This window comes from Brevundimonas sp. NIBR11 (assembly GCF_027912535.1).
In the GTDB taxonomy this organism is placed as follows: domain Bacteria; phylum Pseudomonadota; class Alphaproteobacteria; order Caulobacterales; family Caulobacteraceae; genus Brevundimonas.
Map to the genome: position 1 here is coordinate 1,163,293 of NZ_CP115465.1, position 441,682 is coordinate 1,604,974.

Genomic DNA, 441,682 nt, shown 5'->3' on the forward strand with positions numbered 1-441,682 from the left:
GAGGAACTCAACGGCGGCCTCGCGCACGTCGTCGATGGTGTCGTCGATATCGGTCATGGCAGGCTCCTTCAGCGTGGAGCAAATGGTCGGCGAGCGGAGCGGTTCCGGCTCAATCCCCGTCGTCACGGGTGGCGAGGTCCCTGGGGTCCTGGTCGTAGTCCAGCAAGTCTCCGGGACGGCAGCCGAGCACTGCGCACAGGCGGGCCAGGGTGGAAAAGCGGATGCCCTTCACCTTGCCCGAGCGGAACAGGGACAGTTGGGTCTCGCTGAGGCCCACTTCGGCGGCCAGATCGCGGGCCTTGAGCCCCTTGGCGACGATCAGCCGGTCCAGGGTGACGCGGACCGGCATCAGATCATCTCGTCCAGTTCGGACTGGATGCGGTCGGCCTGATCCACCACCCGGCCCAGCAGGAACAGCGCGCCGCCGATCATGCCGAGCGTCATGCCGGCCACGTCGAAGTTGGCCAGACCTCCGACGCTGCCCTCGATCACGCGCAGGATGTTCGTGACGCCGAAGACGCTGAGCAGGCCGCCGAGACCCAAGGCAACACCCACGCGACGGAGAGCGCGGGCGAGGGTGGGCTGGATCAGCCGGCCTTTCGCAACCTGGCCCAAGGCCGAGCCGATGGCCCAGACGCCGAAGAGATAGAAGACGGCGGGCGAGGCCCACACAGCCTGCCGAACCCATAGCTCGGGCACGATCCGAGAGTCGCCGCGCAAGGTCAGGACGGTCGGGGCGACGATGTGGATGAGGGCCAGTATCGCGCCAACGCTGCAGACCATGAAGATCGCGAGCCAGCGGAACTGACCGCAGAGGGCGCGGAATCGGGCGAGGTCGGGGGTGGTCATGGCGGATCGGTTTCCTGTCTCATCTTTAATCTTGACTTAAAGATCAGCGCTTCGCAACTTTATCTCTGACTTAAAGAATTGGAGGGGTGCGGAAATGGAGGCGGCGATCCAGACCGACGGGCTGACACGGCGGTTCGGGCACCATCTGGCCGTGGACGTCGTGTCGATGACGGTCCCGGACAAGGCGGTCTACGGCTTCCTCGGCCGCAACGGCGCGGGCAAGACGACGACCCTGAAGATGTTGCTGGGCCTGCTCAGGCCTACCGGCGGCTCGGCGCGGGTGTGCGGAATCGACGTCGGGCGGGACCGGATCGGAGCAGCGCGCAAGGTCGGAGCCCTGCTGGAGGCGCACGGCTTCTACGGCAATCTGACAGGGCGGGAGAACCTGGACCTGACGCGCGTCCTTCTGGGGCTCCCGGCGACCGAGATCGACCGGGTGCTGGAGGTCGTCGACATGGCGGAGGACGCGGGCCGCAGGGTCTCCGACTATTCGTTGGGCATGCGCCAGAGGCTGGGTCTGGCCCGCGCCATGCTGGGCGCGCCGCCGGTGCTGATCCTCGACGAGCCGACCAACGGGCTGGACCCCGACGGCATCGCCGACATGCGACGTTTTCTGAAGAGCCTGCCCGAACGCACGGGCGCGACTGTGCTTCTGTCCAGCCACCTGCTGGGCGAGATCGAACAGACCGCGACCCATATCGGCATCGTCAGTCACGGCAAGCTGGTGCTCGAAGGCGAGCTGGCCCGGCTGAAGGCCGACCTGGCGCCCGAGATAGGCCTGCGCATCGACGACGAGGGCAGGGCGGCCGAGGTGCTGCGCGCCCGCGACCTAACTTTGGTGCAGGACGCCCAGGGCTGGGTCGCTCGGCTGAGGCCGGGAGACGATCCAGACGCCGCGACGGCTGGCCTGACCCGCGCGCTGGTGGAGGCCGGGGTCGGGGTGTTCGCCATCGCCCCGCGTGCCCGCTCGCTGGAAGGCATCTATCGCTCCGTCTCGGACGGCGCCCGCACCCCGGAGACCGTCCGATGATCGCCGTCCTGTCCGTCGAACTGCGCAAGCTGAACCGGTCGCTGGCCGCCGTGCTGGCGATCGCGGCGTCATCGCTGATCGCGATCTTCGGCTTCTTCATGGTGCTGCGCGGCACGAGGGCCCAGTCGTGGGATATGTGGATGGTCAGCGCCATCGGCATCTGGGCCTATTTCATGCTGCCGATGAGCGTGACGGCCCTGACCGCCCTGGTCGCCCACATGGAGCACGGGCCGAAGTCGTGGGACCACCTGCGCAGCCTGCCACTGCCGCGCTGGCGGCTCTATGCGGCCAAGGCCGCGATGGTCCTGCTGGTCGTGGCGATCATGAGCCTGCTGACGCTGCTGCTGACTTGGGGCGCGGTGGTGCTGGCCACGACCCTCAAGCCGGAGCTGACGCCGACCGGACCGTTCGAGCTGGCGCGCTACGCCACAACGATGGGCAAGGTCTTTCTGTCGGCGCTCCTGATGATCGCGATCCAGCTCTGGATCGCCCTGCGTTTCGCCAGCTTCGTGCCCGCGCTCGTGGTGGGGATCGGCGGGACCTTCTTCTCGGTCGTGGCGACCTCGGCGAAGCAGGGAGTGTTCTTCCCCTGGCAGATGCCGGTCAACATGCTGGCGACCGAGGCGTGGCGCGTGAATACGGCGCTGGGCCTGGGCTGTGGTCTGGGACTGGTCGTTCTGGCCCTCGCGACGGTCCACCTAAGTCGCCGTGAGGTCTTATAGGGATCAGTTGCCGGTCGCGGCCTTGTCGGTGACGATCTCCTTCATCGCCGACTGCAGATAGTTCTGGGCGCCCATCAGGTTGATCAGGCTGTGCTGGTTCTCAAGGAAGTCGATGTGCTCCTCGGTGTCGGCGAGAATCCGCATCAGCAGGTCGCGGCTCACATAATCGCGGGCGTCCTCGCACTGGGTGACAGCGGCCGAGGTCGTGGCGCGGCTGTCGAGCTCTAGCTGCAGGTCGGCGCCCAGGCATTCGATCGGATCCTCGCCGACCTTCAGCTTGTGCAGGTCCTGCAGGTTCGGAAGCCCGTCCAGGAAGAGGATGCGTTTGATCAGCATGTCGGCGTGCTTCATCTCGCCGATCGATTCCTCGTAGATCATGTTGCCGAGGTGGCTGAGGCCCCAGCTCTCGAACATGCGGGCGTGCAGGAAGTACTGGTTCACCGCCGTCAGCTCGTTGGTCAGCACTGCGTTCAGCGTGCGGATGATCGCGGGATCGCCCTTCATGGCCATGGTGTCCTGTCGCTTATGTCGAAGACCCGCCAGGGCCTGTTGAGCCACGCCATAACACGGGAAAGACGGCCTCGATCACTTGCGAGCGCTTATCACGATATTGATATTGCGAATGATCCTGGCCTGCAGCCGCGCGGCTTACTCGGCGGCCAGTGCGAACGCTTCGCGGCTTTCAGAAATCATCTGGCGCATCTCGCAGACGCATTTGGCGCACTGCGCTTCGCAATGATTGCGCTGGAAAATTTCGCGGGGACGGGTGGCGCCGGCCTCGATCGCGAAGGCGACGTCGCGCTTCCTCAGACCATTACAGTTACAGACGTACAAAGTGGACCGGCCCCGAGAGCATCACTTGCGATTGGTTCGCTATAGCAGGAGTTGGGGCGATTGCAACGCGTTCGCAATGGCTGCGGTTGACGCGGGGTCTCAGGCGTCGCACCTGCGCCCCATGTCCGATCCCGCCTGCCAGCTCTATCTGATCACCCCGCCGGTCATCGACGACCTCGACGCCTTCGCTGCGCAACTGGAAAGCGCGCTGGACGCGGGGCCGGTCGCGGCCTTGCAGATCCGCCTGAAGCCGGCGAGCGACCAGCAGATCACGGCGGCCGTGCGCCGTCTGGCGCCGATCGCCCAGGGTCGGGGCGTCGCCGTGATCCTGAACGACCGCCCGGACCTGGCTTCTGCGCTGGGCTGCGACGGCGTCCATGTCGGACAGTCGGACGCCTCGGTCGCCTCGGCCCGGCGCATCATGGGCAAGACCGCCATGATCGGCGCGACCTGTCACGACAGCCGCCACCTGGCCATGGAGGCGGCGGAGGCGGGGGCCGACTACGTCGCCTTCGGCGCCTTCTTCCCGACCGACACCAAACAGACCGAACACCGACCTGACCCAGAAATCCTGACCATCTGGCAGGAGGTGATGGAGGTCCCGTCCGTCGCCATCGGCGGGGTCACCGTCGACAACGCCGCCCCCCTGATCTCGGCGGGCGCCGATTTCCTGGCGGTCAGCGCCGGCGTCTGGGCCCATCCGCAGGGGCCGGCCGCCGCGGTGCGGCGTTTCGCCGAGCTTATGTCCGCTACCGACTGACTTCAGGGGATATTAGGACCCTGCGGCTACGGTGAGCTCAGTTTCCCACCAGAGTCGCTTATATATGCTCCAGAGCCGCGCGATGACCGCGACCGATGCGGATGCCTTCGAGCCTGCCGTTGCGCCCCCGCGCTCCACCGGCAAGTCCACGGCGGCCGGCCTGTTCGCAGAACCGCTGGTCCCCATGCTGACGGTTCTGGGCGTCACCATCCTGGCCTTCATCGCCATCGGCATGGCGCGCACATCCGATATGATCGCGGCCCTGTGGGCGGCGAACGGACTGGCCGCGGCGGTCTGGCTGAGGAGCGGTCGCGGCGTGGGATACGACCTGTGCTTCGGCGGCCTGATGGCGTTCGGCATCCTGGCGGGGCAGTTCCTGGCCGGGAACACGCCGCTGATGTCGGCCATCTTCACCCTGGCGAATATGGTGGAGATCGTTCTGGCCGTGGTGCTGGCGCGCAAATTCGCTCCGACCCTGAACCTCGCCACCGTCGAAGGCGCGTGCCGGTTCATCTTCTGCACCGCCGCCGTCTCTCCGGCCATCACGGGACTGGGGGTCGCCGCCTGCCTGTCCCTGATGCGCGGCGTGGCCTTTCTGGAGACCTTCCAGACCTGGTGGTTCGGCCATTCGCTGGGCATCGCCGTCGTCGGCTCCTTCGTCCTGTCGCTGGACATGCGGGCCGTGCGGGCGATGTTCAATCCGTGGCGCGCGGCCGAGACCGCGCTGGTCTTCGGCCTGCTGATCGCGGTCTGCACGATGATCTACTTCATGGTGAACATGCCGCTGGGCTTCGCCATGGTGCCCATCCTGATCATCATCGCCGCTCGTCTGAGGGTGCTGGGCGTCACGGCGGCTCTCGTAGTCATCTCGGTCATGGCCCTGGGCTCCATGATGCTGGGCGTCGGTCCGTGGCACCTGGTGATCGGCAATCTGGCCGAGCGCGCCATGCTGCTGCAGCTGACCATCCTGTTCGGCTACCTGCCCATCCTTCTGGTCGCCTCGCTGCTGGAAGAGCGGGACCGGCTGTCGGCGCGGGCCAAGGCCGGACAACTGCGGGCCGAAAAGGCCTCGGCCGCCAAGTCGCGCCTGCTGGCCAACGTGGCCCATGAGATCAAGAGCCCCATCGGCGGCGTCATCGGCATCGGCGATCTGTGGTCTTCGGGCCAACTGGGTCCTGTGACCGAAACCCAGGCCGAGATGGCGACCATGTTGGTCAAGACCGCCCGTCAGGTCGAGGCCCTGTCGCACGACCTGCTCGACGTGGCCCGGGCCGAATCCGGCGCCGTGAAGGTCGAGATGCGCCCCACCGATATCCCCGGCATCCTCGAAGACATCCGGCGCACCACGGCCATGCGTCCCGAATCGCGGCTTCTGTCGCTGAAGGTCATCTGTGAGGGTGACGGCCTGGTCGCCCTGGCGGATTCCCAGCGCCTGGCCCAGGTCGTCGACAACCTGGCGACCAATGCGGTGAAGTACGGCGCGTCCGGCGGAGAGGTGCTGTTCCGCGCTCGCCGCATCTACGACGGCGTCCGCATCGAGGTCAGCGACAAGGGCCCCGGCCTGTCGCCCGAGAAACAGGCCCAGCTCTTCGAGCCGTTCAACCGCCTGGGCCTGGAACGCTCGACAGTCGAGGGGCACGGCATCGGTCTGGCCCTGGCCAAGCGTCTGGTGGAGCTGCAGGGCGGATCGATCGGCGTGCAGTCCAGGGCCGGCGAGGGCGCGACCTTTTGGATCGAACTGTCGGCCGCCTGACGGGCAATTATTCACTGATGGATGAAATACCGCGACGGACTGTCGCGCGGTTTCGCGCGGGATAGACAAGCCCGGTCCAAAGGCGCACGGCGCCACTTACCGTCAGGTTATTGAGGACCAACCCCGTGGACTTCGACGCTCTCCTGCTGTCGCGATTGCAGTTCGCCTTCACCATCTCGTTCCACATCCTGTTTCCGGCCTTCACCATCGGGCTGGCGGCCTATCTGGCGGTGCTGGAGGGGCTGTGGCTGTGGACCAAGCGTGAGGCGTTCAAGGTCCTCTACCTGTTCTGGGTCAAGATTTTCGCCCTCAGCTTCGGCATGGGCGTCGTGTCGGGCGTGGTGCTCAGCTACCAGTTCGGCACCAACTGGAGTGAGTTCATCCGCCTTACCGGCGGGGTGATCGGGCCGCTGTTGGCCTATGAGGTGCTGACCGCCTTCTTCCTGGAGGCGTCATTCCTGGGCGTCATGCTGTTCGGCTGGAAGAAGGTGGGGCCGAAGCTGCATTTCGCCTCGACCGTTCTGGTGGCCGTCGGCACGACGATCTCGGCCTTCTGGATCCTCTCGGCCAATAGCTGGATGCAGACGCCGCAGGGCTTTCAGATCCTGGCCGACGGCCGGTTCGAGGCGACCGACTACATGCAGGTCATCTTCAATCCCAGCTTCCCGACGCGGCTGGCCCACATGCTGCTGGCCGCATTCCTGACCACGGGTCTGGTGGTCGGCGCCGCCTCGGCCTTCCGCCTGCTGAAGGACCGCGCCGCCGGGGTGAAGACCGAGGGCTGGACCGAAAGCCGCATCTCGCTCGTCATGGCGGTCGGACTGATCGCCGTCCTGGCCCCGCTGCAACTGGTCGCCGGCCATGCCTCCGGGGAGGTCACGCACAAATACCAGCCGTCCAAGACCGCCGCCATCGAGGGCTATTGGGAGACCCGCGCCGACCAGCCGCTGCATCTGTTCGGCATCCCCGACCGCGAGGCGCAGAAGAACCATCTGGAGGTCTCCATCCCCGGTGTCGGCAACCTGATCCAGGGCGTGCGGAAGGACGAGGTCATCACCGGCCTCGACCAGTATGCCCGCGAGGACCAGCCGCCGCCCTTCATCCCCTTCTTCGGCTTCCGCATCATGGTCGGGCTGGGGATACTGATGATCGGCCTGGGCGCCTGGGGGGCGGTGCTGATCTTGAGGAAGCGGATCTTCGACAGCCCGATGTTCCTGCGTTTCGCCGTCCTGATGGGGCCGTCCGGGTTCATCGCCGTCCTGGCCGGCTGGATGGTCACCGAGGTCGGGCGCCAGCCGTGGGTGGTCTACGGCGTGCTGAAGACCCGCGACGCCGTCTCGCCGGTCATCGCCAGCCAGGTCGCGACGTCTCTGATCGCCTATATCGCCGTCTATTCCGTCGTCTTCACCGCCGGGGCGATCTTCATCCTCCGCCTGATGGCCGAGGGGCCGGTCGCGGCCGTCAGCGAGCCGCCGCCGCGAGGTCAGCGCCCGCCGGGCACGCCCTTGGCCAAGGCCCCCGACGACACCACGCCCGACGGCCCTGACGGCGTGCTGGGAGGCCCGCGATGAACCTCGACCTCCAACTGATCTGGGCCGGGCTGATTGCCACCGCCGTCCTGTTGTACGTCACGCTCGACGGCTTCGACCTCGGCATCGGCATCCTGTTTCCGTTCGCGAAGACGCCGGGCGAGCGGGACGTGATGATGAACACCATCGCCCCCGTGTGGGACGGCAACGAGACCTGGCTGGTGCTGGGAGGAGGGGGGCTGCTCGCTGCCTTCCCCCTGGCCTATTCGGTGCTGATGCCGGCGCTCTATCTGCCGATCCTCTTGATGCTGGCGGGGCTGATCCTGCGCGGCGTGGCATTCGAGTTCCGCTTCCGCGCCCGCGACAGGGGTCGCAAATTCTGGACCCAGATGTTCGCCGGCGGCTCGATCCTGACGGCGGTGGCGCAGGGGTTGGTGCTGGGCGGCTTCATCCAGGGCGTCACGGTGCGCGACGAGCGATTCGCAGGCGGCCAGTTCGACTGGCTGACGCCCTACACCCTGCTGGTCGCGGCCGGTCTGGTCGCCGGCTACGCCCTGCTGGGCGGGGCTTGGCTGATGATGAAGACCAAAGACAATCTGCACGGCGACGCCAGACGCTGGACCGGGGTCGCGGCGCTCGCCGTCACCGGCCTGCTGGCGGCCGTCAGCGTGGCCACGTTGGCGATCCACCCCCGCGTCGCCGCCCGCTGGGGCTTCGACCTCCATGACGGGTTCGCGCTGGAACTGGCGGATTTGTTGCCGCTCTTGCCGATCCCGCTCCTGGGCCTCATCGGTCTGGGCGTCATCTTCGTGATGAGCCGCAAAGGCTCGCATCGCTGGCCGTTCGTGGGCGCCCTGCTGGTCTTCCTGTCCGGCTATCTGGGGCTGGCCGCCGGGTTCGCCCCCTATATCGTGCCCTACGCCCTGAACTTCCGGCAGGCGGCGGCGCCCGACAATGCGCTGGGGCTGATGCTGGTGGGGACCACGGCCATCCTGCCCATGATCCTGGCCTACACAGGCTGGGTCTACTGGGTGTTCCGCGGCAAGATCGACGAGGAGGCCGGCTATCATCATTGACCCCGTACCCCCGCCCGAGACGGGCGAAGACACCGGCCCCCTGTGGAAGAAGCTGGCCTGGTTCGCGGGCCTCTGCATCGCCGGTTCGGCGACCGTCGCTATCGTCGCCTATGTGTTGAGGAGCTTGCCGTTCATGGGCTGAAAGGCGATTGTCGCGCCATGTCGCATGCCCTCGTCCTCGCCGCCCTCCTGATCACCGCACCGGGCCAGACCCAGACGCCGCCGACTGCTCCTGCGCAGTCCTCCGCGACGACCGGCAACGCCCTGACCCGCAGCCTGAATTCGGCCCCTCCGGCGGCGTCCACGGCCCCGGCGACGTCCGGCGCGCCCTCGACTTCGACGTCGCTGAACACTCCGCCGTCGACGCGCCCGGCGCCCGCTTCGACGAATCCGCCCGCCGCCGCCACATCCACTCCGGCGACCGCCACGCCGACGCCCGCGCCCCGGGCGACCACCCCGGCCCCGCGTCCCGCGAGCCCCGCTCCCACGACGACCGTTCCCACACCCGCCCCCCGCGTGGCGCCTCCCGCCCCCGCCACAGCCGCGCCGAACCCTGCGCCCCGGGCGACGACTCCGACCCCGGGCGCCACAACCCCAGGTCCGACAGCGGCTCCGACGCCCGCGCCCCGCGCGACGGTTCCGGCCCCGACTACGATCGCGCCCGCAGCGGCGCCCTCCGTCGCCGCGCCGGCCGCGCCCGCATCGGTGATGACGGTGCTGGACGCGTCTGCGATCCGGGCCCTGCCGTTTACAGTCGACCTGCCGAGCGGTTTCACGATCACCTCGGGCCGACCGGGTCCGAACTTCAACATCTGGACGATTCGCCGGGGCCAGCAGCCGCTGGTCATGGTCTATGCCGGACCCGCGTCGCAGTTCCCGATCTATTCAGGCCAGATGGTCGAGACCCCCGGCCGCGCCTCGGTCGTGGCCACCGAGGACGGCCGTCGCGTCGCCCTGGAGCACCTGTTCACTCGCACTACGGCTCCGACCGAGGTTCACGTCTGGATCACCAGCGTCGAGGGCGCCGACCGGGCGCTGGCCGAACAGATCGGCCAGTCGGTAGACGTCCGCTAGACGCCGCGGCAGGTCTTCATCCGCCTTCGGACCAGACCGCCAGCTCGTTGCCGGACGGGTCGCGAAAGTGGAACCGCTGTCCGCCGGGGAAGTCGAAGATCGGCCTGACGATCGTCCCGCCCGCCGCCTCGACCTTGGCCAGCATGGCCGGAAGGTCCTGGGCGTAGAGGACGGGCAGGGGCGCTTTAAGTCCGTCGGAATCGGCGTCAAATCCGCCGTTCAGCCCCTCGTCGAACGCGGCATAGTCGGGACCGTAGTCGACGAAGGTCCAGCCGAACGCGGCCGTATAGAAGGCCTTGGTCTCCGGGATGCCGGAGGAGGGCAGTTCCAGATAGTCGAGTTTTCCGTCGCTCTGCATTGTCTGATCCGATGAAAAGCCGCCGAAACCCGGCTTGCCACGGAGCGAAACTCCAAGCAATCTTGCGAACGACTATCACAAGCGGGTGCGCCGGAGATCGTTCTGTCGACAGGTCGAGAAGTCTTGTTCCGCCTGATGCGGGAGGCGGAAGCGCGCCCAGCGCACACGCCGCCGAAACCTGTGGACGGCGCCGCTAAGCGGTAAGCCAGCCGTTCCGACGACCGAAGGCCAGCACCAACTCCGGCCAGACGGCGGCGGGTTTCCCGGCGATCAGGCGGATGCCGAAGCCGTGCCCGCCCTCCTGAAAAAGATGAGCCTCGCTGACGACGTCGCAGGCGCGCAGCGTGGTCAGCAGCTGCAGGCTGTTTTCCGGCCGCACGCTGGCGTCGTCCAGGGCGTGGATCAGGATGGTCGGGGCGACGCCGACCCAGTCCATGGTCTCCAGCGACCATTCGGTCATCTGCTGAGGCGTGGGGGAGGGGCCCAAGAGGTGCTCGCGCGATCCGGCGTGGACGAGAGGGTCCGTCATGGTCGCGACCGGATAGAGCAGGATGTTCAGGTCGGGCCGGTGCGAGACGGCGTCGGCCTCATCGATCAGCTCGTAGGTAGCGTCCTGGCGCGCGGCGAGGAGCCCCGCCAGATGCCCTCCGGCAGACGCTCCGAGACTGGCGATCCGAGCCGGATCGATCCCGTAGTTCGCCGCGTTCGCCCGGATCAGGCGCAGCGCCCGCTGGGCGTCCTGCAACGGTGCGTTCGGCCCGGCGGCCCAGCCGTCGGCGGGCAGCCGGTAGCGCAGGACGAAACAGGTGACGCCGGCGGCCGCGAAGACCCGGGCGACATCGAACCCCTCCTTGTCCAGCACGGCCCAGCGGTAGCCGCCGCCGGGAATGAGCAGGAGGGCCGCGCCGTTCGGCCGTTCGGGCCGCAGGACGGTCAGGATGGGATCGGTGGTGTACTGGGCGTAGCGGTCGTGGAAGCTCGGGTCGGTCGAGCGTTCCGGTACGATGGGGGTGACGGTGACGTTCTCACCGCCCGGCGCGCCGTTCGGCCACAGATGGACGACCTCGGTCGGGTCGGCGGGAGCCACGGTCTGGGCCTTCACCGAAGTCGCTGCCGCGGCGGTCACAGCCGCCGCGCCGAGAAGGGAACGACGGCTGAGATCAGTCATCAGGCCAGTTCGACCGCCAGGGCCACGGCCTCGCCGCCGCCGATGCAGAGCGATGCGACGCCCTTGGACTGGCCCCGGTTCTGAAGCGCCGCGATCAGGGTGGTCAGAACCCGCGCGCCCGACGCCCCAATGGGGTGACCCAGGGCGGTCGCGCCGCCGTTCACGTTCAGCTTGGCGTGGTCGATGCCCATCTCCTGCATGGCGATCATGGGGACGACGGCGAAGGCCTCGTTGATCTCCCACAGATCGACGTCCTCGACCGACCAGCCGGCCTTTTTCAGCGCCTTTTGCATGGCCGGGACGGGGGCGGTGGTGAACAGGCCGGGCTCATGGGCGTGGGCGGCGTGGGAGACGATGCGGGCGACGATGGGCAGGTGCATCGCCCTGGCCACGCTCTCGCGGGTCAGGACCAGGGCGGCGGCGCCGTCACTGATGGACGAGGCGTTGGCGGCGGTGATGGTGCCGTCCTTGGAGAAGGCGGGCTTCAGGGTCGGGATCTTCTCCGGCATTGCCTTGCCGGGCTGTTCGTCCTCGGTGACCGTGACGATCCCCTTGCGGCCGGAGACCTCGACCGGGGTGATTTCCGCGGCGAAGGCGCCGTTGGCGATGGCGGCTCGGGCGCGGCTGAGGCTTTCCAGGGCGTAGGCGTCCTGTTGCTCGCGCGTGAACTGATAGGTCTGGGCGGAGTCCTCGGCGAATTTGCCCATCAGCTTGCCGGGCGTGTAGGCGTCCTCCAGCCCGTCCATATACATGCTGTCGACGATGACATCGTGGCCGATGCGGGCGCCGCCGCGGTGCTTGTTCATCAGATAGGGGGCGCCGGTCATCGACTCCATGCCGCCCGCGACGACGATGTCGGCCGACCCGGCGGCGAGGGTGTCCGAGGCCATCATCACGGCCTGCAGGCCCGAGCCGCACATCTTGTTGACCGTCGTCGCCTCGACATGCTGGCCGAGGCCGGCGCCGATGGCGGCCTGACGCGCCGGAGCCTGGCCCAGACCGGCGGGCAGGACGCAGCCCATGTAGATCTGCTCGATCTTGTCTGCGGGAACGCCCGCGCGCGCCACCGCCGCCTTGACCGCCGTGGCGCCCAGTTCGGTGGCCTTCACGCCGTTGAAGGCTCCCTGGAAGCCGCCCATGGGCGTGCGGGCGAAGGCGACGATGACGACGGGATCGGACATGGGCGGGCTCTCACGGTGACGTGGAGCGGATGTAGCGCCCGGCGAGGAGGATTGCGAGGGGAGCGCTGGCCCGCCCCTGAATCCATGGCGCTGCTACCGCCGTCGAAATCGTAGCCAGCCGCCGAGCCCAATCGCCATCACGGCTAACCCGCACCAGATCGCCAACGCCGCCACGCTCTCGATCGCAATGCCGATCGTGTAGTTGTGGTGCGCCCAGATCGCTACGGTCAGGGGCAAGATCAGCATCAGCGCTCCCAGGATCAGGAGCGCTGTGCCGAGCGCCTTCACCACCAGCGCTCGGGCTTGCCGACGCCGCCTGCGGCCTTCTCCAGCGCCGCGCCAACCTGGAAGACCGTCGCTTCGTCCAGCGCCTTGCCGATGACCTGAAGACCCAGCGGCAGGCCGTTGGAATCGACGCCCGCCGGCACCGAGATCCCCGGCAAGCCCGCGAGGTTGGCCGTCACCGTGAACACGTCGTTCAGGTACATCGTCACCGGGTCGATCTGCTTGTCGCCCAAGGCGAAGGCGGCCGACGGGGTGGACGGCGTCAGGATGGCGTCGACCTGATCCCAGACATTGTCGAAGTCCTCGGCGATGCGGCGGCGGACCTTCAGGGCCTTCACATAATAGGCGTCGTAGAATCCGGCCGACAGCACATAGGCGCCGATGGTCAGGCGACGCTGGACCTCCTGGCCGAAGCCCTCGGCGCGCGAGGTCTCGTAGAGGTCGGTCAGGGATTTGGCGTTCTCGGCGCGGTGGCCGAAACGCATGCCGTCGTAGCGGGCCAGGTTCGAGGAGGCCTCGGCCGGGGCGACGATGTAATAGGTCGGCAGGGCGTATTTGGTGTGCGGCAGGCTGATCGGCACGATCTCGCAGCCGGCGTCCTTCAGCCAGGCCACGCCCTGATCCCACAGGGCCTGAATCTCGGCGGGCATGCCGTCGACGACGTACTCGTGCGGGACGCCGATGCGCAGGCCCTTGACCGACTTGCCGACGGACGCCGACCAGTCGGGCGTCGGGATGTCGAGGCTGGTCGAATCCTTGGCGTCAAAGCTGCACATGGACTGCAGCATCAGGGCCGCGTCCTCGACCGTCTTGGTGATCGGTCCGGCCTGATCGAGCGACGAGGCGAAGGCGACCATGCCGTAGCGGCTGGCGCGGCCGTAGGTGGGCTTGATCCCGACCGTGCCGGTGAAGGCGGCGGGCTGGCGGATCGAGCCGCCGGTGTCAGACGCGGTGGCGGCCAGGCACAGGTCGGCGGCGACAGCCGAGGCCGAACCGCCCGACGAACCGCCCGGGGTCAGGTCGGCGTTGGAAGCCTTCGATTTCCAGGGGTTCTTCACGGGACCGAAGGCCGAGGTCTCGTTGGCCGAGCCCATAGCGAACTCGTCCATGTTGAGCTTGCCCAGCATGACCGCGCCGTCGCGCCACAGGTTGGCGGTGACGGTGGATTCATACGGCGGGATGAAGCCGCGCAGCATGTTGGAGCCGGCTGTCGTCTGGATCCCGTCGGTGCAGAACAGGTCCTTGATGCCCAACGGCGCGCCTTCCAGGGCGCCGGCGGTCCCGGCTGCGATGCGGGCGTCGGACGCCTTGGCCATTTCGATCGCCTTCTCGGGCGTCGTGACGACATAGGCGTTCAAGGTCGGGTTGGCGGCCTCGATGTTGGCGACGAAGGCGCGTGTGATCTCTTCGGAGGAAAAGTCCTTGGCTTTCAAGCCGTCGACGGCGGCCTTCAGCGTCAGTTTCGTCAGATCGGACATACTATTCGACCACCTTGGGCACGACGTAGAAGCCGTCGGCGGACTTCGGCGCATTGGACAGGACGGCTTCGACCTTGGCGCCGTCGGTGACGACGTCCTCGCGCAGGCGTAAGGGTTGGGCCACGTTGGACGTCATCGGCTCCACGCCGTTCACGTCGACTTCGCCAAGTTGGTCGATCCAGGCCATGATGCCGTTCAGTTCGCCGGCCAGCGGTTCCAGGCGGTCGTCGGGGGTCTTGATGCGGGCGAGGTGGGCGACCTTGCGCACCGTCTCAGCGTCGATGGCCATGCGGCCCTCCAGTCGTGGTCGGTCTAGCGGGCGGGATTACCCGCCCACGCCGCACCGCACAAGGACCGCAGTCTTCACTGGGCCGGGGTGACGGTCACCTCTGTCGGGGCGGCGCCATCGGCGTCCATCGTCCACCGGATGATGATCTTGCGGCGGCCGTCGCCGATCTCGCCTTTGGCTTCGTCCATCGTGCTCTCCTGCACTTCGAGATCGACCCGGCCGTCGGCGTTCGACAGGACGGTGTAGTCCAGGAAGTCACCGATCTGGTAGATCGCCCAGCCATCGGCCGGGTTCTGATAGAAGGCGATGTAGGTGTTGAGTCCATTCATGGCCGGATCGCCGCCGGCGACGCCGAACAGCTTGGCGCTTACGCCCGGAAGATCGTCGGATTTTACCACGCTCGCGGCCCATTGCAGGCCGTTGTCGGTCTGGGTGTCCTCGGCGAGGGTCAGGGCGACGGGCGGCCCGGAAGCCGTCAGGGGCGCGGCCCTTGCCGGCGTGGCGGGAGCCTCCGTCGCCGTCGTCGCCGCCGTCGGTCCCGCCGGCGGGGCGTCGCAGGCGGTCAACGCCAGAGCGGCGGAGACCGCCAGGCTGAGACTTGAAGAACGCTCGGACATGGTCGCCCCCAGAACCCGTGATGCGCGACCCTCGCCTTTGACACGGGGAAAGGCAACGCCTACCGCCCACCCATGCCAGTCATGGAGCTTCTCGACCTGCCCGCCGCCTGTCCGCCAGATACGGCCTGGATCGGGCTGGACCTCGGCGAGCAGACCATCGGCGTGGCGGCGTCCGACACCACGCGCATGATCGCCAGCCCGCTGCAGCTGATCCGCAAGACCAAGTTCACCGAGGACGCCAGGGCCCTATTCAAGCTCATGGACGCCAGGAAGGTCTCCGGTCTCGTCATCGGCCTGCCGGTCAACATGGACGGGACGGAAGGACCGCGCGCCCAGTCCTGCCGCGCCTTCGCCCGCAATCTCGAGCGCATCCGGCCCGTCAACGTCGCTTTCTGGGACGAGCGTCTGTCCACTTCGGCCGTCGAGCGCTTCCTGATCGACGAGCTGGACCTGTCGCGCAAACGCCGGGCAGGGGTGGTGGACCGCACCGCCGCCGCCTGGATCCTGCAAGGGGCGCTGGACCGGGTCCGCGACCAGCAGACCTGGGTATGATCGCCCTCTTCGCCGGAGTCCTGCCGGTCTTCATTCTAATCGCCCTGGGCTATGGGCTGCGCAAGACCGACTTCCTGCCCGACGCGAGCTGGCGGCCGATCGAGAAGCTGTCCATCAACCTCATGTATCCCGGCTTCCTGATCCCGGCGATCTGGGGCGCGGACCTGTCGGGCGGGAGCGCGGGGGCCGCGGGCGGCGCGGCGGTGGTCGCGGTCCTGATCGTGGCGGCGGCGACGCTTCTGGCCAAGCCGCTGATGACCATCGACGGCCCGGCCTTCACCAGCGTGTTCCAGGGCGTGATCCGCTGGAACAGCTTCGTCTTCCTGCCGGTCATTCAGGCCTCGTTCGGCGCCGAGGGTCTGGCGCTGGCGGCCGTCATGATCGCCTGCATCATCCCCGTCACCAATATCGCTTGCGTCGCCGTGCTCGCGCGCTGGGGCGCGGGACAGCGCGGGGTCACGCCCTTGGCCCTGACCAAGGCCATGCTCGCCAATCCGATCCTTCTGGCCTGTCTGATCGGGCTGGCCCTGAACTTCGCGCGCGTGCCCCGGCTGCCGGGTATTTCGGACACGCTCGAGCTGCTCGGCTCGGCCGCCCTGCCGCTGGGTCTGATCATCGCCGGCGCGGGGCTCAGCTTCGCCGAGGTGGCGCGGCGCAAATTCACGATCGCCGGCGTGACCTTCGTCAAGCTGATCGTCATGCCGCCCCTGATGTGGGGTCTCTGCATCCTGTTCGGCGGCGACCACCTGGCCCAAGGCGTGGCCATGTTGTGCGGCGCGGCGCCCGGAGCGGCGGCGGCCTATCTGCTGGCGCGTCAGATGGGCGGGGATGCGCCGTTGATGGCCGGTGTCATCGCCCTGACCACGGTGATCAGCGCCCTGATGATACCGCTCCTGCTGTTCGTCTATCACCTGACTTGAGGTCAGGGCCTCGGGTCCGTATAGCCGGGCTTTAATGACCCAGTACGACGATCCCGCCGATCTCATCGCCGACCGTCTGGTCCCGTTTCCGAAACCCCATTTTCTGAACGCCGGCGACCTGAATCCGCCGTTCGTGCTGAGCCTGCTGGCCCTGGCCGACGCCTGCGTCGACCTGAACCGCCAGTCGACCAAGGCGCTGGACCTGCTGCGCGGCCGCACGGTCATGAACCTTTTCTTCGAGAACTCGACCCGGACCAGCTCCTCGTTCGAGATCGCGGCCAAGCGGCTCGGCGCCGACGTCGTCACCATGCCGGTCGGCGCATCGTCGGTGAAGAAGGGCGAGACCCTGATCGACACCGCGGTCACCCTGAACGCCATGAAGCCGGACATCCTGGTGGTGCGGCACGGGGCGTCGGGCGCGGCGGCATTGCTCAGCCAGAAGGTCGGCTGTGCGGTGGTCAACGCGGGCGACGGGCGCCACGAGCATCCGACCCAGGCCCTGTTGGACCTGCTCAGCCTGCGCCGCGCCTTCGGGGACGTGGGCGGGCTGACGGTGGCCATCTGCGGGGACATCGCTCACAGCCGGGTGGCGCGCTCGAATGTGGCGCTGTTGTCGATGATGGGCGCGCGCGTCCGCCTGATCGGGCCGCCGACCCTGGTGCCCGGCGACGCCGACCGTTGGGGTTGCGAGGTCTTCCACGACATGCGCGAGGGGCTCGCCGGCTGCGACGTAGTCATGATGCTGCGCCTGCAACTGGAGCGGATGGATGGGGCGCTGGTCCCCTCGACGCGCGAGTATTTCCGCTTCTGGGGGCTCGACCGCGAAAAACTGGCCTGGGCCGCGCCCGGAGCCAAGGTCATGCATCCCGGCCCGATGAACCGGGGCGTCGAGATCGATTCCGATGTGGCCGACGACCTCACGGTCTCCCTCATTCAGGATCAGGTCGAGATGGGGGTCGCGGCCCGAATGGCGGTCCTGGCTTCCCTCTCGGCCCGTCTGGAGCGCGCGGCATGAGTTCGCAGGCGATCATCAACGCCCGGCTGCTGGACCCGGCGAGCGACTACGACGGCCCCGGCTCGGTGGTCATCGAAGACGGCGTCATCACCCGCGTGGAGCGCGGCTCAGTGGCGGTCTCGGCGACGGAAATCCTCGACGCGCGTGGCCTCTGCCTCTCGCCCGGCCTGATCGACATCCGGGTGCGAACCGGCGAGCCCGGCGCAGAGCCCAAGGAGACGCTGAAGTCGGCCAGCCTGTCGGCGGCGGCGGGCGGGGTCACCACGGTGGTCATCCAGCCCGACACCGATCCGGCCGTCGACGACCCGTCGATGATCGACTTTATCCAGCGCCGCGGCGCGGCCCTGAATCTGGTCAATGTTCGCGCAGCGGGGGCGGCGACGAAAGCCAGAGACGGCAAACGGATGGCGGAGCTCGGCCTGATGCACGAGGCCGGCGCCCTCTACTTCACCGACGGCGACCACGTCATCGCCGACAGCCGTGTGCTGTCGCGAGTGATGAGCTACGCCACCGCCTTCAACGCCCTGATCGCCTGTCGTCCGGCCGATCCCTGGCTGAGCGAGGGGGCGGTGGCGACGTCCGGTGAGCTGGCGACGCGTCTGGGCCTGTCGGGCGCGCCGGCCATAGCCGAGCGCATCCAGCTGGAGCGGGACCTGGCCCTCGTCGAACAGACCGGCGTGCGGTTCCTGGTGGATCAGGTCTCGACAGAGGCGGCGCTGGAGGTGCTGGCGCGGGCGCGGGGCCGGGGGCTGGAGGTCGCGACCAGCGTCTCCATCAACCACCTGTGCTTCAACGAGATCGACATCGGCGACTACCGGACCTTCTACCGGCTCGACCCGCCACTACGCCCCGAGAGCGACCGCCGCGCCCTGATCGAGGCCGTCCGCGACGGCCTGATCGAGGCCATCACCTCGGCCCACACGCCCGCGCCCGCCGAGGACAAGCGCCGCCCCTTCGCCGAGGCGGCCCCCGGCGCCGTGGGTCTGGAAACCCTGCTGCCGGCGGCCCTCAGCCTGCACCATGAGGAAGGCCTCGATATCCTCGACGTTCTGCGCCCCCTCACCCACGGTCCGGCGACCTTGTTGGGTCTGGACGCGGGCGTGCTTGACGCCGGAGCGCCGGCGGACCTGATCCTGTTCGATCCGGGCGCGCCGGTGATCGTCGATGCGGCCGCCCTGCGCTCCAAGTCCAAAAACTCGCCGTTCGATGGGCGGAGGCTTCAGGGGCGGGTGGAGATGACGATAGTCGGTGGGCGGGTGGTGTTCGAACACTGAGCCGCCAGAGCGCGGGTTCGTCCGTTTCATCATGACGAGCGGTAGGGTGACGAAACGTGACGAAACGGACGAAATCGCGATTGTTCGCCCTCTCCGCGAACCCTGATCTCGTATCTTACACCGGCCGGCAATCAAGGCGCGGAAATAGTCCCGCGGGCCCGGCTGGACTGGGCGCGCAAGCATTCAGACTGTTGAACAGAAATATTTCTTCGACAGGATTTGGCCCTGTGGCGTGAGACTCAAGGCTTCCGCTCGAGCGTATAGAGCGCCTCAGCCATCTCGTCCGCTTTCGCAGCGATGAGGGCCTGGGCGTCGTAGACGGCGCGGTTGTAGACGGCGTGGCCCATTTTTTCGGTGAAGAAGTCCAGCAGCATCGACGCCTGGAGGTCGCCGATGTCGGTGTCGAGTTCGTCGCGCACGAAGGCTTTGATGCGCGGGATCAGGTCGGCCTGCTCCTCCTTCGAAAAGACGATGGGCTTCATCAGGCCACCTCGGCCAGGGCTTCCTCGGCCTCCAGCCATTCGGCCTCGGCCGCGTCGAGATCGGACTGCGACTTCGCCCGCGCGCGCGTCAGACCTTCCAGCGCCTTGGGGTTGGAGACCGCGGCGTTGGCCAGATCGTCGTCCAGCCGGGCGATCTCGGCGGTCAGGGCGGCGACCCGCTCCTCGGCCTTCTTGGCCTTGTGACGAAGGGTGGAGGGCGACGGCCCGTCTTTCTTGGCCTGCGGCTTCGCGGCCGTGGCGGCGGCGACCACGGGCGCGGCCTCTTCCTTCTTGATCTGGCTGGGCTTCACGGCCGCCGCCTTGGCGCGGTCCAGGACGAATTTGGAATAGTCGTCCATGTCGCCTTCGAACGGCTTCACCGTCCCGTCCGCCGCCAGCCACAGGCGGTCCGCCACCAACTCCATCAGCGAGCGGTCGTGGGTGATCAGGATGACGGCCCCCGAATATTCGTTCAGCGCGTCCAGCAGGGCCCGGCGGCTGTCGATGTCCAGGTGGTTGGTCGGTTCGTCGAGGATCAGGACGTGGGGCGCATCCATCGCCACCATGTTCAGCAGCAGGCGCGCCCGCTCGCCGCCCGACAAGGCCTCGACCTTGGTCTCCTGCTTCTCGAACGGCAGGCCGAACTGGGCGAGGCGGCTCCGGCGGCTCGATTCCGACGCATCCGGCATTGCGCGTCGAATGATCTCCAGCGGCGTGTCGGTGGGGTCCATCGCCTCGATCTGGTGCTGGTGGAACCAGCCGACCTTCATCTTGCGGTCGCGGTGCAGTTCACCGGTTTCGACGTTCAGGGCGCCGGCGATCATCTTGGCGAAGGTCGACTTGCCGGCGCCGTTGACGCCCAGAAGGCCGATGCGATCGTCCAGGTCCATGCGCAGGTTCAGATTGCGCAGGATCGGCTTGCCCGTTTCGTAGCCGACATTGGCGCGCTCCAGCCGGATAAGCGGCGGGGCAAGGGGGCGCGGCGGGGAGGGCAGGGTGAAGGGGGCCACCCGCTCGTCCGGCGGCAGCTCGATCCGCTCCATCTTCTCCAGCTTCTTGACGCGCGATTGAGCCTGGGTCGCCTTGGACGCCTTGGCCTTGAAGCGGTCGATGAATTTCTGAAGGTGGGCGCGTTCGGCTTCCTGCTTGGCCTGGGTCGCGGCCATCAGGCGCAGCTTCTCGGCGCGGGTCTTTTCGAACGTGTCGTAGTTGCCGGTGTAGAGCGTCAGCTTGCGGTTGGAGAGGTGCAGGATGTGGGTGCAGACCTCGTTCAGCATCTCGCGGTCGTGGGAGATGATCAGGGCCGTCGCCGGATATTTCTTCAGCCGCGCCTCGAGCCACAGGGCCCCCTCGAGGTCGAGATAGTTGGTCGGTTCGTCGAGCAGCAGCATGTCCGGCTGGGCGAACAGGGCCGCCGCCAGGGCCACGCGCATCCGCCAGCCGCCCGAAAAGTGGGACATCGGCCGCTGCTGGTTCTCATGGTCGAAGCCCAGACCGGCGAGGATTTCCGCCGCCCGCGACGGGGCGCCGTCGGCATCGATCTCGATCAGCCGCGACCAGATCTCCCCCATCTCCTCCGGCTCGGCCGTCTCCAGACGCGTCAGCAGGTCGTGGCGTTCGGTATCGGCCTCGAGGATGGTCTCGATGACGCTGACGGGGGTGGCCGGATGCTCCTGGTCGACCGAACCGATGCGCGCAGTCTTGGGCAGGGACACCTCGTCGCCGTTCCCGGCCAGTTCGCCCAGGATGATCTTGAACAGGGTCGACTTGCCGATGCCGTTCCGCCCCACCAGCCCGACCTTGGCCCCCGGCGGCAGGCTGACCGAGGCGTCATCCAGAAACTGGCGACCCCAGGCGTTGAACGTCAGGTTGGTGATCTGGAGCATCGAAACAGGCCTTGTCCCTCAAGCAGCAAGGCGCCGCGCGCCGAGCGTTAGGGACACTAAGAAGAGACGGTTGGAAACCGGGGAGGGCGCGTCTATAAGCCCGCGACCTTCAAACTCCCAAACAAGAAGTCTCCCCATGACCGACCGTACCTTCTCGATCATCAAGCCCGACGCGACCCGCCGCAACCTGACGGGCGCGATCAACGCCGTGATCGAAGGCGCCGGCCTGCGCATCGTCGGCCAGCGCCGCATCAAGCTGACCGAGGCCCAGGCCAAGAAATTCTACGAAGTCCACGCCGAGCGTCCCTTCTACGGCGAACTGGTCTCGCAGATGATCGCCGAGCCGGTCGTCGTCCAGGTTCTGGAAGCCGATGGCGCCGTCGCCAAATACCGCGAAGTCATGGGCGCCACCAACCCGGAACAGGCCGCCGAAGGCACCATCCGCAAGCAGTTCGCCCTGTCGATCGGCGAGAACTCGGTCCACGGTTCGGACTCGGACGAGAACGCCAAGATCGAGATCGCCCAGTTCTTCACGGACGCCGACATCGTCGGCTAAGGCGCAGGCAGCCGGCGACCGCGTCGGCTGCATCAGTCCGAACAATGGGGCCCGCGTCCGGAACCGGACGCGGGCCTTGTCGTTTCCGCTCCACACGTCCCCCGACGCATTGGAGATTTGATGATGAAGACCGTTCTGAAGATGGCCCCGCTGGTCGGCGCGATGGCTCTGCTGGCCGCCTGCGGCACCACGATGGAACAACGCGCCGCAACCGGCGCCATCGGCGGCGCGCTCGCCGGTCAGGCCATCGGCGGCAACACGGGCTCGACGGTCGCCGGCGCCGCCATCGGCGGCGTGGCCGGCGCCGCGACCACCCCGCGCCGCCCGCGCTAAAGCCCGTTTGGGCTCAAGCAGCGAGGCTCCGCGAGCCGAGCGGTAGCCCACTAAAGAAAGGCCCCGGATCGCTCCGGGGCCTTTTGTTCTACCAAATTCGCGCCCGGGCTTCGGGGGCCAGATACTGTTCGTCGCCGGGTTTGACGCCGAAGGCCTCGTACCAGGCGTCGATGTTCCGGGGTGAGACCGCCGCGCGGTACATGCCGGGCGAGTGCGGGTCGGTCGTGACCTGCTGGCGCAGGGCCGCCTCACGCGCATTGGTGCGCCAGACCTGGGCCCAGCCCAGGAAGACGCGCTGGTCGCCGGTCAGGCCGTTCAGCACCGGGGCCGGCTGGCCGTTCAGCGACATGTGATAGGCGTCCAGCGCCATCAGCAGACCGCCCAGGTCGGCGATGTTCTCGCCCATGGTCAGGTCGCCGTTGACGTTCGCGCCCTCGACGGGACTGAGCGCCGAATACTGCGCGCCGAGCACCGCAGCCCGCTCCTCGAACTTGGCGGCGTCTTCCGGGGTCCACCAGTCGCGCAGCACGCCGTCGCCGTCGGTCTTGCGACCCTGATCGTCGAAGCCGTGGGTGATCTCGTGGCCGATGACGGCGCCGATGCCGCCGTAGTTGATCGCCGGGTCGGCGCGCGGGTCGAAGAAGGGCGCTTGCAGGATGGCGGCCGGGAAGACGATCTCGTTGCGCGGCGGGTTGTAGTAGGCGTTTACCGTCTGAGGGGTCATGCCCCATTCCAGCGGGTTCACGGGCCGGTCCAGCTTGGCGAGGTTGAACTCCCACTCGAAGGCGGCCGAACGCTCGACGTTGCCGTACAGGTCGCCCGCGACAAGGTTCAGCCCGTCGTAGGACCGCCATTCGTCGGGATAGCCGATCTTCACCCCGAAATGGCTGAGCTTGTAGAGCGCCTGCTCCTTGGTCGCGTCGCTCATCCAGTCGAGGTTCTGGATCCGGACCGCCATGGCGGCGCGCAGGTTGGCGACCAACTGTTCCATCTGGGCCTTGGATTCGGCCGGGAAGTGACGGGCGACATATTCGCGGCCCAGCGATTCCCCGAGGGCGCTCTCGACCAGGGCCACGCCGCGCTTCCACCGAGGCTGGATCTCCTGCTGGCCGCTCAGGGTCTTGCCGTAGAAGTTGAAGCGGTTCTGGACGAAGGCGTCCGACAGATACGGACCGGCCTGATCGATGACGTGGAAGGCGGCCCACGACTGCAGGGTCGATATCGGGGTCTCGGCGAAGACGCGCGCCATGCCGGGGAATGCGGTGTTGTTGGCCGCGATCAGGGTGCGCTCCGTGCCCACGCCGGCGGCGGTGGCCCAGGCGGCCCAGTCGAAGCCGGGCGCGTCGGTCATCAGGCCGGCGACGGTCGTCGGGTTGTAGATCTTGTCGATCTGGCGGTTCTGGACCTGGGTCCAGTGCTGCTGCGCGATGGCGGTCTCGAAGGCCAGGATGGCGTCGGCCGAGGCGGCCGGATCATGCCAGCCGGCCAGCGTCAGGGCCTGTTCTACATAGGTCCGATAGGCGGCCTTCTGGGTCGCGAAGCTGTCTTCCAGATAGTAGTCGCGGTCGGGCATGCCGAGGCCGCTCTGGACCACATAGGCCGAAATCTTGTTCGGGTCCTGCAGATCCTCGAAGGTCTGCACGCCGAACAGGCTGGAGCCGAAGCCGTACTGGGTGCGGCCCATCAGGGTGGCCAGCTCTTCACGGGTGTCGGCGGCGCGGACGGCGGCGAGATCGGCCTCGAGCGGCGAGGCGCCCATGCGGTTCACGGCCGCTTCGTCCAGGAAGCTGGAGTACATCGAGCCGATGCGGCCGGCGTCGGGGCCTGAGGTCGGGTTGGCGGCGCTCTGTTCGATGATCTCGCGCAGGTTGGCGTCCGACCGGTCCCGCAGGACGGTGAACATGCCGTACGAGGCCTTGTCCGCCGGGATCGGCGTGTTGGCCAGCCAACCGCCGTTGGCGTAGCGGTTGAAGTCGGCGCCGGGCGCGACCGAGGTGTCCATGCCGTTCAGGTCGAAGCCGAAGACGCCGATCTCGGCCTGGTCCTCGGACGGGATTTCGACGGGCAGGGGCTGGGTCTGGGCCAGCACGGGCGAGGCGATGAGGAGGACGGCGCCGGCGGCGCACGCCATGAGGCGGATTCTGGACATGGGGTTTCCCGGTGCAATTTCGCCGGACACTGACTCCGCCGCGTCGCCGTGTCGCGGATGAATCGCGATGATTACAAACTTCTAATCCGCGTTCGGCAGAAGTCGGTGAGCGCGCGGGGGTAGAGGGCGTGTTCGGCGTTGAGCACCCGCTGGGCCAGGGTCCGGGCCGTGTCGCCGTCCACCACGGGCACAGTCGCCTGATCGAGCACGGGCCCTTCGTCCACGCCCTCGGTCACCAGATGGACGGTGCAGCCCGCTTCGACGTCTCCGGCCGCCAGCGCCCGGGCGTGGGTGTCGAGGCCGGGGTATTTCGGCAGCAGACTGGGGTGGATGTTCAGCATCCGGCCTTCCCAGCGGTTGACGAGAAAGGGCGTCAGCAGCCGCATATAGCCGGCCAAGGCGATGACCTCGGCCCCGGCGGCGTCGAGTTCGGCCTGAATCGCGGCCTCATGCGCGGTGCGATCCTTGCCGAAAGGCTTGTGGTCTACCGCCGCCGTGGCCACGCCCTTGGCGCGAGCGACCGCCAATCCTCCGGCCTCGGGATCGTTGGACAGGACCAGGACCACCTCGAACGGCGCATCGGCCGCCTGACCGGCGTCGATCAGCGCCGCCATGTTCGACCCGGCGCCGGAGATCAGCACGGCCACGCGGACGCGGCCCGGGGTCTCGCTCATCGGGCGGGGGTAGCGGCCGGGCCCGGATCGCCGACCGACACGAAAGCGCCGGCCGCACCCGGATAGACGACCGGGCTCTCGTATCCGTCGTCGGAAATGGCTGAGACGCCGAAGAAATAGTCGTCGATCGGAATGCCGGTCAGGACCAGCGACGTCGCTGTCCCAGCGTTGCGGTTGAAGGTCCACTGCGGCGCCGTGGTCGACCGCCACCAGACGCGATACCCGGCCGCGCCGGGCACGGCGGACCAGCGGAGTGTCGTGTCCGGCTTGACCGCGCCTTCGATGGTCACGTCCGCCGGGACCATCGGCGCGTTGGCCAGGGCCGCCATGGTGGCGATGTTCAGCCGCGCGACCTGGGCCAGATAGTCGAAATCCACGCCCTCGATGGTGTCGCCGTACTCGACGCCGTTCTCGGTGCGCAGATCCTGGTGCTGGCGGTCGTAGTTCTCGGCGCCCTCGGAGATGCGGACGGCGGGGAAGCCGGCGCGGAGCATCTCCACCTGATCGCCGCCGCGGCCGAAGCGGTCGGTGCGATAGATCATGTCCACGTCAAAATTCGCCAGGTAGCGGTCTGCGATACCGTCCACGAAGCGGGCGAGGTTGCGCGAAGACGAGTCGACTTCGCCGCCATTGTAGCGACGGCGATCGGCCTGAAGCGCCGTCTCCACCGTTTTGGTGCCTTCGGAGAAGACCCGGACGCGGGTGGTGTCGCGCACGCCCGACTGACCCTCTGAGTTGCCGACGATGTCGTTGTTCAGATTGGCCTCGACGACCCAGCCTTGAGTCTTGGCGTAGTCGGCGAGGATCTTGCCGCCGAGCAAACCCTGCTCCTCGCCCGACAGGACGGCGTAGACCAGGGTGGCGTCGAAGCGGTGCTTCGACAGGACGCGCGCGGCCTCCAGCACGGCGGCGACGCCCGACGCATCGTCATTGGCGCCGGGGGCGTCGGCGGTGAAGTTCATCACATCGGTGACGCGGCTGTCGATGTGGCCGGAGATGACGATGACCCGGTTCGGATCGCCGGTCCCGCGCTGGATGGCCAGAACGTCCACCACCTCTGTCGGCGTCGGGACGCGGGGACCGGTCACCGTGTCGGCGGGCAGGGCGATCTCGAGGCAGTCGCCACACTCGGCTCCGATGCGACGGAACTCCCGCTCGGTCCAGCGGCGGGCGGCGCCGATGCCGCGCGTCTCGGACTGGGTCTCCGACAGGGTGTGGCGGGTGCCGAAGCCGACCAGGGCGGTGATGTCGGCGTGCATGCGGCCGGCCTGAACCTGAGACACGACCTCGTGCAGCAAGGGCTGTTCGGCGGAGGCGGAGGTCTGGGCGTGAGTGACGCCGGGCAGGGCTAGCAGGGCGGCAAGGGCGATCAGACGCATGGGCGACTCCGTTGAACGCAGCAACCTAACGCCTTCTCTCTCCCGGCGGGAGAGGGCTTGAGGCTCGCAGAGCGAAGCGATGCGCGAAGCCGAAAGAGTGAGGGGCTTCCATCAAAGTCGGCGAAGCCGTGACCATGCGATGGCTCACGCCGACTGACAGGCCGACCCCTCACCCTTTCGCGCAAGACGGATCGCTGACGCTCTCAGGCGCTCAATCCCTCTCCCGCCGGGAGAGGGGGCTTAAACGAGCTGCCCGCACACGAACGCCGCTTCACCGGCTTCCAGCAGGCCCGCCAGCACGTCTTCCGCATGGTCCGGGGCAACGATCAGGATGAAGCCCACTCCGCAGTTGAACGTACGGCGCATCTCGTGCTCCGAAATGCCGCCCGTCTCGGCCAGCCACTCGAACACCGGCGGCATGGGCCACGCCTCCCAGTCGAACTCGGCGGTCAGACCCTCGGCGATGCAGCGCGGCGGGTTCTCGATCAGGCCGCCGCCCGTGATATGGGCCGCGCCCTTGACCAGGCCGGCCTTCATCAGCGGCAGGACCGACTTGATGTAGATTCGCGTCGGCTCCATCAGGGCTTGGGCCAGGGTCCGGTCGCGCGCGAACGGCGCATCGTCGCCCCAGGCCAGACCCGAGCGCTCCACCACCTTGCGGATCAGGGAGTAGCCGTTCGAGTGCGGGCCCGAGGACGCCAGGCCGATGATCAGGTCGCCCGTATTCTGCAGGTCCAGACGGGGCAGGGCATGGCCCCGTTCCACCGCGCCCAGCGAGAAGCCGGCCAGATCGTAGTCGCCGCCCGAATACATGCCCGGCATCTCGGCCGTCTCGCCGCCGACGAGCGCCGCGCCCGCCATGCGGCAGCCCTCGGCGATGCCCGACACGACCCGGCGTGCGGCGTCGATCTCCAGCTTGCCGGTCGCATAGTAGTCGAGGAACAGCAGGGGTTCGGCGCCCTGGGCCAGCAGGTCGTTGACGCACATGGCCACCAGATCGATGCCGACGCCGTCGTGACGGCCCGTCTCGATGGCGATCTTCAGCTTGGTGCCGACACCGTCCGTCGTCGAGACGATGAGCGGATCGACGAATCCTGCCGCCTTCAGGTCGAACAGGGCGCCGAATCCGCCCAGCGACGGCTCCGAACCCGGACGTGCGGTGGACTTGGCCAGCGGCTTGATGTGCTCGATCAGCATGTCGCCGGCGTCGATATCCACGCCCGCGTCGGCATAGGTCAGGCCGTTCGGCACGGTGTCTTTGGGGTCGCTCATCGCAAACGGGCCTGGAATCGGTGCGGAAAAAAGGCCGTGCCTCTTGCCACGACCGCGTCGCGGGGGGCTATAGCATCCGAATGACGCCGATCACCACCAATGACGCGCTGGTCCAGTTTTGCGCCGCCGTCGCGAACGCCCCCTTCATCGCCGTGGACACCGAGTTCATGCGCGAGACCACCTACTGGCCGAAACTGTGCCTGATCCAGGCGGCTACGCCCGAGCATGAGGCCATCATCGATCCGCAGGCCGAAGGTCTGGATCTGACGCCCTTCCTCGACATCCTGCGCGATCCGAAGATCGTGAAGGTCTTCCACGCCGCGCGTCAGGACACCGAAATCTTCGTCAAGCTGGGCGCCATGCCCAAGCCGATGTTCGACACCCAGGTGGCCGCCATGGCCGCCGGGTTCGGCGATCAGGTCGCCTATGATTCGCTGGTCCGCCAGATGCTGCGCATCGATCTCGACAAGGGGAGCCGCTTCACCGACTGGTCGCGCCGCCCCTTATCGGACGCCCAACTGCACTACGCCATCGGAGACGTGACCCACCTGGCGGCCCTGTATCCGAAACTGCGCGATCGCCTGGCCAAGGACGGCCGCCTGGACTGGGTTCAGACCGAGATGGAGGGGCTGGTTGATCCGGACCTTTACGACACCGACCCGGAAAAGGCCTGGAAGCGTCTGAAGCCCAAGAAGTACAATGCGAAATACCTCGCGGCCTTCAAGGCGACGGCGGTATGGCGCGAGCGCGCCGCCCAGGAACGGGACCAGCCGCGCGGCCGCATCCTGAAGGACGAGGCGATCGACGAGATCGCGACCCAGACGCCGACCGACGTCGAGGCCTTCAACCGCCTGCGTTCGGTGCCCAAGGGCTTCGGCGGCTCGCGCCTGGGTCTGGAACTCACCGAAGAACTGAAGCGGGTGATGGCGGACCCCGAGGCTCACGCTCCGAAGATGGACCGTCCGGCCCACAACCAGCCGGCCCCGCCGTCGGTCGTGGAACTGTTGAAGGTCCTGCTCAAGGCCAAGAGCGACAACGCCGGCGTGGCGTCCAAGCTGATCGCCAACGTCGCGGACCTCGAAAAGATCGCCGTCGACGACAACGCGAAGGTCGAGGCCCTGACCGGCTGGAGGCGTCAGCTGTTCGGCGAGGACGCGCTCAAGCTTAAACGCGGCGAGATCGCCCTGGTCCTGAACGGCGCTCGCGTCGAGGTCGTCGAGATCGAATAGGCGTCAGTCCCCCCGACCTTACGCTTGCGAGGCCGGCTGCCACAGCTCGATGGGGTTGCCCTCGGGGTCGTGGATGCGGGCGAACTGGCCAACCTCGGGCATGGTGTCCCATTCGGGCTTGGTGATGACCTCGATCCCGGCGGCGGCGAGGCTGGCCTTCAGCCCCTCCAGGTCGTCGACGCGCAGGTTCAGCATGAAGGCCTTGTCGGCGGCGAAATAGTCGGTGTCGGCCTTGAACGGCGCGAACACCGTCGGGCCCGCCTGCTGGTCCCAGACGAACTGCCCCTCAGGCGCGCCGACGCCGAGATGCTCCAGATACCAGGCCGCAAGGGCCTTGGGGTCTTTGGCCCGGAAGAAGAATCCGCCGATTCCGGTCACAGCCATGGTCGCCTCCCTGTCATTGCGCCCACGATGGGCCGGCTCGCGTCAGATTTCCAGCTTGAGCCCCATGGACTCGGCCAGCGCCTTGGCCCGCCGCCGCGTCTGTTCGCCCAGGAGGACGTCGGCATAACCGTCGGACGCGGTCAGCTTCAGAGCGCCGCCCTTCACCGTCACCTTGGCGTTGGCCAGGAGCTGCGGCGACCGGCCCGAAAGGTCGCAGCCCAGTCGCATGGCCAGACCGAGCGCGCGGGCGCCGGCGCGGGCGTCGTCGCTGAGCAGCCGATCCACGGCCTCGGGCGCCGGCGTCGACGCCCCGCCGCCGTAGCGGGCGTTCAGGGCGCAGGCCAGCCAGACCCGCTCCGGATGCGTCTGGCCCGGGATGGGCGCGCGCAGGACCTGGTCGAACACCAGCTCCAGGCGATGATCGGGATGCAGACGGGCGCCCAGGTCGGCCAGCCGGCAGGCGGCCGCAGCCAGCACGAGGTCCCGGCTCTTTCCGAACGCCACGGGCAGGGCGGCGATGACGTCGTCCAGCCAGGCGTTCAGAGCCGCAGGCATGGCCGGAGAAATCCCCTGACGCGCGCCCAGCGCCGCCGCGCCCGCGATGAGCGGATCGGCGGGCGCCTCGTCCTCGTCCAGCTTTTCGTAGAGCAGACCTTCGCGCAGGCCCCAGGCGGAAAAGCTGATGGTCTTCAGGCCCAGGGCGTCGATCAGCCCCTCCAGCACCAGGGCGGCATACGGCAACGTCTCCGCCCGGCGCTTCGACACCCCGGGCAGCCGGTCCAGCGAGGCCCGCGACTGCTGCGCCACCAGCCGCGTCACGGCCCGCGCATCGTCGGCGCTCATGGCATACTGGTGGACGATATGCAGCGGGTAGTCGCTCATCGCCATATGCAGCTGCGCCAGAGAGCGCCAGCCGCCGCCCACGGCATGCAGGTCCTTCGTGGCGAATTTCTTCGCTGCAGGCTTCAGCCGCTGGGCGATCGTGGCCCGCAGGCGGCCGGCGTCGAACCCCTTGGGATCGGCCAGGCTGAAAGGTCCGAGCGGCAGGGTCACGCCGGGCGCGGCCGCGCCGTCGCCGATCTTGATCAGTTCCAGGCTGGATCCGCCCATGTCGGCCGCGACGCCCTTGGAGCGCGGCTCACCCGCCAGGACGCCGAGCGCTGCGTACTTCGCCTCCTCCTCGCCGGTCAGGACGCGAACATGCAGGCCGGTTTCGGCAGCGACCCGACCACAGAAATCAGGTCCGTCCTCGGCCTCCCGCACCGCGGCGGTGGCCGCGACGAAGGTATAGGCGGGGCGCACGCCCTCCAGTACGGCGGCGAAGCGGCGCAGTGCGATCATCGCCATCTCCACCCCTTGGGGCGACAGGCGGCCGGTCTGGGGCAGGTCGCGGCCGAGACCCGCCAGCACCTTCTCGTTGAACACCGTCCAGATCGCCCGGCCTTCCAGCCGGTACAGCACCATGCGGACCGAGTTGGAGCCGACGTCGATGACGGCCGCCTCGCGCGGCGTCGCGTAGAGTTCGTTCACTTACCGGGCCGATCGTAGCGCAGGCGACCGGGCAAGGTCTTCACCTTGCGACCTCGGCCCGACAGGCTGGGGTTGGTCATGAAATACTGGTGGGCGGAGAAGGGCTCACCGGCGCCCGTGTGCCTGACGCGGGTGTAGCCGCCGTCGGCGCCCAGGGTCCAGCTCTGGGCGTCGTCCTTCAGGTTGGCGACCATGATCTGATCCAGCACCTGGTCGTGGACCGTGGCGTTGAAGACCGGCGTCATGATCTCGACTCGGCGGTTCAGGTTGCGCGTCATCCAGTCGGCCGAGGAGATGAACACCTTGGCACGGTCGTGCGGCAGTTCCTTGCCGTTGGCGAAACAGATGATCCGGCTATGCTCCAGGAAACGGCCCACGATCGACTTCACCCGGATGTTCTCCGACAGGCCGGGCACGCCGGGCCGCAGGCAGCAGATGCCGCGCACGACCAGTTCGATCCGCACGCCCCACTGACTGGCGCGGTACAGGGCGTCGATAATCTCGGGATCCACCAGGGCGTTCAGCTTCACCCAGATCGCCGCCGGCTTGCCCTTTGCCGCCGCCTGCATCTCCTTGCCGATCAGCTCGATCAGCGTCGACTTCATGTTCAGCGGCGAGACGACCAGCGCCTCCAGATCTTCCGGCTGGGCATAGCCGGTGATGTAGTTGAACACGCGCGACGCATCCCGCGCCAGGATCGGGTCCGAGCTGAATAGGCTGAGGTCGGTGTAAACCTTGGCCGTGATCGGGTGATAGTTGCCCGTGCCGAAGTGGCAGTAGGTCTTCAGGCCATCACCCTCGCGGCGCACGACGACGCTGAGCTTGGCGTGGGTCTTGTATTCGACGAAGCCGAAGACGACATGGACGCCGGCCCGCTCCATGGCGCGGGCCCAGCGCAGATTGGCCTCTTCATCGAACCGGGCCTTGATCTCGACCAGGGCGACGACGTTCTTGCCGTTCTCGGCCGCCTCGATGAGGGCGGCCACGATCGGGCTGTCCTTGGATGTGCGATAGAGGGTCTGCTTGATGGCGATGACGTTCGGATCGCGCGCCGCCTGACGCAGGAACTGCACCACCACGTCGAAGCTCTCGAACGGGTGGTGGATCAGGATGTCCTTCTCGCGGACGGCCGCGAAGACATCCCCGCCCTGATCGCGCACCCGTTCCGGGTAGCGGGGCTCATAGCCGGGGAATTTCAGGTCTGGATGGCCCGAGGGGATCAGTTCCGACAGCTGGGCCAGACCCAGCATGCCGTCGACCAGAACCACGTCCTGCGGCGCGGCCTCCAGCTCCCCGACGATGAAGTCGCGCAGATCGGCCGGCATGGAGGCCTCGATCTTCACCCGTACGACCGAGCCCAGACGGCGCTGCTTCAACGCCTCCTCGAACTCCAGGACGAGGTCTTCGGCCTCTTCCTCGATCTCGATGTCCGAATCCCGGATCAGGCGCAGCACGCCCTTCTCAAGCACCTCGTGGCCGGGGAAGAGGTGTTCGATGAACAGCAGCAACACGTTCTCGAGCGAGATGAAGCGCCGCCGGCCCTTCACCGAGCGGCCGTCGCCAGTCAGCTCCCAGAAGCGGCGCACCTGGGTCGGCACGGGCACCAGGGCATAGAGGGTCTTGTTGTCTCTCTGCCGACGCAGCTTTAGCGCCAGAGAGAAGCCGAGGTTGGGCAGGAAGGGGAAGGGGTGGGCCGGATCGATGGCCAGGGGCGTCAGCACGGCGAACAGCTGGTTCAGGAACTCGGGCTCCAGCCGTTCCTTGTCCGTCTTGGTGATCTTGGCCGCGTGGACGACCTCAATCCCGGCCCCGACCAGTTCGCGACGCAGTTGACGCCAGCGCTCCTGCTGTTCGGTCATCAGCTCGTTGGCGGCGATGTTGACCTTTTCCAGCTGCTCGGCGGCGGTCAGGCCGTCGGCCGACAGCACCCGCACCCGCTCGCGAACCTGCCCCTTCAGACCAGCCACGCGGGTCATGAAGAACTCGTCCAGGTTATTGGCCGAGATGGACAGGAACCGAAGGCGCTCCAGCAGAGGGTGGCTGGGGTTCGCCGCCTCTTCCAGAACCCGGGCGTTGAAGGCCAGCCAGCTGATCTCACGATTGAAGAACCGCGTGGGCGAGACCATCAGATCCTCGTCCAGATGCAGCTGGGGCGCATGGGAGGACGGCAGGTCCTCTCCGTGGGTGGCGTCGGCGATGGCGGCGTCGGACATAAGCCGGTTGTGAGGCGCGATTGTTACGGCTGCAAGCGCGATCCGGCTTACTCGTCGAACAGATCGTCGCTGGCGCCGAGAACCTGCCGCGCGAGGCTTCGGGTCACGGGCCGGTGCTCGGCGTCAAGGCGCTCCACGACGCTGGCGGCGGCGGCGGCGGAGCGGTCGATTCTCAGAACCAGATAGTCGATCACCCCGTCGCCTGGCGTAATGCTGCGCTCTGCGAAGCGGGCGCGCAGGATGGCAGACAGGACCGCGTCGTCCGGCGCCTCCATCGCTACGACCCGAACGGCGTCGAGGCGTGAGCGCAGGTCGGGCACCGCGACGTCCCAGCGACGCGGGGATGGACGGGAGACCATCAGCAGAGCGCCGCCGTCCTGATGGGCCAGGTTGATCAGGTGAAACAGAGTCTCGTCGTCGGCGTCCTGGGCGATGTCGAGGAGGACGGGGCGGCCTTCCAGTTCCGACAGATCCGCCAGGGCCGCCTCGGCGCCGTTCAGGGGAATTGCGCCGACCCGCTCGGCCCAGAGAGCGGCCAGATGGCTCTTGCCGCAGCCGGCGGGGCCGCAGATGGCCATGACCTGGCCCGCGCTGTCCGGCCAGGCTGCAAGTGCGTCGAAGGCGAAGGCGTTAGACGGAGAGCGTACGAAGGTCGTGGCGGCGTGCGGCGTCTCCCGGGTCAGGGGCAGCCTGAGTTGTTCGCGAAGGGGGCGGGGCGCCGACATGGGCGGATCATAGCAGATCGACCGGATTGTCCTGATACGGGATTGCGATGCGACGTGGACAGACGATCCCGTCCTGTGGACCGCTGCGACCGCTTCTGACGTCGAAGATAAAAAGCTGTTCGGCACTCGCAGACGCAGCTGATCAGGCCGACAGGCGTCCGCACGACAAAGCACGCGCCTTGAAGCGAGATGGGTTTAGGCTGAAGCGTCCTGTCCTGACCCGTGGGGTCACCTGGACGCAGTAGACGCAGTAGACGCAGTTGACGCTATGGACGGTGTTTTGGCGTCCACCAGGCCATGGCGAAACCGCCGCCGAACTTGACTTTCAGGGGCGCGGATGCGCCTTACCCCGCTTCCAATTCCCTGCCGTCCTGCGGCCGATTCAGACGATTTTCCCCATGCACGCCTATCGCTCCCACACCTGCGGCGCCCTCCGGTCTTCGGACGCGGGCGCCAACGTGCGTCTTTCGGGTTGGGTTCACAGGAAGCGCGACCTCGGCGGCCTGCTGTTCGTCGATCTGCGCGACCACTACGGCATCACCCAGCTGGTGCTGCACCCCTCCACGCCGGGCTTCGAGATCGTCGAGCGTCTGCGCGCCGAGAGCGTCATCAAGATTGACGGTGAAGCCGTCATGCGCGACCCGTCGACCGTGAACGCCCTTCTGCCCACCGGCGAGGTGGAGGTCCGCGTCGCCGGCCTCGAAGTCCTGTCGGAAGCCGCCGAACTGCCGATGCCGGTCTTCGGCGAACAGGAGTACCCAGAGGAAATCCGTCTCCAGAACCGCTTCCTCGACCTGCGTCGCGAGCGTCTGCACAAGAACATCGTCCTGCGGTCCAAGGTGATCTCGTCGATCCGCCGCCGCATGGTCGATCAGGGCTTCCTGGAGTACCAGACGCCGATCCTGACGGCATCGTCGCCCGAAGGCGCGCGCGACTTCCTGGTGCCGTCGCGCCTGCACCCCGGCAAGTTCTACGCCCTCCCGCAGGCGCCGCAGCAGTTCAAGCAGTTGCTGATGGTCTCGGGCTTTGATCGCTATTTCCAGATCGCCCCATGCTTCCGCGACGAGGACCTGCGCGCCGACCGGTCGCTGGAGTTCTACCAGCTCGACGTCGAGATGAGCTTCGTCACGCAGGAGGATGTTTTCGCGGCCATCGAGCCCGTCATGCACGGCGTGTTCGAGGAGTTCTCGAACGGCCTGCCGGTGTCGCCGATCGACGGCAAGCACACCTTCACCAACGACTTCGGCGACAGCTTCGAGCACGCCGGCTTCGAACGCCTGACCTTCGCCCAGTCGATGGCCTGGTACGGCACCGACAAGCCGGACACCCGCAATCCGATCAAGATGCAGGTCGTCTCCGACCACTTCCGCGACGGCGGCTTCGGCCTGTTCGCCAAGATCCTGGGCGCCGACGTCAAGAACGCCGTCTGGGCCATCCCGGCCCCGACCGGCGGTTCGCGCGCCTTCTGCGACCGCATGAATTCCTGGGCGCAAGGCGAAGGCCAGCCGGGCCTCGGCTACATCTTCTGGTCGGACGACCAGAACGCCTGGGGCGGCCCGATCGCCAAGAACCTGGGTCAGGAGCCGACCGAGGCCTTGATGTCCTCGCTGGGCCTCGCCAAGGGCGACGCGGCCTTCTTCGTCGCTGGCCTGCCCAGCGCCTTCGCCAAGTTCGCCGGCCTGGCCCGCACGCGCGTCGGCACGGAGCTGAAGCTGATCGACGAGAACCAGTTCAAATTCTGCTGGATCGTCGACTTCCCGATGTTCGAATGGTCCGAGGAAGAGAAGAAGGTCGACTTCTCGCACAACCCCTTCTCGATGCCGCAGGGCGGTCTGGAAGCCCTGGAGACCCAGGATCCGCTGACCATCCGCGCCTACCAGTACGACATCGTCTGCAACGGCTATGAGCTGTGCTCGGGCGCGATTCGGAACCACAAGGCCGAGATCATGCTGAAGGCCTTCAACATCGCCGGCTACGATTCGTCGGTGGTCGAGGAGCAGTTCGGCGGCATGCTGAACGCCTTCCGCTACGGCGCGCCGCCACACGGCGGTCTGGCCCCCGGCATCGACCGCATCGTCATGCTGCTGGCCGGCGAGACCGCCATCCGCGAGGTCATCGCCTTCCCGCTGAATCAGCAGGGCGAGGATTTGCTGATGAACGCCCCGACCGAGGCGCAGGAGCGTCAGCTGAAGGACGTCCACATCCGCACGGCCCTGCCCCTCAAATAGGGCGGCGCCGGCGGCGGGCCGGCCCGCCGCCAACCTTAGTGGTTGTCGGTGCTGGCGAAATTCCGGCGCGGCGAAGGCGGCGCCGGAGGGGCGGGCGGTGTGATCGGCGCGCGCGGGGCCTGAACGATGGCCCGCGAACCGCAGGTGCGGACACTGAGGCCGCCTGGCAGGCGGGTCGATGCGTCGCCGCAGGCCTGGGACACCTGGCTCTGGGTCAGGCCCCGAGCGCCCGACAGATCGGCGCCCCGGATATCGGTTCGGCGCAGAGAAGCGTCGTCGAACCGGGCCCGGCTGAAGCTGGCGCGCGACAGACGGGCGCCGTCCAGCTCGGCGCTGGAGAAATTGGCTCCCGAGAAGTCCCCGCTGGCCATGTTGGCGGCGTTCAGCTCGGCTCCGGAAAGGTTGGCGCCCCGGGCGCTGACATTGGCCAGGGTCGTGCCGAAGAGCTCGGCGCCTGACAGGTTGGCCTCGGTCAGGTTGGCGGAGTTCATGTTCGCGCCTACCAGCTCAGCGCCCGAAAGATTGGTCCGGGTCATGTCGGCGCGGCTGAAGACAGCGCCCTGAGCCTCCGCGCCGTCCAGTCGGGCGTCACGGAAGTTGGCGCCGGTGAAGTTGGAACCGTTGATCTCGGCCCCGCTCATGTTGGCTCGGCTGAAATCGCTGGCCGAGAAGTTGGAACCGACCAGTTCGGCCCCGCGCAGATCCGCCCCGACCAGGGTCGCGCTGATGAAACTGGCGCCCGTGAAGGTGGCGCCGGCCAGGTTCCGGCCCGACAGTTCGCAGCGGTTGCACGAGCCGCCCAGCGACACCATCCGGGTCACGTCGCGATCCTGGATCGAGAGGCTGACCTCTGCGGCCGCAGGAGCCGCGAGCGCCGCCAGCCCGGCGAAGAGCGCGAGCGCCGGCAGGGCGGCGGAGAGGCGACGGGGGAGGGTCACGGTCTGTTTCACGCTCCCTAAATGACCCCGAAGCGCGGCAAACCCTACTTAAATCGCGGTAAGGATGGAGGTCTTCAGCAGGCGGGAATGCGAAGCCTTCCCGGCAGGGTCGTGAAGGCGTCGCCACAGGCGCGGTTCAGCTGGCTCTGCGTCAGTCCCGTGGCCCGCGCCAGTTGTGCGCCCGAGAAATTGGCTCCGGTCAGGGTGGCGCCCGAGAAACTGGCCCCTTCCAAAAAGGCGCCGACGAAACTGGCGTTGGTCAGGTCCGCGCGGTTGAAGGTCGACGAGGAGAAGACGCCGCCATAGGCCTCGACGTCCCGCAGGTCGCTGTTGGAGAACCGGGTGCGGTTCATTACGGACAGGCTGAGGTCGGCCTGCCGCAAGCGTGACCCTGACAGGTTCAAGCCGCGCGCCTCCAGCCCTGAGAAGTCACCCTGGAAGAGGTTGCAGCCCGAACAGCTCGCGCCGGCGCGGACGCGGGCGATCTGGCCGGCGTTCTGGGCCGAGACGGGGGCGGCCATCAGGGCCAGGGCGGTTGCGGCAAGGATCAGGCGTTTCAAGGCGGTCATGCTCCGACGATCGTGGGCCATGGTTACCGCACAGGTGCTTACGATTGCTGAACCGCCTCAGACCGACGTCGCGACCCGCGAAAGCAGGTCCCGATAAGCGTCCGACAGCGGTTCGGAACGGCCATCGAGCGCCCGGACATAGGTCAAGGACACTTCGGTCAGCAGTTGCCCGTCTCGCCGGATGTCGATCCTCAGTTCGTAGCTCGACCGCCCGATACGGGGGACGGACACCTGGATGTCCAGCAGATCGTCGAACCGGGCCGAGGCCCTGAAGCTGGCTCGGGCGTCCACGACATAGCTCTGGCCCATGTCGGGATAGGTGTCGGTCATGGCGCCGGCGGCGCGGAAGAACTCGGTCGCTGCGACATCGGCGTAGACGAAATAGTTCGGATTGAAGACCACGCCTTGGGCATCGACTTCACCCCAGCGCACCCTCAGAGGGGTGGTGAAAACCTCGGCCACGATCAGCCGCGCATCTGGGGCGCGATCCCACAGGTGTCGCAGATCCAGGCCCCGCCACGCTGTTGCAGGGTGAAGTCGCCACAGGCGGGGCAGCAGGCGTCAGGCTGCCCCTTGGCCGGGCGTTCGACGCTGGGCTCAGTTTTCTTGCCGAAGGGCAGGACGACGAGGTTGTCCGGCGTCGCGCCGCGGGCGAAGCCCTTGGAGATGAAATGGGCGGCGGGCACCAGTTCATCGGCCTTGCCGGAACCCAGACCGTCCGCGTTCAGCGGGTCGGAATCGGCGTTCGCCAGCTCGTGCCGGTCCAGATAGGACACGCCCAGCTCGCGGAAGATGTAGTCCAGAATCGAGGTCGCCGATCCGATCGAATCGTTCCCGGTGACTCGCCCTGCCGGCTCGAACCGGGTCAGCAGGAAGGCGTCCACGAACTCGTCCAGCGGCACGCCGTACTGCAGCCCGATAGAGATGGCGATGGCGAAATTGTTCATCAGGCTGCGGAAGGCGGCGCCCTCCTTGTGCATGTCGATGAAGATCTCGCCGAGCTCGCCGTCCTCATATTCGCCGGTGTGGATATAGACCTTGTGGCCGCCCACAGCCGCCTTCTGGATATAGCCCTTGCGGCGGTCAGGCAGCTTGCGGCGAGTGCGGTCGCGTTCGATGACGCGCTCGACCACCCGCTCCGTCGTCGCCTCGCGAGGCTCGGGTGCGGGTTCCGGAGCGCGTTCGGACATCCCGCGGAGAGTCTCGACTTCAGGCAGATCGAGCAGTGGCTGATCTGAGGCCTGACGGCGCGACAGGCGCAGGATGCGGCGGCCTTCGGCGGCGGCTTGAGTCAGGACAGACATGGCCGCGCCGATGCCCGCCCGGCTGGGCAGTTCGATCGAGGTCAGGTTGGCGACGTCGCTGAAAGGCTCTGCTGCACGATAGATGGTAGCGGCCGCTGCCCCCAAGTCGGCGAGGATGGCCTTCAGCTGCATCGGGGCGCCGGGCCAATCGGACAGGTCTCGACGCCCGAAAACGTAGTCGCTGGCCGCCGCGATCTCGTCCGGTCTCGCGAGGAGAGCCAGCAGTCCGCCCCGGGCCGCAGTCTCCTGATCGACCCCCAGGACGTCACGGATGAAGCCGGCGTCGAGCAGGGGCGAGCTGAAGGCGTCTTCCAGCCGCTCGACCTGGGCTAGGGCGATTTCCACCTCAGCCAGTTCCAGATCGGTGAAACCGCGTGCGGCGAGGGCGTCGTGATCGAGGGCGGGGGCGCCGACGAGCGTGCGGCGACCCAGCAGCCATCGCTCGGCGTCGGCGACATCCCCACCCTGGGCGGCGATCGCGGAGGCGAGAACCGGATGCAGGCGGCGGGCGGTGCGGCCATCCCTGCTCTGAAACAGATCGAGCGCAGCGAGAGGGGTTAGGCCGAGACGCAGATCCCGCTCGGCATCGATCGCTTGGGTCGCGATGATGGAATGGCGCCGACCCGAGGTTTGGGCTGCGGCGCGGGCCTGTGCGGTGCGGAGGGCGGCGGCGCGACCGAGGTCGCTGTCCAGCGCTGCCAGACACGACTCGCGGACTTCTAGAGCGATCAGAACCGTGTGGCCCGTAATCGACCAGTCAGCGGCTGGCCCCAGCCCTTCGGCAAGTTCGCTGGAAGCGAGGGAGGCGGCTGCCGCGAACAGACCCGAGGCGGCCATGAACTGGGTCTCGTCGATCACGCCGTCCGACTGGGCCAACAGCCAGTCGAGGCCGCCGACCAGCGTCGGGGCGATCGGACGGACCGCTTCGCGACGGCGTGCGAGGCCCCCGTCCGGAGCGAAGCCGCAGGTAACTTCGATCTCCAGGGCCGTCGTCCACAAGCGGGCCAGGCCATCCAGCGCGCCGACCCGATCGGGCAGGGCGGCCACCACGGGCAGGGCGATGGCGCAGCTGGGCGCGAGGGAAAGGTCGGCCGCCGCTTCCGCGTCACGCAGCGAGAAGGCGACGATCGCGTCATCGGCCAGACAACCGTCGGCGGCGGCGAGGAGGGCTGCATCGTCGGCCGACGCAGGGTCAGCCACCACGACCACGCGGGGCTGGCTGACCGGTTCCGGCTCCGGAGCCGAGAACAGGCGGCCGGCGATCGCATCCAGAATGGCTGTGTCGTCCGCACCGGCCCGGCGGGCGGCCAGGACGGCGCGCGCCAAGGCCGGGTTGGAGCCCGGATCGCCGCAGACCGCGGCGGGACCCTCGCAGCGCCGCACCGCGTTGCTTACGGCGGCCAGCGTTCGCGCCATGCCCGAAAGGGCGTGGCCGGTGAGGCGGGCGGTGCGCCGGCGGGCCGTGTCGCTCTCGAACCTCGCCCGCACGCCCGGGTCCGCGAGGTCGGAGACGATCGCATTGCGGCTCGGGCGCGTCTGATCCTCCGCCGTAGGCCAAGGGCGGGCGCCCTCCATCAGCACCGTCGACGGCGCCGCCAGCCCCAGAAGCACGCTGGCGACCAGTTCGCTCGCGAACACCTCGGCGTCCGCCCCTGACTTGAACACGCCAGTGGCGCGGCCCCAGGCGGCGAGGCGGGCGGCCCAACGGTCCAACGCTCCGTCCAGAATGGCCGGCCCGACGGCCGGGGGCCGGTTCGACACGCCATCGAACCGAGGCCAATCGTCAGGCGATCCGCCGGACCAATCGAGCCAGGCCTCGACGCGGGCGTCGCTCCAGCCGACCGGCGCCATGACTCGCACCACGCGGTCGGCTCGTTCGAGCTCGCGCGCCTCGCATACCACGGAGGCGGCCAGTTCGGTCAGGAAGGGGGTGAAGCGCATTCGCAGGCCCGGACAGGATCGTTTGCGTAGCCTAGAGCGCTCGGCCGACCCCCTGCAATAGATGTAGCGTTAGCGCTCTCTGTTACCCCCAAGATGTTGTCGGCGGAGATTTGGGCTGAGCGCTGGACGCGGAGGCGGCCGGTTTCTATGATCGGGGGAATGGATCGGGGCTCCCGCCGATCCGAATCTGTAGACTGGATAGGCCTCGTGCTCGGCAGAATCTTCGGTTGGACGTCCGGCGCGACGATCGGCACACTGTTCACCATCGCCAAGCGCGGCGAGCTGATCGGCACCGACGAACTGGGTAACCGCTACTACCAGTCGCGCGACAACGTCAGCTATGACGGCCGCAAGCGCCGTTGGGTCGTCTACGGCGGCTACGCCGACGCCTCGAAGGTGACGCCGGACTGGCACGGCTGGCTGCACTACACCTTCGAAGAGCCGCCGACCGCGGCGCCTCTGCCGCGTCGCCGATGGGAGAAGGATCACTTGCCCAACATGACCGGCACGCCGCTGGCCTGGCATCCGCAGGGTTCCCTGCGGGCTGATGGCGTACGACCCGCCGCGACCGGCGACTACGAGGCGTGGACGCCCGAATGAAGCGCTCCGGGCTCCTGCTGGTCGGCACGGCGGTCGTCGGGCTGACCGTAGCCGGCGGCGTAGTCGCGGGCGGCTGGCAGAACGCGGCGCCGCAGGATGCGACGCCGGCCGCCGATCCTATCGGCGACGCCCTGCGCTCCAATGCCCAGACGGAAGAGGCCGCGCCGGCCGGAGATCCGGCCCCAGCCGTGCCGATCGCCATCACGCCTCCACCTCCGGTCGAGATCGCCGCTGGGACGCTGGAAGAAAAAAAGGCGTCCGCCGACGAGGCCGGTGATGAAGACAAGGATGACGAGGACGGCGAGTCCGAGGCGGACAAGGCCAAACGTCTCGCGCCGGAGACCCGGATTCCCCGCCAGCGTCGGCGCGTCGCGGTCATCGAAGCGATCGACAAGATCACGGCCGAAAGCATGCGGTTCGAGGTCGAGGTCGGCGGACGTCCCGTGCGGTTCAACCAGGCCCTGATCTTCACCGCCCGCGCCTGCGAGGTCTCGGCAGAAAACGAACCGGTGCAGGACGCCATCGCCTATGTCGACGTGACGCTGCAGCCGAAGGCGGCGGGCGCGGCGCCGCGCCAGATCTTCCGAGGCTGGATGTTCTCGTCCACCCCGGCCCTCAGCGGGCTGCAACACCCGATCTATGACGCCTGGGTCGTGGGCTGCAAGGCGTAGGTCACGGCCTCCCCGCCCGATAGAGGGCGGGTCAGGACGGTCTTGTCGGGCGTGGCCCTCAGCGCTGCGGCCAGCATTCTCAGATAGGTGGACTGCGGGGTCTCGATCAGGCCGAACTGGTCCAGATGAGGCGTGCGGAACTGCGCGTCCAGCAGCCGCCAGCCGCCGAGCCTCAACCGCGCGACCAGATGGGCAAGGGCGACCTTGGACGCATCCGTCGCCCGGCTGAACATGCTCTCTCCGAAGAAAGCGCCGCCCAAGGTCACGCCATAGAGCCCTCCGACTAGAAATCCGTTTCGCCAGCACTCGATGCTGTGGGCGAAACCATGCGCATGAAGCTCCAGATACAGGCTACGGATCGGGGCATTGATCCAGGTGTCTTCACGACCGGCGCTCGGGGCGGCGCAGGCGTCGAGCACGGCGTCGAAAGCCGTGTCCACGCGCACCTCGAAGGGTTCGCTCCGGATCGTACGACCCAGGCGTTTGGGGATGTGGAAGGCGGTCAGCGGAATCACGCCGCGCTGGTCCGGTTCGACGAGGAAGACGCGTGGATCGTGGCGGGCCTCAGCCATCGGGAAGACCCCGTTGGCGTAGCAGCGCAACAGAGCCTCGGCGGTGAAATGCTCGGGAGGAAGTAAGGCGGTCGCCTCGGGATCGGACACGTCAGGTCTGTCCCGAGACGATGGTCACTCGCCCTTCTGGGCCCTGGCCCATTTTTCCAGCCAATGGATGTCATAGTCGCCTGACAGGATGTCCGGCTCGTTCAAAAGCTTCTGAAACAGCGGGATCGTCGTATCGATGCCGCCGATGACCACCTCATTCAACGACCGCTTCAGGCGGGCGACGCACTCGGAGCGGTCGCGGCCGTGGACGATCAGCTTGCCGATCAGGCTGTCGTAGAAAGGCGGGATCGAATAGCCGGCGTAGATGGCGCTATCCAGCCGCACGCCCAGGCCGCCGGGGGCGTGGAAGTCTGTGATCGTGCCGGGTGAAGGCGTGAAGGTGTCTGGGTTCTCGGCGTTGATCCGAACCTCGATAGCATGGCCTTCGAAGTGGATATCTTCCTGGGTGAACGACAGCGGCAGGCCGGCGGCGATGCGGATCTGTTCGCGCACCAGATCGACGCCGGTGATGGCCTCGGTGACCGGGTGTTCGACCTGCAGGCGGGTGTTCATCTCGATGAAGAAGAACTCGCCGTCCTCCCATAGGAACTCGATCGTCCCGACGCCCAGATAGCCGATGGCGGCGATGGCCTTGTTCACCGTCTCGCCGATGGCCTTGCGTCCCTCCGCCGACAGGGCGGGCGAGGGGGCCTCTTCCAGCACCTTCTGGTGGCGGCGCTGCAGCGAGCAGTCGCGTTCACCCAAGTGAACGACGTTGCCGTGGCTGTCGGCCACGACCTGGATCTCGATGTGGCGCGGCTTCTGGAGATAGCGCTCCATATAGACGGCGCCGTTGCCGAAGGCGGCCTTGGCCTCGGACTGAGCCGTCTGGACGGCCTCGACCAGGTCGTCGGCGGTCAGGGCGACCTTCATGCCGCGTCCGCCGCCGCCCGCCGCCGCCTTGACGATCAGGGGGAAGCCGATGGTCTTCGATGCCTCAATGGCGGCCTCGACGGTCTCGACCTCGCCGTCCGAGCCGGGGACGACTGGGATGCCGGCGTCCATCACCGTCTTCTTGGCGGTGATCTTGTCGCCCATGACGCGGATATGTTCCGGCGTCGGGCCAATGAAGGTCATGCCGTGGGCGTTGACGATTTCGGCGAAGCGGGCGTTCTCAGACAGGAAGCCGTAGCCCGGGTGGATGGCTTGCGCGCCCGTGATCTCGGCCGCCGCGATAATCGAGGGGATGTTCAGATAGGATTTGGCGGCCGGGGCCGGGCCGATGCAGACGCTCTCATCCGCCAGACGCACCCACATGGCGCCGCGATCGGCTTCGGAGTGAACGGCGACGGTGGAGATGCCCATCTCCTTGCACGCGCGGTGGATACGCAGCGCAATCTCGCCCCGGTTGGCGATCAGAACCTTGCTGAACATAGCCTCAGGCCTCGAGAACGACGAGGGCTTCGCCATATTCGACGGGTTGAGCGTCGCCGACCAGAACCTCGGCCACGACGCCGTCGCGCGGGGCCTGAATCGGGTTCATCGTCTTCATGGCCTCGACGATCAGCAGGGTCTGGCCCGTCTTGACCGTGTCGCCGACCTTGATGAACGGCGGGGCTTCCGGCGAGGCCTGAAGATAGACGGTGCCGACCATCGGCGACTTCACCTGCTCGCCCGATTTGGCGACGATGGTGGCCGGATCCGACGGCATGGAAGCGGCCGCGGCGGGAGCTGCGGTCGTGGGGGCGGCAGGGGCGAATGAGGCCGGCTGAGGCGCCGCGGCATACTGGACGACCGGAGCGGCTGTGATCTCGCGGGCGACGCGGATGCGAAGCTCACCGCGCTCGACCTCGATCTCGGTCAGGCTGGTGTCGTTGAGAATGTCGGCCAGCTGGCGGACCAGCGTGGCGTCGATTTCCGTCGAGGGCTCGTTGTCGAGTGTCTTGTCGGTCGCCATGGGAGCTATGCCTTGTGGTCTGTGGTCAACGGGCTGGCGTTGCGGAGCGTTCCCGCGCCAGCCGGAGGGCGGCCTTGACGGCCAGTTCGTAGGAATGGGCGCCGAAGCCCGAGACGATGCCCGTAGCCGCCAGCGAAACGTAGGAGCGCCGCCGGAAATCCTCGCGCGCGGCGGGGTTCGACAGATGGCATTCGACGACCGGGATCGTCAGGGCCTTCAGCGCGTCCAGCAGGGCGACGGAGGTGTGGCTGTAGGCCGCCGGATTGATGACCAGGGCCGAGGCTTCGGTCCGGGCCTCGTGGATCCAGTCGACCAGTTCGCCTTCGTGATTCGACTGGCGGAAGACCACGGTCGCCCCTTCGGCCGCCGCCTCGCACAGCGCCTGAACGTCCGCCAGGGTCTCGCGTCCATAGATATGCGGCTCTCGCACCCCCAGAAGGTTGAGATTGGGGCCGTTCAGGACGTAGAGGACCGGGGTATCGGGCATTCGCTCCGGAGGGACTGGCGAAGAGCCGCGCTCTTCGGTGGGCGGGCCTTTTAGCGGAACGGCGTCGCTCGTCAAAGCCAAGGCGCGCCGCAGTAGTCAGGTTGACGTAACGACATGCGCATTCAAGTCAACGGCGATGAGCGGGACGTGACCGCGACGACCATCCTGGCCCTGGTCGAGGAGTTGGGTTTCGACGTCCGCAAGGTGGCTGTGGAGCGCAACCTCGCCATCGTGCCGAAGTCCCTGCATGCGACGACGCCGGTCGGAGAGGGCGACCGGATCGAGCTGGTCCAGTTCGTCGGCGGCGGCTGAGCGGGTTTCGTTCCGGACCGCGCGGGCCTAGATGAGGGGCATGAACGCTCAAACTCCGATCACCGCCGCTGACGCCTGGACCGTCGCCGGTCGCACCTTCAACTCCCGCCTGATCGTCGGCACCGGCAAGTACGCCGACTACGCCCAGAACGCCGCCGCCGCCGAGGCGGCAGGCGCGGAGATTGTCACCGTGGCCTTGCGCCGAGTGAACCTCAGCGATCCGTCCCAACCGATGCTGGTCGACCATCTGAAGCCGGAGCGGTTCACCTTCCTGCCCAACACCGCCGGCTGTTTCACCGGCGAGGACGCCGTGCGGACCCTGAGGCTGGCGCGCGAGGCGGGGGGCTGGCACCTGGTCAAGCTGGAGGTGCTGTCGAACACGGCGCACCTGTACCCCGACATGATCGAGACGCTCCGGGCGCTGGAGATGCTGGTCAAGGACGGGTTCGACGTGATGGTCTATTGCACCGACGACGTGGTGATGGCCAAGCGGCTGGAAGAGGCGGGGGCGGCGGCGATCATGCCTGCGGCGGCGCCGATCGGCTCGGGGCTGGGGCTGCAAAACGCCATCAACGTGCGGCTCATCGTCGAGCAGGCCAAGGTGCCGGTGCTGGTCGATGCGGGCGTGGGCACGGCCTCTGACGCGACGGTGGCCATGGAACTGGGCTGCGACGCCGTGCTCACCAACACGGCCATCGCGGGAGCCAAGGATCCCATCGGGATGGCGCGGGCGATGAAGCACGCGGTCATCGCCGGGCGGGAAGCCTATCTGGCGGGGCGGATGGCCAAGAGGATGTACGCCGATCCGTCCTCGCCGCTGGCCGGCCTGATCTGAGGTTGACGGAACGCCGATCCGGAGACAGGATGTTCCTGTAATGTTCCGGAGTCGCCTATGCGAACCTTGACCTTCAGGGGCTATCTGGCCGTGGCTGTGATCGGTCTGATGGTCGCGGTCCTGTGGATGGCTGCGGGAACGGTAAGGGCTCAGGAGGCCGTCATGCGGCACGCGACAGGTACGTTCGAGGTCTCGGTCACGCCCGCCGATCCGGAGGTGAGGGAAGCCGGGCTGGGTCTGGCCCGGTTCATGCTAGCCAAGACTTTCACCGGCGGGATGAGCGGGGCCTGCGTGGGCCAGATGCTGGCGGGCGGGCCGTCCGAACAGGTCGGGACCTATGTGGCGCTGGAGCGGTTCGTGGGGACGGTGAACGGGCGGAACGGCGCATTCCTGATGGCTCATCGCGGCGATATGAGCGCGGAAGGCTACAGCTTGTCGATCACCATCGTGCCAGGCTCGGGGACGGGGGAGTTGAAGGGGATCGGTGGGGACTTCGCTCTGGTCGTCGAAGGCGGGGAACACCGCTACGACCTGAGCTATAGCCTGCCGGTGGAGTGAGGCGGCGAAGCGTGGGGTTGGAACCGGCGTCTCCGTGAGGCAGGATCGACTGGTCTCAGGGGAACGACGATGCGACTGACACTCCTCACATTCACGGCCGCGGCCCTCTGTCTCGCAGGGCCGGCGGCGGTCGCCGATGCGACCTCGGCCACGGCGGATGCGGAGGCGAGCGCCGCCCTGCTGCAGAACCCCAGAGGCTGCGGGCGGGCGGGGTCGGTTCTGGACGCCGCACCCGAGGGCCAGATGGTGATGGTGCCCGGCTTCGGTGCGGAGACCTGGGCCGTCGACACGGTCAAACCCGAAGCCCAGGCCTGGTTCGACCACGGCGTGCGGCTGCGCTGGGCGTTCGAGCACAAGGAGGCGGTTCGGGCCTTCCGACGGGCGCGGGCGATCGATCCCGAGTGCGCGATGTGCGCCTGGGGAGAGGCCTGGGCGATCGGGCCGAACCTGAACGGCGGGGGAACCGACGACGCCTCCATCCGAGCGGGCCGGCAGTTGGCCCAACTGGCGCGGCGGAAGGCGCGCGGGGCCACGGCCGTCCAGCGACAGATGATCGACGCCCTGATCGAACGCTACTCCGGCGCCTCGGCCAGCCAGGGCGTGCGGTTCGCCCGGGCCATGGACCGGATCGCGCGCCGCAACCCCGACGACCCGATGATCGCCGCGACGGCCGCCGACGCCTGGATGCTGCAGGCCGATCAATGGTGGGACGACGACGGCAAACCCGCCGACCGGGGCATCGGCCGGGCCATGGAGATCCTGGAGGCCTCTCTGCAGGGTGCGCCCGACGATCCGGGCACGATCCACCTCTACATCCATCTCACCGAGTGGTCCGACGATCCGCACAAGGCCATCCCCTATGGCGAGAAGCTGGCTCGGCTGGCGCCCTCGGCCAGCCACCTGGTGCATATGCCGTCCCACACCTTCTACCGGGTCGGCCGCTACCGGGACGCCATGCGGTCCAACGTCGAGGCGGTGGCGCTGGACAGGCGGTACGACGAGCTGGCGGCGCCCCCCGGCGGGATCACAGGGATGCCGTTGCACGCCCACAACATCCACTTCGGCATGGGCGGGGCCCTGATGGCCGGGGGCGGCGAGGAGGGGCTGGCCCTGGCCGACGCCTTCCTGGCCACCTATCCGGACATGAGCAGCGGCAACCCCTGGCGACAGCTGATGGCCAACGACGCCTATGCGATCTACGGCCGCTTCGGCTCACCGGCCCAGGTCGCGGCGCTGGCGGAACCGCCGGAAGAGCGGCCGCTGCAACGCACCAGCTGGCGCTACGGGCGGGGCGAGGCGGCAGCCCGAGCCGGGGACGCAGCGGCTGTCCGGGCCGAGGCCGAGGCGATCAAGGCCATTCGCGAGAGCGACGCCATCACCGGCGATCAGGCCGACAAGATGAAGCTGTTCGTCGAGGTGTCGCAGCGGGTGCTTGAGGGCCGGGCGGCGATGATCGAGGGCAATGCCGAGGCCGCCGTCGCCGCCTTCACCCGCGCCGCCGAGATACAGGGCATGGAGGAGGAGGGCGGCGATCCGCCGATCATCTGGTTCCCGACCCGCCGCAGCCTTGCGGCCGCGATGCTGGCCAGGGGCGATGCGGCGGGGGCCAAGGCCAAGATCGAGGAACTGTTGGTCGACTGGCCGATGGACCCCTACAGCTATTTCGTGCTGGCCGAGGCGGAGGCCGCGCTGGGGCACATGGCGGCGGCCGAGACGGCGCGGGAGAAGGCGCGCGTCGAATGGATCGGCGGGACGATGACGCTGAAGCTGGCCTAGGTCAGGGTTTCGTCCGGTTCGTCATGACGCGCGCAACGTGACGAAACGGGACGAAAGGTGACGAACCGGACCAAAAACGGGTCAGTCGGGCGAAGCGGCGTCCACCCGCCGCGCTTCTTCCGTCAACGCCTCGTCGCGGTCCTCGGCGACGGCTTCGTTAAGGCGGTGCAGGTAGGCGGCGCGGACGTGGTCGATGTCGCGGAAGGCTGAACTATCGCTCTCCAGCCGCAAATCGGCGTTGTTCACCAGCTGGACCAGCCGCATCCAGGCCACGGCCTGCTGGGGCCGATCCACGGCGGCGCTCTCGGCCGCGTGGCGGAAGGCGAAGTTGCGCAATGACCGGGGGTTCGGGTTGAACAGAAGGGCGAAGCGGGAAACGGTTTCGGCCTCGTCGACCTCGGCCAGGGCGGGGTCGATCTCGATTTCCTCGTCCTTTGTCTTGGGCCCGGCCATCCAGGGCGGCGGCGGGGCCATCCGCCCCGGCAGGAAGTCGCTGCGTCGCCAGCCCTCGATCGCGGCGCGGCGGCGGATGCTTCGCTCGGTCGTGCCGTAGCGTTCGGCGACGACGGCGGCGCTGACGCCGGCGAGGAAATCCTCGCGGGCATGAGCCCAGGCTTCGGGTGTGAGGCGGGGCGGTCGGGACTGGATCTGGGTCATGCCCACAGTGTCCGCCCGTTCCGGACCAAGGCGCGGATAAAGGGTCTGAATATTGCCGTGCCTTGATTTCGAAGGCGTTTGAGGACGATCCGTTGATGGGTTGAAGTTTATTCTCGACAGGATTTGGCGCAGGAGCGGACCTTTGGACTGTCCGCTGTGGGTGGAAAGCGGACCTTGTGAAAAGGACACTGCGCGGACACACGATGGTGGTTAGATGCGGGATGAACCATTTCGAAGTCGAAACTCGCGCGCGTGAGCGCGCTGAAGCCTATGCACCACAGCCGACGGGTGGCTCGGTGATGGCGGGTGTTAATGTTGCAGTCGCAGCTCTACTGGGTGTTGCGAGCGTAAGCGGCTTCTACGGGTGGGATGTCCGGGAAAACTTGCTTCTGGCCTGCCTGATCGTCGGAACGGGGTTCCTCATCGGACTAGTTGCGTACAAAAACCTGAAGCGTTTGAATCGCACCGCTGTCGGAGACGAGCAGGCGAAGATCGATGACCGCGGCCTTGGCTGACAACCTGACTAAGGGCCGAAAAGCTGATGTTGCGACGTGCATCCATCAGCCACCCGCTAAACGTCCATCAGGGGTGGAAAGCGGCTGTTCCGGCGTCATGCCGGCCATTCAGCTCGGCCCGGCCCCGTCATTAGCCAGCCTTGGGATGGATGGATCGCGATTTCGATACTCATCCGGTCGCCCGGCTTAGACTTCGTGACGCCTTTGGCGGGGACTGCGGAGACGATGTGTCCGTTGTCCAGTCGGATACTCCTGCGCCCGCCACCCAGTAAGCCTACAACGACGCCATCATAGGTGATGGCACTTTCCTCCATCCGCTCCGACATAATGGGTTGAGGTCTATCTTGGCGATCTGCGAGCCGATCCGCGATCACCTCCAGAAATCGGTGTCGCCGTCCAACCGCATCGGACTCATTGCTCGACCCCACGCGGCTGGCCGAATAGGGCCGGCGCGCTTCGTCGTGCAATCGGCTGATTAGGGCGGCCAGATGCCCGTCGCCCTTCCTGGCGTCCATGACGCCGGCATGTTTGCGCGCCTCCAATATCCGCTTAGCCAAAGCGGGATCCTCGAGAGAGACCACCTCAGGCCGCTGGGCCATGCGTACGAAATCGTTGGCGTAAAGCCGAATAAAGCTCTCTTCGATCATCGTCATTCCTTTGGATGCAGGACTGCGTCGACCGGTCCTTAGAAGGACTGGCCACCACTCAAGGGATTGGGAGGCGATGCCGCTCGACCCATCAGCCTCTCGGTCTGTTGATGGGCCCGCACGACTTGCGCCGACAGATCAATCACGTCGTTTTCAAGCTGAGCCACGCGTTGGCGCAGGTAAGCGTTCTCGGCCTCGAGTTCGGCGGACGAGCGATGGGCCATGACGTTGTCTCAGGAGCACGCCCTTAGGGTCGCGAAGGCGATCCGGCGTAGTCTGCGCGTAGCGATCGTGCGGGCGCATGTCCCATATGGGGACGATCGCGCGATTTGCGAGTTCTAGCGGCGCTATTTCATCAGGCCAGCAGCGCCTGCTTCTGTTTACCGGTCAAAAAGCGGACGAGACATCGTGTTGAATTTGGAGCGCGGCGCAGCAGTTCGGCCCACGACCGGCTCCAGCCGACGTCCGCTTTGGGTCGAAAGCCGTCTTTGGCCTCCCACCGAGAAGCAGACCTGACGCTTACCCCGCCTTCGCCGCCGCGATCGCCGCCGCCACTTCCTGCGGCGCGATGGTGGCCGTCGTCTTGCCGTTGATCAGGAAGGTCGGGGTGCCGACGAGGCCCAGGGTGGCGCCGATGGTGTGGATGTCGGCAAGCAGGCGATCCGTGCCGGTGTCGCGGATGACGGCGGCGGCCTGGGCCATGTCGACGCCGTTGGCGGCGAGGACGGCGTCGACGCCTTCACGGGTCAGGCCGTCCGTCGCCATCAGGGCCTGGTGGACGGCGAGGTACTTGCCCTGGCGGTGGGCGGCGAGCGCGGCGCGAGCGGCGTAGTTGGAGGTGGTGTCGTCGCCGCGATCCAGGATCGGCCATTCCTTGAAGACGAAGCGGACATCCGGGTGGGCGCGCATCAGGGCCAGGTAGTCCTCCGACACCGCCTTGCAGCCCGGGCAGCGGTAATCGAAGAACTCGACCACCGTGACCTTGGCGTCGGCGGGGCCGAAGGCGGGGTCGCGCGGGTCGGGTGCCATCAGGGCGGCGTTGGCGGCGACCGCGGCGTTGATGGTCTCGACGCGGGCGGTCTCGGCGCGCTGCTGATAGGCGGTCTGGACCTCGTCCAGCACCTGGGGGTTGGCGAGCAGATAGGCGCGGACCTTGCCGCCGAAATCCCCTGCGCCGGTCAGGTAGGGGGCGGCGGCCAGGCCGAGGGCGACGACGGAGACAGCGACCGCGATCGCGCCGCCCCGGCCCGAGGCGAACCAGGCGAACGGGTCGCGTTCGGGCGTCTCGGCCGGGGTGGGGGCTTCGTCGGTCATGCGGGTCTCGGGTACTTGAAGGTCAGGCGCCGGGCGGGGTGATGACGGTCTGGCGCTCGCGGCGACGTTCGTTGCGACGATCGACGTCGGCGATGTCGTCCATGGTCGCGCCGGAGGCCAGGACGATGTCCATGGCGCGACGCCATTCGTTGGAGCCGGGCTCCAGCATGTCGCGGGCGCGGAGCGCAAACTGGGTCGACTGTTCCTCGGCGCCGGCGGCGAAATAGTATTCGGCCGAGGCGAGACGGGCCTCCCCCTCCTTGCCTTGGGACGCATAGGCCTGACCGAGCAGGCGCCAGGCCAGGGTGTTGTCCGCCTCGCGGGCGGTGGCGCGTTTGAGCTGGTCGACGGCCTCCTCGAGGTTGGCGCTGTCGTTGGTTTCGATCAGGGCGTGGGCGAGGTTGATGCGGAGCAAGGGGGCGTCGGGCTTCAGCCGCACCGACTCGCGGTGGGCGTCGATGGCTTCGCGCGGGCGGCCTTCCTCGAACAGGATCTGGCCCTTGAGCTCCCAGAGGTAGGGGTTGGAGACGTCCTCGGCGATCAGGGCGTCGGTGGCGTCGAGGGCGCGCTGGGTCTGGCCGTCGCGGTACCAGGCGATGGCGCGGGCGTAGCGGGCGGGGAAGGAGGTGTCCGTCTCCAGATAGGTGCGCAGCGTCTGGGTCGGCGGGTCCATGAAGGCGTGGACCTTGGCCAGGATCAGGGCGTGCTGGGCCAGGCGTTCCGGGCTGTCCTGGTGGCCGTAGTGAGCGGCGGCCTCGACCGGGCGGCGCAGGGCCTCGATCCGCTGACCCGACAGCGGGTGGCTGCGGAAATAGGGATAGCGGCGGGCGTCAGAGAAGACCTCCTGCGAGCGGAAATTCTCGAAGAAGTCGACCAGGCCCTTGCCGGATTCGCCGGCGGCCTCCAGGCCTCGGGCGGCGGTGATGTCGGCCTCGCCCTCCTGGCCCTGCATGTAGTGAAGCGCGTTGATTGTGCCGAAATACTGGCCTGAGCCGATCAGGGCCATCCCGGCGCCCGGCTGACCCGCAGCGATGGCCAGGGCGCCGAGCGCCATGGACATGAGCATGGGCTGGGTTCCGGCGGACTGGGCCCCGTCGCGCAGGGTGTGGCGGTTCTTCACGTGACCGGCCTCGTGAGCCAGGACGCCGAGGAGCTCGTTGGGATTGCGCGTGCGCAGGATCAGGCCCGTGTTGATGCCGATGATCCGCCCGCGCGTGGCGAAGGCGTTCAGATCGGGATCGTTGACGAGAAGGACCTCGATCTCCGACGGCTCCAGCCCCATGGCATCGAACACCGGGTCCGACCAGCCGCGGATGATGCCCTCGACCTCGGTGTCGCGGATGGTGGACTGGGCGGAGGCGGGGCCGGCCGCCGCCGTCACGAGGACGGCGGCGGACGCGGCGATCCATCCGAGGATGGAGGACGCGACGCGGGTCGGCCGGATCATGGCGAACTCCTTCGAACGGCGCCCCCGCCTCATGGAGCTAAACTAGGCGCGGTTGATCACAAGCGCCACCATCCCCGTTTCGGTTTCGCGGGCGGAGCCGTGATCTGGTTCGGATCGGCGGCGATGATGGCCGACAGATCGGCCTCAGGGGTCGGCGGGGCCACCGCCTCGGCGGCGACCAGGGTCTCCGGCGCGACGGGTTCCGGCTCGGGTTCCGGCTCGGGCTCGGGCTCGGGCTCGGGCTCGGGCTCGGGCTCGGGCACAGGGGCCGGCTCGGCCTCGACGAAGGCGACTTCCGGCTCCAGCGGCGGGGCAACCTCTTCGACCGTGATTTCGGTCTCGGGGGCGACGACGTCCGTCTCCACGGACGAAGCGGCGGTCTTGCGGCGGACGCGGCGGCGCTGGGGCTCGGCGACGACGACCGGGGCGGGCTCGTCCGAGGCGCCTTCGGGCAGGATGACCGCCATGGGAGCGTCGGGGTCGCCGTCGGCGGGCATGCCTTCGTTGGTGGCGCGGGCCTCGACCTTCAGATCGTGCGGCGCAGCGCGCTCGCCGCCACGGCCACGACCGCGACGACGGCGACGCGAGCGACCGCCTTCGCGATCACCGGCCGTTTCGCCCTCGGGACGTTCGCCGATCATTTCCTCGACGTCGGGCGCGGCTTCGTCGCGGTCACGGGCGGGAGCCGGAGCGCGTTCGGCGCGCGGGGCCGGATTGATCGGGTCGAACCAGACATAGGGGTCGTCCAGCGACGGCGTGCGGCCGCGGACCCAGAAGAAGGCGGCGCCGCCCGAACCCTCGCTGGAGCCTTCGCCATCCTCGCGGATGCGACGTCCGCCGCGACGGCCGCGACGGCGGCGGCGACCGGCCTCGCTGTCGTCATCGTCGCCGAGCGCCTCGGCGTCGGCGGCCACGGGAGCCGATTCCTCGTCGCGACGACCGCCGCGACGGCGGCGTCCACGACCGCGGCCGCGATCGCCGTCGTGACGCTCGGACCGTTCGCGCGGTTCGTCGTCGTCGGAGTCTTCGCGATCCAGGGCGTCGTCGTCGTCCTCGTCGGAGATGAACTCGTCCTCGTCGTCGTCATCGTCCTCATCGGCGAAGGCGCTGTCGTCGAAGTCGTCGTCCAGATCGGCCAGGGTGACCGAGGCTTCGGGAGCGACGAAATCCTCGTTGGTCTCGGTGCGCTCGATGCTGCTTTCGCCCTGTCCCAGGCGGTCGTCGATCTGGATGATGACGGCCAGGCCGCGACGCTCCAGCAGGCGCTGCAGATAATCGCGCTTGTGGTTCAGGATGTAGAGGGCGACGGCCGAGGAGACCTTCAGGTTGATCGAGCCCGCGCCGTTCTTGCCGGCTTCGATGTCCACGGCGCGCAGCACCATAAGAGCAGCCGACTCGGCCGAGCGGACACGACCGGCGCCCTGGCAGTGGGGGCAGACCTCGGTGGCGCCTTCCAGCACGCCGAGGCGGCGGCGCTGGCGGCTGATCTCCATCAGGCCGAAGGAGGAAATGCGGCCCATCTGGATGCGGGCGCGGTCGTGGCTGAGCTCATCCTTGAGGATGCGCTCGACCGTGCGGTTGTTCTTGCCCTCATCCATGTCGATGAAGTCGATGACGACCAGGCCGGCGAGGTCGCGCAGGCGCAGCTGGCGGGCGGCCTCGACGGCGGCTTCGCAATTGGTCTTGAAGGCCGTGGCCTCGACGTTGCGCTCCTTGGTGGCGCGACCCGAGTTGACGTCGATGGCGACGAGAGCCTCGGTCTGGTTGATGACCAGATAGCCGCCGGACTTCAGCGGGACGACCGGCTGGTGGATCTGCGTCAGCAGTTCCTCGATGCCGTTTGCGGCGAACAGGGGCTTGGAGCCCTGATAGAGGTGGACCTTCTTCGCCTGCGAAGGCATCAGCACGCGCATGAAGTCCCGCGCTTCCTTGAAGCCCTCGACCCCCTCGACCTGGATGCCGTCGAAATCCTTGTCGAACATGTCGCGGACCGCGCGACGGACGAGGTTCTCTTCCTCGTAGATCAGCGAGGGCGCGTGGGAGGCGAGGGTGGTCTCGCGGATCGTCTCCCAGAGCCGCAGCAGGTATTCGTAGTCGCGCTTGATCTCGGCCTTGGTGCGCTTGGCGCCGGCCGTGCGGATGATCAGCCCCATGCCGCGCGGCACGTCGAGCGCCGCCGCGGCGGCCTTCAGGCGCTTGCGGTCCGACGCCTGGGTGATCTTGCGAGAGATGCCGCCGCCCTTGCCGGTGTTAGGCATCAGGACGCAGTAACGGCCGGCCAGGGACAGCCAGGTGGTCAGGGCCGCGCCCTTGCCGCCGCGCTCGTCCTTGACGACCTGGACCAGCAGGATCTGGCGGCGCTTGATGACGTCCTGAATCTTATAGCGGCGCATCAGGCGACGCTTCAGGCGTTCCTCTTCGGCCAGACCGCCTTCGGACTCGTCGTCGTCGCGGGCGTGCTCGTCGTCGTGATCGTCGTCGGCCGAATGCGCCTCGGCCATGATGGCTTCGCGGTCGGCGGCCGGGATCTGGTAGTAGTCCGGGTGGATTTCGTTGAAGGCCAGGAAGCCGTGGCGGTTGCCGCCGTACTCGACGAAGGCGGCCTGAAGGCTGGGCTCTACGCGGGTGACCTTGGCGAGGTAGATGTTGCCGCGAAGCTGGCGTTTGGTCTTCGACTCGAAGTCGAATTCCTCAACCTGGCGGCCGTCCACGATAGCGACGCGGGTTTCTTCCGCGTGCGCTGCATCGATAAGCATCGTCTTTGACATTGAAGGTATCTCTCTGGCGCGCTCTGCCGAGACCTTGAGAGGCCGGGGCGGCTCGCCGAACGGGGTAAGGGGCGCGGGCGAGCGTCATCCCGGCGTCGCGGCGGAGGCCGACGACGTTGGCGAACGGCCCGGAAAGGGCGGTCGCGGTCAGGGAGAGGCAGGCGGAAAGGCCCATGGGTTCTGGTCGGTCCTGGACCCGCACGCGCCGATGGGGCGTCGCAAGATCCGGTTCGGATGAGCCCGAGTTCGTCGATCGGTTGGCCAGGCAAGCGCTGGTCCGGTCGATCCGCGAAAGCGGGAAGTCAGCGCCGCGCCGGGGCCGCGCCGATCCGACAATGCGGCGGCGCGATCGTTCGCGGACGAACACAAGCATAGGCATGCCGCACGCGAATGGAAAGGCAGCGCTCTGCTTTAGCTTGAGGACTGTCGGAAAACGCCTGCGCTTAACCCAATCCAAACCGCGCTCTGGCATCAAGGGCCCAACAAAGAAGGTGGGTCGCCGTCAGAATGAACGGTCGCAAGTATTTCAACCTGTCGGTCTGGGGTCCGCGTGAGTGGGCCATGACGGCGCTCGCCCTGCTGGTGCTGGGCGTGGTTCTGCTGATTTCGACGCGCGGGCTGGCGGCCGGGGCGAGCGGAGACGTGCGCGGCGTGCGCTTCGGCGGCGACGTGCAGCGGACGCGGGTGGTCATCGACCTGGATCGCTCGGCGCGCGGCGAGGTGATCGAAAGCGGCGACAACGGCACGCTCGTGCTCACCCTGGCCGGAGTGGGCGCGGGGCGGGGCGTGGACGGGGCCGGATCCGGCCTGGTTCGCGACTGGCGGGTCAGCGCCTCCGGCACGGCCTCGCGCGTGCAACTGGGTCTGGCGCGGACGGCGCGGATCGAGCGCCGCTTCCTGCTGCCGCCCGGAGACGGGGTCGCCTATTATCGCTACGTCATCGACATCGCCGCGACGGGCTCAGGCCCAGTTCCGTCGGCTCAGCGTCAGGCGCCACGGCCCGAGCCGCGTCGGACCGAACGTCCGCTGATCGTCATCGACGCCGGCCACGGCGGGCACGATCCGGGGGCCCAAGGCGCGCATCGCAACGAAAGCGCCGTGACCCTGGCCGCCGCGCTCGCCCTCCGCGACGAACTGAATCGCACGGGCCGGTATCGCGTCATGCTGACCCGCGAGACGGACACCTATGTCGATCTGTATCGGCGCGTGCGGATCGCGCGTCAGGCGGACGCCGATCTGTTCATCTCGCTGCACGCCGACGCCGGGGCGGATCCGGCGACGCGGGGAGCCTCGGTCTATACCTTGTCCGAACAGGGGGCGACGCGAGCCGTGCGTGAGGTGACCCGCAGCGACGACTGGCATCGCGACCTTCATCTTCCGGGCCGCGATCCGTCGGTGGATCGCATCCTGCTGGACATGACCCAGCGCGCGACCCAGAACCGCTCGGCCCAGTTCGCGCGGGTTCTGCTGACCCATCTGGAGGCCGCCGATCATCCGCTGCTGCGACGCAGCCATCGGGATGCGGGTCTGGCCGTGCTGCTGGCCCCCGACGTACCGGCCGTGCTGCTGGAGATGGGGTTCATCACCAATCCCGACGACGAGCGGGCGCTCGGCGACACGGCGCAACGTCGACGACTGGTGCGGGCCGTGGCCGAGGGCATCGACCGGTATTTCCGCGAGCCGGAAGCGCCTCTGCAACTGGCGTCCCTGAGCGGATCGGGCGGTCAGCCCTGACGGGTTGCGTCCGATCCTGACGTCGGCGGGCGTGCAATCGCGGCCGAAAGGCCTACATCGTCCCGATGCGTTTGCGGGTCATCGATCTTGAAACCACCGGCGGGGACCGGACTTCGGAAATCATCGAGGTCGGCATCGTCGACGTGATCGCAGACGGGCAGGGCGGCTGGACCGCGCGTCCGCCGGTGTCGAAGCTGTTCCGGCCGAGGGGCGAAATCTCATTCCACGCCATGGCCGTGCATCACCTGACGCCCGAGCATTTCCACGCCGACGATCCGCACTGCGACGAATATGCGCTGCGCGAGATGTTCGCCGCCCTGGGGCCCGCCGACGCCATGGTGGCCCACAGCGCCCGATTCGAACGAGGGTTCATCGCCGATACCGCGCACGGCGGCCTGCCCTGGATCTGCACGGTGCGATCGGCGAAACAGGCCTGGCCCTCGGCGCCCGGACATTCCAACCAGGTGCTGAGATACTGGCGCGGCTTCCGACTGGACCCCGCCTTGGCCGATCCGGCGCACCGAGCGGGGCCGGACGCCTGGGTGACCGCCCACATCCTGATGGACCTGCTTAAGGAACACCCGGTCGAGCGGATGATCGAATGGACCGCCGCTCCCCGCGAGATGGCCACCGTCCCGTTCGGCAAGCACCGCAGGAAGCCATGGGCGGAGGTGCCAATGGACTACCTGCGATGGATGGCGGGCCAAACGGACATGGATGTCGACGCGGTGTCAGCCGCCCGCGCCGAACTGGAACGGCGAAAAGTCGGCTAGCCCCGTAAGACGACGCGGGCTAAACCGGCCTCTGGGCGCGTAGTCGGAGAGAGTCCTGGTGAAGGTTGCCGAACGGTGGTTCGTGATGGCGGGCATCGGCCTTCTGGGCGCGATCGCGCTCGCGGGGCTGATCGTGGCGGTCTACGCCGCCTGGCTGTTCCATGACCTTCCCGATGCGTCGGAGCTGGCCGACTATCGTCCGCCGACCGCGACGCGGGTCTATGCCGGCGACGGCACCCTGATCGGCGAGTTCTCAGACGAACGCCGCATCTATGTGCCCTACGAGCAGATCCCGACGACCGTGGTGCAGGCCTTCCTGGCCGCCGAGGACCGCAACTTCTTCAATCACGGCGGGATCGACGTGTCCGGTCTGGGCCGGGCGATGTTCAAGAACGTCTTCAACTTCGCCACCGGGCGTCGTCTGGAGGGCGGATCGACCATCACCCAGCAGGTGGCCAAGAACGTCCTGCTGACGAACGAGTCGACCATCGGCCGCAAGCTGAAGGAAGCCATCCTGTCCAGCCGCCTGGAGGCGACGCTGAACAAGGAGCAGATCCTCGAGCTGTACCTGAACGAAATCTTCCTGGGATACCGGTCGTACGGGGTGGCTTCGGCCGCCTACAACTATTTCGGAAAATCGCTCCAGCAGCTGACGCCGGACGAGGCGGCCTTCCTGGCGGCCCTGCCCAAGGGGCCGAACAACTACCATCCGAAACGCCATCCGGGCGCGGCTCTGGGCCGTCGCAACTGGGTGCTGGGCGAGATGGCCCAGAACCAGTTCATCACCCAGGCGCAATACCAAGAAGCCATCGCCCGGCCGTTGAATGCTCGCGATGCGCCACGCCGGGCCGAGTATCAGGACGCCGACTTCTTCGTCGAGGAGGCGCGTCGTCAGGCCGCCGCCAACCCTGAGTTCGGGGCCCAGCTGAACGCGGGCGGCTTCTATATGCGGACCACGCTGGATCCGTCGTTGCAGACGGCCGCGCGCGACGCCCTTATGAAGGGTCTGGAGAACTACGACCGCCGCCACGGCTGGCGCGGAGCTTGGGGCACGACCGATTTCGCACCGGGCTGGCAGGCCGTGGCCCTGCGCCAGCAGACCCCGCCGGAGCGTCGCGCCTGGCGCGCCGCCGCCGTCGAGAGCGTGTCGGGCAATACGGTCCAGATCCGCACCGCGCGCGACGACACGACCGGAACCCTGATCGCGGCCGACGCCGCCTGGGCCAACGCAAACCGTCCGCTCAAGCGCGGCGACCTGATCTTCGTCGAGCCCCGCAACGGTCAATTCGCACTGAAACAGGTGCCGGCCGTGAACGGCGCCATGGTGGCCATCGAACCGCAGTCGGGCCGGGTCCTGGCCATGGTCGGCGGCTATTCCTACGCCTTGAGCAGCTTCAACCGCGCGACCCAGGCCCAGCGCCAGCCGGGGTCGTCGTTCAAGCCGTTCGTCTATGCAGCCGCCCTGGAGGGCGACTTCACGCCCGCCTCGATCGTGGTCGACGGCCCGATCAGCTTCGCCGGTGGGCCGGGCGGACGCCGTTGGACGCCCGAGAACTACAGCCGCCGCTATTACGGCCCCTCGACCTTGCGTCGGGGGCTGGAGCTGTCGCGCAACGTCATGACCGTGCGGCTGGCCAACACCATCGGCATGGACAAGGTCGTCGATCTGGCCGCCCGCATGGGGGTCGCCGACAACCTGCAGCCCAATCTGTCGGTGTCGCTGGGGGCCGGGGAGGTCACGGCCTATCACCTGACCGCCGCCTACGCCGCCTTCGTCAACGGCGGGCGCAGGGTCGATCCCTATCTGATCGAGTATGTCCAGGACCGGGACGGCGAGACCATCTACCGGGCCGACCAGCGCCGCTGCCGCGACTGCGGTCGCGCCTTCTCGGGACAGGCCTCGCCCTTCCTGGAACCGCGCGGGACCCAGGTCATCGATCCGATCACCGCCTATCAGATTTCGTCCATGCTCGAGGGCGTAATCCAGCGTGGTACGGCCGCCTCGGCCCGAGGGCTGGGTCGCTGGGTCGGCGGCAAGACCGGCACGACCAACGAATACCGCTCGGCCTGGTTCGTCGGCTTCACGACCGACATCGTGGTCGGGGTCTATATCGGTTTCGACGACAACCGATCGCTGGGCTCCGGAGAGGCCGGCGCTTCGGCCGCCGTGCCCATCTTCACCGACTTCATGACGGTGGCCCTCAGGGAGCGTCCGGCGCGTCCGTTCGTCCGTCCGCGCGGCGCGATCTTCCGCAACGTGAACGGCATCGAGGAAGCCTTCCGTCCCGGCACAGAACGGCGTCGCGAGCAGGAACGGCGCGAGACCGGTCCGGTCGCGCCCGTGGGCCCGCAGAACTACAACGAGGTCATCCGGCGTGAGCAGGAAGCTGCCGCAGGCGTCAGCCCGTCCGCGCCCGCCCCGACGGCTCCCCCGCCGCCGAGGCAGGAACCGGCGCGGGATCTGGACGGGTTGTTCTAAAGGGGTGAGTAGGCCTTAGGGCTTGGACAGATCGATTCCGACCAAGCTCTAAGACCTAAGCCCTCTTCCCCAAACGACCTGCGCCATCTATCTCCGCCCCTCCGCACCGTGAGGATTTGCATATGAGACCGGATGTCGAGGCCATGAAGGCCGACATCGAGCAGAGCGTCGCTCTGCTCAGGAGGCGTCTTTGACTGGGATGTCGCCAATCGAAAGCTCGATGAGCTGAACGCCCGGGTCGAAGACCCGACCCTGTGGGACAAGCCCGACGAGGCTCAGGCCGTCAGTCGCGAACGCGCCCAGCTGGAAGCCAAGATCAACAGCGTCAAGGAGATGATCCGCGATCTGGAGGACGGCGTGATGCTGTCCGAAATGGCCGAGGAAGAGGGCGACGAGGCAACGCTGGACGAAGCGCGCGCCGCCCTGAAGGCCATCAAGGACCGCGCCGCTCGGGCCGAGCTGGAGGCGCTGCTGTCCGGCGAGGCCGACGGTAACGACGCCTATCTGGAAGTGAACTCCGGCGCCGGAGGGACCGAGTCCAACGACTGGGCCGGGATGCTGCTGCGGATGTATTCCCGCTGGGCCAAGGCGCACGGCTACGAGGTCGAGATCGAGGCCCTGGAAGAGGGCGAACAGGCCGGCGTCAAGTCGGCGACGGTCCTGATCACCGGGCCGAACGCCTACGGATGGCTGAAGTCGGAATCGGGCGTGCACCGTCTGGTGCGGATCAGCCCGTATGACGCCGCTGCCAAGCGCCACACCTCGTTCGCCTCGATCGGGGTTTCGCCGGTCGTGGACGACACGATCGAGATCGACATCAACCCGTCCGACGTGCGGACCGACACCTATCGGGCCTCCGGCTCGGGCGGCCAGCACATCAACAAGACCGACTCCGCCGTCCGCCTGACGCACATTCCGACCAATACGGTCGTGGCCTGTCAGGCCGGGCGGTCGCAGCACCAGAACCGCGAGATGGCGTGGAAGATGCTGCGCGGGCGCTTGTACGAGCTGGAATTGCAGAAGCGCGAGGCGGCGGCCCAGGCGCTGGCCGACGCCAAGACCGACATCGGCTGGGGCCACCAGATCCGGTCCTACGTCCTGCAGCCGTATCAGATGGTCAAGGACCTGAGGACCGAGGTCGAGACCTCGGATACGCAAGGGGTTCTGGACGGCGACCTGGACCCGTTCATGGGCGCCGCCCTGGCGGCCCGGGTCGGCGAGACCCGGGGCTCGACCGTCGACTAGACATGAAAAAGGGCGGCTTCCGGAGAAGCCGCCCTTCGCATTTCAGCCTGTCGGCCGGATCAGACCGACTTCAGATCGATGACCTGGGGCGCGGGCTCGGCCCGCGCGGGAGCGGCGGGGGCGTCAAAGTCCGAAGCGGCCGGGGCTGGCGCGGCGACGACCGGCCGGGGCGCCGGAGCCACCGGCGCCGGCGCTTCGCGGCGGCTTTGCAGGACGCGGCCCTGGAAATAGGCGCCGATGTCGATCGACAGTTGTTCGGCGGTGATGTCGCCGTCGACATAGGCGGTCGAGACCAGCTTGACCTGTTTGCCGGTGACGGCGCCGACGACGCGGCCGCGGACCTCGAGATAATCGGCGGTGACGTTGCCTTCGATGGCGCCAGTCTCGCCAACGATCAGGCGGCCGACACGAACGTCGCCCTTGATCGAGCCGTCGACCTGCAGGTCGCCGCCGCCCGAGATGCCGCCCTCGAACTGCAGGTCTGACGACAGCGTCGACAGGCCCCGCGAGGAGGCGATGGGCGAGGGGGCGGGCGCGGGCGCCGCGCGGTTCATGCCGCCCGACGACGGCAGATCCGGCAGGGGCGGGATCGGCGGCGCGTTCGACGGGCGGTCCGGCGTGGCGGGGGCGGGGGATTTGGTCTTATTGAACAAGGGTGTCTCCTGCTCTCATAAAGCGGGCGGGGTTCTGCGGGCGGCCGTCCATCCACACTTCATAGTGCAGGTGCACGCCGGTCGAGCGTCCTGTCGTGCCCATGGCCCCGATCCGCTGGCCCAGCGCGATGCGCTGGCCGGGCTGGACGGCCATGGCGTTCAGATGGGCGAAGCGGGTCTTGAAACCGCGCCCGTGGTCTATCTCAACGGTGTTGCCATACCCTGAACGAACGCCGGCGAAAGACACGATTCCGGGAGCGGTGGCGTAGATCGGGGTGTTTAGAGGGGCGGCGAAGTCCTGGCCCTGATGGACCGCCGGACGGCCGTTGAACGGATCAAAACGGACACCGAAGCCGGAGGTGGTGCGGGCTTGGGTCGGGCGGTCGAAGGGCAGGTGTTCGGCGGCGTCGGCCAGACCGCGCATCTCCGACAGGTTGTCGGCGGCGTGGCGGATACGGACGGCGAACGGCTCATCGACGTCGAGGATGGCGGCCAAGGCCTGCGGGTCCTTGGCCTCGACCAGCGGGCCGCCCAGGGCCGAACCGGCGGCGGCGTAGGCGGCGGGGTTCAGGCCGGCGAGACGGAAGGCGAGGCGGAGGCGTTCGGCGCGGGTCTGGGCGAAGTCGCCGGCGCGCTCGATCAGACGCTCCTGATCCATGCGAACCGCGACGATGCGCTGAACCGGACGGGCGTGATCCAGCGGGGCGGCGGGAGCGAGAGCGGCCTGGGCGCCGTCGACGCCGTGGAACATGCTCATGACGCCGGTCAGGGCCGCGTGACGGCGCTCGACCATCTGAGCCATTTCATCGAGCCCTCCGGTTGTGGCGGTCATTCGCACGACGGCGGTCTCAAGACGGGCCTGCAGGTCGGCGTTCAGGCGTTCGGAGGCGGCGCGCGCCTTGACCACTTCGGAGTCGGCCTGGCTGCGGGTGACCAAGTCGAAGATGAAGCCGCCCGAGGCGACTAGGGTCCAGGCGGCGGCCGCGACGGCGACCCCCGCGAGCATCATCTGCTTCTTGCTGGTCAGGACGTGACCGCGAATGTCGCCGTTGGTGCGTAGGAACAGATGGCGCTCGGGAAACCAGCGCTCGATCAAAGAGGGCTTCGCCGCCCCTGTTTCTCCAGCCATTCGAACACGCCCCCACGCTCGGGACGCTTTATCAAGGAGTAGCTTGGGAACGGCAATACCGTTCACGCAATGTTAACCACGTTGCAGACCAGAAGGGGAGAAAACGAATCTACAGGTCAGTAGATTCGCGTCGTTGGGGTAATCGCCTAGACTGTAGAGCGGCTCCCTATAACTAGAGTTCTCAGCAGGCGACGGGCTAGAGCTCTCTCGCGGCCGCCAGAACGGCGTCGGCGTGGTCCTTGACGCGGACCTGACGCCAGACCCTGCGCACCACCCCTTCGCCGTCGATCAGGAATGTCGCCCGCTCGATGCCCATATATTCACGGCCGTAGAGGGTCTTCAGGACCCAGACGCCATAGGCGTCGGTGACAGCCCCGGCCTCGTCGGAGCCCAGGATGACATGGAGGTCGTGCTTGGCCTTGAAACGGTCGAGCTTCTTCACCGGATCGCGCGAGATGCCGATGACCGTGACGCCGAGGGCGGCGAAGTCTGCGGCGCGGGTCGAGAAGTCGACAGCCTCATTGGTGCAGCTGGGCGTGTCGGCTTTCGGATAGAAGAAGATGGCGGTCGGGCCGTCGAGGGTGGCGCGACCGCCATTGTCGGCGGGGATGTCGAATACGGGGGCTTTAGAGTCTTCGGTGATTTCGGACATCAGACGGGTCTCACCAGCATCAGCTTCTTCTTGCCCGCCGCCAGCTTGATGACGCCGTCCGCATTGACGTCTGACACTTCGATCAGTCGGGCGCCGTCGGTGATGGCCTCGTCGTTGAGGCGCAAACCTCCACCCTGGGCCATGCGACGCGCCTCGCCGTTGGAGGCGGTCAGACCCGCCTTGGTGGCGACGGCCGCCAGCATGGCGCCGATAACCTCCGAGGCGGGCAGTTCGATGGTTGGCAGGTCGGCGGACAGCGTGCCTTGCTCGAAAGCGCTCTCGGCAGCCGCGCGGGCGGACGCCGCCGCCTCCGCTCCGTGCAGAAGCGTCGTCGCCGCATCGGCCAGGGCCTTCTTGGCGTCGTTGATCTTCGCGCCTTCCAGCGCCTCGAACCCGGCGATCTCGTCCAGCGACAGGTCGGTGAACAGGCGCATGAAGCGGCCGACGTCGGCGTCCTCGGCGTTCCGCCAGAACTGCCAGTAGTCGTAGGGGCTGAGCTGTTCCGAGTTCAGCCAGATCGCCCCTTGCGCCGTCTTGCCCATCTTGCCGCCCGAGGCCGTGGTCAGCAGCGGCGTGGTCAGGCCGAAGGCGGATTTCTGATCCACGCGACGCACCAGGTCGACGCCGGAGACGATGTTGCCCCACTGGTCCGACCCGCCCATCTGAAGCGTGACGTTCCTGGCGCGATTCAGCTCGAGAAAGTCCACCGACTGCATCAGCATGTAGTTGAACTCGAGGAAGGTCATCGGCTGTTCCCGTTCCAACCTCAGCTTGACCGAGTCGAAGGCCAGCATGCGGTTGACGGTGAACTGCGTGCCGAAGTCGCGCAGGAACTGGATGTAGCCGTAGCCCGACAGCCAGTCGTCGTTGTTGACCATGACCGCGTCGGTCGGCCCGTCCCCGAAGCTCAGGAATTTGGCGAACACCGTCTTGATGGTGTCGATGTTCGACCGGATCGTCTCGTCGGTCAGCTGCGGACGCGAGGCGTCCTTGCCGGTCGGGTCGCCGACCTTGGTCGTGCCGCCGCCCATCAGGACGATGGGCTTGCCGCCCGCCTGCTGCAGCCGGCGCAGCATCATGATCTGGATCAGGCTGCCGACGTGTAGCGAGGGCGCCGTGGCGTCAAAGCCGATATAGCCTGCGACCACGCCGGAATTCGCCGCCGCATCCAGCTCGGCCGGATGGGTGATCTGATGAATATAGCCGCGCGCCTGAAGCGTCTGCAGGAAGTCGGACTGGAAGCTTTGTTCGGTCATGGTCGGCTCCGTTAGCAGGGAGGCCGGCGCTTTGTCTCGCGCCGGCAAGATGCGGCGCAGGGGTTCGCAGCCGCTCGATCAGGTCGAGGGGCGGCAATAGAGGCCGGAGAGGGCGCGTGCGGCGAACATGGGCCGGTTGGTAGCGGTCGCGGTTGACCGGCGTCAAGCGGACGCTATCGGTTGGGGATGATCGTCAGCCTGGTTCCATACCCCGACCCGGACCACGTCTATCCCGAAGCGATCTCGGTCGAGTTCGAGCGTGAGGGCGCGCTGCTGTGGCTGCGGTTCATCGTCGACGACAATCCGGACTTCATCGCCTGGCCCGGGAAGGCGCCGGTCGGTCGGGCCGACGAGCTGTGGAAGCACACCTGTTTCGAGGCGTTCGTCGCCACAGATGACGGCTATCGCGAGTTCAACCTGTCGCCCTCGGGCCAGTGGGCCAGCTATCGCTTCGACAGCTATCGCGAGGGCATGCGGCCCGCCGCCGAGGTGTGCGTGGTCGAGGGACTGGACGGCGGTCGCGACTATGTCGCGCTGGAGGGGCGGATCGAACTGCCGGTCGAGGCGACCCGGTTGGCCCTGTCAGCCGTGATCGAGACCGTCGATGGAGCGAAGACCTGGTGGGCGCTGGCGCATCCGTCGGATAAGCCGGACTTCCATCATCCCGATTCCTTCGTTCTGGACCTGCCATGAAATTCGGCATCGACCGCGTTCTCTCCGAGCCCGAACTGCTGGCCGCGCTGAAGGGGCGGCGGGTGGCGCTGGTGGCGCATCCGGCGTCGGTGACGGCGGACCTGACCCATTCCATCGACGCCCTGATCGGGGCGGGGGTCAACATCACCGCCGCCTTCGGTCCCCAGCACGGGATGAAGGGCGACCTGCAGGACAATATGATGGAGAGCCCGGACTACACCGATCCGGTCCATGGCTTCCCCGTCTTCAGCCTGTACGGCGAGGTGCGCCGGCCGCGCGGTCAGTGGATGAACACCTTCGACATCGTCCTGATCGACCTGCAGGACCTGGGGTGCCGCATCTACACCTTCATCACGACCCTGCTCTACATGCTGGAAGCAGCGGGCAAGCATGGCAAGGAGGTCTGGGTGCTCGACCGGCCGAACCCTGCCGGGCGGCCGGCCGAGGGCACGACCCTGGTCCCGGGCTGGGAAAGCTTCGTCGGCGCCGGCCCCATGCCGATGCGGCATGGCCTGACCCTGGGGGAACTGGGCCACTGGTTTATCGATCACTTCAAGCTCAAGGTCGCTTACCGCGTCATCGAGATGCACGGTTACGACCCCGAGGCCGGGCCGGGTTACGGCTGGCCGCTGGGCGAACGCGCCTGGATCAACCCCAGCCCCAATGCGCCAAACCTGTCGATGGCGCGGGCCTACCCTGGCACGGTGATGGTCGAGGGCGCGACGATCTCGGAGGGGCGCGGCACGACCCGGCCGCTGGAGCTGTTTGGCGCCCCCGACATCGACACCCGCGCCGTGATCGCCGAGATGAAGGCCTTCGCGCCGGAATGGGTGAAGGGCTGTGTGCTGCGGGACATCTGGTTCGAGCCGACCTTCCATAAACATGTCGGCCAGCTATGTTCGGGCGTGCAGATCCACGTGGAGGGGCCGCACTACGACCACGCCGCCTTCCGGCCGTGGCGGGTCCTAGCCCTGGGCTTCAAGGCCATCCGGCGGCTGTATCCGGACTACGACCTGTGGCGGGACTTCCCATATGAGTATGCCTTCGGGAAGCTGCCGATCGACGTGATCAACGGCGGGCCGGCCTTGCGCGAATGGGTCGATGACGCGAACTCGACAGCCGCCGATCTGGACGCCGTCGCGGGGCCGGACGAAGCAGCCTGGATCGAGGCGCGCAAGCCGTATCTGATCTACTGATCTAAAACCGCCGCGCCACGCCCACGCCGAACTCCAGGTCCGGGCTGTCGTCGTTGAGGCCGAAGTTCAGGCCGAAGTCCACCTGGGCGTCGGGCATAGAGGGTGGGGTCCAGACGGCGGTCAGGTCGAAGGTGGATTGCGTTACGGCCTCGATCGGATCGTCATCACGGCTGACCCATAGCTCGGCGCCGAGCGCCCACTGGCCGAACCCCCGACCGACGCCTGCGACCATCGTGTAGGCGGCGTGGCGGCCTGCGCCGTCGCTATCGGCGACGATGTCGATCTCGGGCGAGAGAGACAGACCCCAGTCATCGTTGAGCGGCAGGGCCATAGGCAGCACGACGCCGCCCTCGATACCGTCGCCGCGTACGTCGCGCGAGCCGCTTGGGGCGGTGATGAAACCGGCCAACGCCACGGAGACGCCGGACCCATCCGGATTGGCCAGGGAGTGGCGGAAGCCGATCTGGATGTCGCTGGTCCCGTCGGCGGTCTCTGTGTCGCCGGTGGAGCGGTCCGTCACCTTTTCGTGGGTCCAGGAGGTGATGCCGAACTGAAATTCGGTCCTCGGCGTCAGGCCGTAACGGAGAAAGAGATCGCCGTAGGCCCAGCTCTCGGCCTTGACGCCTTGGTCCGACTGGCGCGCGCCATCGACCAAGCCAACTTCCGCCTGCCAGCGACCCACATCGAGTATGCAGGTCGGCGTGCCTTTTCCGGGACGGTCGGCGCAAAAAGGACGCAAGCTGGCGTCCTGGGCGACGGCGGGCGCCGCGAACAGGGCTGAGGCGATCAACAGGAAGGGCAGGGCGTGCATTCGAATCTCCATTGCGGTCGGAATACTCCCGCTTGGCGATGACTGCTGTCTCGCTCGCGCCACAATGGCCGCCGAACCTCTGGTGGCGGAGGGGCTCGATGGTCGAACTTATGATGGCGCTGGCGATCGCCACGCAGGATGTGTCGCCCGAGGTGCTGGCGCGGATCTCGCCGGTTCAGGCGGCGATTGACGCCGAGGTCGCGCGCCAAGCCGCCCTGCCGCCGGCCCGCAACGACGCCGAGCGTCTGGACCGGATGGGGGCGATGGATCAGGTCGGTCGGCGCGGCCTGATCCCCATCGACCTCAACGACCTGCCCGAGGGCGAGCGTCAAGCGGCCAACGACGCCCTTTGGGCGCCCGTCACGGCCATGGATCATCGTCTGACCGCCAAGCTCCTGAAGATGATCCCGCCCAAGGGCTGGTTCCTTCAGTCGGTCTATGGGCGGCAAGGCGCAGGGGCGGCCTTCCTTATCATACAGCATTCCGAACTGGAGCACTGGCGAAGGTTCGTGCCGGTGCTGGAGCCGCTCGTCGCGACCGGGGAGGTCGAGGGTCAGAGCTATGGCCTGATGTACGACAGGCTGGCGATCAACGAAGGCCGGCCACAGCGGTACGGAACGCAGATGACCTGCGTCGGCGGCCGGTGGGTCATCGACCGCGAAAACCTGGAAGACCCCGAGAATGTCGAAGCCCGCCGCGAGGCTATGGGCTTTCCGTGGACGCTGGCTGAATATGAGGCGCGGTTCGCCGACTATCCCGCCTGCACGCCGCGCTGATCAGGCCGGCTTTTCTTCCAGCCGCTTGTCCAGATAGGCGCCGACGCGGCGGTCCACGGCGTCGATGTGGTCCTGCCAGAAGTGGCTGGCGCCTTCTTCGAGCTCGTAGTCGATGACGATGCCCTTCTGGGTGCGCAGCTTGTTGACCACGCGCTCGACCTCGACCGGCGGGACGATGCTGTCGGCCGTGCCGTGCAGGAACAGGCCGGACGCCGGGCAGGGGGCCAGGAAGGAGAAGTCGTACATGTTCGACGGCGGCGACACCGAGATGAAGCCGTCCGTCTCGGGGCGACGCATCAGAAGCTGCATGCCGATGTAGGCCCCGAACTGATAGCCGGCGACCCAGGTCTGGGTGGCGGCGGGGTTGTTGGCCTGGAGCCAGTCCAGGGCCGTGGCCGCATCGGCCAGCTCGCCGATGCCCGAGTCGAACTCGCCCTGGGACTTGCCGACGCCGCGCGAGTTGTAGCGCAGGGTCGCGAAGCCGCGCTTCACGAACAGCTGGTACAGGGTCACCGCGACCGGGTTGTTCATGTGCCCGCCCGCCTTGGGGTGGGGATGCAGGATCAGGGCGATCGGCGCATTGGCGCGCTTGCCGGGGGAATAACGGCCTTCGATGCGGCCGGAGGCGCCGGGCAGGATGACTTCAGGCATTGGGGCTCCTTGGGGGCTCCGGAATCCGTTCACTTATGTCGTTTCGGGCCGCCGGAATACTTGACCACAGGGGTAGGACTTTCTAAGTCCCACCTGCGTTCGGCCGCCTCGCGAAGCGGCGGGTCATAGCACAAGACCCCTGAAAAGCGCGCGATTTTTGAGGATGGGCGATGCGACTGTCGACCAAGGGACGATACGCCGTGATGGCGATGGCCGATCTGGCCCGGCACGGCCGCTCGGACGCCGGCGAAGGCCGCGCCGTGTCTCTGGCCGAGATCGCCACGCGCCAGGAAATTTCATTGAGTTATCTCGAACAGCTGTTTGCTCGCCTGAGAAAGAGCGGTCTGGTGCGCAGCGTGCGCGGTCCGGGCGGCGGCTATCGTCTCGCCAAGACGGCCGGCGAAACTGTGGTGTCCGAAATCGTCCTGGCGGTCGATGAGCCGATCCGGGCGACGCGCTGCGCCGCCCACGGCACGCCGCGCGGCTGCATGCTGGGCGGCGAGCGCTGCATCACCCACAATCTGTGGGAAGATCTCGGCGACGAAATCCACCGCTATCTGTCCAGTGTCTCGCTGGAAGACGTGATCCTGAACCGCACGTCCAGGCGGCCGGCTGCGCGTAAAGTCGGGGTGGCGGCATGAGCGGCGTCTATCTCGACTACAACGCCTCGGCCCTGGTGCGGCCCGAGGTGCTTCAGGTCATGGCGGAGGCCCTGGCCGACAACGGCAATCCGTCGGCGGTCCATGCGGCCGGACGGCGCGCGCGGGCGCGGGTCGAAACGGCGCGGGCCAAGGTGGCCGCACTGGTCGGGGCCGATCCGACGGCGGTCGTCTTCACCTCGGGCGGCACTGAGGCGAACGCGCAAGGTTTGCAGAGCGCCATCGCTGCGGGCTGCGAGCGATTGATCGTCTGCGCCACCGAGCACCCTTGCGTGATCGAGGCGGCCATGGCGTCCGGCAAGTCGGTCAAGCCGCTGCCGGTGGATGCGAAGGGCGTCATCGACCTGGTCAAACTGGGTCAGCTGCTGAACCAGACCGGCGGCCGGGCCGTCGTCGCCATCCATCACGCCAACAACGAAAGCGGCGTGATCCAGCCGATCGCCGAGGCGGCGCGTCTTGTGCGGGCGGCCAAGGGCTGGCTGCACGTCGACGCCATCCAGTCGACGGGCAAGATCCCGGTCGATATGCGCGCGCTCGGCGCCGACAGCCTGACCCTGTCCGCGCACAAGCTGGGCGGACCGCAGGGCGTTGGGGCGCTGGTGCTCGGCGAGGGCGCGTCGGCGGTTCGCATCATTCACGGCGCCGGTCAGGAGCGCGGCCTCCGCGCCGGGACCGAGAATGTGCCGGGCATCGCGGGCTTCGGCGTCGCCGCCGACTGCGCCGTGCGTGATCTGCCGAAGGCCGAGGCGCACCGTCCGTGGCGCGATGCGGCAGAGGCGGCCGTGGAGGCGGCCGGGGCAACCATCCTGGGCAAGGGCGCGCCGCGTCTGCCCAACACCCTGTTCCTGTCCGTGCCCGGCTGGGACAGCCCGCAGCAGCTGATCGTGCTGGATCTGGACGGCGTCATGGTCTCGGCCGGCAGCGCCTGTTCCTCCGGCAAGACTAAGCCGAGCCGCGCCATCGTGGCCATGGGGCGGATGGATCTGGCCACCGGCGGCGTGCGCGTCTCGGGCGGCTGGGGCACGACGGAGGGGGACTGGATCAGGTTCGCCGAAGCTTGGGTGAAGGCCTGGGATCGGCAGAAGTCGCGCGCCGCCGAGCGCGCGAAGGAAGTTGCGTAACAAGCCATGGCCGCCGTTCAGGAAACCATCGACGCCGTCGCCGCCCTCGAGAAATACGAGCACGGTTTCACGTCCGACATCGAGACGGAATACGCCCCGCGCGGGCTGAACGCCGACATCGTGCGCTTCATCTCCGAGAAGAAGGGCGAGCCGGAGTGGATGCTGGAATGGCGTCTGGCCGCCTATGAGCGCTGGCTGGCGATGGAGGAGCCGACCTGGGCGGCGGTGAAGTACGAGCCGGTCGACTACCAGTCGCTGTTCTATTACGCCGCGCCGAAAAAAAAGGACGGGCCCAAGTCGCTGGACGAAGTCGATCCGGAAATCCTCGAGGTCTACAAGAAGCTGGGCATCCCCCTGAGCGAACAGGCGGTGCTGGCGGGCGTCGAAGGCGCGCCGCGCTACGCCGTGGACGCCGTGTTCGACAGCGTCAGCGTGGTCACCACCTTCAAGGCCGAGCTGGCCAAGGTCGGCGTGATTTTCATGCCCATTTCCGAGGCCTTGCGCGAGTATCCTGATTTGGTGCGGCAATATCTGGGATCGGTCGTGCCGGTCTCGGACAACTATTTCGCGGCGCTGAATTCGGCGGTCTTCTCCGACGGTTCGTTCGTCTACATTCCGCCGGGCGTGCGCTGCCCGATGGAGCTGTCGACCTATTTCCGCATCAACGCCAGCCAGACCGGTCAGTTCGAACGCACCCTGATCATCGCCGACAAGGGCAGCTACGTCTCGTATCTGGAGGGCTGCACCGCCCCGATGCGAGACGAGAACCAGCTGCATGCAGCGGTGGTCGAACTGGTCGCGCTGGACGACGCCGAGATCAAATATTCGACGGTCCAGAACTGGTACCCCGGCGATGCCGAGGGCAAGGGCGGCATCTACAACTTCGTCACCAAGCGCGCCGACTGTCGAGGCGACCGGTCCAAAGTCTCGTGGACCCAGGTCGAGACGGGCTCGGCCGTGACCTGGAAATACCCCTCCTGCATCCTCAAGGGCGAGGAGAGCTCGGGCGAGTTCTATTCGATCGCCATCACCAACGGGCATCAGCAGGCCGACACCGGCACCAAGATGATCCACCTGGGCAAGAACTCGAAGTCGCGCATCGTCGCCAAGGCGGTGTCGGCTGGAAAATCGGACTCGACCTATCGCGGCCTCGTCTCGGTCCATCCGAAGGCGACGGGGGTGCGCAACTTCACCCAGTGCGACAGCCTGCTGATCGGCAAGGACTGCGGATCCCACACCGTGCCCTATATCGAGGCCCGCAACGGCTCGGCCCAGCTTGAGCACGAGGCGACGACGACGCGTCTGTCGGACGATCAGCTGTTCTACGCCCAGCAGCGCGGGCTTTCGCAGGAAGAGGCGGTGGCCCTGCTGGTCAACGGCTTCGTCCGCGACGTGATGCAGAAGCTGCCGATGGAGTTCGCCGTCGAGGCCCAGAAGCTGGTGGCGATCAGTCTGGAAGGGAGCGTGGGGTGAGCTACCCTGTCGCCTACCTCGAGGCCGCGCACCAGCACAGCAGCGGTCACAAGGCGGAGCTTGAAGTCAGTCAGGTCTGCGGCTGCTTCTATTGCCTGCAAAACTACGCGCCGAAGGAGATCGAAAACTGGATCGAAGAGCCGGGCGGCACGGCCTTGTGTCCGCAGTGTTCCATCGACTCTGTCATCGGCGACGCCTCGGGCTACCCGGTAAACAAGCCGGACTTCCTCGATGCCATGCACGAATATTGGTTTCAGAGAACCGTGACGATTCCGGACGTCGAACCAAAAGCCAATACCAACAGCGCGACCTCCCTGCTTCGCCGCCTTTTTTCGAAGACCAACTGAATGCTCTCCATCTCCAACCTCCACGTCTCCGTCGGCGACAAGCCGATCCTCAAGGGGCTGACGCTCGACGTTCCCGCCGGCGAGGTGCACGCCATCATGGGGCCGAACGGGGCGGGTAAGTCCACGCTCGGCTACGCCCTGTCGGGTCGGCCCGGCTATGAGGCGACCGAAGGCGCCGTCGTCTGGAACGGCGAGGACCTGCTGGACCTCGACCCGGCCGAGCGGGCGGCCAAGGGCGTCTTCCTGTCGTTCCAGTATCCGATCGAGATTCCGGGCGTGCCGGCCCTGACCTTCGTGCGCACGGCCCTGAACGCCCAGCGTCGTCAACGCGGCGAGGACGAGGTCTCGGCGCCGGCCTTCCTGAAGCTGGTCCGGGAGGCGTCCAAGGCGCTGAAGATGGACTTCGACATGCTGAAACGGCCGCTGAACGTCGGCTTCTCGGGCGGCGAGAAGAAGCGGATGGAGATCCTGCAGATGGCCCTTCTGGAGCCGTCGCTGCTGATCCTCGACGAGACCGATTCCGGCCTCGACATCGACGCCCTGCGCATCGTGTCGGAGGGGGTGAATGCGCTGCGTTCGCCCGACCGCTCGATGCTGGTCATCACCCACTATCAGCGCCTGCTCGACTACATCAAACCGGACCGGGTCCATGTGCTGGCCGCCGGCCGCATCGTCGCCTCGGGCGGCCCGGAACTGGCGCTGCAGCTGGAGGCGGAAGGGTATGACAAATACCTGCCGCAGGCCGCGTGATGGTGCAGCCGAAGATCGACCTGACCGACGCCTCGACCTTCCCGTCGCGGCGGGTGGAGGCTTGGAAATACAGCGACCTGCGTCGATATCTGCGCGAGGCGCCTGAGCCGTCGCCGACCACGGCCGTCGGCCCGCCGGGACCCTTCTACGAGCTGGGCGGCGAGGCGATCGTCTTCGCCAACGGCCGCCCGGTGGGCGTGACCGACTTCATCGCCTCGGGCGAACAGACCCTTCGTCTGCGCTTCATCTCCCAGGCCGAGGGGACGGGCCACACGGCCGCTGCGCGCGTCGTGGCGCGGCCGGGCGCCAAGCTGCTGCTGCTGGAAACCCATGAGGGGACCGGCTCGGCCTATGTCGCTCACAACCGGCTCGACATCGACGTGGCCTCGGGCGCCGAGGTGACCCGCGTTGTCCTGGTCGAGGAGCCGGAAGACGCCATCTCCGTCACCGACATCGACGTGAAGGTGGCCAAGGGCGGGACCTATCGCCAGACGACGATCGCGACGGGCGCCAAGCTGCAACGCCAGACCACGACGCTCGCTCATGGCGGGGAGGGCGCTGACGTCCGCATCGACGGCCTCTACGCCCTGACGGGTTCGCGTCAGTCCGACCTGACCAGCGTGGTCCGCCACGAGGGCGAGAACGGCGTCACGTCGCAACTGACCAAGGGCGTCGCCGCCGACACCGCGCGCGGCGTGTTCCAGGGCAAGATCGTGGTCGAACGCGGCGCGGATGGGACGGATGCCCGCATGGGCCACCACGCCCTGATCCTGGGCGAACGCGCCGAGATCGACGCCAAGCCGGAGCTGGAGATCTACGCCGACGACGTGCAGTGCGCGCACGGCAACACGATCGGCAATCTGGACGAGAGCGCCCTGTTCTACATGCAGCAGCGCGGCATTCCGGCGGACGAGGCGCGGGCGCTGCTGACCCAGGCCTTCCTGTTCGAGGTGGTCGATCGGATCGAATACGAAGATGCACGGGAGGTGGTCCGGTCATGGCTGACGGAACGCCTGTAGTCTCCGCGACTCGCTTCGACCCCTACGCGGCGCGGGCCCAGTTCCCGATCCTGTCGCGGACGGTGAACGGCAAGCCTCTGGTCTATCTCGACAGCGCCGCCTCGGCCCAGAAGCCGCGTGTGGTGATCGACGCCCTCACCAGCGCGATGGAGGGAAGCTACTCCAATGTCCACCGCGGTCTGCACACCCTGGCCAACGAGACGACCGAAGCCTTCGAGGCCGCGCGCGAGACCGTCGCCCGCTTCCTGAACGCCGAGAGCGCCGAACAGATCGTCTGGACCAAGGGCGGGACCGAGGCGATCAATCTGGTCGCCGCCGGGCTGGGTCAGACGCTGACGGCCGGCGACGAGATCGTCGTCACCCAGATGGAGCACCACGCCAACATCGTGTCCTGGTCCATGCTTCGCGACCGGCTGGGCGTGGTGCTGAAATGGGCGCCCGTGCTGGACGACGGTTCGCTGGACATGGCGGGTCTGGCCGCCCTTATCGGGCCGAGGACAAGGTTGGTCGCTGTCACCCACATGTCGAACGTGCTGGGCACGATCAACGATGTTCGCGCCGTCGCCGATCTGGCCCATGCGGCTGGGGCGCTGGTGCTGGTCGACGGGTGCCAGGGCGCGGTTCACTGCAGCCCCGACGTTCAGGCGCTGGACTGCGACTTCTATGTCTTCACTGGCCACAAGCTGTATGGCCCGACCGGCATCGGCGGCATGTATGGAAAGCGGGCCGCGCTGGAGGCCCTGCCGCCCTATCAGGGCGGGGGCGAGATGATCGGGACAGTCACCGAGGACCGCGTCACCTACGCCGCCGTGCCGCACCGGTTCGAGGCGGGCACCCCGCCGATCCTCGAGGCCATCGGTCTGGGCGCCGCGCTGGACTGGCTCATGGGCTTCGACCGCGCGGCCGTCGCGGCGCATGAGAAGGCGCTTTACGACCGCGCGGTGGAGGGCCTGTCGGGTCTCAACTGGCTGCGGATCATCGGCGAGGCCGAGGGGAAGGGCGCGATCCTGACCTTCACCGTCGAGGGCGCCCACGCCCATGACGTAGCCCAGATTCTGGATCGTTACGGCGTCGCCGTGCGGGCCGGGACCCATTGCGCCGAGCCTCTGGCCACGAGATTTGGCGTGACGTCGAGCGCGCGGGCCAGCTTCGCCCTATATAACACCGTGGAGGATGCGGATGCCTTCACCGACGCGCTGATCAAAGCGCGGGAATTCTTCGTGTGAGTGAGATGACTGAGCGGCCGATCAGCGAGAACCAGACCTTCGCCGAAGCGTGGGACGAGCCGCAGAAGGCCGCCCTGCCGCAGGCCGAGATCGACCGGCTGACCGACGAGCTGATCGCGGCGCTGAAGACCGTCTACGACCCCGAAATCCCGGTCGACATCTATGAGCTGGGCCTGATCTACAAGGTCGATCTGTCCGACGACCGCGACGTGGTCATCGATATGACCCTGACCGCGCCCGGGTGCCCGGTGGCCGGCGAGATGCCGGGCTGGATCGAGGACGCGGTGATGAAGGTCGAGGGCGTCAAGTCCGCGCGCGCCAATCTGGTGTTCGACCCGCCGTGGGATTCTTCCAAGATGAGCGACGAGGCGAAGCTCGCCTTGAACATGTTCTGAGGGTGCGATGACTGAGCTTCAGACCACGACCCGTCCCCGCCGTCCCCGCCCCAAGGTGGTGACGCTGACCGACGCGGCCGCCGCGCGTGTGCGCGAGATCATGGCCAATGCCGAGAAGTCGTACGTCGGCCTGCGCGTCGGGGTGAAGAACGGCGGCTGCGCCGGGCAGGAATACACCTTCGCCTACGCGGAGGAGATCGCGCCGCTGGACGAGGTGGTCGAGGACAAGGGCGTCACCATCCTGATCGAGCCCAAGGCGATCCTGTTTCTGATCGGATCGGAGATCGATTTCGAGACGTCGAAGCTGTCGTCGAAGTTCGTCTTCCGCAATCCGAACGAGACCGACGCCTGCGGCTGCGGCGAGAGCGTCACCATCATTCCCGCCGCGGCGCTGGACGCCGACTGACATGATCCGCCTGGAAGGGGTGACCAAGCGCTATCGCAGCGCGGCGGGCGAGCGTGTGGCGCTGGACGCGGTCGATCTGCATGTCGCCAGGGGCCAGGTGTTCGGGGTGGTCGGTCGCTCAGGCGCTGGCAAGTCGACCCTGATCCGCACCATCAACCGGCTGGAGAGTCCCGACGCCGGGCGCGTCATCGTCGGCGGTCAAGACATCACCGTGATGAAGCCGGCCGAACTGCGCGCCGCCCGTCGTCGCATTGGCATGATCTTCCAGCATTTCAACCTGCTGAACGCCAAGACCATCGCTGAGAACGTGGCCTTCCCGCTGAAGCTGGAGGGCCGCCCCGCCGCTGAGATCGAACGACGCACGGCGGAACTGCTGGACCAACTGGGTCTGGCGGAACATGCGAGGAAGCATCCGGCCCAGTTGTCGGGCGGCCAGAAGCAGCGCGTCGGCATCGCCCGCGCCCTGGCCTGTGGCCCCGAGATCCTGCTGTGCGACGAGGCGACCAGCGCGCTCGACCCCGAGACGACCGACGAGATCCTGAACCTGCTGGACGGGCTGAACCGTGACCTCGGCCTGACCATCGTCCTGATCACCCACCAGATGGAGGTGGTCCGCCGCGTCTGCGACCGCGTCGCCGTGTTGAAGGATGGGCGGATCGTGGAGGAGGGGGCGACGGCCGATGTCTTCCTGCATCCGCAGTCGCCGGTGACCCGCGCCATGCTGGCGGAAGGGCAGGATGGCGAGGACTATGACGCCTCGGTCGTTCCAGCTGGCGGACGTCTGGCGAAACTGACCTTCCGGGGTGGTTCGACCTATGAGCCGGAGCTGAGCCGCGTGGCCCGCACGACCGGCGTCGACTACTCAATTCTGTCTGGTCGCATCAGCCGCATCCGGGGCGAGCCCTATGGCCAGATGGTCGTGGCCTTCACAGGTGGCGACGCCGACGCGGCCACGGCGCATCTAACCGCGCGCGGCGTCGTGGTGGAGTCGCTGTAATGGACTTCTTCGTCAACATCGACTGGCCCGAGATCGCGCGAGCGACGCGCGACACGCTGCTGATGCTGTTCGGCTCCATGGCCCTGACGGTCGTGTTCGGCGTGCCGCTGGGGGTGCTTCTGTATCTGTCGGGCAAGGGGCGGCTGGCGGCCAATCCGGTGATCAACGCCGTGCTGTCGCTGATCGTCAACATCCTGCGGTCGGTGCCCTTCATCATCCTGCTGATCGTCATGCTGCCGGTAACGGTGCTGCTGGTCGGGACGTCCCTGGGCGTGGCGGGGGCCATTCCGCCGCTGGTCGTCGGGGCCGCGCCCTTCTATGCGCGCCTAGTCGAGACGGCGCTGCGTGAGGTCGACAAGGGCGTCGTCGAGGCGACGCAGGCCATGGGCGGCTCGACCTTCCAGATCGTGACCCGCGCGCTTTTGCCCGAGGCCCTGCCGGGTATCATCGCCGGGGCCACGGTGACGGCCATCGCCCTGGTCAGCTACACGGCCATGGCCGGCGTGGTCGGCGCGGGCGGGCTGGGCGACCTTGCGATCCGCTTCGGCTATCAGCGGTTCCAGACTGACGTCATGGTGGTGACCGTAGTTCTGCTGCTGGTCCTCGTACAAATTCTGCAGATGATCGGCGACGCCGTGGTCGCTAGGGTCTCGCACCGCTGACTTGAGAGACCTCCCATGCTTCGCCGCAACCTCATCCTCGCCGCCGCCGCACTGGTTCTGACTGCCTGCGGGCAGGGAGCCGAGAAGGCCGCCGACGGTTCGGCGCCGCTGATCGTGGGCGCGACCGCCGTGCCCCACGCCGAGATCCTGGAGTTCATCAAGCCGACGCTGGCTGCTGAAGGGTTTCCGATCGAGATCAAGGTCTTCAACGACTATGTTCAGCCGAACACCCAGTTGGCCGAGCGCCGGATCGACGTGAACTATTTTCAGACCAAGCCCTATCTGGACGAGTTCAACGCCGCGCGCGGGTCGGACCTGATCACCGTGGCCGGCGTCCACGTCGAACCTCTGGGCGCCTATTCCCGCAAGCACCCGGCGCTCGCCGCCATCCCGAACGGCGCCGACGTCGCCTTGCCGAACGATGCGTCGAACACCGGCCGGTCGCTGCTGCTGCTGCAGTCGTCGGGCTTGATCACACTGCGCGACGGCCAGAACCCGCTGCAGACGGTCCGCGACATTTCCAGCAATTCGAAGAACCTGCGGTTCCGCGAGATCGAGGCCGCGACCCTGCCGCGCGTTCTGGATCAGGTCGATCTGGCGGTGATCAACACCAACTATGCACTTGATGCGGGCCTGAAGCCAAAAACCGATGCGCTCGCCCTCGAAGGCGGCGACAGCCCCTATGTGAACTATCTGGTCGCCCGCCCCGACAACCAGAACGACCCGCGCATCCAGGCCCTGGCGCGGGCGCTGCGCAGCCAGGCGGTCAAGGACTTCATCGCCCGGAAGTACGACGGCGCGGTCGTCCCGGCGGCCTGACGAGTGGCCTATGATCCCGACTTCGGCGAGTGGGTGCGCGAGCATTTCGCAGCGCTGGGTCCACTCGAGATCAAGCGGATGTTCGGCGGGGCCGGGGTCTATGCCCACGGCCTGATCTTCGCCCTGCTGGACGATGACACCGTCTGGCTGAAGACCGACGAGATCAACGCGCCGCTTCTGGAGGCGGCCGGTTCACGCCAGTTCACCTTTCCGACCAAGGATGGCGAGACGATGAGCATGGCCTACTGGTCGCTGCCGGAGGCCGCCCTCGACGATCCGGAGGAGGCCGTCACCTGGGCGCGTCAGTCGATCGACGCGGCCCTGCGAAAGGCGGCGGCGAAGAAGCCGCGCAAGCCCAAGGTCAAGCTGTAGCGGCCGCCTTCTTAGCCTTCGCAACCTCGTCCGGCGTCGGGACCAGAACGTTCGGCACGATGGGTCCGCCACGCGCCTCGGCGATCAGTTCGGCGGTGCGCTCTTCGACCACGCCTTCAAGCCGCGCGAGGAACTCCTCCTTGCCGAGGCCGGTCGGGATGGCGTCGAGAAACTCCAGCGTCGCCGTGCCCGATTTCTTGCGGAACTCCTCCTGCGGCCAGAACAGGCCGAGGTTGGAGGCCAGGGGCACGACCGGCATGTCGAAGTCGCGGTACATGTGCCAGACGCCGGAGCGATAGCGGAACTTCTCCCCGACCTTGGCCAGGTTGCCCTCCGGGTAGATCAGGATTGTGCGGCCCTCGGCATGGGCCGCGGCGCCGCTTTGCTTCAGCGAATCCCGTGCTTCGCGGCCGCCGCAGTTGTTGACGACGATGGCGCCGAGTTTCGTCAGCACCATGCCGAGCAGGGGGAATTTCTCCAGGTGGTCGCCGGTGACGAAGGCCAGGTCGTCGAACTGGTCGTAGGTGGCGAAGCCGTCGCCCCAGCTCTGATGCTTGGAGGCAATGATAAAGGCGCCGCTCGGCAGCCGCTCCTTGCCCCGCACTTCGATCCGGATGCCGGCCAGAACCCGCATCGCCTGGACCATGCGCTTGACATAGCGGCGGATGATCCAGCCTGTCGCGCCGCGCCCGGGCGCGAGAGCCGCGAATGCCGCCGCCGAGGCGTAGGCGATCGACAGGATCCAGTAGGCGATATTGAATGCAAGACTTCGCATGCAATCAGCCTAGCAGACTGTATCGAGCAGTTTCACCAGATTGGCGGTCGGCCTTGATCGCTTTGATCAGGCGGCTTCTTCCAGACGTTCGCCGTTGGTGACCTTGTTCCGACCCGTGCGCTTGGAGGCGTAGAGAGCCTCGTCGGCGCGGTCGAGCAGCGAGGACCCGCTCTCGCCCGGACGACGCTGGGCAACGCCAGCGGAGATGGTCACGGCGCCAAGCTCGTCGTTTGTCGAACGACGACGCAGCGCCCGGGTGCCGACTTCCTCGCGCATGGTGTTCAGTGCGGCCTCCACGACGGAGGCGCTCTCCGACGGGAAGATGATGGCGAACTCTTCACCGCCGTACCGGGCGGCGACGCGCGGGGCCTTGGACACGCGGCCGATGACGCTGGCGACGTAGCGCAGGACCTGATCACCGGTCTGGTGGCCCCAGGTGTCGTTGAACCGCTTGAAGTGGTCGATGTCGATGACGGCGAGACTCAGCATCTGGCGCTTCTTCTCGGCCTCGTCGCAGCAGCGCAGCAGCTCCTCGTCGAAGGCCTTGCGGTTCGCAAGGTTGGTTAGGGCGTCCGTCATGGCGTCGCGACGGACCTGCTCCAGGTGCTCGCGAAGGCGGGCGACCTCCTTGGTCGAGTTTTCGAGACGCTTCTCGAGGGTGGCGTTTTCGGCCTGAACCTGGGTCGTTGCCTTGGTCAGCTTGGAGACGACGCCGAGCAGGGCGGACGGCTCCGAGGTCGATTCCAGCTGGGTCGAGGCGCCGGCCAGAGTTTGGCCATAGGCGGCCTGGGACTTCTGGGCCTTAGCGATCGCTTCCGAGACGGTCGACAGCTCGCGGTTCAGCACGGCCCCGGCGTCACGGATTTCCTCGGACAGTCGGCCGCGCGGCAGGTATTCTGCGGCCAGCATCTCGGCCGTGCCTTCGGTGAAGGCGTCGCCGACTGACAACAGACGCGTCATTTCCTGACCGAGCGCCCCATCCGGGTCGCCCAGGAAATGCAGCCACAGCTCGAAATTGAGCGGGGTCGGCCACACGCCCGCACGCTCCATCTCCTCGACCGCCTTACGGGCGAGGCCGAAGGCTTCCGGCCCTCGGAGCGTGGTCTGGACCTGTGTGGACATTCTGTTTTCCCGACCGACGTTCTTTATCAAACGCTCTACGGGGATCAGCCTACCCCGACGATCCGTAACGGCGGGTTAAGCGGAGCCGTCAAATCGGCGAAACAGGACCTTAGTCAGCCCTTGCTCGGAACCGGGCGGCGCAGGAAGGCCGGGATATCCGAGCCGAAGCCGGCGCCCTCGCGGGCCGGTGGAGCGTCGCGGTCGGTGCGGCCGCCGGGACGCCGATCGGCCTGACGCAGGCGCGGTTCGGCGGTTGGGGCGGGGCGGGGGGCCTCTTCGACCGGGGCCGGAGCGACCTCGGCGTGCGGAGCCTCGACCCGGGCGGCCTCGACGGGTTTGGACGAGCGGCGGCTGCGAGTCCGGCGCGCGGGCGTGGCCTCGGCGTCGGTCGATTCCGGGGCGAAGGGGGCGACGTCAGCGGTCTCGCCGATCGGTTCTGGGGCCGGGCGTTCGCCGCGGCTACGGCTACGGCCACGGGCGGGACGACCTTCCGAACGCTCGTCCGAGGAGGACGGGGCAGGGCGACGACTGCCGCCCAGGTTGGACCAGTCGATGTCCAGCACCAGCTCTTCCGGCGCCATCTTGATCAGCTTCAGGACCTTATCCAGCCCCTTGTCGTCCGCCGGCGTCACCAGCATGAAGGCCTGCCCAAGCTTACCCGCGCGACCGGTGCGGCCGATACGGTGGACGTAGTCGTCGGCATGGTGCGAGACGTCGTAGTTGAAGACATGGCTGACGTCCGGAATGTCCAGACCGCGCGCGGCGACGTCGGAGGCCACGAGGATTTTCAGCGCGCCCGAGCGGAAATCGGCCAGGGTCTTCATGCGCAACGACTGGTCCAGGTCCCCGTGAATCGGCGCGGCATCGAAGCCGTGCTGTTTCAGCGACTTGGCGACGACATCGACCTCGGACTTGCGATTGCAGAAGACGATGCCGTTCTTGACGTCTTCCCGGCCGACCAGCGCGCGCAGGGCGGCGCGCTTGGCCTTGGGGTCCGAGGTCGGGATGCGGACCAGATACTGTGTGATGGTTTCGGCCGTCTGGGCCGGGCGCGAGGCCTCGATCCGGGTCGGGTCCTTCAGGAAGGCCTGGGTCAGACGCGTGATCTCCGGCGGCATGGTGGCCGAGAAGAACAGCGTCTGGCGCTTGGGCGGCGTCAGTTTGAAGATGCGCTCGATGTCGGGGATGAAGCCCATGTCGAGCATGCGGTCGGCCTCGTCGACGACCATCAGTTCCACGCCCGTCAGCAGCATCTTGCCGCGTTCGAACAGGTCGAGCAGGCGACCAGGCGTGGCGATCAGGACGTCGACGCCCTTGTTCAGGGCCGCGACCTGGTCACCCATGGAGACGCCGCCGATCAGTAGCACCCAGCTCAGCTTCGTGCCCTTGGCGTATTTCTCGAAGGACATGGCGACCTGATCGGCCAGTTCGCGGGTGGGGGCCAGGACCAGGGCGCGCGGCATGCGCGCCCTGGCGCGGCCCTTGGACAGGCGTTCGATCAGGGGAAGGGTGAAGGCGGCCGTCTTGCCCGTGCCGGTCTGGGCGATGCCCAAGACGTCGCGGCCGGCGAGAGCCACCGGAATGGCCTGGGCCTGGATTGGAGTGGCGGTCGTATAGCCGGTGTCGATGACGGCTTGCAGGGTCGTGGGCGAGAGGCCCAGTTGGGAGAATTCGGTCATGCGTCCTTAGGACAATGGCCCGGTCGCCACGGGCGCCGGGTTGGGACTGTTCGATCGATGCGAGACGGATCGATCGAGGAGGCCGCACCATCGGAGTGCGGTCGGGGAGATGCGCGGAACCACCCTGTCTCTGGGCGAGCGGGTGGCGCGTCTAGCCAGTCCTGTCCCGAACGTGCGCCGGATATAGAAGCCCCCTGGTGAGAGTCAAGTATTCGAACGCCACGGTGACGCTTGGATATTCGTGACAGAACCTTAATATTGGCTCGGGGATTGGGATGCCGCGTAGGGATAGGGCATGAGGAAATGGATCGGCGCGCTCGCGCTTGCGGCTGCCGTGGCCGCCCCGGTTTCGGCCTCGGCCGAGATGGAGGACGCCTTCGGGAACACCGTGCTGTCGCGCTATCCCGACGGCGGCTGGGTGAAGCACTGGTTCGACCGCGACGGCTCCTATACCGCCGAATTCTCCGACGGACGTCGGCTGGCGGCGCGCTGGCGGGTCGAGGGTGAGCGGATCTGCCTGAACGGCATTCGCCCGACCTTCATGATGATCTCACGCTTCTGCTCGCCGATGATCGACGCCAGCCTGGGCCAGACCTGGGTGTCGCGCGACCCGCTGGGTCGGCGAGTGACGAACGTCTTGCAGCGCGGACGATAATACCCGGGCAATATTGACGGACAAGTTACGTCCGGGTAAATCCCTCGCCGACTGATCCGTGATAGATCGGATTCGGGGGAGACTGTGGATATGCGACAAGACCTGACCCAAGGCTCGGTGACCCGGAAGCTGATGGGAATGGCGGGGTTCATCGGCATCGGCCTGGTGTTCCAGACCCTGTATTTCATCATCGACCTCTATTTCGTCGCAGGACTGGGCGCGGCGGCCATCGCGGGCGTGGGGCTGGCGGGGAATGCCTTCTTCCTCAGTCTGGCGTTGGCCCAGATGGTGGGCGTCGGAGCCCTGTCATTGATCGCGCGGTCTATCGGAGCGAAGGACTTCGGCGCGGCCGAGCGCGTCTATCGTCAGGCCATGATCCTGTCTCTGGGCCTGGGTACCGTGACGCTGATCGGCGGCTATCTGGCGGCCGAGCCGGCCCTGGCGTCCATCGCCGCGGACGCCGAGACCACGGCCATGGGCAAGGCCTATCTGTACGGCTTCCTGCCGGCCCTGGCCCTGAGCTTCCCGACCAACGCCATGGGATCGGCGTTACGGGCGGCAGGCGTGGCGCGGCCCACCATGTTGCTGCAGTCGGGGACGATCATCATCAACGCCATCCTCGCGCCCGTGCTGATCGCCGGCTGGGGCACGGGCATGCCGCTGGGCGTGTTCGGCGCAGGGCTGGCCAGTACCATCGCGGCGGGCGTCGGGTTCGTGGGCATGCTGCTCGTGTTCGGCCGGTCCCAGACCCTGATCGCCCATCCGCTGAAGCTGCCGAAGCCCGACTGGAGCGTCTGTCGCCGCATCGTCGGCATCGGCCTGCCGACGGCGGGCGAGTTCCTTCTGATGTTCGTCATCACGGCCGTCGTCTACGCCGTCATTCGCCAGTTCGGCAGCGAGGCACAGGCCGGTTACGGCGTGGGCGCGCGGGTGATGCAGTCGATCTTCCTGCCGGCAATGGCGGTGTCCTTCGCCGTCGCCCCGGTGGCGGGCCAGAATTTCGGGGCAGGGCGAGCGGACCGGGTGAGGCGTACGGTGCGGGACGCGGCGGTCATCTCGTCAGGTCTGATGCTGGTGCTGACAGGGCTTTGCCAGGTCTGGCCGCATGTGATGATCGCCGCCTTCGCCCACGATCCGGCGGTGATCGAGGTGGGGTCGATGTTCCTCAGGATCGCCTCGCTGAACTTCCTGGCCACCGGCCTGATCTTCGTCGCCTCGGGCACCTTCCAGGCGCTGGGTGACACGCGACCCGCCCTGTGGGGAAGCGTCAGTCGCCTGATCACCTTCGCGGGCCCGGCCATCTGGTTGTCGACTCAGCCGTGGGCCCGGCTGGAGCAGATCTGGTGCCTGTCGGCGGCGTCCGTGGCGCTGCACTGCCTAGTGGCGGTGTGGTTCCTGCGCAGTCAGCTCACGCTCAAGCTCGCCGGGCTGACGCCGCGCGAGACCGTGGCCTAGACGTCGAGGTCCGCCTGGGCGAACTGGGCGTTGTCCTGGATGAAGCGGAAACGAGCGTCGGCCTTCTTGCCCATCAGCCGCTCGACCAGATCCTCAATGTCGTCTTCGCTCTCGGGGACGGTGACGCGGGCCAGGGTGCGCTTCTTCGGGTCCATGGTGGTCTCCTTGAGCTGGGAGGCCATCATCTCGCCCAGACCCTTAAACCGTCCGATCTCGGTTTTCTTGCCCTTGAAGACGGTGGCCATCAGCTCGTCGCGGTGCGCCTCGTCCCGGGCGTATTCCGACAGGGGACCGGCCGAGAGTCGGTAGAGGGGGGGCAGGGCCATGAACAACCGACCCTGGCGGATCACCTCGGGCATCGAGCGATAAAAGAAGGTGATCAGCAGGGCCGCGATATGGGCGCCGTCGACGTCGGCGTCGGTCATGATCACGACCCGCTCATAGCGCAACTGGTCGATGTCAAAGCGCGGACCCGGAGTGACTCCCAGCGCGAGAGTCAGGTCCGAAAGCTCTATATTTGCACGCAATTTGTCTGCGGTAGCCGAGGCGACGTTCAGGATCTTGCCGCGCAGCGGCAGGATGGCCTGGGTCTGGCGATCGCGCGCCTGTTTGGCCGAACCGCCCGCCGAATCTCCCTCGACGATGAACAGTTCGGTGCCGTTGGCGGACTGGCGGGAACAGTCCGAAAGCTTGCCGGGCAGACGCAGCTTACGGGTCGCGGCGGCGCGCTGGACGTCCTTGTCCTTGCGGCGACGCAGACGATCCTCCGCCCGGTCAATGACGAAGCCCAGCAGGGTGTTGGCCTGTTTCGGGCTCTCGGTCAGCCAGTGGTCGATCGGATCGCGCAGCAGTTGCTCGACCAGCCGCTGGCCCTCGGGCGAGGATAGGCGATCCTTGGTCTGACCCTGGAACTCCGGATTGCGGATGAAGACCGAGATCAGGGCGCCGGCATTAGCGATGACGTCCTCGGCCGTGATCTGGCCCGCCCGCTTCTCGTTGGTCAGCTCGCCATAGGCCTTGAGGCCCTTCACCAGGGCGGCGCGGAAGCCGGCCTCATGGGTGCCCCCGTCGGGGGTCGAAACCGTGTTGCAGTAGGACTGGACGAAGCCGTCGGCCTCGCCGAAACCGATGGGCGACCAGGTTACGGCCCATTCGACGGCGCCGGCCTCGCCCTTGCGCTCCACGCGGCCGGCGAAGGCGGGGGTGACGGTCTCAAGCTCGCCCACGCGTTCGGCCAGAGCGTCGGCAAGGCCTCCTGGGAAGTGCAGGATGGCGCTCGGCGGGGTGGCGTCCGTGATCCGCTCGGCCGCGCAGGTCCATTTGATCTCGACGCCGCGAAACAGATAGGCCTTGGAGCGGGCCATGCGGAACAGGCGGGCGGGCTTGAACGCCGCGCCCACGCCGAAGATCTCGGCGTCCGGATGGAAGCGGATCAGGGTGCCGTGCTTCTTCGACGGCTGGATCTGCTGGATCTGTCCTTGCGGGATGCCGCGCGAGAAGGACTGCTTCCACTCGAAGCCGTCGCGCCAGACAGTGACGTCGAGGATGTCGGACAAGGCGTTGACGACGGAGACGCCGACACCATGCAAACCGCCAGACGTTTCATAGGCCTTGCCCGAAAACTTGCCGCCCGAGTGGAGGACGGTCATGACCACTTCCAGCGCCGACTTGCCCGGATGTTTCGGGTGCGGATCGACCGGAATGCCGCGCCCGTCGTCGAAGACCGACAGCACGCCATCGGCGTCGAGATCGACCTTGATCTGTTTGGCGTGCTTGGCGACGGCCTCGTCCATCGCGTTGTCGAGCACTTCGGCGAACAGATGGTGCAGGGCGCGCTCGTCGGTGCCGCCGATATACATGCCGGGGCGTTTGCGGACAGGCTCCAGCCCTTCCAGAACCTCGATCGACGAGGCGGAATAGCCGACGTTGGGGACGAAGGGCTCGCTGGCGGGCGATGGGGCGGCGGCCGGGCGAGGCACGGAGGCCGTCTTGGTTTTCAGAGCCGCTTGCGATGGGGACGCAGGACTGGATTCCGCCGCCGCCGGCTTCGGAGCCTCGGGGATGTCATCGAACAGGGAAGGGGCGTTGGACGCGGACATGGGCGGAGTGTGCGGCGATTCGGGGAGCCGTCTGGTAGGCCCGTCGCCGCCCCGTCGCAAGCGGAGCACGGATCGGATCGGGCTCGAACGCCAGAGCGCGGGCGAGGATGGCCAGCAGCAGGGTCCACGGCAGGTTGGCATGGCTGAGCAGCACGGACTCCGACAGGCTGAGCAACAGGAAGACCAGGAGGTAGCCGATGGCGAAATAGCCCTCGCGCGCGCCGGAGCCGGGAATTCGGAGGACGCTGACGACGGTGGCGATGGCGACGGTGATCCCGACCGTGATCGCCCCCGGCCAGCCCAACTGGATGAGGAGATCGATCCAGCCGTTGTGGGCCGACGGCACCGGCCACTGTGTCTCGGCGCGGATGAAGGCGGCTGGGACGGAATCCTTGCCCCAGAAGGCCTGGTAGCCGAAGCCGGTCCACGGCCGTTCGGCGACCTCGCGCATCAGCGCCTCCCAGATGTCGGTCCGGCCGGTGAGGGACGGATCCTTGCCCAGCGCCTTCAGCACCATGGCCGGGTCGGTGATGAAGACGTAGGCCGCGCCCGCCGTCAGGACGACGCCGAACCAGATGGCGACGATGGAAAAGGCCGCGCCTCCGCGCTTCATGGCCCAAAGTCCCGCTACCGCGCCGACGCCCAGCATCAGGCAGAGCAGGGAGGTCTTGGACTGGGTCGCCAGCACCAGCAGGGCGCAGACGGCCAGGGCGATCGCCGGCATGAGGCGACGCGGATCGCCCGACGCGAGACAAGCGGCCGCCGCCACGGCGCCCGCCGACATGACCAGACCCATCTGATTTTTCTCGTACCAGAGGCCGCGCCAGAGGCCGGCGTTTTCGAGCTGATGCACGCCGATGGATGGGAAGGCGAAAACGAAGACGAGACTGCCCAGCCCCATGATCAGGGCCGAGATCATCAGCATGCGCGGCAGGTGACGCCCGCCGAAGGCGACGCCGAGATAGATGGAAAAGGCGCTGGAGATGGCCATGGCGATGACCCGGCGCTGGGTCACGCCCGGATCGATCGACCACCATTTCGAGGCGAAGGCCTGAAGCACCAGAACCGCCAGGATCAGCCAGGCCGGCCAGGCGCGGACCAGCACGCTCGGCCGCATGGCGATCAGTCCGGCGATGATGGCGTAGACCGGCAGCCAGATCAGACGCAGGATTGGCGTCTCTTCCTGCGTCGGGGCGAAGACGGGGCCGATGAAGGCCTGGGTCAGGATGATCACGACGAAAATCGCCGCCGCCTGTTCCCACAGGGGCGGGCCGGGGTCGCTGGTCTCGAGAGATTCGCCGTTCGGTCGCACGACCCGCAGGGTCGGCCATCGCCGCTAACGAACCGTTAGCCTCACCAACGCGCGATGAGGGCGTCGAGGCGGGCCACGGCCGAAGGATCGCCGGCCAGGGTCCGGCGAAGCTCTCGCGCCTCGGCCAGCAGTTCATCGCCGCAGCGAAGCTCGCCCATCCGGACCTGAATTTCGCGATCTTGGGCGGAGTTGTCGCCGCCGATCTCACTGCCGAGGAAATCGCAACGCACGCCGCGCCACATCATCGCATCCACGGGGTCGGACGGCGGGACGTTCATGGCCAGATAGCGGTCCTGTTGGGCCGTCCAGGGATCGACGGCGGCCGAGGTGACCGCAGAAGGGGATGGCGTGGGCTCGGCCGGAACTGCGGGCTCGGCGACGGGCTTGCAGGCGGCGAGAGCGAGGGCGGCCAGGCTGAAGGCGGCGATCCGGAGCATGCGCCTACTGCCCATTGTGGCGGGCGAGGAAGGCGTCGAGCCGGGCGACAGCGGCTGTGTCGGTGGCGCGGGCGGCCTTTAGCGCCCGTGCGGTCTCGAGCTGCTGTGAGCAGAGTTCGTCGATGCGAGCGTTGACGGCGCGGTCCTGTTCGGGATCGCCGCCGATTTCTCCGGCCAGGAAGTTGCAGTGGACCTCGCGCCACTCAAGTGCGTCTATCGGGTCAGCGGGCATGGTCTCCATGCCGAGATACTTTTCCTCCAGCGCGGCCCACACGGCGTCCTGCGCCGCCTGATCCGCTGCGACGGCCGGTGCGGCCTCGGTCGGCGCAGTTGATTCAGCGGCCGGCTGGCAGGCGGCCAGAACGACGGCGGTGAAACCGATGGCGATGATGCGCGACGGCATGGACCCCTCCCAAGGCATTGAACGATCACAGTGAACCCAAAGCCGGGCCGTGCAAAGGGCTAGCTGGACGCGGCCGAGACGGCGGGGCAGGCTGGGTGCTTCAACGGAGAGGGGGGACCTCCAGTGAGCACCAGTCTGCTGCGATCGCGCGACGGACACCATGCGAGGGTAGGTTTCGTCGAACTGTTCTTCGACCTGGTCTTCGTGTTCGCAGTGACCCAGATCTCCCACACCCTGCTGGCGCATCTGACGCCGCTGGGCGCGCTGCAGGCCGCCATGATGGCGGCGGCGGTGTGGTGGGCGTGGATCTACACCAGCTGGGTCACCAACTGGCTTGACCCGGAGCGGGCGCCCGTGCGGATCGCCCTGTTCGTTCTGATGGGCGCGGGGCTGTTGCTGTCGACCTCATTGCCCGAAGCCTTCGGTGAGAAGGGGCTGTGGTTCGCCGTCGCCTTCGCGTCCATCCAGGTCGGACGGACCCTGTTCATGCTGTGGGCGGTGCGACACGACCCGATGCTACGCCGAAACTTCCTGCGCATCCTTTGCTGGTCGTCGCTGGCCGGGGTCTTCTGGATCGCGGGCGGGCTGTCGGAGGCGCAGACGCGGCTCGGGTTGTGGCTGGCTGCATTGGGCATCGAATATGTGTCGCCGGCCCTGTCGTTCCGCGTTCCGGGCCTCGGCAAGGCCGTGACCGCTGACTGGACCGTGGAGGGCGGTCATATCGCCGAGCGGGTCGGGCTGTTCGTCATCATCTGCCTGGGTGAATCCGTGCTGGTCACCGGGGCGACCTTCTCGGAACTGACCTGGACGACCGAGGTTGTGCAGGCCGCCGTGGTCGCCTTCCTCGGCACCCTGGCGATGTGGTGGCTGTATTTCAGCGCCTCGCACGAGGCCGCGTCGGACGTCATCGCGGGCGCCGACGATCCGGGCAAGCTGGCGCGACGGGCCTACACCTACTGCCCCATCCTGATCGTGGCCGGGATCATCGTCACGGCGGTAGGGGACGAGCTGTCGCTGATGCATCCGACCGGCCACGTCGCGGCCGAGGCCGCCGCCGTCCTGATCGGCGGGCCGCTGCTGTTCATGATCGGCGGGCTGCTGGCCAGGCTCGCGGTGTTCGAGCGCTGGGCCGTGACGAGGCTGGTCGGAGCCGTGGCCCTGGCGGCGCTGTGGCTGGTCGTGCCGCTGACGACGCCTCTGGGTCTGGCCGCGATGACGACGGGCGTGATGCTGGCCGTGGCGGCGTGGGAAACCTGGCAGAAGGCGCCGGCGTCCGACGCCTGAGGCCTATTCGCCACGACCCGCTCCAGGCGCGTAGATGCGGTCGCGGTTTGAGTTCTGGACGTCCAGTCGCTGGGCGAGGGCGCGCGAGTCCCGGGTCCGGTCCTCACGATGTCGCTGCGTCATGCAGACGCGCTGGGGCATGCGGCTGCCGACGACCGTCTCGGTGCGGCAAATCATGCGGTCTTCCTCCGGTTCCTCCGCGACGGCGGGAGCCTCGGCGGCCGGAAGCTGGGTCGCTTGGGCGACTGCCATATCCCCCGTCTGCGCTGGAGCGATCTGAAGCGACACAGTGAGCGTGGCGGCGAAAAGCGTTGAAATCAGCATGACGGGCTCCTGTAAAAGGACGGCGCGCGCACCGTCGTCCTCCGCCTAGCGCCGGTCAAGGCTTGTCGCGGATCGTCGCGCCGACGGGGGCAAGGGCCAGCTTGGCCAGCTCAAGATCCTTCAGGGCGAAGGGGATGCCGATGATGGTGATGGCCTCGGCGAAGGCGATCAACAGGTGCGACAGGGCGATGTACCAGCCGGCGAAGACGAACCAGATAACGTTCAGCCCGATGCCGAAGCAGCCGATGCCCTTGCCCTCGGCCTCACCGCCCCAGACGACCTCCCGTCCGAAGGGCCAGAAGGAATAGCTGGCGATCCGCCAGGCCGCGAAACTCCAGGGCAGGCCGACGATCGTCAGGGCCAGAACGGCGCCGCCGAGCAGCCACAGAAGGCCCGAAATCCAGCCGCCGAGGACGAACCACAGGGCATTCAGGATGAAGCGAATCACGGCGTGTCTGTCCCCATCGGCGAAAGCGCCGTCAGACCCTAGATAGGCGAAAGGCCCCGCTGATTCAGCAGGGCCTTCCGTGAATTCGCAGACAGGTCTGGGACTGTGGCTAGTGCTTCTCAGTCCACTGGGCCTTGGCCTCGTCCTGGGTCAGGTTCAAGCGGACCTTGTCGTCGTCGACATAGTCGACCCAGCTGGTCGGGATGTAGTGGTGTTTGAAACCGCCGGCGAGATCGAGCTTGGCCAGTTCGATCTGGTCGCCGTTCACATGATCGACCCGGCCGACGTGGCCGCCGTCCGAACCGACGACTTCGAGGTGTTCCTTGATGAGGCTGAGGTCTACCATTGGGTGTCTCCTGTCGAATGGTGAGACGTGGAAACGCCGTTGTGCACAGCCGGTTGCGAGAGATCCGATGGGTGACATCATCAATCTGAATCGGGCCCGAAAAGCGCGCGACAAGGCCGCAGCCAAGGAGAGCGCGGCCGCGAACCGTGTCGCCCATGGCCTGACGAAAGCCCAGCGGGATACGGCGAAGGCGGAACGGGAGCGGGCCTCGCGGCTTCTGGATCAGACCAAGCTGGAGGACTGATCATGGGCGCGACCTATTCTCCCGGGCCTTCCTCGCGGACCCGCGCAGGCCTGATCGCCCTGATCGCGATCCGGCAGGGGAAAGCCATGCGCGAGCGACGCGCGAAAGAAGAGGAAAAACGCGAGGCGAAAAAGGCCGCCGAGGCCGAGGCGAAGCCGAAGAAACGCGGCTGGTTCCGCTAGCTGGCCTTGGGCGCGCGGATCAGCAGCGCCTGACCCGCCAGCACCAGCAGAAGGCCCAGAAGCGCCGTCCATTCGAATCGGGCGTCCTCGAACAAAACCGATACCAGCATGGCGATCGGCGGCGTCAGAGCCGAAATATAGCTGGCCAAGGCATAGCCCCGCGCTCGCGCGACAGCGAAGTAGACCAGGAAGGCCACGACCGATCCGAGGATCGACAGGTGGGCCAGTGAGATCAGGTACCCGGGCGACAGATCGATGGTGAAATGCGCGCCCGTGACCAGGCCGTGCAGCACCAGCATGACCGTGCCGTATCCCATGGCCCAGCCGGTCTGGGGCAGGATGGCCGAGCCGAGTTGCTGTCCCCTCCACGAAAAATAATTGCCGACGGCCGAGCTCAGCACCGCCAGAACCGCCAGGCCGATGCCGGTCAGGGCGCGTTGGTCGAAGCCCGCGCCCAGAGCCTCGCCGCCCGACAGAACGGCCACGCCGACGATGCCGAGGGTCGCGCCGATCCAGGCCTCACGCGACGTCTTCTGGCCGACGACGACGCGGAACAGAACGAGGTTCAGAAAGGCAAGGGAGGCGAACACGACCGCGACGATGGCCGAAGTGACATATCCCTCGGCCGCGTAGGTGAAGGTGTAGGACACGGCGAAGACGAAGGCGCCCTGGCCCAGGGCCGCCAGATGCTGGCCCCGGTCCAGCCGGATCGACCGGCCCGTCGCCAGGCAGCACACGAAGATGATCAGGGCCGCCAGACCGAAGCGCCAGGTCAGAGAGGCGACCGGATCCACCGTCCCCAGCTGCCATGTGATGGCGTACCACGTCGTGCCCCAGATGATCGCGCAGATCGCGACGCCGAGGATGGCCAGAACACCGGCGGAGGGATTGCGCAGTTCGGAAGGGGTCAAGGGGGACTCAAAGGGACGGCGCGCGACAGGAAAGGCCTGGGATGCGCCTCCGACCGGGTCGGCGCAACACCGATCCCGTTCGCTGCTGACAAGTTCCGACTATGTCAGGCGCGTAGCTTCAGCGCGGCGCGATCCGCCGGGGGCACGGCGGCGTAGACGGTGGCCGGGCGAATGCCCAGACGCGCCCGCGCGGTCTCCAGCGGCTCGGCGAACAGGGCCTCATAGTCCAGGCCCGGCAGCCATTGCGCGCGCCTCCCGTTGCGCCAGGCCTGGAATACGGCTCGACGGGCGGGGATCGATCGCTTCTCCCGTTGGATCTCTCGCGCCGCGCCCCAGCCGATGAAGCCGAAGCCCAGATTGTGCGTCTGGGCGTACGAGAAGCTGACGACGCAGGCCTCGCCGAGAGCGTCGGTGCCGTAGCCGGTCAGAACGTGCCAGATGTCGTGCACGTCGCGCAGGCGGCGCGAGTACCAGACGATCGGATGTTGGGCGTCGATCTCCGGCGCGACTTCCCGCGCTGTTTCTGCCAGGCCGTCGGCGGTGAAGCCACGCGCCTCGCGAAAGGCCCTGTACTCGCCGCCAACGGTGCCGGGGCCGAACCGGCCGAGCCAGTCGGGGTCGTCGAGTTTCAGCGCCAGCTCGTCGCGCAGGAAGGCTTGCCGCCCGCCCTCGACCGTCTTCAAGAGCCGGCCGTAGCCCTTCGCGCCCGACCGACCCGTCAGGGCGCGCATGATCTCGAACACCTGAGCGGTGTCTTCCTTGTCGCGGATCAGCTTGCGGAACGCGCGCAAGGCCCTGACGGGGCGGATTCTCTGCGGTCGCAGCACCTCGAACTCATCGGGGTAGACGGCGGCGTCCATCGTCATGGAAACTCCTCGCGACAAGTCGGCTACCCTATCGCAACCGACTCCCCCGTTAAAGCCGTCCGTCGGAGACCTCGTGCTCAAGAAACGCTCCGTCGTCCTCGCCGGTCACGCCACCTCTGTGGCGCTGGAGCCAGAATTCTGGGCGGTGCTTGATCGGATCGCGACGGCGCGCGGGCTCAGCCATGCGGGCCTCTTGGCATGGGTCGACGAGACGCGCGGCCGACAGCCTCTGGCGTCGGCCTGTCGCCTGCTGGCGCTGGAGTTCGCGGCGTCAGAAAGGGTCATTGGCGAACGCTGAATTTAAGGCGCAGCTTGGGTTCCTCAACCCGGAGCACCACCGTGCAGATCGACCGCAGCCTTATCCCGCCAGCCATCATCGGCGGCCTCATCGCCCTGGGCCTCATCGGGGCCGGGATCGCCGTCGGCGGGGGCGTGGTCAACGCCAACACCGGCAACCGACAGGTCACGGTGCGGGGCGTCGCCGAGCGCAATGTCGAGGCCGACCTGGCCATCCTATCCCTGCGTTTCACGGTCGCCGGCGAGGCCCTGCCGGACGTGCAGGCCAAGATCGACGGCGATTTGGCCAAGGTCCGCACGTTCCTGCGGGCCCAGGGCTATGGCGACGACATCATCACCATCGGCCGTCTGGAGGTCACCGACACCCAGTCGCAGAGCTATGCCCCGTCCGATGGCACGCCCCACTATATCGTCGCCCAGAGCGTGACGGTGCGGACCACGGACGTCGCCCGTGTCGCCCAGACCGAGCGAGCGCTGAACGACCTGGTGCGCCAGGGCGTGCTGCTGGACTTCACCGCCCCGACCTATGTCTTCACCAAGCTGAACGAGGTGCGGCCGGAGATGATCGCGGAGGCCACCGCCTCGGCCCGGTCGGGCGCCGAACAGTTCGCAAAAGATTCCGGCGCCCCGCTGGGCCCGATCAAACAGGCGACGCAAGGGTCGTTCGAGATCCTGGCGCGGGAGGACGTCGATACGGAATCGACGTCGCTCGACAAGCGTGTCCGGGTGGTCGCCACGGTGACCTACCAGCTGCGCTGATCGCGACGCCCAAAGAAGAACGCCCGCCGGAGCGATCCGGCGGGCGTTTTCGTGGTCAGTTGGACGGCGCCGGGCCCGGCGAGGGCAGGGTCGGCGGCTCCACGTTGGGAAGGTCCAGCTTCGGTGGGTCGGGCAGGTTCACATCCACATCGACGTTGGTGTCCGCCACCTTGTCGACAGGGTTGGAATTGCCGTTCCAGACCATGAAGGCGATCACGGCCACGACAACCAGAAGCGCGCCGACGATGAGGGCCATCGCGCCGCCTCCGCCGCCGCTGCGCTCTGGCTGGACGTTGACGGTGGTTTGACGCGGGGGCTCCACCACCACGACGCGCTCCGGCGGGAGGTTCGGATCGGTCATCGGTCAGCCCGCCTTCGGGGCTTCGACAGACGGCAAGTTCACGTCGACGTCGACTTTCTTGGTGTCGCCGCCCATACCGCCTTGCACGAAGACGAAATAGGCCACGATGGCCAGCACGACGACGACCGCGCCGACGATGAAGGCGAGGCCGGTGTTGCCGCCGCCGCTGGAAGTGTTCTCAGCCATTGTTTGGTCCCTCTCGGTTGTCCCCTGGAGCCCAAGAAACACCGGCCACGCTTGCGGGTTCCGCCACCGTACCAAGGTCAGGGCCTGACTTTGCCGCATGTGCTCATTATGTTCTCGACTCCTGTTCCGTGCCCGAGTGCCTTCGTTTGACCGATTCACTGCCCGCCCCACGCATTTCCGATCTGGCCCGTTCGCGCGGACCGGGCGGCTTCGCGCATCAGACTCCGGACTATCTGTCGGGGCTGAATCCCGAGCAGCGCGAAGCCGTGGAGACGACCGAGGGACCGGTTCTCGTTCTCGCCGGCGCGGGGACCGGCAAGACCCGCGTCCTGACCACCCGGCTGGCTCACATCCTGGCGATGGGGAAGGCGAGGCCGTGGGAGTTGCTGGTCGTCACCTTCACCAACAAGGCAGCGCGGGAGATGCGCGAGCGGATCACCCACCTGATCGGGCCGTCCGCCGAGGGGCTACGCTGGCTCGGCACCTTCCACTCGGTCGCCGCTCAAATCTTGCGTCGCCATGCCGAACTCGTCGGGCTGAAGTCGACCTTCACCATTCTCGACACCGACGATCAGGAGCGGCTGCTGAAACAGCTGCTCGAGGCCGCCAACATCGACACCAAGCGCTGGACGCCCAAGTCGCTGGCCGGGCTGATCGACCACTGGAAGAATCGCGGCTGGACACCGGAGAAGCTGCCGCCCGGCGAGGATTTCGCCAACGGCAAGGGCCAGGCGCTGTACGCCGCCTATCAGTCGCGGCTGGCGACGCTAAACGCCTGCGATTTCGGCGATCTGTTGCTGCACAACCTGACGATCCTGTCCAAGCATTCTGACCTTGCCGAGGAATATCGTCGACGCTTCCGCTACATCTTGGTCGACGAGTACCAGGACACCAACGTCGCCCAGTACCTCTGGCTGCGGCTGCTCACGTCTTCGACCGGCAACGTCTGCTGCGTGGGCGACGACGATCAGTCAATCTACGGCTGGCGCGGGGCCGAGGTGGACAATATCCTGCGTTTCGAGAAGGACTTTCCTGGCGCGAAGATCGTCAAGCTGGAGCGCAACTACCGCTCGACCAGCCATATTCTGGGCGCCGCTTCCGGCCTGATCGCGGCCAACCGAGACCGGCTTGGCAAGACTCTCTGGACCGAGGACCAGACCGGCGACAAGGTCCGTGTCCGGGGCGTCTGGGACGGCGAGGCCGAAAGCCGGCTGATCGCCGACGAGATCGAAACCGCGAAACGCAGCGGCATGAATTACAAGGACATGGCTGTCCTTGTTCGCGCGTCGTTTCAGATGCGCGCCTTCGAGGAGCGGTTCGTCCTGCTGGCCATACCTTATACGGTCATCGGCGGCCCGCGCTTCTTCGAGCGCGCCGAAATCCGCGACGCCCACGCCTATCTTCGCCTGATCCAGTCCGAGGACGACGATCTGGCCTTCGAGCGGATCGTCAACGTGCCCAAGCGCGGCATCGGCGACACCAGCGTGCAGAAGATCCTCCAGATCGCGCGCCACAACGGCGTCTCGGCCATGGCGGCGGTGCGCGACCTGATCACCTCGGACGAGCTTCAGGCGCGCACCCGAACGGCGCTCTCGACCTTCGTTCGCGATCTGGACCGCTGGCGCGCCCTGGCCCAGGACACCCGGCACTGGCTCCTGACCGAGACCGTCCTCGAAGAGAGCGGCTACACCGACATGCAGAAGGCCGATCGGGTCACCGGCGCGACCCGGCTCGACAACCTGAAAGAACTGACCCAGGCGATGCAGTCGTTCGAGACGCTCGGCGCCTATCTCGAACATGTCTCCCTGGTGATGGATCTGGACCGGGGCCCGTCGTCGGATGCCGTGCAGATCATGACCTTGCACGGCGCCAAGGGGCTGGAGTTCCCCCTGGTCTTCCTGCCGGGCTGGGAGGAGGGCGTCTTCCCGTCCCAACGCAGCATCGACGAGAAGGGCGAGAAGGGTCTGGAGGAGGAACGCCGCCTCGCCTACGTCGGCGTGACCCGCGCAAAGCAGGACGCGCGCATCTCCTTCGTGGCGAACCGGCTGGTCTACGGCCGCTGGACCTCGCAACTGCCCAGCCGCTTCGTCGACGAACTGCCCATCGCCCATGTCGAGGCCGAAAGCGACACCGGCTACTACGGCGCTTCCGCCGGGATGAAGGAGGCGAAGTCCCGCTGGGACGAGACCCCAGTCTTCGGCGCTGGGTACACGTCGCCCGGCTGGCAGCGGGCACAGGCCGTGACCGCCGCCCGCGCCCCCGGCGCGCGCCCGGCCCGCAACACGATCATCGAGGGCGAAGGCCGCCTCGTCGCCACCGCCGACCCCAAGTCGGGGTCAGGCTTCGTGAAGGGCGAGCGCGTCTTCCACCAGAAGTTCGGTTACGGCTCCGTCCGAGTCATCGAGGGCAACAAGCTGACGGTCGAGTTCGAAAAGGCTGGCGAGAAGAAGGTCATCGACACATTCGTGGAGAAATCGCCGGGCTGAGTTCAGCCCGGCGAGATCATCTTCTCGGGACGCACGGCCTCGTCGAACTCGGCGTCGGTCAGATAGCCGCCGCCAACCGCTTCCTGACGCAGCGTGGTGCCGTTCTTGTGCGCCGTCTTCGCGATCTTCGCGCACAGATCATAGCCGAGCTTGCCGTTCAGGGCGGTCACCAGCATCAGCGAGTTGTTCAGGCCGCGCTCGATGTTGTCCTCGCGCGCCTCGATGCCGACGACGCAGTTGTCGGTGAAACTGACGGCCGCGTCGGCGACCAGGCGGACCGACTGCAGGAAGTTGTAGGCCATCACCGGGTTGAAGACGTTCAGCTCGAAATGACCCTGAGAGCCCGCGAAGGTCAGGGCGGCGTTGTTGCCGAACACCTGAATGCAAACCTGGGTCAGGGCTTCGCACTGGGTCGGATTGACCTTGCCCGGCATGATCGAGGAGCCCGGCTCGTTCTCCGGCAGGGCCAGTTCACCTAGACCCGAGCGCGGGCCGGAGCCCAGGAAGCGGATGTCGTTGGCGATCTTGAAAAGGGACGCGGCCACCGTGTTGATCGCGCCGTGCGAGAAGACCATGGCGTCATGGGCGGCCAGGGCCTCGAACTTGTTCGGCGCGGTCGTGAAGGGCAGGCCGGTGATCTCGGCGATCTGTTCGGCGACCTTCTCGGCGAAACCGATGGGGGCGTTCAGCCCGGTGCCGACGGCGGTGCCGCCTTGGGCCAGCTCCATCAGGGCTGGCAGGGTCTGTTCGATCCGCGTGACGCCGTTGGCGACCTGTTGCGCGTAGCCGCCGAACTCCTGGCCCAGCGTCAGGGGCGTGGCGTCCTGCGTATGTGTCCGGCCGATCTTGATGATGTGGGCCCAGGCGTCCGACTTGGCCTTCAAGGCGGCGTGCAGATGCTTCAGGGCCGGCAGCAAGTCCGACACCACCTGTTCGGCGCAGGCGACATGCATGGCCGTGGGATAGGTGTCGTTGGACGACTGGCTCATGTTGACGTGGTCGTTGGGGTGGACGGGCTTTTTGGACCCCATCTCGCCGCCCAGCATCTCGATGGCGCGGTTCGAAATCACCTCGTTGGCGTTCATGTTCGACTGGGTGCCCGACCCCGTCTGCCAGACCACCAGGGGGAAGTGGTCGTTCAGCCTGCCCTCGATCACCTCGTTGGCGGCGGCGACGATCGCGTTTCCGATTGTCGGGTCCAACTTGCCGAGCGCCATGTTGGTCTCGGCGGCGGCGCGCTTGACGATGCCCAGGGCGCGCACGACGGGCAGGGGCTGTTTCTCCCAGCCGATCTTGAAATTGCCCAGCGAACGCTGGGCCTGGGCGCCCCAGTATTTCGAGTTGTCGACCTTGATGGGGCCGAAGGTATCGGTCTCGGTGCGGTACGAGGTCATCGCTTTGGGCTCTCGGCAGGCGTGGCGGGAAGGTGCGCGGGGGTGTAGCACGAGGGCGGGGCCGGGCAAGTCGCAGGCATGGTGGTGAAAGTGATGGACAGGTTCTGCGTGGCGTTGATTGGCGCATCATTCCTTCTGCTGACGTCTTGCCTTAGCGCTCCGACGTCGCGGAGCGACAGACCAGTCGTGGCTCTAAGCACCGATCTAGGCTTCGTAGTCCTGGAATTAGACGCGAGGCGCGCCCCGATAACCACGTGCAACTTCCTGCGCTACGTTCAGGCGGGGCGCTACACCGGTGGTAGTTTCTTTCGGACGGTGGTCGCCGAAACCAATGACAGTTCAAATCCCATTGACGTGATCCAAGCCGCGACTGCGGCGGGCAGTGACGACCCAGGGTTTGGTCCTATTCCGCTGGAGCGCTCGCGCGACACGGGTCTGCGCCACGTTGCCGGGGCCATTTCAATGGCTCGCGACGGAGCAGACACAGCCACGTCGAGCTTCTTCATCGTGGTCAAGGATGCGCCCAGCCTCGATTTCGGCGGTGGTCGCAATGCCGACGGTCAAGGCTTTGCCGTTTTCGGCCGAGTGATATCGGGGATGGATATCGTCGAAGACATACACGGTTCACCCGCTACGGACGAGCAGCTTGAAACCCCCATAGCCATTGCCGCCACCTTGGCAGGCGAGGCTCCGCAGGCTTGCGGCTCGTGACCGCCGACTGGATCGTCTCCGGCAAGGTCCGCGCCCGCGAGGAAGGCGAGGCCGTCGTCGTCATGGTCGACGGCCTGACCACTCAGGCCAAATACTACAAGCCGCTGATCTACGAGTTCTTCCGCAAGGAGTGGCGTGGGTCGCGGCCGGCCTATGGCGACTATGTCGTCGAGATCCTGATGGAGCATGTGGGCGATCCGCCGTGGATGGATCTCGACAATCTCGCCAAGGCCTTGCTGGACGCCATCAAAGGCTATCTGTTTCACGACGATGCTCAGGTGGCGCGGCTGCTGGTCGAGCGGCGCGAGGGCGAGCGCGAGCGGATCACGATCCGGGTCTTTCCCAGAAAGCCCTAACCCGGCGGACGGTTGAACCGGAGCGTCGGCAGGAGCAGCTGCAGATCGGCGCCGATCGAGACCTGGGGCTCGGACGCCGGCGACAGGCCCTCGGCGGTCTCGCGGTCCTTGATGCAGGCGCGCGTCGCATTGGCCAGGGCAATGAAGTCGCTCGCCGTCGGCAGGGACGAAATGATGCAGCCGTCGAAATAGGGGTAGGTGGCGTCCTCCGAACAGCCGAAGGACGACCGGTCGCGACGCGCGGCGGTCATGATCATCCGATTGGGCGCGGCGAGCGAGTCGACGAAAATGCCGGAATAGCAGGCCGAGACCACCACGACCGTCGGTCGCGTTCCGCAGATCTCGCGCACCAGGGTCGCCATGCGGGTGGGGGTCAGCCTCTGGACCTGACCGAACCTCATGGCCTCGGGACTGCCGTGCGAGGTGAAATAGAGCAGGCAGCCCCGCTGAGCCCGAGCCGCGACCTCGGCGATGCCCCGGAGTGCGGCATCTCCCGTGACGACGGGCGTCACGTCCGGCCGAAGTGTCGCGTCATACATGTCGGCGCGCGAGAATCCCGCCGCCAGAAACCCCGACACCAGATCGCGTCGCGCATTGTCGAAGGCCTGGATCGGCTCGCCCGTGCTGGTGCGCCAGTCGGCGGCGATGATGGCCGAGGCCCAGCCGTCGAAACGACTGACGGGCGCGCTCTGAGCCTGAGCTGAGCTGGCGCTCAGCCACAACAGGATGACGATGACGACGGATCGAAACACGCAGCCCTCCCCAGGTGAGAGAAGCTTAGCGCGGTGGTTCAGGCTGAAAAGCCTACTTTTTCCGGAACTGGTCCAGGGAGACGACTTTCGGACCGTCGTCGCCGGACGGGGTCGCCTCGGCGCGCGGCGGCGGGGTCAGTTCGGCGACGGGTTCCGGCGCCGGCTCGGGGGCCTCGAACTGCAGCAGGAACTGGACGCTCGGGTCGTAGAAGCGGGTCACGGCCGTGTAGGGCACGGTCAGGACCTTGGGCATGCCGCCGAACTTCAGCATGACCGAGAACAGGTCGTGCTCGACGGCGAGGTCCCAATACTGGTGCTGCAAGACCACCGTCATCTCGTCGGGATATTTGGCGATCACGTCCGGCGGGACGGAGACGCCGGGCCCGCGCGTCTTGAACGTGATGTAGAAATGGTGTGCGCCGGGAATGCCCGACGGGCTGGCCGCGCGTTCGAGGGCCGAACGGATCACGCCGCGCAGGGCGTCCTGCGCGAGCTTTTCGTACTGCATCTCGTCGACGGGCGGGGTCTCTTCGGCCATGGGTATCCTCGCTGCGGGGCGACAGATAGCGGCCGGGGGTGCTCTGCGGAAGAAGGAAAAGTGCCGGAGGTTCTGTTGGCAGGCCCTCCGGCGGCCCCGCCTAAGGATCTGAACCCCTAGGACTTAAGATTCGAAATCAACCGAACCGCATTACGCGGCGAGGCGGACTTCTCCAGCGAAGTTATCGTTCGCAGTTAGAAAATGGCCCGATACGGTGGGCCAGGACGAGCGAAAGCAGTCTTCTTTACACGTCCGTCGATGCTAGTCGGCCCCATAAGCCTCCGCCGATAACGCGGGGAAGAATGGTGGAGCCGCCGGGAATCGCACCCGGGTCCGGTCCGCTTATTACAAGCGCGTTTATCGCCATAGCCGGAGCGAACCCCGGCACATCCAATATAGGGCCTCATGCCCTTGCATCCAAGTCGTGATGTGAAGTCTGCTGCACTGCGGGAGTATCGATCATGGATGCGGACGACAGGCTCGAGATCGCGGCGGGGTTCGCGACGGCGCTCGGGCCGCGCAAGGACAATCAGGATTTCGGCGCGGTCCACCTCGGCACGCCGTCCGAACAGGCCCTGCACGGCATGCTGGCGATCGTCGCTGACGGCGTGTCGGGATCGAGGGGCGGCCGCATCGCCTCGGAGCTAGCCGGCCGCACCTTCATCGACGGCTATCTGGACCAGAATCCGTTGAAAGGGGTAGCGGCCGCCGGCGTCGCGGCCCTGACCGGCTATAATCGCTGGCTCCACGCCAAGGGGCGGTCCGATCCCGAAATGGAAGGGGCGGCCACGACCTTCACCGCCCTAGTCATGCGGGGCCAGGAGGCGACGGCCCTGCATGTCGGCGACTCGAGGGCCTGGCATTTCCGCGACGGCGTCCTGTCGCGGCTGACCGAGGATCACGTCCTGGCCCAGCCGGGGCTGAGCCATGTCCTGTATCGCGCCATCGGCATCGAGCCGGATCTGAGGCTGGACGTGCGGGCGGTGACGCTGAAGGCCCACGACCGGCTGCTGCTGACCACGGACGGCGTCCACGGCGCAGTGTCCGAAGAGGATCTGACCCGTCTCCTCGCCCGTCGCGCCTCGCCCGAGGCCGACGCCCAGGCCATCGTCGACAAGGCCGGCGCCGAGGAAACCCGCGACAACGCCACGGCCATCGTCATCGACGTCATCCGCATCGGCTCGGTGGATCAGGACGCGATCGGGGCGGAGGCCGCCGGCCTGGCCATCCTGCCGCCGCCCAAGGTCGGGGACAATGTCGACCGGTTCCAGCTGGAGCGGCTGCTGTCGGACGGCAAATACACCCGCGTGTTCGTGGCCAGCGACCAGGAGGGCGGGGGGCAGGTGGTCCTGAAATTCCCAAAGCCAGCCCTCGTGTCCGAAAGCGGGGCCCGCGGCGCCTTTCTGCGGGAAAGGTTCATCGGCCGCCGCATCGACAGTCCGTACGTCGGCAAGACCCTGGCGCTCGACATGGGCCGCCAGAGCCGCCTCTACATCGCCCAGCCGCTCTACGTCGGACGCACCCTGCACGCGAAGATAGCCGACGAACCCTTTGATATTCCGGAGGGCGTCAGCGCCGCCATCCGCCTGTCCAAAGCCGTCGCTGCCTTACACCGCCAGGGGATCGCCCATCGCGACATCAAGCCCGACAACGTCATTCTGGAGCCCAATGGCGGGCTGAAACTGATCGACCTCGGCGTCGCCCGCCTGCCGAAGATCGAGGAGTTCGCGGAAGCCGAGGCCCCCGGCACTATCGGTTACAAGGCGCCCGAAATGTTCGCCGGCGCCATCGGCGACGCCCTGACCGATCAGTACGCCTTGGGCGTGACCATCTACCGCCTCTTCGCGGGCGACTATCCGTCAGGCCAGGAGGAAGACTTCAACCGCATGCGGTTCGAGAAGCCGACGCGCCCTTCGAAACACCGCCCCGACATGCCCGCCTGGCTGGAGGCGGCCATCCTGCGCACCCTGGCGGTCGGGCCCGGCGATCGATTCGCCGACGTCGAGGAACTGATCCACGTCCTGGAAAGCGGCAGCGCGATCGCGGCCCCGCCCAAACGGGAACTGTCGCTGATGGAACGCGAGCCGATCCGCTTCTGGCAGACGGTCAGCGGTATCCTGTTCGTGCTGCTGCTGGCGTCGCTGATGTTCGGCTAGGTCCTCGGCCAGTCCCGGCACTGGTTCCGGAACCAGGTCAGCTGGCGTTTGGCGTAGTTTCGCGTCGCCTGCTGGAGGGCCGCGACGGCGTCGGCGTGGGCGGTCTCGCCGGCCAGCCAGCCGGAGATCTCACGCACGCCGACCGCCTTCATGGCGGGCAGGGCCGGGTCCAGGTCGCGTGCGATCAGGGCGTGGACCTCCTCAACCGCGCCGTCCTGCATCATCGTCAGGACCCGCGCGTCGCAGTTGGCGTAGAGGGTCTGACGGTCGGGCTCCAGCACCAGCCGGTCGTAGCTTCCCGGCGCGAGCAGTGGCGAGGTGTCGGCCTGCCAGTCCGACAACGAACGACCTGTGGCGCGAGCCACGGCGAAGGCGCGGATCAGGCGCTGACGGTCGCCGCGCTCGATGGCGGCCTCGGCGGGCGGGTCGAACGTCGTCAGCCGCAGACGGAAAGCCGCCTCGCCCTCGGTGTCGTACAGGGCCATGGCCTCGTCCCGCGATTCGGTCGGTACATCGGGAATGTTCGCTAACCCCTTCGTCAGGGCGGTGAAATATAAGCCCGTGCCGCCGACGATCAGCACCGGGCGCCCCTGGTTGCGCAGTTCGTCGACCAGGGGCATGACGGCGCGGGTCCAGCGCCCGACCGACCAAGCTTCGGCCGCATCCACGGTTCCATACAGGTGATGGGCGGCCAGCCGTTCTTCATCGCGTGACGGGCGGGCGGTCAGGACGCGGAGATCGGCGTAGAGCTGCTGGCTGTCGGCATTGACGATGGCGGCGCCGGTCGCCTGCGCCCGCTCAAGCGCCAGGCGCGACTTGCCCGAAGCGGTCGGGCCGGCGATCAATGTGATGGGCGGACGGGTCACGGACGCTCGCAAGGAAAGGGCGATGGCGATAGAACGCGCGTCCTCTCCCTGCAACGAGACAAAGACCTTGATCGACCGCGCCTCCGTCGAAGCCGTGCTGAACGCCATTCCCGATCCCGAAACCGGGAAGGGCCTGATCGACGCCGGCGTGCCCAAGGGGTTGATGGTCGCCGAGGATCGCGCCGGCTTCGTCATCGAGGTACCCGCATCCCGCACCGCCGCCTACGCCGCCGTGCGTGACACGGCCGAGGCGGCGCTGAAGGCCATGCCGGGCATGGCGCGAGTGTCCGTCGTTTTGACCGCCGAGACCGCGCCGGTCGGGCGAAAGGCCTCCCTGTCGCCCGCCGCCGTCGAACAGACCCGCGCCAAGGCCCCCGTACCGACCGATCGCCCGGCTCATGTCCGGCGCGTCCTCGCGGTCGCCAGCGGGAAGGGCGGGGTCGGCAAGTCCACCGTCGCAGTGAACCTGGCGGCGGCCCTGGCGCGCCGCGGGCTGGCCGTCGGGGTGCTGGACGCTGACGTCTATGGCCCGTCCCTGCCGACCATGCTCGGCCTGTCGGGTCAACCGGCCTATGAGGATGGCGCCATTGTCCCTCACACGGCGCACGGCCTGAAGGCCATGTCGGTCGGCCTGCTGACCAAGGCCGATGACGCCATGATCTGGCGCGGGCCGATGGCGTCCCAGGCGATCACCCAGATGCTGACCCAGACCCGTTGGGGGACAGAAGAGGCGCCGCTGGACGTGCTGGTGGTCGACCTCCCGCCAGGGACGGGCGACGTGCAACTGACGCTGATCCAGAAGACGCCGCTGGACGGCGCGGTGATCGTCTCCACGCCGCAGGAAGTCGCTCTCGCCGACGCTCGTCGCGCCCACACGCTGTTCCAGCGCGTGAAGGTCCCGACGCTCGGCCTGATCGAGAACATGTCTGGCGACGTTTTCGGGCGTGGGGGCGCGGAAGCGGAAGCCGGGCGACTGGGTGTGGATTTCCTCGGTGACCTGCCGCTGGATGCGTCCCTGCGTCACGCCGGCGATGCGGGCCGGCCTCTGGTCGATGGTGATGTGGCGGTCCGGTTCGACGCGGTCGCGGAGAGGGTCGCCGCAGGCTTGGGGCTGTAGCGCTCCGGGTCTAGGCTGAGCCCATGACCGTCGTCGGCGTCCTCATCACCACCCTCTGGCTCAGCCTGATCATCGGCGCGCGCTACCTGCTGGTCGCGGGCGGGGTGTGGCGGGTCACTTGGGGAACATCAAAAGGCATCGGGACCCGGCTTAACCGCGAGCGGCCGTCGAAGCGATTGATGCTGCACGAGATCAAGTTCTCCCTTCTGTCGACGCCGATCTACGCCTGCCCGGCGGCCGTGGCGCTGGAGGCCTGGAAGGCGGGTGGGACGCAACTCTACCTCGATCCGGCCGCCTATCCCCTTTGGTGGCTCCCGCTGAGCTTTCTTCTGCTGCTCATTGTGCAGGATGCTCACTACTACTGGACCCACCGACTGCTGCACGACCGGCGAATCTTCGCCTGGGCCCACGCCGCCCATCACCGGGCGCGAGACCCTAGCCCTTTCGCCAGCTTCGCCTTCGATCCGGCAGAGGCGGCCCTGACAGCGTGGCTCCTGCCGGTGCTGACGTTCCTGATCCCGCTCAACATCTGGATGCTGGCCGTCATGCTGACGGTGATGACGGCCGCGGCGGTGATGAATCACTGCGGCTGGGAGATGTGGCCCGACCGCTGGGTGCGCGGGCGCGTGGGCTCGCACCTGATCACCGCCACCCACCACAGCCGCCATCACACTCACATGAAGACGAACTATGGGCTCTATTTCCGTTGGTGGGACCGAGCTTGCGGGACCGATGCGATGCCTGAAGTGAGGAAGTAGGGGTTGGGGGCTAGTCCCTCCCAAGCCCTAGTCACCAAGCCCTCACTGAGGCTCCACCACCACCGCGGTTCCATAAGCCAGCACCTCGGTCACGCCCGGCATGATCTCGGTGGCGTCGTAGCGCAGGGCCAGGATGGCGTTGCCGCCAGCGGCGCGCGCGTGTTCGACCAGATGGTCAAAGGCTTCCTGACGGCCCACCTCGGCCAGTTTGACATAGGCGCCGACCCGGCCGCCGAGCATCGACTGGACGCCGCCGATGGCGTCGGAGACGACGTTCCTAGACCGCACCGTGATGCCGCGCACGACGCCGATGTGGCGGACGACCTTGTGACCGAAGATTTCGTTGGTGGTGGAGGTCATCATGGCGGGCGGCTCCTGTTTCAGATGCGCTCGAGGATGCGGAAGGTGAAGGCGTGGTCGTCCTTATCGCCAGCATCATGCCGTTCGTTGGCGACCTCGCGGAAGAGAAATTCGTCGAAGGCCGGGAAGAAGACGTCGCCCTCCGGCTCGGCCTCGACCTCGGTGATGTAGAGCCGTTTGGCGCGGGGCAGGGCGGCCTCGAACAGGGCCGAGCCGCCGATGACGCAGATTTCGTCCACGCCGTCGTCCTCGGCCGTCTCCCGGGCGATATCGAGCGCGTCGGACAGGCTGGAGACGACCACCGCGCCCTTGGCCTTGCCGCTCTCCTCGTAGGAAAGGTCGCGCGACAGGACGAGATTCAGCCGCCCGGGCAGGGGCTTGAGAGGCAGGCTCTCCCACGTCGCGCGTCCCATGATGCAGGGTTTGCCCGTCGTGATCGCCTTGAAGCGCTGAAGGTCCGAGCGCAGGCGCCAGGGCATGTCGCCGTCCATGCCGATCACGCCGTTCCGAGCGCGGGCGACGACGAGCGCGATGTGCGGCATCGCCATCAGCGGCCCTCCAGCCAGTGCAGCCATTTGTCCCGCATGGCCTGTTCGATATCGATACCGGCGCCATCGCAGTAGATCAGAAGCATGCCGAGAACGTCGGCCGCCTCGTCGGCCAGCGCCTTCGGATCCGCCTCGCCACGAGCGCGGCCGCTGACGCGCAGATGCTCGGCCGTCAGCTCACCCAGTTCCTCCTGCAGCTTCAGGATGGCCCAGTCGCCCGACCGGTCGATTCCATGCTCGGCGGCGTAGATGTCGGAGATGCGGAGCACATCCGCCTGCAGCGTCGCAAGGTGCATCAGCGCCGCTCGATCGAGACGCCGTCCGGCGCGGGCAACGCGTTCAGTCGCGCGAGCGCATCGGCATCGCCCGTCGCATAGGCGTCCAGAAAGGCTTCCGTGGCTTCGATCACCAGTGCGAAATCCGAATCGTCGGCATTGTCGACGAACTCGTGGTCCGCGCCCTCGAAGATGATAAGGGTCTTGCCGCCGGCAGGACTGGCGTCGAACGGACGGCGGTGATCGCGCCAGTCCGCGACGAAGCCGGGCACAAGGTCCCGATCCCCAGTAATCAGCATCAGCGGAATATCCAGACCCTCCCACGTCGTCGGGCTCACCAGGCCGGGGATGTCGCCGGCCGAGGAGAGGGCGATGACGCCCTTGAGGTCCGGATCGCCGTGAGCGCCTGCAGCCGTGACGGCGCCGCCCTCGATGAGGGAGATCAGGGACCCGAACGAATGCCCTGCTGCAATGATGGGCTTGCCGGGATGGGTGGCGCGAACAACGCTGCGCGCGACCGCCATGTCCATGATGCGCGTCGCGAAGGCGGCGCGGTTGTCATAGTCGGCGTGCTGCGGGTGCTGGAGGGAGTCGACATGCAGCGGTGCGATCACTGAGTAGCCGTGCCCGACCCAGGCCGACAGGATGCGGTGATAAGCGGCCGGGGTGGAGTTGAAGCCTGGGCTGAAGACGATGACGCCGCGCTCGTCGGGCGCCGTCCAGACGCTCAAATCGATGGTCCGTCCATCCGGGGCGGGGATCATCACATGGCGGGGGTCGGACCCGGCAGCCTCGGTCGACAGCGCCGTCTGGGCCGTCGACAGCGCAGGCGAGGCCGCGAGCAGGATGAGGCCGATGGCGAGGGCGCGGAACAACATTGGGACTATCCGTGAAACGGGCGCCGCTCAGACGGCCACGGCCGCCTTGATGTGCGGGTGCGCCTCGTAGCCCGACAGGACGAAGTCGGTCGGCTCGAAGCCGAACAGGTCGCGTTTCGGCGCGAGCGTCATGGTCGGCAGGGGCAGGGGCTGACGCGTAAGCTGCAGCTCCGCCTGCTCCAGATGATTGGAATACAGGTGGGCGTCGCCGAGGGTATGCACGAAGTCGCCGGGTTCCAGCCCCACGACCTGGGCCACCATCATGGTCAGCAGGGCGTAGGAGGCGATGTTGAAAGGCACGCCGAGGAAGATGTCGGCGGAGCGCTGATACAACTGGCAGCTCAGCTTGCCGCCCCCCTTGCCGTCAGGGGCGACGAAGAACTGGAACAGGCAGTGGCAGGGCGGCAGGGCCATGTCCTCGATGTCGGTCGGATTCCAGGCTGAGACGATGTGGCGGCGGCTGTTCGGATTGGTCTTCAGCCCCTCGATCAGGCGGGCGATCTGGTCGATGCTCTCGCCATTCGGCGCGGCCCACGACCGCCACTGCTTGCCGTAGACTGGCCCCAGCTCGCCGTCGGTGTCGGCCCATTCGTCCCAGATCGAACAGCCGTTGTCCTTGAGCCAGCGGATATTGGTTTCGCCGCGCAGGAACCACAGCAGCTCGACGATGATGGATCGCAGATGCAGCTTCTTGGTGGTCAGAAGGGGAAAGCCCTTCGACAGATCGAACCGCATCTGGCGACCGAACACGCCCAGCGTCCCCGTGCCGGTCCGGTCACCGCGACGCACGCCGTTGTCGAGGATGTCGCGCAGCAGGTTCAGGTACTGGAACTCCGGATGGTCCGCGGGCGCGGCGCTGGTGCGGGCTTCCAGATCGGCGATCATCACATGGGCGTTCATAGAGCCGAGATTGGCCCAGCACCTGATTCGCGGCGAATCGATTTCGCATTGCTTCGGCACTTCGCTGTGGACGACGAATCGGCTGCCACTTTGCCTAACCGCGCCCGATCGCCGCGCCGCGAATCTAGGATGACGTCGTCGATGAACGCTGTTAGCGTAGTTCAACCTAGGGAGGTTGATCATGCTCGCACTCGTTTTCGCCTTGGCTCTGTCTACCGACATTCCCCAGCAAACCCTGCCTGATCCGCGCGGTCAGGCCGTCGACGATGTCGAGATCACCGGCAGCGATCTGCAGGTCTTCTGCGTCCGCTCTCAGCAGATCAACAGCTCGCGCATCCGCCGCCCCAGCGCCTGCCGGACGCAAGGTGAATGGAGGGTCCTGGCCCGGGCTCGGGACGAGGACCGGTTCGCCCTGATGGTCTATCGTGGGACGCTCAGCATGGACAGTTCGCTGTTGGAGGAGGGGGTCACGCGCGCCGAGCTCATCGCCCTCCGGGCCGAAGCACGATCCCAGGGCGCCGCCCGCTAAGGCCCGAAATCAGCCGCCAAAACCGCCGTCGTCGAGGAAGGCCTGTTCCTCCGCGGTGGTCTCGCGCCCCATCGCCCGGTTCCGGTGCGGGAAGCGGCCGAAGCGGACGATGATGTCGCGGTGGACGTGGGCGTATTTGAGCACCTCGGGCATGTCGGCCGAGAGGCGCACCCCTTCGTCCTGATCGGCCAGAGCCTCCGAGTGCTCGAACGGGGTGACGAAGAACTGACGCAGGTCCGCATCGAACGTCTGCGGCCAGCCGCGCGCCCAGGCCTGTCTGGCGTACATTAAACCCAGCCCGTCGGTCGCGAACTGGTGCGCCGTGCCGCGATATGAGTTTCGGGGGTACTGATCCAATAGGACCATCAGGGCCAGCGCCCCCTCCGGCGTCTCAAGCCAGTCGTCGAGCTCCCGCCGCGCGGCGGCCCAGTGCAGGGCTCGGCCGGCGTCGCGGAACTCGCGGTCGAAGGCCTCGTCCTTGGCGTACCACTTCTGCGGACCCGCCTCTTTCCAGAAGGCGACAACGGAGTAAGGGGTTATGAGGACGGTCATGACCCAGACACTACCCAATCCGCTGCCCGTCTTCCACGACCGCCACTGTGACCTGTCGATCATTCGCGGCAAGCGCGTCGCCGTCATCGGCTACGGCAGTCAGGGCCGGACCCACGCCCTGAACCTGCGCGACTCGGGCGTAACCGACATCATCGTGGGTCTGAAGGCCGGGTCGGCGACGCGGGCGAGGGCCGAGGCCGACGGCTTTCCGGTCCTGACCGCCGGGGAGGCGACGGCAGGCGCCGATGTGGTAGCCATGATGGTCTCCGACGAGGCGCACCGAGACCTCTATCGCGACGAGATCGAGCCGCGCATCAAACCCGGCGCCGCCCTGATCTTCGCTCACGGCCTGTCAGTGCGCTTCGGTTTGGTGACGCCGCGCGCCGACCTCGACGTGATTCTCGATTCGCCCAAGGGCATCGGCCCTCGCATCCGCGACCTCTACGAAGCCGGGGAGGGGGTCTTCTGCCTGTTCGGTGTGCAGCAGGACGCCACGGGCGGCGCACATGCGCTGGGCCTGTCTTATGCGGCGGCTCTCGGTTGCGGCCGCAAGGGCATCCTCGAAACCACCTTCGCCGCCGAATGCGAGAGCGACCTGTTCGGCGAGCAGGTGGTCTTGTGCGGCGGCGTCGGCCAGCTGATCGACGCGGCCTTCATGAAGCTGGTCGACGCCGGCTACCCGCCCGAGGTCGCCTGGTTCGAGTGCTTCTACGAGGTCAAGCTGGTCACCGACCTGATGTACGAGCGCGGCATCGCCGGGGCTTTCGCCAAGATTTCCAACACGGCCGAGTACGGCGCCTATCTGACAGGGCCGCGCGTCATCGGGGAGGCTTCGCGGGCGGCGATGGACCGGGTCCTGGACGATGTGCGCGACGGATCGTTCGTGAAGCGGCTGATGACCGACTACGACGCCGGCTCGCCCGAGTTGCTCGCGCGGCGCAAGGCGCTCGGCGAACGCACGATCGAGACCGTTGGCAACCGTCTTGCCGATGTGGCCTCGAAGGCCGGCTGACGGCAACCGTCGCCGCCAACCCGCGTTGTCCCGGCAGGAGGACGCGTGATGGAAATTCTGGCGGGGCTGATCGTGTTGGTGGTTCTGTGCGGGCTGGTGGCGCTGGCCTTCCAGCCGCTGGACGTCCCGCACCGCTTTCGTGACGCGAATGCAGACGGTGAACCGGACTGAAGGGCGCTCGGGACGCGCCGAATAAAATGGTCGGAGTGAGAGGATTCGAACCTCCGACCCCTGCCTCCCGAAGGCAGTGCTCTACCAGACTGAGCCACACTCCGACTTGGAGGCGGGCTTATAGCGATGGGTTTTCAGGGCTGCAAGCGTCCTTCTCGGGCTTTGTGAAATAGTCCGAAAACCGGGTGTTGCATCCCCCGACGCCTTGGCGTATTCGACCGCCTCCCCGGGGCCGAGGCCCCTGGGCGCGCCGGACCTGCTGGGGAATGGTGTAATGGTAACACTCCGGTTTTTGGTACCGTCATTCTAGGTTCGAGTCCTAGTTCCCCAGCCATCCGCCTTCTCCGAGACGACATGGATCACGCCGCCGGGCCGGACCCGACGGCGTTTGTTTTTGCGCCGTGCATAAAGGCTAGTGGGTGACGTCGGGCCGGATCGGCAGATGGACGCGGATGCCGACGCCGTTGCCGGTCGCGGCCTCGACGACCATGGCGCCGCCCAGATGAGCGACGAGACCCTCGACCAGAGCCAGGCCATCGCCCTTGACCAGATCGTCTGACCCGACGCCCGAATCGCGCACAACCAGGCTGACCCCGTCGGAGGCGCGCGAATAGGCGATGGCGATGGAGCCGCGCCGGTCGTCGGGAAACGCGTGTCGCACCGCATTGGACATCAGCTCGTGCACGATGATGGCCAGGGGCACCGCGTGGGTCTCGGGCAGGGCGGCCGACGCGGCCCGCAGGTCGATGCGGACCCCGCGCCCCTCGCAGTTCCGTCGCCAGAACCCGGCGGCGTCGTCCAGGTAGGCGGCGAAGTCGACCGACCCGCTTTCGACGATGCGGCGGTTGATCAACCCCATGGCTGCGACGACGTCGCTGAGCCAGGTCAGATGGCGACGGCTTTCGGGGTCCTGAACGCTCCGCAGACGGATGCCGACCAGCGCCTGAAGCAGCTGGTAACCGCCGAGCAATCGTCGCTCGAGTTCAGCGATCCTGACTTCCGCGTCCGCGGCCATTCGCCCCCCAGGCGCAAAAACTGGTATTTCGATACCCTCCGAGAACCAAATCGCCAAGCGCGCGTTTTCACCGTCCGGTAACCGACACAGTAACCTTACGACTGCCGGGCTGCCGCTGGGGATGGGATTGCAACAGACGTCTGACCTCCGGGTCATGATCGTGGAGGATCAGGCCATCTTGGCGATGGAGCTGGAGCTCGTTCTCGGGGACGCCGGGTGCGACGTCGTCGGCTGCGCCATGGATCGGGCCTCGGCTTTTGAAATCGCGGACCGCGAACGGCCGATGCTGGCTCTCGTCGACGTCAACCTGTTGGACGGTATGACGGGGCCTCAGATCGCCCACCGATTGGTCAGCGAGTACGGGACGGCCGTGATTTTCCTCACCGCCAACCCGGAGCAAATCCCCGACGGCTTCGCCGGGGCGCTGGGCGCGGTCTCCAAGCCGTTCGACGAGCAGACCATCCGCGCCGTGGTCGCCTTCGCCCAGCGGTTCATTCTGCACCGGACCGTCAGCGATCCACCGAGGCGATTCCGCCTGGCCCCGTGGCTGACCACGCCGCCGGCGGACATCGCCCCACACTGAGCGTCAGTCGATCTTCAGGCGAACGAAGACCATGCCGCCGTCCGGATCGCCGCCATACGACGGCTCCAGACCCGCCGGCACGCGATTGATTGCATAGAGGGCGCCCAGCCCCAAGTGGACGCGCGGCGCGATCGTCCAGTCGTGCACGGCCCCGACCGAGGCCTTGGCGACGGTGAAGAGCGCCCCGTGGCCGCCGCCGACGGCGGGCAGCAGTTCGTCCGTCTCGATCCGCTCGACCCGACCGAAGATCGTCCAGCGGTCATCCGGACTGACGGCGGATTCCAGCAGCCAGGCGTCCTTTGATTCCTGGTGCTCGTTCGTCTTGCGGCCCCAGGCCAGGGTCGAGGACCACCAGCCGTCCGGACCCAGGCGGCGCGTATGGATCGCGCTGGCCGACAGCTTGGTCTCGTCCTCGCCGGGCTCCAACTGCTCCGGCGCGGTGACGTCCGCGTACGACGCCTGCAGCGACCATTCCGGCGAGGGATTCCACGACGTCCGCACCGACCAGCTGTCCAGCTCCGGGCTTTCGATGTCGTAGCGATCCTGATCCGGCTCACGCCCACGGAAAGACGACGCCTCGATCTTCATCGTGTCGTGTACCCAGCCCACAGTCGCCACGCCGAAGACGATATGGGTCGAATCCAGCCAGTGGTGGGTGACGGGCGCTTCCGGCGAATCCATCGCGCTCATGCGGTGCATGAAGGCGGGCGGCCCGAAGGCTGGCTCTCCGGGCAGGCCGATGTAGGCGAAGACGCTGTCGCGGTCTGACAGGCGGCGCGAATAGCTGGCCGACAACTCCATGACCAGCTCGTGCGGATGCTGACGGTCGATCAGCGGATTGATTCCGTCTGCCGTCTCTCCGGCCGCGAGCAACAGCGGAAAGCCGTCCTTGCCCATCAGCGGATCGGGGCTGAGCATGGCGCGCAGATTCAGCGTCGAACCGTCGGAAAAGGCACGCCTCGCTGAGCTCATCAGCATGCCGGAAACGAAGGTTTTGTCGTCGCCGCGGGGGCCGGACTGGGTGTCGTAGACCAGGTTGAACTGGGCGTGGCTCATGATCGACCAGTCGCCCTGCTGCACATGAACGCCTCCGTGTTCGGAGACATCCGGCTGCCAGCTGGTGCCCGAGGCGTCGCGGGACATGGGCCAGGGACCGAGGGCGCTGGTCATCTCATGATCCGCGTCGTGATCCATGCCGGGCTTGGTGTGGCCGGAGTGGTCCATGGGCCAGGTCGCCGGAGCCTGCTGCGGCATGGCGTGACCAGCGTGCGGGTCAGTGGGCGACTGGCCCGGGGCGGCGTGGCCCACGTGGCCGGAGCGATCTTGCGCCTGCGTGGCCGAGGCGAGAACGAGAAGGGATGCGCCGGCGCTGAGCGCGGCGAAGTATCGGGCAGCCATGATGGCTCCTTGCAAAGAGGGTCGTCGGGGCCGCGAGCGGCCGGCTCGGTCTTTGTAAGGATCAGCTCTTGGGCGGGCCGGTCTCGGGCGTCAGGCGACGGCCGCTCGGCAGGGCGCGGGCGGCGGGCTGGGGCAGGGCGGCGCGAACGGCGACCCCGCTACGGATCGGCGGGACAATCCCCGGCGCCGCGATACAGGCGACGCAACAGGCCATGCTCTTCATCGGCTTGTCGGGTTGCGGTGAGCTGTCGCCATGCCCCATGGCCGCCATCTCATGACAAGGCGGCGGCGGACTGTCGGCTATGGCCGGCGGGACCGCGCCGAGCAGCAGGACGCCGAGGGCGCCGAGCAACATCAACAGGGTGCGGGCGATGGCCATGGCCCTGATCTAGGACAGACCGCCCGTCAGGTCGAGGCCGGACGCCGTCGGCGGGGCCCCCGCCGGGTCGAGGTCGAGCTGCATCAGGTGGACGTCGATCCAGCGCTCGAATTTCCAGCCGACCTGCTCGTAGGTTCCAACTTGGCGAAAGCCGAGGCGTTCGTGCAGGGCGATGGAGGCCTGACTGGTTTCGCTGTCGCTGATCGCGCCGATGACGTGACGCAGGCCCTGATCGCGCGCGCGCTCGATCAGGGCGGTCAACAGCGCGCGCCCGACGCCTCGACCGCGTGCGCTCTCCTCGACATAGATCGAGCCTTCGACGCCATACCGATAGGCCGGACGCGGGCGGAACGGCGAAGCATAGGCGTATCCGGCGAAGGCGCCCTCGACCTCCGCGACTAGCCACGGCAGACCCTTGGCGCGGACGCCTTCGAATCGCTTCGTCATCTCCGCGGAAGACGGCGGATGCAGCTCGAACGTCGCCGTGCCCTGCAACACCTCGCGGCCATACAGTGCTCTGATGGCGGGAAGATCGGCCGGCGTCGCGTCGCGGATCACGCCGTCTCCCAACCCTTCTCGATCGCCCAGACCGCGAAGGCGTGGTCGTGAGCGACTTCCTTCAGATAGTCGAACCGGCCGGACGCCCCGCCGTGGCCGGCCTCCATGTTGATCTTCAGCAGCACCGGCTTGCCCGAGGTCGTCGCGGGCCGCAGCTTGGCGACCCATTTCTCCGGCTCCCAGTAGGTGACGCGCGGGTCGGACAGGCCGCCCGTGGCCAGGATCGCCGGATAGGCCTTGGCCTCGACGTTGTCGTAAGGGCTGTAGCTGGCGATGTAGTCGTAGGCCTCGACGTCCTCGATCGGATTGCCCCATTCGGGCCACTCCGGCGGCGTCAGCGGCAGGGTGGTGTCGGACATGGTGTTGATCACGTCCACGAACGGCACCTGGCCGATGACCCCGGCCCATAGCTCCGGCCGCATGTTGGTCACCGCCCCCATCAGAAGGCCGCCCGCCGATCCGCCCTGGGCCACGATATGGCCCGCACGCGCATAGCTCTGCGCGATCAGGTGATCGGCGGCGGCGGTAAAGTCGGTGAAGGTGTTCTTCTTCTTGAACTTGCGCCCCTCCAGGAACCAGCCCCAGCCCTTGTCGGACCCGCCCCGGATATGGGCGATGGCATAGATCCAGCCGCGATCGACCAGCGACAGCCGGTTGGTCGAGAAGCTCGCCGCCATCGGGATGCCGTAGGAACCGTAGCCGTACAGCAGCACCGGCGCCGATCCGTCGACCCGCGTGGTTCGGCGACGCAGGACGGTGACCGGCACCAACTGCCCGTCGGTCGCGGGGGCGTTCAGCCGCTCGACGACATAGTCCGCCGGGTCGTGGCCCGACGGCACCTCCTGCACCTTGCGAAGCACCCGCTCGCGCGTCCGCAGGTCGTAGTCGTAGGTCGAGGTCGGCGTGGACGGCGAGTTGTAGCCATAGCGCATCGTCGTCGTCTCGAACTCCGACGCACCGCCCAGCGACAGGGCGTAGGCTGGCTCGTCGACAGCGATCTCGTGCTCGTCGCCCTCGCGGCTGCGGATCACGATCTTCGTATTGGCGTCGGCGCGCTCCTGGCGGGCGATGAAGTTCTTCACCAGCGCCATGCCCTCGATGAACCGACCCGGCGTGTGCGGCACGAGGTCTGTCCAGCCGGCGCGGGCCGGCCGTTCGGTCGAGACCTGGACAATCTTGAAGTCGATGGCGTCGTCGGCGTTGGTGCGGATCACCCAGCGGTCCGACCAGTGGTCGGCGTCGTAGCGCACCGCCACCTCGCGCTCCGCCAGGACCTGGGGCGCGCTCGTCGGTCGCTCGCCCGGAATATAGCGCGCCTCGGACGTCTCCTGGTTCTGAATGCCGATGACGATGAAGGCGTCATCCGAGGTGCGCTCCACCCCCATGAACATGCCGTCGTCGGCCTCCTCATAGACCAGGGTGATCTCGCCGCCGCGCGCCGGGCGACGGAAGATCTTGTCCGGCCGCCCGTTGTCGTCCCGATTGGTCCAGAAGATCCACTGACTGTCCGGCGAGAAGGTGAAGTTGCCCGTCGCCGACTGGATCACGTCCGGCAGCACCTCGCCGGTCGCCAGGTCCTTGACGTAGATGCGGTGCACCTCCGACCCCTGAGCGTCCTCGGCATAGGCGAACAGGCTGTGGTCGGGGCTGTGCTCGACCGCCGAGACCTCCGAGTAGGCCTTGCCCTGGGCCAGGACGTTGCAGTCCAGCAGCAGCTGAGGCGTCGGGGCGACGATGAAGTTCTTGGTCACCATCCGGCCGTCCTGGAACCAGGTCCCCTGACGCTCGACGCGCATGTAGCGGGGGTGCTGGTCGCCGGTGCGGTATTCGGTGAAATACTCCCACGGACCATCGGGGGAGGGGACGGACGAATCGTCTTCCTTGATGCGCCCCTTCATCTCCTCGAACATCAGGGCCTGCAGCGGCCGGGTCGAGGCCAGCATGGCCTCGCGATAGGCGTTCTCCGCCTCCAGGTGTTCCTTGACATCGGCCTTGATCAGGGTCGGATCCCGCAGCACCGCCTGCCAGTTGTCGTCCTTCATCCACTGATAGTCGTCGGTCCGGGTCCGCCCCAGTTGTTCGATGACGACGGGGATTCGTTTAGCGACGGGCGGCGTAGGGGACATCGGGGCTCCGGGGGAACGGGCGAGGGCGGGGGAGGCGGCCGCGACCAGCGCCGAGGCGGCGGTCGTGGCGACGAATTCGCGGCGGTTCATTGTGTCGCTCCCCTGTAAGTCACCGGCGCAGCTTGTGCGACCGGCATCGGCCCCGTCAAATGGGCGCGACCGTCACGAAAGCCAACCGATGATCGAAGTCCCGCCTGCACAGGAGGCCGCACCCCCGCCGGTCGTCGCCCATGTCTGGGATCTGACGGTCGGGCTGATCGAGGCGACGGTGCAGCTGGATCAGCCGTCGGGGCCGAATACGCGGACCGTCGGTACGGGCTTTCTGATCCAGGCGCCGAAGCCCGACGGCACGCCGCGCGTCGTCCTAGTCACCGCCGCCCATGTTCTTGAACGTATGCCGGACGCCGAGGCGCGGATCGGCTGGCGCACGTCTCTGGGCGACGGGACGTGGCGTTTCGATCCGGAGCCGCTGGTCATCCGCGACGCCGAGGGCGAACCCCTGTGGGCCCAGCATCCGGAGCGCGACGTGGCGGTCATGGAGGTCCATGCGCCCGAGGCTTTTGCGCGAGCGGCCATTCCCCTGGGTTGGCTGGCGGACGAGAATTCGTTCGGCGCCTATGAGGTCGGGCCGGGCGATGAACTGTTGTCGCTGGGCTTCCCGCGCGGGCTGTCGGCCAACCGGGCGGGGTTTCCGATCCTGAGGGTGGGGCGGATCGCCTCCTATCCGCTGTCGCCGGTCGCGGCGTTTCCGACGTTCCTGCTCGATTTCACGGTCTTTCCCGGCAACTCCGGCGGACCTGTGTTCTGGACGCCGAGCGCGCGCAAACGCCCCGGCACGACGGAGCCGGAGACGGCCTTCATCGCCGGCCTGCTGAGCCAGGAGGTGCGGGTCAACGACGAACAGCTGGAGATCGGCGTGGTCACCCACGCGGTGTTCATCCGCGAGGCGATCCGGCGACTCGACACCCCGCTCCCGTAGGCGGAAGGGCGCCTTACGCCGCCCCCAACGCTTCCCTCGAAATCCGCGACAGCAAATCCCCGCCTTGGCCCACGGCCGCCAGCCGGCTCGAGGCGTGGCCCAGGATGTTCGCCGCATAGACCTCGTACAGATCCATCTTGCCCCGTAGCCAGGCCGGGTCGCCGTCGCCCGCGTCGAGCCGCTTCTTCGCCGCCAGCGCGCCCTTGGCCATCATCCAGCCGCCGACCACGTCGCCCAGCAGCCTGAGATAGGCGTCCGCCGCAGCCAGCACGTCCGCGCCCCGCGCCGCATCCGCCTTGGCGTCCAGCAGCCATAGGGTGGCGTCCTCGACCGCGTCGATGGCGTTGGCGAACCGCTCCACCGGCTTGCCCGAATAGAGGCCGCCCAAGTCCTTCAACGTGACCTTCATCTCGGCGATCACGGCCTTGGCCGAAGCCCCGCCGTCCTGCGACAGCTTGCGGCCCACCAGGTCCATCGCCTGGATCCCGTTGGTGCCCTCGTAGATCGGAGTGATGCGGGCGTCGCGATAGTATTGCGCCGCGCCCGTCTCCTCGATGAAACCCATGCCGCCGTGGATCTGCACTCCGTCGGAGGCCACGTCGCAGCCGACATCGGTGCCCCAGGCCTTGGCGATCGGCACGAACAGGTCTTCGCGACCCTTCCACGCCTTCCGCTCTTCCTCGGAGGCCGCGTGCTGGGCCAGGTCGGCGGCGACGCCGGTGGCGAAACAGATGGCGCGGGCAGCCTCGATCTTGGCTTTCATCACCGCCAGCGTTCGGCGGATATCGGGGTGATCGATGATCGGGGCGTTGGCCTCCCCGGTCCAGATCGAGCGGCCCTGACGCCGCTCCAGCGCATAGGCCAAGGCGTGTTGATACGCCCCTTCGGCCACGCCCACGCCCTGCACCCCGACCGCGAGGCGGGCGTTGTTCATCATGACGAACATGTGGGCCAGCCCCTGGTTCGGCTGACCCACCAGCTCCGCCCGCGCGCCCTCATAGCTCATGACGCAGGTCGGGGAGGCGTGGATGCCCAGCTTGTGCTCCAGCCCCACGGGCCGGAAGTCGTTGCGCCCGCCCAGCGACCCGTCGGCCTTCACCTCGAACTTCGACGCCAGGAAAAGGCTGATCCCCTTCGGCCCCGCCGGCGCGTCTGGCAGGCGAGCCAGCACCAGATGGACGATGTTGTCCGTCGCGTCGTGGTCGCCCCAGGTGATGAAGATCTTCTGGCCGTTCAGCGCATAGGTCCCGTCGCCGTTCGGCGTCGCCGTCGCCGTCAGCGCCCCGAGGTCCGATCCCGCGCCCGGCTCGGTCAGGACCATGGCCCCAGTCCATTCGCCAGACACCAGCTTGGGCAGGTAGGTCGCCTTCTGGTGCTCGGTCCCGACCTGCTCCAGCGCCTCGATCGCCGCCAGAGACAGCATCGGGCAGAGGGCGAACGCCATGTTGGCCGACTGGATCGTCTCATAAGCGGCCAGTTCCAGCGCCTTGGGCAGGGCCTGCCCGCCGGCCTCGGCCGAGGCGGTCAGACCCGTCCAGCCGCCCTCGGCGAACTGACGATAGGCGTCGGCGAACCCGGGCGCGGCCGTGACCGACCCGTTGGCGTAGGTGGCCCCGGCCAGATCACCCGGGCGGTTCAGCGGGGCCAGCACCTCTTGCGAGAACTGGTCTGCGGCCTCGAGCACTGCGTTCATCAGGTCGGCGTCATAGTCGGGATAGGCGCCGGTCGCGGCGACATCCTCGATGCCGGCGACGGCGGTCAGGCTGAAGGCGAGATCGCGGACGGGGGCGCGATAAGGCATGGCAAGGTCTCCGGCGGACTAGAGTTGTCTTCTTACACAAGTCACTCTGTGTGTCAGACCTTCTTGCGACGATGCCGTCGCGTCAGGCAAGGGATCGCTTGGCGTAACGCGCGCGCGGCGCCAAGCTGTACCGAACGCCGTCCCGAGGAGTCGCATGGCCGAGCCGAGAAACCGCTACTCGATCGTGTCGCTGGCCTTCCATTGGGGGCTGGCCCTGATGGTGCTGGCGCAGGTCCTGCTGATCACGGCGCACGAGGCCACCGACGGCCCGATCTCGCGGGAGTTCGTACAGGTGCACAAGGCGCTGGGCCTGTCGGTTCTGGTGCTGACCCTGGCGCGTATCGGCTGGCGGATGGCGAACCCGGCCCTGCCCATGCCGCCCGGTACCCCGGACTGGCAGAAGTTTGCGGCCAAGGCGACCCACGTCCTGTTCTACGTCCTTCTGATCGGCATTCCGCTGTTGGGCTGGGCGGCCTCAAGCGCCGGGGGACGCGACATCCTCTGGTTCGGACTCTTTGACTGGCCGCTGCTGCCGATCCAGCGCAGCCGCGATCTGGCCGGAACCTTAATGGATCTGCACGAGGCCGGGGTGAAGGCGCTCTACGTTCTGCTGGCCCTGCACGTGCTGGCGGCGCTCAAGCATCATTTCGTGGACCGCGACAATGTCCTGCACCGGATGGTCCCGCTGATCCCCCGGCGGCCCTGAGATGCGAATGGCCCTGATCGCGATGCTGATCGGGGCCGCCGCCTGCATGGCCACAGGCCCTGGCCGGGCCGACGTCGAACGCTGGCTCGTCGTTCCGGGCTCATCGTCGATCACGATGAGGGTCGGCACGCCGGTCGGGCAGAGGACGGGGCGGTTCACTCGCTGGACCGGAGACATCCGGTTCGACCCCGACGCGCCCCGGACCGCGCATGTGGCGATCGAGGTCGAGGCGAACTCCCTGAGGATGGATGATGCGCGGCTGACCGCAACCGCCGTCGGCGCGGGCTTTCTGGACAGCGGTCGCTATCCGCGCGTGGCCTTTCGCCTGACGGGCCTCGAACCGGCGGGCGGCTCCAGGTTCACCGCGCGTGCCGACATCACCATGAAGGGCGTCACCCAGGCCGTCGTCTTCCCCGCGACCTTGCGCAACGACGGTCGGACGGCGCAGATGACCGGTGGCTTCTCGCTGGATCGGGCGGCCTTCGGCATTGGAACACGCGGACCGTGGAACGGACTGATCGGACGGCAGGTGAGGGTGGACGTGTCCCTGGCGACGCGCCCGGCGGCGTAGGCGAGGCCGTCGCCGCCCTGCGCGCCGGCGATCTGCTCATCCTGCCGACCGAGACCGTCTATGGCCTGGCCGCCGACGCCGGCAACGCCCAGGCGGTTGCGAAGATCTTCGAGGCCAAGGGCCGGCCAAAGTTCAACCCATTGATTTCCCATGTCGCCGACGCCGTTGCGGCCGAGCGGATCGCCGTCTTCGACAGCGCGGCGCGAAAGTTGGCGGAGGCCTTCTGGCCGGGTCCTTTGACGATCGTCGCGCCCTGCCGCGATACGGTCGCCGTCAGCGATCTGGCCCGCGCCGGGCTGGACAGCATGGCCGTCCGCGTGCCCGGCCATGCCAGGGCTCGCGCGGTTCTGGACGCCTTCGGCGGCCCCGTGGTGGCGCCCTCCGCCAACCGCTCAGGCCGCCCGAGCCCGACCACCTTCGCCGACGCCATCGAGGAGACCGGCGCCTCCGCTTCGGCCGCGCTCGATGGCGGGCCCTGCGCCGTCGGGGTCGAGAGCACCGTCGTCTCCGTGCTGGACGGCCGGGTCTCGTTGCTGCGCCCCGGCTCGGTGACGCGAGAAGAGATCGAAGCCCTGATCGGCCGTCTGGACGGCTCGGGCGAGGGCCACCGCTCACCCGGCCGCCTGACCCGCCACTATGCCCCTTCCGCCCCCGTGCGGCTTGGGGCAAACGGAGCCGGGGAGGGCGAAATCTTCCTCGGCTTCGGCCCCGGGTTGGGCGAGGAACGATGGAGCCTGAGCCTCACCGGCGACCTCCGCGAAGCCGCCGCCAATCTGTTCCGTCTCCTGCGCGAAGCCGACCGCGAAACGCCCTCCGGCATCGCCATCGCGTCCATCCCCGCGACCGGTCTGGGCGAGGCCATCAACGACCGCCTGAAACGCGCCGCAGGCTTCGTAGGCTGATCGGTTCCTGCGGAGTGCACACAGGTTTTCACGACAGCTCGCTGATATCGCTCAGTTGGACTCTCTGGACTCGGACTCGCCAGAGTCCAAAGTGCTAACGCCGGTCGATCAGCCGAAGCGTGCCTGCAGATCGACGCTCGACCTGATTCCGACCTCACCCGCACAGGTCACCAGCCACTCGTCTGCAGCGGCCCGACCCCGCGTTTTAAGGTCGTTCAGGAAGGTCCACTCCGTATTGAATTTCGAGCCCAGCGAAAGGTCGCCCAGCCAGCCGTCCGCCTCGATCGCGTGCATCAGGATGTGGCGATACCGCTCCCGCGCGGTGTCGGTCAGCCGGCCTTCCTCGATCAGCTCCTGCACGAAGGCTACGGCCCTCAACTCGGCCACCAGCGGCGCGTTGAAGACGACCTCGTTCAGCCGATCCATGATGTCGCCCGCCGATCTCGGCGTATCCGACCGCTCGAAGGCGTTCAGAGTGATCAGCAGCACGTCGTCCGGCGTGTCCTGATAGAACAGGGGCCACAGCGGCGGATTGGCCAGGTAGCCGCCGTCCCAATACGGCTCCCCCTCGATCTCCACCGCCTGGAACAGATGGGGCAGACAGGCCGAGGCTAGCAGCACCTGATCCGTGATCTCGGCCGAGGAGAAGACCCGGCTCTTGGCGTGCCGCACCGCCGTGGCCGCCACGAACAGCTTTACTTCGGACGCCCGAACGGCCTCGAAATCGATCGCCGCCTGCAGCACCCGCTTCAACGGATTATGGTTGAAGGGGTTGAACTCATACGGCGACATCGACATCGCCAGGGTCTCGGACGCCCGCCACAGCGGCGAATCCTTAAGCCAGTTGGGCTGCATGGCGTTGGACCAGACCGAGGTGTCGCCGAAGACGTTCTTGCCGCCTGACTGGTTTGTCTCTCGCCACAGCCTGTCGAGCGCCTGACGCGCTCCCTCGGGCCCGCCGTGGGCGAGGCCGGACACCAGTGCGGCGCCGTTCATCGCCCCCGCGGACGAAGCGGTAACGGCCCGGATATCAAGGACGTCGGCCTCCAGAAGCCGGTCCAGCACGCCCCACTGGAAGGCCCCGTGCGCACCGCCGCCCTGCAAGGCGAGGGAGATCGGTCGTCGACCGCTCGCGGGCGGTTCAGGCGCGGCGGACGTCGGGGAGACCTTGCGTTGGAAAAGCGCCATCGTCCCCCGGCAATCGTCCTATTGGGCGGTCCAGCCGCCGTCGATGGAGAAGCTGGCCCCGTTGGCCGACGCCCCCAGATCCGACACCAGATAGAGGAAAATGCCGGCCAGCTCATCGGTCGTGACGAACCGCTTCGTCGGCTGGGAGCCCAGGATCACGTCCTTCAGCACCGCCTCCCTCGACATCCCGCGCGTCCGAGCCTGATCCGCGATCTGCTTCTCGACGATTGGGGTCTCCACAAAGCCGGGGCAGATGGCGTTGCAGGTGATGTTGTCCTGCGCCAGCTCCAGCGCCACCGTCTTGGTGAAGCCGATCACCCCATGTTTGGCGGCGACATAGGCCGACTTGAACGGCGAGGCGACCAGACCGTGGGCCGAGGCGACGTTGACGATCCGTCCGCGCCCCTGCGCCTTCATGATCGGGATCGCGGCCCGCGTGGCGTAGAAGGTCGAGGAGAGGTTGATCGCGATGATCTTCTCCCACTGGTCGGCCGGGAATTTCTCGACCGACTCCACATGCTGGATGCCGGCGTTGTTGACCAGGATGTCGAGCCGCCCAAGCTGATGCTTGGCGTAGGCGACCATGTCGCCAACCTCGTCACCCTTGAGCATGTTGGCCGCGTGATAGCGGACCCGAACGCCGCAGCTGGCCTCCAGCTCGGCCCGAGTTCGCTCGATTTCGGAAGGATCGCCGAGACCGTTCAGGACGACCTCGCCGCCTCGCGAGGCGACAGCGCGGGCCAACGCAAGGCCGATCCCCGACGTCGAGCCGGAGATGACGGCCACCTGGCCCTTGAGGTCGTTGGGATCGCGGTACACGGGGCGCTCGGTTTCCGAGCCGTCTTTCTTGCCGGGCCACTGGAACATGGGGTCGTTCACTCTCGCTTCTTGCCCCTGTCCGCACCTGCTCCGCGCGTCGGGGGTCTCTGGTTTGAGCCGACTCTAGCCCTTCGCGACTGCGAAGGCGACCCGGACTCAGGAATTTCCTGCCCTGGTGAATATCCAGTCGGTGTCCGTCGACAGCGACTTGTTGAACCGATAGCCGTCGCGATCGAACGCCTTCAGATCTGCGGCGGTTTCGATCCGCTCGTCGATGGCGAACCGCGCCATTGTCCCACGGGCCTTCTTGGCGAAGAAGGAGATGATCCGGCTTTCGCCGTCCTTCTCCTCGCGGAAGTTGGGGGTGATGACAGGTAGCTTCAGCGCCTTAGCGTCCACGGCTCCGAAATATTCCTGGCTCGCCAGATTGATCAGCGTCGGGTCCTTCTGGCCTTCGGCGTCGGCGTTCAGCTGCTTCGAAATACGGTCGCCCCAGAAATCGTAGAGGTTGGACCCGCGCCTGGTTTTCAGCCGCGTCCCCATCTCCAGGCGATAGGGCTGGATCCGATCCAGAGGCCGCAACAGGCCGTAGAGCCCCGACAGGATGCGCAGATGCTCCTGAGCGAACGCAAGGCTGGCCTTATCCAGCGTCCGGGCCTGCAACCCCTGATAGACGTCTCCGTCGAAGGCGAACGCGGCCTGGATGCCGATGTCCATCGAGTCCGGCGCGAAGGCCTTGAAGCGGGCCTGGTTCAGCTTGGCGAGGTCTGCCGAGATGCCCATCAGCCGGCGCAAGTCGGCCTGCGTCTGGTTCCGGGCGGTCTTCGACAGGCTGGTGGTGTCATCGACGAACCGACGATGCGTCGCCGGGATGTCCGAGGCAGGTTCGGTGAAGTCCAGACGCTTGGCGGGGGAGAGGACGATCAGCATGGCGCGCTGTCTAGGCTCGTTCGGCGACGGTTTGAAGCGCCGACCCTAGAACAGTACGGCCGGATTCATGATCCGCTGGGGATCGATGGCCTTGCGGATCGCCTGCATGGTCGCGATCTCGAGCGGCGTCTTGTAGCGGCGGGCCTCGTCGGTCTTCAGCCGGCCCAGACCGTGCTCGGCCGAGATCGAGCCTTGATAGCGCGCGACCACGTCATGGACGACCTTCGACCCGGCCTCCCAGCGACCCAGGAAGGTCGGCAGATCGCCGCCTGGCGGGCACAGGATGTCATAGTGCATATTGCCGTCGCCGACATGACCGAAAGCCGAGACGCGGGCGCCGGGCTCGAAGGCTTCGACGGCCGCCGTCGCCTCGTTGAGGAAGTCGGCGATGCGGCTGACGGGCACGGAGACGTCGTGCTTCCAGCCGCCGCCCTCGGGCCGCTGGGCCGCCGACTGCTCCTCGCGCAGCTTCCAGAAGTCACGGACCTGGGTCTCATTCTGGGCGATGGCGGCGTCGGTGATCAGGTCCTCTTCGAAGGCGGCCGTCAGGATGCGCTCCATCCCGGCTTCGGCCGCACCCGGCTCGCCCGAGGTCAGTTCGATCAGGACATACCAAGGCTGGACGCTGTCCAGAGGCTCACGGACGCCGGGGATGTGCTTGAGGGCAAACTCGACGCCGATCCGCTTCATCAGCTCGAACGCCTCGACCCCGCCGCCGGTCTCGGCCTTGGCGCGGGCCAGAAGCTGGATGGCGGAATGAGCATTAGCCAAACCCACGACGGCCGTCGCGCGGCTGCGCATGATCGGGAACAGCTTGAGGGTCGCGGCCGTGACGACGCCCAGGGTGCCCTCGGCGCCGATCAGCAGCTGCTTCAGGTCGTAGCCGGTGTTGTCCTTCCGCAGCCGCTTCAGACCGTGGAAGACCTGACCATCCGGCATGACGGCCTCCAGGCCCAGCACGAGGTCCCGCATCATGCCGTAGCGCAGGACGGCCGTGCCGCCGGCATTGGTGGAAATGACGCCGCCTACGGTCGCCGTGCCCTCGGCTGCGAGGCTGAGAGGAAAGAAGCGGTCGGCTTTGGCGGCCAGTTGCTGAGCTTCCAGCAGGGTGATGCCGGCCTCGACAGTCATCGCATCGTCGAGCGGAGTGATATCGCGCACGGCCCGTAGACGACGGGTCGTCAGCAGGACCTCGCCGAACGGCACCTGGCCCCCGACCAGCCCCGTGCCGCCGCCCTGGGTCACGATGGCGACGCCGCGCCGTGCGCAGATTTCGACTGCGCGCGCGACCTCGGCCGTCGTGCCCGGGGTCAGCATCAGGGGCGTGTTCCCCTGCCACCTGTTGCGCCATTCGGTGAGCGAGGGAGCGATCTCGAAGGGGTCCTGGGTCCAGCTCGACGGGCCGAGCGCGGCTTTCAATTCGTCGAGGGCGTCGGGGGAGGGGGAGACCATACGGTCTTGTCTCAAAGCGTCGCCGTCCGCGCCACCCAAAAGAGGCGTTAGGCTGGTCTCATGATCGATTCTTCGATGACGCCCGTTCCCGCCGTCGGCGTCGTCTGCCTCAAGGGCGACGAGGTCCTGCTCATCCGGCGCGGCAAGCCGCCGCGAATGGGCGAATGGAGCCTTCCTGGCGGCCGGATCGAGGCCGGTGAGCGGGCGGTGGATGCGGCGCTGCGCGAGCTCGGCGAAGAGACCGGGATCACCGCACGGATCATTGGTTTGATCGATGTGGTCGACGGCATCTTCCCTGAAGCGGGTCGGCACTATGTCTTGATCGACTATGTCGCCGAGTGGACCGGCGGAGTTCCGATCGCGGCCGACGACGCCGCGGAGGCCGCCTTCATGTCGGTCGAAGCCGCGATGCTGGCGGTCGCCTGGGACCAGACGCGACGAATCATCGGTGCGGCCGTTGCGTCGCGTGCGACTGAGCCATCCCGCAGATCGTGATAGCCCGCTGTCGGGCGCGGCGTCGAAATGCCTCGTGACGCGCCCACCGACTTCAGCGCGACGGGGCGCTCGGCATCGACTTCTGCATGGACGGCTCTAAGCCGACAGCGAGGAGCTGGCGTGGCCTGCTGAAGGGATCGTCAGGTCCCGTCACTTAACCTCGTGTGCTGCAAAGCCGACACATTTTCGGGACGGCCCGGGCGATTCCGGTCAGGGCCGCTCTTTTGAACTTCGGTCGGCATCCCGCCGACTTTGGGGGACTGCGAATGAAGACGACACTTTTCCTGGCGGCCTCGGCCGCCACCATCCTGTTCGCGACGGGCGCTTCGGCCCAGGCGACCATGACCGTCACCAACGATGGCGAAGTCGCCATCGTCGGCCTGGCCATCTCGGGCGAGTCGAACGACGACTTCGGCGACAACCTGCTCGACGAAGAAATCGCCCCGGGCGCAGGCGTTGAAGTAACCTTCGACGTCGGCGACGACTGCGTCCAGGACGTCCAGGCGACCTACGAAGACGGCGACACCGAAGAAGTGATGGGGGTCGACCTCTGCGCCGGCGGCGGCTTCGAAGTCGAGGACGAAGATGGTCCGGGCGACGGTGACGATGAGGATGAAGAAGACGAGGACGACTCGGACGACGAGGACGAGGACGAAGAAGACGAGGAAGAAGACGAAGACGAGGAAGAAGAAGACGAGGAAGAAGAGGAGTAATCTTCCGAACCGCCTTTGCACGACGCGGCGGCTCCCGAGGGGGGCCGCCGTTTTCGTTTGCGGCTCCGGTTTCCGTGGCGCGGCGATGCGGGTCGGGTTAGCCTCGAACCAGGAGGATTCCGGATGCCCTATTTCGCCGTCGTGTTGCTGGTGTTCGCAGTGATATTCGTCTTCAGCATCGTCAAGATCGTCCCTCAGGGTCGAGAGCTGACCGTCGAGCGGTTCGGGAAATACACCAAGACCCTGAAACCCGGCATCAGCATCCTGATTCCCTTCGTGGAGCGGATCGGCCGGCGGATGAACATGATGGAGCAGGTCCTGGACGTGCCCCAGCAGGAGGTGATCACCAAGGACAACGCCATGGTGAAGGTGGACGCCATCGTCTTCATCCAAGTGATGGATGCGCCGAGCGCCGCCTACCGGGTCGAGAACCTGCCCTATGCGATCACCCAGCTGTGCTCGACCAATCTGCGCACCGTGGTCGGGTCGATGGACCTGGACGAGGTTCTGTTCCAGAGGGACAACATCAACTCGCGCCTGCTGACCGTGATCGACGCGGCGACCGAGCCGTGGGGCGTCAAGGTCAACCGAATCGAGATCAAGGACCTGACCCCGCCCGTAGACATCACCAACGCCATGGCGCGCCAGATGAAGGCCGAGCGCGAACGCCGCGCCGTGATCACCGAGGCCGAGGGCGAGAAGCAGGCCGCCATCGCTCGCGCCGAGGGCGCCAAGCAGGCGGCCATTCTGGAATCGGAAGGCCGCAAGGAGGCCGCCTTCCGCGACGCCGAGGCTCGGGAACGGGCTGCCGAGGCCGAGGCCAAGGCGACGGCCATGGTGTCGGAGGCGATCGCGCGCGGCGACGTCAACGCGATCAACTACTTCGTCGCCCAGAAGTATGTGGAGGCCTTCGCGGAACTGGCGCGCAACCCGACCCAGAAGACCGTCATCGTGCCGGCCGAGATGGGAAGTCTTGTCGGGACCATCGCCGGAATCGGCGAACTGGTCGGTCTGGCCAAGGACCAGCAGCAGGCCCCGTCTCCGCGTGCGGCCCAGACACGCGCCAGCCGCGCCGCCGTTCCGCCGACCGAATGACGGAGCTCTGAGCCATGGAAGCGCTTCAGGACCTGTACGCGTCACAGCCATTCTGGATATGGCTGGCGGTCGGAGTTCTTCTACTGGCCGTCGAGGCGGCATTGTCCACCGAGTGGCTGCTCTGGCCGGCGGTCGCGGCGGGCGTCGTCGCGGTCCTGACGGCTCTGGGTCTGCGGATGGGTCTCGCCGTCGAGGTCGGGATCTTCGCGACCCTGACCGTCCTGGCCACGGCCCTGTCGCGACAATTGATCCAACGGGTCAATCCGTCAGACCATCCCGACGTCAACGATCGCGACGCGCGACTGGTCGGTCAGCGGGCCAGGGTGGTGCAACCCTTCGTCGGCGGACGCGGACGGGTGTTCGTCTCGGGCGCGGAATGGGCGGCTCTGATCGAGGGCGAGTCCCCGCCCGTGGGCGACAGCGTCGTCGTCGATCGCTTGGAAGGATCGTCGCTCAGGGTCAGACGCGAGGGCTGATCTTCAGCTCATCCCCGCCACGGCGCTGACCGCGTCGCGGCAGGATGCCGAAGCGGTGTTCAGCAGGTCGGTCTCCTCGCCCGCCAGCCGCGTCAAACCAGCGACGTCCTGCGCCGTGACGACGCCGGCGTCGAGCACCTCGACCTGCTTGTTGTAGAGCTCGACCCGCTTCTCGCTGGCCGCGTAGGCGGCGTCGCTGATCTCGTCGGGGAAAACCATCGTCATCTGGAGATACTGTTGGTAGATCGATGTCGATATCGCATCGCCGGCCTCCAGGCGGGCGGTGATCTCGGCGCGTGTGTCGTCATCGATCGGACCGGCGGTCAGGGCCGCGGCCTTTTCGCTGTCTGACGCGGCGCGGGCGGTCAACTCGCTGAACTGCAGACAGGTCGAAAGCTGGGTCTCGAAGATCTTCTGTTTCGCCGCCGTGCGCGACACGTCAAGCGCTTGGACCGCCGTGAACATCGAGGCGGCCGCCACGATAATCGCGGAGATCGCGGACACCGTGGCGATGGTGCCTTCCACGGACACACGCTGGGTCTTGGGCGGAGGGGCGTCGGCATGCGCGTCTGGTTCGGGCGGAATCGGGGTCAGGTCGGTCATGGGCGAACCTAGAGCCTCTCCAGAGCTTTGCGGCAAGACTGACCGCGACAGCGTCGGAAACCGTCAGGGTTTGGCAGCGCGCATCCGCTCGATGCCGAGATTGGCCAACTGGTCGGCGCGTTCGTTGAGCGCATGGCCGGCATGCCCCTTGACCCAGTGCCATTTCACCTCGTGACGGGCGCGGGCGACGTCGAGACGTTTCCACAGATCGTCGTTCTTGACTGGCTTCTTGTCCGCCGTCTTCCATCCTCGGGCCTTCCAGCCGTGAATCCAGCCGGTGATGCCGTCCATCACGTATTTGCTGTCGGTGTGGAGATCGATCTTGCAGGGCCGCGTGAGGGCTTCCAGCGCCATGATGGCGGCGGTCAGTTCCATGCGGTTGTTGGTGGTCAGTGGCTCGCCGCCGCACAGCTCCTTGGTCTTGCCCTGGGCCTGGAGGATGGCGCCCCAGCCGCCGGGACCCGGATTGCCCTTGCAGGCGCCGTCGGTGTGGATCGTGACGTGACTCATTCGCGCGGACTTACAGCTTCCCTTGGCGCGTCGCCATCCGCTGGACTATAGGAGCGGTATGTTTGACGCGGGTCGCTTTCGGCCCGTTCGAGGAGACCGTTTCCGTGGGCAGCTTCAGCATCTGGCATTGGGCCATCGTCATCGTCGTCGCCGCCCTGCTGTTCGGCGGCAAGGGCAAGATCTCGGGCCTGATGGGCGACGCCGCCAAGGGCATCAAGGCCTTCCGCGAAGGCCTCAAAGACGACGACAAGGCCGGTCCTTCCGAGGGCGTATCCAGCCTGCCGCGCACTGACGCGGAAAAGGAAGAGCTGAAGCGCTAGGTTTGCATCTCGAAAGAGCCTGACGCATGGGCGGCCTCGGCCCCGGGATCGGGGGCCTCGAATATCTCGTGATCGGCATTGTGGCGCTCGTGGTCGTCGGACCCGAGCGGCTGCCTGGAATGTTGCGCCAGCTTGGCAAGATGGTCGCCAAGGCGCGTGGAATGGCCAACGAGTTCCGCGCCAGTTTCGAGGACATGGCCCGGCAGTCGGAGCTCGACGAGCTGCGCAAGGAGGTCCAGGCGCTGCGTGACGGCCAGGGTCCGGTGGGGCAGGGGATGGTCAGACTTGGCGACGAGGCCAACGCCGCGTTCAAGGACATCAAGGCCGAACTGGAAGCCCCCGCCTATGTCGAGGCGCCGCCGCGCGCGGTGATGCTGGACCAGCCTGAGTTTCCCGAGCCGGCGCTCGCCGTCGAGGTTGCGGCGCCGGTGAAGACACCCAAGCCGAAGACCAAAGCCAGAGGTGCGACCGAATCCGCGACAACGGCGTCGTCGAAGCCGCGCGCCGAAACGGCTGTTGCGAAAGCGGGCAAGCCTCGCGCGCCGCGTAAACCCAAGACCGCTCCATGACCGACCGCGACGAGGCCGAGATCGAGGCGTCGCGGGCGCCGTTGATGGATCACCTGATCGAGCTGCGCGGGCGGCTCATGTGGTCAGTTGCTGCCTTCATCCTCGCCTTCATCCTGTGCTTCTTCTTCGCCGCCCAGTTGCAGATCGAACTGATCAAGCCTTTCCAGGCGGCGGCGGCTGTCCATGCTGCGGCCGTGGCCAAGGGCGAGCACGGCAACCCGCTGGACCTTCTGCAGATCACCGCAGGGCTGAAGCCCTTCCCGCCCGGCGGGTTGGCGGCGGTTCAACTGATCGCCACCGCGCCCCTGGAGCAACTCTTCACCAAGATGAAGATCGCCGGCTTCGGCGCCATCGTCCTGGCCTTCCCCGTCCTGGCCTACCAGCTCTACGCTTTCGTGGCGCCGGGTCTCTATCGCAACGAGAAAGGCGCCTTCCTGCCATTCCTGATCGCGACGCCGGTGATGTTCTGTCTCGGCGGAGCGCTGGTCTATTACGTGATGCTGCCGTTCGTGATGCTGTTCTCGCTGAGCCAGCAGATCTCGAGCGAGGGCATCACGGTCCTGTTGACAACGAAGATCTCGGACTACCTGAACCTGGTAACCTCGCTGATCCTGGCGTTCGGCCTGTGCTTCCAGTTGCCGGTCGTGACGACCCTGCTGGGGATGGCCGGGCTGATCAGTTCCAAGCTCATGAGCGAGGGACGTCGTTATGCGATCGTAGCCGTGGTCGTGCTGGCCGCCGTGGTCACGCCGCCGGATCCCATCAGCCAGCTGATGCTCGCGATCCCGCTGGTGCTTCTGTACGAAATTTCGATCTGGTGCGTGCGCCTGATCGAACTCCGTCGCAAGACGGACGAGGACGCCGATGTGCTGGCTGCCTGATCAGACCGGCGTCGCATATAACTTTTGGCATACTCGCCTGGCGAGAACGTACCCATTAGGGGTTGAGTAAGCGTGGCCTGAGAGGCAGCGTTCATGGGACCTCTGCGCACTATCCGTACCGCCGACGACTGCAGGGAGCGGGCGCGTCAATTCTTCGCCCTGGCCGTGGCCGAGGATGACCTTGAGCAGCGCGAGGCCTGGCTGGTGCAGGGCGAGCGATGGATGCAGCGATGGCGTTACTGGACGCCGTCCCAGAATGTCATCGACCACGACAGCGGCTTCTACCGTGGGGCGTAGCCGCCGGCCGATCGCCTGAACTCGCGGACCATGGTCAGGAGCGCCTGGCGATAGGCGGGGGCGTGGCGACGGCGATCGGCGACGAGCTTGGCGACGATGGTCCGCGTCGCGGGTGTCTGGGTCGGGAAAAGCATCGACCACTCCGGAAAGGCGCGCTCGCGGATCGTCATCCGGTCCAGCACATTGATGTCGTCGTGGCGCGGGTCGTGATGCAGCCGATCCATCAGCCAGTCCAGGGCTTCGGTCTGCGCCTCGAGAATCTGGATGAACTGGTCGCCGGAATATGTGAGGGCGCCGGTGATCCCGAGCTCGCTGTTGTTGCGTGACGACACCTCCATGATGTCGGCGACGTGGAGCGGCGTTGTGAGCGGGACGGTCGAGGTGCTGACATAGACGAGTTGTTCAATCGACATGAGGGGCTCAGGACCGGGACATCCGGCGGACGGGCGTTCTCGCCAAACGCTGTCAACGCAGCCTTGAAACTCTTGGTGAATCCGGGACCGGGACGGATTTCTCGAACCAAAGTTATATGGTTGGCCGCCGAATTTTCGGCGCCCGGAACGACAGAGGCGCCGGACGGTCTCCCGTCCGGCGCCCCGATGCCGTCAGCCGATCGGATCGATCAGCAGCTGTAGTACATGTCGAACTCGACCGGGTGCGGATGGAGGGCCAGGCGCATGACCTCTTCCATCTTCAACTCGATGTAGCTGTCGATGAAGTCGTCATCCATGACGCCGCCCTTCTTGAGGAAGGCGCGGTCCTTGTCGAGATTCTCCAGGGCTTCCTTGAGCGAGCCGCAGACCTCGGGGATCGAGCCGCGCTCTTCCGGCGGCAGGTCGTAGAGGTTCTTGTCGGCGGGGCCGCCCGGATCGATCTGGTTCTCGATCCCGTCGAGGCCGGCCATCAGCAGGGCCACGAAGGTCAGATAGGGGTTGCCCATCGGGTCGGGGAAGCGGGCTTCCAGACGCTTGGCCTTGGGCGAGGTCGTGTGCGGGATGCGGATCGAGGCCGAACGGTTGCGGGCCGAATAGGCCAGCTTCACCGGGGCTTCGTAGCCGGGCACCAGGCGCTTGTAGGAGTTGGTGGTCGAGTTTGCGAAGGCGTTGATGGCCTTGGCGTGTTTGATGATGCCGCCGATGTACCACAGACACTCTTGCGAGAGGCCGGCGTACTTGTCGCCGGCGAACTGGGGCTTGCCGTCCTTCCAGATCGACATGTGGACGTGCATGCCCGAGCCGTTGTCGGCGAACATGGGCTTGGCCATGAAGGTCGCCGACTTGCCGTAGGCCGCCGCCACGTTGTGGATCACGTACTTATAGAGCTGGAGTCGGTCGGCCATGGTCAGCAGGTCCGAGAACTTCAGACCCAGTTCGTGCTGGGCCGGGGCCACCTCGTGGTGGTGCTTCTCGGGGTTGAGACCCAGGTCGCGCATGACGCCCAGCATCTCGCCGCGCAGGTCCTGGCCCGAGTCGACCGGGTTGACCGGGAAATAGCCGCCCTTGGGCCCAGGGCGGTGGCCCATGTTGCCCTCGGTGTATTCCGAGCCCGTGTTGGCCGGCAGCTCGATCGAGTCATAGCTGTAGCCGGTGTTGTGGGGCTGGGTGTTCCAGCGGACGTCGTCGAAGATGAAGAACTCGGCTTCCGGGCCGAAGAAAACCTGGTCGCCCACGCCGGAGGCCTGGACGTAGCTGAGGGCCTTCTTGGCCATCGAACGGCTGTCGCGATTGTAGGGTTCGCCCGTGTCCGGGTTCATCACGTCGCAGAACAGGAACATCGTGGTCTGCTGGTAGAAGGGATCGATGTAGGCCGTCGTCAGGTCCGGCATCAGCAGCATGTCGGACTCATTGATCGCCTTCCAGCCGGCGATCGAGGAGCCGTCGAACATCGTGCCCTCTTCGAGGAACTCCTCGTCGACGAGGTCGACGTCAAACGTGACGTGCTGCAGGCGACCCTTGGTGTCGGTAAAACGGACATCGACGTACTTCACGTCCTTGTCCTTGATCTCCTGCAGGATTTTTTTGGCGGCGCTCATAGTCGATGATCCTTCTTCGTTTCTTCTGGGGAGGAAGTTTATTGCGGGGCTGGGCCTAGACGGCTTGGGCCCCGGTTTCGCCGGTGCGGATGCGAATGACGTCGATCACGTCCGAGACGAAGATCTTGCCGTCGCCGATCTTGCCGGTGCGAGCGGCGGTCTGAATGGCCTCGACCACGGCTGGGTAGAGGTCGTCGGCGACCACGACCTCGATCTTGATTTTGGGCAGGAAGTCGATGACGTATTCGGCGCCACGATAGAGTTCGGAGTGACCCTTCTGGCGGCCGTACCCCTTGGCCTCGAGCACGGTCATGCCCTGCACTCCGATGTCCTGGAGCGCTTCTTTCACGTCGTCGAGCTTGAACGGCTTGATGACGGCTTCGATCTTCTTCATGGGCGACCCCGAGGCGGCGGCGAATGGGCCAGACGCTCGGGAACCAAAGGGACACCGCATCGCAACATAAGACAAGGGGCGATTTGCATTTTCGTCACGGAAGCGCGTTGTGGGAACCATGAGCGAAACCAACGACCCGACCCTGTGGCGCGCCGTCCTGCCGTGGCCGGGGCCGGATGCGCACAAGCATCAGCGCGGGCGGCTGGGTGTCGTGTCGGGCGGGCCGCTGAATACGGGAGCGGCGAGGCTGGCGGGGCGGGCCGGACTGCGGGTCGGGGCCGGGCTGGTGCGGATTTTGTGCCCGCCGGAGGCGGGGCTGGTGATCGCAGGGGCGGTCGAGGCGATCATGGTCTCCGACTTCGACACGCCCGAGGCTCTGGCGGCGCTCGCCGAGCCGCTGGGCTCCGTGGTCATCGGACCGGCGGCGGGGTTGACCGAGGCGACAGCGGCGAACCTGCAGGCGCTGGCGGGGACGGAGGCGGCGCTGGTCGTGGATGCCGACGCCCTGACCCTGTTCAAGGGGCGGGCCGCTGAGCTCTTCGCCCTTCTGGACGGCCGCGATGTGATCACGCCGCACGAGGGCGAGTTCGAGCGACTGTTTCCGGGGTTGCTGGAGAAGGGGCGGGAGGCTGCGGCCGTCGAGGCGGCGCGGGTCAGCGGGGCGCATGTCGTCTTGAAAGGGCGCGAGACCGTGATCGCCGCGCCCGACGGCCGGGTCAGGATCAACCGAAACGGCACGCCCTGGCTGGCGACGGCGAGCAGCGGCGACGTGCTGGCGGGGCTGATCGGCGGGTTGATCGTTCAGGGGATGGAGACGATCGAGGCGGCGTCGACGGCGGTATGGATACACGCCGATGCCGGCGGACGGTTTGGGCCGGGGCTGATCGCGGAAGACATTCCGGAACTCATCCCGACCGTGTTGAGTGACCTGAGATGACGGCGGTCGCGATCCACAAGGGCGAGAACAAATAAAGAACAATTGGCTTGAGGGCGGACCGACGGCGTGGTTCCGTGAGGTGGAGGAGCCAGCCATGCGTGATATCCGGAACGACTTCTACGAACCTCGAAATTTGGGCGAGCCGGGGGCGCGGTTGGTGGTGGCCTGCGCGGCGGCGGACTGCGAGCGGGCGGCGCTGATGGATCCGCGACCGCTGTTCGGGGCGCGGCGGTTCTGGCCGGTCTCGGGGCGGTCGGAGCGGTTCCGCTGCGCCTGCGGGTCGCGGGAAACGCGGATCAGCTACACGGCGAACACGGCCCAGAAGGACGGTCCGATCTCGATGGATGCGATCCGGCTCTGGCTCTGACGCGGTTGCCTCATCCGGCGGGGTCGAATAGGTCCGGTGGGTGAGCCTTGAATCCCTTCCCGCAGAGGTCGCCGGGGGCGACGTGACGGCCTATCGTCGGGCGTTGGGCGCGTTCGCGACCGGGGTCTGCGTGGTGACGGCGGACAGCACGCTTGGACCGCTCGGGATCACGATCAACTCCTTCACCTCCGTCTCCCTGACGCCGCGCCTGGTGCTGTGGTGTCTGGATGAGCGATCGGAGCGCTGGCCCGCCTTCTGCGAGGCGGAGCGTTTCTCGATCCACGTGCTGGCGGCCGGGTCGGAGGCTCTGTCGCAGCGCTTCGCCAGGGGGATCGGCCTGATGGAGCCGCATGAGTTCGAACGGGTCGGCGAGGCGCCGCCTCGGCTTGCCTGCGCCGCGCGGTTCGACTGCAGGACCCACGACCGGGTGCAGATGGGCGACCACATGATGATCATCGGCGAGGTCATCGGGTTCGAGAACTCGGACGCGGCGACCTTGACCTATCACCGGGGCCGCTATGGCGTGGCGGGGGACAAGGCATGAAGATCGGTTTCGCAGGCTTGGGCGTCATGGGCGGGCCGATGGCGCGTCACCTCGTCAAGGCCGGGCATGAGGTTGCGGGCTACAACCGCTCGCCGGGCAAGGCGAAGGCCTGGGCCGAGGCCAACGGTGGAGCATTCGTTGCGACCGTGGGCGAGGCGGCGGAAGGCGCCGACCTGTTCGTGCTGTGCGTCGGCAACGACGGCGACGTGCGTCAGGTGGTCGGCGAGGCGCTAGCGGTCCTGAAGGCGGGCGCGGTGATCGTGGACCATACGACGACCTCCGCGAAGGTGGCGCGGGAGATGAACGAGCTGGCGGCCGCGAAGGGCGTAGCCTTCATCGATGCGCCGGTGTCGGGAGGCCAAGCGGGAGCCGAGAACGGCCAACTCAGCGTCATGGCGGGCGGCGAAGCGGAGGCGCTGGAGACGGCGCGACCGGCGGTCATGGCCTATTCCAAGGCGATCCAGCACATGGGAGCTTCGGGGTCGGGGCAGCTGACAAAGATGGTCAACCAGATCGCCATCGCGGGCGTGGTCCAGGGGCTGGCCGAGGCCGTGCATTTCGCCAAGGCGGCGGGGCTGGACACCGATGCGGCCTATGACGCCGTGTCCAAGGGCGCGGCCCAGTCCTGGCAGATGGACAATCGCTGGAAGACGGCGGCCAAGGGCGAGTTCGAGTTCGGCTTCGCCGTCGACTGGATGCGCAAAGACCTGGGTCTGGTGCTGGACGAGGCGCGGGCGAACGGGGCGGTGCTGTCGCTAACAGCCCTGGTCGATCAGTTCTATTCCGAGGTTCAGGGAATGGGCGGCAACCGCTGGGATACGTCGAGCCTGAAGGCGCGGCTGAAGCCTTGATCCGGATTGGACTCGGAATGACGTGAGTCCAGAGAGTCCAATTCGCGCAGGAGTTCGGCGTAAGTCTCTGTAACCGCTGAGCCGACGGTGATTTTGTGCACTGGACTCCGGGCGTCGCGAGTTCAAACGGTCTGGGAGGGTACGATGAGCCTGCGTTTCGCGACGATCCTGATGTGTGCGGCGGTGTGGGCCGGGTCGGCGAGCGCCCAGACCTGGACGCCGGTCGAGGGCGATGCGGCGATCGGGACCCTGCCGATGGCGCGGGGGCCGGCGCTGGCGGAGGCGCGGATCCACTATCGGACCTTGGGGGAGCCTCGGCGCGGCGCGGACGGCAAGGTGAACAACGCGGTCCTGTTGCTGCATGGGACGGGCGGGACGGGCGCGCAGTTCCTGTCGCCTCAGTTCGCCGATGAGCTGTTCGGGCGGGGCCAGCCGCTGGATGTCACCCGCTACTATGTGATCATGCCGGACAATCTGGGGCACGGGGCGTCGTCCAAGCCCAGCGACGGTTTGAGGGCGGCATTTCCGGAGTACGGCTACACCGAGATGGTCGAGGCGCAGCGGCGGATGCTGGCCGAGTTGGGCGTCGAGCATCTGAGGCTGATCCTCGGGACCTCGATGGGCTGTATGCACATTTTCGTCTGGGGGACGACCCATCCGGAGGCCGCGGACGCCCTGATGCCCATGGCCTGTCAGCCGACGCGCATCGTCGGACGCAATCGACTGTGGCGGACCATGGTGAAAGACGCGATCCGGAGCGATCCGCTGTGGGACGGCGGGAACTATCAGGCCCAGCCGGTGCAGGGGCTGCGGACCGCCGTCGACCTGCTGCTGCTGGCCGGTTCGGCGCCGATGGCGATGCAGCAGGATCTGGCGACGGCCGAGGCGGTGGACGGCTATCTGACGACCCAGATGGAGCGCCGTCTGCCGGCGCTGGACGCCAACGACCTCTGGTCCCAGGTCAACGCCTCTTGGGACTACGATCCCTCAGGGGGCCTGCAGCGGATGTCGGCGCCGACCACCTGGATCAACTCGGCTGACGACTTCATCAATCCACCAGAGCTGGGACTGTCAGAGGCGTTTATCCCGCAACTGCCCGATGCCGACTTCCGGCTGATCCCCAACAGCGCCGACGGCAAGGGCCACGGGACCCACACCTGGGCGAAGTTCTGGAAGGCCGATCTGATCGCCCTGCTGGCGCGGACGGAACGTTAGGCCTCGCCGAGGGGCCAGCCGGCGGCTCGGAGTTCGGCGACCTTGGACCGGGCGACCGGGGCCTCGAGGCCCGAGATCAGTCTGAGGCGAAGGTTCCGGCCGTCCCGAACCACGCCCTCCACGGCGTGACGCGCCACCCACCAGGAGCGGTGCACCTGCATGCCCTGAATGGCGCCGACTTGGGTGACGGCGGCGCGCAGGGGCGTCAGGACCAGCACCGAGCCTTCGGAGGTGTGCAGGCGGACGTAGTGATCCTCCATCTGCAGGCAGAGGAGGTCGCGGCCCAGCCGGGGCGGCAGACGGTCGAGGATCCGGGGGCCCTCGGCCATAGACGCCTCGCTCGACCGCAGCTCGGCCGCGCGGGCATGGGCGGCGACGTAGGCCGCGAGGAAGATCATCTCGACCAGCAGCGTCTGCCCGAACCACTCGATCAGGCCGACATTGTCGCGGACGGCGGGCCAAAAGCCGCTGGCGAAGACCCGGGCAAAGAGGCCAAGCGGGACGGTGATCGCCACGCCGAGGATCGGGACCCATACCCAGGTCGGGGTGCTTCGCTGTCGCGCGATGGGCCAGGCCCAGCGCACGCCTACCCCGATGACGGCGCCGCTGACCAGGGCCAGGGTCATCCAGTAAGCCAGACGGATGGGCAGGCTGTCGTTGAAGAAGCTGCCGAACGGACCGACGGCGCCCAGGATCGCGCCGATCACGGCCCAGGCCGCGAGGTCGATCGTCCAGGCGCGCGCCGTATTCATCGATCGGATCGGAGTGTCGTTCATCGCCCGACTATAGCGACGACGCACCAAGGCGGAACCGTTCGCCAGCCCGCGAACCCATTCGCCCGTTCGCGAAACCGGGCTGGCGACCCTGATCGGACGGCGGGCAGGAGGGGTGACCCAAGCCGGAGATATCCCTCATGCGTCATTCCACCCCGCGCCTTCTGTGCGCCCTGTCCGCCTTCATCCTGATCGGGGCTTCGCCCGCGGCCGCCCTAGCCCAGTCCGATGCGCCGGACGAGGTCATCCATTTCACAGGCCCGGGCGGCGAGACGGTCGAAGGCGGGGTCTGGTTGCCGGCCGCTGACGGCTCGCCCCATCCGCTAGTCGTCATCTCGCACGGCAACAGCGGCTGGTATCGCGGTCATGCCGATACGGCCGAGGCGTTGGCGGAGGCGGGCTTCGTGGTCGCCGCCCTGACCCATCCCGGCGACAACTATCAGGATCAGAGCCGGGGCCTGCGACTGACCGGACGGGCGCCGCAGCTCAGCGCCCTGATCGACTATATGACCGACGGCTGGAGCGGGCCGGTCGCGGTCGATGCGCAGCGGATCGGCGCCTTCGGCTTCTCGGCGGGCGGGTTCACGGTGACTTCGATCATCGGCGGGGTGTCGGACGCCAGGGCGATCCAGGCGCACTGCGCGGCCGAGCCGGAGGTCTTCGCCTGCCGGCTGATCGGGGCGTTCGGCGGGCTGGATCTGGCGAACTGGCGTCCGCAAGCGAGGGACGCACGCGTCAAGGCCGCTGTCATCGCCGCGCCGGCGTTGGGTCTGTCGTTCACCGACGAGAGCCTGGCCGCGATCACGATCCCGGTGCAGGTCTGGCAGGCCGCGGACGACCTCATCCTGCCCTCGCCCTTCAACGTCGAGCCGGTGCGCGACGGGCTGGGCGGCGCCGTCGACTATCACCGCGTCGAGAACGCCGGCCACTACGACTTCCTGACGCCCTGCGAGCCGCGAATGCAGGCGGCCATGCCAGAGCTTTGCACGTCCGCGCCGGCGTTCGATCGCGCGGCGTTCAAGAGGGCCTTTAATGCCGAGGTGGTGCGCTTCTTCCGCCAGGCGATGGGCGAGCCCTAGGGCGTGATGCGGAAGGCGTAGGCGAAGTCTCTCGACTGGCCCTGGACGCGGACGTTGCGGATGCCGACCTCGTAGGTGACGCCCGGCTGGAGGCCCTCGGCGGCGAACTGGAGGCTGTTGGACAGACCGTAGGCGTTGTTGTCGAACGACACGCGGCCGACTTCGACGGCGGCGCCGCCTCTCTGGCGCACGGACACCTGGGCCTGGGCGTAGTCGACCTCGGCGCTCGCCGCCTTGTCGCGGAGATCGACGAGGACGGCGAAGGAGAGGAGGGCGCCAGGGTCCCAGAAGCGAGCCGGGTAGTCGCCGAAGGGGTAGGCGATGAAGCCGCCCTCGATGGGCTCGGGCACGACACGGTTGCTGCCGATGATCCGCAGGGCGGCGCCGTCGGTGCGACGACCGTCCGGCAGGATACCGGCGACGCGGCCGAAGCTGATCGTGGCGAGAAAGGGATCGAGCAGCCAGCGCCGGTGGCCGATGCTGCCGGGGTTCATGTGGCGGACGTCGGTCATCCAGCCCGTGACCATCTCGTCCATCGAAATGAACATCAGACGCTCGGAGGCCCCGCCGAAGATGTTGCTGAGGCGCGCGCCCGTGGAGGCGTCCTCGGTAAAGCAACGCCACCAGCTTCCGGGATAGTGGGACAGGCTGCCGTTGGCAGCGAAGACCATGGCGGCGGCCGTGGCGGTGTCCTCGGTCGCCGTATTGTAAGTCACCGGCGCGAGGCCGTGCAGGGCGCGGACTTCATTGACCCGGGCGGTCAGGGTGGTGCGGATTTCGGGCTTCAGGCGGCCCGGACGGCAGTTCTCGATGTCGGGCTGTTCGGCATAGAGGGCGACGGCGCGGGCGGCGAAGTCGGGGCTGCGGTCCTGGGCGGCTTGGTTCTGGGCACGGGCCGGCGCAGCCATGCAGGCGACCGCGAGCGGCAGGGCGGCGAGCAGGCTCTTCATTGACGATCAGCCTCCAGGGACTGTCGACGATCTGGTCAGCGATGACGGCGGTGCGCAAGCACGCTCGTCAGGGAAGCGAGTCCCGCCAGGCCTGGAGAATGGTGATCTTCGGCTCCAGCATCTGGCCGCGCATGAAGCCCTCGCCTTCGGTGGGAGAGGTGGGGGCGGCGAGGATGGCGCGGACGACGTCCATGCCCTGGACCACCCGGCCGAAGACCGCGAAGCCGTCGGGATCGACCGAGAAGGATCGCCCGGCGTCATAGGAGGGCGTGGGGCCGACCGAGACGAAGAAGTCGCCCGTCGCCGTGCCCGGCGCATAGCGGGCCATGGACACGGCGCCGTCGACGTGGCTGAGGCCCGTCTGGGTCGTCGGCTCGTGGGCGATGGGCGGCAGGACCCGCTCCGGATCGTTGTTGACGCCGCCCTGGACCAGGCCCGTGGTTGCCCCCGGCGCGGACTGCATGGCGCGGTAGAAGGTCGCGCCGTCAAAGCGATGCTCGTCGACATATTTCAGGAAGTTGGCGGCGGTGATCGGGGCCTTCACCGTCTCGACCTCAATGACGATGCGGCCGGCGGAGGTCTCCATCTGCACGCGGGGCAGGGGCGGGGGCGCGTCCTGCGCAAAGGCGGACGCGGTGAAGACGGCGGCGAGCGCGAGACCAAGGAGAGCACGACGGATCATCCGAGAAGCCTCGCGGCCTGAGGAGCGAAATAGCTCAACACCCCCGCACAGCCGGCCCGCTTGAAGCCGTGTAGGGTCTCCAGGACGGCGCGGTCCTGGTCGAGCCAGCCATTGGCGATGGAGGCCTGCATCATCGCGTACTCGCCACTGACCTGATAGGCGAAGGTCGGGAGCTTGAAAGTTTCGGAGACCCTCTGGACGATGTCGAGATAGGGCATGCCGGGCTTGACCATGACCATGTCGGCGCCCTCGGAGATGTCCATGGCGACCTCTTTCAAGGCCTCGTCGGAGTTGGCGTAGTCCATCTGATAGGTCTTCTTGTCGCCGGTCAGCATCTTCGCCGAGCCGACCGCGTCGCGGTACGGGCCGTAGAAGGCCGAGGCGAACTTGGCCGCGTAGGACAGGATCAGGGTGTCGTGGAAGCCGTTGGCCTCCAGCGCCTCGCGGATGGCCTGGACGCGGCCGTCCATCATGTCGGAGGGGGCGACGACGTCGGCGCCGGCGTGGGCCTGGATGAAGGCCTGTTCGGCGAGGCGGTCGAGCGAGGCGTCGTTGAGGATCTTGCCGTCCTCCACGACGCCGTCGTGGCCGTGGTCGGTGTAGCAGTCCAGCGCCACGTCGCACATGACGCCGATCTCGGGCGCCGCGTCCTTGATGGCCTTGATGCAGTCGGGGATCAGTCCGTCCGGGTCGGTCGCACCTGTGCCGATCGCGTCCTTGGTGGCGGCGTCGACGTTCGGGAACAGGGCGACCATCGGGATGCCGAGGTCGCGAGCCTCGACGGCGGCGGCGGCGGCGGCCTTGGGCGACAGGCGGAAGACGCCGGGCATGGAGGGGACGGGGACGCGGTCCTCCGAGCCGTCATGGACGATCAGGGGCCAGATCAGGTCCGACGGCGTGAGGATGGTCTCGGCGACGAGGCGGCGAACCCAGGGCTGGCTGCGCAGGCGGCGGGGGCGGGCCATGGGGAAGGCGGCGGGCATGAAGGGGAGGGTCATGGGGGGCATTTAGCCCCCTTCTCCCGGTGGGAGAAGATGGCCGGGTAGCGGACGAATGAGGGTCGGGTCTTGAAGTCGGCCCAAGCCGTCGCACGACCGCGCCTCACCTCACACATCCGACCCTCACCCTTTCGCGCAAGTCCGATCGCTTCGCTCTCGGGCGCTCAAGCCCTCTCCCACCGGGAGAGGGATGCGGATAGAAGCGTCGAAAAGTTTGCAGGAAACACCATGGATTTCGCCCTCAGCGACGACCAGCGCGCCATTCAGGACGCGGCGCGCGCGTTCTCAGATGATCTGCTGGCGCCGAACTCGGCCGAGTGGGACGAGCACAAGATCTTCCCCGTCGACGTCATGCGTCAGGCGGCGGAGATGGGCTTCTGCGGCATCTATGCGTCGGAGGATTTCGGCGGCACGGGGCTGGGGCGGCTCGAGGCGGCGCTGATCTTCGAGGAGCTGGCGCGTGGCGACGTGGCGACGGCGGCATTTATCTCGATCCACAACATGTCGACCTGGATGATCGACCGGTTCGGTTCCTACGACCTGCGCCAGCGCTATGTGCCCAGCCTGACGACGATGGAGAACATCGCCTCCTACTGCCTGACCGAACCGGGGTCGGGGTCAGATGCGGCGGCGATGCGGACGGCGGCCGTGCGCGACGGCGACGACTGGGTGCTGAACGGGTCCAAGGCCTTCATCTCGGGCGCGGGCACGTCGGACGTCTATGTCGTCATGGCGCGCACCGGAGAGCCGGGACCGAGGGGCATTTCGGCCTTCGTCGTCGACAAGGACGCGCCGGGTTTGAGCTTCGGGGCGCAGGAGAGGAAGATGGGCTGGAACGCCCAGCCCACGGCCATCGTCCAGTTTGACGACTGCCGGGTGCCGGCGGCGAACCTCCTCGGGAAAGAAGGCGACGGCTTCCGCTATGCGATGATGGGGCTGGACGGCGGGCGGCTGAACATCGCAGCCTGTTCGCTGGGCGGTGCGCGTCTGGCGCTGGAGACGGCGCTCGCCTACGTCGCGACGCGCAAACAGTTCGGCAAGCCGATCGCCGACTTCCAGAACACCCAGTTCAAGCTGGCGGACATGGCGACTGAGCTGGAAGCAGCGCGGCTGATGGTGCTGCGCGGAGCCTGGGCCATCGACACCGACCACCCGCAGAAGACCAAATGGTGCGCCATGGCCAAGCGGATGGCGACGGACGCCTGTCACCAGATCGCCGATGAAGCCCTGCAGCTGCACGGCGGCTATGGCTATCTGAAGGATTATCCGCTGGAGCGGATCGTACGAGACCTGCGGGTGCACCGCATTCTTGAGGGCACCAACGAGATCATGCGCGTCATCATCGCGCGCGAGATGATACGGCAGTAGGCTGGACCGGCAAGGCTGCGCTTCGTAGACCGCGCCCATGAGCGATTCCGAAGTCCTGACCCGCATCGAATCCGGCGTCGGGCGCATCACCCTGAACCGGCCCAAGGCGCTGCATGCGCTGAACCTGGGCATGTGCGAGGCGATGACGGCGGCGTTGCTGGCGTGGCGCGACGACGACGCGATCGTGTCGGTGCTGATTGACCATGCGGGGGAGCGCGGCTTCTGCGCGGGCGGCGACATCCGGATGATCGCCGAGAGCGGGGCGACGGATGCGGTGGAGGCCAAGGCCTTCTTCCTGATCGAGTACCGGCTGAACCTTCTGATGGTCGAATACCCCAAGCCGATCACCGCCGTCGTGGACGGGATCGTCATGGGCGGGGGCGTCGGCATTTCCGAGCCTGCGGGTGTCCGGATCGCGACCGAGCGGACGACCTATGCGATGCCGGAGACGGGGATCGGCCTGTTCCCCGACGTGGGCGGCGGCTGGTTCCTGCCGCGACTGCCGGGTGAAGCGGGAACCTGGCTGGCGCTGACCGGGGCGCGGCTGAAGGCGGCGGACACGGTGGCGCTGGGGATCCATACGCATTTCGTGGCGGCGGAAACTGTCGAGGCGCTTAAGGCCGATCTGCTGGCTCACGGGCCGGGCGCGGTGGAGGATCATGCGCGCGACGCAGGCCCCGCGCCGCTGGCTCCGCATCGCGAGGCTATCGACCGGTTGTTCGCGCACCACACGGTCGAGGCGATCTTCAGCGCGCTGAAGGCCGACGGGTCGGATTGGGCGATGGCTCAGCTGACGACTCTGAAGACCAAGTCGCCTCAATCGCTCAAGGTGACCCTGCGCCAACTCCGGGCCGGGCGCACGATGCAGACCTTCGCGGAGGTCATGGCCATGGAGTATCGGCTGGGCGGGCGCGTGGTCCGCTCGCACGACTTCCAGGAGGGGGTGCGGGCCGTGATCGTGGACAAGGACAATACGCCGAACTGGTCGCCGGCGACGCTGGAGGCGGTGTCGGACGGCGACCTCGACGCCCTCTTCGCGCCGTTGCCCGCCGACGAAGAATGGACGCCGCTGGCCTAGCCGCGTGCATCCTGTGAAGCTTTCGTGCGTATGTTGGCTGAACCGCTGTTCGAGGACCGTCCCATGCTGAAATCGTCGTTGCTGATCGTGGCTTCCGCGATCGCCCTGTCCGCCTGTGCATCCTCGATGTCGGGAGGTACCCCCGCCGATCCGGCTGAGCGCGCCTCGGCCGTCGTCAACGACTACGCCCTGGCCATCGCCGATCCGCTGCGGCCCGCGAGCGAGGTCGCGCGCGATCCGCTGAGGAAGCCGGCCGAGATGCTGGCGTTCGCGCAGATCGAGGGTGGAGAGCGGATCGCCGACGTGCGGCCGGAGGAAGGTTATTTCAGTCGCCTGTTCGCCCGCGCGGTAGGGCCAGAGGGCCGGGTCTACGCCTTCGTGCCGAACCAGACGGCGGCGCGCGAGAACGCCTACGGCGACACCCTGGCGACCGACTATCCGAACGTGACGCGGATCACCGGAGCGTTGGAGGACCTGACCTTCCCCGAGCCGCTGGACGTCGTCTTCATGGGGCAGGAGTACCATGACTTCGTCATCGACCGGTTCGGCGTGGACGTGGCGCGGATGAACGCGGCGGTGTTCCGGGCGCTGAAGCCGGGCGGCCTCTATGTCATCCTGGACCACGAGGCGGCGCCGGGGGCGGGGACCTCGGTCGTCGGCACCCTGCACCGGATCGAGGGTTCGGCGCTGCGCGCCCAGGTGGAGGCTGCGGGTTTCATTTTCGACGGCGAGACCCAGGTCGTGCGCAATCCCGAGGACAACCACTCCCTGTCGGTCTTCGACGAGGCGATCCGGGGCCGGACCGACCAATTCGTCTATCGGTTCAGAAAGCCCGGCTGACGCCGTTCGCCGGACGCGCTAAGCTTCCCTCGCGCTATCAGAGCGCGAGGGAGAGAGCCATGCGCCGTTCGCTGATCCTGGCCGTTTCGGCCGCCGTTCTGATCACTGTCGGAGGGTTCGCCTCGGCGCCGATCCAGGACCCTGCCGTTTACGCCTCTGTGCTGGCCGCCGACGTCCGGCCCCAGGCGGATCGGGACCGCGACGCGGCGCGCCATACGGCCGAGGTGCTCGCCTTCGCCCAGGTCGGACCGGACGACAAGATCGGCGACATGATCATCGGCGGGGGCTTCTGGACCCGCGTCTTCGCCGGGATCGTGGCGAACGGGTCGGGCGAGGTGATCGCCTGGCAGCCCGCCGAATTCGTCGGCTTCCAGGCCAGCTATGCCGAGGCGATCGCCGCCGCCGACGCCCTGGACGACGTGAGCGGCATCCAGTCTCCGATCGGGGCGCCGGAGCTTCCGGCCGGGATGGACCTGATCTTCACCAACCAGAACTACCACGACCTGCATCTGCGGCCCTTCGGGACGGACACGGCCGAGATGGTCAATGCGGCCGTGTTCGCGGCGCTGAAGCCGGGCGGCCGTTATGTGATCATCGACCACTACGCTCGGTCGGGCGCGGGGCTGGGCGTCGCCGACAGCCTGCACCGGATCGACATCGCCGACGTCAGGCGCGAGGTCGAGGCGGCGGGCTTCGTGCTGGAGGCCGAGAGCGACGTCCTGAAGAACGATACGGACCCGATGACGGCCAATGTCTTCGACGCCTCAATCCGGGGCCACACCAGCCAGTTCATGCTGCGCTTCCGCAAACCCGCGTGAGGCCTCTGGCGGGAACCCGAGCGAGCGGCTAACCCCGGCGGCAACGAGAACGCTCAGGGAAACGCCGACATGACCGCAACCAAGATCGCCTTCATCGGCCTGGGCAACATGGGTGGCGGCATGGCCGCGAACCAGGCCAAGGCGGGCAACGCCGTGGCGGCCTTCGACCTGTCGGCGGCGGCCCTGGACCGGGCCAAGGGCGCGGGCTGCGCGCCGGTCGGGTCTGTCGCGGAGGCGGTGCGCGACGCCGAGGTGGTCATCACCATGCTGCCCGCCGGGCCGCATGTGTTGAAGGTCTATTCGGAGCAGATCATCGGCGTGGCGCCGTCGTCGGCCCTGTTGCTGGACTGCTCGACTATCGACGTGGACACGGCGCGCAAGGTGGCGGGACTGGCCCGGGAGGCCGGCTACGCCTTCGCCGACGCGCCGGTCTCGGGCGGGACCATGGCGGCGGACGCCGGGACCCTGGCCTTCATGGTCGGCTGCGACGAGGGGGATTTCGCGAGGATCGAGGCGGCGCTGGAGCCGATGAGCCGGGCGACCTTCCGCGCCGGCGACCACGGGGCGGGGCAGGCGGCCAAGATCTGCAACAACATGATCCTGGGCATCACCATGCTGGGGACCTGCGAGGCGATCGCCCTGGCCGAGAAGCTGGGGCTGGATCCGGTCAAGATGTTCGACATCGTCGCCAAGTCGTCGGGACAGAGCTGGTCGACGACGACCTACTACCCGTGGCCCGGTCCGGTGCCGACGTCGCCCGCCAACCGCAACTACGAGGGCGGGTTCGCCACGGCGATGATGCTGAAGGATCTGAAGCTGGCGCAGGACGCGGCGGCCAAGGCCGGCGCCTCGACGCCGCTGGGGGCGCAGGCGGAAGCGCTGTTCCAGATGTTCGACGGGCTGGGTTACGGCGGACGGGACTTCTCTGGGATACTGCAGATGCTGCGCGGCAAGCTTGATGAACTGCCCAAGTCGTTAATGAGAACCGTTATCAATTAAGAGTTTGCGGCGTTTTGTCCTTGCGCGTGCGTGGACAGAGGGGGCCAATCGGCGCATTACGCCGCCATCTTTTTCCGGCCCGGCCGGAGCCCCGAACGAGACGATCGGTTGTACGACTACAAGGCCGCCTTCCAGACCGCCGTGGACCAGGTGAAGAGCGAGGGGCGCTACCGCGTCTTCGCCGACCTGAAGCGCGTGCGCGGCGAGTTCCCCAAGGCGGTGCGGCGGCGGGACGACGGGTCCGAGCAGGACGTCGTCATCTGGTGCTCCAACGACTACCTCGGCATGGGTCAGCATCCGGTCGTTCTGGACGCCATGCAGGCCGAGCTGGACGCCGTGGGCGCCGGCGCCGGCGGTACGCGCAACATCTCGGGCACGACGCGTTCGGCCGTGGACCTGGAGGCTGAACTGGCGTCCTGGCACCAGAAGGAAGCCGCGCTTCTGTTCACCTCGGGCTATGTGGCCAATGAGGCGACGCTGACGACCCTGCAGCGCATCCTGCCGGGGCTGATCATCTTCTCGGACAGTCTGAACCACGCCTCGATGATCGCGGGGATCCGCAACGGCGGCTGCGAGCGGCACGTCTTCCTGCACAACGACCTGACGCATCTGGAAAAGCTGCTGGCCGCCGCGCCGGCCGACGCGCCCAAGCTGATCGCCTTCGAGAGCGTCTATTCGATGGACGGCGACATCGCCGACCTGGCCGGGACCATCGCCCTGGCGAAGAAATACAACGCCCTGACCTATCTGGACGAGGTCCATGCGGTGGGCCTGTACGGCGCGACCGGCGCAGGCGTGGCCGAGCGCGACGGCGTGCTGGACGGCATCGACATCGTCGAATGCACCCTGGGCAAGGCCATCGGCGTCATGGGCGGGTACATCGCCGCCGACGCGGTGATCGTGGACGCGGTGCGGTCTTGGGCCTCGGGTTTCATCTTCACGACGAGCCTGCCGCCGGCCCTGACCGCCGGGGCCCTGGCGTCGGTGCGTCACCTGAAGGCGCATCCGGAACTGCGCGAGGCCCATCAGGAGCGCGCCCAGGCCCTGAAGGTTCGTTTCGCCGCCGCCGGCATCCCGGTCATGGACAGCGTCAGCCACATCGTCCCGGTCTTCGTGGGCGATCCGGTCCACACCAAGATGATCTCGGACATGCTGCTGGAAGAGCATGGCGTCTACGTCCAACCGATCAACTACCCGACCGTGCCCAAGGGGACCGAGCGCCTGCGCTTCACCCCGTCGCCGAACCACACCGACGCGATGATGGACGATCTGGTGAAGGCGATGGACCGCCTGTGGGCTCACTGCAACGTCGCGCGGATGCCCTCGGCGGCGTGACGCTGCTGGACACGGTTCGATGACCGGCTATCGTCCGTCACATGACGGACGCCCGCCCGCCGCTCGACGCCTATTCCCACCATCGCGCCTTCGTCGGTCAGCCGCAGCGGTATGACCTGGCGGCGGGGTCGCAGTTCTCGCTGCTGTTCCTGCTGGGCTTGCGCGAGCACCACAAGCTGCTGGATTTCGGCTGCGGCTCGCTGAGGCTGGGCCGGCTGGCCATCCCCTATCTGAAGTCCGGCGGCTATTTCGGGATCGAGCCCGAGGCGCGGCTTGTGGAGGAGGGGCTGGCCCACGAGGTCGGGCAAGATGCGGTGGCGCTGAAGTCGCCCCGCTTCATGCACAACGCCGACTATCGGGTGGACGGGTTCGGCGAGACCTTCGATTTCATCGTGGCCCAGTCGGTGTTCTCGCATACGGGCCAAGAGCCGCTGCGCCGCGCGTTGAAGTCCTTTGCCGGGAGCCTGTCGCCGACCGGGATGGTGGTGGCCAACTGGCTGCTGGGACCGCCGGGATACGGGCCGCCGTCGGAGAGCGTGGACTGGGTCTATCCGGAGTGCGTGGCCTATATGCCGGATCGTCTTCAACGGTGGGCCGAGGAAGCGGGTCTGGTCCTGCGGCCGTGTCCATGGCCGCATCCGGAGCTTCACTGGTTCGTGCTGGCGAAGGATCCCACCGTCCTGCCGGACCTGGAGACCATGAAGGCGTTGCGCGTCGCGCCGCCGGCATGGCGCTCATGAACGACGACATCGGTCAGGTGATCGTCGAGTCGATCCGCAACGGGACCTATCTCAAGGTCACAGCCGTGCACGTCGCGACCGGAACGGAGGCGACGGCGGTCGGGCCCGCATACGAGCCCAAGGCCGTCGAGCGGCTCGCCCTAGCCAAGCTAAAGCGGTTGCTGACCGCGCAGTGACACAAGATGTTGTGGTGAATGGACGCGGGGACTAGATAGGCCGCCTCTCCATTCCGTCAGCTGGACATGCCCGTGACCGCTTCCTTCATCCACGACGCCTATTTCTCCAAGGGTCTGGCCGAGGCCGATCCGGAGGTCTTCAACGGCGTCCAAGGCGAACTGCGTCGCCAGCAGGAACAGATCGAGCTGATCGCGTCCGAAAACATCGTCTCTCAGGCGGTTCTGGACGCGCAAGGCACCGTCCTGACCAACAAATACGCGGAAGGGTATCCGGGCCGTCGCTACTATGGCGGCTGCGAATACGTCGACGTAACCGAGAATCTCGCGCGCGAGCGGGCCAAGGCACTGTTCGGCGCGGCCTTCGCCAACGTCCAGCCGCACTCAGGGGCTCAGGCCAACCAGGCGGTATTCTTCGCCTTGCTGCAGCCCGGCGACACCTTCCTGGGCATGGATCTGGCGGCGGGGGGGCACCTGACCCACGGCAGCCCCGCCAACCAGTCGGGCAAGTGGTTCCGGCCCGTGACCTACAAGGTCCAGGAAGACACCCATCTGATCGACTACGATCACGTGGCCGAGATGGCCCAGAAGGAAAAGCCCAAGCTGATCGTGGCCGGCGCTTCGGCCTACAGCCGCCATATCGATTTCGCCCGCTTCCGCGAGATCGCCGACAGCGTGGGCGCATACCTGATGGTGGACATGGCCCACTATGCCGGTCTGGTGGCCGGCGGGGCGTACCCAAACCCGGTGCCGCACGCCCACGTGGTGACGACGACGACGCACAAGACCCTGCGCGGTCCGCGCGGCGGCATGATCCTGTCCAACGACGTCGAACTGGGCAAAAAGATCAACTCGGCCGTCTTCCCGGGCCTGCAGGGCGGGCCGCTGGAGCATGTCATCGCCGCCAAGGCCGTGGCTTTCGGCGAGGCGCTGAAGCCCGAGTTCAAGCTCTATGCCAAACAGGTCGTGGCCAACGCCCAGGCCCTGGCCGGGGTTCTGATCGAGCGCGGCCTGGCCATCGTCTCGGGCGGCACGGACAGCCACCTGATGTTGGTCGATCTGCGTCCCAAGGGGGTTACCGGCAAGGCGACGGAGCTGCAGCTTGAGCACGCCCTGATGACCTGCAACAAGAATGGCGTGCCCTTCGACACCGCGCCGTTCACCGTGACCTCGGGCGTTCGCCTGGGCACGCCTGCGGGAACCACGCGCGGCTTCCGCGAGGAAGAGTTCAAGTCGATCGGACACTGGATCGCCGACGTCGTCTCCTCGATGAACGGCGGCGACGAGGCCGATCCGGCCGTGGTCGCCGAGGTCGCGGGACAGGTTCGCAATCTGACCGCCCGTTTCCCGATCTACGGATAAGAGCCGACCGATGAAGTGCCCCTTCTGCGGCAACGCGGACAGCCAGGTGAAGGACAGCCGCCCGTCGGACGATGGCGCGGCCATCCGGCGGCGCCGGTCCTGCCCGAACTGCAACGGGCGCTTCACGACCTTCGAGCGGGTGCAGCTTCGGGAGTTGGTGATCCTGAAGCGGAATGGGCGGCGCACGCCCTTCGACCGCGACAAGCTGGAACGATCGCTCGCCATCGCGCTGCGCAAGCGCCCGATCCAGCCTGAGCAGATCGAACAGCTGGTCTCGCGGATCGTGCGACAGCTGGAGAGCTTGGGCGAAACCGAAATCCAGTCGAGCGTCGTCGGCGACTTCATCATGAAGGGGCTGAAGGGCGTCGATGAGGTCGCCTACGTCCGCTACGCCTCGGTCTACAAGGACTTCCGGGCGACCGGGGACTTCGCCAAATTCCTCGGCGACGAGGGTCTGGACGATGATCAGGGATCTTCGGGCCGCTGATGAGACCGCGGATCACCTGGAAGGTCGCCACGTCGCTGGACGGCCGCATCGGCACGTCGACGGGCGAGAGCCAGTGGATCACGGGCCCGCAGGCGCGTGAGCAGGGCCACCGGCTGCGCGCCGTCAGCGACGCCATTCTGGTCGGGGTCGAGACCGTGCTGGCCGACGATCCGCGGCTGACGGTGCGGTTGCCGGAGGGGGAGGCGGGGGCCGATCCGTTGCGGGTCATTCTGGACAGTCGTCTGCGGACGCCGCCGTTCGCGCGGTTGGCCAAGGCGGGGACGCTGATCCTGACCACGCGAGAGCCCATCGCCGTGGGCGAGGCCGAGGTCGTGCGGGTGGCGGGCGACAGCCATGGCCGTCCGACGGTGGATGCCGTGCTGGCGGCGCTGACCGAACGCGGCGTGAAATCCCTGATGATCGAGGGCGGCGGCCGGGTGGCGGCGTCTTTCATCTCGGCCGGGCTGGTCGATGCGATCGAGTGGTTCCGGGCGCCGATCCTGCTGGGCGGGGACGGCCGGCCGGGGGTCGCGGCGCTCGCTCTCGCACGACTGGCGCACGCGCCGAAGTACCGGCGCCTTGCGGCGGAGCCTCTGGGTGACGACCTGTGGGAACGTTACGAGAAGGTTTGAGACGTGTTCACGGGTATCATCACTGACGTCGGCCGCGTCCGCTCGGTCGCGCAGACCGAGCGCGACCGTCGCTATGAGGTCGAGACGGCCTGGGACGTGTCGGACATCGATCTGGGCGCCTCCATCAGCCATGCGGGCGTCTGCCTGACGGTCGTGGAGAAGGGCGATGGCTGGTTCGCGGTGGAGGTGTCGGGCGAGACGCTGGACAAGACGACGCTGGGATCCTGGGCGGCGGGGACGCCGGTCAACCTGGAGCGGGCGACCAGGGTCGGCGACGAACTGGGCGGCCACATTGTTTCGGGGCACGTCGATGGCCTCGGAACCGTGGTGTCGATCACGCCGGAGGGCGGGTCCCACCGGATCGCTATCGAGGCGCCGGCGCCGCTGCACCGGTTCATCGCCGCCAAGGGCTCGATCACTGTGGACGGAGTGTCCTTGACGGTGAACAGCGTGGACGGCCAGCGTTTCGGCCTGAACATCATTCCTCACACCTGGGAAGCGACCACCCTGGGCGCGCTCAAGGTCGGCGATCCGGTCAATCTGGAGATCGACATGCTGGCGCGATACCTCGCGCGGTGGCAGGAGACGGCGTGATGACCCACACCATTGCGCTCGCCAAGGACATGTTCGACAGCCCGATCAGCCCGATCGAGGATATCCTCGAGGACGCCCGCAATGGCCGTCCTTACATCCTGGTGGATGCCGAGGACCGGGAGAACGAGGGCGACATCATCATTCCGGCGCAGTTTGCGACGCCGGACCAGATCAACTTCATGATCCGGCAGGCGAGGGGGCTGGTCTGCCTGGCCCTGACCGCCGAGCGGGCGCAGCAGCTGCGTCTGCCGCCCATGGCCGCCGACAACCGCGAGAGCATGAAGACCGCCTTCACCGTCTCTATCGAGGCCAAGGAAGGCGTGACGACCGGCATTTCGGCCGCAGACCGTTCGCGCACAATCCAGGTGGCGACGGATGCGTCCAAGGGCATGGACGACATCGTCTCGCCCGGACACATCTTCCCCTTGGTCGCGCGCGACGGCGGCGTTCTGGTCCGCGCAGGCCATACGGAAGCGGCCGTGGACATCAGCCGGATGGCCGGCCTGAACCCATCGGGCGTGATCTGCGAGATCATCAAGGACGACGGTGAAATGGCCCGGATGCCGGACCTGATCTCCTTTGCCCAACTGCACGGGCTGAAGATCGGCACCATCGCCGACCTGATCGCCTATCGCCGCCGCACCGAGCGGTTCGTCGAACGAGTGATGGATCAGCCTTTCGAGAGCGTGCACGGCGGCCCGTTCCGCATGATGCTGTACCGGAACACGATCGAGGGCGCCGAGCACGTCGCCCTGGTCCACGGCAAGATCGATCCCGACAAGCCGACGCTGGTTCGAATGCACCAGGTGGACTTCGCCGCCGACCTTTTGGGCCATGTCGAGGAGCGGCAGAGCTATATTCCCGACGCCCTGAAGGCGATCACCGACCATGACGGCGCGGGCGTCGTCGTCTTCCTGCGCGATCCGACGCTGCAGGGGCTGGCCGAGCGTCTGGCCGGGGTCGACAAGCCAACGGCGGTCGATCGGTCCTTGAGAAACTACGGCGTGGGGGCGCAGATCCTGCTGGATCTCGGCGTGCGCGACATGATCGTCATGTCCAAGACCCGCCCCGAACCCGCCGCCATCGAAGGCTACGGCCTGCGCATCACCGGCTGGTGCGACATGCACGGAGAAGAGCAATCCTGAAGGATCCCTCCCGCGTCCTCATCGTCGAGGCGCGCTTCTATGACGAACTGGCCGACGCGCTTTTGGAAGGCGCGAAGGACGCCTTGCGCGCGCATGGGTTCGAGTTCGATGTCGTCACCGTGCCGGGCGCTCTGGAAATCCCGCCGACCATCGCCATCGCCGAACAGGCGGGCAAATACCCGACGGCCCCGCGCTATGACGGCTATGTCGCCCTGGGCTGCGTGATCCGCGGCGAGACCTATCATTTCGAGATCGTGTCGGATCAGTCGGCGGCCGGGATCATGGCTCTGGGCGTCCAGGGCCTGTGCATCGGCAACGGCGTCCTGACCGTCGAGGACGAAGATCAGGCCTGGGCTCGCGCCCGGATGTCTGAGGGCGACAAGGGCGGCGGCGCGGCCAAGGCCTGCATGGACCTCATTGCCTTGAAGAAGCGGTTGCGCGTAGGGCTCGGCGAATGACCGAACCGAATAGCATCCAGGCCGTCCTGGCCCAGCTCGCCGAGAACGAACGCGCCCAGGCCGAACCTCAGCTGACCAGCCGCCAGCGCCGCGCGCGCACAGTGGCGCGTCTGGCCGCCGTCCAGGCGCTCTACCAGATGGAGCTGGCCGGGGAGGGCGTCGAGACCGTCATCACCGAGTTCTCTAATCATCGCTTCGACGCCGACATCGAGGGCGAGCCGCTGGCCGAGGCCGATGAGGCCTATTTCGCCGACGTCGTGCGGGGCGTGATCACCGATCAGAAGGACATCGACGCGGCCGTGAAGGCGCGTCTGGCGTCGAACTGGCGGCTGGAGCGGGTCGATGCGACCCTGCGGGCCCTGCTGCGCTGCGGGGCGTGGGAGCTCATGCACAAGGCCGAGGTGCCCAAGGAGATCGTCATCGACGAATACGTCGAGCTGGCCAAGGCCTTTTTCGACGAGGCCGAGGCAAAGTTCGTCAACGCCGCGCTGGACGGCGTGGCCCGCGACGTTCGCCCGAAAGCCTGATCCGTGGCGGGCGTCGACGCCGCCGGCGAGTTCGAGACGATCCGGAAACTGTTCGCGCCCCTGGCCCATCCGGATCATGCCTGGGGGCTGACGGACGATGTCGCAGTCATGCCGACGCGGCCGGGGTTCGATCTGGTCCTGACCAAGGATGCGATCGTCGAAGGCGTGCATTTCCTGCCAGACGATCCGCTGGATACGGTGGCGCAGAAGCTGTTGCGGGTCAGCCTGTCGGATTTAGCGGCCAAAGGGTGCGAGCCCTTCGGCTATTTGCTGGCCTGCCACTGGTCGCCGCGCTGCGGCTGGCCCGAGCGGGAGGCGTTCGCGGCCGGGCTGGGGGCGGACCAGAAGGCGTTCGGCATCCTCCTGCTGGGCGGGGACACAGTGCTGACGCCGGGGCCTGCGTCGTTTTCCGCCACCATGCTGGGCTGGGGGCCGAAGGGTGGGTCGGTGACGCGCGGCGGGGCCAAGCCGGGGCATGGGATCTATGTCACCGGCGCTATCGGCGACGGGTATCTGGGGCTCAGGGCGGCCCAGGGACATCTGAAGCTAGAGCCGGAGCGGATCGACGCCCTGGCCGAACACTATCGTCGCCCCGTGCCGAGGCTGGCCTTCGGCCAGGCGGTGCAGGGGCTCGCCAGCGCCATAATGGATGTCTCCGATGGGCTGATCGCCGATCTGGCCCATATCGCCAATACGAGCGGGGTCGCCGCCTCGGTGCAGCTGGAGCTCTTGCCGCGCTCGGCGGCAGCGACGGCCTGGTTCGACACCCGGACCGACCCGGAAGCGGCGCTGGAGCAGCTGGCGACGGGCGGTGACGACTATGAGCTGTTGCTGACGGCGCATCCGGCCGACGAGGCGGCGCTGAAGCGAGAGGCCGATCGGCAACTGCTGAGGCTGACCCGCGTGGGCACGATTTCGGCGGGCCGAGGGGTCGGCGCGACATATCTCGGCAACTCAGTGGACATCAAGAAGTCCGGCTGGACGCACGACTAAACGGAATCTCAACTGCTGCGCCCGATAACCGCGTCATGCGCCGCAGAGACATCTTCGCCCTCGGAACCCTGGCTCTGGCCGGAACCGTCGCCACGAGCGCTTCGGCTTCGGACGCCCCGTCGGGCGGAGGCGCCACGACCGCCAACATCGCCGGGGTCGGCCTGCCGATCATCGCGGGCGGACGCATCCGCAACTACGTCTTCGTGACCATCAGCCTGACGCTCGGCGCGCATTTCACGCCCGAGCAGATGCGCGCCAAGGAGCCGTATTTCCGCGACGCCTTGGTCCGCGCCGCGCACCGGACCCCGTTCGTCCTGGCCAATGACTGGACCCAGGTCGATGCTCCGGCTCTGTGCGCCGCGATGATGCGGATCGCGCCCTCCATCGCAGGAGCAGGCGGCATCACCAGCGTCCAGGTCGCCCTCCAGGCCCCGCGCCGTCGGACGGGCGTGCAGCCGACCTGAGTTCGGCGTTTCTGTAGGGCGCTATCTCTCACGAGGCGGTTGCTCGCTGCTTGAGCGCAGGTCACTCACATCCTCGAAAACGCTGGTTGCGTCCTCTCGACGCAGGGGGCAAGCTTTAGCCGCAATTCCCGCGGGACGCGCCATTGCGTCCGGACTGCGCACGGGGGGACCGGAAGGCGGACAGAGGCGATAACGCCCGCCGCGCCAAGGGTCCGCGCGCCTAATGCATTAGGTATGGAAACGCCAATGACGAACTATCTGTGGCTAGTGATAGCCGCCGGTGCGCTGGGGGTCCTTTACGGGCTCGTCCAGACCGCGAGCCTGATGAAGGCCGATACCGGCAACGACAAGATGCGAGAAATCGCGGCCGCCATTCAGGAAGGCGCCTCCGCCTATCTGAAACGGCAATACACCACCATCGGCATGGTCGGGATCGTCATCCTGATCGCCGCCTGGTTGCTGATCGGCCAGTACGCCGCCATCGGCTTCGTGATCGGCGCGGTCCTGTCGGGCCTTGCCGGGTTCGCTGGCATGCTGATTTCGGTCCGCGCCAACGTCCGAACGGCCCAGGCCGCCTCGGTAAGCCTGTCGAAGGGGCTGGACCTGGCGTTCCGCTCGGGCGCCATCACCGGTATGTTCGTGGCGGGCGGCGCCCTGATGGGCGTGGCCGGCTACTACGCCGTCCTGACCCAGGGGCTGGGGCTTGAATCGACGGGCCGCGAGGTCATCGACGGTCTGGTGGCCCTGGGCTTCGGCGCCTCGCTGATCTCCATCTTCGCGCGTCTGGGCGGCGGCATCTTCACCAAGGGCGCCGACGTGGGCGGCGACATGGTGGGCAAGGTCGAGGCCGGCATCCCCGAGGATGACCCCCGCAACGCCGCGACCATCGCCGACAATGTGGGCGACAACGTCGGCGACTGCGCCGGCATGGCCGCCGACCTGTTCGAGACCTATGCGGTGACCACGGTCGCCACCATGGTGCTGGCGGCCATCTTCTTCCGCGGCCAGCCCTATGTGGACGTGATGATGCTGCTGCCGCTGGCCATCTGCGGTATCTGCATCGTGACCTCGATCGTCGGATCGTTCTTCGTGCGCCTCGGCAAGTCGAACAACATCATGGGTGCCCTGTATCAGGGCCTGATCGTCACCGGCGTCCTGTCGGTCGGCGCGGTATGGTGGGTCATCACGACCCTGGTGACCGGTCCGGTCGTGACCACGGGCGGTCTGCAGATCGAGCCGATGAACTTGTTCTGGTCGGGCCTGGTCGGCCTGGCCGTCACCGCCGCCATCGTGGTGATCACCGAATACTACACCGGCTCCAACTTCCGCCCGGTGCGGTCGGTCGCCAACGCCTCGGTCTCGGGCCACGGCACGAACGTCATTCAGGGTCTGGCCGTGTCGCTGGAGGCCACCGCGCTTCCGGCCATCGTCATCATCGTCGGCATCGTCGTCAGCTTCCAGCTGGCCGGCCTGTTCGGCATCGCCATCGCCACCACCACCATGCTGGGCGTGGCGGGGATGATCGTGGCGCTGGACGCCTTCGGTCCAGTGACCGACAACGCCGGCGGCATCGCCGAGATGGCGGGCCTGCCTTCGGAAGTGCGTCATTCGACCGACGCCCTGGACGCCGTGGGCAACACCACCAAGGCCGTGACCAAAGGCTACGCGATCGGCTCGGCGGGCCTGGGCGCCCTGGTGCTGTTCGCCGCCTACACCTCGGACCTGCAGTATTTCGCCTCCAACCCGGCGGACTATCCGTTCTTCGCTAACATGGGCGTGGTCGCCTTCGACCTGACCAACCCCTATGTCGTCGTCGGTCTGCTGTTCGGGGGGCTGCTGCCCTTCCTGTTCGGCGGCATGTCGATGATGGCCGTGGGCCGCGCGGCCGAATCGGTCGTGGCCGAGGTGCGTCGCCAGTTCCGCGAGAACCCCGGCATCATGACCTATCAGGTCAAGCCGGAGTACGGCCGGGCCGTGGACATCCTGACCCGGGCGGCGATCCGCGAGATGATCGTGCCGTCGCTCCTGCCGGTGCTGTCGCCGATCGTGCTGTTTGTGGCGGTCCTTTTCATCTCGGACAAGGCCAATGCGTTTGCAGCTCTCGGCGCCATGCTGATGGGCGTCATCGTCACCGGCCTGTTCGTGGCCATCTCGATGACCTCGGGCGGCGGCGCCTGGGACAACGCCAAGAAGGTCATCGAAGAGGGCTTCACCGACAAGAACGGCGTCGTTCACGGCAAGGGTTCGGAGGCTCACAAGGCCGCCGTCACCGGCGACACGGTCGGCGATCCCTACAAGGATACATCCGGCCCGGCGGTGAACCCGATGATCAAGATCACCAACATCGTGGCGCTTCTGCTGCTCGCGGTGCTGGCGAGCGGGACGATCGGGTAGGGCCCGAAGGCTCTTCCCCATGGGCGCTTGCGCATGGGGAGGTGGATCCGAGGCGTAGCGGAGGAGACGGAGGGGTTATTTCTGCGTCCACGAAGAACCCCTCCGTCAGCTCGCAGGAGCTCGCCGCCACCTCCCCATCTCATGGGGAGGAGACAAAGACAAAGGCCCGGAGAGCGATCTCCGGGCCTTTTGCTAGGCAAGTCTGAAGTCTTAATCCGGGCGACGTTGTCCCGGGACGTCCTCGTCCGTGCGAGGCAGTTGGCCGCGGCCGACGTTGCCGAGGAGCTGTTCCAGGATGGTCAGCTGGCGACCGCGGGTCGGGGTTTCGCGCCGTTCCATGGCGATCTGCTGGCCGTCGTCGAGGTCCAGGTTGCGGACCTCGGTGACCTTGTCGTCGCCTTCGTTGAAGGTAATGGCGGTGACGCTGCGCTGGGACACCTGCGGGCGGTTGTAGGTGTACCGCTCGGTGGTCTGCGAAATGTAGTACCAGATGTTGTCCTCGAAGGTCGAAACCGCCGAGGGCGAGCCCAGTTGGGCCAGGACGGTCGCCTTGGTGTCGGTTCCGACGGCGATGTCCTTCGGGTCCTTGTCCACGATCTGGAAGCCGTGGTTGCCCACGACAGGCGCGCAGGCGACGGCCAGCGGCGCGAGGGCGGCCAGAACGGCGAGACGGACGACGATCTTATTCATAGGGACGAGCGCCTGGGACGAAACAAGGTCTTTGACCTAACCGGACCTGACGCCTAGTTCAACGGCGCGGCGGAAAAGGGGCCGTACACTGATGCTGAAGAACCTGTTCCGTACCCGATCCGCCGAGCGCATGGGCCTGCCGCTTTATACGGCCGCCGTGGCGCAGGCGCGCGAACCCGCTTTCTACAGGGCCCTGGGCGTCGAGGACGAGATCGATGCGCGGTTCGAACTCTACACCCTGCATGTCCTGCTGCTGATCCTGCGGCTGCGCGACGAGGCGGGCGTGGACGCGGAAAAAGGCTCCGAGGCGGCGCAGAACCTGTTCGACGTCTATGTCTCGGCTCTTGACAACGCGCTGCGCGAACTGGGCGTCAACGACGTGACCATGGCCAAGAAGATGCGGCGGCTGGGTGAGTCGCTGTACGGCCGGATGACGACCTATGAGGCCCCCCTGCGCGCCGGCGATGCGGACGCCCTGGCCGAAGGGCTGGCGCGGAACGTCTATGCGAGCGGCGACGCTGCAGAAGCGGGGGCGCTGGCGGCGTACGCCCTGGCGGCGCGCGCGGGGCTGGCGACGCAACCGATCGATGCGGTCCTGACCGCGCCCCACTGGCCCGAGGTGACGGCATGACCAGCGAAGCTCGCCCGCCCTTCAGCGAGATCGTGCGGATCAACGAGATCGGCGCCGGAATCGAGCGTCATCTGATTCCCGACGCGGACGCGATCAAGCGGATCGTCCAGGCATTGGACCTGGCGTCGCTGAGCGCCTTCGAAGCCGATATCAGGGTGGCGCCGGCGCATGTGGGCTGGACACTGAGCGGACGGGTCGTCGCGGCACTGGAGCAGGTGTGCGGCATCACTCTCGAGCCCCTGCCGGTTCAGGTGGACGAATGGTTCTCCATCGATCTGGTCGACACGGGCGAACCCGAGACGGGGACGGCCGAGGCCGAGCTGACTTTGGACGATGAGACGCCCGACGTGATCGAGGACGGGCGAATCGATCTGGGCGCCTATGCCGTCGAACAGCTGTCGCTTCAACTTGACCCGTTCCCGAGAAAGCCGGGCGCCGAATTTGTGCAGCCGGAAGAACCGGCCGAGATTTCCCCCTTCGCCGTTCTGAAGGCGTTCAAGCCCAAGGATGGCGACGGAAAATCCTGACCCGACGTCACCGCCGTTTGCATCCGGTTCCGGCGGCGGTATCCTGCGACCCACAAGAACGCGACGCTAAGTCGGCGCACCGGAGTTTCCGACCCCTTGCCAACGCCCACCCTTATTTCTCTCGACGCCATGGGCGGCGACCATGGTCCGCCCGTCGTCGTCGGCGGCATCCGCGACTATATCCGTCGCCATGGCGGGGAGGGGGTCAGCTTCCTGCTGCACGGGGACGAGCAGGCGATCGTGGCCGAATTGGCGAAGCACAACCTGACCTCCGATCTCTGCGATGTCCGGCACACGGCGACCAAGGTGGCCTCGGACGAGAAGCCGGCAACTGCGATGCGACGCGGCAAGGGCACCAGCCTGTGGAACGCCATCGAGTGCGTGAAGTCGGGCGAGGCCGGGGCCGTTGTCTCGGCCGGCAACACCGGCGCCCTGATGGCGATCTCCAAACTGATCCTGCGTATGTCTGCGTCGGGGTTGGAGCGTCCGGCCATCGTGGCGAGTTGGCCCACACTGCGTGGAGTCACCGCCGTGCTGGACGTCGGCGCCAACATCGAGAGCGATGCGGAACAGCTGGTCGAGTTCGCCATCATGGGCGAGGCTTTCCACGCCGCGGTTCATGGCGTGGCTCGCCCGACCATCGGCGTCCTGAACGTCGGCTCCGAGGACATGAAGGGCCACGAGGAGGTGCGGGAGGCCGCCCGCATTCTGCGCGAGGGCGGGCTGGGGCTGAATTATCATGGCTTTGTCGAGGGCGACGACATCGCCAAGGGCACGGTCGACGTGGTCGTCACCGACGGCTTCACCGGCAATATCGCACTGAAGACCGCCGAGGGCGTGGCGCGCTTCATCTCCAGCCTGTTGCGCGAGGCTCTGACCTCGAGCCTGCAGGCCAAGGCGGGAGCCTTCATCGCCATGCCGGCGCTGAAGGCCATGGGCCAAAAGATCGATCCCAGCGCCATCAACGGCGGCCCCCTGCTGGGTCTGAACGGCATCGTGGTGAAGAGCCACGGCGGCGCCGACGCCAAGGGCTTCGGAAACGCCATCCGCATCGCTGTCGATCTGGCCCGCAGCGACTATATGCAGACGGTCGGGGCGAACCTCAGCCGTCTGACCGACGTCATGCACGCGGCCCAAGCCGCCCCATCCCAGGTCCAAGAGAGCGTCTCGTGAGCGTCATCCGCAGCGCCGTCACCGGCGTCGGTTCCTTCCTGCCGGAACAGGTAGTGACCAACGCCGACCTGGCCGAGTTCGTCGATACGTCCGACGAATGGATCATCGAGCGCACCGGCATCCGCCAGCGCCACAAGGCCCGCGACGACCAGCCGACCAGCGATCTGGCCGCCGAGGCGGCGAAGAAGGCGCTTGCCGATGCGGGCAAGACGGCCGCCGACGTCGACATGATCATCGTCGCCACCACGACGCCGGACATGACCTTCCCGGCCACGGCCTCCATCGTTCAGAGGAAGATCGGCGCTCCGACCTGCATCGCCTTCGACGTCCAGGCGGTCTGCTCGGGCTTCGTCTACGCCCTGAGCGTCGCCGACGGCTTCGTGGCGCGCGGCCTGGCCAAATGCGCCCTGGTCATCGGCGCGGAAGAGATGACCAGGCTGATGGACTGGAACGACCGGACGACCTGCGTTCTGTTCGGCGACGGCGCCGGCGCCATCGTGGTCGAGCCGCGAGAGGGGCAGGGGACGACCGCCGATCAGGGCCTGCTCGGCTTCGCCCTGCGCTCCGACGGAACCAAGACGGACCTGCTCTATGTCGACGGCGGGCCCTCCACGACGGGTCAGGTCGGTCACCTGCGGATGGCCGGCAACCAGGTCTTCCGCCACGCCGTGGTGAATATCGCCGAGGCCATCACCGCCTGCTGCGAGGCCTCCGGCATCACCGTGCCCGAGGTCGACTGGTTCGTGCCGCACCAGGCCAATCAGCGAATCATCAAGGGCGTCGGCGACCGGCTGGGCCTTGACGAGGAGAAGGTGATCTCCACCGTCGCCACTCACGCCAACACCTCGGCCGCCTCGATTCCGCTGGCTCTGGACGCCGCGATCCAGGACGGGCGCATCAAGCGCGGTGATCTTGTCCTGCTGGAGGCCATGGGCGGCGGTCTGACCTGGGGCGCCTGCGCTTTCCGGCTGTAACAGCCGCGCTGGACTTTGACTTCGCCCGCTTTTCGCCGTTTATGGGGAGGCTGGGATGAGAGGGGACGACATTGGGCGAACTGCAGACCTTGACGCGCGCGGACCTCTGCGAAGCCGTCCATGAAGAAGTCGGCCTGTCGCGACAGGAATGCTCGTCGATGGTCGAGCGTACCCTGGAGCTGATCGTCGAAAGCCTGGAACAGGGCGAGACGGTCAAACTGTCCGGTTTCGGGGTCTTCCAGGTGCGTGAGAAGCGCGCGCGCATGGGCCGCAATCCCAAGACGGGCGAGCCGGCGGCGATCAATCCGCGTCGGGTCATCAGCTTCCGCGCCTCCCAGATCATGAAATCCCGCGTGCACGGCGCGGGCGCCGACGCCTGATGGCCAAAGGCCCCGACGCCTTCCGGACCATTTCGGAGGCCGCCGAGGCCGTGGGCGCGCCACAGCATGTGCTGCGCTTCTGGGAAACCAAATTCCCGTTCGTCGCGCCCGTGAAGCGCGCGGGAGGGCGCCGATTTTATCGGCCGCAGGACATCGTGGTGCTGAAGGCCATTCGTCGCCTGCTTCACGACGAAGGTCTGACCATCAAGGGCGTGCAGCGTCTTTACAAGGATCAGGGTCTGGCGCGACTGGCCGCCTATGGCGATCCGGATGCGGCCTTCGCCATGGATGCGGAGGCCGCCACGGCGACCGAAAACCGCCCACCGGCCGTAGCAGGAGCCGGCAAGTCCGAGCGCGAACTCAGGGCGATTCTGGCTGATCTGGAGAGCGCGCGCGCGCGTCTGGACGCCGTTCTGGCGGGCTGATCTGCCCGCTCCGACCACCCAAACTACAAATGCAAAAGGGGCCGTCCAAAGACGACCCCTTATACATCCGACATCTATTCGATGAGTAGATGGTCGGAGCGACAGGATTCGAACCTGCGACCCCTTGACCCCCAGTCAAGTGCGCTACCAGGCTGCGCCACGCTCCGAGACGCGGGTCTATAGCGAGGGGTTTGCGTCGCCGCAAACGAGAAAACGCACAGCCTCGATTTCGTCCGCGTCAGTTCTGCTTCTTCTTCAGGAAAGGCTTGCCCTCGGCCCAGGACATCAGCGGCAAGAGCGGCACGCCCCAAAGGGTCCCGGCCAGACCGTAGAAGGCCAGGGTCGCCAGCGGGTGGTCGGGCACACGGGCCCCGACGGCGATGACCAGCCAGACGTAGAAACCCAGAAAGACAAGGATGCCGATCGAGGCCACGGCCCGGCGCGCCCGAAGCCCCATCAGCGAGTGTTCCGGAACAGATAATAGGTGATCAGGCACAGGATCGTGCCGGCGGCGGACCAGAGCACCCAGCCGAACTCATCCATCGTCGAGGCGCCGAACACCCGGACCGCCAGGAACCAGCCGCAGGCCGCGCCGACGAAAGCGACCAGCGACGCGGCGAACAGGCCGCGACGGCCGGTCAGCAGATCCGCGATCCAGGCGAGGGCGAAGGCGCCCCCGGCGGCGACGACCACATCGGCGTATTCCAACACAGCTTCCAAGCGCGGACCTCCAGCCAGGCCGGCTTGCGACCTCGCGTCATGACTTCGGACTTTGATCTCGCCACGATCGGAGGGCATACCGCCACGGTCGCACGAGTTTGGCGACACTGTATCCGTCGGAGCGTCAGGCGTCGAATGAACCGTTTCAGAAGCCGGGACCAATCCAAAGCCGTTGCGATCTGGCTGTTCTTCTGCGCCGCCATGGTGTTTTCCATGGTGGTCATCGGAGGCATCACCCGGCTGACAGGCTCAGGGCTCTCGATCACCGAATGGAAGCCGATCATGGGCGCGATCCCGCCGATGACGCCCGCCGATTGGAACGACGCCTTCGAAAAGTACAAGGCGATCCCGCAATACGCCCAGGTCAATGCCGGTATGTCGCTGGGCGAGTTCCAGGGCATCTTCTGGTGGGAGTGGCTGCACCGGCTGGTCGGGCGGCTGGTCGGCGCTGTGTTCGCCCTGCCATTCTTTGCCTTCCTCCTGTTCCGCCTGATGCCCGAGCGGTCGTTCTTCGGCCGGATGGCCATGCCGACGCGGCTCATCTGGCGCTGTGCGGTTCTGCTCGCCTTGGGCGGGCTTCAGGGACTGATCGGCTGGTGGATGGTGTCCTCGGGGCTCTCGGAACGGGTCGATGTCGCGCCGGAGCGGCTGGCGACCCATCTAGGGCTGGCGTTGCTGATCTTCGCCGGACTGATCTGGACGGGGCTGGAAGCCTGGTCGGGGGAAGAGCATTCGCGCTCGCCCGTCGGCTGGAGCCGAGGCGCGACAGTCCTGCTGGGCGCGGTCTTCGTCCAGTGCCTGCTGGGCGGCCTCGTAGCCGGGGCCAAGGCGGGCTTCATCTACACCGACTGGCCCTTGATGAATGGCGCGATCATCGCGCCGGTGGAGTGGGGTCTGGGCGGACTGGCCTTCCTGCACGACCACGCCCTCGTCCAGTTCAATCACCGGATCTTCGCTTATGGCCTGTTGATCGGCGGGACCGTCTACGCGGTCCAGGCCTGGCGCTGGCGGCTGGCCGAGGGACTGGGCGTCTCGGCCTTCCTGGTGGCCGGGGCGCTTTGGGTTCAGGCCGCGCTGGGCATCGTCACACTGATCAACGCCGTGCCCCTGTGGCTGGGCGGGCTGCATCAGGCTGGCGCCGCGGTCGTCCTCGCGCTCGCGACGGCCAATCTGTGGTTGGTTCGACGCTCTCAGCCCCGTCTTTTCATGTCGGGACCCCGCAGAACGCGGTGACTGTATGCGGTATTTTAATACCTCTGATATAAAGTTGTTTTAGATCAGTGGTTTAATGAGCATTGAGCGTTTCACGCAGCATTGACGCCTGTGGACCTTTCCCCTACTAGCGCGCCTTCGCTCGCTTCGGTCTGTCCGGCGCGACCCCGTTTCGCCTCCTGTCTTAGGAAACCTCACATGCTGAAGAGCACCACGGCTTCGCTGAAGCCGGCCGAGGTCGAGAAGAAGTGGATCCATATCGACGCCGAAGGCGTCGTCGTGGGCCGTCTCGCGACCTTCATCGCCATGCGCTTGCGTGGCAAGCACCTGCCGACCTACACCCCGCACGTCGACTCGGGCGACTACGTCGTCGTCACCAACGTCGACAAGGTCGTGTTCACGGGCAAGAAGAACACCGACAAGATCTACTATCGCCACACCGGTCACCCGGGCGGCGTCAAGTCGACGACTCCGCAGAAGGTCCTGGGCGGCCGCTTCCCCGAGCGCGTGCTCGAGAAGGCCGTCGAGCGCATGATGCCGAAGGAAAGCCCGCTGGCCCGCACGCAGATGACGCACCTGCGTCTGTTCGCCGGCTCGGCTCACAACCACGAAGCCCAGCAGCCCGAGACGATCGACTTCGCCGGCCGCTCGGCCAAGAACACCCGGAGCCTCTAAGCCATGACCGACGTCACGCAAGAAGCGACCGGCTTCGACGCCCTGAAGGGCCTCGGCGGTTCGACCGCGGAATCGGCTCCCGAATACGTCCAGAAGCTGGACGCCCAGGGCCGCGCCTACTCGACCGGCAAGCGCAAGAACGCCATCGCCCGCGTCTGGGTGAAGCCGGGTTCGGGCAAGATCACCGTCAACGGCAAGGACCTGAAGGCGTATTTCGCCCGTGAGATCCTGCAGATGATGGTCGCCCAGCCTCTGGAAGTCACCGACCGCATGACCCAGTTCGACGTGGTCTGCACGGTCGAGGGTTCGGGCCTGTCGGGCCAGGCCGGCGCCATCCGCCACGGCCTGTCGCACGCCCTGACGCACTACGAGCCCGGCCTACGCCCGGTCCTGAAGCCGCACGGCTTCCTGACCCGCGACAGCCGCGTCGTCGAGCGCAAGAAGTACGGCCGCGCCAAGGCCCGCCGTTCCTTCCAGTTCTCGAAGCGCTAGTCGCAACCGCGACTTGGAATACAAAGGCGCTCCGGGGATCACCCGGGGCGCCTTTTTCTTTTGGAGTTGGCTCATGTGGACCGCGGCGGCCCTCTTTGCTTCCGCCCTCGTAGTTGGCTGCACTTCGCAGTCCCACGACCTCCTCTGTTCTGCCGGTGATCTGCGCCTCAACGAGCGGGCGCGGATGGATGTCTATTTCACCTCTGGTGGCGTCCATGGCGGCAATCTCGCGGTCCCTACAGCGTGCCCCGACACGCCCCTTCTCATGGAGGCCGGGATGGCGACGGCCGATGAGCGCGCCGCGTTCTGGCGCCGCCTGCAATCCCTGCGGCCCACACGGGGATGGATACCGACGGGGCGAATGACCATCTCAGCGACGGTCAAGCTGGATCAGGATGGAATACCCCGCTTGGAAATTCATCAGGCGGACAATTTGGAGCAGGCGTACCCACCCGCTCCAATCGCAAATACGCTGCACCTCGATTCACAGAGTACCGCTCCATGACCCACACCATCTTCATCGACGGCGAGGCCGGGACCACGGGGCTGGAGATCCGGCAGCGGCTTGAGGGTCGTGCGGACCTGGAATTCATCTCCCTGACCGGCGACAGGCGTAAGGATCCCGCCGCGCGGGCCGAGGCGCTGAACGCCGCCGACGCCGTGATCCTGTGCCTGCCCGACGAGGCGGCGAAGGAGGCGGTAGCCATGATCGAGAATCGGGATGTCCGGGTCATCGACGCCTCGACCGCCTTCCGGGTCGCTACGGGCTGGACCTATGGCTTTCCCGAGATGGACGCGGTCCAGCGTGGCGAGATCTGCGGCTCGCGCCGGGTGTCAAACCCCGGCTGCTATCCGACCGGGTTCATCGGCCTGATGCGGCCGCTGGTGAAGGCTGGGCTCGTGCCCGCCGACTGGCCGGTGACGGTCAACGCCGTGTCGGGCTATTCCGGCGGCGGCAAGGCCATGATCGCCGAGTTCGAGGGCGGGCAGGGCGCTCCCGCCTACCGCGCCTACGGCCTGTCGCTGCAGCACAAGCATGTGCCGGAGATGACGAAGCACTCGGGCCTGAAGCGCGACGTCCTGTTCACCCCGGCCGTTGGCGCCTATCGCCAGGGAATGCTGGTCGAGGTTCCGCTACAGCTCGCCGCCCTGCCCGAGACGCCGTCGATCGACCGCCTGCACGGCTGCCTGGTCGAGGCCTATGACGGCTGCCGCTTCGTCGAGGTCGCTGGGCTGGACGAGACGGCGGCCATGACCGGACTGGATCCCGAGGGTTTGAACGGCACCAACTCGATGCGCCTGCATGTCTTCGGCCACCGCGACGGATCGCAGGCACGGCTGGTGGCCCTGCTCGACAACCTCGGCAAGGGGGCGTCCGGCGCGGCGGTGCAGAACCTCAACCTGATGCTGGGGCTGAACGAGGCGACCGGGCTGAGCTGATCCCCGCGTCGGCGTTGCGCCGGTTCCTCGCCTCGCTAGAGTGGCGACGGGGGATGGCATGACACGGGATCACTACACCGACCTGGACGGTATGCGCGGCATGCTGGCCTGCACCGTCATGCTGTTCCACTTCGGGCTGAACGGCCTGATCGAGAGGTTGACCCACGGAGCCGTGCACGGCGGCGAGTGGGGTCTGTGCGTCGATTTCTTCTTCGTCCTCAGCGGCTTTGTGCTGTGCGCGTCGTTCGAGCAGCGTCCGCCGACCGCGCGGGGCTATGTCATCAAGCGTGTCGCACGGCTGGCCCCGGTCCATCTGTTGACGCTGTTCGCCGTCCTCCTGATCGGCGGCGGATCGGCGTCGACCTGGGCGATCCTCAGCAATGTGACGATGGTGCACACTTTCGTCGATCAGCCCGCGATCAACTTTCCGGCCTGGAGCGTCGCCCCTGAGCTGTTCGTCCCCTTCCTCGCCGTGTTCCTCGCGCCCCGGCTTCTGGCGTTCGGACAAAGCACGACGCGAGTGCTGCTCGGCATCGGTCTTGTGGCCGGCATGATCCTCAACGTGCTGCTGATCACGGGACACGATGAGAGAGCGTTGCGTGGCGCGGTCGGCATCCTGACCGGGTTTGTCCTGTTCGCCCTCTATCGAAATATGGGCGCAGCGCCCCCGCGACCTTCGCTGTTCCTGACCGTGGTCGCCGGCCTGTTCCTCGTCATGGGCTTGTCCAGGACGGCGCCCGAGGTAATCCTGGCCTTCTATCCGCTGTCGTGCCTCGCCATCCTGTTGGGCGCCAGAACGAGGACCTTACTGTCATCGCCGCCGTTCCAGGCCCTCGGCGCCTGGTCCTACGGCATCTACCTCGTGCACATCCCGGTCCTGAGGGTCGCAGAGGTCTTCGCCTCCGAGCAGACGCTGGATGGAAACATCCCGATCAAGGCGGCGATGATCGCCGCCACCGTGGGCCTGGCCGCCCTTCTCTATGTGTCAGTGGAGAAGCCGATCATGCGGTGGGCGGCGGGCGTCGTTCAACGGGGCGGCACGGGCAGCCGAAACCATTTGAATCGGACCGACGTATAATCCGCCATGACCCAGCCCCTGATCCTGTCCCGCCGGATGCTGCTGCTCGGCGGCGCCGCCACGGCCCTCGCGGCCTGCTCCTCGCCGGGGCAGGCCGATGCGTCGGAGGCGCAGTACGCCAACTCGCCGTTCCGCCGTGTGACAGACGCCCAATGGCGGCAGCGCCTGCCGGCCGCGAGCTACAATGTCCTGCGCCACGAGGGCACGGAGCGGCCCTTCACCAGTCCCCTGAACGACGAGCATCGCGCGGGGACCTTCGTCTGCCGAGGCTGCGAGCTGCCGCTGTTCCAGTCGCGGACCAAATTCGACAGCGGCACTGGCTGGCCCAGCTTCTACGCGCCGATCGACGGGGCGCTGGGGACCAAGCAGGACTTCGCGATCGGCATCCCGAGGACGGAGTACCACTGCGCCCGCTGTCTGGGGCATCAGGGGCATGTGTTCGACGACGGACCGCGCCCGACCGGCAAACGCTACTGTAACAACGGCGTCTCGCTGAGCTTCAGGCCCGCCTAGCCTTCAGCGCGGACTCGACCGTCACCCCCGCAATCACCGAGGCGAGGATGACAAGAAGGCCGTAGTCGTGGCCGGTCCAGAGCAGGGGAATGGCCGCGAAGGCCATCACGATCATCGGAAACGCGCCGGCCCAGGCGGCTGTGGCGGGCGTGTCGAGATTGATCAATGGCGGCGTGATCCGCCCCGTCCTTCCAGCCATCATCCCGTTGCCGACGACGAAGGCGACGACGCATATCACCGCGATGATCGGGTATTTGACCGCGCCGCCGGGCTCGCCGAAGACGGCGCCGGTCACGATCAGCAGGCTCAGGGCGATGACGGTCGAGACCGCGAGCAGGAAGTTGGGCTCGATACGCTTCAAGACTTCACTTTCACATAGGAGCCGGGGGCCGGCTCGATGGGCTTCAACGGCCCCGTGTTCGGATCGCGAGCCGGGACCCAGTCGCCTGACTTGTCATGCAACCAGGCGGCCCAGTGGTTCCACCAACTGCCCGGATGTTCGGCCGCGCCCGCCTGCCATTCGGCCAGGGTGTCGGGCAGGTCGTCGTTGGTCCAGTGCTGGTATTTGTTCGCGCTCGGCGGGTTGATGACGCCCGCGATATGGCCGGAGCCCGCGAGCGTCAGGGTCACGGCCGCGTTCCTGAACGCCTTGGCCGAGCGATAGACCGAGTTCATGGGCGCGATATGGTCCTCCCGGCTGGCCTGGAAGTAGAGCGGGATCGTCACCTTCGACAGGTCGACCTTGACCCCGCCGATAGTGAACTGGCCCCGCGCCAGTTGGTTCTGGCCGTACATGGACCGCAGGTAGTCCATATGCAGCTTCTTGGGCATCCGCGTCTGGTCGGCGTTCCAGAACAGGAGGTCGAAGGCCGCAGGCGACTTGCCCATCAGATAGTTAGACACGAAGAACGACCAGATCAGGTCGTTGGCGCGAAGGGCGTTGAAGGTCTCCGCCATCGCCGCGCCGGGCAGGACGCCGCCGGCGGCGTCCATCTGCTGCTCGATCTCGTTCAGCCAGTGCTCGTCGGTGAACAGGAGCAGGTCGCCGGCCTCGGCGAAGTCGTGCTGGGCGGCGAAAAAGGTGGTGGCGGCGACACGCCCGTCCTTCTTCTCGGCCATGTGCGCCAGGGCCGCGCCCATCAGGGTGCCGCCGATGCAGTAGCCGACCGTGTTGACGGTCTTCGAGCCGGTCTGCTCCAGCGTCTTCTCGACGGCGCGATAGATGCCCTGTTCCAGATAGTCGTCGAAGCCGAACCCGGCCTTGTCGGTGTCGGGATTAACCCACGAACAGACGAAGACAGTGAAGCCCTGGGCCGACAGCCAGCGGATCAGCGAGTTCTCCGGCTGCAGGTCCATGATGTAGAATTTGTTGATCCAGGGCGGGAAGATCAGCAGCGGGACGGCCCGCTGAGTGTCCGTGGCGGCGTCGAACTGGATCAGTTCGAAAAGCTCGTCGCGCCAGACGACCTGACCGGGCGCTGTGGCGACGTTCTCGCCCACGACGAACTTGCCGTAGTCCGCCTGGCTGATCTTCAGTTTGCCCATGCCGCGTTCGAGGTCGGCGGCGAAATTCTGCATCCCCTTCACCAGCGATTCGCCGTTGGTCTCGGCCATGGCCTTGAGGGCCGCCGGGTTCGACGCAAGGAAGTTCGACGGCGAGAACGCGTCGGTCAGAAGCTTTGTGAAGAACTCGGCCCGGCGTTTGGTGCGCGGATCGACGTCCTCGACCGAGGAGACCAACCCGTTCATCCAGTCCGAGGTGACCAGATAGGACTGGCGCATGATGTCGAACATCGGGTTCTCGGACCAAGCCGGGTCCTTGAATCGCTTGTCCTTCGACGGTTGAGCCGCTTCCTCGCCCGACATCCGTCGGGTCGAGGTAGCCCACAGGTCCATGTAGCGGTTGAACAGATCGGCCTGGGCCGCGAACAACTTGTCCGGCCGCGAGGCGAGGCTGGTCATGACCGAGTTCATCGCGGGCCCGACATTGAACGGGTCGGGCGACAGGGCGGCGGGGCGATCGGCCTGACTTAGGGCGGCTTCGGCGATCGCCGACTGGGCCGTCATCGCGGCCTTCGCGAGGTTCAGCGAAAGGGTTTCCAGCATCTCCCGCTGCTGCTCGGCGCCGGCGAAGGCGAAGGGATGGTCGGCGGGCGGCGGGGTCGGATCGGGCGAGGGCGCGGCGGCCTTGGGCTCCGGGGCTGGGGCGGCTTCGGCGGCGACCGGCTCGACCGGCGCGGGCTTCGGCCTGGCCCCGCGCGGCTTGGCGGAGGTCGGGCGGCCGGACTTTCGCGGGGCCTTGGCGGCGGGCAGGGGCTCTGGCGGGGTCCGGGGTGTCTTGGCCATAAGGTCCTCTGCGCGCTTCCCTATTGAGGTCGGGCGTGTGCTCCGCCCTTCCGCCTGTCGTGATGATGGCATATGACCAGCCCCGAGATGAACGCGCATCAGGCGAAAAAGATAGTGGGAGGGCTGGCGGTCGCCGCCAGCCTGGTCGGGCTGGGCGGATGCGCGAGCGCGTTCAACCCGGAAACGGACGCCGCCTCGCCCGTCGCGCCCCGCGTCCAGGCCCTGGTGGACGCTAATCGCGAATACCCACGCTGGGAGGATTTCCCCCGTTCTTCCGAGCCTCTGCCGGAGCCGGTCGAGGTCGCCTCGCGCGTGGGCGCCCTGCGATCCAGCGGCTCCGATCTGGCTGCCGAGGCCGCGCGGATCGACTGGCAGCTCGGCGATCCAACCGCCTTCGCCGCTGAGGTGAACAGCCGCGTGGACGCCCAACAGATTTCACCCGTCACCGCCGAGACCCAAGCCGAGGTCGAGGCGTTCGCCCGCCGCACTCGCCAGCGCGGAACCGCTCCGCCGCCGGTGGACCGGGGTCCCGCGCCCCGCTGACCTCATTTCTATCGCCCGGTCGACAGAATCCGGGGATCATCTCGCCCTCTCAGGAGCATACACGCATGGCTGACACGGCCCCCTTCGCCTCGACCCTCGCCGCGGACGCCGCCATGGTCACCGAACTGGCCGCCATTGCGTCCTGGGCCCAGATCGGCCGCGGCGACGAGAAACACGCCGACCAGCTGGCTGTCGACGCCATGCGCACGGCGCTGAACAGCCTGGATATCGACGGCAAGATCGTCATCGGCGAGGGCGAGCGCGACGAGGCGCCCATGCTCTACATCGGCGAAAAGGTCGGCACCGGCAAAGGCCCGGCCATCGACATCGCCCTGGATCCGCTGGAAGGCACCACCCTGACGGCCAAGGCCATGGCCAACGCCCTGACGGTGCTGTCGATGTCGGCCGGCGGCGGCATGCTGCATGCCCCGGACACCTATATGGACAAGATCGCCATCGGGCCGGGCTATGCGCCGGGCACCGTCGATCTGGACATGAGCCCGCAGGACAACGTCCGTTCGCTGGCGGCCGCCAAGGGCGTGGATCCGCGCGACATCACCGTCTGCTGCATGGACCGCCCGCGCCACGAGGCTCTGATCGCGGCTCTGCGCGAGGTCGGCGCCCGCGTCATGCTGATCACCGACGGCGACGTGGCCGGCGTCATCCACACGGCGGAGCCGGAGACGGGCATCGACCTCTATCTGGGTTCGGGCGGCGCGCCGGAAGGCGTGCTGGCGGCTTCGGCTCTGAAGTGTGTCGGCGGCCACTTCCAGGGGCGTCTGCTGTTCCGCAACGACGACGAGCGCGCCCGCGCCCAGCGTACCGGCGTGACCGACTTCGACCGCAAATACGACCTGCACGAGCTGGTGTCGAAGGACGCCGTCTTCGCCGCCACCGGCGTGACCAAGGGCGCCATGCTGGACGGGGTGCAGATGGGGAACGGCTTCGTCACGACGCATACGCTGGTGATGGATTCCTCGACCCGCACCGTGCGCCGCATCCGCACGACCCGCCCGATCTGATGGCGGACGGAGCCCCAGCCGCCGGTCTCGCGCCGGGGTTCCTCGACGTCTCCCGTTCGCTCTCGGGCCGGGCCTGGCGACAGCGTCCGGCCGAGGCCTCGACCATCCGCGTCCACATGCAGACGCTCGGCCTGTCCGAGCCGCTGGCGCGGGCGCTGGCGTCGCGGGGCGTCGGACCGGACCAGGGCGCAGACTTCCTGGAGCCGACATTGAAGCGGCTGTTCCCCGATCCGTCGTCCTTCATGGACATGGACGCGGCGGCCGAGGCCATCGTCGCGTCGATCCAAGCCGGTGAGGCGGTGCACGTCTTCGCCGATTACGACGTAGACGGCGCCTCCAGCGCGGCGCTTCTGGTGCGCTGGTTCCGGGCCCTGGGCGCCGACCTGCCCATCTATGTTCCCGACCGGCTGACGGAGGGTTACGGCCCGAGCCCGCTCGCCTTCGACCGGCTGAAGGCGTCGGGCGCCGATCTCGTCATCACCGTGGACTGCGGCGCGGCGGCCAACGAGGCCATCGCTCATGCCTGCGCCATCGGGCTGAAGGTCGTCGTCATCGACCATCACATGATGCGCCAGGAACCGCCTCAGTGTCTGGCGGTCGTCAATCCGAACCGGCCGGGCGACACGTCGGGCCAAGGCAATCTGGCGGCGGCCGGGGTGGTCTTCGTCTTGTTGGCCGCCTTGAACCGAGAGGCTCGCACACGCGGACTGTTCGCGATGACGCCCGAGCCCGATATTCGCCAGTGGCTGGATCTGGCGGCGCTGGGCGCGATCTGCGACGTGACGGGCCTGACCGGCTTCAACCGCGCCCTCACTGGCCTGGGACTGAAGGTCATGTCGGGATGGGCCAATCCGGGCCTCAGGGCGCTGCTGGCCGTTGCGGGTAGCGCACCCGGCCCCGCCAAGTCGAATCACGCCGGCTTCATCCTGGGCCCACGAATCAATGCCGGCGGACGGATTGGCCGGGCCGATCTGGGCGCACGCCTGCTCTCGACAGACGACCCGCTCGAAGCCCAGGCTCTGGCCGAGGAACTGGACAGCCTGAACATCGCCCGCCGCGAGGTCGAGCGCGAGGTCGCCGAGACGGCGATCCGTCGCGTCGAAGCGACGGGCCAGCACACCGACGGCTCGGCCGTCGTGGTCGTGTCGGGCGAGGACTGGCACCCTGGCGTCGTCGGCATCGTCGCGGGCCGCCTACGCGAACGTTGGCGAAAGCCCGTCATCGTCATCGGCGTCGACGTCGTCGCGGGCGTCGGCAAGGGCTCCGGCCGCTCCCAGCCCGGCATGAACCTCGGCCGCGCGGTCCAGGCGGCCTGGCGCGAGGGCCTGCTTCTGGCCGGGGGAGGGCACGCCATGGCGGCGGGCCTGACCGTAAAACCGGACGGCATCGATGCTCTCAGGGACTTCCTCAACGCCGCCATGGCCGACGAACAGGTCGATGCCGAGGCCTTGGACTGGGTCGAGGTCGACGCCCTGATCGAACCCGGCGCGGCGACACGCGCCCTGTTGGAGGATTTCGAACGCCTCGCCCCCTTCGGTCCCGCCAATCCGGAGCCCCTGTTCGCCCTCGGCGGCGTGCAGGCGCGCGAGCCCGTGGCCATGAATGGCGGTCACGTCCGTTGCCGTCTGGTTGGGGCCGACGGGGCCTCGGTGAAGGCCATCGCCTGGCGCTGCGCCGACCTGCCGACGGGAAAGGCGCTGCTGTCGGGGCAGGGGGGTCTGAGTGTCGCGGGTCGTCTGAAGGCGGACGACTGGAACGGCCGCAAGGGCGTGCAATTCGAGATCGAGGACGTCGCCGATCCGCGTATGGCGACTTAGTTGGTTTCGGGTTCGTTTTGGCGCTTGCACCCCGAGGGGGCGTTGGCTATATCGCCGCTTCCCCGCGCAGCGGTCCCTTCGTCTATCGGTTAGGACGTCAGGTTTTCAACCTGAAAAGAGGGGTTCGACTCCCCTAGGGACTGCCACGCGGGGCATTCCATTCATTGCTGATCTTCGCCCCTCGCCGCCATTGCGACGCGCGGGTTCCTCTCGCGCCGCCGCGTTTGATCAGCGACGCCGTCTGATTTCGTTGCGCGTTCGACCCTCTGCGCGGTTGAAACCGGTGTTTTTGGATTTTCCCGCGTTCACAGAACCGTGTTAAACGTGACCGGTCTGCAGGGAGTGTGCGGACGGGGGGCTTCAAGTGTCTGACTTCGAGGGGCTGGACGCGACGGACACGGTCCGCATCGTCGGCCGAGTAAAATGGTTCGATGCCGGAAAGGGCTATGGGTTCATCGTGCCCGATGACCCAGCCCAGACCGAGGGCAAGGACGTCCTGCTGCACATCAGCGGCCTCCGGGACGGCGGCTGGGACTCGGCCGGCGAGGGCGCCCCCATCGATTGCGACTGCGCCCAGCGACCCAAAGGTTGGCAGGTGGTTCAGGTTCACGACCTGGGCGAAGGCGAGGTTGAGGCTTCTGCGCGGCGTTCCGCGTACGACAGCCTTCGTGCCGACGCCCGCGCCATTCGTGAACCCATGAACACTGCGACGACAGGCGACCTCGAGGCCGCAACGGTGAAATGGTTCAACCGCACCAAGGGTTACGGATTCGTGGTGCGCGCGACCGATCCGGGCGATATCTTCGTCCATATCGAGACCCTGCGTCGCTGCGGACTGGACGATCTGGTCCCCGGCGAGACGGTCGCGGTGCGATTCGCCGAAGGCCCCAAGGGCCTGGTGGTCGCGGAAATCAGACCGGGCGGCTGAAGAGTCGCCCCGAAAGGGCGGTCATGCTGTCGAGACTTTTCCTGATTGCCGGCGCCCTGGCGTTCGGCCTCGCCCTTTCCGCCTGCGCCAAGTCCGACGTCCCCGTGGATGCGGCCGGCAATCCGCTGGAGGAACTGAAGGTCGTCACGTCCTCGGGCGAGCATGAGCTCTGGGTCGAGATCGCCGACGACGAGCCCGAGCGCGAGCGCGGCCTGATGTACCGGCCGCCCCTGGCCGACGACCGCGGCATGCTGTTCGAGTTCCCGGATTCGGCCGAGCGGTCGTTCTGGATGCGCAACACGCCGAGCTCGCTGGACATCATCTACATCGACGGCACCGGCAAGATCGTCTCCATCGCCCACCACGCCACGCCCTATTCGGAAGCTCCGCTGCCGTCGAACGGGGCCGCGACCGGGGTCCTCGAGGTTCGCGCGGGCCTGACCGAACAGATTGGGGCCAAGCCGGGCGACACCATCGTCCACCCCTTCTTCAAGCCTTGAGCCAATCTTGCATTGCACAACGGCCCGGTTGCTGGCAGACCCCTCCGCCGGAGTGTAGCGCAGCCTGGTAGCGCATCTGGTTTGGGACCAGAGGGTCGGAGGTTCGAATCCTCTCACTCCGACCATCCATCTTTTCAGTGCGGCTACCGCTCGACGCGCTGCGTCTCGCTGCTTGAGCCACGGTTGGTTGCTACCGCTCAACGTGCGGCGCTTCGTTGCTTTAGCCGCATCGGTTGGCGACATTGTCCAATCAGTTCCGCGCCGCCTGGGACTCCGCGATCATCTGCATGGCCCGCTGGCAGAATGGGGCGGATTTCGAGGTGTCCGCCTTGCCCGTCTGATAGGCGTCATCCAGCAACTGCTGCAGCGGTGTCCGGCCCACGGCGCCGGCGTCGGGCTCGAGCGTGCGCCGGATCCCCGCGACCTGTTCGGGCGTGAAATGCCGCTCGCAGGAGCCCAGCACGGTGTAGATCTGCCTCATGCCGTCAAGGACCTGCTGGGCGGCGGCCTGTTGTTCGGCCTCGGAGGGCTCAGCGGCCGGAGCGGTCTGGGCCATCAGGGCGACGGCGAGGGCGGCGATGATCATGAGGTCGTCCTTTCATTGGCCCAAAGGCTGAACGACCGGGCGCCGCAGGGCAAGCTTGGCCACCGGAATCACTCCGCCGTTTCACATGCGTCGGACTTGGCGGTCATTGCGGCGCGGTGTAGGACCCGGTTTCCGCCGATCAAGAGATTTAGCCATGCTGGCCCGCATCTACCGCCCCGCAAAGACCGCCATGCAGTCGGGCAAGGCCAAGTCCAGGGACTGGCGTCTGGACTTCGAGCCGGTTTCGGCGCGCACCATCGATCCGCTGATGGGCTGGACCAGTTCCTCGGACATGAACGGCCAGGTCCGCCTGACCTTCGAGACCAAGGAGGAGGCCGTCGCCTATGCCGAGCGTCACGGCATCCCTTTCCGCCTCCACGAGCCCCAGGAGCCGCCGGTGATCCTGAAGGCCTACGCCGACAATTTCGCCACCTCGCGCAAGCAGCCCTGGACGCATTGATCATTTAGGGCGGCTATCGCTCAGCGCGCGGCGTTTCGCTACTTGAGCCACGCGAGACCAAATTTCGGCGCCCTTAGCTCAGCTGGATAGAGCACCCGCCTTCTAAGCGGACGGTCGCAGGTTCGAATCCTGCAGGGCGCGCCATCTCGATCGCAAGGACAACCGCATGGCCGAAGTTCGCAACCAGACCCTACAGGGACGGACCCTGGTCGACGGCAAGACCTTCATCGATTGCGAGTTCAACAACGCCCAACTGGTGTTCAAGGGCCTGGAGCAGCCGAGCTTCTCGAACTGCAAATTCACCCAGAGCCGATTCGAGTTCGAGGACCGGGCGGCCGTCACCGTCCAGTTTCTGCGCGGCATGCTCCAGCCCCAGACCGGCATGCGCGGCTTCGTCACCGGCATGATGCCCGAGATCGGCGCCTAGCCCACCGCCGTGCGCCAGGCCGCCAGACCAATCTCCAGGTCGGCGATCAGCTCCGACGGACTCTCAAGTCCGATGTGGAGGCGGAGCAGTGGCCCCTCCAATGTGGGCGGAGCCACGCGGAACGCCATCTGCGGCGTCTCGTATGTGATCAGGCTCTCGAAGCCGCCCCAGGAATAGCCGAGGCCGAAGAGACTTAGCGCGTCGAGGAAGGCGTGGGCCGTCTGGGTGTCGCCGCCCTGCATGACCACGCCGAACAGCGACGCCGCGCCCGTGAAGTCCCGGCTCCACAGCAAGTGGCCCGGATCGCCGGGCAGGGCAGGGTGCAGGACGCGCGAGACCTCCGCCTGATCCGCCAGCCAAGTCGCGACCTGCATCATGGATCGCTGTTGTTCCGCGTACCGCAGAGGCAGGGTGCGAAGGCCCCTCAGCGCCAGCCAGGCATCGTCGGGCGAGACGCACAGGCCGACGTCCTCATAGGTTTCGGCGATCGCCTTCACGAGCGCGGGATCGCTGGCCGAGACCGCCCCAAGCATCAGGTCGGAATGGCCGCCCGCGTATTTGGTCAGGGCCTGAACGCTGACATCGACGCCATGCGCCAAAGGCTTGAAGGCCAGACCGGCGGCCCAGGTGTTGTCCATCACCGTCCAAACGCCCCGCGCCCGCGCGGCTTCGGCCAGCAGCGGAACGTCGATCATCTCCATGGTCAGCGAGCCCGGAGCCTCGATCAGCATCAGCCGCGTCGCATCCGACACCAGGGCGGCGACTTCTTCTGCAGAGGCCTCCGCCGGATGGAAGCGCGCCGTCACTCCGCGCGCCGCCATATAGCGGGTCAGGAACCGCCGCACGGGGCCGTAGACGGCGTCCGTGGTCAGGATCTCGTCGCCCGGCTTCGTGAGGGCCAGCAGCGGCAGGGTGACCGCAGCCAGACCTGACGGGGCGAGCCAGCAGGATTCTGCGCCCTCCAGGTCAGAGATCGCTCGCCGAAGTCCGTCCTGAGACGCCGTGCCGTCGATGCCGTAGAGCGGACCCAGACTCGCATCCCGCATGTCGCCGACGGCGTCGGACAACATCGTCGAGGCCCGTTCGATCGGCGGATTGACCGGCCGCCGTCCTTCGCCGCGCCGCGTCGCCGCCGCGATCAGACGGGTGCGGTCGGAAAGCAGATCCATGGCGGCCTCGACGGGTTGCGAACGTGGTCCCAAAGGCCTCTAAAGCAGCGGGGGCGCAAGGGGTCCCGACGCGAGTCGGGACAAGCAGCGGACGCGGGACGAACCATGGGCGGAGCCACCGGTTTCTGGATGCGAGGCGCGGTCCTCGCGGGCCTGGCCCTTTTGGCCGCCTGCGGGCGAGGCGAGGGCGATGCCGATGAGCCCGCGACCGTGGCGACGACGGGATCGACCCACACGGTGGCCGCGCCCGTCGAAAGCCCGACCCTGGCGGCGATCAAGCGGCGCGGACGTTTGAACTGCGGCGTCAATCAGGGTCTGGTCGGCTTCGCCTACACCGACAATCGCGGTGAGTGGCGCGGCTTCGACGTCGATTTCTGCCGCGGTCTAGCCGCCGCGATCTTCGATGACGCCGACGCCGTGCGCTTCGTGCCCCTGACGGCCGAGAATCGCTTCCAGGCCCTGAACGATGGCCGGATCGATGTCCTGTACCGCAACACCTCCTGGACCATGGAGCGCGACACGGCGGGCCAGTTGAGCTTCGCCGGGATCAACTACTACGACGGCCAGGGCTTCCTGGTGCGGCGGTCGCTGGACCTGAACAGCGCCTCGGAGCTGAACGGCGCCCGTGTCTGCGTTCAGGCCGGCTCGACCAGCGCCCTGAACGCCGAAGACTATTTCCGCAGCCGGGGCATCGACTACCGCGCCGTAGTCCTGCCGACCGAGGAGGCCGCGCGGCAGGCCTATGGCCGCGAGGATTGCGACGCCTTCAGCGCCGATGTCTCCGCCTTGGCCGCCGCCCGGACGACCCTGTCCGACCCGCAGCAACACGTGATCCTTTCCGACATCATCTCCAAGGAGGCGCTGGGCCCGGTCACCCGTCGTGGCGACGAACAATGGACGGCCGTCGTCCGCTGGACGCAGAACGCCCTGATCCTGGCCGAGGAGCTGGGGGTGACCCAGGCCAATGTCGAGGAACAGGCGGAAAGCTCACGTGTGCCCCAGGTGCGCCGGCTATTGGGCGCAGAGGGGGATTTCGGGCCGCGTCTGGGTCTGTCCAAAACCTGGGCCGCTCAGGCCGTTGAAGGCGTCGGCAACTACGGCGAAATCTTCGACAGAAACCTCGGTTCGCAATCGCCTCTCGACCTGGCCCGCGGGTTGAATGCACAATGGAACGCTCGACCGGGCGGCCTGATCTACGGCCTGCCGGTTCGCTAAAGCTCTGGCGCGCTGCGGGGACGCAGGCGACGCCTTTCGGGGGACGAATGGATACGACGAAGAAGGGCGGCATTCCGCTCCACTGGCTGATGCTTCTCGGCTTCGCGATCGGCCTTGGAGCGGGTCTGTACGTCAATCAGTACATCGGCCCGGAGACCTATTGGGTTCAGTGGGTGACGTCGAACGTCACCGGGCCGGCCGGCCAGATCTTCCTGCGCCTGTTGTTCATGCTGGTGATCCCGCTGCTGTTCTCGGCCCTCGTCATCGGCGTGGCCGAGATGGGCGATCTGAAATCGCTAGGTCGGGCGGGCATCAAGACCCTGCTCCTCACCATCGTGGTGTCCTCGATCGCGGTCGTGATCGGCCTGGCCATGGTCAACTATTTCCGCCCCGGCGACGGCGTCGATCAGGAGTTGGCGCGACAACTGCTGGCCCAAGGCGCCGAGGGCGCCGCGGCCATCGTCGAAAAGGCCCCGGAGAACATCCAGCTGGGCAGCTTCTTTCTCGATCTGATCCCCTCGAACGTCGTCACGGCGATGGCCGAGAACCAGATTCTGCCGGTGATGATCTTCGCCCTGTTCTTTGGCATCGGCCTGGTCATGGCCAAGAGCCCGAACACAGACCGGCTCCAGAACGTCATCGAGGGCGTCCTTGAGGTCACGATGAAGCTCATCAACCTCGTGATCAAACTGGCTCCGATCGCCATCGCCTGCCTGATGTTCAACCTGGCGGCTCTGTTCGGCTGGGACCTGATGGTGCGTCTGGCGGCCTTCGTCGGCGTGGCCGTGGGCGCCATGGCGATCCATATGTTCGTTGTCTATCCGCTGGTCGTGTGGATCGGCGCCGGCATGAATCCGATCTTCTTCTTCAAAGGCGTGCGCGAGCCGATGGTGGTGGCCTTCTCCACCGCCTCGTCCAACGCCTCCTTGCCGGTGTCGCTGAAGGCGGCCGAGACCCAGCTGAAGCTGCCGCGCAAGATCGCCAGGTTCGTCCTGACCGTTGGCGCGACCGCCAACCAGAACGGCACGGCGCTATTCGAGGGCGTCACCGTCCTGTTCCTGGCCCAGTTCTTCCAGATCGAGCTGTCGATCACCCAGCAGGTGGTCGTGATGCTGGTCTGCATCCTGGGCGGCGTGGGTACAGCCGGCGTGCCTGCGGGCTCCCTGCCGGTCATCGCCATGATCTTGGTCATGGTGGGCGTGCCGGCCGAGGGTATCGGCCTCATCCTCGGCGTCGACCGCTTCCTGGACATGTGCCGGACCGTGCTAAACGTGACGGGCGACCTGGTCCTGGCGACCGTCGTCTCGCGCGGCGAAAAGGACGACCCGGTCGCCCCCGCGCCCGAGACTGAGCCGGCGGTCGCCACCGTCGCCTGACGGTCAGGGGCCGGTGACGACCTCGGTGTCGTCCCGGCCGCCCCACTCTGTCCAGGACCCGTCGTAGAGCACGCCCTCACGACCCAGCAGGGCCAATGCAAGCAAAGGCACGGTCGCGGTCACGCCTGAGCCGCAACTGGCGATCGGTCGGTCGTCCGGACCAAGCCCACGGGCCGCGAATGCCGCCTCCAGCGCCTCTGGCTCCCGCATCAGGCCCTCGGGCGTCAGTAGCTCTGCGAACGGCAGGTTCACCGCCCCCGGCATGTGTCCGGCCCGCAGCCCCGCACGGGGCTCCGGCGCCGAGCCCGCGAAACGCGGTGAGCCCCGGGCGTCGAGCACGGGCCGCTCGGCGGCCAAGGCCTCGCGCACACCTTCCAGACCCACGATCATCTCGGGCCGTGGATCCGCTCTGAAAATCGCGGGCGATGGATTGGCCGCTCCGATCTCCAGCGCCCCGCCCACACGGCGCCACGCGGGCAGGCCGCCGTCGAGCACCTGAACCCGGTCGCATCCCATGGCCCGGAACATCCACCAGGCCCGTCCGGCGGTGAACAGTCCGAAGGTGTCATAGACCACGATCCGGTTGGTCTCGCTGACACCCAGCGCGCCGACCTGCTCGGAGAACTGCTCTGCCGACGGCATCATGTGGGGCAGGGGACTGCCCTGGTCCGAGATCGCCTCCAGATCGAAGAAAACGGCCCCCGGGATGTGCCCGGCCTCGAAGATCGGCCGCGCAGGCGTGCCGTCCAGATGCCAACTGGCGTCAAGAATGCGAAGGTCGGGATCGCCCAACGCGGTCACGAGTTCAGCGGCGGAGACGAGGGGAGGAAAGAGCGACATGCCCAAGCCTAGCACGGCCGCCGTCGGCACGCTTCGCCTCGTGCTGGGTGACCAGCTGTCCGACACCCTGTCGGCTTTGCGAGACATCGATCCGGAGCGCGACGTCGTGCTGATGGCCGAGGTCATGGCGGAGGCGACCTACGTCCGGCATCACAAGCAGAAGATCGCGCTGATCTTCGCTGCCATGCGCAACTTCGCCGCGAGGCTGGAGGCGCGCGGCGTAACGGTCCGCTACGTCCGCATCGACGATCCCGACAATACCCACTCCATCGTTGGCGAACTGCATCGCTCCCTGGACGACCAGCCGTTCGAGTCCGTCGCGATCACCGAATGCGGCGAGTGGAGGCTGGCCGAGGCCTTGGCCGCCTTCGCTGGCGTCGCCGCCGTCCCGGTCGAGATCCGCGCGGACGACCGATTCCTCTGTTCCCACGACCGCTTCCGCCGTTGGGCCTCGGGCAAGAGCGAACTGCGCATGGAGTATTTCTATCGCGAGATGCGCCGCGCCACTAACCTGCTGCTCGAGGACGGCAAGCCGATCGGCGGCCACTGGAACTATGACGCCGAGAACCGCAAGAAGCTGACCAAGGGCCTGCGTCCGCCCGCGCGGTTGCGGATCCCGCCGGACGCGGTCACGAAGCAAGCGATCGCCGACGTCGCCCGCCTGTTCCCCGACCATTTCGGCGATCTCGACGCCTTCGGCTGGCCGGTAACGACGGAACAGGCCGAGGCGGTGCTGGCCGACTTTCTGACGAACATTCTGCCGGGCTTCGGAGACTGGCAGGACGCGATGGCGCACGGCGAGCCGTGGATGTGGCACGGACTGATCTCGACCTCGATCAACCTCGGCCTACTGGAGCCCCTTGACGTCTGCCGCCGCGCCGAAGCCGAGTATCACGCAGGCCGCGCGCCTCTGAACGCGGTCGAGGGCTTCATTCGCCAGATCATCGGCTGGCGAGAGTTCGTGCGCGGCATCTACTGGTTGAAGGTCCCGGAATATCGCCAGCGCAATTTCCTCGACGCCGACCGGACCCTGCCGTGGTTCTACTGGTCGGGCGAAACGGACATGGCCTGCGTCGCGGACGTCGTCTCGATGACCCGCAGCCACGCCTACGCCCACCATATCCAGCGGCTGATGGTGACCGGCAACCTCGCCATGCTGCTCGGCGTCCATCCCGACGAGATCGATGACTGGTACATGGTCGTCTACGCCGACGCCTATGAGTGGGTGGAAATGCCCAACACCCGCGGCATGGCTACCTTCGCCGACGGAGGCATCACGGGGTCGAAGCCCTATGCGTCGTCAGGCGCCTACATCGACCGGATGAGCGACTACTGCGAAACCTGCCGCTACGACGTGAAGGCCAAGGCGGGCGAGAACGCCTGTCCGTTCAATCGCCTATACTGGGGTTTTCTGGAGCGAAATCAGAAGCGGCTGCGGGACAATCATCGCCTCGCCATGCCCTATCGCACGCTGGAAAAGTTCGGGCCCGAACGCCGCGCCGAGCTGCTCGCGGAGGCGGAAGGCGCGAGGACGGCGCTGGGCGCGGTTCTCAGATCCGGCTGAGCGCCAACTGGATCACATCCGTCCGTCGCGACCGGAAGCCGGCCTCGCAGTAGCCCAGATAGAACCGCCAAAGCCGCCGGAACCGCTCGTCGAACCCGCCCATCCGTCGAATGTCGCCCCAGGCCGCCTGGAACGACTGGTCCCACCTCTGAAGCGTATCTGCATAGTCGATACCGAAGCGGTCGATGCTGTCCCAGCTGAGGCCCGCCGCCTCCACGACCGGCTGCAACCGCGCCTCCGAAGGCAGCATCCCCCCGGGGAACACGTATTTCTGGATGAAGTCGGTGCGGGCGTTGTACTCCTCGAACAACGCGTCCTGGATGGTGATGATCTGCAAGCCTGCGCGCCCGCCGGGCGTCAGCACCTCACGCACCTTGTCGAAATAGTCGGACCAATATTCCTTGCCGACAGCCTCGAACATCTCGATCGAGGCGACCCGGTCGAAGGTCCCGGTGATGTCGCGATAATCTATCAACCGGATGTCGGTCTTCTCCGACAGGCCGGCGTTGAACAAGCGTTTGCGGGCCAGATCGTGCTGTTCCTGAGAGATGGTCACCCCGGTCACATGGGCGCCGATTTCGCGCGCCGCATACTCCGCGAACCCGCCCCAGCCGCAGCCGATCTCCAGAACCTTCATGCCAGGCTTCAGGTCCATAGCCTCCGCCAACGCCGCATATTTCCGCGTCTGGGCGACCTCCAGCGGCTCGGACGACGAGGCGAATCTCGCCGACGAATAGGTCATCGAGCGGTCGAGCCAAGCGGCATAGAAGGCATTGCCCAGGTCATAGTGGGCCGTGATGTTCTTCTTGGACCCCCGTCGCGAGTTCCGGTTCAGCTTGTGACCGATCCAGTTGATCGCCAGCATGGCGATATTGCCGTCGAACAGCCGGCGGATATGATCGTAGTTGGACGCCAAGGTCTCTAGCAGCACGGCAAGATGCGGACTGTCCCACTCGCCGGCCATGTAGCCTTCCGCATACCCGATATCGCCGTTGGCCAGGACGCGCGCCGCGAACCGGTAGTCGAGCACGTTCATGACGGCGTTCGGGCCGGGAATGTCGCCCTCCAACCGGTGCACCTCGCCGTTGGGCAGGCTCAGAGTCAGCCGGCCATAGGTCCAGTTCGCCGACAGGAGCCGCACCAGCAGGGCGAACACCCGGGGCGTTCGTTCGACGGAAGAAGCAAGATCGGCGGTCGAAACAGTCATCGGCGAACCCTTGGTAAGACCCAAGTTACGGTCAATCCTCCGGATAGGCTTCACTGGACGGTTTGATCGCTTTCAGCGCCGCCAGAGCCCGCGCTCGCGCCTCCGCATGATCGACCAGAGGCTTCGGATAGGTCTTGCCGAGCGTGACGCCCGCATCCCGCAGCACTTCCGTCGGCGCGGTCCAGGGCGCGTGAATGAAACTCGGCGCAATCTTAGCCAGCTCCGGGACCCAGCGTTTCACATACTCGCCGTCCGGGTCGAACTTTTCGCCCTGGGTCACCGGGTTGAAGATACGGAACCAGGGCGAGGCGTCGGCGCCCGAGCCAGCCACCCACTGCCAGTTCTGGCTGTTCTGCCCCAGGTCGGCATCGACCAGCGTGTCCCAGAACCACGCCTCGCCCTTTCGCCAGTCGATCAGCAGATGCTTGATCAGGAAGGACGCCACGATCATCCGCACGCGATTGTGCATGATCCCGGTGACCCACAGCTCGCGCATGCCCGCGTCCACGATGGGATAGCCGGTCTGGCCCCTGGTCCAGGCGTTGAACCCGGCGCGGTCTGTCCGCCACTCCATCGCGTCGTACTCGGGTCGAAAGGCGGTGTCTGGCAGGCTCGGGAAGTGGTGCAGCAGATGGGCCGAGAAATCGCGCCAGATCAGTTCACTGGTCAGCTTCTCGGCCTGGGCGAAGGCGACCTGTCCCGCGTGGGCCGCGTCGTAAACGCTACGCCAGACCTGCCACGGACTGATCTCGCCATAATGCAGGTGAGGCGACAGACGGCTGGTCCCGTCCCGATCCGGCCGGTCGCGATCCACGGCATAGGATTTCAGCGCACCCGACACGAATTTCGACAAAACCGCCGTCGCCCCCGCCTCGCCGGGCTCGCCCAGGAACCCCTTCGACCAGTCCGGCTTCGTCGGATGCAGGCCCCAGTCGTCGATGTCGTCGCTGGCCAGCTTGGGCGCGCCTCCGAGCTGGCGCGGCCCCGTGGTGCGCGGCGGCGGCTCGGCCTGGGCTCTCAGTGCTCTCATGAAGGGGGTGAAGACCTTGTAGGGTCTGCCCGTCCCATTCAGCACCGATCCCGGTCGGGCTAGGAGCGCGCCGTTGAACCCCTTCACCTCCACACCCTCGGAGTGGAGCGAATGGGCGATGTCGGCGTCGCGGGACCAGGCGTCCGGCTCGAACAGCCTGTTCATCAGGACGCAGGTCGCCCCCGTCTCCTCGATCAGGCGGCGCAACTCGGCTTCCGAATCGCCGCGCCTCAGGATGAGGCGTCCGCCGCGACCGGCAATGCCGGCGGACAGCGCTCGCAACGACTTGTCGAGCCACCACAGGGACGCCGCCCCGATCGGCCGGACCGCGTGACCTTGATCGAGAATATAGACCGGCACAATGGGCCGTCCGCTGGCGTGGGCGTGGTTGAGGGCCGGATTGTCGGCTAGCCGCAAGTCCTGGCGTAACCAGAGGATGATCGGGGCCTCGCCCTTGGTGGTCACGCCTCGACTCTCCGTGGTAGGTTGCAACTTCAGGCGCGCGGGGCCACCTGAGCGCCACGATCGGCGTACAACGCGCCACCCGCCAGAACGTCCAGAAAGAGGCCGCACCCTTGAGCGCTCCCAACGCCGTCATCACCCTTTCCGGCAATGGCATCAAGACGCCGGTCTTCATCGGCGGCGGCGCCCGCATCGCGATCATCGCCGGCCCCTGCCAGCTGGAGAGCCGCCAGCACGCCCTGGAGATGGCCCACGCCTTGAAGGAAATCGGCGAGCGGCTGAATGTCGGCATCATCTACAAGACCAGCTTCGACAAGGCGAACAGGACCAGCGCCAACGCCGCTCGCGGCTTCGGTCTGGAGGGCTCCCTGCCGATCTTCGCCGAGATCCGCGAAACCCTCGGCCTGCCGGTCCTGACCGACGTCCATTCCGAGGAACAAGCCCGCATCGCCGGCGAGGTCGTGGATGTGCTCCAGATCCCCGCCTTCCTCAGCCGCCAGACCGACCTGCTGCTGGCCGCCGCCGCCACGGGCAAGGCGATCAACATCAAGAAGGGCCAATTCCTGGCCCCTTGGGATATGAAGAACGTCATCGCCAAGGTCACCGGCGCGGGCAATCCGAACGTCATGGCCTGCGAGCGCGGGGCCAGCTTCGGCTACAATACTCTGGTCTCAGACATGCGCGCCCTGCCGATCCTGCGCGAGATCGGCTGCCCCGTGGTGTTCGACGCGACCCACTCCGTGCAGCAGCCGGGCGGTCAGGGCACCTCCTCGGGTGGCCAGCGGGAGTTCGTGCCGGTCCTGGCCCGCGCGGCCGTGGCCGTCGGCGTCGACGCCGTCTTCATGGAGACGCACCAGGACCCCGACCACGCCCCCTCTGACGGGCCCAATATGGTGCCCCTGAACCAGTTCGAGGGTCTGGTCGCCGAACTGCTGGCCTATGACGACCTGTCCAAGGCGCGGATGGCGAAAGCGGCCTGAATCCGTTAGGCCAAGGCGATGGTTGATCGCACCCTGGACCTCGGCGCCCTGCAAAGCCTGCTCGATCGCGCGCGCGATCAGACGGTGGCCTGCGTCGGCGACTTGATGCTGGATCGCTATGTCTATGGCGAAGTAAGCCGCATCTCGCCCGAGGCCCCGATCCCGGTCCTGCGCTCGCGTCGCACCGTGTCCATGCCCGGCGGCGTGGGCAATGTGGCGAGGAACGTCGCGGCCCTGGGCGGTCTCGCCCGTCTCGGCGGCGTGACCGGCGCGGACGCGGCCGGCGACGACCTGGCCAGACTGATCGCGGTCGAGGACCGGGTCGAGGATTTCATCGACCGTAGCGGCCCCGCCGGCACCATCGTCAAGACCCGCTTTGTCTCCGGCGGCCAGCAACTGATGCGCCTCGACGAGGAGGAAGTCGCCGTCGGAGCCTTCGCCCGCGAGGACGTGTTTTCAGGCGCTTCCGCCATTCTTCTATCGGATTATGCCAAGGGCGTGGTGACCGAACGGCTGATCCGTTCGGCCCTTTACCAAGCGCAGCAGACCGGCGCCGTGATCATCGTCGATCCCAAGGGCCGCGACTTCGCCCGCTATGGCGCGGTCGATCTGATCAAGCCAAACGCCTCCGAACTGGCCGGCGCCACCGGCCTGCCGGTGGAGACCGACGCCGAGATCGAGACGGCTCTGCAAACTCTTCTCGCCGCCACGACGGCGAAAGCCATCGTCGTCACTCGGGCCGGCAAGGGGATGAGCCTGATGCGGCGAGGCGAGGGGGCGCAGCATTTCCCCGGCCGCGCGCGCGAGGTGTTCGACGTCTCCGGCGCCGGCGACACCGGTTTGGCGGCGCTCGGTTTGGCGCTCGGCGCGGGCGCGTCGCTGGAACAGGCGGTGCAACTCGCTATCCTCGCCTCGGGCGTCGTGGTCGGTAAGAGCGGCACGGCCGTCGTTTCGCCCGCCGAACTGATCGAGGCCGAGATGAGCCAGCACGCCGGCGCGGCCCTGGCCAAGGTCGCGGCGCTGGACGACCTCGCAGCCGAGGTCGAAGCCTGGCGCCGTCAGGGGCTGAAGGTCGGCTTCACCAACGGCTGTTTCGACATCCTTCACCGCGGCCACGTCGCCTATTTGGTCCAGGCCCGCAGCTGGTGCGACCGACTGGTCGTAGCTCTGAACACCGACGCATCTGTGCGCAGGCTCAAAGGCGATGGCCGCCCGGTGAACGACCTCGACAGCCGCGCCGTGGTCATCGGCGGCCTGGCCAGCGTGGACCGCGTCACCTCCTTCGATGACCCGACGCCTCTGGCCCTGATCGAACGCCTGCGGCCCGACGTCCTGATCAAGGGGGCGGACTACACGCGCGAGGGCGTGGTCGGCGGCGATCTGGTCGAAAGCTGGGGTGGCGAAGTCAAACTGGCCGAGTTCGCCGACGGCTATTCCACAACCCGGACCATCGCCAAGATGACCGAAAGCGCTCTGGGAGAAGCCGGCTGATGCGCCGCACGATCATGGTCACCGGCGGCGCCGGCTTCATCGGCTCCAACGTCGTCTCGCGCCTTTGCGCCGAGGACCGCTGGGACGTCGTCGTCTGCGACCGGCTGGAGGGCGCCGACCTCGGCAAGTGGCGTAACATCGCCAAGTCGGCCATCGCCGATTTCTGGCACCCGGAAGAGCTGTTCGCCCAGCTTGAGCGCCACGCCGACCGGGTCGACGCCATCGTCCATATGGGCGCCATTTCCTCGACGACCGAGCAGGACGCCGACCTGATCCTGCGCACCAACTTCAGCCTGTCGCGCGACATCTGGGACTGGTGCGCCCTGAACGATGCGCGGATGATCTACGCTTCCTCGGCCGCCACTTATGGTGACGGCGAGGCGGGGTTCGAGGATGCCGACGATCTTGCGTCGATCTCGAAGCTCCAGCCGCTAAACGCCTATGGTTATTCGAAGAAACTGTTCGACCAATATGCGGTGCGCGAGGCGTCTCGGGACCATGCCCCGCGCCAGTGGGCCGGCCTGAAATTCTTCAACGTCTATGGCCCCAACGAGGGCCACAAGGGCGGAATGAAGTCGGTCATCGCCCAGATCTGGCCCAAGGTCGCGGCCGGCGAGACCGTCAGCCTTTTCCGCTCGCATAATCCCGACTACGCCGACGGCGGCCAGCTGCGCGACTTCGTCTTCGTGGACGACGTGGTGGACATCATCGACTGGCTGCTGTGCACGCCCGAGGTCAGCGGCATCTTCAACGCGGGATCGGGACAGGCGCGGTCCTTCCTCGACCTCGCCAACGCCACCTTCGCCGCCGCCGGCAAGGACCCCGCCGTCGCCTATATCGACATGCCCGAGGTCATCCGCGACCGATACCAGTATTTCACCGAAGCGAAGATGGATCGCGTCCGCGCCCTCGGCTTCGGCGGCCAATCGACGCCGCTGGAGGAAGGCGTGCGCCGCTACGTTCAGTCCTTCCTGTCCCAGCCGGATTCCTATCGGTGAAACTGCCGCGCCTGACCTTTCGCCAGACGATCGGCTGGACGGGCTTCTTCATCGTCTTCCTGCTGGCGGCCGCAGTGGCCGTCTGGCGCGGCGACATCCTGAAGGCCGGTCTGGACCCGCAGATTCCGTTCCAGACCTACGACCCGCCGCCTGCGCCGAACTACGCCTCGGCAGACGCCTGGGCCATGAAGGAGGTGCGGGCCCCAACCTCTGGCCCCGCCGCCGTATTCTTCCTGCACTCGACCACCTTCGACGGCGGCGCCGACTGGAACGGGCAGATCGGCGATTCTCGAGCCGACGCCTATCTGGATCGGGTCGTCATACCCAACTACGCCGGGCCGTTCGCCCGCGCCGGGGCCATCAGCCTGCCGCGCTATCGACAGGCCTCGCTCTACACCCGCCTGACCCTGCGCGACGACGCCCGTGACGCCCGCGCCTTCGCCTATGCCGACGCGCTGGCCGCCTTTAACGCCTGGCTGGCCGATCACCCGACCGGGCCGCTGGTCCTGGCCGGGGTGGAGCAGGGCGGCGAACTGATCGACCGGCTGGTGCGCGAGCGGGTCGCCAACGACCCGGCGGTCCGCAGCCGGATCGTGGCGGTCTACATGATCGACGTCATCGCGGCGGTCGAGAATCTCGCCCCCACCGTGCCCGCCTGCGCCACGGCGACCAGCATCGGCTGCGTCGTCGGCTGGTCCCAGGTCGGCGACCAGAACGAAGGCGCCGCCCACCGCCGCCTGCGCCGCGCATTGGTCTGGGACAACGCAGGACGACTGGTCGAGCTTAACGGTCGCGCGCCTCTGTGCGTGAACCCGGTCAGCGGTGCGACCGGAGCTGCCGCCGTTCCCGCCCGGCTGCACCACGGAGCCGCCAACGCGACGGGCCTCGAATGGGGCGTGCGCCCGGCATTCATCGACCGCGCTGTGGCCACCCGCTGCGTCAACGGCATCCTGCGTCACACCGAGCTGACGACGGAGTCCTTCAAGGAGGTCGGCAACTGGGCGGATCGCCGGAAAGCCCGCCAATACAATCTGTTCTACGCCGACATTGAAGCCGACGTTGAGCGGCGCCTGAACGTCTGGGAAGCGTCCAACGCCTCCTAGTCGAGGCCGCCCCGGTCGGTCCGCCAGTCGAACAAGGCCTCTAGCACCCGGATCGCCTCGCCGCGCGGTGTCGTGAGATCGGGATCACGCCCCAGCACCAGCCGTGCATCATCGGCCGCCGCCAGCAGCAGGCTACGGTGCCGGATCGGATCGGCGAACCGATAGGCCGGGAAGCCGCTCTGCTTCAGCCCCAAGGGATCGCCGCCGCCGCGCAGGCGGAAATCCTCCTCGGCGATCTCGAACCCGTCCTCGCTGCGACGCAGGGTCTCCAATCGCTCGCGCGCCGTCTCCCCGAGCCCCCCGTCGGTCCCGCCATACAGCAGGATGCAGGCGCTCGACTTCGCTCCGCGCCCGACCCGCCCGCGCAGCTGATGCAGCTGGGCCAGGCCGAACCGGTCAGCATGTTCGATGACCATGATGGTGGCGTTCGGCACGTCAACCCCGACCTCGACCACGGTCGTCGCCACCAGCACCGAGATCCGTCCGTCTGCGAAATCGGCCATGACGGCCTCCCGCTCGGCGCCCGGCATCTGGCCGTGCGCCAGACCGACCTCGACGCCCAGCAGCCGACGCAGGTCGCGCGCCCGTTCCTCGGCAGCGGCCAGATCGATGGCCTCCGACTCGGCCACCAGCGGACAGATCCAGTAGGCCTGCGCCCCGCTCTCGACCGCCGCCTTCAGCCTCTGCGCCACCTCGCCGATCCGGGCGAGCGGCAGGACGGCCGTCGAGATCGGCGTCCGACCCGGCGGCTTCTCCATCAGCCGGCTGACCTCCAGTTCGCCGTACTGGGTCAGCTCCAGCGTCCTCGGGATCGGCGTCGCCGACATGGTGAGCAGGTGCACCCCGCCGACGCGCGGATCGCCCTTGGCCTGCAACCGCGCCCGCTCGTTGACACCGAACCGGTGCTGTTCGTCGATGACCGCCAACGCGAGCTTGTCGAACCGCACGGCGTCCTGGAACAGGGCGTGGGTGCCGATGGCCACCCTGGCCTCGCCCGACGCCAGCGCCGCCAACCGGTCGCGCCGCTCGGTCGGGGTGTCGCGACCGGTCAGCAGGATGGTCGGCGCCCCCGCCGCCTCCAGCATGGGCGCCACTCGCTGATAGTGCTGGCGAGCCAGGATTTCCGTCGGCGCCATCAGGGCGGACTGGAAGCCCGCGCTGGCCGCATCGGCCAAGGCCAACGCCGCGACCGCCGTCTTGCCGGAGCCCACATCGCCCTGCAGCAGGCGCCCCATCTGCTCGCCGGACGCCAGGTCGCGGCGGATCTCGGCCAGCGCCTGCGCCTGCGCCCCGGTCAGGGTGAAGGGCAGGGCGGTCAGCAGAGCCCCCGACACCGCCCCCGGCGCGATCACCGGCGCCGGCGTGATCTGCCGCGCCCGCTTCCGGCGGGCCAGGGCCAGCTGGTGGGCGAACAACTCGTCATAAGCGAGACGCTGACGCGGCGCGGCATCGGGCGAAAGGTCCGCCTCGCCCATCGGGGCATGCAGAGCTTCGATCGCCGCGCGCCAGCCCGGCCACCGCTGGCGCGCGATCCATGCGGCGTCCTGCCACTCTTCCAACTCAGGCGCGACCGCCAGTGCGCCCTGCGCCAACTTCCTCACCACCCGCGACGTCAGACCCGCCGTCGCCGGATAGACGGGCTCGACGACCGGAATTTCCTCACCCTTGTCCAGCGCCACGATCCAGTCGGGATGGACGATCTGGACCTCGTTGTTGAACCGCTCGACCTTTCCGGAGACCAGCCGCCGCACGCCGCGGGGCAGTTGCCGGTCGATATGCTGAGGGCTGCCGCCGAACCAGATCAGGTGGACGAAGCCGGTTTCGTCAGTGGCCCGCACCTTCAGCGGCACGCCCGGCCGCCCCGGCGCGATCATGCGGTCGATCACGACGTCGAAGATGCCGATTTCGCCTTCGACCGCATCGGCCGCATTGGTCCGCCGTCGCGTGATCACCCCCGCCGGCGACAGGAACAGGACGTCGCGCACCAGCGGCCCGGCGAGCTTCTTGATCAACGGTTCCACCTTGGCCCCCACGCCCTTTAGGCTGGTGACCTCCGCGAACAGGGGAAAGAGAATCTGGGGCCGCATCGCTGATGACATTAGACGGTGCGGCGACGCTGGCGAAACGGCCAGCGGGTCGCTATCTCATCGCAACCTTCGAATGACTGACCGGGCAAGGATTCTTGTGGCCGATAACGATGCGCGTGCCGATAGCGAACTTCACCAGCAGCGGCTGGGCCGGATTACCTTCCGGGCGTGGCGGCGCGGGTTCCGCGAGGCGGACCTGGTGCTCGGCCCCTTCATGGAGCGCGAGGGCGCGACCCTCAGCGACGCCGAACTGACCGAACTCGAAGCTCTGCTGGCTGAGGACAACGACCACGAACTCTACGCCTGGATCATCGAGACCAAGCCGACCCCGCCCGAACACGCCACTATGTTGATGACCAAACTCCGCGCCTTCATGCGCGTCCATGTGGCCGCCGCCGTCGCCGAGGGGGCCGGCTGATGGACGCGCAGATCAAACGCACCGATCACGAATTGGGCGGCGCGCCCGAGGGTCTGGACGCCCTGGTCGTCGCCGATCGGCTGAAGGCGTCCGGCGGGGTCGGCGTCTTCGTGGCGCGCGATTTCTCGCGCTCGACCGCCTTCGTGCAGGCCTTCCAGTTCTTCGCCAAGGACATTGAGGTCGTCGAGTTTCCGGCCTGGGACTGTCTCCCCTACGACCGGCTGAGCCCGACGTCGGGCGTCTCCGCCGAGCGGATGGCTGCGCTGACCGCCTTGGCCAAACGCAGCCTCGATGACCGCAGCCCGATGCTGGTCGTCACGACCGTGGCTGCCGCGACGCAGCGCACGCCGCCGCGTGAGGCCACCTTCGCCGCCAGCTTCGAGGCTCGCGTCGGTCGCGATCTCGATACGCAGGCGCTGGAAACCTATTTCACCACCAACGGCTACATGCGCGCCTCGACCGTCAACGAGCGCGGCGAGTACGCCATCCGGGGCGGGGTCATCGACGTCTTCCCGCCAGGGTTCGACGAGCCGGTCCGCCTCGACATGTTCGGGTCGGAGTTGGAGTCCATCCGCACCTTCGATCCGGCGACCCAGCGTTCGACCGGCACTCGCACCGAGGTGTCGCTGTCGCCCGTGTCCGAAGCCCTGCTGGATGCGGAGACCGTCAGCCGGTTCCGCACCGGATACCTGAACCTGTTCGGCGCGCCCGGTGACGATCCCCTCTATGCGACCATCAGCGAGGGCGCGCGGCGTCAGGGCATGGAGCACTGGATCCCGCTGCTGTACGACCGACTGGAGACCCTGTTCGACTATCTGCCGGACGACGCGACCCTGTTCCTCGACCATCAGGCCGAAGCCGCCCGCGCCGACCGCTGGAACCTGACCAAGGACGCCTACGAAGCCCGTCAGGAAGCATCGAAGGCCAAGGGCGGGGCCGCCAATCGCGCCCTGCCGCCGGAACGCCTTTACCTGCCCGACGCAGACTGGAACTCGGCCTTGGCCGGTCGCGCCGTGCGCCGCCTGACGCCGTTCTACGCGGCGGCCGAGGATGGCGGCGGCAATCTGGGCCGCACCTTCGCTGCCGAGCGAGCGCAGGACAGCGTCAATCTGTTCGCCGCCGTCGCCGATCACGCGCAGAAACTGAAGGCCGAGGGCAAGCGCGTCCTGTTCGCCTCCTGGACCGAGGGCTCGTCCGATCGCCTCGGCGTCATGATGGCGGACCACGGGCTGGAGCATGTCGTCGCCGTGCGTGACTGGGCCGATGTCCAGAAGGCGTCGAAAGACCTTTACTTGCGCGCCGTCCTGCCAGTGGAGCATGGCTTCACGACCGGCGACCTGGCCGTCATCTCCGAGACGGATATCCTCGGCGACCGTCTGGCGCGTCCGAAGAAGAAGCGCCGGGCGTCGAACTTCCTCGCCGAGGCCTCGGCCCTGACGACCGGCGATCTGGTCGTCCACCTGGACCACGGCATCGGCCGCTACGAGGGGCTGAAGACGCTGGAGATCCAGGAGGCGCCGCACGACTGCCTCGAACTAATCTATGCCGGTGACAGCAAGCTCTATCTTCCTGTTGAAAACATTGACCTTCTGACCCGCTACGGCGCAGAATCCGAGGGCGTCCAGCTCGACCGGCTTGGCGGCGCGGGCTGGCAGGCGCGGAAGGCCAAGGCCAAGGCCCGTCTGCGCGACATGGCCGAGGGTCTGATCGCCCTCGCCGCCAAGCGCGCGCTCAGGGTCGGGGAGGCCGTCACCCCGCCGGCTGGGCTGTTCGACGAGTTCTGCGCCCGCTTCCCCTATGAGGAAACGGACGATCAGCTGAACGCCATCGGCGACGTGCTGGAGGATCTCGGCAAGGGCGTGCCGATGGACCGGCTGATCTGCGGCGACGTCGGCTTCGGCAAGACCGAGGTCGCCATCCGCGCCGCCTTCGTCGTCGCCATGTCGGGGCAACAGGTGGCCATCGTCTGCCCGACGACGCTCCTGGCTCGCCAGCATTTCAAGACCTTCTCCGAACGCTTCGCCGGCTGGCCGATCAAGGTCCGCCACCTGTCGCGCATGGTCACCGCCAAGGACGCCGCCGAAACGCGGGCGGGCCTGAAGGACGGCTCGTTCGAGATCGTCGTCGGCACCCATGCCGTCCTGGCCGAACAGGTCGGGTTCAAGGACCTCGGCCTCGTCATCGTCGACGAAGAGCAGCACTTCGGCGTCAAGCACAAGGAGAAGCTCAAGTCTCTCCGCGCCGACGTCCACCTGCTGACCCTGACCGCGACCCCCATTCCGCGCACGCTTCAGATGGCCCTGTCCGGCATCCGGGAGATGTCGATCATCGCCACGCCGCCAGTCGATCGCCTGGCCGTGCGGACCTATGTCGCGCCCTGGGATCCGGTCATGGTCCGCGAGGCCCTGCTGCGCGAGAAATATCGGGGCGGTCAGGCCTTCTACGTCTGTCCGCGCCTGTCGGACCTGCCGGACATCGAGGAATTCCTCCGCGTCCAGGTGCCGGAGATCAAGTTCGTGGTCGGTCACGGCCAGATGAGCCCGACCCAGCTCGAAGACGTGATGAGCGCCTTCTACGACGGCTCCTACGACGTGCTGGTCTCGACCACCATCGTGGAGAGCGGCATCGACATTCCAACCGCCAACACTCTGATCGTGCACCGCGCCGACATGTTCGGCCTGGCCCAACTGCACCAGATCCGGGGACGCATCGGCCGCTCCAAGGCTCGCGCCTTCGCCTATCTCACCGTCGATCCGAAGCGGCCGATGACCCTGTCGGCCGAGCGGCGTCTGCAGGTGCTCCAGTCGCTCGACAACTTGGGCGCCGGCTTCCAGCTGGCGAGCCACGACCTCGATCAGCGCGGCGGCGGCAACCTGCTGGGCGACGAGCAGTCGGGCCACATTCGCGAGGTCGGCGTCGAACTGTATCAGCAGATGCTGGAGGACGCGGTCGCCGAACTGCGCCAGAACGGCGAGGGCGGTGTCGTCGATCGCGGCTGGTCCCCGGCCATCAACGTCGGCGCGGCCGTCCTGATTCCAGAGGATTACGTTTCGGACCTGAATGTCCGTCTGAGCCTCTATCGCCGCTTGTCCGACGCCGAGAAGACCGAGGAGCGCGAGGCCCTGGCCGCCGAACTGATCGACCGGTTTGGCCCGCTGCCGGACGAAGCGAAACAGCTTCTGCGGATCGTCGGGATCAAGGCCAACTGCAAGACGGCCTGCATCGAGCGCATCGACATCGGGCCGAAAGGCTGTGTGCTGACCCTGCGTGACAACACCTTCCCCAATCCGATGGGGCTGGTCGGCCTGATTCAGAAGAACCACGCGACCTGGAAGATCCGACCGGATCAGAAGATCGTCGTGAAGGGCGACTGGCCGACGCCCGAAGATCGGCTGAAGGTCGCCGAACGGATCACCGCCGACCTTGCGCGGGTGGCGAAGGCCTAGCGTTTGACGCGGTAGCGCAGGTGGGTGGCAAACCGGGTCGCCCGGGCTGACACGGGCTCCAGCTCCGCCGTCAGCCCGTCCCACAGGCGCTCGCCCGCCCTCAGAATGATCGGCGCCATCTGCAGATGCAGGTCGTCGATCACTCCGGCGTTCAGATAGTGGCGCGTGGTTGAGACGCCGCCGCACACGGCGATATCCCCGTCGCCGACAGCCGCCTGCGCCGCCTGAAGCGCTGCGTCATAGCCCCCGGTGACGAAGCGGAAGGTCGTGCCGCCTTCCATCACCAGCGGCTCCCGCGCATAGTGGGTCAGAACATAGACGGGCGCGTGATAGGGCGGGTTTTCCTCCCACCAGCCGCGCCAGTCGCCGGTCCATTCGCCCCGGATCGGCCCGAACATGTTCCGGCCCATGATGAAGGCCGAATAGTCGCAGATCGCCTGCATCTCGGCGGTGTTGTTCTCGCCATCCATGAACATCCAGCGGTGCAGGTATTCGCCGCCGACGCCCAGCGGCGTCTCCAGCGTCTGATCCGGACCGGCGCCGAAGCCGTCCAGCGAGATCGTCATATGGGCACCGATGCGACCGGCCATGGCGGGGCTCCTTCAGGATGTCAGACGGGCTGGACCTGCATGTCGGCCGAGGCCCGCTCAAGAACGGCGGCGGCGCCTTCGCCCTGCATCAGCTCGGCGACCCCGACATTGAACTCGACCACGAACGGCGTCCGGTCCGGACCGGCGTCGAAAGCCGTGCATCCGATGACGGCGGCGATCCGCTCGACGGCCAGACGCGCCGCCGGACCCGGCGTGGCGGGCAGGGCGAGGGCGAAGACCTCGGGGGCTAGGCGCGCCGCCGTATCTTCGACCCGCACCAGACGCGACACCATGGCCCCGATCTGCGGCATGGCCCGGTCCAGCCAGCCGCCCTGACGCGCACGAGACAGGGTGTCGCTCTCGGCGACGCGCAGCACGCAGACCGACAAGGGCCGACGCCGCGCCGAGGCGGCCTCGGCGACGCGGCCCAGATGGCTCGCGAACAGATGGCGAGTAAACAGGCCCGTCGAGGGGTCCATGATCCCGGCCCCGCGCGCGCCTTCCAGCGCCTTGCGGATGGCCAGATGCCGGCGATGCGTCCTCGCCAGATCGAGCACGCGGGCGGCGGCCTCCGGCTCCGGCGTGTCGGCGGCCGCGACCTCCGAGAAGCCCCGGTTGTAGAGCTCGCTCAGATTGATCTCGCCTTCGGAGCGCAGATAGAGGGCCAGCGGGATGTGATAGAGGCGGGTGTTCCGCTTCATGCCCGAGGCGATCGACAGGGCCGGGGCGTGATCCGGCGCGCCCCACAGCACGGCCGCGTCGAACGCGCTCTCATGCAGATAGTCGAAGGCCGTATAGGGCGTCGGCGCCGCCACCACCTCGCCCCCCGCCGCCGTCAGGGTGTTGGACAGGGCGATGAAGCGATGATCGGGCGCGCCCGCGATCAGCACCCGCACGGGGCTCGGGTCCGGCGTGCCGGGATCGAGCGTCGCGCCGTGCAGGGCGAAGGTCTGCTGGCGCAGGCGGAACTCTTCCTCGGCGATGGCCGCACGGACCAGCTGTTCGATCCGCAGCGCCGCCTGGGCCGGGTGAGGGGGCTCGGTCATCGTCAGATCGAACGGCCCGCCCGACAGGTCTGCGGCGCGGGGCCCCAGGGCGATGACCGGCAAGCGCCGCGCCCCGGCGGCCCGTCGGAGAGCCTCGGGCAGGGCCCCGATCTCGGGGTGTTCGGCATCCAGGATCGCCGCTTCCAGTTGGAAATCGCTCAGGGCGGCCACCGCGCCGGCGCCCGACCGCGCCGTCATGGTGCGCCAGCCAAGCGAATCGAGCCCGCGGCACAGAGCGCCGATCCGCTCATCCGTCTCAGCGACGACCAGAACGCGTGGATCCAAACCTGAAATCACAGTCTCTCCCCGGCGCGCCCGATGGGTCGCGGCTCCCGACAGGAGCGGCCGGACCATACCGACGCGGCCCCCTGCGGCGCAACGGCCCAGATACGCGCAGGAGGTGAAAAGGCCCGAGACGCGACGGCTTTCAAAGCCTGCGTTTTGGAGTAGGATCAACGGCTGGGTTGCGGTGGGTAAAGGCTTGAGCGGACAGTCCAAGGAAATGGCGTCGCCCGGTTTCTGGGTGCGGCTCTCGGGGCGGGCGTTCGCGCGCAGCTGGGGTCGGGACGTCATGCTCTACACGGGCGGCGTGTCCTTCTTCGCCCTGCTGGCCGTGTTTCCGGCCATCGCCATCCTGATCGGCTTCTACAAGGCCGTGCTGTCGATCGGCCAGGTCGGCGAACAGGCTGCCGCGCTCGCCGACGTCATGCCCCACGCCGCCCGCGCCATCTTCCGCGCCGAGGTGGAGCGACTGTCGAACGCCTCGGCCCGCGCCATCTCGACCCAGAGCGCCTTCGCCCTGTTTGTCGGCGCCTATGCCGCGCACCGTGGATTCAAGGCCTTGCTGGCGGGTCTGAACCTGATCCATGACGAAACGGAGCCGCATGGCTTCTTCAAGTTCAACTTCCTCGCCTTCGTGGTGGCCGTCGTCGCCTTCGGCCTGTTCACCATCGTCTCCGGCGCCGTCGTCACGGCCCGCCTGCTGGAGCATGCCGAGGCGGTGACCGGGCAGGGCGGGCTGCCGCTGAACGGCTTTCTGCCGGCCGCCGGCCTCGGCCTCGGCCTGACGCTGCTCTATCGCTACGCCATGTCGCACCGCGATCCGGTGGCCTGGTTCCCGTCGATCGTCGGCGGAGCGGTGGCGACCCTGTTGTCGATGATTTCGTCCTGGCTGTGCGCCATCTATGTCGAGCAGATCGCCCAGCTCGGCGCGACCTACGGCTCGGTCGGCGCGGTCGTGGTGCTGCTGATCTGGCTGTCCTGGAACGTCAACGCCATCTTCTACGGCGGCGCCTTCGCCACCGAGATGGAGATCGCGGCCCGGTCTTCGGGCGCGCCGGACATCGCGGCGGAGGATAGCCCGTCCGTCGTCAATCTTTCGGAGCGGCGCGCGTCGCGACGGTGAAGGTCAGGACGCCCTCGGCCTCCTCGACCGACACGACCCGCCCGCCCAGTTCGCTCATCAGATAGGGCACGTCGATCCGCGCCATCGGATCGGTCGCCAAGAGCACCAGCCGCACACCCTCCAGCCCTTCGGCCGCCCTTCGCAGGCGCAGGCTCGGCACCGGACATCGATGCCCGCGCGCATCGACGACGATCTCGCTCACTCGCCCTCGCAGGCGGTCAACAGCAAGCCCAAGGCCACCCGGACGCTTTCCAGCCGAACCCGTTCACGCCCGAGATCGCCGAAGCGATGCGCCTCATGGCTCACGCCCTCTGCCCCGGCGCAGCCGAAATGAACCAGCCCGACCGGCTTCTCATCCGACCCGCCGCCCGGCCCCGCGATCCCGGTGACGGAGACGGCCAGATCGACCCCGGCCGTCACCCGCGCCCCGGCCGCCATGGCCCGGGCCGTCGGCTCGGAGACGGCGCCGAACGTTAGGACCGTCTCGGCCGGCACGCCGAGCATCTCCGACTTGGCCGCGTTCGAGTAGGTGACGAAGCCCCGGTCCATGACGGCCGACGATCCCGCCACCGCCGTCAAAGCCCCCGCGATCAGTCCGCCGGTGCAGCTTTCCGCGGTCGCCACCGTCCACCCCCGCGCCGAGGCGGCGGCGATCACCGCGGCGGCCATCTGCTGAATATCGTCTGGGAACATCGGTCTTTCCGAACGGTGCGCGAGTCAGTCTAGGCTCGGCCTAGCGCGCCCGCCTGACGATTGCACGCGCCTGAACGGGGACATGATGACCGACGCAACCCTGCCGGACGCCGCCGGTCCCTCCACCGACCGCAGCGATCGTGTGACGCCGATCCTCTTCGCCGTGGCCATCTTCACCTCAGCGGCCCTGGTCTTCGTGGTCCAGCCCATGGTGACCAAGCTGGTCCTGCCGATGCTGGGCGGATCGCCATCGGTCTGGAACACGGCGATGGTTTTCTTCCAGACCGCGCTTCTGGCCGGCTACGGCTACGCCCACGGGCTGCAGCGGCTGAAGTCCATGCGAGCCCAGATGGCGACCCATCTGGTCCTCCTCCTGCTCGCTGCCCTGTTCCTGCCGCTCCACATCAACGGCGTCCTGGGTGATCCCAACCCCAACGCCCCGATCGGCTGGCTGCTCGCCACCCTGGCCCTGTCGGTGGGCGCGCCCTTCGCCGTCCTTTCGGCCACCGCGCCCCTGCTTCAGGCCTGGTACGCCCGCGTCCGCGCCGGTCACGCGGACGGCCAGAACCCCTACGTCCTCTACGCCGCATCCAACCTCGGCAGCTTCCTGGCCCTGCTCGCCTATCCCGTTCTGATCGAGCCCCTGATGACCCTTTCGGGTCAGCGCGCGACCTGGAGCGGAGGTTATGCGGCCTTCATGCTGATGGTCGTGGCCCTGGCCTTCGTCGCCTGGCGTCGCGGCCAGATCGGCACGGCGGCCCCCGTCGCAGCGCTCGAGACCAGCCCGCCCATCGCCTGGCGCGAGAAGATCGTCCTCGTCCTTCTGGCCGCCGCCCCGTCCAGCCTGATGTTGGGCGTGACCAGCCACCTCGCCACCGACGTCGCCTCGGCGCCGTTCCTGTGGGTCATCCCACTGGCTCTCTATCTGCTGACCTTCGTCATCGCCTTCCAGGACAGGCCCTGGATTCCGTTGCCCATCACCCTGGTGATCTCCGCCGCCGTGACCCTGGCCTGCATCTGCTTCACCGCCTTCAGGACCGGCGACTGGGTCGCGATGTTCGGCCTCCACCTGGCGTGCTTCTTCCTGCTGGCCCTGATGTGTCACCAGAGGTTGGCCGCGCGTCGCCCGCCGCCGGACCGGCTGACGGAGTTCTACCTCCTGATGTCGCTGGGCGGCGTCGTCGGCGGCGCCTTCACCGCGCTTCTGGCGCCGGTCCTGTTCAACGGCGTCTGGGAGTACCCGCTGGTCCTGGTCCTCGTCGGACTGGCCCGGCCGTTCAACCGCGCGCCCATCAAGAACTGGGAGGTTTATCTGTTCGTCGGCGCGGTGCTGATGACCGGCCTGCCGCCTCTGTTGTCCGCCGTGTTCCAGGCCGATTGGGGCTTCGCCTGGTGGTTCAACAACAATGTCTCGGACAACATGCCGGCCCTGACCCAGTTCGTCATGCTGGCTCCGATTCTGGCCGGCTTCATCCTGCGTGACCGGACCCCGGCCTATGTCGTCATCGCCGGCCTAATCGCCCTGTCGACCGGCTACATCGCGCGCGGCTACGAGGCCGCCTTCGTCGACCGCAGCTTCTTCGGCGTGATGAAGATCGGCACCATGCAGGACCCCCGTCTGGGCGGTCAGGTCAACATCCTGATGCACGGCACGACCCTGCACGGCGCCCAGCCGAGGAATCCGTCCTTCGCCTGCATGCCGACCCTCTACTACGCCCCCGCCAGCCCGATCGGTCAGACCACCCAGATGCTCCAGCTGCGTCGTCCGGCCCTGAAGATCGGCGTGGTGGGACAGGGTTCCGGCGCCATGGCGGGCTACAAGCGCGCCGCCGACGAGATGAAATTCTTCGAGATCGATCCCTTGGTCGACCGGCTGTCGCGCGATCCCCAGTGGTTCACCTTCATCTCCGACTGCGCCGACGGCCCGATCCAGACCGTGCTGGGCGACGCCCGCCTGACCATGGCGCATGAGGCTCCGGGGACCTACGATCTTCTGCTGATCGACGCCTTCTCGTCGGACTCGGTCCCGACCCATCTGCTGACGGTCGAGGCGATTGAAGGCTATCTGAAGCTGCTGAAGCCCGATGGCGTGGTCATCCTCCACCTGTCGAACCGGAACCTCGACATCACCCTGCCGGCGGCAGCGGCGGCCCAGCGTCTTGGCGCGGTCAGCCTGCATCAGCTGTATCAGGAATCGCCCCAGGCCCCCGACATGGCCGAGGCCTCGACCGAGGCCCTGATCCTGTCGCCGACCGAGGCCGGTCTGGCCGAGTTCCGCGATCAGGCGCAGTGGCGCATTCTCGCCGACACCGAGGTCCGGCCCTGGACCGACGACTATGTGAACCTGTTCGGCTCCCTGTGGCGTCACTTCAGGCGGTGACGCCAGTCTGTTGATCAGGCGGGCAATTCGATCGTCGCGATGGCGGAGGCGGCCAGACCTTCCTCGCGCCCTGTGAAGCCCATCTTCTCCATGGTCGTCGCCTTCACACTGACGGCGTCGAGCGGCAGATGCAGGATTTCGGAGAGCCGCTCGCGCATCGCCTGACGGTGTGGCTTCACCTTCGGCCGCTCGCAGATCAGGGTGACATCGACATTCACCAGCCGCCCGCCGCGAGCCGTCAGCCGCTCGACCGCGTGGATCAGAAACTGGTCCGAGGCCGCCCCCTTCCACTTCGGATCGGTCGGCGGGAAGTGGTCGCCGATGTCCCCGTCGCCCATGGCCCCCAGCACCGCATCGGTCAGGGCGTGCAGGCCCGCGTCCGCGTCCGAATGACCGAGGAGGGTCTGGTCGTGCGCAATCTCGACCCCGCAGAGCCAGACCGAGGCGCCCGGCCCCCACCGATGCGCGTCGAAGCCCTGACCCACCCGGGTCTGCCTTGCGATCAAAGCCTCGGCCATGGCGAAATCCTCAGGGTAGGTCAGTTTAATCAGTCGCGGATCGCCCTCGACCAGCCGCACCACGCCGCCGTCGTTCTCGACAACGGCCGCATCGTCCGTCGCCGCCGAACCCTCGGGCCAAGCCCCATAGGCGGCGCGCAGCCGGTCCGCGCAGAAGGCCTGGGGCGTCTGCGCCCGCCACAGTCCGGCCCGGTCCACCGTCGTCTCGATCCGCTCGTCGCCGCGCTTCAGGGTGTCGGAGACGGGCAGGGCGGCGATGGCGCCGTCCGCCCCTTGCAGGGCGTCGAGCAGCCGCCGGATCACCTCGCCCGACAGAAACGGCCGCGCTGCGTCATGCACCAGCACCGGTCGATCCGCCGCGCCGCTCAGGGCCTCCAGACCCGCCCGCACGGAATCCGCCCGCTCGGCCCCGCCGACCACGGCCCGCCAGCCTTCCAGCCCGGCCAGCGCCTCTGCCGCCCGATCCAGACCGTCCGGCGCCACGACGACCACAACCTCTTCGGCCGCGGCGTTCAGCAGCGCCTCGACCGACCAGCGGACGACGGGTCTGCCGCCCAGGAGCCGCCACTGCTTGTCGCCTCCGGCCCGAGACCCCGAACCGGCCGCCACCACGATCGCTGCAAAACTCATGGCTGCCTTCTAAGCGCCGCCTTGCCGGTTGACGAGGGGCGATGCTTCGCGTGTTGAGCAACCCATGAGCACAGGGATCCAGATCGGCGACGTCGCCATCCCCGGCCGGGTCCTGATGGCGCCGATGACGGGCGTCACGGACCTGCCGTTCCGCCTGCTCGCCAGTCGTCTGGGCGCGGCCTATGTCGCAACCGAGATGGTCGCCGCCTCCGAACTGGCGCGCGCCCGTCCCGACGTGGTCCGCCGCGCCGCCGTCGGCGACGGCCTGCCCCTGACCGTGATCCAGCTGGTCGGTCGCGATCCCGCCGCCATGGCCGAGGGCGCCCGCATGGCCGAGGCCGCCGGGGCCGACATCGTCGACCTCAACTTCGGCTGTCCGGCCAAGGAGGTCACCGGTTCGGCCTCGGGCTCGGCCCTGATGCGCACCCCCGACCTCGCCGGCCGGATCATGGCCGCCACCGTCGCCGCCACCTCCCGCCCGGTCACCGTCAAGATGCGCCTGGGCTGGGACGACGACACGAAGAACGCCCCCGAACTGGCGAAGCGCGCCGAAGACCTCGGCGTCCAGGCCGTCACAGTTCACGGCCGCACCCGCCAGCAGTTCTACACCGGCGTCGCCGACTGGGACGCGGTCAGCGCGACCAAGGCCGCCGTCTCCATCCCCGTCATCGTCAATGGCGACATCATCACGGCCGAACACGCGAGGGCGGCGCTGGGCCAATCCGGCGCCGACGCCCTGATGCTGGGCCGAGGCGTCTATGGCCGTCCCTGGCTGGCCGCGCATCTCGATCATGCGCTGCGCGAGGGCGGCGTCCTGACCGAACCGGATCGCCCCGAGCGGTACGCCATCGTCGTCGAGCACATGGCCGCCTCCTGCGCCTTCTACGACGGCCCCGTCGGCCTGCGCATGTTCCGCAAACACCTCGGCTGGTATGTCGAGCAGGCGCCCTGGCCCGCCGATCCCGCAGAGCGAAAGGCCGCCAAGAGCCGCATCTGTCGACTGGACACTCCCGAGGAGGTCGCGACCGCCCTGGCCGACCTGTGGGACCTTCCCAAAAACTCGCTGTATTTCGGCAACTCTCTTGTTGAAAATTCGCCACAGGTGGTTGAAGCTTCCGCGTCATGACGGACACGCCCGCCATCACCCCGGCGAAAAAAGGCGACCCTTCCTTCTGGGGGCGGTTGACGTCCGGTCATGCGAGAGCCGCCTTCGGGGCGGCCTACGCCATCGCCTTCCTCGTCACCGGTGCGGCCATCTGGCTGGTCGCGGTGGCGCCCGGGGCCAGCGCCGGCGACGACGCCCGGTCGACCGCCAGCCGCGCGGTCCTGTTCATCCTCCTGGCCAATCTGGTCCTGATCTTCGGCCTGGCGACGATCATCGGCGGTCAGGTCATGCGCCTGTCCCGGCGGCGTCGCGAGGACCCCGGCGCCCGCCTGCACCTGCGGTTCGTCGCCCTGTTCTCACTGGTCGCCGTGGTGCCGGCCGTACTGATCGCCATGGTGTTCGGTCTTCTGGTCAACCGGGGCGTGGACCAGTGGTTCTCGGAGAACGTCCGCTCCTCCGTCGACAACGGCGCATTCATCGGCAAGGCCTATGTCGCGGACGTCGGCGGCGGGCTGGAGCGTGACCTCGGCAGCATGGCCAACGAACTCGGCGGCGTGCGGGGCGCGTTCGACAACCGCATCCAGTTCTCCAGCGCCCTGACCCAGATCGCCGACTTCTTCGGCTATCCCGCCGTCTACATCCTGAACGGCGAGGGAGAGGTGCTGGCCCAAAGCGATCTGCCCGACGCGCCGGCCTATGTCGCGCCACCCCGCGAGGCCTTCGAGACCGCCGCCGAGGGCCGGGACGTGCCGCTCGCCGTCACCGAACACCCCGACACGATCCGCGCCCTTTATCCGCTGCCCGACTATGGCGAGGCCTATCTCTACGTCGTCCGCCCCTTGGCGCCGGGCCTGGTCGCCCGGATGCGCAACGGCCTGGACTCGATCGAGTCCTATCGCGTGGCCGAGGAAAGCCGCGCCCGCATCCAGGCCGCCTTCGCCCTCAGCTATCTGGAGACGGCTCTGCTCGTTCTCGTCGGCGCCGTCTGGCTGGGCATGTCGGCGGCCAGCCAGATTTCCTCCCCGATCGGCCGGCTGGTCCAGGCCGCGGATCAGGTCTCGGCCGGCGACCTGTCCGCCCGCGTCGACGGAACGGGCGCGCCGGGCGAGATCGCGACCCTGTCCGAGGCCTTCAATCGCATGACCGCCGATCTTCAGGCCCAGCAGGCGGCGCTGAAGACCGCCAGCGACGAGGCGGTCGATCGCAGCCGCTTCATCGAGACCGTCCTGTCCGGCGTCTCGGCCGGCGTCATTGGCCTGGACAAGCGCGGCAGGATTTCCGCCATCAACGACAGCGCCTTGCAGCTGCTTTCGATCTCCGAGGTCGAGGTTCGCGGCAAGGCTCTGGGGACTATCGCTCCCGAACTCGGCGACCTTGTCCGCCGTGTGGAGGCTCATATCGAGGAAGACATCGACGTCGCCCGCGAAGGCGAGACCCGTCGCCTGCGCGTCCGCATCGAGGGCGGGGTCGGGGGCGAGATGGTGCTGACCTTCGACGACATCACCCGCCTCGTCACGGCCCAGCGCAACGCCGCCTGGCGTGACGTCGCCCGCCGCATCGCCCACGAGATCAAGAACCCGCTGACCCCCATCCAGCTCTCGGCCGAGCGGCTGAAGCGGAAATTCCGCCCCGGCATCACCGACGACGTCGAAATCTTCGACCGCTGCACCGACACCATCATTCGTCAGGTCGGCGACATCGGCCGGATGGTGGACGAATTCTCGTCCTTCGCCCGCATGCCCGCGCCGCGCTTCACCAACGAGAGCCCGGCCGAACTGCTGCGCGAGGCCGTCTTCGCCCAGCGCGTGGCCGCACCCGATCTGCCGGTCGAGCTGACCGAACCCCTGCCCAAGACCAAGATGAAGGTTGACCGTCAGATGGTCAGCCAGGCCCTGCTCAACATCCTCAAAAACGCCGGCGAGGCCGTCGCCGCCCGCCGCCTCGGCACGCCCGCCGAGGACGGCCAGACCGCCATCATCGCCCGTCTGGCGGTCGAGAACGAGATCGCGACATTCATCATCGAGGACGACGGCAAGGGCCTGCCCGTCCGCGACCGCGACCGCCTGACCGAGCCTTATGTGACCACGCGCGAGAAGGGCACGGGCCTCGGCCTCGCCATCGTCAAGCGCATCTGTGAAGACCACGGCGGCGAGTTGAAACTGTCAGATAGCGACAGCCTGCACGGCGCCAAAATCTGCCTGATCTTCCCCCTCAACCCCACCGGCAAGACCGGGCGTGAAACGGAGCCTCGCGGCGCCGACGCCCCGGCCGCCGAATAGTAGCGAGGCGTCATGCGTTCCACCGGAGCCGACATCCTGGTCGTCGACGACGAGGCCGACATCCGCGACCTGGTCTCGGGCCTGCTCGAGGACGAGGGTCACGCCGTGCGCGTCGCCTCCTCGTCGGAGGAGGCCCTGGCCGGTATCCGGGCCAGAAAACCCAGCCTCATCGTCCTGGATATCTGGATGCAGGGCGGCGGCATGGACGGTCTGGAACTGCTCGACCTCATCAAGACCCTGGACGCCGATCTGCCGGTCGTCATGATCTCGGGCCACGGCAATATCGAGACGGCCGTGAGCGCCCTGAAGCGCGGCGCCTACGACTTCATCGAAAAGCCGTTCAAGTCCGACCGCCTCGTGGTCGTCATCGAACGCGCGCTCGAAGCCGCCCAGTTGAAGCGCGAGAACCGCCGCCTGCGCGCCGTGGCCATGACCCCGACCGGCCTGATCGGCCGCTCGGCCGCCGCCCAGGTCCTGCGCACCACCATCGTCAAGGTCGCCCCGGCCAACAGCCGCGTCCTGATCTCGGGCCCTCCGGGTTCGGGCAAGGAACTGGTCGCGCGCCAGATCCACGAGGCCAGCCCCCGCGCCAAGGGCGAGTTCGTCGCCATCTCCGCCGCCGGCATGACGCCCGAGCGCCTCGACCTCGAGCTGTTCGGCGAAGAGGGTCACGACGGTCGTCCGCGCAAGATCGGCGTCTTCGAACGCGCCCACAACGGCACCCTCTATCTCGACGACGTCGGCGACATGCCGCGCGAGAGCCAGAGCCGCATTCTGCGCGTCCTCGTCGAACAGCGCTTCCGTCGCGTCGGCGGCGAACAGGACGTCCAGGTCGATGTCCGCGTCGTCACCTCCACCTCCCGCGACCTGAAGACCGAGATCGCCGAGGGCCGCTTCCGCGAGGACCTGTTTCATCGTCTCAACGTCGTGCCGATCCGCGTCCCGCCGTTGTCGGAACGCCGCGAGGACATCGGCGAACTGGTCGAATATTTCATCGAGACCCTCAGCGTGTCGCAAGGGTTGCCGCGCCGCAAGCTGGGCGACGACGCCATCGCCGTGCTCCAGGTTCACCCCTGGCCCGGCAACGTCCGCCAACTGCGCAACAACGTCGAACGCCTGCTGATCCTGGCGACGGGCGACCTCAACGACCCGATCTCGGCCGACATGCTGCCTCAAGAGGTCGCTTCGAACACGGGAGGAGGGATGGGCGCCGAACGGACCATCGCCCTGCCGCTGCGCGAGGCCCGCGAGGTGTTCGAGCGCGAGTATCTGGCGGCCCAGATCATGCGGTTCGGCGGAAACATCTCGCGGACCGCCGCCTTCATCGGCATGGAGAGATCGGCGCTTCACCGCAAGCTCAAATCGCTGGGCGTGTCGCCCTCGCGCGGCGGTGACGAAGACGAAGGGAGTATCGACTGATGTCGCGCGTCGCCTATGTGAACGGGGTCTATCAGCGGCACTCGGAGGCGACGATCCACGTCGAGGATCGCGGCTTCCAGTTTGCCGACGGCGTCTATGAGGTCTGGTCTGTCTTCAACGGCAAGATGGCCGATTTCGACGGCCACATGACCAGACTTCACCGCAGCCTCAATGAGTTGCGCATTGACATTCCCATGACACGCGAGGCCCTCACCCGAGTACTGAAGGAAACCATCCGCCGGAACCGCGTGCGCGACGGCATCGTCTATCTTCAGGTTACGCGCGGCACGGCCCGCCGCGACCACCCATTCCCCGCGCCCGGCACTCCGCCCAGCGTTATCGTCACCTCCAAGTCTGTCAGCGCGAGGAAGTCCGACGCCACGGCCGCCAACGGCGTCGCTGTCGTCACCCACCCCGACATCCGCTGGGGCCGTTGCGACATCAAGACCGTGGGCCTTCTGCCCAACGTGCTGGCCAAACAGGCCGCTCGCGACAAGGGCGCCTATGAGGCCTGGATGGTCGACGAAATGGGTCTTGTCACCGAGGGCTCCTCGACCAACGCCTGGATCGTCGACAAGCACGGCAAGCTGCGGACCCGCGACACCCAGGCCAATATCCTGAAGGGCATCACCCGCACCGCCATCATGACCATGATCGAGGAGGAGGGGATCGAACTCGACGAACGCCCCTTCAGCGTCGACGAGGCCAAGGAGGCGAAGGAGGCCTTCTTCACGGCCGCCGGCGCCTTCGTCATGCCCGCCGTCTCGATCGACGGTGTGAAGATCGGCGATGGCAAGCCCGGCCCGATCGCTACCCGCCTGCGCGCCCGCTATCTGGAAGACGCCAAGCGGGACTCGGTCTGACGCCCCGCCACGGTTGTTCGTTCACGAAATCCATCAGACGATGAAATCGCCACACCGGCGGTTGCGACGCGCTTGCGCCCGCGTCTAAGGTGGTCAGGCCGGGCGTTCGATCCGGACCCGCGCTCTCCCCGACGTGGCGAAACAACCAAGAACAGGACCAACCTGCCATGTCGCAAGACAAGCGTCAGAACCTTCAGGACACCTTCCTCAACTCCGTCCGCAAGACCAAGACCCCGCTGACCATCTTCCTGGTGAACGGCGTCAAGCTGCAGGGCATCGTGACCTGGTTCGATAACTTCTGTGTGCTGCTCCGTCGCGACGGCCAGTCCCAGCTCGTCTACAAGCACGCCATCTCGACGATCATGCCGTCGGCCCCGGTACAACTGTACGAGCCGGACGCCGACGAGGACTGAAGCCGGACCTTCGGGCGGCTTGAATTTTGGACGAAAAGCCCCATCTCGGCGAGGCTGTCGGGCGGTTGTCGCCGGACCGCGACTGTCGCTGAGTCCGACTTAACGGACTATCCCGACTCCCTTCTTTCGAGTCGGATAGGATGGTTATTCGTTCGAGCAATCCTCGACCCTTGGGGACGCTCGCCTCAACCTGCTTCTGAAGAGACCCTTTGAACTCAAAGCTCATCGACCATTCCGTGCCGCTCATCCGTGCGGTCGTCATCCATCCCGACCTTGGCGACCGCACCGCGCGACCCCCTGAGGAGCGTCTGGAGGAGGCCGCCGGCCTCGCCCGCGCGCTGGACCTCGACGTCCGCGCCGAAGAAGTCGTGCGTCTGCGAAAAACCGCGCCTGCTGCGCTGTTCGGCGCCGGCAAGGTCGAAGAACTGGCCACCCTGATCCGCGCCGCCGAGGCTGAGGCCGCTGTCGTCGATTACGACCTGACGCCCGTCCAGCAGCGCAATCTGGAGAAGGAGTGGGAGTGCAAGGTCATCGACCGCACCGGCCTCATCCTCGAAATCTTCGGCAGGCGCGCCCGCACCAAGGAAGGTCGCCTTCAGGTCGAACTGGCCCGTCTTGACTACGAACGCTCGCGCCTCGTCCGCACCTGGACCCACCTGGAGCGCCAGAGGGGCGGCACCGGCTCGACCGGCGGGCCCGGCGAGACCCAGATCGAGCTCGACCGCCGCCTGATCGCCGACCGCATCGTCCGCCTGAAGTCCGAGCTGGAGGAGGTCCGCCGCACGCGCGGCCTGCACCGCAAACAGCGCAAGAAGGCCCCGTTCCCGGCCGTCGCCCTGGTCGGCTACACCAACGCCGGCAAGTCGACCCTGTTCAACCGGCTCACGGGCTCCGAAGTCCTGGCCAAGGACCTGCTGTTCGCCACCCTGGACACCACCCAGCGCACCATCCGCCTGCCGCAGGGACGCCCGGCCATCATCGCCGACACCGTGGGCTTCATCTCCGACCTGCCGCACGAACTGGTCGAGAGCTTCCGCGCGACGCTCGAAGAGGTGGGCGAGGCCGACCTGATCCTGCACGTCCGCGACATCGCCTCCGCCGATTCAGCGGCCCAGGCGAAGGATGTCGAGGCGGTGCTGAAACAGATCGAGCAGCCCGAGGGCAAGCCCCGCCGCATCCTCGAGGTCTGGAACAAGACCGACCTCCTCGATCCCGAGGCCCGCGAAGAGGTCGAGGGTCAGGCCGCCCGCTCGGGCAACGCCTTCGTCGCCGTCTCCGCCTGGACCGGGGAGGGGATCGAACGCCTGCGTCAGGCCATCACCGACCTGATCGACGATGACCCGGAGACCGAACTGGTCCTCGAGCCCTCCCAGGGCGACGCCCTGGCCTGGCTTTATGAGCACGGTCGCGTGACCGCCCGCGACACCGACGCTGACGGCCGCACCCACCTGACCGTCCGCCTGGACCCCCAGGCGATGGGCCGCTTCGAACGCCAGTTCGGCGCCCCCTAGATGGAGCTGATCGAGACCACCCTGTTCCTGCTTCTGGCCGTGGTGGTCTCGGGTCCTCTGGCGCGGATGACGCGCATCGCCCTGCCTCTGGTCCAGATCGCGCTCGGCGCCGCCATCGTGCTGACGACCGGCCACACGGTCGATCTGGAACCGGACATATTTTTCCTCCTGTTCCTGCCTCCGCTCTTGTTCCTAGACGGCTGGCGCATCCCCAAGGAGGACCTGTTCCGCGACCGGGCGGTGATCCTCGAGCTGGCGCTGGGCCTCGTGGTCTTCACCATCGTGGGCCTGGGCCTGCTGATCTACTGGATGATCCCGGAGATGCCGCTGGCGATGGCCTTCGCGCTCGCCGCCATCCTGTCGCCGACCGACCCGATCGCGGTCCAGGCCATCGCCGCCCGCACCCCGATCCCCAAGCGGCTGATGCACATTCTGGAGGGCGAAAGCCTGTTGAACGACGCCACCGGCCTGACCGGCATGCGACTGGCCATCGCCGCGGCCTCGACCGGCGTCTTCGTCCTGACCGAGGCGGTTGGGACCTTCGCCTGGCTGGCCTTCGTCGGCGTCGCCACCGGCGTCGTGGTCACCTGGGTGATAGGCTGGACCAAGGGCTGGGTCAGCCGCCGCTGGGGCGAGGACGTCGGCGCCGAGATCCTGATCAGCCTCATCATCCCCTTCGCCGCCTATCTGGCCGCCGAAGAGCTGCACGCCTCGGGCATCCTCGCCGCCGTCGCCGCCGGGGTCACCATGGGCTTTACCGAACGCGACGGCGCCAAGGGCCAGTCCCTGGCCACCACCCGCGTCCGTCGCGCCGCCGTTTGGGACGCGGTGCAGTTCGCCGCCAACGGCCTCATCTTCGTCATCCTGGGCGAACAGATGCCCTCCATCCTCGACCGCGCCAGCGAGGTCGTCGCCGGCACCTCGCGGCCCGAGGTGTGGTGGCTGGCCGTCTATGTCCTGGCCATCGTCGCGACCCTGGCCGTGCTGCGCTTCGCCTGGGTGTGGGCCTCGCTGCGCCTGACCCTGTTCCGGAAGCGCGCGAAGGGCCCGACGCCTCGGGTGGGTCTGCGCCTCACCGCCGTCATGTCCCTGGCCGGGGTGCGCGGCGCCATCACCCTGGCCGGCATCCTGACGGTCCCGTTCGTGCTCGCCGATGGAACCCCCATGCCCGCCCGCAACCTCGCCATCTTCCTGGCCGCCGGGGTCATCATCGTCTCCCTGGTCCTGGCCACGGTCGCCCTGCCGCGCCTTCTGAAAGACGTCGAGCTCCCGCCCGAGCCCTCGCACCAGCGCGAGGAGGATCGCGGCCGGGTCGCCGCCGCGACGGCCGCTCTGCGCGCCATCGACGACGCCGCCCACGCGATGGGGGAGGGCACGCCCAATCCCGACCTCTATTCCGAAATCTCCAGCCGCCTGATGGAGTTCTACCGCTACCGCATCGAGAGCCGCACCCGGACCGAGGACGACGACGCCGAAGCCGCCCGCCTCGCCGACGAGGTCGAGCGCGCGCTTCGCCTGACGGGCCTGAACGCCGAGCGGGACGAATTGCGCCGGCTGGTCCGCGCCCGCGAGATCGACTCGGAGACGGCGAAGAAGCTGATCCGCGAGGTCGATCTGCAGGAGCTCCGCTACGTCTGATCCATGGCGTCGAACCCCGACAGTCCGCGCTCCGGGAGTCGGCCATTGGACGCTCAGGCGGTCAAAACCGCTGACAGCGCTGGAAAATCGTCCGCCGGCGGCGCCTTTGCCCGCGCCATGCATTGTGGGGCCATGACCCCGTCAGTCGCTTTCGTCGGAGCTGGGCCGACAACCCTCTACGCGCTTCACGCCCTCCTCTCGCGCGGCCGGATCGGTGCGCGGATCACGATCTTCGAGGCCCGCGACACGGCCGGCTCCGGCAGCCCCTACAGTCCCGACTGGAACGATCGCGCCATGCTGTCGAACATCGCCAGCATCGAGATTCCCCCGGTCGCCGACACCCTGGCCAGCTGGTTGAGCGCGCGATCGGACGACGAGCTTGCGGCCCTGGACATCGATCGCGCCGACATCGACGAGCGGGCCTTCGTCTCCCGCATCGCCCTCGGCCGCTATTTTGAAGACCAGTTCGCGTCCCTGGTCCGACAGGCTCGCGCCGCCGGCGTCACGATCGATATCAAGACCGGCTGTCGGGTCGTCGACGCCGCCAACCGGCCCGATGGGATCGAGCTGACCTATGCCTTCCCGCCGTCGCGGCGCACCACTGCGGCGCGCTTCGACCATGTCGTCCTGGCCACGGGCCATCAGTGGCCATCGCGCCAGCAGGTCCGCCCCGGCTATTTCCTCAGCCCCTGGCCCGCCTCGTCCCTCGCGGCGCTCCCGGCGACGGAGATCGGCATCCGGGGCTCGTCCCTGACGGCCATCGACACGGCGGTCGCCCTGGCGCAATCCCACGGCGCCTTCGTTCGCCGCGACGACCGGCTGAGCTACGAGCCCGCAGCGCAGACCGAAGGCTTCCGCATCACCATGATGTCGCGCAAGGGTCTGCTGCCGGAGGCCGACTTCTACTTCCCTCTACCGCACGCCCCGCTGGCCCTGTGCACGCCCGAGGCGATCGCCGCCCTTGTGGACCGGGGCCCCGCCGGCCTGCTCGACGCCGTCTTCGACCTGTTCCGACGGGAGCTGATCGCCCTCGACCCGGCCTACGCCGCCGAGACGGGCCTCGCCGACGCCTCGCTGGAGACGTTCGCCGAAGCCTATTTCGCCCGACGCGCCGCCGCCGACCCCTTCGTCTGGGCCGCCGCCAACCTGGAGGAGGCGAAGGCGAACCACGCCGCCGAAATCACCGTGGCCTGGCGCGACGCCATCCTGCGCATGCACGAGGTCGTGGCCGTCATCGTCCCGCACCTCGACGCCGAACAGTTCGACCGCTTCGGCCGCGCCTTCAAACCGGTCTTCGTCGACATCTATGCCGGCGTACCCCACGAATCGATCGAGCGCATGCTGGCCTTGCACGCCGCCGGCAAGCTGGAGGTCTTGGCGCTGGGCGACGACCACGCGATCGACACCCATCGCCCCGAGGGAGGCGCGACGGTCACCCTGGGGCGGTCCACCCGCCATTTCCCCATCTTCATCGAGGCGACGGGCCAGCGCGCGCTCAGCGCCATCCAGTTCCCCTTCCTGTCGCTGCTGGAACAGGGGATCGTCCGCGATCAGGTGGCCAACGACGCCCCGGACGTCGTGCGCGGCATCGCCGTCGACGCCCTGTTCCGCCCCGTCGACGCGCCCCTGCCCATGGACCGGCTCTTCTGTCTCAGCCTGCCCTTCCTCATGGGCCGCCACCCGTTCGCGCAAGGGATCACCAGTTCGCACGAGATGGGCGGGATCGTCGGCCGCCGTCTGGCGTTTGTGCTCGATACCGCAAAGCCTGTTTCCGATCGGGGGACGGCGGCGGCCTGACGCGAGGCTGAATGAGACTGTTTGCGATCTACATCGGCGGCGAGCACCCCGGCGCCAATATCGAGGTCCACGACATGCGCTTCGTCGTCGCCCCCACGATCGAGGCGACCTATCCGACCCTGCTGTCCCAATGGTGGGGCAAGGCCGGCAGCCTCCATGTCGATTGCTGGTCCGAGATCGCCCACGCCGACGGCTACGAGATCAGCCTGCGTCCCGAACGGTTCGAGGGTCCCGAGCGGCTCTACTACGTCAACCTCGGCGGCTATGACGGCGTCAACTTCGCCGAACAGCACCGCAACGTCTTCGTCGTCGCCGATGACCTCAAGGCCGCCAAGGCCCGCGCCATCCAGCGCGCCACCGACTGGACCGACGCCCACCGCGACGAGATGTACGAGGCGGAACAGGCTTTCGCGCTCGATGACGCCGCCCAGGCCCAGCGCCTGCACATTCACCTGACGCCCAGCCTGATGTGCGGCGACCCGGCCTTCACCTGCCACTATACGCCGATACGGTGAGATTAGACGGCTCGAGACCGTATGCTTTCGCCGTAAGGCAGGCTTGACGGCGCCCACCCAGTAGCGCGGATTCGAACGTCCGCTATCGGCTTGAGCAGGTCTGTCCGCTTCCGACCCATTGCAGACGTTCAAGGCTTCATCCGACGCCGTTGCAACTCGCTGAAAGAACCCTGCGGGTTTCATAGTCGATCGACATCGTCACTACAGAGCAGCCACCGTCGAAAATGACGGGAAACGGCTCGTCGATGTGAATGTCGTGGTGTCCACGGCGTAACTCTTCCTCGGTGGGTTGTGCGGCTGGCCCCAAGTCCTCCAACCCGTTCCGGGTGTATCGGGACGTCCGCCAGTCAGACGGATGTAGTTCAATCGGAGGCCCGAAGATCGCCTCTACAACCGGCCTGCCATCGATCTCGACTAGCCGATAGTAGCGGGCGTATTCACGGACTGGCTTAGGGACGCCGCCTCCCATGCGCCTTCTCGTGGGCAGAACATCCGTCAGGTCAAGCGAGGCCTCAAACCGCTCGGCCCAATCGCGGCTCAGCGTCAGCGTCCCAACAACGCCCTCGTTGCCCGAAGCGCACGCCGTCAGCGCACACAGGATAACTGCCATCGTCAGCGTTTTCATCCGCTGAACAAACGCGCACCTCGGCCCTTGCGCAAGTGCGCTACGTAGAAGGTCCGCTTCCCACCCCAAGCGGACGTCACGAAGAGCTGGGCGGCCAGTCGAACCAACCCTCGGGACCGATATCATCTTCGACCCACTCTGGCAGTCCGAACGCCTCCGACAACAAGAGAGAACGAAGCTGACCGGGAGGGCCCACTGACCATGAGAAGTGCCAGCCGCCCCAACGGCGGTTCCCTTGTGTCAGGTCGTAAGCCGTTGTTGGACCATCAGGCCGCGCATCCCCACGCCCGTTCGAGAGGCGGACTTCGCTGTCAAGAAATCGGGGAGCGAGCCATAGGCAAGGATCTGCCAGTAGGGCCGTCAGTCTGCGGTTGCCGCGTGGCGAAAGTCGAACCGCTCGCCAATCGGTCCATTGTTGCTCCTGCCACCCCGGAGCCGTCCCTGAGCGTGCATGGATTTCCCATCCATCGGCTGATTGCCTGCCCACGACCTCTCTCACCGTCGGATCGGTCGTAAGGCCGCCCGGAAAAGCAGTGAAGCGGACGGACGCGGTTGGAGCGCGGGTCGCCCATGGGATGCTGTGCGTCTCGTTCGCCCACTCCGACCGGATGTCTTCCCACCGTCCGTCGTCCGGATCGTTGTTCAGATGCGTCGGAAGGCTGGCGAGATCTATGTTCCTCCAGGCCGGGCATTGAGAGGCGGACCGAATATCCGGGCCGCGATGACAGGCGGATAGCAAGGCCAGGCTGACCGCCACCAACGCCGATGCCTTCACCATTGACGAGCCTCCACAAGCGAAAGGCTATTGTCCTCTTATCCATAGAGCAATGTCCGCTTCCCACCCTCATCAGACATTCAGATTGTCTGCTACGCGCTTGAACGACCGCTTCTGACGCATCGTCATGCCACCGTCCGGGCATGACCTCGGACACGCAGCTCGAACCGCTCTCGCTCGTCGGTCTCGACGGAAACTATCTGGATCATGCCCGGCGGGAGTATCTCTCCGGAGTGAAGGCGACGACCGTCTGTCAGCGGTACGGCATGTCGCTCAGTTCCTTCCGGGCGCACGCGCGGGCCGGGGGCTGGCGGCGGATGGACCAGCCCCAGTGCGAGGCGCCGCCCGAGTTCGGCGAATACCATCCTGACGACAACGTCAGCTTCGCCGACCTGGCCGACCAGGCGTTCCTCAACATCCGCCGGGCGCTGGGGGCGGGCAGGGCCTCGGAGGCCTCGACCTGGATGCGCGTCTACGACAGCCTCGCCGACCGCGCCCGCTCCGAGGTCATGGCCGCCCTGCCCGAGATCGCGACGCCTGTGCTAGAGTCCAATCGGGAGCCGCTGAGACTGACGGCGACGGAAGATACGAACATCAACGATTCGAATACGTTGATCGAGACTTCAGACATCGTGTCGGAGAAGTTGGACTCCCTGGACTCGGCGCCCTCAGAGTCCAAATCCTAGGGCTCGTACCGCACCAGCGGCGTATCCCCCCGCAGATACAGGGGGTGTTTCGGGCTCCCGTCGCCATTGGTCCCGAAGCACCACAGCTCAACCCCGTCCGCCCGCATCGCCTCGATCAGGGCCCGCCCCGCCGGGACCAGGGCCTTGTTGAGCTTGCCGTGGCACAGGACGACCCGACCGGCCCACGCCGCCGCCCTGCGGATCGCGGGCAGGTTCTCGGGCGACGACGCCTCCACCCCCGGCGCCAGCAGCATCTTCGGGTCTGTGGCCCGGTAGTCGCCGACGTTGGCCTTGACCATGGCGTCGAACCCCTCCCTCTGGGCGAAGGTCCACTCCCGCGCGCAGGTCGGGTCGTTGACGCTGGCGTCCGCCGTCGACGGGTTCATGCCCACGAACAGAATGTACCGCTCGGGAAACTCAGGCCCCAGCCAGCGCCGCATCAGCTGCCGATATCGCCCGTCCTCGCTGAAGGTCGCATCCCCGTTGACGCCAGGCATCAGCGACAGCCGCACCTTGCCGCCGGGGTCGTGCTTGTCCGCCGTCACGCCCGCTCCGACGCCTTCGCCGCGTCCCACAGCCCGTCCATCTCGGCCAGGTCAGACTGGTCCGGCGTCCGCCCGTCCTTCGCCAGCTCCGCCTCGATGAAGCCGAACCGCCGCACGAATTTGGCGTTGGCCCCGCGCAGGGCGTCCTCCGGCTCCACCCCCAGCTTCCGCGCCAGGTTGGCCACCACGAACAGCAGGTCGCCCATCTCCTCGCGCGCCTTGTCCAGGTCGCCGGCGGCGATCTCGGCCCGCAGCTCGGCGACCTCCTCGTCCAGCTTGGCGAAGACCTCGTCGGTCGAGGGCCAGTCGAACCCGACCCGCGCCGCCCGCTTCGTCAGCTTCGCCGCCCGGTGCAGGGCGGGCAGGCCCACCGGCACGTCGTCCAGCACCCCGTGCTGGGCCTTGGACGCCCGCTCCGCCGCCTTGATGTCCTCCCACCGCAGCTTCTGGGCCGGGCCGTCGGGCTGGGCGGCCTCGTCGGCGAAGACGTGAGGGTGACGCCGGACGAGCTTGTCGCACATGGCCTCGGCCACGTCGTCGTAGGCGAACAGCCCCTGTTCCTCGGCCATGCGGGCGTGGAAGACCACCTGGAACAGCAGGTCTCCCAGCTCGGTCTTCAGCTCGCCCATGTCGCCCCGCTCGATGGCGTCGGCGACCTCATAGGCCTCCTCGATCGTATAGGGGGCGATGGTCTGGAAGGTCTGTTCCACGTCCCAAGGGCAGCCCCCTTTCGGGTCGCGCAGCCGGACCATGATCTCTTTCAGCCGCTCGGTGGGGCTCATGCCTCCCGCGCCTCCAGTTGACGCCGGATCTCGTCGTGCCGCGCCGGGGTCAGGGGATAGTTTCTCAGCAGCAAGGCCGCGCTGGCCAGCAACAGGCCGGGAAGGGCGATGAACAGGACCTGGAGAATCAGCAGCGCGCTGTCGGTGTTCCCCCCGGGCGGCGGCACGGCCTGGAAGCCGACCCACTGCAGGATCAGGTAGGGGATCAGGGCCACGACGTGCCCGACCTTGGTTGTCGCCGAAAGGATGGAGAACATCAGCCCCGTCCGATCCACGCCCGTCTCCAGCCGCACCTCGTCCCCCACGTCCGCCATCATGGCCCTGAGCAGGAACAGCCCCGCCGCATAGGGCAGGCCCGCAATGAACATGGCCACGGCCGTTACCGCGAAGTTCCCGCCCGGAACCAGCGTCGCCCCGGTGTAGAAGGCCGCGAACACCAGACTGGCCACGGACAGCGCCCTGTCCTTGCCGATCTTCGTCGCCAGCCAGGCCCAGAACGGCGCCCCGATCAGCCCGGCCACAAAGTAGAGCAGCATGAACAGGCTCGCCTCGGTGTGATCGTACCCCTTGATCTGGCCGAAGAAGAAGAACAGCAGCGATCCCGTAATACCCGGCGCGACGCCCAGAACGACATCGGCCAGCAGCAGCTTCCGGACCGCCTTCCGCTTGAACAGCTCCAGATAGGCGCCGAGGCCGCCGTGGGGCTGGGCGCCCGCATTCACCGGCTCCGGCACCGCCAGGAAGGCCAGACCAATGGTCACCGGCAGGGCGATCAGGATGGCCCAGCCCATGATCCGGACCCCGTCGGCGTAGTCGCCGATCCCTATCTGAATCACCACCGTCGGCAGGATCAGGATCAGGATCACCCCGATGATGTTGAAGACCTGCCACCAGCCATAGACCCGGCTCCGCTGGTCATACTGAGGCGCGAGCACCGCCGCCCAGCCCAGCTGCCCCAGCGTCCCGATCGAGAAGCCGAGATAGAGCACCAGCAGCCAGGCGAACAGATAGACCGGCCCGGCGCCCGGCTGGACCACCACGAACATCATGAAGGCCGCCAACATCAGGATCGGCGTCGACAAGGCCATCCAGGGCCGGTAGCGGCCGAACTTCGTCTTCGTCCGGTCCATGGCCCAGCCGATGAAGGGATCGAAGGTGATGTCGATCAGCCGCACCGCCATGAAGACCGTGGCGACGACGCCCAGCTCCAGCCCCACATGGGTGGCGTAGAACTCTGGCAGGGTGACCGGCAGGGCGACGCCGAACGCGGCCAGCGGCAGGCAGACGGCGGAGAACGCGGCGAGGACCGCGTTGCTGCGGCGTGGCGCTTCGGGTGCGTCGGACATAGCAGGATCCAGCGGCGGCGCCTCGACTCGGCGACGGCGCACCATGCCCGTTTTTGGCGCGTCGGGAGAGGGGCCTTGCTTGCGCCGCCACCGTCAGGCTTCCTCCTCGCATGCGGATGGGGATCCTGGGAACACTGGTTGCGGCGGCTCTGGTCTGGAGCCTGCCTGGCATCGCGGCGGCGCAGGGCCGATGCGAGACCCAACGAGCCATCTGGGCCGATCAGGCGGTGGCCAACGCCATCTCCCTCTATTCGCTGGAATGGACGCCGTTCGGCGCGCCAGAAGTGGGCTGGGGCGCCTATCTGCCCTTGCTGCAGAAGGAGCTCGGGACGGATTGCGAGCCGGGGACGTCGGACTTCGCTGCGGCGCTGGCGGGCTTTCAGGCGCGGTTTGGGCTGCCGGAGACGGGGGCGTTCGATCAGGCGACCTTCGAGGTGCTGAAGGGCGTGCTGCAGGAACGGAGACCGTTCGTGATGGCTCGGGTCCGAGATGAATGCCCCGATCCGCCGCCGCTTAGGGAGCTCGGCTATCTGGAGGCGCCTGAGGAGCATGCGGACCGGCTGACGCGGCTGCTGCGCCGTGACGTGCTTGAGGCCTATCGCCGGATGGTGGCCGCCGCCCGCTACGAGGTTCCAGAGGTGCGGAACGATCCGGAGTTGCTGCAGATCTTCTCGGGCTTCCGAGACCCGGAGGCGGATGCGGCCCGGTGTGCGGCGGAGCGGAACTGCGACGGGCTCAGGCGGGCGGTGTGTTCGCCTCACCGAACGGGTACGGCGGTGGATCTGTATGTGGGGCAGCTGCTGGGGATGGGGGTCGACAGCACCAATCCGGCCAGCCGCCAGCATATGAGCCAAGGGGCGACCTATCGCTGGCTTGTCAGGAACGCCGGGCGGTTCGGGTTCGTGCCCTATATCTACGAGCCCTGGCATTGGGAGTGGGTCGGGCCGTGAGGGCTTTGACCGAGGGCGAGCGGCGGCTGGCTAGGAGCGAGTTCGGCGAGGCGCTGGACCTCGATAGGATCCGCCTGGCCCGTACGCCTTGGCCGTTCGATCGGGCGTTCGTGCCCGGGCGCTGGTTCCGGTTGGACTGGATCCTGTGGCCGGGGAGGGGGCTTCCGGCCGACTTCGCTGTGGCTCCGGTGAGGCTGCAGTCGGTCTTCATCCATGAGCTGGTTCATGTCTGGCAGGCGCAACAGGGGGTGAATCTGCTGGCGGGGAAGCTCCGGGCGGGGGACGGGCCCTCGGCCTATGGGTATCCGAAGGCGCCGTGCGGGTGGGATCAGCTGAATATCGAACAGCAGGCGATGGCGGTGGAGCATCGGTTCAAGGCCGGGCGGGGGCTGAGGGTCCCGGAGGAGGCGGCCCTGTACGGCGGCCTTTGCCCAATCGGATCGAAATCCGTCTAGGGGACTTGAACCGGGCGAGGGGATCGCTAAATCTGTCACTGCAATAGTTGCAGAAAGAATAGGAACGACCGATGACCAAGGTGCTGGTTCTCTATCATTCGACCTATGGCCACATCGAGCAGATGGCGGAAGCCGTCGCTGAAGGGGCTGCGTCCGTCGACGGCGTGTCGGTCGACATCCGCCGCGTGCAGGAGACGGTGCCGGAAGAACTGGCGATCCAGTCCCACTACAAGCTGGACCAGAAGGCGCCCATCGCCGACGTCAACGAACTGGAAAACTACGACGCCATCATCGTCGGGGCCGGGACCCGGTTCGGCACGGCGGCGGGCCAGATGCGGAACTTCTGGGACCAGACCGGCGGCGTGTGGTTCCAGGGCAAGCTGGTCGGTAAGGTAGGCGGGGCCTTCACCTCGTCGGCGACCCAGCACGGCGGCAATGAGACGACCCTGATCGGGCTGATTCAGACCCTGCTGCACCACGGGATGGTGGTCGCCGGCCTGCCCTATGCCTTCCAGGGCCAGATGACGCTCGAGGAGATCTCGGGCGGCTCGCCCTATGGCGCGACGACCATCACGGGCGGCGACGGCTCGCGTCAGCCGAGCGCCAACGAACTGGCCGGCGCCCGTCACCAGGGCGAATACATCGCCGGACTGGCCAAGAAGCTGAAGGCCTGATCGTCATGCGTCAGCCCGCCGTCTTCTTCGGCCACGGATCGCCGATGAACGCTCTGGGCGGTCCCTATGCGGAGGGCTGGCGCGCGGTCGGCGAGGCCATCGGCAAACCGAAAGGCGTCGTGATGGTCTCGGCCCATTGGGAGACGCGCGGGCTGGGCGTGACGGCGCAGCCGCACCCCGAGACCATCCACGACTTCGGAAACTTCGGCCCGGAGCTGCATGCGATGCAGTATCCGGCGCCAGGGTCGCCCGAGCTGGCGCGGCGCGTGGCCAAGCTGGTCGCGGCCCAGCCGGTCGAGATGTGGGGACTGGATCACGGGACCTGGTCGGTGCTGGTTCATGTCTGGCCCGACGCCGATGTGCCGGTCGTGCAGCTGTCGCTTAATCGCGAGCTGACGGCACGTCAGCACTATGAGCTGGCGAAGCGGCTGAGGCCCCTGCGCGACGAAAGCTATGTCATCGCTGGCAGCGGCGACTTCGTCCACAACCTGCGGACCTGGAAGCGGGACGGCGGCGACGCCTATCCGTGGGCGACCAGTTTCAACGAGGCGGTGAAGTCGGCGTTCGAGCGCGGCGATCACGACGCCCTGATCGACTGGGTCGATCTGGCCGAGGACGCCCAACTGAGCGTGCCGACGGACGAGCACTATCTGCCGCTGCTCTATGTGGCGGCGCAGGCGGAAGAAGGCGAGCCGGTCGCCTTCTTCAACGACGTGATCGAGGGTGGTTCGATCTCGATGACGGGCGTGCGGATCGGCTGATCCATTATCCGTGCATTCCAGCGAAGGCTGGGATCCCGATCACGAATTCAGGCGGCCGGGATAGCACGCCGGTCTCTTGGCCCTGACGACGGAGTCTTCCATCTGGACCCCAGCATTGGCTGCTCCGCGCCGCCCTTCGGGTCGCTGGGGTGCACGGAGAGGAGGAGAGGAGATGCCGGCGTTTGGTCCGTTTCGTCATGACGAAATTCAGGGTGACGAAACGTGACGAAACGGACGAACCGTTTCCTCAGAACGCGATAAATCAAAGACTTATCAGACAATCCTGAAAACAGCGTTCAGGCCGATTGGACGAAACAATCCCTTGCGGATGCGGTTTTCAAAGACCCAGCTTGGCAGATGGTCGCCACCCTTCTGTTTCGCAAGAGCCAGGCAGGAAAATAATCTCACGATCCGTCGCGAGCATGCGGTCCAGCCGCTATTGTCCGCTGACGTCCTTGCCGCAGTTGCTGCAGGTCTTGCCGGGGAAGGACGTGTAGCCGGTCATTTCCCGCGTCCCGATGGTCATCTTCTGACGTACGATCTGGTGCCCACAGTGGACACAACGAAACCAGAATCCGCCCGCCCCGACGGCGATGATGCTGACGAGCATGAGCGGATACCAAAACCCGCCCAACACGAATGGGCCGATCAGGCCCATGGCTACAAGCCAGATGCACCCGAGCGCCAGAAAGACGTAGTAGTTTTCCCGCACAGATCAGGCCGCCTCGGCCATCTCCACCAGTTGCTGGATCGCGACATAGTCGGTCTTGCCGGTGCCCAGGACAGGCAGCATGGGCACCTTCACGATCTTCTTCGGGACCGCCAGTTCGGGGGCGCCGTGTTCGCGCGCCCATTCGGCGATGCGGGCGACGTCGGCGTCCTTGCGCTCGGTGACCAGAACCAGCTTCTCGCCCTTCCGGCTATCGGCGATGGAGATGACCGCGTGGCGGTTGTCGGGCCAGACGGCCTGGACCAGGCCCTCGACGGCGCTGAGGGACACCATCTCGCCGCCGATCTTGGCGAACCGCTTCACCCGGCCGAGGATGGCGATGTAACCCTCCGGGTCGATGTCGACGATGTCGCCGGTGTCGTGCCAGCCGCCGTCCAGCGGATCGATCTTGGTCGGGTCTTCCGGCGACATATAGCCGGCCATGACGTTGGGGCCGCGCAGGAACAGGCGTTTGCCCTCGGTGATGCCCTCGACCGCCTCCAGGCGCGCCTCCATGCCGGGCAGAATCTGGCCGACGGTGCCGGGCCGGTTGCGGTCGGGGTGGTTCACCGCGACCACCGGGGCGGCCTCGGTCGCGCCATAGCCTTCGAGCAGCTTCACGCCGCCGAACTTGGTATTGAACAGGTGGTGGGTCTCGTCGCGGACCTTTTCGGCGCCGCCGACCACGAATTGGAGCGTGCGGAAGTCGTCAGGCGAGGCCACGCGCGCCCACTGGTTCAGGAAGGTGTCGGTGGCGAACAGGATCGACGCCTTCACCTCGGCCAGCAGGGAGACGATCTGTTTGCCGTGCAGGGGCGAGGGATACTGGAAGGCCTTCATGCCCTGCAGCAAGGGCAGGATGACGCCGCCGGTCAGGCCGAAGCAGTGGAAGGTCGGCAGGGGGTTGAACATCACCCAGTCGGGGTCGAGGTCGATGTGGGTCGCGACCTGTCGCGCATTGGCCACGAGGTTCCTTTGGCTCAGCAGCACGCCCTTGGGCGCGCCGAAGCTGCCGGAGGTGAAGAGGACCACGCCCGGGTCCGACGGCGCGGTCTTTGTCCGGAAGCGACTGGGCATCAGGCCGGCCATCAGGCCGAACAGCTTGTCCTGAAGCCCGATCGTGGCGCGGACGTCGTCCAGCCAGACGACCTCGGCAGACTGGCCCAGGGCCTCGATCAGGTCTTCGAGTTTCGCCTGTTCCACGAAGCGTCTGGCGCAGAGAATCTTCTTCAGGCCCGAGGCCTGGATCGCCGCCTTCAGGTTCCGCTCGCCGGAGGTGAAGTTCAGCATGACCGGAACGCGGTTGAAGGCGTGCAGGCCGAAGAAGGTGACGACTACGCCCATGGAGGAGGGCAGTAGGATGCCGACCCGCTCCTTCGGCTCGGTCATCGCGGCGATCTTGCGGCCCAGGACGAAGGCGGCGCGGATCAGGCCGGTGTAGGTGAGGGGCTTGCGGTCCTGGTCCTCCAGGATCTCCTTGTCGCCGTACCGGGCGCGCGCCGCGATCAGGGCGTCGAACAGGGACTCTTCGCCTGCCGATGGGTCGAGGCCGGGCCTAAGCAATACGCGTCTCCTCCGGAGGGCTTCGCGTCGCCCCCTCGCTGTCAGGGAGCGCAACCTAGTTAAGCGCCGGAGCGATGAAAAGATGCGTTACGGGGCGTGAGGCCTTGGGGGGGGCGAATGGTGTCGAGCGACAGGGTCGCTTGGTCGCCAAGCCGAACTATCAGCGACTTCCGCTTCCGACCCATTGCGGACCTTGGAGCGTTACCCCTCGACGATGGGGATCGGCTTCCGCTTGCTGTAGAGCCATAGCCCAAGGACCGCTAACCCGCCGAACATGACGGCCTGAATGGCGAGGATGACCGGCACCATTATCAGCGGCAGGATAGAGACGAGAATGGCGCCGTTTCCTCCTACTGGCTCACCATTTAGGGTGGGCGGAACCCCTGCGGCCAGCGAGATCACGGTGACGAGAGCGAATAGCGGCAGAAAGATCACCCCAGCCCCAAGGAAATAGCCCGTCGCTACCAGTTTGAACGCTCGGCCCGGCTTTAGCTGCCCGCCCGTTGTTCTCAGTTCCACGGTTTCCCCCTATCGATCCACGATGAAAAGTTAGCCTAGGGTAAATCCGCTTTCCACCCGTTGCGGAAGTCGACTGGTGGTTCATCATCATCGCATGACAACCAAGCTCCTTCTCGCTCTGTCGCTCGTGTCCGGTCTGAGCGGCTGCGTCACGGGCACGGCTCTGGAACGCTGCCAAGCAGCTGCTGCAAAACATGGCTACAGGCTCGGCCCGTCCGATCGAAGCGAGATCGTGATCGACGCCGAGGCATTGACCGAGGTTTGGTTGCAGACAGCGCGGCGAGAGGCTGCACAATGCACTGTCCGGGAAAACCGCCTCGTTTTCCTGCAGGTCGGCGACCGCGTGCTTGTCCGCCGATAAGGAACGCCCGTTAGCCACCATTGGCGGTCCTTCGGCAGGTCTTCTCCCCGGCTCGGCATCGATGTCCACTCCCGACCCGTTGCACACATTCGCGGTCTGATTCATCCGCTTATCCATTCGCCGACGCTCGCGCCTGCAGTCCCAGAAGGTCCAGAGCGGCTCAACGTCAGCGTGGCGACCTTCTCCGACTGAATGCCGGTTTCCCGGATAACTACGGAGATGAGAGGGCAGCGCGGCGTCCCTTCCGAGGACCGGGGTTTCCAGGCGTTTTCGAGAAAAGATCTAGCCCGACAACCGCGTCCACCTCTCGCTCAACAGACGACGGTGTCTCGCAAGCTTCACTTTTTGAAGCCATCCGACGGTGCCTAATCCCGAGATTGCGATCAGCGCGACGATCTGCAAAACAAGGATTTCTATAGGGGGATCAACATGAAAGCCGTTATCGTCGCCGCCGCCATGGCGGGTCGCTCAAATCTGCACGCCCTGCGCGCTCAGTCAGTGCACTGCATATTATGACCGGCGTCGCAGCTGTTTGGGGTCTAGCACTGCCGGCAGCCGCGCAAACGCTGCCGACAGCAAACACAACTACGCCGACCAGCATCGGCACAACCTCGGCGGTTCTCGGGGGGAGCGTCCCCAGCGACGGCGGTGCAACCGTTACAGCGAGGGGCGTGGTTTATTCTGCGTCCACCTCGACACCGATCATCGGGGGAAGCGGCGTCACAAATGCGCCGAACGGGTCCGGCACAGGCAGCTTTTCCGCCACGGCCGGCGGGCTGACGGCTAATACGCAATACACCGTCCGGGCCTACGCCACCAACAGTGTGGGGACCAGCTATGGGGCTGGGCTCACCTTCCGGACAACGCCCCCTCCGCTGAACACCAGCACCGCTCAAACGAACGTCGCATGCAACGGCGGATCGAATGGCGTGGCCGCCATATCCGCCTCAGGCGGAACCACTCCGTACAGCTATCTGTGGTCCACTGGCGCGACGACCAGCATAATCACCGGCAGGATGGCCGGCACTTACTCGGTCACTGTGACGGACTCGACGCCAGGCACCGCACTAACCGCAACTCGAAGCATCACAATAGTCCAGCCCAGCGCGCTGGTGGCTAACGCGTCGAGCACCGATACAACGGGCGCATCCACCAACGACGGAACCGCAACTGTAACTGCGTCCGGCGGCGCCGGAGGCTATTCCTACAGCTGGAATTCGGGTCAGAGCACACGATCAATCTCTGGCCTTGCACCAGGTTCGTACACAGTGACCGTGACCGACGCCAACTCATGCGAGCGTGACGCCACCACGACCGTGTCAGCGTCTGCCCCCGCGGACATTACGCCGCCGACGGTGAGTTCGACCACGCCCAGTTCGTCAGGCCCCTCAGCCAACACGACAGAGACCTTTACGGTCTTGTTCAGCGAGACTGTCTCCGGTGTCGATATCTCAGATTTCGTGCTGACCAGCACGGGCACCGCTGGCGGAACAATCGCATCAGTCACCGGATCCGGCTCAACCTATAGCGTCGTCGTCAACAGCATCACGGGCGACGGCACTCTAAGGCTCGACCTCAAATCGAGCGGCACAGGCATTCAGGACAGTGCATCTAACCCGATTGCGGGCGGATACACGAGCGGCTCGTCGCGGACTGTTGGCCAGCCCGCCCCGCCAGTCACCCCAGCCCCTGTTCCGACGCTGTCCGAGTGGGCAATGATCCTCCTTGGAATGGTTCTGGCCGGCGGAGCGGCACTCTACATCCAGCGTCGGCGCTTCACGGCGTGACGATCCACGCCTGACTTGAACGGCTCCGCTGGCGACGGCGGGGCCGTTTCCATGTCTGCTTCCCACCCCTGACTGACGTTGACGACGTCCGATTTCGGCGCCGAGATCGGCTTCGGCTTCCGACCCATTGCGGGCATTGAAAAAGGATTAGGCGCCCCTCGGCTTTCGGCTCATTCGCCCGATCAATATGCCTCCGACGAGCGCACAGCACGCAATCAATCCGCCAAAGATCAGAGGCCTTCGATCTGAAGGAGGCGTGTCCATCCCCAGCATCGTAAGTTCTCCCGGGGTGAGTTGCCTGATAACGCGGCTCTTTAGGGCATCGTCTTCGATTTCGTTCGGGCCGAGCATTCCTCGGACCACGAGCCGACCATTCGCATTACGGGCGTAGAACAATCCGACCTTGTGGAAGTCTGGAAATACTGCGCGGTCGCATTGCACTTCGAGACCATCGAGGTCGTAGATGATAACCCCTATACCGGCGTTGCCCTTGAATGAGGTCCGAGGCAGAACCCTTACTTCAAGACCTCGGGCACTCTCGACAAGTCCCACAACCCTCCCCACGAAAATCGTATCGGCCTCCTCCCAATAGCGGTTTTGATTGGTTTGCCGAAGGCGTTCGTAGGCGTGCGCTTCGCTCTCTCCGGCGTTTCGTGGAACGGCATAGCTGCACGCTTCTGCCGTGCTTGACGCAAGCCAGCACAAGAACAGAAGTCCGAAGATTGGGAGCGCGCGAAGCATTTGGTCATCCTCCGTCACACGCGACGCTATGGTCAACGTCCGCATTCCACCCTCAGCAGAAGTCGAAATAGTCCGTTTTCGGCGCTGTCACGTTGCCTATCCGCAACCCGTCACACCCCGTGACTTGCCTTCCGGGGACGGAACGACGACATACCGGCTTCAAGTCCCTGGAGCCCGGCCCGCCTCGATGGTCACCCTCATCGACACCCTGACGCGGAAACCGTCCGAACTGCGTCACCCCGAGAAGCAGAACCGGCCGGAATCCGTCGTGCTGAAGAAGCCCGAGTGGCTGAGGGTCAAGGCGCCGGGGTCGGGCCAGTACAACGCCACCAAGGACATCGTCCGCTCCAAGGGACTGGTCACCGTCTGCGAGGAGGCGGCCTGTCCGAATATCGGCGAGTGCTGGAGCCAGAAGCACGCCACCCTGATGATCATGGGCGACACCTGCACGCGGGCCTGCGCCTTCTGCAACGTCAAGACGGGTTTGCCCCAGCCGCTGGATCCGGAAGAGCCGGGCAAGGTCGGTCTGGCCGTGTCGCAGTTGGGCCTGAACCACGTCGTGATCACCTCGGTGGACCGGGACGACGTGTCGGACGGCGGAGCGGCCCACTTCGCCGAGGTCGTGCGCGAGATCCGCCTGCAGGCGCCGCAGACCACTATCGAGATCCTGACGCCCGACTTCCTGAGGAAGGATGGCGCGGCCGAGGTGATGATCGATGCGGCCCCGGACGTGTTCAACCACAACCTGGAGACCGTGCCGCGGCTCTATCTGAAGATCCGGCCCGGCGCGCGGTACTTCCACTCCCTGCGCCTGCTGCAGATGGTCAAGGAGCGCGACCCCAACCAGTTCACCAAGTCCGGCATCATGGTCGGTCTGGGCGAGACCAAGGAGGAGGTCATGCAGGTCATGGACGACATGCGCTCCGCCGGCGTCGACTTCATCACCATCGGCCAGTACCTGCAGCCGACGCGGAAACACGCGGCCATCGACCGGTTCGTGACGCCCGAAGAGTTCAAGGCCTATGAGGCGATCGCCCGGGCCAAGGGTTTCCTGATGGTGTCGTCATCGCCGCTGACGCGGTCGTCCCACCATGCGGGCGACGACTTCGCCCGGCTGAAGGCCGCGCGCTTGGCGCACACGGGACGCTGATCGCGGATTGGCCGTCCACCGCGTCACCCGAGTTCTGCCGTACACCCCCGCCCAGCTCGCCGATCTGGTGGCGGACGTGGAGGCCTACCCGCGCTTCGTGAAGTGGGTGACGTCGATGCGCGTCTGGAACCGGCGCGAGGAGGCCGAGGGCGTATCTCTGGTGGACGCCGAGGCGGCCGTGGGGTTTGCCTTCATGAAGGAGCGGTTCTCGACCTGGGTGCGGCATGACCGGAACCTGCCAAGGGTCGAGGTCGGGCTGCTGCGCGGGCCATTCAGGCATCTGAAGAACCGCTGGGACTTCGTGGAGACGCGTGATGGGACCCGGCTGGAGTTCATGATCGATTTCGCCTTCAGGAGCCCGATCCTGAATGCGACGCTGAGCGCGAACTTCGATCTGGCCGTCGGCAAGCTGATCGAGAGTTTCGAGGCCGAGGCCAGACGCCGATACGGGACGCCGGGATGACGGATTTCGACTTCGACGCCGTCGTGGTGGGGGCGGGGGCCGTGGGCCTGGCCTGCGGTCGGGCGCTGTCGAAGCGGGGGCTGACGGTGCTGGTGCTCGAGAAGGAGCCGCACATCGGTCAGGGCGTGTCGTCGCGCAACTCCGAGGTCATCCACGGCGGGCTCTACTATGCGACCGGGTCGCTGAAGGCGAAGTTCTGCGTCGAGGGACGGCGCGCGCTGTACGCCTATCTGGACAGCCACAAGATCGACTACCGCAAATGTGGGAAGCTGGTCGTGGCGACACAGGAGGACGAGGTCGGGCTGATCGAGGCTATCTTCCAGCAGGCGACGACGAACGGCGTCGAAGGGCTGGAGCATCTCAGCGGCGAACAGGCGCGGGCGATGGAGCCCGAGCTGAACGCCCACGCCGCCATCCTGTCGCCCGAGAGCGGCCTGTTCGCCAGCCACGACTACATGCTGGCCCTGGAAGGCGAGATCGAGGACGGCGGCGGATCGGTCGTGGTCTCCACGCCGTTCGAACGGGCCGAGCCCCTGCCGGGCGGCGGGTTTTCGATCACCGCAGGCGGGGAGGGTGGGGCGACCCTGACCTGCCGCCTGCTGGTCACCGCGCCGGGGCTGCGCGCCCAGGATGTCGCGGGACGGATAGAGGGCTTCCCGGCGGAACACGTCCCCAAGGGCCATTTCGGCAAGGGCGTCTATTTCCGACTGACCGGCAAGGCGCCGTTCGAGCGGCTGATCTATCCGCCGCCCATCGCGGGGGCGCTGGGCACCCACTATCGCAAGGACCTGGGCGGGCAGGCGGTGTTCGGGCCGGACCTCGCTTACGTCGAGACCGAGGATTACTCCGTTGATCCGGCGAAGGCCGAGGGGTTCGCCACCTATATCCGCCGCTTCTGGCCAGGCCTACCCGACGGAGCCCTGACGCCGGACTATGCGGGGATCCGGCCCAAGCTGCATGGCGCGGGCGAGCATCAGCCGGATTTCCAGCTCTATGGACCCGAGGTGCACGGCATCGAGGGGCTGGTGACGCTGTTCGGGATCGAGAGCCCGGGCCTGACCAGTTCACTGGCCATCGGCGAGGCGGTGGCGGAGAGGCTGGCGTGAACGACCTGACCTTCCGCCCGGCGACGCTCGACGATGTCGACCGGCTGCAGGCCTTCGTCCATGCGGCGTATCGCGGCGATAGCGCGCGGAAGGGCTGGACGCACGAGGCGGACCTGCTGGACGGGCAGAGGACGGACGTCGAGGCGCTGCGGGCGATGATCGAGGACCCGACCTATGTCACCCTGCTGGCCGAGCGGGACGGGGGTCTGGCGGGCTGCGTCTCGGTCAACGACAAGGGCGAGGGGCTTTCCTATCTCGGCATGCTGTCGGTCGAACCGGAGCGGCAGGGCGAGGGTCTGGGGCGCAAGCTGATCGCGGCGGCGGAGGCGGAGGCGCGGTCGCGGTTCGGGGCCAGCCGGATGGAGATGACCGTCATCGTCCAGCGGCGCGAACTCATCGACTGGTATATCCGCTGCGGCTACGCCGAGACGGGGGAGACCCGACCGTTCCCCTCCACCGATCCGCGCTTCGGCCTGCCGCGCCGGGATGATCTGGCGTTCGTGGTGCTGGCCCGCGACCTGACCTAGGACGCGCCCGGTCCGGCGATCAGGATGGCCGTGATCACGATCGGCCAGGCCAGTGGCAGGAACAGCAGGATCCAGGACAGCCGCTCCTTCCTGAGCCAGTAGGCGATCCAGGCAAGCACTGGTCCCAATACGATTGCGACCGGGAAGGTCATTGAAGTGTAGATGAAGGTGTAGATCCAGGCGTTCACGCCGGAATCCGAGGCCATCACCGACATCATCCCCATGAAGGCGGCCGGGACGACGGCCAGCACCGCGACGACGGACCCGATGATCAGCCACAGGCGCAGGGTCTTGCTGCGGGGCGGGCGAGGAGTGTCCAGTTCGGTCATGGCGGCATTTGACGCCTTGGGGCGCGACGCGGCAAGCGAAGCGGCATGAAGATCCTCACGCCCCGGCTGACGCTACGCCACGCCCGACCGGATGATCTGGCGGCGATGCACGCGGTGCTGTCCGATCCGCGCGCGACGGCGTGGTGGTCGACGCCGCCGCATGGGTCGCTGGAAGAGACTCGGGTCTGGTTGGACGGCATGATCGCCGGAAACGCGACAGGGTCGGACGATTTCGTCATCGAGCGGGACGGGGAGGTGATCGGCAAGGCGGCTTTTTCGGGCTGCCGGACCTCGGCTACATCCTGCATCCCGAGCATTGGGGTCTCGGGCTGGCGTCCGAAGCAGTGGGGGCGGCCGTGGCGCAGGTGTTCACGACGCGGGAGGTCGATGACCTGACCGCCGACGTCGATCCGGCGAATCAGGCCTCGACCCGGCTGCTGGAAAAGCTGGGGTTCGTGCGGACCGGCTTCGCGGAGAAAACCTGGAATATCGGCGGCGAATGGAAAGACAGTCTCTTCTACGGCCTGACCCGACAGGCCTGGATCGCGCGGCTCGAAGGATCGTCAGCGAGGCCTTGAAGTCCGGAGCGGGTTCAGGCATAAGCCCGCGCTCGCAGGCGGCTCTCCCGAGGGCCGCCGCTTCCTTTTTTGCGTCAGGCCCGCCTCGGGAACCGGCGCCGTATACGAGATGAGACGGACATGGCCGTTCCCAAGCGCAAAGTATCGCCCTCGCGTCGCAACATGCGCCGCGCCCACGACGCCCTCGGCGCCAACCCGTACACCGAAGACAAGGACACGGGCGAGCTGCGCCGTTCGCACCACATCGACCTGAAGACCGGCACCTATCGCGGCCGGCAAGTCCTGACGCCCAAGGAAGACTAGTCTTCTTTCTTCGTCTGACGACCAAACTGTGAAGTTTGCGCCGCGCGGTTCAACCGCGCGGCGTTTTCGTGCGTTATGGCCGCTCAACATCGAGGAGCGTCACCATGATCCGCACCCTTTCCGCCGTCGCCGTCAGCGCCCTGTGGCTCGCAGCCTGCGGCCAACCCGAAGCCACCGAGCCCGCCGCCGCGCCTGAAACACCGGCGCCGACCGCGCCGGCGACCCCGGCGCCCGACGCCAACGCGCTGACCGCCGCTGGATACGGGCCCCTGCGCATCGGCATGACCAAGGCCGAGGTGATCGCCGCCGTGGGCGACAAGTTCAATCCGAGCCTGGTCGGCGGCGCCGAGCCCGAGGTCTGCGACCAGTGGCGTCCGGCCCGCTCGCCCGAGGGCGTGACCGTCATGCTGGAGAACGGCGTCCTGACCCGCATCTCGGTGGCTTCGCCCTCCACCCTCAAGACCGATCGCGGCTTCGGCGTCGGCGACACGGCCGCCGCCATCAAGGCCGCCTATGGGCCGCTGGCCGTCTCGACCCCGCACAAATACGCCCCGGCCCCCGCCGAGGACATCTTCGTCTGGACCACCGGCGGCCCGGCGACGGCCGGCGAATATGTGCAGGATCCGAATGCGCGCGGCATCCGCTACGAGATCGACGGCGCCGGCAAGGTGTCGATCGTCCATGTCGGCGGTCCGTCCATCCAGTTGGTGGAAGGCTGCTCCTGATCCTGCGCTGAGGCGAGTTGGCGATTCGCGGGCGTCGGGCTAAACCCCGACGCCTGCAATCCCACGCTCTCTGAAAGCCTGCCCATGACCGACATCGCCGACATCGTCGCCCGCCAGATCCTCGACAGCCGGGGCAACCCGACGGTGGAAGTGGATGTGATCCTGGAAGATGGTTCGTTCGGCCGGGCCGCCGTTCCCTCCGGCGCGTCCACCGGCGCGCACGAGGCCGTCGAGTTGCGCGACGACGATGCGACCATGTGGGGCGGCAAGGGCGTGCAGAACGCCGTCGACGCCGTCAACGGCGAGATCTTCGACGCCCTGTCGGGCATGGACGCCGAGGACCAGCGACGCATCGACGAGGCCCTGATCACGCTGGACGGCACCGAGAACAAGGGCCGTCTGGGCGCCAACGCCATCCTCGGCGTGTCTCTGGCGGTCGCCAAGGCCAGCGCCATCTCGGTCGGCCTGCCGCTGTTCCGCTATGTCGGCGGCATCTCGGCCCGCGTCCTGCCGACCCCGATGATGAACATCATCAACGGCGGCGCCCACGCCGATAACCCCATCGACATCCAGGAGTTCATGATCCTGCCGACCGGCGCCGAAAGCTTCTCGGAAGGGCTGCGCATGGGATCGGAAATCTTCCACGCGCTGCGCAAGCAGTTGAAGGACGCCGGTCACAACACCAACGTCGGCGACGAAGGCGGCTTCGCTCCCAACCTGGCCTCGGCCGAGGAAGCGCTCAGCTTCATCACCAAGGCGGGTCAGGCGGCCGGCTATCTGGCCGGTGAGGACTTCCACCTCGGCCTCGATGTCGCCGCGACCGAGTTCTTCAAGGACGGCGCCTACAACATGGCCGGCGAAGGCAAGATCCTCGGCGGGGAGGGGATGGTCGCCTACCTCGCCGACCTGTGTGAGCGCTTCCCCATCGTCTCGATCGAGGACGGCTGCGCCGAGGACGATTTCGAGGGCTGGAAGCTGCTGACGGATGCGCTGGGCGAACGCGTCCAGATCGTCGGCGACGACCTTTTCGTCACCAACCCGGCCCGTCTGGCCGCCGGCATCGGCGAGGGTCTGGCCAACTCGATCCTGATCAAGGTCAATCAGATCGGCACGCTGTCTGAGACGCTGGATGCGGTCGATATGGCCCACCGCGCCGGCTACACCGCCGTCATGAGCCACCGCTCGGGCGAAACGGAGGATTCGACCATCGCCGACTTGGCCGTCGCCACCAACTGCGGACAGATCAAGACCGGCTCGCTGGCCCGTTCGGACCGGACGGCGAAGTACAACCAACTGCTGCGCATCGAGGAGATGCTGGGCGACCAGGCGTCTTATTATGGCGACGGCATGCTGCTGAGATAGGCGACTGAGAGGGCGGGCTTCGGCGACGTCCGCCCCTCACCAAACCTGTGCAGAACTAAGGCAAAGCTAGGGTTTGTTAGGCATTTCCGGTCACAAAGGCTCAACTGTGATCCACGCTCAGAAGGAGCGTTCGCGATGCCCGACCGGATGAAACCCTACACGCTGTCCGCATTCCTGTTCCTGCTGGTCGTCTACCTGGGAATCCAGGCGCTGACGGGCGAGCGGGGTCTGCTCAGCGGCGCCGCTCGCGATGCGCGACTGGCCGAGCGCGAGGCGCAACTGGCCGCTCTGACCGAACAACGCGCCGACCTGGAGGTCCGCGTCCGCTATCTCCGCACCGGCAGCTTATCGCGCGACCTTCTCGAAGAGCGGGCCCGCGCCGTCCTCGGCTTCAGCGATCCGCGGGACTATGTGGTGCGCACCGTCGCGCCGGCTCCTGAGGCCGCCAACACCAACCTCTCCTGAACTCTTGTTACAGCCCCGGCGGCGTGCTTTGCCTTTGGGGAACGAAGGCTGCTACAGCCGCTTTCCGTAACGACAAGAGGCCCGAACGGCGCGTTTCGCCATGGGCTCCACCGGGAGATGCCGGATGGCGAGAGCCGCCCAGAAGACCACGGATTCCAAGGGGTCCGCCAAAATTCCGAACACGCCGACCGCGTCCAAGGAAGACCTTCTCCGCTACTATCGCGAGATGGTCCTGATACGCCGCTTCGAAGAGCGGGCCGGCCAGCTGTACGGCATGGGTCTGATCGGGGGCTTCTGCCACCTGTATATCGGCCAGGAGGCCGTGGCCGTCGGCGTTCAGGAGAGCGTCAAACAGGGCCACGACAAGATCATCACCGGATACCGCGACCACGGCCACATGCTGGCCGCCGGCATGGACCCGAAGGAGGTCATGGCCGAGCTGACCGGTCGCTCGGGCGGATCGTCCAAGGGCAAGGGCGGGTCGATGCACATGTTCGACGTGCCGACCGGCTTCTACGGCGGTCACGGCATCGTGGGCGCGCAGGTCGCGCTCGGGACGGGCTTGGCCTTCGCGGGCAAATATCGCGGCGATGATTCGGTGGCCTTCGTCTATTTTGGCGACGGCGCCTCGAACCAGGGTCAGGTCTACGAGAGCTTCAACATGGCCCAGCTGTGGAAGCTGCCGGCCATCTACATCATCGAGAACAACCAGTACGCCATGGGCACGAGCATCGAACGCTCGTCTTCGACGACCGAGCTCTACATGCGCGGCGCCTCGTTCGGCATTCCGGGCGAGCAGGTCGACGGCATGGACGTGCTGGCGGTCAAGGATGCGGTCGAACGGGCCGTGAAGCGCGCCCGCGAGGGCGGAGGTCCCTTCATCCTGGAGGTGAAGACCTATCGCTATCGCGGTCACTCGATGTCCGACCCGGCCAAGTATCGGTCCAAAGACGAGGTCGACGAGGTCAAGAAGACCCGCGACCCGATCGACCACGTCAAGATGCTGCTCGAACAGGCCAAGGCCACCGAGGACGAGCTGAAGGCCATCGACAACGAGATCAAGGCCATCGTGGCCGAAGCCGTGCAATTCGCTCAGGAAAGCCCCGAGCCCGATCCGTCGGAACTGTATACCGACGTTTACGTGGAGGCCTGAGCGTGCGGTCGATTTTCACTCTCGCGTGCGCGGCTGCTTTCCTCGTCAGCTGCGGCCAACCGACCTCGAAAGCCGATCAGAGGTCTCCAGCGGCGCCTGCCGTACCCGCTCAGGCCTTCGCGCCGGGCTCCATGCCCATCCATCCGGTGCAGGTTAGTGCAACGCTGACTGAGTTGACCGGCGTGGATACTGCGCAGGCTTCGATGAGGGGCCGGGTAACCCAGGCGGACGCAGAGGAGTTCTGCAAGCGCAATCCGAACGGTGACAGTGGGACCAGTTCCTTGAGCGAATGCGTGAGCTCGACCCTGTCTTCGGAGACCGCGCAGGGTGCGACGGGCGAACATACGGCTAGCGCCGACTGTGTCGCAGGCACCCTGAGCAGCAGCGACTGGGGCAGTTTCCGCCTGGCCCCCGGTCAGGGCCGAGATGCGAGCGGACGCCAAACCCAGGTGTTCTTCAACTCCGATGGCGTCGAGGTTGGAGGCAATGCGGATGGCGGCTCGAGCGCCGCCGACCTCTTCACTGTACTTTGTCCGACGCGCGCGGCCGCGTGGAAGGCTAGCCAATGACCGATATCCTGATGCCCGCCCTGTCTCCCACGATGGAAGAGGGCAACCTGACCAAGTGGCACGTCAAGGCGGGCGACACCGTCAAGGCTGGCGACGTGATCGCCGAGATCGAGACGGACAAGGCGACGATGGAGGTCGAGGCTGTCGACGAGGGCGAGATCTCCGAGATCCTGGTTCCGGAAGGGACCGAGGGCGTAAAGGTCAACGCCGTGATCGCGCGTCTGGCTGGTGAGGCAGGGGCCGCCGCTTCGGCGCCGAAAGCCGAACCCGAAGCGGCGAAGGCCGCAGCCGATACGCCCAAGGCGACCGCCGAGGGCAAGACCGGCGATCCGGAAAAGGCTCCGGCCCAGTCGTCGACCCCGAAGGTCGAGCTGCGCGATCCCGAAATCCCGGCCGACGCCAAACTGGTCAAGACGACCGTGCGCGACGCTCTGCGCGACGCCATGGCCGAGGAGATGCGTCGCGACGACAGCGTCTTCCTGATCGGCGAGGAGGTCGCCCAGTATCAGGGCGCCTACAAGGTGTCGCGCGAGCTGCTGCAGGAGTTCGGCGACCGCCGCGTCGTCGACACCCCGATCACCGAGCATGGCTTCGCTGGTCTCGGCGTCGGCGCGGCCATGTCGGGCCTGAAGCCCATCGTCGAGTTCATGACGTTCAACTTCGCCATGCAGGCGATCGACCACATCATCAACTCGGCCGCCAAGACCCTCTACATGTCGGGCGGTCAGATCCGGGCGCCGATCGTGTTCCGCGGCCCGAACGGCGCGGCCAGCCGCGTCGGCGCCCAGCACAGCCAGGACTATTCGGCCTGGTACGCCCAGGTGCCCGGTCTGAAGGTCATCGCGCCGTACGACGCGGCCGACGCCAAGGGCCTGCTCAAGGCCGCGATCCGCGACCCGAACCCCGTCGTTTTCCTCGAGCACGAGATGATGTACGGCATCGAGTTCGACGTGCCGGAGGTCGAGGACTACATCGTGCCGATCGGCAAGGCCAAGGTCCGTCGCGAAGGCACGGACGTGACGATCACGGCCCACGCCCGCATGGTCGGTTTCGCCCTTCAGGCCGCCGAACAGCTGGAAGCCGAGGGCATTTCGGTCGAGGTCGTCGACCTGCGCACTCTGCGTCCTCTGGACCACGAGACCGTCGTTGAAAGCGTCAAGAAGACCAGCCGCCTGGTCTCGGCCGAGGAAGGTTGGGGTCCGATGGGCGTCGGCGCCGAGGTCGTGGCCCGCGTCATCGAACACGCTTTCGACTATCTGGACGCCCCGCCGGTGCGCGTGCACCAGGAGGACGTGCCGCTGCCCTATGCCGCCAACCTGGAGGTGCTGTCGCTCCCGGGCGTGGACAAGATCGTCAAGGCCGTGAAGGCGGTCATGGCGTGACCCATAAATATGCCCTGCCTGAACCCGAAGGCATCGCCACCGCCGCGACCGATGGGTCTGTGGTCGAGCTGACGCGGGTGTGGATTGGACCGGACGGGCCCGCGATCCTGTGCCGTCCCTCCTTCGAGGACCCCAAGGCCATGGGAGAGATGCTGGCCGAGCTGTGCTGGCATTTCGCCCATGCCTACGAACAGAACGGCGGCTTCACCCATCGTCAGGCGCTGCATGCCCTGAAGGCCGGGTGGGCGTCGGGTCATGCCAATGGCGAGGCCGCGTTGGCGCAGCGAGCACCGCAATGAGCAACGAGGCCCCCGAGTTTCGGCTGACGGCGCCCGAGAGCGTCGCGTCCGACCCGGATGCGATCGAGATGCTGCGCTTCTGGTGGTCGCGCGGCGAGCCGGTGATGGTCATCAAGCCAGCGTTCGACGATCCCAAGACGTATGGCGCGATCCTGGCCATCGCGGCGCGCAACATCGCCTATGTCTACCACGCCAACAAAGGCCTGGATCAGGAGGCGACCTATCGCCAGATCCTGGCCGGCCTGCGCCAGGCGCTGGAAGGCCCCGGATACAAGACCGTCCCCGAGACGGACGAACCCAAGAACGTTCAATGATCGCGGCGACTTCCGCTATCATTGACCCCAGCTGAGACGATCGAGGCGCCAAGGCCATGACTGACATTCTGATGCCCGCCCTGTCGCCCACGATGGAAGAGGGCGTTCTGGCCAAATGGCACGTCAAGGTCGGCGACGTCGTCAAGGCCGGCGACGTGATCGCCGAGATCGAGACCGACAAGGCCACGATGGAGGTCGAGGCCGTCGACGAGGGGACCATCACCGAAATCCTCGTGGCCGAAGGCGGCGAAGGCGTGAAGGTCAACGCCCCGATCGCGCGTCTGGCGGACGAGGGCGGGGCCGCCGCTCCCGCTCCCGCTGCGAAGTCTGCCGAGCCGGCGAAAGCGGCGGCACCCTCGCCGGCCGACGACAAGCCGGCGCCGGCCGGGCATGAAAGCGGCCAGGCCGTTGCGACCCCGCAGGGCGTCAAATCGGCTGAGGCTGTCTTGCCGAAGACAGACGCCGCACCGACATCGAAGCAGACCGGGACGCGCGTGTTCGCCTCGCCGCTGGCCCGTCGACTTGCCAAGGATGCGGGCCTTGACCTGTCTTCGCTGAAAGGCTCGGGCCCGCACGGCCGCATCGTCCGCGCAGACGTCGAGGCGGCCAGCAAGGGCGGCGCTCGCCCCGCCGAGGCGACAGCGACGGCTTCCGCCCCGGCCGCCGAGCCACGCAAGGTCCAATCGCTGGCGCAGATGGGCATTCCGGACGGTAGCTACGATCTGATCCCGCTGGACGGGATGAAGAAGGCCATCGCCCGCCGCATGGTCGAGAGCGTCAATGCGGTGCCGCACTTCCCGCTGTTCATCGACTGCGAGATCGACGCCCTGATGGCCGTCCGCGCCAAGGTCAATGCGCTGCTGGAGCCCAAGGGCATCAAGGTCTCGGTCAACGACTTCGTCATCAAGGCCGCGGCCTTGGCGCTGAAGCTCGTTCCGGAAGCCAACGCCAGCTATTCGCCCGAGGGCATCGCCATGCACCACAACGCCGACGTGGCGATGGCGGTGGCGATCGACGGCGGCCTGATCACCCCGATCATCTTCAAGGCCGAGACCAAGTCCCTGTCGCAAATCGCGACCGAGGCCAAGGACCTTGCCAAGCGCGCCCGCGACCGCAAGCTGAAGCCCGAGGAGTTCCAGGGCGGCACCTTCTCGGTCTCGAACCTGGGCATGTTCGGCATCAAGCAGTTCACCTCGATCATCAACGAGCCCCAGGGCGCGATCATGAGCGTGGGCGCGGGCGAACAACGCGCGGTCGTCAAGAACGGTCAGGTCGTGCCCGCCACGGTGATGACCGTGACCCTGACGTGCGATCACCGCGTGGTCGACGGCGCGACCGGCGCCCGCTTCCTGCAGGCGTTCAAGCCGCTGATCGAAGATCCCGTGACGATGCTGGCCTGAGGCCATGACCGGCTCGGTTTACGACTTCACTGCGACCGGCATCGACGGGACCGAAATCCGGCTGGATCAGTTTCGCGGTCAGGCCCTGCTGATCGTCAACACTGCGTCCAAATGCGGCTTCACCGGCCAGTACGCGGGGCTCGAGGCTCTGCATCGCCAGTATGCCGACCAACCGTTCGAGGTCCTGGGTTTCCCCTGTAACCAATTCGGAGCCCAGGAACCGGGCCGGGCGGCGGAGATCGCGGCCTTTTGCTCATCGACTTTCGACGTCAGCTTTCCGATGTTCGACAAGGTCGAGGTGAACGGTAAGAACCGGCATCCGATCTACGACTGGCTGACGCGCCATAAGCGCGGCTTCCTCGGCAGCCGCGATGTGAAATGGAATTTCACCAAATTCCTGACAGACCGGGAGGGCAGGGTGGTCGCCCGCTTCGCCCCCGACGTCGAGCCGGCGGCCATCGCGCCCGAGATCGACAAGCTGCTCTGATCGCCCTTGGCGAAAACGACGTCTTCTGTAGGGTCGTCCGAGGGTTGAGGGCGATTGATGGCTGAAGACGCGAAACGGTGCGCCGCCTGCGAGACGTCCTTGGCGGGGCGATACTGCCATGCCTGCGGTCAGGATTCCCAGGCCAGACCCGCGCCTCTGCGCGAAATGGCCGTGCAGGTGGCGACCTCCTACAGTCCGATCGACGGAAAGATGGCGCGAACGCTGGCGGTGCTCGCGGTGCGGCCCGGCCGGCTTCTGGAGGCCTATCGCAGCGGGGCGGGGTCGCTTTACGTTACGCCGCTGAAGCTGTTCGTGGCGGCGACGGCGCTGTTTCTCTCGGTGCTGAACTTCAGCGACACGACCTTCTTCCAGTATGTTTGGAAGGTGGATAAGCCGGGCAGGGCGGTTCAGGCCGTGTACGACCCCGACACCATGGAGGTGTCCGTCGTCGGCGCGACGGCCCAGGATCGATGGCTTCAGCCCCGCATCGACCCCGCCATCGATCCCGAGGTCACCGCCGCCATCGAGGCCGGCGCCCGCACGGAACCGACCGAGGTCGCGCGCGCCAACATGCGCTATGAGCTCGCCGCCAACCTCGAACAGGAACGACTGGCAGAGCGGTTTTCGGACTGGCTCCCCAATGTCCTCTGGCTGTTGATGCCGCTCTACGCCGCAGGGCTGATGCCGCTGTTTGGACCGCGCAGGCTGTTTCTGGAGCACGTGATCTTCGCCATGTGGGCGCACGCCATCACCTTCATTCTGGCCATGGGCATGTCAGCGCTCAACGCCGCGGGCGCGAACCTGTCGGCGGCCTGGCTGGCCCTGCCGTATCTGGCTTATTTCACCGTGGCGGCGTCTCGCTACTACGGGATGAGCCCCCTGCAGGCCCTGTGGCGCGGCGCCGTGCACTTGGGCTTCTACGTGTTTCTGGTGCTGTTGCCGGCCGCCGTCGTCATTCTGGCGACGGTGACGGACTGGGGCGCCCTGGCCGCCTGGTTCGAGGCCATCTGATCGGTCACGGCTGGTTACGTTCCGGAAGGTCAAGCTTTCAGGGCGGGGCAGGGGCCGCTACAACCCCCTGACAATTCAACGGAGGCTTCCCCTTGGCCGACTTCGATCTCATCGTCATTGGTTCGGGCCCGGGCGGCTATGTGGCCGCGATCCGCGCCAGTCAGCTGGGCCAGAAGGTCGCCATCGTCGAGCGCGCGGAGCTGGGCGGCATCTGCCTGAACTGGGGCTGTATCCCAACCAAGGCTCTGCTGAAGTCCGGTGAGAAGTTCGAGAGCCTGAGCCACCTGAAGGATTATGGCCTCGCGGCATCGGGCGCGACCTTCGACTTCGACGCCATCATCCAGCGCTCGCGGGGCGTGGCGGCGACGATGAACAAGGGCGTCACCTTCCTGATGAAGAAGAACAAGATCGAGGTGATCGAGGGCTCGGCGAAGCTGGAGAAGGGGGCTGCCGCTCCGAAGGTGGTCGTCGACCTGAAGGCCGGCGGATCGCGGACCATCGAGGCCAAGGCGGTCATGCTGGCCGTCGGCGCCCGCGCCAAGGCCATCCCGCAGATCGGCCTGGAGGCCGACGGCGACAAGATCTGGGCCTATCGCGAAGCCTTGGCGCCGAAGAAGATGCCGGCGTCCATAGTGGTCATCGGCTCGGGCGCCATCGGTATCGAATTCGGCAGTTTCTACAGGGCGCTAGGCGCGGAAGTTACGGTTGTGGAAGCGGTCGATCGCATCATGCCGGTCGAGGATGAAGAGGTCTCCAAGGCCGCCCAGAAGGCGATGGAGAAGCGCGGCATCAAGTTCCGCACCGGATGCAAGGTGACCAAGGTGTCCAAGGCCGGGAAGGGGGTCCAGGTCGCCATCGAGGCCAGCGGCAAGGCCGAGACCCTGGAGGCCGAGGTGTGCATCTCGGCGGTCGGCATCACCGCCAACACCGACGGCATCGGTCTGGAGGCGCTGGGCGTCAACATGGACCGAGGGCACATCACCATCGACGGCCATTGCGCCACGAACGTGAAGGGGCTCTACGCCATCGGCGACTGCGCCGGCGCGCCCTGGCTGGCGCACAAGGCCTCGCACGAGGGCATCCACGCCGCCGAATACATCGCCGGCTACAAGACGCCGAACGTCGTCTCGCCGATCGCCGGCTGCACCTATGCCCAGCCGCAGGTCGCCTCGGTCGGGGTGACCGAGCAGGGCGCGCGCGAGGCCAAGCGCGAGGTGAAGATCGGCCGCTTCCCGTTCCGGGTGAACGGCAAGGCCGTGGCCGCCGGCGAGATCGAGGGCTTCGTCAAGGTCATCTTCGACGCCAAGACCGGCGCCCTGATCGGGGCCCACATGATCGGCCACGAGGTCACCGAGATGATCCAGGGCTATGTCACCGCCATCGCCATGGAAGCGACCGAGGAAGACATCCACGGCATCGTCTATCCGCATCCGACCATGTCGGAGGCCATGCACGAGGCGGCGCTCGACGCCTACGGACGTGTGATCCACCTCTGATGGACGCGACGGGCGGCGATCTTCATTCATGGGCTGAAATAGCGGCGCGCGGGCTGGAGTTCGCAGGCGTCGGCGTCATGCTGCTGGGACTGGTCGCCGCGACCGCGTGGGGGCTGTGGCGTTTGCGGGGCGGGCTGGACGCGGCCTATGCCGAGTATAGGGCCAATCTCGGCCGAGCGATCCTGCTGGGCTTGGAACTGTTGGTCGCGGCCGACATCATCTCCACGGTGACATCGGAGCTGACGTTCCAGAGCGTTGGCTTGCTGGCCGCCGTCATCGCCATCCGAACCTTCCTCAGCTTCGCCTTGGAGACCGAGATCGAGGGCCGTTGGCCGTGGCGCCGGACGGAGATCGATCGGAAGGGGCGCTAACGCTTTTTGCCGAGTTCGGCCGCGATGTCCTTTGTCATGCGGCCGACCTTGCGGTGGGCGGCGGTGATCTGGTCACGGGTGACGCCCCAGCGCTTCATCCAGTACTCGACGGCCTGACGCTCGGAGAGGTCCAGGCGGTCCTTGTCGATAAAGCCGCGCTTGTCCTTCAGACCGGCCATGAGGGCGTTTCCTGTTTGCGCCTAAGATATATTATGCGAAATCTTTGGCATGGGTTAGTGTGGTCAGAGGGGCGTTTGGGCGTTCCAGCCGTCGAAACCGACTTTGACATTGGCCGGAAGAAGCCCCGACAAGGCGTTGTAATCGAGATCGATATGCAGGTTTGTCAGCACGGCGTTCTCAACGCCGCTGCGCGCGATCCATTCCAGCGTCCGATCGACATGGCTGTGGGTCGGATGCGTCGTCCAGCGCAGCGCATCGACGATCCAGAGCTTGCAGCCCACCAGCGCGTCGAACGCCGCATCGTCAAGGGCGTCGATATCGCTGGAGTAAGCCACAGGCCCGATGCGGTAGCCGGCTGACCGGATCGGCCCGTGGCCCTGATCGAAGGTCACGACCGGAACCCGGCCGCCCGGACCCTCGATCGACCAGCCGACGCCGTGCACCGGAATGTCCTTCAGCTCCAAAATAGCCGGATAGCCGAGCTGGCTTTCGAATATATACGGGAACCGCGGCGTCAGCGCGTCGCGCGTCGCCTGGTCCATCCAGGCGGGAATCCGCTGGCGCCGACGGACGGCGAAGACCCGCAGATCGTCGATGCCGTGGGTCTGGTCGGCATGGTCATGGGTGTACAGAACCGCATCGATCGACTTCACATCGGCTTTCAACATCTGCTCGCGAAGATCGGGAGATGTATCGATAAGTACGGTCGTGTCGCCATCGGGACCGCGTCGCCGGACCAAGGCCGAACAGCGGCTACGGCGATTCTTCGGTTCGGCGGGATCGCACGCGCCCCAGTCGCCGTCCCCGCGCGGCACGCCGCCGGACGAGCCGCTGCCTAGGATGGTGATCTCCAACTCGCTCACGGCCTCGGGATCCGGTCGAACAGGTTGAAGAAGGCGTCTGTCGTCCTGGCCTCCGCCTCCTCCCGCTCCCAGCCGCGAATGTCGGCCAGCGCCTGGAGCACATGGCCAATGTAGGCCGGTTCATTGCGACGGCCCCGATGCGGCACGGGCGCAAGGTAGGGACAGTCGGTCTCTACGATGATCCGGTCGGCCGGCATCGCCCGGACTACCTGACGCACGTCCTCGGCGGCCTTGAAGGTAGCGATTCCAGAGACCGAGAACCACGCGCCCATTTCCGCAGCCTGTTGCGCGAGTTGCGCGCCCGATGTGTAGCAATGCATGAGGAATCGAAACGGCGCCTCGACTTGCATTTCGCGAAGGATCGCGGCCATCTGGTCGTCGGCCTCGCGCGTGTGCACGACCAACGGCAGGCCCGTCGCCTGGGCGGCTCTGATGTGGGTTCTGAAGATCTCGGCCTGCTGATTGCGCGGGCTGAAGTCGTAGTGGAAGTCCAGGCCGCATTCGCCGATGCCGACGACGCGCGGTCGGTGCGACAACGCAATCAGGTCTTCCGCCGTCATGGCCGTGTGGTCCTTGGCCTCGTGCGGATGGACGCCGACGGTGCACCAGATGTCGGGGTGCGCCATGGCCAGGGCGTGGGTGGCCTCGAAGGTCGATAGCTTGTCGGAGATCTCGACCATCATCTGGACGCCGGCCTCGCGGGCCCGAGCGATGACGTCGTCGCGGTCCTCGTCGAACTGGACGGCGTGGAGGTTCACGTGGCTGTCGATGATCATCCGCCGGCCATCCGTTTCACGCGCGCCAGATCGGCCAGCGCCCCAGCCAGCAGGTCAGCCTTGTCGAGGTTGATCGCCGCCGCCCGGTCCGGCGCCTCGGTCAGACGGGTCCACAGATCGGCCCAGGCGGCCCCCTGCCCCGCCGTGTCCAGCGACCTCGCCTTCACGGCCGCCGCCAATCGATCCAGCAGGGCTTCGAACTTCGCCTGTCCTTCGGCGCCCCGAAAACCGTCGGACACCGACAAGGCCTCGGCGCGATCGACCGGGCCCTCATCGACCCAGCGTCGCGCCAGCCGGTCCAGTTCCAGATTGGCCGTGGTCGCCAGCGACAGGGCCGCACCCGGCGAGCCTCTGGCCATGCCGGCGATGCGCACGGCCTCGTCGCGATGCAGTTCGGTCTGGCGCGCCAGAAGGCCGGCGACCTCGGACTCCGCCCATGGCTGGAAGGTCAGGCGACGGCAGCGCGAGCGGATGGTGGCCAAGAGTCGCCCCGGCGCGTGGGCGATCAGAAACAGCACCCCGCGTTCAGGCGGCTCCTCCAGAACCTTCAACAAGGCGTTGGCGGCATTGAGATTAAGGTCGTCCGCCGCATCGATGACAGCCACCCGATAGGCGGCACGCGAAGGGCTTTTGGCGAAGAACTCCGGCAGGTCGCGCGCCTGATCGACAGAGATGGATTTCTTGGTCTTGCCGCCGTCGACCAGGCGCTCAAGAACCAGAAGATCGGGGTGGGACTGCGCCGAGATCAGTTGGCTGACCGGGTCCTGCGGCCGCGCCCCGAGGGGACCGCGCGACGGGTCCGGGGCCGCGCCCAGCAGACGTCGTGCGGCGCGATAGGCGAAGGTCGCCTTGCCCAGACCCTCGGGCCCGCACACCAGCCAGGCATGGTGCAGGCGACCGCGCGACAGGGCGTCGACGAAGGCCGTCTCCGCCTCCAGCGACGCAATGAGGTCGAACCGTTCCCGCGGGTGCTCGCTCACGGCAGGATGGGCTCGACGACGCGCCAGACCCGCTCGGCGACCACGTCGGGTTCGCCCGTCGCGTCGATCAGCCGGCAGCGCTCGGGATGTTGGGCCGAGACCGACAGGAAGCCGTCACGCAGGCGGCGGTGAAACTGCAGCCCCTTGGATTCGAACCGAGTCTCCGCCGCGCCCCGCGCCAGGGCCCGCTCCAGCCCGACCTCGACCGGCAGGTCGAAGATCAAAGTCAGATCCGGCTGGTCGGCGCCGACGATGGCGGCGTCCAGCGCCTCGATAAAGTCCGCCGGGGTTCCGCCGCCCGCGCCCTGATAGGCCCGGCTGGAATCGGCGAAGCGGTCGCAGACGATCCAGCGACCGGCGGCCAGCGCCGGGCGGATGGTCTTTTCCAGATGGTCGCTGCGGGCGGCGAACATCAGCATGGTCTCGGTCAGGGGCGACCAGCGGGCCGCGTCCCCGTTCAGGGCGATGTGGCGAATCTCCTCGGCGCCGGGCGAGCCGCCGGGCTCACGCGTGTGCACGACGTCGACGCCACGCGCCTTGAGGCGAGCGCCCAGTCTGGCGGCCTGGGTGGACTTGCCGGTCCCCTCCCCGCCTTCAAGCGTAATGAATTTTCCTCGGGTCACCGGCGCACAATGGCGGCCCGGACGGCTGGGGCCAAGGGTCGAGACGGCTTATCGCGCCGATATCAACAGAGCGCCGCCGAATCCGTCGGCCAGGACCGACTGACGGGCCCGTTCGGCGGCGTTGGCGTCGTTCCACGGGCCCAGGAGGACGCGAAACATCGACTGGTCGCTGGCCGCCTGGACCCGCGCCGAACGACCGATTCTGCCGGCGATGGCCTGGGCCTGGGGCTGATCGCGATACGCAGCGACCTCGATCCAGTACCTCTGGTCCGCCGAGACCGGCGGCGCGACGACGGGTGGCGGCGACGCAGCCTCGGCCGTCTGTATCACCGTGCCGCCGCCCAGACGCGGCGCCCGGCCCAAATAGCGGACGCGCACCTCGCCGACGCCGCGGGACAGAAGGTCCAGGGCCTCGGCCGCGCCGCGCGACAGGTCTATGATGCGCCCATCGACGAAGGGCCCGCGATCGTTGACCCTCAGGACGACCCGGCGGCCGTTGGCCAGATTGGTCACCTCCACCAGACCTGGCAGCGGCAGGGTCTTATGGGCGGCGGTCAGGGCGTGCATGTCGAACCGCTCGCCCGTCGAGGTCGGCCGCCCATTGAACTGGTCGCCATACCAGGAGGCCAGCCCGACCTCGTCGTAGTTCGGCTGTTCTTCCGGCTGATACCAGCGCCCGCGCACCTGATAGCGGCGCATGGTGCCAGACACGATCGGCGCGGGGTCGGTGACCGCGGGCGCGGCCTCCGCGATGCGCGTCTCGCTCGGCGTCCTCGTGAGTCCGCCTGTAGCCCCGGCGCTGGCGCATGCGGCCAGGAGAGCCGTGACGGCGGAAACCGCGGCGACACGGGAGGCGCGGCGAAGGAGAACGGGCGAAATCGACATGACGAAATCATCGTCGACCCGATTTCCGTTTTGGTTAACGGAGGATGCGCTGCTATGCCCCCTCTCCAGCCGGACAGGTGGCCGAGTGGTTTAAGGCAGCGGTCTTGAAAACCGCCGTAGGTGAAAGCCTACCGTGGGTTCGAATCCCACCCTGTCCGCCATCCACGCAATGGCCCTGGCGCGAGTCCAGCTCGAATATTTCGCCCAGACCGGCTTCGGCGCCGGCCTCCCTACGCGCGCCGGATCACATCGACCAGAGGGCCGCCCGGACCTTGGGTCAGGGTCGCCTCGACGCCATAGGCGCGCTTCAACACCTCGGGCGAAAGGGCGCTGGCGGGCGGTTCGTCTGCGATGATCCCTCCCTCAGCCAGGACCAGAACGCGATCCGCGAGACGCAGCGCCAGCGACAGGTCGTGCAGGGTCACGAGCACGCCCCGGCCCTCGTCGGCCAGACCGCGGAACAAGGCGGCGGCGTCGAGCTGGTGCGCCGGGTCGAGGCCTGTCAGAGGCTCGTCAGCCAGCAGCCATTCCGGATCTCCGGCCAGGGCCCGCGCGATCAGGACCCGCGCCCGTTCGCCCCCCGACAGGGTGTCGATGACCCGGTTCCCGAAGGTCTCGACATGGGCCGCCGCCATCGCGCGGTCGACGGCTTCACGGTCTACAGCTGCCTGACCGCGCGCGCCGATAAAGGGGGTACGACCCAGTTCGATCAGGGTCCGCGCCTCGACTGACCAGGCGATCTCGGGCGTCTGAGGCAGGAAGGCGAGACGCTTCGCACGGTCGCGAGGCCTCATGGTCGACAGGGCGACGCCGTCCAGGGTCGACTGTCCAGTGGTGGCGTCTCGCAGGCCCGCGAGGCAGGAAAGCAGGGTCGACTTGCCGGCGCCGTTCGGGCCGATGACGGCGGCGACCTTTCCTGCCTCGAGGGTCAGGTCGATGCCGGAGAAGATCGGCACGCCGCCGAGCGCGACCGACAGATCCGTGCAGGCGAGGATGCTCATGCGATCTTCCTCCGCAGACGAAGCAACAGGATCAGGAAGAATGGCGCGCCCAGGGCGGCCATGGCGACGCCCAGCTTCACCTCGGCCGCGGCAGGGGTCAGGCGCACGAGGAGGTCTCCCGCCAGCACCACCACGGCCCCGCCGAGGATGCTGGGGACCAGAAGGGCGCCCGGCCTCGCGCCGACGAGCGGTCGCAACAGGTGGGGCGTCACGAGGCCGACGAAGCCGATCACTCCGGTCACCGCGACGCTGGCGCCGGCCGCCAGACCGACACCCAGCGCGATGGCCCAGCGCGTCGTCCGCATCGAGATGCCCAGCGACCGCGCCCCGACCTCGCCCAGCGTCAGGGCGTCCAGCGCCCGGCCGGTGGTCAGCAGCAACCCGCAACCGACGACGATCAGCGGGACCGCCATCCGCACCTCCTCGAAACTGCGATCCGCCAGTGATCCCATCAGCCAGTCAACGATCTCGTTGACCGCCCACGGGTTGGGCGCCAGCGACAAAGCCAGGGACACCCCGGCGCTCGACAGGATGTTCAGGATCGCGCCGGCGAGCACGAAGGTCACGAGGCTGGACGCCGTCCCCGAAAGGAGCATCAGCACGCCGACGCCGATCAAGGCGCCGCTAATCGCCGCCATCGGCAGGGCCCAGGGCGCATAGGCCGTGACGCCGTAGTAGAGGGTCAGGACCGCCCCCAGCGCCGCCATCGACGACACGCCCAGCACGCCGGGATCGGCCAGGGAGTTGCGCGTATAGCCCTGCAGCACCGCGCCAGAAAGTCCGAGCGCGCCGCCGACGAACAGCCCGAGGAGCGTCCTCGGCAAGCGCAGTTCGAAGACAATGGCCCAGCGGGGATCCGCCTCGGGCTGGGTCCAGGCGCTGAACGGCGCCCAGACCTTGCCGACGATCAAACTGAGACCAGAGAGCAGGATCAGCAGGGCGATCAACAGTACATACAGATGGGGTCCGCTGACTCGCTTCATCCGCGCCTCGCGAGTGCGGCGTCGCGGGCGCGCGCCAGCGCCGCCGCCGTCTGGATCAGGACAGGGCCGCCGCAGAACAGCAGTCGCTCCGGGAAGACAGCCTTCTGCATCCGGTCGGCCACGCGGCTCAAAGCCGGATGCTCCATGATGCGCTCCGCCCAGCTGGGCGCGCCGGGATAGGCTTCCCCCGACAGCATGACTTGGGGCGGATCCGCGATGACCCGCTCCAGCGGCACATTGCCGGTCCGCGTCAGCCCGTAGCGTTCGACCGCGTTCCGCAACCCCGCCCGCGTCATCATCTCGTCCATCAGCGTGCCCGGTCCGGAGGCGAACCCGCCGGGCAGATAGACGAGCGCCGACGGCGGCGTGGACCCCGGCGGCGGGGCGGCGGCCGCGATCGCGGCCTCGATCTCGACGACCAAGGCCTCGCCCCGCTCCGGGTGACCGACCACGCTCGCAACCTCGCGCACCTGGTCGAGGCTTTCGGCCACACTCTCGGGCACACCGAACAGGGCGGTCTGGATCTTCAGCCGGCCCAGCGCATTGAGGGTCGCCGACGACGAATGCTGGGCGGCCATGACGAGATCGGGTTGCAGCGCCAGCACCTCTTCCGTCGTCCCGTAGGTGAAGGGCAGGGTCCGGGCGATGTCGGCGATGGTGGAGCCGTAATCCTGGCGCGCATAATGGCTCAAGGCCGCGATCTGGTTGCGGTCGGCGACCCGCACCAGGATCACATCGAGACAGGGGTTCATGGACACGATCCGCTGCGGTCGTGCGGTCGCCGTGGGTTTCGCGACCGGGTCGGGCGCGACGCTGCAGCCGGCCGACATCGCCAGCCCGCCCGCCATCACCATGCGCCGGTCGATCGTCATCAGCAGTGGCTCCCCCGCTGAACTCTCACACCTCGATCGAACGGGTGTTTCACAACGGTCGTCTCGGTCATGAGATCGGCGAAGGCCAGCCGGTCCGGCCATGCGTTCCGGTCCGCGACGCAGACATGCTTCCCCTCCGGTCGCGCCACCAGTTCGGCAACCCCGCCATGGACATGCAGATCGTCGTAGCGCAAGGCGATATTCAGCTCGTCCAGCAGGACGAAGTGGATCCTGGGATCGACGAGCGCCTTCATCGCCTCGGCGTGTTCGGCCTCCGTGGTCTTGTCGTTCATGACAGCAACTCCAACGCGGCCTGCAGTCGAGGCCGATCCTCTCGTTCCGGCAAGCCGAAGCGGATCGGTTCGGGATCCCAGGCGAAGGTGCGCACCAGTAATCCGGCGGGGCCCAGCATCGCCTCCAGCCGGGCGGGGTCCCGCGACAGGCGCCGTCGCGTCCGATCCGCCCAACTCGCATCGCCACAGCCTCGGCGCTGACGGAGGCTCCGCCCGCGCCTGCACCAGTCTCCCGCCGTGCGGCATGCCGGACAACCCTGCTAGAACCGGGCGCGCACGCCGACGAAGGTCCCGCGACCCGCGACGCCGTAGCTGCGCGTGGTCTCGTAGACCTCGTCCCCGACATTCTCGACGCGGCCGTAGACCTCAAGCGTCTCGTCGATCGGGAAGGCGGCGCGCAGATCGACCAGGGTGTAGCCTTCCAGGCGCGTCGCATTCGAGGCGTTGTCGAAGCTGTCGCCCGCATGCCGGACCGCGACCGAGGTCGACAGGCCGAACGGCCACTCGTAGCCGATCACGAGGTTGGCCGTCTCGTCGGGACGACGGGCCAGGGTCTTGCCGAGGTTCGCGCCCGGGGTGCGGTTCTCCGTCGACATATTCGTGTAGTTGGCCCGGATCGAGACGCCGGCGATCTCGTAATCCGCAGCCAGTTCGATCCCGTCGGCCTCGGTCAGTGCGATATTGTTGTAGTAGCCCGAGCGACGCACGCCGTTGCGGAAGCAAAGAGGCGCGGTCGCCGGCGTGGCCGCCGAAGCGCAGGACACGAAGTCGATCTGGTTCGTCGTTTCGCGGGCGAAATAGGTCGCCGACAGGATTAGTGCGCCTTCCAGGAAACGCTGTTCGACACCGGCGTCCCAACCATCCGCCTCCTCCGGCAAGAGGCCGGTGTTCCCGAAATCGCTGTAGAGTTGATACAGGCTCGGCGCCTTGAACCCCTGGCCGAAGCTGGCGCGCAAAATCGTCGATCCGTCGTTCAGCGACCATGCGGCCGCCGCCTGACCCAGGGTCTTGCCGCCGAAGGTGTCGTGCTCGTCGCGACGCACGCCGCCGGTCAGGGTCAGTCCGTCGACGATTTCGGATTGCAACTGGGCATAGAAGCCGTCGATGCCGACCTCGGCTGTCGCCGACGTCGGGTTCGGTGTGAACGAGGATGGCGAGGCGGAGCTGAACTCCGAGTCCTCGTGCTCGGCCCCGAAGGTTGCGGTCCAGCCGTCGCGGAGGTCGACGACGCCCTGATATTCGAAGCGCTTGTTCAGGCCCTCGGCGTCGAAGGTGACCGGGGTGACGGTCTGGTCTGGATTCTCGTTGTGGCGCTCGGTCTGCGTATAGGCGTACGCGACGCGGTTGCTGAGACGGCCGTCGAACAGGTCGAAGTTCAGGCCGCTGTAGGTCACCAGTTCCTTGGTCTGCGAGGTCTCGCGGGTGTCGCCGAAGGCGAAAGTCGGGGCGGGGAAGCCGTCGATCCCCGCCGTGCCATCCGAATAGACGGCCCTGAGGTCGATCGAGACGCCTTGCGTCACGCGAATATTGGCCCGGCCGCTGAGGCCGAAGTTTTCATAGCCGTCCTTCTCGGTCCCGCGCGCGAAGGTCGAGAAGCCGTCGGTCTGATAGTGGGAGACGCCCAGACGCCAGGTGGCGCGTTCGGTGGCGCCGCCGATGCCGCCGCGCAGATAAGTGGTCGCGCGCGAGCCGGCCTCAGCCGACAGGTTCGCCTCGAAGGGCTTCGTCGGCTCGGCGGTGACCACATTGACCACGCCGCCGATGGCCTGAGAGCCCCAGAGCGTCGACTGGGCCCCGCGCAGCACCTCGATGCGCGCGATGTCGCCGATCAGAAGGTTGCCGAAATTGTAGCCGCCGCCGGTGCCAGAAGGGTCGTTCAGCTTGACGCCATCGATCACCGCGACCGTCTGGTCGGTCTCGGCGCCGCGGATGCGCAGCGAGGTCGCCGCTCCAGCGCCGCCGTTGCGCGACAGGGTCACGCCGGGGGTGCGGATCAGCAGGTCCGCGACCTCGATGGTCTGGCTGGCTTCGATGGTCTCCGCCGTCAGGACCGTAACCGACTGGCCGACGCGATCGGCCGCCTGGGCCGAACGATTGGCGGTCAAGATCACGTCCTCGAGCAAGGTCGGATCGGCCGCCGAGGCGGCGGTCTGGGCGCTCGCGGCGTTGGCGGCGAGCAGGAGCGCGGCCGTGGCGGCGCTGGTGACCAGTTCATTTTTCATTCGGGTCCGATCCCTCGTTTGACAACGAGCCGGCGCGTGAACGGCCGCGATCGGGCATGGAGACGCGCCCGGTCACGACCGCGCGGCGCGCGCGGCCCAACAGACGTCGTCATTCGGGAAAGACCCGTTCCGCTCGGCACACCACGTCCGCGCGAAGGACGACCGCGACGGGCAGGTCTCCTGGCTCGCGGGTCAACGCCGGTGCGCGTCGCCTTCCCAGTTCCGCGGGTCGAGACCCTTGGATCCAGTGGCTGTTGACGCGCGGGCTCGCCGCTTACAGTTGCGTGGGCAGCCCAGGTGTTTCACCTGAGTTCCCTATTAATCCCCATCGCTGGGGAACCTGTCGCGCGGTCGCCTTAGGCCAATCCGCCATCATCGGCAATGGAGACCTCACATGACCACGACCCTGGTGCTGGGCGGGACGCGATCGGGAAAGAGCGGCTGGGCTCCGACAACATCGCCGTTGACTGCCTGACCCCCTGGCTCAGCAATCAGATGCCGGCGAAGCCGACACGAGGCGAAAGTTGAAGCGGCTCGCTTCATCGTCCGGGCCTGTCGAGCGCGTCTCCTGGCTTATCTCCAACGAGGCGGGCTGGGGCGTCGCGGCGGACAATGCGTCGGCGCGTCGCTGCCGCGATCACGCCGACGGTCTGCATCAGCATCTGACCGCGATCGCCGAAAACACGGTGTTGATCGTTGCCGGCGTGTCCGCACCAGTGGCGGGCAGGACCTCACCCATGCACCGCGTCATTCGACGCGAAGATCGATTCGCCGCGCGTTATCGAGAGCCCCGAGTTTCATCGACACGCCATATCTGCGCTGCCCATTCAGCCTGCTGCGCGTTTCAGTGTTCGCAACGCGAAGGTCGGGCTAAACCGCCGGAAAGCCTTCAGGACGACGCCATGACCGAGACCCTCAACCTCAATCACCTAATCAACGGCGAGCGTTTAAACGTGGCGCGGTCCGGCGAACGACTGAATCCATCGGACACTAACGACCGCGTCGCCACAATGCCCGACGCCGGCCAGGCCGAGGTGGACGCCGCCGTCGCCGCCGCTAGGGCCGCCTTCCCCGCCTGGTCGGAGGCCAGCCCGGAAGCCCGCTCCGACATGCTGGACCGAGCCGGGACGCTGGTCATGGAGCGGCGCGAGACGCTCGGCCGCCTGCTCTCGCGCGAGGAGGGCAAGACCCTGGCCGAGGGCATCGGCGAGACCGTACGCGCCGGTCGCATCCTGAAGTATTTCGCCGGCGAGGCTCTGCGCGTGCACGGCCAGAATCTGTCCAGCGTCCGCCCCGGCGTCGAGATCCAGACCTATCGCCAGGCCGTCGGCGTCTATGGCCTGATCACGCCCTGGAATTTCCCCATCGCCATCCCGGCGTGGAAGGCGGCGCCTGCGCTCGCGTTCGGGAACACGGTGGTGATGAAGCCCGCCGGCCTGACCCCCGCCACGGCGTCCGCGCTCGCCGACATCCTAGTCGAGGCCGGCGTGCCCAAGGGCGTGTTCAACCTCGTTATCGGTCGCGGCAGCGTGGGCCAAGCGATCGTCGACCACCGCGATGTGGACGCCATCTCGTTCACGGGCTCGCAAGGCGTGGGCGCGGGCGTCGCTCTGGGCGCCATCAAGCGTCAGGCCCGGGTTCAACTGGAAATGGGCGGCAAGAACCCGCTGATCATCCTGGACGACGCCGATCTCGACCGCGCCGTCATGGTCGCGCTCGACGGTTCTTATTACGCCACCGGCCAACGGTGCACCGCCTCCAGCCGCCTGATCGTGACAGACGCCGTCCACGACAAGTTCGTCGCCGCCTTGGCCGACAAGGTTGCGTCGCTGCGCGTCGGCGCGGCGCTCGATGCCACGACACAGGTCGGCCCGGCCGTCTCCGAGGACCAGATGGAGACGAGCTACAAATACATCGACATCGCCCGCGAGGGCGGCGGCCGCGTCGTCGCCGGCGGCGACCGCCTGAGCCTCGCGACCCCCGGCTGGTACGTCCAGCCGACCCTGATCGCCGACACCGATCCGTCGATGCGCATCAACACCGAAGAGGTCTTCGGCCCCGTCGCCTCGACGATACGGGTCAAGGACTACGAGGAGGCCCTGTCGGTCGCCAACTCCACCGAGTTCGGCCTCGCCGCCGGCATCGTCACCACTTCGCTGAAGCACGCCCGCGACTTCCAGCGCCGCGCCAAGGCCGGGATGACCATGGTCAACCTGCCCACCGCCGGCGTCGACTACCACGTGCCGTTCGGCGGCACGAAGAGGTCCAGCTACGGCGCGCGCGAACAAGGCTTCGCCGCGGTCGAGTTCTTCACCCAGACCAAAACCAGCTACTCCTGGAGCTAGCGGGACCGGCGCAGAACTCATTGGCGGGCTTGCCAGGCGCGGAAGTGAGGTGCAGGCGGACATCCATTAGCCCTGACGGAGACGCCGCCATGTCCACGCTCCAGCTCGATCTCGACGACCGCATCCTGTGGATCCGGCTTAACCGACCGGATCAGCTGAACGCCTTTGACGTGGCCATGGGCGACGAGTTGGAGGCGGCGTTCCGTGATGCGAGCCGGAACGACGACGTCGGGGCCGTGATCGTGACGGGAAACGGCAAGGCCTTCTGCGCCGGAGCCGACCTGACCCGAGAGGGAAATGTCTTCGCGCTGGACGAAACGGCCGACCCGGATCTGGCCATGCTTCGAGAGGAGTTCGATGAGCCGCATGTGCGCGAATTCATCCGCGACAAGGGCGGCCGGGTGACCCTGGCCATCCATCAGTGCCGCAAGCCCGTGATCGCCGCGATCAACGGCGCGGCCGTTGGCGTGGGCGCGACCATGTCCCTGGCGATGGATTTCCGCATGGCCTCGACGGCGGCTCGGATGGGCTTCGTCTTCGCGCGACTGGGCGTCGTGCCTGAGGCCTGTTCGACCTTCTTCCTGCCCCGTCTGGTCGGGATGCAGCAGGCGCTGGAATGGTGCCTGACAGGCGACATCTTCGACGCCGAGACCGGCAGGGCGGCAGGTCTGATCCGGTCGGTGCACGAGCCGGATCAGTTGCTGGCCGAAGCCGAAGCCTTCGCGCGCCGCCTGATCAAGGGATCGCCCGCCGCCACGGCCGTGACGCGTCAGATGCTGCGCCGGAACGCCTCTCTGCCCGATCCGGTCGAGGCGCATCTGATCGAGACCCTCGCCATGTTCGACCTCAGCCGCTCAGACGGCAAAGAGGGCGTCGCCGCCTTCTTGGAGAAGCGGAAGCCGGTGTTCACCAACAAGGCCAGCGCCCTGCCCGGCCGTCTGGAAGACCTGTTCTCCTAAGACTCAGACCAGCCGGCTCTGCACCACGGCCGCCTCGATGAAGCTGGCGAACAGGGGGTGGGGCTTGAAGGGCCGGCTCTTCAGTTCCGGGTGGTACTGGACGCCGATGAACCACGGGTGGTCGGTGCGCTCGACCGTCTCGGGCAGGACGCCGTCGGGCGAAAGGCCGGCAAAGACCAGTCCCTTGTCCTCGATGGCCTCGCGATAGTTGATGTTGACCTCGTAGCGGTGGCGGTGCCGCTCGCTGATGGCGGTCGAGCCGTAGATCGCCGCGATCTTCGAACCCGGCGCCAAGGTCGAATCATAGGCGCCCAGACGCATGGTGCCGCCCAGGTCGCCGCCCTGCTGGCGCAGGACCCGCTGGTTGCCTTGCGTCCATTCGGTCATCAGGCCCACGACCGGCTCGTCGGTCGGGCCGAACTCGGTGGAGGAGGCTTTCGGGAAGCCGGCCTGGTTCCGGGCCGCTTCGATCACCGCCATCTGCATGCCGAAGCAGATGCCGAAATAAGGAATGTTGCGTTCGCGGGCGAAGCGGGCCGCCTCGATCTTGCCCTCGGCCCCACGCTCGCCGAAGCCGCCGGGGACAAGGACCGCGTGGGCGCCCTGGAGCCGATCCTCACAGGCCTGCCGGTCGCCCTCGAAGGTGTCGGCCTCGACCCAGTCGATGTTGACCTTGACCTGATTGGCGACGCCGCCGTGATGCAGGGCTTCGATCAGCGATTTGTAGGCGTCCTTCAGCACCGTGTATTTGCCGACCACGGCGACCGTGACCTCTCCATCGGGCTGCAGGCGGCGACGGACGATCTCGTTCCAGCCCGTCAGGTCGGGCTGGGGCGCATCGATGATGCCGAAGTGAGCCAGAACCTCGGTGTCCAGCCCCTCGCGGTGATAATCCAGCGGCACGGCGTAGATGTCGGCCGAATCCATCGCCTGGATGACGCCGCTCTCCCGCACGTTGCAGAACAGACCGATCTTGCGCTTCTCGTCGGCCGGAATCGGCTGTTCGCAGCGGCACAGCAGGATGTCCGGCTGGATGCCGATGGAGCGCAGCTCCTTCACCGAATGCTGCGTCGGCTTGGTCTTCATCTCCCCGGCGGTCTTGATGAACGGCAGCAGGGTCAGATGAACGAAGCAGGACTGGCCACGCGGAAGGTCCTGACCCAGCTGGCGGATGGCCTCGAAGAAGGGCAGCCCCTCGATGTCCCCGACCGTGCCGCCGATCTCGACCAGGACGAAATCGACATTTTCGCCCTCGTCCGTCAGCGCCGGCGTCAGACAGAACGATTTGATCTGGTCGGTGACGTGCGGAATGACCTGCACGGTCGCGCCGAGGTAATCACCGCGCCGTTCCTTCTCCAGGATGGTCGAATAGATGCGGCCGGTCGTGATGTTGTCGGACTTTGCCGCCGATACGCCGGTGAAGCGCTCGTAGTGACCCAGGTCCAGGTCGGTCTCGGCCCCATCATCGGTCACGAAGACCTCACCGTGCTGATACGGGCTCATCGTGCCCGGATCCACGTTCAGATAGGGATCGAGTTTGCGCAGGCGGACCTTGTAGCCGCGCGCCTGAAGCAATGCGCCGAGGGCCGCCGACGCCAGCCCCTTGCCAAGCGAGGAAACCACGCCGCCCGTGATGAAAACATATCTAGCCACGGGAGGTCACCTTAGGCGCTGATTCGGCGCCGCCGAAGGGATCGGTTCGCGATCCCCTGTTGAAAACAAAACTCCGCCCCGGACCAGGTCCGGAGCGGAGGCAATCAGGGCGGGAGGGGAGGCGGAGGATCTCCCCGCCGTCACCCTATTGCTCCGGCGCGGGCGCCGGGGTGGAGCCAGCCGTCGGCAGGCTGGCTTCCAGGTCGTCGAGCGACGGCGCGGCCGGAGCGGCCGGCGCCGTTTCGGCCGGAGCGGTCGTCGGAGCCGTGGCGGGCTGGCTGTCGAGAGCGATCGAGCCCACGGCGTCCGCGTCCACAACCGAACGGTTGGCCCGTTCCATGTTGCCGACGATGGTCAGCGAGATGGCGCAGATCACGAACAGGCCGCCCAGCCACCAAGTGGTGGTGGTCAGAAGGTTGCCGGCGCCGCGCGCAGTCATGAAGCCCGACGGCCCGCCGCCCATGCCCAGCGCGCCGCCTTCGGAGCGCTGCAGCAGGATCACCCCGGACAGGGCGATCGAGATGATGATCATGGCGACGAGAAGAATGGTCTGAAGCATGGCGATCTACATTGGGCGCAGGGGCGCGCCGATCAAGCGGCGGCGTCTAACATCCTTGTTCGTCGGCGGCAACGATGCGGTCAGGCGGCGCGAATGATCGCCAGGAAGTCCGCAGCCTTGAGCGACGCCCCGCCCACCAGTGCGCCGCCGACCTCATCCACGGCGAGAATGTCGCGGGCGTTCCCCGGATTGACGGAGCCGCCGTAAAGGATCGGCGCGGCGCGACCGCCCTCCCGCAACCGCTCGATCATCGCGTCGCGAGCGGCGGCATGGATCTCGGCGATCTGATCCAGCGTCGGCGTCAGACCCGTGCCGATGGCCCAGACCGGCTCATAGGCCAGGGCCCAGTCCCGACCGGCCAGACCGTCGTTCAGGGAACCCAGAATCTGGTCGCGCACGACCGACACCGCCTGGCCCGCCTCGCGCTGGGCCAGGGTCTCGCCGACGCAGACGATGGGCGTCAGGCCCGCACGCAGGGCGGCGCCGACCTTCTGCGACACCAGGGCGTCGATCTCGCCGAACTCTTGGCGGCGCTCGGAGTGGCCCAGAATCACAGCCCTGGCGCCTGCGTCGACCAGCATCTCTGCCGATACTCCGCCGGTGTAGGCGCCCTTCTGCTCCACCCGGCAGTCCTGCCCTCCGACCATGATTGGGCCCCCGTCGATGATGCGGGCCATGCGTTCGATCAGGGTCGCGGGCGGGCACAGGCCGACGCGAGCCGAAGCTGGATTCTGCTGCAGGTCGGCCAGCATTTCGGCGACGGCGCCAGCCAGGTCGGCGGCCACGCCGTTCATTTTCCAGTTGCCGACGATCATCTTCACGGATTGTTTCATGCGCCTTCTGTAGGCGCCGTCTCGCTCCCTGCCAAGCCTCCCGCAAAGTCCGACGCTTGCGGGGCGACAGCCCCCTCCCCTATACGGCCCGGTGGCGCTCTTCGCCGTCCGACCGTCAGGCTCCTTCGATGATTTCCGTGTTCCGTGACTTCGCCAAGTCCAAATGGGCCGCCGGCCTGTTCATCCTGCTGATCATCAGCTTCGCCATCGTCGGCGGCAGCCAGACCGACGTGTTCAAGAGCCTTGGGGCCCAACACGTGATTTCCGCCGGCGATCGCTCGGTGGACGCCAATCAGTTCCGCGCGGATTTCGAGCGCATCCGCACCAACGCGGCCGAACAGGAAGGGCGGCCGCTGACGACCCAGGACCTGGTCGACGCCAATGTCCACGTCCGCTACCTGGAGGCTCAGACCCAACGCCTCGGTTTCATGGAGTGGGCCGATCGCGTCGGCATCCGCCCGGACGAATCCCTGATCATCAAGCGCATCCGCGAGATTCCGGCCTTCTTCAATCAGGTCACGGGCGCCTTCGATCAGGCCCAGTACGAACAGGCGCTGGCGCGTCAGAACGTCACCCCGGTGCAGTTGGAAGAGGAGTTCCGCGACACCGCCGTGACCGAGCATTTCGGCAGCGCCGTCTCCGCCGGCCTGCGTTCGCCACGCATTTACGGCGCCCTGGTCGCTGGTCGCGCGCTGGAGCTGCGTGACGGTCGCTGGTTCAACGTGACCCAGGCCATGGCCGGCACTGCCGGCGCCCCGACGGACGCTCAGCTGACCGCCTTCATGAACGAGAACGCCGCCCAACTGCGTCGCCCCGAGTTCCGCATCGTCTCGGTCGTCCTGTTCAATGACGCAGCTGGCTCCACCCCGCCCGCAATCCCTGAGGCGCGCATCGTCGAACGCTTCAACTTCCGCAAGGATGGGCTGTCGACGCCGGAACGCCGCACCTTCACGACCCTGACGGTCGGCGATCGCGCCGCCGCCGACCGCATCGCCGCCGCCCTGCGCGCCGGACAGTCGCCGACCGCGGTGGCCCAGGCCAACCGCATCCAGCCCGCCGAATACGCCGCCCAGCCGCAAAGCGCCGTGCCGGACCCCGCCGTCGGAACCGCCGTCTTCGGCCTGACCACCGGCCAGGTCTCGGCCCCGATCCAGGGTCGCGTCGGCTTCACGGTCGCCAAGCTGGTGTCCGTCACCCCGGGGGCCCCCGCCACGCTGGAGGGCGTGCGTGACGCGATCGTCGCCGAGCTTCAGGAGGAGGACGCCAAGGCGCGCGTCTACGGCCGTGTCGAGGCCTACGAGAAGGCCCGCGCCGACGGCAAGCCGCTGGCCGACGCGGTCCGCGAGGTCGGCGCACGCATCGTACAACTGCCGCCCTTCACCCAGGACGGTCGCCTGCCCGACGGCCAGCCGATGAACGCTCCGCCGCAGATCCTGCAGAACGCCTATGCCCTGGCCAAGGGCGCAGAGTCCGACGTCGTCGACGCCGGCCAGGGCCAGTATTTCGTTCTGCGTCTGGACGACATCCGGCCGGCCGCCCTGCCGACGCTGGCCGAAATCCGCGAGCCCCTGGCCCGCCAGTGGGTCGCGCGCGAGAACGCCCGTCGTCTGACCAACAAGGCCGAGGAGCTGGCCGCCCGCGTGCGCGGCGGCGAGGACATCGCGGCCGTGGCCCGTTCGGCCGGCGCTGAGCTGACCAGCCAGACCGGCGTGCAACAGAACGCAGCGGCCCAAAGCGCATACGGCGACGGCGTCCTGGGAGGCCTGTTCGGTCAGGGTCGCGGTCAGGTCTTCACCGGCCCAGCGTCGGAAACCGCCTTCGTCGTCGGTCGCGTGGACGCCGTACGCGCCCCCACCGCCGCTCTGGCCGCACCGATCGGCCAGCAGATCCGTCCGCGCATGGTCCAGGAACTGACCCAGGGCGCAGGCGAGGCCCTGGTGTCCGCCGCCGCCCGCGCCGTGAAGGCCGAGAACGATCCCGCCCGAGCCCTCGAGGCCCTGGGGGTGACGCCGTCGGCCACCGGCGCCGCGACGCCCGGCGCCCCCGCCGCTCCGGCTCAATGAGCCCAGACGGCGCGGAGCCCGATCGCGCGGAGATCCTCGCGGAACTGACGCAGGGACGACCCCAGGTCGTCGTGCGCCGGATCGTCGACGACCTGGAGACGCCGGTCTCGGCCTATCTCAAAGTGGGTTGGGGCCGTCCCCACGCCTTCCTGCTGGAATCGGTCGAGGGCGGCGCGCTGAACGGCCGCTATTCCTTCATCACGCTCGAACCCGACGTGGTCTGGCGCTGCCGCGACGGCGTGGCCTCGGTCGCGCGTGGCGCCGACGTGGCCGCCAAACGGTACACCCGTCACGACGGTGGCGCGCTGGACAGCCTGCGCGACCTGATCCACGAGATGAAGTTCGACATGCCCGAGGGGCTACCCAAGATGGGCGCGGGCCTGTTCGGGGTGTTCGGCTACGACATGGTCCGGCTGCTGGAGCCGCTGGGCCCGCCCAATCCCGATCCACTGGATCTGCCCGACGCCGTCCTGACCCGTCCGTCGGTGGTGGCGGTGTTCGATTCGGTGAAGCACGAGATCTTCGTCATGGCCCCCATCTGGCCCGGCGGCGATCCGGCGAGGGCCGTCGATGCGGCCGAGGCCCGGCTGGACGATTTCGAGGCCCGGCTGCGTCGCCCGCTGATCGCGCGCGGGGCTGCCGAGCCGACCGGACCGCTCGACTTCCACTCGCCCGTGGATGGTCCCGCCTATGGCGATCTGGTCGCGGCGGCCAAGAACTACATCGCCGCCGGAGACATCTTCCAGGTGGTGCTGAGCCACCGGTTCCGCGCGCCTTGGACGGGCGATCCGTTCGCCTTCTACCGCTCGCTGCGGCGGCAGAACCCGTCGCCCTACCTCTATTTCCTCAACTTCGACGACTTCCAGCTGGCCGGCTCCAGCCCGGAGATCCTCGTCCGGCTGAAGGACGGCGGCGTCACTATCCGCCCGCTGGCCGGGACGCGAGGCCGTGGCGCGACGCCCGAGGCGGACAGGGCGCTGGAGGCCGAACTGCTGGCCGATCCCAAGGAGCGGGCCGAGCATCTGATGCTGCTGGATCTGGGCCGCAACGACGTGGGCCGGGTCGCTGCGCCGGGCACCGTCAAGGTGACCGAAAGCTTCGTCGTTGAACGCTACAGCCAGGTCATGCACATCGTCTCCAACGTCGAGGGCCGGGCCCATCCCGATATCGACGCGGTCGATGCCCTTCTGGCCGCCCTGCCCGCCGGCACGCTTTCGGGCGCGCCCAAGGTCCGGGCCATGGAGATCATCGACGAACTGGAGACCGAGAAGCGCGGCGTCGGCTACGGCGGAGGCGTCGGCTATATCTCGGCGGGCGGAGAGGCGGACATCTGCATCGTCCTGCGCACCGCCATGTTCGCCGACGGCCAGGTCTTCGTCCAGGCGGGCGCCGGCGTCGTCGCCGACAGTGATCCGGCCGCCGAGTTCGCCGAGACCGAGGCCAAGGCCCGCGCCCCCATGCGCGCCGCAGCGGATGCCTGGCGTTTCGAACTGGGCGCGCCGCTCAACACGGCGGGCGAAATCTAGAAGGTCGACGCGACCGGCGGCGCATCGTCGATCGCGACCCCTGGCCCCAAGATCATCACGCCCGCCAGTAGAACGGCGGCGCAGGCGGCCAGAGACGCGGCGGCCAGTGTCCCGAGCACGTTCTGACGGACCTCCGGCTCGCTCAGAGCCACACGGGCGGCGTCGATCTGGTCCTGGGTCTGGCGCATGGATTCTCGAGCTCCGGTGAACGCTCCGATCTCGACCCCGAAGCGTTAACGATCCGTGTTCAGCCGTGTTCGCTTGGCGCGGACGCGGTCCCGCTCTAGAAGCGCAGCCATGATCCTGGTCGTCGATAACTACGACAGCTTTACCTACAACCTCGTCCACTACCTCGCGGAGCTGGGCGCGCAGGCGCATGTCGTGAGAAACGACGACCTGACGACCGAGGAAGCCTGGGCCTTGAAGCCCGAAGCCGTCCTTCTGTCCCCCGGCCCCTGCGCCCCCGACCAGGCGGGCATCTGCCTGCCCCTGATCGACACCGCGCCGCTGGACATGCCGATCCTGGGCGTCTGTCTGGGCCATCAGGCGATCGGTCAGGCCATGGGCGGCCACGTCATCCGCGCCAAGGCCCTGATGCACGGCAAGACCTCGCCCATCCTGCACGAGGGCATTGGCATGTTCGCAGGCCTGCCTTCGCCCTTCACCGCGACCCGCTACCACTCACTGGCGGTCCAGCGTGAAACCCTGCCGAACACGCTTCAGGTCACGGCCTGGACCGAGGACGGCGAGATCATGGGCTTCCAGCACCATCAGCGACCGATCCACGGTGTTCAGTTCCACCCCGAGAGCATCGCCACCGAACACGGCCATGAAATGTTAGCAAGCTTCCTCGATCAGGCGGGCGTCAAGCGTCTGGCCATGGTCTGACGCCGTGTCGGACGGTGGTTTCAAGCCGCTGCTGGCCAAGCTGGTCGACGGCCGGACCCTGACCTCGGAAGAGGCCGGCGACTTCTTCGCCGCCTGTCTTCGCGGCGAGCCCACGCCCGCCCAGGTCGCCGCCGCCGTCACCGCCCTGCGGATCCGCGGCGAGACGGTCGACGAGATCGCGGCCTTCGCTCAGGCGATGCGGAACGCCGCCGTGACCCTGGACCACCCCTACGATGTCATCGACACCTGCGGCACCGGCGGCGACGGAGCCCACACCTTCAACATCTCCACGGCCGCCGCGCTTGTGCTCGCCGGCACCGGCCTGAAGGTCGCCAAGCACGGCAACCGGGCTATGAGCTCCAAATCTGGGTCGTCCGACGTGCTCGGCGTCCTCGGCGTCGATTTGACCGCAGGCCTCACTCAGCAGCGTCGCGCGCTGGACGAGGCCGGCATCGCCTTCCTGTTCGCTCCCGCCTACCACGGGGCCATGCGCCACGTCGGTCCGGTCCGCGCTGAGATCGGTTTCCGTACGGTGTTCAACCTCTTGGGTCCGCTTTCGAACCCGGCGTCTGCGAAACGTCAGGTCATGGGCGTCTATGATCCGCGCCTGGTGGAGCCTCTGGCCGAGGTCCTGGGACGACTGGGAGCGACCCGCGCCTGGACTGTCCACGGCCAGGGTCTCGACGAACTGACCACGACCGGCCCAACCGAGGTCGCGGAATGGAAGGACGGCGTCGTCCGCCGCTTCACCGTCATGCCTGAGGACGCCGGCCTGCCCCGCGCCGACATAGAGGCCCTGCGCGGCGGCGATGCCGACACCAACGCCGCCGCCCTGGCAGCCCTGCTCGCCGGCGAGACCGGCCCCTACCGCAACGTGGTCCTGCTCAACGCCGCCGCCGCCCTGGTCGTCGCCGACAAGGCGCCGGACCTGAAGGCCGGCGTCGCCCTCGCCGCCGCCGCCATCGACGACGGCAAGGCCGCTCAGGCTCTGGCCGACCTCGCCCGCATCACCTCGACGCCCCTACCGACCGAAGACCCTGCATGATCGATGTTCTCGAACGCATCGCCGCCTACAAACGCGAGGACGTCGCCGCGCGGAAGGCCGCCCAGTCGCAGGCAGAGATCGAATCGCTGGCGGTGATCGCCGGCATGCCGCGCGGCTTCCGCTCGGCGCTTGAACGTCGGGCGACGGCCGGCCGCCCCGCCCTGATCGCCGAGATCAAGAAGGCCAGTCCTTCGAAAGGCCTGATCCGCGAAGACTTCGACCCGCCGGCCTTGGCCCGGGCCTATGAGGCGGGCGGCGCGGCCTGTCTGTCCGTCCTGACCGACGGCCCTAGCTTCCAGGGCGCCGACGACTATCTGGTCGCCGCCCGCGGCGCGGTCGCCCTGCCCTGCCTGAGGAAGGACTTCCTCGTCGATCCTTGGCAGGTGGCCGAAAGCCGGGCCCTGGGCGCCGACTGCATCCTGATCATCCTGGCGATGATCGACGACGCGCTGGCCGGCGAACTCCTGGCGGAGGCCCGCCGCTTCGGCATGGACGCCCTGATCGAGACCCACGACGAGGAGGAGATGGCACGCGCCGCCGAACTTGGCGGGGATCTGGTCGGTATCAACAATCGGTCGCTGCGGACGTTCGAGGTCGACCTGGGCGCCACCGCCCGCCTCGCCCCCCTGTCGCCACCCGGATCGCTGCTGATCGCCGAGAGCGGGATCTTCAGCCCTGCCGACGTCGCGGAGGTCGCCGCAGCGGGCGCCTCAGCCATTCTCGTCGGTGAAAGCCTGATGCGACAGGCGGATGTGACGGCGGCGACGCAGGCGCTGCTTGGCTAGAACCACTCACCTGGCGTTAAGTTGACATTAGGCAAGAACACTTACAGAACATCCGCAACGGTTCACGCATTGTTCTGAAGGCGATTCCCCATGCTGACGCGCAAGCAGCACGAGCTCCTGATGTTCATCCACGAACGGATCAAGGAGACTGGCGTCTCCCCCTCGTTCGACGAGATGAAGGAGGCGCTGGATCTGGCGTCCAAATCGGGCATCCACCGGCTTATCACGGCGCTGGAGGAACGCGGCTTCATCCGTCGTCTCGCCCATCGCGCTCGCGCGCTGGAGGTGGTGAAGCTGCCGGAACAGGCCACGACGGGTCCCGTGCGCGGCCGCGCCGGCTTTACGCCCGCCGTCATCGAGGGCGGCGGACGCCTTGCCCCTTCGGCCGAGCCCGCCAACGACACGCGCGAGCTGACCCTGGTCGGCAAGATCGCCGCTGGCGCGCCCATCGCGGCCCTTCAGGGCGACAACGGCCGCTATCACGTGCCCGAGACCATGCTGGGCGCCGGCGAGCACTACATGCTGGAGATCGAGGGCGACTCGATGATCGAAGCGGGCATCCTCAATGGCGACCTGGTGGTCATCAAACGCGTCGATACCGCCGCTTCGGGCGAGATCGTCGTGGCCCTGGTGGAAGGCGAGGAAGCGACCCTCAAACGCCTGCGCAAGAAGGGGAACTCCGTCGCCCTTGAGCCCGCCAACCGCAACTACGAAACTCGCATCTTCGGCCCCGATCAGGTCGAGGTTCAGGGCAAGCTGGTCGGCCTCATCCGCCAGTATCATTGACGTCGGCGTCCGCCGCATCGGGATCGCCGACGCGGCTCCACGGTCGGTCGCCGCGCACGTCGGCGGCCCAAACGGCGCGCCACCCTTGGTCGGTGCGCCACAACTCGACAGAGCCGCCTCGGGCATAGTCGACACCATCCAGCACGAGCTTGCCGTTGCAGACCGCGGGCAGCGCCTCAACGACGGCCCGGACGCTCACCAGCGGGGCGGACTGGCACAGCGCCGCCAGAGCCTCAGCATCCGGCGCCCGCTTGCCCCACCACAATGCCACCGGGCCTGACGCCGAACTCATCGGTGCGCAGCTCGATCGCGCGCAGACCCACCCTGCCTCCGGCCTGGGCTCCAGCTTCAGCCCTCGCCGTCTCGACCACAGGTCTGCCGCGAACTCCCGGACCCTCGGCCGCACGACGACCGCGTCGCCCGCGACGCTGAAGGCTGCATTGGTCCCGCCGTCGCCGATCCAAACGTCTGGAGTCGGCGCTCTGGGCCAGATCAGTACGGCGCAGGCGAGCGGCAGCCCCAGCCACCGCAGCCGCCCCTGCCAAAGACAGACGAACAGCACGCCGAGAAACGCGATGGGCAGTACATAGTCCGGCGCGCTGGCGATGGTCTTCACCGCGCCCGGCAGGCCCGCCGTCCAGTGGCCGATGACCAGCATCAGATCGACGCCCTTGCCCGCCACCCACAGGAAGGGCCCGCCCAGCCCCAGAGGCTCCAGCAGAGCCCCGAATGCCAGCGCCGGCATCATCAGGAAATCCGCGATGGGCGAGGTCGTCAGGTTCGCGACCAGCCCGTACATGGCCGCCCGGTTGAAATGCTGAATCGCAAACGGCCCCGTCGCCGCGCCCGCGACCAGGCTGGCGGTCACCGCCACCGTCACCCAGTGACCCGCCGACTGCACCGCCGCAATGGGCCATGGGACCGACAACTCCCGCGTCCGGGGCGGCCACGCCTCCGACAAAGCGACCAGCGCGGCCGTCGCCGCGAACGACATCTGGAATCCCGGCGTGACGATGGCCTCGGGCTGCAGGATCAGCACCACCATGGCCGCCACCGCCAAGGCGTGCATCGTGACCGCCGGTCGGTCCAGAAGGATCGAGGCGAAGGCGATCGACGCCGTGATCGCCGCCCGCTCCGCCGGCGCGGGCGCGCCCGACAGCACCAGATAGCTCCACACCGCGACCAGTCCAACGATCGCCGCGACCTTCTTGCCCGACACCCTGAGCGCCAGCCACGGCCATGCCGCCACCAGCAGTCGCACCAGGAAGAAGGCGAACCCGCCGACGATGGCCATGTGCAGGCCCGAGATCGACAGGATGTGCGCCAGTCCCGAATCCCGCATCGCCTCGAGATCGTCCTTCGCGATCCAGGTCTCATGGCCCGTCGTCATGGCGGCCGCGACGCCGCCGGTCCGCTCGCCGAGCCGGTCCACGATCCGCTGCGCCAGGGCAAACCGCGCGCCATTCAGTGCCATGGCCAAATGCAACCGCCAGGGCGGCGGCGCGAGATACGCAGAACGGGTCTCGCCGAGCGCGAACGCCGTCCCGCCCAACCCTTGAAAATAAGCGTTGCGGCCGAAGTCGTAGGCCCCCGGGCTGGCCGGGGGCGGAGGCGGATTGAGGATGGCGAACAGCCGGATCGCCTCCCCCGGCCTCGGCGGCTCGCCCCGCACTGTGGCCCTGAGCCGGATGGGCGTCGCCTCGGGCTCCAGCCCCCGGATACGAACCGGCGCGAGGACGATCCGATGACCCCGATCACCCGGACTGTCGACATCCACGACCCAGCCCTCGACCACGGTGGGCTCAGCCATTGCAGCGGCGATCGGCGCCGCCACCCGCTCCGTCCTCACCTTCGCCCCCGCCAGCCCCAGGAACAGGCAGGCGACCAGCATCAGCGGCAGGGTCACGGCCCGTCCGCGCCCCACGACCCGGGCTCCTACCCACAGGGCGGTCGCCACAATCGCCGCCAACGCCAGGGGCCACATGGGCGGCTCCGACCTCAGAGCGAAATAGATCGCCGCCCCGCCGCCGAACGCCACCGGCGCCCACAGGCGCCAGCGCATCGACTGGGCCAGCACCTCGCTCCACACCCAGCCACGAACGCGCACCGACAGGCTGGGCTTTGCCGCGTCGGGGGGTATAAGGGCGGCCCGTTTGGACCCCTCTCCCATGCCAACAGACTCTTCGCCCCAGGTCGTCACCCGTTTCGCCCCCTCGCCCACCGGCTACCTCCACATAGGAGGCGCGAGGACAGCTTTGTTCAACTACCTATACGCGAAGGGACGCGGCGGGAAATTCCTTGTCCGCATCGAGGACACCGACCGCGAGCGTTCGACCGACGACGCGGTCAAGGCGATCTTCGACGGCCTGAGTTGGCTGGAGCTGTTCGCCGACGAAGAGCCAATCTTCCAGTACAGCCGCGCCGACCGCCACCGCGAGGTCGTGGACCGGCTTCTGGAGCGCGGCGCCGCCTATCGCGACTTCACATCGGCCGAGGAGACAGGCCGCCTCCGTGACGAAGCCAAGGCCGAGAAGCGCACCTTCGAATCCCCCTGGCGCGACCGCACCCCGACTGTCGACGATCTGTCGCAGCCGCACGTCGTCCGCTTCCGTCGCCCACTGCCCGGCCGCGTGACCGTGCCCGACGCCGTTCAGGGCGAGGTCAGCTGGGACGCCAACGATCTGGACGATCTGGTCCTGCTCCGCTCGGACGGCGCTCCCACCTACAACCTCGCCGTCGTCGTCGACGACCACGACATGGGCGTGACCCACGTCATTCGCGGCGACGACCACCTGAACAACGCCGCGCGCCAGTCGCTCATCTATGACGCGCTGGGCTGGACCCGGCCGGTCTTCGCCCACATCCCCCTGATCCACGGCCCCGACGGCGCCAAGCTGTCCAAGCGCCATGGCGCCCAGGCGGTCCACGAGTACGCCGAGATGGGCTACCTGCCCGAGGCGATGCGCAACTATCTGGCCCGCCTCGGCTGGGCCCATGGCGACGACGAGCTGTTCGGCGACGCTCAGGCGCGCGAGTGGTTCGACCTCGACGGCGTCGGCAAGGCGCCGGCTCGGCTCGATTTCGACAAGCTGGCCCACGTCAACTCGCACTGGCTGCGTCTGGCCGGTGATGACCGTCTGGCCGGCATGACGCTGGACGCGCACCTCGCCAAGGGCGCGACCCTGAACGAAGGCGACGAGGCGAAACTCCAGCGCGCAATGCCGTTCGTCAAGGATCGGGCCAAAACCCTGCTCGAACTGGCCGATCAGACCGCCTTTGTGCTCAACAAGCGCCCACTGAACCTCGACGAAAAGGCCCGCGCCCTGTTGTCCGGAGAGACGGCCGAACGCATCGCTCGCGTCCGCGCGAGGCTCGCCCTTTTCGAGAGCTGGGACGTCTTCGCGCTTGAAGCGGAACTGAAAGCCTTTGCCCAGGAGGAAGGCGTCGGCTTCGGCAAGATCGGCCCGCCGATACGCGCGGCCTTGACCGGCGGCGCGGCCTCGCCTGACATCGCCAGAACTCTCGCGGCCCTGGGGCGCGAAGAAGCGCTTGGACGCTTGGATGATGCGCTGCAACACACTAAGTGATCATGCATAACAATCGGGGTTCGGGGCTTCCCGTCCGGACCAAGCACGAAAGCAAGGGCGCCTGATGACTGAAACCTCCAAATCCGCCGGCTCGGCGACCCTCACCTACAAGGACAAGAGCGTCGAACTGCCCATCCTGTCGGGTACGACCGGTCCGGACGTCATCGATATCCGCAAGCTGTACGGCGCGACCGACGCCTTCACCTTCGACCCCGGCTTCACCTCGACCGCAGCCTGCGAAAGCGCCATTACCTATATCGACGGCGACGCCGGCGTTCTGCTGCACCGGGGCTATCCGATCGGCGAACTCGCCTCGAAGTCGAACTTCATCGAGGTCTGCCATCTGCTGCTGCACGGCGAACTGCCGACGGCCGCCCAATACGCCGCCTTCGAGGAGACGGTGACGCGGCACACCATGCTGCACGCCCAGTTCGACCAGTTCTTCCAAGGCTTCCGTCGCGACGCCCACCCGATGGCCATCATGGTCGGCGCGGTGGGCGCTCTGTCGGCCTTCTACCACGACAGCCTGGACATCCATGATCCGGTCCAGCGCAACATCTCGGCCATCCGCCTGATCGCCAAGATGCCGACGATCGCGGCCCGCGCGTACAAGTACCACATCGGCCAGCCGTTCGTTTCGCCGCGCAACGACCTCAGCTACGCCGAGAACTTCCTGCGCATGTGCTTCGCCGTGCCGGCCGAGGACTACGTCGTCGATCCGAAAATGGCCAAGGCCATGGACCGGATCTTCACCCTGCATGCCGACCACGAGCAGAACGCCTCGACCTCGACCGTCCGTCTGGCCGGGTCGTCGGGCGCAAACCCCTTCGCATGTATCGCCGCCGGCATCGCCTGCCTGTGGGGCCCGTCGCACGGCGGCGCCAACGAAGAGGCGCTGATGATGCTCAAGGAAATCGGCACGCCCGAGAAGATTCCGGAATTCATCGAGGGCGTGAAGGCCAAGAAGTACAAGCTCATGGGCTTCGGTCACCGCGTGTACAAGAACTACGATCCCCGGGCGACCGTGATGAAGGAATCGGCCGACGAGATCCTCGACCTGGTCGGGGCCGAGAACGACCCCCTGTTCCAGGTCGCCAAGGAACTGGAGCGGGTCGCCCTGTCGGACGAGTATTTCATCGAGCGCAAGCTGTTCCCGAACGTCGACTTCTATTCGGGCATCACCCTGTCTGCGATGGGCTTCCCGACCTCGATGTTCACCGTCCTGTTCGCCTTGGCCCGCACCGTGGGCTGGATCGCCCAGTGGGAAGAAATGCTGGCCGATCCGGCGCAGAAGATTGGCCGTCCGCGCCAGCTCTACACCGGCCCGACCGAACGGGCCTATGTGCCGGTCCAGTCGCGCGGCTGATATCGCTAGACAGATAAGACGCCGGGGCCCAGGCCCCGGCGTTTTTCTTTGTCCGGACACGATCGGAGGCCTGTCCGGACACGAGTTCGCTGGCGTGAAAGCGCGTCCGGCGCTCAGGTGTCGACATGACCCAGACCTCCGAACTCCCGTCCGCTGAACTCCCGGCAGCCGAGACGCCTCCGTCCGCCATGGCCGAGGCAGTCGACACGGTCCGCACCGTCGGCGTCGCCCTGCTCGCGGCCGTCGCGATCCAGACCGTGATCTTCCAGCCCTTCACCATCCCCTCGGCGTCGATGGAGCCGGGACTGGTGGTCGGCGACTATCTGGTGGTGTCCAAGGCCGCGTACGGCTGGAGCCGCGCCTCCATGCCCTTCAACCCGCCGCTGCCGTCCGGACGCCTGTTTGCGCACCTGCCGAAGCGCGGAGACGTCGTCGTCTTCCGCCGCCCCTCGAACCCGCAGGAGACCTGGATCAAGCGCGTCATCGGACTGCCGGGGGATACGGTTCAGGTCACCGACGGCGTCGTGAGCGTCAACGGCGTCTCCATTGCCCAGCGCGCGCTCGGCCCCGGTCTGGATCTGGATCAGCCCGGTCGCCCCGTAGACCAGATCGAGGAGCGCCAGGCCGACGGCCGGACCTATGTCACATTCGACGGCGGCCAAGGGCTAGAGGGAGACACCCGGCCGGCTCAGGTCGTCCCGGAAGGCCAATTGTTCGTCATGGGCGACAACCGCGACAACTCGCTGGACAGCCGCTGGGCTCCCGATATCGGCGTGGGCCTGCTGCCGGTCACCAATGTCGTGGGCAAGGCGGAGGTCGTCGTGGCCTCATGGAAACCCGGCGCGGCGCTGTGGAAACCCTGGACCTGGTTTAACCTGCGTTCGGGCAGGCTGATGCAGAAAATCCGCTAACTAGCGCGCCTCGAACTCGGCGAAGGTGACCACGCCGTCGCGGTTGGCGTCCATGTGATCGAAGGCGGCGCGCGAACCCGGCAGGGCCTGGGCGATCGACGGCGCCGCCGCCGCGCCGATGACGATCCCGGCCACGGCCAGCATCAACGCCTGCCAACCTTTCATCGCGCGACGCGGTTTGGCGGGTGTCGGCGCCTCGCGCTCGATCAGGTCCCGCACGACCTCGCTGGCCGTGAGGCCGGCCGAACGGCAACGGTCCATGAAGGCGACCTTGGCGGCATGCGGCAGCCGGATTTCCAGCGTCTCGCTTTTCTTGGGCGGGCGGGCGGTGCTCATGGGCATCAGTCTAATCCCGTTCGTCTTGCGACGCCATGACGACGCCGAGAACGGCCTCCGCCGCCAGTGCTGAGGGGTCTCCGCCGCCGCGCCCCATCAGGTCCAGCGCCGCCGTCTGACGCGCGCTCAACGCCGCCCGCGCCGCCGGGTCGTCCAGCAGCCGCCCGACCTCGGCGACCACCTTGTCGGGCGTCGCATCGTTCTGGATCAGCTCGCGGGCGATCTCCTGGTCGGCGGCGTGGTTAAAGAGGGTCGCGTATTTGCCCGTGAAGAAGGGCTTCATGATCGCATAGCTGAGCGGCGCGAACCGGTAGCCGATGACCATAGGCGCACCAGCCAGGGCCAGTTCGGTCGAGACCGTGCCGCTGGTGGCCAGGGCCACCGTGGCCGCCTTCATCGCCGCGTATTTCGCGGCCTCAGACACTACATGGGTCCGGAACGGCCAAGCCGCGACCCGGGCGGTGACGTCCTCCACGACAGTCCCCGCGACCGCCACCACGACCTCCAGTTCCGGTCGCTCGGCCTTCAGCCGCCCGATCGCCGCCTCGTAGACGGGCGTCATCAGCCGGATCTCGCTGGGACGGCTGCCGGGCATGACCAGCAGCAAGGGCGCGTCTGGTGCGATGTGGCGTGCGGCGCGGAAGGCGACCGGATCGGCCCGGCTCATGTCGACATGCAGGGCCTGTGACCCCACCACGGTCGTCGTCAGCCCTTCGCGCTCGAACCACGGCGCATCAAAGGCATAGAGGGCCAGCAGGTGATCCACGGTATTCGCCAAGGTCTTCGCCCGCCCTGGTCGGGACGCCCAGACTTGGGGTCCGACGTATTTGATCAGAGGCGTGTCTGGCAGGACCCCGCGCAGGGCCTTCGCCACCCGGATGGTGAAGCCCCAGCTGTCGATCAGAACGACCGCATCCGGCCGCTCGCGCACCGCCAGGGCCACGGTGTCGGCGACCCGAGCCTTGACTCGGCCGTAGGCGCGGAGGCCCTCCAGCCAGCCGAGGATCGACAGCTGGGCGATGTCGAACGGACTGTCGACGCCCTCGACCGCCATCTTGGGCCCGCCGACGCCGACGAAGGCCACATCCGGGCGCCGAATCCGCAGCGCCTGCGCAAGACCCGCGCCCAGCGCATCGCCGGATGCCTCGGCGGCCACCAGCATGATCTTCATGCGTCGTCTCCGGGCCGGTCCTCGCCCCAGACGAACAGGCCCAGCAGGTTCGCTCGCTCGACGATGGCCGCCCGGTCGATCAGGATCAGCCTGCCCGCCACCCCGCCGACGCCTGCCAGTCCTGCGGCCGCCGCCATCTCGACCGTGCGGGCGCCGATCACCGGCATGTCGACCCTCAGGTCCTGAATGGGCTTGGGCGCCTTACCCAGTGCTCCCTTCAGGGCATCCGGCGTCCCATGCAGATCGGCCGGCAGGCCTGCCACGCGCGCCAGCATGGCGTCAGTCCCCTCTTGGGCCTCGACCGCCAGCACAAGGCCGTCGCAGACGACCGCGCCCTGACCGATGTCAAGTTCTCCTGCCTTTTCCGCGACGTGCAGCGCCTTCCTCAGATCGACAAGCTGCGCTTCGGTTGGCGTCACCCGCCCCAGCGCCCCTGAAGTCAGGGTCTCGCCGCCTAGAATGTCGTCGGCTCCCTCGATGGCGTAACCCTCGGCCTCGAACACGGAAAGAATCCTGCGCAACAGGGCGTCGTCGCCCTTGGTCGCGGCCGCGACGATCCCCGGCAGCACCATCGCGCCTTTGAGATCGGGCTTCAGCGCCTTGAAGTCCGGCCGGCTCACATTGCCGGCGAAACAGACCGCCAAGCATCCCGCCGCCTTCAGCGCCGCCAGCACCTTACCGATCTCGGCCATGCCCGCCTCGATCCCCGGATAGCGGACCAGATGCGGGTCGGCGAAGCTGGTCAGGCGCACCACGAACAGAGGCCGCCCCTCGGCATCGCACCGCGCGGCGATGGCCAGCGGCAGATCGCCCCCGCCCGCGATCAGACCCAGCCTGCCCCGCACCGGCATCAGTCGCCTGGCAGGCAGAGCGGACGCTTCGCATCCTCGCGAATGAAGGTCACGATCTCCATGATCTCAACGAGATCGGCGTACTCGGTTTCGACTTTCTGCAGGCGGTCGGCGAACACACCCTGGCCATCGAAGAGGTCGCGATAGGCGGCCAGCAGGCGGCGCACCGCATCCTTGCCATAGCCCTTCCGCTTCAGCCCGATCAGGTTCAGCCCCTGCAGACGTGCGTGGTTGCCCCAGGCCGAGCCGTAGGGGATCACGTCGCGCGTCACGGCCGCGAGACCGCCGACGATGGCGCCCTGCCCCACGCGTCCATTCTGGTGCACGGCGCTGAGCCCGCCCAGGAAGACCTTGTCCCCGATCTTCGCATGACCTCCCAAGGTCGCGCTGTTGGCCATCACCACATTGTCGCCGACGACCGCGTCGTGGCCGACGTGGGCGCCCGTCATGAACAGGCCGTTGGAGCCGACGCGGGTGACGCCCGATCCCTGCGGCGTGCCTCGGTTGAAGGTCGCATGCTCGCGGATGGCGTTGTCCGAGCCGATTTCCAGCCAAACCGTCTCGCCCTTGTAGCCGCTGTGCTGGGGGTCGCCGCCGATGACGGCGAACGGGTGGATCACCGTCCGCGCCCCGACCGTCGTGTCCTGCTGCACCACCACATGGCTGACCAGGGTCACGCCCTCGGCCAGCACGACGCCCGGTCCGACCGTCGACCAGGGACCGATCACGACGCCGTCGCCGATCTCGGCGTCGGGGTGAACCATGGCGGTGGGGTGGATGCTCACGACGCGGGCTGATCTACAGTGACGACCATGGCCATGAACTCGGCCTCCGCCGCCAGCTTCCCGTCGATGAAGGTCTCGCCCCGGAATTTGTAGGCGTCTCCCCGCGCGCGCGTGACCATGACGTTCATGTGCAGTTGATCACCGGGCCGCGCCGGCTTCCTGAAGCGGACGCCGTCGATGGACATGAACATGATGACCTTGTCGGCCACCGCCACGTCCATGGTCTTCGACATCAACAGAGCGCCGGTCTGGGCCATGGCCTCGACGATCAGGACGCCCGGCATGACCGGATCTATCGGGAAGTGGCCCGGGAAGAAGGGTTCGTTGTGCGTGACGTTCTTGATGCCCGTGACCGACGTGCCCGGCACGAACGCTTCGGCCTTGTCCACCAGGAGGAAGGGGTAGCGGTGGGGCAGCCTGCGCATCACCTCGGCGTAGTCGATGGTCACGTTCGCTTCGGTGTCGCCTGCCTCGGTCATCCGTCCGTCTTTCCTTTTCTGGACGCCTGTTTGGACACCCAGACGGTCTCGCGCAAGAACTGACGGATCGGCTTGGCGGGATAGCCGGACCAGGTCTCGCCCGGCGGCACGTCGGCCAGAACGCCCCCGCCGGCCGCAACGCGGGAGCCAACGCCGATCTGGATGTGATCGCCGACGCCCGCCTGACCGCCGAACATGACGCCGTCGCCGACGGTCACGGACCCCGAGATGCCCGTCTGACCAGCGATGAGGACATTGCGACCAATCACACAGTTGTGGCCGATCATCACAAGATTATCGATTTTTGTGTTCTCTCCGACGACGGTGTCGTCGAAAGCGCCTCGGTCGATACAGGTGTTGGCGCCGACGGTGACGCCGTCTTGCAGGATCACGCGACCCAACTGGGGAACGTCGACCGCACCGGTCGCCCCGCCGGCCGCGCCGAACCCGGCCTCGCCCAACCGCGCGCCGGCATAGATTTTCACCCGATCGCCGATCAGGGCGAAGCGTATGGTGACGTTCGGGCCGATGTCGCAATGTCGACCGATCTGGACGCCCGGCCCGATCACGGTGTTGGCGCCAATACGGCTGCCACGCCCGATGCGCGCGCCCTGTCCCAGAACCACGCCGGGCTCGATGATCACGGTCTCGTCCTCACAGACCTCGGATGGCGCCGCGCCGATGAGGGTGACCGGACGATGCAAGGCCTGGGAAATGGCGGCCCAAGCGGCCTGGGGTGTCCGGGAGACGATCACGGCGGCGCTATCAGGCGCCGCTTCGACAAGCTCGGCGGGCACGATCACGCATCCGGCGGCGGTCGCCTTCAGCGGCTCGAGAAATTTTCGATCGCCCAGAAAGGCCACGGACCCTGCGTCGGCGGTCGACAGCGGCGCCACGCGCGTGATGCAGACCCCGGAATTGCGAACGACCTCGCCGCCCGTCAGGGCCGCGAGGTCGTCGACGCTGAGCGGGCTCAGCGTTTCGAAGAACCGGGCGTCGGGCGCCATGCCCTGCGCCGCCCTTACTGGGCCGCTTGCGCCGGAACCGGCATGCGGTTGAAGCTCAGCGTCGGCAGCGCGGTGTTCAGGCGCTGAATGACCACGTCGGTGACGTCCATGGCCGGGTTCAGGATGAAGACGCTCTCGCGGTCGATCAGGATGCCGCAGCCGCGTTCCTGATAGACGGCGACAAGAATCGGCTCCACCGCGGCCGAGATCAGGCGGCGCTGTTCCGAGAGGGTGTAGCGCAGTTCATCCTGACGGGTCTGCTCCAGGGTCTGGGCTTCCTGAATGCGGGCCTGCAGGGCCGTGCGGCGCGAACCGTCCGGGTCGGCGGTCTGACCGCCCTGCTGCAGGGCCGTGATCTCGGTCTGGATCGACGTGGCGTAAGGGGCCAGTTCGCCCTGAACTTCGGTCGCCAGCTGCTCCATACGCGTCTGGACGGCCTGACCGGCGGTCGAGGTCGCGAGCAGGCGAGCGTTGTAGTAGACGCAAACGCCCGGAATGGCCGGACCGGGGTTCTGAGGGCCCTGGGTTTGGGCAGTGGCGGTCGAGGCGATGAGCGAGGCCAGGGCGAAGGCGCCGAGAGCGAGGATTTTCATGGGTAACCTTATGGGGCCAAAGGGCCCGGGCTTAGAACTGGGTTGATGTCGAGAAGCGGAAGGTTTCGGTCCGATCGTAGTCTTCTTGTCGCAGGATTTTGCTGAAATCGAACCGGATCGGACCCATAGGCGATTTCCAGTGAACGCTGAGGCCCGCTGAGGCGCGCAAGGACAAGTCGTCGGCGATGGTGGTGTCGGGAAGGCCGTTGGTTCCGAGGGTGTAACGGTTGTCCAGGACGCCCAGAGTGCCGACATCAGCGAACAGGGAGGTCTTGATGCCGTACTGTTCGGGCAGGCCGTTGGGCAGCGTCAGCTCGACGCTGCCGACGGCGTAGAAGTTGCCGCCGAGCGCGTCGTTGGTCGAGAGATCGCGCGGCCCCATGCCGGCGTTCTCGAAGCCGCGGAAGCTGTTGCCGCCCTTGAAGAAGCGGTCGTTGATGCGAACCGCATCGCCGCTCCAGCCTGACACATAGCCGGCGGCGCCTGAGACGGTCACGATCCAGCTCGGCGTGATGCCGTAATAGACGTTGGCGTCCATTTCGGTCTTCACATAGTTCACGTCCCCGCCGAGCCCGGCGAAGTCCTGACGCAGCGACCCGGTCCAGCCGCGAGTGGCGCGGATCGGGTCGTTACGACGGTCGATCTGAAGGGTGTAGCCGACCGACGAGTTGAGCGAGGCGCCGACCTGTTCGCACAGGGCTGATGAGCCGATGCCGTTGGCGTCGCAATAGCCGAACGGCACCAGGATCTCGTCGTCCTTGATGAAGTATCGGGTCGACAGGCGGCTGTAGCCGTTCAGCGGATAGGTCAGGCGCACGCCCGCGCCTGTCGACCTGTAATCGAAAGAGGATTCTTCCTGGAAGTCGTAGCGCGAGTGGAACAAGTCGAACCCGGCGCCGATGTCGCGGCCCAGGAACCGCGGCTCGGTGAAGCGGAAGTCGATCTGCTGACGCAGGGAGCCCCACTCGACACGTGCGACCACGTTCTGGCCCCGACCTCGGAAATTCCGCTCCGAAATACCCAGGTTGACCACGAAGCTGTCGACCGAGCTGAAGCCGGCGCCGACGGAGAGTTCGCCGGTCGGCTGTTCCTCGACCGTGACGTTGACGATCGAGCGGTCGGGCGCGGCGCCGCGAGTCTCGTCGACCGTGACCTCCTTGAAGAAGCCGAGGGCGCGCAGATTGTTGCGCGACCGCTCCAGCAGGGTGCGGTTAAAGGCGTCGCCTTCGGTCACCATCAGCTCGCGCCGAATGACCGGATCGATGGTGCGGGTGTTGCCGATGACGTTGATGCGATCGACGTAGACGCGCTGGCCCTCGGACACATTGAAGGTGACGTCGATCGTGTCGGTATCGGGGTTCGGGCGGTAGGTCGGGTTGATATCGACGAAGGCGTAGCCCGCCGAGCCCGCAGCAAAGGTCAGGGCGTCGACGGAGCTCTCGATCTTGTCGCTCTCGTACAGATCGCCCGTCCGGATAGGCAGCAGCAGCTCAAGGAAGTCCGCGTTCAGACGATCGTTCTGGGTGACGACCTGGATGTCGCCGAAATTGTATTTGTCGCCCTCGTCGACCGTCAGCGTCATGGCGAAGGCGCTGTCGTCCGGCGCCAGCTCGGCCACGGCCGAGGTGATGCGGAAGTCGTAGTAGCCGCGGTTCGTATAGAATTTCCGCAACTGCTCGCGGTCGTAGTCAAGGCGGCCTGGATCGTAGTTGTCGTTCTTGGTGAACAGACGCCACCAGCGTGACTGCTTGGTCACCATGACCTCACGCAGTTCGCTATCCGAGAAGGCGTCGTTGCCCAGGAAGGTGATCGCCTGAACGCCCGTCTCGGGACCTTCGTCGATCTCGAAGATGACGTCGACGCGGTTCTGTTCGAGTTGGACCAGCTTGGGCGTCACCGTCGCGGAAATGCGGCCCGATAGGCGGTAAAGTTCGATGATCTTGCCCACGTCCTCCTGGACCCGGGCGCGCGTGTAGATGCCGCGCGGCGAGATGGTCACTTCCTCGCGCAGCTTGTCCTCGCTGACCGCGCCGTTGCCCTCGAACACGACCTGATTGATGATCGGGTTCTCGACGATGCGGACGATCAGATCGCCGTTGGGCTGAAGCCCGATCTGAACATCGGCGAACAGTTGCGTCCGCGTCAGGGTCCGGATGGCGACGTCCAGGATTACCGGGTCGATGGTGTCGCCGGGCTGGATCGGCAGATAGGACAGGACCGTGGTCTGGTCGATGCGCTGGTTGCCCTGAACCAGGATGCGGTTGACCACTCCGGTTTCCGGGCGTGGATCCGGCGTCGCCGGCGCCGCCGTCTGGACGGGATCGGTCGACGGAGCGGGCGCCGTCTGGGCCAGCGCTGGAGTCCCCGCGACGAGCGCCAGCAGGCTGGCCGTCGCCGCACAGGTCCTGCGCAGATTGCGGTCACCCGTAGTGGAAGCGGCGCGGGGGTCGTTCAGGATCATGCGGGAAACCATCGGGGGCTGGCGTTGGCTCAACTGACGAGCCCGCCGAGGAATTGGAACACGTTCGACTTCTGCAGGTCGTTCCAGGTGGCGAACAACATCAAACCCGCCAGCAAAGCAAGACCGACCCGGTATCCCGCCTCTTGAACATTGGCGGCCACGGGTTTCTTCGCCACAGCCTCATAGGCGTAGAAGACCAGATGTCCGCCGTCCAGAACCGGGATGGGCAAGAGGTTTAGAAAGCCGATTCCGATCGAAAGTATGGCGGCGAAGCTCGTCAGCGTCAGGAGCAGGTTCAGCGCCGTCGCGCCCGGATCGGGATTGGCGGCCACGGCGGCCTTGGTCAGTGCGCCCGACGCCTTGGCGATGCCCAGCGGCCCGCTCAGCTGGTCGCCGGATTCCCGGCCCGTGAAGATGCGCCCCAGATAGGTCAGGGTCGTGCCCAGGATGTCGCCCGTCTCACGCACCCCGCGACCGACGGCCTCGATGGGATTGTAGCGGACATACCGCACGTCCTGGCGGGGGCTGATCAGGGACAGGCCGATGCGGCCTACGCTGACGCGACCGGCGATGGGGTCGGTCTCGGCGCGCCGAACCGGGGTGGCGATCAGTTCGATCTCGCTTCCGGCCCGTTCCACGGTGAAGCGCAGGGCGTCGCCGCTGGACAAGCTCACCTTCCGCGTCACCTCGCCGGCGTCGCCGATCACCCGGCCGTTGATGGCCGTGATCAGGTCGCCGGTCTGAAATCCGGCGGTCGCGGCGGGCGACCCGGACGCGACATCGGCCACCTGTGCCGGGCGCAACCGGTCTCCGATGGCCGAGAACAACAGGGTGAAGATGAAGATGGCCAGGATGAAGTTGGCCACCGGTCCGGCGGCGACGATCAGCATCCGCTGCCACACGGGCTTGAAGTGGAAATAGTCGCGCTCCGCCCCCGCGCCGTCGCGGGCGACGATCTCGGACTTCAGGGCCGCCAGGCCCCGGCTATCGGGCACGCTGGACGCATCCATGTCGCCCGAGAATTTCACATAGCCGCCCAGAGGCATCCAGCCGACGCGCCATTCGATGCCGTGCTTGTCGGTGCGGCTGAACAGGGCCTTGCCGAACCCGATGGCGAACCGGTCGACCTTTACGCCGAAGGCGCGCGCGACCCAGAAATGGCCCAGCTCATGGATGGTGACGATGATCGTCAGCACCAGCAGGAACGGCACGACGTAGATCAGGGCCTGTCCCAGGAATTCCAGCATGCCGTCTCCGTTCCCACCCAGCCGAATGGCTCAGGCGGCGAGCGCCAGATCCCCGACGATCTCGACCGCCACCCGACGGGCGCGCGCGTCGAGCGCGAGCGCACCGGCGCAGGCATCGTCAAAGTCGGCGTCCGCCCCCATCTTCGTCATCCGATCCAGGGTTTCGGCGACGACTGCGGCAATATTGAGAAACGCCAGACGGCGGTCAAGGAAGGCCAGGGCGGCGACCTCGTTGGCGGCGTTGAAGATGGTCGGCGCCCCTCTGCCAGCCTCCAGCGCCTCGCGCGCCAGCCGCAGCGAGGGGAACCGCTCCGTATCGGGCGCTTCGAAGGTCAGTCGGCCCAAGGCGGCCAGATCCAGCTGCGGCGCCGGCCACGCCATTCGATCCGGCCATGCCAGGGCGCAGGCGATCGGCGTCTTCATGTCCGGCGGCCCCATCTGGGCCAGGGTCGAGCCGTCGATGAACTCGACCAGGCTGTGAATGATCGATTCCGGGTGGACGACGACGTCGATCTTCGATGCGGGCATGTCGAACAGATAGGCCGCCTCGATCATCTCCAGACCCTTGTTGGCCATGGTGGCGCTGTCGACCGAGATCTTCGCCCCCATGCTCCAGTTCGGGTGAGCGACGGCCTGCTCTGGCGTCATGGCGGCCATCTCGACCCGCGTGGCCTTGCGGAACGGCCCGCCGGAAGCCGTCAGGATTAAACGCGAGACTCGCTCGGGCGCCTCGGCTGGGAAGACCTGGAAGATGGCGGAATGTTCGGAATCGACCGGGATCAAACGCCCGCCGCTGGCCTGCACGCGCTCTATCAGGGCGCGGCCGCAGCAGACCAGACTCTCCTTGTTGGCCAGGGCCAGGGTCGCCCCGGTCGCGGCGGCGGCCCAGGCGGACTTCAGACCCGCCGCGCCCACGATCGACGCCATCACGAGGTCCACCGGGCGCGTCGCCGCCTCGACAATCGCCGCTTCCCCAGCCGCCGCCTCGACGCCCGTGCCAGCCAGCGCTGCCCGCAGAGCTTCAAGCTTGGCGGGATCGGCTGTTACCGCGATCCCCGGCCGCCAGCGCCGCGCCTGTTCGGCCAGCCGCGCAATGTTTTGACCTCCGGTCAGGGCGACGACATCGAAATCGCCCGTCCCCGCCGCCTGGGCCTGATCCATCAGGTCGAGCGTTGAGGCGCCCACAGATCCGGTCGAGCCCAGTACGGTCACACGGCGCCGGATCACGCGCCGCCGCCGAAATAGTGCCATAGGGTCCGTCCGATGGCGACGATCACGATGGCGAACATCAGCCCGTCGACGCGGTCCATGAGCCCGCCGTGGCCGGGGATCAGGTTGCCGGCGTCCTTCACCCCGAACCGTCGCTTCAGCGCGGACTCCCACAGATCGCCCGCCATGGTCGCTAGGGCAGCCGCGAAGCCGAGCAGCGCGCTCCATTGCATCGAGCGGATGCCCGCTTCCGGCAAGGCGGCCATCGCGGCGCCCGCGATGGTGCCGGCGATCAGGCCGCCGATGAAGCCCGACCAGGTCTTGTTCGGCGAATAGCGCGGCCAGAGCTTGGGTCCGCCCACAGCGCTGCCGACCATGAAGGCGACGATGTCGGACGCCCAGGCGACCACGAAGGCCAGGGTCACCCAGTAGAAGCCGACCGCGGTGTTCCCGTCCCGAAGCCAGATCAGCAACAGGGCTGGCCAGCCCAGGTACAGAACGCCATAGGCCGCATCGATGCCCGACTGGCCGCGCAGCCTGGCGAACACGCCGGCAGCCGCGCCGCCGAACACCAGCAGGACAAGGCTGAACGACAGGGCGTCGTTCGGCTGGGACAGAAGCATCGCCATCAGCGCCAGCGACACGGCGGCGGCGATCGCCTTCCAGTCCGACGGCGCGCTCATCCGCGCCCATTCGGTCGACAGCACCCCGCATGCGATCAGCAACACGGCCAGGATCCACGGGCCGCCGAACCACACCGCCAGCAAGGCGATCGGCGCCAGCACGAGGGCCGAGGCAGCGCGCAGGCCCATATCGCGCACCTTGAACGCCATCAGCCGGCCGCGAACGCCGGCTCGACCGCGATCGCTCCGAAACGCCGGTCACGCTGCTGATACTGATGGACGGCGTCGGCCAGCGCCTCAGGGCCGTAATCGGGCCAGAGGATATTCTGGTAGACCAACTCGGCATAGGCCGCCTCCCACAGGAGGAAGTTCGACAGCCGCTGCTCGCCCGAGGTCCTCACGATCAGATCGACCGGGGGTCCGCCTGCGGTCGACAACCCCAGACCCAAAGCCGCCTCATCCAGGGGTCCGGTCGCCTGACCAGCCAGCAACTGGTCCACATACGCCTGGGCCGCATCGACGATGTCCGCCCGGCCGCCGTAGTTGAACGCGACCTGGAGCAGGAAGCGGGAGTTGTGCGCCGTGGTCCGTTCCGCGCGCTCGACGATGCCGGCGATATCGGCCGGCAGGCCGTTACGACGACCCAAGACCCGTACGCGCACGCCGTTCTTCTCAAGCCGGGCCAGATCGCTGGCCACATAGGACCGGACCAGCCCCATCAGGTCGGACACCTCCTCCGCGGGACGTCGCCAGTTCTCGGTGGAGAACCCGAAAACGGTCAGGCACTCGATGCCGAAATCGGGCGCCGCCTGCACCGTCCGCTTCAACGCCTGGACACCCTCCCGATGGCCCATGGCCCGGGGCAGACCGCGAGCCTGAGCCCAGCGACCGTTGCCGTCCATGATCAGTGCGACGTGCCGAGGCCCCGCTTCGGGGGTTGGCGCGCCGCCGGTGGTGGCGGTCATTCGTAATCCGTTCTGTCGAGGGCCGAAGGAACCTCAGACCTGCATGATCTCAACTTCCTTGGTCTTCAAGGTCTCGTCGATGCGCTTGATGGCCGCGTCCGTGTCCTTCTGGACCTCGGCCTCCATCTTCTTCTGCTCGTCCTGCGAAATTTCGCCAGCCTTCTCGGCCTTCTTGAGGTCCTCGTTGGCGTCACGGCGCACGTTACGCACGGCGATCTTCTGCTGTTCGGCGTATTTGCCGGCCAGCTTGGCCAACTCCTTGCGTCGTTCCTCGGTCAGAGGCGGTACGGGGATGCGCAGGGTCTGGCCATCGACGATGGGGTTCAGGCCCAGACCGGCGGCGCGGATGGCCTTCTCGACCGGTCCGACCATGCCCTTGTCCCAGACGCTGACCGCGATCAGGCGCGGTTCGGGCACCGAGATGGCGGCCACGGCGTTCAGCGGCGACGAGGCGCCATAGGCCTGGACCTGCACGGGATCCAGAAGGCCGGCGTTCGCGCGACCGGTGCGCAGACCTTGGAATTCCTCCTTCAGGGAGGACACGGACTTGTCCATGCGGTCGCGATAGGTCTTCAGATCGGGCTTGGCCATAGGGGTCTCCTCGTTCTTCTCTCGACTCAGGCTTTGGCCGGAGCGTCACTGATGACAGTGAACGTCCCTTTGCCATTCAGCACCTTGCGCAGCGAATCTTCTTCGCGGATCGAAAAGACCACGATCGGAATCTTCGATTCACGCATCAGGGCGATGGCGGCGGCGTCCATGACCTTCAGGTTCTGGCTCAGCACGTCCTGATAGGTCAGGTGGTCGTAGCGGGTCGCGGTCTTGTCCTTCTTCGGGTCGGCGGAATAGACGCCGTCAACGGAGGTCCCCTTCAACAGGGCGTCGCAACCCATCTCGGCGGCGCGCAGAGCGGCGGCCGTGTCGGTCGTGAAATAGGGGTTGCCGGTGCCGGCGGCGAAGATCACCACCCGGCCCTTCTCCATGTGGCGCACCGCGCGACGACGGATGTAAGGCTCGGCGATGGCGGCCATCGGGATGGCGCTCTGGACCCGCGTATCCACGCCGATCTTCTCCAGCGCGTTCTGCATGGCCAGGGCGTTCATGACGGTCGCCAACATGCCCATGTAGTCCGCGCTGGCGCGCTCCATGTCCGCCGCCGCCGTCGACAGGCCTCGGAAGATGTTGCCGCCGCCGATGACCAGGCAGATTTCGGTGCCGCTCTTGGCCACCCGGCCGATGGCGGCGGCGACGGTGTCCACCGTGGCCATGTCGATGCCATAGCCCTGATCCCCCATCAGAACCTCGCCCGAGACCTTCAGCAGCACCTTCTTGTATTTCGGGGCGCTGTCAGTGGGCATGGGTGTCTCGCTTCACGGGAATCGGGCGGGCCATCATAAACGAAGGGCGCGTCCGGCTTCAAAGCCGAACGCGCCCCAATAGTCACGCAGTGTTTGCGCTTAAGCTTGCGGAGCCATCATCGAGGCGACTTCCGAAGCGAAGTCCGGACCCTCGACCTTCTCGACGCCTTCGCCCAGAGCCAGACGGACGAAGCCAGCCAGGTGCAGGCCCGGAGCGCCCAGTTCCTTGCCCGTATCGGCGACCAACTGTTCGATGGTGACGTCGGGGTTCATGACGAACGGCTGCTTGGTCAGCACCACGTCCTTCTGGAACTTGTTGATCTGGCCGTCCACGATCTTGGCGATCATGTTTTCCGGCTTGCCTTCTTCCTTGGCCTTTTCAGTCAGGACCTGACGTTCCTTCTCGACGGCGGCCGGGTCCAGATCGTCCGTGTTCAGCGACAGCGGAGCGGTCGCCGCCACGTGCATGGCGATCTTGCGGCCCAGCTCGCGCAGGGCGGTCTTGTCGCCGCCGCCGTGCAGGGCGACCAGCACGCCGATGCGGCCCAGGTTCGGAGCCACGGCGTTGTGGACGTAGGAGGCGACGACGCCTTCATCGACCGACAGGCGAGCGGCGCGACGCAGCTGCATGTTCTCGCCGATGGTCGCAATCATGTTGGTGACTTCGGCCTCGATGGTGTTGCCGTTTTCCAGCTCGGCGCCGTGCAGGGCTTCCACGGTGTGGTGTTCTAGGCCCTTCTGGGCGAAGGCCTTGGCGGCGTTCTGGAACAGCTCGTTGCGGGCGACGAAGTCCGTTTCCGAATTGAACTCGATGGCGGCGCCGACCTCACCCTTGCCGTCTTCCTTCGAAGCGACGGCCACCAGCCCTTCGGCGGCGACACGGTCGGCCTTCTTGGCGGCCTTGGACAGGCCCTTGGCGCGCAGCCAGTCGATGGCGGCGTTGATGTCGCCGTCGTTCTCTTGCAGCGCCTTTTTGCAGTCCATCATGCCCACGCCGGACTTGGCGCGGAGTTCCATAACGAGGGCGGCGGTGATCTCGGCCATTTCTGGTCTCCTGAGGTCTTGAATGCGTGAGCGGCCGGGCTTGGATTAGCCCGGCCGCATGTCGGTTATGCGGTCGGTCCGGTACGCCGGACCGAAACCGATCAGGCGTTGGCGGCTTCTTCGGCGGCCGGCTCTTCCGAGGCGTTCTCTTCGCCCGAAGCGGCCAACATTTCCTCGCCGACAGCTTCGGCGCCCGCAGGGGCGGCGTCAGCGACGACCGGAGCCGAAGCTTCGGCCAGCATCGGCTCGACAGGGTTCTCGGAAGCGCCCAGGTCGATGCCCGAGTTGGAGGCGCCGGCGGCCAGACCGTCCAGGACGGCGTCGGCGATCAGGTCGCAATAGGTCTGGATGGCGCGGGCGGCGTCGTCGTTGCCCGGGACCGGATAGGTGATGCCGTCCGGGTCCGAATTGGTGTCCAGGATCGCGATGATCGGGATGTTCAGCTTGCGAGCTTCCTGGATCGCGATCGCTTCCTTGTTGGTGTCGATCACGAACATGATGTCCGGAATCGAACCCATGTCCTTGATGCCGCCCAGCGACAGCTCCAGCTTGTCGCGTTCGCGCTCCAGCGTCAGCAGCTCCTTCTTCACGCGGCCTTCACCGCCGCGCTCCAGCAGGCCTTCCAGCTCGCGCAGGCGGGCGATCGAGCCCGAAACGGTCTTCCAGTTGGTCAGCGTGCCGCCGAGCCAACGGTTGTTCATGTAGTACTGGGCGCAGCGCTTGGCGGCCTCGGCGACCGGCTCTGCGGCCTGGCGCTTGGTGCCGACGAACAGGACGCGACCGCCCTTGGCGGCGACTTCGCGCACGGCCACCAGAGCCTGGTGGAAGAGCGGCATCGTCTGCGACAGGTCGATGATGTGGATGTTCGAGCGCGCGCCGAAGATGTAGCGCTCCATCTTCGGGTTCCAGCGGTGCGTCTGGTGGCCGAAGTGGGCGCCTGCTTCGAGCAGGGTGCGCATGGAGAAGTCAGGCAGAGCCATCTTTGGAAGTCCTTTTTCCGATTATTCCGCCGCAGACGGTGAAAGGACCTGCTGGCCCCTCGGAACGGAGCGATCGGGATGTCTCCCCGATCACGCCACGCCTGCGTGTGAAGTGGGCGGGCATATAGTGGGGCCGGGCGCGAAACGCAAGCGAAGTCCTCGACATGCGAAAGGGCGGCCCTTGTCCGACCGCCCTCTTTGATCGCGGGATTGCTATCCGATCCTACATCGCATCGAGCAGGCGCTGGGCCTGGTCGCGGTGCATCGTGACCTTGGGGATGATCTCGGTGGCCAGCGCCGCCAGACTGGGCGTCTCGGCGTGGTCCTTGAACCCGTTCAGCAGGGTCAGGGCCTCGTTGTGCGCCGCGACCTGCTGGGTCAGCCATACGCGGTCGAAATCGGCCGGCGCGGCGGCGTTCAGGTTGTCGATCAGTCCTTTACGGCGTTCATCGAGCGCGGTCGGCAGGGGGGTGTCGGCTGCTTCCGTCGGCGCGATCGTCTTGAGCTTGGCGCTCGAGGCCGTGTGGTCGGTCTTGATCATCCCCGCCAACTCGTCGATCGCGGCTGTCGACGACTTCGTCATCGCGATCTCGGCGGCCTGCAGCTCATACATGTCCGAGGTCGCCAGGGCGGTGACGAATCCCCCGGCCGTATTGGCGCCGATCGTGGCGGCCGAGGTCTGTCCGACGGGGCCTGAAACGGCGTCCTGCGCCGCGTTCACTGTGGCGGCCGCATCCTCGGCGGGGTCTTCGGATCGGCTGCACGCACCCAGAAGGGCCAGGGTGGCGACGCCGGCAAGCAGCATACGAGTCATGGAACGATCTCCTCGGGAAGTTCGCCGCCTAAACCCTTGGGAACCCCGCCCGTTCCTAAGTTTGCTGCCCGACGCAACGCCTTCCGCCCTTAGTTGTGCGCCGCCAGGGCCAGCAGCGTCCTATCCATCGCCTCAACGGCCGATCCTGCCGTCGAGGGCCGATCGTTGGCGTAGATCGAGAACACGATCGTCCGTCCGCTGGCGGCCGTCAGGAAGCCCGCCATGGCGTTCACCCCGCTCAGCGTCCCGGTCTTGGCGAAGACCCTGCCCTCCAGCGGCGTGCCGATGAAGCGCCGCTGAAGAGCGCCGTCACGACCTGCCACCGGCAGCGTAGCCCGCCATGCCTCGCCCCAGGGCTGGCTTGCCGTCCAAAGCAGGAAGGTCGTCGTCGCGCGGGGGCTGACGCGGTTATAGGTCGATAGGCCAGAGCCGTCATGGAGGTCGAAGGCCGCCCGTGCGACGCCTGCCTCCGCCATCACGAGTTGCACCTGGGCCAATCCGTCGGCGAGTGACCCTGCGCCTTCCAGTCGCCCGAGACGGCGCAGCATCAGTTCGGCATGCAGGTTCTGGCTCACCTTGGTTGTGCGGATCAGACTGGCCAGAAGCGGTGGCCGCGTCAGCCGTGCGATCTCCGTCCCCTCGGCGACGACGGTCGGCGGCGCACCGATCCGGGCCGCTGGATCGTCGGTTAGGGTCAGCGGTCGATGCCGCGCCCGAACCTCGCCCTCCACCACGACGCCGCGCTGTTCCAACAGACGGCGAAGGCGGATCGCGGCCGCCAGCGCCGGATCGTCCAGCCCGACCCGCATCGCACTCGCCGCCCCGCTTCTTGGCATCCGCCCGTACAGGCGAACGCCCTGCCCGCCGGGCCGTCTCTCGATCCGCAGATCGGCCATTCCGTCATCGGCCGTGATCGCCTCGTTCGTCAATGGCAGGATATCGTCGTCCGTCCGCCAGCGAGCCTGCACCGGCGAGCCGACGCTCGCCCCGGGGACGACTTCCAGCACCACCACATTGTCATTGACGGTCAGTGCCGAGACGGCGGTTCCGTAGCCTTCCTGCAAGTCGTCCCAGGCCCACCCGGGGCCCCATCGCTCGTCGGGGAACAGTCGGTCGTCGCCCACGACATCGCCGACGCGCCTGACGGCCGCCGCCGTCGCATCGGCCAGCTCCGCCAGACAGGTCGAAACGCAGTTTGGCCCGTCGCCCAAGGACGGGTCGCCTGCGCCTATGAGAATCAGATCGGGCGCCCCGCCCCCGGCCGACGGCTCCAGCCGCACCGACGTCCCGTCGTCGGGGCCCGGCTGGTTCAGATCGTCCAGCAGGGCGAAGGCGGCGGCCGTGGTGAAAATCTTGGTGTTGGATGCCGGGCTGAACCGCCGGTCGGCGTCGACCTCCGCGACGATCTCTCCGTCGAGCGCCACCGCCAGCAAACCCCAGCGTGTCCCGATCAGGGTCGGATCGTCCAGCGCGGCCGTGACCGTGCCTTGCGAGGCGCACCCGCCCGCCACGAGCAGGAGCCACAGCGCCGCCAGACCGGCTCGAACGCAGCCCATCCCCGCGCCCCCCTGCCTAATTCTGATGCAGCCCGTCATACCGCGTGGTCGGCGTCACGCTGAAGGGCTCCACGTCCGTCAGACAGCGTACGTTGACCGCCACATTGGCCTTGCCGCCCGGCGTGACGCCTTCGCCATGCGTTTCCACCCCACAGGTCTTGCAGAAGAAGTGCCGAATCTTTCGCGTATTGAAGAGATATTCCTGGATCGCATCCTCGCCTTGGGTCAGACGAAAGGCCTCCGGCTCCACGAAGGTCAGCCAGAGCCCGGTCCGGAAACAGTGAGTGCAGTTGCACTCAATGACCGTCTCCAGATCGGTCTCGACCTCGAAGGCGACGGCCCCGCAGTGACAGGATCCGTGGTGGACGGCGGTCATGGGCGTCTCCGGCTCAGGCGTCTTCCAGCATCAACACGCCGGGCGCGGTCTTCAAGGCCCCTCTCAGCGCTCCGTCCAGTCGATAGCGGCCGGGCAGCCGCACCTCGACCTCGCGCCGGCCGTCCAGAGAGGCGATCAGGGTGATCTCACCGCCCTTGCCCTGCGCCTTCGCCCGCTCCAGCCGCGCCTGGAGAGCCGCCGCATCGGTCGATCGCGCCGAAACATGGACTCGCAGCCCGACCGACGCGTCGTCGACGATGGCGTCCAGTTTCGAGACCCCGTCGCCGAAGAACCGCACCTCCCCGTCCGAAGACTTGGCTCGAACCCTCACCATCAGATGGGCGCCGACCTCCAGCATCTCGCGTGACGCTCTCAGTTGCTCCGGCGGGAATAGGCATTCGAACTCTCCCGTCGGGTCCGAGAAGGTGACGAAGGCGAATTTCTCGCCCGACTTGGCGCTGGCCCGCTCCTGACGACGGCGCACGACGCCGGCCATCATGAAGGCGTCGTGGCCCTGTTCCGCCCGCTGCACGGCCTCTGCGACGAAGGTCACGCGCTTCCTTCGCAGCGCCCCTTCCATGTCCTCCAGAGGGTGGCCGGACAGGTAGAAGCCGACCGCCGACAGTTCCTGGTCCAGCCGTTCCGGTCCGATCCAGGGCTCCATGCTCTTCAGGCGCGGCCGCGAGGCCCCGGCCTGATCGGCGCCGAACAGGGAGACCTGCGACGAGTTCCGGTCCGCCGCCACGCTCTGGCAATAGGCCATCAGGACGTCGGCCTGTTCGAACAGTTGCCGCCGGTTCGGGTGGATGCTGTCGAAGGCGCCGGCCTTGGCCAGACCCTCAAGCGCCCGCTTGTTGACCGCGCGCGGATCGACCCGCTCCAGGAAGTCGAAGATGTCGGCGAACCGACCGCCCGTCTCGCGCACCTCGACGACGTGCTTCATCGCTTCCAAGCCCACATTGCGGATGGCCCCGAGCGCATAGAGGACCGCCCCCTTGCCGTCCTCCCAGCGCACGTCGAAGTCGGCGGAGCTCTCGTTCACGTCCGGGGCCCGAACCGGAATCCCGAACTTCCGGGCGTCCTGATAGAAGACCGCCAGCTTGTCGGTGTTCGACAGATCCAGCGACATCGAAGCGGCGAAGAACTCGACCGGATGGTTCGCCTTCAGCCAGCCGGTCTGGTAGGAAATCAGCGCATAGGCGGCGGCGTGCGACTTGTTGAAGCCGTAGCCCGCGAACTTGGCCACCAGTTCGAAGATGCCGTCCGACTGCTGCTCCGGCACGGACTTCTCCGAGGCGCCCTTGATGAAGCGCGCCTTCTGGATGTCCATCTCCTCCTTCTTCTTCTTGCCCATCGCGCGTCGAAGTAGGTCGGCCTCGCCCAGCGAATAGCCGGCCAGGATCTGGGCGATCTTCATCACCTGTTCCTGGTAGATGATGACCCCGTAGGTCTCGGTCAGGACCTCGGTCAGCGAGGGGTGCAGATAGTCCACCTCGGCCCGGCCGAATTTCCGGTCGATATAGGTGTCGATCATCTCCATCGGCCCGGGCCGATAGAGGGAGATCAGGGCGGTGATCTCCTCGATGGAGCCGCAGCGCATCTTGCGCAGGGTGTCGCGCATGCCCTGCGATTCCAGCTGGAACACCCCGACCGTCTGGCCGGACGCCATCAGTTCGTAGGTCGCCTTGTCGTCGAGCGGCAGAAGGTTGAAGTCCAGCGCCGCCCCGCGTCGCGACAAATAGCCGTGAGCTCGGTCCAGTACCGTCAGGGTCTTCAGGCCGAGGAAGTCGAACTTCACCAGCCCCGCCGGCTCGACCCATTTCATGTTGAACTGGGTCGCCGGGATATCCGACCGAGGATCCTGATACAGCGGCGTCAGCTCGACCAGGGGCCGGTCGCCGATGACGATGCCGGCGGCGTGGGTCGATGCGTTGCGATAGAGGCCTTCTAGCTCCAGCGCCGTGGCCAGCAGGTTCGCCACCGACTTCTCGGCGTCGCGCGCCTCTCTCAGGCGTGGCTCGATCTCGATGGCCTGGGCCAGCGTCGTCGGATTGGCCGGATTGTTCGGCACCATCTTGCAGAGCCGGTCGACCTGCCCCAGCGGCATCTGCAGCACCCGACCGACGTCGCGGAGCACGGCCCGCGCCTGCAGCGTGCCGAAGGTGATGATCTGAGCTACCCGGTCCTTGCCGTAGCGCTCCTGGACGTAGGTGATGACCTCCTCGCGCCGCTCCTGACAGAAGTCGATGTCGAAGTCGGGCATGGAGACCCGTTCGGGGTTCAGGAACCGCTCGAACAGCAAGCCGAACCGCAAGGGGTCCAGATCGGTGATGGTCAGGGCCCAGGCCACCAGCGAACCTGCGCCCGACCCCCGCCCCGGCCCCACCGGAATCGAATGGGTCTTCGCCCATTTGATGAAGTCCGACACGATGAGGAAATAGCCGGGGAAGCCCATCTGCTGGATGATCCCGACCTCCCACTCCAGACGCGCCCAGTAGTCTTCCTCGGGCGCGGCGGGCGTCACCTGTTTCAGCCGCGCCCTCAGACCCTCGCGGGCCTGGTGCATCAGTTCGTCAGGCTCGGAACGGCCGTCACCGGTGTCGAAGCGCGGCAGGATCGGCGGGTGGGTCTTGACCAGGAAGGCGCAGCGTTTGGCGATCTCGATGGTCGTGTCGCAGGCCTCGGGCAGGTCGGAGAACAGGGTCCGCATCTCGAGCGCGGACTTGAAGTAGTGCTGGTCGGTGATGCGGCGCCGATCTTCCTGGCCGGTGAAGGCGCCGTCGGCGATGCACAGCAGGGCGTCGTGCGACTTGGCCTGATCGCGCTTGGCGTAATACGCGTCGTTGGTCGCGGTCAGGGGGACGTCGTTCGCATACGCCCATTCGACCAGACCGCGCTCGGCCGCCGCCTCATCCGGCAGACCGTGGCGTTGCAGCTCGACATAGAAGCGGTCGCCGAACACCCCGGCCATGGCCGTCAGCGCCTCGGCGGCCTCACCGGGCTTGTTCTGGGCGAACAGCGGGTCGACCGGACCGTCCGGGCCGCCGGACAGCAGGATCAGCCCCTCGGACAGGTCCGCGACCCGGCTCCAGGCGACGTTGGGTTCCTCGTCCCCGGCCAGCAGATAGGCTTCGGACGACAGGGCGCAGAGGTTTCGCCAGCCGATCTCGCTCTGGCAGATCAGGACGACGGTCGGCGTCTTGGCCCAGCGCTCGCCCCGCCTGCCGCCGATACCCGTGATCGGCAGCGCACAGGCGATCAACGGCTGCACGCCGACGCTCTTGGAGGCCTCCGAGAACTCCAGCGCCCCGAACAGATTGACCCGGTCGGCCACGGCGACGGCCGGCATCCCCGCATCGGCGGCCAGCTTCCCGACCTTGCCCGCCTTGATCGCGCCTTCCAGCAGCGAATAGGCCGAGCGCACCCTCAGATGGACGAAACCGGTCTCTGCGGGCATGTCGGTGATGGCCTGATCCTCGATCTCAGGCCGGAGGCGACTCATCTCGCCAGCAGGGCGACCTGCCACACCATCCAGACAAAGCCGCCGCACGATGCAAGCGACAGCGTTTCGCGGAAGACCTTGGACATGCGCTTATCCCCAGATGGATCGTTCTGGGTATGTTCTAAGTTGCGGCTTTGTTCTCGTCAACAGTCAGGCTGTTGAGAACGCAATCTACCCCCGCGACCGCTCTACCGTATCCACGTTCGGATTGGCCCGGAGCGCCGCCATGATGCTGGTCGCGTGCTTGGCGTCCGAGACCTCGACGTCCAGGTCCACGTCGAAGAAGTCCGATTGCCGGTGGGCCATTTTCAGGTTCAGGATGTTGCCGCCGGCCTCGCCGATTACCGTGGCGACCTGGCCCAGCACCCCCGGAGCGTTCTGGATGGTGGCGCGCAGGCGGGCGACGCCGACGGCGCCCTGCTCCGCCTCCGGCCGCCACTGCAGGTCCTGCCAGACGCTGTCGTCGTCGGCGAACTCGGCCAGCCTCTGGCAGTCGATGACGTGGACCGTGAGACCCTTTTCTGGCTCCATGATGCCGACGATACGGTCGCCGGGCACCGGAGTGCAGCAGGCGCCGAAATGGATGCTGACGCCGGGCGTCAATCCGCTGCCGCGCACGAACAGCCGCGCCTGGGCGTCGCCGATCTTCTTGCGGTCCGTCGAGGCGGTCAGGGTGCCCTTAAGCGACGGGAACAGGGTCTCGACCACCTTGTTGGCCTGGATGCGCCCGCGCCCGATGGCGTCGAACAGGTCTTCCTCGTTCGGCACGGCCAGGGTCTCCAACGTCGAAGTCAGCTTGACGTCCGCCAGCGCCTTGCCCGCCCGCGACAGAGCCTGTTCCAGCGTCGTCCGGCCCAGTTTCTGGAACTCGTCCCGCTCGGAGGAGCGGATGTGGCGCCGGATCGCCGAGCGCGCCCGACCGGTGACCGTCAGGCTGCGCCAGTCCGCCGGGGCCTCTCGCTTCTTGCCGCGAATGATCTCCACCACGTCGCCGTTCTGCAGCGCCGTGCGCATCGGCTTCAGCTCGCCGTTGATCTTGACGCCAACGGCCGTGTCCCCGACCTCAGTGTGGACCGCATAGGCGAAGTCCAGCGCCATGCCGCCGCGCGGCAGGGTGATGAGCGCCCCCTTGGGCGTGAAGACGAAGACCTGATCCAGGTACATCTCGAGTTTGGCGTGCTCGACCCAGTCCTCGCCTCCCTCCCCGTGCTCGATCACCTGCACGAGGTGGCGCAGGTTCAGCAGCGGATCGCGCCCGCCGTCCTTGGCCATCGCCTCGCGGTCGAGACCATAAGAGTGGTTCTTGTAGGCCCAATGCGCCGCGACCCCATCCTCGGCGATCCGGTCCATGACCTCGGTCCGGATCTGCATTTCCAGACGCAAGCCCCCGGAGCCCACGACCGTCGTGTGCAGCGAGCGATAGTTGTTCGACTTGGGCGTCGAGATGTAATCCTTGAACCGCTCCGGCACCATCGGCCAGGTCCGGTGGATGACGCCCAGCGCGCGGTAACAGTCGTCCTCGGCCTCGACCAGGACGCGGAAACCGTAAATGTCCGACAGGGACGAGAAGCCCACCGACTTCCGCTGCAGCTTCCGCCAGATGGAATAGGGCGTCTTCTGGCGGCCATAGACGCGGGCTGGAATTCCGGCCTCCGACAGCACCTGTTCCACCTCGGCGGAAACGACGTCGGTCGCCTGACCGTGTTCCAGCTTAAGCGCCTCTAGCCGCCGCTCGATCGCGGTCCGGGCCGTGGGGTTCAGGTGCTCGAACGCCAGCTCTTCCAGCTCGGAGGCGATGGAGTGGATGCCGATCGACCGGCCCAGCGGCGCATAGACTTCCAGCGTTTCGCGGCTGATCCGCTCGCGCTTCTCCGGCTTGACGAATTTCAGTGTCCGCATGTTGTGCAGACGGTCCGCCAGCTTGACCAGCAACACCCGCACGTCGCGGCTGATGGCCAGGATGAACTTCCGCAGGTTCTCGGCCTGGCGCGTGTGCTCGGCCTGAAGCTCGAGGCGCGACAGCTTGGTCACCCCCTCGACCAGCACCGCGACCTCCTCGCCGAACATGCGGGCGATATCGTCGCGCGTCGCCGAGGTGTCCTCGACCACGTCGTGTAGCAAGGCGGTGACGATGGTGGCGGTGTCGAGCTTGTAGTCGGTCAGAATGCCCGCGACCTGGATCGGGTGGGCGAAATAGGGATCGCCCGAGGCCCGCAGCTGCGAGCCGTGCATCTTCATCGCATAGACATAGGCCTTGTTGAGCATGGCCTCGTCGGCGACGGGGTCATAGGCCTTGACCGCCTCGATCAGCTCGAACTGACGCAGGACCGGAATGCGTTTCGCCGCCGGCTGCGGTCCTGGCGAAGCAGGCGCGGCCGACGGCGAAGCGATGTCATTGGCGATGTCGTTCGCCGGCGGGGTCGTACCGGCCCGCGCCGGGAGGATGGTGATACCGTTGGCGGGTTCCGCCGTCAGTAGCGTTCCTCCTGGCCGCCGTCGCGGTCGCTTTGCAGCGCGCGGATCAGTTCGGCCTCGGCCATGTTCATGTGCTGCGGCTCGGCCAGCAGGGCGACGACTTCGGCTTCGTCCTCGGCTTCGGTGCGCTCGTCGACGCGCTGCAGGGCGACCACGACGGTCTCCAGCAGGTCGTCGGGAACGACAGTATCTTCAGCGATTTCACGCAGGGCGACGACCGGGTTCTTGTCGTTGTCGCGATCGAGCGTCAGGGCGGCGCCGTTGGCGATCGCGCGGGCGCGGTTGCCGGCCAGCAGGACCAGACCAAACCGGTTCGGCACCTTCTCGATGCAGTCTTCGACAGTGACGCGAGCCATGAGAATCCTTCGGGGTCGGCGGGAGAACCGCGCCAAATACAGGTATGCGCCTATTTGTGCAACGCCGCACGTCTAGACAAGGAGGGCGGCGGTTTTGGGGCGCCGACCGCCTCAGGGAACCCGCTGCGCCGTCGGATAGGCGATGATCAGAACCAGATCCTCGTCCCCGACTTGGGTGATGCCGACATTGTTGCCGTCGTACAGATAAGCGGTGTCGCCCGCCGTCATCCGCGTCGTGACCCCGTCCGAGATCACATCGCCCTCACCGCTGACGACATAATAGACTTCGTCGTGGGCGATGAGGTGCAGGCCGATCGACGATCCCGGATGCATGACCCGCTTCCTGAACTCCATCGCCCGGTTCGGGGCCACGTCGGAGATGCGATAGGCGGTGCTCATCCCGGTACCGTTGTGCGGCGGGACCTGCTCGACCCGCGTGTCCGCCTCGTGAATCACCACGCCAACCCCGGCCGGCGGCGAAGCCGGCGCGGCCTGCAGTCCAACGGCCACCATCAAGGCGATCAGCATGAAATGTCTCCCGGTGTCATTTCCCGGATCAGCCCATGCCGAGGCCCTCAGCGCAAGGGATGGGCGTCGCGTCCGACGGTCGCAGAGCCGGCCATCGCGGAGGCCGCACGGCCGCTCTCCGGGTGTCGCCACTCCGGCGCGATCTCCGCGATCGGCCCCATGACGAACAGCCGATCCGCCGCGCGCGGATGCGGCAGGATCAGCCCCTCGCAATCTCCCTGCTCACGTCCGTATGCGATCAGGTCCAGATCCAGCGTCCGGGGCGCGTTCGGGACCGAGCGTCGGCGCCCGAATATGTCCTCGATCCGGCCCAGGATCGCCATGAGGGCGTGAGGGTCGTGTGCCGTCCGCACGATCACCACCCCGTTCAAGAATGGCGGATCGCTGGGGTCGGGCCAGGCCTGTGACGCCCACCACGACGACCGCGCCAGAATATCGACCCCCTCGCGCCGGAACCGCGCCAGCGCCGCCTCCAGCGCCTCGCGACAGGACGACCACGCCCCCTTGTCATTGCAGCCCAGCGCGACGATGACAGCTCCATCCAGGTCCAGATTCTCGTCGATATTGACGCTGACCGCCTCAGGGCCCGGGACTATTTCAGACGAGGTGATTTCCATGAGACTCTATCCGAGCGAGCGTCTGGCCCTGTTCATCGACGGGGCCAACCTGTATTCGGCGACCAAGGCCCTGAACGCGGACATCGACTTCAAGAAGATGATCGACGCGCTACGGGAGAAAGCCGTCCTGGTTCGCGCCCACTATTACACGGCGGTGACCGAGGGCGAAGAGTTCTCTCCGATCCGGCCCCTGATCGACTTCCTCGGCTACAACGGCTTCACCCTCGTGACCAAGCCGGTCAAGCGGTTCACCGACGCGCAAGGGCACACCCGCACCAAGGGGAACATGGACATAGAGATCGCGGTGGACATGCTGGAGCTGGCGCCGAACATCGACCACGCCATTCTGTTCTCCGGCGACGGCGACTTCCGCCGGCTGGTCCAGGCGGTCCAGGCGAAGGGCGTGCGTGTCACCGTCGTCTCGACCCTGAAAAGCCAGCCGCCGATGATCGCCGACGACCTGCGCCGTCAGGCCGACGACTTCGTCGAACTGGCCGACCTGCTCCAGAACTACGGCCGCGCCCGCTCGCAACAGGCTCAGCCCTCCGTCCGGACCTTCGATTAGGCGACTGTTGTTCGCCAGACACAGCGAATCGGCGAGTCCGCTTGACGCTCCATCCGCCCGGAACGGTGCGGCGTAGCTTCCGTTCTGGGGGTCAGAGGGATCTGATCAATGCCTGCCGAGACCAAGAAAAACCGACTGTTCACGACCGGCGAACTGCAAGTTGCCGGTCTCGCCATCCTGACGGCGGTCGTCCTGACCCTCTCGGTTCAGGTGGTCGAGGCCTCGGTGCGCCCCTCGCTGGGGCTTTACGACGCCGATCCGGCGGCGGTCGCCCCTATTCCGGACGTCATCGACGCCCGACCGGTCGTCTGACCGGGGTCAGCCCTTGTCCCGCATGAGGCGGGCCTTGTCCCGCGCCCAGTCGCGTTCGGCCGCGGTCTCGCGTTTGTCGTGCAGCTTCTTGCCCTTGGCGAGCGCGATCTCGAGCTTCGCCTTGCCGTCGTCGTTCAGATAGAGCCGCAGCGGGATGATCGTCTGACCGTCCTTCTGCACCGCCCCGATCAGCCGATCGATCTGCTTTCTGTGCAGCAGGAGCTTCCGCGGCCGCCGCGGCTCGTGATTGAACCGGTTGGCCTGCGCGTAAGGCGGGATATCGGCGTTGATCAGCACGATCTCGCGCCCCTCCACCGCCGCATAGCTCTCTGCGATATTAGCCCGTCCCATGCGCAGGGCCTTGATCTCAGTCCCGAGCAGCATGATCCCGGCCTCGACGTTGTCCTCGAGGAAATAGTCGAACCGCGCCCGCCGGTTCTCGGCGATGGTCTTGGCCTTGGTGATGGGGGCGGACTTGGCCGCCGCGGCCTTTTCCTTCGAGGTCGCCATCTACAGACCCGCCGCCGCCATCGCCGCGTCGATCGCGGGCTTGGCCTCCTCGCAGGTCGGGACCAGCGGCAGACGCATCTCCTCGGTGCACAGGCCCAGCTTCGCCAGAGCGTATTTCGCCGGAGCCGGCGAGGCGTCGAGGAACAGCGCCTTGTGCAGGCCGATCAGACGGTCCTGCCACGACCTTGCCGTCGCGAAGTCACCGGCGGCGACCGCGTTGTAAAGGGCGACCATGGCTTCCGGCGCGACGTTCGCCGTCACAGAGATCAGCCCCACCCCGCCGTGCGCCGCGTAGCCGAGGAAGCTGTGATCGTCGCCGGAGATCAGGTCAAACTGACCGCCTTGCGAGACGACGTTCGAATGCATCCAGCTCGCCCGGCCCATGTCGCCCGTGGCGTCCTTCAGGCCGACGATGTTCGGGTGCTTCGCCAGTCGCGCGACGCTCTCGTTCGACAGATCCACCCCGGTCCGCCCGGGGACGTTGTAGAGGATTTGTGGAATCTGGACCGCATCGGCCACCCCCTCGAAATGGGCGATCAGACCCGCCTGCGAAGGCCGGTTGTAATAGGGCGTCACGACCAGCGCCCCGTCGGCGCCGCAGGTTTTGCCGTGGGCGGCCAGATGGATCGACTCATAGGTTGCGGGCGATCCGGCTCCGGCGATCACCCTGATGCGACCGGCCGCGACACGAACGCACAGGGCGGTGACCCGCTCGTGCTCTTCGATGGTCAGCCCGCCGCCCTCTCCGGTCGTGCCCACGGCGACCACGCCGTGAACGCCTGCGGCGATCTGGCGCTCAACCAGACGCTCCAGCGCGGCTTCGTCCACGTTTCCGTCACGAAGAGGTGTGATCAGGGCGGTGATCACGCCCTTGAACAAGGGGGCGGTCATTGAAACAAGAATACCTTGCGTGGGGAGTGGGCGACGGTCGTCCGAGACGAGACGCGAGAGGGTAGGTTGCCGGGCTCGAACCCGCAACCGGGTTGAATGGGGATAGGACACTTCATGATCGCGACCAGCCTCGCGGCCGCATTGGCCGTCCTCGCCCCGATTCCCCAGACCGCCTATCTGAACAGCCAGCCTAGCCCCTACGTCACGGGCCAGACGGCCCAGGCCGGCTATCAGGCGCGCGTCCTCAACGACGCCGACACCGCCAACTTCCGCGCCGGCCTCGCCGCCGCCCGCGCTCGCGACGTCATCGGGACCCAGGCCGCCATCTCGCGCATTGGCGACCCGACGGCCAGGAAGCTGGTCGAGTGGGCCCTGGTTGATACCTCCGCCCCGCAGTTGTCCTACACCGAACTGTCCAACGACGTTCAGTCTCTGCGCGCCTGGCCTCGCGCCGAGGCGCGCATCGCCGCCGGGGAACAGGCGCTGGAACGCGCCGGCATGAGCGCCGACGCCGTCCTCGGCTTCTTCGGCTCGAACCGCCCGACCACGGTCCAGGGCGCCATGGCGCTGGCCGATGCGCTGGACCAGCGCGGTCGCTCCGAAGAGGCCCGCCTCCTGATCCAGGAGTGGTGGCAGACCCAGTCCTTCGACGAAGCCAGCCAGAGCCGCATCCTCAGCCGCTGGGGCTCCAGCCTCACCCAGCGCGACCATGACGTCCGCCTCGGCATGTTGCTGTCGGGCCCGCACGGCCCCGCCACCCGCGCCATGCTCAGTCTGGTCTCGGCAGAGCGCCGCGCCACCGCCGAAGCCGTCATGACGCTCCGCGGCGCCTATGCGGCCGACAGCGTCGTGGGCAATCTTTCGCCTGCCCAGGCGCGCGATCCCAACGTGGTCCTGGAACGCGTCCGCATCCTGCGCGCGGCCAATCGGCAGTCGGAAGGATTCGCCCTTCTTTCCGCCCTACCCGCTGCGCCCCTCCACTCGGACGGCCAGAACACCCTATGGAACGAGCGCCGCAACTACTTCCTCGACGCCCTGGAACGCCGCGAGTGGCGCGCCGCCTACGACTCGATGGCCGGCCACGGCTTCCCCTCGGGCGACCGAAAGGTGGACGCCGAGTTCTTCGCCGGTTGGGTCGCCCTGACCAAGCTCGGCGATCCCGCTCGCGCCGCCGGTCACTTCGAGACCCTGCGTCAGACCTCGTCCACACCGATCACCCAGGGCCGCGCCCTCTACTGGCTGGGGCGCGCCGCCGAGGCCCAACGCGATCAGGCTCGCGCCCAGACCTACTACCGCGAGGGCGCACGGCACATTCAGACCTTTTATGGGCAGCTCGCCGCCGAGAAGGCCGGCTACACCACCCTGACCCTGCCCGCCGAACCGGTCCCTACGCAGAGCGACATCGCCGCCTTCGAGGCCAATGAGGTCGTGCGCGCCGCCCGCATCCTCGGCGAGACCGGCGAGATGTCCCTCTACCGCGTCTTCGCCTATCACCTCGACGACACTCTGCCGGGCATCGACGACCTGGCCCTGTTGATGGACATGACGCGCGGGTACGGCGACGGGTTCGGGGCCATGATGGTCGGTCGCGCCGCCAGCCAGCGCGGCTTCCTGCTGCCTGAACGTCAGTACCCCATCCGTATCCCGCCTGAGGTCCCCGGCGCGGCTCCCCTGCCCTTCACCCTGGCCATCACGCGTCAGGAATCGAGCTTCGATCCTCGCGCCCGTTCCGGCGCAGACGCGCGCGGCATGATGCAGTTCCTGCCCTCGACCGCCTCGGGCGTCGCCCGTCGCCTGGGGATGCCCTATTCGGCCGAGCGCCTGTGGGACCCGGACTACAACATGACGCTGGGCAGCTATCACCTCGGCGAGTTGATGAGCCAGTTCAGGGGATCGATGCTGCTGACGACCGTCGGTTACAACGCCGGCCCCGCCCGGCCTCCGCAATGGGTGGCGCGTTGCGGCGATCCGCGCGGCGGCCTGGCGGCTGGCGGCGTCGATCCGGTCGACTTCATCGAGTGCGCCCCCTTCACGGAGACGCGCAACTACATGATGCGGGTCATGGAGAACATGGCGGTCTATAAGGCCCGTCTGAACGGCGGCTCGGCTCCCCTGAGCACCTCGGCTGACATTGCGCGCGGCTCCGGCGGACCACAGCCTTATCAGCCTTGATTGAAAGCCTGGATCAGGGCTTCAGCAGTCCGGTAAACAGGGCGTCCAACATGGTGCGGGTCAGCAGGGTCCGATCCACCCAGTCGAAATAGGGCTTGGTGATCATCAGGGAGACGATCCCGTGCGACCCGGCCCACAGGGCCTGGGCCGTCGCCCGCGCGTCGCCCCGCAGGTGCCCCTCGGTCCCGGCCTGCTCGACAATCGCCTCGAACGCCCGGAAGAGGTCGCCGCCCAGCATCTGGGCCGCGCTCTGGGCGCCGTCGCGCGCCTCCACGGGCCGGGTCAGATAGGTCAGGCGGTAGGCGTTGGGGTTCTCGAAGCCGAAATCGACATAGGCCTCCATCAGCCTGCGCAGAACGACTGCCGGCGACCCGCCCTCGGCGATCACCGCCGCGTTCGCGGCCTGCAGCCGTGCAAAAGCCAGCCGGCATATCTCATGCAGGATCTCGCTCTTCTCGGAGAAGTGCATGTAGAGGGCGGTCGACGACAACCCGACCTCGTCGGCGATCCGGCGGATCGTCGCGCCCTCGTAGCCGACCTCGACGAAAATCCGTTCGGCCGCAGCCAGTATCTCCGCGCGGCGTGCATGACCCTCGCCTTTCGGCTTGCGGCCTGAGCGGGACGATACGGGTGGGGATACGACGGATTCAGCCGACACGCTGAGCTCCCTGAAGCGAACCGCCCCTGCATAGCCGCAATGCCGCGACGACGCCAACGGCTTGCCGGATGAACAACCTCAGGATAGGCCGATAACCATGAAGGGCACGGGGAGCACGTCGGACGTCCCGGCGCGGGGGTACCCCCATCGCGCCAACCTGCGCTCGCTCAGCCTGGGTCAGGCCGGCGTGCTGATCCTGTGCACCGGCGGTGTCGCCCTGGGGCTCGCCACCCATGCACGGGTCACGGGCGTCATCCTCCTCATCGTGGTCCAGTTGATCTTCGTACTCGCGGCATCGTGGCGGGTGGTGTTGATCCTCGCCAGCCGCCGCGTCGATCCCGATCCTCCCCCCGCGCCGGACCTGCCCCGCTACACCATCCTGGTCGCCCTTCTCGACGAGGCCGAGGTGCTGCCGCAACTGGTCGATCGCCTCGCCGCCACCGACTATCCGCGTGACCGGCTTCAAGGCCTGCTCCTGCTCGAAGCCCACGACCACGCGACCCAGGCGGCCGCCTCGGCCTGCATCCTACCGCCCTGGCTGCGCGTCATGATCGTCCCGCCGGGCGGTCCACGCACCAAGCCGGCGGCGTTGAACGCGGGGCTCGCGGCGGCGACCGGCGACTTCCTGACCGTCTACGATGCGGAGGATGACCCCGATCCAGGCCAGCTGCGCGAGGCCGCCGCCCGCTTCGCAGCCGACCCGTTCGGCAGTCTCGCGACGCTCCAGGCTCCTTTGCGCATCAGACCGGCGAGCCAGTCCGAGAGCCCCTTCCTGGATCGGCAGTTCGCCGTCGAATACGCCGCCCTGTTCGAGGTGACCTTGCCCGCCATGGCTCGCCTCGGCCTGCCCTTCCCCCTCGGCGGCACCAGCAACCATTTCAGCGTCGCGGTCCTCAGGGAGATCGGCGGCTGGGACGCGCACAACGTCACAGAGGACGCCGATCTGGGGTTCCGCCTCTGGCGCTGCGGCTATCGGCTCGGGACGCTCCGGCTCCCCACCTACGAAACCCCGCCCGGTGAGATCACGGACTGGCTCCCCCAGCGTACGCGTTGGCTCAAGGGATTCATGCAGACTTGGGGGGTCCACACCCGCACGCTCGCGGGGCTCGGCTGGCGCGGCGTCCTGGCCTTGATCATGACCCTGGGCATGAGCCTCGCCGCGGCCAGCGCCCATGCCGGGTCTCTGGCCTGGGTCATCGCCACGGTCAGCCTGTCGATCGCTGCGGGCCTGCCCCCGGAAGCGCCCCGGTTCGCGCTGTCGGTTCTCGTCGTCGGTCTGGCCGCCGCCTGGCTCAACGGCCTCGTCGGCGCCCGACGCGCGGGGGCGCCCTACACGGCGACAGACATGATCACCGCCCCGGCCTATTGGTCTCTTCTGACCCTGGCCTTCTTCCATGCCGCCTGGCGCGTGGCGGCCGACCCCTTCACCTGGGACAAGACCCCGCACCGCCGCGACCCTGCGGTCGAGATCGCCGCCCTCGCCGAGGTCGACGCTGGACGCGAGGCGGCCTGAGGTCGTAAGGCCGTCACGATGCGGCCCGTCCTGTCCTCCTCGCCCCAAACCCTCGTCACCCGGGGCTGGTCCGATTACGCACTGCTCGACAGCGGCGACGGCAAGAAGCTGGAACGCTACGGCCCCTACACCGTCGTACGCCCCGAGCCTCAGTGCTTCTGGAAGCCCCGCGACCCCGACGCCTTCGCCCGCGCTACCGCCACCTTCGATCCGCAGCAGGAGAAGGATGACGAGGACGCCGGCCGCTGGCGCTTCGACGCTCACGGCCCCGTGGACGCTTTCCCGCTGGGCTGGCGCGACGTGAAGTTCGTCGGCCGCTTCACCCCCTTCCGCCACCTCGCCTTCTTCCCGGAACAGGCCGCCAACTGGGAGTGGCTGGACGCCAGCATCCGTACCCTGCAGCGCCCCAAGATCCTGAACCTGTTCGGCTACACCGGCGTCGCCTCGCTGGCCGCTGCGGCCGCCGGCGCCGAGGTCACCCACGTCGACGCCTCCAAGAAGTCCGTCGCCTACGCCCGCGAGAACGCCGAACTGTCCGGTATGAGCGACCTGCCCATCCGCTGGATCGTCGACGACGCCCGCAAATATGTGGCCCGCGAGGTTCGGCGCGGCTCGAAATACCACGGCATCATCCTTGACCCGCCCAAATACGGCCGCGGCCCGACCGGGGAGGTCTGGCGCCTGTTCGAGGACATGCCGGGCCTGCTCGCCGACTGCGCCGCCCTTCTGGCCGACGACGCCGACTTCCTGCTGCTGAACGCCTACGCCGCCCGCATCTCCGGCCTGTCCCTGGCCCACCAGATGCGCGAAGCCACGGCCGACCGTGGCGGCCGCATCGACTGGGGCGAGTTGGCCCTGTCCGAAGACGGTCCCGACGCCCGCGCCATCGGCCTCAGCTTCTTCGCCCGGTGGTCGGCCAGATGACCGAGCGTCTGATCACCTCCCTGACCAACGACACGGTCAAGGGCGTCCGCGCCCTGCATATGCGCAAGGAGCGCGAAGCGACCGGCGAATTCCTCGCCGAAGGTCTGAAGTTCATCGGCGAGGCCCTCGATCAAGGCCGTGCGCCCAAGATGCTGCTCGTCGGCATGGAGGCCCGCCCGCACCCGCTGCTGGACCGCGCCAAGGCCGAGACCCTCAAGTCCGGCGGCGAGGTCGTCGTCGTCACCCACCCGATCCTCGAGAAGATCAGCCGCCGCGAGAACCCGCAGACGGTGCTGGGCGTCTTCGAACAGGCCTATACGGCCCTCAGCGCCATCGATCCGAAGAGCGCCCCCGCCTGGGTCGCCCTTGAACAGGTCCGCGATCCCGGCAACCTCGGCACCATCATCCGCACGGCGGACGCGGCCGGTTGCGGCGGCGTCATCCTGATCGGCGACTGCGTCGATCCGTTCTCGGTCGAGGCCGTCCGCGCCACCATGGGCTCGGTCTTCGCCGTCGCCATCGCAAAGGCCACGCCCGCCGAGTTCCTCGCCTGGCGCGAGACCTGGCCCGGCAGCGTGGTCGGCACCCGTCTGGACGCCACGGTCGATCACCGCCGCGCCGCCTACGCCAAGCCCAGTCTGATCCTGATGGGCAACGAACAGGCGGGCCTGACCGACGCTCTCGCCGCCGCCTGCGACGTCAACGTCAAGATCCCCATGCGCGGCCGCGCCGACAGCCTGAACCTGGCCATCGCCACGGGCGTCATGGTCTATGCGGTGACGGACGACATCTAGGCGGCTCCTTCGCCTTCCTCGTTCTTCAGCCGCGTCATGGCCCACAGCGCCAGCGTGGTCAGCAGCGCCGCTGCGGTCAGGTACAGCCCCACCGCGCCCAGCCCGTAGGTCTTGCCCAGCCTGGTCGCGACATAGGGCGCCAGCGACGCGCCCAGAATGCCCGCGACATTGAACGCCATCGACGCGCCCGTGTAGCGAACCTCCGCCGGGAACGGCCGCGCCATCGCCGCACTCAGCGGCCCATAGGTGCAGCCCATCAGGGCGAAGCCGACCGCGAAGAAGACCAGCAGCCCCGTCAGCCCCGCTCCGAATAGCGGCCCGATGGCGAACCCGAACAGGCCGATGCCGATCGACGCCAGCATCAGGACCTTCAGCTGTCCCCACCGATCGGCCGCCAGCGCGGCGATCGGAATAAAGGCCCCGAAGAAGAGCACCCCCACCATCTGGATCGGCAGGATGTCGCCGCGCGTCAGCCCCAGTTCCGTCGTCGCCCACGACAGCCCCCAGACCGTCAGCAGGTAGAAGATCACGAAGGTCGTCGCCCCGCCCACGGCGCCCAGGGCCAACGCGCCCTTGTACCGGGCGAATAGGGTCAGGACCGGCGCCCTCACCCGCTCGGCCTTGTCGACGATCTTCTGGAACTCCGGCGTCTCGTGAATGCTCAGCCGAACCCACAGACCCACGAAGACCAGCACCGCGCTGGACACGAATGGAATGCGCCAGCCCCAGGCCAGGAAGTCCGCCTCGGCCATGAAGGTGGTCAGCAGGATGAAAGACCCGGTCGACAAAATGAACCCTATCGGCGCGCCCAGCTGCGGGAACATGCCGAACCAGGCCTTGCGTCCCGGCGGGGCGTTCTCGGTCGCCAGCAGCACCGCCCCGCCCCACTCGCCGCCCAGACCGAACCCCTGACCGAACCGGCACAGGGCCAGCAACAGCGGCGCGATCACACCGGCTTGCGAATGCGTCGGCAACAGGCCGATGGCGATGGTCGACAGCCCCATGGTCATGAGGGCGGCCACCAGCGTGGCCTTCCGTCCCACCCGATCGCCGAAGTGGCCGAACACGACCGCGCCCACCGGTCTTGCGAAGAAGGCGATGGCGAAGGTCACGAACGAACTCAGCTGCGCCGCGGCCGGATCCGTGCCGGGAAAGAAGAGCTGCGGGAACACCAGCACCGCCGCTGTGGCGTAGATGTAAAAATCGAAGAACTCGATCGTCGTGCCGCTCAGACTGGCGAACAGGACGCGGCGCGTCGACGCCGGGCTGGGCGCGATCAGCAGGTTGGCTTCGGTCACGGCGTTTCCCCTGTCTTGGCCTATCGATGCGTCCGCGAGCGGCCTCCGGTCAAGCGGCGTCAGGTCCCGCGCGGCTTGGCCCGACTGGTGGCCTCCGCCTCGGCCGGGTTCTCAGGCCAGGGGTGCCTCGGATAGCGCCCGCGCATTTCGGACCGCACATCCTTCCACGATCCGCGCCAGAACCCCGGCAGGTCCTTGGTCATCTGGATCGGCCTGCGCGCCGGCGACAACAGGGCCAGGGTCAGCGGAACCCGCCCGGCCCCCACCGTCGGATGGGTCGTCAGCCCGAACAGCTCCTGCACCCGGATGTCGACGCGCGGCCCGCCCTCGGCCCCATAGTCGATCCCCGCCGATCCGAGCGGCGTCGTCAGCCGCGCCGGCGCCAGCTCGTCCATCGCGCGGCGCCGATCCCAGGGCACAAGCGTCTCCACCCCCCGCGCCAGCGCCTCATCCCCGATCTGCGCCAGATGCTGCACGTTTTCCAGCAGCGGCCACAACCACTCTTCGCGCGCCTCCACCAGCGCCGCATCCGACACATCCGGCCACTCCGCATTCAGCTCGTGCAGAAATGCTAGCCGGGCCCGGACGGCCTCCGACCGCTCGCCCCATTTGAGTCCCTTCAGCCCCTCCGCCTCGACCTCGGCCTGCAGCGCCCTGGTGATCGTCGCCCGATCCGGCGCCCCGGTGATCTTCTCATCGAAGACGATGGCTCCCAAGCGTCGAATGCGCCGCACCACCATCCGCCCGGACGGCTCGCGCACCAGCCGGTCCTCGACCGTCATCCGCCGCTCCAGCCCCGCCGGATCGAGCGGCGCGGCCAGACGGATACGGTCCTTCGCGTCTCCACCGCCCAGATCCGCCACCGCCAGCCAACTCTCGCGCGCCAACCCGTCCGTCGGCTCCAGGAACGCCCCGCGCCCCGACGCCAGCAGAACCTCTCCCGGCCTCCCCCGCGCCTTGGCCACGCGCTCCGGAAACGCCTCTGCCAGCAGTTCGCCGACCTCGACCTCGCTCCCGCCCGATCCGCCGCCCGCCACCCTCGCCCAGCGTTCGACCAGCTTCCGCGCATCCAGCGCCCGCTGCGACCGATCCCGCTCGAACCCCTTCAGTCGGTCCCTGAGGTCGACCTCGTTCCCTCCCAGACCCGGCTCGCTCAGCACCGCCGCGATCCTCGCCCCCAGCACCGCCGCGCCCGCGTCCGACGCCGCCGCCACCAGATGCGCCAGCCTCGGCGCCAGCGGAATCCGCGTCAGCCTGCGCCCATGGGCCGTCAGCCCGCCCACCTCTTCCAGCGCCCCCAGCCGCGTCAGCACCGCCCGCGCCTCGGCCAGCGCCCCGGCCGGCGGCGCGTCCAGCAGCGCCAGCCCCTCGGTCGTCTTCGCCCCCCACCGCGCCAGATCCAGCGCCAGCCCGGTCAGATCGGCCTCCAGCATCTCGGGCCTCTGGTGTGGAACCAGCCCCCGCGTCGCCTCCTCGTCCCACAGCCGGTAACAGACGCCCGGCTCCGTCCGCCCGGCCCGTCCGCGTCTCTGCTCGGCCGACGACTTCGAGACCCTCACGGTCGCCAGCCGTGTCAGCCCGCTGGACGGCTCGAACCGGGGCACACGCGACAGGCCGCAATCGACGACTACGCGCACCCCCTCGATGGTTAAACTGGTCTCCGCCACCGAGGTCGCCAGCACCACCTTGCGCCGCCCGGCCGGGGCCGGCTCGATCGCCCGATCCTGCGTCGTCTTGTCCAGCGCGCCATACAGGGCGACTACGTCGACCGACGCATCCCTAAGCCGCTCACCGATTCTCTGCGCCGTCCGGTGAATCTCCCCCTGGCCCGGCAGGAAGACTAGCATCGACCCCGTCTGATCCCTCAGCGCCGTCAGCACCGCCCGAGCCGTCGCCTCCTCGATCCGCTCGACCGGATTGCGCCCGAGATAGATCGTCTCCACCGGAAAAGCCCGCCCCTGCGCCTCGATGACGGGCGCCCCGTCCAGGAGCCGCGACACTCCCGCGATATCCAGCGTCGCAGACATCACCAACAGCTTCAGGTCGTCCCGCAGCACCGACTGGCTGTCTCGCGCCAATGCCAGACCCAGGTCGGCGTCCAGACTGCGCTCATGGAACTCGTCGAACAGGACAGCCCCCACGCTTTCCAGCCCGGGATCGTCCAGGATCATCCGCGTAAAGACCCCCTCGGTGACCACCTCGATCCGCGTCCTGGCGCCCACGCGGCTCTCCAGCCGCGTTCGGTAGCCGACGGTCTCCCCGGCCGCTTCCCCGAGCGTCTGCGCCATCCTCTCCGCCGCGGCCCGCGCGGCCAGTCGTCGCGGTTCCAGCAAGAGAATCTTTCGCTCACCCAGCCAGTCAGCCCCCAGGAGGGCCAACGGAACCACGGTCGTCTTCCCCGCCCCCGGAGGCGCGGCCAGCACGACCGCCGGGCTTGCAGCGACGGCGGTTTTCAGCTCTTCGAGAACGGCGTGGATAGGCAGGGTCATTGGGGCTCAAGTAGCGCAAAGCGCGATAGCCCCAAGTAAAAAGCCCGATTGTACGCTTGCGACCAGGCGTCCAAATCGCGCCTCACCGCGTAGCTCGACGCCGGAAAAGCAGTTCACGAAAGCGTCTTCAGCCGGTCATGCCGATGATACCGCGTTGCGCCGAGGCCTTTCCGTGGTTAGCGTCCCGCCCAAACCGGCAGGGGTCCGGAAAACACATCGAGGGGAAGTTCATGTGGCGCGTTAAGTCGCTCGACGCGATTCTGGCCACGGCCGAGAAGAAATCGCTTCATCGGTCGCTCGGTCCTGTCCAGCTTACGCTGCTGGGCATCGGGGCCATCATCGGCACGGGGATCTTCGTCCTCACGGCATCGGCCGCCCAGAAGGCCGGCCCCGGGATGGCGATCAGCTTCATCATCGCCGGCGTCGTCTGCGCGGTCGCTGCGCTCTGCTATTCGGAACTGGCGGCCATGGCCCCGGTGTCCGGCTCGGCCTACACCTACACCTACGCCGTCATGGGCGAGTTGCTCGCCTGGTGCGTGGGCTGGGCGCTGATTCTGGAATACGCCGTCGCCGCCTCCGCGGTGTCCGTCGGCTGGTCCGGCTATGTACTGGGGCTCATAGAGAACGGGTTAGGGTTCGATTGGCCCGACATGCTTCAGGCAGGTCCGACCTGGTCGATGAACGGCTTCATCCCGACACCCGACTTCTCCGCCGGCCTGATCAATATCCCGGCCATCATCGTGGCGCTGGCCGTGACCCTGCTGCTGATGCTGGGCACGACTGAGTCGGCGCGTGTGAACGCGATCCTGGTGGCCATCAAGGTCGTCGCCCTGACCGTCTTCATCGCCCTGACCCTGCCGGTCATCAACTCCGAGAACTTCACGCCCTTCGCGCCGAACGGCCTGTTCGGGTCGTCCTCGGGCATGGGCATCGTCGGCGCTGCCGCGTCGATCTTCTTCGCCTACGTCGGCTTCGACGCCGTTTCGACGGCCGCCGAAGAAACCAAGAACCCGCAACGCAACGTGCCCATCGGCCTGATCGGCTCGCTGGCCATCTGCACCATCTTCTACCTGCTGGTCGCCGTCGGCGCGATCGGCGCCATCGGCGCTCAGCCGGTGACCGGCCCGGCCGGTGAAGCGATCCAGCCGGGTTCGCCCGCCTTCGTCGCCGCCTGCTCGATTGCGTCCAACGCCAACGCCCTGGTCTGCTCGAACGAGGCCCTGGCCCACGTCCTGCGCGAGATCAACTATCCCGCCGTCGGCAACGCCCTGGGCCTGGCCGCCATGCTGGCCCTGCCTTCGGTCATTCTGATGATGATCTACGGCCAGACCCGCATCTTCTTCGTGATGGCGCGCGACGGCCTCCTGCCGGAAGGCCTGACCAAGATCCACTCGAAGTGGAAGACGCCCTACATCGTGACCCTGTTCACGGGTATCGCGGTGGCCATCGCGGCCGCGCTGTTCCCGGTCGGCCAGTTGGCCGACATCTCGAACTCGGGCACGCTGTTCGCCTTCTTCATGGTGTCGCTGGCCGTGCTCATCCTGCGTGTGAAGGAACCGAACCGTAAGCGTCCGTTCAAGACGCCCCTGGTCTGGATCATTGCCCCGCTCTCGGCCGCCGGTTGCGCCTTCCTGTTCTGGAACCTGCCGCACGACGCCAAGATGGTGCTGCCGATCTGGGGCGGCATCGGCCTGGTGATCTACTTCCTGTACGGATACCGCAAGAGCCACGTCGCGCGCGGTCTGGTCGAGGTCCACGAGACCGACGCCGACCTGCCGCCGCCGCCCGCGGCGACCTGATCGGATCACGACCGAAAAGACGAAGGCCCGGGAGCGATCCCGGGCCTTTTTCTTGGGTGCACTGACCTCGCGGCGCGGGGCCAGCACAAACGGTCGAGTGAGGCGACAACCCGCGCTCAAGCAGCGAGCCGCCGCGCGGCGCGCGATAGCGCCCTCAAAGATGGTGCGGATGAGAGGACTCGAACCTCCACATCTCTCGATGCCAGAACCTAAATCTGGTGCGTCTACCAGTTTCGCCACATCCGCGTGGCGCGCGGTGTAGGGCCACTTGGCCGCCGCGACAACTCTTCTGTCAGTTCAGTCTGGGCTAACTGATCCCCGATCCCCTAGCAGGGCCGCCTCCCCGCTTCTCCGAGGCCGATCCCATGACCCCAGGCGCCATCGCCGTCCTGTCGCTCAGCATGTCGACGGACGCCTTCGCGGCCGCCGTGGGGCGCGGCGCCTCGCATCGGCCCGATTGGCGATCGGCGGTCAAGGCCGGCGCCGTCTTCGGCCTGATCGAGGCGATCACCCCTCTGATCGGCTGGGCGCTCGGCCTGATCGCCGCCGGTTTCGTCGAGAAGATCGACCACTGGATCGCCTTCGTCCTTCTGGCCGTCGTCGGCGGCAAGATGATCTGGGAGGCCTCGAAACCCGCCGAGGCCGAGGCCGACGCCTCCCGTTCCGGCCCCTGGGCCCTGATCGCCACCGCCGTCGGCACCAGCATCGACGCGGCGGCCGTCGGCGTGGGCCTGGCCTTCCTCGGCGCCAACATCTGGGTGATCGCCCTGTCGATCGGGCTGACGACCTTCGCCCTGACCACGGTCGGCATGCTGATCGGCCGCAGCATCGGCGCCCGCTTCGGCAAGGTGGCCGAGTTCGTAGGCGGACTCGCCCTGATCACCCTCGGTACGCTCATTCTGCTGGAACACCTCGGGATTCTGGCCGCCTGAGGCCCGTCCGAAAGGTGGCATTAACCTTAATCGTCGAGGGTCGGACCGAGCTTCGCAGGTGCCCCAGAGTCGATGAACGCCGCCGATCGTCCGATCATCATCAAGAAGATCAAGAAGGTGGTCGGGGGCGGCCACCACGGCGGCGCATGGAAGGTGGCCTACGCCGACTTCGTGACCGCCATGATGGCCTTCTTCCTTCTGATGTGGCTGATCAACACCACCGACCCGGAACAGAAGCGCGGCATCGCCGAGTATTTCGCCCCCGCCAGCGTGTCCCAAACGACCTCCGGCTCCGGCGGCATCCTGGGCGGCACCTCGCTGGGCGAGGACGGCTCCAAGTCGTCCGGCTCCATGTCGGTGCTCGAGCAACAGGCCCCCGAAGCGCCCCAGGACGCTCCCGAGGAAGCCGGAACCAACGCCCACCTCGCCGCCGCCTCGGAAGAGGAGCTGCGTCAGGAAATCGCCGCCCGCGAGGCCGCCGAGTTCCAGTCCGCCGCCGAATCCCTGCGTCAGGCGATGCAGCGCATGCCCGAGCTGGCGGAGCTGTCGAAACAGCTGATCATCGACCAGACGCCCGAGGGTCTGCGCATCCAGCTGGTCGATCAGGAGGGCCGTTCGATGTTCGAACAGAACTCGGCCCGCCCCAACGCCCGCGCCCAGGTCCTGCTGCGCGCCATCGCCACGGTCATCAACCGCCTGCCGAACCGCATCTCGATCTCGGGCCACACCTCGGCCGTCGCCGGGTCGGGCCGCGCCTCGACGCCTGGCGACTGGCCCCTGTCCGCTGGCCGCGCCGATGCGTCCCGCGCCATCCTCCAGGCCGCTGGCGTCGACGCCGACCGCGTGTATTCGGTCGCGGGCAAGGCAGGCTCCGATCCGCTGTACCCGGACGATCCGTCCCTCGCCGGCAACCGCCGCATCGCCATCGTCCTCCTGCGCGAGGCCCCGGTCCTGCCCACGGACACCAGCCTGTGATGGCCGCCGGGTTCGGCCACGGCGCGAACCACCTTGCGGCGCAGCACGCTTTGTCGCCAAATCGTTCGATGACAGCGGTCCCGCCACACGCCGGTCCCAATAAGGTGCGGACGTAGAGACGTGACGCAGCACGTACCGACACGCCAGCTCCGCTTCTTCATGACGGCGGTCGCGCCCTGCCCCTATCTGCCCGGCATGACCGAGCGGAAGGTCTTCGCCAATCTGCCCTTCTCGGACGGCGCCCACGTCAACGACGAGCTGACCCACGCCGGCTTCCGCCGCAGCCAGAACATCGCCTACCGTCCGGCCTGCGAGGATTGCGACGCCTGCGTCTCCGTCCGCCTGCCCGCGCCGGAGTTCGTCTTCTCGCGCGGCCAGCGCAAGGTTCTCGCCCGAAACGAGGACCTGTCGCGCGACCTCGTCGAAGCCGAGGCGACCCAGGAGCAGTTCGCCCTCCTGAAACGCTACCTCGCCCATCGCCACCCGGGCGGCGGCATGACCGACATGACTTGGCAGGACTATATCGCCATGGTCGAAGACACGGCGGTTCGCACCCACCTGATCGAGTACCGCCTGCCCTCCAGCGACGGAGGACCGGGCGATCTGGTCGCCGTGACTTTGGCCGATCTGCTCAGCGACGGCCTTTCGATGGTCTACAGCTTCTTCGATCCCGACCTGGCCAAGCGGTCGCTCGGCGTCTTCGCCATCCTCGACCACCTGCGTCAGGCCCAGGCCGTCCGCCTGCCCTACGTCTATCTGGGCTACTGGGTCCAGGGCTCGCCCAAGATGGACTACAAGGCCCGCTTCCGTCCGATGGAGGTCCTGAAGCCTCTCGGCTGGACCCGCGTCGATTAGGTATAGGGCACTGCGGTCGAGCTCGTCTGCGGCGCCGCAGTCGCCGATCCGAACACCGGCGCCTCCACCCCGTCCCACGGCCCCGGATCGCGCCCGCCGCCGAACTTGACCAGGGCTGCGATCCGCTTCTCGATCGACGGATGGGTGGCGAACAGGGCGTCGGTGAACCCCTCGCGCTCATTGTCCAGGAACATGCCCTGCACATCGTCCGGCGCCTGCAGCTTGGACCGCCCCGACACCTTCCTCAGCGCCGCGATCATCGAATCCGGGTTCTTGGTCAGCTCGACCGCGCCCGCGTCCGCCACATACTCCCGCGTTCGCGACAGCATCATCCGGATCACGATGGCGAACAGATAGCCGACCGCCGCGATGGCGAACCCGATCAGGATCAGCGGCCCCGAGTTCTTGTTGTCCTTGCCGCTGTTGCCCCGAACATAGAACAGCCCCCGGAACACCAGTTGGCATATGACGCTGATGATACCGGCGAAGATCGAGGCGATCACCATGGTCCGCACGTCCTTGTTGATGACGTGGGTCAGCTCGTGCGCCAGCACCGCCTCCATCTCGTCGCGGTCCAGCGCGGCAATCAGCCCGCGCGTCACCGTCACGCTGTAGTGGCCCTCGCGGATGCCTGAGGCGAAGGCGTTCAGACTGTCCGACTCGATGATCCGCAGCGTCGGCGTCCGCAAACCGCGCGAGATCGCCAGGTTCTCCAGCAGATTATAGAGCTCGGGCTCGGCCTGGCGGGTGACCGCGCGCGCGCCGGTCATCACGTCGATCAGGGCCTGATTGCCGAACCACGCGATCGCAAACCAGATCAGGGCGATCACGACGGCCAGCGGGATCGTCCCTGCCAGCATATTGACCGCATAGCCGAGGTCCTGCCCCAGGGTCCCGCCCGAGTTGGGCAGGTAGCCGAACCCCATCAAGACCAGCTCCAGCCCGAACAGGACCAGGGTCAGCATGACCGGAAACCCGATCAGCAGCAGGGTCGAACGGGTGTTGTTCGCCCAGATGTGGGTCTGAAGACCGACAGCGGCCATGCAGGCTTAGAACTTCACCGACGGGGCGGCGGCGTTCATGGCGGCGCGGTCGGCCGCGCTGACCTCGAAGAAGGGCTTCTCCGAGCCGAAGCCGAACAGCCCGGCGAACAGCACGGTCGGGAACTGGGCCCGGACAGCGTTGAACTCGGCCACGGCGTTGTTGAAGAACCGCCTGGCGGCCGCCAGCTTGTTCTCGATGTCCGAGAGCTCCCGCTGCAGCTCCAGGAAGTTGGTGTTGGCCTTTAGGTCAGGATACGCCTCGGCGACGGCGAACAGCTTGCCCAGGGCGCTGGTCAGCATGTTGTCGGCCTGCACCTTCTGGTCGACCGTCGTCGCCCCGGCGGCGGCGGCGCGCGCCTGCGTCACGGCTTGCAGCGTGCCGCTCTCGTGGGCGGCGTAACCCTTCACCGTCTCCACTAGGTTCGGGATCAGGTCGTTCCGCTGCTTCAGCTGCACGTCGATGTCGGCGAACGACTGATCCGCCTTCTGATCCAGCGCGACCAGCTTGTTGTAGCTCCCCATGACCACGAAGATCAGGACGACGACGATGACGCCGATGACGATGAGAGTGATCATGAGATGGTGTCCCCTGCGATGCCGGTGATTATCGCGCGCGCCGTGGTCGCCGGATAGTGAAATCGCCGTGACCTTCGCCGCACGGTTCTAGGATGCGAAATCCTCCGGCAGGCCCTCGGTGACCAGCCGTCCGCCTGTGTAGCGTACGTCGTCCGTCACCTCGCGATAGGCGAAATCCGGCGTCGGCCAGGCTTCCATCGCCTCCACGGTCTCGAACTCGGCTTCGCCCATGATCAGCCCGGCCAACGCGCCTTCGAACACGTCGACCGACACATCGGCCCCATCGATCTTGCCGAGATAATGCCGCGTCTTGCGCAACATCCTTCCCGGCAGCGCCGACAGCAGCCGGTACTCCTCCGGCGACAGATAGATCGAGGTCAGCAGCCGCACCGCCGGATTGACGTCGGCCTTGCGACCCAGCCGCAGCATCTCCGGCCCGCCGTCAGTGGGCACGGCCCGCCGCAGCCGCAACTGCGTCCCCGTCACATAGAGGTCCTCGTAGGCCTCGCTCCGAGCGACCCGGTCGAACGGCACGGCCCGGCACAGCCAGCGGCGCTCACGCTCGATCCAGGCGTATTTCGATTTGGGCCACCCCAGCGCAGCCGCGGTGGCCTGGTCGATCTCGGGCACGCGGCTCTCCTTGGTCACGACCGAATCTGGCGTTCACCAAGCCTAACTGTCTAGCTCTGCAGATAGAAACACTGGCCACTTTGTTCTTGCTTTGTTCCCATAGGATACTTAGCCTTCCGTCATGTCTCCCGCTCCCCTGCCGAAGAAAGGACGCGGCGCGCGCACCAACGCCTCCGGTCGTTTCGAACCCGTCGTCCATGAGGATTTCGACGACGGCTGGACCGCCGAGGACGAGACGCCCGCCCCGCTCCGGACCACCCTAACCCCCGAACACGCCCGCAAGATCATCACCACCAACACCAGTCCGGACATCGGTTTCGACCGCTCGATCAATCCCTACAAAGGCTGCGAACATGGCTGTATCTACTGCTACGCCCGTCCATCCCATGCCTACATGGGCCTATCCCCGGGCCTGGATTTCGAAAGCCGGCTCTTCTTCAAGCCCGAGGGGCCGCGTCTCCTGGAACAGGAGCTCACGGCCCGCAAATACGTCTGCAAACGTATCCACATAGGCGGCAACACCGACCCCTATCAGCCGGTCGAGCGCGTTCAGCGCATCACACGCGGCCTGTTGGAGGTCCTGCAACGGTTCAATCAGCCCTTCTCCATCATCACCAAATCGAATCTGATCACGCGCGATGTGGATATCCTGGGCCCGATGGGCCGCGACGGTCTGGCCAGCGCCTTCGTCTCGATCACGACGCTGGACCGCGATCTCGCCCGCACCATGGAGCCGCGCGCCGCGACGCCCGCCCGTCGCCTCGACGCGGTGAAGCGGCTGGCCGACGCCGGCGTCCCTGTCGGCATCGGCTTCGCCCCCGTTATCCCCGGCCTCAACGACCATGAGCTGGAGGCCGTGCTGGAAGCCGGCGCCAAGGCCGGCGCGACCACGGCCATGTATGTCACCCTGCGCCTGCCGCTTGAGATCAAGGACCTGTTCCGCGAATGGCTGGCCGACGCCCGCCCCGACCGCGCCGCCCGCGTCATGTCCCTGGTCCGGCAAACCCGCGGCGGCAAGGACTACGACGCCGACTGGTCCCAGCGCATGAAGGGTGCGGGCCCTGTCGCCGACCTCATCTCCGCCCGTTTCAAGGCGGCGGTCAAACGCTACGGCCTCGACGGGCCGAGGCATCAGCTGGACGAAACGAAGTTTCGAGTGCCTGCCGATGCGCGCCCCCAGTTGGAACTGTTCGGCTGATCTTCCGCTCCCTCGCTCTTGTCGAGTGCAATGAGGTTTTGTCCTCAACCCTCTGGAACCCAAGGCCTCTCCTGAAAATGGACTCTCTGGACTCGGTGTCGCCAGAGTCCAAATCCCCGGTGGACCCGACTCACCCCCATCGGCACCCTGTCCGAATGCGCGACTCCCGCCCCCGCCCCTGATCCATGCCCGGCTTCTACGAGTTCTTCGCCGGGGGCGGCATGGTCCGCGCAGGTCTCGGCGCGGGCTGGGACTGCCTGTTCGCCAACGACTTCGACGCCAGAAAGGGCCTGACCTATCAGGCCAACTGGGGCACGGGCGGCGAACTGACCGTCGGCGACATCCGCGCCCTGTCCGCCGACGCCCTGCCCGACCGCCCCGACCTCGTCTGGGGCAGTTTCCCGTGCCAGGACCTCTCCCTCGCCGGCCACGGTAAGGGCCTGGCCGGAGAGCGCTCCGGAACCTTCTACGCCTTCTGGGATCTCGTCACCGGCCTCGCCGCCGAGGGCCGCGCCCCCCGCCTCGTCGCCGTCGAAAACGTCTGCGGCGCCCTGACATCCCGGAACGGCCAGGACTTCGAGGCCATGGCCCGGACCTTCGCCGAGGCCGGCTACCGCTTCGGCGCCCTGGTTATCAACGCCGACCTCTTCACGCCCCAGTCCCGCCCCCGCCTGTTCGTCGTCGGCCTCCACGCCGACACAGAGCTTTCCGAGGGCTTGACCTCGCCCGAGCCGCTGGCCCCCTTCCACACCCCGGCCGTCATTCGCGCCGTCGACCGCCTGCCCGCCGACCTCCGCGCCAAGGCCCTGTGGTGGAACCTCCCGACCCCGCCCCACCGAACCCAGGTCTTCGCCGACCTGATCGAAGAGGCGCCTGACAGCATCGCCTGGCACACGCCCGCCGAAACCGACCGCCTCCTCTCGATGATGAGCCCGGTCAACCGCGCCAAGGTCCAGGCCGCCCAACGCGCCGGTCGCCGCATGGTGGGCGGCGTCTATCGCCGCACCCGCACCGAAGCCTCGGGGAACAAGGTCCAGCGCGCCGAGGTCCGTTTCGACGACGTCGCCGGCTGCCTCCGAACCCCTTCCGGAGGCTCCAGCCGCCAGACGATCCTGGTGATCGACGGTCCCCGCATCCGCTCCCGCCTGATCTCCGCGCGCGAGACGGCCCGCCTGATGGGCCTGCCGGAGAGCTACATCCTTCCGCGCCGCTATTCCGACGCCTACCATCTGACCGGCGACGGCGTCGTCGTCCCTGTCGCCCGCCACCTGGCCCACCACCTGCTCGAGCCCTTGATCGGCGCGCCGCAAGCCAAGGCCCAGGCCGCCTAGCGTCGGAACACGCCCACCAGTTCGACATGGGTCGACCACAGGAACTGGTCCACCGGCGTGACCGTCTCCAGCCGGAACCCGGCGTCGATCAGCATCCGCGCATCCCGAGCGAAAGTCTGGGGATTGCAGGACACCCCGACCACGACCGAAGCCTTGGTGTCCTTGATCTGGGCCGTCTGATCGATGGCGCCGGCCCGCGGCGGGTCGAACACGATGGCCTCGCACCCCTTGAGGTCGTAGGGCGTCAGCGGCCGGCGGAACAGGTCGCGCGCCTCCGCCGTGATCTGTTTCATCCCCTTGGCCGAGCCGATCCCCGCCTTCAGGGCCACGATCCCGGCCGCCGAGGCGTCCGCCGCCAGCACGCTCCCGACCGTCGCCAACGGGAAGGTGAAGGTCCCGGTCCCGCAGAACAGGTCCGCGATCTTCTTCGCCCCCCTCACCGCGTTGAGCGCCCGATCCACCATCGCCTTCTCAGCCTCCGGCACAGCCTGCAGGAAGCCGCCCGCCGGCAGGGGCACGGTCGCCGGCCCAAACTGGATCCTCGGCTGCCGCGCCATCATCAGGGTCTCTCCGGCCATGGACAGCCGGGCGACATCGGCTTCCCGCGCCGCTCGGATCGCCTGCATCTGCCGATCCGCCGAAAGGCCGCCCGACTTGCGCTCCACCCCCGTCACATCGACGTCCAGCCCATCCAGAGTCCAGGTCACATGCAGGCTGGGCGCCGACTTCGGATGCTCTAGAAACGCCGCCGCCACCTTTTTCAGGGGCGGGAACATCGCCACCAGCCGGGGATCCGCCACCGGACAGCTCGACACCTCGACCAGCCGCCAGGACTTCCGCGCCTTGAATCCCAGGACGACCTGCCCGTCCTCCAGTCGCCGCGCATGGAGGGCCAGACGTCGCCGTGTCCCGGGCGGCACGGCCACCGTGGCCTCGACCTCGGTCTCGATCCGTTCGCGCGCCAAGGCGCCGATCACCTGATCTCGCTTCCAGTCCAGATAGGGTCCGCTCGCCCAGTGTTGCAGCGAACACCCACCGCAGTCCCCGTACTGCGGCGACACCGGTGCGATCCGGTCCGGGCTGAATTCCAGGATCTCCGGCGTCTCCATTCGCCCGTCGACGACCTCGCCTCGCACGGTTTCCCCGGGCAGGGTCAGGGGTGCGAACACGGCCCCCCCGACCACGAAGGCCATCCCGTCCCCCTGCCCGGCCACCCGGTCGATCTTCAGCGTCGTCGTCATCCGGGGCTTCTAGGCGGTCCAACAAAAAATCGAAACCTGAACGAAGATGAACGACCCGCTCAAAACGCGTTCAGGTTCGAAGGCCCATACATCGCCTCAACAAGACGCCGGACCTTCCTGGCGCCGAACAGGGGTTTTCGATATGACCGCCTTCGTGAAGTCCGCCGTCGCCGCCGCTGCACTCGCCGCCGCCGCCACCATGGTTCCCGCCGCCGCCTCGGCCCAGTCGTACGGCTACGGCTACGGCAATGGTTACAACCAAGGCTACAGCCAGTCCTACAACGACCGCTACTACGATCGCTGCGAGACCTACGGCCAAGGCCGGACCGCAGCGGGCGCCACCCTCGGCGCCGGCATCGGCGCCGTCGCCGGCTCCCAGATTGCAGCGCGCGGTCGCCGAACGGAAGGCTCGGTCATCGGCGGCGTCCTCGGCGCCATCGTCGGCGCCCAGGTCGGTCGCTCCTCGAACGACAACTGCCGCTCGACCACCACGTATTCGCCGGCCCAGACCTACTATCGTTCGAACGACCGCTACGACGATCGGGCGTACAACTCGGGTCGCTACTACGACGATCGTGGATACCGGGACGACTATCGTTACGACCGCCGGGACGACCGTCGCTATGAGAACGGCTACGAAATCTCGGCCGATGGCCATTACTATTTCGATCCGCGCCGCGGCTGGCTGCCGCGCTGAGATCAAGCCCATCGCGGCCCTGGTTAGTTTTCAGCCCCCCTGTCGATCAGGGTCGTGACGGAGCCGCCGGTGGAGCAATCCACCGGCGGTTTTCTTTTTTGGGTGTCGCCGACGCTCGCCGCGCGGCGGCTCCCTGCTTGAGCGACGGAGCTTGGTCAGGCTCGCTTGGCCCACAGCAGGAACTCCACGTTGCCGTCGCCGCCCGTGATCGGGCTTTCGGCTGTCGCCTGCACCGACCAGCCGCTGTTCTCCAGCCAGTCCGAGACCTTGCGGACCGCTTCGGCGTGAGCTTCGGGATCCTTGACCACGCCCTTCTTGCCGGAGTCCTTTGGTCCCTCGCCCTCGAACTGGGGCTTGACCAGGGCGATCAGGTCCGCGGCCTCTTCCGCCAGCCCCAGCGCCGCCGGCAGAACCTTGGCCAGGCCGATGAAGCTGGCGTCGCAGACGATCAGGCCGGGCGTCTCGGCAATGATTTCGGTGTCCAGACTGCGGGCGTCCGTCTTCTCCAGATTGATCACGCGCGGGTCGCCCGAGACCTTCGAATGCATCTGGCCCTGACCGACATCGACGGCGAAGACCTTCGCCGCGCCGCGCGCGAGACAGACCTCGGTGAAACCCCCGGTCGAGGCGCCGACGTCCAGCACGACCCGTCCCTCGACCGTCACCGGCCACAGGGTCAGGGCGTGATCCAGCTTCAGCGCCGCCCGCCCGACCCAGCCGTGCGGCTCGACCACGGTCACGACCGCGTCCTCGCTGACGCCCTGGGACGCCGCGCGGGCGGGCTCACCATCCACGGTGACGCCGCCCGTCTCGATGGCCGCCTTGGCCCGCGACCGGCTCTCGACCAGACCGCGCTGGACCATCAGATGGTCCAGCCGCATCTTCGGCCCGAAGTCAGCCAAGATCGGCCAGCCGCGCCAGAGCGGCTTCCAGACGCGCCTTGCCGGCTTCGGCCTCGGCCAGCTTGGCCCGCTGTTCCTCGATCACGGCTGGGGCCGCGCGCTCGACGAAGTTTGGGTTGCCCAGCTTCTTCATCACATGGCCGACGTCGCTCTCGAACGCCCCGATCTCCTTGGTCAGGCGGGCCTTCTCGGCCGTCAGGTCGATGATCCCGGCCAGCGACAGGGCCGCCGCCGAACCGCCGGACACGAAGGTCACCGCCCCGGCCGGCGCGGCCTCGGCCGTCGCGACCTCCGACACCCGGGCGAGCGTCAGGATCAGATCGCGGTGACGCGTCGCCCGGTCCGAGGTCGCCGCATCGGGCGCCACGAAGGTCAGCGGCGGCTTGGCCCCCGGCGGGACGTTCATCTCGGCGCGCAGGCCGCGCACCTCGCCCACCAGATCGACCAGCCAGCCGATCTCGGACTCGGCGTCCGCGTCGATGAAGCTGTCCGGCAGCACGGGCCAGGCCGCGCCGATCAATGTCGCCTCGTCCCGCGGGGCGCCCTCCTTGCCCAGCTCGGCCCACAGCTCCTCGGTGATGAAAGGCATGACCGGATGAAGCAGCTTCAGCGTCTGGTCCAGGGTCCAGGCCGTCATCGCCCGCGTCTCGGCCTTGGCGGCCTCGTCGGCGCCGCTGAAGACCGGCTTGGCCAGTTCCAGATACCAGTCGCAGAAGACGTTCCAGACGAACCTGTAGAGCGCCGAGGCCGCGTCGTCGAAACGCCCGCCCTCGACCGCTTCGGACACCGCCCGCTCGGCCTTGGTCAGCTCGCCGCGAACCCAGCGGTTGATCGTCTGCTCGACCCTCGCCGGATCGAAGCCCTCGACCCGAACCGCCTCATTCATCTCGGAGAAGCGGGCGGCGTTCCACAGCTTGGTGCCGAAGTTGCGATAGCCCTCGATCCGCTGCTTCGACAGCTTGATGTCGCGCGTGCCCGACAGGATGGCCATGGTGAAGCGCAAGGGATCGGCGCCCAGCTCGTCGATGATGACCAGGGGGTCGATGACGTTCCCCTTGGACTTCGACATCTTCTGGCCCTTCTCGTCGCGGACGAGGCCATTGATGATGACGCGCTTGAACGGGACCTCGTCCATGAAGTGCAGGCCCATCATCATCATCCGGGCGACCCAGAAGAAGATGATGTCCGCCGCCGTGACGAGGTCCGAGGTCGGATAGAACCGCTCCAGATCCTCCGTCTTCTCCGGCCAGCCCATGGTGGAGAACGGCCACAGGGCCGAGGAGAACCAGGTGTCGAGGACGTCCTCGTCCTGCGCCAAGGCCTTGCCGCCCGACTGCGCGATGGCCTCCGCCTCCGTCTCGGCGACGTAGATGTTTCCGTCTGCGTCGTACCAGGCCGGGATGCGGTGCCCCCACCAGAGCTGGCGCGAGATGCACCAGGGCTCGATGTTGCGCAGCCATTCGAAATAGATCTTCTCGTATGACTTCGGCTCGAAGACCGTGTCGCCGGTCTCAACAGCCTTCAGCGCCGGCTGGGCCAGGGTGTGGGCGTCGACGTACCACTGGTCCGTCAGCCACGGCTCGATGACGACGCCGGAGCGGTCGCCATGCGGGACGACGTGACGAGTCTTCTCGATCTCGCGCAGCCAGCCAGCCTCCTCCGCCAGGGCCACGATGGCCTTGCGGGCGGCGAACCGGTCCATGCCGTCGTACTCGGCGGGGATGTCTGGCGTATCGGCCGTGGTGATCCGGGCGAAGGCGTCCAGCACGTTCAGGGCCTGCAGCCCCGCGCGCTTCCCGACTTGGAAGTCGTTAAAGTCATGCGCCGGCGTGATCTTCACCGCGCCCGAGCCCTTGGCCGGATCCGCGTAGTCGTCGGCGACGATGGGGATGCGGCGCCCCGTGATCGGAAGGGTCACGAACTTGCCGACCAGCGGTCTGTATCGCTCGTCGTCGGGATGCACGGCCACGCCGGTGTCGCCCAGCATGGTCTCCGGCCGGGTCGTCGCCACGACGATGAAGTCCCGCGTCTCGAACTCGGTCGCCTTGCCTTCGTCGTCGAAGGCGATCGGGTATTCGAACGTCACCCCGTCAGCCAACGGATAGGCGAAATGCCAGTAGGCGCCCTCGAGCTCGCGCTGCTCCACCTCCAGGTCCGAGATGGCCGTCTGGAACTGCGGGTCCCAGTTCACCAGACGCTTGTCGCGATAGATCAGCCCGTCCTTGTGCAGCTGAACGAAGACCTTGCGGACGGCGGCGTTCAGCCCCTCGTCCAGGGTGAACCGCTCGCGCGACCAGTCGCAGGAGGCGCCGAGGCGCCGCAGCTGCTGGACGATGGTCCCGCCGGATTCGGCCTTCCACCCCCAGACCTTCTCGATGAAGGCCTCGCGACCCATGTCGCGGCGGCTGACGTTGCCCGCGGCCGCCAGCTGGCGCTCGACCACCATCTGGGTGGCGATACCCGCGTGGTCCGTACCCGGCAGCCACAGCACCGACTTGCCGCGCATCCGGTGATAGCGGGCCAGGATGTCCTGCAAGGTGTTGTTCAGCGCGTGGCCGATGTGCAGCGAGCCCGTCACGTTTGGCGGCGGGATGACGATCGAATAGGCCTCGGCCGCGCCTTCGGTCGGCGCGAAGGCGCCGGAGGCCTCCCACTGGGCGTAAATCCGGCCTTCGGCGGCCTTCGGATTGAACGTCTTCTCAAGCATCAGGTATCTCAAAAGCAGAAGGGGCGGCCCATCGGAGCCGCCCCTGTTGGTCTTAGTCGCCGGTGGCGAGCGGGGCTAGCCCGCGGTGCGGGCGATGCGTTCGACTTCCTTCCTTACCGCCGCCTCGACGATGCCGGGCAGGTTGGCGTCGAGCCAGTCCTTCAGCATCGGACGCAGCAGCGAACGGGCCAGGTCGTCGATGGTCGGGCCGGTGCCCCCCGTCGGGGTCGGCTCGGCGGGCTTGGCGAAAGCGGCGGATAGGCCTGCGAAGGCCGAAGCCGAGGCCGCAGCCGCGCTCGCGCCGACGATCGCCTCCTCGGACACCGGCTGGGGCGCGGGCGCGGGACGTTCCGGCTCGGCGAACGCGGTCGGGAAAGGTTCCGGCTCGGGATCGGCCGGGGCGGTGACGTCCAGGTCGCCGATCGTCTGGGCGGCCGGCGCTTCGTAGCGGTCGGTCAGGTCGAAGATTTCCTCTTCCTCGACCGCCGGCTCGGGCTCCTGCATCGACGGGGTCGCGTCCATCAGGGCGGGCGACGGCTCGACGACCGGCTCGGGCGTGGGCTCGGGCGCGGCCTCCGCCGCCGCCGGGGTGTCGTCCTCGGAGATGATCCGGCGAATGGACGCCAGGATTTCTTCCATCGTCGGTTCTTGGGCGGTGGTGTCGGTCATGGTCGAGCCTTCGATGAACCGGCGCCGACCCCATCAGGCCAACGCGTGACGAACAAAGTGGATCGGGGCCGACGGTCCGCCCTGCCCCACTGCTTTTCGTCGCATCAACGCCCTTTGGAATCAACGGGCGTTTTCGCGTCGCTGGTTAATCCGTCGGCGTTTACTGGGCCGGAGGGGCCGTGCGAACGATCTGGCCGTCCAGCTGGGTGTCGATCGGGGCGTTCTCGGTCTCGTTGGCCGGCGTGACCGGAGGGGCCGCGACGCGGTCCAGCGTCTCGATCAGGCTGTCCCACGGCAGGGCGCCGCGGTTGCGCACGCGCTCGGCGTTCGCCGCAGCGTCATAAACCTCGATGCCGGGCGCCAGGTCTTCACCGCTGAGACGCCCCATCGACGACAGCAGCGAGGCCTGGGCGACGTAGAGATTGCGCTTGGCCACGGCCAGGTTGATCTCGGCATTGCGCAGCTCCAGCTCGCCGTTCAGCACGTCCAGCGTGGTGCGCAGGCCGACCTGCTGTTCCTGACGCACGCCCTCGGCGGCGATGCGCGCCGCGCTGACGCCGGCGACGCCCGCTTCGAGCTGCGACCGGTTGGACACGACCTGGGCGAAGGCGCTCGAAACGCCCTGCAGCACCGAGCGCTTCTGGCGGTCGATCTCGATCTTGGCGGCGTTGGCCTGCTCCAGGGCCTGGGCGACGCGCGAGCTGTTCAGACCGCCGGTGAACAGCGGCACCGACAGGCTGACGCCCGCCTGGAAGGTATTGGTGCGGTCCGACAGATCGAAACCGCTGACCGAGGTCGCCGCGCCGTAGGAGCTGGAAAGGCCGACCGACGGCAGATAGGCCGAGCGGGCCTGGGCATGACGGGCCTCAGCCGCCTGCAGATCATACTCGGCCGCCATCAGATTGGGGTTTTCCGCCAGGCCGATGTCCAGGGCCGTGTCGAAGTCGGCGGGCACGCCCGGCAGAGCCGGCGGCTCTTCCAGATTGGTCGGGGCCTGACCGACGATGGCGGCGTAGGTCGCGCGCGAGACCGACAGCTGGGCTTGCGCGCCGGCCAGATCGGCTTCGGACAGGGCCAGGCGCGCCTCGGACTGGGACACGTCGGTGCGGGTGATCTCGCCGACTTCGAAGCGGGCGTTCGATTCGTCGAGCTGGCGGCGCAGGACTGCCAGGTTGGCCTCGCGGATGCGCAGAATCTCCACGTCGCGCTGCACGTCGACATAGGCCTGGATCACGGCCGCCAAAACCTGCTGCTCGATGCTGCGCAGCCCTTCGCGGCCGCTGCGAACAGAGGCCTCGGCCGCATCGATGCCGCGCGCCAGACGACCGCCGGAATAGAGGGTCTGGTCCACCGCGATGGTCGCGCCGACCGAGTCGCTCTCAGTCGTTTCGCGCGATGGGGGGATCTCGTCGATCCCGTCTCCGTTGAAGTCGACCCCGGGAACGGGCGAGCTGGTGTTGCGATAGCTGGTCGAAGCGCTCACCGACAGGGTCGGACGCAGTCCGGCCCGGGCCTGGGGCACCGCTTCGTCCAGAGCCCGCTGCTGAGCGCGTTGGCCCTGCAACGTCGGGTTGGTGCGATAGGCCAGAGCGATGGCTTCCTGCAGGGTCTCGGCCCAGGCGGGAGCGGCCAGACCGGCCGTGACGGCGACCAGAGCGACCGAGGCGAGCGCGCGCGAACGTTTGAACATGACAGTATCCCGATGGGCGTCGCAAACGGCGCCGGTATCCTATGCGAGCCTGATGCGTGACCAGCTAAAGCTACGCCAGTTAAGTTTTTTTCACGCGACCGCCACCCGACTCCGTCGTAATCGCGTCAATCAGAGGGCGAATGCGGGCGCGGGCGTCATTTCCGCCAGCACAGGCGGCGCCGCATCGAAGAGCTCGCGGCGCGACACGCCTTCGCGACCCTTGACATACAGCACCGCACGGCCGTTCGGGCCGGGCCGTTCGACCACCGCCAGGCGACCGCCGACCCGCAGCGCCGCCAGCCAGGCGGTCGGGCGAACCGCGACCGCGCCCTCGGACACGATGATGTCCCAGTCGCCTCCCGTGGGTTGCGTCAGGGGCGCCGTTACCGTCGCCACGCCCGCCTCGGCCAGAGCCGGCCCGACGATGTCGAGCACGGCCTGATCGGCTTCCTGCGCCGTCACCGAAACCTTCATCGCGGCCAGAACGGCGGCGGCGTAAGGACCGGCCAGGGCCAGGGCGGTCTCGCCCTCGCGGGCGTCCAGCGCCTGAATCAGCTTGGAGACTTCGCGCACCTGCATCAGGCGACGGCCGGCCGCGATCTCGACCTCGACTTCGCCATAGGCGGCGAAGGCCTGATCCGGGGTGCAAAAGCGTTCACGCGGCACGGTCATCAGGGCGGCCTGCAGCCCCCGGTCGGTGACGTCGTTCACCCGGACCTGGGAGTCCACCATGACCTTGCGAGCGGCGGCGTAATCCATCTGCGGCGAAATCCCTGAAGCGAGCGACCCGAACGGTCGGAAATCTGGCGCGCTTATAGGTCCGTGCATCGCATGCGACAATCCGCGTTGCAGCGGCTGAACCGATCTGATAGCGAACGCCCCTCGCGATCTGGGGCCCTCTCGAAGAGCCCTATGGCCTGATGGCGGAGTGGTGACGCAGAGGACTGCAAATCCTTGCACCCGGGTTCGATTCCCGGTCAGGCCTCCATCGCGATCTCATTGAGATCGCGATGATTCTTCAGATTGGGGCCGTTAGCCAGCCGATTGCGCCGGCGCCGCCGACAGCCGCCGCCACGACGCCGATCGCCACGGCGATCCGCATGTTCCGGCTCATGAAACCCAGAATACCCGTCATGTCGTCCTCCCCAGACGACCCATAGCGTCACGGAAATCGACGTTCATCAAGGTGCACGGATCGTTAACGCGCTGAAATCGCGGAGGTGTCAGCGATCCGACACGGTCGTGATCTGGTAGAGGGCCAGCGCGCTGGTCACGGCGACATTCAGGGAGTCGAAACCGCCCGCCATGGGAATGCCGACGGTCTTCACCCGTTCCATGACGGCCGGCGGCAAGCCGGGACCCTCCGAGCCCACCAGAACGGCTTTTCGCCCCCCGCCGCTCAGCCCCACAAGCGGCTCCGTCGCGCCCGGCGACAGGGCGATGACCTGGAAACGCTCGGCCTCCAACGCCGCGATCAACCCGGCCAGTGAGGTCGAAGCCGCGCTCGGCGTCCTCAGCACAGCACCGACCGACACCCGGATCGCCTTGCGATAGAAGGGATCGCAGCACCGCTCGTCCCGCAGAACCGCCGCCGCCCCGAACGCCGCCGCGTTCCGAAACAGCCCGCCCATATTGTCGTGATTGCCGATTCCGGCCGCCGCCAGAACGACGCAGTGCTCCGGCAGCCTGGCCAGCACCGCGTCCACCGGCCGCTCCGCCGGCTTCTCTCCCAGAGCCAGCAGGCCGCGATGCAAGGGAAAGCCGGCGATTGCATCGATCACGCCTTGAGATGCCGCATAGACCGGCACGCCCGCGCCCGCCGCTGCGATCAGCTCTGCTTGTGCCTCCACCCGGTTCGCCGCGATGAGCAGCGAGCGCGCCCGGCACAGGGAAGAGGGCGAAAGCAAAGTGCGAATCACGACCTCGCCCTCGGCCACGAACAGGCCTTCGCGCCCCGTCAGGTCGCGCTCGCGAATGTCGCGATAGGCCGCCACGCGGGGATCGGCGGGGTCTTCGATGAACTGAATGGCGATGGCTGACTTTTCCCGTTGCACAATCAAGAAGGCCGCTGCTATAGGCGCGCCTCCCGAGTTTCTGTTCCGCGGTAGCTCAGTGGTAGAGCAGCCGACTGTTAATCGGCTGGTCGTAGGTTCGAATCCTACCCGCGGAGCCACTCGGGGCCTTTAGCCCGAAAACGAAGAAGCCCTGCCGCCTTTCGGCGATGAGCGTCTCGGCGCGCCAAATTCGCCGGCGACCTCCCGTCGGCAAACCGAGGCCTGGCTCATGTATCCGCGTCCCGCGACCATCGGCATCGATTTCGGCACCACCAACACTGTCGTCGCCCTGACCGACCCGGATGGCTCGACCGCCGTCGTGCGATTCGACGCGCCCGGCGGCGACCTCGCCACCTTCCGTTCGACCCTCAGCTTCCAGCTCCACCCCGGCGCGGACGGCCGTACGCCGGAGCGTGTGGTCGAGGCCGGCCCCTGGGCCATCGACGCCTATGTCGAGGATCCGCTGGAGACCCGCTTCATCCAGTCGTTCAAAACCTTCGCCGCATCGGCCGCCTTCACCGAGACGGTCATCGACAACCGCCGCTACAAATTTGAAGATCTGCTGGCCGCCTTCCTCCTGCGGGTGCGGCACCATGCGGACGGCCAGCTCGACGCCCTGCCGCCCCGCGTCATCGTCGGTCGTCCGGTCACCTTCGCCGGCGGTTCTCCCAACCCCCAACTCGCGCTGCAACGCTACGAGACTGCCTTCCAGCGGCTCGGCTTCACCGACATCCGCTATGCCTACGAGCCTGTCGGCGCCGCCTTCTTCTTCGCCCGCACCCTGACCGAGCCCGCCAACGTCCTCGTCGCCGACTTCGGCGGCGGCACGAGCGACTTCTCCATCGTCCGCTTCGAGCCCACGCGCGAAGGCCTGCGCTCGACGCCGCTCGCCCGGTCCGGCGTCGGCGTTGCCGGCGACGCCTTCGACTACCGCATCATCGACCAGCTGGTGTCGCCCGAACTGGGCAAGGGCGGTCTGTACCGCGCCGTCGGCAAGCGTCTGCCGATCCCCCAGCGCTACTATTCCGCTTTCGCTCGCTGGGATCAGCTGGCCCTGCTGCGCGCCTCGCGCGACATGAAGGACATCCGCGCCCTCGCCCGCACCGCCGAGGAGCCCGAGAAGCTCGGCCGCCTGATCGAGGTGCTGGACGACAACCACGGCTATGCCCTCTACCAGGCCGTCTCCCGCCTGAAGATGGACCTGTCACGCGATCGGACGGCCGCCTTCGCCTTCCACGCCGGGTCGGTCCGTATCGAAGCCGAGGTCGCGCGTTCGGATTTCGAGAGCTGGATCGCGCCCGAGCTCGCCGCCATAGAGACCGCCGTCGACGAAGCCATCGCCGGATCGGGTCTGCATCCCGACCAGATCGACCGCATCTTCCTCACCGGCGGCACCTCCTTCGTCCCGGCCGTGCGCGACATCTTCCACCGCCGATTCGACAGGACGAAGATCGAGACCGGCGGCGAGTTCGAATCCATCGCCTCGGGCCTCGCCCTGATCGGGCGGGAATCGGACCTCGACCTTTGGAGCGAGCGTCGCTGACGAGACAGGGCTGAGGCCGCCGGATAGGGTCGTCGCAGATGACCGAACAGATCTCGCCCGCCCTCGCCCGCCGCATGGCCCTGGCCGCCCAGGGCTTCGGCAAGCCCCATCCGAAGACCGCCGGAACCCGCCAATTCCGCGAAACCGCCCGGCGTCTGGGCGTGATCCAGATCGACAGCGTCAACGTCGTCAGCCGCACCCACTACCTGCCTGCCTTCTCCCGCCTCGGCGCCTATCCGCGCGACCTGCTGGAGACCGAGGCCTGGGGCCGAAAGCCGACCTTCTTCGAATACTGGGGCCACGAGGCTTCGCTCATGCCCGTCGAGACCCAGCCCCTGATGCGCTGGCGGATGGCGCGGGCGCGCGACGGCCACGGCATCTGGACCGGCATCAACCGCTTCGGCCGCGAGCGGCGGGACTATATCGACACCGTGCTGGCCGAGATCGAACGGCGCGGCCCCGTCACCGGCGCGGACTTCGCCTCCGGCCCTCGCGGCAAGCCCGGCTGGTGGGAATGGTCGGACGGCAAGCGCGCCCTGGAATGGCTGTTCTGGGCCGGGTTCATCACCACGAAGACCCGGCGCAATTTCGAGCGGGTCTACGACCTGACCGAACGGGTCATCCCCGCCGCCGTCCAGAACCGGCCGACCCCGACCGAGGCCGACGCCCAGCGCGCCCTGATCCGCATCGCCGCCGAGGCCATGGGCATCGCCACCTCCGCCGACCTGCGCGACTATTTCCGCCTGCCGGTCGAGGGGTTCAAGGATCGCGTCGCCGAACTGGTTGAAGAAGGCGCCCTGATGCCCGCCACGGTCACGGGCTGGCGCGGCCCGACCTATGTCGCGGCGGACGCCCGGCGACCGCGCAAGGTTCAGGGCGCCGCCCTCCTCTCGCCGTTCGACAACCTCATCTGGTTCCGCGACCGCACCGCGCGGCTGTTCGACGTCCGCATCCGTCTGGAAATCTATACCCCGGCCCACAAACGCGCCCACGGCTACTACGTCCTGCCCTTTTTGGAGGACGAGGCGATCACCGCCCGCGTGGACCTGAAGGCCGAACGTCAGGCCGGCGTACTGCTGGTCCAGGCCGCCTGGCGCGAGCCTCTGGCGACGCCCGAGACGGCGCAACGGCTGGCCGGCGAGCTGGTGCGGATGGCGAGATGGCTCGGCTTGAGCGGTGTCGAGGTCAAAGACCGCGGCGACCTCGCCGAGGACCTGTCAGACGCCCTGCCCGGCTGAACCAAAGAAAAAGCCCGACGCGGGCGCCGGGCTGAAGAAGTTCGGTGATGGTGGGTGCCCTCGAAGAGAACACCGTATCGGTGATCCGAATTGGTTAACGGATCGTTTCCATCCGATCCGGGAACCAGGTCGTCTGTTCGCCGCCGCCCGGGCTGGACCAAGCGATGCGCCAACCGGCCCCCGCCCTCTCCAGAACGTCGGCCGCGCTCGCCCCGCCTGGTTGCGGTGCATAGGTCCGTCCTCCGATCTTCAGCGGGGTGGTCCCGTCCCCGGAGCCGGCCAGCCGCCAGCGTCCCGCCGCGTCCGCCGTCGCCCGACGTTGCGCGCTGCCATCGATGACCACGTCGCTGCCCGCCGGCGCTCGCCCGGAGACGAAGGCGGCCCGCCCGTCGGTGTCGACGGCGTCCAGCCCGCCCGCCCCGTCCAGCCTCCGCGTCGGCGCCCCGATGGTCAGAAGCGCAATCGGCGCCCGGGGGTTCGCGGAGATCAGCAGGCGATACGGCGCAGGAAAGCCGGCCTGCCCCATCCGCGCCTCCACCCGAAACAGGGTGTCCTGAGCCGGTCGCGGCACCCTCAGCTCGAATCGCCCTTCATCGTCGGCGCCCACGGCATAGGCCAGGTCGCCGGCCCCGCTGACCACGACCCGACCCAGAGGCGCGGCCTGTCCGCGCACGATCAGCTCACGCCCGGTGGCCGCGACCGCGTCGACCTGGGGGGGCATGACCCAGCCGCTCTCCTGCGCCGTTTCCGTCGCCGGCTGGGCCTGTTCTCCACAGGCGCACAACACGAGAACGCCGACCAGCGACAGCGCGGCCGTCAGCGTCGATGCGATCCTTCGTTTCATCCTGCTCGTCGGGTCTGTAGGAGTATCCGCCCAGATAGACCGGCGCGCCCGGCCTGTCTCCAGTCTTGCCGTCACGTCCGAGGGTTCATGTCCGCGTCCATCCCCGCCATCGCCCCCTTCGAGGGCCAGTCCGTCTGCTTGTTCTGCGGCTCTTCCGACGCCGCCGATCCGGTCTACACCGCCGCCGCCGCCGCCTTTGGCGCGGCCGCGGCCAAGGCCGGCTGGCGTCTCGTCTACGGCGGCGGCGGCGTGGGTCTGATGGGCGCCTCGGCGCGTGCGGCTCACGAGGCGGGCGGTCGCGTGGTCGGCATCATGCCGGCCTTCCTGCGCAGCCGTGAACGCCTGTTCGACGAGGTCGAGACCATCGTCGTCACCTCGATGCACGAGCGCAAACAGCTGATGTACGACCAGTCGGACGCCTTCGTCGTCGCCCCCGGCGGCATCGGCACCCTGGAAGAGGTGGTCGAGCTGCTGTCGTGGAAGCGGCTGGACCTTCACGGCAAGCCGGTGATCTTCCTCAACATCGGCGGCTTCTGGGAGACCTTCTTTGCCCTGATGCGCCAGAGCGTCGAGACGGGCTTCACTCCGCCCTCATTCCTCCAGGCCTGGACCGTCTGCGACACGGTAGAAGAGGCGATGGCCGTCCTGGCTGCCGGTGCGACACCCTCGACCTTGAAACATGATCAGCGATAAGTAATCATCGCTCAGTCTGCGCCTGCGGTCCGTTCATTTTGAAAACCCGGATTGACAGTTTCGAATAACAACGCACTATGCCGGTATTGACGCTGGACCGTGTCGGTCCGCCCCCTCATCGGAGTCTCCCCATGCGCGCCGCCCTCCCCCTCGTCGCTCTCTGCGCCGCCTTCGCCGCAGCCCCGACTGTCGCTCAGACGCCTGCCCCGACCCGCGCGGTCTTCGCCGACGCCTCGCGCGTTCCGGCCCGCGCCACCATCATCGACGGCGCCAACTGGCGGTGCGAGGGCCAGACCTGCACCGCCACGGGCGGCGCCCAGCAGCCCGCTCCGCGCGCCTGCCGCCGCGTCGTCGCCCGCTTCGGCGCGGTGACCGAGTTCTCGTGGAAGGGCACGACCCTCTCGGCCGAACAGCTGGCCGTCTGCAACGCCTGATCGGCGCGGTCTGAATAGCAAAAGGGGCGGCCCGCCGGGCCGCCCCTTTTTCGTTCTAGGCCACTTCGCCCTTCAGCCTCTGCACGATCCGCTCGCGCCCGATCAGCTGAACCATCGTCGCCATGTCCGGCCCGTGCGGCTGGCCAGTAAGGATGTGGCGCAACGGCATGAACAGAGCCTTGCCCTTGGCCCCGGTGCTGTCCTTGACCGCATTGGTCCAGGTCGACCACGCGCCTTCGTCGATCGTCTCGGGCAGGACCGCCAGGGCTGCCGCCGCGAAGGCCGGATCCTCGATCGCCGGCGTCACCGGCCCCCGCACCATGGTCGCCAGATCGGTCACGTCGCCGAACGTCTTCAGGTTCCCCCGCACAGCATTCCAGAAGGTCTCGCCCAGATCGCAGCCCAGCGCCTCCAGCCGCGGCTTCGCCGTCGCATAAGGCATGGCGTGCAGGGCCTGGGCGTTCAGCCGATCCAGATCCTCGGTGTCGTAGCGCGCCGGCGACCGGCCCATCTTGTCGAAGCTGAAGCCCGCGCCCAGCGCCTCGATGCTGTCGGCGACCTCGAGCGGATCCGAGGTGCCGATCCGGCCCAGATGGCTGGTGATGGCGATCGGCTCATAGCCCTGATCCCGCATCTCCGAGACCGACAGCGAACCCAGACGCTTGGACAGCGCGGCGCCATCCGCCCCGACCAGCAGCGGCATGTGGGCGAAGGTGGGCACCGCCGTCCCGAGGCCCGCCGCGATCAGCGCCTCGAAGATCTCGATCTGGGCGCCGGTATTGGTGGTGTGATCCTCGCCCCGGATGACGTGGGTGATGCCCATGTCGATGTCATCGACGACCGACGGCAGGGTGTAGAGATAAAGGCCGTCCTCTCGGATCAGCACCGGGTCCGACATCGAGGCCGTGTCGACCTCGCAATGGCCGCGCGACAGGTCCTCCCAGGCGACGCGACGCCCATCCAGCTTGAAGCGCCAGTGCGGCTTGCGCCCCTCGGCCTCCAGCCTGGCCTTGTCGTCGTCGGTCAAGGCCAGCGCCGCCCGGTCGTAGATCGGCGGCATGCCGCGGGACAGTTGCACCTTGCGACGACGATCCAGCTCCTCAGACGTATCCCAGGCCGGATACAGACGGCCGGCGGCCTTCAGGCGTTCGGCGGCGTCGTGATAGCGATCGAACCGCTTGGACTGGTTGTATCGCTCGTCCCAGACGAGGCCCAGCCACTTCAGGTCGTCCTCGATCCCCTGTTCGAACTCGGGCGTCGAACGGGCCAGATCGGTGTCGTCGATGCGCAGCACGAACGAACCGCCCTGCCCCTTGGCGAACATCCAGTTGACCAGGGCGGTCCGGACATTGCCGACGTGGAGCTTGCCGGTGGGCGACGGGGCGAAACGGACCTTGACGGACATGGGAGGCGTGACCTTGAAAACGAGGCGCGTAGGTCGGTCACGCAGGCCCCCAAGTCAAGGATGCCCCAGAAACGCCTCCGACCTCGCTTTTCGGCTTTTCCCGCAACGATCTTGCTTCATAAGGCGACGATGACCGCGCCTGCCTCCCTGACCGTCGACCTGAACGCTCTTTCGCACAACTTCCATGCGCTGGAAGCCCTTACCCATGTGCCCGTGCATCCGGTGGTGAAGGCCAACGCCTATGGTCTGGGCGCCATCCCGGTGGCCAAACGATTGCTGGCCGAGGGCGCGCGGACCTTCTTCGTGGCGCGGGTGAACGAGGGCGTCGCCCTGCGCGAAGCGATCGGCGCGGAGCCGACGATCTACGTGCTGGATGGCTGTGTCGCCGGCGCCGCGGGGACGCTGAAGTCGGCCGACCTGCGCCCCATCCTCAACCACGCGGACCAGCTGATCGAGTGGACGTCCGTCGGCGGCGGGCTCTGCGGGGTCCAGATCGACACCGGCATGAACCGCCTCGGCTTCCGACCCGAAGACGCGCCCGGTCCGTTCGACGGCCTCGAACTGGTCATGAGCCACCTCGCCTGCGCGGACGCTCCAGCCGAGCCGATGAACCGCCGCCAGCAAGGCGCCTTCGCCGCGATTTCAGCGCTCTATCCTGACGCCGTGAAGTCTTTCGCCAACTCTGGCGGCTGCTTCCTGGGCGCCGACTACGCCTTCGACGCGGTCCGTCCGGGCATCTGTCTGTATGGCGGCGGGCCCGAAGGCCGCCCCGACGCCCGGCTCAAAGCCGTCGCCACCCTGTCCGCCGAAATCCTGCAAATCCGCGACGTACCGACCGGCGAAAGCATCGGATACTCGCGCGGCTTCGTCGCCGACGCGCCGCGCCGCATCGCCACCTGCGGCGCCGGCTATGCCGACGGCCTCCTGCGCAGCATGAGTCCAAGGGGTCAGGTCTGGATCGCCGGAGGCCTGCGCCCGTTGCTTGGCCGAGTCTCGATGGACGTCATGGCCGTCGATGTCACAGGCGCCGATGTCGCGATCGGCGACCGCGTCGAAATCTTCGGCGCCGACCGTCCCTTGGACGACGCCGCAGCGGCCGCCGGGACGATCAGCTACGAACTGCTGACCTCCATCGGCAACCGCTGCGAGCGCACCTACCTGGGTCAGACCTGAGGCTGGATGACCGCCGGCTGTTCGGTCGGAGGGGTCGTCGGGAAATCCTGTATGGGATCCGGCAGTTCGCCGTCGGCGCCGATCGCGTCGCAGTCCATGTGCCATTGGGTCGCCAACTCCAGACGCCCGTTCCGCCAGCGCCAGGTCGCGCCCTCCCCACATCCGGTCGCCTGCAGACGAGTCGACCCCGCAAAGCCCTCGGCCGGGCTCCAGCTCATGTTCGACATCGATTCCCATGTCTGCCAACCCTCCGCGCCCTGGTATCTGTACAGCGGCAGGGGCGTGTGAACGGGCCCCGCCCCGCCCTGACTGACGTAGACTCGGCTCCACTGATCCGCCATGCCAGTCGAACAGACCACCAGGACCGCCGCGTCGCCGCCGCCCAGATCGATGGTCTGCGCGGTCCGCTGGCTCTCCATGCCCTCCGGCAGGCTGCAATCCTCATCCGCCGTCACCAGCGTCACGACCTGGGTCTTCAGCGCCTCCAGCTGCGCGGCGGCGACGGGAGCCTCGGTCGCGGCAGCCGGGGCCGCCTTCCCGTCCGGCTGCTGACAGGCCGTCAGCAGGACGCAGACCGCGACGGCGTTCAGAACTGGATGGGTCATGGATCTATCCTTGGGTTGGGACGAGGGTAGCGGCCGGTGTCGGATCGGTCTCGCCGGGGGCGGGCCAGCCGGTGACCTGGCCTGTTGGGGGCGCACTGAGCGTGGCCGGGGTCACGCGGACCGCGCTGACCATGACGATCTTGGACCCGTCCCAACGCCAGCGCATGGTGCGAACCTGCGTCTTCGGCACGCCGGCGTTGTCGGACGTGAGCGTGTCCGACCAGACGAACTCCTTGGCGGCCGCATCCCATCTCGCCTGGGAGGTCTGGCTCACTTCCCAGTCGTAGCCATCCTCATATTCCGGGCCATTGTAGAGGATCAGCGGCTGGGCCTTCAGCACACCGTCCGCGCCCTGGACATGCAGGGTCTTCCACGGGGCCTGGCCCTCTTCGCTTGGATAGCAGTCTGTTAGGACGGCGAAGGCGCCCCCGCCCAGATCGACGACCTGGTTTGCGGTCGGGGCAGGATGACCGGGCCAGTCGCTGCCACACCGCTCCATTACAGGAAGGGCGAGGATGCGTTGGACAGCCTCGGCCGATCCCGCTGGCGCGTCTCCCGCCCCTGCTCCCTTGCTGGCCTCCGGATTTTGGCACGCGACCAAGGCAAGCGCGACGACGGACAAGGCGGCGATAGTCTTCATGGTTTCCACCGTGAGTTTTCAAACACCGAACGGCGTTTTGGAGGCTTGCGCAAGCCTCCAAATCTAGAGCGCCTGCGTCTGAAACGGTCGCACCCGCCGCCATCTCCCCCTGCCCGTCCGGACACGACTCCTGTAAGTCGGCTTCATGGCCAGAGACGGTGCGATCTATGTCTGTCAGTCCTGCGGGGCGGTCCACGGCAAGTGGTCGGGGCAGTGCTCCGCCTGCGGCCAGTGGAACACCATCGTCGAGGAAGGCCGCTCCGCCTCGCCGCCCGGCGCCCTGAAGCCCGCCACGACCGCCAAGGCTCGCGGCCTCCAGTTCGAATCCCTGCTGTCCGAGACGCCCGAACCGGCGCGCATCGTCACCGGCGTGACCGAGTTCGACCGCGTCTGCGGCGGCGGAGTGGTGCCCGGCTCGGCCATCCTGCTCTCGGGCGATCCCGGCGTCGGCAAGTCGACGTTGCTCCTGGACGTCGCCGGTCGCGCCGCCCTGTCCGGCATCCGCGTGGCCTATATCTCGGGTGAGGAGGCGATCGAACAGATCCGGAGCCGCGCCAAACGCATGGGCCTGTCAAACGCGCCCGTGCAGCTCGCCTCCGCCACGGCGCTCCGCGACATCCTCGGCACCCTGAAGCGGGACAAGTTCGACATCGTCATCGTCGATTCGATCCAGACCTTGTGGTCCGACGCCCATGAGGCCGGCCCCGGCTCGGTCACCCAGGTCCGCGCCTGCGCCGGCGAACTCGTCCGCCTCGCCAAGGCCGGCGGCCCTGCCGTCGTTCTGGTCGGCCACGTCACCAAGGACGGTCAGGTCGCCGGTCCCCGCGTCGTCGAACACATGGTCGATGCGGTCCTGAGCTTCGAGGGCGAGCGCGGCTATCCGTTCCGCATCCTGCGCGCCGGCAAGAACCGCTTCGGCGCCACCGACGAGATCGGCGTCTTCGAGATGGGCGACGCAGGGCTCCGTGAAGTCTCCAACCCCTCGGCCCTCTTCCTCGGCGAGGGCAATGACCGCGCGCCCGGCGCGGCCGTCTTCGCCGGCATCGAGGGCAGCCGCCCCGTCCTGGTCGAGATCCAGGCCCTGGTCTCCAAATCCGCCTACGGCACCCCCCGCCGGGCCGTCATCGGCTGGGAGACCGGCCGTCTCGCCATGATCCTGGCGGTGCTCGAGGCCCGCTGCGGCTTCGGGTTCGGGGATCAGGACGTCTATCTGAACGTCGCCGGGGGCCTGCGCATCAACGAGCCGGCCGCGGACCTCGCCGCCGCCGCCGCCCTGATCTCCTCCGCCACCGACATGCCCCTTCCCCAAGGCTGTATCGTCTTCGGCGAGATCAGCCTGTCCGGCGAAATCCGCGCCGTCGGCCGCGCCGAAGCTCGCCTGCGCGAGGCGCAGAAACTCGGTTTCGATCAGGCTCTCTCACCGCCCCTGACCGTCAAGGGCGGCGGCGTTTCGGTCACAGGCGTCAACCGATTGACCGAAGCCGTCGAACGAATCTCGCAGAACAGGTATTGATGCCGGTGGTCCGCACGGGAACCGAATGACCGGCTTCGACGCCTTCGCCATTATCGTCATCCTGGCCTCAGCCGCCGCCGGCTGGGTGCGCGGCGGCACGCGCGAGCTGATCACCCTGCTCAGCTTCGTGCTGGCGGCGTTCATCGCGCTGGTCGCCCTTCCCCTCACCGCCCCAATCGGTCGCGCCCTGGTCGATCCCGACTGGGCTGGATCGATCTTCGCGGCGATCGTCAGTTTCCTGCTGATCTATTTTGGCATCCGCATCTTCGGCTCGGTCCTGTCCAAGCGCGCCCAGGCTCATCCGACGCTGGGCGGCGTGGACCGTTTCGTCGGCGTCCTGGTCGGCGCGGGCCGGTCGCTCGTCCTTCTCGGCGCCATCCACCTGGTCATCGTCGCCGCCATGCCGGGCGAGCGCACGCCTCGCTGGCTCTCGGAGGCCACGCTTCGCCCGATCAGCGCCGGGGCCGCCCGCGCGATCCAGATCATTCTGCCCGGCATCGGTCGCGGCGCCGACGCGATCAGCCCGGTCGTCGATTCCTCTGTCCGCAGAGGCTTTTCGGACGGATACGCCTTGCCTCCGACCCAATCCCGCCCTACCTCCGCGCCGTCCGCCGCCCAGTAAGATTTTCGCCTGTCATCGGAGCCCCCACGATGCGCAGTCTGCCCCACGACATCTCTGCTCCGGTCGTCCACCGCGAGCATCACAGAGAAGCGGACGACGACCGTCCGCGTCTGGAATGCGGCGTCTGCGGCGTCTGGGGCGCAGAGAAGGATGAGGCTTCGGGCATCGTCGCCCTGGGCCTCCACGCCCTCCAGCATCGCGGTCAGGAGGCCTGCGGCATCGCCTCGGTCAACGCCGAGCGCTTCCACACCGAACGACACATGGGCCATGTGGGCGAGGCCTTCGGCGGCACGGATCTGGCCAAACGCATGCCGGGACCGGCGGCCGTGGGCCACACCCGCTACTCCACCGCCGGCGGCAGTTTCCTGCGCAACATCCAGCCGATGTTCGCTGACCTGGACCAGGGCGGCATCGCCATCGCCCACAACGGCAACCTGACGAACTTCCACTACTTGCGGAACCAGCTGGTCGGGGAAGGCTCGATCTTCCAGTCCACGTCGGACTCCGAAGTCATACTCCACCTGATCGCTCGCAGCCGTAAGGCCAAGATCGTCGATCGGTTCATCGACGCCCTGGCCCGAATCGAGGGCGGCTACGCCCTGGTCGCCCAGACCCGCACCAAGATGATCGGCGCCCGCGACCCGCTGGGCATCCGCCCATTGGTCTTGGGTCAGTTGGGCGACGCCTGGGTGATGGCGTCCGAGACCTGTGCGCTGGACACCATCGGCGCGACCTTCGTGCGCGACGTCGAGCATGGCGAGGTCATCGTCATCGATCACGAAGGCCTGCGCTCGCTGAAGCCCTTCCCCGCCCGTGCCGCCCGACCCTGCCTGTTCGAATACGTCTACTTCTCGCGCCCCGACAGCGTCGTGAATGGCCGCTCGGTCTATGGCGTGCGCAAGCGCATGGGCCACGGCTTGGCGATTGAGCACGCTGTGGAAGCCGACGTCGTTGTGCCCGTACCCGACTCGGGCGTTCCGGCGGCGCTGGGCTACGCCGAGCAGAGCGGCATTCCCTACGAGATGGGCATCATCCGCAGCCACTACCTGGGCCGCACCTTCATTCAGCCCAGCCAGGGCGCCCGCCAGAAGGGCGTCGCGATGAAGCACAGCCCCAACCGCGCGGTGATCGAAGGCAAGCGCGTCGTCCTGATCGACGACTCCATCGTGCGCGGCACCACCTCGGTGAAGCTGGTCCGGGCCGTCCGCGACGCGGGCGCCACGGAGGTCCATCTGCGCTCCGCCTCCCCGCCGATCCTTTGGCCTGACTTCTACGGCATCGATATGCCGGAACGGGACCAGCTGATCGCCGCCAACAAGACTATGGAAGAGATGCGTCAGATGCTGGAGGTCGATTCGCTCGGTTTCCTGTCCGTCGACGGCCTCTACAAGGCCATGGGCGAGACCGGCCGCAACGACGCCCTGCCCCAGTTCACCGATCACTATTTCACCGGGGACTATCCGACCCGCCTCGTAGACCGCGAGATCGAGGAAGGCGGCCGCGACGCGGTTTCGCGGCAACTTTCGCTGCTCGTCAGCGCTTAAGCTTCACACGCGAAAGCTGAGGACTCCCGATGGCCCAGGTTCAACTCGGCTACTTCACGCTCGACACGGTCGACATCGCCAAGGCCAAGGCCTTCTACGGCGCCCTGTTCGGCTGGACCTTCGACGCCGACGCTTCGAAATCGACCTACGCCCACGTCGCGGATACGAACCCGCCGTTCGGCTTCACCAAAGTCGAGCGGGCGAACAGCGCAACGAATCTGTATTTCAGGGTCGATGACATCAAGGCGACGTGCGCCAGGGTAAGCGAGCTTGGCGGCAAGGCGGCCATTCCCTCGGAAACCCCGACCGGCCTCTCCTGCGTCGTCTGCGACGACCAGGGCTTCAGCTTCAGCCTGTGGCAGGCAGCCCCCGGTTACTGAAGACCGCTACTAGGCGGCTCCCGGTCGCCGCGCTATCAGGCGCGATGACTTCCGACCTCCCACTGAACGACCGTATCGCCCTCGTCGTCGGCGCCTCGCGCGGCATCGGCTATGAGGCCGCCCTGGCCCTTGCCGTCGCCGGCGCCCACGTCGTCGCCGCCGCCCGCACGCAGGGCGCGCTCGAAGAGCTGGACGACGCCATCTATGCCGCCACCGGTCGCCACGCGACGCTGGTGCCCTTCGACCTGATCGACGGCGGCGGCATCGACCGTCTGGGCGGGGCCATCTTCGGCCGCTTCGGCAAGCTGGACATCTGGGTCAACGCCGCCGCCACCCTCGGCGCGCAAGGGTTGACCCCGGTCAGCCACATCGAGCCGCGCGGCTTCGCCAAGATGGAGAAGACCAACTTCACCGCGACATACCGGCTGATCCGGTCGCTGGAGCCCCTGCTGCGGGGCTCCGACGCCGGTCGCGTCATCCATCTGACAACCAGCCTGGCGCGCGAACCCAAGGCCTTCTGGGGTCTTTACGCCGCGACCAAGGCGGGCGCCGAGGCCCTGATGCTGTCCTGGGCCGACGAGATCGAGAACACCAACGTCCGCATCAGCGTCCTCGATCCGGGCCGCATGCGCACTCAGATGCGCGCCCAGGCCTTCCCGGGCGAGGACCCCATGACCCTGCCCCCCCCGTCCGAGATCGGCCCGCTGATCGTCGAGCTGGCGCGCGGCGACGTGACCCCGCCCCAGCGGGTATCGTTCAAGGAGTGGAAGGCCGGCCTGCCCGCCGACGCCCTGATCTAGGACGTCGGCGGCGACGCAACGTCAGCCCTCGATGAAGGCCAGAAGTTCGGCGTTGACCTGCTCGGCGTGGGTCGTGGCCATGCCGTGCGGCAGGCCCTTCAGCACCTTCAATACGCCCTTGGGCAGCAGCGGCGCCGACAGCAGAGCCGAGTCCGCGATCGGCACGATTTGATCATCGTCGCCGTGCAGGACCAGCACCGGGATGTCGATCGACTTCAGATCCTCGGTGAAGTCGGTCTCCGAGAAGGCCTTGACGCAGTCCCAGTGCGCCTTGGCCCCGCCCATCATTCCCTGACGCCACCAGTTGTCGATCACGCCCTGATCGACCTTCGCGCCCTCCCGATTGAAGCCATAGAAGGGGCCGGTTGGGACATCGACGTAGAACTGGGCCCGATTGCCCGCGACCGCGTCGCGGAAGCCGTCGAACACCTCGATCGGCAGGCCGCCCGGATTGGCCTCGGTCTTCAGCATGATCGGCGGCACGGCGCCCAGCAGCACGGCCTTGGACACCCGGCTGGTTCCGTGACGCCCGAGGAAGCGCGCCACCTCCCCGCCGCCGGTCGAGTGACCGATCATGATCGCGTCCTTCAGGTCCAGCGCCTCGAACAACACCTTTAGATCGTCGGCATAGGTGTCCATCTCGTTGCCGGTCGCCGTCTGGGTCGAGCGGCCATGACCGCGCCGGTCGTGGGCGATGACGCGATAGCCCTTGTGCAGGAAGAACAGCATCTGGGCGTCCCAGTCGTCCGCAGACAGCGGCCACCCGTGGGAGAAGACTATGGGTCGACCGGTTCCCCAGTCCTTGTAGAAAATCTCGACATCGTCGGCGGTCTTGATCATCGGCATGGGAAGGCTCCGCGTTGAAGAAGCCTCACCATATCACCGCTCTACAAGATTGGTCAGACCAATATCGTCAACTTGGGTTTCAGACGGCGCGCCCGCCCCTACTTCTTCGGCGCGTGCTTCTGACCCGTCCGGATTCGGCCCGACCGTGACACCTGTCTTGCTCCGCCCCGCGCGCCCTTCTGGACCGCCACGGACGAACCCGCCTTCTTCGAAGACGATTTCACGCCTGAGATGACGCGCGGCTTGGCGACGCGGGTCTTCTTTTGCTCCAGCGCCTTGCCGGGCAGGTGCGACTCTTCCTCGGCCTTCTTGCGGACGGCGCGGGGCGCGGTCTTGGCGTCGCCCTTGTAGCGTTCCGGCCCCGACTTGGCGCCGCCGGCCGCATAGGGGTTCTCCGAGCCGCCCTTTACCGTCAGCCGGATCGGCGTGCCCGGCAGGTCGAAGCTCTCGCGGATCGAGTTGGTCAGATAGCGGATGTAGTGGTCCGGCAGGGCCCCGCCCCGGCTGGCGAACAGCACGAAGGTCGGCGGACGGGCCTTGGTCTGGGCCATGTATTTGGTCTTGATCCGCTTGCCGTCGACGGCGGGCGGCGGGTGCCGCTGGGTCGCCATGGACAGCCAGTCGTTCAGGTCCTTGGTCTTGACCTTCACCGACCACGTCTCGTGCGCCTTCAGGACGGCGGGCATCAGCCGCTCGACGCCCCGGCCCGAATGCGCCGACAGGGCGACGAAGGGCGACCCCTTCAGTTGCGGCAGCTTGTCCTCGGCCATCCGCTTCAGTTCGGCCATACGCGCCTGAGGTTCCTCCTCGAGGTCCCACTTCGACGCCACATAGACCAGGGCCCGGCCCTCGCGCTCGACCAGATCGGCCAGCTGCAAGTCCTGAACGTCGAAGGCGTTGTCCTTGTCCATCACCATGACCACCACCTCGGCGAAGGTGATGGCGCGGATGGTGTCGGCGACCGACAGCTTCTCGAGCTTTTCCTGCACGCGCGCCTTGCGACGCATGCCGGCCGTGTCGACCAGGCGGATGTTCTGGCCCTCGTATTCCCAGTCGACCGAGATCGAGTCGCGCGTGATCCCAGCCTCGGGACCCGTCAGCAGACGATCCTCGCCGATCAGCCGGTTGATCAGGGTCGACTTGCCCGCGTTCGGACGGCCGATGATGGCGATCCGGATCGGCTTGTCGGGTTCGTCGATCTCTTCGATGAAAATGTCGGCGCTGGCGGTGACGAGGGCGGCGTACAGGTCCGCCATACCCTCGCCATGCTCGGCCGAGATGGCCACCGGCTCGCCGAAACCCAGCGAATAGGCCTCGCCCACCCCGCCGCCGCTCTCACGGCTTTCGGACTTGTTGGCCAGAAGGATGACCGGCTTTTCCTGCTTCCGCAGGCGCTCGGCGAAGATTTCGTCCAGCGAGGTCACGCCTTCGCGGGCGTCCATCATGAACAGAATGACGTCGGCGTCCTCGATCCCCGCTTCCGTTTGCTCGCGCATCCGGCTTTCGAGGCTGTCGTCGGTGACGTCCTCGTACCCGGCCGTGTCGATCAGCGTCAGGTCCATGTCGCCGATATTGCCGTCGGCATAGCGACGGTCGCGGGTCACACCCGGCCGATCGTCGACGAGCGCCAAACGCTTGCCGACCAGCCTGTTGAACAGGGTCGACTTGCCCACGTTGGGGCGGCCGACGATGGCGACCTTCAATGCCATGTCGGCCTTCTAGCGTAATTCTGGGATTCTGCTCAGCGAATGCTGATCAGTTCGCCGTTGTTGGTCAGGACCAGCAAGGCGCCGTTGTAGGCCGCCGGGGCGATGTAGACCGGCGCGCCCAGGTTCAGCGTCTGTTGCAGGGCGCCGGTCTTCGGGTCGAAGGCCACGGCCTCGCCGTCCGAGTTGACCAGGACCAGGCGGTTGGACGCCAGGATCGGCCCCGACCATTCCGGCCGCACGGTGCGGTCGAAGAAGCCCAGGAAGCCGCCTTCCTGCCGAACGCGACCCTCGTTGAGGTCATGCGTCCAGTAGACGGCGCCCGAATCGCGGTTGATCAGCGTCAGCTCGCCCGACTTGGACACGACATAGACGACGTCGCCGGCAGGCAGGGGCGCGTTCACGCCCGCGACCGGCAGGGTCCACTTCGGCTGGCCCGTGCGGATGTCCATCGCCTGCAGCACGCCCGAGTGGCTGACCGCATAGACGAAGCCGCGCGAGATGACCGGGCGACCGGCGATGTCGCGGATCTCGGACAGGGCGCTGGTGCGGCTCGTGCGCGACAGGACCTGGTTCCAGACCGGCTGGCCGTTGGTGGCGCGCAGGGCGACGATCTCGCCCGAAGAGAAGGGCGCGATGACCGTGTCGCCGCTGACCGCAGGGCTGGACGCGCGCAGGACGCGGGCCGGCTCGACGATGCCGCGATACGACCAGTCCTGCAGGCCGGTCGTGGTGTTGAAGGCGATAATCTGGTTGTCGACATCGACGACGTAGACGCGGTTGCCCGCGACCGTCGGGGCGCCGTGGATCGGCACATCGACGGGCTGAGTCCAGACGACCGCGCCGGTCGCGGCGTCCAGCGCCGTCATCGTGCGATAGCCCGAGGAGACGAAGACCTTGCCGCCGCCGACGGCCACGCCGCCGCCGAACCCGCCGCTCAGCGAACCGCCGCCTTCCGAGACGAAGGGCACAGGCAGACCGAAGGCGGAGACGCCGCCCGACGCTTCACGGCCGGTTGGTTTGACGTCGACCTTCCAGACGACATTACCGGTACCGGCGTCCACAGCCGTGACCGTCGATTCGCCGTCCATGACGAAGATCTTGCCGGCGTCGGCGACCACCGGCGCCATGATCTGACGCGTGCGAGCCGAGCCTTCGCCGATGCGGCGACGCCAGCCGATGGTGAAGTTCGGCGCGGCGATCACATGCTCGATCGAAGACTCGGCGTTGCCGCCCGGCAGCGGCCAGGCGTTGGCGGCGACGGGACCCGGTAGGAAGAAGTCGCGCCCCGCCAGACCGGCGGCAGGGGCCAGCTGCTGTTCGAAGGCCAGGATCGAGACACGCTGACCCTCGCTGGCCGTGGCCTGGGGCGTGTTGTCCTGACCCAGGCCGAACGGCAGCATCCGGCGCGCCGAGGCGCAGGACGCCAACGAGGCGGCAAGCCCCAGCACCAGAGCGGTCTTCAGCACGCGCGTTACGGTCGTCATCCCAACTCCGGTCGTCATCAGGCGGGTCTTCACTGTTGGGCGGCCTCGGCCTGAGCCTGCGCCTGGGCGAGTTGTTGCGGGGTCGGACCGGCTGGAGCGGCCGGGGGCGTCACGGCCTGGGCCGCGACGATGGCCGGCAGGCCGGCGGCTACGCCGGTGTCGATCATGCCGATGGCGGCCTGGGCGCGCTGGCGCACCGAATCAGGGATGTCCTGACCCAGGGTCAGCAATACGAACACCTCGCGCGCCTCGGCCGGCTTGTTGAACTGCAGACGCGCCATACCGAGCGCTTCCTGGGCGAAGGGCGCCAGCGGGCGGCCTTCCTTGGTCAGGGGCTCCAGCTTAGCCTCGATGTCTTCCAGCGAGGCGCCGTTGTCCATCATCAGAAGAACCGCCTTGTAGACGGCCCCGTCGTGCAGGATCGGGTCGCTGTCCGCCTTCGCGGCCTGGTCGAACAGGGCGATCGCGTCCGGAATACGGTTTGCGGTCACAGCCAGACCGGCGCGTTGTTGCAGCGCCAGGGCCTTGTAGGCGCCGTTGCCCTTCTCGCCGGCCTCGACGAAGGCCGTCTCGGCGCCGGTGGTGTTGCCGCTCTGCAGGGCCTCGAGACCACGCTGATAGGCGATCGAACCCGCGTTGGCGCGGCTCGTCTGGAAGCTCTGCCAGCCCCACCACGCCAGGGCCGCCACCAGGGCGACCAGAAGAATGCCGCCCACAATGGGCAGCCAGTTGCGCGCCAGGCGCTTGAGGCGTTCGGAGCGGATGTCCTCCTCGACCTCTTCAAAGACATCAGTCACTAGCGGAGCCGCCCCAAAAAACGCTGAAAAGCCAATCGGCGCGGACCCTAGAGGGTCGCCCTCGCCCTCGCAACGCCTGTTGAGACACGACGGGGACTACGGCAGAGCCGGCTTTTTGGAGAAGTAGGTCTCGACTTCGGCAGGAAAACGGCGGGCGCGCACATCGGCGGCGTAGCTTTCCACCGCCCGGCCGATCTCGCCGCGCAGGTCGGCGTACTTGCGCACGAATTTCGGCGTCCAGTCGAACACGCCCAGCATGTCCGGCCCGACCAGCACCTGACCGTCGCAGGCAGCCGACGCCCCGATGCCGATAGTGGGCTTGGCAATCGCTTCGGTGATCTCGCGCGCCAGCGATTCCGCTGTCCCCTCGATCACGACCGCGAAGGCGCCGGCGTTGGCCGTGTCGTGCGCCGACTGCAGGATGCGCGCTCGCTCCGCCTCCTCGCGCCCCTTGGCCTTGAAGGAGCCGTCGATGTTGATCGACTGGGGCAACAGACCGACATGTCCCATCACCGGCACGCCGCGCTTGACCAGATATTCGATGGTGGCCGGGACCTCGGGACCGCTCTCGACCTTCACGGCCTGGGCGCCGGTTTCCTTCAGCACGCGCACGGCGTTGGCGTAGGCCTGCTCGACCCCGGCCTCATAGCTGCCGAACGGCATGTCGATGACCACGAGCGCGCGTTTCGAGCCCCGCATCACCGCCTGGCCATGCAGGATCATCATCTCCAGCGTCACGCCGACCGTCGACGGCAGTCCGTGCACCGCCATCCCGACGCTGTCGCCCACCAGCAGGACGTCGCAGTGGGCGTCCATGATCTCGGCGGTCGGGGCGTCGTAGGCGGTCAGGACCACGATCGGCTCCCCGCCCTTGCGCGCGGTGATCTCCGGGACCGTGATGCGTTTCACGGTTTCCTGTTTCTGGCTCGACATGGTCTCTCCACTGGCAGGGGCGCAGAGATAGGCGTCCGGATCGATCCCGTCGACCCGGACACCCGCCGCATCAGACGTCCTGCGACAGCCTCACCACCCCGGCGGCGGCCAGGGCGATCAGGGCGCCGGCGGCGATCCAGAACATCTGCATCGCCCCCATCGACCCGAAGGTCATGTCCGACAGCCCCAGTTGCGACAGGCCGGCGCCCACCGCGTCCTGGACGTTCACGCTGGCCGCCTGGAGACCCTGGCCCAGCACCCGACCGGCGACCGGCGCCTGATCGTCGGACAGGCGCAGGTTCAGGTTCATCGATTCCTTGACCGCGATCACTCCGCCGATCAGACCGGCGACGGTCAGGGCCACCGTGCGAACCCGCGTGGAGGAATGCAGCTTCGCCTCGACCTCGGCGGCGAACAGGGTCGCGTCGGCCATCTGGGGCGAGCGGGCGAACAGCCGCTCGATCATCGGATCGAATTCATCAGACGACATGCGCCGCCCTCCCCACATCTCCGGCCGGCGCGAGCCGGGCGCGGAGTTTATCCAGACCACGTTTGACATGAGACTTCACCGTTCCAAGCGGCAGATTCATGGCCGTGGCGATCTCGGGATGAGACAGCCCCGCGCCATGGCACAGGGACACACAGAGACGTTCGGTTTCGCTCAGCGACTTCAACGCCTCGTCCAAGTCGACCAGCCCCGCCCGATCGGGGACCGGAGCGACGTCATCCTCGTCCGGTTCGATCTCGGCGACATAGCGGGCGTCCTTGGCCTTGCGCTTCAGATAGAGCCGAGCGGCGATGCGCTTGACCCAGGCGGCGAAGGTGCCTTTGCCCCGAAACTCGGCGCATTTCTCGAACGCCTGCAGAAAGGCGTCCTGCGCGACATCGTCGGCCTCGGCCCCCTGCGCTCCCATGCGTCGCAGCAGGGACCGCACGGCCGAGCCGTGGCGGCGGACCAGTTCGCCGAACTCCCGACGCCCGCCCGCCGCCGCGAGGGCGGCGAGCTCGACGTCGTGTTGGTCCATCAGGGCCTTGGCCATGACAAGCTTCCCCCTGTCCGACCGGGCTCAGTCCTTGTTCTTGTTGAAGAAGCTCAGGACGATGAAGGCCAGACCGATGGTGACCGGGATGCAGGCGATGCCCAGCAGGCCGCCGCCGAAGTTGTGACCATCCCAGCCATTGTTGCCCCAGGACATGTCGTTGACCGCGCCGAAAGCGGCGATGCCGATGCCGACGGCCAGCCAGATGACGCCCCGGCGCAGATCGCGGGTTCGCGACGGGATATTCTTCGTCGCTTCCTTGCCGAGGGCCTCGATCACTTCGGGCGGCAGGGGTTGGCCCTTGTCGATGGCGGCGCGAACGGTCGCCTGCATCTCGCGGCGCTCCTTCGATTTCAGATAGGCCGGGCCGAAGGCGATTGCGGTGATCGATCCGAAGACCGACAGAATGGCGATGACCGGAATGAAGTCTTCCATGGGATGTCCCCTCTTTCGATGATGGCCGGAGCCTGATGCCCGAGCCTTCTGATCACAAGAGGCGGCGGCGAGGTCCAACGGATGCGGTTTCCGAGGTGAAATCTTCGTAATGCGATGTCCGACGGCCGCCGCCCCGCGCTGGCGCGCCCGTTAAGAGTCCCCTAGCCTCGCCTCGAGCATTTGCGCCGCCGGAGCCTACTCATGTCGATCCGCCTTCTGCTAACGGCCCTCTGCGCCGTCCTCGCCGCGGGCTGCTCGCCGCGCACCGACGCGATCGACGAAAGCGGGGCCGAGGTCATACCGGCCGAGACCCGGCCCCAGCCCCTGACCGCCGACCACGTCCTCAACCTGATCGCCGCCGACGGCGCGGCCCATACTCTGGCCGTCCTCACCGGCCCGGCCGACCCGTCCGGCTATGACAAGGTCACCGCCGGAGTGGCCACTGGAGACGCCCAGTGGCTGATCGTGGCCCAGCATTTCCGCCCGCACGCCGATGGAATGTATGGCGAGGGCCTGTCCGACGCCCTCTACAAGGCGCTGTCGAAGAACGCCCCCGGCGTCCTGTCCGTGCTCAAGGCCACGGGGGGCGCCAGCGAACTGACCTGCGAAAGCGGACCCGACAACGCCGCCGCCATCGCAGCCGTGACCGCCGTCACCGACCCGGCCTTGGCCGAGACCAGGCAGGAATGCCTCGGCTTTATGAGCAGCCCCATCGAGGGCTGACCGCCCGCATGGACAAAGCTTAATCCAGATGTCCGCATCCGCCGGCCCGGCCGGCCGCCTCCTGTCCTTCAGGCGATCCCGCCCAAACGATACGGAGACCCCTGATGCTGCTCACCGCCCTTCTCGCCGCCGCCAGCCTGGCGCCTACGCCCGCGCCCCCGATGCGCGTCGCCATCCACGGTCTCGACTTCGACCGGCATGAGGACGTCCAGGTCTTCGTCCGGCGCACGCGCGAGGCCAGCCGCGACTACTGCGCGCTCCACCTCGCGGTCGTCACGCCCGACCGGATGGGCACGCCCGCCGTCTGCGAACGCGGCATGGCGCGCCTCGCCTTCGAGGCCCTGCCGGAACGCATCCGCGCCGACCTGACCCGCTCGGGCCAGAGCCGCCGCTTCAGATAGGTGTGAGCCGCCTCGCCGACGCCGTCAGAACGACCACCCCCAGTCCCGTCAGCATCAGGATGGCGGCGGCTGGGGCCAGGGTCCGGCCCAGCCCGTCGATCACCGGTTCCACCATCGGCCCGATCGCCCAGCACAGGACGATGGCCGCGATCGTCCAGGGGATCAACGCCCCGACCGTGGCGAAGGCCCGCCGCCGCGCCACCCGCTCGGCCACCGCCGCCTGGAACCCCAGATCGCGCGCGGGCGGGCTTGCCTCGGCGAAGAAGGCGGCCAGCTTGTCGTCAGGCGTCATCGGAGCCTCCCGTCAGCACGGCGAGCAATCGCGCCCTGCCGCGCGCAACATGCGACTTCACGGTGCCCAGCGGTAGCCCCAGAGCCTCGGCCGCCTCTCCATGGGACCATCCGTCTGCCAGACACAGGGCGACGCAGGCCCGTTGATCCGTCGGCAGCTCGGCCATCGCGTCGGCCAGGGCCAGCCGGTCCTCTTCCGAAATTCCGTCCGACCGCTGCGCTTCGTCCAGCCATGACCGGTCCCGCGCCTGCGACCGCAAGCCCGACCGCATCCGATCCTGCGCCTTCCGCCACGCGATCCCCAGCAGCCACGAGCGAAACCCGGCCACGTCCTTCAGCCGCCCGAGCGATCCCCAGGCCGCGACGAATACATCCTGCGCCAGGTCGTCCGCGTCGTCCCAGTTGCGCCCCAGCATTCGCCTCAGAAAGGCTCGCACCGGCGCCTGATGCCGCTCCACCAACCGCGCGAAGGCGGCGTCCGAGCCGGCCCGCGCCTCGCGGACCAGCCCGGCGTCGATCAGATTGTCCCCCACAGACCGACATCAGTCCCGGCGGCGGCGACGGCCGAGCAGACCCGACACCAGAGAGGCGGCGCACAGAGCGCCCATCACAAAGGCCACGATCAGGAAGGCATCGCCGGCGCCGTACATGTTCGACCAGCTGGCGTAGCCGAAGCCGACCGCCATGATCCCGAAAAGAACCACCGAGAACCAGTTGCCGTCGTCCATCCGCGTGCCCGGCGTGTATTCGTGCCGGTCGTCGATCGGCTGCTCGACGATCTTCAACAAGGACTCCGGCGGCTGTTCGCCCCGGTCGGCGTAGGTCTTGATGATCTTCAGCACGTTCTTCTGGCGGTAGTAGTTCACCATGGCGTTGAAGCCGCCGAACACGAACCAGCCCAGCGGAAACAGAAGCCACCAGTAGGAACGGAACAGGTCTTCCATCGTCTTTCACCCCATTGGCGCCGGCCCATTGCCTGCGCTTTCGTAAGGGTAGTCGGCGCCGCCCGCACGAATGGATGCACGCCGCCGAAGAAAATGCCATCTAGGCCTCAGTCAAACCGGAGAACCGCCATGAGCCACGTCACCTATCGCATCGTCGAACATGACGGCGGCTGGGCCTACAAGGTGGGCGACACCTTCTCCGAGACCTTCCCCGATCACGACTCGGCCAAGGCCGCCGCCGTCCGCGCCGCCCGCGAGCAGAAGGTCTCGGACGAGAACGCCACGATCGAATACGCCGACGTCAACGGCGACTGGGTCACCGAACGCGCCGACGGCCACGATCGCCCGGAGACGGATGTGGAGGGGTAGTCCCTCCCGGCCCCGTGCACCCGGCGAGGGGTGGACGGAGATTGGACGGTTAAGGATTTATTTCCTACCGGCCTCTTGCGCCCGGCCGACAGACACCCCACCTCGGCGTCAGGTCTTTGAATCGTACACACGGGCGCCCGCACCCTGACGAAATCCCGCAGCGCCCCCTCATCGAGCTGCCGCTGATTTCGCTGAACATTTTCCGAACTGTCGTCCGTTTCGTCACGTTTCGTCACGCTAAACGCGTCATGACGAAACGGACGAAACTCAGCCTCCGAACGCGGCCTCATAGATCGGCGGCTTGAACCCCACGATCGTCCGGTCGCCCAGATCCAGCACCGGCCGTTTGATCATCGACGGCTGGGCCAGCATCAGGTCGACGGCCTTGGCCGCATCCAGCCCTTCCTTGTCGGTCGCATCCAGCGCCTTGAACGTCGTCCCGTTCCGATTGAGCACGACCTCCCAGCCATGCTCGGCGACCCAGCCCTCCAGCGAGGCCCGGTCGATGCCCGCCTTCTTGTAGTCGTGGAAGGTGAAGGCCCGGCCGTGCTCGTCCAGCCAGACCCGCGCCTTCTTCACCGTGTCGCAGTTAGGGATGCCGTAGAGGGTCGGGATCACCGGAACTTCCTCAGACCCCGCGGCCCCATCCGGCCCGCGCCGGCGCGCTTGCCCAGCCAGTCCTTCCAGTCCGGCCAATTCCGACGACGCCCGCCGCCGTCGACCCACTCGGGCCCCGCCTCGCCGATGAAGACGGCGATGTCGGTCAGGCCGCCCTGCTTGTAGGACTGCAGCTTCACCCCCTTGCCGCGGCCCATCTCGGGCAGTTCCTCGGCCTTGAAGATCAGGGTTTTCAGGTTTTCGCCGATGGTGACCACGTGATCGCCGGTCATCCGGATCGCGGCCAGCAGGTCGCCGTTCAGCACCTGTTTCCCGCCCCGCTTCTGGGCCAGCAGTTCGTCCTCCGGCGCGATGAATCCGTAGCCGGCCTTCGACGCCATCAGCAGCTTGCCGCCCGGTTGATGCGCCAGCACAGCGATGATCCCGGCGCTCTCCTCCAGGTCGATCATCAGTCTCAGCGGCTCGCCGTGCCCGCGCCCGGACGCCAGCTTGTCGGCCCCGACCGTGAACACTCGCCCGTCCGACGCTGCGACCAAGAGCTTGTCGGTCGTGAAAGCCGGAACCAGGAAGCCGAGCGAATCGCCCTCCTTGAACTTCAGCTCCGACGGATCCTCGACCTTGCCCTTCACCGCCCGAATCCAGCCCCGCTCCGACAGGATGACCGTGATGGCCTCTTTGGGAATGAAGGCCTCGGGAGCCACGAAGGCCGACGCATCCACGGCCTCGGCGATCGTCGTACGGCGCGGCGAGACCATGGCCTTGCGCGTCGCCTGAAGCTCCTGCCCGATCTTCTTCCACTGCTTCGCCGGCGACGACGTCAGCGCCTGCAGCCCCGCGAGCTCCTCGGCCAGGGCTTTGTATTCGTTCTCGATCGCCATCTCCTCGATCCGCGCCAGCTGACGCAGGCGGGTGTCGAGGATGTAGTCGGCTTGAACCTCGCTCAGGCCGAACCGGGCGATCAGGACCGCCTTGGGCGTCTCCTCCTCGCGGACGATCCGGATCACCTCATCCAGATTCAGGAAGACGATCCGCAGCCCTTCCAACAGGTGCAACCGCTTCTCGACCCGCTCGATCCGCCATTGGGACCGCCGGTTCAGCACCTCGCGGCGGTGATCGAGGAAGGCCTGCAGACAGGCCTTCAGCCCCATCACCCGCGGCGTGCCGGTGGCGTCCAGCACGTTCATGTTGATGGGGAAGCGGATCTCCAGATCGGACAGCCGGAACAGGCTCTCCATCAGGCTGTCCGCGTCGATGTTCCGGCTCTTGGGCTCGATGACGACGCGGATGTCCTCGGCCGACTCGTCGCGGACGTCGCCCAGCAGCGGGGCCTTCTTCTGTTCGATCAGTTCGGCCAAGGCCTCTATCAGCTTGCCTTTCTGGACCTGATACGGGACCTCGGTGATGACGACCTGATAGCCGCCCCGCTCCAGCGGCTCACGCTCCCAGCGCGCGCGCAAACGCACCCCGCCCCGGCCCGTCTCATAGGCCTCCAGCATCGCGGCATGGCCCTCGACGGCCACGCCGCCGGTCGGGAAGTCGGGCCCCGGCACGATCTCGGCCAGCTCCGCCGTCGAGGCCTCGGGCTTCTCCAGCAGCAGCAGACAGGCGTCGATCAGCTCGCCCACATTGTGCGGCGGGATCGAGGTCGCCATGCCCACGGCGATGCCCGACGACCCGTTGGCCAACAGATTCGGGAACCCGGCCGGCAGGACCACCGGCTCCTCGTCCTGGTCGTCGTAGGTGGGGCGGAAATCGACCGCGTCCTGGTCGATGCCCTCCATGAGCAGCACCGCCGCCGGCGTCAGCTTGCACTCGGTGTAGCGCATGGCCGCGGCGTTATCGCCGTCGATGTTGCCGAAGTTGCCCTGCCCGTCGACCAGCGGATACCGCTGCGCGAAGTCCTGGGCCAGGCGCACCAGGGCGTCGTAGATCGAGGCGTCGCCGTGCGGGTGATAGGTGCCCATCACCTCGCCGACGACCTTGGCGCATTTCCGCGCCGCCGCCTGCGGGTTCAGCCGCATCTGGTGCATGGCGTACATGATCCGCCGGTGCACCGGCTTGAACCCGTCGCGCACGTCCGGCAGCGCCCGGTTCGTGATCGTCGACAGGGCATAGGCCAGATAGCGCCGCGACAGGGCGTCGCCCATCGGCTCGTCGACGATGCGGCCGCCTTCGGGCGGAGGAGTATGGACGGTCATTGTCGTTCGAATCACTCAGGCGAAGGCCCAAGTCTAATCTTTTCCTCTAGCCGAGGGCGCGGAACCACCGGTCGATGAGCACGGCCTCTGCCCGGCGCGCTTCGGTCCGCTCTGCGGCTTCCGCATCCACGCCCCACTGGCGCTCCTGGAACGCCTCATCGATGCGGCTGATGTCGAAAGCGTCTTCGCCCGAGAGCGCCCCACGTTGCACGGCCAGCCCCAGGATCGCGCTGCCCAGCAGCGGCACGGCCATGGCCAGCGCCGTCAGCCGGAAGTCGTCCAGTTCCAGCGCCAGTTCCCGAACCCGGGCCATGCTCTCCGGCGGCTGTTCGACATGAATGATGCCCAAGGTAGGCTGGACCACTACGCCGAGCTCCCGCTCCGCCCACTGGCGCCAAGGCGTCCACGACCGGGCCTGTTCCTCGACCAGCGGCGTCGGGTGTTCGGCGAGGTAGCACAGCAGGTCGGACCCGACATAGGCCGCGATCTCATCGGCCACCGGCTCGCGCGTCACCGCGACCCGGTCGATGGCCGTGGCCGCGATCCGCGTCGCGGGCATTGTGCCGGGATCGAGGAACTCGCCCTGCGCCGCCCATTCGTCGGCGACCATTCGCGCTGCGGCCTCGGTCGGCAGCAGGAAGCGGTTGTGTGCGGGCGTCTTGGGCGCGCGCCCGTCCAGCAGGACGACCCAGCCGCCCGCCTCCTCGGCCTCGACGGACGCCTCTTTCCAGAAGCGCTTCAGACGTTCCTCGGACTCCCGAAACCCCTTCCGGGCGGCGACCATAGGGTCCAGCGGCGGGATATGGCTCATGCGAAGGCTCGTGCAGCGAAACGATCGAGGGCGGCTTCCAGGTCGTCGAAGTCCGTGGCGACGTGAGCGGCCCCGGCGGCGATCTGTTCCTGCGGCGTATGGAAGCCCCAGGCCACGCCCTGCGGCAGGACCCCGGCCGCCACCGCCATCGTGATGTCGTGAGCCGTGTCGCCGATCATGACCGTGGAGGCCGCATCCGCCCCGCAGGCCGTCATCGCCGCATGCAGCATGGCCGGATCCGGCTTGCCCGGCCCGTCCTCGGCGCAATGGGACGAGATGAACAGCTCGGCCCAGCCTTCACGCGCCAGGTTCCGCGCCACGCCCCGCCGGTTCTGACCCGTCGCCAGCGACAGCCGCCAGCCCTCCTTGTGCAGCCGACGCAGCGCCTCGATCGCGCCGGGGTACAGCGGCTCCTCATGGCCCGAGGCGTAGAGCCGGTTGAAGCTGGCCCGGAAGCCTTCGGTGAACCGAGCCAGCTCTTCCGGCGTCAGCCCCGGCTCCAGCACGGCCAGAGCATGCGGCAGGCTCAACCCCACGATCTGGCGCACCCGGTCGTATTCGGGATCCGGCAGACCCAGTTCTCGCGCCGCATCCGTCGCCGCCTGCAGGATCGAGGCGCGACTGTCGACGAGGGTCCCGTCGATGTCGAAGACGGCGAGCGGACGGCTCATCGCATCCGCCTGACGCCCTCGAACGGGTCATGATCCGCCTCTCCCGGGTCGAAGCCGAAATGCTGGAAGCCGGCGCGCATCTCCGGGCTGATGGGCGCCTCCACGATCAGCTTGCCGCCCGACGGGTGGTCCAGCTCGATCCGCCGGGCATGCAGTTGCAGCTTCAGCGGGCCGCTGAGCTCCCTGGATTTCTCATCGCCGTATTTCGGATCGCCCAGAATGGGATGGCCGATGGCCTTCATATGCGCTCGCAACTGGTGAGTCCGGCCGGTGAAGGGGCGCAGCGCCATCCACGACGCGCGCTGACCGGCATGGCTGATGAGGGCGAAGGCGGTCTCGGCCGGTTCGGCGCCGTTCTCCTTGGGTTCGGCCGGGCGCATGATCTCATAGTCGTTGATGCCCGACTTCTTCAGATGAAGGTCGATCTGGCCCGCGCTCGGCTTGGGCATCCCCATGACGATGGCCCAGTAGGTCTTCTTGGCCTGACGCCGCGCGAAAGCGCCGGCCAGCCGCTTGGCCGCCTCGGGCCCCTTGCCGAGCAACAGGACCCCGGAGGTGTCGCGGTCCAGCCGGTGCACCAGACGCGGCCGGTCCATCCCCTCGCCCCAGGCCGACAGCAGGCGGTCGACATGGCGCGTGGTCTTGGTTCCGCCTTGCACCGCCAGGCCCCAGGGCTTGTTCAGGGCGATGACGAGGTCGTCCTCGTAGATGACCAGCGACTTGGCGAAGGCGATGTCGGCGGGCGTCAAAGGCATATGCTCGCCGGGCGCACGCACGATGGGCTCGGGGATCGGCGGCACGCGCACGGCCGCGCCGGCGGTCAGGCGGCCCTCGGGCTTGATGCGGGCGCCGTCGACGCGGATCTGACCGCCACGCGCCATCTTCTGCACCTGGATGTTCGACAGGTGGGGCCAGCGGCGACGGAACCAGCGGTCCAGCCGAATGCCGTCTTCGGCCTCGGCGACATAGAGGATCTGGGCCTCGCGCGAGCCGACCGGTCCCTTGGGCGCGGGCGCGTGCGGCGCAGTGTCGTTGGGTTCGTAACTCACAGGGCGGCTCCAAAGGCGCGGCGGGCCAGCCACAGTCCGGCCATCAGGGCCGTGACGGCCAGGACCAGCGACAGGAGGATATAGGCGCTGGCCAAGCCGTAGTCTCGCCGTTCGATCATCAGGGCCGTTTCCAGCGAAAAGGCACTGAACGTCGTGAAACCGCCCAGCACGCCGACGGCCGCGAAGGCGCGCACCGTATCCTGACTCGCCCCGGCCTTCAGCCCCATCCAGCCGACCAGCAGCCCCATGGCCAGACCGCCGATGACATTCACTGTCAGCGTGCCCCAGGGCCAGGCCGAGGCGGGAAACAGGCGCGCGGCGCCCAGTCCCACGCCGTAGCGCGCCATGGAGCCCAAGGCCCCGCCGAGGGCGACGAGCAGAAGTCTTGTCATGATCGGGGCCTTATAGCGCGCTGTGGCTCCGCGTCACCTCTGGGGTCACCTGACCGAAACTTCACTTGCCGCGTTACAGGGTTAACGGCGATGCTCAAGCTTCGCGTTGCGAGAGAACCCCGTCCATCCGGCGGCGGGTTCTGACATACTGCCGGGCTGAGTTCCCTGAGGTTCGACCGACCGCCATGTCGCATGACGATCACCATGCCCCTGAGCAGGGCCCCAGCCTGACTATCCCTGTGTCGGCGCCGGCGCCGCCGCCCGGCGCGGAAGACATTCCCGATCGCCCGATCCCGCCAGCGAAGCCCGCGCCCGCGCCCGAGCCGATCACCGCTCAGGAAGGCATTTTGAGGCCCATCCAGGAGAGCGATTATTTCACCATGGATCCGGAGGCGATCCGGATCATCTCGGCCAACATCGACCAGTATTTCAACCAGGCGCTCGATATCTTCCCGTTTTGGGAGACCGAAAACAAACCCGACCGATTTCATGTCCTTTTCACCCGCCAGATCGAGGAACGCTTCCCGGCCGATGAAGACATCCGCGGGCGTGTCCACGGTTACGGCCGTCGCGTTTTCAATGCCTTGCGCGTTCATGTTCTCACCAAGCGTCTGACGCAGGGCCTGGCCCTGATCGGGTTCGCGGCCATGGCGATCCTGGGGCCGGGCCTTTTCGCGGAGTGGACGGGCGGTCAGCTTCAGGGGCTGGGTCTGGCGGTGCTCGGCATGCTGATTACGGCGGGCGTCTTCTACGGCGTCTCGGCGATCCTGTTTGTGCAGTACAGGTTCCGGCTGGAGAACGATTCCTATGAGCTGAGCCGCGAGGTCGTGCAGCGGACGCGCGAGCTGCAGAATCTGTTCACCAATGCCCGCGCCCTGTCGGATCAGGCCGAGACCCAGTTCCAGATGGACGGCAAGGGCTGGGGACAGCGCGCCCTGTTCCTAACGCGATTGGTGATGTGGATCGCCGCACGCATGGAATACCTTGAGAAATTCGCCCAGATGGAACTGTGGCGCGTGCGTCGCGAGCGGTACTGGATGCGATGGGTCGGGCGGATCACGACGCCCTTCGTCCTCCTGGTCTGGCTGGCCGTCTTCGCCATTTGGCCGGCGCCCGCAGCTCATGAAGCCGGCTTCCGGATTTTGCAGTTGGTGGCCTTGGGCCTGGCCGTTCTGGTCTCCTGGATGAGCTACTACCGCTGGCAGACGCCGACGGCGGCGGTGAAGGACAAGCTGGGGGTGGAAGGCTGGGTCCGTTACGCGTCGCTGGACGTCGACAATACGATCGGCGACCAGGTGCGGCGCGACAAGGAACGGCTCGTCGAATACCGCGCCCTTACTCGCGGCCGCTGAGCGAGTATCGCACCTCCCGCGCCGTATAGGTCTCGCCCCCGTCGGGGCGGGCGCCGCGGCCGAGGCGGATCTCCAGCACGGTCGAGGTCGGCGACGGGCCCTGGAAGTTCAGCCCCACACCGACGCCCACGCCGGAAGACGAATAGCGATAGCCGCCGTAGCGACCCGAGCCGCCTCCGTAGCCGACCGAGATGTTGGGCCGGAAGCCGCCCGCGCTGTCGGGGCGGCCGTCGACATAGCGCTGGGTGACCTCGAACCAGTCGTAGCCCTCTTCGATCGTCAGGTCGGCGGCGCGCAGAAGGGCCATGTCGGCAACCGGGCCGGGCGCGCCGACGCCGTTGTATGTAACGCGATAGCGGTCGTTCTCGATGCGGCGCTCGGAATAGCCCTGCCCGTTCGGGCCGCGCTGGGGGCCGTAGGGGGCGAGGCTGGCGCAGGCGGCGAGGCTGAGGGCGGCGGTCGCGACGACGAGGGTGCGGATCATGGGTGCTTGCTCCGAATATCAAACGCTTAGCGTGCGAGCAGGCCAAGCCGTTCCGGCGAGCCCGATGGTATCCGGACCCTAAAACACCGTCCGAAGCGTCCGAAGAGTCCGAAGCGTTCGGGTCGACATGGGGCGGCGAGACAGACGCGGTCAGTCTAAGTCCGTTTCCAGCGGCGCCTGATAAAATGCGTCTCCGCAGAGCTGACCGGTGATCCGATTCAGGAATTCGGACGATCCGTTGATGGATATCGCCTTCAGAGCGTGAGCCCCATAGCCTCCGCCAGCCCATCGAAATCCTCAGGCGGCTCGGCGCGGATCGTGACCTCTCCCCCGTCCGGATGCGGGAACCTCAGCGACACGGCGTGGAGCATCAGGCGGGGCGCTCCCCTGCCCGCCGCAGTCAAGGCGCCGCCGTAGCGGACGTCGCCGATCAGGGGGCGGCCGATGTGGGCCATGTGGACGCGGAGCTGGTGCATGCGGCCGGTGAAGGGCTGGAGTTCGACCAAGGCGCCGTCCTCGCTGAACGACAGGGTGCGATAGCGGCTGCGGGAGCCCTGCGCCCCCTTGGCGTCGAAGGCGGCGACCCGCATGTAGCTTTCGCGGCCGATCTCCTGGCGGACCAGGGGGACGTTGATGTCGCCGCTGGCGGGCTCGGGGGCGGCGGAGACCAGGGCCAGATAGGTCTTGGTCAGCTTGTGGGCCTGGATCGCCTTGCCGAGGAAGCCGGCGGCAGGCTTGGTCTTGGCGGCCAGGATGACGCCGGAGGTGTCGCGGTCCAACCGATGGACCAGGTCCGGCCGCTTGCCGTTCGAGCGGGCGAAGGCCCACAGGAGGTCGTCCAGGGTGTGGGCCTGGATGCGGCCGCCCTGGCTGGACAGGCCGGCAGGCTTCGCGAAGGCGATCGTCGATGCGTCCTCGTGGATGACCCACGACCGGACGGCGGCGATCTCTTCACGCGACAAAGTGACGGGGGTGCGGTCTGACACCCCCGCCGGTTAGCGGAGAACGCCCCGCTTGCCCATGGCCGATGCGTACCAGAGAAGGAGCGCCGCGATCACGGCGATGACCCAGGGCATGTAGGTCATGGCGGCCAGGGCCGGCGGAACGTCGGCGATCGGGTGCATCAGGCCGTAGATCAGGCTGACCACCGCGCCGAACAGCGACAGGGCGAAGGCGTGGACCGCCCACTTCATGCGCAGCAGCAACAGAATCGACCCGGCGACGGCGCCCCAGACGCCCAGCACCCAGGGTACGTACATCCAGGTCGGCATGGCGTTGTAGTGGTCGATCATCCCCTGGGTCATGCCCGACGCGCGCCAATAGACCTCGCCCTGGGTCATGCTCATGAAGAAGTCATAGCCGCCGAACCCATTCCACAGCAGGCTCACCACCCCGACCAGCCAGAGATGCCAGGGCGTCTTCGTTCCGTCAGCCATCGTCCCCTCCCAAGGATCGCTTGAACGGCGAAGCTACGACGGCCGCGCGGGCGCGACAATGAACAGTGATCAGTCAGCAGTCCGGCTGGACCTCCGATCCGCCAAGCCTCAGCCCTCGAGATCCAGCGAATATCCGGCCGAACGCACGGTGCGGATCGGGTTGGCGCTGTCGTCGACATTCAGCGCCTTGCGCAGGCGGCCGACGTGAACGTCCACGGTGCGGGCCTCGACATAGACGTCCGAGCCCCAGACGGCGTCCAGCAGCTGTTCGCGGCTGAAGACCCGGCCCGGGTGGCGCATGAAGTGGTCCAGCAACCGGAACTCGGTCGGGCCCAGATGGACCTCCTTGCCCGAGCGGCGCACGCGGTGGGCGACGCGATCGATGACGATGTCGCCGTGGCCCACGCGGTCGTCGGCCAGACCCGGACGGATGCGACGCAGCACCGCGCGGATGCGGGCGATCAGCTCGGTCATCGAGAACGGCTTGGTCAGATAGTCGTCTGCGCCGGTGTCGAGCCCGCGCACCCGGTCCGATTCCTCGCCCCGCGCCGTCAGCATGATGACCGGCAGGTTGCGCGTTTCCGGGCGGCCGCGAATGCGACGGCAGACCTCGATGCCCGACACCTTGGGCAGCATCCAGTCCAGCAGGACCAAGTCCGGCTGGCGCTCATCGATCTGGACGAGGCCTTCCTCGCCGTCGGCGGCGACGACGACATCGTAGCCCTCCTTTTCCAGGTTGTACTGAAGCAGGGTCGCCAGCGCGTCCTCGTCTTCCATCACCAAGATATAGGGCTGCACTCAGGTTTCTCCGTCAGGCGGCAGGCGGCGTGGGCAGGTGTCCGGTATCGGCGTCCCAGTCTCCCGGAGACGGCGTCCAGCGCGGACGCTCCCCGGTCATCTCGTCGCCGGTGATCTCGTAGTGGATGACCTCGGCGATGTTGGTCGCATGGTCCCCGATCCGTTCCAGGTTCTTGGCCATGAACAGCAGGTGGGTGCAGGCGCTGATCGTCCGCGGGTCGCCCATCATGTAGGTCAGGAGTTCGCGGAACAGGGCGTTGTAGTGCTCGTCGACCTCGTCGTCAGAGGCCCAGACAGCCATGGCCCGGTCGATCTCTGAGGCGGTGTAGGCGTCCAGCACGTCGCGCAGGCGCATCGACACCAACTTGCCCATTCGCTCGATCGACCGCGTCAGGGGCTGCATCGGCTCGGTCTCGGCCAGCGACAGCGCCCGCTTGGCGATGTTCTTGGCCAAGTCGCCGGTGCGCTCCAGATCGGTGCCGAGCTTCATGGCGGCGAGCGTCTTGCGCAGGTCCGAGGCCACCGGCTGACGCAGGGCGATCAGGCGGATGGCCTTCTTCTCGATGTCGCGGTGCATGGCGTCGACCTTGGCGTCGCGTTCGACCACCGCCCGCGCCAGGGCGATGTCGCGTCGCGCCACCGACTCGACCGCATCCGCCACCTGAGCCTCGGCGAGACCGCCCATCCGGGCGACCTCGGCGGTCAGCTGATTCAGTTCGTCTCCGTAGGCTTTTACCGTGTGCTGGTTCATTAGCCGAACCGTCCCGTGATGTAGTCCAGCGTGCGCCGCTCGCGGGGATTCGTGAAGATTTCCTCGGTGGCGCCGTGCTCGACCAGGCGACCGAGGTGGAAGAAGGCCGTGCGTTGCGAGACGCGGGCCGCCTGGGCCATCGAGTGGGTGACGATGACGATGCAATACTGCTCACGCAGCTCGTCGATGAGTTCCTCGATCTTGGCGGTCGCGATGGGGTCCAGCGCCGAGCAGGGTTCGTCCATCAGGATGACTTCGGGGCGCACGGCGATGGCGCGGGCGATGACCAATCGCTGCTGCTGGCCGCCCGACAGGCCGGTGCCGGCCGAATGGAGACGGTCGGCGACCTCGTCCCACAGACCCGCCTTCTTCAGCGAGTTCTCGACGATGCCGTCCAGCTCGGACTTCGAGGTGGTCAGGCCGTGGATTTTCGGGCCGTAGGCGACGTTCTCGTAGATGGTTTTCGGGAAAGGGTTCGGTTTCTGGAACACCATCCCGACCTGGGCGCGCAGCAGGACGGGATCGACGGTCCTGGCGTTGATATCCTGTTCGTCCAGCAGGATGCGGCCGGTGACCTTGGCGCCCTGGATGGTGTCATTCATCCGGTTGATGGTGCGCAGGAAGGTCGACTTGCCGCAGCCCGAGGGGCCGATGAAGGCCGTGACCGTCTTGTCCGGGATGTCCAGCGAGACGTCGAACAGGGCCTGTTTCTCGCCGTAGAAGACCGAGACCTCGCGCGCGGCGATCTTGGTCGGACCGACGGGACCGGCCGGCTGCAGCGGCGGTGTCGGCACCGGGGCGTCGGCCGTCAGCACGATCTCGTCGCGCGAGCCGCCCTCGGCGCCGTCAGGACTGCGGAAGAAAGGGAGTTTCATAGACTTACCACCGACGTTCGAAGCGACGACGCAGAAGGATCGCGGCGGCGTTCATGACGATCATGAAGGCGAGGAGAACCAGGATGGCCGCGGCCGTCCGCTCGTGGAAGGCGCGCTCCGAGGCGTTCTCCCAGATATAGACCAGGGACGGCAGGGCGCCGGCCGGTTCGTCGACTGCACCCGGAATGCCCGGCACGAAGCTGACCATGCCGATCAGCAGAAGCGGCGCAGTCTCGCCGAGCGCATGGGCCATGGAGATGATGGTGCCCGTCATCACGCCGGGCATGGCCAGCGGCAGGACGTGGTGGAAGACCGTCTGGGTGCGGCTGGCGCCCATGGCCAGCGCCGCCTCGCGGATCGAGGGCGGGACGGCCTTCAGGGCCGAGCGGGTCGCGATGATGATGGTCGGCAGGGCCATCAGGGCCAGGACCAGACCGCCGACCAGGGGCGAGGATCGCGGCAGGTGCATCCAGTTGATGAACAAGGCCACGCCCAGGAGGCCGTAGACGATCGACGGCACGGCCGCGAGGTTGTTGATGTTGACCTCGATAAGGTCGGTGATCCGGCCCTTCTTCGAGAACTCTTCCAGATAAACGGCCGCGCCGACGCCGAGCGGGATGGCGATGCAGGCCGTGACCAGCAGCATCAGCGCCGAACCGACCACCGCGCCCAGAACGCCCGCCAGTTCCGGCTCGGTCGAATCGCCGTTGGTGAAGAGCTGGGTGTTGAAGCTCGTCGAGACGTGGCCTTCGCGCTTCAGCTCGTCCAGCCAGGCCATCTGCTGGTCCGAGACGCGACGCTGGTCGGCGGCGGTCTCACGCGTGACCTCGCCCTTGTAGTAGAGGTCCGCTTCGTCCGAGACCGGGGCGGTGATGGTGACCGTCTTGCCGATCAGCGACGGATCGTTGCGGATCAGATCGGCGGCGCGGAACTTCAGCTCCGACGAGAGGAGCTGGCGATAGGCCGTGGCCTTCGTGCCCTGTTCGTCGTCTGTCTCGCCCAGGCGCGTCAGCTGCTGCTGGGCGACCATCTGCTGGAAGTTGGTGCCTTGCGGATAGGCGCGGTCGATGCGGGCCGGGTCCATGTAGACCGAGACCGTCATCTGGTTGGAGTAGAAGGCGGTGTGGCCCTGTTCGATGATACGGCCGAGCAGGAGCAACAGGAAGCCGACGGCCACCGCGACGGCCAGGACGCCGTACAGTTTGAAACGGGTTTCGCGGGCATAGCGGGCCTTCAGACCCTTCTGCAGCCGGGCGGCGCGTGCGGGGTCTTCGGCGGCCAGACGGGCCCACATCTTGTCGGCGCCGGTGTCAGTCATACTGTTCACGATAGGTCTGAACGATCCGCTGGGCGACGATGTTGAGCAGCAGCGTCACCAGGAACAGGGTCAGGCCCAGACCAAAGGCGGCGAGCGTCTTCGGGCTGTCGAACTCCTGGTCGCCCGTCAGCAGGGTGACGATCTGGACGGTGACCGTGGTCACGGTGTCGAGCGGGTTTAGGGTCAGGTTGGCGGCCAGACCCGCGGCCATGGTGACGATCATGGTCTCGCCGATGGCCCGCGACATGGCCAGCAGAAGGGCGCCGGCGATGCCCGGCAGGGCGGCGGGCAGAAGCACCCGTTTCACCGTCTCGGACTTGGTCGCGCCCATGGCGTAGGAACCGTCCCGCAACGACTGGGGCACGGCGTTGATGATGTCGTCGGATAGGGAGCTGACGAACGGGATCAGCATGATGCCCATCACGGCGCCGGCCACCAGGGCCATCTGGTTCTGGACCAGCAGCAGGTACTGGCCCATGCCGTCCAGCGGTCCGCCGACCAGCATGGCGCCGATGCCGTTGAAGAACTCGCGGAAGGCCGGGCCCACCGTGAGTGCGGCGAAGAAGCCGTAGACCACGGTCGGGACGCCGGCAAGGATCTCCAGCACCGGCTTGACGACGCCGCGCGACACCGCGCTGGCGTACTCCGACAGATAGATGGCCGAGAACAGGCCGACCGGCGCGGCCACCACCATGGCGATCAGCATGATCAGGAAGGTGCCGGCGAACAGGGGCACGGCCCCGAACGCGCCCGACGACCCGACCTGATCGGCGCGAATGGCGATCTGGGGGCTCCACTGCGTCCCGAACAGGAAGTCGGTGACCGGCACGGCTTGGAAGAAACGAAGACTGTCCCACAACAGTGAGAAGACGATGCCGACGGTCGTCAGGATGGCCACCGCCGAACAGGCGAACAGCAGTCCGCCGATCCAGCCCTCGACCCGGTTGCGGGCGCGCAGGCTCGGACGAATCTGGCTGAAGGCGAACAGACCGCCCATGGCCGCCGCCAGGATCGCGGCCAGAACGCCGCCCCAGGTCAGGGTCTGGTGCACGCGGTGCGACCGCGCGGCCTCGGCGTTCAGGACCTCGCCCAGTTCGCCGTGCCAGACCTGGAAGGCGCGCTGGCCCTCGCCGGTCAGGCGGGCATCGTTGAAGAAAGCCTCGCGGCGGAAGGGCTCGAGGTCCTGGACGATCTGCGGCGCGTCGGCGGCGAGAAGGTTGTGCGCCACTGGGCCGGAAAAGACCCCGGCGATGATGGTGACCACCAGTGCTGGAACGGCGACCCAGATCAGGGCGTAGTAGCCATGCTGCTGCGGGCGCGAGTGAGCCTTCTCACCGCCAGCGAGGGCTGCGGCGCGGCGTTGCGCCGCCCCGCGCCCGGCCAGATAGGCGAGCACGGCCAGCACCGCGATCAATGGAAGGACTAGCCAGATCATCAGGCCCCGGGAGCGCACGCGAAGAATCGGAACGTGCGCGGAAGTCCGGCCTGTCCCGGCGCGATAACTGCCCTCGGATGGTCAGCGGATTAGGACGGTTCCATGACAGTTCTGCAACGCCGTAGGCGATCGGCGTTCCGGAGGCGTCAGGCGGCCTCCGCCGGGTTCGCAGAACCGGTGGCCAGCGGCAGATAGACGCTGAACAGCGAGCCTTCTCCGGGCGCGCTCTCGACCATCAGGCCGCCCCTGTGACGGTTGACGATGTGTTTGACGATGGCCAAGCCCAGACCGGTGCCTGGGCGTTCGCCACCGCTCTTCTGGCCCTCGACGCGATAAAATCGCTCTGTGAGACGCGGCAGATGCTCGCGCGCCATGCCCGGCCCATGGTCGCGCACCGTGATCAAGACATAACGGGCCCCAGCCTCGCGGTCGGGCGTCAGCAGCGACAGGCGCGTCGCCCCCGGCATGCGCGCGCCGGCCGCCGCCTCGACATCCAGCCCGTGGCGGATCTCCAAATCGACGGTCCCGCCCACAGGCGAGTATTTGATCGCATTGTCCGTCAGGTTCTGGATCACCTGAACGATCTCGTCGCGGTCGCCGATGATCTTCGCCTCCCCCGGCTGGGCGGTCAGGACGACAGTGACGCCCTTCTCTTGGGACAGTACGCTGACCGCATCGACGACATCGGAGGCCGCGCGTGGCAGATCGACCTTGCCCGACGGTGGGATGTGCTCATTCAGCTCGATCCGGCTCAATGAAAGCAGGTCGGCGACGAGACGCCCCATCCGGTCGGCCTGGGCGGCCATGATGTCGAGGAATTTGTCGCGCGCCTTCGGGTCGTCCTTGGCGTGACCCTTCAAGGTCTCGATGAAGCCGCTGAGCGAGGCCAGAGGGGTGCGTAGCTCATGGCTGGCGTTGGCCAGGAAGTCGACGCGCATCATCTCCATGCGGCGCACATCGGTCTCATCGCGAAGGCCCAGGATCGCCATCGAAGCCCCACCCGGCGACGGCAGAGGTCGGACCCAGGCTTTCCAGTGCCGGGTGCGGGCCCCGGCGGCGTTGTAGTCGCTGGTCCGGCTGACGCCGCCGAACAGGGCTTCGTCCACCGCTTCCAGCACGTTCGGATCGCGCATGGCCGAGACCAGCAGGGCCCCTTCCCTCTGGATGCGCAGCAGGTCGCGGGCCGCACGGTTGGCCAGGACGATGCGACGGCCGGCGATGTCGTCGGCCTCGCCGCCGCTGACGATCAGGACCGGGTCGTCCAACGCCTCGAACACGCTGTCCAGAAGGCTGGCGTCTTCCGGCGCGGTCGGGCCGGCGCGGGCGACCACGGCGGACGTCGGGTCCTCGATCCTTCGCCGACTTCGCAGCCCCATCAGGGTCATGAAGCCGATGACCGCCGCCCCGGCCAATAGCCAGGGCGCGGCGTCGGGGCGAGCCGAAGCCAGAACCAGCATGATGATGACGGCTACGCCGCCGGTGGCGCCGTTGGTCCAGAGTCGGGAAGAGGCCAGCGGAGCGACGGGAGACGGAGATTCGTCGAACGGCATGGTGTCGTCGCGCTCCTGACGACGCGCGGCCCCTCCGACGTCTTCGCCTTTTCCTAAAACGAGACCTGCCAGAAAGGCGAGCGGATTCCGGCCGGACAGACGCGAGCGGGTATAGACCTGTTTTTTTACCTATGCCGTTCAAGGTGATGTCGAATACCGAGGAAGACACGCGTTTGAACTGGATCCTGAACTGCCTGGTGGTCCAGCACGACTGGCGCCTCACGCTTCTTGCGGCGGCCGTCTGCGTGGTCGGGCTGGCCACCTGCATCACATTGATCGGCATGGCCCGACATAGCCCTGCACGCATGCGTACGGTTTATGGCGCCGCTGCCGGAGTCGTCGGCGGTCTCGCGGTTTGGGCCACCCATTTCCTAGCCATGCTCGGCTACCGGTCGGGCGCCCTGATCAAGTACGCGGTCGGCGAAACTCTGCTGTCGTTGGGGATTGTGGTCGTCGGCTTGGTGCTGGGCGTCGGCGTGGCCCTGATTGGGGGATCGCGCCTGACGCGCAGCCTCGTGGCCGCCATGGCGGCGACGAGTGTGGCCGCGATGCATTTCGTCGGCATGGCGGCCATGCGGATCGAGGGCGGCGTGATCGCCTGGAATCTGACGGGCGCGGCGACAGCGGTGGGCCTGAGCCTGCTGCTCGCCCTTTGCACCGCCGTCTGGGTCAAGCGCGACGGCTGGTGGCGCATCCCCGCCAATACGACGTTCGCGGTCCTCAGCGTCGTCACCCTGCACTTCGGCAGCATGGCCGCGATGGCGATAGCGCCCGATCCTTCGTCGGTCCTGTCGGCCAGCCTGATTTCCGAATCCGGCCTGCTGCTGTGGGTTGTCGGCGGAGCCACCCTGGTGGTCCTGGTCGCCTCCGTCGTGACGGGTCTGGGGGTGTGGGGACGGACGTCGGCGCTCAGCCATCTGCGCGAGGCCATCGACACCATGCCGGACGGTCTGGGTTTCTATGACGCCGAAGACCGGCTGCTGATCTGGAACGCCCGCTATGCCGAGGTGAACCCCGAAGTGGCTCCCGCCTTGGCGGTGGGCGTGCGCTTCCGCGACATGCTGAAGCTAGGTCTCGATCAAGGCCTTTATGCCGATGCGATCGGTCGTGAGGAGGACTGGCTCGCCGAGCGGATGGCTGCGCGTCGCCACCTGTCCAACACGATGGAGCAGCATATCGTCGGCGACCGCTGGCTGCGCGTGCAGGACCGTCGCACGTCAAATGGCGGCATCGTCACGGTCGTCAACGATATCACGGACTTGAAGCGCGATGCTGTCTCACTGGCTGAAGCGCGGGACGCTGCGGAAGCCGCGAACCGGGCGAAGTCCGAGTTTCTGGCGAACATGAGCCACGAGATCCGGACGCCGCTGAACGGGGTCATCGGCTTGACCCAGGCCCTGGCGCGTACGCCGCTAGACGCCGATCAGCGCGAGATGCTGGACCTGATCCAGTCGTCAGGGCACACGCTCCAGACCCTCCTCAGCGATATTCTGGACCTGGCGCGCGTCGAATCCGGCCGGCTGGAGATCGCCGACGAAATTTTCGACCTGGCCCGTGCGGTCAGCGATGCGGCCCAGTTGTATCGCGAACCGGCCGCGGCCAAGGGGCTGCAGTTCTTTGTCGAAATCGAGCCCGAGGCGTCCGTATGGGCGCGCGGCGACGTGGTGCGCGTCAAGCAGATCCTGACCAATCTGGTCTCCAACGCCGTCAAGTTCACGACCACCGGCTTCGTCAGTCTGACGGCCTGCGTCGGCAAGGATCGTCACGGCGCGCCGATCATGCGTTTCACCGTCGAGGACACGGGCGTGGGCTTCGACGCCGCTGCCAAGGCGCGGCTGTTCACCCGCTTCGAACAGGCCGACGGCACCATCACGCGTCGTTTCGGCGGCACCGGCCTGGGCCTCGCCATCTGCCGTCAGCTGGCGGACATGATGGGCGGCGAGCTGGATTGCGAGAGCGAGCCCGGCGGCGGCTCGGCTTTCATCCTGACCCTGCCTCTCGTCGTGGCCGAAGCCCCGACCGCCGCGGCGCCCGTTGCTGGGGAGGCTCACGATCCGTTGGATCAACGCCTGCGCGTGCTGGTGGCCGACGATCATCCGACCAATCGCAAGGTGGTCGAGCTGATCCTGTCGCAAGCGCCCGTCGACCTGGTTCAGGCCGAGAACGGCGCCGAGGCGCTGGAAGCCTGCCGGGCCCAAAGCTTCGACATGATCCTGATGGACATGCAGATGCCGGTCATGGACGGGCTGACGGCGGTGCGGGAAATCCGCCTGAACGAGTTGGCCATGGGTCGAACCCGCGCGCCGATCGTCATGCTTACGGCCAACGCCCTGCCCGACCACGTCGCCCAGGCCCGGGCCGCCGGCGCGGACCGCCACCTGGCCAAACCGTTCGACGCGGCGGAGTTGCTGGCGGTGGTCGCCGAGCTCGGCGGTGAGAATCAGCAAAAGGCCGCAGCGGCGTGAACTGCAAAATCTCGGCGACTTGAACGGCCGACGCCGCCAATTTTGGCGGTCCAAAACGGCAAAGGCCGCCGACACCGCGAAGCGTCGGCGGCCTTCTTCTTGGCCGGTCTACTCGTAGCCGTGGGCGGCTTCGTTGATCACCTGCGAGGGCATTTGCGAGAAGTCGACTGAGGTTGGAGCCGAGGCCGTGGCCAGCTTGGTCTGGAAGGTCTTGATGACGTGCTCCAGACGGCGGCGGACCTCACGTTCGGCCTCGGTGCCCTGATCGAGCGACAGGGGGGCCAAGCAGAAGTCGATGATGGCCTGGGGGCGGGTCAGCGGTTCCATATGCGTGTCTCCTTCTGATTATTCGGCTGCGACGAACTGCGCGGTTTCGGTGGATTCCTTCATGGCGGTCGTCGAGGACTGCCCGTTGGAAATGACGGTGGCGACCTGGTCGAAATAGCCGGTGCCGACCTCGCGCTGGTGGCGCGTGGCGGTGTAGCCGATGGCCTCGTTCGAGAACTCGCGCTGTTGCAGCTCCGAGTAGGCCGCCATGCCGCGGTCGCGATAGCCGTCCGCCAGCTCGAACATCGAGTTGTTCAGCGCGTGGAAGCCAGCCAGGGTCACGAACTGGAACTTGTAGCCCATGGCCCCGAGCTCGCGCTGAAACTTGGCGATGGTCTCCTTGTCCAGCTTGGCTTCCCAGTTGAACGAGGGCGAGCAGTTGTAGGCCATCAGCTTGCCGGGGTGCTCCTTCTGGATCGCCTCGGCGAACTTCTTGGCGTCGTCCAGGTCGGGATGCGAGGTCTCCCACCACAAGAGGTCGGCGATGTTCGCATAGGACAGGCCGCGCGCGATGCAGTGGTCCAGACCCGTTCCCGGCTTCAGGCGGAAGAAGCCTTCCGGCGTCCGGTTGTCGCGGTCGATGAAGGGCTGGTCCCGCTCGTCGATGTCGGAGGTGATCAGCTGCGCGCTCTCGGCGTCGGTGCGGGCGACCGTGACGGTCGGGGTGCCCATGACGTCGGCGGCCAGACGGGCGGCGATCAGGTTTCTTTCGTGGGCTTGCGTCGGGATCAGGACCTTGCCGCCCAGGTGGCCGCACTTCTTCTCCGACGCCAGCTGGTCCTCGAAGTGGACGCCCGCAGCGCCCGCCTCGATGAAGGCCTTCATGATCTCGAACGAGTTCAGCGGCCCGCCGAAACCGGCCTCGGCGTCGGCGACGATGGGGGCGTACCAGTCGCGCTTGGCGCCGCCCTCGGCATGCTCGATCTGGTCGGCGCGCTGCAGGGTGCGGTTGATGCGGCGGCACAGCTCCGGCGCGGCGTTGGCCGGGTATAGCGACTGGTCCGGGTACATGGCGCCGGCCGTGTTGGCGTCAGCGGCCACCTGCCAGCCCGACAGATAGATGGCCTTCAGGCCCGCGCGGACCATCTGCATGGCCTGGTTGCCGGTGACGGCCCCCAGCGCATTGATGAAGGGCTCGGTGTGCAGCAACTCCCAAAGACGGTTCGCGCCGCGCTCGGCCAGGGTGTGGGTGACCGGCACCGAACCGCGCAGACGCAGGACGTCCTCCGGCGTGTACGGACGCTCGATGCCGTCGAAGCGGCCTGCGGGCGAAGGGACGAGATCGGCGAAGGTGGTCATGGCGCTTTGCTCACGGTCTGGATCAACGCGAACGTCGCGTCGGTCAGGACAGAGAACACGCCACTGTCATTTCTGATACATCTCGGACCGCCAGCATCGTGTCATTAAGTCACAACGTGACATTGCACCTTAAGTCATGATGTGACATCGTTCGCCGATGGAAGGCTTGGTCGATCGCAAACTGTTTCTCGGCGCGCGCCTGAAGCGGCTGCGGCGCGACCGGGGCTTGACCCAGACGGCGATGGCGGGCGACCTCGGGGTTTCTCCCAGCTACCTGAACCACATCGAGCGCAATCAGCGGCCGGTTTCGGCCCAGCTCCTGCTGCGGCTCGCGGACGCTTATGACGTCGATCTGCGCCAGCTCGGGAAGGCGGGCCCGGCGGGCGAGGCGGAGCTGGCCGAGGCGCTGGCCGATCCCCTGTTCCAGGGTCTGAACGTCCCTCGCCATGAACTTCTGCAACTGACCGACGAGGCGCCCGCCGCCGCCGAGGCCTTGCTGCGGCTCTATCGCGCCTTCGCCAAGCAGAGGGACCGATCCCGCGCGGCGCTGATCGATGGCGGCGATACGACGGATGGCCCCTCCCCCGCCGACTGGGTGCGTGACCATATCCAGTCGAGGGCCAATCATTTTCCCGAACTGGATGCGCTGGGCGAGGCTCTGCACGCCGCACTGGACCCCAACCAGACCGGCGATGGCTTCGAGGCCTTGGCCCGCGCCCGGCTTCAGTCGCGCCACAACCTTCAGGTCCGCGTCATGCCGGCAGAGGTCATGGTGGAATGGACGCGACGATTCGATCCGCACCGGCGTCGCCTGCTGCTGTCCGAGACACTGGATTCGTCGTCCCGCGCCTTCGCCGTCGCCTATCAGCTGGCCCTGGCCGAGCACGAGGCCGAACTGAGCGCCCTGACCGACGCCGCCCGCGCGCCCGACGAAACGACCCGCGCCTTGATGAAGGTCGCCCTGACCAACACCCTCGCCGCCGCCATCCTGATGCCCTACGCCGCTTTCCAGAGGCTGGCCGAGGCGACAGGCTACGACATCGCCCGGCTGCAGACCCGCTTCGGCGCCTCATTCGAACAGGTCGCTCACCGGCTGACCACCCTGTCGCGCCCGACCGCGCGCGGCGTGCCCTTCTTCCTGATGCGGGTGGATCAGGCGGGCAATGTTTCCAAACGTTATGCCTCCGGCGCCTTTCCCTTCGCCCGCTTTGGCGGCGCCTGCCCCCGCTGGCGGCTGCACAGCGCGTTCCGCACGCCGGGCAAGCTGGTCACCCAGATCATCGAGACGCCGGACGGCGGCCGCTGGTTCACCCTGGCCCGCACCGTGGATCGTCAGGGCCACGACGGGTTCGGCGAGCCGCACGACCTCGCCATCGGGCTGGGCTGCGAGCTCAAGGACGCTCACCGCCTGATGTATGCGCGAGGGCTGGACCTGACCTCGCCAGATGTCACCCCCATCGGCCCCGCCTGCCGCCTGTGCCACCGCCACCCCTGCGCCGAGCGCGCCGCCCCGCCGGTGGACCGGCCCCTGCGCGTAGACGACTGGTCGAAGTCGGTCAGCCCCTATCCGTTCGGCGCGCTCTAGGGCGCGGCGTCCAGCGCGCGCTGGGCTGCCGCGAGCTCGCCGGCCATGACCGCCTTCAGCCGCTGGGGTCCGACGATTGTGACCTGTTCGCCCCAGGTGAACAGGTGCCAGGCCAGTTCGCGCATGCCGGAGGCCCGGAACCGGACCACGACCGAGCCGTCCGGTTCGTCCTCCAGCGTCTGGGTCGGGTGCCAGCGCCAGCCGCGCGCCTCGGCCGCGCCTTCTGGCGAGACGCGCAGCACGACGTCCTCGATCTCGTCCTGATAGATGCCGAAAGACTGGCTGGCGAAGACGCCGAGGTCGAATTCGGGCGGCGGCGGGGCGAAGCCGTCCTGAGCTTCCACCGCGCTCATCCGGTCGAGGCGGAAGGTCTGGATTCGGCCGCTCTCACGGTCCGCCGCGACCAGATAGTTGGCTCGGCCGAACATGACGCCGCAGGGGGCGACGCTGCGACGCCGCGCCTCCGCGCCCGGCCGTGAATAGGTGAATCCGAGCGGCGCCTGGGCCAGGACCGCGCCCCGGATGGTGGCCAGCATGGCCTCGTCGGCGCTGGGGCGAGGCCCGGCCTGAACCGCGATCGTCTCCGCCCGGACCAAGGCCTCCAGGTCGGGGGCCAGCCGGTTCAGCGTCGTCGACCGCATCGCCGACTTGAGCTTGCGCTCCAGCCCCTCCAGCGCGGCGGCCCGGCTGGCCTCGCCCGAGGCTCGCAGGCCCTGCGCCGCCTTGGACAGTTCCAGCAGTTCGGTCGCCGTCGGGGCCTGCTCGAAGGCCGAAAGGCCGCCCCGGATTCGCCAGCGTTTGGTCGGCGGGTCCGAAACCTCCTCGACCGAAGGGAAGAGCATGATGACGGCGTCGCGCATCCGCTCGGCGGTGCGGCGGCCGACCCCCGTTTCGAACGCCATCTCGTCCAGCGTCAAACCCTCCGCCGACGCCGCCATGCGCCGCGCCAGTTCGATGACCATCACCGCCTTGTCGTGCCGCAACCGCCTGCCTCCCGGAGATACGTCCGAAACTGACGCAACACTGTCCTATCTCATCATCAACAGCAACCGCTTCGAGACCGGAGACACCCCATGGCCCGCGCTTTCGCCCCCCAGACGCAAATCAACGCCTCGCGCTACATGATCGTCCCGTGCGAAGCCAACGGCTGCGGAGATCTGGCGGTGATCTGGGACCGGCTCGAAGAACAGGTGGTCGACGTCATCGACGCCCGCGCCAGCGCTCGCTACTCGGACGAGGACGCCCTGTGGGACGAGGCCCGTGCGGTCGACGCGCGATACGACGACTTCCGCTTGGCCGCCTAACCGGGGTAGCGCGCCTTTAGCGTCTCTACCGACGCCCTGACGACCTCGCGCAGCACGCCTTCATCCAGGTCCGACAGCCGGTTCACATAGACGCAGCCCGACCCCGTCTTGTGCTTGCCCAGACGGGCCAGCCGTTCGGACCGCGCCGGTTCGTCTGAGGCGACGTACAGAACCAGATTGCCCTTGCGGGGCGAGAAGCCGACCAGGGGCGCATCGCCCTCCCGGCCACTGTCGTAGCGGTAGTGGTAGGCGCCGAAGCCGATGATGGACCCGCCCCACATCGTGGCCGTCTCGCCGGTCTCGGCCTCGATGAGCTCGACGAGGGCGCTGGCGTCCTCGCGGCGGCCGGGGTTTTCGACCGAGGCGATGAAATCTTCGACCGACATGGCGGTCGGCTTGGTCTTGTTCTCAGCCATGATCGCCTCCCCTAGTCTCGCTTGACCGCCGTCCAGCGATCGATCTGGCGCTGGGCCGGGGTCTCGACCCAGCGGTGCGCCGCGATCGCCAGCACCACGATCAGGCCGAAGATGCCGATCGCGAACAGATCATTGATCCAGACGGAGCCGAAGTCGATCCGCGCCCGTGGGACCCAGTGCAGCTTGCGCGCGACGATCATCATGACCGTCAGCACGAACATATGGACCATGTAGATCGCAAACGACCATCGCCCGAGGGTCACAAGGGCGGGATGGTCGAGCAATCTCGACACGGCCCCGTCCTCGCCTGCGAAGACCCAGACGACGCCGATGAACAAGAGGGTCACCAGCACTGTCACCGGTCCCTGCGCCCAGGCGATGAAGACCGAGATGGCCAGCACGGTCGCGATCTCCAGCGCCGTCGCGGCCTCGCCCTTCAGCCGGGGGATCCGCATCCACAGTCCCTGCAGCAGGCAGCCTAGGAAGAAGCCGTAAACCGCCCTCGGCACGGCGAAGTCGTAGGTGGTGTTCATCCATCGCTTGGCGAACATCAGCACAATGATCCCGCCAACCACGGCCAGGATCGCGCCGATCCAGCGGAACCGCTTGGGCGCCGTCAGCACCAGTCCGGCGAAGATCAGATAGCAGGCGACCTCGGCGCTGAGCGTCCAAGCCGGGCCGTTCCACGTCAGGGACGGCAAGATGTGCCAGGCCTGAACCAGAAGAAGGTTGGCGAAGATGGCCTCGATCGAGCGGTCTCGGACGAAGGGCGTGGCCCCATCGATGTGGAACCAAAGCCGGCACAGCTCCAGCCCGATGAAGGCGGCCAGCATCAGCACATGCAGAGGCCAGACCCGGCCGAGCCGGCGCGCCATGAACCGCCCGGCGTCGCGCGGCGTCTTGAGCCGTTCTGCGTAGGCGTGGGCGATGACGAAGCCCGACAGGACGAAGAAATAGTCGACGAACAGATAGCCGTGCTGGACCAAGGCCCAGTCGCGCCAGTGGCTGGCGACCGGCATGTGGAACATCACCACCAGAACCGCGCAGACCCCGCGCAGGGAATCCAGCGCCTCGAAACGGCGGGGTGCGATGCGAGCGGTGGAAGCGGGGCTGTTCACGTCGGCGTGATACGCTCGGTCGGACACCCTCTTCAAGAAAGGATGGAGGCCTGGCCTCCGAGTTGAACGGAGGGTCTGCAGGGTTGCACCCCCGCCGCGTCGCCCCTCCGCCACCAGGCCGTGTCCGAGAGCGAGGACAGAATGTCGCACAGATCTTAAATCGGCGGAATCAAACAGGGTTGAAATAGCATTCATCTTTTTGCGGCAACGCTCGGCCATACTCGCGCGCTATTTGCAGGCTCTTGATCCGCTCGGATTCATTCGGGAAACCCTCGCCTCATGCGCTTCGACTACCGCCTCGCCCTGATCGCCGCCGTCTCGGCCTGCGCGCCGATGCTGCCCGAGGCGCCGCCGGTCGTCACGCCCCCGACCGCACCAGGGGCGGCTCCGTCGACCGGGTGGAGCCCGGCCGTCGTCACTCCACCCCCCGGGGGCGCCGCGAACACGCCCCGGACCGCCTATCCGCAGACCGCCGAAGGCTTCGAGGCCTGGAAGCAGGGCTTTTTCGCCCGCAACGGCGGCGCTCGGCGCGCCCTTTACGAGCAGCAGATGGCCGGGCTGACCTTCGATCCCGAGGTCATCCGCCTGGACACCAATCAGCCGGAGTTCAGCCGCCCGGCCGGGGCCTATATTTCTAACGCCGCCTCGGCGGCCCGGATCGCCGAGGCGCGCCGCCGCATAGACGCAGTGCCGTGGGCGGTCACCCAGCGTTTCGGCGTCCCGGCCGAGATCCTGGTCTCCATCTGGGGCAACGAATCCAGTTTCGGCCAGGTGCAGGGCGATAAGGACGTGATCCGGTCGCTGGCTACCCTCGCCTTCGAGGGCCGCCGTCGCGACTGGGCCGAGGGCCAGCTGAAGGACGCGCTCGACATCGTCATCGACGGTCGACGCGACCGCGCGGGCCTGCGCGGCAGCTGGGCGGGAGCCATGGGCCAGACCCAGTTCATGCCTGACAACTATCTGAGGCTGGGCGTCGACCAGAACGGCGACGGCCGGGTCGACATCTGGGGCTCGGACGCGGACGCCCTGGCGTCAGCAGCGAACTTGCTGGCGCAGGCCGGTTGGAAGCGCGGCCAGAGCTGGGGGTACGAGGTCCGGCTGCCGGCGAACTTCGACTACGCACTGGCTGAGGCCGACGGACGTCCGTGGAGCTTCTGGGCCCAGCGCGGCGTGAGCGTGGCCCGGGGCGGCGCTCCCACTGCGGACGAAGCGGCCGAGAACGGCGTCATCCTGTTGCCTCAGGGCGCGCGGGGACCGGCCTTCCTGGCCCTGCCCAACCACTACGTCATCCGCCGCTACAACAACTCGGTCAGCTATGCGCTCGCCATCGGCCTGACGGCGGACGGGGTCGCCGGGCGTCCGGGTCTGGTCGGGACCTGGCCCAACGACGGGCCCATCTCGCGCGAGCAGCGGTTTGGGGCGCAGGCGGCGTTGGCGCGGGCCGGTTATGACCCCGGAGGCATCGACGGTGTCATCGGCTCGGGCACTCGCCGCGCGCTGAAGCAGTGGCAATCGGCGCACGGTCGGATTCCCGACGGCTATCTGACGGCGGCGTTGGCGGACGAGTTGATGCGGGGCAGCTGATCTCTTCCTTCTCCCCTTGCGGGAGAAGCAAAGGGACTACTCTTTCAGCCGCCACGTCGCCCCGGCGGGTCCGTCCATCACGATCACGTTCAACGCCGTCAGCCGATCGCGGATACGGTCCGCCTCGGCCCAGTTCTTCTCCGCCCTCGCCGTGACCCGCTCGGCCAGCAGTTCCTCGACCTCGGCCTTCAGCCCCTCGTCGGCCCCGCCCTCGAACCAGGCGTCCGGCGAGGCCAGCAACACGCCCATGATGGCCCCGGCCGCCAGCAGTTCACCCTTGGCCCGCGCCACCGCGCCCTCGTCCCCCGCCGTCATCGCTCGCTCGATCTCGCTCGACAGGGCGAACATGGAGGCCATGGCCCCCGGCGTATTCAGGTCATCCTCGATCGAGGCCAGGAACTCGGCGGGCGGGTCGGTCTCGGTCGCCGCGACGTCCGCGGCCCGCCGCAGGGCGCCGTAGAGCCGGTCGAGATTCTTGCGCGACTGGTCCAGCAGCCCCTGGTTCCAGTCCAGCGGCTGACGGTAATGCGCGCTCAGCAGCGCCCACCGCACCACCTCGCCCGGGATCGACTGGACCAGGTCGTGCAGCAACAGGACATTGCCGATCGACTTGGACATCTTCTCCGCATCGACAGTCAGGAAGCCGTTGTGCATCCAGTAGCGGCTGTACTCGTCGTGAGATGCCTCGCCATGCGCATGGCCGTGGGCGCAGACGCCCTGGGCGATCTCGTTCTCATGATGAGGGAAAACCAGATCGATTCCGCCGCCGTGGATGTCGATCGGCAGGCCCAGGGTCTTCTCGATCATGGCCGAGCATTCGATGTGCCAGCCGGGACGCCCCTCGCCCCAGGGCGACGGCCAGGACGGTTCGCCCTCCTTGGACGGCTTCCACAGGACGAAGTCGTGCGGGTTCTTCTTGTAGGGCGCGACCTCGACCCGCGCCCCGGCGATCATGTCGTCGAGGTTTCGCCCCGACAGGGCGCCGTAGGACGGATAGCTGGACACGTCGAACAGCACATGACCCTCCGCGGCATAGGCGCAGCCCTGATCCACGATCTCGCCGATCTGCTTCACTATGGCGTCCATATGGTCGGTGACGTGCGGCGCGATGTCCGGCGGCGAGACGTTCAGCAGTCCCATGTCGGCCAGATAGGCGGCTTCGTAGCGCGCCGTGACCTCGCCGATCGCCACGCCCTCGCGCGCGGCCTTCTGATTGATCTTGTCGTCCACGTCCGTGACGTTGCGGGCGTAGATCACCTTGTCCGCGCCATAGGTCCGGCGCAGCAACCGCACCAGAACGTCGAACACCACAGGCGGGCGTGCATTGCCGATGTGGGCGTAATCATAGACCGTGGGCCCACACACATAGAGCGTCACCCGATCGGGGTTCCGAGGCGTGAACTCACGCTTCTCGCGGCGCAGGGTGTCGTGCAGATGCAGGGTCATCGAATCTTGTGCAGTCGGTTTTCTTGCGGGACGGGCCCGTCGTCCCATATAGCCGTGCTGCCGCGTCGAATAGCCGTGGCGACGAAAAGGGAGAGCGGCGCGCGTCAATCCGGAACCCTCGTTCCGGCGCTACTAAGCTGCTTCAAGACATCTATGGACGCCCAGATCACCAATGCGCTCCGGATCGGAAACGATCACGGCGTGACGAAGCCCAGCCGCGAGGAGGCCCTCGCCGCCGTTCGCACCCTGATCGCCTGGTCGGGCGACAACCCGGACCGCGAAGGCCTGAAGGACACGCCCAAGCGGGTCGTCGACGCCTATTCCGAGTGGTTCGAAGGTTACGACGCCGACCCGGCCAAGGAACTGAGCCGCACGTTCGAGGATGTGCAGGGCTATGACGACATGGTCCTGCTGCGCGACATCGAGGTCGAGAGCCACTGCGAGCACCACATGGCGCCGTTTCTGGGCAAGGCCTATGTCGCCTACATGCCCACCGCCAAGGTCGTCGGCATCTCCAAGATCGCCCGCGTAGTCGAGATCTTCTCCAAGCGTCTGCAGACGCAGGAGACCCTGACCCAGGAGATCACCAAGGCGCTGGAAGACAACCTGTCGCCCGCCGGCGTGGCTGTCCTGATCGACGCCGAGCACCAATGCATGACGACGCGCGGCGTGCATCACCGTCACGTCTCGACCATCACCACCCGCTTCACCGGCGCGTTCAAGGAGAACCCCGCTCTTGTCGAGCGCTTCCTGAAGCTGGCCAAGGGCTGATGAATAAATCCTCCTTTGCCTCTGGCTCAGGAGGATTTCTCCCCGTTCGGGCGAAAAGCGCCCTTAGGGAACCGACTTCCTTCCGAGACCGCTTTACAAGCCAGACGGCAGACGCCAAGAAACCGTCCGAACCGTAACGCGTCGCTCGCGCCCTGCGCCCGAGCCTCCATGGAGAAGCACCGCATGGGCACCAAGCTCGCAGGCCCCAAGGGACAGGGTGGCAAGACCATCTCCCAGAACGCGGACATCAACGTCACGCCGTTCGTCGACATCATGCTGGTGCTGCTGATCATCTTCATGGTCGCCGCGCCGCTGGCCACCGTGTCGATCCGCCTCGACCTGCCGCCGGCGACCCCGCCGGATCCGAACGCCGAGCAGAAGGATCCGGTCTACATCACCATCCAGGACACCGGCTCGATCTTCATCGCCGAAAAGCAGACCACGATCGAAACCCTGGCCGCCGACGTCTGCGCGGCCCTGGGCGGCGGCAACCCGGGCTGCAAGGAAGAGCGCGTCTTCGTCCGCGCCCAGCCGGAAGTGAAGTACAACGCCTTCATGGAAGTCATGAACGACCTGCAGTCGAACGGCTTCTACAAGGTGGGTCTGCTGAACGAAGACATCGAATAGGCCTCTCGCCATTCGCAACGATCAGGGCCGCGTCTCGCAAGGGACGCGGCCTTTTTCTTTGCGGCTCATCCGGCCTAGGCTCTCGCGATGACGCCCGCAGAGCTCCACACGCTGGTTCTGGCCTTCCCGGAGACGGAGACCGGCACGACGCACGGCTGGCCGTCGTTCAAGGCGGCGGGGAAGTTCTTCACCCGCCTGCGCCCCGAAGACGACAGCGTGGTCGTCTATGTCGACTCGGAGGATCACCGCGACATGCTGATGGAGGCCGAGCCGGAGACCTTCCACGTCACCGACCACTATCGCGGCTATCCCATCGTCCTGGCACGACTGGCGACCGTCGATCCCGTCTGGCTGCGCGGCGCCCTGGAAAAACGCTGGCTGAAGCTGGTGCCGAAGCGGGTGTCGAAGGCCTCGACCGGCGCATGAGCGAGACCGTCGCCGGCAGCTGGACAGGCATCTATTTCTATCCGGAGGACCATCCGGACAATCCCGACGACCTGTGGCCGCCGACCGCCTTCGTGGCCGAACTGATCGACCGGGCGGGCGTGCTCACCGGCTGGGTTCGCGAACCGGACATGCTGTACGACGGGCCCGAGCGGACCGCCGAGATCGAGGGCGAGCGGATCGGCGACAGCGTCGTCTTCACCAAGACCCCGACCGACGGCGCCGATCAGATCGAATACGCCGGCGCCCTGATCGATGACGGCCGCCGGATCGAAGGTCGGTGGCATATCGTCGGCGACTGGTCCGGCCGTTTCCGCATGGATCGCGCCGGCCTGATCCGCCCCGAAGAGCGTATTTCGGCTGAACGCACCATGGACGCGCCTGTGGATCAGGGCGGCTGAGATCGAAGGTCGGTGGCATATCGTCGGCGACTGGTCCGGCCGTTTCCGCATGGATCGCGCCGGCCTGATCCGCCCCGAAGAGCGTATTTCGGCTGAACGCACCATGGACGCGCCTGTGGATCAGGGCGGCTGAGTTCGCCGAATCGGTGGCGTCCCGACGCGGCGCCCCCATATCGAGCCTTCACAACCTTGCCGGAGCCGCCCGATGTCCGAACAGCTTTCCGTCACTATCGACGGCCTGACCATCCCCCAGCTCGGCTTCGGCACCTGGCAGTTGGAGCCCGCCGACGCGCGGCGCATGGTCGCGGAGGCCCTCCGCATCGGCTATCGCCACATCGACACCGCGTGGATCTATCATAACGAGGCGGCGGTCGGCGACGGCATCCGCGACGCCATCGAGGCCGGCCATGTCGCGCGCGAAGACATCTGGCTGACCACCAAGATCTGGGTCGCCCATTTCGAGCACGACGCCCTGCTGCGTCAGGCAGAGGAATCGGCGGCCAGCCTCGGGTTCACGCCCGACCTGCTCCTTCTGCATTGGCCGAAGGCGACGCCGACCTTCGCCGAAACGCTCGGCGCGCTGAACGAAGCAAAGGACAGGGGTCTGACCCGCGCCATCGGCCTGTCCAACTTCCCGTCCGCCGAGTTCCGTCAGGCGCAGAGCCTGTCCCCTGCCCGGCTGATCACAAACCAGGTCGAATACCATCCCTACCTGTCGCTGAAGACCCTGCGCGCCACGGCCGCAGAGCTCGGGTCGTCGATCACCGCCTGGTCGCCCCTGGCCCAGGGACAGATCGCCGACGATCCGATCATCGGCGAGATCGCCAGGACCCACGGCAAGTCGAACGGACAGGTCACCCTGCGCTGGCTGGTGCAACAGGGCGTCGTCGCCATCCCCCGCACGCAGAAGCCCGAGCGCGCCGCCGAGAATTTCGACATCTGGGATTTCCAGCTCTCTGACGAAGAGATGGCCCGCATCCACGCCCTGGCCCGCCCTGACGGCCGCCTGGGCGACTGGCTCGACAAGGACTTCCGCTGGGACCAAGAATAAGGCCAGACGCGACGCCAAGCCGCGCACGGAGGCGACCCATGGGCTCTGTTCTCGGCTTTCCCGGCATCGATCCGCAGGATGCGGCCATCGGCGCCCGCCTGAAGCGCTGGCGGGAACAGCGCGGCGTCGACATCGACGCCGTCGCCGCGGCCCTGAAGATCACTCCAGAGGAAGAACGCCGCGCTGAAGCCGGTCGCGCCCATCTGACGGCGCTCCAGATCGCCGCCGCCACGCGCACCCTGCGCCTGCCGATGTGGGCGCTTGTCTCCGACCGTCCGGCCTACTGATGATCCAGAGGATGCACGGCGCGGCGCGCGGCTGGCGCATTCTGTTTGCGGTGGTCGGCTGGGCCGGATTGGTGGCCCAATATGTGCTGCTGTTGAACGGCGGAACGCGGTCGGTCGTCGGCTCGACGGTCATCTTCTTCAGCTATTTCACCATCCTGACCAATGTGCTGGTCGCCCTCGCCTTGACGGCGCCCGCCGTGTTCCCCGACAGTCGGCTGGGCCGCTGGACGACGACCGAGGGCGTTCGCGCGGCCGTAGCCATGTACATCGCGGTGGTCGGCATCGTGTACCACGCGCTTCTGGCCGCGACCTGGGCGCCGCAAGGCGCGCTGGCGGTGGTCAATCAGGTCCTGCACACCGTCATGCCCATCGCCTTCGTGCTGGACTGGCTGCTGTTCACACCCAAGGGTCGGCTGCGCTGGATCGACCCTGTGAAGTGGCTGGCCTATCCCCTGCTCTACGGCGTCTTCACAGTCATCCACGGCCAGCACGTCGGCTGGTATCCCTACTGGTTCATCGACATCGGTGCGCTCGGCTGGGGACCGGCTCTGGTCAACTTCGGCGCCCTGCTCGTTTTCTTCCTGACCCTCGGCCTGATCGTCGCGGCATTGGATCGCGGGCTGGCCGCGCTCGGCAAGGGTGACAGTTCCCTCACGCCGTCCTAAGCGGGCCGCATGGCTTACAAATCCCTGCGCGACTTCATGGCCCAGCTGGAGGCCGACGGCGAACTCGTCCGCGTGACCGAACCCGTGTCCACCGTGCTGGAGATGACCGAGATCCAGACCCGCCTTCTCCGCAACGGCGGCCCGGCCGTCCTGTTCGAAAAGCCGGTCATGCCCGATGGTTCGATCAGCCCCATCCCGGCGCTCGCGAACCTGTTCGGCACGGTGAAGCGCGTCGCCATGGGGGTGACGCTGGAGAAGAAGGCCCGCACCACGGCCGCCGAGTTGCGCGAGGTCGGTGAACTTCTGGCCTTCCTGCGCAATCCGACCCCTCCGCGCGGCCTCGGCGACGCCATGGAGATGCTGCCCCTGGCCCAGACGGTCATGTCCATGCGGCCGAAGATCGTGAAGTCGGCGCCGGTGCAGGAGGTCGTCTTGAAAGGCGACAAGATCGACCTGACAACGCTGCCCATCCAAACCTGCTGGCCCGGAGAGCCCGCGCCCCTGATCACCTGGGGTCTGGTCGTCACCAAGGGTCCGTCGGACGAGCGTGAGGACGACTTCAACCTCGGCATCTACCGCATGCAGGTGCTGGGCACGGACAAGGCCATCATGCGCTGGCTGGCACACCGCGGCGGCGCCCAGCACTACGCCCGGCACAAGAAGGCCGGAAAGCGCGAGCCCCTGCCCGCCGCCGTCGTGCTCGGCGCCGATCCGGGGACCATCCTGGCCGCCGTGACGCCCGTGCCGGAAACTCTGAGCGAATACCAGTTCGCGGGCCTGATGCGCGGCGCCAAGGCCGAACTGGTCGCCTGCAAGACCGTGCCCCTGATGGTCCCGGCCCAGGCCGAGATCGTGCTGGAAGGCCATGTCCTGCTCGACGAACACGCCGACGAAGGCCCCTACGGCGACCACACCGGCTACTACAACTCGGTCGAAACCTTCCCGGTCTTCCAGGTGACGGCCATCACCATGCGCCGCGATCCCATCTATCTGACCACCTTCACCGGCCGCCCGCCGGACGAGCCCAGCGTGCTGGGAGAGGCGCTGAACGAGGTCTTCATCCCCTTGCTGCGCGCCCAGTTTCCGGAGATCACCGACTTCTGGCTGCCGCCCGAGGGCTGCAGCTATCGCATCGCCGTAGTGTCGATGAAGAAGGCCTACCCCGGCCACGCCAAGCGGGTGATGCTGGGCGTCTGGAGCTACCTCCGACAGTTCATGTACACGAAATGGGTCATCGTCGTGGACGACGACATCGACGCCCGCGACTGGAAGGACGTCATGTGGGCGGTCTCGACCAAGATGGACCCGGCGCGCGATATCACCCTGATCGAGAACACCCCCATCGACTATCTGGACTTCGCCAGCCCGGAGAGCGGCCTCGGCTCCAAGATCGGACTGGACGCCACCGACAAATGGCCGCCCGAGACCAAACGCGAATGGGGCGAGGAAATCCGCATGGACGCCGAGGTCGTCGAGAAGGTCAGCGGCATGTGGGACCGGCTTGGTTTGCCGGGTGACGGAACGCCGATCTGGAAATAGGTTGCCGGATCAACCGCCGGGGGGCCAATGAGCGCGTTCGAGTTCTTCTTTAGCTTCTACGGCCTGCTGCTCGGCCTATCCGTCGCCGAACTGGTCGGCGGCTTCTCGCGGGTTCTGCACGAGCGTCAGCGGGTGCGGTTCGGTTGGCGCACGCCCCTGCTGGCCCTATTCGTGGCCATGGATGTAGCGACCTTCTGGAGCCAGGCGTGGACCATCTTCAGGGGCGCGCCTTTCAACCTGGCCCTGCTGTTCATCGGTCTGGTCGTCGCCGCCACCTTCTACGTCGCCGCCAGCGTGACTTTCCCACGCGTGACGGCCGAGGGCGTGGACGAGCGCATCGACCTGAACGACCACTTCTGGGCTCACCGAAGGCTGATCTTCAGCTGCATCCTGGCCGCCAACGTCATCATCGGCGTGATCTTCGTGGCTCTGATGTCCGTCGACGCCGGTTTCGCCAGCCTGTCGAGCGCGCGTCTGTGGATCGGCTTCGCGGTCTTCGGCCTGGGCAGCGCTGCCGCCGCCTTCGCCCCGCGCGGTATCGCCGGCTGCGCCCTGATCGCCCTCGTCCTCTACAGCCTGTTCAACGTCGTCCGATCGGCATTAGTGCTTATCGAGGCGGGCGGCTGGTCGCTCCCGCCTATGGGAAGCTGACATGAGCGCGTTCGAGTTCTTCTTCAGCTTCTTCGGCCTGATCCTTGGGCTCTCGGTCGTCGAGGTGATGACCGGCGTGGCCCGGGTGCTGAAGCAACGTCGACGCATCAAGGTCGGCTACGTCACGCCGCTTCTGGCCGTGCTGCTGCTCGTCGACCTCGCCAGCTTCTGGGCCAACACCTGGGGGATGTTGCAGGACATCCAGATCAGCCTCGGGCTGCTGGTCGTGGGCGTGATGGTCGCTGGTGTCTATTTCCTGGCCGCTTCGATGGTGTTCGCCGACGACCTCGATGAATGGCCCTCGCTGGACGCCTTTTATGACGCCCACAAGCGCTGGGTCGTCGGCGGGGTCTGGCTGGCCAACATGCTGTCGGGGTTCGCCTTCACCGCCTTCGTCACCACGCCGGCCGAGTACTGGTCCGGCATGATCAGTCTGCCCAGCCTGATCACTGTCGGCTGGTTCACTGCGGTCATGGGGGGCGTGGCCTTGTTTCGGGACCACCGCATCAATGCGGCTCTGTTGGTGATCGGCCTGTCGGGTTACGTGTTGTAGCCATGACGCCGATCCGCCTCCTGATCCTCGCCGCCCTGGCGGCCCTCGCCTCGAGTCCCGCCATGTCCCAGTCCGTTTCGACCCCCGCCCCCTGGGATCAGCCTTTCCTGCCGCCGCCGCTGGAGTGGAACGGGGCCAGCCGCGCCCTGCTGGCCGACGCCTCCAACCCGCGGATCACCGACTTCGAGCGTGACCCGGCGCATGACTTCAGCCCCGACTACGCCGCGACCCGCGCCTGGTTTGACCGGCTCGACGCGGCGTCGGACCTGATCCGCATCCAGCAATTCGGCGTCTCGCCCGAAGGCCGCCCGATCTACGCCGTCATCGCCTCGAAGGACGGCGCGGCGCTCGATCCATCCAAGCCCGTCCTCCTGGCCCAGGCCGGCATCCACCCCGGCGAGATCGACGGCAAGGACGCGGGCATGATGCTGCTGCGCGACATGGCGTTTGGCGACAAAGGCGACCTTCTGGACCACGCCAACCTGGTCCTGATCCCCATCCTGTCGGTCGACGGTCACGAGCGCGCCTCGCCCTATAGCCGCCCGAACCAGCGAGGTCCCCGCATTCAGGGCTGGCGCAACACCGGCACGAACCAGAACCTCAACCGAGACTTCATGAAGCTGGACCAGCCGGAGATGCAGGCCCTGCGCACCTTCATCAATGCGCTGAAGCCTGACCTCTATCTGGACATCCACGTCACGGACGGGATGGATTACCAGTACGACGTCACCTACGGCTTCAATGGCGAGTTCGACGCCTTCAGCCGGTCGCCCGACAGCGCCCGCTGGCTCGACCGGGTGTTCAAGCCCGCCATGAACGAGGCGCTGGAGGCGGAGGGCCATATCCCCGGCCCGCTGGTCTTCGGCATCGACGACCAGAACCCGCGCGCAGGCCTGAACGACGGAGGTCTGGGCGAGCGGTTCTCGAATGGCTGGGGCGATGCGGCCCACGTGCCGACCATCCTGATCGAGAACCACAGCCTGAAGCCCTACGAGCAGCGGGTGCTGGGGACCTACGTCTTCCTCGAGGCGTCCCTGCGCATCCTGGCCGAGAATATCGCGCCCCTGCGCGCCGCGATCGCGGCCGACCGCGCCCGGCGCCCGGCCGAAATCCTCGCCAATTTCGAATCCGATCCGGTCCCGCACCAGACCCGCGACTTCAAGGGCGTGCTTTACGAGACCTACGACAGCCCCGCGTCCGGCCGTCAGGAGATCCGCTGGCTGGGCCGTCCCGACCCGGAGGTGTGGCGCCTGCCCTACTACGGTTCGCGCGCCGGGATCCGTCTGAACCGCCCGACCGCCTACTGGGTGCCGGCCTATCGCACCGACATCATCGAACGGCTTCGCCTCCACGGCCTGACGATGGAGACGCTGGATGCGCCGCACACCGTGTCGGTCGAGATGCTGCACCTCGACAACCCGACCCTGGCCGGCCGGCCCAACGAAGGCCACGTCCAGGCGACCGTCACCGACGTCACGGCCGAGCGTCGCGAATGGACCTATGCCCCCGGCTCCGTCCGGATCCCGACCGATCAGCCTCTGGGCGACATCGCCGTCCTCCTGCTGGAGCCGCAGTCGTCGGAGAGCTTCTTCGCCTGGGGCATGTTCCCCGAGGTCCTCAGCCGCGTCGAATACATCGAGGGCTACGCCATCGCCCCGCTGGCCGAGGCCATGATGGCCGCCGATCCCGCGCTGAAAACCGAATTCGAGGCCAAACTCGCCGCCGAGCCGGAGTTCGCCGCCAATGGCGATGCCCGTTTGGCGTGGTTCTACGAACGAACCCCGTTCTATGATGCCCGCTACCGACTCTATCCGGTCGGACGGGAGGACTAGACATGGACGTGCTGACGGCGATGACCCCGGCTCAGGCCGCCGCTCTGTGGAGCGGACTTATGATTATCCTGCTGGTGGTTCTAGGCGTTCGCGTCGCCTTGGCCCGGCGCGGCAACAAGGTTCTGTTGGGCGACGGCGGCAACGAGGCGGTCCTGTTGGCCAGCCGCGTGTTCGGCAACGCCGCCGAATACATTCCCGTTGCGATCGGCGCTCTGCTGGGCCTCAGCCTGCTCGGCATGCCCGCGTATGTCCTGCACGTCCTCGGCGGGTTGTTGTTCGTCGGCCGGATCGTCCATGCGGCGGGTCTCAGCACCAAGGGCGTTACCGCCGGCCGCCTCTTCGGCATGGCCCTGACCTGGCTTCCCCTGCTGGCCGCGGGCGCCATGCTGGTCGTTCACGCCTTCGTCGGCACGCCGCACGGCTAGAAAACGACCATCCCGATCCCCATCATACCTCGGTCCCGAGGCGTGGCGGAGACCGATCTTTGACATCGTCCGTGAGAATCCGACCTAACGGACTATCCCGACTCCAATCCCGGGGTCGGTATCGGCTCCGACCGACCCGACTTAACGGACTATCCCGACTCCGTTTTCCGGAGTCGGGTCCGGCGACATTGCGGCCCGGCCCCCGGTCCGCCATATCGGGCCATGCCTGACAGCCTCCCTGCTTCCGACCTGCTCCACGACATCGTCGCCGCCGCCCTGAAGGCCGGGGCTGACGGCGCGGAGGCCGCCACCGCCGAGCGCTCTTCCCTGTCCGTCGGCGTCCGCAACGGCGCCCTCGAAGACGTCGAGCGCGAGGAGAGCCGCGACCTCGGTCTGCGCGTCTTCATCGGCAAGCGTCAGGCCACCGTCTCCGCCTCGGACCTGTCCGAGGCCACCCGTACCCGGCTCGTCGAGCGCGCCGTCGCCATGGCGAAACTGGCGCCCGAAGACCCCTATGCCGGTATGGTTCCCGCCGCCGAACTGGCGCGCGGTCCCTTCCCCGACCTGCAGCTGTTCGACCCGTCCGAACGCAGCGCCGCCGAGCTGGAACAGGTCGCCCGCGAAGCCGAGGCCGTCGCCCTGGCCGTCCCCGGCGTCTCCAAGTCCGAGGGCGGCCACGCCGGGACCGCCTCGACCCGCTGGCGTCTGGTGACCTCCGAGGGCTTCGACGGCGCCTATGCCTCGACCGGCTTCTCGCTGGGCGTCGGGGTCATCGCCGAGAAGGACGGGGCCATGGAGCGCGGCGGCGAAAGCCGCTCGACCCGCTGGCTCGAAGACCTGCCCGGCCCCGAAGGCATCGGCGCCGAGGCCGGAGCGCGCGCTATCGCCAAGTTGGGCCCGCGCAAGATCGCCTCGACCACCGCCCCGATCATCTTCGAGCGCCGGGTCGCGACCCAGGTCCTGTCGCCCCTGCTGGGCGCCATCTCCGGCCTGGCCATCGCCCGCGGCACCTCCTTCCTGAAGGATCGGATGGGCCAACAGGTGCTGCCCAAGGGCGTCGGCCTGGTCGACGACCCGTTCCGCATCCGCGGCATGGCCTCCGCCCCCTTTGACGACGAAGGCTCCCCGGTCCAGGCGCGCAATCTGGTCGACGACGGCGTCCTGACGACCTGGCTGTTGAACCACTCCGCCGCCGCCCAACTGGGTCTGACGACCACGGGCCATGCCTCTCGCGGTCTGGTCGGGCCCTCGGGCGTCCAGACCCACAACCTGCACCTGACGCCCGGCGACGCCGACCTCAACGGCCTGATGGGTCAGGCGGGAACGGGTCTGGTCATCACCTCCATGTTCGGCCCTTCGCTGAACGCCAACACGGGCGACTGGTCCGCCGGGGTGTCCGGCTACTGGTTCGAGAACGGCGAGGCCGCCTATCCGGTTTCGGAGATCACCGTCGCCGGCAATCTGGTCGACCTGTGGATGCGGCTGGTTCCAGGGTCGGACCTGGAGTTCCGGGGCGGGTTCAACAGCCCGTCGGTGCTGTTCGACGGCGTGGCTATCGCCGGCAAATGATCGATCTCGCGGCCGACCTCGAGCTTATCAGGCAAGCAGCCCTCGCGGCCGGCGCCCTGGCCGAGGCCGAGCGGGACAAGGGCCTCAAGATCACCCACAAGAACGGCGGCTCCCCGGTCACCAACGCCGACCTCGCCGTCGACGCCATGCTGCAGGACCGGCTGCGCACCGCCCGGCCCGACTATGGCTGGCTGTCCGAGGAGACCGCCGACACCCCCGACCGCCTGACCCGGCGTCGGCTGTTTGTCGTCGATCCTATCGACGGCACCGTCGCCTTCCTCAAGAACCAGCCCTGGTGGTGCGTGCCCATCGCTGTGGTCGAGGACGGCCAACCCGTCGCCGCCGTCATCCATGTGCCCGCGACCGGGGAAACCTATGAGGCCACGGCGGGCGGCGGCGCTCGCCTGAACGGCCGCCCGATCAGCGCCTCCGACGTTGATACGCTTGACGACGCCGCTGTCCTGGCCGACGCGCGCCTGATGGAGGGGCCGCACTGGCCCGAGCCCTGGCCGCCGATGCGCTACGAGAACCGCAATGCGCTGGCCTACCGCATGGCCTTGGTCGCCTCAGGCGCCTTCGACGCGGCGATTGCGCTCACGCCCAAATGGGACTGGGACGTCTGTGCCGGAGCTCTGATCGCTGGCGAGGCGTCCGCGAAGGTGAGCGATCACCATGGCCGCCCATGGCTGTTCAACCGGCCGGACGCGCGCCAGGCCAGCCTGGTCTGCGCCGCCCCGGCCCTGCACCCGTTGATCCTGAGGCGCACAACGCCTATCCCGCTGGCGACCTGATTTCTCCCCTTCTGCGGACCCGCCCCATGACCGACGCCCACCACGACACCGACCAACTGCTTCACCTCGTGATCGGCGGCGAGTTGCGTCACCTGGACGCCCCGGTGTTCCGCGACCTGTCCAAGGTCGAGTTCGTAGGCGCCTATCCGAACTACGCCGAGGCCAAGGCCGCCTGGAAGGCTCGCGCCCAGGCCACGGTCGACAACGCCCACATGCGCTTCTTCATTCTGCACGCCCACCGGATGATCGATCCGCGCGGCGACGCCTGATCGTCGCAGGCGGAACCGTCGCGGGGACGCGGACGCTCTAGTCGTCTACGCTGGCGTACAGTTAGAGGAGCGTCACATGATCCCGACCCTGATCGTTCTCGGACTGCTGGCCCTGGGCGTCGGCATCGTCGCCTTCGCCACGCGCCGGACCCCGACCCCGGTGGTCCCCAGCGCCGATCAGGACACGGCCTGGAACGATCCGATCACGCCCGCCGGCGCAGGCCCGGTCGAGGACGATCCCTTCGCCCACGCGCCCACCCTGACGCCGCCCGTGGTCGTCGCCCCGGCCGCGACCGAAACGCTGCCGATCGAGCGTGCGTCGTGACCCTGTTCGGCGCGACTCTCGACGGCGCTCAGATCGCCGCCCTCGTGGGCCTTCTTGCCACGCTCGCCTTGTGGTTCATCGTGCTTGGCCGCGAGCGCGGCTATGCGAAATGGTTCCGGCATTGGGAGGCCGACCGCAAAGCCCGTCTCGCCGCCGAACAGGGCAAGAACGACGAGCCGAAGCGCGAGCCTACCGGTCCATGGGGCTAAGGGTCTCGGGGCCGGCTATTCGCGCCTGAGCAACTTCTCGGTCAGCAGGGTCCCCCACCAGTTGGTGCGGAACTCCTTACGCATCGCCTCAGGATCGTAGGCGTCGCTTTCGACCCACTCCATGAAGCCCACGCCGGTCGGCTCGACCTTCTCGACGTAAGTTTCCAGGAAGTGGTCCAGCACGCCGGTCAGCCCCTCGCGGCTGTGAAGGTATTTCTTCGACAGCTCGCGCATAGCCTCGGAGATCGGCTCCCCGAGATGGAAGTGGCGATAGAAGACCGCCATCAGCCCGGCCCGGTCCGCGCCGGACTTGCAGTGGATCAGGACCGGATATTCGATTGAGCCAAACAGATCCCGCGCCCGGCGCACGCGCGCCTTCTCCGGCGGATCCCGCGAATCGAGCGGAGCGTCGATCAGCGTCAGGCCCAGCCGCTCGCAGGCCGCCTTTTCAAGCCAGTAATAACCCTCGTCCCGCTCGCCGCGCAGGTTGATGACAGTCCTTATCCCCCGCTTCGCCCAGCCCTCCAACTGGCGCGGCGACGGCTGGTTGGTGCGCACCAGATCGGGGCCCAGCCAGTGGGCGTTCGAGAACGCCAGACGCAGAAACGCATGGTCGTTCCAGAAGAAGTCCCGCTGGGCCGCGCGCCGCCCGGCCTCCGTGCTCACATCGAAACGCGTCATGGCGCTCCACATAGTGTGCGGAGGCGACGGCGTCATCGCTTGACTTCCTCCCCCTGCCGTCCGACCTCGGGCGGATGACTTCGCCCGTCCCGTCAGTCCCGCAAGGAGACGCCGCCTCGCGTCCCCTGGTCGGCCGCATCTGGCGCGACTATCTGTCGGGCCGGAAGACGGCCTTGATTCTGTCGCTGGTCTGCGCGGCCGTCGCCGGCATCGCCAACGCCACCATCCTGCAGATGCTGCAGCCGGCCATCGACGGCATGTTCCAGTCGAAGCCCGTCACCGTGGGCGGCTTTTTCGTCGTTCAGCCCGAGCAAGCCTTGCTGGCCATTCCCGCCGTCATCGTCGGCATCGCCCTGATCTGGACCATGGCTGCGCTCGGTCAGGCGGCGCTCGTCAACCGCATCGGTCACGGCATCGTCGGGGACATCCAGGTTCGGCTGTTCGGCGCCATGATCCGCGCGGATCTCGCCCGCCTGCGCAGCCAGCATTCCGGCGCCTTCGTCTCATCCGTCCTGTTCGACGCCAACCTCGTGCGCGAGGCCTTCACCAACGGCGTCGTCAACTACACCCAGCACGGCCTGACCCTGATCGCGGTCATCCTCTACATGGCCTGGTCGGACTGGAAGTTGACGGCCATCGTCCTGCTCGGCGCGCCCCTGATCGCCTACGTCATCCGCCGCTTCGGCAAACGGATGAGGAAGGCCACGACCGGCGCCATGGTCGAGACCGAGAACCTCTCCACCGCCCTGATGGAGAACCTGGACGGCGTCCGCCTGATCAAGATCGAGAACCGCGAGGCCGCCGAACAGGACCGAGTCGCCGAGGTCATCGACCGCCGCCAGCGCCACGTCATCAAGTCCGCCGACAGCCGCGCCTTCGCCGGCCCCTTCTCCAACCTGGTCGCGATGCTGATCGTCGCGGCCGTCATGGCCTATGCGGGCTGGCAGGCGCGTCAGGGCGAGATGACGGTCGGCGCCTTCGCGGCCTACGTGGGCCTGCTGATGTCGGCCGGTCAGTCGCTGCGTCAGGTGACCAATCTCCAGACCGTCATGGCCGAGGGCCTGACCGCCGCGCGCCGTCTGTTCGCCTCGCTCGACATCGCGCCTGAAATCCGCGAGGCCGCCGCGCCGCAGCCCCTACCGCCCGGTCCGGCGACGGTTGTCTTCGACGACGTGACCTTCAGCTATGGTTCGGCGCCGACGATCACCGACGTCTCCCTGACCGTGAAGCCCGGCGAGACGGTCGCCTTGGTCGGTCCGTCCGGCGGCGGCAAGTCGACCCTGCTCAGCCTTTTGCCGCGTTTCTACGACGTGACCGCGGGCAAGCTGACGATCAACGGAACGGATCTGCGCGAGCTCTCGCTGTCCGACCTCCGAGCCCGCATCGCCCTGGTGACGCAGGAGCCCTTCCTTTTCGACGACACCATCGCCGCCAACATCGCTTACGCCCGGCCTGATGCGACGCCCGAACAGATTGCCGAGGCCGCCCGGTCCGCCGCCGCCCACGACTTCATCATCGCCCTGCCCGACGGCTACCAGACGCGCGCGGGCGAAGGCGGCATGCGTCTGTCGGGCGGCCAGCGTCAGCGCATCGCCATCGCCCGCGCCTTCCTCAAGGACGCCCCGATCCTGCTGCTGGACGAGGCGACCTCGGCGCTCGATACCGAGAGCGAGACCCTGGTCCAGGCTGCGCTCGAGCGTCTGATGGCCGGGCGTTCGACGTTGATGATCGCCCACCGCCTGTCCACGGTCCGTCACGCCACCCGCATCGTCGTGCTGGAGGCCGGCCGGATCGTCGAAACCGGGACCCACTCGGCCCTGGTCGAGAAGGGCGATCTCTATGCCCGGCTGGCCAAGCAGCAGTCGCTGGACGGAACGCCGCCCTTCGCCACGGTCGCCTGACGTGAGGCCTCTCCGCAACCCGGTCATCCAGTCCATCCTGTCATCGATCCTCGCCGCCTGGATGAAGTTCTGCTTCGCCACCATCCGCTGGTCCTACGAGGGGCGCGAACATGCCGAACGGGTCTGGACCGACGGCGGCGGGGTCATTTGCGCCTTCTGGCACTCGCGCATCGGCCTCAGTCCGGCCTGTTGGGACCTCACGCGAGCCCAGCCCGCCAAGGCGCTGATTTCGCTCAGCCCGGACGGCCAGTTCATCGCCAAGGCCGTGGCTCTCCAGGGCTTCCCCGCCGTGCGCGGATCCTCGGCCAACAAGGACAAGGCCGATGCAGCCAAGGGCGGCTCCCGCGCGCTCCGCGACGGCCTGAAACAGCTGAAGATCGGCGCCCTGGCCATCACCCCCGACGGCCCGCGCGGTCCTGTGCGCGTCATGGCCGAGGGCATGCCCCTGATGGCGCGGATGTCTGGCGCGCCTGTCCTGTTCATCGGCATGAGCTGCAAGCCGGCCGTGCGCCTCAACAGCTGGGATCGGGCGCTGCTGCCCCTGCCCTTCGGCCGGGGCGCCATCGTCTATGATCTGAGACGATACCCGGACGGCGTCGACCTCGCCGACGTCACCGGGACCTGGACCGAGTTGCTGACCGCCGTTGAGGCGCGCGCCGATGCGATCACGGGGCTGGCGCGGCTGTGACCCTGTCGCTGACCCTCTATCGCTGGCTGACCCGCGCGCTGGAGCCCTTGGCTCCACGCCTGCTCGACGCCCGTGTGAAACAGGGCAAGGAGGATCCGGTCCGCGTCGACGAACGCCTGGGCGTCGCCGGGGTCGCGCGACCCGAGGGCGAAGTCGTGTGGCTGCACGGCGTCAGCGTCGGTGAGACCCTGTCGCTGCTGCCCCTAGTCGAGCGCTTCGTGAAGGCCCGCCCCGACCTGACCGTCCTCGTCACCTCCGGGACCGTGACCTCGGCCGAACTCCTGGCGCGCCGCTTGCCGCCCGGCGTCCTCCATCAGTTCGCGCCCGTGGACACGCCCGGCGTGGTCGCCGCCTTTCTGGACCACTGGCGACCGTCGCTCGGCGTCTTCGTCGAGTCCGAGCTTTGGCCCAACCTGATCCAGGCCGCCAGGGACCGGAAGACGCCGCTGGCCCTCGTCAGCGCCCGCATCACCGAGAAAACGGCTCAAGGCTGGGCTCGCTTCCCCGCGTCGGCCCGCAAACTGCTGGACTCGTTCGACTGCGTCATGCCTCAGGACATCGTCTCGGCCGACCGGCTCCAGGCAATGGGCGGACGCATCGACGGCCTGGTGAACCTCAAACTCTCTGGCGTCGCCCTGCCCCATGACGCCGCGGCCTTCACCGCCCTCAGCGCCGCCATCGGCGACCGGCCCGTCGTCGTCGCCGCAAGCACCCACGAGGGCGAGGAGATCGCCATCGTCCGCGCGCTGGATCACCTGACCGAGCGGCTCTGCCTGATCCTGGTCCCCCGCCATCCGGAACGCGGCGCCGAGATCGCCACCGCCCTGACCCGGGACGGATATCGCTTCGCCCTGCGCTCGCGCGGCGCCCAGCCGAACGCCGACACCGATCTCTACGTGGCCGACACCTTGGGAGAGCTGGGTCTGTTTCTGCGCTTGGCCGATGTCGTGGTCATGGGCGGATCGTTCGGCTCCTTCCTCGGCCGCGATCCTTGGGGCGGGCACAATCCGCTCGAGCCCGCCCGGCTCGGCAAGCCCGCCATCACAGGCCCGGACAACGCCAACTGGCAGGCGGTGACCGCCGATCTGGTCGGCTCCGGCGGCCTTGCGGTCGTCCATTCGCCCGGCGACCTGCCTGGCGTCGTCGCCCCCCTTCTGGGCGACCCCGTGGCCGCCCGCGCCATGGGCGAGCGCGCCCGCCGCGCCGCCGCCGATGTCGGGGCCGGTCTCGATCGCCTGTGGGACGCGCTCCAGCCGCTGTTGCCGCCGAAGGCCGCACGGTGAGGCTCGGCACGCCCCGGTGGTGGTATGAGCGCAACGGTCGTCATGGTCGGGTCGCCCGCACCCTGCTGAAGCCGGCCTCGTGGATCTGGGCCGGCGTCACCGCACGCCGCATCGCCCGCGCCGCTCCGGTCGATGTGGGAATCCCCGTGATATCGATCGGCAACCTGACGGTCGGCGGCTCCGGCAAGACGCCCGTGGCGCGCGAGGTCCTGCGGCTGCTGCATCAAGCGGGCGTCGAGGCCCACGCCCTGTCGCGCGGATACGGCGGCAAGCTGAACGGCCCGCTCCGCGTCGATCCCGCCATCCACACCGCCGCAGATGTCGGCGACGAGCCTCTGATGCTCTCGGGCGATGCCCCCGCCTGGATCAGCGTCGACAGGGTCGCCGGAGCGCAAGCGGCCGTCGCGGCCGGGGCTCGGGCGCTGGTCCTCGACGACGCCCACCAGAATCCCGCCTTACGCAAGACGCTCAGCCTGATCGTCGTGGATGGCGAAACGCGGGGCGGCGAGTGGCCCTTCGGCGACGGATCGGTCTTCCCGTCCGGTCCGATGCGGGAGCCCCTGAAGGCCGGTCTCGCCCGCGCCGACGCCGTGGTGGTCCTGTTGCCCGGCGACGCCCCGCCCGCCGATCCGGAACTTCTGGAGGAGTTCGGCGCCCTGCCGATCTTCATCGCGCGACTGGAGCCCGCCGGTCCGCCGCCGCTCGGCCCCCAGGTCGGCTTCGCCGGCATCGCCAAGCCGTGGAAGGTCGAACGGTCGCTGATCGCCGCCGGCTGCGACCTGAAGGACTTCGTCCCCTTCCCGGACCACGCCGAGTACCGCGCGGCCGATCTCGCCTTCCTCGTCGATCGCGCCGCCGTCTTCGACGCGGGTCTGGTCACGACCGAAAAGGACTGGGTCCGCCTGCCTGCCGAATGGCGGACTCGCGTCGTTTCCTGGCCCGTCGCCGCGCGGTTTGAGGCCCCGGCGGCGTTCGCGGCCTTCCTGGTTCAGTCGTTGCGGTAGACGACCCCGCCCTTCATCACGAACGCCATATGCTCCAGCGTCGTGACGTCCGTCAGTGGATCGCCCGCGACGGCCACGATGTCAGCGTTCCGACCCGGCGCGATCAACCCGGCCTGGTCCGCGATGCGTAGATGCTCGGCCGCCACCACGGTCGCCGCCTGAATCGCCTCCAGCGGCGTCAGCCCCGCGCGAACCAGCAACGCGAACTCTTGGGCGTTGTCGCCGTGGGCTGAGACGCCCGTATCGGTGCCGAACGCGATCCGCACTCCGCCCTCATGTGCCCGCCGCGCCATGTCGAGCATCTTCGGCCCGGCCTCCAGCGCCTTGGCCGTCTGAGCGGGGGTGAAGAAGTTCGTCGGACTGGCCGCTACTCGAGCGACGAAGTCGCCCGCCAGCAGGGTCGGGATCAGATAGACGCCCTCGCGCCGGAACAGGCGGATCGACTCGTCGTCCAGATAGGTGCCGTGCTCGATCGAGTCGCCGCCCGCGCGCAGGAAGGCGTTGATGCCGTCGACGCCATGGGCGTGGGCCGTGACCTGGCGTCCCATTCGATGGGCGACCTCGACGATGGCGGCCAGTTCGGCGTCCGTGAACTGCTGTGCCAGACCCGCGGCCGTGTTCGACAGCACCCCGCCGGTGGCCGTGATCTTGATGATGTCCGCGCCGGACCGGACCTGGGTCCGCACCGCTCTCATGCAGTCCTCCGGCCCCGAACAGACGCTCTCGGACGACAGCAGGTGCATGATGTCGTCGCGATAGCCGTTGATGTCCCCATGTCCACCGTGGATCGACACGGCCGAGCCCGAGGCAATGACGCGCGGTCCCGGCACGTCCCCCCGCGCGATTCCATCCCGAAGCGCGAAGACCGCGTCGTTGTCTCCGCCCAGATCCGCCACGGTCGTGAACCCGGCCATCAGGGTCAGCCGCGCGTAGCCGGCCCCGACCATGGCGCTGTCGGCCGCGTCTCGCGTGACGACCTGAATACGCGCGTTCGGGTTCTGCTGCGAGGTCAGGTGGACATGGCTGTCGATCAGTCCCGGCAGCACGAAGGAATCGCGCAGATCGACGACATTCGGACCTTCGCCGACGAAGCCGTCGCGGATTTCCGTGATTTGGTTCCCCACGATCACGAGAGTTTTATCTCTCAACACGACCCCGCTCTCGGGGTCCGCCAGAAGCCGCCCCGCCTGAACGAACGTCGTTTCCCCGTTCGCGGGAAAAGCCTGTAGCGCCGGGCCCTGCTGCGCCTGCGACGGTGTTGCGAGCGCGAGTACCGCTGCGGCGGCCAGTGCGACGAACTTCATAAAACCTCTCCCTGATGCGGTGGCTTCACCATACGCCTCGGCGGATTTCGGCCAAGGCTCCGGTTGAACCCGACGACGTGTTTGTGAAACAAGCCATGGCTTCGGCTTAAACCGCTACGAAGGGCGTCGCATGCGGCTATCGAGACGGGGCATGATTCTGGGTGGTTCGGCGATGCTCGCCGGCTGCGCCACCGCACCGGCCGCCGTCGAGACGCCGATCGTGCTGGCGGCCGCGCCGCCGCCCCCGCCCCTGCCGCGCATCCCCCAGATCGCGCCCCCGCCGCTGGATCCCCAGCGCCTGGTCCGTCCGGAACTCATGAGCCGCGCCATGGCGGCCCTGGACGTGCACAGCCACCGCATCACCCTGCGTGATCGAATGTATCTGGTCGATTTCCAAAAATTCTCGGGCGATGCTCGCCTTTACGAAGTCGATCTGATCGGCGGCCGGGTTCAGGCCTTCCGCACCTGCCACGGCCGCGGATCGGATCCCCAGCACTCGGGCTTCGCCCGCCAGTTCTCCAACACCCCGGAAAGCTACATGTCGTCGGTCGGCGCCTACGCCACCGCGGGCGCCGGCTGGGGCGCGCAACAGGGGCCAAACGTCCTGCTCGATGGGCTGGAATACTCCAACAACATGGCCCGCGACCGGGCCATCATCGTCCACGGCGCCGACTATGCCGACCCGGAGTTCCTGGCTCGCGAAGGAAAGCTGGGCCGCAGCTACGGCTGCTTCTCCACCGCCCACACCGATCTGCCGATGCTGCGCGAGCGCATGGGCGAGGGCCGCCTGCTGTTCGCCTCCGCGTAAGGCGCCTATTCCCGCTCCAGCGCGCGCCAGCCGATGTCGGTGCGGTTGAAGCCTCCAGGCCAGTCGATCTTGCGGACCGCCGCATAGGCCCGCTCGCGCGCTTCGGCGATGTCGTCGCCCTCGGCGCAGACGCTCAGAACCCGACCGCCGGTCGCGACCAGGGCCCCGTCCTCGCGACGGTCCGTGCCGGCGTGGAAGACCTGCACGTGGGGGCCGAAATCCTGATCCGCGCCCCGGATGATCGAGCCGGTCAGCGGGCTGTCGGGATAGCCCTTGGCCGCCATGACCACGCAGATCACCGTCTGCGGCTTGAACTCCGGCTCCGGCAGGCGCGACACGTCCCCACGCGCGCAGGCCAGCAAATAGGGCACGATGTCCCCCGCCATCCGCATCATCAGGACCTGGCATTCCGGATCGCCGAAGCGGGCGTTGAACTCCACCACCTTCGGGCCGTCCGCCGTCGCCATGAGCCCGGCGTAGAGCACGCCGCGATAGGGCGCGCCTTCCCCCGCCATGGCCTTCAGGGTCGGCTGGACGATGCGACGGTCGGCCTGCAGCACCAGTTCCTGATCGAACACCGGCGCGGGCGAATAGGCGCCCATGCCGCCCGTATTGGGCCCTAGATCGCCGTCGAAAGCCCGTTTGTGGTCCTGCGCCCCGCCGAACAGGACGGCGCGCTTGCCGTCGCATAGGGCGAACAGGGAGCCCTCTTCGCCCTCCATGAACTCCTCGATCACGACCCGCGACCCGGCCGAGCCGAACCGACCGCCCAGCATTCGCTCGATCTCGGCCTCGGCGTCGCGGCGGTCGGGGCTGATCGCCACCCCCTTGCCGGCGGCCAGACCGTCCGCCTTGATCACATAGGGCGGCTTGAAGACCGACAGGGCCTCCTTGGCGTCCTTGACCCGGTCGTAGACGCCGTAGTGGGCGGTCGGGATTTCATTCCGCTCCAGGAAGGCCTTCGAGAAGGCCTTTGAGGTCTCCAGCTGCGCCGCCTTGGCGCTGGGACCGAAGCAGGGGATGCCGGCCGCGTTCAGCAGATCCGCCAGGCCTGCCCCCAGAGCGATCTCTGGGCCTACGACGACAAGGCCGACCTTCAGTTCCCGCGCCAGCCGGGCCAGTCCCTCGGCGTCGTCGGCCTTCACGTCGGGCACGCACTCCGCGACCTTGGCGATGCCGGGATTTCCGGGTGCGCAGAACAGCCGATCGACTAACGGCGATTGCCGCATTTTCCAGGCCAGGGCGTGTTCGCGCCCTCCCGATCCGACCAGCAGGATATCCATGCGCGCGGAATGGCCGTGGATGGCGACAGGGTCAAGCACTCGCGTAAGCGCAACGTCGTTGCGAAAACCTCACCGGGCTTTCATCGCCGATCCGACGAGGGTCAGCCAAGCACGCCGGAAACCAGATAGACGACGACGCCGAGCATGCAGATCAGCCCCAGGATGACCCAAGGCGCCAGCGGGGCGTTTCCGCTGCGTCGCGACAGGTCGCGCTCGCGAGGGTCTTCTTCGTCGCGAGGCGGGATGCGGTCTTCGGCCATGGTGCAGCTTATATAGGCAGAATGCGGCGGTTTCCGCACCCCTTCGGCGCCGCTACAGTCGCCCCATGACCGACGACTACGTTTTCGCAGGCCCTGCCGACGCCGAACCCGCTCCGGCCCGTGACAACAACCCGCCCCTGTCGATCTCGGAGCTCTCGTTCGCCCTGAAGCGCACGCTTGAGGACCGATTTGGCCATGTCCGCCTGCGGGGCGAGGTGTCGAAGGTCAATCGCCACGCATCCGGCCACATCTATCTGACGCTGAAGGACGACAAGTCCGCCATCGACGGCGTGGTTTGGAAGGGATCAGTCCGCGGCCTCGGCGTCCAGCCGGAGACGGGCCTGGAAGTCATCGTCACCGGTAAGATAACCTCCTATCCGGCCCGCTCGTCGTACCAGATCGTGATCGAATCGATGGAGGCGGCCGGCGCCGGCGCGCTGCTCGCCCAACTCGAACGGCTGAAGGTCAAGTTGAACGGCGAGGGCCTGTTCGAGCCGGCGCGCAAGAAACCGATCCCCTTCTACCCCCGCACGATCGGGGTCATCACCAGCCCGACCGGCGCGGTGATCCGCGACATCCTGCATCGGATCGCCGAACGCTGGCCCTGCCGCGTCATCGTCTGGCCGGTGGTGGTCCAGGGCGACGCCGCCTGCGGTCAGGTCGGAAACGCGATTCGCGGCTTCGACGCCATGCGATCCGATGGTCCCATCCCCCGTCCCGAGCTCCTGATCGTGGCGCGCGGCGGCGGATCCGTCGAGGACCTCTGGTGCTTCAACGACGAGGGTCTGGCCCGCACCGTCGCGGCGGCCTCCATCCCGATCATCTCGGCCGTGGGGCACGAGACCGACACCACCCTGATCGACTTCGTCTCGGACCGCCGCGCCCCCACCCCGACCGGCGCCGCAGAACTGGCCACGCCGGTGCTGGCCGACCTGCGCGCCTTCGTCACCGATCTGGAGCGGCGTCTGGACCGCGCGGGGGCTCGCCTGCTGGAGGACCGTCGCGTCCGCCTGCGCTCCGTCGCGCGGGGCCTGCCCGCCCGACCAGAGGAACTGGTCGCCCTCGCCCAGCAGCGGCTCGACCATGCCTCCAGCCGCCTCGCCTCGGGCCTGAACCGCAACACCGAACTGCATCACCGCCGGCTCGTCACGGCGAGCGGCAGCTTCTCACCCGCTCTGCTGGACCGCGCCCTCGAACAGCGCACAGCTCGCCTCGAAGGCCAGTCCGCCCGCCTCATGGCGGCGCTGGCCGCGAACGCGGCGGTGCACGAGCGTCGCCTGCTGAGGGTCGCCGGTCGCCTTTCGCTGGACCCGATCCACCGCCGTCTCGACCAGCGCGCATCCCGGCTGGAGGGAATCGACGCCCGCCTGTCCCGCCCGATCCCCCAGTCGTTGGAACGCGCGGAGACCCGCCTTGCCGCCCTCGCCCGCGCGTTGGCCACCCTCGACCCGAAGCGGCCCAAGCCCGGCTTCGCCCGCATCGACGACGAGTCCGGCGCCATGGTGTCGTCCGCCGCCGCTCTGGCGCCGGGACAGGCAGTGACCCTGGTCTTCCCCGATGGCTCGAAGGGCGCACGCATCGAGGGCGAGGCGCCCGTGCGGCCCAGGCCGGTCGCCAAACCTAGGGCGGCGCCGGAGGGACAGGGCGATCTCTTCTGAATGTCTCCTCCCCATCGCGACGCGACAGAGAAGAGACGAGGCGCTATCCTCAACGCCATGACCTCCGCTCCCTCCCCCGCGACCCTCCATTACGGCGACGGCGAGTTCGCCGTGCTTAAGCCTGGCCCGTTCGTCCTGTGCGCCGTCTCCGGCAAACCCATCCCGCTGGAAATCCTCCGCTACTGGTCCGTCGAGCATCAGGAGCCCTATTTCGGCCCGACGGAAGCCCTCTCGCGGATGGTCGATCAGTGAACCGCTCCCGGCGCCGCCTGATCCTGGGCGCCGGCGCCGCCTCGCTGACCGGTTCCGCCCTCGCCCAGTCGAACGACGGCCTGACCCTCAACGGCCGCTTCGTCCAAGGCGGCTTCATCATGGGCCGCGCCGGGCCGCGCGCCATGGTCTTCGTCGACGGCGAAGCCCTGACCACGGCCTCGGCCGCCGGCCTTTTCGTGGTCGGGCTCGACCGAGAGGCCCCACCCTCTGTCCAACTCGAAGTGCGCAGCCGGGGCCAGATCGCCCGCCGCACCCTGGCCGTCGCCCGAGGGACCTTCCCCTCCACCCGCATCAACGGCCTGCCCCAGTCGACAGTCGAGCCCACCGATCCGGTCCTGATCGCCCGGATCCAGCAGGAGATCGCGCTCAAGACCGAGGGCTTCGCCAGCCGCACTGACGCCGACGACTTTCGCTCCGGCTTCACCTGGCCGCTCGACAGTTATCGCGTCACCAGCCTGTGGGGCTCGCAGCGCGTCCTCAACGGCACGCCGGCCCGGCCTCACTATGGTATTGATCTAGCCGCGCCCGCCGGCACGCCGATCCGCGCCCCGGCCAACGGTGTCGTGACCCTCGCCCGGTCCGGCATGCATTTCGAGGGCGGTCTGACGCTGATCGACCACGGCCAGGGGTTGATCAGCGCCTATCTTCATCAGTCGCGAATCGCTGTTCTGCCCGGCCAGCGGGTCGCGCGCGGCGACGTTATCGGACGCGTCGGCATGAGCGGCCGCGCCACTGGGCCCCACCTGTGCTGGCGCATGAAGTGGCGCGACCGCAACTGCGACCCGTCGTTGCTTGTCGGCCAGTCCGCTCCGGAAAACGCCTAGTTCTTACGGCCACGCTTTGCTTGTGCGTGGACCTCTCGGGGCTTTGGTCCTAGCATTGACGGCTTGACCGCCTTGGGGGCGGAGCTCGGCCTTTCAAACTCTATGTCCGCCCTTCAATCGCTCAACATCCTGCTGGTCGACGACAATCAGCACATGCGAGCCATCACGTCCGCCATTCTCCAGTCCGCCGGCATCCGCAACATCCGCGAAGTGTCGGACGGCGCCATGGCGCTTGAGGCCCTGCGCGATCACGCCGTTGATCTGGCCATCGTCGATTTCAACATGTTCCCGCTCGATGGGGTCGAATTTACCCGCTTAGTCCGCAACAGCCCAGACAGCGCCAACCCCTATCTGCCGATCATCATGATGACCGGCCATTCGGAGAAGCACCGCGTGGTCGAGGCGCGCGACGCGGGAGTCACCGAATTCGTGGTCAAGCCGATCACCGCCAAGGCCGTGTTCGACCGCATCCAGGCCGTGATCCTGCGCCCCCGCCCGTTCGTAAAGACCGACGACTATTTCGGTCCGGACCGCCGCCGAACCGCGATGGCGCTTAGCTACAAGGGGCCGCGCCGTCGCTTGACCGACACGCCGGAAGCCGTGGGCGGAACCAGCAACGCCACCGAGGTCTAACGCCGCGTCAACGCTTGCCATCTATCGGCCAGTCGTCCGAGACCGCACTTCTTTCCGATTGCGTAGGTTGGCGCGGCGCGCACCGCTGACGCCCGCATCGGTTATCTGGCAGTCCTGCAGGTAAAACCGCGCGGGCGCGTCACGACTCCCGCGACAGAGCGCTGTACACCTTGTCCGGCCAGCGTTTGTGAACCCAGAACCAGTCGACCGGATGCTCCCGCACCCGCTCCTCGACGAAGGTGGTGACCGCCTGCACGCCCCGCGCGATGTCTCCGGCGCGGTCGCCCGTGTTCTGAAGCTCGATCGGCTCATGTGCCGTCACCCGGAACCGCACGCCGGGCAGCCGCACCACCGACATCGGCTGCAGCACTGTCCCGAACCTGAGCGCCAGCCGGCTGGGCCCCGGGGCCGCGTTCACCGGCTGGCCGAAAAATACGACCTCCGGGCCCTCGGAAAACTTCTGATCGTTCATCAGGGCGACGCTCTCGCCTCGCGCCATTCCCGCCAGCAGTTCACGCGCCCCGTCCCCGCCCTTGGGGGCGAACAGCTTCACGCCATAGCGGGCCCGCGCCGCGATGATCTGGGCGTCGACATAGGGGTTGTTGGCCGCGCGGTAGGTCACCTGCACCGGGATGCCCGAGGCGACGAGCACGGCCGCCATGGTCTCGATGTTGGCCATGTGGCCTGAGACGAAGACGACCGGCCTGCCGAACGCCCGGATCGCTTCGAGCCGCTCGGCCCCGACGATGTCGATCCGTCCGGACGCCGGGGTCAACCGGTCCATGATCGCGGTCTCGGCGAAGGTCCGCCCGGTCTGCTCCCACTGCGCGACAGCCAGCCGCCGGCGGTCGTCCTCGCTCATCTCGGGGAAGGCGATCCGCAGGTTCCGCATGACGACCTTGTGGGTGCCCACCAGCGGCCCCAGCGTCCTCAGAACCCAGCCGCCGAAGTTCGACGCCGCCTCCAGCCCGATCAGACGCATCAGACCGATGAAGCCGGCGAACGCCGCCGCCTCCAGCCGCCAGATCAGGTCCTGGCGCAGGCTGACCTTGCGGTCGTCACCAGGCAATCGTGAGCCCGCCGTCCACCACCAGAGTCTGGCCGTTCACATAAGACCCGGCTTTCGAGCACAGATAGACGGCCGTGCCCGCGATCTCGTCCGGCTGGCCGATGCGCTTCATCGGGTTCGGCTCGACCGTGACCTTCAGCACCTCTTCGTTCTCCCACAGGTAGCGGGCGAAGTCGGTCTGGATGAGGCCGGGGGCGATGCAGTTGACCCGTACGTTCGACGGCCCCCACTCGACGGCCAGGTTCCGCGCCAGCTGCATGTCAGCCGCCTTCGACACATTGTACGCGCCGATCAGGGCGTTGCCGCGCAGGCCGCCGATGGACGAAATGATGACGATCGCCCCGTCCTTCCGCGCGATCATCTGCGGCGACACCATCTGGGTCAGCCAGTGATTGGCCAGGACGTTGTTGTGGAAGATCTTCTCGAACTGCTCGTCGGCGATCCCCGCCATCGGCCCGGCGTAGGGGTTGGACGCCGCGTTGCAGACCAGGATGTCGATCTGGCCCCAGGCGGCGTTGGTCTCGTCGACCAGCCGCTGCAGGTCTTCCTTGGACGCGATGTTCGCCGGAATGGCCATCGCCCGGCCCTCGCCGAACTTCGCATTGATCTCGTTGGCGACCTCTTCGCAGGGCCCGGCCTTGCGCGAGGAGATGACGACTTTCGCGCCGTGCTCGGCCATTCGCTCGGCGATCGCCTTGCCGATGCCCTTGGACGAGCCGGTGATGATGGCGACCTTGCCGGTCAGATCGAACAATTCCATGCGTATCCCCTGATTTCGGCGCGGATTCATCGGCCGCGCCCTAGCCGTTTCGTCCTGATACCCCGATACTCGGCCGATTCCATCCGGGAAGACGGACATAGCCGTTCCCATGCGCGCACTGACCAACGGTTTTCTGTTCTTCGGCTACGTCTTCCTCGCGATGACGGTCGGCGCCTTCCTGTGGCGCGCGGGCCTCGGCATCGGCCCGGGCGTCGCCGCGACGTTTGGCGTCCTCGGGGTCCTGACGGCGGTCCACGCCATCTTCACCGGCATCGGCGAGAGGAAGGCCCTGCGCGCCGAGATCGGCCAGGTGCGTGAGGCGCACCGCCTTCTGGCTGACGCCATGGAGCAGACCCAGACCGCGCTCGGCGACCTCGCCTCCGCCATCGAGGCCGGCGCCCTGTCGCGCACCGACGAACTGACCGGCGAGGTCCGCATGCTGGAGGACTTGATCCAGCAGATGAGCCTGTCGATCGACGAGCGCCTGAAGGTCGCGCCCATGGTCGCCCCCGACAGCGCCGAGGCCCGCCGCTACCAGCAGTCCAATCTGCTCCTTAAGACCGTTCACGACGCCCTGTCGGAGAACCGCGTCGACCTCTACCTGCAGCCGGTCGTGACTCTGCCCCAGCGCCGGACCGTCTTCTATGAAAGCTTCACCCGCCTTCGCGACCAGACCGACCGGGTCATGATGCCGGCCGAATACCTGTCCGCCGCCGAGAGCGAGGGCTTGGTCCCGGCCATCGACAACCTTCTGCTGTTCCGCTGCGCCCAGATCGTGCGCCGTCTGGCGCGTCAGGACAGGAAGGTCGGGGTCTTCTGCAACGTCGCCCTGTCCTCGCTGGGCGACGAGACCTTCTTCCCGCAGTTCCTCGAGTTCCTCTCCGAAAACCGCGACCTGAACCAGGCCCTCATCTTCGAGCTGGGTCAGGCGACCTTCGACGCGCGCGGCGCGGTCGAGGCGCGCAACATGGCCAAACTGGCCGACCTCGGCTTCCGCTTCTCGATCGACAAGGTCCAGACCCTCGATCTCGACTTCAACGACCTGCAGCGCTCGGACGTCCGCTTCATCAAGGTCGCCGCCGACCTGCTGATCGAACAGCTTCTGGACCTGGACGGCGGATCGCCGATTCCATCCCTGCGCGACATCCAGGCCGCCGACTTCGCTCAGCTGACCCGACGCTACGGCATCGAGGTCATCGCCGAGAAATGCGAATCGGAACGTCAGATCGTCGATATTCTCGAGCTGGACGTCGCCATGGGTCAGGGCCACCTCTTCGGAGAACCGCGCGCCATCAAGGAAGCGGTGCTGGCGGAGACCGACCCGCCCGCCGACTTCGTCCGCTCCACACTGATTTCGGCCGAGAAGCGCAGGCGCTACGCCTGACGCCCGCATCGGTCAGATGAAGCTGGCCGTGACCGTATAGGCGAAGTTGTAGGTCCCGCTCGCCAGCCCAGCGGCGGTGAAAACATCCATGCCCAAGGTGAAGCTGCCGGTCCCGAGCAGCCCGAGGGGTTTCAAATCGAAGGTCATGCTGGACGCCGGCGCCGGCATGGAGCCGGTGGCCATCAGGATGTTGCCGGTGACCGAGCCGACATAGAATTTGGTGATCTGCGCGTCGCTGCTGGGCACGGGCTGGATCGTCACTCGGACCTGGCGCACGGCGCACAGCCCATTCAGATTGAGAAAGCCGCACGAAATGGTGACGGTCGGCGGCGTCACACCGGCGCTGGAAATGCGGATGCCGTTGCCCGAGGTCTTGGTGACAGATCCGGCGGTGCTGACGGTGAAACTGGTCGCGGTAGTGCCGCGGACCATCGTCCCGAGCGCGGGCGCGACCGCGGGCGTCTGCGAAATCTGGATCTGGGCCGCGGCGCTTGATGGCGCGCCAAGGACGCAGGCGGCGGCCGCCGCGATGACGGCGGGCGCGGCCAGTTTCACGATCGGAGAAGCGTCGGCGCGATGTCCCATGGCGATGCTTTTCTCACGCCGTGATTGCCAAACCGTTCATCCCTGACGGGAAACGTCAGCCGACGTCCATCACCAAGCAGGTGGAAGTCGCCGTCGCATAGAGCTTGCCGTCCACGCCCCTCATCTCGGCCTCGGCGAACGCCGCCCGCCGACCGCTCTGCACGATCCGGCCCTCGGTGATCACCGGCGTGCCCTCGGTCAGGGCGCGATGGAAGACCGTCTTGAGCTCGAGCGAGGTATAGACCTGCCCCGGTTTCAGCATCGAGTGGACGACACAGCCGCAGGCCGAATCGAGCAGGGTTGCGATATAGCCGCCGTGGACGGTGCCGATAGGGTTGTAGACCGCATGCGTCGGCGTGCTCTCGAACCGCACCAGTCCCTCCTCCACATGCGTGAGCCGGAAGCCGAGCGTCTCCGCGATCGGCGCGGCATTGCCGTTCTGGAAGCCCAGTTTTAGCTGTTCGATACCCGAGAGATGGGCGAGCGAGCGAAGATCGGTCATGGCGACGATTCCGGGAGAGGTCCGTCTACAATAAGGACTGTCTTTCTGCAGGCAAGCAAAAGGGGCGCGCCTTCACAGACGCACCCCTCGAAATCCCCGCGTCGTTGTGGAGCTTAGAGACCCGGCAGCTTGAACCCGCTTGAGCGACGCGGCGCGATCACGATGGAGCTCTGCGTCCCGGTGAGGGCCTGCAGGCGCGCATTCTCGCTGGCGGCGTCGATGGTCACCGCGCCCTGAGCGGTCTGGGTTTGGGTGGGGGCTTGCGAAGCCGCGTCGTCACGACGCCAGAACAGGATGCGGTTGGCGAAGCTTTCTTCCTTGTGCGCCAGGTCGCCGAACTCGTCGTCGATGACATAACGAGCCAGCGGATCGGCGCGGTCGGCGCCGGCGGCGAGGACCAGCGCCTGTTCGCCCGGCGTGCGGGTGATGGCTTGACGCTGACCCAACAGGATCTGACGCGCGGCGCTTTCCGGAGCCAGTTCCTGCGGGCGCGGCTGGCCGGGAGCCGGCGGACGCAGACCGTACTCCGGCGGCACGGTCAGCGGGGCGGAGGACACGGTCAGGAACTCGTCCGGCACGACCTTGGTCAGGCCGATGGACTGGCGCAGGCCACCGCAGGCGGTAAGCGCGACGGCCGAAACGGCGATGGCGGAAACGGTCAGGATACGTGACGTCAGGTGGGGGGCGGTTCGCATGGGTCGGTTCGGCTCCGGCGCGATCGTGCGCCCAGGTCAGACGAGTGTTCAGGCAAGGGAAAGAGCGGGTGATTACGCCTTTTCGGGGGCCGCGCCAACGGCATGCTTCCGCTCCGACATCACGCTGTCGAGAATCAGCAGCAGGACGCCGATGGTGATCGCGCTGTCTGCGACGTTGAAGACCCAGGGAAAAACCCCCGTGCCCGAGAAATCGATGAAGTCCACGACGTAGCCGTACTGGATGCGGTCGATGGCGTTGCCGATCGCTCCGCCGATCACCAGACCGATGGCCGAGACCAGGGTGCGACGCTCAGCCTTCGTCGCCCACCACGCCAGGGCGCCCGCCACCAGGATCGAGAAGAAACTCAGCGCCCACCGCGCCGCGCCGCCTCCGAACAGGCCGAAGCTGACTCCCGTGTTCTCGACGTAGGAGAAGTTCAGGATCGGCGGCGCAATGAACACGCGGCCGACCTCGCGCAGGCTCAGGCCTTCCAGCATCCAGTATTTGGTCAGTTGATCCAGGACGATGACGACGAGGGCGAATCCGTAGGCCGCCCAGGCGATACGAGGAATTTTCATGCGGGTTCGGTTAGCAGGCGAAATCGTCCACGCCAACGTCGCTGTCGTCGCGACCGCCCGAGCCTTCTCCTACGTCAACTCCGTTCGAGGTTAGGGTTATGCAAAAGAACCCGCAGGGAGATACGTGATGTCCGACGTCGACCACCGCCTGATGACGCTGAAATCCTCGCTGCGCGAGACCCGGGTCGGGCCCGATCCCGCGCCGTCCGACCTGGCCGAGGGCGAGGTTCTTCTGGCGCTGGACCGGTTTTCCCTGACAACCAACAATATCACCTACGCCGCCTATGGCGACGCCATCGGCTACTGGAAGGTCTTCCCGACCGGCGATCCCGCCTGGGGTATGATGCCCGTGTGGGGTTTCGCCGACGTCGCCGCCTCTCGCGCTGAGAGCGTCGAGGTCGGGGCCCGCGTCTTCGGCTACTTCCCAATGGCCGACACGCTTCTGGTCCAGGCCGAGAAGATCAGCCGGGGCGGTTTCGCCGACGCTTCGCCCTGGCGAAAGGCCGTGCCCGATATCTACAATCGCTACGTCCTGTGCGCGGCCGACCGCAACTACGACAAGGCGCTGGAGAACCCCGAGGCCCTGTTTCGCCCCCTGTTCATCACCTCCTACACGGCCGTCGATTTCCTGCGCGACGCCGGCTTTTTCGGCGCCAAGCGGGTCGTGGTCTCCAGCGCGTCTTCGAAGACCGCCTACGGCTCCGCCCACTGTCTGGCGAACGACGACGTCGAGGTCATCGCCCTGACCGGCGCCCGCAACCGCCCCTTCGTCGAGGGTCTGGGCGTTTACGACGCCGTCCACGGCTATGAACAGGTGGAGGCCCTGCCGAACGACCGACCGACACTCTACCTCGACCTCGCCGGCGACCGCGAACTGCGCCGCCGCATCCACGTTCGTCTCGGCGACGCCCTGAGATACGATTGTCTGGTCGGCTCCACGCAGAGCGACGCATTCACCGAAAACGATCCCGAACTGGTCGGGCCGAAACCCGTCTTCTTCTTCGCCGCCACCTGCCTGGACCAGCACCGCGAGCGTGGGACTCTGCACGCCTTCTACGACCGCTTCCTGTCGGATCAGAAAGCCTTCTTCGAGCGTGTCGTCGACCCGGCCTCGCCCTGGATCCGCATCGTCGAGCACCACGGGTTCGCCGCCATCGCCGATGTGGTCCGCGACCTGGCCGACGGCGTGTCCGACCCGGCGGAAGGCGCGATCGGAGTGATCTCCCGCTAGCCCTCAAGCAGCAGCCGGGCCATATGCAGCGCATGACCTTGCCCCACGCCCTGCCTCGTCTCTCCACCGTCGCCGACGACTACGACGTCCTGCTGTGCGATGTCTGGGGCGTGATCCACAACGGCCGCGAGAGCTGGCCCGAGGCGTGCGACGCCCTGACGAAGTTCAACGAGCAGGGCGGCCACGTCGTTCTGATCTCCAACTCTCCGCGCCCCTCGCACGACGTGGTGGCCCAGCTGGACGGTCTCGGCGTCCCGCGCTCGAGCTGGAAGGCCTTCGTCACTTCGGGCGACGCGACCCGGATGGAGCTGGCCCGTCGCGCCCCCGGCCCGGCCCTGATCATCGGGCCGGCCCGCGATGACATCCTCTATGAGGGTCTCAATCTCGACCGGGTGGATAAGGTCGCCGACGCCGCCTTCCTGTCCGTCACCGGCATGATCGACGACGAAACCGAGACGCCCCAGCACTATTTCGAACAGCTGTCGCAGGCCGCCGAGCGCGAACTGGAGCTGATCTGCGCCAACCCGGACCGCATCGTTCAGCGCGGCGACACGATCATCTACTGCGGCGGCGCCTTGGCCGACCTCTACGAATCTCTCGGCGGCCGCGTGACCATGGCCGGCAAGCCCTATGCCCCGATCTACGCCCTCTCGCTCGCCGAGGCGGAAAAGTTGATGGGTCGTCCCGTCGACCGCTCCCGCGTTCTCTGCATCGGCGACGGGGTGATCACCGACGTCCTCGGCGCCAACCAGCAGGCGCTTGACTGCCTGTTTATCGCCCAGGGCATCCACGGCGACGCCGCACGTGGCGACGACGGCGCAATCGATCCGCTTCGCGCCGCCGCCCTCCTGGCGCCCGAGACCGCCTACGCCCGCTACGCGGCCCTGGACCTGAAATGGTAGTTCTCGCCAAATCGGCGAAGCGCGTCTAACACCGCCCCATGAACACCGGACCTCACCCCTCGGGCGGCTATATCCTCGAAGAACTCTCGCCCGGCATGGTGGCCGTCAAGGACGTGACCATCACCGAGGACCGGATCCAGCAGTTCGCCGAAGCCTCCGACGACTTCAATCCCGTCCATATGGACGAGGCCTTTGCGTCCAAGACCGCCTATCGCGGCCGGATCGCCCACGGCCTGCTTTCGGCCAGCTTCGGCTCGGCCGTGGTCGGCACGATCCTGCCGGGCGCCGGCGCCATCTACCTGTCGCAGTCGCTCGCCTTCCATAAGCCGGTCCGCATCGGCGACGTCGTGCGCGCTCAGATCACCGTCGCCTCCGTCGATCCCGAATCCGCCCGCGTCGTCCTGCGCACCGAAGGCTATGTGAACGACGAGATGATCATGGAGGGCGAGGCGACCGTGCGCGTCCCCCGCCGCCGCCGTCCCGCCAAGGACTGATCGAGGCCTTCGCCTTGGCAATCGACATCATCCGCCATTGGCGCGACCTGCCCGCCTCCCAGCGGGGCGCGGCGGCCGCCTTGGGCGCCTTCGATGGCGTCCATCGCGGGCACCAGGCCGTTATCGCCTCTGCTAAGTCGGCCGCCGACCGTCTGAACGCCCCCCTCGCCGTCGTCAGCTTCGACCCGCACCCGCGCCGCTGGTTCCAGCCCGACGCCGCCCCTTTCCGCCTGATGAGCCCCGCCCAGATGGCCCACGCCCTTGAGCCGCTCGGCGTCGATCGCCTCTACCTCCTGGCCTTTGACGCCGATATGGCCGCCATGTCGGATGAGGCCTTCGCGGTCGAAGTCCTGTCAGGCGGCCTGGGCCTCACCCACGCCTCGGTCGGATTTGACTTCACCTACGGCAAGGGCCGCACCGGCTCGCCCGAAGCGCTCGCCCGCGTCGGCCGCGAGTTGGGCTTCTCTGTGGTCGTCACCCCTCGCGTCGACGACGCTGGCGGCCTGAAACTTTCCTCAAGCGCCGTGCGCGAGGCCCTGAACGCCGGCGACATGGCCCGCGCCGCCGCCATCCTGGGCCGGCCCTTCGCCATCGAGGGCGAGGTCGTCCACGGCGACAAGCGCGGCCGCACCATTGGCGTCCCGACCGCCAATGTCCGCCTCGGCGACTACATGCGCCCAGCCTACGGGGTCTATGCCACCCGCACCCGCCTGCCCGACGGCCGCGTCATCGACGGCGTCGCCAACCTGGGCGTCCGTCCCATGTTCGAGATCGCCCAGCCCCTTTTGGAGGTCTGGCTGTTCGACTTCGCCGAGGACCTCTACGGCCAGACCATCGCAACCGAACTGGTCGCCCTGCTGCGCGGCGAAATGAGTTTCGACGGCCTCGACGCCCTCAAGGTCCAGATCGACGCCGATGCGGCGGCGGCAAGGGCGATCCTGGCCGCCTGACGGGTCAGCCCGCCGCCTCGGCCACCGCCATCAAGGTGTCGTGAAGCGAGGTCGTGCCGTCGATGATGTCGTCGACCTTCCAATTCGGCCCCTCGCGGACCAGCTTCAGCTTCAAGGTCTTCTGCTCGCCCATGTTGGTGAAAGCGACATTGGCTTCCGCGGCATTGGGGTCCGCCTGGGCCACGGCGGTCGACCGCACCACGAAGTCGGCCTGGTCCTGGCAGGCGCAGAAGGGGTCGTAGTTCAGGGTCGGGACCTCGCCGTTGGCTGCCCGGACGTCCGCACCGATCAGGGCGTTCATGGTGCGCGAGAACATCGGGTCCTGCCCCGGCGGCGGGTTTTCACCCTGCACGCCGCCACCAACATACTGGGCGTAGATCATCCGCACGAAGGCCTCCGGCCCCTCGCCCGCCGCCGCATAGACCTGATCCCGCGACACGGGCCCGGTCGGCGCCGTCGCCCCCGCCGTGGCGGAAGCGGAGGCCGAGGCGGGCTCTTTCGCCTCCTTCCCCTGCGAACAGGCCGCCAGCACCAGGGCGGCCGAAACCATCATCAGACTGCGCATTGTCGGTCTCCAGTTCATTGGGCTTTCGCGGCCCGGGCTTCGGCGATCCAGGCGGTCATCGACTGGGCCAGCGGCTGTTGCGGGAACTCGACCGTCTGGTCGCGCACGATGTCGTCGATCTTCCAGTCCCCGTCCTCCTTGACCAGCTTGTAGGTCTGGGTCCGCGTCTCGACCGGCTCGGCCATGGTCCAGGTCATCACCACCGTCACGTCCGCCCGATCGGCGGAGACCGCCCCCGGCGTGACGCGGGTCAATCGCATGCCGCCGTCGTCCTGACAGTCGCAGATGGGGTCGGATTCGAAATAGGCGTATTCGCCGGGCTCGCCCAGCGCCTCGGTCTCGGCGATCAGCGCCCTCGTGCGCGCGGACCACATCGAAGGGACTTCAACCTCGGGCGCGTCCGGGTCCTCGTTGCGGACGGCGGTGCCGCCCTGCTCCGTCAGATACAGCGACCGCACGAAGGCCTCCGGCGTCTGTCCCGTCGCCGGAGCCTCGGCCGCCGTCGCCGGCGCCCCGGCCTTGTCCTCGGGCTGCGAACAGGCCGCCAGCGCCAGTACGGCCGCGCCCAGCATCCACACCTTCATCGTCATCCGCCAGCCTTCAGCTCTGCGGTCGAGGCGATCAGCCCCTCGACCATGTTTGGCTGGCCGTACATGGTCGCTCCCGGTCCCCAGACGATGTCGTCGATGGCCCAATGCCCGCCCTCGCGCACCAGTTTCAGCGTCTGGCTGACCGTCACGGGCGGCTCGCCGTTGACGAAGGTCACCGCCGCATCGGCGCTGTCGGTGCCCGTCGGGGTCACCGTCAGGGCCGTGATGTGCAGCTTTAGCCAGTCCTGACAATTGCAGACGGGGTCGAAGCCCAGATAGCCGACGCCCTCGGCCGCCTCATAATTCGCATCCCACAGCGCCTGCGTTCGCGCCGACCACTCGCCGCCGATCATCCCGGACTGCACGTTCGGATCGTCGTGGTAGTTGGCATAGAGAGCGCGCACGAAGGCCTCGGCCCCCTCCGCCTGCGCTGCCGTTGTCGCGGTCGCCGCAGGCGGGGCCGCACTCTCCGCCGGCTTGGCGTCACACCCCGCCAGTGACCCCGCCGCAAGCACCGCCCAAGCCAGCCCGGTCATCCTGATCCGCATAGCCCATCCTCCCGTTTGCCGATGACGGTAGCGCATGCCGCCGTTTTTCCCAGCCCGCGCACGTTGCGACCGTCCCGCGCGACACGCCAGCCACAGTTCCTGATCAAGCGGGTGGCGCCCGCCACGCCGCCTCTGCTAGACCCCGTCCACGATGACTGTTCGCGTCCTTCCGCGCCCGATTTCGATTAGCCGCCCGGCGTAGCGCCGCAGGGGGTTCCCCCGCGCACGCCGGGTTCGATGCCGAAGACGCGAACGATCACTCTTAGGATTGCCGAGACCACCATGGCCGACGACGCCCAAACTCCCGATTCCCCGACCTCGCGCGACTATCGCGACACGGTCTTCCTGCCCGAGACCCCCTTCCCGATGCGCGGCGGCCTGCCCCAGAAGGAGCCGCTGATCCTCGAGCAGTGGGGCGACCTCTACGGCAAGCTGCGCGCCCGGCGTCAGGCCGAAAAGGCGCCGTTGTACGTCCTCCACGACGGCCCGCCCTACGCCAACGGCGACATCCACATCGGCCACGCCCTGAACAAGACGCTGAAAGACTTCGTGGTCCGGTCGCGCTTTCTGCTCGGCTACGACGTCGACTTCGTGCCCGGCTACGACTGCCACGGCCTGCCGATCGAGTGGAAGATCGAAGAGGAGTTCCGCGCCAAGGGCCGCCGCAAGGACGAGGTCTCCAAGGCCGAATTCCGCGCCGCCTGCCGCGCCTATGCCGGCAAATACATCGACACCCAGACCGGCCAGTTCAAACGCCTGGGCATCGTCGGCGACTGGGACAACCGCTACGCCACCATGGACTTCACGTCCGAGGCGACGATCGTCGCCGAGTTCCACAAGTTCAAGAACACGGGCCAGCTCTATCGCGGTTCCAAACCCGTCATGTGGTCGCCGGTCGAGCGTACGGCCCTGGCCGACGCCGAGATCGAGTACCACGACCACGTCTCGCCCACGATCTGGGTGAAATTCCCGGTCACGGGCGCCTCGGACGACCATCCGGATGATTTGCTGGCCTTCCGCTCGGCGACGCCGTCGATCGTCATCTGGACCACCACGCCCTGGACGATCCCGGCCAACCGGGCGATCAGCTACGGCCCCGAGATCGCCTATGGCCTGTACGAGGTGACGGCCATGGAGACCGGGCTGGAGTTCGAGCCTTGGGCCGCGCCCGGCGACCGGCTGATCGTCGCCGACAAGCTGGCGGAAGAGGTCTTCAAGGCCGCGAAGATCGCTGCCTGGACCCGCGTCTACGACATCAATCCGTCCGGCCTCGAATGCGCTCACCCGCTGGCGGCGCTCGACCCCGGCTACGGCTTCTCCGTTCCCCTGCTCTCGGGCGACCATGTCACCGACGACGCGGGTACGGGCTTCGTCCACACCGCCCCCGGCCACGGCGCCGACGACTTCGAGGTCTGGAAGGCCCACGGTCATCACGAAGTGCCCGACACCGTCGACCCCGACGGCGCCTACTACCCCTCCGTGCCCCTGTTCGCGGGCCTCAAGGTCCTCGAGACCGAGGGCAAGAAGACCGGCAAGTTCGGCCCTGCCAACGGCGCGGTGATGGAAAAGCTGATCGAGGCCGGAAACCTGCTTGCGCGCGGCCGGCTGGAGCATTCCTACCCCCACTCCTGGCGCTCCAAGGCCCCCGTCATCTTCCGCAACACGCCCCAGTGGTTCATCCGCATGGATCAGCCGCTGAAGTCCGGCGACACCCTGCGCGAGACGGCGCTGAAGGCCATCGACGACACCGCGTTCCATCCGGCGGCGGGCAAGAACCGCATCCGCTCGATGGTCGAGGGTCGCCCCGACTGGTTGATCAGCCGCCAGCGCGCCTGGGGCACGCCGCTCGCCATGTACGTCGACAAACACACGGGCCAGCCGCTGAACGACCCGGAGGTCGACGCCCGCATCGTCGCAGCGGTCTCGCAGGGCGGCGCCGACGCCTGGTTCACCGCGTCCGACGCCGACTTCCTGGGCGCCCACGATCCGGCCCGGTTCGAGAAGGTCGAGGACATCGTCGACGTCTGGTTTGACTCGGGTTCGACCCACGCCTTCACCCTGGACCCGCGCACGCCCGAGCATGGCTATACGGGCGATCACCCTGCCCACTGGCCCGCCGACCTTTATCTGGAAGGCTCCGACCAGCATCGCGGCTGGTTCCAGTCGTCCCTGCTGGAAGGCTGCGGCACGCGCGGCCGCGCCCCGTTCAAGGCGGTGCTGACCCACGGCTTCACCCTGGACGAGAACGGGGAGAAGATGTCGAAGTCCAGGGGCAACACGACCGACCCCCTGACCATCATCAAGGAGAGCGGGGCCGACATCCTGCGTCTGTGGGTCGCCCTGGTCGACTATTCGGACGACCAGCGGATCGGCAAACAGATCCTCCAGACCACGGTCGACGCCTACCGTAAGCTGCGGAACACTGTCCGCTATCTGCTGGGCGCCCTCTCGGACTTCGACGAGGCCGAACGCGTCGCCTACGCCGACATGCCGCCGCTGGAGAAGTTCATCCTCCATCGCCTGCACGAACTGGATGGTCAGGTCCGCTCGGCCTACCAAGGCTACCGCTTCCAGGACGTCGTCCGCCCGGTGCTGGAGTTCTGCTCCAACGACCTCTCGGCGCTCTATTTCGACATCCGCAAGGACAGCCTCTACTGCGACCGCCCCGACGCCATCCGTCGTCGTGCCGCCCGCACGGTGATGCACGAGGTCTTCGTCCGCCTGACCGCCTGGCTGGCCCCGCTGACGCCCTTCACCATGGAAGAGGCCTGGACGACCCTCTACCCCGAGGGCGACACCAACTGCGGCCGCGTGATACCGCAGACGCCAGATCAATGGCGGAACGCGGAAGAGGCCGCGCGGTGGGCTTCGGTTCAGTCGGTTCTGGAAGTCGTCAACGACGCCCTCGAAGCCGCCCGTCGCGAAAAGACCATCGGCGGAGCGTTGGACGCCTGGCCGACCGTCACCGGCCCCGCGGGATCTTTCGCGGCCTTCGACGGCCTCGACGCGGCGGAGGTGTTCCGCACCTCGGGCGCCGAACTGGCCGAGGGCGGCGACGCCATCACGGTCGCGGTCAACCTCGCCGACTATCCCAAGTGCGCCCGCTCTTGGCGGCGCGTGCCGGATGTGGGTTCTGATGCCCAATACCCCGGCCTCTCCGCCCGCGACGCCGATGCCGTCAGGCACTGGGACGCGACGCACTAACCTCACCCTCTCCCAGAGGGAGAGAGCTTGAGCGCCTGAGAGCCCGCGAGGGCGATCAGGGTCGCGCGAAGGGTGAGGGGTTACGGTGGGAGCCGGTGCGCACCGTAACCCCTCACCCTTTCGGCCGAAGACGCATCGCTACGCTCTGCGAGCCTCAAGCCCTCTCCCGCTGGGAGAGGGTTCAAAGACGGACACCCATCAACGGACATCCGAATTCGCCCTGCGAATTCAACGCCCGGCCGTAGTTTGTAGCTTTATTCCAGGTGCCCTTGAAAACGGGCGTAAACTCTTCTCGACCGCACTCACGATCGAGAGGAAGCCCACCCCGCCGACCCGCCTGCTTCGTCCGTTTCGTCACGTTTCGTCACGCTGCGCCTGTCATGACGAAACGGGACGAACCGGACAAAGCTCAAGCGGCTTCGGCCATCGCCATCGCGCCCTTCCGCTGTTCCGCCCACGGAATCAGCGTCGACTTCGGCCAGGCCACCAGCCACGAGCTCGGCGTATATTCGCCGCTCTCGATCATCGCCTTCCTCGTCGGCGAACTCGCGCTTGCCCGCTCCGAATGGATCGGGGCCGGGCCCTGATGAATGATGAAGGCCCCGCCCTTCAGCGGGTTCAGCCGCAGATAGGCCAGACGCGGGCTGATGGTCTCCAGCGGCGGATCGTAGAACCAGCTCGATCCGATCATCCCGGCCAGCTCGGGGCGTGTCTTGCAGATCGCCGCGGCCGTGGCCCAGGCGCGGTCCCAGCCGGCCTCGTTGAAATCGGCCAGCTGGCGGCTCTCGGTGTGGACCTCGAGCCAGGGCTTCTTCCACCCCTGCGCCCGCGCATAGGCCACCAGCTGCGACCAGCCGTGCCCGTCGCGCCCGTTCTTCACCACCTGCCCCGGCCCCATGGGCGACGACAGGTCGATGGTCTGGGTCAGCGCCCCCGGCACGCTCAGCACCAGGGCCATCCGCACATCCTTGGCCCAATGGTCCGGATCATAGATGGCGTCCGTATCGGCCGCCCCGGTCAGGAACTCGGCCATCCGGTCCATCCAGTAAGGATAGAGCTCTAGCACCTCGCCCGGCAGGGCCGCCTGCTTCGCCCGCCCCGGCAGCTCCAGCGCCCAAGTCGCGACCAGGGCCCGGCGCATCGCGTCAGAGGCGCCCTCGCCCAGCGCCTTGTCGGCGGCATGGGCCGGCAGGTCGAAATTCCAGTGGGGCGCCGAGGCGACCGCCGGATCCACGGCCTCCACCGAGGCGATGTCGACCCGCGTCCGCTCTTCGGCGGTCAGGCGGGCCCGGATGGCGTTGAACGCCGCGACTTGTGTCTGAGAGAGCGTTTCCATGGGCGCAGCATGGCACACGCCGGTTGGCGAAGACTTAAGGGCTGGCGACGCGCCTCGCCCCCGCGCTAAACCGCGCGCAACACCTATATGGAGCCTGAAATGTCCATCGCAGCCCGCCTGACCGAACTCGGCATCGACCTGCCCGCCCCCGCCGCGGCCGTCGCCAACTATGTGCCGTTCGTGCGCACCGGCAATCTGGTCCACATCTCGGGCCAGCTGTCGAATGACGCCTCGGGCGGCCTGAAGGGCACGGTCGGCGAGGACGTCTCGCCGGAACAGGCCAACGCCGGCGCCCGCCTCTGCGGCATCAACCTGCTGGCCCAGCTCAACGCCGCGCTGGACGGCGACCTCGACCGCGTCGTTCGTGTCGTGAAGCTGGGCGGCTTCGTCCAGGCCGGCCCCGGCTTCACCGCCATCCCGGCCGTCATCAACGGCTGCTCGGACCTGATGGTCGAGGTCTTCGGCGACGCCGGCCGTCACGCGCGCTCAGCCGTCGGCGTCTACCAGTTGCCCCTCGGCTTCGCCGTCGAGGTGGACGCCGTCGTCGAGGTGCGGTGACGTCGGACGCCCAGTTCACGCTCCAGGTCCACGACAGCCTGGCGGCCATCGGCCGCGAGGCGTGGGAAGCGTGCGCCGCGCCGACGGGCGACCCCTTCGTCAGCTTCGACTTCCTTAACGCCTGCGAAGCCTCCGGCAGCGCCGTCGCCAAGGAGGGCTGGGGCCCGCGCCACCTGACCCTGATGGCCCCGGACGACACGGTCCTCGGCTGCATGCCCCTCTATCTGAAGGGCCACAGCCAGGGCGAATACGTCTTCGACCATTCCTGGGCCGAAGCCTATCAGCGCGCCGGCGGCCGCTATTATCCCAAGCTCCTTGGCGCCGTCCCCTTCACCCCCGCCACCGGCCCGCGCTTCCTGCATGCTCCGGACACGGACGAAGTCACGGTCCGCGCCGCCCTCATCCAGGGCGCCCTGACCCTGACTGAGCGGATGGGCGTCTCGTCCCTGCATGTGAACTTCCCGACCGAGCCCGAATGGACCGCTATGGGCGAGGCCGGCCTGCTGCGCCGCCAGGACATGCAGTTCATCTGGAGGAACGCGGGCTACCAAACCTTCGACGACTTCCTGGCCGCCCTGTCGTCGAACCGCCGCAAGACCATCCGCCGCGAGCGCCGCGACGCCCAGGCCGATCTCGACATCCGCGTCCTGACGGGAAGCGACATCACCGAAGCCCACTGGGACGCCTTCTTCGCCTTCTACATGGACACCGGCTCGCGCAAATGGGGCCGGCCCTATCTGACGCGTGAGTTCTTCAGCCTGGTCGGGGCGACCATGGCCGGCCGCATCGCCCTCGTGATGGCTTTCCGCGACAACATTCCCATCGCCGGCGCCCTGAATTTCATCGGCCGCGACGCCCTTTACGGCCGCCAGTGGGGCGCGCTGGAGGAGGTCCCCTTCCTCCACTTCGAGCTCTGCTATTACCAGGCCATCGACTTCGCGATCGCTCACGGCCTGTCGCGCGTCGAGGCGGGCGCCCAGGGCGAACACAAGATCGCGCGCGGCTATCTGCCCTCCCCCGTCTATTCCGCCCATTATATCGCCGACCCGGCTCTGCGCGGCCCCGTCGCTCAATACCTCACTCAGGAACGCGCCGGGATCGAAGCCGAGATCGCCGCCATGACCGAGGAACTCTCGCCCTATCGCTCGACCTGATTGCCAAGCGTCGGCATGGCGGGCCATATCGCGAAACCCTCATTTCCGCCCCGGAGCGCCCATGTCTCGCCTGCTGATCCTTCTGGCCTCGGCCGCCCTCGCCGCGCCTCTGATCGCCGCCCCCGCCTCGGCTCAGTCCGTCGACCGCGTCGCCGTAAACGGCATCCTGGATCAGGGCCTGAACCATTCGCAGGTCATGCAGACCGCCGCTCACTTGACCGATAACATCGGCGGGCGCCTGACCAACTCCCCGGCCATGCGCGAAGCCGAGGCCTGGACCCAGCGGCAGTTCCGCGACTGGGGCCTGTCGAACGTCCATGCTGAGGGCTTCGAATTCGGTCGCGGCTGGTCGATCGTCCGCTCCAGCGCCCGGATGACCGAGCCGCGCGTCATCGACCTGCGCGCGATCCCGATCGCCTGGACGCCCGGCACCGACGGGACCATCACCGCCGGGGTGATCGTCGCCCCGATGACCAAGGTGGCCGACTTCGATCGTTATCGCGGCCAGTTGCGCGGCAAGATCGTCATGATCAGCCAGCCGACGCCCGGCTCTGAGCCCGCCGAAGCGCCCTTCCGCCGGCTGACCGACGACCAGCTCCGTTCAGGCGCCAGCTACGTCCAGCCCCAGTACTCCCCCGCCGCCATCGAGCGCCAGCTGGCCACCGCCGACTTCGCCGCCGCCCTGGACGCCTTCCTGGTCGAGGAAGGCGCCTTGGCCATGGTGCGCATGTCCGCCCGCGACGGTGGTCTGCTGCACGGCACCGGCTACGCCTTCCGCGTCGGCCAGACGCCCAAGACCCCGGGCATGGAGCTGTCGGCCGAGGACTACCGCCGCCTCGCCCGCCTCGCCCGCACCGACACCCCGCCGATGCTGGAGCTGAACAGCGAGGTCCAGTTCCACGATGAGGACACCCAGGCTTACAACATCTTCGCCGACATTCCGGGCACGGATCGTTCGGGAGAGTACGTGATGGCCGGCGCTCACCTGGACAGCTGGGTCGCCTCGGACGGCGCCTCGGACAACGCCGCCGGCAGCGCCGTGGTCATGGAGGCCGCCCGCATCCTGATGCAACTCGGCGTCCGCCCGAAACGCACCATCCGCTTCGCTCTGTGGAACGGCGAGGAACAGGGTCTGCTCGGGTCGCTAGCCTATATCGACCGGCACGTGGCCACCCGCGCGCCCTTCACCGATCCGACGCTGGCGGCCTTGCCGGTCAACCGCAGCTGGCGTCACCGCTGGCCGATCCAGCCGCGTGAAGGCTACGGCGACCTGACCGCCTACTTCAATCTCGACAACGGCTCGGGCCGGATCCGCGGCATCAACGCCGAGGGCAACGTCGCCGCCGCCCCGATCTTCCAAGAGTGGCTGGCGCCCTTCGCGACCCTGGGCGCCTCGACCGTTTCGCTGCGCAATGCCGGCGGCACCGACCACGTCTACATGCAGACCGTCGGCATCCCGGGCTACCAGTTCATCCAGGACCCGCTGGACTACGACAGCCGCATCCACCACACCTCGATCGACAGCTACGACCACCTGAAGGCGGACGACCTGCGTCAGGCGGCCGTGATCATGGCCAGCTTCCTGCTGAACGCCGCGAACCGGGACCAGCCCCTGCCGCGCATGCCGCTCCCGACCCAGCCGACCCCGAGCGATCCGTTCGAATACCTGCCGGCGGAGTGATCCGGACGGGCGGAGGCTTCGGCCTCCGCCTAGCCCCGCTCGGCCGCCGCCGCGAACAGGCGGGCGATCTCGCTGTCGATGGCCGCGGCGTTGTCCAGCTCGACGACCGCGCTCAGCCGCTCCGACCAGCTCTCCTTGCGGACCGAGGGCGACAGCCGGTCGGACGCCTCCGGCTCCACCTTCAGGCCTAGCAGGGCCCGGCCGCCCTTCAGAGGACGCGTCGCGGCGAACTGAACGGCGCGGCTGAACGAGGTGTAGCCCTTGCGCTGACCCGAGATGACGCCCTCGACGCCGCCGGCCACCGCCTCGATCGCCTCCAGGATCGCCAGTGACCCGGCGTCCTTCCACAGGGCGGCGCGCAGTTCGGCGGGCTCGTCCCATCCGGGACCGTCCTTGGGACGGGCGGCGTCCAGGATATGGGCCGCATGGTTCTGTCCCACGCCGTGCTCGGCCTTCAGCCAGGCCTGCTGCGCCTTCGGCGTCGTCTCGGGGCACGTCTTCATGATCTCCACCCAGGCCGCCAGCGATCGACCCGTCTGGGCCTCGAGATTGGCGGTCACCGTGGCGAACCACTTCTTCTGGCGTTCGGTCAGCCCCATCTCGGCCATCAGCCCCTCCCTCGTCGCCGGACCATGCGGCGCAAGACCCCGACGCCGCAAGACGCTAGACTTCCGAATCCCATGCCCATTCGCCGCCTCCCGCCCGAGACCGTCAACCGAATCGCCGCCGGCGAGGTGGTCGAACGGCCGGCCAGCGCCATCAAGGAGCTGGTCGAAAATGCCCTGGACGCCGGAGCGACCCGGATCGAGGTCCAGGCGGACGGCGGGGGCCTCAGCCGCATTCTGATCGCCGACGACGGTCACGGCATGGCCCCGGACCAGCTGGCGCTGGCGGTCGAACGCCATGCGACGTCCAAGCTGGAACCCGACGACGCCGGCGATGTGGACCTGCTGCGCATCCATACTCTGGGCTTCCGGGGCGAGGCGCTCCCCTCCATTGGCTCCGTCGCCCGGCTGACGATCACCTCGCGCGCGCCGAACGGCGAAGCTCACCAGATCACCGTCGAGGGCGGCGATCAGCGTCCGGTCGCCCCCGCCGGCTTCCCCGGCCCTCACGGCGCCAGGGTCGAGGTGCGGGACCTGTTCTACGCCACGCCGGCACGGCTCAAGTTCATGAAGTCGGAGCGGTCCGAGGCCATGGCCATCTCCGACGAGATCAAGCGCCAGGCCATGGCGCACGAAAACGTGGCCTTCAGCCTCGATCTCGACGGCAAGACGACGCTGCGCCTGCCCGCCGAACGCCCCGGCGACGAGGGGCGGTTGAAACGGCTGGCGGCTTTGCTGGGCCGCGACTTCGAGGCCAACGCTCTGCTGATCGACCAGTCGCGGGAAGGCATCCGGCTCAGCGGTTATGCAGGCCTGCCGACCTATTCGCGCGGCAACGGCGCGCACCAGTATCTGTTCGTCAACGGTCGCCCGGTGCGAGACCGGCTGCTGCAGGGGGCGCTGCGGGGCGCCTATGCCGACTTCCTGGCGAGAGATCGCCATCCGGCGGCGGTGCTGTTCCTCGCCATTGATCCGCTGTTCGTCGACGTGAACGTCCACCCGGCCAAGGCGGAGGTCCGGTTCCGCGATCCGGCGCTCGTGCGCGGCCTGATCGTCGGGGCGCTGAGACACGCCCTGCACGCCGCCGGGCACCGCGCCTCGACCACCGTGGCGGACGATGTGCTGGCCGGCTTCACGGCCCACACCGGCCCGGCCTACAGCCCCAGCGCGCCTCGGGCCCAGATCTTCTCCCCGGCGGCCGGATATAGCGGCTGGCTCGGCTGGGAGCGTCCGGCCTCCGCCAATCAGGACATCCCGGGCCTCGGCGAACGCACGGCCCGCGTCGAGACCCCGGTCGCCGGCTTCGCCGCCTGGCCCGAGCACGTCAGTCCGGCCAACACGCCCGACCCGATCGACCAGCCGCTGGGCGCCGCCCGAGCGCAGGTGCACGGCACCTATATCGTCGCCCAGACCCGCGACGGGATCGTCGTGGTCGATCAGCATGCCGCCCACGAACGGCTCGTCTACGAGCGGATGAAGACCCAGATGGCGGCGGGCTCCGTCACCCGGCAGGCCTTGCTGACGCCCGAGGTCGTCGAACTCGACCCTGCCGAAGCCGACCGCGTCGTCGCCCGCGCCGACGAACTGGCCCAGATGGGGCTAATCGTCGAACCGTTCGGCGGCGGAGCCGTACTGGTGCGCGAGACGCCGGCCCTGCTCGGCGACACAGACGTCCAGGGCCTGATCCGCGACATCGCCGACGACCTGGCCGAACACGGCGCGGCGCTCGCCCTGTCGGAGCGTCTGGGCGAAGTCTGCGGGACGATGGCCTGTCACGGGTCGGTCCGCGCAGGACGGGTCCTGTCGGCGCCGGAAATGAACGCTCTGCTCCGCCAGATGGAGGCGACGCCGCACTCCGGCCAGTGCAATCATGGCCGACCGACCTATGTGGAGCTCAAGCTCAACGACCTCGAGAAGCTGTTCGGACGGCGCTGAGGGTCGGCGCGACGCGTGAAAGCGGAACTGCTCGCGCACCGGATTCTCGTACTACTCGATGATCCAGGCTTCGTAGCCGGCCTGTTTCTCCGAGCTGAAGCACTCGTAGAGTTGGTGGTCCATCCAGTTCGGCGATCGTGCGGGCCAGACGGCGATAGCGGTCCGCTTCCTCCTCCAGCCGCGTCCGCTGCTGACCCAGCGCCCGCACCCGATCTGGCTCCTCGGCGTCCAGCAGGGCCGGGATGTCGCTCAAGGCGACCCCGATCTCCCGATGGATGAGGATCTGCTGCAACCGCATCAGTTCGCGTCGCCCAGAGTAGCGGCAGCCAGTCTCGCCGACCGTCGCGGGCTTCAGCAGTCCTATGGCGTCATAGTTGTCCAGCGTCCGGACCGAGATCCCGGACAGCCGCGCCAGCTGGCTGACGGTAGGCGCTGATTGTCGCGTCGTTCCGCATGGACAGCGCTATGGGGCCTCACGCCGCGTGAGGGTCAAGCGCTCCGGCGGAGGAAAAGAACCCGGGCGGCGCCGTAGTCGCGCGCGTCCAGCCTGTCGTAGCCCGGCGTGTCGATCTCGGGCTCGTCGGAGCCGCGCTCGAAGACCACGAGGGCCTGGGGCTTCAGCCAGTTTCCCTCGATCAGGCGTTGCAGCGCCGGTTCGCCCAGCCCCTTGCCGTAGGGCGGATCGAGGAAGGCCATGTCAAAGGCCTCGCCGTCCGAGCCCGGCCGCACGCCCAGATCCGTAGCGCTCCTGCGATGCACGCGCGTCGCCCCCATCAGACCGTAGGCGTCGGCGTTCTCGCGGATCGATCCACGCGCGTCGTCGTCGATCTCGACGAACAGGGCGAAGGCTGCGCCCCGGCTCAGGGCCTCGAAGCCCAGCGCCCCCGACCCGGCGAACAGGTCCATGACCCGCGCTCCCTGTAGCGGCTCGGCCCAGGCGGCGTGTTCCAGCACGTTGAAGACGGCCTGACGCGCGCGGTCGGACGTCGGGCGCGTGCCCTGTCCGTCCGGCGCCACGATGGCGCGCCCCTTCAGCTTTCCGGCGACGATTCTCATCTAGCCGTAACGCCTCTCGGTCCAGCCTCGCAGAAGCAACAGCGCCGTCGCCGCCGCGAGCAGCACGATGGGCATCCACAGGGGCACCCCACCCCCGACCACGCCGAAAATCAGCATGGATCCTGCGGAAATCAGGCCGGGCAGTATGCCGGCCGACAGAATGGCCGTGATGCGCCGCGACACATGCACCGTCGGATCCACTCCCCGATCGACGAACACCGACCAGGCCAGCATCGCGCCTTGAGCCAGACCGGCGACGCCCACCACCCCTAGATAGATCAGGAACGCCTGCCCGCCTGGGCCATGGACATAAAGAAGATTGGTCATGAAGGGCATCAGCGCGATGAGGCCGAGCAGCGTCAGGTTCCAGAAGAACACGCCAGTCGAGAACCGCCTGATCTGGGTGAACATCCGCCGGTGGGACGTCCAGAAGATTCCGATCACGAGGAAGCTCAGGGCATAGGCGACGAATCCGGGCCAGCCCTGGCTCCAAAGCGACGCCGCCGTGCCGTCCCAGTCGTGAGGGGGATGCAACTCGATCGACAACAGGGTGATGGCGATGGCGAACACCCCGTCGGAAAAGAACAGGAGGCGCTCCAGACTGTTGTCCCTGGCCCGCAGATGCTCGTGATCCTGCTCGGTCATGCTTCCTTTCCCCTTATCACGGCTGTTCATGGCGTGATTCCGGGCTCGTCACACGCCCGTGGACGCCAGAGCGGGCTCGCATCCGGCTTTCCAAGGCGCTGGACCTCCAGGGCCGACCCGTGCATCGGACGGCCATGTCTCCTTACGAAGCCATAGTCCGCGCCGTCCGCCTCGCGCGGCGTTCGCCGTTGATCACCGGCTTCCATCCCGACAGGCCGGGGCTGAGGTTCGCGGGCTTCCTCGGACTAGCCGTCGTCTTCATGTTCGGGGCGACCATGGCCTTGGCCATCGTCTTACGCCTGGTCCCGGGGCTGGCCGATCAGATGGGGATGACCGGCCCGCTGCCCGACACCCCCATGCGATTGATCGAGGAAAGCCGGTCCGTGCTGTTCATCGCCGTCATTCTGGGCAGTCTGGCCCTGGCCATCCTGGCTGCGGCGGCGACGATGTACCGGGTCCCGGCGAGCACTTTCCTGTGGCCCGGTCGGCGGTTCAACGGCTGGGATCTGGGCGTCGGCTTCCTCGCCATGACCTGCGTCGCGGCGATCCTGTTCCCGGTCTATCTGTGGGGCGGCAGCGAATGGGCGCCGCCTGTGCTGAACGGCTTCTACGCCGACTGGACCAAACCGCTGTACCTGGTCGCCAGCGTGGTCGGCCTGCTGGTCGCGGCGGCGGGCGAGGAGATCGTCTGTCGTGGCGTGCTCTTGCGGCTGACCAGCCAGATCGCGCGCCATCCGGTCGTCCTGTGCCTCATTAACGGCGTGCTGTTTTCGGCATTGCACCTGGACCCGGACCCGGTGGCCTTCGTGGCGCGGGCGATGTCCGGCGCGATCTGGACCTGGGCGGCGATTCGGCTGGGCGGCTTGGAGTTCGCCATCGGCGCCCACCTGGCCAACAACCTGATGATCACCCTGTTCTGGCAGCCGATGTCGGAGATGGAGGTGGGGCGCGACTCGCAGTGGATCGAGCTGACGCCGGAACTGTTCGTCGCCGCGGTCATGCTGGTATTTGTCGAGCGGCTGGCCAGGGGCCCGCGCGACTGGCGTCCGGCGGGTCTAGCCCCGCGACGGTCCGCGTGAGCCGCCCGGACGCGGCTTGCCTGTCCGCGCCTTGTCCGCGTCGCGCGCCCAGGTCGCCGACTTCGGGCCGATGATCTTGTCCTCGCGCGGCTTGAAGGCGCGCTTGGGCCGGTCTTCGCTTCCCTCGGCGTCGGGTCGGGCGCGGGGTTTGAAGTCCTTTTTCGGATGCTCGAACTTCGGCTTGGCCTTGGCCCAGCCCTCGCGCTTTGAAGGCGCGGCGGCCGCTCGGGCCTCACCGGTGGCCTGGGCGTCCTCGGCCGCGCGGACGCGACTGGGCTTGCGGGACGGGTCCGACATGGCCGAGCCCGACTTGCCCGCGACCTTGGCGGTGCTGGTGCGACGGCCGGGGATCGGCGCGGGCGTGGCGACCGTGTTGCCCTCGGGCAGGTTCTCCGGACGGATATGCTGGCCCAGCATCTCGCGGATCACGCGCGGGCCGACCTCCTCGACCGAGCCGGTCGCCAGCGTCCCCAGCTGGAACGGGCCATAGGCCAGGCGGATCAGGCGGTTCACGGTCAGGCCGATGGACTCCAGAACCTTGCGGACCTCGCGGTTCTTGCCCTCGGTGATCTGGACGCTGATCCACAGGTTGGCGGCCTGGGCGCCGTCCTCCTTGGTCGTCGCCTTGTCGATGGTCGCCTCGACCGGGCCGTAGCGGATGCCGTCGACGGTGACGCCGTCCTTCAGCTTGTCGAGATCGGCCTGGGTGACGCGGCCACGGGCGCGGGCCCGGTACTGACGGACCAGCGCCGTCTCCGGCAGCTCCAGCGCGCGGCTGAGCTCGCCGTCGTTGGTCAGCAGCAGCAGGCCCTCGGTGTTGATGTCGAGACGCCCGACAGAGATCACCCGCGGCAGGCCGCTCGGCAGGGCGTCGAACACCGTGGGGCGTCCGGCCGGGTCTTTGTGGGAGGTCAGGAGCCCAACCGGCTTGTTGTAGCGCCAGACGCGCGTGGCCTGGGCCGCCGCGATCGGCTTGCCGTCGACGGTTATGACGTCATCGCGGCTGACCAGGGTCGCCGGCGTGTCCAGGATGCGGCCGTTCACCGCCACCTTGCCCAGACCGATCAGCCGCTCGACCTCGCGACGCGAGGCGATGCCGGCGCGGGCCATGGCCTTGGCGATACGCTCGGTGCGCTTGGGTTCGGCCGGAGCCGCATCCTTGGCGCTTTTGCCGGCGGGTTTGCCCGCGCCGCCCTTGTCGTCGGCGGAATAGCGTTTGCCCTTGATCGGCCTTTCGGGCCGCGCCCCCTTATCGGGGGCATAGGACCGGCCGCTCGCGCCGCGTCCGCCCTCGAGCGATTTCTTGGTCGTCTGGAAGCTGGCGGCGGAGGCCGAGCCGGGTCGCGCGGACCCGCTCTTCGGACGATCGCCGGGCTTGTGGGCGCGCAGCTCTTGACTGGTGCTGCGCTTCTTGTCGTTGTCTTCGGGATGGCGGGCCATGATGAGCGGTTCATGCGCATGGCCTTGGCCCTGGCGCAAGCGGCGGCGGACGCCGGAGAGGTTCCCGTGGGCGCCGTGGTGGTCGATGAAGCGACCGGCGAGGTGATCGCGACCGGCGCGAACGGCCCCGTGGCGGCCCACGATCCCACCGCCCACGCCGAGATCGTGGCGCTGCGCGCGGCGGCGGTGGCGCACGAGAATTATCGCCTGACGGGACTGACCCTCTATGTGACGCTGGAGCCCTGCGCCATGTGCGCCGGGGCCATCAGCCACGCGCGAATCGGCCGCGTCGTCTGGGCGGCGGACGATCCGAAGGGCGGCGCGGTTATCCACGGGCCGAAACTGTTCGAGCAGCCGACCCTTCACTCGCGTCCGAGCGTCGAGGGAGGATTGCTCGCCGACGAAGCCGCCGCGATGCTGCGCGGCTTCTTCCGGGCCAGACGCGGTGGAACGGCGGGCGGTCAGGCCCGTTAGCCAAGCCTGACCGTCAAGCTTCCGGACATCCGATGCGCCACCTGATCCTGATCGCCGCTGTCGCTTCGGCCTTGTCAGCTTGTGGGGGCCAGGAACCGGCCAAGGCTCCGACGGATGGCGAGGCGGTGCGCCAGCGCGCCATCGAGGCACAGACCGCGCGCCGCCGTACCGGAGCCGAGGTTCAGGACCGCGCCCTGAACCGCGTCATCCGCACCGTCTATCTGTGTGACAACGGCGAGCGCCTGTCGGTCGATTTCGACAATCCGCGCGCCATGGCCACGGTCCGCAACTCCAACGGCGAAGCGGTCGATCTCTATCAGGAGCGGGCGGCGGACGGCATCTGGTACAAGGCCAGCGCCTATGAGCTGCGCGGCAAGGGCATCCTGGCTACCTGGTCCGCCGACGGCCGCCAGCCGACGGATTGCCGCGCGATCGACTAGGTCGCGCCCTCTTCCCGCAGAAAGTCGAGGACCGGCGTGGGGTCGGCGAATTTCTGGGAGAAGGCCTCGCCAATGCGGCTGGCCAAGATCAGGGTCAGTCCCCCCGCCTCGGCCTTCTTGTCCCCGGCCATCCGGGCGAGCAGCGCTTCGGCCGAGAACGCCCCTGACTGCGCCAGCCGCGTCGGAAGGCCCGCCGCCGCGATCACCGACTCGACCCGTTCGGCATCGGCCACGTCGCATAGTTGCTGACGCACAGAGAACCGGAAGGCCATGCAGCAGCCCAGGGCCACGGCCTCGCCATGCGCCAGCGCCGCCTCCTCGAAGCCCAGCTCCGCCTCGATGGCGTGGCCGAAGGTGTGGCCGAGGTTTAGCAAGGCGCGACGGCCCGCCTCCTTCTCGTCCTCGCCGACGATCTCCGACTTGATCTCGATCGAGCGGACCACGGCCCGCTCCAGCGCCGCCGGATCGCCCCTGACGCCCGCTGCGCCCCCAGAATCCGAAGTGTCGGCCAGCCAGTCGAAATAGTCCGCGTCGCAGATCAGGCCATGCTTCAGCACCTCTCCCCAACCGGACCGCATCTGCACGGCCGGGAGGGTCGCCAGAACGTCGATGTCGGCCAGCACCAGCCTCGGCTGATGGAAGGCCCCGACCAGGTTCTTGCCGCGCGGGGTGTCGATGGCCGTCTTGCCCCCGACCGAAGAATCCACCTGGGCCAGCAGGGTCGTGGGGACCTGCACGAAGTCAATGCCGCGCATGTAGAGGGCCGCCGCCAACCCCGCGAGATCACCCACAACGCCGCCGCCCAGGGCCACGACGACATCCTTGCGATCCAGCCCGGCCGCCAGCAGTCGGTCCATCAACCGCTCCAACTCGGCGAAGGATTTCGACGCCTCCCCCGCCGGCACGGCCACGATCTCGGACGTCACCCCTGCCGCCGCCAGCGAGGTCTGCAGCGCCGGTCCGTGGATCGCCGCCACCGTCTCGTCGGAGACGATCACCGTCCGGCCCCGCGCCATGGGTGCGATCCGCGCGCCCGCCTCAGCCAGGAGTCCGCGTCCGACCACGACGTCATAAGGAGCAAACGCGCCGCCGGAAACCGGAACCACCGTCATGCCGTCGCTCCGTTGGCCCAGTAGCTGTTCAGGGCCGTGACGATGGCGTCGACGGCCTGACCGTGCGCGCCCGCGCCGACGTCGACGGTCACATCGGCCGTCTCCTCGTAGACGGGGTAGCGGACCTCGGCCATCGCCTTCAGGGCCACCAGCGGGTCCTTGCCGCGCAGCAGGGGCCGGGTGTCGCGCCTCTGGACCCGCGAGGCGACGACCTTCAGATCGGCCCTAAGCCAGACCGTGGTCGCGTGGGCTTTCATCAACTCGCGCGTTTCGGGGTTCAGCACGGCGCCGCCCCCGGTCGCCAGCACGATCGGCGGCCCTTCCAGCAGGCGGCGCATCACCCGCGCTTCCCCAGCCCGGAACTCGGCCTCGCCCAACTGTGCGAAGATGTCCGACACCGTCATCCGCGCCGCCGTCTCGATCGCCTCGTCTCCATCGACGAAATCCAGCCCCAGTCGATGGGCCAGCCGCCGCCCCACAGTCGATTTGCCCACACCCATCAGCCCCACCAGGGCTATGATCCGGGTCGGCGCGGGAATCGCGGGCGCGGTCGTCTCGGTCGAGGCGTCGGCGCTCACGGTCGGTCTCGGCGGGAGGATGCAAGGCAAGTCATGGTCGCTTCAATCTCTACACCAAGCGTCGCGGCTGACCACCGTTCACATAGGGCTGCCGGGCGATGAACAGCCCTCAGGTCGAGGCGTTTCTGGAGATGATGGCGGTGGAGCGGGACGCCTCGCCCCACACCCTGTCCGCCTATGCCCGTGATCTGGCCGACGCGGAGGCGTCGCTGGGCGCTCCCGGCCTGATGGGCGCCGACGAGGGCGCGGTCGAGGCCTGGTTCGCGAGCTTGTCGACGCGGGGGCTCTCCGCCGCCACCGCCGCCCGTCGCCGCTCGGCCGTGCGCCAGTTCTATCGGTTCGCCTTGGGTGAAGGCTGGCGCACGGACGATCCGTCCCGCCGCCTCGACGCCCCGAAACAGGGTCGCCCCCTGCCCCGCACCCTGAGCCGCGAGGAGGTCGTCGCCCTGCTGTCCGCCTCGGCCGCCCGCGACGGCTCAGCCGGGGTCCGGATGATCGCTCTGGTCGAACTCGCCTATGCGTCAGGCCTGCGCGTCTCGGAACTGCTGGCCCTGCGCGTCGAGGCCGTGCGCCGCGATCCCGCCTACCTCATCGTGCGCGGCAAGGGCGGCAAGGAGCGGCTCGCCCCGCTGAACGCCTCGGCGCGCCAGGCGGTGAAGGCCTGGCTCATCGCCCGCGATGCCGCGCGGCCGGAGAAAGCCCCCGACAGTCCGTGGCTGTTCCCATCCAGCGGCGCCTCGGGCCACCTGACGCCGCGCCGCTTCGCCCAGATGCTGGATCAGGCGGCCATCGACGCCAACATCGACCCCGCCCGCGTCAGCCCCCACGTCCTGCGCCACGCCTTCGCGACCCACCTGCTCGAGGGCGGCGCCGACCTCCGGGTCGTCCAGACACTCCTCGGCCACGCCGACATCGCCACCACCCAGATCTACACCCATGTGGCGACGGACCGCCTGACCCAAGTCGTGCATCGGCACCATCCCCTGGCGAAGGAGGAGTGACCGCCTTGATCCCGCCAAGACCCTCCCCTAGCCTCTGACGCTCCTTTCCAGACGAAGGCCCGCGCCGACCATGTGATCCCCTCCCGACCGCAACCGCCCTTGAAAGCCTTGCATCGGGAAAGCCATGTCCGCCTCCATCGTTCTGCACGATCTCGCCTGGGCGCCGCCAGGCGGATCGCCCCTCTTCTCTGATCTCAACCTCGCCTTCGGGCCCGAGCGCACCGGCCTCGTCGGGCGCAACGGCGTCGGCAAGACCACCCTGCTGCGGCTGATCGACGGTCGCGTGATGCCTCACGCGGGGTCCGTGTCCGTCACCGGCCGCCTCGCCGTCCTGCGCCAGACTGTGCAGGTCGATGAGACCGAGACCGTCGCCGACCTGTTCGAGGCCCGCGGAGCCCTGGCTATCCTCGCCCGAGCCGAGGCGGGTGAGGCCGATGCCGACGATCTGGCGCAGGCCGATTGGATGCTGCCGTCCCGGCTGGAGGCGGCGTTGACCCGGCTGGGCCTTGACCTCCCGCCCGACACCCGGCTGGCGGCCCTGTCCGGCGGCCAGCGCACACGCGCGGGTCTCGCCGCCCTGCTATTCGCCGAGCCCGACTGGCTGATCCTCGACGAGCCGACCAACAACCTCGACCGCGAGGGGCGTCAGGCCGTAATCGACCTGCTGGCCGAGTGGAGAGCCGGGGCCATCGTGGTCAGCCACGATCGCGACCTGCTGCAGACGATGGACGCCATCGTCGAACTCACGTCTCTTGGGGCGACCCGGTACGGCGGGAACTGGTCCGCCTACCGCGCCCGAAAGGCCCTGGCGCTCGACGCCGCGCGCCGCGACCTCGCCGACGCGGAAAAGCGGCTGACCAACCTCGCCCGGACGGCCCAGCAGACCGCCGAACGCAAGGCGCGCTCCGACCAGGCCGGTCGCGCCACGGCGGCGCGGGGGGACCAGCCCAAGATCCTGCTCGGGATGCGCAAGGACCGCGCCGAGGACACCGGCGGCGAACAGTCCCGCCTCGGCGAACGCCGTCGCGAACAGGCGGCGGATGCGGCCGCCACTGCGCGCGAACGCATCGAGGTGCTCCAGCCCCTGACCGTCGCCCTGCCCCCGACCGGCCTGCACATCGGGCGCGAGGTGCTCGTCCTCGACGCCGTCACGGCCGGCTATTTGCCGGATCGCCCCGTCCTGAGCGATCTCAGTCTTCGGATCGCGGGGCCGGAGCGGATCGCGCTGACCGGTCCGAACGGCTCGGGCAAGACGACCCTTCTGGCCGTGATCACCGGCACCCTGACCCCGACCTCGGGCGAGGTTCGACGTACCGTGCCTTTCGCCATGCTGGACCAGCAGGTCGCCGTTCTCGATCCGGCCTTGTCGATCAGGGACAATTTCCGGCGGCTGCATCCGGATGTGGACGAGAACGCCTGTCGCGCGGCGCTGGCCCGATTCATGTTCCGCGCCGACGCGGCCCTTCGGATCGTCGGCGACCTGTCGGGCGGGCAGAGGCTGAGAGCCGGGCTGGCCTGCGTGCTCGGCGGGCCGGTTCCGCCGCCGTTCCTGATCCTGGACGAGCCGACCAATCACCTCGACCTCGATTCGATCGAGGCGGTGGAGGCAGGTCTGCGGGCCTATGACGGCGCGCTCCTCGTCGTCAGCCACGACGGGACATTTCTGGAAGCCATCGGCATCGATCGGCGTATCGACCTTCGTTCGCCTGAACCGCCGCTTGCCCCAGTGCGTTGACCTCTCTAGGTTCCGCCGCCTTGCGACAGGGCCGTTTCGCCCGCCGCCCAAATGGACGCCTCATGGCTGCGCACTATCTCGAATTCGAAAAGCCGATCGCCGATCTGGAGGCCAAGATCGAGGAGCTGAGCCTGCTCTCGGCCACCTCCGGCTCGTTCGAGACCGAGATCGAGGGCCTGCGCAAAAAGGCCGAACAGCTTCGCAAGAAGACCTACGCCGAGCTGGACCCGTGGAAGAAGACCCAAGTCGCCCGCCATCCGCAGCGCCCGCATTTCGTCGACTATCTGGACGCCCTGTTCACCGACTATGTCGAGCTGCGCGGCGACCGTCAGTTCGGCGACGACCAGGCTATTCTCGGCGGTCTCGCCCGGTTCCGGGGTCAGGCCGTGGTCGTCATGGGCCATGAGAAGGGCCACGACACCGCCACCCGCCTGACCCACAATTTCGGCATGGCGCGGCCCGAAGGCTACCGCAAGGCCGTGCGCCTGATGGACATGGCCGACCGTTTCGGCCTGCCGGTGCTGACCTTCGTCGACACCGCCGGCGCCTATCCGGGCCTGGGCGCGGAGGAGCGCGGTCAGGCCGAGGCCATCGCCCGCTCGACCGAGCGCGGCCTGATTCTCGGCACGCCGATGATCGCCACGGTCACGGGCGAAGGCGGATCGGGCGGCGCCATCGCCCTAGCCGCCGCCAACCGGGTGCTGATTCTCGAACACTCGATCTATTCGGTCATCTCGCCGGAGGGCGCCGCCGGCATCCTCTGGCGCGACGGCGCGCGGGCCAAAGACGCCGCCAACGCCATGAAGATCACCGGCCCGGACCTTCTGGCCATGAAGATCGTCGACCGGATCGTGCCGGAGCCGGTCGGCGGGGCGCATTCGAATCCGTCCACGGCCATGCAGGCGGTCGGCGACGCCGTCTGGGACGAGTTGCAGCAGCTGCTGCCGCTTTCGCCAGCCGAACTGCGCAAGCAGCGTGCGGATCGCTTCTACGCCATCGGGCGCAGCAGCTAGGTCGTTAACGCGACGTAGAGGCGGGGTGGCCAGTCTGGCGGCTCAGCGTTCCGGGCATCCCATGTTTTCTTCGCCTGTCCGATCAGAGGGTCCCGCATGAGCGGCGCCCAAGAGCCCCTGCGCGAGAGCGCCGTCTTCAACCTGACCGGCGCGGTCGTGATGGTCGTTGACGACGGCGCCTTTAGTCTGGAGGTCACGCTTCAGGCCCTGCAGGGCTTCGGCATCCGCGTCAAATACGTGGCGAAGAGCGCTTCGGAAGCCCGTGAAATCCTGCAAACCCATCCCGTCGACCTGCTGATGGTCGACTGCGAGATGGCCGGCACCAACGGCCACGAGTTGGTGCGCTGGCTGCGCCATTCGGGGCTGGAGCCCAACGCCTTTGTGCCGATCCTGATGACGGCCAGCCACGTGCGCCGGTCGCGGGTCGCCGACGTGCGCGACTGCGGCGCCAACTTCCTCGTCACCAAGCCGTTCAGCGCGGCGGCGGTGCTGGAGCGGATCATTTGGGTCGCGCGCGACAACCGGCCCTTTCTGGAGGCCGGCGACTATTCCGGACCCGACCGGCGGCTGGTGGCGTCCAAGCCGCGCAAGGAAGACGAACGCCGCGCCGACATGGTGCGGCTGGCCCAGCACCAGGCTGAACAGGCGGCCGCGGCCGAGGCCGCCGGAGAAACACAGTCATGACCGTCGTAATGTGGAAGCCGCGCACTTCGCGCCTGTCGACCCTGATCG

The 441,682-nt window shown here is 67.4% G+C and carries 465 protein-coding genes, 10 tRNA genes, 1 other RNA gene, 1 pseudogene and 1 riboswitch (2 of these 478 running past the window's edge); of the genes and pseudogenes, 252 read left to right on the forward strand and 225 right to left on the reverse strand.

The features are described from left to right. The 3 genes in view from O5O43_RS05625 to O5O43_RS05635 are tightly spaced (at most 52 nt apart) and all read right to left on the reverse strand, a layout consistent with a single transcriptional unit that may run on beyond the window. On the reverse strand, positions 1-57 hold the 5' end (the start) of the coding sequence (locus tag O5O43_RS05625) for a tryptophan-rich sensory protein (RefSeq protein ID WP_271085930.1). Its footprint begins 501 nt before the window's first position; only the first 57 of its 558 coding nucleotides appear in the window; its start codon is at positions 55-57; the stop codon falls past the left edge of the window. Positions 58-109: 52 nt separating this feature from the next. Continuing rightward, positions 110-349 (reverse strand): helix-turn-helix transcriptional regulator, encoded by a 240-nt coding sequence (locus O5O43_RS05630; protein WP_271085931.1) that lies wholly within the window; start codon positions 347-349, stop codon positions 110-112. Continuing rightward, on the reverse strand, positions 349-849 hold the full coding sequence (locus O5O43_RS05635; RefSeq protein ID WP_271085932.1) for a DUF2975 domain-containing protein: 501 nt from the start codon (positions 847-849) through the stop codon (positions 349-351). The genes O5O43_RS05630 and O5O43_RS05635 overlap by 1 nt, the downstream gene beginning before the upstream one ends. A gap of 94 nt (positions 850-943) precedes the next feature. Here O5O43_RS05635 and O5O43_RS05640 point away from each other — a divergent pair, with 94 nt between their 5' ends. Beyond that, positions 944-1,879, forward strand: a complete 936-nt coding sequence (locus O5O43_RS05640; protein ID WP_271085933.1) for an ABC transporter ATP-binding protein — start codon at positions 944-946, stop codon at positions 1,877-1,879. Next, the gene (locus tag O5O43_RS05645) at positions 1,876-2,601 is read left to right on the forward strand and encodes an ABC transporter permease (protein ID WP_271085934.1); all 726 of its coding nucleotides are present in this window, start codon (positions 1,876-1,878) and stop codon (positions 2,599-2,601) included. Before O5O43_RS05640 ends, O5O43_RS05645 begins: the two co-directional genes overlap by 4 nt. Positions 2,602-2,604: 3 nt before the next feature. Here the strand turns inward: O5O43_RS05645 and bfr are convergent, their stop codons facing one another. Together bfr and O5O43_RS05655 are read right to left on the reverse strand one after the other, a co-directional pair. Continuing rightward, positions 2,605-3,105, reverse strand: coding sequence for a bacterioferritin (gene bfr / locus O5O43_RS05650; protein WP_271085935.1), 501 nt, complete (start codon positions 3,103-3,105; stop codon positions 2,605-2,607). A 144-nt stretch (positions 3,106-3,249) separates the two neighbouring features. Then, the gene (locus O5O43_RS05655; RefSeq protein WP_271085936.1) at positions 3,250-3,435 is read right to left on the reverse strand and encodes a (2Fe-2S)-binding protein; all 186 of its coding nucleotides are present in this window, start codon (positions 3,433-3,435) and stop codon (positions 3,250-3,252) included. 121 nt (positions 3,436-3,556) lie between these two features. On the opposite strand from O5O43_RS05655, the gene thiE reads away from it, so the two are divergent. The 5 genes from thiE (at position 3,557) to O5O43_RS05680 (ending at position 9,627) form a co-directional block, all read left to right on the forward strand. Further along, positions 3,557-4,195, forward strand: coding sequence for a thiamine phosphate synthase (gene thiE / locus O5O43_RS05660; RefSeq protein ID WP_271086390.1), 639 nt, complete (start codon positions 3,557-3,559; stop codon positions 4,193-4,195). 82 nt (positions 4,196-4,277) lie between these two features. Further along, complete coding sequence (locus tag O5O43_RS05665; protein ID WP_271085937.1) at positions 4,278-5,948, forward strand: sensor histidine kinase; 1,671 nt, start codon at positions 4,278-4,280, stop codon at positions 5,946-5,948. Positions 5,949-6,073: 125 nt separating this feature from the next. Next, complete coding sequence (locus O5O43_RS05670) at positions 6,074-7,519, forward strand: cytochrome ubiquinol oxidase subunit I (protein WP_271085938.1); 1,446 nt, start codon at positions 6,074-6,076, stop codon at positions 7,517-7,519. Then, a complete protein-coding gene (gene cydB / locus O5O43_RS05675; RefSeq protein WP_271085939.1) occupies positions 7,516-8,553 on the forward strand; it encodes a cytochrome d ubiquinol oxidase subunit II in 1,038 nt (345 codons plus the stop codon). The genes O5O43_RS05670 and cydB overlap by 4 nt, the downstream gene beginning before the upstream one ends. Before the next feature lie 159 nt (positions 8,554-8,712). After that, positions 8,713-9,627: a hypothetical protein gene (locus tag O5O43_RS05680; RefSeq protein WP_271085940.1), complete on the forward strand. Its 915-nt coding sequence runs from the start codon at positions 8,713-8,715 to the stop codon at positions 9,625-9,627. Positions 9,628-9,643: 16 nt separating this feature from the next. Here the strand turns inward: O5O43_RS05680 and O5O43_RS05685 are convergent, their stop codons facing one another. The 7 genes from O5O43_RS05685 to O5O43_RS05715 all read right to left on the reverse strand — a co-directional run bounded on the left by O5O43_RS05685 (position 9,644) and on the right by O5O43_RS05715 (position 15,003). Beyond that, entirely contained in the window at positions 9,644-9,985 is a 342-nt protein-coding gene (locus tag O5O43_RS05685; RefSeq protein ID WP_271085941.1) for a VOC family protein, read from the reverse strand. Between the two features lie 193 nt (positions 9,986-10,178). Then, positions 10,179-11,153, reverse strand: a complete 975-nt coding sequence (locus O5O43_RS05690) for an alpha/beta hydrolase (protein ID WP_271085942.1) — start codon at positions 11,151-11,153, stop codon at positions 10,179-10,181. Beyond that, complete coding sequence (locus tag O5O43_RS05695) at positions 11,153-12,334, reverse strand: acetyl-CoA C-acyltransferase (RefSeq protein WP_271085943.1); 1,182 nt, start codon at positions 12,332-12,334, stop codon at positions 11,153-11,155. Before O5O43_RS05695 ends, O5O43_RS05690 begins: the two co-directional genes overlap by 1 nt. A gap of 93 nt (positions 12,335-12,427) precedes the next feature. Then, positions 12,428-12,625 carry a hypothetical protein gene (locus O5O43_RS05700; RefSeq protein ID WP_271085944.1) on the reverse strand — a complete coding sequence of 66 codons (198 nt, stop codon included), beginning with the start codon at positions 12,623-12,625 and terminating at the stop codon, positions 12,428-12,430. Then, positions 12,619-14,097: an Asp-tRNA(Asn)/Glu-tRNA(Gln) amidotransferase subunit GatA gene (gatA, locus tag O5O43_RS05705; protein ID WP_271085945.1), complete on the reverse strand. Its 1,479-nt coding sequence runs from the start codon at positions 14,095-14,097 to the stop codon at positions 12,619-12,621. Before gatA ends, O5O43_RS05700 begins: the two co-directional genes overlap by 7 nt. A 1-nt stretch (position 14,098) precedes the next feature. Then, the gene (gene gatC, locus O5O43_RS05710) at positions 14,099-14,386 is read right to left on the reverse strand and encodes an Asp-tRNA(Asn)/Glu-tRNA(Gln) amidotransferase subunit GatC (protein WP_271085946.1); all 288 of its coding nucleotides are present in this window, start codon (positions 14,384-14,386) and stop codon (positions 14,099-14,101) included. A gap of 74 nt (positions 14,387-14,460) precedes the next feature. Then, positions 14,461-15,003, reverse strand: a complete 543-nt coding sequence (locus O5O43_RS05715; RefSeq protein WP_271085947.1) for a hypothetical protein — start codon at positions 15,001-15,003, stop codon at positions 14,461-14,463. A gap of 72 nt (positions 15,004-15,075) precedes the next feature. Here O5O43_RS05715 and ruvX point away from each other — a divergent pair, with 72 nt between their 5' ends. Genes ruvX through pyrC form a run of 4 tightly spaced genes read left to right on the forward strand, consistent with a single transcriptional unit; the run spans position 15,076 to position 18,764 of the window. Continuing rightward, positions 15,076-15,555, forward strand: coding sequence for a Holliday junction resolvase RuvX (ruvX, locus tag O5O43_RS05720; protein ID WP_271085948.1), 480 nt, complete (start codon positions 15,076-15,078; stop codon positions 15,553-15,555). Then, complete coding sequence (locus tag O5O43_RS05725) at positions 15,552-16,475, forward strand: AEC family transporter (RefSeq protein ID WP_271085949.1); 924 nt, start codon at positions 15,552-15,554, stop codon at positions 16,473-16,475. The genes ruvX and O5O43_RS05725 overlap by 4 nt, the downstream gene beginning before the upstream one ends. Before the next feature lie 34 nt (positions 16,476-16,509). Further along, complete coding sequence (locus tag O5O43_RS05730; protein WP_271085950.1) at positions 16,510-17,490, forward strand: aspartate carbamoyltransferase catalytic subunit; 981 nt, start codon at positions 16,510-16,512, stop codon at positions 17,488-17,490. Then, positions 17,487-18,764, forward strand: a complete 1,278-nt coding sequence (gene pyrC / locus O5O43_RS05735) for a dihydroorotase (protein WP_271085951.1) — start codon at positions 17,487-17,489, stop codon at positions 18,762-18,764. The genes O5O43_RS05730 and pyrC overlap by 4 nt, the downstream gene beginning before the upstream one ends. Before the next feature lie 239 nt (positions 18,765-19,003). Here pyrC and O5O43_RS05740 read toward each other — a convergent pair whose 3' ends face one another. Further along, positions 19,004-19,246, reverse strand: a complete 243-nt coding sequence (locus O5O43_RS05740) for a DUF2164 domain-containing protein (protein WP_271085952.1) — start codon at positions 19,244-19,246, stop codon at positions 19,004-19,006. Continuing rightward, entirely contained in the window at positions 19,246-21,132 is a 1,887-nt protein-coding gene (locus O5O43_RS05745; RefSeq protein WP_271085953.1) for an ABC-F family ATP-binding cassette domain-containing protein, read from the reverse strand. Before O5O43_RS05745 ends, O5O43_RS05740 begins: the two co-directional genes overlap by 1 nt. Before the next feature lie 136 nt (positions 21,133-21,268). Between O5O43_RS05745 and ndk the strand changes: the two genes are divergently transcribed. Next, positions 21,269-21,688, forward strand: coding sequence for a nucleoside-diphosphate kinase (ndk, locus tag O5O43_RS05750; RefSeq protein ID WP_271085954.1), 420 nt, complete (start codon positions 21,269-21,271; stop codon positions 21,686-21,688). Positions 21,689-21,811: 123 nt separating this feature from the next. Then, a complete protein-coding gene (locus tag O5O43_RS05755; protein ID WP_271086391.1) occupies positions 21,812-22,021 on the forward strand; it encodes a hypothetical protein in 210 nt (69 codons plus the stop codon). Between the two features lie 88 nt (positions 22,022-22,109). Here the strand turns inward: O5O43_RS05755 and O5O43_RS05760 are convergent, their stop codons facing one another. The 4 genes from O5O43_RS05760 to purM all read right to left on the reverse strand — a co-directional run bounded on the left by O5O43_RS05760 (position 22,110) and on the right by purM (position 27,495). Then, entirely contained in the window at positions 22,110-24,170 is a 2,061-nt protein-coding gene (locus O5O43_RS05760; protein ID WP_271085955.1) for a M13-type metalloendopeptidase, read from the reverse strand. A 71-nt stretch (positions 24,171-24,241) separates the two neighbouring features. Further along, positions 24,242-24,844, reverse strand: a complete 603-nt coding sequence (gene purN / locus O5O43_RS05765) for a phosphoribosylglycinamide formyltransferase (protein ID WP_271085956.1) — start codon at positions 24,842-24,844, stop codon at positions 24,242-24,244. Next, the gene (locus O5O43_RS05770; RefSeq protein WP_271085957.1) at positions 24,841-26,223 is read right to left on the reverse strand and encodes a M28 family metallopeptidase; all 1,383 of its coding nucleotides are present in this window, start codon (positions 26,221-26,223) and stop codon (positions 24,841-24,843) included. The genes purN and O5O43_RS05770 overlap by 4 nt, the downstream gene beginning before the upstream one ends. Positions 26,224-26,463: 240 nt before the next feature. Beyond that, positions 26,464-27,495: a phosphoribosylformylglycinamidine cyclo-ligase gene (gene purM / locus O5O43_RS05775; RefSeq protein ID WP_271085958.1), complete on the reverse strand. Its 1,032-nt coding sequence runs from the start codon at positions 27,493-27,495 to the stop codon at positions 26,464-26,466. Between the two features lie 80 nt (positions 27,496-27,575). On the opposite strand from purM, the gene rnd reads away from it, so the two are divergent. Then, positions 27,576-28,724, forward strand: coding sequence for a ribonuclease D (rnd, locus tag O5O43_RS05780; RefSeq protein WP_271085959.1), 1,149 nt, complete (start codon positions 27,576-27,578; stop codon positions 28,722-28,724). Positions 28,725-28,742: 18 nt separating this feature from the next. On the opposite strand, the gene O5O43_RS05785 is transcribed toward rnd, so the two are convergent. Genes O5O43_RS05785 through O5O43_RS05800 form a run of 4 tightly spaced genes read right to left on the reverse strand, consistent with a single transcriptional unit; the run spans position 28,743 to position 33,576 of the window. Beyond that, positions 28,743-29,108 (reverse strand): VOC family protein, encoded by a 366-nt coding sequence (locus O5O43_RS05785; protein ID WP_271085960.1) that lies wholly within the window; start codon positions 29,106-29,108, stop codon positions 28,743-28,745. 42 nt (positions 29,109-29,150) lie between these two features. Beyond that, positions 29,151-30,638, reverse strand: a complete 1,488-nt coding sequence (locus tag O5O43_RS05790) for a Ppx/GppA phosphatase family protein (protein WP_271085961.1) — start codon at positions 30,636-30,638, stop codon at positions 29,151-29,153. Further along, complete coding sequence (locus O5O43_RS05795; RefSeq protein WP_271085962.1) at positions 30,635-32,851, reverse strand: RNA degradosome polyphosphate kinase; 2,217 nt, start codon at positions 32,849-32,851, stop codon at positions 30,635-30,637. The genes O5O43_RS05790 and O5O43_RS05795 overlap by 4 nt, the downstream gene beginning before the upstream one ends. A 47-nt stretch (positions 32,852-32,898) precedes the next feature. Beyond that, complete coding sequence (locus tag O5O43_RS05800) at positions 32,899-33,576, reverse strand: DnaA/Hda family protein (protein WP_271085963.1); 678 nt, start codon at positions 33,574-33,576, stop codon at positions 32,899-32,901. A 389-nt stretch (positions 33,577-33,965) separates the two neighbouring features. On the opposite strand from O5O43_RS05800, the gene aspS reads away from it, so the two are divergent. Continuing rightward, complete coding sequence (aspS, locus tag O5O43_RS05805; protein WP_271086392.1) at positions 33,966-35,804, forward strand: aspartate--tRNA ligase; 1,839 nt, start codon at positions 33,966-33,968, stop codon at positions 35,802-35,804. 35 nt (positions 35,805-35,839) lie between these two features. On the opposite strand, the gene O5O43_RS05810 is transcribed toward aspS, so the two are convergent. The 4 genes from O5O43_RS05810 to O5O43_RS05825 all read right to left on the reverse strand — a co-directional run bounded on the left by O5O43_RS05810 (position 35,840) and on the right by O5O43_RS05825 (position 40,556). Next, on the reverse strand, positions 35,840-36,742 hold the full coding sequence (locus O5O43_RS05810) for a pentapeptide repeat-containing protein (protein WP_271085964.1): 903 nt from the start codon (positions 36,740-36,742) through the stop codon (positions 35,840-35,842). A 74-nt stretch (positions 36,743-36,816) separates the two neighbouring features. After that, a complete protein-coding gene (locus O5O43_RS05815; protein ID WP_271086393.1) occupies positions 36,817-37,302 on the reverse strand; it encodes a pentapeptide repeat-containing protein in 486 nt (161 codons plus the stop codon). Positions 37,303-37,368: 66 nt separating this feature from the next. Beyond that, a complete protein-coding gene (locus tag O5O43_RS05820) occupies positions 37,369-37,773 on the reverse strand; it encodes a thioesterase family protein (RefSeq protein WP_271085965.1) in 405 nt (134 codons plus the stop codon). A gap of 2 nt (positions 37,774-37,775) precedes the next feature. Further along, positions 37,776-40,556: a TSCPD domain-containing protein gene (locus tag O5O43_RS05825; protein ID WP_271085966.1), complete on the reverse strand. Its 2,781-nt coding sequence runs from the start codon at positions 40,554-40,556 to the stop codon at positions 37,776-37,778. Positions 40,557-40,763: 207 nt separating this feature from the next. On the opposite strand from O5O43_RS05825, the gene O5O43_RS05830 reads away from it, so the two are divergent. Then, the gene (locus O5O43_RS05830) at positions 40,764-41,156 is read left to right on the forward strand and encodes an NADH:ubiquinone oxidoreductase subunit NDUFA12 (protein WP_271085967.1); all 393 of its coding nucleotides are present in this window, start codon (positions 40,764-40,766) and stop codon (positions 41,154-41,156) included. Then, positions 41,153-41,827 (forward strand): DUF2155 domain-containing protein, encoded by a 675-nt coding sequence (locus O5O43_RS05835; RefSeq protein ID WP_271085968.1) that lies wholly within the window; start codon positions 41,153-41,155, stop codon positions 41,825-41,827. Before O5O43_RS05830 ends, O5O43_RS05835 begins: the two co-directional genes overlap by 4 nt. Here the strand turns inward: O5O43_RS05835 and aat are convergent. Genes aat through aroQ form a run of 4 tightly spaced genes read right to left on the reverse strand, consistent with a single transcriptional unit; the run spans position 41,794 to position 44,873 of the window. Next, positions 41,794-42,489: a leucyl/phenylalanyl-tRNA--protein transferase gene (aat, locus tag O5O43_RS05840; RefSeq protein ID WP_271085969.1), complete on the reverse strand. Its 696-nt coding sequence runs from the start codon at positions 42,487-42,489 to the stop codon at positions 41,794-41,796. The genes O5O43_RS05835 and aat overlap by 34 nt on opposite strands. Before the next feature lie 24 nt (positions 42,490-42,513). Next, on the reverse strand, positions 42,514-43,863 hold the full coding sequence (gene accC, locus O5O43_RS05845) for an acetyl-CoA carboxylase biotin carboxylase subunit (RefSeq protein WP_271085970.1): 1,350 nt from the start codon (positions 43,861-43,863) through the stop codon (positions 42,514-42,516). 4 nt (positions 43,864-43,867) lie between these two features. Next, on the reverse strand, positions 43,868-44,386 hold the full coding sequence (gene accB, locus O5O43_RS05850) for an acetyl-CoA carboxylase biotin carboxyl carrier protein (RefSeq protein WP_271085971.1): 519 nt from the start codon (positions 44,384-44,386) through the stop codon (positions 43,868-43,870). 25 nt (positions 44,387-44,411) lie between these two features. Beyond that, on the reverse strand, positions 44,412-44,873 hold the full coding sequence (aroQ, locus tag O5O43_RS05855; RefSeq protein WP_271085972.1) for a type II 3-dehydroquinate dehydratase: 462 nt from the start codon (positions 44,871-44,873) through the stop codon (positions 44,412-44,414). Positions 44,874-44,987: 114 nt separating this feature from the next. On the opposite strand from aroQ, the gene thiS reads away from it, so the two are divergent. The 4 genes from thiS to O5O43_RS05875 all read left to right on the forward strand — a co-directional run bounded on the left by thiS (position 44,988) and on the right by O5O43_RS05875 (position 48,354). Next, complete coding sequence (gene thiS, locus O5O43_RS05860) at positions 44,988-45,185, forward strand: sulfur carrier protein ThiS (RefSeq protein ID WP_271085973.1); 198 nt, start codon at positions 44,988-44,990, stop codon at positions 45,183-45,185. A gap of 40 nt (positions 45,186-45,225) precedes the next feature. Then, positions 45,226-46,020 carry a thiazole synthase gene (locus tag O5O43_RS05865; protein WP_271085974.1) on the forward strand — a complete coding sequence of 265 codons (795 nt, stop codon included), beginning with the start codon at positions 45,226-45,228 and terminating at the stop codon, positions 46,018-46,020. Positions 46,021-46,077: 57 nt separating this feature from the next. Beyond that, positions 46,078-46,578 (forward strand): DUF3224 domain-containing protein, encoded by a 501-nt coding sequence (locus O5O43_RS05870; protein ID WP_271085975.1) that lies wholly within the window; start codon positions 46,078-46,080, stop codon positions 46,576-46,578. Positions 46,579-46,647: 69 nt separating this feature from the next. Next, entirely contained in the window at positions 46,648-48,354 is a 1,707-nt protein-coding gene (locus tag O5O43_RS05875; protein WP_271085976.1) for a hypothetical protein, read from the forward strand. 81 nt (positions 48,355-48,435) lie between these two features. Here O5O43_RS05875 and O5O43_RS05880 read toward each other — a convergent pair whose 3' ends face one another. Continuing rightward, the gene (locus tag O5O43_RS05880; protein ID WP_271085977.1) at positions 48,436-49,011 is read right to left on the reverse strand and encodes a hypothetical protein; all 576 of its coding nucleotides are present in this window, start codon (positions 49,009-49,011) and stop codon (positions 48,436-48,438) included. A gap of 221 nt (positions 49,012-49,232) precedes the next feature. Between O5O43_RS05880 and O5O43_RS05885 the strand changes: the two genes are divergently transcribed. Then, positions 49,233-49,526, forward strand: coding sequence for a hypothetical protein (locus O5O43_RS05885; RefSeq protein WP_271085978.1), 294 nt, complete (start codon positions 49,233-49,235; stop codon positions 49,524-49,526). 95 nt (positions 49,527-49,621) lie between these two features. Here the strand turns inward: O5O43_RS05885 and O5O43_RS05890 are convergent, their stop codons facing one another. From O5O43_RS05890 to O5O43_RS05910, 5 genes are all read right to left on the reverse strand, one after another. Next, complete coding sequence (locus O5O43_RS05890) at positions 49,622-50,173, reverse strand: hypothetical protein (RefSeq protein ID WP_271085979.1); 552 nt, start codon at positions 50,171-50,173, stop codon at positions 49,622-49,624. A gap of 38 nt (positions 50,174-50,211) precedes the next feature. Beyond that, a complete protein-coding gene (locus O5O43_RS05895; protein ID WP_271085980.1) occupies positions 50,212-50,397 on the reverse strand; it encodes a hypothetical protein in 186 nt (61 codons plus the stop codon). A gap of 295 nt (positions 50,398-50,692) precedes the next feature. Beyond that, complete coding sequence (locus O5O43_RS05900; protein ID WP_271085981.1) at positions 50,693-51,487, reverse strand: thioredoxin domain-containing protein; 795 nt, start codon at positions 51,485-51,487, stop codon at positions 50,693-50,695. A 22-nt stretch (positions 51,488-51,509) separates the two neighbouring features. Further along, the gene (locus O5O43_RS05905; RefSeq protein WP_271085982.1) at positions 51,510-52,934 is read right to left on the reverse strand and encodes a M48 family metalloprotease; all 1,425 of its coding nucleotides are present in this window, start codon (positions 52,932-52,934) and stop codon (positions 51,510-51,512) included. 56 nt (positions 52,935-52,990) lie between these two features. Then, complete coding sequence (locus O5O43_RS05910) at positions 52,991-55,702, reverse strand: ribonuclease E/G (protein ID WP_271085983.1); 2,712 nt, start codon at positions 55,700-55,702, stop codon at positions 52,991-52,993. Positions 55,703-56,209: 507 nt separating this feature from the next. Here O5O43_RS05910 and O5O43_RS05915 point away from each other — a divergent pair. The 4 genes from O5O43_RS05915 to prfB all read left to right on the forward strand — a co-directional run bounded on the left by O5O43_RS05915 (position 56,210) and on the right by prfB (position 61,933). Next, entirely contained in the window at positions 56,210-57,436 is a 1,227-nt protein-coding gene (locus tag O5O43_RS05915) for an N-acetylmuramoyl-L-alanine amidase (protein ID WP_271085984.1), read from the forward strand. A 65-nt stretch (positions 57,437-57,501) separates the two neighbouring features. Next, entirely contained in the window at positions 57,502-58,209 is a 708-nt protein-coding gene (locus O5O43_RS05920) for an exonuclease domain-containing protein (protein WP_271085985.1), read from the forward strand. A gap of 85 nt (positions 58,210-58,294) precedes the next feature. Beyond that, the gene (locus tag O5O43_RS05925) at positions 58,295-60,688 is read left to right on the forward strand and encodes a penicillin-binding protein 1A (RefSeq protein ID WP_271086394.1); all 2,394 of its coding nucleotides are present in this window, start codon (positions 58,295-58,297) and stop codon (positions 60,686-60,688) included. Between the two features lie 122 nt (positions 60,689-60,810). Beyond that, a protein-coding gene (gene prfB, locus O5O43_RS05930; RefSeq protein WP_271085986.1) for a peptide chain release factor 2 occupies positions 60,811-61,933 on the forward strand; the annotation gives its coding sequence in 2 pieces (ribosomal slippage) (positions 60,811-60,879 and positions 60,881-61,933; 1,122 coding nt in all). 59 nt (positions 61,934-61,992) lie between these two features. On the opposite strand, the gene O5O43_RS05935 is transcribed toward prfB, so the two are convergent. The 4 genes from O5O43_RS05935 to tyrS form a co-directional block, all read right to left on the reverse strand. Continuing rightward, the gene (locus O5O43_RS05935; protein WP_271085987.1) at positions 61,993-62,586 is read right to left on the reverse strand and encodes a polymer-forming cytoskeletal protein; all 594 of its coding nucleotides are present in this window, start codon (positions 62,584-62,586) and stop codon (positions 61,993-61,995) included. Beyond that, complete coding sequence (locus tag O5O43_RS05940; protein ID WP_271085988.1) at positions 62,576-63,715, reverse strand: M23 family metallopeptidase; 1,140 nt, start codon at positions 63,713-63,715, stop codon at positions 62,576-62,578. The genes O5O43_RS05935 and O5O43_RS05940 overlap by 11 nt, the downstream gene beginning before the upstream one ends. Before the next feature lie 196 nt (positions 63,716-63,911). Further along, positions 63,912-64,367 (reverse strand): peroxiredoxin, encoded by a 456-nt coding sequence (locus tag O5O43_RS05945; protein ID WP_271085989.1) that lies wholly within the window; start codon positions 64,365-64,367, stop codon positions 63,912-63,914. Next, on the reverse strand, positions 64,367-65,623 hold the full coding sequence (gene tyrS, locus O5O43_RS05950; RefSeq protein WP_271085990.1) for a tyrosine--tRNA ligase: 1,257 nt from the start codon (positions 65,621-65,623) through the stop codon (positions 64,367-64,369). The genes O5O43_RS05945 and tyrS overlap by 1 nt, the downstream gene beginning before the upstream one ends. A 186-nt stretch (positions 65,624-65,809) precedes the next feature. Here tyrS and O5O43_RS05955 point away from each other — a divergent pair, with 186 nt between their 5' ends. Both O5O43_RS05955 and O5O43_RS05960 read left to right on the forward strand, forming a co-directional pair. After that, positions 65,810-66,316: a DOMON-like domain-containing protein gene (locus tag O5O43_RS05955; protein ID WP_271085991.1), complete on the forward strand. Its 507-nt coding sequence runs from the start codon at positions 65,810-65,812 to the stop codon at positions 66,314-66,316. Further along, positions 66,313-67,512, forward strand: a complete 1,200-nt coding sequence (locus O5O43_RS05960; protein ID WP_271085992.1) for a DUF1343 domain-containing protein — start codon at positions 66,313-66,315, stop codon at positions 67,510-67,512. The genes O5O43_RS05955 and O5O43_RS05960 overlap by 4 nt, the downstream gene beginning before the upstream one ends. A gap of 1 nt (position 67,513) precedes the next feature. Here O5O43_RS05960 and O5O43_RS05965 read toward each other — a convergent pair whose 3' ends face one another. Next, on the reverse strand, positions 67,514-68,323 hold the full coding sequence (locus O5O43_RS05965; protein ID WP_271085993.1) for a transporter: 810 nt from the start codon (positions 68,321-68,323) through the stop codon (positions 67,514-67,516). Positions 68,324-68,421: 98 nt separating this feature from the next. Between O5O43_RS05965 and O5O43_RS05970 the strand changes: the two genes are divergently transcribed. Next, positions 68,422-69,099, forward strand: coding sequence for a DUF6624 domain-containing protein (locus O5O43_RS05970; RefSeq protein ID WP_271085994.1), 678 nt, complete (start codon positions 68,422-68,424; stop codon positions 69,097-69,099). Here the strand turns inward: O5O43_RS05970 and O5O43_RS05975 are convergent, their stop codons facing one another. Continuing rightward, on the reverse strand, positions 69,100-69,750 hold the full coding sequence (locus O5O43_RS05975) for an alpha/beta hydrolase (protein ID WP_271085995.1): 651 nt from the start codon (positions 69,748-69,750) through the stop codon (positions 69,100-69,102). It abuts the gene before it with no gap. A 170-nt stretch (positions 69,751-69,920) separates the two neighbouring features. Between O5O43_RS05975 and O5O43_RS05980 the strand changes: the two genes are divergently transcribed. From O5O43_RS05980 to O5O43_RS06040, 13 genes are read left to right on the forward strand one after another with little or no spacing between them, the layout of a single operon-like run. Further along, positions 69,921-70,391 carry an Rrf2 family transcriptional regulator gene (locus O5O43_RS05980; RefSeq protein WP_271085996.1) on the forward strand — a complete coding sequence of 157 codons (471 nt, stop codon included), beginning with the start codon at positions 69,921-69,923 and terminating at the stop codon, positions 70,389-70,391. Beyond that, the gene (locus O5O43_RS05985; RefSeq protein ID WP_271085997.1) at positions 70,388-71,530 is read left to right on the forward strand and encodes a cysteine desulfurase family protein; all 1,143 of its coding nucleotides are present in this window, start codon (positions 70,388-70,390) and stop codon (positions 71,528-71,530) included. The genes O5O43_RS05980 and O5O43_RS05985 overlap by 4 nt, the downstream gene beginning before the upstream one ends. A 6-nt stretch (positions 71,531-71,536) precedes the next feature. Beyond that, the gene (gene sufB / locus O5O43_RS05990; RefSeq protein ID WP_271085998.1) at positions 71,537-73,003 is read left to right on the forward strand and encodes a Fe-S cluster assembly protein SufB; all 1,467 of its coding nucleotides are present in this window, start codon (positions 71,537-71,539) and stop codon (positions 73,001-73,003) included. Continuing rightward, positions 73,000-73,350: a hypothetical protein gene (locus O5O43_RS05995; protein WP_271085999.1), complete on the forward strand. Its 351-nt coding sequence runs from the start codon at positions 73,000-73,002 to the stop codon at positions 73,348-73,350. Before sufB ends, O5O43_RS05995 begins: the two co-directional genes overlap by 4 nt. Then, the gene (sufC, locus tag O5O43_RS06000; protein WP_271086000.1) at positions 73,351-74,100 is read left to right on the forward strand and encodes a Fe-S cluster assembly ATPase SufC; all 750 of its coding nucleotides are present in this window, start codon (positions 73,351-73,353) and stop codon (positions 74,098-74,100) included. It abuts the gene before it with no gap. After that, a complete protein-coding gene (gene sufD, locus O5O43_RS06005; RefSeq protein ID WP_271086001.1) occupies positions 74,100-75,119 on the forward strand; it encodes a Fe-S cluster assembly protein SufD in 1,020 nt (339 codons plus the stop codon). Before sufC ends, sufD begins: the two co-directional genes overlap by 1 nt. After that, positions 75,098-76,345: a cysteine desulfurase gene (locus O5O43_RS06010; RefSeq protein ID WP_271086002.1), complete on the forward strand. Its 1,248-nt coding sequence runs from the start codon at positions 75,098-75,100 to the stop codon at positions 76,343-76,345. The genes sufD and O5O43_RS06010 overlap by 22 nt, the downstream gene beginning before the upstream one ends. A 5-nt stretch (positions 76,346-76,350) precedes the next feature. Next, positions 76,351-76,740: an SUF system Fe-S cluster assembly protein gene (locus tag O5O43_RS06015; protein ID WP_271086395.1), complete on the forward strand. Its 390-nt coding sequence runs from the start codon at positions 76,351-76,353 to the stop codon at positions 76,738-76,740. Positions 76,741-76,747: 7 nt separating this feature from the next. Next, positions 76,748-77,146 (forward strand): iron-sulfur cluster assembly accessory protein, encoded by a 399-nt coding sequence (locus O5O43_RS06020; protein WP_271086003.1) that lies wholly within the window; start codon positions 76,748-76,750, stop codon positions 77,144-77,146. Position 77,147: 1 nt separating this feature from the next. Then, positions 77,148-78,143, forward strand: a complete 996-nt coding sequence (locus tag O5O43_RS06025) for a methionine ABC transporter ATP-binding protein (RefSeq protein ID WP_271086004.1) — start codon at positions 77,148-77,150, stop codon at positions 78,141-78,143. After that, on the forward strand, positions 78,143-78,805 hold the full coding sequence (locus tag O5O43_RS06030) for a methionine ABC transporter permease (RefSeq protein WP_271086005.1): 663 nt from the start codon (positions 78,143-78,145) through the stop codon (positions 78,803-78,805). Before O5O43_RS06025 ends, O5O43_RS06030 begins: the two co-directional genes overlap by 1 nt. A 15-nt stretch (positions 78,806-78,820) precedes the next feature. After that, on the forward strand, positions 78,821-79,624 hold the full coding sequence (locus O5O43_RS06035; protein WP_271086006.1) for a MetQ/NlpA family ABC transporter substrate-binding protein: 804 nt from the start codon (positions 78,821-78,823) through the stop codon (positions 79,622-79,624). A gap of 3 nt (positions 79,625-79,627) precedes the next feature. Next, positions 79,628-79,996 carry a TfoX/Sxy family protein gene (locus tag O5O43_RS06040; RefSeq protein ID WP_271086007.1) on the forward strand — a complete coding sequence of 123 codons (369 nt, stop codon included), beginning with the start codon at positions 79,628-79,630 and terminating at the stop codon, positions 79,994-79,996. Here O5O43_RS06040 and O5O43_RS06045 read toward each other — a convergent pair. The 3 genes from O5O43_RS06045 to O5O43_RS06055 form a co-directional block, all read right to left on the reverse strand. Next, positions 79,986-80,771 (reverse strand): lysophospholipid acyltransferase family protein, encoded by a 786-nt coding sequence (locus tag O5O43_RS06045; protein WP_271086008.1) that lies wholly within the window; start codon positions 80,769-80,771, stop codon positions 79,986-79,988. The genes O5O43_RS06040 and O5O43_RS06045 overlap by 11 nt on opposite strands. A 66-nt stretch (positions 80,772-80,837) precedes the next feature. Next, positions 80,838-81,893: a GGDEF domain-containing protein gene (locus O5O43_RS06050; RefSeq protein ID WP_271086009.1), complete on the reverse strand. Its 1,056-nt coding sequence runs from the start codon at positions 81,891-81,893 to the stop codon at positions 80,838-80,840. A gap of 113 nt (positions 81,894-82,006) precedes the next feature. Beyond that, complete coding sequence (locus O5O43_RS06055) at positions 82,007-83,572, reverse strand: DEAD/DEAH box helicase (protein ID WP_271086010.1); 1,566 nt, start codon at positions 83,570-83,572, stop codon at positions 82,007-82,009. A gap of 295 nt (positions 83,573-83,867) precedes the next feature. Between O5O43_RS06055 and O5O43_RS06060 the strand changes: the two genes are divergently transcribed. Both O5O43_RS06060 and O5O43_RS06065 read left to right on the forward strand, forming a co-directional pair. Next, complete coding sequence (locus tag O5O43_RS06060; RefSeq protein ID WP_271086011.1) at positions 83,868-84,227, forward strand: hypothetical protein; 360 nt, start codon at positions 83,868-83,870, stop codon at positions 84,225-84,227. Between the two features lie 90 nt (positions 84,228-84,317). After that, entirely contained in the window at positions 84,318-85,682 is a 1,365-nt protein-coding gene (locus O5O43_RS06065; protein WP_271086012.1) for an MATE family efflux transporter, read from the forward strand. Here O5O43_RS06065 and parE read toward each other — a convergent pair. Genes parE through O5O43_RS06085 form a run of 4 tightly spaced genes read right to left on the reverse strand, consistent with a single transcriptional unit; the run spans position 85,679 to position 89,933 of the window. Next, complete coding sequence (gene parE / locus O5O43_RS06070; protein WP_271086013.1) at positions 85,679-87,781, reverse strand: DNA topoisomerase IV subunit B; 2,103 nt, start codon at positions 87,779-87,781, stop codon at positions 85,679-85,681. The genes O5O43_RS06065 and parE overlap by 4 nt on opposite strands. Further along, the gene (locus O5O43_RS06075) at positions 87,747-89,093 is read right to left on the reverse strand and encodes an O-antigen ligase family protein (protein WP_271086014.1); all 1,347 of its coding nucleotides are present in this window, start codon (positions 89,091-89,093) and stop codon (positions 87,747-87,749) included. The genes parE and O5O43_RS06075 overlap by 35 nt, the downstream gene beginning before the upstream one ends. Positions 89,094-89,134: 41 nt before the next feature. Beyond that, positions 89,135-89,530, reverse strand: a complete 396-nt coding sequence (locus O5O43_RS06080) for a hypothetical protein (RefSeq protein ID WP_271086015.1) — start codon at positions 89,528-89,530, stop codon at positions 89,135-89,137. Positions 89,531-89,534: 4 nt separating this feature from the next. Continuing rightward, positions 89,535-89,933 carry a hypothetical protein gene (locus O5O43_RS06085; RefSeq protein ID WP_271086016.1) on the reverse strand — a complete coding sequence of 133 codons (399 nt, stop codon included), beginning with the start codon at positions 89,931-89,933 and terminating at the stop codon, positions 89,535-89,537. A gap of 123 nt (positions 89,934-90,056) precedes the next feature. Between O5O43_RS06085 and O5O43_RS06090 the strand changes: the two genes are divergently transcribed. Further along, positions 90,057-91,217, forward strand: a complete 1,161-nt coding sequence (locus O5O43_RS06090; protein WP_271086017.1) for a low temperature requirement protein A — start codon at positions 90,057-90,059, stop codon at positions 91,215-91,217. 3 nt (positions 91,218-91,220) lie between these two features. Here the strand turns inward: O5O43_RS06090 and O5O43_RS06095 are convergent, their stop codons facing one another. The 3 genes from O5O43_RS06095 to O5O43_RS06105 form a co-directional block, all read right to left on the reverse strand. Continuing rightward, complete coding sequence (locus tag O5O43_RS06095) at positions 91,221-91,469, reverse strand: hypothetical protein (RefSeq protein ID WP_271086018.1); 249 nt, start codon at positions 91,467-91,469, stop codon at positions 91,221-91,223. Positions 91,470-91,596: 127 nt separating this feature from the next. Next, a complete protein-coding gene (locus O5O43_RS06100) occupies positions 91,597-91,989 on the reverse strand; it encodes a YccF domain-containing protein (RefSeq protein WP_271086019.1) in 393 nt (130 codons plus the stop codon). 109 nt (positions 91,990-92,098) lie between these two features. Next, positions 92,099-92,335 (reverse strand): DUF2171 domain-containing protein, encoded by a 237-nt coding sequence (locus O5O43_RS06105; RefSeq protein WP_271086020.1) that lies wholly within the window; start codon positions 92,333-92,335, stop codon positions 92,099-92,101. A gap of 67 nt (positions 92,336-92,402) precedes the next feature. Here O5O43_RS06105 and O5O43_RS06110 point away from each other — a divergent pair, with 67 nt between their 5' ends. Then, the gene (locus tag O5O43_RS06110) at positions 92,403-92,579 is read left to right on the forward strand and encodes a DUF4169 family protein (protein WP_271086021.1); all 177 of its coding nucleotides are present in this window, start codon (positions 92,403-92,405) and stop codon (positions 92,577-92,579) included. 2 nt (positions 92,580-92,581) lie between these two features. Beyond that, the gene (locus O5O43_RS06115) at positions 92,582-92,761 is read left to right on the forward strand and encodes a hypothetical protein (RefSeq protein WP_271086022.1); all 180 of its coding nucleotides are present in this window, start codon (positions 92,582-92,584) and stop codon (positions 92,759-92,761) included. On the opposite strand, the gene O5O43_RS06120 is transcribed toward O5O43_RS06115, so the two are convergent. After that, positions 92,758-93,672 carry an EamA family transporter gene (locus O5O43_RS06120; protein ID WP_271086023.1) on the reverse strand — a complete coding sequence of 305 codons (915 nt, stop codon included), beginning with the start codon at positions 93,670-93,672 and terminating at the stop codon, positions 92,758-92,760. The genes O5O43_RS06115 and O5O43_RS06120 overlap by 4 nt on opposite strands. A 104-nt stretch (positions 93,673-93,776) precedes the next feature. Further along, the gene (locus O5O43_RS06125; RefSeq protein ID WP_271086024.1) at positions 93,777-94,538 is read right to left on the reverse strand and encodes a Coq4 family protein; all 762 of its coding nucleotides are present in this window, start codon (positions 94,536-94,538) and stop codon (positions 93,777-93,779) included. A gap of 73 nt (positions 94,539-94,611) precedes the next feature. Between O5O43_RS06125 and O5O43_RS06130 the strand changes: the two genes are divergently transcribed. Both O5O43_RS06130 and O5O43_RS06135 read left to right on the forward strand, forming a co-directional pair. Further along, on the forward strand, positions 94,612-94,836 hold the full coding sequence (locus O5O43_RS06130) for a ribbon-helix-helix domain-containing protein (RefSeq protein ID WP_271086025.1): 225 nt from the start codon (positions 94,612-94,614) through the stop codon (positions 94,834-94,836). A gap of 41 nt (positions 94,837-94,877) precedes the next feature. Further along, positions 94,878-95,594, forward strand: coding sequence for an SIMPL domain-containing protein (locus O5O43_RS06135; protein ID WP_271086026.1), 717 nt, complete (start codon positions 94,878-94,880; stop codon positions 95,592-95,594). 55 nt (positions 95,595-95,649) lie between these two features. Here O5O43_RS06135 and O5O43_RS06140 read toward each other — a convergent pair whose 3' ends face one another. After that, on the reverse strand, positions 95,650-95,955 hold the full coding sequence (locus tag O5O43_RS06140; protein ID WP_271086027.1) for a hypothetical protein: 306 nt from the start codon (positions 95,953-95,955) through the stop codon (positions 95,650-95,652). Positions 95,956-95,958: 3 nt separating this feature from the next. Then, positions 95,959-96,141, reverse strand: a complete 183-nt coding sequence (locus O5O43_RS06145; RefSeq protein WP_271086028.1) for a hypothetical protein — start codon at positions 96,139-96,141, stop codon at positions 95,959-95,961. 146 nt (positions 96,142-96,287) lie between these two features. On the opposite strand from O5O43_RS06145, the gene O5O43_RS06150 reads away from it, so the two are divergent. Next, a complete protein-coding gene (locus tag O5O43_RS06150; protein WP_271086029.1) occupies positions 96,288-98,627 on the forward strand; it encodes a UvrD-helicase domain-containing protein in 2,340 nt (779 codons plus the stop codon). A 2-nt stretch (positions 98,628-98,629) separates the two neighbouring features. On the opposite strand, the gene fumC is transcribed toward O5O43_RS06150, so the two are convergent. Next, the gene (fumC, locus tag O5O43_RS06155) at positions 98,630-100,021 is read right to left on the reverse strand and encodes a class II fumarate hydratase (protein WP_271086030.1); all 1,392 of its coding nucleotides are present in this window, start codon (positions 100,019-100,021) and stop codon (positions 98,630-98,632) included. Between the two features lie 186 nt (positions 100,022-100,207). On the opposite strand from fumC, the gene O5O43_RS06160 reads away from it, so the two are divergent. Then, positions 100,208-100,732, forward strand: a complete 525-nt coding sequence (locus O5O43_RS06160; RefSeq protein ID WP_271086031.1) for a peptidylprolyl isomerase — start codon at positions 100,208-100,210, stop codon at positions 100,730-100,732. Positions 100,733-100,794: 62 nt separating this feature from the next. Then, the gene (locus O5O43_RS06165) at positions 100,795-101,088 is read left to right on the forward strand and encodes a RusA family crossover junction endodeoxyribonuclease (protein ID WP_271086396.1); all 294 of its coding nucleotides are present in this window, start codon (positions 100,795-100,797) and stop codon (positions 101,086-101,088) included. Here O5O43_RS06165 and O5O43_RS06170 read toward each other — a convergent pair. The 3 genes from O5O43_RS06170 to ssrA form a co-directional block, all read right to left on the reverse strand. Continuing rightward, positions 101,085-101,840: a C13 family peptidase gene (locus O5O43_RS06170; protein ID WP_271086032.1), complete on the reverse strand. Its 756-nt coding sequence runs from the start codon at positions 101,838-101,840 to the stop codon at positions 101,085-101,087. The genes O5O43_RS06165 and O5O43_RS06170 overlap by 4 nt on opposite strands. 52 nt (positions 101,841-101,892) lie before the next feature. After that, on the reverse strand, positions 101,893-102,378 hold the full coding sequence (locus tag O5O43_RS06175) for a ClpXP protease specificity-enhancing factor SspB (protein WP_271086033.1): 486 nt from the start codon (positions 102,376-102,378) through the stop codon (positions 101,893-101,895). A 59-nt stretch (positions 102,379-102,437) separates the two neighbouring features. After that, positions 102,438-102,803: a transfer-messenger RNA gene (gene ssrA / locus O5O43_RS06180) on the reverse strand. A 36-nt stretch (positions 102,804-102,839) separates the two neighbouring features. Here ssrA and O5O43_RS06185 point away from each other — a divergent pair. Next, a complete protein-coding gene (locus tag O5O43_RS06185) occupies positions 102,840-104,534 on the forward strand; it encodes a bifunctional protein-serine/threonine kinase/phosphatase (protein ID WP_271086034.1) in 1,695 nt (564 codons plus the stop codon). Here the strand turns inward: O5O43_RS06185 and miaA are convergent. Further along, a complete protein-coding gene (gene miaA / locus O5O43_RS06190; RefSeq protein WP_271086035.1) occupies positions 104,531-105,400 on the reverse strand; it encodes a tRNA (adenosine(37)-N6)-dimethylallyltransferase MiaA in 870 nt (289 codons plus the stop codon). The genes O5O43_RS06185 and miaA overlap by 4 nt on opposite strands. 67 nt (positions 105,401-105,467) lie before the next feature. On the opposite strand from miaA, the gene O5O43_RS06195 reads away from it, so the two are divergent. Next, the gene (locus O5O43_RS06195; protein WP_271086036.1) at positions 105,468-106,517 is read left to right on the forward strand and encodes an Mrp/NBP35 family ATP-binding protein; all 1,050 of its coding nucleotides are present in this window, start codon (positions 105,468-105,470) and stop codon (positions 106,515-106,517) included. Positions 106,518-106,540: 23 nt separating this feature from the next. Further along, positions 106,541-107,275 carry a sterol desaturase family protein gene (locus tag O5O43_RS06200; RefSeq protein WP_271086037.1) on the forward strand — a complete coding sequence of 245 codons (735 nt, stop codon included), beginning with the start codon at positions 106,541-106,543 and terminating at the stop codon, positions 107,273-107,275. 42 nt (positions 107,276-107,317) lie between these two features. On the opposite strand, the gene O5O43_RS06205 is transcribed toward O5O43_RS06200, so the two are convergent. Genes O5O43_RS06205 through O5O43_RS06225 form a run of 5 tightly spaced genes read right to left on the reverse strand, consistent with a single transcriptional unit; the run spans position 107,318 to position 110,224 of the window. Continuing rightward, positions 107,318-107,638: a YbjQ family protein gene (locus O5O43_RS06205; protein WP_271086038.1), complete on the reverse strand. Its 321-nt coding sequence runs from the start codon at positions 107,636-107,638 to the stop codon at positions 107,318-107,320. 17 nt (positions 107,639-107,655) lie between these two features. Next, positions 107,656-108,183 (reverse strand): dihydrofolate reductase, encoded by a 528-nt coding sequence (locus tag O5O43_RS06210; RefSeq protein ID WP_271086039.1) that lies wholly within the window; start codon positions 108,181-108,183, stop codon positions 107,656-107,658. Beyond that, positions 108,183-108,479, reverse strand: coding sequence for a phosphoribosyl-ATP pyrophosphohydrolase (locus tag O5O43_RS06215; RefSeq protein ID WP_271086040.1), 297 nt, complete (start codon positions 108,477-108,479; stop codon positions 108,183-108,185). The genes O5O43_RS06210 and O5O43_RS06215 overlap by 1 nt, the downstream gene beginning before the upstream one ends. Then, entirely contained in the window at positions 108,479-109,336 is an 858-nt protein-coding gene (locus O5O43_RS06220) for an alpha/beta hydrolase (protein ID WP_271086041.1), read from the reverse strand. Before O5O43_RS06220 ends, O5O43_RS06215 begins: the two co-directional genes overlap by 1 nt. A 27-nt stretch (positions 109,337-109,363) precedes the next feature. Continuing rightward, positions 109,364-110,224 carry a thymidylate synthase gene (locus O5O43_RS06225; protein WP_271086042.1) on the reverse strand — a complete coding sequence of 287 codons (861 nt, stop codon included), beginning with the start codon at positions 110,222-110,224 and terminating at the stop codon, positions 109,364-109,366. A 193-nt stretch (positions 110,225-110,417) separates the two neighbouring features. Here O5O43_RS06225 and O5O43_RS06230 point away from each other — a divergent pair, with 193 nt between their 5' ends. Then, a complete protein-coding gene (locus O5O43_RS06230; RefSeq protein ID WP_271086043.1) occupies positions 110,418-110,765 on the forward strand; it encodes a hypothetical protein in 348 nt (115 codons plus the stop codon). A 9-nt stretch (positions 110,766-110,774) separates the two neighbouring features. Here the strand turns inward: O5O43_RS06230 and O5O43_RS06235 are convergent, their stop codons facing one another. Then, positions 110,775-111,317: a DUF924 family protein gene (locus tag O5O43_RS06235; protein ID WP_271086044.1), complete on the reverse strand. Its 543-nt coding sequence runs from the start codon at positions 111,315-111,317 to the stop codon at positions 110,775-110,777. Between O5O43_RS06235 and ilvC the strand changes: the two genes are divergently transcribed. Beyond that, positions 111,316-112,329, forward strand: coding sequence for a ketol-acid reductoisomerase (ilvC, locus tag O5O43_RS06240; RefSeq protein WP_271086045.1), 1,014 nt, complete (start codon positions 111,316-111,318; stop codon positions 112,327-112,329). The genes O5O43_RS06235 and ilvC overlap by 2 nt on opposite strands. Positions 112,330-112,377: 48 nt before the next feature. Beyond that, positions 112,378-112,500 (forward strand): hypothetical protein, encoded by a 123-nt coding sequence (locus O5O43_RS06245; protein ID WP_271086046.1) that lies wholly within the window; start codon positions 112,378-112,380, stop codon positions 112,498-112,500. A 27-nt stretch (positions 112,501-112,527) separates the two neighbouring features. Here O5O43_RS06245 and O5O43_RS06250 read toward each other — a convergent pair. Further along, positions 112,528-112,604 (reverse strand) — tRNA-Pro (locus O5O43_RS06250). A 156-nt stretch (positions 112,605-112,760) separates the two neighbouring features. Here O5O43_RS06250 and O5O43_RS06255 point away from each other — a divergent pair. Continuing rightward, positions 112,761-112,834: transfer RNA gene (locus O5O43_RS06255), tRNA-Gln, on the forward strand. Between the two features lie 78 nt (positions 112,835-112,912). Here the strand turns inward: O5O43_RS06255 and O5O43_RS06260 are convergent. Further along, positions 112,913-113,515, reverse strand: coding sequence for a sensor histidine kinase (locus O5O43_RS06260; RefSeq protein ID WP_271086047.1), 603 nt, complete (start codon positions 113,513-113,515; stop codon positions 112,913-112,915). Positions 113,516-113,642: 127 nt separating this feature from the next. Here O5O43_RS06260 and O5O43_RS06265 point away from each other — a divergent pair, with 127 nt between their 5' ends. Further along, positions 113,643-114,098, forward strand: coding sequence for a response regulator (locus tag O5O43_RS06265; protein ID WP_271086048.1), 456 nt, complete (start codon positions 113,643-113,645; stop codon positions 114,096-114,098). A 3-nt stretch (positions 114,099-114,101) separates the two neighbouring features. Here O5O43_RS06265 and O5O43_RS06270 read toward each other — a convergent pair whose 3' ends face one another. The 4 genes from O5O43_RS06270 to O5O43_RS06285 all read right to left on the reverse strand — a co-directional run bounded on the left by O5O43_RS06270 (position 114,102) and on the right by O5O43_RS06285 (position 118,649). Then, entirely contained in the window at positions 114,102-115,496 is a 1,395-nt protein-coding gene (locus O5O43_RS06270; RefSeq protein WP_271086049.1) for a hypothetical protein, read from the reverse strand. A 61-nt stretch (positions 115,497-115,557) separates the two neighbouring features. After that, positions 115,558-115,875, reverse strand: coding sequence for a hypothetical protein (locus O5O43_RS06275; protein WP_271086050.1), 318 nt, complete (start codon positions 115,873-115,875; stop codon positions 115,558-115,560). Between the two features lie 9 nt (positions 115,876-115,884). Next, positions 115,885-116,433: a GNAT family N-acetyltransferase gene (locus O5O43_RS06280; protein WP_271086051.1), complete on the reverse strand. Its 549-nt coding sequence runs from the start codon at positions 116,431-116,433 to the stop codon at positions 115,885-115,887. Next, positions 116,430-118,649: a S9 family peptidase gene (locus tag O5O43_RS06285; RefSeq protein ID WP_271086052.1), complete on the reverse strand. Its 2,220-nt coding sequence runs from the start codon at positions 118,647-118,649 to the stop codon at positions 116,430-116,432. The genes O5O43_RS06280 and O5O43_RS06285 overlap by 4 nt, the downstream gene beginning before the upstream one ends. A gap of 88 nt (positions 118,650-118,737) precedes the next feature. Here O5O43_RS06285 and O5O43_RS06290 point away from each other — a divergent pair, with 88 nt between their 5' ends. Then, complete coding sequence (locus O5O43_RS06290) at positions 118,738-119,538, forward strand: serine protease (protein WP_271086053.1); 801 nt, start codon at positions 118,738-118,740, stop codon at positions 119,536-119,538. Between the two features lie 13 nt (positions 119,539-119,551). Here the strand turns inward: O5O43_RS06290 and O5O43_RS06295 are convergent, their stop codons facing one another. After that, a complete protein-coding gene (locus O5O43_RS06295) occupies positions 119,552-121,339 on the reverse strand; it encodes an acyl-CoA dehydrogenase (protein ID WP_271086054.1) in 1,788 nt (595 codons plus the stop codon). Positions 121,340-121,493: 154 nt separating this feature from the next. Between O5O43_RS06295 and O5O43_RS06300 the strand changes: the two genes are divergently transcribed. Genes O5O43_RS06300 through O5O43_RS06310 form a run of 3 tightly spaced genes read left to right on the forward strand, consistent with a single transcriptional unit; the run spans position 121,494 to position 123,518 of the window. Next, the gene (locus tag O5O43_RS06300; RefSeq protein WP_271086055.1) at positions 121,494-122,045 is read left to right on the forward strand and encodes a cytochrome b; all 552 of its coding nucleotides are present in this window, start codon (positions 121,494-121,496) and stop codon (positions 122,043-122,045) included. Positions 122,046-122,052: 7 nt separating this feature from the next. Beyond that, positions 122,053-122,616, forward strand: coding sequence for a YceI family protein (locus O5O43_RS06305; protein ID WP_271086056.1), 564 nt, complete (start codon positions 122,053-122,055; stop codon positions 122,614-122,616). A 17-nt stretch (positions 122,617-122,633) separates the two neighbouring features. Further along, positions 122,634-123,518, forward strand: coding sequence for an L-threonylcarbamoyladenylate synthase (locus O5O43_RS06310; RefSeq protein ID WP_271086397.1), 885 nt, complete (start codon positions 122,634-122,636; stop codon positions 123,516-123,518). A 108-nt stretch (positions 123,519-123,626) separates the two neighbouring features. Here the strand turns inward: O5O43_RS06310 and O5O43_RS06315 are convergent, their stop codons facing one another. From O5O43_RS06315 to O5O43_RS06330, 4 genes are all read right to left on the reverse strand, one after another. Continuing rightward, the gene (locus O5O43_RS06315) at positions 123,627-124,706 is read right to left on the reverse strand and encodes a patatin-like phospholipase family protein (RefSeq protein ID WP_271086057.1); all 1,080 of its coding nucleotides are present in this window, start codon (positions 124,704-124,706) and stop codon (positions 123,627-123,629) included. Positions 124,707-124,724: 18 nt separating this feature from the next. Continuing rightward, complete coding sequence (locus tag O5O43_RS06320) at positions 124,725-125,573, reverse strand: 3-hydroxybutyrate dehydrogenase (RefSeq protein ID WP_271086398.1); 849 nt, start codon at positions 125,571-125,573, stop codon at positions 124,725-124,727. Positions 125,574-125,681: 108 nt separating this feature from the next. After that, a complete protein-coding gene (gene yaaA / locus O5O43_RS06325) occupies positions 125,682-126,455 on the reverse strand; it encodes a peroxide stress protein YaaA (protein ID WP_271086058.1) in 774 nt (257 codons plus the stop codon). A gap of 45 nt (positions 126,456-126,500) precedes the next feature. Next, positions 126,501-127,907, reverse strand: a complete 1,407-nt coding sequence (locus O5O43_RS06330; protein WP_271086059.1) for an FAD-binding oxidoreductase — start codon at positions 127,905-127,907, stop codon at positions 126,501-126,503. Between the two features lie 75 nt (positions 127,908-127,982). On the opposite strand from O5O43_RS06330, the gene O5O43_RS06335 reads away from it, so the two are divergent. The 4 genes from O5O43_RS06335 to O5O43_RS06350 all read left to right on the forward strand — a co-directional run bounded on the left by O5O43_RS06335 (position 127,983) and on the right by O5O43_RS06350 (position 130,686). Beyond that, entirely contained in the window at positions 127,983-128,402 is a 420-nt protein-coding gene (locus O5O43_RS06335) for an NUDIX domain-containing protein (RefSeq protein ID WP_271086060.1), read from the forward strand. Positions 128,403-128,668: 266 nt separating this feature from the next. Then, positions 128,669-129,115 (forward strand): hypothetical protein, encoded by a 447-nt coding sequence (locus O5O43_RS06340; protein WP_271086061.1) that lies wholly within the window; start codon positions 128,669-128,671, stop codon positions 129,113-129,115. A gap of 123 nt (positions 129,116-129,238) precedes the next feature. Continuing rightward, complete coding sequence (locus O5O43_RS06345) at positions 129,239-130,210, forward strand: SPFH domain-containing protein (RefSeq protein ID WP_271086062.1); 972 nt, start codon at positions 129,239-129,241, stop codon at positions 130,208-130,210. A 14-nt stretch (positions 130,211-130,224) separates the two neighbouring features. Next, positions 130,225-130,686 (forward strand): NfeD family protein, encoded by a 462-nt coding sequence (locus O5O43_RS06350; protein WP_271086063.1) that lies wholly within the window; start codon positions 130,225-130,227, stop codon positions 130,684-130,686. A gap of 3 nt (positions 130,687-130,689) precedes the next feature. On the opposite strand, the gene O5O43_RS06355 is transcribed toward O5O43_RS06350, so the two are convergent. Together O5O43_RS06355 and rnhA are read right to left on the reverse strand one after the other, a co-directional pair. Next, positions 130,690-131,289: a hypothetical protein gene (locus O5O43_RS06355; protein ID WP_271086064.1), complete on the reverse strand. Its 600-nt coding sequence runs from the start codon at positions 131,287-131,289 to the stop codon at positions 130,690-130,692. Between the two features lie 63 nt (positions 131,290-131,352). Next, positions 131,353-131,799 (reverse strand): ribonuclease HI, encoded by a 447-nt coding sequence (rnhA, locus tag O5O43_RS06360; RefSeq protein ID WP_271086065.1) that lies wholly within the window; start codon positions 131,797-131,799, stop codon positions 131,353-131,355. A gap of 104 nt (positions 131,800-131,903) precedes the next feature. Between rnhA and O5O43_RS06365 the strand changes: the two genes are divergently transcribed. The 4 genes from O5O43_RS06365 to O5O43_RS06380 all read left to right on the forward strand — a co-directional run bounded on the left by O5O43_RS06365 (position 131,904) and on the right by O5O43_RS06380 (position 133,866). Next, positions 131,904-132,119, forward strand: coding sequence for a twin-arginine translocase TatA/TatE family subunit (locus O5O43_RS06365; RefSeq protein ID WP_271086399.1), 216 nt, complete (start codon positions 131,904-131,906; stop codon positions 132,117-132,119). 26 nt (positions 132,120-132,145) lie between these two features. Next, positions 132,146-132,688: a Sec-independent protein translocase protein TatB gene (gene tatB, locus O5O43_RS06370; protein WP_271086066.1), complete on the forward strand. Its 543-nt coding sequence runs from the start codon at positions 132,146-132,148 to the stop codon at positions 132,686-132,688. After that, complete coding sequence (tatC, locus tag O5O43_RS06375; protein WP_271086067.1) at positions 132,685-133,569, forward strand: twin-arginine translocase subunit TatC; 885 nt, start codon at positions 132,685-132,687, stop codon at positions 133,567-133,569. Before tatB ends, tatC begins: the two co-directional genes overlap by 4 nt. Before the next feature lie 93 nt (positions 133,570-133,662). Continuing rightward, positions 133,663-133,866 carry a hypothetical protein gene (locus tag O5O43_RS06380; protein ID WP_271086068.1) on the forward strand — a complete coding sequence of 68 codons (204 nt, stop codon included), beginning with the start codon at positions 133,663-133,665 and terminating at the stop codon, positions 133,864-133,866. Here the strand turns inward: O5O43_RS06380 and O5O43_RS06385 are convergent. From O5O43_RS06385 to O5O43_RS06395, 3 genes are all read right to left on the reverse strand, one after another. Beyond that, positions 133,851-134,279: a BLUF domain-containing protein gene (locus tag O5O43_RS06385; protein WP_271086069.1), complete on the reverse strand. Its 429-nt coding sequence runs from the start codon at positions 134,277-134,279 to the stop codon at positions 133,851-133,853. The two genes, O5O43_RS06380 and O5O43_RS06385, sit on opposite strands and share 16 nt — an antisense overlap. A gap of 209 nt (positions 134,280-134,488) precedes the next feature. After that, a complete protein-coding gene (gene glnA / locus O5O43_RS06390; RefSeq protein ID WP_271086071.1) occupies positions 134,489-135,898 on the reverse strand; it encodes a type I glutamate--ammonia ligase in 1,410 nt (469 codons plus the stop codon). Between the two features lie 55 nt (positions 135,899-135,953). After that, positions 135,954-136,292, reverse strand: coding sequence for a P-II family nitrogen regulator (locus O5O43_RS06395; protein WP_271086072.1), 339 nt, complete (start codon positions 136,290-136,292; stop codon positions 135,954-135,956). 118 nt (positions 136,293-136,410) lie between these two features. Between O5O43_RS06395 and O5O43_RS06400 the strand changes: the two genes are divergently transcribed. The 5 genes from O5O43_RS06400 (at position 136,411) to O5O43_RS06420 (ending at position 140,206) form a co-directional block, all read left to right on the forward strand. Next, entirely contained in the window at positions 136,411-137,229 is an 819-nt protein-coding gene (locus O5O43_RS06400; protein WP_271086073.1) for an NAD(P)H-hydrate dehydratase, read from the forward strand. 94 nt (positions 137,230-137,323) lie between these two features. After that, on the forward strand, positions 137,324-137,596 hold the full coding sequence (locus O5O43_RS06405) for a hypothetical protein (protein ID WP_271086074.1): 273 nt from the start codon (positions 137,324-137,326) through the stop codon (positions 137,594-137,596). Between the two features lie 40 nt (positions 137,597-137,636). Then, positions 137,637-138,140: a flavin reductase family protein gene (locus O5O43_RS06410; RefSeq protein ID WP_271086075.1), complete on the forward strand. Its 504-nt coding sequence runs from the start codon at positions 137,637-137,639 to the stop codon at positions 138,138-138,140. Then, entirely contained in the window at positions 138,137-138,991 is an 855-nt protein-coding gene (locus tag O5O43_RS06415) for an NAD(P)-dependent oxidoreductase (protein WP_271086076.1), read from the forward strand. Before O5O43_RS06410 ends, O5O43_RS06415 begins: the two co-directional genes overlap by 4 nt. 144 nt (positions 138,992-139,135) lie before the next feature. Then, positions 139,136-140,206, forward strand: coding sequence for an alpha/beta fold hydrolase (locus O5O43_RS06420; RefSeq protein ID WP_271086077.1), 1,071 nt, complete (start codon positions 139,136-139,138; stop codon positions 140,204-140,206). Here O5O43_RS06420 and O5O43_RS06425 read toward each other — a convergent pair. Continuing rightward, complete coding sequence (locus O5O43_RS06425; RefSeq protein ID WP_271086078.1) at positions 140,203-140,982, reverse strand: LytTR family DNA-binding domain-containing protein; 780 nt, start codon at positions 140,980-140,982, stop codon at positions 140,203-140,205. The genes O5O43_RS06420 and O5O43_RS06425 overlap by 4 nt on opposite strands. A 137-nt stretch (positions 140,983-141,119) precedes the next feature. Between O5O43_RS06425 and O5O43_RS06430 the strand changes: the two genes are divergently transcribed. Then, positions 141,120-142,058 (forward strand): dienelactone hydrolase, encoded by a 939-nt coding sequence (locus tag O5O43_RS06430; RefSeq protein ID WP_271086079.1) that lies wholly within the window; start codon positions 141,120-141,122, stop codon positions 142,056-142,058. Here O5O43_RS06430 and O5O43_RS06435 read toward each other — a convergent pair. The 3 genes from O5O43_RS06435 to hemB all read right to left on the reverse strand — a co-directional run bounded on the left by O5O43_RS06435 (position 142,055) and on the right by hemB (position 144,688). Then, complete coding sequence (locus O5O43_RS06435) at positions 142,055-143,008, reverse strand: CAP domain-containing protein (protein WP_271086080.1); 954 nt, start codon at positions 143,006-143,008, stop codon at positions 142,055-142,057. The two genes, O5O43_RS06430 and O5O43_RS06435, sit on opposite strands and share 4 nt — an antisense overlap. 67 nt (positions 143,009-143,075) lie before the next feature. After that, positions 143,076-143,690 carry a peptidylprolyl isomerase gene (locus O5O43_RS06440; RefSeq protein ID WP_271086081.1) on the reverse strand — a complete coding sequence of 205 codons (615 nt, stop codon included), beginning with the start codon at positions 143,688-143,690 and terminating at the stop codon, positions 143,076-143,078. Next, complete coding sequence (hemB, locus tag O5O43_RS06445; RefSeq protein WP_271086082.1) at positions 143,687-144,688, reverse strand: porphobilinogen synthase; 1,002 nt, start codon at positions 144,686-144,688, stop codon at positions 143,687-143,689. Before hemB ends, O5O43_RS06440 begins: the two co-directional genes overlap by 4 nt. Positions 144,689-144,916: 228 nt before the next feature. Here hemB and O5O43_RS06450 point away from each other — a divergent pair, with 228 nt between their 5' ends. The 18 genes from O5O43_RS06450 to O5O43_RS06535 all read left to right on the forward strand — a co-directional run bounded on the left by O5O43_RS06450 (position 144,917) and on the right by O5O43_RS06535 (position 161,095). Further along, entirely contained in the window at positions 144,917-146,056 is a 1,140-nt protein-coding gene (locus O5O43_RS06450; RefSeq protein ID WP_271086083.1) for an isobutyryl-CoA dehydrogenase, read from the forward strand. Between the two features lie 37 nt (positions 146,057-146,093). Beyond that, positions 146,094-147,134 (forward strand): enoyl-CoA hydratase/isomerase family protein, encoded by a 1,041-nt coding sequence (locus tag O5O43_RS06455; protein ID WP_271086084.1) that lies wholly within the window; start codon positions 146,094-146,096, stop codon positions 147,132-147,134. A 63-nt stretch (positions 147,135-147,197) separates the two neighbouring features. Continuing rightward, complete coding sequence (locus O5O43_RS06460; RefSeq protein ID WP_271086085.1) at positions 147,198-147,974, forward strand: hypothetical protein; 777 nt, start codon at positions 147,198-147,200, stop codon at positions 147,972-147,974. Positions 147,975-148,033: 59 nt separating this feature from the next. Next, positions 148,034-148,792 carry a methyltransferase gene (locus tag O5O43_RS06465; protein WP_271086086.1) on the forward strand — a complete coding sequence of 253 codons (759 nt, stop codon included), beginning with the start codon at positions 148,034-148,036 and terminating at the stop codon, positions 148,790-148,792. 69 nt (positions 148,793-148,861) lie between these two features. Further along, complete coding sequence (mmsB, locus tag O5O43_RS06470; protein WP_271086087.1) at positions 148,862-149,791, forward strand: 3-hydroxyisobutyrate dehydrogenase; 930 nt, start codon at positions 148,862-148,864, stop codon at positions 149,789-149,791. Between the two features lie 108 nt (positions 149,792-149,899). Continuing rightward, entirely contained in the window at positions 149,900-151,126 is a 1,227-nt protein-coding gene (gene hemA, locus O5O43_RS06475) for a 5-aminolevulinate synthase (RefSeq protein ID WP_271086088.1), read from the forward strand. A gap of 41 nt (positions 151,127-151,167) precedes the next feature. Further along, positions 151,168-151,866: a class I SAM-dependent methyltransferase gene (locus O5O43_RS06480; protein WP_271086089.1), complete on the forward strand. Its 699-nt coding sequence runs from the start codon at positions 151,168-151,170 to the stop codon at positions 151,864-151,866. Then, complete coding sequence (locus O5O43_RS06485; RefSeq protein WP_271086090.1) at positions 151,863-152,042, forward strand: hypothetical protein; 180 nt, start codon at positions 151,863-151,865, stop codon at positions 152,040-152,042. The genes O5O43_RS06480 and O5O43_RS06485 overlap by 4 nt, the downstream gene beginning before the upstream one ends. 66 nt (positions 152,043-152,108) lie before the next feature. Then, a complete protein-coding gene (glyA, locus tag O5O43_RS06490; protein ID WP_271086091.1) occupies positions 152,109-153,401 on the forward strand; it encodes a serine hydroxymethyltransferase in 1,293 nt (430 codons plus the stop codon). Between the two features lie 10 nt (positions 153,402-153,411). Further along, entirely contained in the window at positions 153,412-153,888 is a 477-nt protein-coding gene (gene nrdR / locus O5O43_RS06495) for a transcriptional regulator NrdR (RefSeq protein WP_271086092.1), read from the forward strand. Next, positions 153,888-154,520, forward strand: a complete 633-nt coding sequence (locus O5O43_RS06500) for a RibD family protein (RefSeq protein WP_271086093.1) — start codon at positions 153,888-153,890, stop codon at positions 154,518-154,520. The genes nrdR and O5O43_RS06500 overlap by 1 nt, the downstream gene beginning before the upstream one ends. Positions 154,521-154,523: 3 nt before the next feature. Beyond that, positions 154,524-155,114 (forward strand): riboflavin synthase, encoded by a 591-nt coding sequence (locus tag O5O43_RS06505; RefSeq protein ID WP_271086094.1) that lies wholly within the window; start codon positions 154,524-154,526, stop codon positions 155,112-155,114. Beyond that, positions 155,114-156,259 carry a 3,4-dihydroxy-2-butanone-4-phosphate synthase gene (gene ribB, locus O5O43_RS06510; protein WP_271086095.1) on the forward strand — a complete coding sequence of 382 codons (1,146 nt, stop codon included), beginning with the start codon at positions 155,114-155,116 and terminating at the stop codon, positions 156,257-156,259. The genes O5O43_RS06505 and ribB overlap by 1 nt, the downstream gene beginning before the upstream one ends. Continuing rightward, positions 156,256-156,717: a 6,7-dimethyl-8-ribityllumazine synthase gene (gene ribH / locus O5O43_RS06515; protein ID WP_271086400.1), complete on the forward strand. Its 462-nt coding sequence runs from the start codon at positions 156,256-156,258 to the stop codon at positions 156,715-156,717. Before ribB ends, ribH begins: the two co-directional genes overlap by 4 nt. Beyond that, positions 156,714-157,244 carry a transcription antitermination factor NusB gene (nusB, locus tag O5O43_RS06520; protein WP_271086096.1) on the forward strand — a complete coding sequence of 177 codons (531 nt, stop codon included), beginning with the start codon at positions 156,714-156,716 and terminating at the stop codon, positions 157,242-157,244. Before ribH ends, nusB begins: the two co-directional genes overlap by 4 nt. 3 nt (positions 157,245-157,247) lie before the next feature. Continuing rightward, positions 157,248-158,237 carry a thiamine-phosphate kinase gene (gene thiL, locus O5O43_RS06525; RefSeq protein WP_271086097.1) on the forward strand — a complete coding sequence of 330 codons (990 nt, stop codon included), beginning with the start codon at positions 157,248-157,250 and terminating at the stop codon, positions 158,235-158,237. 35 nt (positions 158,238-158,272) lie between these two features. After that, on the forward strand, positions 158,273-158,701 hold the full coding sequence (locus tag O5O43_RS06530) for a hypothetical protein (RefSeq protein WP_271086098.1): 429 nt from the start codon (positions 158,273-158,275) through the stop codon (positions 158,699-158,701). Positions 158,702-158,947: 246 nt separating this feature from the next. After that, positions 158,948-161,095 (forward strand): sodium-translocating pyrophosphatase, encoded by a 2,148-nt coding sequence (locus tag O5O43_RS06535; RefSeq protein WP_271086099.1) that lies wholly within the window; start codon positions 158,948-158,950, stop codon positions 161,093-161,095. 210 nt (positions 161,096-161,305) lie between these two features. Here the strand turns inward: O5O43_RS06535 and bamE are convergent, their stop codons facing one another. After that, the gene (bamE, locus tag O5O43_RS06540; protein ID WP_271086100.1) at positions 161,306-161,785 is read right to left on the reverse strand and encodes an outer membrane protein assembly factor BamE; all 480 of its coding nucleotides are present in this window, start codon (positions 161,783-161,785) and stop codon (positions 161,306-161,308) included. Positions 161,786-161,876: 91 nt separating this feature from the next. On the opposite strand from bamE, the gene O5O43_RS06545 reads away from it, so the two are divergent. From O5O43_RS06545 to O5O43_RS06570, 6 genes are all read left to right on the forward strand, one after another. Beyond that, positions 161,877-162,416: a ubiquinol-cytochrome C chaperone family protein gene (locus O5O43_RS06545; protein ID WP_271086101.1), complete on the forward strand. Its 540-nt coding sequence runs from the start codon at positions 161,877-161,879 to the stop codon at positions 162,414-162,416. Continuing rightward, a complete protein-coding gene (locus O5O43_RS06550) occupies positions 162,413-162,943 on the forward strand; it encodes a DUF177 domain-containing protein (RefSeq protein ID WP_271086102.1) in 531 nt (176 codons plus the stop codon). Before O5O43_RS06545 ends, O5O43_RS06550 begins: the two co-directional genes overlap by 4 nt. A 96-nt stretch (positions 162,944-163,039) precedes the next feature. Beyond that, positions 163,040-164,116 (forward strand): phosphate acyltransferase PlsX, encoded by a 1,077-nt coding sequence (gene plsX / locus O5O43_RS06555; RefSeq protein ID WP_271086103.1) that lies wholly within the window; start codon positions 163,040-163,042, stop codon positions 164,114-164,116. Then, entirely contained in the window at positions 164,113-165,090 is a 978-nt protein-coding gene (locus O5O43_RS06560; RefSeq protein ID WP_271086104.1) for a beta-ketoacyl-ACP synthase III, read from the forward strand. The genes plsX and O5O43_RS06560 overlap by 4 nt, the downstream gene beginning before the upstream one ends. Before the next feature lie 80 nt (positions 165,091-165,170). After that, on the forward strand, positions 165,171-165,470 hold the full coding sequence (locus O5O43_RS06565) for an integration host factor subunit alpha (RefSeq protein ID WP_271086401.1): 300 nt from the start codon (positions 165,171-165,173) through the stop codon (positions 165,468-165,470). Next, positions 165,470-165,895: a MerR family transcriptional regulator gene (locus tag O5O43_RS06570; RefSeq protein WP_271086105.1), complete on the forward strand. Its 426-nt coding sequence runs from the start codon at positions 165,470-165,472 to the stop codon at positions 165,893-165,895. Before O5O43_RS06565 ends, O5O43_RS06570 begins: the two co-directional genes overlap by 1 nt. A gap of 90 nt (positions 165,896-165,985) precedes the next feature. On the opposite strand, the gene O5O43_RS06575 is transcribed toward O5O43_RS06570, so the two are convergent. The 3 genes from O5O43_RS06575 to O5O43_RS06585 form a co-directional block, all read right to left on the reverse strand. Further along, a tRNA-Pro gene (locus O5O43_RS06575) sits at positions 165,986-166,062 on the reverse strand. 71 nt (positions 166,063-166,133) lie between these two features. After that, complete coding sequence (locus O5O43_RS06580; RefSeq protein ID WP_271086106.1) at positions 166,134-166,352, reverse strand: DUF2842 domain-containing protein; 219 nt, start codon at positions 166,350-166,352, stop codon at positions 166,134-166,136. Continuing rightward, positions 166,352-166,606 (reverse strand): transglycosylase, encoded by a 255-nt coding sequence (locus tag O5O43_RS06585; protein WP_271086402.1) that lies wholly within the window; start codon positions 166,604-166,606, stop codon positions 166,352-166,354. Before O5O43_RS06585 ends, O5O43_RS06580 begins: the two co-directional genes overlap by 1 nt. A 144-nt stretch (positions 166,607-166,750) precedes the next feature. On the opposite strand from O5O43_RS06585, the gene O5O43_RS06590 reads away from it, so the two are divergent. From O5O43_RS06590 to msrB, 6 genes are all read left to right on the forward strand, one after another. After that, positions 166,751-167,848 carry a COX15/CtaA family protein gene (locus O5O43_RS06590; protein ID WP_271086107.1) on the forward strand — a complete coding sequence of 366 codons (1,098 nt, stop codon included), beginning with the start codon at positions 166,751-166,753 and terminating at the stop codon, positions 167,846-167,848. A gap of 180 nt (positions 167,849-168,028) precedes the next feature. Next, positions 168,029-168,502, forward strand: a complete 474-nt coding sequence (rplM, locus tag O5O43_RS06595; protein WP_271086403.1) for a 50S ribosomal protein L13 — start codon at positions 168,029-168,031, stop codon at positions 168,500-168,502. Between the two features lie 3 nt (positions 168,503-168,505). Beyond that, the gene (rpsI, locus tag O5O43_RS06600) at positions 168,506-168,994 is read left to right on the forward strand and encodes a 30S ribosomal protein S9 (RefSeq protein WP_271086108.1); all 489 of its coding nucleotides are present in this window, start codon (positions 168,506-168,508) and stop codon (positions 168,992-168,994) included. Between the two features lie 501 nt (positions 168,995-169,495). Beyond that, on the forward strand, positions 169,496-170,434 hold the full coding sequence (gene argC / locus O5O43_RS06605) for an N-acetyl-gamma-glutamyl-phosphate reductase (RefSeq protein ID WP_271086109.1): 939 nt from the start codon (positions 169,496-169,498) through the stop codon (positions 170,432-170,434). A gap of 58 nt (positions 170,435-170,492) precedes the next feature. Then, on the forward strand, positions 170,493-171,512 hold the full coding sequence (locus O5O43_RS06610; RefSeq protein ID WP_271086110.1) for an acyltransferase: 1,020 nt from the start codon (positions 170,493-170,495) through the stop codon (positions 171,510-171,512). Between the two features lie 6 nt (positions 171,513-171,518). After that, a complete protein-coding gene (gene msrB, locus O5O43_RS06615) occupies positions 171,519-172,025 on the forward strand; it encodes a peptide-methionine (R)-S-oxide reductase MsrB (protein ID WP_271086111.1) in 507 nt (168 codons plus the stop codon). On the opposite strand, the gene O5O43_RS06620 is transcribed toward msrB, so the two are convergent. Further along, complete coding sequence (locus O5O43_RS06620; RefSeq protein WP_271086112.1) at positions 172,012-172,386, reverse strand: hypothetical protein; 375 nt, start codon at positions 172,384-172,386, stop codon at positions 172,012-172,014. The genes msrB and O5O43_RS06620 overlap by 14 nt on opposite strands. Then, complete coding sequence (gene phaC / locus O5O43_RS06625; protein WP_271086113.1) at positions 172,383-174,371, reverse strand: class I poly(R)-hydroxyalkanoic acid synthase; 1,989 nt, start codon at positions 174,369-174,371, stop codon at positions 172,383-172,385. The genes O5O43_RS06620 and phaC overlap by 4 nt, the downstream gene beginning before the upstream one ends. Positions 174,372-174,443: 72 nt before the next feature. On the opposite strand from phaC, the gene O5O43_RS06630 reads away from it, so the two are divergent. The 7 genes from O5O43_RS06630 (at position 174,444) to O5O43_RS06660 (ending at position 179,306) form a co-directional block, all read left to right on the forward strand. Beyond that, positions 174,444-174,914 (forward strand): hypothetical protein, encoded by a 471-nt coding sequence (locus tag O5O43_RS06630; protein ID WP_271086114.1) that lies wholly within the window; start codon positions 174,444-174,446, stop codon positions 174,912-174,914. A 65-nt stretch (positions 174,915-174,979) separates the two neighbouring features. Continuing rightward, positions 174,980-175,936, forward strand: a complete 957-nt coding sequence (gene glpX, locus O5O43_RS06635) for a class II fructose-bisphosphatase (RefSeq protein ID WP_271086115.1) — start codon at positions 174,980-174,982, stop codon at positions 175,934-175,936. Continuing rightward, positions 175,936-177,753 (forward strand): single-stranded-DNA-specific exonuclease RecJ, encoded by a 1,818-nt coding sequence (recJ, locus tag O5O43_RS06640; protein ID WP_271086116.1) that lies wholly within the window; start codon positions 175,936-175,938, stop codon positions 177,751-177,753. Before glpX ends, recJ begins: the two co-directional genes overlap by 1 nt. A 71-nt stretch (positions 177,754-177,824) precedes the next feature. Continuing rightward, a tRNA-Glu gene (locus tag O5O43_RS06645) sits at positions 177,825-177,899 on the forward strand. Between the two features lie 218 nt (positions 177,900-178,117). Next, on the forward strand, positions 178,118-178,681 hold the full coding sequence (locus O5O43_RS06650; protein ID WP_271086117.1) for a cold-shock protein: 564 nt from the start codon (positions 178,118-178,120) through the stop codon (positions 178,679-178,681). A 23-nt stretch (positions 178,682-178,704) separates the two neighbouring features. Further along, the gene (locus tag O5O43_RS06655; protein WP_271086118.1) at positions 178,705-179,181 is read left to right on the forward strand and encodes a DUF192 domain-containing protein; all 477 of its coding nucleotides are present in this window, start codon (positions 178,705-178,707) and stop codon (positions 179,179-179,181) included. 48 nt (positions 179,182-179,229) lie between these two features. Beyond that, positions 179,230-179,306: transfer RNA gene (locus tag O5O43_RS06660), tRNA-Pro, on the forward strand. Positions 179,307-179,431: 125 nt separating this feature from the next. Here the strand turns inward: O5O43_RS06660 and O5O43_RS06665 are convergent. Then, a complete protein-coding gene (locus tag O5O43_RS06665) occupies positions 179,432-179,767 on the reverse strand; it encodes a hypothetical protein (RefSeq protein WP_271086119.1) in 336 nt (111 codons plus the stop codon). Positions 179,768-179,921: 154 nt separating this feature from the next. On the opposite strand from O5O43_RS06665, the gene O5O43_RS06670 reads away from it, so the two are divergent. From O5O43_RS06670 to O5O43_RS06680, 3 genes are all read left to right on the forward strand, one after another. Then, entirely contained in the window at positions 179,922-180,227 is a 306-nt protein-coding gene (locus tag O5O43_RS06670) for an ETC complex I subunit (protein ID WP_271086120.1), read from the forward strand. A 67-nt stretch (positions 180,228-180,294) separates the two neighbouring features. Then, positions 180,295-180,371 (forward strand) — tRNA-Arg (locus O5O43_RS06675). A gap of 22 nt (positions 180,372-180,393) precedes the next feature. Continuing rightward, the gene (locus tag O5O43_RS06680; protein ID WP_271086121.1) at positions 180,394-180,654 is read left to right on the forward strand and encodes a hypothetical protein; all 261 of its coding nucleotides are present in this window, start codon (positions 180,394-180,396) and stop codon (positions 180,652-180,654) included. On the opposite strand, the gene metC is transcribed toward O5O43_RS06680, so the two are convergent. Beyond that, on the reverse strand, positions 180,651-181,823 hold the full coding sequence (gene metC / locus O5O43_RS06685; RefSeq protein ID WP_271086122.1) for a cystathionine beta-lyase: 1,173 nt from the start codon (positions 181,821-181,823) through the stop codon (positions 180,651-180,653). The two genes, O5O43_RS06680 and metC, sit on opposite strands and share 4 nt — an antisense overlap. 105 nt (positions 181,824-181,928) lie before the next feature. Here metC and O5O43_RS06690 point away from each other — a divergent pair, with 105 nt between their 5' ends. Both O5O43_RS06690 and O5O43_RS06695 read left to right on the forward strand, forming a co-directional pair. After that, entirely contained in the window at positions 181,929-183,038 is a 1,110-nt protein-coding gene (locus O5O43_RS06690) for an amino acid ABC transporter substrate-binding protein (protein ID WP_271086123.1), read from the forward strand. Positions 183,039-183,085: 47 nt separating this feature from the next. Continuing rightward, positions 183,086-184,414, forward strand: coding sequence for a dicarboxylate/amino acid:cation symporter (locus O5O43_RS06695; protein ID WP_271086124.1), 1,329 nt, complete (start codon positions 183,086-183,088; stop codon positions 184,412-184,414). Positions 184,415-184,417: 3 nt separating this feature from the next. On the opposite strand, the gene sseA is transcribed toward O5O43_RS06695, so the two are convergent. After that, positions 184,418-185,254: a 3-mercaptopyruvate sulfurtransferase gene (gene sseA, locus O5O43_RS06700; protein ID WP_271086125.1), complete on the reverse strand. Its 837-nt coding sequence runs from the start codon at positions 185,252-185,254 to the stop codon at positions 184,418-184,420. Between sseA and O5O43_RS06705 the strand changes: the two genes are divergently transcribed. After that, the gene (locus O5O43_RS06705; RefSeq protein WP_271086126.1) at positions 185,253-186,818 is read left to right on the forward strand and encodes a cryptochrome/photolyase family protein; all 1,566 of its coding nucleotides are present in this window, start codon (positions 185,253-185,255) and stop codon (positions 186,816-186,818) included. The genes sseA and O5O43_RS06705 overlap by 2 nt on opposite strands. On the opposite strand, the gene O5O43_RS06710 is transcribed toward O5O43_RS06705, so the two are convergent. After that, positions 186,805-188,025 carry a cyclopropane-fatty-acyl-phospholipid synthase family protein gene (locus O5O43_RS06710; RefSeq protein ID WP_271086127.1) on the reverse strand — a complete coding sequence of 407 codons (1,221 nt, stop codon included), beginning with the start codon at positions 188,023-188,025 and terminating at the stop codon, positions 186,805-186,807. The genes O5O43_RS06705 and O5O43_RS06710 overlap by 14 nt on opposite strands. Positions 188,026-188,056: 31 nt before the next feature. Next, entirely contained in the window at positions 188,057-189,520 is a 1,464-nt protein-coding gene (locus O5O43_RS06715) for a deoxyribodipyrimidine photo-lyase (protein ID WP_271086128.1), read from the reverse strand. A gap of 110 nt (positions 189,521-189,630) precedes the next feature. Between O5O43_RS06715 and kdsA the strand changes: the two genes are divergently transcribed. The 4 genes from kdsA to O5O43_RS06735 are packed head-to-tail and all read left to right on the forward strand — an operon-like array spanning position 189,631 to position 194,089. After that, positions 189,631-190,497 carry a 3-deoxy-8-phosphooctulonate synthase gene (gene kdsA / locus O5O43_RS06720; protein ID WP_271086129.1) on the forward strand — a complete coding sequence of 289 codons (867 nt, stop codon included), beginning with the start codon at positions 189,631-189,633 and terminating at the stop codon, positions 190,495-190,497. A gap of 18 nt (positions 190,498-190,515) precedes the next feature. Next, positions 190,516-191,988, forward strand: coding sequence for a D-glycero-beta-D-manno-heptose 1-phosphate adenylyltransferase (gene rfaE2 / locus O5O43_RS06725; RefSeq protein ID WP_271086130.1), 1,473 nt, complete (start codon positions 190,516-190,518; stop codon positions 191,986-191,988). Continuing rightward, positions 191,988-192,986, forward strand: a complete 999-nt coding sequence (rfaD, locus tag O5O43_RS06730; protein ID WP_271086131.1) for an ADP-glyceromanno-heptose 6-epimerase — start codon at positions 191,988-191,990, stop codon at positions 192,984-192,986. Before rfaE2 ends, rfaD begins: the two co-directional genes overlap by 1 nt. Continuing rightward, the gene (locus O5O43_RS06735; RefSeq protein WP_348637153.1) at positions 192,983-194,089 is read left to right on the forward strand and encodes a DUF3089 domain-containing protein; all 1,107 of its coding nucleotides are present in this window, start codon (positions 192,983-192,985) and stop codon (positions 194,087-194,089) included. Before rfaD ends, O5O43_RS06735 begins: the two co-directional genes overlap by 4 nt. Here the strand turns inward: O5O43_RS06735 and recG are convergent. Beyond that, positions 194,086-196,176 carry an ATP-dependent DNA helicase RecG gene (recG, locus tag O5O43_RS06740; RefSeq protein ID WP_271086132.1) on the reverse strand — a complete coding sequence of 697 codons (2,091 nt, stop codon included), beginning with the start codon at positions 196,174-196,176 and terminating at the stop codon, positions 194,086-194,088. The two genes, O5O43_RS06735 and recG, sit on opposite strands and share 4 nt — an antisense overlap. A gap of 97 nt (positions 196,177-196,273) precedes the next feature. On the opposite strand from recG, the gene O5O43_RS06745 reads away from it, so the two are divergent. Next, positions 196,274-196,594, forward strand: coding sequence for a succinate dehydrogenase assembly factor 2 (locus tag O5O43_RS06745; RefSeq protein WP_271086133.1), 321 nt, complete (start codon positions 196,274-196,276; stop codon positions 196,592-196,594). Further along, positions 196,594-200,040: a transcription-repair coupling factor gene (gene mfd, locus O5O43_RS06750; protein ID WP_271086134.1), complete on the forward strand. Its 3,447-nt coding sequence runs from the start codon at positions 196,594-196,596 to the stop codon at positions 200,038-200,040. The genes O5O43_RS06745 and mfd overlap by 1 nt, the downstream gene beginning before the upstream one ends. Here the strand turns inward: mfd and O5O43_RS06755 are convergent. Together O5O43_RS06755 and O5O43_RS06760 are read right to left on the reverse strand one after the other, a co-directional pair. Beyond that, complete coding sequence (locus tag O5O43_RS06755) at positions 200,037-200,630, reverse strand: dihydrofolate reductase family protein (RefSeq protein ID WP_271086135.1); 594 nt, start codon at positions 200,628-200,630, stop codon at positions 200,037-200,039. The genes mfd and O5O43_RS06755 overlap by 4 nt on opposite strands. Positions 200,631-200,650: 20 nt before the next feature. Then, entirely contained in the window at positions 200,651-201,973 is a 1,323-nt protein-coding gene (locus tag O5O43_RS06760; RefSeq protein WP_271086136.1) for a diguanylate cyclase, read from the reverse strand. Between the two features lie 184 nt (positions 201,974-202,157). Here O5O43_RS06760 and O5O43_RS06765 point away from each other — a divergent pair, with 184 nt between their 5' ends. Beyond that, positions 202,158-203,081 carry a YihY/virulence factor BrkB family protein gene (locus tag O5O43_RS06765; RefSeq protein ID WP_271086137.1) on the forward strand — a complete coding sequence of 308 codons (924 nt, stop codon included), beginning with the start codon at positions 202,158-202,160 and terminating at the stop codon, positions 203,079-203,081. On the opposite strand, the gene O5O43_RS06770 is transcribed toward O5O43_RS06765, so the two are convergent. Next, on the reverse strand, positions 203,047-203,283 hold the full coding sequence (locus O5O43_RS06770; protein WP_271086138.1) for a sulfurtransferase TusA family protein: 237 nt from the start codon (positions 203,281-203,283) through the stop codon (positions 203,047-203,049). The two genes, O5O43_RS06765 and O5O43_RS06770, sit on opposite strands and share 35 nt — an antisense overlap. Further along, positions 203,280-203,774, reverse strand: coding sequence for a CinA family protein (locus tag O5O43_RS06775; RefSeq protein ID WP_271086139.1), 495 nt, complete (start codon positions 203,772-203,774; stop codon positions 203,280-203,282). Before O5O43_RS06775 ends, O5O43_RS06770 begins: the two co-directional genes overlap by 4 nt. 82 nt (positions 203,775-203,856) lie before the next feature. Here O5O43_RS06775 and O5O43_RS06780 point away from each other — a divergent pair, with 82 nt between their 5' ends. Further along, entirely contained in the window at positions 203,857-206,154 is a 2,298-nt protein-coding gene (locus O5O43_RS06780) for a spermidine synthase (protein WP_271086140.1), read from the forward strand. Positions 206,155-206,168: 14 nt separating this feature from the next. Here the strand turns inward: O5O43_RS06780 and O5O43_RS06785 are convergent, their stop codons facing one another. Next, positions 206,169-207,302, reverse strand: coding sequence for a bifunctional 2-C-methyl-D-erythritol 4-phosphate cytidylyltransferase/2-C-methyl-D-erythritol 2,4-cyclodiphosphate synthase (locus tag O5O43_RS06785; protein ID WP_271086141.1), 1,134 nt, complete (start codon positions 207,300-207,302; stop codon positions 206,169-206,171). A gap of 64 nt (positions 207,303-207,366) precedes the next feature. Here O5O43_RS06785 and dusB point away from each other — a divergent pair, with 64 nt between their 5' ends. The 9 genes from dusB to O5O43_RS06830 all read left to right on the forward strand — a co-directional run bounded on the left by dusB (position 207,367) and on the right by O5O43_RS06830 (position 218,842). Then, the gene (dusB, locus tag O5O43_RS06790; RefSeq protein WP_271086142.1) at positions 207,367-208,428 is read left to right on the forward strand and encodes a tRNA dihydrouridine synthase DusB; all 1,062 of its coding nucleotides are present in this window, start codon (positions 207,367-207,369) and stop codon (positions 208,426-208,428) included. Continuing rightward, positions 208,425-210,686, forward strand: coding sequence for a PAS domain-containing sensor histidine kinase (locus O5O43_RS06795; RefSeq protein WP_271086143.1), 2,262 nt, complete (start codon positions 208,425-208,427; stop codon positions 210,684-210,686). Before dusB ends, O5O43_RS06795 begins: the two co-directional genes overlap by 4 nt. 12 nt (positions 210,687-210,698) lie before the next feature. After that, positions 210,699-212,105, forward strand: coding sequence for a sigma-54 dependent transcriptional regulator (locus O5O43_RS06800; protein ID WP_271086144.1), 1,407 nt, complete (start codon positions 210,699-210,701; stop codon positions 212,103-212,105). Continuing rightward, the gene (locus O5O43_RS06805; protein WP_271086145.1) at positions 212,105-212,968 is read left to right on the forward strand and encodes a D-amino-acid transaminase; all 864 of its coding nucleotides are present in this window, start codon (positions 212,105-212,107) and stop codon (positions 212,966-212,968) included. Before O5O43_RS06800 ends, O5O43_RS06805 begins: the two co-directional genes overlap by 1 nt. Before the next feature lie 167 nt (positions 212,969-213,135). After that, complete coding sequence (hfq, locus tag O5O43_RS06810) at positions 213,136-213,381, forward strand: RNA chaperone Hfq (RefSeq protein WP_131249128.1); 246 nt, start codon at positions 213,136-213,138, stop codon at positions 213,379-213,381. A 209-nt stretch (positions 213,382-213,590) separates the two neighbouring features. Beyond that, entirely contained in the window at positions 213,591-214,892 is a 1,302-nt protein-coding gene (hflX, locus tag O5O43_RS06815; protein WP_271086146.1) for a GTPase HflX, read from the forward strand. Then, complete coding sequence (locus O5O43_RS06820; protein ID WP_271086147.1) at positions 214,893-216,530, forward strand: Na+/H+ antiporter; 1,638 nt, start codon at positions 214,893-214,895, stop codon at positions 216,528-216,530. It begins immediately after the preceding gene. Positions 216,531-216,662: 132 nt separating this feature from the next. After that, complete coding sequence (locus O5O43_RS06825; protein WP_271086148.1) at positions 216,663-218,327, forward strand: FAD/NAD(P)-binding protein; 1,665 nt, start codon at positions 216,663-216,665, stop codon at positions 218,325-218,327. Between the two features lie 11 nt (positions 218,328-218,338). After that, positions 218,339-218,842, forward strand: a complete 504-nt coding sequence (locus tag O5O43_RS06830; protein WP_271086149.1) for a DUF1543 domain-containing protein — start codon at positions 218,339-218,341, stop codon at positions 218,840-218,842. A gap of 136 nt (positions 218,843-218,978) precedes the next feature. On the opposite strand, the gene O5O43_RS06835 is transcribed toward O5O43_RS06830, so the two are convergent. Continuing rightward, complete coding sequence (locus O5O43_RS06835; RefSeq protein WP_271086150.1) at positions 218,979-219,467, reverse strand: hypothetical protein; 489 nt, start codon at positions 219,465-219,467, stop codon at positions 218,979-218,981. Between the two features lie 918 nt (positions 219,468-220,385). On the opposite strand from O5O43_RS06835, the gene O5O43_RS06840 reads away from it, so the two are divergent. Further along, positions 220,386-220,928 (forward strand): hypothetical protein, encoded by a 543-nt coding sequence (locus O5O43_RS06840; RefSeq protein WP_271086151.1) that lies wholly within the window; start codon positions 220,386-220,388, stop codon positions 220,926-220,928. Here the strand turns inward: O5O43_RS06840 and O5O43_RS06845 are convergent. The 3 genes from O5O43_RS06845 to O5O43_RS06855 are packed head-to-tail and all read right to left on the reverse strand — an operon-like array spanning position 220,925 to position 223,601. Further along, positions 220,925-221,473, reverse strand: a complete 549-nt coding sequence (locus O5O43_RS06845; RefSeq protein WP_271086152.1) for a DUF1643 domain-containing protein — start codon at positions 221,471-221,473, stop codon at positions 220,925-220,927. The genes O5O43_RS06840 and O5O43_RS06845 overlap by 4 nt on opposite strands. Beyond that, positions 221,470-222,255: a nucleoside triphosphate pyrophosphohydrolase gene (mazG, locus tag O5O43_RS06850; protein WP_271086153.1), complete on the reverse strand. Its 786-nt coding sequence runs from the start codon at positions 222,253-222,255 to the stop codon at positions 221,470-221,472. Before mazG ends, O5O43_RS06845 begins: the two co-directional genes overlap by 4 nt. Further along, complete coding sequence (locus tag O5O43_RS06855; RefSeq protein ID WP_271086154.1) at positions 222,252-223,601, reverse strand: MFS transporter; 1,350 nt, start codon at positions 223,599-223,601, stop codon at positions 222,252-222,254. Before O5O43_RS06855 ends, mazG begins: the two co-directional genes overlap by 4 nt. A 110-nt stretch (positions 223,602-223,711) precedes the next feature. Between O5O43_RS06855 and O5O43_RS06860 the strand changes: the two genes are divergently transcribed. From O5O43_RS06860 to ygiD, 4 genes are all read left to right on the forward strand, one after another. Continuing rightward, positions 223,712-224,551, forward strand: a complete 840-nt coding sequence (locus tag O5O43_RS06860; RefSeq protein WP_271086155.1) for a M15 family metallopeptidase — start codon at positions 223,712-223,714, stop codon at positions 224,549-224,551. Further along, positions 224,548-225,006 carry a hypothetical protein gene (locus O5O43_RS06865; protein ID WP_271086156.1) on the forward strand — a complete coding sequence of 153 codons (459 nt, stop codon included), beginning with the start codon at positions 224,548-224,550 and terminating at the stop codon, positions 225,004-225,006. Before O5O43_RS06860 ends, O5O43_RS06865 begins: the two co-directional genes overlap by 4 nt. A 71-nt stretch (positions 225,007-225,077) precedes the next feature. Then, positions 225,078-225,680, forward strand: coding sequence for an NAD(P)H:quinone oxidoreductase (wrbA, locus tag O5O43_RS06870; protein WP_271086157.1), 603 nt, complete (start codon positions 225,078-225,080; stop codon positions 225,678-225,680). A gap of 5 nt (positions 225,681-225,685) precedes the next feature. Then, the gene (gene ygiD / locus O5O43_RS06875; protein ID WP_271086158.1) at positions 225,686-226,441 is read left to right on the forward strand and encodes a 4,5-DOPA dioxygenase extradiol; all 756 of its coding nucleotides are present in this window, start codon (positions 225,686-225,688) and stop codon (positions 226,439-226,441) included. A gap of 436 nt (positions 226,442-226,877) precedes the next feature. Here ygiD and O5O43_RS06880 read toward each other — a convergent pair whose 3' ends face one another. From O5O43_RS06880 to O5O43_RS06890, 3 genes are all read right to left on the reverse strand, one after another. Continuing rightward, positions 226,878-227,099, reverse strand: coding sequence for a hypothetical protein (locus O5O43_RS06880; RefSeq protein WP_271086159.1), 222 nt, complete (start codon positions 227,097-227,099; stop codon positions 226,878-226,880). Positions 227,100-227,156: 57 nt separating this feature from the next. Next, on the reverse strand, positions 227,157-228,713 hold the full coding sequence (locus O5O43_RS06885; protein ID WP_271086160.1) for an AMP-binding protein: 1,557 nt from the start codon (positions 228,711-228,713) through the stop codon (positions 227,157-227,159). A 201-nt stretch (positions 228,714-228,914) separates the two neighbouring features. Then, positions 228,915-229,232 carry a hypothetical protein gene (locus O5O43_RS06890; protein WP_271086161.1) on the reverse strand — a complete coding sequence of 106 codons (318 nt, stop codon included), beginning with the start codon at positions 229,230-229,232 and terminating at the stop codon, positions 228,915-228,917. A gap of 94 nt (positions 229,233-229,326) precedes the next feature. On the opposite strand from O5O43_RS06890, the gene O5O43_RS06895 reads away from it, so the two are divergent. After that, positions 229,327-229,593: a hypothetical protein gene (locus O5O43_RS06895; RefSeq protein WP_271086162.1), complete on the forward strand. Its 267-nt coding sequence runs from the start codon at positions 229,327-229,329 to the stop codon at positions 229,591-229,593. Between the two features lie 1,274 nt (positions 229,594-230,867). Beyond that, a complete protein-coding gene (locus tag O5O43_RS06900) occupies positions 230,868-231,380 on the forward strand; it encodes an IPTL-CTERM sorting domain-containing protein (RefSeq protein ID WP_271086163.1) in 513 nt (170 codons plus the stop codon). Positions 231,381-231,527: 147 nt separating this feature from the next. On the opposite strand, the gene O5O43_RS06905 is transcribed toward O5O43_RS06900, so the two are convergent. After that, the gene (locus O5O43_RS06905) at positions 231,528-232,121 is read right to left on the reverse strand and encodes a hypothetical protein (RefSeq protein WP_271086164.1); all 594 of its coding nucleotides are present in this window, start codon (positions 232,119-232,121) and stop codon (positions 231,528-231,530) included. A 187-nt stretch (positions 232,122-232,308) separates the two neighbouring features. On the opposite strand from O5O43_RS06905, the gene lipA reads away from it, so the two are divergent. From lipA to O5O43_RS06925, 4 genes are read left to right on the forward strand one after another with little or no spacing between them, the layout of a single operon-like run. Beyond that, on the forward strand, positions 232,309-233,271 hold the full coding sequence (lipA, locus tag O5O43_RS06910; RefSeq protein WP_271086165.1) for a lipoyl synthase: 963 nt from the start codon (positions 232,309-232,311) through the stop codon (positions 233,269-233,271). Positions 233,272-233,278: 7 nt separating this feature from the next. After that, complete coding sequence (locus tag O5O43_RS06915) at positions 233,279-233,734, forward strand: type II toxin-antitoxin system RatA family toxin (protein ID WP_271086166.1); 456 nt, start codon at positions 233,279-233,281, stop codon at positions 233,732-233,734. After that, positions 233,731-234,840 carry an NAD(P)/FAD-dependent oxidoreductase gene (locus tag O5O43_RS06920; RefSeq protein ID WP_271086167.1) on the forward strand — a complete coding sequence of 370 codons (1,110 nt, stop codon included), beginning with the start codon at positions 233,731-233,733 and terminating at the stop codon, positions 234,838-234,840. The genes O5O43_RS06915 and O5O43_RS06920 overlap by 4 nt, the downstream gene beginning before the upstream one ends. After that, on the forward strand, positions 234,837-235,367 hold the full coding sequence (locus O5O43_RS06925) for a GNAT family N-acetyltransferase (RefSeq protein ID WP_271086168.1): 531 nt from the start codon (positions 234,837-234,839) through the stop codon (positions 235,365-235,367). The genes O5O43_RS06920 and O5O43_RS06925 overlap by 4 nt, the downstream gene beginning before the upstream one ends. Here O5O43_RS06925 and O5O43_RS06930 read toward each other — a convergent pair. Then, the gene (locus O5O43_RS06930; protein WP_271086169.1) at positions 235,364-235,696 is read right to left on the reverse strand and encodes a hypothetical protein; all 333 of its coding nucleotides are present in this window, start codon (positions 235,694-235,696) and stop codon (positions 235,364-235,366) included. The genes O5O43_RS06925 and O5O43_RS06930 overlap by 4 nt on opposite strands. 143 nt (positions 235,697-235,839) lie before the next feature. On the opposite strand from O5O43_RS06930, the gene O5O43_RS06935 reads away from it, so the two are divergent. From O5O43_RS06935 to O5O43_RS07000, 14 genes are all read left to right on the forward strand, one after another. Further along, positions 235,840-236,274 (forward strand): GNAT family protein, encoded by a 435-nt coding sequence (locus tag O5O43_RS06935; RefSeq protein ID WP_271086170.1) that lies wholly within the window; start codon positions 235,840-235,842, stop codon positions 236,272-236,274. 120 nt (positions 236,275-236,394) lie between these two features. After that, the gene (gene rpmF / locus O5O43_RS06940) at positions 236,395-236,577 is read left to right on the forward strand and encodes a 50S ribosomal protein L32 (protein WP_271086171.1); all 183 of its coding nucleotides are present in this window, start codon (positions 236,395-236,397) and stop codon (positions 236,575-236,577) included. A gap of 104 nt (positions 236,578-236,681) precedes the next feature. After that, the gene (locus O5O43_RS06945; protein ID WP_271086172.1) at positions 236,682-237,302 is read left to right on the forward strand and encodes a hypothetical protein; all 621 of its coding nucleotides are present in this window, start codon (positions 236,682-236,684) and stop codon (positions 237,300-237,302) included. An 84-nt stretch (positions 237,303-237,386) separates the two neighbouring features. Then, positions 237,387-238,664, forward strand: coding sequence for a phosphopyruvate hydratase (gene eno / locus O5O43_RS06950; protein ID WP_271086173.1), 1,278 nt, complete (start codon positions 237,387-237,389; stop codon positions 238,662-238,664). 135 nt (positions 238,665-238,799) lie between these two features. Then, positions 238,800-239,129: a septum formation initiator family protein gene (locus O5O43_RS06955; protein ID WP_271086174.1), complete on the forward strand. Its 330-nt coding sequence runs from the start codon at positions 238,800-238,802 to the stop codon at positions 239,127-239,129. 124 nt (positions 239,130-239,253) lie between these two features. Next, complete coding sequence (gene pdhA / locus O5O43_RS06960; RefSeq protein WP_271086175.1) at positions 239,254-240,282, forward strand: pyruvate dehydrogenase (acetyl-transferring) E1 component subunit alpha; 1,029 nt, start codon at positions 239,254-239,256, stop codon at positions 240,280-240,282. A 565-nt stretch (positions 240,283-240,847) separates the two neighbouring features. Then, positions 240,848-242,233: a pyruvate dehydrogenase complex E1 component subunit beta gene (locus tag O5O43_RS06965; RefSeq protein WP_271086176.1), complete on the forward strand. Its 1,386-nt coding sequence runs from the start codon at positions 240,848-240,850 to the stop codon at positions 242,231-242,233. Then, complete coding sequence (locus O5O43_RS06970; protein ID WP_271086177.1) at positions 242,230-242,532, forward strand: DUF5076 domain-containing protein; 303 nt, start codon at positions 242,230-242,232, stop codon at positions 242,530-242,532. Before O5O43_RS06965 ends, O5O43_RS06970 begins: the two co-directional genes overlap by 4 nt. Then, on the forward strand, positions 242,529-242,846 hold the full coding sequence (locus tag O5O43_RS06975) for a DUF5076 domain-containing protein (RefSeq protein WP_271086178.1): 318 nt from the start codon (positions 242,529-242,531) through the stop codon (positions 242,844-242,846). Before O5O43_RS06970 ends, O5O43_RS06975 begins: the two co-directional genes overlap by 4 nt. A gap of 56 nt (positions 242,847-242,902) precedes the next feature. Next, positions 242,903-244,246, forward strand: coding sequence for a pyruvate dehydrogenase complex dihydrolipoamide acetyltransferase (locus O5O43_RS06980; RefSeq protein WP_271086179.1), 1,344 nt, complete (start codon positions 242,903-242,905; stop codon positions 244,244-244,246). 4 nt (positions 244,247-244,250) lie between these two features. After that, entirely contained in the window at positions 244,251-244,733 is a 483-nt protein-coding gene (locus O5O43_RS06985) for a glutathione peroxidase (RefSeq protein ID WP_271086180.1), read from the forward strand. A 57-nt stretch (positions 244,734-244,790) separates the two neighbouring features. Beyond that, the gene (locus tag O5O43_RS06990; protein ID WP_271086181.1) at positions 244,791-245,744 is read left to right on the forward strand and encodes a DUF3667 domain-containing protein; all 954 of its coding nucleotides are present in this window, start codon (positions 244,791-244,793) and stop codon (positions 245,742-245,744) included. 92 nt (positions 245,745-245,836) lie between these two features. Further along, positions 245,837-247,240: a dihydrolipoyl dehydrogenase gene (gene lpdA, locus O5O43_RS06995; protein ID WP_271086182.1), complete on the forward strand. Its 1,404-nt coding sequence runs from the start codon at positions 245,837-245,839 to the stop codon at positions 247,238-247,240. Beyond that, positions 247,240-247,611: a DUF1622 domain-containing protein gene (locus tag O5O43_RS07000; protein WP_271086183.1), complete on the forward strand. Its 372-nt coding sequence runs from the start codon at positions 247,240-247,242 to the stop codon at positions 247,609-247,611. Before lpdA ends, O5O43_RS07000 begins: the two co-directional genes overlap by 1 nt. Here O5O43_RS07000 and O5O43_RS07005 read toward each other — a convergent pair. From O5O43_RS07005 to O5O43_RS07030, 6 genes are all read right to left on the reverse strand, one after another. Further along, on the reverse strand, positions 247,608-247,790 hold the full coding sequence (locus O5O43_RS07005; protein WP_047413801.1) for a DUF3606 domain-containing protein: 183 nt from the start codon (positions 247,788-247,790) through the stop codon (positions 247,608-247,610). The two genes, O5O43_RS07000 and O5O43_RS07005, sit on opposite strands and share 4 nt — an antisense overlap. 63 nt (positions 247,791-247,853) lie before the next feature. After that, positions 247,854-248,654, reverse strand: coding sequence for an MBL fold metallo-hydrolase (locus O5O43_RS07010; protein ID WP_271086184.1), 801 nt, complete (start codon positions 248,652-248,654; stop codon positions 247,854-247,856). Beyond that, entirely contained in the window at positions 248,651-249,430 is a 780-nt protein-coding gene (locus tag O5O43_RS07015; RefSeq protein ID WP_271086185.1) for a TatD family hydrolase, read from the reverse strand. The genes O5O43_RS07010 and O5O43_RS07015 overlap by 4 nt, the downstream gene beginning before the upstream one ends. Further along, on the reverse strand, positions 249,427-250,410 hold the full coding sequence (locus O5O43_RS07020) for a DNA polymerase III subunit delta' (RefSeq protein ID WP_271086186.1): 984 nt from the start codon (positions 250,408-250,410) through the stop codon (positions 249,427-249,429). Before O5O43_RS07020 ends, O5O43_RS07015 begins: the two co-directional genes overlap by 4 nt. Next, positions 250,407-251,033: a dTMP kinase gene (tmk, locus tag O5O43_RS07025; RefSeq protein ID WP_271086187.1), complete on the reverse strand. Its 627-nt coding sequence runs from the start codon at positions 251,031-251,033 to the stop codon at positions 250,407-250,409. The genes O5O43_RS07020 and tmk overlap by 4 nt, the downstream gene beginning before the upstream one ends. A 48-nt stretch (positions 251,034-251,081) precedes the next feature. After that, positions 251,082-251,918, reverse strand: a complete 837-nt coding sequence (locus O5O43_RS07030) for a septal ring lytic transglycosylase RlpA family protein (protein ID WP_271086188.1) — start codon at positions 251,916-251,918, stop codon at positions 251,082-251,084. Positions 251,919-251,989: 71 nt separating this feature from the next. Between O5O43_RS07030 and O5O43_RS07035 the strand changes: the two genes are divergently transcribed. Next, a tRNA-Ser gene (locus tag O5O43_RS07035) sits at positions 251,990-252,079 on the forward strand. 69 nt (positions 252,080-252,148) lie between these two features. Here O5O43_RS07035 and O5O43_RS07040 read toward each other — a convergent pair. From O5O43_RS07040 to O5O43_RS07060, 5 genes are all read right to left on the reverse strand, one after another. After that, positions 252,149-252,919 carry an ABC transporter ATP-binding protein gene (locus O5O43_RS07040; RefSeq protein ID WP_271086189.1) on the reverse strand — a complete coding sequence of 257 codons (771 nt, stop codon included), beginning with the start codon at positions 252,917-252,919 and terminating at the stop codon, positions 252,149-252,151. Further along, positions 252,916-253,902 carry an iron ABC transporter permease gene (locus tag O5O43_RS07045; RefSeq protein WP_271086190.1) on the reverse strand — a complete coding sequence of 329 codons (987 nt, stop codon included), beginning with the start codon at positions 253,900-253,902 and terminating at the stop codon, positions 252,916-252,918. Before O5O43_RS07045 ends, O5O43_RS07040 begins: the two co-directional genes overlap by 4 nt. Next, positions 253,899-254,774: an ABC transporter substrate-binding protein gene (locus tag O5O43_RS07050; RefSeq protein ID WP_271086191.1), complete on the reverse strand. Its 876-nt coding sequence runs from the start codon at positions 254,772-254,774 to the stop codon at positions 253,899-253,901. Before O5O43_RS07050 ends, O5O43_RS07045 begins: the two co-directional genes overlap by 4 nt. Next, entirely contained in the window at positions 254,774-255,067 is a 294-nt protein-coding gene (locus O5O43_RS07055) for a cob(I)yrinic acid a,c-diamide adenosyltransferase (RefSeq protein ID WP_271086192.1), read from the reverse strand. Before O5O43_RS07055 ends, O5O43_RS07050 begins: the two co-directional genes overlap by 1 nt. Before the next feature lie 260 nt (positions 255,068-255,327). After that, the gene (locus tag O5O43_RS07060; protein WP_271086193.1) at positions 255,328-257,289 is read right to left on the reverse strand and encodes a TonB-dependent receptor; all 1,962 of its coding nucleotides are present in this window, start codon (positions 257,287-257,289) and stop codon (positions 255,328-255,330) included. Between the two features lie 152 nt (positions 257,290-257,441). Continuing rightward, positions 257,442-257,648, reverse strand: a riboswitch (cobalamin riboswitch). A gap of 543 nt (positions 257,649-258,191) precedes the next feature. On the opposite strand from O5O43_RS07060, the gene O5O43_RS07065 reads away from it, so the two are divergent. Both O5O43_RS07065 and O5O43_RS07070 read left to right on the forward strand, forming a co-directional pair. Then, positions 258,192-259,634 (forward strand): aldehyde dehydrogenase family protein, encoded by a 1,443-nt coding sequence (locus O5O43_RS07065; RefSeq protein ID WP_271086194.1) that lies wholly within the window; start codon positions 258,192-258,194, stop codon positions 259,632-259,634. Between the two features lie 89 nt (positions 259,635-259,723). Beyond that, positions 259,724-260,593, forward strand: coding sequence for a crotonase/enoyl-CoA hydratase family protein (locus tag O5O43_RS07070; RefSeq protein ID WP_271086195.1), 870 nt, complete (start codon positions 259,724-259,726; stop codon positions 260,591-260,593). 3 nt (positions 260,594-260,596) lie between these two features. Here O5O43_RS07070 and O5O43_RS07075 read toward each other — a convergent pair whose 3' ends face one another. The 3 genes from O5O43_RS07075 to tpiA all read right to left on the reverse strand — a co-directional run bounded on the left by O5O43_RS07075 (position 260,597) and on the right by tpiA (position 263,638). Next, positions 260,597-262,246, reverse strand: a complete 1,650-nt coding sequence (locus O5O43_RS07075) for a CTP synthase (RefSeq protein WP_271086196.1) — start codon at positions 262,244-262,246, stop codon at positions 260,597-260,599. A gap of 145 nt (positions 262,247-262,391) precedes the next feature. After that, on the reverse strand, positions 262,392-262,805 hold the full coding sequence (secG, locus tag O5O43_RS07080) for a preprotein translocase subunit SecG (RefSeq protein WP_271086197.1): 414 nt from the start codon (positions 262,803-262,805) through the stop codon (positions 262,392-262,394). An 80-nt stretch (positions 262,806-262,885) separates the two neighbouring features. Beyond that, positions 262,886-263,638, reverse strand: coding sequence for a triose-phosphate isomerase (tpiA, locus tag O5O43_RS07085; protein WP_271086198.1), 753 nt, complete (start codon positions 263,636-263,638; stop codon positions 262,886-262,888). A 128-nt stretch (positions 263,639-263,766) separates the two neighbouring features. Here tpiA and O5O43_RS07090 point away from each other — a divergent pair, with 128 nt between their 5' ends. Both O5O43_RS07090 and trpE read left to right on the forward strand, forming a co-directional pair. Then, positions 263,767-265,701 carry a peptidyl-prolyl cis-trans isomerase gene (locus tag O5O43_RS07090; protein ID WP_271086199.1) on the forward strand — a complete coding sequence of 645 codons (1,935 nt, stop codon included), beginning with the start codon at positions 263,767-263,769 and terminating at the stop codon, positions 265,699-265,701. Continuing rightward, the gene (trpE, locus tag O5O43_RS07095) at positions 265,698-267,227 is read left to right on the forward strand and encodes an anthranilate synthase component I (protein WP_271086200.1); all 1,530 of its coding nucleotides are present in this window, start codon (positions 265,698-265,700) and stop codon (positions 267,225-267,227) included. Before O5O43_RS07090 ends, trpE begins: the two co-directional genes overlap by 4 nt. Here the strand turns inward: trpE and O5O43_RS07100 are convergent. Further along, positions 267,224-267,415, reverse strand: coding sequence for a peptidoglycan-binding protein (locus tag O5O43_RS07100; protein ID WP_271086201.1), 192 nt, complete (start codon positions 267,413-267,415; stop codon positions 267,224-267,226). The genes trpE and O5O43_RS07100 overlap by 4 nt on opposite strands. Before the next feature lie 109 nt (positions 267,416-267,524). Between O5O43_RS07100 and O5O43_RS07105 the strand changes: the two genes are divergently transcribed. The 4 genes from O5O43_RS07105 to lexA all read left to right on the forward strand — a co-directional run bounded on the left by O5O43_RS07105 (position 267,525) and on the right by lexA (position 270,731). Continuing rightward, on the forward strand, positions 267,525-268,115 hold the full coding sequence (locus O5O43_RS07105) for an aminodeoxychorismate/anthranilate synthase component II (protein ID WP_271086202.1): 591 nt from the start codon (positions 267,525-267,527) through the stop codon (positions 268,113-268,115). Between the two features lie 4 nt (positions 268,116-268,119). Further along, positions 268,120-269,160, forward strand: coding sequence for an anthranilate phosphoribosyltransferase (trpD, locus tag O5O43_RS07110; RefSeq protein ID WP_271086203.1), 1,041 nt, complete (start codon positions 268,120-268,122; stop codon positions 269,158-269,160). Further along, a complete protein-coding gene (gene trpC, locus O5O43_RS07115) occupies positions 269,157-269,945 on the forward strand; it encodes an indole-3-glycerol phosphate synthase TrpC (RefSeq protein ID WP_271086204.1) in 789 nt (262 codons plus the stop codon). The genes trpD and trpC overlap by 4 nt, the downstream gene beginning before the upstream one ends. 90 nt (positions 269,946-270,035) lie before the next feature. Continuing rightward, positions 270,036-270,731: a transcriptional repressor LexA gene (lexA, locus tag O5O43_RS07120; protein ID WP_271086205.1), complete on the forward strand. Its 696-nt coding sequence runs from the start codon at positions 270,036-270,038 to the stop codon at positions 270,729-270,731. Here lexA and O5O43_RS07125 read toward each other — a convergent pair. Then, entirely contained in the window at positions 270,712-272,901 is a 2,190-nt protein-coding gene (locus O5O43_RS07125) for a ComEC/Rec2 family competence protein (RefSeq protein ID WP_271086206.1), read from the reverse strand. The two genes, lexA and O5O43_RS07125, sit on opposite strands and share 20 nt — an antisense overlap. Between O5O43_RS07125 and gltX (O5O43_RS07130) the strand changes: the two genes are divergently transcribed. From gltX (O5O43_RS07130) to lepB, 3 genes are all read left to right on the forward strand, one after another. Continuing rightward, a complete protein-coding gene (gene gltX, locus O5O43_RS07130; protein WP_271086207.1) occupies positions 272,900-274,318 on the forward strand; it encodes a glutamate--tRNA ligase in 1,419 nt (472 codons plus the stop codon). The two genes, O5O43_RS07125 and gltX (O5O43_RS07130), sit on opposite strands and share 2 nt — an antisense overlap. Before the next feature lie 64 nt (positions 274,319-274,382). After that, positions 274,383-275,684, forward strand: a complete 1,302-nt coding sequence (gene gltA / locus O5O43_RS07135) for a citrate synthase (RefSeq protein ID WP_271086208.1) — start codon at positions 274,383-274,385, stop codon at positions 275,682-275,684. A 125-nt stretch (positions 275,685-275,809) separates the two neighbouring features. Further along, positions 275,810-276,595 carry a signal peptidase I gene (lepB, locus tag O5O43_RS07140; RefSeq protein ID WP_271086209.1) on the forward strand — a complete coding sequence of 262 codons (786 nt, stop codon included), beginning with the start codon at positions 275,810-275,812 and terminating at the stop codon, positions 276,593-276,595. On the opposite strand, the gene O5O43_RS07145 is transcribed toward lepB, so the two are convergent. The 24 genes and pseudogenes from O5O43_RS07145 to folK all read right to left on the reverse strand — a co-directional run bounded on the left by O5O43_RS07145 (position 276,596) and on the right by folK (position 301,928). Beyond that, positions 276,596-276,937 (reverse strand): EF-hand domain-containing protein, encoded by a 342-nt coding sequence (locus O5O43_RS07145; RefSeq protein ID WP_271086210.1) that lies wholly within the window; start codon positions 276,935-276,937, stop codon positions 276,596-276,598. It abuts the gene before it with no gap. Positions 276,938-276,941: 4 nt separating this feature from the next. Next, complete coding sequence (gene lpxB, locus O5O43_RS07150; RefSeq protein ID WP_271086211.1) at positions 276,942-278,102, reverse strand: lipid-A-disaccharide synthase; 1,161 nt, start codon at positions 278,100-278,102, stop codon at positions 276,942-276,944. Then, positions 278,099-278,953 (reverse strand): UDP-2,3-diacylglucosamine diphosphatase LpxI, encoded by an 855-nt coding sequence (gene lpxI / locus O5O43_RS07155; RefSeq protein ID WP_271086212.1) that lies wholly within the window; start codon positions 278,951-278,953, stop codon positions 278,099-278,101. Before lpxI ends, lpxB begins: the two co-directional genes overlap by 4 nt. Further along, complete coding sequence (lpxA, locus tag O5O43_RS07160; protein ID WP_271086213.1) at positions 278,953-279,738, reverse strand: acyl-ACP--UDP-N-acetylglucosamine O-acyltransferase; 786 nt, start codon at positions 279,736-279,738, stop codon at positions 278,953-278,955. Before lpxA ends, lpxI begins: the two co-directional genes overlap by 1 nt. Then, the gene (fabZ, locus tag O5O43_RS07165) at positions 279,735-280,217 is read right to left on the reverse strand and encodes a 3-hydroxyacyl-ACP dehydratase FabZ (RefSeq protein ID WP_271086214.1); all 483 of its coding nucleotides are present in this window, start codon (positions 280,215-280,217) and stop codon (positions 279,735-279,737) included. Before fabZ ends, lpxA begins: the two co-directional genes overlap by 4 nt. After that, positions 280,214-281,224 carry a UDP-3-O-(3-hydroxymyristoyl)glucosamine N-acyltransferase gene (gene lpxD, locus O5O43_RS07170; protein WP_271086215.1) on the reverse strand — a complete coding sequence of 337 codons (1,011 nt, stop codon included), beginning with the start codon at positions 281,222-281,224 and terminating at the stop codon, positions 280,214-280,216. Before lpxD ends, fabZ begins: the two co-directional genes overlap by 4 nt. A 14-nt stretch (positions 281,225-281,238) precedes the next feature. Beyond that, on the reverse strand, positions 281,239-281,817 hold the full coding sequence (locus O5O43_RS07175; RefSeq protein WP_271086216.1) for an OmpH family outer membrane protein: 579 nt from the start codon (positions 281,815-281,817) through the stop codon (positions 281,239-281,241). Positions 281,818-281,848: 31 nt separating this feature from the next. Beyond that, positions 281,849-284,278 (reverse strand): outer membrane protein assembly factor BamA, encoded by a 2,430-nt coding sequence (bamA, locus tag O5O43_RS07180; protein ID WP_271086217.1) that lies wholly within the window; start codon positions 284,276-284,278, stop codon positions 281,849-281,851. 29 nt (positions 284,279-284,307) lie between these two features. Then, positions 284,308-285,525, reverse strand: a complete 1,218-nt coding sequence (locus O5O43_RS07185) for a M50 family metallopeptidase (protein WP_271086218.1) — start codon at positions 285,523-285,525, stop codon at positions 284,308-284,310. Between the two features lie 30 nt (positions 285,526-285,555). Beyond that, positions 285,556-286,776, reverse strand: a complete 1,221-nt coding sequence (gene dxr, locus O5O43_RS07190; protein ID WP_271086219.1) for a 1-deoxy-D-xylulose-5-phosphate reductoisomerase — start codon at positions 286,774-286,776, stop codon at positions 285,556-285,558. Continuing rightward, a complete protein-coding gene (locus tag O5O43_RS07195) occupies positions 286,749-287,546 on the reverse strand; it encodes a phosphatidate cytidylyltransferase (protein ID WP_271086220.1) in 798 nt (265 codons plus the stop codon). The genes dxr and O5O43_RS07195 overlap by 28 nt, the downstream gene beginning before the upstream one ends. Positions 287,547-287,566: 20 nt before the next feature. Further along, positions 287,567-288,322, reverse strand: a complete 756-nt coding sequence (uppS, locus tag O5O43_RS07200; RefSeq protein WP_271086221.1) for a polyprenyl diphosphate synthase — start codon at positions 288,320-288,322, stop codon at positions 287,567-287,569. Positions 288,323-288,355: 33 nt separating this feature from the next. After that, the gene (gene frr, locus O5O43_RS07205; RefSeq protein ID WP_271086222.1) at positions 288,356-288,913 is read right to left on the reverse strand and encodes a ribosome recycling factor; all 558 of its coding nucleotides are present in this window, start codon (positions 288,911-288,913) and stop codon (positions 288,356-288,358) included. A gap of 26 nt (positions 288,914-288,939) precedes the next feature. After that, positions 288,940-289,680, reverse strand: a complete 741-nt coding sequence (gene pyrH / locus O5O43_RS07210) for a UMP kinase (RefSeq protein ID WP_271086223.1) — start codon at positions 289,678-289,680, stop codon at positions 288,940-288,942. Between the two features lie 99 nt (positions 289,681-289,779). Further along, positions 289,780-290,724 carry a translation elongation factor Ts gene (gene tsf, locus O5O43_RS07215; RefSeq protein WP_271086224.1) on the reverse strand — a complete coding sequence of 315 codons (945 nt, stop codon included), beginning with the start codon at positions 290,722-290,724 and terminating at the stop codon, positions 289,780-289,782. A gap of 101 nt (positions 290,725-290,825) precedes the next feature. Then, entirely contained in the window at positions 290,826-291,704 is an 879-nt protein-coding gene (gene rpsB / locus O5O43_RS07220) for a 30S ribosomal protein S2 (protein WP_271086225.1), read from the reverse strand. A 223-nt stretch (positions 291,705-291,927) separates the two neighbouring features. Next, positions 291,928-292,518 carry a DUF4142 domain-containing protein gene (locus O5O43_RS07225; RefSeq protein ID WP_271086226.1) on the reverse strand — a complete coding sequence of 197 codons (591 nt, stop codon included), beginning with the start codon at positions 292,516-292,518 and terminating at the stop codon, positions 291,928-291,930. An 89-nt stretch (positions 292,519-292,607) separates the two neighbouring features. Next, entirely contained in the window at positions 292,608-294,074 is a 1,467-nt protein-coding gene (gene dacB, locus O5O43_RS07230; RefSeq protein ID WP_271086227.1) for a D-alanyl-D-alanine carboxypeptidase/D-alanyl-D-alanine-endopeptidase, read from the reverse strand. Positions 294,075-294,090: 16 nt separating this feature from the next. Next, the gene (locus O5O43_RS07235) at positions 294,091-294,450 is read right to left on the reverse strand and encodes a GFA family protein (protein WP_271086228.1); all 360 of its coding nucleotides are present in this window, start codon (positions 294,448-294,450) and stop codon (positions 294,091-294,093) included. A gap of 13 nt (positions 294,451-294,463) precedes the next feature. After that, complete coding sequence (dnaE, locus tag O5O43_RS07240) at positions 294,464-297,916, reverse strand: DNA polymerase III subunit alpha (protein WP_271086405.1); 3,453 nt, start codon at positions 297,914-297,916, stop codon at positions 294,464-294,466. 207 nt (positions 297,917-298,123) lie between these two features. Continuing rightward, the gene (locus O5O43_RS07245) at positions 298,124-300,217 is read right to left on the reverse strand and encodes a bifunctional (p)ppGpp synthetase/guanosine-3',5'-bis(diphosphate) 3'-pyrophosphohydrolase (protein WP_271086229.1); all 2,094 of its coding nucleotides are present in this window, start codon (positions 300,215-300,217) and stop codon (positions 298,124-298,126) included. Positions 300,218-300,618: 401 nt separating this feature from the next. Continuing rightward, positions 300,619-300,783: pseudogene (gene rpoZ, locus O5O43_RS15975) on the reverse strand (DNA-directed RNA polymerase subunit omega); the annotation flags it as partial. Between the two features lie 111 nt (positions 300,784-300,894). Continuing rightward, positions 300,895-301,311, reverse strand: a complete 417-nt coding sequence (locus tag O5O43_RS07255; RefSeq protein ID WP_271086231.1) for a cupin domain-containing protein — start codon at positions 301,309-301,311, stop codon at positions 300,895-300,897. 47 nt (positions 301,312-301,358) lie between these two features. Beyond that, positions 301,359-301,928 (reverse strand): 2-amino-4-hydroxy-6-hydroxymethyldihydropteridine diphosphokinase, encoded by a 570-nt coding sequence (folK, locus tag O5O43_RS07260; protein ID WP_271086232.1) that lies wholly within the window; start codon positions 301,926-301,928, stop codon positions 301,359-301,361. Here folK and O5O43_RS07265 point away from each other — a divergent pair. Both O5O43_RS07265 and O5O43_RS07270 read left to right on the forward strand, forming a co-directional pair. Further along, entirely contained in the window at positions 301,927-302,493 is a 567-nt protein-coding gene (locus O5O43_RS07265) for an NYN domain-containing protein (RefSeq protein WP_271086233.1), read from the forward strand. The genes folK and O5O43_RS07265 overlap by 2 nt on opposite strands. 108 nt (positions 302,494-302,601) lie before the next feature. Further along, positions 302,602-302,805 carry a hypothetical protein gene (locus O5O43_RS07270; protein WP_271086234.1) on the forward strand — a complete coding sequence of 68 codons (204 nt, stop codon included), beginning with the start codon at positions 302,602-302,604 and terminating at the stop codon, positions 302,803-302,805. A gap of 6 nt (positions 302,806-302,811) precedes the next feature. On the opposite strand, the gene smpB is transcribed toward O5O43_RS07270, so the two are convergent. Both smpB and dapA read right to left on the reverse strand, forming a co-directional pair. Continuing rightward, positions 302,812-303,315, reverse strand: coding sequence for an SsrA-binding protein SmpB (gene smpB, locus O5O43_RS07275; protein WP_271086235.1), 504 nt, complete (start codon positions 303,313-303,315; stop codon positions 302,812-302,814). Continuing rightward, positions 303,316-304,206, reverse strand: coding sequence for a 4-hydroxy-tetrahydrodipicolinate synthase (gene dapA / locus O5O43_RS07280; RefSeq protein WP_271086236.1), 891 nt, complete (start codon positions 304,204-304,206; stop codon positions 303,316-303,318). 114 nt (positions 304,207-304,320) lie between these two features. Here dapA and O5O43_RS07285 point away from each other — a divergent pair, with 114 nt between their 5' ends. After that, positions 304,321-306,378 (forward strand): lytic transglycosylase domain-containing protein, encoded by a 2,058-nt coding sequence (locus O5O43_RS07285; RefSeq protein ID WP_271086237.1) that lies wholly within the window; start codon positions 304,321-304,323, stop codon positions 306,376-306,378. Between the two features lie 13 nt (positions 306,379-306,391). Here the strand turns inward: O5O43_RS07285 and O5O43_RS07290 are convergent, their stop codons facing one another. Beyond that, positions 306,392-307,036 (reverse strand): TetR/AcrR family transcriptional regulator, encoded by a 645-nt coding sequence (locus O5O43_RS07290; protein WP_271086238.1) that lies wholly within the window; start codon positions 307,034-307,036, stop codon positions 306,392-306,394. Between the two features lie 97 nt (positions 307,037-307,133). Here O5O43_RS07290 and O5O43_RS07295 point away from each other — a divergent pair, with 97 nt between their 5' ends. From O5O43_RS07295 to O5O43_RS07305, 3 genes are read left to right on the forward strand one after another with little or no spacing between them, the layout of a single operon-like run. Then, positions 307,134-308,549: a glycosyltransferase family 2 protein gene (locus O5O43_RS07295; RefSeq protein WP_271086239.1), complete on the forward strand. Its 1,416-nt coding sequence runs from the start codon at positions 307,134-307,136 to the stop codon at positions 308,547-308,549. Between the two features lie 18 nt (positions 308,550-308,567). Next, positions 308,568-309,473, forward strand: coding sequence for a class I SAM-dependent methyltransferase (locus tag O5O43_RS07300; protein ID WP_271086240.1), 906 nt, complete (start codon positions 308,568-308,570; stop codon positions 309,471-309,473). Beyond that, on the forward strand, positions 309,470-310,267 hold the full coding sequence (locus O5O43_RS07305; protein WP_271086241.1) for an RNA methyltransferase: 798 nt from the start codon (positions 309,470-309,472) through the stop codon (positions 310,265-310,267). Before O5O43_RS07300 ends, O5O43_RS07305 begins: the two co-directional genes overlap by 4 nt. Here O5O43_RS07305 and O5O43_RS07310 read toward each other — a convergent pair. After that, on the reverse strand, positions 310,264-311,565 hold the full coding sequence (locus O5O43_RS07310; protein WP_271086242.1) for an MFS transporter: 1,302 nt from the start codon (positions 311,563-311,565) through the stop codon (positions 310,264-310,266). The two genes, O5O43_RS07305 and O5O43_RS07310, sit on opposite strands and share 4 nt — an antisense overlap. A 59-nt stretch (positions 311,566-311,624) precedes the next feature. After that, on the reverse strand, positions 311,625-314,054 hold the full coding sequence (hrpB, locus tag O5O43_RS07315) for an ATP-dependent helicase HrpB (protein ID WP_271086243.1): 2,430 nt from the start codon (positions 314,052-314,054) through the stop codon (positions 311,625-311,627). Positions 314,055-314,284: 230 nt separating this feature from the next. Between hrpB and O5O43_RS07320 the strand changes: the two genes are divergently transcribed. Next, the gene (locus O5O43_RS07320; RefSeq protein ID WP_271086244.1) at positions 314,285-315,853 is read left to right on the forward strand and encodes an amino acid permease; all 1,569 of its coding nucleotides are present in this window, start codon (positions 314,285-314,287) and stop codon (positions 315,851-315,853) included. 161 nt (positions 315,854-316,014) lie between these two features. On the opposite strand, the gene O5O43_RS07325 is transcribed toward O5O43_RS07320, so the two are convergent. Next, positions 316,015-316,099: transfer RNA gene (locus O5O43_RS07325), tRNA-Leu, on the reverse strand. Between the two features lie 119 nt (positions 316,100-316,218). On the opposite strand from O5O43_RS07325, the gene O5O43_RS07330 reads away from it, so the two are divergent. The 3 genes from O5O43_RS07330 to O5O43_RS07340 all read left to right on the forward strand — a co-directional run bounded on the left by O5O43_RS07330 (position 316,219) and on the right by O5O43_RS07340 (position 318,615). Further along, positions 316,219-316,785 (forward strand): manganese efflux pump MntP family protein, encoded by a 567-nt coding sequence (locus O5O43_RS07330; protein WP_271086245.1) that lies wholly within the window; start codon positions 316,219-316,221, stop codon positions 316,783-316,785. Between the two features lie 72 nt (positions 316,786-316,857). After that, positions 316,858-317,760, forward strand: coding sequence for a flagellar motor protein MotB (locus O5O43_RS07335; RefSeq protein ID WP_271086246.1), 903 nt, complete (start codon positions 316,858-316,860; stop codon positions 317,758-317,760). A 120-nt stretch (positions 317,761-317,880) separates the two neighbouring features. Beyond that, complete coding sequence (locus O5O43_RS07340) at positions 317,881-318,615, forward strand: arginyltransferase (protein WP_271086247.1); 735 nt, start codon at positions 317,881-317,883, stop codon at positions 318,613-318,615. Here the strand turns inward: O5O43_RS07340 and O5O43_RS07345 are convergent. The 3 genes from O5O43_RS07345 to O5O43_RS07355 all read right to left on the reverse strand — a co-directional run bounded on the left by O5O43_RS07345 (position 318,612) and on the right by O5O43_RS07355 (position 320,864). After that, positions 318,612-319,658 carry a M48 family metallopeptidase gene (locus O5O43_RS07345; protein ID WP_271086248.1) on the reverse strand — a complete coding sequence of 349 codons (1,047 nt, stop codon included), beginning with the start codon at positions 319,656-319,658 and terminating at the stop codon, positions 318,612-318,614. The two genes, O5O43_RS07340 and O5O43_RS07345, sit on opposite strands and share 4 nt — an antisense overlap. Positions 319,659-319,664: 6 nt before the next feature. Next, positions 319,665-320,234 carry a LemA family protein gene (locus O5O43_RS07350; protein ID WP_271086249.1) on the reverse strand — a complete coding sequence of 190 codons (570 nt, stop codon included), beginning with the start codon at positions 320,232-320,234 and terminating at the stop codon, positions 319,665-319,667. 87 nt (positions 320,235-320,321) lie between these two features. Continuing rightward, a complete protein-coding gene (locus O5O43_RS07355; RefSeq protein WP_271086250.1) occupies positions 320,322-320,864 on the reverse strand; it encodes a hypothetical protein in 543 nt (180 codons plus the stop codon). A gap of 121 nt (positions 320,865-320,985) precedes the next feature. Between O5O43_RS07355 and O5O43_RS07360 the strand changes: the two genes are divergently transcribed. After that, positions 320,986-322,062 (forward strand): PA0069 family radical SAM protein, encoded by a 1,077-nt coding sequence (locus tag O5O43_RS07360; RefSeq protein WP_271086251.1) that lies wholly within the window; start codon positions 320,986-320,988, stop codon positions 322,060-322,062. Between the two features lie 185 nt (positions 322,063-322,247). Further along, positions 322,248-323,393 carry a DNA cytosine methyltransferase gene (locus O5O43_RS07365; protein ID WP_271086252.1) on the forward strand — a complete coding sequence of 382 codons (1,146 nt, stop codon included), beginning with the start codon at positions 322,248-322,250 and terminating at the stop codon, positions 323,391-323,393. On the opposite strand, the gene O5O43_RS07370 is transcribed toward O5O43_RS07365, so the two are convergent. Then, positions 323,390-324,634 carry a class I SAM-dependent RNA methyltransferase gene (locus O5O43_RS07370; RefSeq protein WP_271086253.1) on the reverse strand — a complete coding sequence of 415 codons (1,245 nt, stop codon included), beginning with the start codon at positions 324,632-324,634 and terminating at the stop codon, positions 323,390-323,392. The genes O5O43_RS07365 and O5O43_RS07370 overlap by 4 nt on opposite strands. 142 nt (positions 324,635-324,776) lie before the next feature. On the opposite strand from O5O43_RS07370, the gene O5O43_RS07375 reads away from it, so the two are divergent. Then, the gene (locus tag O5O43_RS07375) at positions 324,777-325,331 is read left to right on the forward strand and encodes a glycine zipper 2TM domain-containing protein (protein WP_271086254.1); all 555 of its coding nucleotides are present in this window, start codon (positions 324,777-324,779) and stop codon (positions 325,329-325,331) included. A gap of 155 nt (positions 325,332-325,486) precedes the next feature. Here the strand turns inward: O5O43_RS07375 and O5O43_RS07380 are convergent, their stop codons facing one another. The 5 genes from O5O43_RS07380 to O5O43_RS07400 form a co-directional block, all read right to left on the reverse strand. Beyond that, the gene (locus O5O43_RS07380) at positions 325,487-326,212 is read right to left on the reverse strand and encodes a TlyA family RNA methyltransferase (protein ID WP_271086406.1); all 726 of its coding nucleotides are present in this window, start codon (positions 326,210-326,212) and stop codon (positions 325,487-325,489) included. A gap of 13 nt (positions 326,213-326,225) precedes the next feature. Further along, positions 326,226-328,940, reverse strand: coding sequence for a valine--tRNA ligase (locus O5O43_RS07385; protein WP_271086255.1), 2,715 nt, complete (start codon positions 328,938-328,940; stop codon positions 326,226-326,228). A 75-nt stretch (positions 328,941-329,015) separates the two neighbouring features. Next, positions 329,016-329,609, reverse strand: a complete 594-nt coding sequence (locus tag O5O43_RS07390; protein ID WP_271086256.1) for a DUF2497 domain-containing protein — start codon at positions 329,607-329,609, stop codon at positions 329,016-329,018. Positions 329,610-329,769: 160 nt separating this feature from the next. Then, positions 329,770-331,299, reverse strand: coding sequence for a TolC family outer membrane protein (locus tag O5O43_RS07395; RefSeq protein WP_271086257.1), 1,530 nt, complete (start codon positions 331,297-331,299; stop codon positions 329,770-329,772). A 129-nt stretch (positions 331,300-331,428) separates the two neighbouring features. Next, on the reverse strand, positions 331,429-332,058 hold the full coding sequence (locus O5O43_RS07400) for a protein-L-isoaspartate O-methyltransferase (protein ID WP_271086258.1): 630 nt from the start codon (positions 332,056-332,058) through the stop codon (positions 331,429-331,431). A gap of 155 nt (positions 332,059-332,213) precedes the next feature. On the opposite strand from O5O43_RS07400, the gene O5O43_RS07405 reads away from it, so the two are divergent. Then, positions 332,214-332,287 (forward strand) — tRNA-Cys (locus O5O43_RS07405). A 235-nt stretch (positions 332,288-332,522) separates the two neighbouring features. On the opposite strand, the gene O5O43_RS07410 is transcribed toward O5O43_RS07405, so the two are convergent. Then, positions 332,523-333,359: an RNA methyltransferase gene (locus O5O43_RS07410; RefSeq protein WP_271086259.1), complete on the reverse strand. Its 837-nt coding sequence runs from the start codon at positions 333,357-333,359 to the stop codon at positions 332,523-332,525. Positions 333,360-333,397: 38 nt separating this feature from the next. Between O5O43_RS07410 and O5O43_RS07415 the strand changes: the two genes are divergently transcribed. From O5O43_RS07415 to O5O43_RS07425, 3 genes are all read left to right on the forward strand, one after another. Next, positions 333,398-333,472 (forward strand) — tRNA-Asn (locus O5O43_RS07415). Positions 333,473-333,582: 110 nt separating this feature from the next. Further along, on the forward strand, positions 333,583-334,896 hold the full coding sequence (locus O5O43_RS07420) for an Hsp70 family protein (RefSeq protein WP_271086260.1): 1,314 nt from the start codon (positions 333,583-333,585) through the stop codon (positions 334,894-334,896). A 38-nt stretch (positions 334,897-334,934) separates the two neighbouring features. Next, the gene (locus O5O43_RS07425) at positions 334,935-336,134 is read left to right on the forward strand and encodes a winged helix-turn-helix domain-containing protein (RefSeq protein ID WP_271086261.1); all 1,200 of its coding nucleotides are present in this window, start codon (positions 334,935-334,937) and stop codon (positions 336,132-336,134) included. A 94-nt stretch (positions 336,135-336,228) separates the two neighbouring features. On the opposite strand, the gene O5O43_RS07430 is transcribed toward O5O43_RS07425, so the two are convergent. Next, positions 336,229-336,978 carry a hypothetical protein gene (locus tag O5O43_RS07430; RefSeq protein ID WP_271086262.1) on the reverse strand — a complete coding sequence of 250 codons (750 nt, stop codon included), beginning with the start codon at positions 336,976-336,978 and terminating at the stop codon, positions 336,229-336,231. 87 nt (positions 336,979-337,065) lie between these two features. Between O5O43_RS07430 and O5O43_RS07435 the strand changes: the two genes are divergently transcribed. Then, on the forward strand, positions 337,066-337,671 hold the full coding sequence (locus O5O43_RS07435) for a TIGR00730 family Rossman fold protein (RefSeq protein ID WP_271086263.1): 606 nt from the start codon (positions 337,066-337,068) through the stop codon (positions 337,669-337,671). Between the two features lie 131 nt (positions 337,672-337,802). After that, positions 337,803-338,105, forward strand: coding sequence for a hypothetical protein (locus tag O5O43_RS07440; protein WP_271086264.1), 303 nt, complete (start codon positions 337,803-337,805; stop codon positions 338,103-338,105). A gap of 55 nt (positions 338,106-338,160) precedes the next feature. On the opposite strand, the gene gltX (O5O43_RS07445) is transcribed toward O5O43_RS07440, so the two are convergent. Continuing rightward, the gene (gene gltX / locus O5O43_RS07445) at positions 338,161-339,510 is read right to left on the reverse strand and encodes a glutamate--tRNA ligase (protein WP_271086265.1); all 1,350 of its coding nucleotides are present in this window, start codon (positions 339,508-339,510) and stop codon (positions 338,161-338,163) included. A 129-nt stretch (positions 339,511-339,639) separates the two neighbouring features. On the opposite strand from gltX (O5O43_RS07445), the gene alr reads away from it, so the two are divergent. Beyond that, complete coding sequence (gene alr, locus O5O43_RS07450; protein WP_271086266.1) at positions 339,640-340,683, forward strand: alanine racemase; 1,044 nt, start codon at positions 339,640-339,642, stop codon at positions 340,681-340,683. Here alr and O5O43_RS07455 read toward each other — a convergent pair. Continuing rightward, the gene (locus O5O43_RS07455; RefSeq protein ID WP_271086267.1) at positions 340,674-341,288 is read right to left on the reverse strand and encodes a hypothetical protein; all 615 of its coding nucleotides are present in this window, start codon (positions 341,286-341,288) and stop codon (positions 340,674-340,676) included. The two genes, alr and O5O43_RS07455, sit on opposite strands and share 10 nt — an antisense overlap. 4 nt (positions 341,289-341,292) lie before the next feature. Beyond that, positions 341,293-341,928 (reverse strand): hypothetical protein, encoded by a 636-nt coding sequence (locus O5O43_RS07460; protein WP_271086268.1) that lies wholly within the window; start codon positions 341,926-341,928, stop codon positions 341,293-341,295. 145 nt (positions 341,929-342,073) lie between these two features. Between O5O43_RS07460 and radA the strand changes: the two genes are divergently transcribed. Genes radA through O5O43_RS07485 form a run of 5 tightly spaced genes read left to right on the forward strand, consistent with a single transcriptional unit; the run spans position 342,074 to position 346,787 of the window. Continuing rightward, positions 342,074-343,441: a DNA repair protein RadA gene (radA, locus tag O5O43_RS07465; RefSeq protein WP_271086269.1), complete on the forward strand. Its 1,368-nt coding sequence runs from the start codon at positions 342,074-342,076 to the stop codon at positions 343,439-343,441. Positions 343,442-343,466: 25 nt separating this feature from the next. After that, the gene (locus O5O43_RS07470) at positions 343,467-344,063 is read left to right on the forward strand and encodes a CvpA family protein (protein WP_271086270.1); all 597 of its coding nucleotides are present in this window, start codon (positions 343,467-343,469) and stop codon (positions 344,061-344,063) included. Positions 344,064-344,092: 29 nt separating this feature from the next. After that, on the forward strand, positions 344,093-345,607 hold the full coding sequence (gene purF / locus O5O43_RS07475; protein ID WP_271086271.1) for an amidophosphoribosyltransferase: 1,515 nt from the start codon (positions 344,093-344,095) through the stop codon (positions 345,605-345,607). A 29-nt stretch (positions 345,608-345,636) separates the two neighbouring features. Next, the gene (locus O5O43_RS07480; RefSeq protein ID WP_271086272.1) at positions 345,637-345,987 is read left to right on the forward strand and encodes a VOC family protein; all 351 of its coding nucleotides are present in this window, start codon (positions 345,637-345,639) and stop codon (positions 345,985-345,987) included. A gap of 44 nt (positions 345,988-346,031) precedes the next feature. Beyond that, a complete protein-coding gene (locus O5O43_RS07485; protein ID WP_271086273.1) occupies positions 346,032-346,787 on the forward strand; it encodes an SDR family NAD(P)-dependent oxidoreductase in 756 nt (251 codons plus the stop codon). Between the two features lie 21 nt (positions 346,788-346,808). On the opposite strand, the gene O5O43_RS07490 is transcribed toward O5O43_RS07485, so the two are convergent. The 8 genes from O5O43_RS07490 to O5O43_RS07525 all read right to left on the reverse strand — a co-directional run bounded on the left by O5O43_RS07490 (position 346,809) and on the right by O5O43_RS07525 (position 354,031). Beyond that, complete coding sequence (locus O5O43_RS07490; protein WP_271086274.1) at positions 346,809-347,633, reverse strand: alpha/beta hydrolase; 825 nt, start codon at positions 347,631-347,633, stop codon at positions 346,809-346,811. Between the two features lie 98 nt (positions 347,634-347,731). Continuing rightward, positions 347,732-349,342, reverse strand: coding sequence for a ribosome biogenesis GTPase Der (der, locus tag O5O43_RS07495; RefSeq protein WP_271086275.1), 1,611 nt, complete (start codon positions 349,340-349,342; stop codon positions 347,732-347,734). Positions 349,343-349,374: 32 nt separating this feature from the next. Continuing rightward, positions 349,375-350,826, reverse strand: a complete 1,452-nt coding sequence (locus O5O43_RS07500; protein WP_271086276.1) for a PQQ-like beta-propeller repeat protein — start codon at positions 350,824-350,826, stop codon at positions 349,375-349,377. Positions 350,827-350,855: 29 nt separating this feature from the next. Then, on the reverse strand, positions 350,856-351,623 hold the full coding sequence (locus O5O43_RS07505; RefSeq protein WP_271086277.1) for a tetratricopeptide repeat protein: 768 nt from the start codon (positions 351,621-351,623) through the stop codon (positions 350,856-350,858). Between the two features lie 96 nt (positions 351,624-351,719). Then, positions 351,720-352,556 carry a 3-methyl-2-oxobutanoate hydroxymethyltransferase gene (gene panB, locus O5O43_RS07510; protein WP_271086278.1) on the reverse strand — a complete coding sequence of 279 codons (837 nt, stop codon included), beginning with the start codon at positions 352,554-352,556 and terminating at the stop codon, positions 351,720-351,722. 70 nt (positions 352,557-352,626) lie between these two features. Then, complete coding sequence (locus O5O43_RS07515; RefSeq protein ID WP_271086279.1) at positions 352,627-353,046, reverse strand: hypothetical protein; 420 nt, start codon at positions 353,044-353,046, stop codon at positions 352,627-352,629. Next, positions 353,036-353,596: a sigma-70 family RNA polymerase sigma factor gene (locus O5O43_RS07520; protein WP_271086280.1), complete on the reverse strand. Its 561-nt coding sequence runs from the start codon at positions 353,594-353,596 to the stop codon at positions 353,036-353,038. The genes O5O43_RS07515 and O5O43_RS07520 overlap by 11 nt, the downstream gene beginning before the upstream one ends. A gap of 27 nt (positions 353,597-353,623) precedes the next feature. Continuing rightward, positions 353,624-354,031 carry a DUF6249 domain-containing protein gene (locus O5O43_RS07525; RefSeq protein WP_271086281.1) on the reverse strand — a complete coding sequence of 136 codons (408 nt, stop codon included), beginning with the start codon at positions 354,029-354,031 and terminating at the stop codon, positions 353,624-353,626. Positions 354,032-354,232: 201 nt separating this feature from the next. Here O5O43_RS07525 and O5O43_RS07530 point away from each other — a divergent pair, with 201 nt between their 5' ends. Together O5O43_RS07530 and O5O43_RS07535 are read left to right on the forward strand one after the other, a co-directional pair. Further along, entirely contained in the window at positions 354,233-354,754 is a 522-nt protein-coding gene (locus O5O43_RS07530; RefSeq protein ID WP_271086282.1) for a hypothetical protein, read from the forward strand. 104 nt (positions 354,755-354,858) lie between these two features. Beyond that, entirely contained in the window at positions 354,859-355,155 is a 297-nt protein-coding gene (locus O5O43_RS07535) for a hypothetical protein (protein ID WP_271086283.1), read from the forward strand. Here O5O43_RS07535 and O5O43_RS07540 read toward each other — a convergent pair. Genes O5O43_RS07540 through O5O43_RS07550 form a run of 3 tightly spaced genes read right to left on the reverse strand, consistent with a single transcriptional unit; the run spans position 355,148 to position 356,390 of the window. Then, on the reverse strand, positions 355,148-355,447 hold the full coding sequence (locus O5O43_RS07540) for a hypothetical protein (RefSeq protein ID WP_271086284.1): 300 nt from the start codon (positions 355,445-355,447) through the stop codon (positions 355,148-355,150). The two genes, O5O43_RS07535 and O5O43_RS07540, sit on opposite strands and share 8 nt — an antisense overlap. After that, a complete protein-coding gene (locus tag O5O43_RS07545; protein ID WP_271086407.1) occupies positions 355,437-355,964 on the reverse strand; it encodes an RNA polymerase sigma factor in 528 nt (175 codons plus the stop codon). Before O5O43_RS07545 ends, O5O43_RS07540 begins: the two co-directional genes overlap by 11 nt. 24 nt (positions 355,965-355,988) lie before the next feature. Then, complete coding sequence (locus O5O43_RS07550) at positions 355,989-356,390, reverse strand: hypothetical protein (protein WP_271086285.1); 402 nt, start codon at positions 356,388-356,390, stop codon at positions 355,989-355,991. 129 nt (positions 356,391-356,519) lie between these two features. Here O5O43_RS07550 and O5O43_RS07555 point away from each other — a divergent pair, with 129 nt between their 5' ends. Further along, a complete protein-coding gene (locus O5O43_RS07555) occupies positions 356,520-356,759 on the forward strand; it encodes a hypothetical protein (RefSeq protein WP_271086286.1) in 240 nt (79 codons plus the stop codon). A 267-nt stretch (positions 356,760-357,026) separates the two neighbouring features. On the opposite strand, the gene O5O43_RS07560 is transcribed toward O5O43_RS07555, so the two are convergent. Genes O5O43_RS07560 through crcB form a run of 6 tightly spaced genes read right to left on the reverse strand, consistent with a single transcriptional unit; the run spans position 357,027 to position 362,498 of the window. Beyond that, the gene (locus O5O43_RS07560; protein WP_271086287.1) at positions 357,027-357,377 is read right to left on the reverse strand and encodes an arsenate reductase; all 351 of its coding nucleotides are present in this window, start codon (positions 357,375-357,377) and stop codon (positions 357,027-357,029) included. After that, positions 357,374-359,575, reverse strand: coding sequence for a DNA topoisomerase IV subunit A (parC, locus tag O5O43_RS07565; RefSeq protein WP_271086288.1), 2,202 nt, complete (start codon positions 359,573-359,575; stop codon positions 357,374-357,376). The genes O5O43_RS07560 and parC overlap by 4 nt, the downstream gene beginning before the upstream one ends. Before the next feature lie 46 nt (positions 359,576-359,621). After that, positions 359,622-360,386 (reverse strand): ATP12 family protein, encoded by a 765-nt coding sequence (locus O5O43_RS07570; RefSeq protein ID WP_271086289.1) that lies wholly within the window; start codon positions 360,384-360,386, stop codon positions 359,622-359,624. Continuing rightward, the gene (locus tag O5O43_RS07575) at positions 360,383-361,057 is read right to left on the reverse strand and encodes an HAD-IA family hydrolase (RefSeq protein ID WP_271086290.1); all 675 of its coding nucleotides are present in this window, start codon (positions 361,055-361,057) and stop codon (positions 360,383-360,385) included. The genes O5O43_RS07570 and O5O43_RS07575 overlap by 4 nt, the downstream gene beginning before the upstream one ends. Continuing rightward, positions 361,054-362,106, reverse strand: coding sequence for an RluA family pseudouridine synthase (locus O5O43_RS07580; RefSeq protein WP_271086291.1), 1,053 nt, complete (start codon positions 362,104-362,106; stop codon positions 361,054-361,056). Before O5O43_RS07580 ends, O5O43_RS07575 begins: the two co-directional genes overlap by 4 nt. Continuing rightward, positions 362,103-362,498, reverse strand: coding sequence for a fluoride efflux transporter CrcB (gene crcB, locus O5O43_RS07585; protein ID WP_271086292.1), 396 nt, complete (start codon positions 362,496-362,498; stop codon positions 362,103-362,105). Before crcB ends, O5O43_RS07580 begins: the two co-directional genes overlap by 4 nt. Before the next feature lie 185 nt (positions 362,499-362,683). On the opposite strand from crcB, the gene O5O43_RS07590 reads away from it, so the two are divergent. Continuing rightward, positions 362,684-363,850 carry a hypothetical protein gene (locus tag O5O43_RS07590; RefSeq protein WP_271086293.1) on the forward strand — a complete coding sequence of 389 codons (1,167 nt, stop codon included), beginning with the start codon at positions 362,684-362,686 and terminating at the stop codon, positions 363,848-363,850. On the opposite strand, the gene O5O43_RS07595 is transcribed toward O5O43_RS07590, so the two are convergent. The 9 genes from O5O43_RS07595 to O5O43_RS07635 all read right to left on the reverse strand — a co-directional run bounded on the left by O5O43_RS07595 (position 363,834) and on the right by O5O43_RS07635 (position 372,497). Further along, a complete protein-coding gene (locus O5O43_RS07595) occupies positions 363,834-364,334 on the reverse strand; it encodes a hypothetical protein (protein ID WP_271086294.1) in 501 nt (166 codons plus the stop codon). The two genes, O5O43_RS07590 and O5O43_RS07595, sit on opposite strands and share 17 nt — an antisense overlap. Positions 364,335-364,588: 254 nt before the next feature. After that, positions 364,589-365,320 carry an RluA family pseudouridine synthase gene (locus O5O43_RS07600; RefSeq protein WP_271086295.1) on the reverse strand — a complete coding sequence of 244 codons (732 nt, stop codon included), beginning with the start codon at positions 365,318-365,320 and terminating at the stop codon, positions 364,589-364,591. Between the two features lie 9 nt (positions 365,321-365,329). Beyond that, positions 365,330-365,770: a hypothetical protein gene (locus tag O5O43_RS07605; protein ID WP_271086296.1), complete on the reverse strand. Its 441-nt coding sequence runs from the start codon at positions 365,768-365,770 to the stop codon at positions 365,330-365,332. Between the two features lie 108 nt (positions 365,771-365,878). After that, complete coding sequence (gene phoB / locus O5O43_RS07610) at positions 365,879-366,568, reverse strand: phosphate regulon transcriptional regulator PhoB (protein ID WP_271086297.1); 690 nt, start codon at positions 366,566-366,568, stop codon at positions 365,879-365,881. A 13-nt stretch (positions 366,569-366,581) separates the two neighbouring features. After that, positions 366,582-367,319: a phosphate signaling complex protein PhoU gene (phoU, locus tag O5O43_RS07615; protein WP_271086298.1), complete on the reverse strand. Its 738-nt coding sequence runs from the start codon at positions 367,317-367,319 to the stop codon at positions 366,582-366,584. After that, on the reverse strand, positions 367,319-368,194 hold the full coding sequence (gene pstB / locus O5O43_RS07620; RefSeq protein ID WP_271086299.1) for a phosphate ABC transporter ATP-binding protein PstB: 876 nt from the start codon (positions 368,192-368,194) through the stop codon (positions 367,319-367,321). Before pstB ends, phoU begins: the two co-directional genes overlap by 1 nt. A gap of 4 nt (positions 368,195-368,198) precedes the next feature. Then, complete coding sequence (pstA, locus tag O5O43_RS07625) at positions 368,199-369,488, reverse strand: phosphate ABC transporter permease PstA (RefSeq protein WP_271086408.1); 1,290 nt, start codon at positions 369,486-369,488, stop codon at positions 368,199-368,201. A 16-nt stretch (positions 369,489-369,504) separates the two neighbouring features. Beyond that, a complete protein-coding gene (gene pstC / locus O5O43_RS07630) occupies positions 369,505-370,947 on the reverse strand; it encodes a phosphate ABC transporter permease subunit PstC (protein WP_271086409.1) in 1,443 nt (480 codons plus the stop codon). Positions 370,948-371,093: 146 nt separating this feature from the next. Continuing rightward, positions 371,094-372,497 (reverse strand): ATP-binding protein, encoded by a 1,404-nt coding sequence (locus tag O5O43_RS07635; protein WP_271086300.1) that lies wholly within the window; start codon positions 372,495-372,497, stop codon positions 371,094-371,096. Positions 372,498-372,628: 131 nt separating this feature from the next. Between O5O43_RS07635 and O5O43_RS07640 the strand changes: the two genes are divergently transcribed. Beyond that, a complete protein-coding gene (locus tag O5O43_RS07640) occupies positions 372,629-374,962 on the forward strand; it encodes an ATP-binding protein (protein ID WP_271086301.1) in 2,334 nt (777 codons plus the stop codon). A gap of 108 nt (positions 374,963-375,070) precedes the next feature. On the opposite strand, the gene O5O43_RS07645 is transcribed toward O5O43_RS07640, so the two are convergent. Both O5O43_RS07645 and aceA read right to left on the reverse strand, forming a co-directional pair. After that, positions 375,071-375,289 (reverse strand): hypothetical protein, encoded by a 219-nt coding sequence (locus tag O5O43_RS07645; RefSeq protein ID WP_271086302.1) that lies wholly within the window; start codon positions 375,287-375,289, stop codon positions 375,071-375,073. A gap of 18 nt (positions 375,290-375,307) precedes the next feature. After that, positions 375,308-376,588, reverse strand: coding sequence for an isocitrate lyase (gene aceA, locus O5O43_RS07650; RefSeq protein WP_271086303.1), 1,281 nt, complete (start codon positions 376,586-376,588; stop codon positions 375,308-375,310). Positions 376,589-376,745: 157 nt separating this feature from the next. Here aceA and O5O43_RS07655 point away from each other — a divergent pair, with 157 nt between their 5' ends. After that, positions 376,746-378,173, forward strand: a complete 1,428-nt coding sequence (locus O5O43_RS07655) for a helix-turn-helix transcriptional regulator (protein ID WP_271086304.1) — start codon at positions 376,746-376,748, stop codon at positions 378,171-378,173. Here the strand turns inward: O5O43_RS07655 and O5O43_RS07660 are convergent. Beyond that, positions 378,170-379,156 (reverse strand): WYL domain-containing protein, encoded by a 987-nt coding sequence (locus O5O43_RS07660; protein WP_271086305.1) that lies wholly within the window; start codon positions 379,154-379,156, stop codon positions 378,170-378,172. The genes O5O43_RS07655 and O5O43_RS07660 overlap by 4 nt on opposite strands. Positions 379,157-379,246: 90 nt before the next feature. On the opposite strand from O5O43_RS07660, the gene O5O43_RS07665 reads away from it, so the two are divergent. Then, a complete protein-coding gene (locus O5O43_RS07665; protein ID WP_271086306.1) occupies positions 379,247-379,477 on the forward strand; it encodes a hypothetical protein in 231 nt (76 codons plus the stop codon). Here O5O43_RS07665 and O5O43_RS07670 read toward each other — a convergent pair. Both O5O43_RS07670 and O5O43_RS07675 read right to left on the reverse strand, forming a co-directional pair. Next, positions 379,474-379,893: a DUF1801 domain-containing protein gene (locus O5O43_RS07670; protein WP_271086307.1), complete on the reverse strand. Its 420-nt coding sequence runs from the start codon at positions 379,891-379,893 to the stop codon at positions 379,474-379,476. The two genes, O5O43_RS07665 and O5O43_RS07670, sit on opposite strands and share 4 nt — an antisense overlap. Before the next feature lie 11 nt (positions 379,894-379,904). Further along, positions 379,905-381,038, reverse strand: a complete 1,134-nt coding sequence (locus tag O5O43_RS07675; protein ID WP_271086308.1) for an acyltransferase — start codon at positions 381,036-381,038, stop codon at positions 379,905-379,907. A 252-nt stretch (positions 381,039-381,290) separates the two neighbouring features. On the opposite strand from O5O43_RS07675, the gene O5O43_RS07680 reads away from it, so the two are divergent. Beyond that, positions 381,291-382,595: a lytic murein transglycosylase gene (locus tag O5O43_RS07680; protein ID WP_271086309.1), complete on the forward strand. Its 1,305-nt coding sequence runs from the start codon at positions 381,291-381,293 to the stop codon at positions 382,593-382,595. A gap of 36 nt (positions 382,596-382,631) precedes the next feature. On the opposite strand, the gene cysS is transcribed toward O5O43_RS07680, so the two are convergent. Further along, entirely contained in the window at positions 382,632-384,041 is a 1,410-nt protein-coding gene (gene cysS / locus O5O43_RS07685) for a cysteine--tRNA ligase (protein ID WP_271086310.1), read from the reverse strand. 153 nt (positions 384,042-384,194) lie between these two features. Between cysS and folE the strand changes: the two genes are divergently transcribed. From folE to O5O43_RS07770, 17 genes are all read left to right on the forward strand, one after another. After that, the gene (gene folE / locus O5O43_RS07690; RefSeq protein WP_271086311.1) at positions 384,195-384,812 is read left to right on the forward strand and encodes a GTP cyclohydrolase I FolE; all 618 of its coding nucleotides are present in this window, start codon (positions 384,195-384,197) and stop codon (positions 384,810-384,812) included. A 183-nt stretch (positions 384,813-384,995) separates the two neighbouring features. Then, positions 384,996-385,439 carry a biopolymer transporter ExbD gene (locus tag O5O43_RS07695; RefSeq protein ID WP_271086312.1) on the forward strand — a complete coding sequence of 148 codons (444 nt, stop codon included), beginning with the start codon at positions 384,996-384,998 and terminating at the stop codon, positions 385,437-385,439. Between the two features lie 87 nt (positions 385,440-385,526). After that, the gene (locus O5O43_RS07700; protein WP_271086313.1) at positions 385,527-385,865 is read left to right on the forward strand and encodes an MmcQ/YjbR family DNA-binding protein; all 339 of its coding nucleotides are present in this window, start codon (positions 385,527-385,529) and stop codon (positions 385,863-385,865) included. Beyond that, complete coding sequence (locus O5O43_RS07705) at positions 385,862-386,284, forward strand: hypothetical protein (RefSeq protein WP_271086314.1); 423 nt, start codon at positions 385,862-385,864, stop codon at positions 386,282-386,284. The genes O5O43_RS07700 and O5O43_RS07705 overlap by 4 nt, the downstream gene beginning before the upstream one ends. A gap of 205 nt (positions 386,285-386,489) precedes the next feature. Next, positions 386,490-387,335, forward strand: coding sequence for an aldo/keto reductase (locus tag O5O43_RS07710; protein WP_271086315.1), 846 nt, complete (start codon positions 386,490-386,492; stop codon positions 387,333-387,335). 38 nt (positions 387,336-387,373) lie between these two features. Continuing rightward, entirely contained in the window at positions 387,374-387,622 is a 249-nt protein-coding gene (locus O5O43_RS07715) for a helix-turn-helix domain-containing protein (protein ID WP_271086316.1), read from the forward strand. Further along, positions 387,622-388,287: a Pr6Pr family membrane protein gene (locus O5O43_RS07720; protein ID WP_271086317.1), complete on the forward strand. Its 666-nt coding sequence runs from the start codon at positions 387,622-387,624 to the stop codon at positions 388,285-388,287. The genes O5O43_RS07715 and O5O43_RS07720 overlap by 1 nt, the downstream gene beginning before the upstream one ends. Positions 388,288-388,296: 9 nt before the next feature. Next, positions 388,297-389,826, forward strand: coding sequence for a UbiD family decarboxylase (locus O5O43_RS07725; RefSeq protein WP_271086318.1), 1,530 nt, complete (start codon positions 388,297-388,299; stop codon positions 389,824-389,826). A gap of 27 nt (positions 389,827-389,853) precedes the next feature. After that, complete coding sequence (locus O5O43_RS07730; RefSeq protein ID WP_271086319.1) at positions 389,854-390,477, forward strand: hypothetical protein; 624 nt, start codon at positions 389,854-389,856, stop codon at positions 390,475-390,477. Between the two features lies 1 nt (position 390,478). Further along, positions 390,479-391,030 carry a hypothetical protein gene (locus O5O43_RS07735; RefSeq protein WP_271086320.1) on the forward strand — a complete coding sequence of 184 codons (552 nt, stop codon included), beginning with the start codon at positions 390,479-390,481 and terminating at the stop codon, positions 391,028-391,030. A gap of 2 nt (positions 391,031-391,032) precedes the next feature. Continuing rightward, complete coding sequence (locus tag O5O43_RS07740) at positions 391,033-392,862, forward strand: M14 family metallopeptidase (RefSeq protein WP_271086321.1); 1,830 nt, start codon at positions 391,033-391,035, stop codon at positions 392,860-392,862. A 2-nt stretch (positions 392,863-392,864) separates the two neighbouring features. After that, positions 392,865-393,287 carry an MAPEG family protein gene (locus tag O5O43_RS07745; RefSeq protein WP_271086322.1) on the forward strand — a complete coding sequence of 141 codons (423 nt, stop codon included), beginning with the start codon at positions 392,865-392,867 and terminating at the stop codon, positions 393,285-393,287. 222 nt (positions 393,288-393,509) lie between these two features. Continuing rightward, positions 393,510-394,856: a metallopeptidase TldD-related protein gene (locus O5O43_RS07750; RefSeq protein WP_271086323.1), complete on the forward strand. Its 1,347-nt coding sequence runs from the start codon at positions 393,510-393,512 to the stop codon at positions 394,854-394,856. After that, the gene (locus O5O43_RS07755; protein WP_271086324.1) at positions 394,853-395,647 is read left to right on the forward strand and encodes a 3'(2'),5'-bisphosphate nucleotidase CysQ; all 795 of its coding nucleotides are present in this window, start codon (positions 394,853-394,855) and stop codon (positions 395,645-395,647) included. Before O5O43_RS07750 ends, O5O43_RS07755 begins: the two co-directional genes overlap by 4 nt. Before the next feature lie 26 nt (positions 395,648-395,673). Further along, positions 395,674-395,916, forward strand: a complete 243-nt coding sequence (locus O5O43_RS07760; RefSeq protein ID WP_271086325.1) for a DUF4170 domain-containing protein — start codon at positions 395,674-395,676, stop codon at positions 395,914-395,916. 76 nt (positions 395,917-395,992) lie between these two features. Next, complete coding sequence (locus tag O5O43_RS07765; RefSeq protein WP_271086326.1) at positions 395,993-396,241, forward strand: hypothetical protein; 249 nt, start codon at positions 395,993-395,995, stop codon at positions 396,239-396,241. Further along, on the forward strand, positions 396,238-396,450 hold the full coding sequence (locus tag O5O43_RS07770; protein WP_271086327.1) for a hypothetical protein: 213 nt from the start codon (positions 396,238-396,240) through the stop codon (positions 396,448-396,450). Before O5O43_RS07765 ends, O5O43_RS07770 begins: the two co-directional genes overlap by 4 nt. A 15-nt stretch (positions 396,451-396,465) precedes the next feature. Here the strand turns inward: O5O43_RS07770 and O5O43_RS07775 are convergent, their stop codons facing one another. Further along, a complete protein-coding gene (locus tag O5O43_RS07775) occupies positions 396,466-397,131 on the reverse strand; it encodes a sulfur transferase domain-containing protein (RefSeq protein ID WP_271086328.1) in 666 nt (221 codons plus the stop codon). Positions 397,132-397,205: 74 nt separating this feature from the next. Between O5O43_RS07775 and O5O43_RS07780 the strand changes: the two genes are divergently transcribed. From O5O43_RS07780 to lpxK, 4 genes are read left to right on the forward strand one after another with little or no spacing between them, the layout of a single operon-like run. Further along, a complete protein-coding gene (locus O5O43_RS07780; protein WP_271086329.1) occupies positions 397,206-399,032 on the forward strand; it encodes an ABC transporter ATP-binding protein in 1,827 nt (608 codons plus the stop codon). Between the two features lies 1 nt (position 399,033). After that, a complete protein-coding gene (locus O5O43_RS07785; RefSeq protein WP_271086330.1) occupies positions 399,034-399,720 on the forward strand; it encodes a lysophospholipid acyltransferase family protein in 687 nt (228 codons plus the stop codon). Continuing rightward, the gene (locus tag O5O43_RS07790) at positions 399,717-401,003 is read left to right on the forward strand and encodes a 3-deoxy-D-manno-octulosonic acid transferase (RefSeq protein WP_271086331.1); all 1,287 of its coding nucleotides are present in this window, start codon (positions 399,717-399,719) and stop codon (positions 401,001-401,003) included. The genes O5O43_RS07785 and O5O43_RS07790 overlap by 4 nt, the downstream gene beginning before the upstream one ends. Further along, entirely contained in the window at positions 401,000-402,007 is a 1,008-nt protein-coding gene (lpxK, locus tag O5O43_RS07795; RefSeq protein ID WP_271086332.1) for a tetraacyldisaccharide 4'-kinase, read from the forward strand. Before O5O43_RS07790 ends, lpxK begins: the two co-directional genes overlap by 4 nt. Here lpxK and O5O43_RS07800 read toward each other — a convergent pair. Beyond that, the gene (locus O5O43_RS07800; RefSeq protein ID WP_271086333.1) at positions 401,992-403,311 is read right to left on the reverse strand and encodes an amidohydrolase family protein; all 1,320 of its coding nucleotides are present in this window, start codon (positions 403,309-403,311) and stop codon (positions 401,992-401,994) included. The genes lpxK and O5O43_RS07800 overlap by 16 nt on opposite strands. 151 nt (positions 403,312-403,462) lie before the next feature. On the opposite strand from O5O43_RS07800, the gene O5O43_RS07805 reads away from it, so the two are divergent. After that, entirely contained in the window at positions 403,463-404,119 is a 657-nt protein-coding gene (locus O5O43_RS07805; protein ID WP_271086334.1) for a murein L,D-transpeptidase catalytic domain-containing protein, read from the forward strand. A 5-nt stretch (positions 404,120-404,124) separates the two neighbouring features. Here O5O43_RS07805 and purD read toward each other — a convergent pair whose 3' ends face one another. Together purD and O5O43_RS07815 are read right to left on the reverse strand one after the other, a co-directional pair. Further along, positions 404,125-405,402 carry a phosphoribosylamine--glycine ligase gene (gene purD / locus O5O43_RS07810; RefSeq protein WP_271086410.1) on the reverse strand — a complete coding sequence of 426 codons (1,278 nt, stop codon included), beginning with the start codon at positions 405,400-405,402 and terminating at the stop codon, positions 404,125-404,127. A gap of 101 nt (positions 405,403-405,503) precedes the next feature. Then, complete coding sequence (locus tag O5O43_RS07815; protein ID WP_271086335.1) at positions 405,504-405,662, reverse strand: hypothetical protein; 159 nt, start codon at positions 405,660-405,662, stop codon at positions 405,504-405,506. A 65-nt stretch (positions 405,663-405,727) separates the two neighbouring features. Between O5O43_RS07815 and xseA the strand changes: the two genes are divergently transcribed. The 4 genes from xseA (at position 405,728) to O5O43_RS07835 (ending at position 409,050) form a co-directional block, all read left to right on the forward strand. Continuing rightward, on the forward strand, positions 405,728-407,320 hold the full coding sequence (gene xseA, locus O5O43_RS07820; RefSeq protein ID WP_271086336.1) for an exodeoxyribonuclease VII large subunit: 1,593 nt from the start codon (positions 405,728-405,730) through the stop codon (positions 407,318-407,320). A 57-nt stretch (positions 407,321-407,377) separates the two neighbouring features. Further along, entirely contained in the window at positions 407,378-407,572 is a 195-nt protein-coding gene (locus O5O43_RS07825; RefSeq protein ID WP_271086337.1) for a DUF2093 domain-containing protein, read from the forward strand. Beyond that, positions 407,569-408,417 (forward strand): M23 family metallopeptidase, encoded by an 849-nt coding sequence (locus O5O43_RS07830; protein ID WP_271086338.1) that lies wholly within the window; start codon positions 407,569-407,571, stop codon positions 408,415-408,417. Before O5O43_RS07825 ends, O5O43_RS07830 begins: the two co-directional genes overlap by 4 nt. Positions 408,418-408,519: 102 nt before the next feature. Continuing rightward, a complete protein-coding gene (locus O5O43_RS07835; RefSeq protein ID WP_271086339.1) occupies positions 408,520-409,050 on the forward strand; it encodes a response regulator in 531 nt (176 codons plus the stop codon). Between the two features lie 139 nt (positions 409,051-409,189). Here the strand turns inward: O5O43_RS07835 and O5O43_RS07840 are convergent, their stop codons facing one another. Both O5O43_RS07840 and O5O43_RS07845 read right to left on the reverse strand, forming a co-directional pair. Further along, complete coding sequence (locus O5O43_RS07840; protein ID WP_271086340.1) at positions 409,190-410,119, reverse strand: lipid A biosynthesis acyltransferase; 930 nt, start codon at positions 410,117-410,119, stop codon at positions 409,190-409,192. Beyond that, positions 410,109-410,879, reverse strand: coding sequence for an SDR family oxidoreductase (locus O5O43_RS07845; protein ID WP_271086341.1), 771 nt, complete (start codon positions 410,877-410,879; stop codon positions 410,109-410,111). Before O5O43_RS07845 ends, O5O43_RS07840 begins: the two co-directional genes overlap by 11 nt. 109 nt (positions 410,880-410,988) lie before the next feature. Between O5O43_RS07845 and O5O43_RS07850 the strand changes: the two genes are divergently transcribed. Further along, complete coding sequence (locus O5O43_RS07850) at positions 410,989-412,263, forward strand: EAL domain-containing protein (RefSeq protein ID WP_271086342.1); 1,275 nt, start codon at positions 410,989-410,991, stop codon at positions 412,261-412,263. A 12-nt stretch (positions 412,264-412,275) separates the two neighbouring features. Here O5O43_RS07850 and O5O43_RS07855 read toward each other — a convergent pair whose 3' ends face one another. The 4 genes from O5O43_RS07855 to lspA form a co-directional block, all read right to left on the reverse strand. Then, positions 412,276-412,818 carry a hypothetical protein gene (locus O5O43_RS07855; RefSeq protein WP_271086343.1) on the reverse strand — a complete coding sequence of 181 codons (543 nt, stop codon included), beginning with the start codon at positions 412,816-412,818 and terminating at the stop codon, positions 412,276-412,278. Between the two features lie 85 nt (positions 412,819-412,903). After that, on the reverse strand, positions 412,904-413,350 hold the full coding sequence (locus tag O5O43_RS07860; RefSeq protein ID WP_271086344.1) for a PaaI family thioesterase: 447 nt from the start codon (positions 413,348-413,350) through the stop codon (positions 412,904-412,906). Between the two features lie 113 nt (positions 413,351-413,463). Next, positions 413,464-414,045: a DUF3035 domain-containing protein gene (locus O5O43_RS07865; RefSeq protein ID WP_271086345.1), complete on the reverse strand. Its 582-nt coding sequence runs from the start codon at positions 414,043-414,045 to the stop codon at positions 413,464-413,466. A 72-nt stretch (positions 414,046-414,117) separates the two neighbouring features. After that, positions 414,118-414,624 (reverse strand): signal peptidase II, encoded by a 507-nt coding sequence (gene lspA / locus O5O43_RS07870; RefSeq protein WP_271086346.1) that lies wholly within the window; start codon positions 414,622-414,624, stop codon positions 414,118-414,120. 127 nt (positions 414,625-414,751) lie between these two features. On the opposite strand from lspA, the gene O5O43_RS07875 reads away from it, so the two are divergent. From O5O43_RS07875 to O5O43_RS07890, 4 genes are read left to right on the forward strand one after another with little or no spacing between them, the layout of a single operon-like run. Then, positions 414,752-415,855, forward strand: a complete 1,104-nt coding sequence (locus O5O43_RS07875) for a DUF2855 family protein (protein ID WP_271086347.1) — start codon at positions 414,752-414,754, stop codon at positions 415,853-415,855. Between the two features lie 32 nt (positions 415,856-415,887). Continuing rightward, on the forward strand, positions 415,888-416,757 hold the full coding sequence (locus O5O43_RS07880; RefSeq protein ID WP_271086348.1) for a TIGR01459 family HAD-type hydrolase: 870 nt from the start codon (positions 415,888-415,890) through the stop codon (positions 416,755-416,757). A 38-nt stretch (positions 416,758-416,795) separates the two neighbouring features. Further along, a complete protein-coding gene (locus tag O5O43_RS07885; RefSeq protein WP_271086349.1) occupies positions 416,796-417,251 on the forward strand; it encodes a MaoC family dehydratase in 456 nt (151 codons plus the stop codon). Positions 417,252-417,265: 14 nt separating this feature from the next. Continuing rightward, positions 417,266-418,201 carry a bifunctional riboflavin kinase/FAD synthetase gene (locus O5O43_RS07890; RefSeq protein ID WP_271086350.1) on the forward strand — a complete coding sequence of 312 codons (936 nt, stop codon included), beginning with the start codon at positions 417,266-417,268 and terminating at the stop codon, positions 418,199-418,201. Positions 418,202-418,205: 4 nt separating this feature from the next. Here the strand turns inward: O5O43_RS07890 and O5O43_RS07895 are convergent, their stop codons facing one another. The 3 genes from O5O43_RS07895 to O5O43_RS07905 are packed head-to-tail and all read right to left on the reverse strand — an operon-like array spanning position 418,206 to position 419,904. Next, on the reverse strand, positions 418,206-418,766 hold the full coding sequence (locus O5O43_RS07895) for a DUF3828 domain-containing protein (protein ID WP_271086351.1): 561 nt from the start codon (positions 418,764-418,766) through the stop codon (positions 418,206-418,208). Between the two features lie 14 nt (positions 418,767-418,780). Further along, positions 418,781-419,356, reverse strand: coding sequence for a DUF3828 domain-containing protein (locus O5O43_RS07900; RefSeq protein WP_271086352.1), 576 nt, complete (start codon positions 419,354-419,356; stop codon positions 418,781-418,783). After that, entirely contained in the window at positions 419,353-419,904 is a 552-nt protein-coding gene (locus O5O43_RS07905; protein WP_271086353.1) for a DUF3828 domain-containing protein, read from the reverse strand. Before O5O43_RS07905 ends, O5O43_RS07900 begins: the two co-directional genes overlap by 4 nt. A 282-nt stretch (positions 419,905-420,186) precedes the next feature. On the opposite strand from O5O43_RS07905, the gene ileS reads away from it, so the two are divergent. Beyond that, positions 420,187-423,108, forward strand: a complete 2,922-nt coding sequence (gene ileS / locus O5O43_RS07910; protein WP_271083340.1) for an isoleucine--tRNA ligase — start codon at positions 420,187-420,189, stop codon at positions 423,106-423,108. A gap of 409 nt (positions 423,109-423,517) precedes the next feature. Here ileS and O5O43_RS07915 read toward each other — a convergent pair whose 3' ends face one another. Beyond that, the gene (locus O5O43_RS07915) at positions 423,518-424,444 is read right to left on the reverse strand and encodes a hypothetical protein (RefSeq protein ID WP_271083341.1); all 927 of its coding nucleotides are present in this window, start codon (positions 424,442-424,444) and stop codon (positions 423,518-423,520) included. A 99-nt stretch (positions 424,445-424,543) separates the two neighbouring features. Between O5O43_RS07915 and O5O43_RS07920 the strand changes: the two genes are divergently transcribed. The 3 genes from O5O43_RS07920 to O5O43_RS07930 all read left to right on the forward strand — a co-directional run bounded on the left by O5O43_RS07920 (position 424,544) and on the right by O5O43_RS07930 (position 427,837). Beyond that, the gene (locus O5O43_RS07920) at positions 424,544-425,002 is read left to right on the forward strand and encodes a RidA family protein (protein WP_271083342.1); all 459 of its coding nucleotides are present in this window, start codon (positions 424,544-424,546) and stop codon (positions 425,000-425,002) included. Then, positions 424,999-426,156, forward strand: a complete 1,158-nt coding sequence (locus O5O43_RS07925; RefSeq protein WP_271083343.1) for a GNAT family N-acetyltransferase — start codon at positions 424,999-425,001, stop codon at positions 426,154-426,156. Before O5O43_RS07920 ends, O5O43_RS07925 begins: the two co-directional genes overlap by 4 nt. A gap of 61 nt (positions 426,157-426,217) precedes the next feature. Beyond that, positions 426,218-427,837 carry a M20/M25/M40 family metallo-hydrolase gene (locus O5O43_RS07930; protein WP_271083344.1) on the forward strand — a complete coding sequence of 540 codons (1,620 nt, stop codon included), beginning with the start codon at positions 426,218-426,220 and terminating at the stop codon, positions 427,835-427,837. Positions 427,838-427,866: 29 nt separating this feature from the next. Here O5O43_RS07930 and O5O43_RS07935 read toward each other — a convergent pair whose 3' ends face one another. Then, positions 427,867-428,445 carry a DUF4287 domain-containing protein gene (locus O5O43_RS07935; protein WP_271083345.1) on the reverse strand — a complete coding sequence of 193 codons (579 nt, stop codon included), beginning with the start codon at positions 428,443-428,445 and terminating at the stop codon, positions 427,867-427,869. 72 nt (positions 428,446-428,517) lie between these two features. On the opposite strand from O5O43_RS07935, the gene mutL reads away from it, so the two are divergent. Continuing rightward, on the forward strand, positions 428,518-430,377 hold the full coding sequence (mutL, locus tag O5O43_RS07940; protein WP_271083346.1) for a DNA mismatch repair endonuclease MutL: 1,860 nt from the start codon (positions 428,518-428,520) through the stop codon (positions 430,375-430,377). Between the two features lie 489 nt (positions 430,378-430,866). Here the strand turns inward: mutL and rsmD are convergent, their stop codons facing one another. Continuing rightward, a complete protein-coding gene (gene rsmD / locus O5O43_RS07945; protein WP_271083347.1) occupies positions 430,867-431,433 on the reverse strand; it encodes a 16S rRNA (guanine(966)-N(2))-methyltransferase RsmD in 567 nt (188 codons plus the stop codon). Next, positions 431,434-432,078, reverse strand: a complete 645-nt coding sequence (locus tag O5O43_RS07950) for a TMEM175 family protein (RefSeq protein ID WP_271083348.1) — start codon at positions 432,076-432,078, stop codon at positions 431,434-431,436. It lies immediately after the preceding gene. Positions 432,079-432,212: 134 nt separating this feature from the next. Between O5O43_RS07950 and O5O43_RS07955 the strand changes: the two genes are divergently transcribed. Continuing rightward, on the forward strand, positions 432,213-433,157 hold the full coding sequence (locus O5O43_RS07955) for a CPBP family intramembrane glutamic endopeptidase (RefSeq protein ID WP_271083349.1): 945 nt from the start codon (positions 432,213-432,215) through the stop codon (positions 433,155-433,157). Here O5O43_RS07955 and O5O43_RS07960 read toward each other — a convergent pair. Continuing rightward, positions 433,134-434,597 carry a pseudouridine synthase gene (locus O5O43_RS07960; protein WP_271083350.1) on the reverse strand — a complete coding sequence of 488 codons (1,464 nt, stop codon included), beginning with the start codon at positions 434,595-434,597 and terminating at the stop codon, positions 433,134-433,136. The genes O5O43_RS07955 and O5O43_RS07960 overlap by 24 nt on opposite strands. Between O5O43_RS07960 and tadA the strand changes: the two genes are divergently transcribed. Together tadA and O5O43_RS07970 are read left to right on the forward strand one after the other, a co-directional pair. After that, the gene (tadA, locus tag O5O43_RS07965; RefSeq protein ID WP_271083351.1) at positions 434,586-435,071 is read left to right on the forward strand and encodes a tRNA adenosine(34) deaminase TadA; all 486 of its coding nucleotides are present in this window, start codon (positions 434,586-434,588) and stop codon (positions 435,069-435,071) included. The genes O5O43_RS07960 and tadA overlap by 12 nt on opposite strands. A gap of 32 nt (positions 435,072-435,103) precedes the next feature. Continuing rightward, a complete protein-coding gene (locus O5O43_RS07970) occupies positions 435,104-435,511 on the forward strand; it encodes an MliC family protein (RefSeq protein ID WP_271083352.1) in 408 nt (135 codons plus the stop codon). Here the strand turns inward: O5O43_RS07970 and aroB are convergent. Further along, the gene (gene aroB, locus O5O43_RS07975) at positions 435,508-436,623 is read right to left on the reverse strand and encodes a 3-dehydroquinate synthase (RefSeq protein ID WP_271083353.1); all 1,116 of its coding nucleotides are present in this window, start codon (positions 436,621-436,623) and stop codon (positions 435,508-435,510) included. The genes O5O43_RS07970 and aroB overlap by 4 nt on opposite strands. Then, positions 436,620-437,201 (reverse strand): shikimate kinase, encoded by a 582-nt coding sequence (locus O5O43_RS07980; protein ID WP_271083354.1) that lies wholly within the window; start codon positions 437,199-437,201, stop codon positions 436,620-436,622. Before O5O43_RS07980 ends, aroB begins: the two co-directional genes overlap by 4 nt. Before the next feature lie 98 nt (positions 437,202-437,299). Between O5O43_RS07980 and O5O43_RS07985 the strand changes: the two genes are divergently transcribed. From O5O43_RS07985 to O5O43_RS08005, 5 genes are all read left to right on the forward strand, one after another. Further along, positions 437,300-438,202, forward strand: a complete 903-nt coding sequence (locus O5O43_RS07985) for a tyrosine recombinase (RefSeq protein ID WP_271083355.1) — start codon at positions 437,300-437,302, stop codon at positions 438,200-438,202. A 124-nt stretch (positions 438,203-438,326) separates the two neighbouring features. Next, positions 438,327-439,937: an ABC-F family ATP-binding cassette domain-containing protein gene (locus O5O43_RS07990; RefSeq protein ID WP_271083356.1), complete on the forward strand. Its 1,611-nt coding sequence runs from the start codon at positions 438,327-438,329 to the stop codon at positions 439,935-439,937. A gap of 62 nt (positions 439,938-439,999) precedes the next feature. Next, positions 440,000-440,950 (forward strand): acetyl-CoA carboxylase carboxyltransferase subunit alpha, encoded by a 951-nt coding sequence (locus O5O43_RS07995; RefSeq protein ID WP_271083357.1) that lies wholly within the window; start codon positions 440,000-440,002, stop codon positions 440,948-440,950. A gap of 96 nt (positions 440,951-441,046) precedes the next feature. After that, positions 441,047-441,634 carry a response regulator gene (locus O5O43_RS08000; RefSeq protein WP_271083358.1) on the forward strand — a complete coding sequence of 196 codons (588 nt, stop codon included), beginning with the start codon at positions 441,047-441,049 and terminating at the stop codon, positions 441,632-441,634. Next, a protein-coding gene (locus O5O43_RS08005) for a chemotaxis protein CheE (protein WP_271083359.1) crosses the window boundary here: on the forward strand, positions 441,631-441,682 show its 5' portion. The gene runs 434 nt beyond the window's last position; the window shows 52 of its 486 coding nt (coding positions 1-52); the start codon lies at positions 441,631-441,633; the stop codon falls past the right edge of the window. The genes O5O43_RS08000 and O5O43_RS08005 overlap by 4 nt, the downstream gene beginning before the upstream one ends.

Coding starts and splice junctions, on each gene's coding strand:
- O5O43_RS05630 (WP_271085931.1), bottom strand. CDS start 349: ATGCCGGTCCGCGTCACCCTGGACCGGCTGATCGTCGCCAAGGGGCTC.
- O5O43_RS05635 (WP_271085932.1), bottom strand. CDS start 849: ATGACCACCCCCGACCTCGCCCGATTCCGCGCCCTCTGCGGTCAGTTC.
- O5O43_RS05640 (WP_271085933.1), top strand. CDS start 944: ATGGAGGCGGCGATCCAGACCGACGGGCTGACACGGCGGTTCGGGCAC.
- O5O43_RS05645 (WP_271085934.1), top strand. CDS start 1,876: ATGATCGCCGTCCTGTCCGTCGAACTGCGCAAGCTGAACCGGTCGCTG.
- bfr (WP_271085935.1), bottom strand. CDS start 3,105: ATGAAGGGCGATCCCGCGATCATCCGCACGCTGAACGCAGTGCTGACC.
- thiE (WP_271086390.1), top strand. CDS start 3,557: ATGTCCGATCCCGCCTGCCAGCTCTATCTGATCACCCCGCCGGTCATC.
- O5O43_RS05665 (WP_271085937.1), top strand. CDS start 4,278: ATGACCGCGACCGATGCGGATGCCTTCGAGCCTGCCGTTGCGCCCCCG.
- cydB (WP_271085939.1), top strand. CDS start 7,516: ATGAACCTCGACCTCCAACTGATCTGGGCCGGGCTGATTGCCACCGCC.
- O5O43_RS05680 (WP_271085940.1), top strand. CDS start 8,713: ATGTCGCATGCCCTCGTCCTCGCCGCCCTCCTGATCACCGCACCGGGC.
- O5O43_RS05685 (WP_271085941.1), bottom strand. CDS start 9,985: ATGCAGAGCGACGGAAAACTCGACTATCTGGAACTGCCCTCCTCCGGC.
- O5O43_RS05690 (WP_271085942.1), bottom strand. CDS start 11,153: ATGACTGATCTCAGCCGTCGTTCCCTTCTCGGCGCGGCGGCTGTGACC.
- O5O43_RS05695 (WP_271085943.1), bottom strand. CDS start 12,334: ATGTCCGATCCCGTCGTCATCGTCGCCTTCGCCCGCACGCCCATGGGC.
- gatA (WP_271085945.1), bottom strand. CDS start 14,097: ATGTCCGATCTGACGAAACTGACGCTGAAGGCCGCCGTCGACGGCTTG.
- gatC (WP_271085946.1), bottom strand. CDS start 14,386: ATGGCCATCGACGCTGAGACGGTGCGCAAGGTCGCCCACCTCGCCCGC.
- O5O43_RS05715 (WP_271085947.1), bottom strand. CDS start 15,003: ATGTCCGAGCGTTCTTCAAGTCTCAGCCTGGCGGTCTCCGCCGCTCTG.
- ruvX (WP_271085948.1), top strand. CDS start 15,076: ATGCCAGTCATGGAGCTTCTCGACCTGCCCGCCGCCTGTCCGCCAGAT.
- O5O43_RS05725 (WP_271085949.1), top strand. CDS start 15,552: ATGATCGCCCTCTTCGCCGGAGTCCTGCCGGTCTTCATTCTAATCGCC.
- O5O43_RS05730 (WP_271085950.1), top strand. CDS start 16,510: ATGACCCAGTACGACGATCCCGCCGATCTCATCGCCGACCGTCTGGTC.
- pyrC (WP_271085951.1), top strand. CDS start 17,487: ATGAGTTCGCAGGCGATCATCAACGCCCGGCTGCTGGACCCGGCGAGC.
- O5O43_RS05740 (WP_271085952.1), bottom strand. CDS start 19,246: ATGAAGCCCATCGTCTTTTCGAAGGAGGAGCAGGCCGACCTGATCCCG.
- O5O43_RS05745 (WP_271085953.1), bottom strand. CDS start 21,132: ATGCTCCAGATCACCAACCTGACGTTCAACGCCTGGGGTCGCCAGTTT.
- ndk (WP_271085954.1), top strand. CDS start 21,269: ATGACCGACCGTACCTTCTCGATCATCAAGCCCGACGCGACCCGCCGC.
- O5O43_RS05755 (WP_271086391.1), top strand. CDS start 21,812: ATGAAGACCGTTCTGAAGATGGCCCCGCTGGTCGGCGCGATGGCTCTG.
- O5O43_RS05760 (WP_271085955.1), bottom strand. CDS start 24,170: ATGTCCAGAATCCGCCTCATGGCGTGCGCCGCCGGCGCCGTCCTCCTC.
- purN (WP_271085956.1), bottom strand. CDS start 24,844: ATGAGCGAGACCCCGGGCCGCGTCCGCGTGGCCGTGCTGATCTCCGGC.
- O5O43_RS05770 (WP_271085957.1), bottom strand. CDS start 26,223: ATGCGTCTGATCGCCCTTGCCGCCCTGCTAGCCCTGCCCGGCGTCACT.
- purM (WP_271085958.1), bottom strand. CDS start 27,495: ATGAGCGACCCCAAAGACACCGTGCCGAACGGCCTGACCTATGCCGAC.
- rnd (WP_271085959.1), top strand. CDS start 27,576: ATGACGCCGATCACCACCAATGACGCGCTGGTCCAGTTTTGCGCCGCC.
- O5O43_RS05785 (WP_271085960.1), bottom strand. CDS start 29,108: ATGGCTGTGACCGGAATCGGCGGATTCTTCTTCCGGGCCAAAGACCCC.
- O5O43_RS05795 (WP_271085962.1), bottom strand. CDS start 32,851: ATGTCCGACGCCGCCATCGCCGACGCCACCCACGGAGAGGACCTGCCG.
- O5O43_RS05800 (WP_271085963.1), bottom strand. CDS start 33,576: ATGTCGGCGCCCCGCCCCCTTCGCGAACAACTCAGGCTGCCCCTGACC.
- O5O43_RS05825 (WP_271085966.1), bottom strand. CDS start 40,556: ATGCGCTTCACCCCCTTCCTGACCGAACTGGCCGCCTCCGTGGTATGC.
- O5O43_RS05835 (WP_271085968.1), top strand. CDS start 41,153: ATGAAGCGCTCCGGGCTCCTGCTGGTCGGCACGGCGGTCGTCGGGCTG.
- accC (WP_271085970.1), bottom strand. CDS start 43,863: ATGTTCAGCAAGGTTCTGATCGCCAACCGGGGCGAGATTGCGCTGCGT.
- accB (WP_271085971.1), bottom strand. CDS start 44,386: ATGGCGACCGACAAGACACTCGACAACGAGCCCTCGACGGAAATCGAC.
- aroQ (WP_271085972.1), bottom strand. CDS start 44,873: ATGCCCGATACCCCGGTCCTCTACGTCCTGAACGGCCCCAATCTCAAC.
- thiS (WP_271085973.1), top strand. CDS start 44,988: ATGCGCATTCAAGTCAACGGCGATGAGCGGGACGTGACCGCGACGACC.
- O5O43_RS05865 (WP_271085974.1), top strand. CDS start 45,226: ATGAACGCTCAAACTCCGATCACCGCCGCTGACGCCTGGACCGTCGCC.
- O5O43_RS05870 (WP_271085975.1), top strand. CDS start 46,078: ATGCGAACCTTGACCTTCAGGGGCTATCTGGCCGTGGCTGTGATCGGT.
- O5O43_RS05875 (WP_271085976.1), top strand. CDS start 46,648: ATGCGACTGACACTCCTCACATTCACGGCCGCGGCCCTCTGTCTCGCA.
- O5O43_RS05880 (WP_271085977.1), bottom strand. CDS start 49,011: ATGACCCAGATCCAGTCCCGACCGCCCCGCCTCACACCCGAAGCCTGG.
- O5O43_RS05885 (WP_271085978.1), top strand. CDS start 49,233: ATGAACCATTTCGAAGTCGAAACTCGCGCGCGTGAGCGCGCTGAAGCC.
- O5O43_RS05890 (WP_271085979.1), bottom strand. CDS start 50,173: ATGATCGAAGAGAGCTTTATTCGGCTTTACGCCAACGATTTCGTACGC.
- O5O43_RS05895 (WP_271085980.1), bottom strand. CDS start 50,397: ATGGCCCATCGCTCGTCCGCCGAACTCGAGGCCGAGAACGCTTACCTG.
- O5O43_RS05900 (WP_271085981.1), bottom strand. CDS start 51,487: ATGACCGACGAAGCCCCCACCCCGGCCGAGACGCCCGAACGCGACCCG.
- O5O43_RS05905 (WP_271085982.1), bottom strand. CDS start 52,934: ATGATCCGGCCGACCCGCGTCGCGTCCTCCATCCTCGGATGGATCGCC.
- O5O43_RS05910 (WP_271085983.1), bottom strand. CDS start 55,702: ATGTCAAAGACGATGCTTATCGATGCAGCGCACGCGGAAGAAACCCGC.
- O5O43_RS05915 (WP_271085984.1), top strand. CDS start 56,210: ATGAACGGTCGCAAGTATTTCAACCTGTCGGTCTGGGGTCCGCGTGAG.
- O5O43_RS05920 (WP_271085985.1), top strand. CDS start 57,502: ATGCGTTTGCGGGTCATCGATCTTGAAACCACCGGCGGGGACCGGACT.
- O5O43_RS05925 (WP_271086394.1), top strand. CDS start 58,295: ATGGCGGGCATCGGCCTTCTGGGCGCGATCGCGCTCGCGGGGCTGATC.
- O5O43_RS05940 (WP_271085988.1), bottom strand. CDS start 63,715: ATGGCTGGAGAAACAGGGGCGGCGAAGCCCTCTTTGATCGAGCGCTGG.
- O5O43_RS05945 (WP_271085989.1), bottom strand. CDS start 64,367: ATGTCCGAAATCACCGAAGACTCTAAAGCCCCCGTATTCGACATCCCC.
- tyrS (WP_271085990.1), bottom strand. CDS start 65,623: ATGACCGAACAAAGCTTCCAGTCCGACTTCCTGCAGACGCTTCAGGCG.
- O5O43_RS05955 (WP_271085991.1), top strand. CDS start 65,810: ATGATCGTCAGCCTGGTTCCATACCCCGACCCGGACCACGTCTATCCC.
- O5O43_RS05960 (WP_271085992.1), top strand. CDS start 66,313: ATGAAATTCGGCATCGACCGCGTTCTCTCCGAGCCCGAACTGCTGGCC.
- O5O43_RS05965 (WP_271085993.1), bottom strand. CDS start 68,323: ATGCACGCCCTGCCCTTCCTGTTGATCGCCTCAGCCCTGTTCGCGGCG.
- O5O43_RS05970 (WP_271085994.1), top strand. CDS start 68,422: ATGGTCGAACTTATGATGGCGCTGGCGATCGCCACGCAGGATGTGTCG.
- O5O43_RS05975 (WP_271085995.1), bottom strand. CDS start 69,750: ATGCCTGAAGTCATCCTGCCCGGCGCCTCCGGCCGCATCGAAGGCCGT.
- O5O43_RS05980 (WP_271085996.1), top strand. CDS start 69,921: ATGCGACTGTCGACCAAGGGACGATACGCCGTGATGGCGATGGCCGAT.
- O5O43_RS05985 (WP_271085997.1), top strand. CDS start 70,388: ATGAGCGGCGTCTATCTCGACTACAACGCCTCGGCCCTGGTGCGGCCC.
- sufB (WP_271085998.1), top strand. CDS start 71,537: ATGGCCGCCGTTCAGGAAACCATCGACGCCGTCGCCGCCCTCGAGAAA.
- sufC (WP_271086000.1), top strand. CDS start 73,351: ATGCTCTCCATCTCCAACCTCCACGTCTCCGTCGGCGACAAGCCGATC.
- sufD (WP_271086001.1), top strand. CDS start 74,100: ATGGTGCAGCCGAAGATCGACCTGACCGACGCCTCGACCTTCCCGTCG.
- O5O43_RS06010 (WP_271086002.1), top strand. CDS start 75,098: ATGGCTGACGGAACGCCTGTAGTCTCCGCGACTCGCTTCGACCCCTAC.
- O5O43_RS06015 (WP_271086395.1), top strand. CDS start 76,351: ATGACTGAGCGGCCGATCAGCGAGAACCAGACCTTCGCCGAAGCGTGG.
- O5O43_RS06020 (WP_271086003.1), top strand. CDS start 76,748: ATGACTGAGCTTCAGACCACGACCCGTCCCCGCCGTCCCCGCCCCAAG.
- O5O43_RS06025 (WP_271086004.1), top strand. CDS start 77,148: ATGATCCGCCTGGAAGGGGTGACCAAGCGCTATCGCAGCGCGGCGGGC.
- O5O43_RS06030 (WP_271086005.1), top strand. CDS start 78,143: ATGGACTTCTTCGTCAACATCGACTGGCCCGAGATCGCGCGAGCGACG.
- O5O43_RS06035 (WP_271086006.1), top strand. CDS start 78,821: ATGCTTCGCCGCAACCTCATCCTCGCCGCCGCCGCACTGGTTCTGACT.
- O5O43_RS06045 (WP_271086008.1), bottom strand. CDS start 80,771: ATGCGAAGTCTTGCATTCAATATCGCCTACTGGATCCTGTCGATCGCC.
- O5O43_RS06050 (WP_271086009.1), bottom strand. CDS start 81,893: ATGTCCACACAGGTCCAGACCACGCTCCGAGGGCCGGAAGCCTTCGGC.
- O5O43_RS06055 (WP_271086010.1), bottom strand. CDS start 83,572: ATGACCGAATTCTCCCAACTGGGCCTCTCGCCCACGACCCTGCAAGCC.
- O5O43_RS06060 (WP_271086011.1), top strand. CDS start 83,868: ATGAGGAAATGGATCGGCGCGCTCGCGCTTGCGGCTGCCGTGGCCGCC.
- O5O43_RS06065 (WP_271086012.1), top strand. CDS start 84,318: ATGCGACAAGACCTGACCCAAGGCTCGGTGACCCGGAAGCTGATGGGA.
- parE (WP_271086013.1), bottom strand. CDS start 87,781: ATGTCCGCGTCCAACGCCCCTTCCCTGTTCGATGACATCCCCGAGGCT.
- O5O43_RS06080 (WP_271086015.1), bottom strand. CDS start 89,530: ATGCTCCGGATCGCCGCCTTCAGCCTGGCCGCCCTCGCTCTCGCCGCC.
- O5O43_RS06085 (WP_271086016.1), bottom strand. CDS start 89,933: ATGCCGTCGCGCATCATCGCCATCGGTTTCACCGCCGTCGTTCTGGCC.
- O5O43_RS06095 (WP_271086018.1), bottom strand. CDS start 91,469: ATGGCAGTCGCCCAAGCGACCCAGCTTCCGGCCGCCGAGGCTCCCGCC.
- O5O43_RS06105 (WP_271086020.1), bottom strand. CDS start 92,335: ATGGTAGACCTCAGCCTCATCAAGGAACACCTCGAAGTCGTCGGTTCG.
- O5O43_RS06110 (WP_271086021.1), top strand. CDS start 92,403: ATGGGTGACATCATCAATCTGAATCGGGCCCGAAAAGCGCGCGACAAG.
- O5O43_RS06115 (WP_271086022.1), top strand. CDS start 92,582: ATGGGCGCGACCTATTCTCCCGGGCCTTCCTCGCGGACCCGCGCAGGC.
- O5O43_RS06125 (WP_271086024.1), bottom strand. CDS start 94,538: ATGACGATGGACGCCGCCGTCTACCCCGATGAGTTCGAGGTGCTGCGA.
- O5O43_RS06140 (WP_271086027.1), bottom strand. CDS start 95,955: ATGACCGATCCGAACCTCCCGCCGGAGCGCGTCGTGGTGGTGGAGCCC.
- O5O43_RS06145 (WP_271086028.1), bottom strand. CDS start 96,141: ATGGCTGAGAACACTTCCAGCGGCGGCGGCAACACCGGCCTCGCCTTC.
- fumC (WP_271086030.1), bottom strand. CDS start 100,021: ATGACCTCGTACCGCACCGAGACCGATACCTTCGGCCCCATCAAGGTC.
- O5O43_RS06165 (WP_271086396.1), top strand. CDS start 100,795: ATGGTCGACGGCCTGACCACTCAGGCCAAATACTACAAGCCGCTGATC.
- O5O43_RS06175 (WP_271086033.1), bottom strand. CDS start 102,378: ATGGCCGAAGAGACCCCGCCCGTCGACGAGATGCAGTACGAAAAGCTC.
- O5O43_RS06185 (WP_271086034.1), top strand. CDS start 102,840: ATGGATGCGGACGACAGGCTCGAGATCGCGGCGGGGTTCGCGACGGCG.
- O5O43_RS06200 (WP_271086037.1), top strand. CDS start 106,541: ATGACCGTCGTCGGCGTCCTCATCACCACCCTCTGGCTCAGCCTGATC.
- O5O43_RS06205 (WP_271086038.1), bottom strand. CDS start 107,638: ATGATGACCTCCACCACCAACGAAATCTTCGGTCACAAGGTCGTCCGC.
- O5O43_RS06210 (WP_271086039.1), bottom strand. CDS start 108,183: ATGGCGATGCCGCACATCGCGCTCGTCGTCGCCCGCGCTCGGAACGGC.
- O5O43_RS06215 (WP_271086040.1), bottom strand. CDS start 108,479: ATGCACCTTGCGACGCTGCAGGCGGATGTGCTCCGCATCTCCGACATC.
- O5O43_RS06220 (WP_271086041.1), bottom strand. CDS start 109,336: ATGTTGTTCCGCGCCCTCGCCATCGGCCTCATCCTGCTCGCGGCCTCG.
- O5O43_RS06230 (WP_271086043.1), top strand. CDS start 110,418: ATGCTCGCACTCGTTTTCGCCTTGGCTCTGTCTACCGACATTCCCCAG.
- ilvC (WP_271086045.1), top strand. CDS start 111,316: ATGACCCAGACACTACCCAATCCGCTGCCCGTCTTCCACGACCGCCAC.
- O5O43_RS06235 (WP_271086044.1), bottom strand. CDS start 111,317: ATGACCGTCCTCATAACCCCTTACTCCGTTGTCGCCTTCTGGAAAGAG.
- O5O43_RS06245 (WP_271086046.1), top strand. CDS start 112,378: ATGGAAATTCTGGCGGGGCTGATCGTGTTGGTGGTTCTGTGCGGGCTG.
- O5O43_RS06260 (WP_271086047.1), bottom strand. CDS start 113,515: ATGGCCGCGGACGCGGAAGTCAGGATCGCTGAACTCGAGCGACGATTG.
- O5O43_RS06270 (WP_271086049.1), bottom strand. CDS start 115,496: ATGGCTGCCCGATACTTCGCCGCGCTCAGCGCCGGCGCATCCCTTCTC.
- O5O43_RS06275 (WP_271086050.1), bottom strand. CDS start 115,875: ATGGCCATCGCCCGCACCCTGTTGATGTTGCTCGGCGCCCTCGGCGTC.
- O5O43_RS06285 (WP_271086052.1), bottom strand. CDS start 118,649: ATGAACCGCCGCGAATTCGTCGCCACGACCGCCGCCTCGGCGCTGGTC.
- O5O43_RS06290 (WP_271086053.1), top strand. CDS start 118,738: ATGATCGAAGTCCCGCCTGCACAGGAGGCCGCACCCCCGCCGGTCGTC.
- O5O43_RS06295 (WP_271086054.1), bottom strand. CDS start 121,339: ATGCCTTATCGCGCCCCCGTCCGCGATCTCGCCTTCAGCCTGACCGCC.
- O5O43_RS06300 (WP_271086055.1), top strand. CDS start 121,494: ATGGCCGAGCCGAGAAACCGCTACTCGATCGTGTCGCTGGCCTTCCAT.
- O5O43_RS06305 (WP_271086056.1), top strand. CDS start 122,053: ATGGCCCTGATCGCGATGCTGATCGGGGCCGCCGCCTGCATGGCCACA.
- O5O43_RS06315 (WP_271086057.1), bottom strand. CDS start 124,706: ATGGCGCTTTTCCAACGCAAGGTCTCCCCGACGTCCGCCGCGCCTGAA.
- O5O43_RS06320 (WP_271086398.1), bottom strand. CDS start 125,573: ATGTTCCAGTGGCCCGGCAAGAAAGACGGCTCGGAAACCGAGCGCCCC.
- yaaA (WP_271086058.1), bottom strand. CDS start 126,455: ATGCTGATCGTCCTCTCCCCCGCCAAGCGTCTGGACTTCACCGAACCT.
- O5O43_RS06330 (WP_271086059.1), bottom strand. CDS start 127,907: ATGGTCTCCCCCTCCCCCGACGCCCTCGACGAATTGAAAGCCGCGCTC.
- O5O43_RS06335 (WP_271086060.1), top strand. CDS start 127,983: ATGACGCCCGTTCCCGCCGTCGGCGTCGTCTGCCTCAAGGGCGACGAG.
- O5O43_RS06340 (WP_271086061.1), top strand. CDS start 128,669: ATGAAGACGACACTTTTCCTGGCGGCCTCGGCCGCCACCATCCTGTTC.
- O5O43_RS06345 (WP_271086062.1), top strand. CDS start 129,239: ATGCCCTATTTCGCCGTCGTGTTGCTGGTGTTCGCAGTGATATTCGTC.
- O5O43_RS06350 (WP_271086063.1), top strand. CDS start 130,225: ATGGAAGCGCTTCAGGACCTGTACGCGTCACAGCCATTCTGGATATGG.
- O5O43_RS06355 (WP_271086064.1), bottom strand. CDS start 131,289: ATGACCGACCTGACCCCGATTCCGCCCGAACCAGACGCGCATGCCGAC.
- rnhA (WP_271086065.1), bottom strand. CDS start 131,799: ATGAGTCACGTCACGATCCACACCGACGGCGCCTGCAAGGGCAATCCG.
- tatB (WP_271086066.1), top strand. CDS start 132,146: ATGGGCGGCCTCGGCCCCGGGATCGGGGGCCTCGAATATCTCGTGATC.
- tatC (WP_271086067.1), top strand. CDS start 132,685: ATGACCGACCGCGACGAGGCCGAGATCGAGGCGTCGCGGGCGCCGTTG.
- O5O43_RS06380 (WP_271086068.1), top strand. CDS start 133,663: ATGGGACCTCTGCGCACTATCCGTACCGCCGACGACTGCAGGGAGCGG.
- O5O43_RS06385 (WP_271086069.1), bottom strand. CDS start 134,279: ATGTCGATTGAACAACTCGTCTATGTCAGCACCTCGACCGTCCCGCTC.
- glnA (WP_271086071.1), bottom strand. CDS start 135,898: ATGAGCGCCGCCAAAAAAATCCTGCAGGAGATCAAGGACAAGGACGTG.
- O5O43_RS06395 (WP_271086072.1), bottom strand. CDS start 136,292: ATGAAGAAGATCGAAGCCGTCATCAAGCCGTTCAAGCTCGACGACGTG.
- O5O43_RS06400 (WP_271086073.1), top strand. CDS start 136,411: ATGAGCGAAACCAACGACCCGACCCTGTGGCGCGCCGTCCTGCCGTGG.
- O5O43_RS06405 (WP_271086074.1), top strand. CDS start 137,324: ATGCGTGATATCCGGAACGACTTCTACGAACCTCGAAATTTGGGCGAG.
- O5O43_RS06415 (WP_271086076.1), top strand. CDS start 138,137: ATGAAGATCGGTTTCGCAGGCTTGGGCGTCATGGGCGGGCCGATGGCG.
- O5O43_RS06420 (WP_271086077.1), top strand. CDS start 139,136: ATGAGCCTGCGTTTCGCGACGATCCTGATGTGTGCGGCGGTGTGGGCC.
- O5O43_RS06425 (WP_271086078.1), bottom strand. CDS start 140,982: ATGAACGACACTCCGATCCGATCGATGAATACGGCGCGCGCCTGGACG.
- O5O43_RS06430 (WP_271086079.1), top strand. CDS start 141,120: ATGCGTCATTCCACCCCGCGCCTTCTGTGCGCCCTGTCCGCCTTCATC.
- O5O43_RS06435 (WP_271086080.1), bottom strand. CDS start 143,008: ATGAAGAGCCTGCTCGCCGCCCTGCCGCTCGCGGTCGCCTGCATGGCT.
- O5O43_RS06440 (WP_271086081.1), bottom strand. CDS start 143,690: ATGATCCGTCGTGCTCTCCTTGGTCTCGCGCTCGCCGCCGTCTTCACC.
- hemB (WP_271086082.1), bottom strand. CDS start 144,688: ATGACCCTCCCCTTCATGCCCGCCGCCTTCCCCATGGCCCGCCCCCGC.
- O5O43_RS06450 (WP_271086083.1), top strand. CDS start 144,917: ATGGATTTCGCCCTCAGCGACGACCAGCGCGCCATTCAGGACGCGGCG.
- O5O43_RS06455 (WP_271086084.1), top strand. CDS start 146,094: ATGAGCGATTCCGAAGTCCTGACCCGCATCGAATCCGGCGTCGGGCGC.
- O5O43_RS06460 (WP_271086085.1), top strand. CDS start 147,198: ATGCTGAAATCGTCGTTGCTGATCGTGGCTTCCGCGATCGCCCTGTCC.
- O5O43_RS06465 (WP_271086086.1), top strand. CDS start 148,034: ATGCGCCGTTCGCTGATCCTGGCCGTTTCGGCCGCCGTTCTGATCACT.
- mmsB (WP_271086087.1), top strand. CDS start 148,862: ATGACCGCAACCAAGATCGCCTTCATCGGCCTGGGCAACATGGGTGGC.
- O5O43_RS06480 (WP_271086089.1), top strand. CDS start 151,168: ATGACGGACGCCCGCCCGCCGCTCGACGCCTATTCCCACCATCGCGCC.
- O5O43_RS06485 (WP_271086090.1), top strand. CDS start 151,863: ATGAACGACGACATCGGTCAGGTGATCGTCGAGTCGATCCGCAACGGG.
- glyA (WP_271086091.1), top strand. CDS start 152,109: ATGCCCGTGACCGCTTCCTTCATCCACGACGCCTATTTCTCCAAGGGT.
- nrdR (WP_271086092.1), top strand. CDS start 153,412: ATGAAGTGCCCCTTCTGCGGCAACGCGGACAGCCAGGTGAAGGACAGC.
- O5O43_RS06500 (WP_271086093.1), top strand. CDS start 153,888: ATGAGACCGCGGATCACCTGGAAGGTCGCCACGTCGCTGGACGGCCGC.
- ribB (WP_271086095.1), top strand. CDS start 155,114: ATGACCCACACCATTGCGCTCGCCAAGGACATGTTCGACAGCCCGATC.
- nusB (WP_271086096.1), top strand. CDS start 156,714: ATGACCGAACCGAATAGCATCCAGGCCGTCCTGGCCCAGCTCGCCGAG.
- O5O43_RS06530 (WP_271086098.1), top strand. CDS start 158,273: ATGCGCCGCAGAGACATCTTCGCCCTCGGAACCCTGGCTCTGGCCGGA.
- O5O43_RS06535 (WP_271086099.1), top strand. CDS start 158,948: ATGACGAACTATCTGTGGCTAGTGATAGCCGCCGGTGCGCTGGGGGTC.
- bamE (WP_271086100.1), bottom strand. CDS start 161,785: ATGAATAAGATCGTCGTCCGTCTCGCCGTTCTGGCCGCCCTCGCGCCG.
- O5O43_RS06545 (WP_271086101.1), top strand. CDS start 161,877: ATGCTGAAGAACCTGTTCCGTACCCGATCCGCCGAGCGCATGGGCCTG.
- O5O43_RS06550 (WP_271086102.1), top strand. CDS start 162,413: ATGACCAGCGAAGCTCGCCCGCCCTTCAGCGAGATCGTGCGGATCAAC.
- O5O43_RS06570 (WP_271086105.1), top strand. CDS start 165,470: ATGGCCAAAGGCCCCGACGCCTTCCGGACCATTTCGGAGGCCGCCGAG.
- O5O43_RS06580 (WP_271086106.1), bottom strand. CDS start 166,352: ATGGGGCTTCGGGCGCGCCGGGCCGTGGCCTCGATCGGCATCCTTGTC.
- O5O43_RS06590 (WP_271086107.1), top strand. CDS start 166,751: ATGAACCGTTTCAGAAGCCGGGACCAATCCAAAGCCGTTGCGATCTGG.
- rpsI (WP_271086108.1), top strand. CDS start 168,506: ATGACCGACGTCACGCAAGAAGCGACCGGCTTCGACGCCCTGAAGGGC.
- argC (WP_271086109.1), top strand. CDS start 169,496: ATGACCCACACCATCTTCATCGACGGCGAGGCCGGGACCACGGGGCTG.
- O5O43_RS06610 (WP_271086110.1), top strand. CDS start 170,493: ATGACACGGGATCACTACACCGACCTGGACGGTATGCGCGGCATGCTG.
- msrB (WP_271086111.1), top strand. CDS start 171,519: ATGACCCAGCCCCTGATCCTGTCCCGCCGGATGCTGCTGCTCGGCGGC.
- phaC (WP_271086113.1), bottom strand. CDS start 174,371: ATGGCCAAGACACCCCGGACCCCGCCAGAGCCCCTGCCCGCCGCCAAG.
- O5O43_RS06630 (WP_271086114.1), top strand. CDS start 174,444: ATGACCAGCCCCGAGATGAACGCGCATCAGGCGAAAAAGATAGTGGGA.
- glpX (WP_271086115.1), top strand. CDS start 174,980: ATGGCTGACACGGCCCCCTTCGCCTCGACCCTCGCCGCGGACGCCGCC.
- recJ (WP_271086116.1), top strand. CDS start 175,936: ATGGCGGACGGAGCCCCAGCCGCCGGTCTCGCGCCGGGGTTCCTCGAC.
- O5O43_RS06655 (WP_271086118.1), top strand. CDS start 178,705: ATGCTGTCGAGACTTTTCCTGATTGCCGGCGCCCTGGCGTTCGGCCTC.
- O5O43_RS06665 (WP_271086119.1), bottom strand. CDS start 179,767: ATGATCATCGCCGCCCTCGCCGTCGCCCTGATGGCCCAGACCGCTCCG.
- O5O43_RS06670 (WP_271086120.1), top strand. CDS start 179,922: ATGCTGGCCCGCATCTACCGCCCCGCAAAGACCGCCATGCAGTCGGGC.
- O5O43_RS06680 (WP_271086121.1), top strand. CDS start 180,394: ATGGCCGAAGTTCGCAACCAGACCCTACAGGGACGGACCCTGGTCGAC.
- metC (WP_271086122.1), bottom strand. CDS start 181,823: ATGGATCTGCTTTCCGACCGCACCCGTCTGATCGCGGCGGCGACGCGG.
- O5O43_RS06690 (WP_271086123.1), top strand. CDS start 181,929: ATGGGCGGAGCCACCGGTTTCTGGATGCGAGGCGCGGTCCTCGCGGGC.
- O5O43_RS06695 (WP_271086124.1), top strand. CDS start 183,086: ATGGATACGACGAAGAAGGGCGGCATTCCGCTCCACTGGCTGATGCTT.
- O5O43_RS06705 (WP_271086126.1), top strand. CDS start 185,253: ATGCCCAAGCCTAGCACGGCCGCCGTCGGCACGCTTCGCCTCGTGCTG.
- sseA (WP_271086125.1), bottom strand. CDS start 185,254: ATGTCGCTCTTTCCTCCCCTCGTCTCCGCCGCTGAACTCGTGACCGCG.
- O5O43_RS06710 (WP_271086127.1), bottom strand. CDS start 188,025: ATGACTGTTTCGACCGCCGATCTTGCTTCTTCCGTCGAACGAACGCCC.
- rfaE2 (WP_271086130.1), top strand. CDS start 190,516: ATGGTTGATCGCACCCTGGACCTCGGCGCCCTGCAAAGCCTGCTCGAT.
- rfaD (WP_271086131.1), top strand. CDS start 191,988: ATGCGCCGCACGATCATGGTCACCGGCGGCGCCGGCTTCATCGGCTCC.
- recG (WP_271086132.1), bottom strand. CDS start 196,176: ATGCGGCCCCAGATTCTCTTTCCCCTGTTCGCGGAGGTCACCAGCCTA.
- mfd (WP_271086134.1), top strand. CDS start 196,594: ATGGACGCGCAGATCAAACGCACCGATCACGAATTGGGCGGCGCGCCC.
- O5O43_RS06755 (WP_271086135.1), bottom strand. CDS start 200,630: ATGGCCGGTCGCATCGGTGCCCATATGACGATCTCGCTGGACGGCTTC.
- O5O43_RS06775 (WP_271086139.1), bottom strand. CDS start 203,774: ATGTTCCCAGACGATATTCAGCAGATGGCCGCCGCGGTGATCGCCGCC.
- O5O43_RS06780 (WP_271086140.1), top strand. CDS start 203,857: ATGATGACCGACGCAACCCTGCCGGACGCCGCCGGTCCCTCCACCGAC.
- O5O43_RS06785 (WP_271086141.1), bottom strand. CDS start 207,302: ATGAGTTTTGCAGCGATCGTGGTGGCGGCCGGTTCGGGGTCTCGGGCC.
- dusB (WP_271086142.1), top strand. CDS start 207,367: ATGAGCACAGGGATCCAGATCGGCGACGTCGCCATCCCCGGCCGGGTC.
- O5O43_RS06795 (WP_271086143.1), top strand. CDS start 208,425: ATGACGGACACGCCCGCCATCACCCCGGCGAAAAAAGGCGACCCTTCC.
- O5O43_RS06800 (WP_271086144.1), top strand. CDS start 210,699: ATGCGTTCCACCGGAGCCGACATCCTGGTCGTCGACGACGAGGCCGAC.
- O5O43_RS06805 (WP_271086145.1), top strand. CDS start 212,105: ATGTCGCGCGTCGCCTATGTGAACGGGGTCTATCAGCGGCACTCGGAG.
- hfq (WP_131249128.1), top strand. CDS start 213,136: ATGTCGCAAGACAAGCGTCAGAACCTTCAGGACACCTTCCTCAACTCC.
- O5O43_RS06820 (WP_271086147.1), top strand. CDS start 214,893: ATGGAGCTGATCGAGACCACCCTGTTCCTGCTTCTGGCCGTGGTGGTC.
- O5O43_RS06825 (WP_271086148.1), top strand. CDS start 216,663: ATGACCCCGTCAGTCGCTTTCGTCGGAGCTGGGCCGACAACCCTCTAC.
- O5O43_RS06830 (WP_271086149.1), top strand. CDS start 218,339: ATGAGACTGTTTGCGATCTACATCGGCGGCGAGCACCCCGGCGCCAAT.
- O5O43_RS06835 (WP_271086150.1), bottom strand. CDS start 219,467: ATGAAAACGCTGACGATGGCAGTTATCCTGTGTGCGCTGACGGCGTGC.
- O5O43_RS06840 (WP_271086151.1), top strand. CDS start 220,386: ATGACCTCGGACACGCAGCTCGAACCGCTCTCGCTCGTCGGTCTCGAC.
- mazG (WP_271086153.1), bottom strand. CDS start 222,255: ATGAGCCCCACCGAGCGGCTGAAAGAGATCATGGTCCGGCTGCGCGAC.
- O5O43_RS06855 (WP_271086154.1), bottom strand. CDS start 223,601: ATGTCCGACGCACCCGAAGCGCCACGCCGCAGCAACGCGGTCCTCGCC.
- O5O43_RS06860 (WP_271086155.1), top strand. CDS start 223,712: ATGCGGATGGGGATCCTGGGAACACTGGTTGCGGCGGCTCTGGTCTGG.
- wrbA (WP_271086157.1), top strand. CDS start 225,078: ATGACCAAGGTGCTGGTTCTCTATCATTCGACCTATGGCCACATCGAG.
- ygiD (WP_271086158.1), top strand. CDS start 225,686: ATGCGTCAGCCCGCCGTCTTCTTCGGCCACGGATCGCCGATGAACGCT.
- O5O43_RS06880 (WP_271086159.1), bottom strand. CDS start 227,099: ATGGGCCTGATCGGCCCATTCGTGTTGGGCGGGTTTTGGTATCCGCTC.
- O5O43_RS06895 (WP_271086162.1), top strand. CDS start 229,327: ATGACAACCAAGCTCCTTCTCGCTCTGTCGCTCGTGTCCGGTCTGAGC.
- O5O43_RS06905 (WP_271086164.1), bottom strand. CDS start 232,121: ATGCTTCGCGCGCTCCCAATCTTCGGACTTCTGTTCTTGTGCTGGCTT.
- lipA (WP_271086165.1), top strand. CDS start 232,309: ATGGTCACCCTCATCGACACCCTGACGCGGAAACCGTCCGAACTGCGT.
- O5O43_RS06920 (WP_271086167.1), top strand. CDS start 233,731: ATGACGGATTTCGACTTCGACGCCGTCGTGGTGGGGGCGGGGGCCGTG.
- O5O43_RS06930 (WP_271086169.1), bottom strand. CDS start 235,696: ATGACCGAACTGGACACTCCTCGCCCGCCCCGCAGCAAGACCCTGCGC.
- rpmF (WP_271086171.1), top strand. CDS start 236,395: ATGGCCGTTCCCAAGCGCAAAGTATCGCCCTCGCGTCGCAACATGCGC.
- O5O43_RS06945 (WP_271086172.1), top strand. CDS start 236,682: ATGATCCGCACCCTTTCCGCCGTCGCCGTCAGCGCCCTGTGGCTCGCA.
- eno (WP_271086173.1), top strand. CDS start 237,387: ATGACCGACATCGCCGACATCGTCGCCCGCCAGATCCTCGACAGCCGG.
- O5O43_RS06955 (WP_271086174.1), top strand. CDS start 238,800: ATGCCCGACCGGATGAAACCCTACACGCTGTCCGCATTCCTGTTCCTG.
- pdhA (WP_271086175.1), top strand. CDS start 239,254: ATGGCGAGAGCCGCCCAGAAGACCACGGATTCCAAGGGGTCCGCCAAA.
- O5O43_RS06965 (WP_271086176.1), top strand. CDS start 240,848: ATGACCGATATCCTGATGCCCGCCCTGTCTCCCACGATGGAAGAGGGC.
- O5O43_RS06975 (WP_271086178.1), top strand. CDS start 242,529: ATGAGCAACGAGGCCCCCGAGTTTCGGCTGACGGCGCCCGAGAGCGTC.
- O5O43_RS06980 (WP_271086179.1), top strand. CDS start 242,903: ATGACTGACATTCTGATGCCCGCCCTGTCGCCCACGATGGAAGAGGGC.
- O5O43_RS06985 (WP_271086180.1), top strand. CDS start 244,251: ATGACCGGCTCGGTTTACGACTTCACTGCGACCGGCATCGACGGGACC.
- O5O43_RS06990 (WP_271086181.1), top strand. CDS start 244,791: ATGGCTGAAGACGCGAAACGGTGCGCCGCCTGCGAGACGTCCTTGGCG.
- O5O43_RS07000 (WP_271086183.1), top strand. CDS start 247,240: ATGGACGCGACGGGCGGCGATCTTCATTCATGGGCTGAAATAGCGGCG.
- O5O43_RS07005 (WP_047413801.1), bottom strand. CDS start 247,790: ATGGCCGGTCTGAAGGACAAGCGCGGCTTTATCGACAAGGACCGCCTG.
- O5O43_RS07015 (WP_271086185.1), bottom strand. CDS start 249,430: ATGATCATCGACAGCCACGTGAACCTCCACGCCGTCCAGTTCGACGAG.
- O5O43_RS07030 (WP_271086188.1), bottom strand. CDS start 251,918: ATGTCGATTTCGCCCGTTCTCCTTCGCCGCGCCTCCCGTGTCGCCGCG.
- O5O43_RS07040 (WP_271086189.1), bottom strand. CDS start 252,919: ATGAGCATCCTCGCCTGCACGGATCTGTCGGTCGCGCTCGGCGGCGTG.
- O5O43_RS07045 (WP_271086190.1), bottom strand. CDS start 253,902: ATGAAGCGAGTCAGCGGACCCCATCTGTATGTACTGTTGATCGCCCTG.
- O5O43_RS07050 (WP_271086191.1), bottom strand. CDS start 254,774: ATGACGATCGACCGGCGCATGGTGATGGCGGGCGGGCTGGCGATGTCG.
- O5O43_RS07055 (WP_271086192.1), bottom strand. CDS start 255,067: ATGAACGACAAGACCACGGAGGCCGAACACGCCGAGGCGATGAAGGCG.
- O5O43_RS07060 (WP_271086193.1), bottom strand. CDS start 257,289: ATGAAAAATGAACTGGTCACCAGCGCCGCCACGGCCGCGCTCCTGCTC.
- O5O43_RS07065 (WP_271086194.1), top strand. CDS start 258,192: ATGACCGAGACCCTCAACCTCAATCACCTAATCAACGGCGAGCGTTTA.
- O5O43_RS07070 (WP_271086195.1), top strand. CDS start 259,724: ATGTCCACGCTCCAGCTCGATCTCGACGACCGCATCCTGTGGATCCGG.
- secG (WP_271086197.1), bottom strand. CDS start 262,805: ATGCTTCAGACCATTCTTCTCGTCGCCATGATCATCATCTCGATCGCC.
- tpiA (WP_271086198.1), bottom strand. CDS start 263,638: ATGAAACAATCCGTGAAGATGATCGTCGGCAACTGGAAAATGAACGGC.
- O5O43_RS07090 (WP_271086199.1), top strand. CDS start 263,767: ATGATTTCCGTGTTCCGTGACTTCGCCAAGTCCAAATGGGCCGCCGGC.
- trpE (WP_271086200.1), top strand. CDS start 265,698: ATGAGCCCAGACGGCGCGGAGCCCGATCGCGCGGAGATCCTCGCGGAA.
- O5O43_RS07100 (WP_271086201.1), bottom strand. CDS start 267,415: ATGCGCCAGACCCAGGACCAGATCGACGCCGCCCGTGTGGCTCTGAGC.
- O5O43_RS07105 (WP_271086202.1), top strand. CDS start 267,525: ATGATCCTGGTCGTCGATAACTACGACAGCTTTACCTACAACCTCGTC.
- trpC (WP_271086204.1), top strand. CDS start 269,157: ATGATCGATGTTCTCGAACGCATCGCCGCCTACAAACGCGAGGACGTC.
- lexA (WP_271086205.1), top strand. CDS start 270,036: ATGCTGACGCGCAAGCAGCACGAGCTCCTGATGTTCATCCACGAACGG.
- gltX (WP_271086207.1), top strand. CDS start 272,900: ATGCCAACAGACTCTTCGCCCCAGGTCGTCACCCGTTTCGCCCCCTCG.
- O5O43_RS07125 (WP_271086206.1), bottom strand. CDS start 272,901: ATGGGAGAGGGGTCCAAACGGGCCGCCCTTATACCCCCCGACGCGGCA.
- gltA (WP_271086208.1), top strand. CDS start 274,383: ATGACTGAAACCTCCAAATCCGCCGGCTCGGCGACCCTCACCTACAAG.
- lepB (WP_271086209.1), top strand. CDS start 275,810: ATGACCCAGACCTCCGAACTCCCGTCCGCTGAACTCCCGGCAGCCGAG.
- O5O43_RS07145 (WP_271086210.1), bottom strand. CDS start 276,937: ATGCCCATGAGCACCGCCCGCCCGCCCAAGAAAAGCGAGACGCTGGAA.
- lpxB (WP_271086211.1), bottom strand. CDS start 278,102: ATGAAGATCATGCTGGTGGCCGCCGAGGCATCCGGCGATGCGCTGGGC.
- lpxI (WP_271086212.1), bottom strand. CDS start 278,953: ATGCCGGTGCGGGGCAGGCTGGGTCTGATCGCGGGCGGGGGCGATCTG.
- fabZ (WP_271086214.1), bottom strand. CDS start 280,217: ATGACCGAGGCAGGCGACACCGAAGCGAACGTGACCATCGACTACGCC.
- lpxD (WP_271086215.1), bottom strand. CDS start 281,224: ATGGCGCCCGACGCCCGGTTCTTCGAAACGCTGAGCCCGCTCAGCGTC.
- O5O43_RS07175 (WP_271086216.1), bottom strand. CDS start 281,817: ATGAAAATCCTCGCTCTCGGCGCCTTCGCCCTGGCCTCGCTCATCGCC.
- bamA (WP_271086217.1), bottom strand. CDS start 284,278: ATGATCCTGAACGACCCCCGCGCCGCTTCCACTACGGGTGACCGCAAT.
- O5O43_RS07185 (WP_271086218.1), bottom strand. CDS start 285,525: ATGCTGGAATTCCTGGGACAGGCCCTGATCTACGTCGTGCCGTTCCTG.
- dxr (WP_271086219.1), bottom strand. CDS start 286,776: ATGGCACTATTTCGGCGGCGGCGCGTGATCCGGCGCCGTGTGACCGTA.
- O5O43_RS07195 (WP_271086220.1), bottom strand. CDS start 287,546: ATGGGCCTGCGCGCTGCCTCGGCCCTCGTGCTGGCGCCGATCGCCTTG.
- uppS (WP_271086221.1), bottom strand. CDS start 288,322: ATGACCGCCACCACCGGCGGCGCGCCAACCCCCGAAGCGGGGCCTCGG.
- frr (WP_271086222.1), bottom strand. CDS start 288,913: ATGGCCAAGCCCGATCTGAAGACCTATCGCGACCGCATGGACAAGTCC.
- pyrH (WP_271086223.1), bottom strand. CDS start 289,680: ATGCCCACTGACAGCGCCCCGAAATACAAGAAGGTGCTGCTGAAGGTC.
- tsf (WP_271086224.1), bottom strand. CDS start 290,724: ATGGCCGAGATCACCGCCGCCCTCGTTATGGAACTCCGCGCCAAGTCC.
- rpsB (WP_271086225.1), bottom strand. CDS start 291,704: ATGGCTCTGCCTGACTTCTCCATGCGCACCCTGCTCGAAGCAGGCGCC.
- O5O43_RS07225 (WP_271086226.1), bottom strand. CDS start 292,518: ATGACTCGTATGCTGCTTGCCGGCGTCGCCACCCTGGCCCTTCTGGGT.
- dacB (WP_271086227.1), bottom strand. CDS start 294,074: ATGGGCTGCGTTCGAGCCGGTCTGGCGGCGCTGTGGCTCCTGCTCGTG.
- O5O43_RS07235 (WP_271086228.1), bottom strand. CDS start 294,450: ATGACCGCCGTCCACCACGGATCCTGTCACTGCGGGGCCGTCGCCTTC.
- O5O43_RS07245 (WP_271086229.1), bottom strand. CDS start 300,217: ATGCTCAACAAGGCCTATGTCTATGCGATGAAGATGCACGGCTCGCAG.
- O5O43_RS07255 (WP_271086231.1), bottom strand. CDS start 301,311: ATGCTGATCGCCTTGATGGTGGCCGTTGGACTGCAGGCCGCGCCGGCT.
- O5O43_RS07265 (WP_271086233.1), top strand. CDS start 301,927: ATGAGACTCTATCCGAGCGAGCGTCTGGCCCTGTTCATCGACGGGGCC.
- folK (WP_271086232.1), bottom strand. CDS start 301,928: ATGGAAATCACCTCGTCTGAAATAGTCCCGGGCCCTGAGGCGGTCAGC.
- O5O43_RS07270 (WP_271086234.1), top strand. CDS start 302,602: ATGCCTGCCGAGACCAAGAAAAACCGACTGTTCACGACCGGCGAACTG.
- smpB (WP_271086235.1), bottom strand. CDS start 303,315: ATGGCGACCTCGAAGGAAAAGGCCGCGGCGGCCAAGTCCGCCCCCATC.
- dapA (WP_271086236.1), bottom strand. CDS start 304,206: ATGACCGCCCCCTTGTTCAAGGGCGTGATCACCGCCCTGATCACACCT.
- O5O43_RS07285 (WP_271086237.1), top strand. CDS start 304,321: ATGATCGCGACCAGCCTCGCGGCCGCATTGGCCGTCCTCGCCCCGATT.
- O5O43_RS07295 (WP_271086239.1), top strand. CDS start 307,134: ATGAAGGGCACGGGGAGCACGTCGGACGTCCCGGCGCGGGGGTACCCC.
- O5O43_RS07300 (WP_271086240.1), top strand. CDS start 308,568: ATGCGGCCCGTCCTGTCCTCCTCGCCCCAAACCCTCGTCACCCGGGGC.
- O5O43_RS07305 (WP_271086241.1), top strand. CDS start 309,470: ATGACCGAGCGTCTGATCACCTCCCTGACCAACGACACGGTCAAGGGC.
- hrpB (WP_271086243.1), bottom strand. CDS start 314,054: ATGACCCTGCCTATCCACGCCGTTCTCGAAGAGCTGAAAACCGCCGTC.
- O5O43_RS07320 (WP_271086244.1), top strand. CDS start 314,285: ATGTGGCGCGTTAAGTCGCTCGACGCGATTCTGGCCACGGCCGAGAAG.
- O5O43_RS07330 (WP_271086245.1), top strand. CDS start 316,219: ATGACCCCAGGCGCCATCGCCGTCCTGTCGCTCAGCATGTCGACGGAC.
- O5O43_RS07335 (WP_271086246.1), top strand. CDS start 316,858: ATGAACGCCGCCGATCGTCCGATCATCATCAAGAAGATCAAGAAGGTG.
- O5O43_RS07345 (WP_271086248.1), bottom strand. CDS start 319,658: ATGGCCGCTGTCGGTCTTCAGACCCACATCTGGGCGAACAACACCCGT.
- O5O43_RS07350 (WP_271086249.1), bottom strand. CDS start 320,234: ATGATCACTCTCATCGTCATCGGCGTCATCGTCGTCGTCCTGATCTTC.
- O5O43_RS07360 (WP_271086251.1), top strand. CDS start 320,986: ATGTCTCCCGCTCCCCTGCCGAAGAAAGGACGCGGCGCGCGCACCAAC.
- O5O43_RS07365 (WP_271086252.1), top strand. CDS start 322,248: ATGCCCGGCTTCTACGAGTTCTTCGCCGGGGGCGGCATGGTCCGCGCA.
- O5O43_RS07370 (WP_271086253.1), bottom strand. CDS start 324,634: ATGACGACGACGCTGAAGATCGACCGGGTGGCCGGGCAGGGGGACGGG.
- O5O43_RS07375 (WP_271086254.1), top strand. CDS start 324,777: ATGACCGCCTTCGTGAAGTCCGCCGTCGCCGCCGCTGCACTCGCCGCC.
- O5O43_RS07380 (WP_271086406.1), bottom strand. CDS start 326,212: ATGCGGCTGGACCATCTGATGGTCCAGCGCGGTCTGGTCGAGAGCCGG.
- O5O43_RS07385 (WP_271086255.1), bottom strand. CDS start 328,940: ATGCTTGAGAAGACGTTCAATCCGAAGGCCGCCGAAGGCCGGATTTAC.
- O5O43_RS07390 (WP_271086256.1), bottom strand. CDS start 329,609: ATGACCGACACCACCGCCCAAGAACCGACGATGGAAGAAATCCTGGCG.
- O5O43_RS07395 (WP_271086257.1), bottom strand. CDS start 331,299: ATGTTCAAACGTTCGCGCGCGCTCGCCTCGGTCGCTCTGGTCGCCGTC.
- O5O43_RS07400 (WP_271086258.1), bottom strand. CDS start 332,058: ATGGATTACGCCGCCGCTCGCAAGGTCATGGTGGACTCCCAGGTCCGG.
- O5O43_RS07420 (WP_271086260.1), top strand. CDS start 333,583: ATGTATCCGCGTCCCGCGACCATCGGCATCGATTTCGGCACCACCAAC.
- O5O43_RS07425 (WP_271086261.1), top strand. CDS start 334,935: ATGACCGAACAGATCTCGCCCGCCCTCGCCCGCCGCATGGCCCTGGCC.
- O5O43_RS07430 (WP_271086262.1), bottom strand. CDS start 336,978: ATGAAACGAAGGATCGCATCGACGCTGACGGCCGCGCTGTCGCTGGTC.
- O5O43_RS07435 (WP_271086263.1), top strand. CDS start 337,066: ATGTCCGCGTCCATCCCCGCCATCGCCCCCTTCGAGGGCCAGTCCGTC.
- O5O43_RS07440 (WP_271086264.1), top strand. CDS start 337,803: ATGCGCGCCGCCCTCCCCCTCGTCGCTCTCTGCGCCGCCTTCGCCGCA.
- gltX (WP_271086265.1), bottom strand. CDS start 339,510: ATGTCCGTCAAGGTCCGTTTCGCCCCGTCGCCCACCGGCAAGCTCCAC.
- alr (WP_271086266.1), top strand. CDS start 339,640: ATGACCGCGCCTGCCTCCCTGACCGTCGACCTGAACGCTCTTTCGCAC.
- O5O43_RS07455 (WP_271086267.1), bottom strand. CDS start 341,288: ATGACCCATCCAGTTCTGAACGCCGTCGCGGTCTGCGTCCTGCTGACG.
- O5O43_RS07460 (WP_271086268.1), bottom strand. CDS start 341,928: ATGAAGACTATCGCCGCCTTGTCCGTCGTCGCGCTTGCCTTGGTCGCG.
- radA (WP_271086269.1), top strand. CDS start 342,074: ATGGCCAGAGACGGTGCGATCTATGTCTGTCAGTCCTGCGGGGCGGTC.
- O5O43_RS07470 (WP_271086270.1), top strand. CDS start 343,467: ATGACCGGCTTCGACGCCTTCGCCATTATCGTCATCCTGGCCTCAGCC.
- purF (WP_271086271.1), top strand. CDS start 344,093: ATGCGCAGTCTGCCCCACGACATCTCTGCTCCGGTCGTCCACCGCGAG.
- O5O43_RS07480 (WP_271086272.1), top strand. CDS start 345,637: ATGGCCCAGGTTCAACTCGGCTACTTCACGCTCGACACGGTCGACATC.
- O5O43_RS07485 (WP_271086273.1), top strand. CDS start 346,032: ATGACTTCCGACCTCCCACTGAACGACCGTATCGCCCTCGTCGTCGGC.
- O5O43_RS07490 (WP_271086274.1), bottom strand. CDS start 347,633: ATGCCGATGATCAAGACCGCCGACGATGTCGAGATTTTCTACAAGGAC.
- der (WP_271086275.1), bottom strand. CDS start 349,342: ATGGCATTGAAGGTCGCCATCGTCGGCCGCCCCAACGTGGGCAAGTCG.
- O5O43_RS07500 (WP_271086276.1), bottom strand. CDS start 350,826: ATGACGACCGTAACGCGCGTGCTGAAGACCGCTCTGGTGCTGGGGCTT.
- panB (WP_271086278.1), bottom strand. CDS start 352,556: ATGTCGAGCCAGAAACAGGAAACCGTGAAACGCATCACGGTCCCGGAG.
- O5O43_RS07515 (WP_271086279.1), bottom strand. CDS start 353,046: ATGTCGTCTGATGAATTCGATCCGATGATCGAGCGGCTGTTCGCCCGC.
- O5O43_RS07520 (WP_271086280.1), bottom strand. CDS start 353,596: ATGGCCAAGGCCCTGATGGACCAACACGACGTCGAGCTCGCCGCCCTC.
- O5O43_RS07525 (WP_271086281.1), bottom strand. CDS start 354,031: ATGGAAGACTTCATTCCGGTCATCGCCATTCTGTCGGTCTTCGGATCG.
- O5O43_RS07530 (WP_271086282.1), top strand. CDS start 354,233: ATGTCGATCCGCCTTCTGCTAACGGCCCTCTGCGCCGTCCTCGCCGCG.
- O5O43_RS07535 (WP_271086283.1), top strand. CDS start 354,859: ATGCTGCTCACCGCCCTTCTCGCCGCCGCCAGCCTGGCGCCTACGCCC.
- O5O43_RS07540 (WP_271086284.1), bottom strand. CDS start 355,447: ATGACGCCTGACGACAAGCTGGCCGCCTTCTTCGCCGAGGCAAGCCCG.
- O5O43_RS07550 (WP_271086285.1), bottom strand. CDS start 356,390: ATGGAAGACCTGTTCCGTTCCTACTGGTGGCTTCTGTTTCCGCTGGGC.
- O5O43_RS07555 (WP_271086286.1), top strand. CDS start 356,520: ATGAGCCACGTCACCTATCGCATCGTCGAACATGACGGCGGCTGGGCC.
- parC (WP_271086288.1), bottom strand. CDS start 359,575: ATGACCGTCCATACTCCTCCGCCCGAAGGCGGCCGCATCGTCGACGAG.
- O5O43_RS07570 (WP_271086289.1), bottom strand. CDS start 360,386: ATGAGCCATATCCCGCCGCTGGACCCTATGGTCGCCGCCCGGAAGGGG.
- O5O43_RS07575 (WP_271086290.1), bottom strand. CDS start 361,057: ATGAGCCGTCCGCTCGCCGTCTTCGACATCGACGGGACCCTCGTCGAC.
- crcB (WP_271086292.1), bottom strand. CDS start 362,498: ATGACAAGACTTCTGCTCGTCGCCCTCGGCGGGGCCTTGGGCTCCATG.
- O5O43_RS07590 (WP_271086293.1), top strand. CDS start 362,684: ATGTCGCATGACGATCACCATGCCCCTGAGCAGGGCCCCAGCCTGACT.
- O5O43_RS07595 (WP_271086294.1), bottom strand. CDS start 364,334: ATGATCCGCACCCTCGTCGTCGCGACCGCCGCCCTCAGCCTCGCCGCC.
- O5O43_RS07605 (WP_271086296.1), bottom strand. CDS start 365,770: ATGGCTGACGGAACGAAGACGCCCTGGCATCTCTGGCTGGTCGGGGTG.
- phoU (WP_271086298.1), bottom strand. CDS start 367,319: ATGAACCAGCACACGGTAAAAGCCTACGGAGACGAACTGAATCAGCTG.
- pstB (WP_271086299.1), bottom strand. CDS start 368,194: ATGAAACTCCCTTTCTTCCGCAGTCCTGACGGCGCCGAGGGCGGCTCG.
- pstA (WP_271086408.1), bottom strand. CDS start 369,488: ATGTGGGCCCGTCTGGCCGCCGAAGACCCCGCACGCGCCGCCCGGCTG.
- pstC (WP_271086409.1), bottom strand. CDS start 370,947: ATGATCTGGCTAGTCCTTCCATTGATCGCGGTGCTGGCCGTGCTCGCC.
- O5O43_RS07635 (WP_271086300.1), bottom strand. CDS start 372,497: ATGCCGTTCGACGAATCTCCGTCTCCCGTCGCTCCGCTGGCCTCTTCC.
- O5O43_RS07640 (WP_271086301.1), top strand. CDS start 372,629: ATGCCGTTCAAGGTGATGTCGAATACCGAGGAAGACACGCGTTTGAAC.
- O5O43_RS07645 (WP_271086302.1), bottom strand. CDS start 375,289: ATGGAACCGCTGACCCGCCCCCAGGCCATCATCGACTTCTGCTTGGCC.
- aceA (WP_271086303.1), bottom strand. CDS start 376,588: ATGACCACCTTCGCCGATCTCGTCCCTTCGCCCGCAGGCCGCTTCGAC.
- O5O43_RS07655 (WP_271086304.1), top strand. CDS start 376,746: ATGGAAGGCTTGGTCGATCGCAAACTGTTTCTCGGCGCGCGCCTGAAG.
- O5O43_RS07665 (WP_271086306.1), top strand. CDS start 379,247: ATGGCCCGCGCTTTCGCCCCCCAGACGCAAATCAACGCCTCGCGCTAC.
- O5O43_RS07670 (WP_271086307.1), bottom strand. CDS start 379,893: ATGGCTGAGAACAAGACCAAGCCGACCGCCATGTCGGTCGAAGATTTC.
- O5O43_RS07680 (WP_271086309.1), top strand. CDS start 381,291: ATGCGCTTCGACTACCGCCTCGCCCTGATCGCCGCCGTCTCGGCCTGC.
- cysS (WP_271086310.1), bottom strand. CDS start 384,041: ATGACCCTGCATCTGCACGACACCCTGCGCCGCGAGAAGCGTGAGTTC.
- folE (WP_271086311.1), top strand. CDS start 384,195: ATGGACGCCCAGATCACCAATGCGCTCCGGATCGGAAACGATCACGGC.
- O5O43_RS07695 (WP_271086312.1), top strand. CDS start 384,996: ATGGGCACCAAGCTCGCAGGCCCCAAGGGACAGGGTGGCAAGACCATC.
- O5O43_RS07700 (WP_271086313.1), top strand. CDS start 385,527: ATGACGCCCGCAGAGCTCCACACGCTGGTTCTGGCCTTCCCGGAGACG.
- O5O43_RS07705 (WP_271086314.1), top strand. CDS start 385,862: ATGAGCGAGACCGTCGCCGGCAGCTGGACAGGCATCTATTTCTATCCG.
- O5O43_RS07710 (WP_271086315.1), top strand. CDS start 386,490: ATGTCCGAACAGCTTTCCGTCACTATCGACGGCCTGACCATCCCCCAG.
- O5O43_RS07715 (WP_271086316.1), top strand. CDS start 387,374: ATGGGCTCTGTTCTCGGCTTTCCCGGCATCGATCCGCAGGATGCGGCC.
- O5O43_RS07720 (WP_271086317.1), top strand. CDS start 387,622: ATGATCCAGAGGATGCACGGCGCGGCGCGCGGCTGGCGCATTCTGTTT.
- O5O43_RS07725 (WP_271086318.1), top strand. CDS start 388,297: ATGGCTTACAAATCCCTGCGCGACTTCATGGCCCAGCTGGAGGCCGAC.
- O5O43_RS07730 (WP_271086319.1), top strand. CDS start 389,854: ATGAGCGCGTTCGAGTTCTTCTTTAGCTTCTACGGCCTGCTGCTCGGC.
- O5O43_RS07735 (WP_271086320.1), top strand. CDS start 390,479: ATGAGCGCGTTCGAGTTCTTCTTCAGCTTCTTCGGCCTGATCCTTGGG.
- O5O43_RS07740 (WP_271086321.1), top strand. CDS start 391,033: ATGACGCCGATCCGCCTCCTGATCCTCGCCGCCCTGGCGGCCCTCGCC.
- O5O43_RS07745 (WP_271086322.1), top strand. CDS start 392,865: ATGGACGTGCTGACGGCGATGACCCCGGCTCAGGCCGCCGCTCTGTGG.
- O5O43_RS07750 (WP_271086323.1), top strand. CDS start 393,510: ATGCCTGACAGCCTCCCTGCTTCCGACCTGCTCCACGACATCGTCGCC.
- O5O43_RS07755 (WP_271086324.1), top strand. CDS start 394,853: ATGATCGATCTCGCGGCCGACCTCGAGCTTATCAGGCAAGCAGCCCTC.
- O5O43_RS07760 (WP_271086325.1), top strand. CDS start 395,674: ATGACCGACGCCCACCACGACACCGACCAACTGCTTCACCTCGTGATC.
- O5O43_RS07765 (WP_271086326.1), top strand. CDS start 395,993: ATGATCCCGACCCTGATCGTTCTCGGACTGCTGGCCCTGGGCGTCGGC.
- O5O43_RS07775 (WP_271086328.1), bottom strand. CDS start 397,131: ATGACGCGTTTCGATGTGAGCACGGAGGCCGGGCGGCGCGCGGCCCAG.
- O5O43_RS07780 (WP_271086329.1), top strand. CDS start 397,206: ATGACTTCGCCCGTCCCGTCAGTCCCGCAAGGAGACGCCGCCTCGCGT.
- O5O43_RS07800 (WP_271086333.1), bottom strand. CDS start 403,311: ATGAAGTTCGTCGCACTGGCCGCCGCAGCGGTACTCGCGCTCGCAACA.
- O5O43_RS07805 (WP_271086334.1), top strand. CDS start 403,463: ATGATTCTGGGTGGTTCGGCGATGCTCGCCGGCTGCGCCACCGCACCG.
- purD (WP_271086410.1), bottom strand. CDS start 405,402: ATGGATATCCTGCTGGTCGGATCGGGAGGGCGCGAACACGCCCTGGCC.
- O5O43_RS07815 (WP_271086335.1), bottom strand. CDS start 405,662: ATGGCCGAAGACCGCATCCCGCCTCGCGACGAAGAAGACCCTCGCGAG.
- xseA (WP_271086336.1), top strand. CDS start 405,728: ATGACCGACGACTACGTTTTCGCAGGCCCTGCCGACGCCGAACCCGCT.
- O5O43_RS07825 (WP_271086337.1), top strand. CDS start 407,378: ATGACCTCCGCTCCCTCCCCCGCGACCCTCCATTACGGCGACGGCGAG.
- O5O43_RS07835 (WP_271086339.1), top strand. CDS start 408,520: ATGTCCGCCCTTCAATCGCTCAACATCCTGCTGGTCGACGACAATCAG.
- O5O43_RS07845 (WP_271086341.1), bottom strand. CDS start 410,879: ATGGAATTGTTCGATCTGACCGGCAAGGTCGCCATCATCACCGGCTCG.
- O5O43_RS07850 (WP_271086342.1), top strand. CDS start 410,989: ATGCGCGCACTGACCAACGGTTTTCTGTTCTTCGGCTACGTCTTCCTC.
- O5O43_RS07860 (WP_271086344.1), bottom strand. CDS start 413,350: ATGACCGATCTTCGCTCGCTCGCCCATCTCTCGGGTATCGAACAGCTA.
- O5O43_RS07865 (WP_271086345.1), bottom strand. CDS start 414,045: ATGCGAACCGCCCCCCACCTGACGTCACGTATCCTGACCGTTTCCGCC.
- lspA (WP_271086346.1), bottom strand. CDS start 414,624: ATGAAAATTCCTCGTATCGCCTGGGCGGCCTACGGATTCGCCCTCGTC.
- O5O43_RS07875 (WP_271086347.1), top strand. CDS start 414,752: ATGTCCGACGTCGACCACCGCCTGATGACGCTGAAATCCTCGCTGCGC.
- O5O43_RS07880 (WP_271086348.1), top strand. CDS start 415,888: ATGACCTTGCCCCACGCCCTGCCTCGTCTCTCCACCGTCGCCGACGAC.
- O5O43_RS07885 (WP_271086349.1), top strand. CDS start 416,796: ATGAACACCGGACCTCACCCCTCGGGCGGCTATATCCTCGAAGAACTC.
- O5O43_RS07895 (WP_271086351.1), bottom strand. CDS start 418,766: ATGCGCAGTCTGATGATGGTTTCGGCCGCCCTGGTGCTGGCGGCCTGT.
- O5O43_RS07900 (WP_271086352.1), bottom strand. CDS start 419,356: ATGACGATGAAGGTGTGGATGCTGGGCGCGGCCGTACTGGCGCTGGCG.
- O5O43_RS07905 (WP_271086353.1), bottom strand. CDS start 419,904: ATGCGGATCAGGATGACCGGGCTGGCTTGGGCGGTGCTTGCGGCGGGG.
- ileS (WP_271083340.1), top strand. CDS start 420,187: ATGGCCGACGACGCCCAAACTCCCGATTCCCCGACCTCGCGCGACTAT.
- O5O43_RS07915 (WP_271083341.1), bottom strand. CDS start 424,444: ATGGAAACGCTCTCTCAGACACAAGTCGCGGCGTTCAACGCCATCCGG.
- O5O43_RS07920 (WP_271083342.1), top strand. CDS start 424,544: ATGTCCATCGCAGCCCGCCTGACCGAACTCGGCATCGACCTGCCCGCC.
- O5O43_RS07930 (WP_271083344.1), top strand. CDS start 426,218: ATGTCTCGCCTGCTGATCCTTCTGGCCTCGGCCGCCCTCGCCGCGCCT.
- O5O43_RS07935 (WP_271083345.1), bottom strand. CDS start 428,445: ATGGCCGAGATGGGGCTGACCGAACGCCAGAAGAAGTGGTTCGCCACG.
- mutL (WP_271083346.1), top strand. CDS start 428,518: ATGCCCATTCGCCGCCTCCCGCCCGAGACCGTCAACCGAATCGCCGCC.
- rsmD (WP_271083347.1), bottom strand. CDS start 431,433: ATGAGAATCGTCGCCGGAAAGCTGAAGGGGCGCGCCATCGTGGCGCCG.
- O5O43_RS07950 (WP_271083348.1), bottom strand. CDS start 432,078: ATGACCGAGCAGGATCACGAGCATCTGCGGGCCAGGGACAACAGTCTG.
- O5O43_RS07955 (WP_271083349.1), top strand. CDS start 432,213: ATGTCTCCTTACGAAGCCATAGTCCGCGCCGTCCGCCTCGCGCGGCGT.
- tadA (WP_271083351.1), top strand. CDS start 434,586: ATGGCGGGCCATGATGAGCGGTTCATGCGCATGGCCTTGGCCCTGGCG.
- O5O43_RS07960 (WP_271083350.1), bottom strand. CDS start 434,597: ATGGCCCGCCATCCCGAAGACAACGACAAGAAGCGCAGCACCAGTCAA.
- O5O43_RS07970 (WP_271083352.1), top strand. CDS start 435,104: ATGCGCCACCTGATCCTGATCGCCGCTGTCGCTTCGGCCTTGTCAGCT.
- aroB (WP_271083353.1), bottom strand. CDS start 436,623: ATGACGGTGGTTCCGGTTTCCGGCGGCGCGTTTGCTCCTTATGACGTC.
- O5O43_RS07985 (WP_271083355.1), top strand. CDS start 437,300: ATGAACAGCCCTCAGGTCGAGGCGTTTCTGGAGATGATGGCGGTGGAG.
- O5O43_RS07990 (WP_271083356.1), top strand. CDS start 438,327: ATGTCCGCCTCCATCGTTCTGCACGATCTCGCCTGGGCGCCGCCAGGC.
- O5O43_RS07995 (WP_271083357.1), top strand. CDS start 440,000: ATGGCTGCGCACTATCTCGAATTCGAAAAGCCGATCGCCGATCTGGAG.
- O5O43_RS08000 (WP_271083358.1), top strand. CDS start 441,047: ATGAGCGGCGCCCAAGAGCCCCTGCGCGAGAGCGCCGTCTTCAACCTG.